The organism is Halopseudomonas phragmitis (assembly GCF_002056295.1).
Classification (GTDB): Bacteria; Pseudomonadota; Gammaproteobacteria; order Pseudomonadales; family Pseudomonadaceae; genus Halopseudomonas; species Halopseudomonas phragmitis.
Genome location: NZ_CP020100.1, coordinates 1,507,069 through 1,966,490 on the forward strand (window position 1 = coordinate 1,507,069; position 459,422 = coordinate 1,966,490).

The 459,422-nt window shown below is 60.6% G+C and carries 404 protein-coding genes, 5 tRNA genes, 2 other RNA genes, 3 pseudogenes and 3 riboswitches (2 of these 417 only partly in view); of the genes and pseudogenes, 244 read left to right on the forward strand and 170 right to left on the reverse strand.

All coding sequences use genetic code 11. The features are described 5' to 3' along the window. Positions 1-457, reverse strand: the 5' portion of a protein-coding gene (locus BVH74_RS06925; RefSeq protein WP_080049353.1) for an LPS-assembly protein LptD. It extends 2,276 nt beyond the left edge of the window; the window shows 457 of its 2,733 coding nt (coding positions 1-457); it begins with the start codon at positions 455-457; its stop codon lies off the left edge, out of view. A 175-nt stretch (positions 458-632) separates the two neighbouring features. On the opposite strand from BVH74_RS06925, the gene BVH74_RS06930 reads away from it, so the two are divergent. From BVH74_RS06930 to BVH74_RS06940, 3 genes are read left to right on the forward strand one after another with little or no spacing between them, the layout of a single operon-like run. Continuing rightward, entirely contained in the window at positions 633-1,643 is a 1,011-nt protein-coding gene (locus BVH74_RS06930; protein ID WP_231705580.1) for an aminoglycoside phosphotransferase family protein, read from the forward strand. Beyond that, on the forward strand, positions 1,640-2,308 hold the full coding sequence (gene murU, locus BVH74_RS06935) for an N-acetylmuramate alpha-1-phosphate uridylyltransferase MurU (protein WP_080049355.1): 669 nt from the start codon (positions 1,640-1,642) through the stop codon (positions 2,306-2,308). Before BVH74_RS06930 ends, murU begins: the two co-directional genes overlap by 4 nt. Positions 2,309-2,310: 2 nt before the next feature. Beyond that, positions 2,311-3,090, forward strand: coding sequence for a DnaJ domain-containing protein (locus BVH74_RS06940; RefSeq protein ID WP_131038202.1), 780 nt, complete (start codon positions 2,311-2,313; stop codon positions 3,088-3,090). A 64-nt stretch (positions 3,091-3,154) separates the two neighbouring features. On the opposite strand, the gene BVH74_RS06945 is transcribed toward BVH74_RS06940, so the two are convergent. Beyond that, entirely contained in the window at positions 3,155-4,027 is an 873-nt protein-coding gene (locus BVH74_RS06945) for a DUF3530 family protein (protein WP_080049357.1), read from the reverse strand. Positions 4,028-4,119: 92 nt separating this feature from the next. Here BVH74_RS06945 and rpe point away from each other — a divergent pair, with 92 nt between their 5' ends. From rpe to BVH74_RS07005, 12 genes and pseudogenes are all read left to right on the forward strand, one after another. After that, positions 4,120-4,794: a ribulose-phosphate 3-epimerase gene (rpe, locus tag BVH74_RS06950; protein WP_080049358.1), complete on the forward strand. Its 675-nt coding sequence runs from the start codon at positions 4,120-4,122 to the stop codon at positions 4,792-4,794. 311 nt (positions 4,795-5,105) lie between these two features. Continuing rightward, positions 5,106-5,903 (forward strand): annotated as a pseudogene (locus BVH74_RS06955) (phosphoglycolate phosphatase). Between the two features lie 70 nt (positions 5,904-5,973). After that, a complete protein-coding gene (gene trpE / locus BVH74_RS06960; protein ID WP_080049360.1) occupies positions 5,974-7,455 on the forward strand; it encodes an anthranilate synthase component I in 1,482 nt (493 codons plus the stop codon). A gap of 10 nt (positions 7,456-7,465) precedes the next feature. Then, positions 7,466-8,059 (forward strand): aminodeoxychorismate/anthranilate synthase component II, encoded by a 594-nt coding sequence (locus tag BVH74_RS06965; RefSeq protein ID WP_080049361.1) that lies wholly within the window; start codon positions 7,466-7,468, stop codon positions 8,057-8,059. Then, the gene (trpD, locus tag BVH74_RS06970) at positions 8,059-9,108 is read left to right on the forward strand and encodes an anthranilate phosphoribosyltransferase (protein WP_080049362.1); all 1,050 of its coding nucleotides are present in this window, start codon (positions 8,059-8,061) and stop codon (positions 9,106-9,108) included. The genes BVH74_RS06965 and trpD overlap by 1 nt, the downstream gene beginning before the upstream one ends. Further along, positions 9,105-9,899, forward strand: coding sequence for an indole-3-glycerol phosphate synthase TrpC (trpC, locus tag BVH74_RS06975; protein ID WP_080049363.1), 795 nt, complete (start codon positions 9,105-9,107; stop codon positions 9,897-9,899). The genes trpD and trpC overlap by 4 nt, the downstream gene beginning before the upstream one ends. Positions 9,900-10,035: 136 nt before the next feature. Beyond that, positions 10,036-10,620 carry a cytochrome b gene (locus BVH74_RS06980; protein ID WP_080049364.1) on the forward strand — a complete coding sequence of 195 codons (585 nt, stop codon included), beginning with the start codon at positions 10,036-10,038 and terminating at the stop codon, positions 10,618-10,620. A 1-nt stretch (position 10,621) separates the two neighbouring features. Next, entirely contained in the window at positions 10,622-11,200 is a 579-nt protein-coding gene (locus BVH74_RS06985) for a YceI family protein (RefSeq protein ID WP_080049365.1), read from the forward strand. A gap of 187 nt (positions 11,201-11,387) precedes the next feature. Then, a complete protein-coding gene (locus BVH74_RS06990; RefSeq protein ID WP_080049366.1) occupies positions 11,388-12,323 on the forward strand; it encodes a siderophore ABC transporter substrate-binding protein in 936 nt (311 codons plus the stop codon). Between the two features lie 12 nt (positions 12,324-12,335). Further along, entirely contained in the window at positions 12,336-13,346 is a 1,011-nt protein-coding gene (locus BVH74_RS06995; protein ID WP_080049367.1) for an iron chelate uptake ABC transporter family permease subunit, read from the forward strand. Next, positions 13,337-14,296, forward strand: coding sequence for an iron chelate uptake ABC transporter family permease subunit (locus BVH74_RS07000; RefSeq protein ID WP_080049368.1), 960 nt, complete (start codon positions 13,337-13,339; stop codon positions 14,294-14,296). The genes BVH74_RS06995 and BVH74_RS07000 overlap by 10 nt, the downstream gene beginning before the upstream one ends. Further along, a complete protein-coding gene (locus tag BVH74_RS07005; RefSeq protein ID WP_080049369.1) occupies positions 14,293-15,051 on the forward strand; it encodes an iron ABC transporter ATP-binding protein in 759 nt (252 codons plus the stop codon). Before BVH74_RS07000 ends, BVH74_RS07005 begins: the two co-directional genes overlap by 4 nt. A gap of 64 nt (positions 15,052-15,115) precedes the next feature. Here BVH74_RS07005 and BVH74_RS07010 read toward each other — a convergent pair whose 3' ends face one another. Beyond that, the gene (locus tag BVH74_RS07010) at positions 15,116-16,021 is read right to left on the reverse strand and encodes a LysR family transcriptional regulator (RefSeq protein WP_080049370.1); all 906 of its coding nucleotides are present in this window, start codon (positions 16,019-16,021) and stop codon (positions 15,116-15,118) included. Between the two features lie 170 nt (positions 16,022-16,191). On the opposite strand from BVH74_RS07010, the gene BVH74_RS07015 reads away from it, so the two are divergent. After that, complete coding sequence (locus BVH74_RS07015; protein WP_080049371.1) at positions 16,192-17,373, forward strand: acyl-CoA dehydrogenase; 1,182 nt, start codon at positions 16,192-16,194, stop codon at positions 17,371-17,373. A 232-nt stretch (positions 17,374-17,605) separates the two neighbouring features. After that, positions 17,606-18,787, forward strand: a complete 1,182-nt coding sequence (locus BVH74_RS07020; RefSeq protein ID WP_080049372.1) for a CaiB/BaiF CoA transferase family protein — start codon at positions 17,606-17,608, stop codon at positions 18,785-18,787. A 99-nt stretch (positions 18,788-18,886) separates the two neighbouring features. Here the strand turns inward: BVH74_RS07020 and BVH74_RS07025 are convergent, their stop codons facing one another. Next, positions 18,887-19,678, reverse strand: a complete 792-nt coding sequence (locus BVH74_RS07025; protein ID WP_080049373.1) for a universal stress protein — start codon at positions 19,676-19,678, stop codon at positions 18,887-18,889. A gap of 132 nt (positions 19,679-19,810) precedes the next feature. Then, the gene (locus tag BVH74_RS07030; protein ID WP_080049374.1) at positions 19,811-20,587 is read right to left on the reverse strand and encodes an FCD domain-containing protein; all 777 of its coding nucleotides are present in this window, start codon (positions 20,585-20,587) and stop codon (positions 19,811-19,813) included. Positions 20,588-20,798: 211 nt separating this feature from the next. Here BVH74_RS07030 and BVH74_RS07035 point away from each other — a divergent pair, with 211 nt between their 5' ends. The 3 genes from BVH74_RS07035 (at position 20,799) to BVH74_RS07045 (ending at position 26,537) form a co-directional block, all read left to right on the forward strand. Continuing rightward, positions 20,799-22,493 (forward strand): L-lactate permease, encoded by a 1,695-nt coding sequence (locus tag BVH74_RS07035; RefSeq protein ID WP_080049375.1) that lies wholly within the window; start codon positions 20,799-20,801, stop codon positions 22,491-22,493. Positions 22,494-22,563: 70 nt separating this feature from the next. Beyond that, the gene (gene lldD / locus BVH74_RS07040; protein ID WP_080049376.1) at positions 22,564-23,709 is read left to right on the forward strand and encodes an FMN-dependent L-lactate dehydrogenase LldD; all 1,146 of its coding nucleotides are present in this window, start codon (positions 22,564-22,566) and stop codon (positions 23,707-23,709) included. A gap of 20 nt (positions 23,710-23,729) precedes the next feature. After that, a complete protein-coding gene (locus BVH74_RS07045; RefSeq protein WP_080049377.1) occupies positions 23,730-26,537 on the forward strand; it encodes an FAD-binding and (Fe-S)-binding domain-containing protein in 2,808 nt (935 codons plus the stop codon). A 15-nt stretch (positions 26,538-26,552) separates the two neighbouring features. On the opposite strand, the gene BVH74_RS07050 is transcribed toward BVH74_RS07045, so the two are convergent. From BVH74_RS07050 to BVH74_RS07065, 4 genes are read right to left on the reverse strand one after another with little or no spacing between them, the layout of a single operon-like run. Further along, entirely contained in the window at positions 26,553-27,212 is a 660-nt protein-coding gene (locus tag BVH74_RS07050; protein WP_080049378.1) for a lysophospholipid acyltransferase family protein, read from the reverse strand. Positions 27,213-27,222: 10 nt separating this feature from the next. Continuing rightward, the gene (locus BVH74_RS07055; protein WP_205890096.1) at positions 27,223-28,179 is read right to left on the reverse strand and encodes a phosphatidate cytidylyltransferase; all 957 of its coding nucleotides are present in this window, start codon (positions 28,177-28,179) and stop codon (positions 27,223-27,225) included. A gap of 3 nt (positions 28,180-28,182) precedes the next feature. Then, positions 28,183-28,839: a CDP-alcohol phosphatidyltransferase family protein gene (locus tag BVH74_RS07060; RefSeq protein WP_080049379.1), complete on the reverse strand. Its 657-nt coding sequence runs from the start codon at positions 28,837-28,839 to the stop codon at positions 28,183-28,185. Then, positions 28,832-29,251 (reverse strand): hypothetical protein, encoded by a 420-nt coding sequence (locus tag BVH74_RS07065; RefSeq protein ID WP_080049380.1) that lies wholly within the window; start codon positions 29,249-29,251, stop codon positions 28,832-28,834. The genes BVH74_RS07060 and BVH74_RS07065 overlap by 8 nt, the downstream gene beginning before the upstream one ends. A 238-nt stretch (positions 29,252-29,489) precedes the next feature. Here BVH74_RS07065 and BVH74_RS07070 point away from each other — a divergent pair, with 238 nt between their 5' ends. Both BVH74_RS07070 and BVH74_RS07075 read left to right on the forward strand, forming a co-directional pair. Then, a complete protein-coding gene (locus BVH74_RS07070) occupies positions 29,490-30,098 on the forward strand; it encodes a DUF3617 family protein (RefSeq protein ID WP_080049381.1) in 609 nt (202 codons plus the stop codon). A 96-nt stretch (positions 30,099-30,194) separates the two neighbouring features. Continuing rightward, positions 30,195-30,437 (forward strand): PA2433 domain-containing protein, encoded by a 243-nt coding sequence (locus BVH74_RS07075; protein WP_080049382.1) that lies wholly within the window; start codon positions 30,195-30,197, stop codon positions 30,435-30,437. A 238-nt stretch (positions 30,438-30,675) separates the two neighbouring features. Here BVH74_RS07075 and BVH74_RS07080 read toward each other — a convergent pair. From BVH74_RS07080 to ahcY, 3 genes and pseudogenes are all read right to left on the reverse strand, one after another. Further along, positions 30,676-31,879 (reverse strand): annotated as a pseudogene (locus BVH74_RS07080) (DEAD/DEAH box helicase); the annotation flags it as partial. A gap of 170 nt (positions 31,880-32,049) precedes the next feature. Further along, a complete protein-coding gene (metF, locus tag BVH74_RS07085) occupies positions 32,050-32,895 on the reverse strand; it encodes a methylenetetrahydrofolate reductase [NAD(P)H] (RefSeq protein ID WP_080049383.1) in 846 nt (281 codons plus the stop codon). 49 nt (positions 32,896-32,944) lie between these two features. Beyond that, positions 32,945-34,351: an adenosylhomocysteinase gene (gene ahcY, locus BVH74_RS07090; protein WP_080049384.1), complete on the reverse strand. Its 1,407-nt coding sequence runs from the start codon at positions 34,349-34,351 to the stop codon at positions 32,945-32,947. 20 nt (positions 34,352-34,371) lie between these two features. Continuing rightward, positions 34,372-34,449, reverse strand: a riboswitch (S-adenosyl-L-homocysteine riboswitch). 264 nt (positions 34,450-34,713) lie between these two features. Here ahcY and BVH74_RS07095 point away from each other — a divergent pair. Then, entirely contained in the window at positions 34,714-35,175 is a 462-nt protein-coding gene (locus BVH74_RS07095; RefSeq protein ID WP_177344518.1) for a c-type cytochrome, read from the forward strand. 131 nt (positions 35,176-35,306) lie between these two features. On the opposite strand, the gene metK is transcribed toward BVH74_RS07095, so the two are convergent. Then, entirely contained in the window at positions 35,307-36,491 is a 1,185-nt protein-coding gene (metK, locus tag BVH74_RS07100) for a methionine adenosyltransferase (protein ID WP_080049386.1), read from the reverse strand. Then, positions 36,488-37,504 (reverse strand): ArsR/SmtB family transcription factor, encoded by a 1,017-nt coding sequence (locus BVH74_RS07105; protein WP_080049387.1) that lies wholly within the window; start codon positions 37,502-37,504, stop codon positions 36,488-36,490. The genes metK and BVH74_RS07105 overlap by 4 nt, the downstream gene beginning before the upstream one ends. 220 nt (positions 37,505-37,724) lie before the next feature. On the opposite strand from BVH74_RS07105, the gene tkt reads away from it, so the two are divergent. The 7 genes from tkt to BVH74_RS07140 all read left to right on the forward strand — a co-directional run bounded on the left by tkt (position 37,725) and on the right by BVH74_RS07140 (position 45,405). Further along, positions 37,725-39,725, forward strand: coding sequence for a transketolase (tkt, locus tag BVH74_RS07110; RefSeq protein WP_080049388.1), 2,001 nt, complete (start codon positions 37,725-37,727; stop codon positions 39,723-39,725). A gap of 81 nt (positions 39,726-39,806) precedes the next feature. Further along, the gene (epd, locus tag BVH74_RS07115) at positions 39,807-40,856 is read left to right on the forward strand and encodes an erythrose-4-phosphate dehydrogenase (RefSeq protein ID WP_080049389.1); all 1,050 of its coding nucleotides are present in this window, start codon (positions 39,807-39,809) and stop codon (positions 40,854-40,856) included. A 243-nt stretch (positions 40,857-41,099) separates the two neighbouring features. Then, positions 41,100-42,260 carry a phosphoglycerate kinase gene (locus BVH74_RS07120; protein ID WP_080049390.1) on the forward strand — a complete coding sequence of 387 codons (1,161 nt, stop codon included), beginning with the start codon at positions 41,100-41,102 and terminating at the stop codon, positions 42,258-42,260. 34 nt (positions 42,261-42,294) lie between these two features. Then, positions 42,295-43,359, forward strand: coding sequence for a class II fructose-bisphosphate aldolase (gene fba / locus BVH74_RS07125; protein WP_080049391.1), 1,065 nt, complete (start codon positions 42,295-42,297; stop codon positions 43,357-43,359). 59 nt (positions 43,360-43,418) lie between these two features. Continuing rightward, positions 43,419-43,697 carry a hypothetical protein gene (locus BVH74_RS07130; protein WP_080049392.1) on the forward strand — a complete coding sequence of 93 codons (279 nt, stop codon included), beginning with the start codon at positions 43,419-43,421 and terminating at the stop codon, positions 43,695-43,697. Between the two features lie 79 nt (positions 43,698-43,776). After that, the gene (locus tag BVH74_RS07135; protein ID WP_080049393.1) at positions 43,777-44,250 is read left to right on the forward strand and encodes a hypothetical protein; all 474 of its coding nucleotides are present in this window, start codon (positions 43,777-43,779) and stop codon (positions 44,248-44,250) included. Positions 44,251-44,304: 54 nt separating this feature from the next. Next, on the forward strand, positions 44,305-45,405 hold the full coding sequence (locus BVH74_RS07140; protein ID WP_080049394.1) for a PQQ-dependent sugar dehydrogenase: 1,101 nt from the start codon (positions 44,305-44,307) through the stop codon (positions 45,403-45,405). On the opposite strand, the gene BVH74_RS07145 is transcribed toward BVH74_RS07140, so the two are convergent. From BVH74_RS07145 to BVH74_RS07165, 5 genes are all read right to left on the reverse strand, one after another. Beyond that, a complete protein-coding gene (locus tag BVH74_RS07145) occupies positions 45,392-47,332 on the reverse strand; it encodes a diguanylate cyclase (protein ID WP_080049395.1) in 1,941 nt (646 codons plus the stop codon). The two genes, BVH74_RS07140 and BVH74_RS07145, sit on opposite strands and share 14 nt — an antisense overlap. Before the next feature lie 200 nt (positions 47,333-47,532). Further along, complete coding sequence (locus BVH74_RS07150) at positions 47,533-49,386, reverse strand: SLC13 family permease (RefSeq protein WP_080049396.1); 1,854 nt, start codon at positions 49,384-49,386, stop codon at positions 47,533-47,535. A 44-nt stretch (positions 49,387-49,430) separates the two neighbouring features. Then, a complete protein-coding gene (dbpA, locus tag BVH74_RS07155) occupies positions 49,431-50,810 on the reverse strand; it encodes an ATP-dependent RNA helicase DbpA (protein ID WP_080049397.1) in 1,380 nt (459 codons plus the stop codon). 59 nt (positions 50,811-50,869) lie between these two features. Then, positions 50,870-51,835 (reverse strand): sensor domain-containing diguanylate cyclase, encoded by a 966-nt coding sequence (locus BVH74_RS07160; RefSeq protein WP_080049398.1) that lies wholly within the window; start codon positions 51,833-51,835, stop codon positions 50,870-50,872. Between the two features lie 19 nt (positions 51,836-51,854). Further along, entirely contained in the window at positions 51,855-52,859 is a 1,005-nt protein-coding gene (locus tag BVH74_RS07165; protein WP_080049399.1) for a response regulator, read from the reverse strand. A gap of 238 nt (positions 52,860-53,097) precedes the next feature. Between BVH74_RS07165 and BVH74_RS07170 the strand changes: the two genes are divergently transcribed. The 3 genes from BVH74_RS07170 to BVH74_RS07180 all read left to right on the forward strand — a co-directional run bounded on the left by BVH74_RS07170 (position 53,098) and on the right by BVH74_RS07180 (position 55,777). Continuing rightward, positions 53,098-54,147 (forward strand): GGDEF domain-containing protein, encoded by a 1,050-nt coding sequence (locus BVH74_RS07170; RefSeq protein WP_080049400.1) that lies wholly within the window; start codon positions 53,098-53,100, stop codon positions 54,145-54,147. 107 nt (positions 54,148-54,254) lie between these two features. After that, positions 54,255-55,373, forward strand: coding sequence for an alanine dehydrogenase (ald, locus tag BVH74_RS07175; RefSeq protein WP_080049401.1), 1,119 nt, complete (start codon positions 54,255-54,257; stop codon positions 55,371-55,373). A gap of 77 nt (positions 55,374-55,450) precedes the next feature. Then, complete coding sequence (locus BVH74_RS07180; RefSeq protein ID WP_080049402.1) at positions 55,451-55,777, forward strand: TraR/DksA family transcriptional regulator; 327 nt, start codon at positions 55,451-55,453, stop codon at positions 55,775-55,777. On the opposite strand, the gene yihG (BVH74_RS07185) is transcribed toward BVH74_RS07180, so the two are convergent. Next, the gene (gene yihG / locus BVH74_RS07185; RefSeq protein ID WP_080049403.1) at positions 55,771-56,661 is read right to left on the reverse strand and encodes a 1-acylglycerol-3-phosphate O-acyltransferase, YihG family; all 891 of its coding nucleotides are present in this window, start codon (positions 56,659-56,661) and stop codon (positions 55,771-55,773) included. The two genes, BVH74_RS07180 and yihG (BVH74_RS07185), sit on opposite strands and share 7 nt — an antisense overlap. Positions 56,662-56,811: 150 nt before the next feature. Between yihG (BVH74_RS07185) and lnt the strand changes: the two genes are divergently transcribed. Further along, the gene (gene lnt / locus BVH74_RS07190; protein ID WP_080049404.1) at positions 56,812-58,449 is read left to right on the forward strand and encodes an apolipoprotein N-acyltransferase; all 1,638 of its coding nucleotides are present in this window, start codon (positions 56,812-56,814) and stop codon (positions 58,447-58,449) included. Here lnt and BVH74_RS07195 read toward each other — a convergent pair. Further along, entirely contained in the window at positions 58,416-58,976 is a 561-nt protein-coding gene (locus BVH74_RS07195) for a tetratricopeptide repeat protein (protein ID WP_080049405.1), read from the reverse strand. The genes lnt and BVH74_RS07195 overlap by 34 nt on opposite strands. Positions 58,977-59,159: 183 nt before the next feature. Here BVH74_RS07195 and BVH74_RS07200 point away from each other — a divergent pair, with 183 nt between their 5' ends. Then, a complete protein-coding gene (locus tag BVH74_RS07200; protein WP_080049406.1) occupies positions 59,160-59,876 on the forward strand; it encodes a YebC/PmpR family DNA-binding transcriptional regulator in 717 nt (238 codons plus the stop codon). Between the two features lie 42 nt (positions 59,877-59,918). On the opposite strand, the gene BVH74_RS07205 is transcribed toward BVH74_RS07200, so the two are convergent. From BVH74_RS07205 to BVH74_RS07220, 4 genes are all read right to left on the reverse strand, one after another. Continuing rightward, the gene (locus BVH74_RS07205; RefSeq protein WP_080049407.1) at positions 59,919-60,290 is read right to left on the reverse strand and encodes a thiol-disulfide oxidoreductase DCC family protein; all 372 of its coding nucleotides are present in this window, start codon (positions 60,288-60,290) and stop codon (positions 59,919-59,921) included. A 58-nt stretch (positions 60,291-60,348) separates the two neighbouring features. After that, the gene (locus tag BVH74_RS07210; RefSeq protein ID WP_165443757.1) at positions 60,349-62,247 is read right to left on the reverse strand and encodes an alpha/beta fold hydrolase; all 1,899 of its coding nucleotides are present in this window, start codon (positions 62,245-62,247) and stop codon (positions 60,349-60,351) included. A gap of 173 nt (positions 62,248-62,420) precedes the next feature. Further along, on the reverse strand, positions 62,421-63,449 hold the full coding sequence (locus BVH74_RS07215; RefSeq protein WP_177344519.1) for a metal-dependent hydrolase: 1,029 nt from the start codon (positions 63,447-63,449) through the stop codon (positions 62,421-62,423). Then, positions 63,449-64,012 carry a TetR/AcrR family transcriptional regulator gene (locus BVH74_RS07220; protein WP_080049410.1) on the reverse strand — a complete coding sequence of 188 codons (564 nt, stop codon included), beginning with the start codon at positions 64,010-64,012 and terminating at the stop codon, positions 63,449-63,451. Before BVH74_RS07220 ends, BVH74_RS07215 begins: the two co-directional genes overlap by 1 nt. Before the next feature lie 132 nt (positions 64,013-64,144). Between BVH74_RS07220 and BVH74_RS07225 the strand changes: the two genes are divergently transcribed. Further along, entirely contained in the window at positions 64,145-64,675 is a 531-nt protein-coding gene (locus tag BVH74_RS07225; RefSeq protein ID WP_080049411.1) for a DUF3087 family protein, read from the forward strand. Here BVH74_RS07225 and BVH74_RS07230 read toward each other — a convergent pair. Beyond that, on the reverse strand, positions 64,665-65,297 hold the full coding sequence (locus tag BVH74_RS07230; protein WP_155121698.1) for a hypothetical protein: 633 nt from the start codon (positions 65,295-65,297) through the stop codon (positions 64,665-64,667). The two genes, BVH74_RS07225 and BVH74_RS07230, sit on opposite strands and share 11 nt — an antisense overlap. A gap of 366 nt (positions 65,298-65,663) precedes the next feature. Next, positions 65,664-65,981: an antibiotic biosynthesis monooxygenase family protein gene (locus tag BVH74_RS07235; RefSeq protein WP_080049413.1), complete on the reverse strand. Its 318-nt coding sequence runs from the start codon at positions 65,979-65,981 to the stop codon at positions 65,664-65,666. Positions 65,982-66,107: 126 nt separating this feature from the next. Between BVH74_RS07235 and BVH74_RS07240 the strand changes: the two genes are divergently transcribed. Beyond that, positions 66,108-67,607 (forward strand): AlkA N-terminal domain-containing protein, encoded by a 1,500-nt coding sequence (locus tag BVH74_RS07240; protein ID WP_080049414.1) that lies wholly within the window; start codon positions 66,108-66,110, stop codon positions 67,605-67,607. Then, the gene (ogt, locus tag BVH74_RS07245; protein WP_080049415.1) at positions 67,591-68,109 is read left to right on the forward strand and encodes a methylated-DNA--[protein]-cysteine S-methyltransferase; all 519 of its coding nucleotides are present in this window, start codon (positions 67,591-67,593) and stop codon (positions 68,107-68,109) included. The genes BVH74_RS07240 and ogt overlap by 17 nt, the downstream gene beginning before the upstream one ends. Before the next feature lie 49 nt (positions 68,110-68,158). Here the strand turns inward: ogt and BVH74_RS07250 are convergent, their stop codons facing one another. Continuing rightward, on the reverse strand, positions 68,159-70,336 hold the full coding sequence (locus BVH74_RS07250; RefSeq protein WP_080049416.1) for a malate synthase G: 2,178 nt from the start codon (positions 70,334-70,336) through the stop codon (positions 68,159-68,161). 181 nt (positions 70,337-70,517) lie between these two features. Here BVH74_RS07250 and bipL point away from each other — a divergent pair, with 181 nt between their 5' ends. Then, positions 70,518-71,456: a phospholipase BipL gene (bipL, locus tag BVH74_RS07255; protein ID WP_080049417.1), complete on the forward strand. Its 939-nt coding sequence runs from the start codon at positions 70,518-70,520 to the stop codon at positions 71,454-71,456. A gap of 30 nt (positions 71,457-71,486) precedes the next feature. Here the strand turns inward: bipL and BVH74_RS07260 are convergent, their stop codons facing one another. Continuing rightward, a complete protein-coding gene (locus tag BVH74_RS07260; RefSeq protein WP_080049418.1) occupies positions 71,487-72,236 on the reverse strand; it encodes a DUF2059 domain-containing protein in 750 nt (249 codons plus the stop codon). Between the two features lie 165 nt (positions 72,237-72,401). Between BVH74_RS07260 and BVH74_RS07265 the strand changes: the two genes are divergently transcribed. Then, a complete protein-coding gene (locus tag BVH74_RS07265; RefSeq protein WP_080049419.1) occupies positions 72,402-73,037 on the forward strand; it encodes a 2OG-Fe(II) oxygenase in 636 nt (211 codons plus the stop codon). Positions 73,038-73,088: 51 nt separating this feature from the next. After that, on the forward strand, positions 73,089-73,577 hold the full coding sequence (locus tag BVH74_RS07270; protein WP_080049420.1) for a 2-thiouracil desulfurase family protein: 489 nt from the start codon (positions 73,089-73,091) through the stop codon (positions 73,575-73,577). A 19-nt stretch (positions 73,578-73,596) separates the two neighbouring features. Here BVH74_RS07270 and BVH74_RS07275 read toward each other — a convergent pair whose 3' ends face one another. From BVH74_RS07275 to serA, 3 genes are all read right to left on the reverse strand, one after another. Next, positions 73,597-74,520, reverse strand: coding sequence for a response regulator (locus BVH74_RS07275; RefSeq protein ID WP_080049421.1), 924 nt, complete (start codon positions 74,518-74,520; stop codon positions 73,597-73,599). A 1-nt stretch (position 74,521) separates the two neighbouring features. Next, positions 74,522-75,826 (reverse strand): ATP-binding protein, encoded by a 1,305-nt coding sequence (locus tag BVH74_RS07280; protein WP_080049422.1) that lies wholly within the window; start codon positions 75,824-75,826, stop codon positions 74,522-74,524. A gap of 135 nt (positions 75,827-75,961) precedes the next feature. Continuing rightward, positions 75,962-77,191 carry a phosphoglycerate dehydrogenase gene (serA, locus tag BVH74_RS07285; RefSeq protein ID WP_080049423.1) on the reverse strand — a complete coding sequence of 410 codons (1,230 nt, stop codon included), beginning with the start codon at positions 77,189-77,191 and terminating at the stop codon, positions 75,962-75,964. Positions 77,192-77,365: 174 nt separating this feature from the next. Here serA and BVH74_RS07290 point away from each other — a divergent pair, with 174 nt between their 5' ends. The 3 genes from BVH74_RS07290 (at position 77,366) to BVH74_RS07300 (ending at position 80,613) form a co-directional block, all read left to right on the forward strand. After that, on the forward strand, positions 77,366-78,757 hold the full coding sequence (locus BVH74_RS07290) for a D-2-hydroxyglutarate dehydrogenase (RefSeq protein ID WP_080049424.1): 1,392 nt from the start codon (positions 77,366-77,368) through the stop codon (positions 78,755-78,757). Positions 78,758-78,980: 223 nt separating this feature from the next. Then, entirely contained in the window at positions 78,981-79,649 is a 669-nt protein-coding gene (locus tag BVH74_RS07295) for a fumarylacetoacetate hydrolase family protein (RefSeq protein WP_080049425.1), read from the forward strand. Positions 79,650-79,722: 73 nt separating this feature from the next. Then, entirely contained in the window at positions 79,723-80,613 is an 891-nt protein-coding gene (locus BVH74_RS07300; RefSeq protein WP_080049426.1) for an SdiA-regulated domain-containing protein, read from the forward strand. 20 nt (positions 80,614-80,633) lie between these two features. Here BVH74_RS07300 and rpiA read toward each other — a convergent pair whose 3' ends face one another. Next, the gene (rpiA, locus tag BVH74_RS07305; RefSeq protein ID WP_080049427.1) at positions 80,634-81,311 is read right to left on the reverse strand and encodes a ribose-5-phosphate isomerase RpiA; all 678 of its coding nucleotides are present in this window, start codon (positions 81,309-81,311) and stop codon (positions 80,634-80,636) included. A 58-nt stretch (positions 81,312-81,369) separates the two neighbouring features. On the opposite strand from rpiA, the gene ilvA reads away from it, so the two are divergent. Then, on the forward strand, positions 81,370-82,944 hold the full coding sequence (gene ilvA / locus BVH74_RS07310) for a threonine ammonia-lyase, biosynthetic (protein WP_269434104.1): 1,575 nt from the start codon (positions 81,370-81,372) through the stop codon (positions 82,942-82,944). 5 nt (positions 82,945-82,949) lie between these two features. Here ilvA and BVH74_RS07315 read toward each other — a convergent pair whose 3' ends face one another. Next, entirely contained in the window at positions 82,950-84,809 is a 1,860-nt protein-coding gene (locus BVH74_RS07315; protein ID WP_177344520.1) for a diguanylate cyclase, read from the reverse strand. A 57-nt stretch (positions 84,810-84,866) separates the two neighbouring features. Beyond that, positions 84,867-85,325, reverse strand: a complete 459-nt coding sequence (locus tag BVH74_RS07320) for an EVE domain-containing protein (protein WP_080049429.1) — start codon at positions 85,323-85,325, stop codon at positions 84,867-84,869. A gap of 175 nt (positions 85,326-85,500) precedes the next feature. On the opposite strand from BVH74_RS07320, the gene BVH74_RS19045 reads away from it, so the two are divergent. Further along, entirely contained in the window at positions 85,501-85,629 is a 129-nt protein-coding gene (locus BVH74_RS19045; protein WP_269434105.1) for a hypothetical protein, read from the forward strand. Here the strand turns inward: BVH74_RS19045 and BVH74_RS07325 are convergent. The 4 genes from BVH74_RS07325 to BVH74_RS07340 form a co-directional block, all read right to left on the reverse strand. Further along, a complete protein-coding gene (locus tag BVH74_RS07325) occupies positions 85,616-86,218 on the reverse strand; it encodes a 5-formyltetrahydrofolate cyclo-ligase (RefSeq protein ID WP_080049430.1) in 603 nt (200 codons plus the stop codon). The genes BVH74_RS19045 and BVH74_RS07325 overlap by 14 nt on opposite strands. A 9-nt stretch (positions 86,219-86,227) precedes the next feature. Further along, positions 86,228-86,407, reverse strand: a non-coding RNA gene (gene ssrS, locus BVH74_RS07330) — 6S RNA. Positions 86,408-86,437: 30 nt separating this feature from the next. Then, the gene (locus tag BVH74_RS07335) at positions 86,438-86,752 is read right to left on the reverse strand and encodes a cell division protein ZapA (RefSeq protein ID WP_080049431.1); all 315 of its coding nucleotides are present in this window, start codon (positions 86,750-86,752) and stop codon (positions 86,438-86,440) included. After that, positions 86,749-86,967 (reverse strand): TIGR02449 family protein, encoded by a 219-nt coding sequence (locus BVH74_RS07340; RefSeq protein WP_373279483.1) that lies wholly within the window; start codon positions 86,965-86,967, stop codon positions 86,749-86,751. The genes BVH74_RS07335 and BVH74_RS07340 overlap by 4 nt, the downstream gene beginning before the upstream one ends. A gap of 113 nt (positions 86,968-87,080) precedes the next feature. On the opposite strand from BVH74_RS07340, the gene BVH74_RS07345 reads away from it, so the two are divergent. From BVH74_RS07345 to gcvP, 9 genes are all read left to right on the forward strand, one after another. After that, a complete protein-coding gene (locus BVH74_RS07345; protein ID WP_080051654.1) occupies positions 87,081-87,644 on the forward strand; it encodes a UPF0149 family protein in 564 nt (187 codons plus the stop codon). 10 nt (positions 87,645-87,654) lie between these two features. Further along, positions 87,655-88,995, forward strand: coding sequence for a Xaa-Pro aminopeptidase (gene pepP, locus BVH74_RS07350; protein ID WP_080049432.1), 1,341 nt, complete (start codon positions 87,655-87,657; stop codon positions 88,993-88,995). Beyond that, positions 88,992-90,179 carry a 2-octaprenyl-6-methoxyphenyl hydroxylase gene (ubiH, locus tag BVH74_RS07355; protein ID WP_269434106.1) on the forward strand — a complete coding sequence of 396 codons (1,188 nt, stop codon included), beginning with the start codon at positions 88,992-88,994 and terminating at the stop codon, positions 90,177-90,179. Before pepP ends, ubiH begins: the two co-directional genes overlap by 4 nt. Before the next feature lie 22 nt (positions 90,180-90,201). Beyond that, positions 90,202-91,455, forward strand: coding sequence for an FAD-dependent monooxygenase (locus tag BVH74_RS07360; RefSeq protein WP_080049433.1), 1,254 nt, complete (start codon positions 90,202-90,204; stop codon positions 91,453-91,455). Between the two features lie 67 nt (positions 91,456-91,522). Then, the gene (locus tag BVH74_RS07365; RefSeq protein ID WP_080049434.1) at positions 91,523-92,530 is read left to right on the forward strand and encodes an extracellular solute-binding protein; all 1,008 of its coding nucleotides are present in this window, start codon (positions 91,523-91,525) and stop codon (positions 92,528-92,530) included. A 109-nt stretch (positions 92,531-92,639) separates the two neighbouring features. After that, complete coding sequence (locus tag BVH74_RS07370; protein WP_080051656.1) at positions 92,640-94,250, forward strand: ABC transporter permease; 1,611 nt, start codon at positions 92,640-92,642, stop codon at positions 94,248-94,250. Between the two features lie 91 nt (positions 94,251-94,341). Beyond that, positions 94,342-95,427, forward strand: a complete 1,086-nt coding sequence (gene gcvT, locus BVH74_RS07375; RefSeq protein WP_080049435.1) for a glycine cleavage system aminomethyltransferase GcvT — start codon at positions 94,342-94,344, stop codon at positions 95,425-95,427. A 35-nt stretch (positions 95,428-95,462) separates the two neighbouring features. After that, complete coding sequence (gene gcvH / locus BVH74_RS07380; protein WP_080049436.1) at positions 95,463-95,843, forward strand: glycine cleavage system protein GcvH; 381 nt, start codon at positions 95,463-95,465, stop codon at positions 95,841-95,843. 77 nt (positions 95,844-95,920) lie between these two features. Further along, positions 95,921-98,803, forward strand: coding sequence for an aminomethyl-transferring glycine dehydrogenase (gcvP, locus tag BVH74_RS07385; protein WP_080049437.1), 2,883 nt, complete (start codon positions 95,921-95,923; stop codon positions 98,801-98,803). Here the strand turns inward: gcvP and creC are convergent. Genes creC through BVH74_RS07405 form a run of 4 tightly spaced genes read right to left on the reverse strand, consistent with a single transcriptional unit; the run spans position 98,800 to position 103,571 of the window. Then, entirely contained in the window at positions 98,800-100,260 is a 1,461-nt protein-coding gene (gene creC, locus BVH74_RS07390; protein ID WP_080049438.1) for a two-component system sensor histidine kinase CreC, read from the reverse strand. The genes gcvP and creC overlap by 4 nt on opposite strands. Then, complete coding sequence (gene creB / locus BVH74_RS07395; RefSeq protein ID WP_080049439.1) at positions 100,257-100,958, reverse strand: two-component system response regulator CreB; 702 nt, start codon at positions 100,956-100,958, stop codon at positions 100,257-100,259. Before creB ends, creC begins: the two co-directional genes overlap by 4 nt. 59 nt (positions 100,959-101,017) lie before the next feature. Then, a complete protein-coding gene (locus BVH74_RS07400; protein ID WP_080049440.1) occupies positions 101,018-101,578 on the reverse strand; it encodes a class GN sortase in 561 nt (186 codons plus the stop codon). Continuing rightward, complete coding sequence (locus tag BVH74_RS07405) at positions 101,571-103,571, reverse strand: marine proteobacterial sortase target protein (protein WP_165443754.1); 2,001 nt, start codon at positions 103,569-103,571, stop codon at positions 101,571-101,573. Before BVH74_RS07405 ends, BVH74_RS07400 begins: the two co-directional genes overlap by 8 nt. 146 nt (positions 103,572-103,717) lie before the next feature. Here BVH74_RS07405 and BVH74_RS07410 point away from each other — a divergent pair, with 146 nt between their 5' ends. After that, entirely contained in the window at positions 103,718-105,286 is a 1,569-nt protein-coding gene (locus tag BVH74_RS07410; protein WP_080049442.1) for a thymidine phosphorylase family protein, read from the forward strand. Next, positions 105,286-106,197 (forward strand): ribose-phosphate diphosphokinase, encoded by a 912-nt coding sequence (locus tag BVH74_RS07415; RefSeq protein WP_080049443.1) that lies wholly within the window; start codon positions 105,286-105,288, stop codon positions 106,195-106,197. Before BVH74_RS07410 ends, BVH74_RS07415 begins: the two co-directional genes overlap by 1 nt. Here BVH74_RS07415 and BVH74_RS07420 read toward each other — a convergent pair. The 3 genes from BVH74_RS07420 to BVH74_RS07430 form a co-directional block, all read right to left on the reverse strand. After that, positions 106,194-107,375: an MFS transporter gene (locus BVH74_RS07420; protein ID WP_080049444.1), complete on the reverse strand. Its 1,182-nt coding sequence runs from the start codon at positions 107,373-107,375 to the stop codon at positions 106,194-106,196. The genes BVH74_RS07415 and BVH74_RS07420 overlap by 4 nt on opposite strands. 5 nt (positions 107,376-107,380) lie before the next feature. Continuing rightward, on the reverse strand, positions 107,381-108,325 hold the full coding sequence (locus BVH74_RS07425) for an alpha/beta hydrolase (protein ID WP_080049445.1): 945 nt from the start codon (positions 108,323-108,325) through the stop codon (positions 107,381-107,383). A gap of 82 nt (positions 108,326-108,407) precedes the next feature. Next, on the reverse strand, positions 108,408-108,956 hold the full coding sequence (locus BVH74_RS07430; RefSeq protein ID WP_177344521.1) for a TetR/AcrR family transcriptional regulator: 549 nt from the start codon (positions 108,954-108,956) through the stop codon (positions 108,408-108,410). Between the two features lie 28 nt (positions 108,957-108,984). Here BVH74_RS07430 and BVH74_RS19050 point away from each other — a divergent pair, with 28 nt between their 5' ends. Both BVH74_RS19050 and BVH74_RS07435 read left to right on the forward strand, forming a co-directional pair. Continuing rightward, positions 108,985-109,113 carry a hypothetical protein gene (locus BVH74_RS19050; protein WP_269434107.1) on the forward strand — a complete coding sequence of 43 codons (129 nt, stop codon included), beginning with the start codon at positions 108,985-108,987 and terminating at the stop codon, positions 109,111-109,113. Between the two features lie 15 nt (positions 109,114-109,128). Continuing rightward, on the forward strand, positions 109,129-109,371 hold the full coding sequence (locus BVH74_RS07435) for a CBS domain-containing protein (protein WP_080049447.1): 243 nt from the start codon (positions 109,129-109,131) through the stop codon (positions 109,369-109,371). An 8-nt stretch (positions 109,372-109,379) separates the two neighbouring features. On the opposite strand, the gene BVH74_RS07440 is transcribed toward BVH74_RS07435, so the two are convergent. Continuing rightward, entirely contained in the window at positions 109,380-110,201 is an 822-nt protein-coding gene (locus tag BVH74_RS07440) for an SDR family NAD(P)-dependent oxidoreductase (RefSeq protein WP_218189170.1), read from the reverse strand. 236 nt (positions 110,202-110,437) lie between these two features. Here BVH74_RS07440 and BVH74_RS07445 point away from each other — a divergent pair, with 236 nt between their 5' ends. The 4 genes from BVH74_RS07445 to trkA all read left to right on the forward strand — a co-directional run bounded on the left by BVH74_RS07445 (position 110,438) and on the right by trkA (position 115,490). Further along, positions 110,438-111,886 carry a TrkH family potassium uptake protein gene (locus tag BVH74_RS07445; RefSeq protein ID WP_080049449.1) on the forward strand — a complete coding sequence of 483 codons (1,449 nt, stop codon included), beginning with the start codon at positions 110,438-110,440 and terminating at the stop codon, positions 111,884-111,886. Between the two features lie 9 nt (positions 111,887-111,895). After that, positions 111,896-113,323, forward strand: a complete 1,428-nt coding sequence (locus tag BVH74_RS07450; RefSeq protein ID WP_080049450.1) for a sensor histidine kinase — start codon at positions 111,896-111,898, stop codon at positions 113,321-113,323. After that, positions 113,319-114,002: a response regulator gene (locus BVH74_RS07455; RefSeq protein WP_080051657.1), complete on the forward strand. Its 684-nt coding sequence runs from the start codon at positions 113,319-113,321 to the stop codon at positions 114,000-114,002. Before BVH74_RS07450 ends, BVH74_RS07455 begins: the two co-directional genes overlap by 5 nt. A gap of 111 nt (positions 114,003-114,113) precedes the next feature. Beyond that, positions 114,114-115,490 carry a Trk system potassium transporter TrkA gene (trkA, locus tag BVH74_RS07460; RefSeq protein WP_080049451.1) on the forward strand — a complete coding sequence of 459 codons (1,377 nt, stop codon included), beginning with the start codon at positions 114,114-114,116 and terminating at the stop codon, positions 115,488-115,490. A 6-nt stretch (positions 115,491-115,496) separates the two neighbouring features. Here the strand turns inward: trkA and BVH74_RS07465 are convergent, their stop codons facing one another. Genes BVH74_RS07465 through BVH74_RS07475 form a run of 3 tightly spaced genes read right to left on the reverse strand, consistent with a single transcriptional unit; the run spans position 115,497 to position 117,769 of the window. Continuing rightward, positions 115,497-115,892 carry a CBS domain-containing protein gene (locus BVH74_RS07465; protein WP_080049452.1) on the reverse strand — a complete coding sequence of 132 codons (396 nt, stop codon included), beginning with the start codon at positions 115,890-115,892 and terminating at the stop codon, positions 115,497-115,499. Positions 115,893-115,907: 15 nt separating this feature from the next. Continuing rightward, positions 115,908-116,255, reverse strand: a complete 348-nt coding sequence (locus BVH74_RS07470; protein WP_080049453.1) for a transcriptional regulator — start codon at positions 116,253-116,255, stop codon at positions 115,908-115,910. Next, positions 116,252-117,769: a DUF1538 domain-containing protein gene (locus BVH74_RS07475; RefSeq protein WP_080049454.1), complete on the reverse strand. Its 1,518-nt coding sequence runs from the start codon at positions 117,767-117,769 to the stop codon at positions 116,252-116,254. Before BVH74_RS07475 ends, BVH74_RS07470 begins: the two co-directional genes overlap by 4 nt. 101 nt (positions 117,770-117,870) lie before the next feature. On the opposite strand from BVH74_RS07475, the gene BVH74_RS07480 reads away from it, so the two are divergent. Together BVH74_RS07480 and rarD are read left to right on the forward strand one after the other, a co-directional pair. Then, positions 117,871-120,762, forward strand: coding sequence for a hybrid sensor histidine kinase/response regulator (locus BVH74_RS07480; protein WP_080049455.1), 2,892 nt, complete (start codon positions 117,871-117,873; stop codon positions 120,760-120,762). A gap of 58 nt (positions 120,763-120,820) precedes the next feature. Next, a complete protein-coding gene (rarD, locus tag BVH74_RS07485; protein ID WP_080049456.1) occupies positions 120,821-121,720 on the forward strand; it encodes an EamA family transporter RarD in 900 nt (299 codons plus the stop codon). Between the two features lie 113 nt (positions 121,721-121,833). Here the strand turns inward: rarD and BVH74_RS07490 are convergent, their stop codons facing one another. Next, complete coding sequence (locus BVH74_RS07490; protein ID WP_080049457.1) at positions 121,834-122,352, reverse strand: glycine cleavage system transcriptional repressor; 519 nt, start codon at positions 122,350-122,352, stop codon at positions 121,834-121,836. A gap of 50 nt (positions 122,353-122,402) precedes the next feature. Next, the gene (locus tag BVH74_RS07495; protein ID WP_080049458.1) at positions 122,403-123,287 is read right to left on the reverse strand and encodes an HDOD domain-containing protein; all 885 of its coding nucleotides are present in this window, start codon (positions 123,285-123,287) and stop codon (positions 122,403-122,405) included. Positions 123,288-123,395: 108 nt separating this feature from the next. On the opposite strand from BVH74_RS07495, the gene BVH74_RS07500 reads away from it, so the two are divergent. From BVH74_RS07500 to ptsP, 3 genes are all read left to right on the forward strand, one after another. Then, positions 123,396-124,589, forward strand: a complete 1,194-nt coding sequence (locus BVH74_RS07500) for a class I SAM-dependent rRNA methyltransferase (protein ID WP_080049459.1) — start codon at positions 123,396-123,398, stop codon at positions 124,587-124,589. 103 nt (positions 124,590-124,692) lie between these two features. Further along, positions 124,693-125,184, forward strand: a complete 492-nt coding sequence (locus tag BVH74_RS07505; protein ID WP_080049460.1) for an RNA pyrophosphohydrolase — start codon at positions 124,693-124,695, stop codon at positions 125,182-125,184. A gap of 2 nt (positions 125,185-125,186) precedes the next feature. Further along, entirely contained in the window at positions 125,187-127,451 is a 2,265-nt protein-coding gene (gene ptsP, locus BVH74_RS07510) for a phosphoenolpyruvate--protein phosphotransferase (protein ID WP_080049461.1), read from the forward strand. A gap of 66 nt (positions 127,452-127,517) precedes the next feature. Here the strand turns inward: ptsP and BVH74_RS07515 are convergent, their stop codons facing one another. Then, the gene (locus BVH74_RS07515) at positions 127,518-128,279 is read right to left on the reverse strand and encodes an NRDE family protein (RefSeq protein ID WP_080049462.1); all 762 of its coding nucleotides are present in this window, start codon (positions 128,277-128,279) and stop codon (positions 127,518-127,520) included. A gap of 107 nt (positions 128,280-128,386) precedes the next feature. Here BVH74_RS07515 and BVH74_RS07520 point away from each other — a divergent pair, with 107 nt between their 5' ends. The 4 genes from BVH74_RS07520 to BVH74_RS07535 are packed head-to-tail and all read left to right on the forward strand — an operon-like array spanning position 128,387 to position 131,276. Continuing rightward, the gene (locus BVH74_RS07520) at positions 128,387-129,169 is read left to right on the forward strand and encodes a sulfite exporter TauE/SafE family protein (RefSeq protein ID WP_080049463.1); all 783 of its coding nucleotides are present in this window, start codon (positions 128,387-128,389) and stop codon (positions 129,167-129,169) included. Positions 129,170-129,178: 9 nt separating this feature from the next. Further along, a complete protein-coding gene (gene lgt, locus BVH74_RS07525) occupies positions 129,179-129,973 on the forward strand; it encodes a prolipoprotein diacylglyceryl transferase (protein WP_080049464.1) in 795 nt (264 codons plus the stop codon). Beyond that, positions 129,970-130,764 carry a thymidylate synthase gene (locus BVH74_RS07530; protein WP_080049465.1) on the forward strand — a complete coding sequence of 265 codons (795 nt, stop codon included), beginning with the start codon at positions 129,970-129,972 and terminating at the stop codon, positions 130,762-130,764. The genes lgt and BVH74_RS07530 overlap by 4 nt, the downstream gene beginning before the upstream one ends. Beyond that, positions 130,761-131,276, forward strand: a complete 516-nt coding sequence (locus BVH74_RS07535) for a dihydrofolate reductase (protein ID WP_080049466.1) — start codon at positions 130,761-130,763, stop codon at positions 131,274-131,276. Before BVH74_RS07530 ends, BVH74_RS07535 begins: the two co-directional genes overlap by 4 nt. Here BVH74_RS07535 and BVH74_RS07540 read toward each other — a convergent pair. Both BVH74_RS07540 and ilvD read right to left on the reverse strand, forming a co-directional pair. Then, positions 131,249-132,931, reverse strand: a complete 1,683-nt coding sequence (locus BVH74_RS07540; RefSeq protein ID WP_080049467.1) for a putative bifunctional diguanylate cyclase/phosphodiesterase — start codon at positions 132,929-132,931, stop codon at positions 131,249-131,251. The genes BVH74_RS07535 and BVH74_RS07540 overlap by 28 nt on opposite strands. 372 nt (positions 132,932-133,303) lie before the next feature. Further along, positions 133,304-135,142, reverse strand: a complete 1,839-nt coding sequence (ilvD, locus tag BVH74_RS07545) for a dihydroxy-acid dehydratase (RefSeq protein WP_080049468.1) — start codon at positions 135,140-135,142, stop codon at positions 133,304-133,306. A 216-nt stretch (positions 135,143-135,358) separates the two neighbouring features. On the opposite strand from ilvD, the gene BVH74_RS07550 reads away from it, so the two are divergent. From BVH74_RS07550 to BVH74_RS07580, 7 genes are all read left to right on the forward strand, one after another. Continuing rightward, a complete protein-coding gene (locus BVH74_RS07550; protein ID WP_080049469.1) occupies positions 135,359-135,541 on the forward strand; it encodes a DUF2292 domain-containing protein in 183 nt (60 codons plus the stop codon). Between the two features lie 242 nt (positions 135,542-135,783). Continuing rightward, positions 135,784-136,803, forward strand: a complete 1,020-nt coding sequence (locus BVH74_RS07555; protein WP_080051658.1) for a sulfate ABC transporter substrate-binding protein — start codon at positions 135,784-135,786, stop codon at positions 136,801-136,803. A 62-nt stretch (positions 136,804-136,865) separates the two neighbouring features. Beyond that, complete coding sequence (cysT, locus tag BVH74_RS07560) at positions 136,866-137,690, forward strand: sulfate ABC transporter permease subunit CysT (RefSeq protein WP_373279488.1); 825 nt, start codon at positions 136,866-136,868, stop codon at positions 137,688-137,690. A 49-nt stretch (positions 137,691-137,739) separates the two neighbouring features. Continuing rightward, complete coding sequence (cysW, locus tag BVH74_RS07565) at positions 137,740-138,579, forward strand: sulfate ABC transporter permease subunit CysW (RefSeq protein ID WP_373279489.1); 840 nt, start codon at positions 137,740-137,742, stop codon at positions 138,577-138,579. Between the two features lie 259 nt (positions 138,580-138,838). Continuing rightward, positions 138,839-139,918 carry a sulfate/molybdate ABC transporter ATP-binding protein gene (locus BVH74_RS07570; protein ID WP_080049472.1) on the forward strand — a complete coding sequence of 360 codons (1,080 nt, stop codon included), beginning with the start codon at positions 138,839-138,841 and terminating at the stop codon, positions 139,916-139,918. A gap of 88 nt (positions 139,919-140,006) precedes the next feature. Next, the gene (gene yghU, locus BVH74_RS07575; RefSeq protein WP_080049473.1) at positions 140,007-140,867 is read left to right on the forward strand and encodes a glutathione-dependent disulfide-bond oxidoreductase; all 861 of its coding nucleotides are present in this window, start codon (positions 140,007-140,009) and stop codon (positions 140,865-140,867) included. Positions 140,868-140,872: 5 nt separating this feature from the next. After that, positions 140,873-141,655, forward strand: a complete 783-nt coding sequence (locus BVH74_RS07580) for a class II glutamine amidotransferase (protein WP_080049474.1) — start codon at positions 140,873-140,875, stop codon at positions 141,653-141,655. 64 nt (positions 141,656-141,719) lie between these two features. On the opposite strand, the gene BVH74_RS07585 is transcribed toward BVH74_RS07580, so the two are convergent. From BVH74_RS07585 to argA, 4 genes are all read right to left on the reverse strand, one after another. Further along, positions 141,720-142,544: a sigma 54-interacting transcriptional regulator gene (locus BVH74_RS07585; protein ID WP_080049475.1), complete on the reverse strand. Its 825-nt coding sequence runs from the start codon at positions 142,542-142,544 to the stop codon at positions 141,720-141,722. Between the two features lie 14 nt (positions 142,545-142,558). Continuing rightward, entirely contained in the window at positions 142,559-143,140 is a 582-nt protein-coding gene (locus tag BVH74_RS07590; protein ID WP_080051659.1) for an RBBP9/YdeN family alpha/beta hydrolase, read from the reverse strand. Between the two features lie 141 nt (positions 143,141-143,281). Then, a complete protein-coding gene (locus BVH74_RS07595; protein ID WP_080049476.1) occupies positions 143,282-144,589 on the reverse strand; it encodes an OprD family porin in 1,308 nt (435 codons plus the stop codon). Positions 144,590-144,741: 152 nt separating this feature from the next. Continuing rightward, on the reverse strand, positions 144,742-146,034 hold the full coding sequence (gene argA, locus BVH74_RS07600; protein ID WP_080049477.1) for an amino-acid N-acetyltransferase: 1,293 nt from the start codon (positions 146,032-146,034) through the stop codon (positions 144,742-144,744). A gap of 97 nt (positions 146,035-146,131) precedes the next feature. Between argA and amn the strand changes: the two genes are divergently transcribed. Then, on the forward strand, positions 146,132-147,601 hold the full coding sequence (amn, locus tag BVH74_RS07605) for an AMP nucleosidase (protein ID WP_080049478.1): 1,470 nt from the start codon (positions 146,132-146,134) through the stop codon (positions 147,599-147,601). 7 nt (positions 147,602-147,608) lie between these two features. Here amn and argE read toward each other — a convergent pair whose 3' ends face one another. The 3 genes from argE to BVH74_RS07620 are packed head-to-tail and all read right to left on the reverse strand — an operon-like array spanning position 147,609 to position 150,788. Then, entirely contained in the window at positions 147,609-148,769 is a 1,161-nt protein-coding gene (gene argE / locus BVH74_RS07610; RefSeq protein ID WP_080049479.1) for an acetylornithine deacetylase, read from the reverse strand. 56 nt (positions 148,770-148,825) lie between these two features. Further along, positions 148,826-150,082 carry an inorganic phosphate transporter gene (locus tag BVH74_RS07615; RefSeq protein ID WP_080049480.1) on the reverse strand — a complete coding sequence of 419 codons (1,257 nt, stop codon included), beginning with the start codon at positions 150,080-150,082 and terminating at the stop codon, positions 148,826-148,828. Positions 150,083-150,110: 28 nt separating this feature from the next. Continuing rightward, entirely contained in the window at positions 150,111-150,788 is a 678-nt protein-coding gene (locus tag BVH74_RS07620) for a TIGR00153 family protein (RefSeq protein ID WP_080049481.1), read from the reverse strand. Positions 150,789-150,925: 137 nt separating this feature from the next. Here BVH74_RS07620 and BVH74_RS07625 point away from each other — a divergent pair, with 137 nt between their 5' ends. From BVH74_RS07625 to BVH74_RS07635, 3 genes are all read left to right on the forward strand, one after another. Further along, on the forward strand, positions 150,926-152,329 hold the full coding sequence (locus BVH74_RS07625; protein ID WP_080049482.1) for a CYTH domain-containing protein: 1,404 nt from the start codon (positions 150,926-150,928) through the stop codon (positions 152,327-152,329). Between the two features lie 64 nt (positions 152,330-152,393). Further along, positions 152,394-154,193 (forward strand): type IV pilus assembly ATPase TfpB, encoded by a 1,800-nt coding sequence (gene tfpB / locus BVH74_RS07630; RefSeq protein ID WP_080049483.1) that lies wholly within the window; start codon positions 152,394-152,396, stop codon positions 154,191-154,193. Positions 154,194-154,234: 41 nt separating this feature from the next. Then, positions 154,235-155,077: a 23S rRNA (adenine(2030)-N(6))-methyltransferase RlmJ gene (locus BVH74_RS07635; RefSeq protein WP_080049484.1), complete on the forward strand. Its 843-nt coding sequence runs from the start codon at positions 154,235-154,237 to the stop codon at positions 155,075-155,077. A gap of 42 nt (positions 155,078-155,119) precedes the next feature. On the opposite strand, the gene BVH74_RS07640 is transcribed toward BVH74_RS07635, so the two are convergent. Continuing rightward, on the reverse strand, positions 155,120-156,298 hold the full coding sequence (locus BVH74_RS07640) for a saccharopine dehydrogenase family protein (RefSeq protein ID WP_080049485.1): 1,179 nt from the start codon (positions 156,296-156,298) through the stop codon (positions 155,120-155,122). Between the two features lie 252 nt (positions 156,299-156,550). Here BVH74_RS07640 and BVH74_RS07645 point away from each other — a divergent pair, with 252 nt between their 5' ends. The 3 genes from BVH74_RS07645 to BVH74_RS07655 are packed head-to-tail and all read left to right on the forward strand — an operon-like array spanning position 156,551 to position 157,534. Continuing rightward, positions 156,551-156,847: a DUF883 C-terminal domain-containing protein gene (locus tag BVH74_RS07645; protein ID WP_080049486.1), complete on the forward strand. Its 297-nt coding sequence runs from the start codon at positions 156,551-156,553 to the stop codon at positions 156,845-156,847. Next, complete coding sequence (locus BVH74_RS07650) at positions 156,844-157,281, forward strand: hypothetical protein (protein WP_080049487.1); 438 nt, start codon at positions 156,844-156,846, stop codon at positions 157,279-157,281. The genes BVH74_RS07645 and BVH74_RS07650 overlap by 4 nt, the downstream gene beginning before the upstream one ends. After that, complete coding sequence (locus BVH74_RS07655; protein ID WP_119700721.1) at positions 157,256-157,534, forward strand: hypothetical protein; 279 nt, start codon at positions 157,256-157,258, stop codon at positions 157,532-157,534. The genes BVH74_RS07650 and BVH74_RS07655 overlap by 26 nt, the downstream gene beginning before the upstream one ends. An 18-nt stretch (positions 157,535-157,552) precedes the next feature. On the opposite strand, the gene BVH74_RS07660 is transcribed toward BVH74_RS07655, so the two are convergent. Further along, on the reverse strand, positions 157,553-158,413 hold the full coding sequence (locus BVH74_RS07660) for a DMT family transporter (RefSeq protein WP_080051660.1): 861 nt from the start codon (positions 158,411-158,413) through the stop codon (positions 157,553-157,555). A gap of 285 nt (positions 158,414-158,698) precedes the next feature. Between BVH74_RS07660 and BVH74_RS07665 the strand changes: the two genes are divergently transcribed. Next, positions 158,699-160,144, forward strand: a complete 1,446-nt coding sequence (locus tag BVH74_RS07665) for an HDOD domain-containing protein (RefSeq protein ID WP_080051661.1) — start codon at positions 158,699-158,701, stop codon at positions 160,142-160,144. Here the strand turns inward: BVH74_RS07665 and msrA are convergent, their stop codons facing one another. Next, positions 160,145-160,795: a peptide-methionine (S)-S-oxide reductase MsrA gene (gene msrA / locus BVH74_RS07670; protein WP_177344566.1), complete on the reverse strand. Its 651-nt coding sequence runs from the start codon at positions 160,793-160,795 to the stop codon at positions 160,145-160,147. A 133-nt stretch (positions 160,796-160,928) separates the two neighbouring features. On the opposite strand from msrA, the gene BVH74_RS07675 reads away from it, so the two are divergent. Then, positions 160,929-161,378 (forward strand): thioesterase domain-containing protein, encoded by a 450-nt coding sequence (locus BVH74_RS07675; RefSeq protein ID WP_080049490.1) that lies wholly within the window; start codon positions 160,929-160,931, stop codon positions 161,376-161,378. Positions 161,379-161,382: 4 nt separating this feature from the next. Here BVH74_RS07675 and nudE read toward each other — a convergent pair whose 3' ends face one another. After that, complete coding sequence (nudE, locus tag BVH74_RS07680) at positions 161,383-161,949, reverse strand: ADP compounds hydrolase NudE (protein ID WP_080049491.1); 567 nt, start codon at positions 161,947-161,949, stop codon at positions 161,383-161,385. A 70-nt stretch (positions 161,950-162,019) separates the two neighbouring features. Between nudE and yrfG the strand changes: the two genes are divergently transcribed. After that, on the forward strand, positions 162,020-162,694 hold the full coding sequence (yrfG, locus tag BVH74_RS07685) for a GMP/IMP nucleotidase (protein WP_080049492.1): 675 nt from the start codon (positions 162,020-162,022) through the stop codon (positions 162,692-162,694). Position 162,695: 1 nt separating this feature from the next. Here yrfG and rimK read toward each other — a convergent pair whose 3' ends face one another. Beyond that, positions 162,696-163,601: a 30S ribosomal protein S6--L-glutamate ligase gene (gene rimK, locus BVH74_RS07690; RefSeq protein ID WP_080049493.1), complete on the reverse strand. Its 906-nt coding sequence runs from the start codon at positions 163,599-163,601 to the stop codon at positions 162,696-162,698. A gap of 11 nt (positions 163,602-163,612) precedes the next feature. Further along, positions 163,613-164,080 (reverse strand): retropepsin-like aspartic endopeptidase RimB, encoded by a 468-nt coding sequence (gene rimB, locus BVH74_RS07695; protein ID WP_080049494.1) that lies wholly within the window; start codon positions 164,078-164,080, stop codon positions 163,613-163,615. A gap of 183 nt (positions 164,081-164,263) precedes the next feature. Here rimB and BVH74_RS07700 point away from each other — a divergent pair, with 183 nt between their 5' ends. The 6 genes from BVH74_RS07700 (at position 164,264) to BVH74_RS07725 (ending at position 167,775) form a co-directional block, all read left to right on the forward strand. Further along, on the forward strand, positions 164,264-164,680 hold the full coding sequence (locus BVH74_RS07700) for an RNA-binding S4 domain-containing protein (protein WP_080049495.1): 417 nt from the start codon (positions 164,264-164,266) through the stop codon (positions 164,678-164,680). Between the two features lie 31 nt (positions 164,681-164,711). Further along, the gene (hslO, locus tag BVH74_RS07705) at positions 164,712-165,593 is read left to right on the forward strand and encodes an Hsp33 family molecular chaperone HslO (protein WP_080049496.1); all 882 of its coding nucleotides are present in this window, start codon (positions 164,712-164,714) and stop codon (positions 165,591-165,593) included. 202 nt (positions 165,594-165,795) lie between these two features. Next, a complete protein-coding gene (locus BVH74_RS07710; RefSeq protein ID WP_080049497.1) occupies positions 165,796-167,340 on the forward strand; it encodes a phosphoenolpyruvate carboxykinase in 1,545 nt (514 codons plus the stop codon). Between the two features lie 180 nt (positions 167,341-167,520). Further along, a tRNA-Asn gene (locus tag BVH74_RS07715) sits at positions 167,521-167,596 on the forward strand. Positions 167,597-167,609: 13 nt separating this feature from the next. Continuing rightward, positions 167,610-167,686 (forward strand) — tRNA-Pro (locus BVH74_RS07720). A gap of 13 nt (positions 167,687-167,699) precedes the next feature. Continuing rightward, positions 167,700-167,775, forward strand: a tRNA-Lys gene (locus BVH74_RS07725). A gap of 121 nt (positions 167,776-167,896) precedes the next feature. Here the strand turns inward: BVH74_RS07725 and BVH74_RS07730 are convergent. The 3 genes from BVH74_RS07730 to BVH74_RS07740 all read right to left on the reverse strand — a co-directional run bounded on the left by BVH74_RS07730 (position 167,897) and on the right by BVH74_RS07740 (position 170,794). Continuing rightward, on the reverse strand, positions 167,897-169,120 hold the full coding sequence (locus BVH74_RS07730; RefSeq protein WP_080049498.1) for an MFS transporter: 1,224 nt from the start codon (positions 169,118-169,120) through the stop codon (positions 167,897-167,899). A gap of 107 nt (positions 169,121-169,227) precedes the next feature. Beyond that, positions 169,228-170,553: an NAD(P)/FAD-dependent oxidoreductase gene (locus BVH74_RS07735; RefSeq protein WP_269434108.1), complete on the reverse strand. Its 1,326-nt coding sequence runs from the start codon at positions 170,551-170,553 to the stop codon at positions 169,228-169,230. Between the two features lie 64 nt (positions 170,554-170,617). After that, the gene (locus BVH74_RS07740) at positions 170,618-170,794 is read right to left on the reverse strand and encodes a DUF3094 family protein (RefSeq protein ID WP_080049499.1); all 177 of its coding nucleotides are present in this window, start codon (positions 170,792-170,794) and stop codon (positions 170,618-170,620) included. Between the two features lie 198 nt (positions 170,795-170,992). Between BVH74_RS07740 and BVH74_RS07745 the strand changes: the two genes are divergently transcribed. Both BVH74_RS07745 and BVH74_RS07750 read left to right on the forward strand, forming a co-directional pair. Further along, entirely contained in the window at positions 170,993-171,676 is a 684-nt protein-coding gene (locus BVH74_RS07745; protein ID WP_080049500.1) for an energy-coupling factor ABC transporter permease, read from the forward strand. A gap of 91 nt (positions 171,677-171,767) precedes the next feature. Further along, on the forward strand, positions 171,768-171,983 hold the full coding sequence (locus BVH74_RS07750) for a hypothetical protein (protein ID WP_080049501.1): 216 nt from the start codon (positions 171,768-171,770) through the stop codon (positions 171,981-171,983). Positions 171,984-172,123: 140 nt separating this feature from the next. Here the strand turns inward: BVH74_RS07750 and BVH74_RS07755 are convergent, their stop codons facing one another. Continuing rightward, positions 172,124-172,825, reverse strand: a complete 702-nt coding sequence (locus BVH74_RS07755) for an SIMPL domain-containing protein (protein ID WP_080049502.1) — start codon at positions 172,823-172,825, stop codon at positions 172,124-172,126. Positions 172,826-173,004: 179 nt separating this feature from the next. Here BVH74_RS07755 and BVH74_RS07760 point away from each other — a divergent pair, with 179 nt between their 5' ends. Continuing rightward, on the forward strand, positions 173,005-174,276 hold the full coding sequence (locus BVH74_RS07760) for an ATP-binding protein (RefSeq protein ID WP_080049503.1): 1,272 nt from the start codon (positions 173,005-173,007) through the stop codon (positions 174,274-174,276). Continuing rightward, positions 174,273-174,827, forward strand: coding sequence for a response regulator transcription factor (locus BVH74_RS07765; RefSeq protein ID WP_080049504.1), 555 nt, complete (start codon positions 174,273-174,275; stop codon positions 174,825-174,827). The genes BVH74_RS07760 and BVH74_RS07765 overlap by 4 nt, the downstream gene beginning before the upstream one ends. Positions 174,828-174,872: 45 nt before the next feature. Here BVH74_RS07765 and BVH74_RS07770 read toward each other — a convergent pair whose 3' ends face one another. Beyond that, positions 174,873-175,721, reverse strand: a complete 849-nt coding sequence (locus BVH74_RS07770; RefSeq protein WP_080049505.1) for a hypothetical protein — start codon at positions 175,719-175,721, stop codon at positions 174,873-174,875. Between the two features lie 112 nt (positions 175,722-175,833). Between BVH74_RS07770 and BVH74_RS07775 the strand changes: the two genes are divergently transcribed. Continuing rightward, positions 175,834-176,853, forward strand: coding sequence for a Leu/Phe/Val dehydrogenase (locus BVH74_RS07775; RefSeq protein ID WP_080049506.1), 1,020 nt, complete (start codon positions 175,834-175,836; stop codon positions 176,851-176,853). A 20-nt stretch (positions 176,854-176,873) separates the two neighbouring features. Here the strand turns inward: BVH74_RS07775 and BVH74_RS07780 are convergent, their stop codons facing one another. From BVH74_RS07780 to BVH74_RS07790, 3 genes are read right to left on the reverse strand one after another with little or no spacing between them, the layout of a single operon-like run. Then, the gene (locus tag BVH74_RS07780) at positions 176,874-177,704 is read right to left on the reverse strand and encodes an SDR family oxidoreductase (protein ID WP_080049507.1); all 831 of its coding nucleotides are present in this window, start codon (positions 177,702-177,704) and stop codon (positions 176,874-176,876) included. A gap of 36 nt (positions 177,705-177,740) precedes the next feature. Further along, the gene (locus tag BVH74_RS07785; protein ID WP_080049508.1) at positions 177,741-178,205 is read right to left on the reverse strand and encodes a hypothetical protein; all 465 of its coding nucleotides are present in this window, start codon (positions 178,203-178,205) and stop codon (positions 177,741-177,743) included. A gap of 49 nt (positions 178,206-178,254) precedes the next feature. Continuing rightward, positions 178,255-179,055, reverse strand: a complete 801-nt coding sequence (locus BVH74_RS07790; RefSeq protein ID WP_080051663.1) for a TatD family hydrolase — start codon at positions 179,053-179,055, stop codon at positions 178,255-178,257. Positions 179,056-179,415: 360 nt separating this feature from the next. Here BVH74_RS07790 and BVH74_RS07795 point away from each other — a divergent pair, with 360 nt between their 5' ends. Further along, positions 179,416-180,636: an alginate export family protein gene (locus BVH74_RS07795; protein ID WP_080049509.1), complete on the forward strand. Its 1,221-nt coding sequence runs from the start codon at positions 179,416-179,418 to the stop codon at positions 180,634-180,636. Positions 180,637-180,818: 182 nt separating this feature from the next. On the opposite strand, the gene BVH74_RS07800 is transcribed toward BVH74_RS07795, so the two are convergent. Both BVH74_RS07800 and BVH74_RS07805 read right to left on the reverse strand, forming a co-directional pair. Beyond that, complete coding sequence (locus BVH74_RS07800) at positions 180,819-182,405, reverse strand: peptide chain release factor 3 (protein WP_080049510.1); 1,587 nt, start codon at positions 182,403-182,405, stop codon at positions 180,819-180,821. A gap of 135 nt (positions 182,406-182,540) precedes the next feature. Beyond that, positions 182,541-183,563 carry an adenosine deaminase gene (locus BVH74_RS07805; RefSeq protein WP_080049511.1) on the reverse strand — a complete coding sequence of 341 codons (1,023 nt, stop codon included), beginning with the start codon at positions 183,561-183,563 and terminating at the stop codon, positions 182,541-182,543. 386 nt (positions 183,564-183,949) lie between these two features. Between BVH74_RS07805 and BVH74_RS07810 the strand changes: the two genes are divergently transcribed. The 3 genes from BVH74_RS07810 (at position 183,950) to BVH74_RS07820 (ending at position 187,305) form a co-directional block, all read left to right on the forward strand. Continuing rightward, positions 183,950-185,344, forward strand: a complete 1,395-nt coding sequence (locus BVH74_RS07810; protein WP_080049512.1) for a CmpA/NrtA family ABC transporter substrate-binding protein — start codon at positions 183,950-183,952, stop codon at positions 185,342-185,344. Between the two features lie 46 nt (positions 185,345-185,390). Continuing rightward, entirely contained in the window at positions 185,391-186,410 is a 1,020-nt protein-coding gene (locus tag BVH74_RS07815; protein ID WP_080049513.1) for an ABC transporter permease, read from the forward strand. Positions 186,411-186,510: 100 nt separating this feature from the next. After that, positions 186,511-187,305 carry an ABC transporter ATP-binding protein gene (locus BVH74_RS07820; protein ID WP_231705600.1) on the forward strand — a complete coding sequence of 265 codons (795 nt, stop codon included), beginning with the start codon at positions 186,511-186,513 and terminating at the stop codon, positions 187,303-187,305. Between the two features lie 53 nt (positions 187,306-187,358). Here the strand turns inward: BVH74_RS07820 and BVH74_RS07825 are convergent, their stop codons facing one another. The 12 genes from BVH74_RS07825 to BVH74_RS07885 form a co-directional block, all read right to left on the reverse strand. After that, positions 187,359-188,711 carry a sigma-54-dependent transcriptional regulator gene (locus BVH74_RS07825; protein ID WP_080049515.1) on the reverse strand — a complete coding sequence of 451 codons (1,353 nt, stop codon included), beginning with the start codon at positions 188,709-188,711 and terminating at the stop codon, positions 187,359-187,361. After that, positions 188,708-190,528, reverse strand: a complete 1,821-nt coding sequence (locus BVH74_RS07830) for a sensor histidine kinase (protein ID WP_080049516.1) — start codon at positions 190,526-190,528, stop codon at positions 188,708-188,710. Before BVH74_RS07830 ends, BVH74_RS07825 begins: the two co-directional genes overlap by 4 nt. A 90-nt stretch (positions 190,529-190,618) precedes the next feature. Further along, positions 190,619-192,805 (reverse strand): TRAP transporter permease, encoded by a 2,187-nt coding sequence (locus tag BVH74_RS07835; RefSeq protein ID WP_080049517.1) that lies wholly within the window; start codon positions 192,803-192,805, stop codon positions 190,619-190,621. Between the two features lie 67 nt (positions 192,806-192,872). Continuing rightward, entirely contained in the window at positions 192,873-193,856 is a 984-nt protein-coding gene (locus BVH74_RS07840) for a TAXI family TRAP transporter solute-binding subunit (protein WP_080049518.1), read from the reverse strand. A gap of 218 nt (positions 193,857-194,074) precedes the next feature. Next, a complete protein-coding gene (gene urtE / locus BVH74_RS07845; RefSeq protein WP_080049519.1) occupies positions 194,075-194,770 on the reverse strand; it encodes an urea ABC transporter ATP-binding subunit UrtE in 696 nt (231 codons plus the stop codon). A 2-nt stretch (positions 194,771-194,772) separates the two neighbouring features. Then, positions 194,773-195,552, reverse strand: coding sequence for an urea ABC transporter ATP-binding protein UrtD (gene urtD / locus BVH74_RS07850; RefSeq protein ID WP_095625037.1), 780 nt, complete (start codon positions 195,550-195,552; stop codon positions 194,773-194,775). Between the two features lie 53 nt (positions 195,553-195,605). Continuing rightward, positions 195,606-196,706 (reverse strand): urea ABC transporter permease subunit UrtC, encoded by a 1,101-nt coding sequence (gene urtC / locus BVH74_RS07855; RefSeq protein WP_080049521.1) that lies wholly within the window; start codon positions 196,704-196,706, stop codon positions 195,606-195,608. 28 nt (positions 196,707-196,734) lie between these two features. Then, positions 196,735-198,375, reverse strand: coding sequence for an urea ABC transporter permease subunit UrtB (gene urtB / locus BVH74_RS07860; protein ID WP_080049522.1), 1,641 nt, complete (start codon positions 198,373-198,375; stop codon positions 196,735-196,737). 116 nt (positions 198,376-198,491) lie between these two features. Beyond that, positions 198,492-199,787, reverse strand: coding sequence for an urea ABC transporter substrate-binding protein (urtA, locus tag BVH74_RS07865; RefSeq protein WP_080049523.1), 1,296 nt, complete (start codon positions 199,785-199,787; stop codon positions 198,492-198,494). A 103-nt stretch (positions 199,788-199,890) separates the two neighbouring features. Further along, the gene (locus BVH74_RS07870) at positions 199,891-200,628 is read right to left on the reverse strand and encodes a GntR family transcriptional regulator (protein ID WP_080051664.1); all 738 of its coding nucleotides are present in this window, start codon (positions 200,626-200,628) and stop codon (positions 199,891-199,893) included. 23 nt (positions 200,629-200,651) lie between these two features. Then, the gene (uca, locus tag BVH74_RS07875) at positions 200,652-204,272 is read right to left on the reverse strand and encodes an urea carboxylase (protein ID WP_080049524.1); all 3,621 of its coding nucleotides are present in this window, start codon (positions 204,270-204,272) and stop codon (positions 200,652-200,654) included. Positions 204,273-204,822: 550 nt separating this feature from the next. Continuing rightward, on the reverse strand, positions 204,823-206,952 hold the full coding sequence (locus BVH74_RS07885) for a TonB-dependent receptor family protein (protein WP_080049526.1): 2,130 nt from the start codon (positions 206,950-206,952) through the stop codon (positions 204,823-204,825). 528 nt (positions 206,953-207,480) lie between these two features. Here BVH74_RS07885 and BVH74_RS07890 point away from each other — a divergent pair. Then, the gene (locus BVH74_RS07890) at positions 207,481-208,644 is read left to right on the forward strand and encodes a type III PLP-dependent enzyme (protein WP_080049527.1); all 1,164 of its coding nucleotides are present in this window, start codon (positions 207,481-207,483) and stop codon (positions 208,642-208,644) included. Positions 208,645-208,816: 172 nt separating this feature from the next. Here the strand turns inward: BVH74_RS07890 and BVH74_RS07895 are convergent, their stop codons facing one another. Beyond that, the gene (locus tag BVH74_RS07895; protein WP_080049528.1) at positions 208,817-209,722 is read right to left on the reverse strand and encodes an SDR family oxidoreductase; all 906 of its coding nucleotides are present in this window, start codon (positions 209,720-209,722) and stop codon (positions 208,817-208,819) included. Positions 209,723-209,950: 228 nt separating this feature from the next. Between BVH74_RS07895 and BVH74_RS07900 the strand changes: the two genes are divergently transcribed. From BVH74_RS07900 to BVH74_RS07910, 3 genes are read left to right on the forward strand one after another with little or no spacing between them, the layout of a single operon-like run. After that, positions 209,951-210,373: a hypothetical protein gene (locus BVH74_RS07900; RefSeq protein ID WP_080049529.1), complete on the forward strand. Its 423-nt coding sequence runs from the start codon at positions 209,951-209,953 to the stop codon at positions 210,371-210,373. A 22-nt stretch (positions 210,374-210,395) separates the two neighbouring features. Beyond that, positions 210,396-210,977 (forward strand): DJ-1/PfpI family protein, encoded by a 582-nt coding sequence (locus BVH74_RS07905; RefSeq protein WP_080049530.1) that lies wholly within the window; start codon positions 210,396-210,398, stop codon positions 210,975-210,977. Positions 210,978-211,017: 40 nt separating this feature from the next. Next, entirely contained in the window at positions 211,018-211,242 is a 225-nt protein-coding gene (locus BVH74_RS07910; RefSeq protein ID WP_080049531.1) for a cysteine-rich CWC family protein, read from the forward strand. Between the two features lie 91 nt (positions 211,243-211,333). Here the strand turns inward: BVH74_RS07910 and BVH74_RS07915 are convergent, their stop codons facing one another. Next, the gene (locus BVH74_RS07915) at positions 211,334-212,515 is read right to left on the reverse strand and encodes an acetyl-CoA C-acyltransferase (protein WP_080049532.1); all 1,182 of its coding nucleotides are present in this window, start codon (positions 212,513-212,515) and stop codon (positions 211,334-211,336) included. A gap of 229 nt (positions 212,516-212,744) precedes the next feature. Between BVH74_RS07915 and BVH74_RS07920 the strand changes: the two genes are divergently transcribed. The 4 genes from BVH74_RS07920 to BVH74_RS07935 all read left to right on the forward strand — a co-directional run bounded on the left by BVH74_RS07920 (position 212,745) and on the right by BVH74_RS07935 (position 220,632). Then, a complete protein-coding gene (locus BVH74_RS07920) occupies positions 212,745-214,427 on the forward strand; it encodes a fatty acid--CoA ligase (RefSeq protein ID WP_080049533.1) in 1,683 nt (560 codons plus the stop codon). Between the two features lie 338 nt (positions 214,428-214,765). Further along, the gene (locus tag BVH74_RS07925; protein ID WP_080049534.1) at positions 214,766-216,118 is read left to right on the forward strand and encodes a DUF1329 domain-containing protein; all 1,353 of its coding nucleotides are present in this window, start codon (positions 214,766-214,768) and stop codon (positions 216,116-216,118) included. Between the two features lie 98 nt (positions 216,119-216,216). Further along, positions 216,217-218,922 (forward strand): winged helix-turn-helix domain-containing protein, encoded by a 2,706-nt coding sequence (locus BVH74_RS07930; protein ID WP_080049535.1) that lies wholly within the window; start codon positions 216,217-216,219, stop codon positions 218,920-218,922. A gap of 162 nt (positions 218,923-219,084) precedes the next feature. Beyond that, a complete protein-coding gene (locus BVH74_RS07935; protein WP_080049536.1) occupies positions 219,085-220,632 on the forward strand; it encodes an MFS transporter in 1,548 nt (515 codons plus the stop codon). Positions 220,633-220,670: 38 nt separating this feature from the next. Here BVH74_RS07935 and sugE read toward each other — a convergent pair whose 3' ends face one another. After that, a complete protein-coding gene (gene sugE, locus BVH74_RS07940; RefSeq protein WP_080049537.1) occupies positions 220,671-220,991 on the reverse strand; it encodes a quaternary ammonium compound efflux SMR transporter SugE in 321 nt (106 codons plus the stop codon). 183 nt (positions 220,992-221,174) lie between these two features. On the opposite strand from sugE, the gene BVH74_RS07945 reads away from it, so the two are divergent. Then, complete coding sequence (locus tag BVH74_RS07945) at positions 221,175-221,819, forward strand: MBL fold metallo-hydrolase (RefSeq protein ID WP_080049538.1); 645 nt, start codon at positions 221,175-221,177, stop codon at positions 221,817-221,819. A gap of 105 nt (positions 221,820-221,924) precedes the next feature. Continuing rightward, on the forward strand, positions 221,925-222,581 hold the full coding sequence (locus BVH74_RS07950) for a YiaD family glycine zipper/OmpA-like lipoprotein (RefSeq protein WP_080049539.1): 657 nt from the start codon (positions 221,925-221,927) through the stop codon (positions 222,579-222,581). 62 nt (positions 222,582-222,643) lie between these two features. Here the strand turns inward: BVH74_RS07950 and yihG (BVH74_RS07955) are convergent, their stop codons facing one another. From yihG (BVH74_RS07955) to BVH74_RS07965, 3 genes are read right to left on the reverse strand one after another with little or no spacing between them, the layout of a single operon-like run. Further along, the gene (yihG, locus tag BVH74_RS07955) at positions 222,644-223,558 is read right to left on the reverse strand and encodes a 1-acylglycerol-3-phosphate O-acyltransferase, YihG family (RefSeq protein WP_080049540.1); all 915 of its coding nucleotides are present in this window, start codon (positions 223,556-223,558) and stop codon (positions 222,644-222,646) included. Between the two features lie 38 nt (positions 223,559-223,596). Continuing rightward, positions 223,597-225,729, reverse strand: coding sequence for a phosphate acetyltransferase (pta, locus tag BVH74_RS07960; protein WP_080049541.1), 2,133 nt, complete (start codon positions 225,727-225,729; stop codon positions 223,597-223,599). 3 nt (positions 225,730-225,732) lie between these two features. Then, the gene (locus tag BVH74_RS07965) at positions 225,733-226,935 is read right to left on the reverse strand and encodes an acetate kinase (protein WP_080049542.1); all 1,203 of its coding nucleotides are present in this window, start codon (positions 226,933-226,935) and stop codon (positions 225,733-225,735) included. A gap of 123 nt (positions 226,936-227,058) precedes the next feature. On the opposite strand from BVH74_RS07965, the gene BVH74_RS07970 reads away from it, so the two are divergent. The 3 genes from BVH74_RS07970 (at position 227,059) to BVH74_RS07980 (ending at position 229,513) form a co-directional block, all read left to right on the forward strand. Next, positions 227,059-227,544 (forward strand): FKBP-type peptidyl-prolyl cis-trans isomerase, encoded by a 486-nt coding sequence (locus BVH74_RS07970; protein ID WP_080049543.1) that lies wholly within the window; start codon positions 227,059-227,061, stop codon positions 227,542-227,544. Positions 227,545-227,698: 154 nt separating this feature from the next. Beyond that, positions 227,699-228,286 (forward strand): TetR/AcrR family transcriptional regulator, encoded by a 588-nt coding sequence (locus BVH74_RS07975; RefSeq protein ID WP_080049544.1) that lies wholly within the window; start codon positions 227,699-227,701, stop codon positions 228,284-228,286. Between the two features lie 117 nt (positions 228,287-228,403). Then, entirely contained in the window at positions 228,404-229,513 is a 1,110-nt protein-coding gene (locus tag BVH74_RS07980) for an NADH:flavin oxidoreductase (RefSeq protein WP_080049545.1), read from the forward strand. 33 nt (positions 229,514-229,546) lie between these two features. Here BVH74_RS07980 and BVH74_RS07985 read toward each other — a convergent pair whose 3' ends face one another. Both BVH74_RS07985 and cysZ read right to left on the reverse strand, forming a co-directional pair. Further along, positions 229,547-230,746: a glycosyltransferase family 4 protein gene (locus tag BVH74_RS07985; protein ID WP_155121700.1), complete on the reverse strand. Its 1,200-nt coding sequence runs from the start codon at positions 230,744-230,746 to the stop codon at positions 229,547-229,549. Between the two features lie 88 nt (positions 230,747-230,834). Continuing rightward, a complete protein-coding gene (gene cysZ / locus BVH74_RS07990) occupies positions 230,835-231,575 on the reverse strand; it encodes a sulfate transporter CysZ (protein WP_080049547.1) in 741 nt (246 codons plus the stop codon). Between the two features lie 281 nt (positions 231,576-231,856). On the opposite strand from cysZ, the gene trxB reads away from it, so the two are divergent. Beyond that, positions 231,857-232,804 (forward strand): thioredoxin-disulfide reductase, encoded by a 948-nt coding sequence (trxB, locus tag BVH74_RS07995; protein ID WP_080049548.1) that lies wholly within the window; start codon positions 231,857-231,859, stop codon positions 232,802-232,804. Positions 232,805-232,965: 161 nt separating this feature from the next. Here trxB and BVH74_RS08000 read toward each other — a convergent pair. Beyond that, positions 232,966-233,052: transfer RNA gene (locus BVH74_RS08000), tRNA-Leu, on the reverse strand. Positions 233,053-233,182: 130 nt separating this feature from the next. Here BVH74_RS08000 and queA point away from each other — a divergent pair. The 6 genes from queA (at position 233,183) to BVH74_RS08030 (ending at position 240,400) form a co-directional block, all read left to right on the forward strand. Continuing rightward, a complete protein-coding gene (queA, locus tag BVH74_RS08005; protein ID WP_080049549.1) occupies positions 233,183-234,232 on the forward strand; it encodes a tRNA preQ1(34) S-adenosylmethionine ribosyltransferase-isomerase QueA in 1,050 nt (349 codons plus the stop codon). A 5-nt stretch (positions 234,233-234,237) separates the two neighbouring features. After that, positions 234,238-235,356 carry a tRNA guanosine(34) transglycosylase Tgt gene (gene tgt / locus BVH74_RS08010; RefSeq protein WP_080051665.1) on the forward strand — a complete coding sequence of 373 codons (1,119 nt, stop codon included), beginning with the start codon at positions 234,238-234,240 and terminating at the stop codon, positions 235,354-235,356. A gap of 59 nt (positions 235,357-235,415) precedes the next feature. Then, positions 235,416-235,745, forward strand: a complete 330-nt coding sequence (yajC, locus tag BVH74_RS08015; protein WP_080049550.1) for a preprotein translocase subunit YajC — start codon at positions 235,416-235,418, stop codon at positions 235,743-235,745. A gap of 60 nt (positions 235,746-235,805) precedes the next feature. Then, positions 235,806-237,674, forward strand: coding sequence for a protein translocase subunit SecD (secD, locus tag BVH74_RS08020; protein WP_080049551.1), 1,869 nt, complete (start codon positions 235,806-235,808; stop codon positions 237,672-237,674). 10 nt (positions 237,675-237,684) lie between these two features. Beyond that, positions 237,685-238,596 (forward strand): protein translocase subunit SecF, encoded by a 912-nt coding sequence (secF, locus tag BVH74_RS08025; protein ID WP_080049552.1) that lies wholly within the window; start codon positions 237,685-237,687, stop codon positions 238,594-238,596. Between the two features lie 181 nt (positions 238,597-238,777). Continuing rightward, positions 238,778-240,400 (forward strand): methyl-accepting chemotaxis protein, encoded by a 1,623-nt coding sequence (locus BVH74_RS08030; protein ID WP_080049553.1) that lies wholly within the window; start codon positions 238,778-238,780, stop codon positions 240,398-240,400. Positions 240,401-240,447: 47 nt separating this feature from the next. Here the strand turns inward: BVH74_RS08030 and suhB are convergent, their stop codons facing one another. Beyond that, on the reverse strand, positions 240,448-241,263 hold the full coding sequence (suhB, locus tag BVH74_RS08035; RefSeq protein WP_080049554.1) for an inositol-1-monophosphatase: 816 nt from the start codon (positions 241,261-241,263) through the stop codon (positions 240,448-240,450). Between the two features lie 125 nt (positions 241,264-241,388). On the opposite strand from suhB, the gene trmJ reads away from it, so the two are divergent. The 12 genes from trmJ to der all read left to right on the forward strand — a co-directional run bounded on the left by trmJ (position 241,389) and on the right by der (position 253,431). Further along, positions 241,389-242,171 (forward strand): tRNA (cytosine(32)/uridine(32)-2'-O)-methyltransferase TrmJ, encoded by a 783-nt coding sequence (trmJ, locus tag BVH74_RS08040; protein ID WP_080049555.1) that lies wholly within the window; start codon positions 241,389-241,391, stop codon positions 242,169-242,171. Between the two features lie 2 nt (positions 242,172-242,173). Continuing rightward, positions 242,174-243,001, forward strand: a complete 828-nt coding sequence (gene cysE / locus BVH74_RS08045; RefSeq protein WP_080049556.1) for a serine O-acetyltransferase — start codon at positions 242,174-242,176, stop codon at positions 242,999-243,001. 3 nt (positions 243,002-243,004) lie between these two features. Next, the gene (locus tag BVH74_RS08050) at positions 243,005-244,159 is read left to right on the forward strand and encodes an IscS subfamily cysteine desulfurase (RefSeq protein WP_080049557.1); all 1,155 of its coding nucleotides are present in this window, start codon (positions 243,005-243,007) and stop codon (positions 244,157-244,159) included. A 181-nt stretch (positions 244,160-244,340) separates the two neighbouring features. Beyond that, a complete protein-coding gene (gene ndk, locus BVH74_RS08055) occupies positions 244,341-244,772 on the forward strand; it encodes a nucleoside-diphosphate kinase (protein ID WP_080049558.1) in 432 nt (143 codons plus the stop codon). A 37-nt stretch (positions 244,773-244,809) separates the two neighbouring features. Further along, positions 244,810-245,961 carry a dual-specificity RNA methyltransferase RlmN gene (rlmN, locus tag BVH74_RS08060; RefSeq protein WP_080049559.1) on the forward strand — a complete coding sequence of 384 codons (1,152 nt, stop codon included), beginning with the start codon at positions 244,810-244,812 and terminating at the stop codon, positions 245,959-245,961. Between the two features lie 23 nt (positions 245,962-245,984). Beyond that, on the forward strand, positions 245,985-246,743 hold the full coding sequence (gene pilW, locus BVH74_RS08065; protein ID WP_231705581.1) for a type IV pilus biogenesis/stability protein PilW: 759 nt from the start codon (positions 245,985-245,987) through the stop codon (positions 246,741-246,743). After that, positions 246,740-247,651: a RodZ domain-containing protein gene (locus BVH74_RS08070; RefSeq protein ID WP_080049561.1), complete on the forward strand. Its 912-nt coding sequence runs from the start codon at positions 246,740-246,742 to the stop codon at positions 247,649-247,651. The genes pilW and BVH74_RS08070 overlap by 4 nt, the downstream gene beginning before the upstream one ends. A 10-nt stretch (positions 247,652-247,661) precedes the next feature. Further along, positions 247,662-248,774: a flavodoxin-dependent (E)-4-hydroxy-3-methylbut-2-enyl-diphosphate synthase gene (ispG, locus tag BVH74_RS08075; protein WP_080049562.1), complete on the forward strand. Its 1,113-nt coding sequence runs from the start codon at positions 247,662-247,664 to the stop codon at positions 248,772-248,774. 16 nt (positions 248,775-248,790) lie between these two features. Continuing rightward, on the forward strand, positions 248,791-250,068 hold the full coding sequence (gene hisS / locus BVH74_RS08080; protein WP_269434109.1) for a histidine--tRNA ligase: 1,278 nt from the start codon (positions 248,791-248,793) through the stop codon (positions 250,066-250,068). A 38-nt stretch (positions 250,069-250,106) separates the two neighbouring features. Continuing rightward, positions 250,107-250,748, forward strand: a complete 642-nt coding sequence (locus BVH74_RS08085) for a YfgM family protein (protein ID WP_080049563.1) — start codon at positions 250,107-250,109, stop codon at positions 250,746-250,748. 8 nt (positions 250,749-250,756) lie between these two features. Then, positions 250,757-251,893, forward strand: coding sequence for an outer membrane protein assembly factor BamB (gene bamB, locus BVH74_RS08090; protein WP_080051667.1), 1,137 nt, complete (start codon positions 250,757-250,759; stop codon positions 251,891-251,893). Positions 251,894-251,979: 86 nt separating this feature from the next. Beyond that, positions 251,980-253,431, forward strand: a complete 1,452-nt coding sequence (der, locus tag BVH74_RS08095) for a ribosome biogenesis GTPase Der (protein ID WP_080049564.1) — start codon at positions 251,980-251,982, stop codon at positions 253,429-253,431. Between the two features lie 49 nt (positions 253,432-253,480). Here der and leuA read toward each other — a convergent pair whose 3' ends face one another. The 3 genes from leuA to xseA all read right to left on the reverse strand — a co-directional run bounded on the left by leuA (position 253,481) and on the right by xseA (position 257,599). Further along, entirely contained in the window at positions 253,481-255,151 is a 1,671-nt protein-coding gene (gene leuA, locus BVH74_RS08100; protein WP_080049565.1) for a 2-isopropylmalate synthase, read from the reverse strand. A gap of 235 nt (positions 255,152-255,386) precedes the next feature. Then, positions 255,387-256,217, reverse strand: a complete 831-nt coding sequence (locus BVH74_RS08105; protein ID WP_080049566.1) for a peptidoglycan DD-metalloendopeptidase family protein — start codon at positions 256,215-256,217, stop codon at positions 255,387-255,389. Between the two features lie 5 nt (positions 256,218-256,222). Beyond that, entirely contained in the window at positions 256,223-257,599 is a 1,377-nt protein-coding gene (xseA, locus tag BVH74_RS08110; protein WP_080049567.1) for an exodeoxyribonuclease VII large subunit, read from the reverse strand. 149 nt (positions 257,600-257,748) lie between these two features. Here xseA and guaB point away from each other — a divergent pair, with 149 nt between their 5' ends. Beyond that, entirely contained in the window at positions 257,749-259,221 is a 1,473-nt protein-coding gene (gene guaB, locus BVH74_RS08115) for an IMP dehydrogenase (RefSeq protein ID WP_080049568.1), read from the forward strand. A 120-nt stretch (positions 259,222-259,341) separates the two neighbouring features. Then, positions 259,342-260,922 carry a glutamine-hydrolyzing GMP synthase gene (gene guaA, locus BVH74_RS08120; protein WP_080049569.1) on the forward strand — a complete coding sequence of 527 codons (1,581 nt, stop codon included), beginning with the start codon at positions 259,342-259,344 and terminating at the stop codon, positions 260,920-260,922. A gap of 55 nt (positions 260,923-260,977) precedes the next feature. Here guaA and BVH74_RS08125 read toward each other — a convergent pair whose 3' ends face one another. The 5 genes from BVH74_RS08125 to BVH74_RS08145 are packed head-to-tail and all read right to left on the reverse strand — an operon-like array spanning position 260,978 to position 264,988. Further along, entirely contained in the window at positions 260,978-261,610 is a 633-nt protein-coding gene (locus tag BVH74_RS08125; RefSeq protein ID WP_080049570.1) for an ABC-type transport auxiliary lipoprotein family protein, read from the reverse strand. After that, the gene (locus BVH74_RS08130) at positions 261,607-262,545 is read right to left on the reverse strand and encodes an MlaD family protein (RefSeq protein ID WP_080049571.1); all 939 of its coding nucleotides are present in this window, start codon (positions 262,543-262,545) and stop codon (positions 261,607-261,609) included. Before BVH74_RS08130 ends, BVH74_RS08125 begins: the two co-directional genes overlap by 4 nt. After that, positions 262,545-263,351, reverse strand: a complete 807-nt coding sequence (locus tag BVH74_RS08135; protein ID WP_080049572.1) for an ABC transporter ATP-binding protein — start codon at positions 263,349-263,351, stop codon at positions 262,545-262,547. Before BVH74_RS08135 ends, BVH74_RS08130 begins: the two co-directional genes overlap by 1 nt. A 2-nt stretch (positions 263,352-263,353) precedes the next feature. Next, positions 263,354-264,490 (reverse strand): MlaE family ABC transporter permease, encoded by a 1,137-nt coding sequence (locus tag BVH74_RS08140; protein ID WP_080049573.1) that lies wholly within the window; start codon positions 264,488-264,490, stop codon positions 263,354-263,356. 45 nt (positions 264,491-264,535) lie between these two features. Then, the gene (locus BVH74_RS08145; protein WP_080049574.1) at positions 264,536-264,988 is read right to left on the reverse strand and encodes a Z-ring associated ZapG family protein; all 453 of its coding nucleotides are present in this window, start codon (positions 264,986-264,988) and stop codon (positions 264,536-264,538) included. A 167-nt stretch (positions 264,989-265,155) separates the two neighbouring features. Here BVH74_RS08145 and BVH74_RS08150 point away from each other — a divergent pair, with 167 nt between their 5' ends. Next, the gene (locus tag BVH74_RS08150) at positions 265,156-265,782 is read left to right on the forward strand and encodes an alpha/beta hydrolase (protein ID WP_080049575.1); all 627 of its coding nucleotides are present in this window, start codon (positions 265,156-265,158) and stop codon (positions 265,780-265,782) included. Between the two features lie 210 nt (positions 265,783-265,992). Further along, positions 265,993-267,093, forward strand: a complete 1,101-nt coding sequence (gene zapE, locus BVH74_RS08160; protein ID WP_080049577.1) for a cell division protein ZapE — start codon at positions 265,993-265,995, stop codon at positions 267,091-267,093. A gap of 73 nt (positions 267,094-267,166) precedes the next feature. Here zapE and BVH74_RS08165 read toward each other — a convergent pair whose 3' ends face one another. Together BVH74_RS08165 and BVH74_RS08170 are read right to left on the reverse strand one after the other, a co-directional pair. Further along, positions 267,167-268,171, reverse strand: a complete 1,005-nt coding sequence (locus BVH74_RS08165) for a GlxA family transcriptional regulator (protein ID WP_080049578.1) — start codon at positions 268,169-268,171, stop codon at positions 267,167-267,169. Positions 268,172-268,306: 135 nt separating this feature from the next. Beyond that, a complete protein-coding gene (locus BVH74_RS08170) occupies positions 268,307-269,347 on the reverse strand; it encodes an NADP(H)-dependent aldo-keto reductase (protein WP_080049579.1) in 1,041 nt (346 codons plus the stop codon). 283 nt (positions 269,348-269,630) lie between these two features. On the opposite strand from BVH74_RS08170, the gene rplM reads away from it, so the two are divergent. From rplM to BVH74_RS08205, 7 genes are all read left to right on the forward strand, one after another. Next, complete coding sequence (rplM, locus tag BVH74_RS08175) at positions 269,631-270,059, forward strand: 50S ribosomal protein L13 (RefSeq protein WP_080049580.1); 429 nt, start codon at positions 269,631-269,633, stop codon at positions 270,057-270,059. A gap of 12 nt (positions 270,060-270,071) precedes the next feature. Further along, positions 270,072-270,464 (forward strand): 30S ribosomal protein S9, encoded by a 393-nt coding sequence (gene rpsI / locus BVH74_RS08180; protein ID WP_080049581.1) that lies wholly within the window; start codon positions 270,072-270,074, stop codon positions 270,462-270,464. 261 nt (positions 270,465-270,725) lie between these two features. Continuing rightward, positions 270,726-271,319, forward strand: coding sequence for a ubiquinol-cytochrome c reductase iron-sulfur subunit (gene petA, locus BVH74_RS08185; protein WP_080049582.1), 594 nt, complete (start codon positions 270,726-270,728; stop codon positions 271,317-271,319). Next, positions 271,319-272,542, forward strand: a complete 1,224-nt coding sequence (locus BVH74_RS08190; RefSeq protein WP_080049583.1) for a cytochrome b — start codon at positions 271,319-271,321, stop codon at positions 272,540-272,542. The genes petA and BVH74_RS08190 overlap by 1 nt, the downstream gene beginning before the upstream one ends. Further along, a complete protein-coding gene (locus BVH74_RS08195; protein WP_080049584.1) occupies positions 272,542-273,324 on the forward strand; it encodes a cytochrome c1 in 783 nt (260 codons plus the stop codon). Before BVH74_RS08190 ends, BVH74_RS08195 begins: the two co-directional genes overlap by 1 nt. Before the next feature lie 163 nt (positions 273,325-273,487). Then, positions 273,488-274,120: a glutathione S-transferase N-terminal domain-containing protein gene (locus BVH74_RS08200; protein WP_080049585.1), complete on the forward strand. Its 633-nt coding sequence runs from the start codon at positions 273,488-273,490 to the stop codon at positions 274,118-274,120. Between the two features lie 34 nt (positions 274,121-274,154). Then, a complete protein-coding gene (locus BVH74_RS08205; RefSeq protein ID WP_080051668.1) occupies positions 274,155-274,547 on the forward strand; it encodes a ClpXP protease specificity-enhancing factor in 393 nt (130 codons plus the stop codon). 56 nt (positions 274,548-274,603) lie between these two features. Here the strand turns inward: BVH74_RS08205 and BVH74_RS08210 are convergent, their stop codons facing one another. From BVH74_RS08210 to BVH74_RS08225, 4 genes are read right to left on the reverse strand one after another with little or no spacing between them, the layout of a single operon-like run. Continuing rightward, positions 274,604-275,173 carry a BON domain-containing protein gene (locus tag BVH74_RS08210; RefSeq protein WP_080049586.1) on the reverse strand — a complete coding sequence of 190 codons (570 nt, stop codon included), beginning with the start codon at positions 275,171-275,173 and terminating at the stop codon, positions 274,604-274,606. Next, positions 275,170-275,763, reverse strand: coding sequence for a phosphoheptose isomerase (locus BVH74_RS08215; protein ID WP_080049587.1), 594 nt, complete (start codon positions 275,761-275,763; stop codon positions 275,170-275,172). Before BVH74_RS08215 ends, BVH74_RS08210 begins: the two co-directional genes overlap by 4 nt. 12 nt (positions 275,764-275,775) lie before the next feature. After that, entirely contained in the window at positions 275,776-276,150 is a 375-nt protein-coding gene (locus BVH74_RS08220; RefSeq protein ID WP_080049588.1) for a YraN family protein, read from the reverse strand. Further along, a complete protein-coding gene (locus tag BVH74_RS08225; protein WP_231705582.1) occupies positions 276,147-277,970 on the reverse strand; it encodes a penicillin-binding protein activator in 1,824 nt (607 codons plus the stop codon). The genes BVH74_RS08220 and BVH74_RS08225 overlap by 4 nt, the downstream gene beginning before the upstream one ends. Before the next feature lie 155 nt (positions 277,971-278,125). Between BVH74_RS08225 and rsmI the strand changes: the two genes are divergently transcribed. Beyond that, positions 278,126-278,977, forward strand: a complete 852-nt coding sequence (gene rsmI, locus BVH74_RS08230) for a 16S rRNA (cytidine(1402)-2'-O)-methyltransferase (protein WP_080049589.1) — start codon at positions 278,126-278,128, stop codon at positions 278,975-278,977. Positions 278,978-279,016: 39 nt separating this feature from the next. Here the strand turns inward: rsmI and atzF are convergent, their stop codons facing one another. From atzF to BVH74_RS08260, 6 genes are all read right to left on the reverse strand, one after another. Continuing rightward, positions 279,017-280,819 (reverse strand): allophanate hydrolase, encoded by a 1,803-nt coding sequence (gene atzF / locus BVH74_RS08235; RefSeq protein WP_080049590.1) that lies wholly within the window; start codon positions 280,817-280,819, stop codon positions 279,017-279,019. Beyond that, the gene (gene uca / locus BVH74_RS08240) at positions 280,816-284,421 is read right to left on the reverse strand and encodes an urea carboxylase (protein WP_080049591.1); all 3,606 of its coding nucleotides are present in this window, start codon (positions 284,419-284,421) and stop codon (positions 280,816-280,818) included. The genes atzF and uca (BVH74_RS08240) overlap by 4 nt, the downstream gene beginning before the upstream one ends. Before the next feature lie 166 nt (positions 284,422-284,587). Beyond that, entirely contained in the window at positions 284,588-285,223 is a 636-nt protein-coding gene (locus tag BVH74_RS08245; RefSeq protein ID WP_080049592.1) for an urea amidolyase associated protein UAAP2, read from the reverse strand. A gap of 12 nt (positions 285,224-285,235) precedes the next feature. After that, positions 285,236-285,964 carry an urea amidolyase associated protein UAAP1 gene (locus BVH74_RS08250; RefSeq protein WP_080049593.1) on the reverse strand — a complete coding sequence of 243 codons (729 nt, stop codon included), beginning with the start codon at positions 285,962-285,964 and terminating at the stop codon, positions 285,236-285,238. Positions 285,965-285,966: 2 nt separating this feature from the next. Beyond that, positions 285,967-286,770 (reverse strand): ABC transporter ATP-binding protein, encoded by an 804-nt coding sequence (locus tag BVH74_RS08255; protein ID WP_080049594.1) that lies wholly within the window; start codon positions 286,768-286,770, stop codon positions 285,967-285,969. Between the two features lies 1 nt (position 286,771). Then, positions 286,772-287,590 (reverse strand): ABC transporter permease, encoded by an 819-nt coding sequence (locus BVH74_RS08260; protein WP_080049595.1) that lies wholly within the window; start codon positions 287,588-287,590, stop codon positions 286,772-286,774. Between the two features lie 47 nt (positions 287,591-287,637). Then, positions 287,638-287,737: riboswitch (guanidine-I (ykkC/yxkD leader) on the reverse strand. 288 nt (positions 287,738-288,025) lie between these two features. Between BVH74_RS08260 and rnpB the strand changes: the two genes are divergently transcribed. The 17 genes from rnpB to lpxC all read left to right on the forward strand — a co-directional run bounded on the left by rnpB (position 288,026) and on the right by lpxC (position 306,377). Then, positions 288,026-288,377, forward strand: an RNA gene (gene rnpB, locus BVH74_RS08265) — RNase P RNA component class A. A gap of 299 nt (positions 288,378-288,676) precedes the next feature. Then, positions 288,677-289,132: a division/cell wall cluster transcriptional repressor MraZ gene (gene mraZ, locus BVH74_RS08270; RefSeq protein ID WP_080049596.1), complete on the forward strand. Its 456-nt coding sequence runs from the start codon at positions 288,677-288,679 to the stop codon at positions 289,130-289,132. Beyond that, a complete protein-coding gene (gene rsmH / locus BVH74_RS08275) occupies positions 289,129-290,067 on the forward strand; it encodes a 16S rRNA (cytosine(1402)-N(4))-methyltransferase RsmH (RefSeq protein WP_080049597.1) in 939 nt (312 codons plus the stop codon). The genes mraZ and rsmH overlap by 4 nt, the downstream gene beginning before the upstream one ends. Positions 290,068-290,084: 17 nt before the next feature. After that, positions 290,085-290,378: a cell division protein FtsL gene (ftsL, locus tag BVH74_RS08280; protein WP_080049598.1), complete on the forward strand. Its 294-nt coding sequence runs from the start codon at positions 290,085-290,087 to the stop codon at positions 290,376-290,378. Continuing rightward, positions 290,375-292,105, forward strand: a complete 1,731-nt coding sequence (locus BVH74_RS08285; RefSeq protein WP_373279485.1) for a peptidoglycan D,D-transpeptidase FtsI family protein — start codon at positions 290,375-290,377, stop codon at positions 292,103-292,105. The genes ftsL and BVH74_RS08285 overlap by 4 nt, the downstream gene beginning before the upstream one ends. After that, complete coding sequence (locus BVH74_RS08290; RefSeq protein ID WP_080049599.1) at positions 292,102-293,556, forward strand: UDP-N-acetylmuramoyl-L-alanyl-D-glutamate--2,6-diaminopimelate ligase; 1,455 nt, start codon at positions 292,102-292,104, stop codon at positions 293,554-293,556. The genes BVH74_RS08285 and BVH74_RS08290 overlap by 4 nt, the downstream gene beginning before the upstream one ends. Beyond that, on the forward strand, positions 293,549-294,925 hold the full coding sequence (locus BVH74_RS08295) for a UDP-N-acetylmuramoyl-tripeptide--D-alanyl-D-alanine ligase (protein WP_080049600.1): 1,377 nt from the start codon (positions 293,549-293,551) through the stop codon (positions 294,923-294,925). Before BVH74_RS08290 ends, BVH74_RS08295 begins: the two co-directional genes overlap by 8 nt. 2 nt (positions 294,926-294,927) lie before the next feature. Then, positions 294,928-296,010: a phospho-N-acetylmuramoyl-pentapeptide-transferase gene (mraY, locus tag BVH74_RS08300; protein WP_080049601.1), complete on the forward strand. Its 1,083-nt coding sequence runs from the start codon at positions 294,928-294,930 to the stop codon at positions 296,008-296,010. A 10-nt stretch (positions 296,011-296,020) separates the two neighbouring features. Next, on the forward strand, positions 296,021-297,385 hold the full coding sequence (murD, locus tag BVH74_RS08305; protein WP_080049602.1) for a UDP-N-acetylmuramoyl-L-alanine--D-glutamate ligase: 1,365 nt from the start codon (positions 296,021-296,023) through the stop codon (positions 297,383-297,385). Then, positions 297,382-298,569 carry a putative lipid II flippase FtsW gene (gene ftsW / locus BVH74_RS08310; RefSeq protein WP_080049603.1) on the forward strand — a complete coding sequence of 396 codons (1,188 nt, stop codon included), beginning with the start codon at positions 297,382-297,384 and terminating at the stop codon, positions 298,567-298,569. Before murD ends, ftsW begins: the two co-directional genes overlap by 4 nt. Further along, the gene (gene murG, locus BVH74_RS08315; protein ID WP_080049604.1) at positions 298,559-299,632 is read left to right on the forward strand and encodes an undecaprenyldiphospho-muramoylpentapeptide beta-N-acetylglucosaminyltransferase; all 1,074 of its coding nucleotides are present in this window, start codon (positions 298,559-298,561) and stop codon (positions 299,630-299,632) included. Before ftsW ends, murG begins: the two co-directional genes overlap by 11 nt. 22 nt (positions 299,633-299,654) lie before the next feature. Further along, the gene (murC, locus tag BVH74_RS08320) at positions 299,655-301,070 is read left to right on the forward strand and encodes a UDP-N-acetylmuramate--L-alanine ligase (protein ID WP_218189178.1); all 1,416 of its coding nucleotides are present in this window, start codon (positions 299,655-299,657) and stop codon (positions 301,068-301,070) included. After that, positions 301,070-301,987 carry a D-alanine--D-alanine ligase gene (locus tag BVH74_RS08325; RefSeq protein WP_080049606.1) on the forward strand — a complete coding sequence of 306 codons (918 nt, stop codon included), beginning with the start codon at positions 301,070-301,072 and terminating at the stop codon, positions 301,985-301,987. Before murC ends, BVH74_RS08325 begins: the two co-directional genes overlap by 1 nt. A gap of 12 nt (positions 301,988-301,999) precedes the next feature. Continuing rightward, the gene (locus BVH74_RS08330) at positions 302,000-302,854 is read left to right on the forward strand and encodes a cell division protein FtsQ/DivIB (protein WP_231705583.1); all 855 of its coding nucleotides are present in this window, start codon (positions 302,000-302,002) and stop codon (positions 302,852-302,854) included. A 20-nt stretch (positions 302,855-302,874) separates the two neighbouring features. Further along, positions 302,875-304,104: a cell division protein FtsA gene (gene ftsA, locus BVH74_RS08335; protein ID WP_080049607.1), complete on the forward strand. Its 1,230-nt coding sequence runs from the start codon at positions 302,875-302,877 to the stop codon at positions 304,102-304,104. Positions 304,105-304,178: 74 nt separating this feature from the next. Then, positions 304,179-305,354: a cell division protein FtsZ gene (gene ftsZ / locus BVH74_RS08340; protein ID WP_080049608.1), complete on the forward strand. Its 1,176-nt coding sequence runs from the start codon at positions 304,179-304,181 to the stop codon at positions 305,352-305,354. A 111-nt stretch (positions 305,355-305,465) separates the two neighbouring features. Beyond that, positions 305,466-306,377: a UDP-3-O-acyl-N-acetylglucosamine deacetylase gene (gene lpxC, locus BVH74_RS08345; RefSeq protein ID WP_080049609.1), complete on the forward strand. Its 912-nt coding sequence runs from the start codon at positions 305,466-305,468 to the stop codon at positions 306,375-306,377. A gap of 94 nt (positions 306,378-306,471) precedes the next feature. Here lpxC and BVH74_RS08350 read toward each other — a convergent pair whose 3' ends face one another. Beyond that, the gene (locus BVH74_RS08350) at positions 306,472-306,924 is read right to left on the reverse strand and encodes a DUF721 domain-containing protein (protein ID WP_080049610.1); all 453 of its coding nucleotides are present in this window, start codon (positions 306,922-306,924) and stop codon (positions 306,472-306,474) included. Between the two features lie 73 nt (positions 306,925-306,997). Here BVH74_RS08350 and BVH74_RS08355 point away from each other — a divergent pair, with 73 nt between their 5' ends. The 3 genes from BVH74_RS08355 to argJ all read left to right on the forward strand — a co-directional run bounded on the left by BVH74_RS08355 (position 306,998) and on the right by argJ (position 312,200). Then, on the forward strand, positions 306,998-307,918 hold the full coding sequence (locus BVH74_RS08355; RefSeq protein WP_080049611.1) for a M23 family metallopeptidase: 921 nt from the start codon (positions 306,998-307,000) through the stop codon (positions 307,916-307,918). Between the two features lie 149 nt (positions 307,919-308,067). Further along, positions 308,068-310,806, forward strand: a complete 2,739-nt coding sequence (secA, locus tag BVH74_RS08360) for a preprotein translocase subunit SecA (RefSeq protein WP_080049612.1) — start codon at positions 308,068-308,070, stop codon at positions 310,804-310,806. A gap of 176 nt (positions 310,807-310,982) precedes the next feature. Further along, positions 310,983-312,200: a bifunctional glutamate N-acetyltransferase/amino-acid acetyltransferase ArgJ gene (gene argJ / locus BVH74_RS08365; protein WP_080049613.1), complete on the forward strand. Its 1,218-nt coding sequence runs from the start codon at positions 310,983-310,985 to the stop codon at positions 312,198-312,200. A 205-nt stretch (positions 312,201-312,405) separates the two neighbouring features. Here the strand turns inward: argJ and BVH74_RS08370 are convergent, their stop codons facing one another. The 12 genes from BVH74_RS08370 to BVH74_RS08425 all read right to left on the reverse strand — a co-directional run bounded on the left by BVH74_RS08370 (position 312,406) and on the right by BVH74_RS08425 (position 328,847). Further along, positions 312,406-312,921 carry a GspH/FimT family protein gene (locus BVH74_RS08370; RefSeq protein WP_080049614.1) on the reverse strand — a complete coding sequence of 172 codons (516 nt, stop codon included), beginning with the start codon at positions 312,919-312,921 and terminating at the stop codon, positions 312,406-312,408. A gap of 86 nt (positions 312,922-313,007) precedes the next feature. Continuing rightward, the gene (locus tag BVH74_RS08375) at positions 313,008-313,430 is read right to left on the reverse strand and encodes a type IV pilin protein (RefSeq protein ID WP_080049615.1); all 423 of its coding nucleotides are present in this window, start codon (positions 313,428-313,430) and stop codon (positions 313,008-313,010) included. Further along, entirely contained in the window at positions 313,430-317,278 is a 3,849-nt protein-coding gene (locus tag BVH74_RS08380) for a pilus assembly protein (RefSeq protein WP_155121701.1), read from the reverse strand. The genes BVH74_RS08375 and BVH74_RS08380 overlap by 1 nt, the downstream gene beginning before the upstream one ends. Before the next feature lie 18 nt (positions 317,279-317,296). Continuing rightward, complete coding sequence (locus tag BVH74_RS08385) at positions 317,297-317,872, reverse strand: pilus assembly PilX family protein (protein ID WP_080049616.1); 576 nt, start codon at positions 317,870-317,872, stop codon at positions 317,297-317,299. Continuing rightward, the gene (locus BVH74_RS08390) at positions 317,869-318,630 is read right to left on the reverse strand and encodes a PilW family protein (RefSeq protein WP_080049617.1); all 762 of its coding nucleotides are present in this window, start codon (positions 318,628-318,630) and stop codon (positions 317,869-317,871) included. Before BVH74_RS08390 ends, BVH74_RS08385 begins: the two co-directional genes overlap by 4 nt. Beyond that, positions 318,627-319,145, reverse strand: coding sequence for a type IV pilus modification protein PilV (gene pilV / locus BVH74_RS08395; protein WP_080049618.1), 519 nt, complete (start codon positions 319,143-319,145; stop codon positions 318,627-318,629). The genes BVH74_RS08390 and pilV overlap by 4 nt, the downstream gene beginning before the upstream one ends. Next, positions 319,142-319,627, reverse strand: a complete 486-nt coding sequence (locus tag BVH74_RS08400) for a GspH/FimT family pseudopilin (RefSeq protein ID WP_177344522.1) — start codon at positions 319,625-319,627, stop codon at positions 319,142-319,144. The genes pilV and BVH74_RS08400 overlap by 4 nt, the downstream gene beginning before the upstream one ends. Before the next feature lie 154 nt (positions 319,628-319,781). Further along, positions 319,782-322,169 carry a DUF6351 family protein gene (locus BVH74_RS08405; protein ID WP_080049620.1) on the reverse strand — a complete coding sequence of 796 codons (2,388 nt, stop codon included), beginning with the start codon at positions 322,167-322,169 and terminating at the stop codon, positions 319,782-319,784. A 116-nt stretch (positions 322,170-322,285) separates the two neighbouring features. Continuing rightward, positions 322,286-323,704: an aminotransferase-like domain-containing protein gene (locus BVH74_RS08410; RefSeq protein ID WP_080049621.1), complete on the reverse strand. Its 1,419-nt coding sequence runs from the start codon at positions 323,702-323,704 to the stop codon at positions 322,286-322,288. A 110-nt stretch (positions 323,705-323,814) separates the two neighbouring features. Beyond that, positions 323,815-326,184 (reverse strand): DUF6351 family protein, encoded by a 2,370-nt coding sequence (locus BVH74_RS08415; protein ID WP_080049622.1) that lies wholly within the window; start codon positions 326,182-326,184, stop codon positions 323,815-323,817. A 285-nt stretch (positions 326,185-326,469) separates the two neighbouring features. Continuing rightward, on the reverse strand, positions 326,470-327,555 hold the full coding sequence (gene trmA / locus BVH74_RS08420; RefSeq protein ID WP_080049623.1) for a tRNA (uridine(54)-C5)-methyltransferase TrmA: 1,086 nt from the start codon (positions 327,553-327,555) through the stop codon (positions 326,470-326,472). Next, complete coding sequence (locus tag BVH74_RS08425; protein WP_080049624.1) at positions 327,555-328,847, reverse strand: NCS2 family permease; 1,293 nt, start codon at positions 328,845-328,847, stop codon at positions 327,555-327,557. Before BVH74_RS08425 ends, trmA begins: the two co-directional genes overlap by 1 nt. Positions 328,848-328,969: 122 nt before the next feature. Here BVH74_RS08425 and bamJ point away from each other — a divergent pair, with 122 nt between their 5' ends. Further along, the gene (bamJ, locus tag BVH74_RS08430) at positions 328,970-329,584 is read left to right on the forward strand and encodes a BamJ family beta-barrel-assembly machinery protein (RefSeq protein ID WP_080049625.1); all 615 of its coding nucleotides are present in this window, start codon (positions 328,970-328,972) and stop codon (positions 329,582-329,584) included. A 167-nt stretch (positions 329,585-329,751) separates the two neighbouring features. Here the strand turns inward: bamJ and BVH74_RS08435 are convergent, their stop codons facing one another. After that, complete coding sequence (locus BVH74_RS08435) at positions 329,752-330,720, reverse strand: polyprenyl synthetase family protein (RefSeq protein ID WP_080049626.1); 969 nt, start codon at positions 330,718-330,720, stop codon at positions 329,752-329,754. A 285-nt stretch (positions 330,721-331,005) separates the two neighbouring features. On the opposite strand from BVH74_RS08435, the gene rplU reads away from it, so the two are divergent. The 11 genes from rplU (at position 331,006) to ispH (ending at position 342,280) form a co-directional block, all read left to right on the forward strand. Next, positions 331,006-331,317, forward strand: a complete 312-nt coding sequence (gene rplU, locus BVH74_RS08440) for a 50S ribosomal protein L21 (RefSeq protein WP_080049627.1) — start codon at positions 331,006-331,008, stop codon at positions 331,315-331,317. Between the two features lie 21 nt (positions 331,318-331,338). Next, on the forward strand, positions 331,339-331,596 hold the full coding sequence (rpmA, locus tag BVH74_RS08445; protein WP_080049628.1) for a 50S ribosomal protein L27: 258 nt from the start codon (positions 331,339-331,341) through the stop codon (positions 331,594-331,596). Between the two features lie 122 nt (positions 331,597-331,718). Then, the gene (gene cgtA, locus BVH74_RS08450) at positions 331,719-332,927 is read left to right on the forward strand and encodes an Obg family GTPase CgtA (protein WP_080049629.1); all 1,209 of its coding nucleotides are present in this window, start codon (positions 331,719-331,721) and stop codon (positions 332,925-332,927) included. A gap of 84 nt (positions 332,928-333,011) precedes the next feature. Then, the gene (gene proB / locus BVH74_RS08455) at positions 333,012-334,130 is read left to right on the forward strand and encodes a glutamate 5-kinase (protein ID WP_080049630.1); all 1,119 of its coding nucleotides are present in this window, start codon (positions 333,012-333,014) and stop codon (positions 334,128-334,130) included. 94 nt (positions 334,131-334,224) lie between these two features. Beyond that, positions 334,225-334,497, forward strand: coding sequence for a 30S ribosomal protein S20 (gene rpsT, locus BVH74_RS08460; protein ID WP_080049631.1), 273 nt, complete (start codon positions 334,225-334,227; stop codon positions 334,495-334,497). Positions 334,498-334,599: 102 nt separating this feature from the next. Then, positions 334,600-336,168, forward strand: coding sequence for a murein biosynthesis integral membrane protein MurJ (gene murJ, locus BVH74_RS08465; protein WP_080049632.1), 1,569 nt, complete (start codon positions 334,600-334,602; stop codon positions 336,166-336,168). A gap of 284 nt (positions 336,169-336,452) precedes the next feature. Next, positions 336,453-337,379, forward strand: a complete 927-nt coding sequence (ribF, locus tag BVH74_RS08470) for a bifunctional riboflavin kinase/FAD synthetase (protein ID WP_080049633.1) — start codon at positions 336,453-336,455, stop codon at positions 337,377-337,379. A 22-nt stretch (positions 337,380-337,401) separates the two neighbouring features. Continuing rightward, positions 337,402-340,227 carry an isoleucine--tRNA ligase gene (ileS, locus tag BVH74_RS08475; protein WP_080049634.1) on the forward strand — a complete coding sequence of 942 codons (2,826 nt, stop codon included), beginning with the start codon at positions 337,402-337,404 and terminating at the stop codon, positions 340,225-340,227. Further along, entirely contained in the window at positions 340,220-340,714 is a 495-nt protein-coding gene (gene lspA, locus BVH74_RS08480; RefSeq protein ID WP_080049635.1) for a signal peptidase II, read from the forward strand. Before ileS ends, lspA begins: the two co-directional genes overlap by 8 nt. Positions 340,715-340,739: 25 nt before the next feature. Continuing rightward, positions 340,740-341,171 carry an FKBP-type peptidyl-prolyl cis-trans isomerase gene (fkpB, locus tag BVH74_RS08485; protein ID WP_080049636.1) on the forward strand — a complete coding sequence of 144 codons (432 nt, stop codon included), beginning with the start codon at positions 340,740-340,742 and terminating at the stop codon, positions 341,169-341,171. Positions 341,172-341,332: 161 nt separating this feature from the next. Continuing rightward, positions 341,333-342,280: a 4-hydroxy-3-methylbut-2-enyl diphosphate reductase gene (gene ispH, locus BVH74_RS08490; RefSeq protein ID WP_080049637.1), complete on the forward strand. Its 948-nt coding sequence runs from the start codon at positions 341,333-341,335 to the stop codon at positions 342,278-342,280. Between the two features lie 107 nt (positions 342,281-342,387). On the opposite strand, the gene BVH74_RS08495 is transcribed toward ispH, so the two are convergent. From BVH74_RS08495 to pilB, 6 genes are all read right to left on the reverse strand, one after another. Next, positions 342,388-343,320 carry a Nudix family hydrolase gene (locus BVH74_RS08495; protein WP_080049638.1) on the reverse strand — a complete coding sequence of 311 codons (933 nt, stop codon included), beginning with the start codon at positions 343,318-343,320 and terminating at the stop codon, positions 342,388-342,390. 141 nt (positions 343,321-343,461) lie between these two features. After that, positions 343,462-343,653 (reverse strand): DNA gyrase inhibitor YacG, encoded by a 192-nt coding sequence (yacG, locus tag BVH74_RS08500; protein WP_080049639.1) that lies wholly within the window; start codon positions 343,651-343,653, stop codon positions 343,462-343,464. Further along, positions 343,650-344,255, reverse strand: coding sequence for a dephospho-CoA kinase (gene coaE, locus BVH74_RS08505; protein WP_080049640.1), 606 nt, complete (start codon positions 344,253-344,255; stop codon positions 343,650-343,652). The genes yacG and coaE overlap by 4 nt, the downstream gene beginning before the upstream one ends. 4 nt (positions 344,256-344,259) lie before the next feature. Continuing rightward, a complete protein-coding gene (locus tag BVH74_RS08510) occupies positions 344,260-345,132 on the reverse strand; it encodes a prepilin peptidase (protein ID WP_080049641.1) in 873 nt (290 codons plus the stop codon). A 1-nt stretch (position 345,133) separates the two neighbouring features. Beyond that, positions 345,134-346,390, reverse strand: coding sequence for a type II secretion system F family protein (locus BVH74_RS08515; RefSeq protein ID WP_080049642.1), 1,257 nt, complete (start codon positions 346,388-346,390; stop codon positions 345,134-345,136). A gap of 3 nt (positions 346,391-346,393) precedes the next feature. Beyond that, entirely contained in the window at positions 346,394-348,097 is a 1,704-nt protein-coding gene (pilB, locus tag BVH74_RS08520) for a type IV-A pilus assembly ATPase PilB (RefSeq protein ID WP_080049643.1), read from the reverse strand. Positions 348,098-348,571: 474 nt separating this feature from the next. On the opposite strand from pilB, the gene BVH74_RS08525 reads away from it, so the two are divergent. Next, positions 348,572-349,003 carry a pilin gene (locus BVH74_RS08525; protein ID WP_080049644.1) on the forward strand — a complete coding sequence of 144 codons (432 nt, stop codon included), beginning with the start codon at positions 348,572-348,574 and terminating at the stop codon, positions 349,001-349,003. 148 nt (positions 349,004-349,151) lie between these two features. Continuing rightward, positions 349,152-349,406 carry a hypothetical protein gene (locus BVH74_RS18770; RefSeq protein ID WP_155121702.1) on the forward strand — a complete coding sequence of 85 codons (255 nt, stop codon included), beginning with the start codon at positions 349,152-349,154 and terminating at the stop codon, positions 349,404-349,406. Between the two features lie 152 nt (positions 349,407-349,558). Here BVH74_RS18770 and BVH74_RS08530 read toward each other — a convergent pair whose 3' ends face one another. Genes BVH74_RS08530 through BVH74_RS08555 form a run of 6 tightly spaced genes read right to left on the reverse strand, consistent with a single transcriptional unit; the run spans position 349,559 to position 355,752 of the window. After that, positions 349,559-350,086 (reverse strand): GspH/FimT family pseudopilin, encoded by a 528-nt coding sequence (locus BVH74_RS08530; protein WP_080049645.1) that lies wholly within the window; start codon positions 350,084-350,086, stop codon positions 349,559-349,561. Beyond that, positions 350,083-353,145 carry a pilus assembly protein gene (locus BVH74_RS08535; protein WP_080049646.1) on the reverse strand — a complete coding sequence of 1,021 codons (3,063 nt, stop codon included), beginning with the start codon at positions 353,143-353,145 and terminating at the stop codon, positions 350,083-350,085. The genes BVH74_RS08530 and BVH74_RS08535 overlap by 4 nt, the downstream gene beginning before the upstream one ends. Positions 353,146-353,168: 23 nt before the next feature. Beyond that, positions 353,169-353,654 (reverse strand): PilX N-terminal domain-containing pilus assembly protein, encoded by a 486-nt coding sequence (locus BVH74_RS08540; protein WP_080049647.1) that lies wholly within the window; start codon positions 353,652-353,654, stop codon positions 353,169-353,171. A 15-nt stretch (positions 353,655-353,669) separates the two neighbouring features. Then, a complete protein-coding gene (locus BVH74_RS08545) occupies positions 353,670-354,809 on the reverse strand; it encodes a PilW family protein (protein ID WP_155121703.1) in 1,140 nt (379 codons plus the stop codon). Continuing rightward, complete coding sequence (locus BVH74_RS08550) at positions 354,806-355,360, reverse strand: prepilin-type N-terminal cleavage/methylation domain-containing protein (protein ID WP_080049648.1); 555 nt, start codon at positions 355,358-355,360, stop codon at positions 354,806-354,808. Before BVH74_RS08550 ends, BVH74_RS08545 begins: the two co-directional genes overlap by 4 nt. A 5-nt stretch (positions 355,361-355,365) precedes the next feature. Beyond that, positions 355,366-355,752, reverse strand: coding sequence for a type IV pilin protein (locus tag BVH74_RS08555; protein WP_080049649.1), 387 nt, complete (start codon positions 355,750-355,752; stop codon positions 355,366-355,368). Positions 355,753-356,152: 400 nt separating this feature from the next. On the opposite strand from BVH74_RS08555, the gene BVH74_RS08560 reads away from it, so the two are divergent. Both BVH74_RS08560 and BVH74_RS08565 read left to right on the forward strand, forming a co-directional pair. Further along, a complete protein-coding gene (locus BVH74_RS08560) occupies positions 356,153-356,791 on the forward strand; it encodes a PIN domain-containing protein (protein ID WP_205890060.1) in 639 nt (212 codons plus the stop codon). Positions 356,792-356,848: 57 nt separating this feature from the next. After that, the gene (locus tag BVH74_RS08565; RefSeq protein WP_080049650.1) at positions 356,849-359,839 is read left to right on the forward strand and encodes a transglycosylase domain-containing protein; all 2,991 of its coding nucleotides are present in this window, start codon (positions 356,849-356,851) and stop codon (positions 359,837-359,839) included. On the opposite strand, the gene BVH74_RS08570 is transcribed toward BVH74_RS08565, so the two are convergent. Next, a complete protein-coding gene (locus BVH74_RS08570; RefSeq protein WP_080049651.1) occupies positions 359,818-360,720 on the reverse strand; it encodes a DMT family transporter in 903 nt (300 codons plus the stop codon). The two genes, BVH74_RS08565 and BVH74_RS08570, sit on opposite strands and share 22 nt — an antisense overlap. 221 nt (positions 360,721-360,941) lie before the next feature. Between BVH74_RS08570 and BVH74_RS08575 the strand changes: the two genes are divergently transcribed. The 8 genes from BVH74_RS08575 to BVH74_RS08610 all read left to right on the forward strand — a co-directional run bounded on the left by BVH74_RS08575 (position 360,942) and on the right by BVH74_RS08610 (position 370,715). Further along, a complete protein-coding gene (locus BVH74_RS08575; RefSeq protein WP_080049652.1) occupies positions 360,942-361,886 on the forward strand; it encodes a LysR family transcriptional regulator in 945 nt (314 codons plus the stop codon). Positions 361,887-362,211: 325 nt separating this feature from the next. After that, positions 362,212-363,672 carry an NAD-dependent succinate-semialdehyde dehydrogenase gene (locus BVH74_RS08580; RefSeq protein WP_080049653.1) on the forward strand — a complete coding sequence of 487 codons (1,461 nt, stop codon included), beginning with the start codon at positions 362,212-362,214 and terminating at the stop codon, positions 363,670-363,672. Further along, positions 363,672-364,802, forward strand: a complete 1,131-nt coding sequence (locus BVH74_RS08585; RefSeq protein ID WP_080051675.1) for an isocitrate/isopropylmalate dehydrogenase family protein — start codon at positions 363,672-363,674, stop codon at positions 364,800-364,802. Before BVH74_RS08580 ends, BVH74_RS08585 begins: the two co-directional genes overlap by 1 nt. Positions 364,803-364,882: 80 nt before the next feature. After that, a complete protein-coding gene (locus BVH74_RS08590) occupies positions 364,883-366,136 on the forward strand; it encodes an aspartate aminotransferase family protein (protein WP_080049654.1) in 1,254 nt (417 codons plus the stop codon). Then, positions 366,133-367,077 (forward strand): D-2-hydroxyacid dehydrogenase, encoded by a 945-nt coding sequence (locus BVH74_RS08595; protein ID WP_080049655.1) that lies wholly within the window; start codon positions 366,133-366,135, stop codon positions 367,075-367,077. Before BVH74_RS08590 ends, BVH74_RS08595 begins: the two co-directional genes overlap by 4 nt. A gap of 150 nt (positions 367,078-367,227) precedes the next feature. Continuing rightward, positions 367,228-368,637 (forward strand): amidase, encoded by a 1,410-nt coding sequence (locus BVH74_RS08600; protein ID WP_080049656.1) that lies wholly within the window; start codon positions 367,228-367,230, stop codon positions 368,635-368,637. A gap of 13 nt (positions 368,638-368,650) precedes the next feature. Further along, entirely contained in the window at positions 368,651-369,856 is a 1,206-nt protein-coding gene (locus tag BVH74_RS08605) for a pyridoxal phosphate-dependent aminotransferase (protein WP_080049657.1), read from the forward strand. A 262-nt stretch (positions 369,857-370,118) separates the two neighbouring features. Beyond that, positions 370,119-370,715: an REP-associated tyrosine transposase gene (locus BVH74_RS08610; protein ID WP_080049658.1), complete on the forward strand. Its 597-nt coding sequence runs from the start codon at positions 370,119-370,121 to the stop codon at positions 370,713-370,715. A 223-nt stretch (positions 370,716-370,938) separates the two neighbouring features. Here the strand turns inward: BVH74_RS08610 and aceF are convergent, their stop codons facing one another. Both aceF and aceE read right to left on the reverse strand, forming a co-directional pair. After that, the gene (aceF, locus tag BVH74_RS08615; RefSeq protein ID WP_080049659.1) at positions 370,939-372,567 is read right to left on the reverse strand and encodes a dihydrolipoyllysine-residue acetyltransferase; all 1,629 of its coding nucleotides are present in this window, start codon (positions 372,565-372,567) and stop codon (positions 370,939-370,941) included. A gap of 11 nt (positions 372,568-372,578) precedes the next feature. Beyond that, positions 372,579-375,236, reverse strand: coding sequence for a pyruvate dehydrogenase (acetyl-transferring), homodimeric type (gene aceE, locus BVH74_RS08620; RefSeq protein WP_080049660.1), 2,658 nt, complete (start codon positions 375,234-375,236; stop codon positions 372,579-372,581). A 231-nt stretch (positions 375,237-375,467) separates the two neighbouring features. On the opposite strand from aceE, the gene glnE reads away from it, so the two are divergent. The 15 genes from glnE to BVH74_RS08695 all read left to right on the forward strand — a co-directional run bounded on the left by glnE (position 375,468) and on the right by BVH74_RS08695 (position 393,606). Beyond that, positions 375,468-378,422, forward strand: coding sequence for a bifunctional [glutamate--ammonia ligase]-adenylyl-L-tyrosine phosphorylase/[glutamate--ammonia-ligase] adenylyltransferase (gene glnE, locus BVH74_RS08625; protein WP_080049661.1), 2,955 nt, complete (start codon positions 375,468-375,470; stop codon positions 378,420-378,422). 68 nt (positions 378,423-378,490) lie between these two features. Further along, entirely contained in the window at positions 378,491-379,414 is a 924-nt protein-coding gene (locus BVH74_RS08630) for a branched-chain amino acid transaminase (RefSeq protein WP_080051676.1), read from the forward strand. A gap of 76 nt (positions 379,415-379,490) precedes the next feature. Continuing rightward, positions 379,491-380,537, forward strand: a complete 1,047-nt coding sequence (gene waaF, locus BVH74_RS08635; protein ID WP_080049662.1) for a lipopolysaccharide heptosyltransferase II — start codon at positions 379,491-379,493, stop codon at positions 380,535-380,537. A 3-nt stretch (positions 380,538-380,540) separates the two neighbouring features. Next, positions 380,541-381,602 carry a lipopolysaccharide heptosyltransferase I gene (gene waaC / locus BVH74_RS08640; RefSeq protein WP_080049663.1) on the forward strand — a complete coding sequence of 354 codons (1,062 nt, stop codon included), beginning with the start codon at positions 380,541-380,543 and terminating at the stop codon, positions 381,600-381,602. Further along, positions 381,602-382,735 carry a glycosyltransferase family 4 protein gene (locus BVH74_RS08645; protein WP_080049664.1) on the forward strand — a complete coding sequence of 378 codons (1,134 nt, stop codon included), beginning with the start codon at positions 381,602-381,604 and terminating at the stop codon, positions 382,733-382,735. Before waaC ends, BVH74_RS08645 begins: the two co-directional genes overlap by 1 nt. Then, positions 382,735-383,571 (forward strand): lipopolysaccharide core heptose(I) kinase RfaP, encoded by an 837-nt coding sequence (rfaP, locus tag BVH74_RS08650; RefSeq protein ID WP_080049665.1) that lies wholly within the window; start codon positions 382,735-382,737, stop codon positions 383,569-383,571. Before BVH74_RS08645 ends, rfaP begins: the two co-directional genes overlap by 1 nt. Continuing rightward, positions 383,568-384,308 carry a lipopolysaccharide kinase InaA family protein gene (locus BVH74_RS08655; RefSeq protein ID WP_080049666.1) on the forward strand — a complete coding sequence of 247 codons (741 nt, stop codon included), beginning with the start codon at positions 383,568-383,570 and terminating at the stop codon, positions 384,306-384,308. Before rfaP ends, BVH74_RS08655 begins: the two co-directional genes overlap by 4 nt. Further along, positions 384,305-385,081, forward strand: coding sequence for a lipopolysaccharide kinase InaA family protein (locus tag BVH74_RS08660; protein WP_080049667.1), 777 nt, complete (start codon positions 384,305-384,307; stop codon positions 385,079-385,081). The genes BVH74_RS08655 and BVH74_RS08660 overlap by 4 nt, the downstream gene beginning before the upstream one ends. Next, on the forward strand, positions 385,078-386,502 hold the full coding sequence (locus tag BVH74_RS08665; RefSeq protein WP_080049668.1) for a lipopolysaccharide kinase InaA family protein: 1,425 nt from the start codon (positions 385,078-385,080) through the stop codon (positions 386,500-386,502). Before BVH74_RS08660 ends, BVH74_RS08665 begins: the two co-directional genes overlap by 4 nt. Before the next feature lie 71 nt (positions 386,503-386,573). Next, positions 386,574-388,307: a carbamoyltransferase family protein gene (locus tag BVH74_RS08670; RefSeq protein ID WP_080049669.1), complete on the forward strand. Its 1,734-nt coding sequence runs from the start codon at positions 386,574-386,576 to the stop codon at positions 388,305-388,307. A 10-nt stretch (positions 388,308-388,317) separates the two neighbouring features. Further along, entirely contained in the window at positions 388,318-389,463 is a 1,146-nt protein-coding gene (locus BVH74_RS08675) for a glycosyltransferase (RefSeq protein ID WP_080049670.1), read from the forward strand. After that, positions 389,430-390,311 carry a DUF6625 family protein gene (locus BVH74_RS08680; protein ID WP_080049671.1) on the forward strand — a complete coding sequence of 294 codons (882 nt, stop codon included), beginning with the start codon at positions 389,430-389,432 and terminating at the stop codon, positions 390,309-390,311. Before BVH74_RS08675 ends, BVH74_RS08680 begins: the two co-directional genes overlap by 34 nt. 30 nt (positions 390,312-390,341) lie before the next feature. After that, on the forward strand, positions 390,342-391,304 hold the full coding sequence (locus BVH74_RS08685; RefSeq protein ID WP_080049672.1) for a glycosyltransferase family protein: 963 nt from the start codon (positions 390,342-390,344) through the stop codon (positions 391,302-391,304). A 15-nt stretch (positions 391,305-391,319) separates the two neighbouring features. Next, entirely contained in the window at positions 391,320-392,414 is a 1,095-nt protein-coding gene (locus tag BVH74_RS08690) for a glycosyltransferase (RefSeq protein WP_080049673.1), read from the forward strand. Between the two features lie 22 nt (positions 392,415-392,436). Further along, positions 392,437-393,606 (forward strand): O-antigen ligase family protein, encoded by a 1,170-nt coding sequence (locus BVH74_RS08695; RefSeq protein ID WP_080049674.1) that lies wholly within the window; start codon positions 392,437-392,439, stop codon positions 393,604-393,606. A 40-nt stretch (positions 393,607-393,646) separates the two neighbouring features. Here BVH74_RS08695 and BVH74_RS08700 read toward each other — a convergent pair whose 3' ends face one another. Genes BVH74_RS08700 through cysQ form a run of 3 tightly spaced genes read right to left on the reverse strand, consistent with a single transcriptional unit; the run spans position 393,647 to position 395,830 of the window. Beyond that, entirely contained in the window at positions 393,647-394,348 is a 702-nt protein-coding gene (locus BVH74_RS08700; protein ID WP_080049675.1) for a CatB-related O-acetyltransferase, read from the reverse strand. Then, on the reverse strand, positions 394,345-394,989 hold the full coding sequence (locus tag BVH74_RS08705; protein WP_177344493.1) for a lipopolysaccharide kinase InaA family protein: 645 nt from the start codon (positions 394,987-394,989) through the stop codon (positions 394,345-394,347). Before BVH74_RS08705 ends, BVH74_RS08700 begins: the two co-directional genes overlap by 4 nt. A gap of 28 nt (positions 394,990-395,017) precedes the next feature. Continuing rightward, on the reverse strand, positions 395,018-395,830 hold the full coding sequence (gene cysQ / locus BVH74_RS08710; RefSeq protein ID WP_080049676.1) for a 3'(2'),5'-bisphosphate nucleotidase CysQ: 813 nt from the start codon (positions 395,828-395,830) through the stop codon (positions 395,018-395,020). An 80-nt stretch (positions 395,831-395,910) separates the two neighbouring features. On the opposite strand from cysQ, the gene msbA reads away from it, so the two are divergent. Together msbA and hldE are read left to right on the forward strand one after the other, a co-directional pair. Then, entirely contained in the window at positions 395,911-397,695 is a 1,785-nt protein-coding gene (msbA, locus tag BVH74_RS08715) for a lipid A export permease/ATP-binding protein MsbA (RefSeq protein ID WP_080049677.1), read from the forward strand. Between the two features lie 47 nt (positions 397,696-397,742). Continuing rightward, complete coding sequence (gene hldE, locus BVH74_RS08720) at positions 397,743-399,173, forward strand: bifunctional D-glycero-beta-D-manno-heptose-7-phosphate kinase/D-glycero-beta-D-manno-heptose 1-phosphate adenylyltransferase HldE (protein ID WP_080049678.1); 1,431 nt, start codon at positions 397,743-397,745, stop codon at positions 399,171-399,173. Between the two features lie 16 nt (positions 399,174-399,189). Here the strand turns inward: hldE and BVH74_RS08725 are convergent, their stop codons facing one another. The 6 genes from BVH74_RS08725 to BVH74_RS08750 all read right to left on the reverse strand — a co-directional run bounded on the left by BVH74_RS08725 (position 399,190) and on the right by BVH74_RS08750 (position 404,985). After that, positions 399,190-400,614, reverse strand: coding sequence for an ATP-binding protein (locus BVH74_RS08725; RefSeq protein WP_080049679.1), 1,425 nt, complete (start codon positions 400,612-400,614; stop codon positions 399,190-399,192). Continuing rightward, a complete protein-coding gene (locus BVH74_RS08730) occupies positions 400,611-401,288 on the reverse strand; it encodes a response regulator (RefSeq protein ID WP_080049680.1) in 678 nt (225 codons plus the stop codon). The genes BVH74_RS08725 and BVH74_RS08730 overlap by 4 nt, the downstream gene beginning before the upstream one ends. An 88-nt stretch (positions 401,289-401,376) precedes the next feature. Further along, complete coding sequence (locus BVH74_RS08735; protein ID WP_080049681.1) at positions 401,377-401,982, reverse strand: outer membrane beta-barrel protein; 606 nt, start codon at positions 401,980-401,982, stop codon at positions 401,377-401,379. Between the two features lie 125 nt (positions 401,983-402,107). Continuing rightward, positions 402,108-402,980: a metal ABC transporter ATPase gene (locus BVH74_RS08740; RefSeq protein WP_080049682.1), complete on the reverse strand. Its 873-nt coding sequence runs from the start codon at positions 402,978-402,980 to the stop codon at positions 402,108-402,110. A gap of 35 nt (positions 402,981-403,015) precedes the next feature. Further along, positions 403,016-403,813: an aldo/keto reductase gene (locus tag BVH74_RS08745; RefSeq protein ID WP_080049683.1), complete on the reverse strand. Its 798-nt coding sequence runs from the start codon at positions 403,811-403,813 to the stop codon at positions 403,016-403,018. Continuing rightward, a complete protein-coding gene (locus BVH74_RS08750; RefSeq protein WP_080049684.1) occupies positions 403,810-404,985 on the reverse strand; it encodes an FAD-dependent oxidoreductase in 1,176 nt (391 codons plus the stop codon). Before BVH74_RS08750 ends, BVH74_RS08745 begins: the two co-directional genes overlap by 4 nt. 104 nt (positions 404,986-405,089) lie before the next feature. Between BVH74_RS08750 and waaA the strand changes: the two genes are divergently transcribed. Continuing rightward, positions 405,090-406,364 (forward strand): lipid IV(A) 3-deoxy-D-manno-octulosonic acid transferase, encoded by a 1,275-nt coding sequence (gene waaA, locus BVH74_RS08755; protein WP_080049685.1) that lies wholly within the window; start codon positions 405,090-405,092, stop codon positions 406,362-406,364. Between the two features lie 48 nt (positions 406,365-406,412). Here the strand turns inward: waaA and BVH74_RS08760 are convergent, their stop codons facing one another. After that, the gene (locus BVH74_RS08760) at positions 406,413-407,837 is read right to left on the reverse strand and encodes a TolC family outer membrane protein (RefSeq protein WP_080049686.1); all 1,425 of its coding nucleotides are present in this window, start codon (positions 407,835-407,837) and stop codon (positions 406,413-406,415) included. Positions 407,838-408,028: 191 nt separating this feature from the next. Continuing rightward, positions 408,029-408,123: riboswitch (TPP riboswitch) on the forward strand. 72 nt (positions 408,124-408,195) lie between these two features. On the opposite strand from BVH74_RS08760, the gene thiC reads away from it, so the two are divergent. The 8 genes from thiC (at position 408,196) to parC (ending at position 418,033) form a co-directional block, all read left to right on the forward strand. Further along, the gene (gene thiC / locus BVH74_RS08765; protein WP_080049687.1) at positions 408,196-410,079 is read left to right on the forward strand and encodes a phosphomethylpyrimidine synthase ThiC; all 1,884 of its coding nucleotides are present in this window, start codon (positions 408,196-408,198) and stop codon (positions 410,077-410,079) included. A gap of 106 nt (positions 410,080-410,185) precedes the next feature. Beyond that, complete coding sequence (locus tag BVH74_RS08770; protein ID WP_080049688.1) at positions 410,186-410,800, forward strand: NUDIX domain-containing protein; 615 nt, start codon at positions 410,186-410,188, stop codon at positions 410,798-410,800. After that, positions 410,797-411,249, forward strand: coding sequence for a DUF1249 domain-containing protein (locus BVH74_RS08775; protein ID WP_080049689.1), 453 nt, complete (start codon positions 410,797-410,799; stop codon positions 411,247-411,249). The genes BVH74_RS08770 and BVH74_RS08775 overlap by 4 nt, the downstream gene beginning before the upstream one ends. 104 nt (positions 411,250-411,353) lie before the next feature. Continuing rightward, on the forward strand, positions 411,354-412,163 hold the full coding sequence (gene cpdA, locus BVH74_RS08780) for a 3',5'-cyclic-AMP phosphodiesterase (protein ID WP_080049690.1): 810 nt from the start codon (positions 411,354-411,356) through the stop codon (positions 412,161-412,163). A gap of 155 nt (positions 412,164-412,318) precedes the next feature. Beyond that, entirely contained in the window at positions 412,319-414,214 is a 1,896-nt protein-coding gene (parE, locus tag BVH74_RS08785) for a DNA topoisomerase IV subunit B (RefSeq protein WP_080049691.1), read from the forward strand. Next, positions 414,211-415,242, forward strand: coding sequence for an esterase-like activity of phytase family protein (locus tag BVH74_RS08790; protein WP_155121705.1), 1,032 nt, complete (start codon positions 414,211-414,213; stop codon positions 415,240-415,242). The genes parE and BVH74_RS08790 overlap by 4 nt, the downstream gene beginning before the upstream one ends. Further along, on the forward strand, positions 415,239-415,757 hold the full coding sequence (locus BVH74_RS08795) for a retropepsin-like aspartic protease family protein (RefSeq protein ID WP_080049692.1): 519 nt from the start codon (positions 415,239-415,241) through the stop codon (positions 415,755-415,757). The genes BVH74_RS08790 and BVH74_RS08795 overlap by 4 nt, the downstream gene beginning before the upstream one ends. A gap of 14 nt (positions 415,758-415,771) precedes the next feature. Continuing rightward, the gene (gene parC / locus BVH74_RS08800) at positions 415,772-418,033 is read left to right on the forward strand and encodes a DNA topoisomerase IV subunit A (RefSeq protein ID WP_080049693.1); all 2,262 of its coding nucleotides are present in this window, start codon (positions 415,772-415,774) and stop codon (positions 418,031-418,033) included. Positions 418,034-418,078: 45 nt separating this feature from the next. Here parC and BVH74_RS08805 read toward each other — a convergent pair whose 3' ends face one another. Next, on the reverse strand, positions 418,079-419,611 hold the full coding sequence (locus tag BVH74_RS08805) for a hypothetical protein (protein WP_080049694.1): 1,533 nt from the start codon (positions 419,609-419,611) through the stop codon (positions 418,079-418,081). A 181-nt stretch (positions 419,612-419,792) separates the two neighbouring features. Here BVH74_RS08805 and serB point away from each other — a divergent pair, with 181 nt between their 5' ends. After that, positions 419,793-421,004 (forward strand): phosphoserine phosphatase SerB, encoded by a 1,212-nt coding sequence (gene serB, locus BVH74_RS08810; protein WP_080049695.1) that lies wholly within the window; start codon positions 419,793-419,795, stop codon positions 421,002-421,004. Between the two features lie 12 nt (positions 421,005-421,016). Here serB and BVH74_RS08815 read toward each other — a convergent pair whose 3' ends face one another. The 3 genes from BVH74_RS08815 to epmB form a co-directional block, all read right to left on the reverse strand. Then, positions 421,017-423,083 (reverse strand): EAL domain-containing response regulator, encoded by a 2,067-nt coding sequence (locus BVH74_RS08815; RefSeq protein WP_080049696.1) that lies wholly within the window; start codon positions 423,081-423,083, stop codon positions 421,017-421,019. 57 nt (positions 423,084-423,140) lie between these two features. Next, positions 423,141-424,943, reverse strand: coding sequence for a cyclic-di-GMP receptor FimW-related protein (locus BVH74_RS08820; protein ID WP_080051678.1), 1,803 nt, complete (start codon positions 424,941-424,943; stop codon positions 423,141-423,143). 173 nt (positions 424,944-425,116) lie between these two features. Then, a complete protein-coding gene (epmB, locus tag BVH74_RS08825) occupies positions 425,117-426,142 on the reverse strand; it encodes an EF-P beta-lysylation protein EpmB (protein WP_080049697.1) in 1,026 nt (341 codons plus the stop codon). A gap of 78 nt (positions 426,143-426,220) precedes the next feature. On the opposite strand from epmB, the gene efp reads away from it, so the two are divergent. After that, entirely contained in the window at positions 426,221-426,787 is a 567-nt protein-coding gene (gene efp / locus BVH74_RS08830) for an elongation factor P (RefSeq protein WP_080049698.1), read from the forward strand. 78 nt (positions 426,788-426,865) lie between these two features. Continuing rightward, positions 426,866-427,825 carry an EF-P lysine aminoacylase EpmA gene (gene epmA, locus BVH74_RS08835; protein ID WP_080049699.1) on the forward strand — a complete coding sequence of 320 codons (960 nt, stop codon included), beginning with the start codon at positions 426,866-426,868 and terminating at the stop codon, positions 427,823-427,825. A gap of 145 nt (positions 427,826-427,970) precedes the next feature. On the opposite strand, the gene asd is transcribed toward epmA, so the two are convergent. The 3 genes from asd to BVH74_RS08850 are packed head-to-tail and all read right to left on the reverse strand — an operon-like array spanning position 427,971 to position 431,205. Next, the gene (gene asd / locus BVH74_RS18920; protein ID WP_080049700.1) at positions 427,971-428,816 is read right to left on the reverse strand and encodes an archaetidylserine decarboxylase; all 846 of its coding nucleotides are present in this window, start codon (positions 428,814-428,816) and stop codon (positions 427,971-427,973) included. Between the two features lie 9 nt (positions 428,817-428,825). Further along, positions 428,826-429,629: a rhodanese-like domain-containing protein gene (locus BVH74_RS18925; RefSeq protein WP_080049701.1), complete on the reverse strand. Its 804-nt coding sequence runs from the start codon at positions 429,627-429,629 to the stop codon at positions 428,826-428,828. A 37-nt stretch (positions 429,630-429,666) separates the two neighbouring features. Further along, the gene (locus tag BVH74_RS08850) at positions 429,667-431,205 is read right to left on the reverse strand and encodes a hypothetical protein (protein ID WP_080049702.1); all 1,539 of its coding nucleotides are present in this window, start codon (positions 431,203-431,205) and stop codon (positions 429,667-429,669) included. Between the two features lie 116 nt (positions 431,206-431,321). Here BVH74_RS08850 and motA point away from each other — a divergent pair, with 116 nt between their 5' ends. Then, positions 431,322-432,176: a flagellar motor stator protein MotA gene (gene motA / locus BVH74_RS08855; RefSeq protein ID WP_080049703.1), complete on the forward strand. Its 855-nt coding sequence runs from the start codon at positions 431,322-431,324 to the stop codon at positions 432,174-432,176. Positions 432,177-432,180: 4 nt separating this feature from the next. After that, complete coding sequence (motB, locus tag BVH74_RS08860; protein ID WP_080049704.1) at positions 432,181-433,149, forward strand: flagellar motor protein MotB; 969 nt, start codon at positions 432,181-432,183, stop codon at positions 433,147-433,149. Here the strand turns inward: motB and rsgA are convergent, their stop codons facing one another. Then, positions 433,150-434,160 carry a small ribosomal subunit biogenesis GTPase RsgA gene (rsgA, locus tag BVH74_RS08865; RefSeq protein WP_080049705.1) on the reverse strand — a complete coding sequence of 337 codons (1,011 nt, stop codon included), beginning with the start codon at positions 434,158-434,160 and terminating at the stop codon, positions 433,150-433,152. Between the two features lie 56 nt (positions 434,161-434,216). On the opposite strand from rsgA, the gene orn reads away from it, so the two are divergent. Then, positions 434,217-434,759, forward strand: coding sequence for an oligoribonuclease (gene orn, locus BVH74_RS08870; RefSeq protein ID WP_080049706.1), 543 nt, complete (start codon positions 434,217-434,219; stop codon positions 434,757-434,759). A gap of 41 nt (positions 434,760-434,800) precedes the next feature. Here the strand turns inward: orn and queG are convergent, their stop codons facing one another. Beyond that, positions 434,801-435,868, reverse strand: a complete 1,068-nt coding sequence (queG, locus tag BVH74_RS08875) for a tRNA epoxyqueuosine(34) reductase QueG (RefSeq protein WP_080049707.1) — start codon at positions 435,866-435,868, stop codon at positions 434,801-434,803. A 65-nt stretch (positions 435,869-435,933) separates the two neighbouring features. On the opposite strand from queG, the gene BVH74_RS08880 reads away from it, so the two are divergent. The 12 genes from BVH74_RS08880 (at position 435,934) to BVH74_RS08935 (ending at position 449,223) form a co-directional block, all read left to right on the forward strand. Further along, positions 435,934-437,421 (forward strand): NAD(P)H-hydrate dehydratase, encoded by a 1,488-nt coding sequence (locus BVH74_RS08880; protein ID WP_080049708.1) that lies wholly within the window; start codon positions 435,934-435,936, stop codon positions 437,419-437,421. 270 nt (positions 437,422-437,691) lie between these two features. After that, positions 437,692-438,171 (forward strand): tRNA (adenosine(37)-N6)-threonylcarbamoyltransferase complex ATPase subunit type 1 TsaE, encoded by a 480-nt coding sequence (gene tsaE / locus BVH74_RS08885; protein ID WP_080049709.1) that lies wholly within the window; start codon positions 437,692-437,694, stop codon positions 438,169-438,171. Positions 438,172-438,191: 20 nt separating this feature from the next. Then, the gene (locus BVH74_RS08890; RefSeq protein ID WP_080051679.1) at positions 438,192-439,583 is read left to right on the forward strand and encodes an N-acetylmuramoyl-L-alanine amidase; all 1,392 of its coding nucleotides are present in this window, start codon (positions 438,192-438,194) and stop codon (positions 439,581-439,583) included. 2 nt (positions 439,584-439,585) lie between these two features. Then, positions 439,586-441,442 carry a DNA mismatch repair endonuclease MutL gene (gene mutL / locus BVH74_RS08895; RefSeq protein WP_080049710.1) on the forward strand — a complete coding sequence of 619 codons (1,857 nt, stop codon included), beginning with the start codon at positions 439,586-439,588 and terminating at the stop codon, positions 441,440-441,442. Positions 441,443-441,468: 26 nt separating this feature from the next. Next, entirely contained in the window at positions 441,469-442,440 is a 972-nt protein-coding gene (gene miaA / locus BVH74_RS08900) for a tRNA (adenosine(37)-N6)-dimethylallyltransferase MiaA (protein ID WP_080049711.1), read from the forward strand. 128 nt (positions 442,441-442,568) lie between these two features. Continuing rightward, positions 442,569-442,823, forward strand: coding sequence for an RNA chaperone Hfq (gene hfq / locus BVH74_RS08905; RefSeq protein ID WP_080049712.1), 255 nt, complete (start codon positions 442,569-442,571; stop codon positions 442,821-442,823). A 20-nt stretch (positions 442,824-442,843) separates the two neighbouring features. Then, positions 442,844-444,145 (forward strand): ribosome rescue GTPase HflX, encoded by a 1,302-nt coding sequence (hflX, locus tag BVH74_RS08910; protein WP_080049713.1) that lies wholly within the window; start codon positions 442,844-442,846, stop codon positions 444,143-444,145. Between the two features lie 115 nt (positions 444,146-444,260). Further along, entirely contained in the window at positions 444,261-445,463 is a 1,203-nt protein-coding gene (gene hflK, locus BVH74_RS08915) for an FtsH protease activity modulator HflK (RefSeq protein WP_080049714.1), read from the forward strand. Next, positions 445,463-446,335, forward strand: a complete 873-nt coding sequence (hflC, locus tag BVH74_RS08920; RefSeq protein WP_080049715.1) for a protease modulator HflC — start codon at positions 445,463-445,465, stop codon at positions 446,333-446,335. Before hflK ends, hflC begins: the two co-directional genes overlap by 1 nt. A gap of 139 nt (positions 446,336-446,474) precedes the next feature. Continuing rightward, on the forward strand, positions 446,475-446,660 hold the full coding sequence (locus BVH74_RS08925; protein ID WP_080049716.1) for a DUF2065 domain-containing protein: 186 nt from the start codon (positions 446,475-446,477) through the stop codon (positions 446,658-446,660). A 35-nt stretch (positions 446,661-446,695) separates the two neighbouring features. Continuing rightward, the gene (locus BVH74_RS08930; protein ID WP_080049717.1) at positions 446,696-447,886 is read left to right on the forward strand and encodes an ATP phosphoribosyltransferase regulatory subunit; all 1,191 of its coding nucleotides are present in this window, start codon (positions 446,696-446,698) and stop codon (positions 447,884-447,886) included. Positions 447,887-447,933: 47 nt separating this feature from the next. Next, positions 447,934-449,223 carry an adenylosuccinate synthase gene (locus BVH74_RS08935; RefSeq protein ID WP_080049718.1) on the forward strand — a complete coding sequence of 430 codons (1,290 nt, stop codon included), beginning with the start codon at positions 447,934-447,936 and terminating at the stop codon, positions 449,221-449,223. A 137-nt stretch (positions 449,224-449,360) separates the two neighbouring features. Here the strand turns inward: BVH74_RS08935 and BVH74_RS08940 are convergent. Further along, a tRNA-Leu gene (locus BVH74_RS08940) sits at positions 449,361-449,447 on the reverse strand. Between the two features lie 183 nt (positions 449,448-449,630). On the opposite strand from BVH74_RS08940, the gene rnr reads away from it, so the two are divergent. From rnr to BVH74_RS08980, 8 genes and pseudogenes are all read left to right on the forward strand, one after another. Continuing rightward, on the forward strand, positions 449,631-452,210 hold the full coding sequence (gene rnr / locus BVH74_RS08945) for a ribonuclease R (protein ID WP_080049719.1): 2,580 nt from the start codon (positions 449,631-449,633) through the stop codon (positions 452,208-452,210). A gap of 7 nt (positions 452,211-452,217) precedes the next feature. Further along, positions 452,218-452,961: a 23S rRNA (guanosine(2251)-2'-O)-methyltransferase RlmB gene (gene rlmB / locus BVH74_RS08950; protein WP_080049720.1), complete on the forward strand. Its 744-nt coding sequence runs from the start codon at positions 452,218-452,220 to the stop codon at positions 452,959-452,961. Positions 452,962-453,086: 125 nt separating this feature from the next. Further along, positions 453,087-453,512: a 30S ribosomal protein S6 gene (gene rpsF / locus BVH74_RS08955; protein WP_080049721.1), complete on the forward strand. Its 426-nt coding sequence runs from the start codon at positions 453,087-453,089 to the stop codon at positions 453,510-453,512. A gap of 41 nt (positions 453,513-453,553) precedes the next feature. Beyond that, complete coding sequence (gene rpsR / locus BVH74_RS08960) at positions 453,554-453,784, forward strand: 30S ribosomal protein S18 (protein ID WP_080049722.1); 231 nt, start codon at positions 453,554-453,556, stop codon at positions 453,782-453,784. A gap of 38 nt (positions 453,785-453,822) precedes the next feature. After that, a complete protein-coding gene (locus tag BVH74_RS08965) occupies positions 453,823-454,710 on the forward strand; it encodes a hypothetical protein (RefSeq protein WP_080049723.1) in 888 nt (295 codons plus the stop codon). Between the two features lie 19 nt (positions 454,711-454,729). Beyond that, complete coding sequence (gene rplI, locus BVH74_RS08970; protein ID WP_080049724.1) at positions 454,730-455,176, forward strand: 50S ribosomal protein L9; 447 nt, start codon at positions 454,730-454,732, stop codon at positions 455,174-455,176. Positions 455,177-455,341: 165 nt separating this feature from the next. Then, positions 455,342-456,733, forward strand: coding sequence for a replicative DNA helicase (gene dnaB / locus BVH74_RS08975; RefSeq protein ID WP_373279486.1), 1,392 nt, complete (start codon positions 455,342-455,344; stop codon positions 456,731-456,733). Between the two features lie 17 nt (positions 456,734-456,750). Further along, positions 456,751-458,916: pseudogene (locus tag BVH74_RS08980) on the forward strand (YgiQ family radical SAM protein); the annotation flags it as partial. A 255-nt stretch (positions 458,917-459,171) separates the two neighbouring features. Here the strand turns inward: BVH74_RS08980 and BVH74_RS08985 are convergent. Continuing rightward, positions 459,172-459,422, reverse strand: the end of a protein-coding gene (locus BVH74_RS08985) for a hybrid sensor histidine kinase/response regulator family protein (RefSeq protein WP_131038195.1). 2,434 nt of this gene lie beyond the right edge of the window; 251 of the gene's 2,685 nt are visible here — the last part of the coding sequence; its start codon lies off the right edge, out of view — the gene reads right to left on this strand; it ends in the stop codon at positions 459,172-459,174.

The following is a 459,422-nucleotide window of genomic DNA, read 5'->3' on the forward strand; positions in this document are numbered from 1 at the left end:
CGACCTGACTGTCCTGCTCGAAGCGGCTGGCATCGGCAGTGGCATAGACCGGCAACTGATCGAATGGGGTGCCGTCATCGCGGCCCTCACGCTCCGGTTCGACATAGGTGCCGCCGCAATAAGGTGCGATGGCGGCCTGTTGTTCGGCGCTGAGCTGGCTGCGCGGAACCCAGTCCAGCTCGGTGTAAGCCGTTTGCTGAGGCTGGGCCGACGGCGCGGCACTGCGCGTCGGGCCGGGTTGCTCGGTGCTCACGGTACGCTCGACCGGTTCTGCCCGGGTCGGGCGCGGAGGCATCGGCGAGGTTGCTTCCAACGGACTGCAGACCCAGCCTCCATCACTGCCGGCACGACATTGGACCTGGCTGTTGGCCAGGCTGGTCATGGGTTGGGCCAGCAGCAGGCCGCTGACCAGCAGTAGGGGGAAGGTGGGATGAAACGGAGGTATACGCTCAGCCATTGTTGTGGTATCCGGGCTTCCTGTTCGGTGCGGGACTCGCGGTGCTTGTGCGAGCTCGGCGCAACATGCATGCTGCGTCAAATCGTCGGGATCATGGATAATAAAGCATTGTGCGGCGCCAGAGCCAGCGTCGCTCCGGATTGGGATGGACATGATGGATGCAAGACTAGAATTGATGAAAGCCTGGTTGCCCAAGGCGCTGGCCAGCGCCGGGACTCAGGTGAGCTGGACAGAGCCGCCGCAAGGGACTCTGGCACCCGCCAGCACTGACGCCAGTTTTCGCCGCTATTTTCGTTTGCAGAGCGATGATCGCTGCCTGATCATCATGGATGCACCACCGCCGCAGGAGGATGTGCGCCCCTTCATGCGCATTGCCTCGCTGCTGGCTGACGCGGGTGTGCGGGTGCCGAGAATTCTGGCAGCCGACCCCGAGCGTGGTTTTTTGCTGCTCGAAGATATGGGCCGCGACACCTATCTGCAAAGCATCCAGGCCGGCCTGCCCGCCGTCGAGATTGAGCGCCTGTTCGGTGCTGCGATCGAAGCGCTGCTGGCCTGGCAGCAGGCCAGCCGGCCCGGCGTGCTGCCGGACTACGCCGATGAACTGCTGCTGAGCGAACTCAATCTGTTCCCGGACTGGTTCGTCGAGCGGCATCTGGATCGGGTCCTGAGTCCGGAACAAATTGCCGACTGGGAGCAACTATGCCAATTGTTGCTCGACAGCATTGGCGCTGAGGCCCGGGTATTCGTACACCGTGACTTCATGCCGCGCAATCTGATGACCAGTGCAGGCCAGCCCGGTGTGCTGGATTTTCAGGATGCGCTGTACGGGCCGGTCAGTTATGACGCCACCTCGCTGTTCGCTGATGCCTTCTTCAGCTTTTCACCCGCCGAGCGCCAGCAATGGTTGCACCGCTACTGGCAGCGTGCGCGTGAGGTCGGTGTGCCGGTTCCCGAGCGGGTTGAAGCCTTCCTTGATCAATCACGGCTGATGGGGGTTCAGCGCCACCTCAAGGTGCTGGGGATCTTCGCACGCATTCGCTATCGCGATGGCAAGCCGCACTACCTGGAAGATGCGCCGCGCTTCATTCGCTATCTGCGTGAAGCCTGCGCCCAGGATCAACGGCTGGCCCCCTTGCAGCGCCTGCTCGACAGTCTGGGCCTGCCGCGTCTGGAGGCACTGGGGTGAAAGCCATGATCCTCGCCGCCGGCAAGGGCGAGCGGATGCGACCGCTGACCCTGCATACGCCCAAGCCTCTGCTGGAGGTTGGCGGCAAACCCTTGATCCAGTGGCATATTGAAGCGCTGGCCCAGGCCGGTATCCGTGATTTGGTGATCAACCATGCCTGGCTGGGCGAGCAACTGGAAACCTATTTCGGCAATGGCGCTGCCTGGGGCGTACGCATCCAGTGGTCGGCCGAGGGCGAGCCGCTGGAAACCGGTGGCGGTATTCACCGGGCTCTGCCGCTACTCGGGGCCGAGCCCTTCCTGCTGGTCAATGGTGACATCTGGACTGGTATCGACTTTGCCCGGCTGCAACTGGCCGAGGGCTGTCTAGCGCATCTGGTACTGGTCGATAATCCCGAACACAAGGCGCAGGGCGACTTTGTCCTGCATGAGGGGCGGGTACTCAATCCGCAGGCAGGCGATACTGGCCTGACCTACAGCGGCGTTGCGCTGCTGGCTCCTGAGCTGCTGGTGTCTGAACCGGGCGACTCGTTCCCGTTGGCACCACTGCTGCGCCGGGCCGCTGCAGCCGGGCAGGTCAGTGGCGAGCATTATCCGGGGCTGTGGATTGATGTCGGTACCCCGGAGCGGCTGGCGCTTGCCGACCGTCTCGCCTGGGAGGGTTGAACGTGCTGTGGCCGGTGACCGTGCTTGGCGGTGTGCTCGGTGGTCTGGCTGGCGGCTTGCCGGGCGGCATCTTTGGGGCCGTGCTGGGGCATGCGCTGGATCGTTACTGGGGCCTGAAGCGCTGGGCCGATGTACCAGCCCGGCTGCGTCGGCTGGTGACCTTCGAGCAGGTGCTGTTTCTGTGCCTGGGGCGTTTGGCCAAGGCCAGTGGACGGGTGCGTCAGGAGCATTTGCAACTGGCCCGGGATCTGATGCAGCAATACCGGTTGGACGAGAGCCAGCGGCTGCAGGCCATGCAGTGGTTCAATCAGGGCAAGGCGCCGGATGTGCGGATCAGGCCGCTGGTCAAACTGCTCGGGCGTGATGACCCCGCGCGAGCGGTGGAGCTGATCGACAGTTGCTGGCGCATGGCGCTGGCAACCGGGGCGCTAAGCAGTGAGCAACAGCAACACCTCAACGACTGGGCAGCACTGGCCGGACTAGGCAAGGGTGAGCAGCAGCGCATGCATCAGCGTCATCAGCGTCGCAGTAGCGGGTCGGGGCAGCAGGCACCGATGGCCAACCGCGACCGGCTGAGCGAGGCGGCCGAGTTGCTGGGCGTGGCGCTGGATGCCGAGGTGGCGCAGATCAAGCAGGCTTATCGCCGCCAGCTCAGCCTTCATCATCCGGACAAACTGATGGCGCGCGGTGCCTCAACCCAAGAGCAGGCAGGCGCTGGCGAGCGCATCCGGGCCATTCAGGAGGCCTATGAGCGGATCAAGCGTTATCGCGGTTTTCGCTAGGGGAACACTGATTAAATCAGTTTCGGTGCTGGCCCAATTGTCGCTGACCTGTGCTTGCGTGTAATTAATCAGTGTTTCCCTCGGGCAGGCTGCGCTGCAACCATCCATCAATCCGTTTGATCAGCATGGTCTGGCCTTGGGGCATGCTTGCCGGGTCGGCCGGGCGTAATTGCTGGTAGTGCTCATATCCCAGGCGTTGGGCAGTCAGGCGGCGTTCGCGGGCGGAGCGGTCATCGCCAGCCCGACTGCTGGGCACGATATCCAGTAGCGGTTTGTCCCAGCCTTCTATTAAGGTGCTTGCTGTGGGGCCGGTTTCCGGGCTGCGCAGGCGGTACAACACCAGGGCATCGAAGGCGTCCGCTTGCTCGGTGCCGACTTGTAAGGCCAGCCAGGCCGCTTCGCCGCGACCCAGCAGGATCACCTGCTCTGCACCCTGTTCACGCAGGTGGCTGGCGCTGTGCTGCAACCGTTCACGGGCCAGCAGCCGCCAGGCTTGCTGGCGTTCAAGCCGCTGCTCCTGGGGCAGGCCGAAGTCTTCGGCTGGTTGATCAGGCAGGGCGATGGCCAGCGTCTGCCAGCCGGCTTCACTCAATTGACGCCGGGCCGGGCCGATCAGTTGCGGCCAATCGGCATGCTCGGCACGGTCGGCCACCAGGACGATCGCACCATGCGCCTCGGGCCGGGCGGCAGGCAGCCAGAGGCCCAGCCAGTGCTGTTCGGTAGTGTTCAGGTTGAGCTGCTGCTCGCCGGGCAACTGACGCATCAGGTCCTGCTCGTGTTGCAGGCCGCGTGTGGTTGATGGCAGTTGCTGAATGGCCGGTGGGGCTGCGGCCGGATGCAGCTCGTCGGCGTCCAGCTCCTCGTCGGGAATGCCAGCCTGCGCCATATTGCTTAGCGCCAGCAGAATCAGCAGTGACCAGCGATACAAAGGTGCCATGAATCAGGGTTCCGTTGCGTGTACAATCGGCACATTACTGCATGGGGTCACTGAAACTCCACTGTCCTGTCCGCCTGATGCCGAGAAAACCGATGCTCGATTACGCGATTGCCCCGTCCATTCTGTCTGCCGACTTCGCCCGCCTGGGTCAGGATGTCGACAAGGTACTGGCCGCTGGTGCCGATATCGTCCACTTCGATGTAATGGACAACCACTATGTGCCCAACCTGACCATTGGCCCGATGGTTTGCAGTGCGCTGCGCAAGTACGGCATTACGGCGCCGATCGACGTGCATCTGATGGTCAAGCCGGTGGATCGGATCATCGGCGACTTCCTTGAGGCCGGTGCCAGCTACATTACCTTTCACCCCGAGGCCAGCGAGCACATCGACCGTTCGCTGCAACTGATCAAGGATGGCGGTGCCAAAGCCGGTCTGGTATTCAACCCGGCGACCCCGCTGGACAGCCTCAAGTACGTGATGGACAAGATCGACATGATTCTGTTGATGAGCGTTAACCCGGGCTTTGGTGGCCAGAAGTTCATTCCCGGTACACTCGACAAACTGCGTGAGGCGCGGGCGCTGATCGACGCCAGCGGTCGTGAGATTCGCCTGGAAATCGACGGTGGAGTCAACGAACAGAACATCCGCGCCATCGCCGAAGCCGGCGCAGACACCTTCGTGGCCGGCTCGGCAATCTTCAACAAGCCGGACTACAAGGCCGTGATCGACAGCATGCGGGCGGAACTGGCACTGGCCCGGGGCTGATCCCTAGTGGATTGCCGCGCTGCGCTCGCAATGACGGCTGGGGTTAGGTCTCGGGTTGCCGCGGCCAAGACGTCGGCGGGTGCAGTTGGGCCACGGGTTGCCGCCGCCAAAACGTCGGCGGGGGGAGTTAGGTCCCGAGCTGCGGCTCCTGAAGCGTTAGCGGGTGAGGTTGGTCCCCGGGTTGCCCTCCCTTAGAAGATCGACGGGTGGTGGCGCCTGCGTCGTCCGCGCTTAACCGTCATCGCGAAGGCCGCAGGCCTGTGGCGATCCACAGGCTGAGCACGGCACACCGTTCATCGATAGGAACAGGCATGAGTTTCTGGCAGCAACGCTTCAATGGCCAACTCCCCGAGCTGGTAATGTTCGACCTGGACGGCACTCTGATCGATTCGGTGCCTGATCTGGCCGCCGCAGTTGATGTCATGCTGACCGGGCTTGGCCGGGCTCCGGCCGGAATCGACAAGGTCCGGCACTGGGTGGGTAATGGCGCCCGGGTGCTGGTACGCCGGGCTCTTGCCGATGCCATCGAGCATGACGCGGTCGACGAGGCGCAGGCACAAGAGGCGCTGTCGCTGTTCCTGACGGCTTATGCTGGCGATCATTCGCGCAGCCAGCTCTACCCCGGGGCACGTCGCTTCCTCGATCACCTGGCCGCTGCGGGTGTGCCACTGGCGCTGATCACCAACAAACCGAGCCGCTTCCTGCCTGAGTTGCTGGCTGATAAAGGCCTTGGTGGCTATTTCCGTTGGCAGATTGGCGGTGACAGCCTGCCGGTCCAGAAGCCTGATCCGGCCGCCTTGCAGAAGGTCATGGCCGAGGCCGGGGTTGAGCCCGGGCGGGCCTTGTTCGTCGGTGATTCGCGCAGTGACATTCTGGCCGCCCGTGCGGCTGGGGTAGCGGTGGTGGCGGTCAGTTATGGCTACAATCACGGTCGCCCGGTGGCCGAGGAAAACCCTGATCTGCTGGTTGATTCACTCGACACCCTCATATAGTCTTGCCTGGTATCTGAAATATTGCCCGCAGAGATTGATGGATCAGCCGTGTTTGTCAGCAACCGCAAACTGATGAGAGTAATCAAGGCGCTCGCCCGTTGGCGCTGGCGTATCTGATTGTTTTGCCCGCGTAGAGCGCGGGCCCAGTGTTTGCGTGTGACAAAAAACTTGCCCCATGAGGCTGATCATGACCCTAGACGAATTCCTACGCCTGGCCGCCCAGGACTACAATCGCATCCCGCTGGTGCGTGAAGTTCTCGCCGACCTCGATACCCCGCTGTCCACCTACCTGAAACTGGCTGACGCCCCCAACTCCTACCTGCTCGAATCGGTGCAGGGCGGTGAGAAATGGGGGCGCTACTCGATCATCGGCCTGCCGGCCCGTACTGTGTTGCGTGTCCATGGCCACACCGCCTGCATACTGGTCGATGGTGTTGAGACCGAGCGCCATGAATGTGCTGATCCGCTGGCCTTTGTCGAGACCTTCAAGGCCCGTTACCGGGTTTCCGACATCCCCGGGCTGCCGCGCTTTAATGGCGGTCTGGTCGGCTACTTCGGTTACGACAGCGTGCGCTATGTCGAGCAGCGCCTGGCTCATTGTCCGCATCCGGACCCACTGGGCACCCCGGACATTCTGCTGATGGTTTCCGATGAGGTTGTGGTGTTCGACAACCTGGCCGGCAAGCTGCACGCCATCGTGCTGGCCGACCCGGTCCAGGCCGACGCCTTCGCCGTGGCCAACGCCCGGCTGGATGAACTGCTGGCGCAGTTGCGGCAACCGCTGGCCCAGCGTCAGGCTCTGCGCCTGGACAACCCCCCAGACCGGGATGATCTGGACTATCGCGCCAGCTTCACCCGTGAAGATTTCGAGCGCGCGGTCGACAGCGTCAAGGAGTACATCCTCGCCGGCGACTGCATGCAGGTGGTGCTGTCGCAGCGCATGAGCATCGACTTCAAGGCCGCGCCGATCGATCTGTACCGCGCCCTGCGCAGCCAGAATCCGACCCCTTACATGTACTTCTTCAACTTTGGTGACTTCCACGTGGTTGGCAGCTCGCCGGAAGTGCTGGTGCGGGTCGAGGACGGCGAAGTGACCGTGCGCCCGATTGCCGGCACCCGCCCGCGCGGCGCCACACCCGAGGCCGACCTGGCGCTGGAGCAGGATCTGCTGGCCGATGCCAAGGAAATTGCCGAACACCTGATGCTGATCGACCTGGGCCGCAATGACGTGGGCCGGGTAGCCAAGGTCGGCCAGGTGTGGGTCACCGAACAGATGGTGATCGAGCGCTATTCCAACGTCATGCACATCGTTTCCAACGTCAAGGGCCAGTTGCTTGACGAGCTCAACGCCATGGATGCGCTGCGTGCCATTCTGCCGGCCGGCACTCTGTCCGGCGCGCCGAAGATCCGCGCGATGGAAATCATCGACGAGCTGGAGCCGGTCAAGCGTGGTGTCTACGGCGGCGCGGTGGGCTACTGGGCCTGGAACGGCAATATGGACACCGCCATTGCCATCCGCACCGCGGTGATCAAGGACGCAGAGCTTCACGTTCAGGCCGGGGCCGGCATCGTTGCCGACTCGGTGCCCGAGCGCGAGTGGGAGGAAACCATAAACAAGCGCCGGGCCATGTTCCGCGCCGTGGCGCTGGCCGAACAGTCGGCCGAGTGAGGGAATAACCATGCTACTGATGATCGATAACTACGATTCCTTCACCTACAACGTGGTGCAGTATCTCGGCGAGCTGGGTGCCGAGGTCAAGGTGGTGCGTAATGACGAACTCACGGTCGAGCAGATCGAGGCCCTGCAGCCCGAGCGTATTGTGATTTCCCCCGGCCCCTGTACGCCGACTGAGGCCGGCGTATCGGTGCCGGTGTTGCAGCATTTCGCCGGCCAGTTGCCGATTCTCGGCATCTGTCTGGGCCACCAGAGTATCGGCCAGGCCTTCGGTGGTGAAGTGGTACGTGCCCGCGAGGTTATGCACGGCAAGACCAGTCCGGTCTATCATGAACATCTCGGGGTGTTCGAGGGCTTGGCCAATCCGCTCACTGTGACCCGCTACCACTCGCTGGTAGTGCGCCGCGAGAGCTTGCCGGCGTGCCTGGAAGTCACCGCCTGGACCCAGCATGCCGACGGTTCGGTGGATGAAATCATGGGCCTGCGCCATCGTCAGTACATGATCGAGGGCGTGCAGTTTCACCCCGAATCGATTCTGACCGAACAGGGCCACGAACTGCTGGCCAACTTCCTCAAGCAACAGGGTGGAGTACGCTGATGGATATCAAGGAGGCGCTCAACCGGGTCGTCAGCAATCTGGATCTGACGACCGAAGAGATGCAGGCGGTGATGCGCGAGATCATGACCGGCCAATGCACGGATGCGCAGATCGGCGCATTCCTGATGGGCATGCGGATGAAGAGCGAGACCATCGACGAGATCGTCGGTGCGGTGTCGGTGATGCGTGAACTGGCGCGCCGGGTCGAGTTGTCGAGCCTGGACCATGTGGTCGATGTGGTCGGCACCGGTGGCGATGGCGCCAACATTTTCAACGTGTCTTCGGCATCGGTGTTCGTGGTGGCCGCAGCCGGTGGCAAGGTCGCCAAGCACGGCAATCGCGCGGTGTCCGGCAAGAGCGGCAGTGCTGATTTGCTGGAGGCGGCTGGCATCTATCTGGAGCTGAGCCCCGAACAGGTCGCCCGCTGCATTGAAAGTGTCGGCGTCGGTTTCATGTTCGCCCAGGTTCACCACAGCGCCATGCGCCATGCCGCCGGCCCGCGCCGTGAGTTGGGCCTGCGGACCCTGTTCAACATGCTCGGGCCGCTGACCAATCCAGCCGGTGTCCGGCATCAGGTGGTCGGGGTGTTCAGCCAGGCACTATGCCGACCGCTGGCCGAAGTGCTCAAGCGCCTGGGCAGCGAGCATGTTCTGGTGGTGCATTCCAAGGATGGGCTCGATGAGTTCAGCCTGGCGGCCCCCAGCTATGTCGCCGAGCTGAAAAATGGCGAGATCAGCGAATACTGGGTGCAGCCCGAGGATGTCGGCCTGCGTAGCCAGAGCCTGATCGGCTTGACCGTCGATTCACCGCAGGCTTCGCTGGCGCTGGTGCGCGATGCGCTGGGCAAACGCGCGACCGAAGCTGGCGAAAAAGCTGCCGATATGATCATTCTCAATGCCGGTGCAGCGCTGTACGCCGCCGACCTGGCCGGCACCCTGAGCGACGGCGTGAAGCTGGCCTCGGATGCATTGTACTCGGGCCTGGCCCGTGAGAAGCTCAATGAGCTGGTGGCCTTTACCGAGGTATTCCGCGAGGAGTCTGAACAATGAGCGTGCCGACCATCCTGCAGAAAATTGTCGAGCGCAAGTACGAGGAAGTGGCCGAGCGGCGAGCTCAGACTTCGCTGGCTGAACTGGAAAAGCTGGCCGCCAGTGCCGATGCCCCGCGCGGATTTGCCAAGGCCCTGATGCGCAAGGCTGAAGCGCGTGAGCCGGCAGTGATCGCCGAGGTCAAGAAGGCTTCGCCGAGCAAGGGCGTGCTGCGTGAAAACTTCAATCCGGCCGAAATTGCCGTGAGTTACGAGAAGGGCGGGGCGACCTGCCTGTCGGTGCTCACCGATATCGACTTTTTCCAGGGCCACGATGACTATCTGCGTCAGGCCCGGGCGGCCTGCAGCCTGCCGGTGATCCGCAAGGACTTTCTGGTCGATCCCTATCAGGTGGTCGAGGCGCGCGCCATGGGGGCTGACTGCGTCCTGCTGATTGCCGCCGTGCTGGAAGATGCGCAGATGGCCGAGCTGGCCCATGTGGCCCATACCCACGGCCTGGATGTGCTGGTTGAGGTGCATGACGGCATTGAGCTGGACCGGGCGTTGCACCTGGATACTCCGCTGATCGGCATCAACAACCGCAATCTGCACACCTTCGAAGTCAGCCTCGATACCACTCTGGAACTGTTGCCGAAGATCCCACCCGAGCGCCTGCTGGTGACCGAAAGCGGTATTCTCAACCGTGCCGATGTCGAGCTGATGCTGGCCCATGACATCTATAGCTTCCTGGTTGGCGAAGCCTTTATGCGTGCCGAGGATCCAGGGGCGGAGCTGAAGCGGCTGTTTTTCTGATTCCTGCCGATGTGCGCACGCCCCAGCGGCGGGCGCGCAACCTATCTAGAAAATAGATAGCAGTCAGCAGATTTTTCCGCTTTTTACCCGCTACTCTCGATGTGAGAATGCTTTGCATCACATTGGAGTGGCAGTCATGGCTTTCAGGAATACTCATACTCGTTACGGGCTGGTCACCGTGCTGTTGCACTGGGGCGTGGCTGTAACCGTCATTGGTCTGGCCATCCTCGGCCTGTGGATGACCGACCTCAGCTACTACAGCCCCTACTATCGCAGTGCCCCATTCTGGCACAAGAGCATCGGGATCGCCCTGGCTGCGGTGCTGGTGTTGCGTCTGCTGTGGCGCTGGATCAACCCCAAACCGGCCCATCTGCCCAACCATGCGCGCTGGGAGGTGCGTCTGGCGTCGGCAGTGCATGGTCTGCTGTATCTGCTGCTGTTCATGATTGTCATCAGCGGCTATCTGATTTCCACCGCGCGCGGGCAGGGTATCAGTGTGTTCGGCTGGTTCGAGTTGCCGGCGCTGGTCAGCGGTCTGCCGCGCCAGGAGGATCGGGCCGGTGATCTACACTTCTGGTCTGCCATGCTGTTGCTGGGGTTGGTGGCGCTGCATGCGCTGGGCGCTCTGAAACACCATTTTATCGACCGTGATGACACCTTGCGACGCATGCTGGGCCTGCGCCCTCGGGCTTCACTTGAAAATTCAACCAAGGAGAAATGATATGAAAAAGACCTTCGCTGCCTTGATGCTGGGTTCTGCCATGGGCCTGGCCGGCATGAGCGCCCAGGCTGCTGATTACGTGATCGACAAGGAAGGCCAGCACGCCTTCATCAACTTCAAGATCAGTCATCTGGGTATGAGCTGGCTGTATGGCCGGTTCAACGACTTCGAAGGGACGTTCAGCTGGGATGCCGAGCAGCCGGCTGAAAGCCAGGTGCAGGTCACCATCAATACCGCCAGCGTCGATTCCAACCATGCCGAGCGTGACCGCCACCTGCGCAGTGCCGACTTCCTCAACGTCAGCCGGCATCCGCAGGCGACCTTCAAGTCTACGGGCGTGGAAATGACTGGCGACGACAGCGCCAAGGTCAATGGTGAGCTGACCCTCAACGGGGTGACTCGACCGGTTGTACTGGACGCCCGTTTCATGGGCGAGGGTGAAGATCCGTGGGGTGGTTACCGGGCCGGCTTTGAGGCTTACACCACGCTGAAGCTGAAGGACTTTGATATCGCCATGGACCTGGGGCCGACCTCGCAGGAAGTTGAGCTGCTGCTGACTATCGAGGGGATTCGTCAGTAACTGCTAAGCGGCGCAGGCAGTATGCCCGAAAGGCGTGCTGCCTGCGTCGTTGAGTTTTTCGCAACGGTTTGTCCCGAGCGCTCTCGCTGCTTGGGCAAAGCGGTTTCTGGTAGCATTGCAAACAATAATTATTCGCAAGAATGTTGTCGTATGCGAATCGTCTGCAATACGCTGCCAAGGAACTCCGATGCTCCCCCATGCTCTTCGTCGTGGCCTGTCTGTGACTGGCCTGTTGCTGGCCACCAGCTTTTCAGCCGCCGCTCTGGCCAATGAAACCGTCACCATCCAGCACAGCAGTGGCGAGACTGAAGTCCCGGTCAACCCGCAAAAAGCCGTGGTCATCGACTGGTCGACCCTGGATACCCTGCAGCAACTGGGCGTAACCGTGCAGGGCACGCCAAGCAACACTGCCCCCGAACTGCTTAAGCAATACCGTGACGGTGATTTCATCCGTGCCGGCAGTCTGTTCGAGCCGGATCTGGAAGTGCTGCAGAGCACTCAGCCGGATCTGATTATTACCGGACGTCGGGCACAGGGGCAGTATGCCGAAGTGGCCAAGTTCGGTCCGACCATCGATGTGACTCCCGATCCCAAGGACCTGCTTGGCAGCCTGGAGCGCAACACCCGACTGCTGGGCCAGATCTATGCCAGGGAAGCTGAAGCCGAGGCGCTGATTTCCAAGCTTGAGGCGTCGGTCCAGGAGCTGCGCAAACTGACCGCTGAGCAGGGTAATGGCCTGCTGGTACTGACCACCGGCGGGCGCATGGCAGCCTTCGGCAGTGGCACCCGCTTCGGCATGATCCACGATGTGTTCGGTTTGCCGCAGGCGGTCGATAATCTGCAGGTTGGTCGTCATGGGCACTCGGTATCGTTTGAGTTTCTGCTCGAAGCCAATCCGGACTGGTTGTTCGTCATGGACCGTGATGCCGCCATCGGTCGTGAGGGTGTCGCCGCGGCCCAGTTGATGGACAACGAGTTGGTCAAGGCCACCACTGCCGGGCAGAAAGGCCAGATCGTCTATCTGGATCCGGTCAGCTGGTACTTGCTCGACAACAGTGGTATCGGCGTCATGCAGACCAGTGTCGAAACCCTGATCGAAGCCTTTTCTGCCGCCAATCGTTAAGACCCTGCCTTGATGCCCGGTTCAGAACTAACCCCACGCGGAGCCTCGGCTCCGCGCGTTACTGTGTGGCTGATCATCCTGCTGGCGCTGGTGGTTGGGCTGGCCTTATGGAGCCTGAACGTCGGTGCCAGCCGCATGAGCCTGCTCAATGTGCTGACCGGCGATCCGGATGATCGGCTGTCGAAAATCCTCTTCGCCAGCCGCCTGCCGCGTACCCTGGCCTTGCTGCTGGCCGGTTCGGCACTAGCGGTAGCCGGGCTGATTCTGCAGATGATGGCGCGCAACCGCCTGGTTGAGCCATCCACCGTCGGCACCATGGAAGCGGCCGCGCTGGGCCTGCTGGTACTGGCCTGGCTGGCACCGGGGGCTCCACTGCCACTGCGCTTTGCGCTGGTCAGTGTGTTTGCGCTGGGCGGCACGCTGATCTTTCTGGCCGTACTGCGGCGCATTGCCCTGCGCTCGGCGCTGATCGTACCGCTGGTGGGGCTGGTACTGGCCGGGGTGATTGCCGCCGCCGGGGCGCTGCTGGCTCAACAACTGGATCTGAGCCAGTCACTCCGGGCCTGGAACAGTGGCGATTTTTCCGCCGTGCTGCGCGGTCGTTATGAGCTGTTGTGGCTGGCTGCCGGTCTGACCGTGGTCGCTATGCTGGCCGCTGATCGCTTTACCGTGATCGGCTTAGGCAAGGACTTTGCCACTAACGTCGGGGTCAACTATGGCCGGCTGATGCTGCTTGGCTTGCTGCTGGTGGCGATGATTTCCGCCAGCGTGGTGGTCGTGGTCGGTGCCATTCCCTTTATCGGTCTGGTGGCCCCCAATCTGGTGCGCTGGCTCTGTGGTGATCAGTTGCGCCGTAGCATCCCGCTGGTGGCTTTGCTCGGCGCGGCCTTGATGCTGGCAGCTGATCTGGCCGGAAGGCTGATCATTCATCCGTTCGAGGTCCCGTCGTCCGGCTTGCTGGCCGTGACCGGCTGCCTGGTGTTCTTGGTGATTCTGATTCGGGGGCGCAAGCAATGGGCCTGACCTTGAATCCCGTCTGGCGGCTGAGTCTGCTGGCACTGCTGGCGGCGTTCTGCGCTGTGGGCTTTATGACCCTGCGGGTGCAGACCGACTGGGGCTTTATCCTCGAATACCGTGGCCCGCGCCTGCTGGCCATGTTGCTGGTGGCCTGGGCCATTGGCCTGTCGACCGTGCTGTTCCAAAGCATTACCCAGAACCGCGTGCTGACCCCGGCATTGCTCGGCTTCGACGTGCTGTTCCTGTTGGTGCAGGTAGTGGTACTGCTGATCTGGGGCGCGGCCCAGTGGCAGGGGCTGGCCTTGCCGCTGCGTTTTGGCCTGGAAGTGCTGGCCGTGGTGCTGCTGGCGCTGCTGATTTTCCGTCTGCTGTTCAGCGGCGCGGTACGCAGCCTGCATCTGCTGATCCTGATCGGCATTCTTGCCGGCATCCTGTTCCGCGAGCTGACCGACCTGCTGCTGCGCATCCTCGACCCCGGTGTGCTGGCGATTGATCGCGGCCGCAGCGCTGCCAGTTTCAACCGCATCAACGTCAGTTTGCTAGGGGTGTCGACCGCCTTCGTCGGCGCGGCCAGCCTCTATGTGCTGTGGATATGGCGCAAGCTCGATGTACTGGCGCTGGGGCGGGATATTGCGGTCAATCTGGGGCTGGATTATCAGCGTCTGGTATTGCGTCTGCTGGTGGTAATTGCCGTGCTGGTGGCTGCTGCCACCGCACTTGTCGGTCCCACCCTGTTCTTCGGTCTGCTGGTCGCCAACCTTGCTTATGTGCTGATGGGCACCCAACAGCACCGCTGGACCCTGCCGGCCAGCGTCTGTGTCGGGGTGATCTGTCTGGTCGGCGGTCAGTTGCTGCTGGAGCATGTGCTGGCCTCCAGCGTGCCGCTGTCGCGGGTTATCGAGTTGGTGGGTGGCCTGTTGTTTATCGCCCTGTTACTGCGCGGAGTACGCCAATGATTGAAACCCACGAACTCAGCAAGCGCTATGGCGATCAACTGGTGGTCGACAACGTCAGCCTGCAGATTCCCAAGGGCGGTTTTACCGCCATCATCGGTCCCAACGGTGCTGGCAAGTCGACCTTGCTGTCGATGATCAGCCGATTGTTGCCGATGTCCGCCGGGCGGGTACTGATCGACCAGTTGGATGTGGTGCGCACCCCCGGTGCTGAGCTGGCGCGCAAGCTGTCGATCCTGCGCCAGCACAACCAGACCACCATGCGCCTGAGTGTGCGCGACCTGGTCGCCTTCGGCCGCTTCCCGCATTCCGGCGGACGGTTGAGCGCCAGCGACCAGCAGCAGATCGACGAAGCCATCGACTACCTGCGCCTGACCCAGTTACAGCACCAGGCCATCGACGAGCTGTCCGGCGGCCAGCGTCAGCGCGCCTACGTCGCCATGGTCATGTGTCAGGACACCGACTATGTGTTGCTGGATGAACCCTTGAACAACATCGACATGCGCCACGCTGTGGACATGATGCAACTGCTACGCAGCGCCGCCGATGACAAGGGCAAAACCGTGGTGGTGGTGCTGCACGACATCAACTTCGCCTCCTGCTACGCCGATCACATCATTGCTATGCAAGCCGGCAAACTCGCCTGCCAGGGCCGCCCGGATGAGCTGATTCAGGATGCCGTGCTGCGCGACCTGTACCAGATGGATATTCGGGTGCACGAGATCGAGGGGCGCAGGATTTGTACTTATTATCGGTGACGGGGGATAAGGGGCGCGGTTGAGTGGTCGGCTTATGGCCCGGCGTGACCGGGTGGCTGGGCTGTCAGCCGGTGCTTTCAGTTCGATAGGCCTGCGCCTCCAGCAATAACCAATCCCTGAACGCTTGTAGCGTGGCGGACTCGGCCTTGCGTTCGGGGATGGTCAGGTAATAGGCATTGTCGCTGTCGAAGCTGTGGGCGCAGGGGTTGATCAGTGTGCCGCTGGCCAGCTCGTCCTGGATCAGGAATGGTGGGATCAGGGCAACGCCCATGCCATGCATGGCGGCCTGGGCCAGCATGGAGAACAGTTCCAGGCGGGTGCCGTTGAGGTCGTGCTCAACGCGCATGCCGAGCGAGGCGAACCATTGGCGCCAGGCGTAGGGGCGGGTGGTTTGTTGCAGCAGGGGTAGCTGGGCAATTTGTTCGGGTGTCAATGCGGTTGCAGGTGCGATCAATGCCGGACTGCACACCGGCACCGGCGATTCGTGCATGAGAAAGTGCACCTCGGTACCCGACCAGTCGCCGTCGCCAAAGTAGATGGCGGCGTCGAATTCGGTGTCGGCGAACAGAAAGGGCCGGGTGCGGTTGGTCAGGTTGACCGTGACGTGCGGATGTTGCACAAGAAAACCGTTCAGTCGCGGCAGCAGCCATTGCGTGGCGAAGGTCGGTACTGTGGCCAGTTCCAGGGTCGCGGTGCCCTGGTTGCCCATCACCGACAGGGTGTCGCGCTCGACTGCATCGAGCCGGTTGGCGATGCGCCGACTGTAGGTCTGGCCAGTTTCGGTCAGCTTCACTCCGCGCCGTGTGCGGCGGAACAATTGCACGTCGAGAAACTCCTCCAGATTAGCGATTTGCCGGCATACCGCGCTTTGAGTCAGTGACAGTTCCTCGGCGGCCTTGGTGAAGCTTTCATGGCGGGCGGCGGATTCGAAACAGATCAGGGCCTGGGTCGGGGGGATCTTGCGGCGCATGGGGTATCCTTCGGCTTTCTGTCGGCGGCTAACGGCTGTCGGAGTTCCAATCTAGCACAGGTGTCTGCAAAAAACGCGTTTGCCTGCCGGTGCGCATGGGTCTAGGCTTAATCCACTTAAACAGCGCCCGTTGTGGGTGCGTGATTGCCTAACCGATTTACGGAGTTCCCATGGCCGCTAAAGCACAATTCAACTGGATCGACCCGCTGCTGCTGGATCAGCAACTGACCGAAGAAGAGCGCATGGTGCGTGATTCCGCTGCGCAGTACTGCCAGGACAAGCTGATGCCGCGGGTGCTCAACTCGTTCCGCAATGAAGAGACCGATGTGGCGATCTTCCGCGAAATGGGTGAGCTGGGCCTGCTGGGTGCGACCATTCCCACCGAGTACGGCGGCAGCGGTCTGAACTATGTGTGCTACGGCCTGATCGCCCGTGAAGTGGAGCGGGTCGATTCCGGTTACCGTTCGATGATGAGCGTGCAGTCGTCACTGGTGATGGTGCCGATCAACGAGTTCGGCAGCGAGGAGCAGAAGCGCAAGTACCTGCCCAAGCTGGCCAGCGGTGAGTGGATCGGCTGCTTCGGTTTGACCGAGCCTAACCATGGTTCCGATCCGGGGTCGATGGTCACCCGTGCGCGCAAGGTCGAGGGTGGCTATCGCCTCAAGGGTGCCAAGATGTGGATTACCAACAGTCCGATTGCCGATGTGTTCGTGGTCTGGGCCAAGACCGAAGACGACGTGATTCGCGGCTTCATTCTGGAAAAGGGCTGGGAAGGTCTGAGTGCGCCGGCGATCAAGGGCAAGGTTGGTCTGCGTACCTCGATCACCGGTGAAATCGTGATGGACGATGTGTTCGTCCCGGAAGAAAACCTGCTGCCGCATGTCACCGGTTTGAAAGGGCCCTTCACCTGTCTGAACTCGGCGCGTTACGGTATTTCCTGGGGCGCGCTGGGCGCGGCTGAATTCTGCTGGCACACCGCCCGTCAGTACACTCTGGACCGCACCCAGTTCGGTCGGCCGCTGGCGCAAACCCAGTTGATCCAGAAGAAACTGGCCGACATGCAGACCGAAATCACTTTGGCACTGCAGGGCTGCCTGCGTTTGGGCCGGATGAAGGATGAAGGTACGGCAGCGGTGGAAATCACCTCGATCATGAAGCGCAACTCCTGCGGCAAGTCGCTGGATATCGCCCGTGTAGCTCGCGATATGCTCGGTGGTAACGGCATTTCCGATGAGTACGGGGTGATCCGCCACGTGGTCAACCTGGAAGTGGTCAACACCTACGAAGGGACTCATGACGTCCATGCGCTGATTCTGGGCCGGGCGCAGACGGGCCTTCAGGCGTTTTTCTGAAGTAACCCAGGCTGGCTGTCATTGCGAGGGCCTTTGGCCCGTGGCAATCCATGGGTTTCGGTCGCGGTGCTTGTGCGATGCCCCGCCGTCATTGCGAAGGCCAAAGGCCTGTGGCAATCCATGGGTTGCTTGATACTGAATGGATTGCCGCGTCGGCGGATGGCCGCCCCCTGCTCCTCGCAATGACGTTTACAGGATACGTCCAGCCGGCCGATCCGCCTTGGAGGCAAATATGCCTGGTGCTCTGTCTGGTTTGAAAGTGCTTGATCTGTCCCGTGTGCTGGCCGGCCCCTGGGCCGGGCAGATGCTGGCGGATCTGGGTGCCGATGTGGTCAAGGTCGAACGTCCTGGTTCGGGTGATGATACCCGTGCCTGGGGGCCACCCTATCTCAAGGATGCCGACGGGCGCGATACCTCTGAAGCGGCCTACTTCCTCTGTGCCAACCGCAACAAACGCTCGATCGCCATCGACTTCACCCAGCCCGAAGGCCAGCAGCAGGTGCGTGAACTGGCGGCCCGGGCCGATGTGCTGATCGAGAACTTCAAGGTCGGGGGGCTGGCGGCCTATGGGCTGGACCATGTCAGTCTGCAGGCGCTCAATCCGCGGCTGATCTATTGCTCGGTGACTGGCTTCGGTCAGGATGGGCCTTACTCAAGGCGTGCCGGCTACGACTTCATGATTCAGGGCCTGGGTGGGCTGATGAGCGTGACCGGGCGGGCTGACGGTGAGCAGGGCGCTGGCCCGGTCAAGGTCGGGGTGGCGCTGACCGATGTGTTGACCGGTCTGTATGCCAGCAATGCGATCCTCGCCGCGTTGGCCGAGCGTGAGCGCAGTGGCCTGGGCCAGCATATCGATCTGGCGCTGCTGGATGTGCAGGTTGCCTGCCTGGCCAATCAGGCGCTGAACTATCTGACCACCGGTCAGCCGCCTAGGCGCCTGGGCAATGCGCATCCCAATATCGTGCCATATCAGGATTTTCCTACCGCCGATGGCGATTTTATTCTCACCGTGGGCAACGACGGTCAGTTCCGCAAGTTCTGCGAAGTGGCCGGGCACCCGGAGTGGGCCGATGATCCGCGGTTCGCCAGCAATGCTGCGCGAGTCGCGCACCGGGCCGAACTGATTCCGTTGATTCGGCAGGTTACGGTGTTCCGTACCACTGCCGAGTGGGTGGCGTTGTTGGAGCAGGCCGGGGTGCCCTGTGGGCCGATCAACGATCTGGCGGCGGTGTTTGCCGATCCGCAGGTGCAGGCCCGGCAGTTGAAGGTCACGCTGGAACACCCGTTGGCCGGGCAGGTCGATCTGGTGGCCAATCCGATTCGGCTGTCGCGTACTCCGGCTGAGTACCGGGCCGCTCCGCCGTTGCTGGGGCAGCATACGCGTGAGGTGCTGGCTGACTGGCTGGGAGCGTAGGGTGTCCGGGGCTTGATTGTCTTGCTCAAGGCTTGCAGCGGGAGCAGGTGCTCCCGCTTCCCAGGAGGGGGCTGATCCAGCCTCCTCGTGCAGCCAGCCTTAGGCAGAGGGTACCAGCAGTACCGGTTGGCGGCAGGCGCGGGCGATGTTTTCGGCGGTGCTGCCGAGCATCAGTTCGGCAATTGGCGTACTGCCGCGTTTGCCGACGATCACCAGTGCTGCTCGTTCATCCTGAGACAGGTCTGCAATCTCACGGCTGGCGGTACCTTTCAGGCGCCGCGCGGCAACATGCGGGTAGCGCCCGGTCAGGTCGTTGAGCACATGCTGCGCGGCTTCGGCGTCGTCATGCTCATCCGAGTCAACCCACACCGCCAGGCCGTGCCCGCCTTGTTTCATGAAGGCTTCAAAGCAGTTCTGAGCGTTGTGGTTGGCTGTGGAGCCGTCGGTGGCGAACAGAATGGGAGCGTCGGGTTCGACCACGGCGCCGTCACTCGAGAGCATCAATAGCGGCAGGCGGGTCATGCGTGCCAGGTTCATGGCGATATTGCCGAGAAAGAACTCGCGGCCACTGGAATGGCTCTTGTTCAGGGTGATGATGCCATTGGCCTTGAGCTTGCGCGCAGCTTCCAGTACTTCCGAGGCGGCAAAGCCACGCCGCACTTCATAGTCGACGCCGATGCCCAGATCCTTGCTCAACTGGGCAGACAGGGCCTTGAGTCGCGACTCGGCCGAGGCGCCGCTGTCTTCGATATGCGGGCGCTTGTGAGTTTCGACCACGTAGACCAGGGTCAGTCGTTCCAACCCCAGCAGCGGCTTGATGGCCGGCAGGTGATCTAGCGTTTTGTTCCAGTCTGCGGAGTAATCCACGCTGAGGATGCAGTGTGCAAGCATTGCCGTTCTCCTTGTACTGATTGTATTGGGCCTGCCAGCCAGTGTTGCAGTCTGGCCTGGGGCTGCCCATGACCTGGGTCAAACGTCGGGACGGTTGGTCGTTGTAATCAGTTTAGACAACGCTGTGGGTTGTCAGCCTTTCAATGGCTTTTCCCGGCGCTGGGCTCTGGCCCGGCGCTGCTGCTCTTCGCGGCGCTCAGCCAGTACGGTCTGCACGTAACCGATGTGCCGGCTGGCACAGGCGCGTGCGTCGTCCGCACGCCGTTCGATGATTGCCTCGAACAGTTCCTGATGCTGCTGCATCAGCATTTGCCGGGTTTCCGGGCGCAGTTCGTACATGCCGCCAATATTGGTCACCACATTGCGCTTGAGCAGGTCGAACAGGCCGCGAATGGTGTGCAGCAAGATCATGTTGTGGCTGGCTTCGGCAATTGCCAGATGAAAGCGCGCATCGGCGGCGCCTTCCTCGGCGCGGCTGGCCTTGCTGGCAGGGGCGTAACAGCTTTGCAGAGTTTCATAGGCACTGCGCAAATGCTGCTGGTCTACTTCGGTGGCGCGCAGGGCGGCGTAGTAGGCGCAGTCCGCTTCCAGGGTATGACGAAACTCCAGCAGGTCGCGCTGGGCTTCCGGGCGGCCTTCCAGCAGTGCCAGCAAAGGATCGCTGAAGCTGGAGCCGAGCGAGTCGCTGACATAGTTGCCGCCGCCCTGGCGGCTAATCAGCAGACCCTTGGCAACCAGTTTTTGAATGGCTTCACGCAGCGAAGGGCGTGACACGCCGAACTGCTCGGCCAGTACCCGCTCGGCCGGTAGTCGCTGTCCCGGCGTCAGTGCGCCTTCCAGAATCATGGCTTCCAGTTGTTCGACGATGGTGTCTGCCAGACGCCGCTGGCGAATCTGTCCAATTTCCATGTTTTAGCTCGATAATTTATTGGTCATACCAATTTTGGAATTATGCCTTGGCGCGCTTCAAGGATAAAGCTGCTGATTACAATGGTTATACCAAAGTCTAAGAGCCGGTAATTGACTGTGGGCCGGTTGCTGCCATACCCTGAACAGCGTTTATTGTAAATTGGTATTACCAATTGGGCAAATCCATTCACAACAATCACTGGAGCCCCCTATGTCATCTGGATTACTTGCCTTGCTGGCCTTCACCCCAATACTGGTGGCCGGTATTCTGCTGATCGGCCTGCGCTGGCCGGCACGTCGTGCCATGCCACTGGTGTATCTGTTGACTGCTGCCATTGGTCTGTTCGCCTGGGACATGAGTCTCAACCGGATTCTGGCTTCCACCCTGCAAGGACTGATCATTACCCTGGGGCTGCTGTGGATCATCTTCGGCGCCATCTTGCTGCTCAATACGCTCAAGCATTCGGGCGGGATCACGGCGATCCGTGCCGGCTTCACTACTATCAGCCCTGACCGGCGGATTCAGGCGATCATTATCGCCTGGCTGTTCGGCTGTTTCATTGAAGGTGCCTCGGGCTTCGGGACACCAGCCGCCATTGCCGCACCGCTGCTGGTGGCCGTCGGCTTCCCGGCGATGGCGGCGGTGCTGATGGGGATGCTGGTGCAGAGCACGCCGGTGTCCTTTGGCGCGGTCGGTACTCCGATTCTGGTTGGCGTAACCACCGGCCTGGACAGCGCTACCATCGGCGCCGAGCTACTGGCTCAGGGCTCAAGCTGGGACGCCTATCTGATGCTGGTGAGCGCCAAAGTGGCGATCATTCATGCGCTGGTCGGTAGCGTAATGCCGGTGATCATGGCGTTGATGCTGACCCGCTTCTTCGGCAAGGAGAAGAGCTGGCGCGCCGGACTTGAGGTGGTGCCTTTCGCCCTGTTCGCCGGTATAGCCTTCACCATTCCCTACATGCTCACCGGGGTGTTTCTCGGGCCGGAATTCCCCTCGCTGCTGGGTGGTCTGGTTGGTCTGGGTATTGTGACCACGGCGGCCCGTTTCGGCTTTCTGGTGCCGAAAACTGTGTGGGATTTCGCCCCGCGTGAAAGCTGGCCGAGTGAGTGGCTGGGCAGTATTGAGATGAAGCTGGAGGAGCTGACCGCCAAGCCGATGAGCAGCTGGCGCGCCTGGTTGCCGTATCTGCTGGTCGGTCTGATCCTGGTGATCAGCCGAGTGTTCCCTGAGGCGACGGCGCTGTTCCGCTCGGTGTCTTTCAGTGCCAGCAACTTGCTGGGTGAGAGCGGCCTCAACGCAGGCATTGAGCCGTTCTACCTGCCCGGCGGTATTCTGGTGCTGGTGGTGTTGGCGACCTTTTTCATCCACCGCATGCGGGTGCGGGAATTGACCGCCGCAGTCAGGGAGTCCAGCGGGGTGTTGCTCAGTGCCGGTTTCGTGTTGCTGTTCACCGTGCCGATGGTGCGTATCCTGATCAACTCCGGGGTCAACGCCGCCGATCTGCCGAGCATGCCGATTGCCATGGCCCGGTTCATGGCCGACAGCGTAGGCGGCATCTATCCGCTGGTGGCGCCGACCATTGGTGCGCTGGGTGCGTTCCTGGCCGGCTCCAACACGGTCTCGAACATGATGTTCAGCCAGTTCCAGTTTGGAGTGGCCACCAACCTGGGGCTGTCCACGGCCCTGATTGTTGCGGTACAGGCCATTGGCGCCGCCGCCGGCAATATGGTGGCAATCCATAATGTCGTGGCGGCCTCGGCCACGGTCGGGCTGCTTGGGCGCGAAGGCCAGACGCTGCGCAAGACCGTCTGGCCAACCTTGTACTATGTGCTGATGACTGGCCTGATTGCGCTGTTCGCCGCCTATGTACTGGGCGTCAGCGACCCGTTGCTGGGCGGTTGATACCCGGCCTGACGACGCCCCGGGGCTGACCGGGGCGCTGTGCGTTTGAAGACACCATGGGAAACCTTCGATGATCATTTCTGCCTCCACCGATTACCGAGCCGCCGCCCAGCGCCGGCTGCCGCCGTTCCTGTTTCATTACATCGACGGTGGTGCCTATGCCGAACACACGCTGGGACGCAATGTTGCCGATCTGGCCGATATCGCCCTGCGTCAGCGGGTGCTCAAGAACATGTCGCAGCTGAGCCTGGAAACCCGGCTGTTCGATGAAACCCTGGCCATGCCAGTGGCGCTGGCACCGGTCGGGCTGACCGGCATGTATGCCCGCCGGGGCGAGGTGCAGGCGGCGCGGGCGGCAGCGGCCAAGGGCATTCCCTTTACCCTGTCGACGGTGTCGGTGTGCCCGATTGAGGAAGTGGTGCCGGCCATCGATCGGCCGCTGTGGTTCCAGCTCTATGTGCTCAAGGATCGCGGGTTCATGAAAAACGCCCTGGAGCGGGCCAAGGCCGCTGGGGTGACGACCCTGGTATTTACCGTCGACATGCCGGTGCCGGGCGCCCGTTACCGCGATGCGCATTCCGGCATGAGCGGCCCTAACGCGCCGCTGCGGCGCATGTTGCAGGCGGTGACCCATCCGCGCTGGGCTTGGGATGTTGGCCTGCTGGGCAGGCCGCACGATCTGGGCAACATTTCCGCCTACCGCGGCAACCCGACCGGGCTGGCCGACTATATCGGCTGGCTGGGGGCCAATTTCGATCCGTCAATCAGTTGGAAGGATCTGGAGTGGATTCGCGAATTCTGGGATGGGCCGATGGTGATCAAGGGCATTCTCGATCCTGAGGATGCCCGTGATGCGGTCAGCTTCGGCGCCGACGGTATCGTCGTGTCCAACCACGGCGGCCGTCAGCTCGACGGTGTCTTGTCCAGCGCCCGGGCGCTGCCGGCGATTGCCGATGCGGTCAAGGGCGAGCTGAAAATCCTGGTCGATTCGGGCATTCGTACTGGCCTGGATGTGGTGCGCATGCTGGCGCTGGGCGCCGACTGCGCGATGCTCGGGCGCGCCTTCATTTATGCGCTGGCCGCCGATGGCGAGGCCGGGGTGGCCAATCTGCTGGATCTGATAGAGAAGGAAATGCGCGTGGCCATGGTGCTGACCGGGGCCAAGTCGGTCAGCGAGATCAATGCTGATCTGCTGGTGCGTGAACTGGCCCAGTAACCTTGTCACCCGGAGAACCCATGAGCCTGCCCGCCGACTTTCTCGCTGCTACCCGGCATCTGATCCCCGCCGAGCGGCTGTTCGACGATCCGCTCTCGACCCTGGCGTTCGGTACCGACGCCAGCTTTTACCGGCTGATTCCTCAACTGGTAGTGCGGGTCGAGTCCGAAACTGAGGTGATCGCGTTACTACGTCTGGCGAACAGTCACCAGGTGCCGGTGACCTTCCGCGCCGCAGGCACCAGCCTGTCCGGGCAGGCGATCAGCGATTCAGTACTGATCGTGCTGGGCGATCACTGGAACGGCCGCGAAATCCGTCATGGCGGTGCGCAGATCCGTCTGCAGCCGGGTGTGATCGGTGCGGCGGCGAACGCCGTGCTGGCGCCGCTGGGACGCAAGATCGGTCCGGACCCAGCCTCGATCAACGCAGCCAAGATTGGCGGTATCGTCGCCAACAATTCCAGCGGCATGTGTTGCGGTACCGCACAGAACAGCTACCACACCCTGGCCGGGCTGCGCCTGGTGCTGGCTGATGGTAGCTTGCTGGACACCGAAGACCCGGCCAGTGTTGCTGCCTTTCGGCGCAGTCATGCGCCGCTGCTGGCGCAACTGGACGAGCTGGCGCGCCAGACCCGGGCCAACAGCGAGTTGGCCAGCCGCATTCGCCACAAGTACCGGCTGAAGAACACCACCGGGCTGTCGCTCAATGCGCTGGTCGATTTCACCGACCCATTGGATATTCTCAGCCACCTGATGGTCGGCTCCGAAGGCACTCTGGGGTTTATCAGTGCAGTGACCTACGACACCGTACCCGAGCACCCGCACAAGGCCAGTGCGCTGCTGGTGTTTCCCGATGTCGAGAGCTGCTGCCGGGCGGTGCCGCTGCTCAAACAGCAGCCGGTATCAGCAGTGGAGTTGCTTGATCGCCGCAGTCTGCGCTCGGTCGAGAGCATGCCGGGCATGCCTGAGTGGGTCGGCACGCTATCCGCCGGCGCCTGCGCGCTGCTGATCGAGACCCGGGCCTCGGGCGCTGAGCTGCTGAGCGAGCAGATCGAGCGGATCATGGCCTCGGTGGCGCAGTTCCCGCGTGAAAAACAGGTGGATTTCAGTACCGACCCCAAGGTCTACAACCAGTTGTGGAAAATCCGCAAGGACACCTTCCCGGCCGTGGGGGCGGTGCGCGCTACCGGCACCACGGTGATCATCGAGGACGTGACCTTTCCGGTCGAGGTTCTGGCTGAGGGCGTCAACCGCCTGCTGGCGCTGTTCGACAAGCATGGTTACGCCGAGGCGATCATCTTCGGCCATGCGCTGGAGGGCAACCTGCACTTTGTCTTCACCCAGGGCTTCGATAGCGAGACGGAAAAAGGCCGCTACGAGGCCTTCATGCAGGATGTGGCGCAACTGGTGGCGGTCGAGTTTGCCGGCGCGCTGAAAGCCGAGCACGGCACGGGGCGCAACATGGCGCCGTTTGTCGAACTGGAGTGGGGCCGCGAGGCCTATCAGCTGATGTGGGCGATCAAGCGTCTGCTCGACCCGCAGGGCATTCTCAATCCTGATGTGGTGCTGTCTGACGATCCGCAGATTCACCTGAAAAACCTCAAGTCTTTGCCGGCGGCCAATGCCATCGTCGACAAGTGTATCGAGTGCGGCTTCTGCGAGCCGGTGTGCCCGAGCAACGGCCTGACTCTGACGCCGCGTCAGCGCATTGTCATCTGGCGTGACATTCAGGCGCGTAAGTGTGCCGGCATCGATACCCGCGAGCTGGAAGCGGCGTTTCAGCATCAGGGCATCGACAGTTGCGCGGCTACCGGTCTGTGCGCCCAGCGCTGCCCGGTGGGGATCAATACCGGTGACCTGGTGCGTGAACTGCGCGCCGGGCAGGCCCGGCATCCGGGCCGCGCCGACTGGTTAGCCGGACATTTCGCTACAACGCTTAAGGGCGCGCGTCTGAGCCTGATGCTGGCTGGTATGGCGCAGCGGTTGTTGGGAGCGCCGCGGTTACTCAAGCTCAGCCGTAGTGCGCGACGCTGGTCTGGGGAGCGACTGCCACAGTGGACCCCGGCCATGCCGCAGGCGCTGCGCTGGGTCGAGCCGCCGCCGGTTCGGGCGACGGACAAACCCAAGGTGGTCTATCTGCCGGCCTGCATCTCGCGGGTCATGGGGCCGGCGGCGGGCAGTGACGAGCCTGTGTCGCTGTTCGACAAGACCTGTGCATTACTGGAGAAGGCGGGCTTTGAGGTGATTTTCCCGGCTGGGCTGGATGAGTTGTGCTGCGGTCAGCCGTTCGCCTCCAAGGGGTATCTCGAGCAGGGCGAGCGCAAGCGCGAAGAATTGCTGGCAGCGTTGCTGGCGGCCAGCGAACAGGGTCGTTATCCGATCTATTGCGATACCAGTCCCTGTACCCTGCGGTTGGTGCAGGGCATGCCGGATGCGCGGCTCAACCTGTACGATCCGGTGCGCTTTATTCGCGAGCACCTGCTTGAGCGGCTGGCGTTTGAGCCAATCGACACCCCGGTGGCGGTGCATGTGACCTGCAGCACCCAACACCTGGGCGAGGCCGAGGCGCTGCTGGCAGTTGCCCGGCGCTGCAGCACCCAGGTAGTAGTGCCGGAAGGGATTCATTGCTGCGGCTTTGCCGGCGATAAAGGCTTCAGCCTGCCGGCACTCAACGACCACGCCCTGCGCAGTCTCAAGTCGGCGGTGCAGCACTGCGAGCTGGGGGTGTCGACCAGCCGTACCTGCGAGATCGGGCTGAGCAGCCACAGCGGTATCGATTATCGCGGGCTGGTATATCTGGTTGACCGGGTGACGCGGCCCATTGCCTGAGCCGCGTTGGCGCCGCTATTCTTCCAGCGCCTCGCGGCGGGTAATGCACTGGGCCAGCAGGGCTTCCAGGGCGGTTTGCAACTCGCCCATGAAGGCTTCGCAATCCTCGCCGGTTTCCAGCGCCTCGCCGACCACGGCATCGCAGTTGAACGGGACGATCATCGACCCGCCCTTGGGCAGGGCCTTGCCCAGTCCGTGCAGGGCAATTGGCGTGACCCGGGTGCCGGGATAGCTGCGTGCCAGGTGGTAGATGCCCTTGCGCAGCGGCTGCAACTGCTCCGGGTCGCCGCGGCTACCCTCGGGGAACAGCAGCAGGATCTGGCCGTCGGCCAAGGCCTGCTGGCACTGTTCGAACACCTTGTCCTTGTCGACCTGACCCTGACGATCCAGCGGGATGATGCCGATCAGGTTGAGTGACAGCCAGGTGGTGAAGCGGTTGCGCAGAAAATAGTCGGCGGCCGCCACCGGGCGCAGGCGTGCCAGGGCTGACAGCGGGTACAGCGACATCAGCACCAGGGTGTCCAGGTGGCTGTTGTGGTTGGCGGCCAGGATCGCCGGCCCCTGGGTAGGCAGTTTCTCGCGCTGCATCACGTTGAGGCCGAGCATCAGGTAGACCACCGGGCGCACGATCAGCAGGAAGAACAGGATCTTCGGCAGACGTTGCAGAAAAGGCATGTCGGACTCCTCAGTACGCCGTGTAACGCAGGAAGTGGAAGAACAGCGGCGCGGTATACATCAGGCTGTCGATACGATCGAGAATACCGCCGTGGCCGGGAATCAGACGGCCGGTGTCCTTGATCCGCAGGTCGCGTTTGACCGCCGAGACGGTCAGGTCACCAACGAAACCGGCGACCCCGATCAGCAAGCCGGCGAACAGGCCTTGCCACCACAGCAGCGGGGTGAGCCACGGGGCCAGTAGAGCGCCGAGCAAAGTGGTGGTGGCGATGCCGCCAAGAAAACCTTCCCAGGTCTTGTTCGGGCTGATGCCAGGGACGATCTTGCGGTTGCCGAAGGTCTTGCCCCAGATGTACTGGGCGACATCATTGAACTGGGTCAGGAACACCAGATACAGCACCAGGCCGACACCGCCGCCAGCCGGGTTGTTCTCCGCCGGCAGCATCAGCAGGTAGGCTACGTGACTGATGGCGAACACTGTGGTCATCACCGCCCACTGATACGAGGCCACCGCGCGGATGAAGCCTTTGGTCTCACCCAGCAGCAGCAAGCCGAAGGGGATCATCAGGAACAGGTAGACCGGAATGAAGATGGTGAACATGCCGTACCAGTCGGTGGCGATCCAGTAGTAGTGCACCGGGATCATCAGGTACAGCGCCAGAATCAGCCGACGATCGGTCAGCCGTACCGGCAGGATCGAGAAGAACTCACGCAGGGCGATGAAGCTGAGGATGGTGAAGAAGATCAGCGAGGCGGTGCGGCCAATCATCAGAGCGGTAAACACCACCAGCACCATGATCCACCAGGAGTTGATGCGCTGGCGCAATTCCTGGTGCGCGTCGGCGCTCAGGCGGCTGCTCAGCAGCCACTGGCTGAGTGAGGCGATCACCAGCATGGCCAGCACCAGTAGCATGGCGGTGAGGGTGTTGGGTGTCAGTTCGAGCATGAACGGCAAGCCGATATCCATGGCTCAGGCTCCCTGGTTCAGTTGTTGATAGGCGCTCAGCAGCCGGCGCACACAGGTCAGGGCGCTGCCGGCGACCAGCACGATCAGCGCGACCCAGAGGATCTGGCCATTGCCGTCCCAGAGAAACTCCAGCGCCGAGGCCAGGCAGGCCAGGGTCAGCAGGGCCATGCGCTGTTGCTTGGCCATCGGCCCGCGAAAATCAGCCGGCAGGCCCAGCGATACGCCGAGTACCCGGATGTAGGCTGTCATCACCGCCAGCAGTGCGCCAAGCCAGGCCAGCCACATGGCCGAGGGATATTCCGGCAGGGCGAAGCCGCAGGCGACGATTAGCAGTGGATCGGCGATGCGATCAGGCACGTCGTTGAACAGCTCGCCAGCCGGGGTTTGCTTGCCGCCTTCCATTGCCACCATGCCGTCGAACAGGTTACACAGCAGCCGGCACTGGATCATCAACGCCGCCAGCACCAGCCACAGGGACCACAGGCCGCCGCTGCTGTATCCGGCGGCGATCAGCGCGGCGCCACCAGCAGCGGCGAACAGCACGCTGAGCACGGAAATCTGGTTCGGGGTCACCTGGCGTTGGCTGAGCCAGGCGGCGATACGGTTCATGATCCGCTGGTCGCGAATCTTCAGCGGACGGCGATTGGACGCTTCACTCATGGTTGGGCTCGCTGTGGGCGACAGAGTCGCGGGTTTGTTTGGCCAGACGCAGGGTCAGGTACAGGCAGAAGGCCAGGGCCAGACTGCTGGGTGGAATGATGGTGAGCCATAGGTTGGGCGTTTGCCCCAGGCTGTGAATCAGATACAGCAGGCTGCTGCTGACGCTGACAATCAGGCAGGGCGGTGCCAGCACCTTGATCAAGGGATGGTGAAATCGGTGGTAAAGGCGAGTGGCCAGGGCCGCCATGATCAAAGTGATCACCGCGCTGGCAGTGCCCTGCAGGGCGCCGGCCAGAACCGCCTGGGCAATGCCGACGCTCTGGTTGGCTAGCACTGCCCAGCCGCCCCAGAGCACGAACGCCAATGCGGCGGCGGGCAGGCGCTGGTCAGCGCTGGCATCCTTGCTGGGCATAAATCGTCATCCTTTGACTGCGGTGGGTTTTCAGAACTCGGGAGTATATAGCCTGTGCTCTCGGCTGTGCACTGCCTTGATCGGCTCGGGGTGTGATCGACTGCCCGATCCCGTTCATGGCTTTTGCTGGGGCGGTCGCGGAGGGCTATAGTCACAACTCCATAACCTTCTTCTCAAAACGCCGCGGCTCCTGGGCTTGTTGGCTTGAGAGTGCTGACCTGATTACAGGAGGTAATCCGTGCGTGTACTGATCCTTGCAACCTCGCTGCTGACGCTGAGTCTTGTCCAGGCCCATGCCCAGACCTTGTCGCCTTTGCCGGAACCCGGTCTGTGGCGCAGTGAGGCTACTACCCTGGTCAATGGCCAGGATGTTATCGCGGCCATGCGCGAGGCCCAGAAGCAAATGCTTAGCAGCCTGCCGGAAGAGTATCGGCTGGCGATGGAAGAAATGATGGGCGGTACCGACGATCTGGCGGTGGAGATGCAATGCATCACCGCTGAGGATGCCTCCAGCCTGATCGATCCGGCCTCGCTGATGGCGGAGATGCGCGAGGAAATGCCCAACTGCAATATGCAGATCAGTCAGGATGGGGCTTCCCGGTTGCGCTTTACCGGGCACTGCGAGCCGGGTGCCGATGATGGTTTTGTGGGCGACGTCCAAGGTGAACTGTTGATGGTCAGCAACCGGGAGATGCGTTCCAGTTTCACCGGCAAGGGGCGGCTCAATATCGACACTGATGATATTCCGCCAGGCATGGAAGGGCTGGAGAGCGGCCCGCTGGATATCCGTCAGACCGAGGTATCGGTATGGGTTGGCAGTGACTGCGGCGAGTTGGCGGAGATGTGAGTGCCAGCGATGGACGGTCCTGACCTTGGCGGGGGCGCAACTATACTGATCAAGAACCGGCACCCATAGCTCGTTAGGCCGGTAGGAGGTGAGTCAATGCGTTCTTTGCTTGTGGTAATGGCGCTGCTGTTCAGTGGCGCTGTGCTGGCCATGCATTGTCCGGCAGACATGGCCAGAATCGATAGCATTTTGCAGAGCAGCCCGCCCAGCGATCCGGTGGTGCTGGAGCAGGTCAAGGCGTTGCGCGAAGAAGGTGAAGCCTTGCACAACGCCGGCCGTCATAGCGAGTCGGTCAAGGTGCTGGGCAAGGCTTTGCAGATGCTGGAAGCCAGTCAGTAGCGGCTTTAGCCGCCAAACAGTGCCGGCTTCTCCCGCTCGCGGCGAGGGCCGCCAGCCGGCCGTGGCGCGCCGTCCTGGCGCTGCGGCTTGGCTGCCCGATTGCCGTTGACCTCGGTTCTGCGCGGTTTGTCCTGTGCCTGCTCATCGCGGCGGGGCGGTCGCTGACCGTTGCTTTGCCCTTGGCGCTTTTCATGCCGCGGCTTGTCATTGCGACCCTGACCGCGGGCCTGACCCTGTGGGCGCTGCCCACGTGGCTGACGCTCGGGGCGGTCGCTGTTGAGTTCGGCCTGGGCCGGCGGCTGGAAGTTCTGGTCGTCACCCTCTTCGATACGCTGACGGGTCATGCGCTCAATGGCCTTGAGCAGCTTTTCCTCATCCGGGCTGACCAGGGAAATCGCTTCACCGCTGCGCCCGGCCCGGCCGGTACGGCCGATGCGGTGCACATAGTCTTCAGCCACGTTGGGCAGTTCGAAATTGACCACATGCGGCAACTGGTCGATGTCCAGACCGCGGGCGGCGATGTCGGTGGCGACCAGCAGACGAATTTTGTTGGCCTTGAAATCGGCCAGGGCTTTGGTACGGGCGTTCTGGCTCTTGTTGCCATGGATCGCGGCGGCCGGCAGGCCGTTCTTTTCCAGGTACTCGGCCAAGCGGTTGGCGCCGTGCTTGGTGCGAGTGAACACCAGTACCTGCTCCCAGGCGCCCAAGGTTACCAGGTGCGCCAGCAGCGCACGCTTGTGACCGGAGGCGATGCGGAACACTTTCTGTTCGATGCGCTCGACCGTGGTATTCGGCGGGGTGACTTCGATGCGCGCCGGGTTGTGCAGCAGGCGGTTGGCCAGTTCGGTGATTTCCTTCGAAAAGGTCGCCGAGAACAGCAGGTTCTGGCGTTTGGCCGGCAGCTTGGCAATCACCTTTTTCACGTCGTGGATGAAACCCATGTCGAGCATACGGTCGGCTTCGTCGAGTACCAGAATTTCCACCTTGGACAGGTCGACCATTTTCTGGTTGGTCAAATCCAGCAGGCGGCCGGGGCAGGCGACCAGTACGTCGAGGCCGGGGGCGATGGCCTTGACCTGGGGGCTGGCGCCGACGCCGCCGAAAATGCAGGCGCTTTTCAGTGGCAGATCACGGGCATAGGTGAGGATGCTGTCATGCACCTGGGCTGCCAGTTCGCGGGTCGGAGTCAGAACCAGAGCGCGAACCTGACGCGGCGCGCGTTTGTGGTTGGCGTCCGGGTGGCCGCCAGGGAACAGCAGCTCCAGCAGCGGCAAGGAGAAACCGGCGGTCTTGCCGGTGCCAGTCTGGGCGGCAACCATCAGGTCGCGGCCTTCCAGTACGGCAGGGATCGCCTGCGCCTGGACGGGGGTCGGAGTGGAATAGCCGGTGGCGGCGACAGCGCTAACCAGCGCGTCGGACAGACCGAGAGAAGCAAAGGACATTCAGATAACCCTGTGATGGCCGATGCGAACGGGTTGTTCGTGCGGCCGGTGATGAAGGTCGCGGAGTTTAACAGATAACATGGACAAAGTGGCTGTCCGGTGATCGGTGGCCAGGGAGTCGCTGATTCAATCGAGCCTGGGCAGAGCTCGATTGAATCAGAGGTTCTGGCTTACTTGTTCAGGTTGCGCCACACCGCCAGACTCGGTTCGGCCTGATTGAGGGTGTAAAAGTGCAGGCCCGGTGCGCCGCCGTCGAGCAGGCGTTGGCACATGTCGCTGATTACGTCGGTGCCGAAGGCGACGATGCTGTCGCTGTCATCGCCGTAGGCTTCCAGTTGCTTGCGGATCCAGCGCGGAATCTCGGCGCCGCAGGCATCGGAGAAGCGCGCCAGCTTGCTGTAGTTGGTAATCGGCATGATGCCGGGCACGATCGGGATATCCACGCCGGCCTGGCGGACCCGGTCGACGAAGTGGAAGTAGCAGTCGGCGTTGAAGAAGTACTGGGTGATCGCGCTGTCGGCGCCGGCCTTGGCCTTGCGCACGAAGTTGGCCAGGTCATCCTCGAAGTTGCGGGCCTGGGGATGGGCTTCCGGGTAGGCGGCGACTTCAATAGTGAAGTGATCACCGGTCTCGGTGCGGATGAATTCGACCAGTTCGTTGGCGTAGCGCAGCTCGCCGGAGGCCTGACCCATGCCTGAGGGCAGGTCGCCACGCAGGGCGACAATACGCTTGATGCCGGCATCGCGGTACTGGTTGAGCAGGCTGCGCAGGTCGTCCTTGCTGTCGCCGACGCAGGACAGGTGCGGTGCGGTCGGCACTTTTACGTCGCCGTCCAGTTGCAGCACGGTGTTCAGCGTGCGGTCGCGGGTTGAGCCGCCGGCACCGTAGGTTACCGAGAAGAACTCGGGGTTGTGTGCCGCCAGCACATGGGCGGTGGCAATCAGTTTTTCATGTCCGGCGTCAGTCTTGGTCGGGAAAAACTCGAAGCTGACGGGCGCTTTGTTATGTGTGCTCATGCTCTGTCTCTATCGGGGCAGGGGCCTGGCGCACCAGGCCCGCTGCGGGTCAGTAGCGGTAATCGTCGGCCTTGAACGGCCCTTCGACGGTTACGCCGATGTAGTCGGCCTGGGTCTGGGTCAGGCGGGTGACGACGCCACCAAAGCCTTTGACCATTTCCAGCGCGACTTCTTCGTCGAGTTTCTTCGGCAACACTTCAACCCGCAGCTTGCTGGCCTTATCGGCAGCCGGCAGGTCGGCGAACTTCTCGCCATACAAGTGGATCTGGGCCAGTACCTGGTTGGCGAACGAGCCATCCATGATCCGGCTCGGGTGGCCGGTGGCGTTGCCGAGGTTCACCAGGCGGCCTTCGGCGAGCAGGATCAGGTAGTCGTCGTTGCTCGGGTCGAAGTTGTCCTTGCCGGTGCGGTGCAGCTTGTGTACCTGCGGCTTGACCTCTTCCCAGTGCCAGTTGGCGCGGGTGTAGGCAGTGTCGATTTCGTTGTCGAAGTGGCCGATGTTGCACACCACGGCGCGCTTTTTCAGCGCCTTGAGCATGTTGGCGTCACAGACGTTGACGTTGCCGGTGGTGGTGACGATCAGGTCGATCTTGCCCAGCAGTTCCTTGTTGATGCTGGCTTCGGTGCCGTCGTTGAGGCCGTTGTTGTAGGGCGAGACGACTTCATAGCCGTCCATGCAGGCTTGCATGGCGCAGATCGGGTCGACTTCGCTGACCTTGACGATCATGCCTTCCTGGCGCAGCGAGGCGGCCGAGCCCTTGCCCACGTCGCCATAGCCGATGACCAGGGCCTGCTTGCCGGACAGCAGGTGGTCGGTGGCGCGCTTGATGGCGTCGTTGAGGCTGTGGCGGCAGCCGTACTTGTTGTCGTTCTTGCTCTTGGTCACCGAGTCGTTGACGTTGATCGCCGGGACTTTGAGGGTGCCTTTTTTCAGCATGTCGAGCAGGCGGTGGACACCGGTGGTGGTTTCTTCGGTGATGCCGTGAATGCGCTCGAGCATTTGCGGGTATTTGTTGTGGAGGATTTCGGTCAGGTCGCCGCCATCATCCAGAACCATGTTGGCGTCCCAGGGCTGGCCGTCCTTGAGGATGGTCTGCTCGATACACCATTCGTACTCTTCTTCGGTTTCACCTTTCCAGGCGAATACCGGGATGCCGGCAGCAGCGATGGCGGCGGCGGCCTGGTCCTGGGTGGAGAAGATGTTGCATGATGACCAGCGCACTTCGGCACCCAGGGCGGTGAGGGTTTCGATCAGTACCGCAGTCTGGATGGTCATGTGGATACAGCCAAGGATTTTGGCGCCCTTGAGCGGCTGTTCGCCGGCGTATTTGCGGCGCAGGCCCATCAGTGCCGGCATTTCCGATTCGGCGATGATGATTTCCCGGCGACCCCAGGCGGCCAGGCTGATGTCGGCGACTTTGTAGTCGGTAAAGTTTTCGTTCATAACTGCACTCATGCGGTTTCTCCATTCGTTTGTGCGAATGGGCGCGGTTGTTTCTCATCTGCCCCGGACCGAGCCTGACGACCAATGTCGCTGCAGCGCCCCTCGGTTGGGGTGTATTGCAAACTGTGTGCGGTGGCTGTTGTACGGATTGCTTGTCGTTACAATTCCACCGTTTGCGTAGCACTGATTGAATCAATAAGCGTGCCTGCGGCATTGCCAGTCACCTGTTCCGGACATGCTACAAGCACATCCCTGTGCGCTCGGCGATGCCCATCCCTGGGCATCGACGGTCCAGAACAGGTGACTGGCAACACCGCCTGCAGTCCTGTGCAGTCAATCAGTGCTCCACCTTCTTCTTTGTGTCGGATGAAACCATGCCCCCAGCTTCACCCTTCAAACTTCTGTCTCTCTGCATTCTGGGTCTGACCCTGAGTGCCTGTAGCAATCAGGTCGACCCCAACTCGCCGGAAGGCCAGCGTCAGGCGGCCTTCAAGCAGATTCTCGGTCACAGCGAGCCGCTGGGCGGCATGCTGCTGGGGCGCGTTGCCTTCGACGGCGAGGCCTTTGCCGCGCATGCCGAAGGGTTGGTCGAGCTGATCGACGCACCCTGGGCGCATTTCCCCGAACCGGGCGAGTCAAACCAGCGCAACGCCTCGCGTCCAGAGATCTGGTCCGACCCCGAAGGCTTTGCCGCTGCCATCGACGCCTACAAGTCAGCGGTCAATGAGCTGGCTGCTGTTACCCGTGAGGGTGTCGACAGCCTTGACCAGGTGCGCCAGCCGCTGACCGCCGTACAGCAGGCCTGCAAGGCCTGTCACGACGACTACCGCCGTTAAACCATGCGTGGAAGTGCCTACCCGGCCTCGTTGCTTCAGCAGCCCGTCATTGCGAAGGCCGCCAGGCCTGTGGCAATCCAGACCAGGGTGCGGTTTACGCTGTGGTCTGGATTGCCAATGGCGAGGGGCGCTTACAGTTCAGCGCGAAGCGCTTCGGCCTTGTCGGTCTTTTCCCACGGGAAGGCGGTGAAGGTGTCGCCGTTCACGCTCATCTCGTAGGGGTTGCGGCCGAAGTGGCCGTAGGCGGCGGTGGCCTTGTACATCGGGTGCAGCAGGTCGAGCATGCGGGTAATTGCGTAGGGCCGCAGGTCGAAGTGCTGGCGTACCAGTTGGATGATCTTGTCGTCGCTGATCTTGCCGGTGCCGAAGGTGTTGATCGATACCGAGGTCGGCTGGGCGACGCCGATGGCGTAGGACACCTGGATTTCGCACTTGTCGGCCAGACCGGCGGCGACGATGTTCTTGGCTACGTAGCGGCCGGCATAGGCGGCGCTGCGGTCAACCTTGGACGGGTCCTTGCCGGAGAAGGCGCCGCCACCGTGGCGGGCCATGCCGCCGTAGGTGTCGACGATGATCTTGCGTCCGGTCAGGCCACAGTCACCGACCGGTCCGCCGATCACGAATTTGCCGGTCGGGTTGATGTGGAACTGGGTGTCGGCGTGCAGCAGTTCAGCTGGGATCACGTGCTTGACGATCAGCTCCATTACCGCTTCGCGCAAGTCGCTCTGGCTGACGTCCGGGTTGTGCTGGGTCGACAGGACGATGGCGTCGATGCCAACCACCTTGCCGGCGTCGTAGCGGCAGGTGACCTGTGACTTGGCGTCTGGGCGCAGCCACGGCAGCAGGCCGCTCTTGCGGGCTTCGGCCTGGCGCTCGACCAGGCGGTGGGCGAAGGTAATCGGAGCTGGCATCAGCACGTCGGTTTCGTTGCTGGCATAGCCGAACATCAGGCCCTGATCGCCCGCGCCCTGGTCTTCGGGCTTCTGCCGGTCGACGCCCTGGGCGATGTCCGGTGACTGTTTGCCGATGATGTTGATCACGCCGCAGGTGGCGCCGTCATAGCCGACATCGGAGGAGGTGTAGCCGATATCCATGATGACGTTGCGCACCAAGTCTTCCAGATCGATCCAGGCGCTGGTGGTGATTTCACCGCCGACGATGGCTACGCCGGTTTTGACCATGGTTTCGCAGGCTACCCGGGCGAATTTGTCTTCGGCCAGGATGGCGTCGAGCACCGCGTCGGAAATCTGGTCAGCGAGCTTGTCCGGATGTCCTTCGGAAACGGATTCGGAAGTGAAAATCGAGTAATCGCTCATAGCAATATCCTTTCCTCTGCGGGCGGATGGTTGGCAAATTGTTGGATCTGGATCTGGAAACCGTTGCGCAGCCCCAGGTACAGGCTGGCCCCGGCGCTGAGTCCGGCGTCTTGCGCCCAATGGCTGAGGTCGTCCTGGTCGAAGCCCAGCCACAGGTCGCCGCAACTGTCGCGTACCCAGCTCTGGTCGTGGCTGCACAGTTCGGTCAGGATCAGGCTGCCACCGGGTTTGATCAGGCTGGCAAAGCGTTTGAGCGCTTCGGCCGGGGCCGGCATGTGGTGCAGCACCATGTTGCAGACCAGGCAGTCGGCCAGGGGCAGGTTCTGGGGCGTCAGGGCGTCGGCGAGCAGGCAGTCGACGTTGGCAAGCCCGGCTTCGCGGCAGTGCTGGCTGGCCCGTTCAAGCATTGACGGGGCGTTGTCCAGGGCGATCACCCGTTCGAAACGGGCGGCCAGGTCGGGCAGAAAGCCGCCCTCGCCGGGGCCGACTTCAATCGCCAGGGTGCGGGCGTCGGCCGCGAGGCTGTCGAGCAGGCCCAGCAGCGGCTCCCGGTAGAGGCCGAAATGGGCAATCAGGTCCTGTTGGGCTGGGGTGCCATCGTTGAAGCGGCTGAAGAACTGGCGTGACAGTTCGGCGCGTTGGGCGTGCACGGTGTCGATGGCGGCTTGCAGTCCCGGGTCCAGCGTCACAGCGTCGAGCCCGGCCAGCAGTTGTTCGTGCAGGGCGCGCCAGTGGTTGTCACCCTGCGGCAGGCTGCGACGATAAAAGATCGAGTTGCCTTCCCGGCGGGTGCTGACCAGTCCGGCGTTGGCCAGAATCTTGAGGTGGTGACTCATGCCGGACTGGCGCACGGCGAAGATCTGCGCCAGTTCCAGTACCCCGAAAGAGTCGTTGCGCAGGGCGCGCAGGATGTCCAGGCGCAGGCTGTCGCTGGCTGCCTTGCAGAAGTTGGCCAGGAGGTCGACGGGCGAGGTGTGGCCCGGGTGGGCGACAAGTTGCGCATGTTGAGTCATGGCGGGCAGTGTAGAGGGCTGCGCTGACGCTCGCAAGACCTATATCAAAAAACTTTGATATAGGTCGATAAGTGGTCTCCATTCGTCTGCCGGGTGGCAGGTGGTTGCCGGGTCGGCGGGGTTTTCGTTGCCCAGCAACGTCATTTGCGCGAAAATGCTCGGCTTTGCAGGCCGGCTCACTCGGCCCTTGATCTTGCTCAGTCAACCACAGGAGTTGCCCATGTCCAGCCGTCGTGACCGCGCCAATGCCATTCGTGCCCTCAGCATGGATGCCGTGCAGAAAGCCAAGAGCGGCCACCCGGGAGCGCCCATGGGCATGGCGGATATCGCCGAGGTGCTGTGGCGTGATTATATGAAACACAATCCGGTCAACCCGCAGTGGGCTGACCGTGACCGCTTCGTGCTGTCCAACGGGCATGGCTCGATGCTGATCTATTCGCTGTTGCACCTGACTGGCTATGACCTGTCGGTCGATGATTTGAAAAACTTCCGCCAGTTGCACAGCAAGACCCCGGGTCACCCCGAATACGGTTACACCCCGGGTGTGGAAACTACCACCGGTCCGCTGGGTCAGGGCGTTGCCAATGCCGTGGGTTTTGCCATTGCCGAGAAGGTGCTGGCAGCGCAGTTCAACCGTGACGGCCATGACATTGTTGATCACTTCACCTATGTGTTCCTCGGCGATGGCTGCATGATGGAAGGCATTTCCCATGAGGTCTGCTCGCTGGCCGGCACCTTGGGTCTGGGTAAGCTGTTGGCTTTCTATGACGACAACGGCATCTCCATCGATGGGGAGGTCGAGGGCTGGTTCACCGACGATACGCCCAAGCGTTTCGAGGCTTACGGTTGGCAGGTGATTCGCAATGTTGACGGTCATGATGCCGACGAGATCAAGACCGCCATCGAGACTGCGCGCAAGAATACCCAGCAGCCGACGCTGATCTGCTGCAAGACCGTGATCGGCTTCGGTTCGCCGAACAAGCAGGGCAAGGAAGAATGCCACGGTGCGCCGCTGGGCGATGATGAGATCGCCGCGACCCGTGAAGCGCTGAACTGGCCGCATGCGCCGTTCGAGATTCCCGAGAGCATTCGGGCTGAGTGGGATGCCCGCGCAGCTGGCGCCGAGCGTGAAGCCGAGTGGAATAGCCGTTTTGCTGCCTATCAGCAGGCTTACCCGGAGCTGGCAGCCGAGTTCAAGCGCCGCCTGGCCGGTGAGCTGCCGGCTGATTTTGCCGACAAGGCCGCAGCTTATGTTGCCGAGGTGGCTGCCAAGGGCGAGACCATCGCCAGCCGCAAGGCCAGTCAGAACAGCCTCAATGCCTATGGCCCGCTGCTGCCGGAATTGCTCGGCGGTTCGGCTGATCTGGCCGGTTCCAACCTGACCCTGTGGAAGGGCTGCAAGGGGGTCGAGGCCGGTGATGCCGACGGTAACTACCTGTTCTACGGTGTGCGCGAGTTCGGTATGAGCGCGATCATGAACGGTATCGCCCTGCACGGCGGGTTCATCCCCTATGGTGCGACCTTCCTGATCTTCATGGAATACGCGCGCAACGCGGTACGCATGTCGGCACTGATGAAACAGCGGGTGCTTTATGTGTTCACCCATGACTCCATCGGTCTGGGCGAAGACGGCCCGACCCACCAGCCGATCGAGCAACTGGCCAGCCTGCGCGGCACCCCGAACCTGGATACCTGGCGCCCGGCCGATGCGGTCGAGTCGGCAGTAGCCTGGAAGTACGCGATCGAGCGTGCCGACGGCCCCAGTGCGCTGGTGTTCTCACGCCAGAACCTGCCGCACCAGAGCCGCAGTGCCCAGCAACTGGCGGATATCGCTCGCGGTGGTTACATCCTCAAGGACTGCGCCGGTGAGCCGGAACTGATCCTGATCGCCACTGGCTCGGAAGTCGGGCTGGCGGTGGACGCGTTCGATAAGCTGAGCGCCGCTGGCCGTCAGGTCCGTGTGGTGTCGATGCCCTCGACCAGCGTGTTCGATCAGCAGGACGCCGCATACAAGCAACAGGTGCTGCCGCTGGAAGTCGGCGCGCGCATCGCTATCGAAGCCGCGCATACCGACTTCTGGTACAAGTACGTCGGCCTCGACGGCCGCATCATCGGCATGCAGAGCTTCGGTGAGTCTGCGCCGGCGCCGGCGCTGTTCGAGGAGTTCGGTTTTACCCTCGACAATGTTCTGGCCGCAGCCGAAGAGCTGCTGGAAGACTGACAAGCCGTTTGCGGCGAAGGCTGAAGGCCTCGTTTGCTGACGGGGCTTTCAGCGTTCAGCCTGCAGCCACGAGTGCAGCGAATGATACCCACTGATCACCAGCCTTTTCGCATTGCCCTCAACGGCTACGGCCGGATTGGCCGCTGCGTGCTGCGTGCGTTGCATGAGCGCGGCGGTGACGGCCTGCAGATCGTGGCGCTGAATGATCTGGCCGATCAGGCCAGCATCGAATACCTGACCCGTTTCGATTCGACCCATGGGCGCTTTCCTGGTGAGGTAAGCGTGGATGGCGATTGCCTGCATATCAATGGCGATTGCGTGAAGGTGTTGCGTGAGCAGCATCCGGAAGGGGTCGACTGGGCGGCTCTGGGGGTGGATCTGCTGCTGGAGTGTTCGGGCCAGTACACCACCCGCGAGGAGGCCCTGCGTTTTGCCCATGCCGGGGTGCCGCGTGTACTGTTTTCACAGCCGATGGCCAATGAGCAGGCGGTCGATGCGACGGTGGTCTATGGGGTCAATCATCAGCAATTGGATGCTTCGCAGCGGCTGGTGTCGAATGCTTCATGTACGACCAATTGCGGGGTGCCGCTGCTCAAGCTGCTGAATGAGCGTGTGGGGCTGGAGTATGTGTCGATCACGACCATCCATTCGGCGATGAACGATCAGCCGGTGATCGATGCCTACCATCATGATGATCTGCGTCGTACCCGCTCGGCGTTTCAGTCGGTGATTCCGGTGTCGACCGGCTTGGCGCGGGGGATTGAGCGGTTGTTGCCGGAGCTGGCCGGGCGGATTCAGGCCAAGGCGATCCGGGTGCCGACGGTGAATGTGTCGGCGTTGGACATCACCTTGCAAACTGCTCGTGATACCACCGCTGAGGAGATCAATGAGTTGCTCAGGGCGGCGGCAGGCGCTGAGTTTGTCGGGTTGCTGGACTATACCGAGCTGCCGCATGCCAGTTGCGATTTCAACCATGATCCGCATTCGGCGATTGTCGATGGCAGTCAGACCCGGGTGTCGGGGCCGCGGATGGTGAATCTGCTGGTGTGGTTCGATAACGAGTGGGGTTTTGCCAACCGGATGCTGGATGTGGCGGGATATTGGTTGCGGCGCTGCGGGCCAGAAGGCTGAGCCTGCTTGGGCCAAGAGTTTTGTTGCTGTCAGGTTCGTGCATGGTGCCATTGCCGTTAGCCGGTCATGGACACGCTGCAAGTACGTCCCTGTAAGCTCGGCGATAGCCATCCCTGGCTATCGACGGTCCATGACCGGCTAACGGCAACGGCCCTTTCAGGGCTGCATTGTTGCTTCAGGTTTGTGGTCCAGTGAAGACTTTGTAGCTGACTAGTTTGAAATTTTTGATTCAAGGAGCCAGAAATGAGCGTATTGACCATGCAGGAGCTGGATCTCAAAGGCCAGCGGGTGCTGATTCGTGAAGATCTGAACGTGCCGGTCAAGAACGGCAAGGTGGCCAGTGATGCGCGTATCGTCGCGTCCTTGCCGACCATCAAGCTGGCGCTGGAGAAGGGCGCGGCAGTGATGGTCTGTTCGCACCTGGGGCGGCCGGAAGAAGGCGTGTTCAGTGAGGAGAACAGCCTGGCACCGGTAGCGGCCTACCTGAGCGAGGCGTTGGGTCGTGAGGTGCCGCTGGTTCGCGATTATCTGGATGGCGTTGCAGTGCAGCCCGGTGAGCTGGTGCTGCTGGAGAACGTACGCTTCAACAGCGGTGAGAAGAAGAATACCGATGAGCTGGCGCAGAAATATGCGGCGCTTTGTGATGTGTTTGTGATGGATGCCTTTGGTACTGCGCACCGGGCTCAGGGTTCGACCCATGGGGCGGCGAAGTTTGCCAAAGTGGCCTGTGCCGGCCCGCTGCTGGCGGCTGAGCTGGAGGCGCTGGCCAAGGCACTGGACAAGCCGGCGCGGCCGATGCTGGCGATTGTCGCAGGCTCCAAGGTGTCGACCAAGCTGGATGTGCTCAATGCTCTGGCTGAGAAGTGCGATCAGTTGATTGTTGGCGGTGGTATCGCCAATACCTTCCTTGCGGCTGCTGGCTACAAGGTTGGCAAGTCGCTGTATGAGGCTGATCTGGTGGATACCGCCAAGGCCATCGCGGCCAAGGTCAGCGTGCCGCTGCCGACTGATGTGGTGGTGGCCAAGGAGTTTGCCGAAAGCGCTGAGGCGACAGTCAAAGCGATTGCCGATGTAGCCGATGACGACATGATTCTGGATATCGGGCCGCAAACCGCCAAGATCTTTGGCGAGATGCTCAAGGCTTCCGGTACCATTTTGTGGAATGGCCCGGTTGGCGTGTTCGAGTTCGACCAGTTTGGCAACGGTACCAAGGTGCTGGCCGAGGCGATTGCCCAAAGCCCGGCGTTTTCGATTGCCGGTGGTGGCGATACCCTGGCAGCAATTGACAAGTATGGCGTAGCTGAGCGGATTTCCTATATTTCTACTGGTGGCGGTGCGTTCCTCGAGTTTGTCGAGGGCAAGGTGTTGCCGGCGGTCGAGATTCTGCAGCAGCGCGCACGATAAACCGAGTTCCGACATTTAAACGGAGAGACAACCCATGGCTCTGATCAGTCTGCGCCAAATGCTGGACCACGCTGCCGAGTTCGGCTACGGCGTCCCGGCGTTCAACGTCAATAACCTGGAGCAGGTCCGCGCCATCATGGAAGCGGCCTCTAATACCGACTCACCAGTTATCCTGCAGGCTTCGGCCGGTGCGCGCAAATATGCCGGTGCGCCGTTCCTGCGCCACATGATTCTCGCGGCGATTGAAGAGTTTCCGCATATTCCGGTGTGTATGCACCAGGATCACGGTACTAGCCCGGCAGTATGCCAGCGTTCGATTCAATTGGGCTTTTCCTCGGTGATGATGGATGGTTCGCTGGGAGAGGACGGCAAGACCCCGACCGATTACGAATACAATGTTCGGGTAACCCGTCAGGCGGTCGAGATGGCTCATGCCTGTGGCGTTTCGGTCGAAGGTGAACTGGGCTGTCTGGGTAGCCTGGAAACCGGCATGGCCGGTGAAGAAGATGGCATCGGTGCTGAGGGCGTGCTGGATCACAGTCAGATGCTGACTGATCCGGAAGAGGCGGCTGATTTCGTCAAGCAGACCCATGTCGATGCGCTGGCGATTGCCATTGGAACCAGCCACGGGGCTTACAAGTTCACCCGGCCACCGACTGGCGACATCCTGGCAATCGACCGGATCAAGGCGATCCATGCGCGGATCCCCAATACTCACCTGGTTATGCACGGCTCCAGCTCGGTACCTCAGGAGTGGCTGGCGGTGATCAACGAGTTCGGTGGTGAGATTCCTGAAACCTATGGGGTGCCGGTCGAGGAAATCGTTGAGGGTATCAAGCACGGTGTGCGCAAGGTCAATATTGATACTGACCTGCGCCTGGCTTCTACCGGTGCGGTGCGTCGTTTCCTGGCCGAGAATCCTAGCGAGTTCGATCCGCGCAAGTTCCTGAGCAAGACCGTCGATGCTATGCGCGACATCTGTATGGCGCGTTATGAAGCCTTTGGCTGTGCTGGCCAGGCCTCGAAGATCCGCCCGGTTTCGCTGGAAAAGATGTTCGAGCGTTATGCGGCCGGTGAGCTGGAGCCCAAGGTCAACTGAACCCTGGTGGGGCGCCGTTCGGCGCCCCGTTCTTATCCCCCCTATTCAGGTTTTGTCCGATGCATCCCAGCGATGATGACGCCGATGAGGCGTTCACCCACGACAAACTGCTCGAAGCTATCGAAAACCAGTTGGCGGCCAATCAGCCCCCGGCTACTCAGGCAACCCTGAACAAGCTGACATTGGTGGGCTACAGCCGCGAAGACGCGCTCGATCTGATGGTCCAGGTACTGGCCCACAGCATCGGGCTGATGCTCGAGACTGACCAGCCATTCGATCTGGCTGCTTACGAGCAGGCGCTGCGCAATCTGCCGGAGCTGCCCGAGGCGCAGGACTGAGTCTTACATATCGCGTTACAGCGCATGGCGTGCATGGCATCGCCGAGCTTGGCAGACTGCTTTTTTCGGGAATAACAACATGACCTTGTTATCAATTCTGCGTGTAATTTTGTTTTATTTGCTGGCGGTTGTTGTGGCCAGCGTGCTCGGGACCCTGGTCCAGACGCAATTCAATCTGGCGGCGCTGCGCCTGATCGGGACCGATATCCCGGTGGGGTTGTGGTTGTCGACCACGCTGGCTGATTTGCGTGGGTTCACCCCCATTTTTGCCATGATGGTCGCCGTCACCCTGCTGCTGGCCTTGCCGGTGGCGGCCGGGCTGGGGCGGATCTTCAAGCCCTGGCGCGGGGTGTTGTTCTTCCTGGCGGGCGCGGTGGGCATCAAGGTGGCGTTTGATATCGCCGACTACCTGTTGCCGATGCCGACCTTTATCGCCGCGACCCGTGGTTTAGCTGGGTTGCTGGCGATGATGGTGGCAGTCGGAATTGGCAGCGCGTTGTTCGGCCGGCTGACCCGACCCACGAATAAGCGTGGCCTGCGGGTACTAGGTTAATAGCAGGCTCCAGGGGCTACCCAGAATTCCCTGACTACACAATGGAGAGTAGCGATGAAACGCCGTACACAGATGACGTTGATCAGTCTTGGGATGAGCGCTGCATTGGCTGTTCAGGCGGCCGACTACCGGATCGAGACCGTCGCTCAAGGGCTGAACCACCCTTGGTCGCTGGCGTTTCTGCCGGATGGGCGGATGCTGGTGACCGAACGCACCGGGCAACTGCGTCTGATCGATGCCCAGGGCAATCTGCAGGCCGAACCGCTGAGCGGTGTGCCGGAGGTCTATGTCGAGCGCCAGGCCGGGCTGTTCGAGGTGGCGCTTGACCCCGAGTTCGCCGAAAACCAGCGGCTGTTTCTCAGCTATGCCTGCGGCACTGAAAGCGCCAACAATACCTGTTTGGCCAGTGCGCGGCTGACCGACACCGGATTGGAGCAGGTCAATGAGCTCTTTCGTGCCGAATTCGCCAAGCGCGGTGGTGCCCATTATGGTGGGCGGATCGCTTTCCTGCCTGACCACACCCTGATCCTGACCTTGGGTGATGCCTTTATCCACCGCGAAGAAGCGCAGAATCCGGCCAATCATCTGGGAGCCATTGTGCGTCTGCACCGCGACGGCTCAGTGCCTGAGGATAACCCCTTCGTTGGCCAGGAGGGTGCCCGCCCGGAGCTTTACAGCATTGGCCATCGCAATGTTCAGGGGCTGGTCTGGGATGCAGAGCAGCAGCGCTTGCTGGCCCATGAGCATGGTCCGCGCGGTGGTGATGAGCTGAACCTGATTGAGCCGGGGCTCAACTATGGCTGGCCAAAGATCACCTATGGTGTGGATTACAGTGGTGCGGTAATCAGCCCCTATACCGAGATGGATGGCATGCAGCAGCCACTGGTGCAGTGGACGCCATCAATCGCCCCCTCCGGGATGACACTGTATCGCGGCGAGCAATTTCCTGCCTGGGAGGGAAATCTGCTGATTGGCGCCCTGGCCGGGCAGCATGTGCGTCGGGTGGTACTGGAAGGTAATCAGGTGACTGAGCAGGAGTCGCTGTTCGGTGAGCTGGGTGTGCGTATTCGTGATGTACGTACCGCTGCTGATGGTTCGCTGTATCTGCTGACCGACAGCCCGCAAGGGCAGGTGCTGCGGGTCAGCGCGCCTTAACGTCGGCTTTTTCAGCGGCGCTCTGGTTGCTCAATGTGGCATCGGCGTAGAGCTGGATGCCGCTGCGGCCACTGCGCTTGCGTTGGTACATGGCCTGATCGGCATAGCGCATCAGTGTTTCGGCGTCTGGCCAGTGGCCGTCGCTAAGGCTGATGCCTATGCTGGCTCCAACATTGATCTGGCCATGCTCGATATCGATCGGCAGGCTCAATGCTTCCTCCAGGCGCTCTCCCAGTCTCAGGGCGTCTTCCTGATCCTGAATACCTTCACTGACCAGAATGAATTCGTCGCCACCGAGCCGGGCGATCAGGTCAGCTTCGCGCGCGCAATCCTTGAGCCGTTGGGCCACCTGGCACAAGACCTGATCACCACTTTCGTGCCCGAGCTGATCGTTGATGGCTTTGAAGTCATTCAAATCGATCAGCACCAGCGCCAGTAGTTCCTTGTGGCGCTGGGTTCGCTGCAGCGCCTGGTGCAGATGATTTGCCAGGGCCGAGCGGTTGGCCAGCCTGGTCAGGGGATCTTGCATGGCCAGTTCGGCCAGACGAGCGTTGGCTGCCTCCAGCGCCTGGGTGCGCTCGGCAACGCGCTGCTCCAGTACCCGCTCCTGTTGTTGCAGGGCCTTGACTACCTGCTTCTGGGCGGCCAGCGCCGAGCTTTGGGCCAGTTCCTTCTGCCGCTTGAGCTCATTGAAGCGTGCTGCCAGCCCCAGTGACAACAACAGCATTTCCAGCGCCGAGCCGACCTGCATGGCATAGACGGTGACGAAGTTGGAGGGGATCAGGCCGAAATTGCGCAGGGCCAACATGCTGGCGCCGATCAACAGCATCAGCCAGGCCAGGACGAAGATGCCGGCACCGGGAACCCTTTGCAGCATGCAACTCAGGCCGCAGGCGAACAACAGGGCGGAAACTAACAGACCTGCCATCGACATCAGTTGCAGCGCGGTCTGGACCGGAACCACCAGATTGAGCAGGGTGATACTGGCGGCCAGGGTGGCGGCAATGGTTAGTACCTGGTGCCAGCGCGGTGCCCATCGGGCGGTATTGAGAAAAGCCTGGGCAAACAGCAAGGCGATGGTCGACGCGAACGTCAGGCTGACCGGCAACACCCGGTTTCCGGGTTCGCCGCTGTTGGGCCACAGATAATGCGGGCCAAGACCGTTGATGGCCATGGCGCCTGCAGCGAAGCTGAAAACAAACAGCACGTAGAGCAGGAAAGAACGCTCGCGCAAAACCATGAACAGCAACAGGTTGTAACCGCCCAGAGCCAGCAGCATGCCAAAGTAGATGGCCAGAATCACATAGCTGGTGTTGCTTTGAAGGCGGAAGGCTTCGGCTTGCCACAGCGAGCCATCCAGGGTCATGCTGCCTTCGGAGCGGACCCGCAATAGCACCAGGCGCTGCTCGCCGGGTTCCAGGCGCAGCTTGAAGATCGGGGTGCGGTGCGGAAAGTCGCGCTCGGCGTAACGGGGCACATCGCCGGCGAGCTGTGTTTCCAGGCCGCTTGGACCATGGCTGTAGAAGTGGATCTGGTCGAGTGACGGATAGTTCAGCTCAAGCACCCAGTCGGTGCCGTACAGCGCTTCGGAGCTTAGGCTCAGGGCCAGCCATACTGTGTCGCGGGTATAGCCGAAATTAATGTCGCGGCGTTCGGTGATGCTGTGGAAGTGTTCGAGCTGGGCCAGCGCCTGGTCATGGTCCAGGTTCTCGCTGTCGCGCAGGTAGCGGATATGCGCTTTGAGGTTGATGCGGCTTTCGCTGCCATCGACCACCAGCGGTGCTGGCTCCATTGTCCGGGCTTGCAGGCCCAGGGCAGGCAGTGCAAATAGCACAAACAGCCATAGCAGGCTTGTGGTGATGCGCCAGGCTTCCTGCGGCGCTTGCAAAACACGGGGCCACTCAGCGTGGCTGTCGATTGAACTCATATGGCCTGTGCAGCTTGCATCCCTGGAAACTACTGCCACTACCCGCCAAGCGCGAGCTCAACCGAGCTCCCGGTCAGGTGAGTGTTGGGTGATTGGCAGACTGATGGCTTGACTATAGGTGGCACAATGGCTGCTCGTCAAACCACTTGGTGGGCATCCGCTGTGGAGCCGACCAAAGGCAAGCGCCGGCCCTAGGGCCTTTACAGCGGCCAGATCCACAGCAACATGGGGATGCTGACCAGCACCACGATGATCTCCATTGGCAGCCCCAGGCGCCAGTAGTCGCTGAAGCGAAATCCCCCCGGCCCGAGGATCAGGGTGTTGTTCTGATGGCCGATAGGGGTCAGAAATGCGCAGGAGGCACCGATGGCCACTGCCATCAGGAAGCTGTCCGGGTTGACCCCCAGCTGACTGGCCACGCTCAAGGCGATCGGGCACATGACGGCCGCCGTGGCGGCGTTGTTCATGAAGTCGGACAGGGTCATGGTGACTATCAGTACCAGGGCCAGGGCGATGACCGGGCTACCCTGAGCCAGGTGTTCGAGCAGAGTCTTGGCCAGCAGGTCGGCTGCGCCGGTGTGAGCCATGGCCGCGGCCAGCGGTAGCAGGGCGCCGAGCAGCACGATGATTGGCCAGTCGATGGCGTCATACACGCGGCGCAGCGGCAACACGCCGGTGAGCATGTAGCCGAGCACTCCGGCGGTGAAGGCCAAGGCGGCCGGGAGCAGGCCGAAGGCGGCCAGGGCGATGGCGCCGAGCATGATGCCAATCGCGGTCAGGGCTTTGCGCCGGTTGGGAATCAGTATGCTGCGCTGGGCCAGCGGAATGCAGCCGTATTCACTGGCGAAGCCGCTGATGGCGTCGGTTGGGCCCTGCATCAACAGCACATCGCCGGCGGCCAGTTCGGTCCAGCGCAGCCGCCGAATCGAGCGATGACCTTGGCGCGAGATGGCCAGTAGGTTGATGCCGAAGCGGGTGCGGATCTGTACGTCGCTGGCGCTGCGCCCGAGCAACAGCGAACTGGGCTGGACCACCAGTTCCTGCAAGGCGATTTCTTCATGGCGTTTGGGCTTGCCCGATTCGGGCGCCGAGTCGTCGGCGGACTCGGGTTCAGGGTTGGGGCGGGCTTGAGCATCGTTGTTGTCCGGGTCTTCGGCCTCCGGCGGTACAGCTTCTTCGAGCTTGAGGCCGAGCCGGGTTAGAACCGTGCCGAGCCCTTCGGGGTCGGCCTCGATAACCAGAATGTCATCGACCCGCAGAGTCCGGCTGGAGTAGGGCGCGGTGACCCGGAAGTCGTTGCGTACCATGCCGACGATCTGGGCGTCGACTTCGTCCAGCCATTGCTCGACTTCACCGAGGGTCTTGCCGACCGCCTTGCTGTCGGCGCTGATGTGCACTTCAGTCAGGTAGGTGCCGGTGTCAAAGCTGGCTGCATCGCTTTGCGGGCGGTGGGGGACCAGCCAGCGGGCACCAATCACCGCGAACAGGACGCCGACCAAGGCTACCGCCACCCCGACCGGGGAAAAGTCGAACATGGCGAAGCCGGTGCCGGTCTGTTCGGCCCTGAACCCGGCGACAATCAAATTGGGTGGGGTGCCGATCAGGGTGGTCATGCCACCAAGGATGGTGCCGAAGGCCAGGGGCATCAGCACCTTGCCAGGCGGGATGCCCTGACGCTGGGCCAGTTGCATGGCGATCGGCATCAGCAAGGCCATGGCGCCGACATTGTTCATAAAGGCCGAGAGCAGCGCGCCGAGCAGGGTCAGGGCAGCGCAGCCGAGCAGCACGCCGCCATTCTTGGGCAATACCCGCTGGGCCATGGCCTCGACGGCGCCGGTGGTCTGCAGGCCCTGACTGAGGATCAGGACTGCCGCGACCGTGATCACGGCCGGGTGAGCAAAGCCGTTGAATGCCTGTTCGCTGGGAGTCAGGCCGCTCAGTACACAGGCCAGCAACGCCGCCAGCGCCACTACATCATGTCGCAACCGGCCTGAGAGAAACAGGGCAACAGTGATGCCGAGAATGGCAAATACCAATAGCTGATCCAGGTTCATCCTTGCTCCTTGTCTGGCCTTGGCAGGCTATCGCTGATAGGGCCTCAGAGCAGTCTTACCTTGAAGCGACGGCCTTTGATCTTGCCGGCTTCCAGGCTTTGTAACGCAGTTTTGGCCAAATCCCAGCGGATTGCCACCAGAGCCTGGAAGTCGCTGATGCTGATCTTGCCGATGGCGTCGGCCGGCAGGCCGGCCTCGCCGGTCAGCGCACCCAACAGGTCACCGGGGCGGACCTTGTCCTTGCGTCCGCCGGCAATCGCCAGGGTCCGCATGGGCGCGAGCAGGGGGCTATCGAGGTAATCCGGCAGGCGTTCCAGTGGTTGCCAGTCCAGCGGTGCGCCAAGCTGTTCTTCTATCGCCCGGGCCCGGCCGAGTTCGCGCGCGGCCACCAGGCTCAGGGCCAGCCCCGGTTGGCCAGCCCGGCCGCTACGACCAATACGGTGGGTATGCACGGCCGGGTCGGGTGACAGCTCGACATTGATCACTGCCGCTACGCCTTCGACGTCGATCCCTCGGGCGGCCACATCGGTGGCTACCAGTACGCTGCAGCTTTGATTGGCGAACAGAGCCAGAACCTGATCGCGTTCGCGTTGTTCGAGATCGCCATGCAGTGCCAGGGCGCTGACCCGGTTGGCGTTCAGCAGACTTTCCAGTTCCTGGCACTGCTGGCGGGTTTGGCAAAAGGCGATACAGGGTTGCGGGCGCTCGGCGGCCAGCAGCCGCAGTACCGCCGGCAAACGCTGCTCGGCTGTCACTTCATAGAACCGCTGGGTGATGGAAGGAGAGCTGGTTTCGGAGGCGACTTCCACCCGCTTGGGGGCGCGTAGAAAACGGGCGGTCAGGCTATCGATTCCGGCTGGGTAGGTGGCCGAGAACAGCAGGGTCTGACGTCTGGGCGAGGCATAGCCGATGATGCTGGCGATGCTGTCGTAAAAGCCCATGTCGAGCATCCGGTCGGCCTCGTCCAGCACCAGGCAGTTCAGACCGGACAGTGAGAGCGTTCCACGTTGCAAGTGGTCGAGTACCCGGCCAGGCGTGCCTACAACAATGTGAGCGCCCTGCTCCAGTGAAGCGACTTGCGGGCCGAACGGGGTACCGCCGCAGAGGCTGATGATCTTGATGTTGGGCAGCCCACGGGCCAGGGTCCGCAGACTGCTGGCGACCTGACCGGCGAGCTCACGGGTGGGGGCCAGTACCAGTGCCTGGCAGCCGAAAAACGCCGGATTGATTGGGGCCAGTAAACCAATACCGAATGCGGCGGTCTTGCCGCTGCCGGTGCGCGACTGTGCGATCAGATCGTGACCGGCGAGAATCTCCGGCAGTGCTGCCGCCTGAATCGGCGTCATGCTCTGATAACCCAGTTGTTCCAGAGTCTCGAGCAGGGCGGCTGGGAGGTTTAGGCTGGCAAAAGTGGTGGCGGTCACGGCAGTGCTCGGTCTGGATGCGGGCGTCCAGTGTAGCAGATGCCATGCGCTGGGACGGCTCAGGTGTCGTCGGAGGTGTGCAGGGTGGTCCGATTGCGGCCTGCTTGCTTGGATTGGTAGAGGGCGCTATCGGCGGCCGCCACCAGGTCGAAGGCTGAGCTCATCTCTTCACTGAACTGGGCTACACCCAGGCTTATTGTGAAGCTCACTCGTTGCTCGAGGTGCTCCACGATCAAGCGCTCCATGGCCTGGCGCAGGCGCTCGGCGAGTTGGGCGGCGCCTTGCAGCGAAGTGTCTGGCAGTAGCAGCACGAACTCCTCGCCACCGTAGCGTCCGGCATAATCGGTTTCACGGGCATGCTCGCGGATCACCCGCGCGGCTTCACGGATGACCTCGTCACCAGTCTGGTGGCCGTGGTTATCGTTGATTGGCTTGAAGTTGTCGATATCGAACATCACCAGGCTGGCGGGTGTCTCGTAACGCTGATAGCGGGCGAATTCACGCTCCAGACTCTGTTCCCAGTAGCGTCGGTTGAGCAGGCCAGTCATGCCGTCACGGTGGGCTTGCTCACGCAACTGCAGGTTGGCTGCTTCGAGTTGGCGTTTGTTGAGGGCGATGCCGGTGACATCGTAGATGATCAGGCAGACATGGTCGGCTTCGCCGCGCGGGTTGCGCAGCGGCATGATGGTGACATTCTGGTACATTGCATCGGCCAGCCCGGTGATGGGTTGATAGCTGTTGAAACGTATCAGATACGGTCGTTGCTCCCAGATGGTGAAAGCGCGGGTGCCAAGCAAAACAGCTGTTTCCAGCTTGCGAGAGAACCAGTCTTGATCTATCTCGGGGAACAGCTCGAATAGCGAGCGCTGTGCGGCCTCGGCAGAGCTCAGTCCAGAGTGATTTTCCATGAAACTGTTCCAGACCTCGATCCGGTAATCCCGGTCGAGCACGACAACACCTACATCGATGCTCTGGACGATATCCAGCAGCCAGTGGAGTTCGTTGATGTCAAACTGCGCGGCCATGGCAGGGGTCCCGTTGAGCTCAGTTGATCATGAAGTCGAGCTGTTCGCGCAGACGCGGTACCGAATCTTCGGTGAACAGCAGCAGCAGGTCGAAGTGGATATCGAGATCTTCCAGTCCATAGCTGATTTCCACTGCCAGGGTGCGCTTCCAGCGGCGCTGGTTGATACGGATCAGTTCTTCAACTGGGCAATGCTGGCCTAACACCATCGGATGTCCCTGGGACAGGCTGATGTTGAGCTGCTCGGACAGTCCGTTGAGGCAGGCGCCAACAATGATAGTGGCAAGATCCAGTAGCATTTCCAGGTGAGCGGTCTCGTCATTGGCAGTATTGAGCAGGCGGGCGACATCCTCGATTTGCGCATCGTGAAAGATCAGCAGGGCCTCGCCTGCTACGCCGCCGCCAATATAGCCCTGGCAGATGGCCGATAACTGCTCTCCACGCTGGGCGTCAGCCAGAGCCATATGCAGTTCACCAACTTCGAGGATGTTGACGTTGGGAATCGGCAGTTTGATGAAAACACCGAGTACCCGGCCCAGCAGTTCGGCGGCACGACCCATGGCGATGTTGGCGATTTCCCGGAAGGCATCACGGAACGACACGCTGGGCAGCTCAGGCAGCGGCTCGTTGCTGGCCGCGGGCACTTCGGCCAACGCGACATTGACCCCAAGGTTGTTCAGCGCATCGGCCAGGTGCTGGGGGTCGGCCGGTTTCTTGATAAAGGCCCGGGCGCCTAGGGCCTTGGCCCGGCGTATCGCCTCCTCCTGAATGTCACCGGATACGACAATGACTTCGGCATGCAGGCCTTCCTGGCGCAGCTGGCTGAGTACTCCGAAGCCGTCGAGTTCGGGCATGGTCAGGTCGAGCAGGACGATCTGGCCTGAACCTTCGCGGATGGCCTTGAGTCCTTCGAGGCCGTTGGCCGCCTGGGTGATCCGGAACGGCCAGTTGGCCGGCAGAGCACGAATGAGCTGCTTACGAGCCATATTTGAGTCATCACATACCAGCAGAGGAATGGCGCTCACTTCAGGTGTCCTTGTTCCCGGGCCTAAGGGTGGCAAAAAAATGGCGGCAGAATTACGGCAAATGGCCATTAGTCCTGGCGGCTGCAAGCATGACAATATATTGACCTGTTGAGAAGGGATTCGCGCGTATTGCCGGACACTTTTCGACTGATGGCAGGACATTCCGGTTTTTGCTGATACGCTTGAGGTCAGGGACTCATTCAGTGCCAGCCAGACTGGTTACAAGGAGTGCTTGACGATGGAACACACTGAGACCGGTCAGCAGCACTTTCGATCTGTCCGCAGAGCGTTGCTGGTATTGATTTTTTTCTGCGGGTTGTATTTCGGGCTGTCCAATACCGCGCATGGCGCACGCTTGCTGGGCGCACTGGAGCTGTTCTACGCTGGCTTCGCTTTGTTAATGCTCTGGATTGCTGAACGTACCCGTTACTTGAGGGCCTGGTTGCTGGCCTTCCTGATTCCTTTTTTCATGATCATGATCCTGGCCATGACGCTACCCAGCTCGTCGCGGACGATCTTTGCCTGGATTCAGGCGGTGCCGATCATCAGCTACATGTTGCTCGGGCTCAAGGCTGGTTTTTGGATGACGCTGGGTTTTGTGCCGCTGGGTGTGCTGGCGTTCAAGTACCGACTGCTGATGGAGGGCGAGCCGAGGGTGTTCATTGCACTGACCAATCTGGCCGTGAGCAGTCTGGCGATTGCAATACTGGCACATGTCTACGAACGCAGCCGGACCGAAAATGAAAAGCGCCTTTCAGAGCAGGCCAGGACGGATCCGCTGACCGGCTTGGCCAATCGGTTCAAATTGCGCGAGGTGTTCGAGCGTGAGACTGCCCATGCCATGCGCAACGGTAGCCCCTTGTCACTGATCATGCTGGATATCGACCACTTCAAGCGTATCAACGATACCTTTGGTCACGATATCGGTGATCAGGCCTTGTGCCATTTGGCGGCATTGCTGGCTGAACCCCGTCGCGAGGTCGATCTGCCTTGCCGACTTGGCGGTGAAGAGTTCGCCATTTTGCTGCCGGGGGCTAGTCTGGTAGCGGCGACTGAGCTGGCCGACAAGTTGCGTGAGCAATTGCAGGATCGGCCTCTGCCACTGGCGGACCAGGATCTGGGATTTAGCTTCAGTGCCGGGGTCGCGACTCTGGGGGATGACGGCGACGATCTGGATGCGCTGTTGCAAAGTGCCGATTGGCGGATGTACCAGGCCAAACACCAAGGCCGCAATCAGGTGGTTGCCTCTGGCCGGCAGGCGCCGGAGATGGAGTCCATGGATGGCTGATACTGAATGTTCTGAATATAAAACATTGTGTAAATTTAATTGAATCCTTAGGGCTGGCTTCTACACTGGTGAGTAAGAATGTGTGGCGCTGTTGAGGAGTGAACATCATGCATGTTGGTGTGCCCAAGGAAATCAAGAACCATGAGTACCGGGTCGGCCTGACGCCCCAGGCAGTAATGGAGCTGGTACGCCATGGTCATCAGGTCAGTGTCGAGCGTGATGCCGGCCAGGCCATCGGTTTTGACAATGCGGCCTATCAGGCCGCGGGGGCGAAGCTGGTGAGTGCTGAACAGGTCTTTGCCGAAGCCGATCTGATCGTCAAGGTCAAGGAGCCTCAGGCCGAAGAGCGGGCCCGGTTGCGCCCTGGCCAGGTATTATTCACTTACCTGCATCTGGCGCCAGACCGGGCCCAGACCGAAGATCTGCTGGCCAGCGGGGCAACCTGCATCGCCTATGAAACCGTGACCGATGCTCAGGGGCGTCTGCCATTGCTGGCACCAATGTCTGAGGTAGCAGGGCGCATGGCGATTCAGGCCGGGGCCAGTTGCCTGGAAAAGGCCCGAGGTGGACGGGGCGTCTTACTGGGTGGAGTGCCCGGGGTGCCGCGTGGCAAGGTCGTAATTTTGGGCGGTGGTGTGGTGGGCGCCAATGCCCTGGCCATGGCGGTCGGTATTGGAGCCGATGTCAGCGTGCTGGACAAGAACCCCGATGTGCTGCGGCGGCTTGATGCTCAGTATGGCAACCGCATTACCACCTTGTACTCCACCGCATCAGTCGTTGAAGAACAGCTGTGCGGCGCTGACCTGGTGGTGGGGGCGGTGCTGATCCCGGGGGCAGCGGCGCCCAAGCTGATCAGTGCTGAACTGGTGCGGCGAATGCAGCCGGGTGCGGTGCTGGTGGATGTTGCCATTGACCAGGGTGGCTGCGCCGAAACCTCACGTCCGACCACGCATGCCGATCCGACTTATGTGGTTGATGAAGTGGTGCACTACTGTGTGGCCAATATGCCTGGGGCTGTGGCACGGACCTCGACCCAAGCACTCAACAATGCCACCTTGCCGTTTGTTCTGGCCTTGGCCAATAAGGGGGCCAGGCAGGCCCTTGGCGATGATCCGCACCTGCTCAACGGTCTCAATGTCTGCGCCGGGCAGCTGACCAACGCCAGCGTGGCTGAGGCGCTGGGGTTGCCGGTGCAAGCCCTTGAGCAGGCCCTGGCCGGGCTTTGATCTGCATCAGTATGGTGCGGTCGACCGTTGGCTAAACTGAGTCCGGTTAGCCGCATCATCAGGTTGGGAGTCATGCCATGTCCGATACCACCTTGAGCCGTTTGCAACGGCTGCACGATGACTATGCCGCGCGTAGCAGTGCGCTGCGCAGGGACTTGGCTGCGCGCTACTCCAGCGATACGGCCGAACAGGCTCAGGAGCGTGAGAATGACGAGGTCATGGAAGCCTTGCTGGCCGAGTCCAGTGAACTTCAGCGCCGAGTGGCGCTAGCGATCGAGCGCTATAAGCAGGGCGAATATGGTATCTGCCAGCGTTGCGGTGAAGCCATAGCTCCGGCCCGGTTGGAAGCCTTGCCTGCGGCCGAATACTGCATCGGTTGTGCCGATCTGGCCGAGCGTCAGTGACGCTCGGCACGTAATTGTTCAAGGCGCCGATCCTTGTCCTGCCATAGTTGGTTGACCCAGTCCTGGAACTGCTGGCGAAACTGCGGATCGTTTGCATAGTCGCCCTTGAACAGCTCTGTGGGTACATCCAGGCCGCGAATATCCACCACCACCCGTTCAACCCGGCCGCTAACCAAAGCCCAGAAGCCCGGCGGCTTGCCTTCGGGATAGAGGATGGTGACATCCAGCAGTGACTTCATCTGTTCGCCCAGTGCGGCCATGACGAAGGCAATTCCACCAGACTTGGGTTTGAGCAGGTGCTGGTAGGGCGATTGCTGGGCAGCATGTTTGGCTGGAGTAAAACGGGTCCCTTCCAAGTAGTTGACCACGGTCACCGGGATCGAATGAAACTTTTCGCAGGCGCGCTTGGTGATTTCCAGATCCTTGCCGGCATCTTCCGGGTGTTTGGCCAGATGCGCCTTGCTGTAACGCTTCATGAACGGGTAATCAAGCGCCCAGAAAGCCAGTCCCAGAAAGGGCACCCAGATCAGTTCTTTTTTGAGGAAGAACTTGAAGTACGGCGTCTTGCGATTGAAAGCTTGAACCAGAGCCGGGATGTCGACCCAGGACTGGTGGTTGCTGATCACCAGATAGGAGTGGTTGCTTTCCAGCGGCGTGTCACAGCGGATATCCCAGTGGGTTGGGGTCATGAGGGCAAAGATCAGTTTGTTGAGTTCGGCCCAGGTTTCGGCGATCCACATGATCCAGCGCGAGCAGAAGCGGCGGCTGGCAGGGTGAGGCACGAGAGCCTTGATGATTCCAAGTATCAGCATTGGGCCAATGCCGATCAGGGTATTGAGCAGGATCAGCAGGCAGGTGAGTACGCCGGTCAACCAATGGGGCATGTAAAACAGTTCCTTTCTTGCGGCCGAGCTTGCAAGCATAATGATTTTTCGCCTGGGTGACAGTTGAAATGCAAGTGCATTCACCCGAACAGGGGATTGCGGCAGGTGGCGGTCACTTCTAGCCTGACATGCCGCCAACAGGAGCTGTACATGTCTTCTCTTGAGCCGACACCTGGCCCCGTGTTCGAGCTTTCCAGGCCCGTCCTGAGGCGGCGGGGCGTTGTTTGGCGCTTTCTGCTGTCCGGGCTGAGTGCCGTACTGCTGTTTCTTCCCTGGTTGTATCCGCAACTGTTCTGGTTGGCCTGGCTGGGCTGGATCCCGCTGCTGTGGGCGCTGGACGACAGCCGACCGGGGCTGGCGCTGTTGCTGGGCTGGTTCGCCGGCACGCTGTATTTCGCCGGGACCTGCTACTGGATGATCGATTTCGCCATCAATCTCAAGGGCTTGAGCTGGTTGTCCAGCATGGGGCTGGCGATGTTGTTCTGGCTGTATTCCGGGCTGCTACTGGGGTTGGCCGGCCTCTTGTATCGCTACCTGTCGCAGCAACTGCCAGCCTGGGATGTGTTGAACTTTCCGTTGGCTTTCGTGAGCCTTACGGTACTTTACCCAGCCCTGTTCGAAACCAACTTCGCGGAAACCCAGACCGAGTTTTTGCTGGGCCTGCAAGGTGTTGCAGTGTTCGGGGCCAAGGGCATGGATCTGGCCATGCTGTTGTTTGCCGTGCTGGTTTATCGATTGTGGCGGCCGCTACCACAGTATGCCCGCCTGGCAACCCGGCTGCAGATCGGTGGCTGGAGTTTGCTGGCGGCCTGGATGCTGTACGGCGTACTGAGCCTCGACCTTTGGGATCAGCGGGTGGAAGGGTGGGAGACTCGGCGCATTGGCCTGGTGCAACCCAATGACCCGCCCAGCATCGAGATTCCACCGCCGGCACCAGGCTTTAGCCGCGAATTTCCTGAAGAAATGGCCGCCACGGCGCGCTTGCAGCAGGCCGGTGCCGAGTGGGTGGTGTGGCCGGAGGCGCGCTACAAGGGTTGGTTCGAACTGTACAGCGTCAGAGAGGCCTGGGCCCGGCAGTTGTCCGAGTGGCAGTTGCCGCTGATTTTTCATGATGTGGAACGGCGTTGGGTCAACAGTCGGCAGGTCAGTTTCAACAGCATGGTGCTGCTGGGGGCGGACGGTGAGCAGCAGGGCTTTTACCGCAAGATGCTGCGTATGCCCTTTGGCGAGTATCTGCCGGAGTTTTTTCAGTTGCCTGGCCTGCGCCATCTTTCCGAGTTTTTTCTGGGTGAGTTTCTGCGGCCGTTGCGAGCCGGGCAGAGTCACTCTGTGTTTGAGCTGGACGGCATGCGCATAGTGCCGAAGATTTGCTATGAGGCGGCCTTCCCGCGTTTTAATGCCCAGGCGGTGGGGGCCGATAGCGCCGGCAAACTACTGTTGTTCGTCTCACAGGACAACTGGTTTGGCGAAACTAATCAACCTTTCCAGCACCGCGCCATGTCGATCGTGCGGGCGGTGGAAAACCGTGTGCCTATGGTGCACCTGATCAATAACGGCCCTTCGGTCGCGGCATCGCCACAGGGGCGGGTAGTGGCCGGCACCGAAGCATTCACCCGGGCGGAGTTGTTGGTCGATCTGCCGTTTTCACCCGTCAGTGGCGGGAGCCTGTTCAGCCGTTATCCTTGGCTGACGGAGAGTTTTTTGCTGGCGGGGCTGGCCTTGTTGCTGCTGGCTGCCGGCCTACGCCGCTATCGTTACGGTCCGTGTGAGGCCTCTGCTTCCAACTGATGCAGAAACAACCGGGCGGTCGGCTGGCCAGCCTCGGCGGCCCGGCGAATCAGCGCCAGCCCGGTTTCCAGTCGCTCGTGGTCATAGTCACGCTTGCCCAGCTCCCACAAGGCATCTGGGTTGTTGCCTTCGGCGGCCCGTTCATACCAGTGTTGAGCCAAGCTCAGGTCTTCTTCGACACCCTGACCCAGGTCATAGGCTTTACCCACCTCATACTGAGCGATTGGGTCACCAGCTTCGGCAGCGCGCAGATACCACTGGAAGGCCAGAGCATGATCCATGGGCACGCCCTGGCCCAGCGCGTGCATGTTGGCGACATTGAGCATGCCCTGCCGGTTGCCGGCTTCGGCCAGCGCCAGGTAGCGGCTGTAGGCCAGTTCGTAGTCGCCCATTTTATAGACGGCGTAGGCTTCGAGCGCCTGAATCATTTCACGCCCAACCCGCGCCTGATCATCTTCGGCGATTACGGGTGACGGGCCCATAAGGGCACCGCAGAGAACCAGCAGTAAATACAGGCGACGCGACATAGTGGGCTCCCGCGAGCAAGGGCAGAGTGGAGTCAGCCTAGCAGGGGCAGGCAGGTGGGTCGCTAGCACCAAGGTGGGGATCGTTCGGCACTTTGGTCCTGTCAGGTTGATAAAAACATCAACATTTTCTGACTCAGGGCGTAAAATCGACGCTTTGCCGAACGACCATACGGAAGAGCACCCATGGGCCGCGCCTATCAGAACCGCAAAGAATCCATGGCCAAAACGGCCGACATGAAAACCAAGCTTTACAGCAAATACGCTCGCGAGATCTATGTCAGCGCCAAGTCTGGCGGCATCGACCCGGCGGGCAACCTGACCCTGCGAGGCCTGATCGAGCGGGCCAAGAAGGATCAGGTGCCAGCGCATGTGATCGACAAGGCCATCGACAAGGCCAAGGGCTCCGGCGGCGAGGACTTCGCACTGGCTCGTTATGAAGGGTTTGGACCGGGCAACTGCATGGTCATCGTCGACTGCCTGACCGACAACCCCAACCGAACCATTGCCGATGTACGTCACTGCTTTACCAAGACCAAGTGCAAACTGGGTACTTCGGGCAGTGTCAGCCACATGTTCGATCATTGCGCGATCTTCGCCTTCAAGGCTGATGATGAAGAGGCGGTACTGGAAGCGCTGATGATGGCGGATGTCGATGTGACCGATATCGAGAATGAAGGCGGGCAGATTACCGTCTTTACTCCCAATACCGAGTATGCCAAGGCCAAGCAGGCATTGACCGAGGCCTTGGGCGATATCGATTTCATTGTTGATGAAATTCAGTTCCTGCCGCAGACCAGCACCAAAATTGAAGGTGATGATCTGGCAATGTTCGACAAGTTCCTCGATATGCTCAACGACCTGGACGACGTGCAGAACGTTTACCACAACGCTGAGTTTTGAGGTCGGTAGCGGCCGGCCCATGAGCCTTGGGTAAAAGGTTTCTCAGAGCCGGCCGCTCCGCTCCAACCGCCGCGCTACCCAGCGCCGATAGGCCCATGACAGCAGTGGCCGCAGTCCCGGCAGGGCGATCAGCCAGGCCAGTGGTCGCAGCGTGCGTACTCGTGACATCAGCACGATATAGGCATCCAGTTCCCGGTGTATGTGGCCACAGCCATCGCGCACATGCAGCTCCAACAAGGCCCGGCGTGGGTCGATGCCGAGGCTGCGCAACTCTTCATCCCGGCCAGTGATATCCAGCCAGAGCACGTCCTTGCCGGTTTTGCCGGCCAGCCATTCATAGCGTCGGCGGTCGCCCACGCAGCGCGGGCAGGCACCGTCGTAGAACACGGTCAAGGGGCCTGGGGTGGATAGCATGTGGTACCTCCCGACTCCGGCCATGTCTGAAGTATAGGCCGGGTCGGGAGGGGGGGGCTCAGTCGTGGTAGTCGCGGAAGTGCACCGACACCGAGCGCACCTGGCTGGAAGGCCAGTTAGGTACGTTGATCTGCTGTTGACTGCCGGTACCCCGGCGTGAGATCAACTCAATGGCGATTACATCATCCGGCTCGGCCGCCGCCGGCAGGAACAGGTCCAGACCAGACATGAACGGAATGGCGTGGAAGACCGGGTCGGCAAAACCCAGGTTGCTTACGCCATCGCTGTTGCGGTCATGCAGGAAGATGTTACTCAGGCGCTGGAGCAGCGGTCCGGTCTGGGCAGTGATCACGTTGGTGCCATTGACTCGCAGCACATCGTTGCGCTCACCCTGATCCCCCCAGAGTTCCATGTCACGACTGATGCTCAGGTTGGTGTGGTTCGGGCTGCGGTGCAGCAGAGCGCCGACTCCGGTTCCTGGCGCTGAGGTGTTCAGCCGAATCTGGTGGTTATCCTGCAGGTAAGGCTCGCGGTAGAAGTAGTGGTCAGCATTGGCGACTCCGGGGCGACGCAGTACGAATTCATAGCTGCCACCCTTGTTGATTCGCATAGGGCCCCAGTGACCATCCTCGCTGATCGGCTGGCTGTGATCAGGCTGACTGCCCAGGGGGCGTCCGGTGGCGGGGTCGACCTCGCTGATTTCCAGCACGGTACCTACTGCTCCGACATTGGCCGGGAAGATGTTGGCCCGTCCGGAAATCCATACATGATCACCGTCAGCTTCGGGAATCCGGGTTGTCGCTGGGGCGTTGTCAGCATTGAAGAACCGATACATCCGGGCGAAGGAGTCGGCTGCTGTGGCCACCTCGATATGACCGACCGGGTCCTCCACACTGGGGTAGACGTTTTCGGCACCGACCACTTCACGATCGACATACTGTCCCCAGAGTACCAGGGTCGGAACACCTCCGGGCGGGCTGTCGCCTTCACGACCATCCAGGTTGACATAGCGGTGCACCTTGGCGGCGCGCTCCGGATCGCTGAGGTAGATACGGCTGACTTCGGTACCCATTGAATGGCCCATCAGGTTGACCTGATCGGCACCGGTGCTGAGCAGCAGGGCATCAATGGCGGCGTCGAGCTGAACCGTGGTCTGGACGAAGTCCGGCGGGCTGGTGTTGTACTCGTAGGTTGCCAGATAGCTGCGTGGATAGCCGTTGGCGATGAAGCGTTGTGCCTGTGATTCGAACTGCGAGGCAGAGCCAGCGCCACCATGGACGAACAGGATCGGGCGTTTGTCCAGAGTCAGATCACCGTTCTGCACAGCCAGCGAGTCCTGGAGGTGTTGCCAGGCCTGATTTGCCGAGCGCAGTCCCCGGTTTTTACCTTGTGCGTTCTCGGCGAAAACGGCGGCATCGTTGAGTTGGGCCAGCAGCCCGTCGTTGGCGCTCATCAGCGTTTCGAAGGCGGCGGTGTCGGCGAAGTCCAGGTGAAAGCCGGGAGTGCTTTCTGCGTAAGCCTCGATGACCTCAATCAGTGCTGTGCTGAGCTGGATACCGTTGCTGAGGTTGCCATCGGCATCCAGGCTCTGCAGGAATCGGGACAGGTTGAGTACCGCAGGATCAGAGCTGTCCGCAGCATCTTCGACCAGCTCCAGCGGTGTCAGAACCGCCTGACCCGGAGCGGTGCCCAGGTCGATTCCGCCAATGCTGAAACGAACGGTTTCCCCGCTCTGATAGCGGAAGTTGCCCTGCTCGTCGGTTGTTCCGTTCTGAGTAGCGGTTTCATAGCTCAGACCGGTTACCGGACTGTCGATGAATACGCCCTGATGGACGGTGGCGCTGCGGTTGCTGGAACCCGAGCTGGAAAGGCAGCCGCTACCGATGACGGCCGTCAGACCCAGCAGGGGGAAAGCCCAGTAACGTCGAATGACGGCGGGCTGGGGGAACGTTTTCATGCATGACCTCATTGTTTTTAGAGTTTGTGCTGATCGAACGGCCATGAGCCGCCTGAATCATATGGCATGAGTGTATTGCTGTGAGGCAATTTTTCTATATAGCCCAAATAGGTTATCCGCGGCGGGGTTTTCACGTCAATAAAAAACGAATGTTCATTCAATATTAAGGCGGGCTATTCTGCGCTGGTGGCAGTAACTGGTTGGCGGGACAACTGCCAGAAGCTTGATGGGGAGCGGCAGGCGCCATAGATGAACGGCGGACGCTGGGTGGGTAGGCTATAGATCAGGTCGGTGAACCACAGGCAATGGTTTGCACTGCTGTCGGGCTGGTGGTAGCGAGCTGGCGCGCTGAAGAACTGCCGAACATCCTGCAGCATCTCGCTGTGCCAGAGCTGAAGGGCAGTTTCGCCATCCCCTTGCGGGCTGTCAAAGCGCGGGTGGAATTGCCAGATCAGGGCAGAGTGAGGCTGGTAGGCCTGGGCTGTGGAGCGCAGCCAGGGGTGGGGCCAGTAGTCGGCCAGGCGCGACCTGCTGTCACCGAGTCTGAGATGCGCCTGCCAGTGGCCGTGTGTACCGCTGACCAGCAGTTTCCAGTTGCGTGGCGAGAATGGCTGAGGCCAGACGCTGACTTGAGCGGCCTCTGCCTGCTGCTGAGCGAATGCCTGGGCCAGCTCCAGCGCCTGCTGCTTGTACTGTATGCTCCAGATAAGCCACAGCACCAACGGGGCGGCGCCCAGCCAGCCGGCATGTGGCCAGCGCCAGCACAGTAGCAGTGCGGTCAGGGCCAGGGCGGAAAACCAGGGATCGATAACAAAGATCCAGGCCAGCGAGGTGCGCCAATCGCTCAATGGCCAGAAGAGTTGCAGATCCCAGGCGGTGATCAGGTCGGCAGCGATATGCAGCCCCAGTCCCAGAGCGCAACCCAGATACAGCAGCCATCCATTCTGCTTGCGGCCTCCCAGCAGATACAGTGTCACGCTGAGCAGCAAGGCCCAGAGCGGCAGCATGAGTAGCGAGTGGGTAAAGCTGCGGTGCCAATAGGCGTGAAACTGTAGCGGATCAAGCAAAAACCATAAGTAATCGATGTCCGGGAACAACCCACCCAGGGCGCCTGCGGCCAGGCTCCAGCGTCGTGGCAGGCGCTGTGCGATGAGCGTGCGTGCGCCCAGTGCTCCGATCACCGCATGGGTCAGGGTATCCACTACAGCCAGAGCCCAAAGCCGCTCCCGGCGAGCAGTTTGCGATGCAGAAAATCGCGGGTGTCCTGCTGATCGCAGGAGTCGTCGCGTAGCCAGTGAATGAAAGTAGCAATGAACAGCGTACTCAAGGCAATTTCCTGGCCAATGCGGTGTGCATGACTTGCCTCCAGCGCCGCCGCTTCACGGAACCATTGCACAGTCCGGCTGATTCTCAGCACGCCCGCTGCCTGCAAATGAATGTGCCCGGGTTCTAGCTTGTACAGCAGCATCTGACCAGTCAGTTCCCGGTAGCCAGCCATCGCATCCAGCCAACAGAGTATTACCTGCTCGATCCGCTCCATGGCCGGCAGTGCCGCCCATTCCGGATTGGGCACCTTGGCCAGCAGCGTCTGGTCGGCACGGTCGAACCAGGCTTCAACCAGATCGTCCTTTTGCGGGAAATGCCGATAGATCTCGGCCAGGGGGATAGTCAGGGCCTGGGCAATGTCGTTTAGCGTCAGTTTTTCCCAGCCGCACTGGTTGGCCAGCGTCAGTGCCTGGTCGAGAATCTGCTGCTTGGAAACCATGGCGAGCACCTCGGGACGGTCTATCCCAACAGTATAGGCGGCTGGCTGTTGGCCGCAGATGAGGATGGCAGCGGGTGCATGTCGCAGGGTGTCGGGCCATAATGGCCGCCGAGCTTTTGGGGAGTTGTCAGTATGTTTGAGATTCAGCGGTTAGATCCGGAAAACTACCGTCAGCAGACGCGGCGCAGCAGCCTGATTCTGATTGTGATATTTGCCACGCTGGCGATGCTGCTGGCCAGCCTGTCGGTTCAGTTGTTCGGCGAGCCGGGTGGCAACAATTTTCGCTGGAACCTGGCCGGCATCCTGGCCGGGCTGGCACTGACCGTCTTACTGGTGCGTGGCTACCTGTACCGGCAACCCTGGATGGCGGCCGCTTTATATGGCTGGCGCCTCAAGCGCAACCTGATGCGTATTACCAACGTTATGCATCTGCTCAAGGCTGGCGTGGAACGGGACAATCCGCAGGCTATGAAGCTGTTGCGCTTCTACCATCTGGGGCTGGAGGAAATGCACCGTCTGGAAGGCAACGCCGAAGGCCTGAGCCAGATGGTGCGGGAAATGGATCAGCACCGGGAGCGGATGGAGAAGCAGGGGCTGGAGGTTGATTTGTGTCGGCTGGACGAAGCCTGGATGGACGCGGTGAAAAACGATGTTAGGGAATGACTGGGTGAGCTCGTTCGGGCGCCAGCAGCACAATGGCGCGACGCTCGCCTAGGTTGACCGGCGGCTCGAAGACCTCGGCATAATGCTCGCGGGCCAGGCGTCGGATGAGTCCGCTTCTGGCAGCTTCGCTCAAGGCTGTAAGTAGTAGTTGGTGCAGCTCGGGCTCTGCGGGCGAGACGTAGAGAATATGGTCCTGTTCATACACCAGGACCAGATGCTGTTCAACGGCCAGGTCCGGGTGGGTTGGCCATTCAGCGGCGATTTCGTAGGCGGCACGGGGAAGATAGTCGATGCCCCGCGCCTGCGAGGCCACCATGCGGTACAGGCGGCGCCAGTCGCCGTCCAAGGGCTGCACGGCCAGGCCGTTGGCTTCCCAGATCAGACGATCAGCCCAGGCTTGGCCCATCCCGGCTACCTTGTTCAGTCGAACGAAGTCTTCCAGGCTGTGAACGTTGTCGTAAGCAGCCTGGGTGCCCTGCGGAATAAACAGGATGCGCTGATTGACCAGGTTGTCGGTCATGCCTATGGCGATGGGCAGCAAGCGCCGATCACGTTCTTCAGTACGACCCAGAATGGCGGCGCTCAAGGTGCCGTTTTCCAGCATGTATTCCAGGCGGGTCATCGGCAGATTGCCGGCTGCCCTGTGGACGTCAGTAGCAACCCCTTGGGCCCGCAATGCGTGGGAAAGTACGGCCGCGGTGTAGCCGAACGACTCAGGTGTGCCGGCCAGGCGCAGGGTGAGAGAATGCTCGTGGTCTGAAATAGCCGGTCCGGAAAAACTCAGGAGCGCCGTCAGGCAGCAAAAGTGCAGCCATCTATATAGTGATGATGCATGCCAGCTGGTCATGGTGCTAACCAGCCTTGATGTTGGACTGCTGTTCGGGTGGGCTGAACATTCCCCAGCGATACAAGCACTCGACGGCGGTCTGAATGTTCGTCATTGCGTCCTTTCGATCCCTGAACTTTGTTTCGCGAGCAAGAGTATCAGTTATGGCGGCGGTTGGGGATGGACCACCCATTCGGGTTCCTCGAACTCGCCAATCAGGCGAATTTCACAGAATCTGGCTGCTTCACGAATGATTGCCGCGACCTGGGGATTGTGCTGTGACTCCATGGCATCACGGCTGGCTTTGCTGTCCCAGTGGGCGATGGCGATTAGTGTGCCGGGGTCGCCTAGCTTGCGGTGCAATTCTGTCCCCAGGGCACCGGGTGCCTGCTGAATCAATTCGCTGGCGCGCACCCAGGCCTGGGCGTAGTCCTCGGCGCGGCAGCCTGGTTTGATGTGTACTTCGAAGATGTATTTCATTGCAGGCTCCTGACGCGGCTTTTTGCGTTAGCCTAGACCAAAGGCCGCAGGTACGACTGATCCGGATTCCAAGCTGCAGGTCCGAAAACCGCTAGCAGGGGGCGTCGGGCTGGCTAGAATGGGGGCATGAAACTCTCTCCAGCGACCTGTTATCAGGCGGTTCAGGCCCGGGATGTCCGTTATGACGGGCGCTTCTTCACCTGTGTGAAAAGTACCGGGGTGTACTGCCGACCGATTTGCCCGGCCCGCACGCCGCGGCTGGAAAATTGCCTGTTCGTCACCAGTGCGGCGGCGGCGCAGGAGGCGGGGTTTCGCCCCTGTCTGCGTTGCCGCCCGGAAAGCTCGCCGTCATCGGCGGCCTGGGCCGGTACCTCGGCGGTAGTATCCCGAGCGCTTGCCCTGATCGAAGCAGGAGCCTTGGATGAAGCCAGCGTTGAGGCATTGGCTGAGCGGCTGGGGTTGGGCAGTCGACATCTGCGCCGGCTGTTCATGCGTCATCTGGGCGCATCTCCGGTCGCCGTGGCACAGACCCGGCGGGTGTTGCTGGCCAAGCAACTGATCCACCAAACCCGTCTGCCGATGACGTCGGTGGCCATGGCCAGTGGTTTTGGCAGCGTGCGGCGTTTCAATGAGACCTTCCAGCGCTTGTATATGCGCCCACCCGGGAGCTTGCGGCAACAGGTCGAGGAGTTCGGGCAGTGGTCCGAGTTGTCGCTGTTGCTGGCTTACCGTCCCCCCTATGATTGGGAGGCCATGCTGGCTTTTTTGCGTCAGCGGGCGTTGCTAGGGGTTGAGCTGGTGGATGCGGACAGCTATCAGCGCAGCATCAGGGTTGGCCGCGAATATGGCTGGGTCCGGGTCAGGCAGGAGCCTGGGGCTCACGCCTTGCGGGCACATATCTGTGTGTCTGGGCTGCAGGTGCTGCCGCAGGTGATTGACCGTCTGCGCTGTTTGTTTGACCTCAAGGCCGATCCGCAGGTGATTCGTCAGACCCTGGCGGCTGATCCGGGCTTGGCAGGGCTGCTCGACAAGCGTCCGGGATTGCGTTTGCCTGGCGGTTGGGAGCCTTTCGAGGTCGCGGTGCGTGCAGTGCTGGGCCAACAGGTTACGGTTGGGGCTGGCGTCAGGCTCGCCCAGAATCTGGTCGAAAGGTTGGCCGAGCCGGTGCCGGAGGCTTTGCGTCGGCCCGGGATAACGCGGTTTTTTCCTGAGCCGGCGGCTTTCGTAGCGCCGGCACTGAACGGCTTGGGCATGCCCGGCGCACGACTGGCGACATTGCTGCATTTGGCTGAGGCTTTTGTCCGCGAGCCCGAATGGTTTGCCCGTCAGGCGGATTTGGAGAGCACCCTTGAGCGCTGGAGGGCGATACCGGGAATTGGCGACTGGACTGCCCAGTATATTGCTATACGGGCCCTGCAGGAGACCGATGCCATTCCGGCCTCTGATGTCGCTTTGCAGCGGGCGCTTGGTCAGTCCGGGAAACGTCCCGGGGTGCGTCAGGTGTTGGCCCGGGCTGAGGCCTGGCGCCCGTGGCGGGCCTACGCATTGATGCATTTGTGGCAGGCTGACGCCGAAGGCAACGCACTGCCCCTAACCGAGGATGATCGACATGCAACTGTGGCTTGAGCGTTTTGACTCCGCGCTGGGTGAGCTGCAACTGGTCTGCGATGACCAGGGACAACTGCGGGCGCTGGATTTTGAAGACTACCGTGAGCGGATGGAGCGTCTGTTGCGTCTGCACTACCGGGTTTACCGGCTTGACCCGGGACCTGCGCCAGACCACGTGAAGCAGGCCTTGCGCGCCTATTTTGCCGGCGAGTTGGAGGCGCTCGATGACATTGTGGTGGCCACCGGCGGCACGCCTTTTCAGCAACGGGTGTGGCAGGCGCTGCGTACCATTGCGCCTGGGCGTACGTGTAGCTACGCCGATTTGGCGCGGCTGATTGGCCAGCCTGGCGCCAGCCGGGCGGTCGGCATGGCCAATGGCGCCAATCCGGTTGCACTGGTTGTGCCCTGTCATCGTGTCATCGGGGCCAACGGGGCGTTGACCGGATACGGTGGTGGGTTGTGGCGCAAGCACTGGCTGCTTGAGCATGAGAGTGAGCAGCAGCGGCTGATGGGAAGTTAGCGGGCAAAAAGAACCCCCGCCAGGGCGGGGGTTCGGGGTCACTCAGCGGTTACAGACCGAACTTGGCCTTGAACTCACGGCGACGGCGATGCAGGACCGGCTCGGTGTAGCCGTTGGGCTGCTTGCAGCCCTCGAGGCACAGCTCGATGGCTGCCTGGAAGGCGACGCTGTCGTCGAAGTTCGGCGCCATTGGCTTGTAGGCCGGATCGCTGGCATTCTGGCGGTCCACCACCGAGGCCATGCGCTTCATGGTTTCCATCACCTGTTCTTCGCTGCAAATACCGTGACGCAGCCAGTTGGCGATGTGCTGGCTGGAGATGCGCAGGGTGGCGCGGTCTTCCATCAGGCCCACATCGTTGATGTCCGGCACTTTGGAGCAGCCAACGCCCTGATCGATCCAGCGCACCACGTAGCCGAGGATGCCCTGGGCGTTGTTGTCCAGCTCCTGCTGGATTTCCTCAGCTGACCAGTTGGTGTTCTCGGCCAGCGGGATGCTCAGGATATCGTCAACCGAGGCCGGGGCGCGCTTGGCCAGCTCGGCCTGGCGCTCGGCGACATTGACCTTGTGGTAGTGCAGGGCGTGCAGGGTGGCGGCAGTCGGGGACGGAACCCAGGCAGTGTTGGCGCCAGCCAGCGGGTGACCGATCTTCTGCTCAAGCATGGCGGCCATCAGATCCGGCATGGCCCACATGCCCTTGCCGATCTGGGCGCGGCCCTTGAGTCCGGTGGCCAGACCGATGTCGACGTTGTTGTTCTCGTAGGCACCGATCCACTTGGCGCCCTTGATATCGCCCTTGCGAATGAAGGCGCCGGCTTCCATCGAGGTGTGGATTTCGTCACCGGTACGGTCAAGGAAACCGGTGTTGATGAACACTACGCGCTCGCTGGCGGCCTTGATACAGGCCTTCAGGTTGACGGTAGTGCGACGCTCCTCATCCATGATGCCGACCTTGAGGGTGTTGCGGGCCATGCCCAGCATGTCCTCGACGCGGCCGAACAGTTCGTTGGTGAAGGCGACTTCTTCCGGACCGTGCATCTTCGGCTTGACGATGTACACCGAGCCGCAGCGGGTGTTGCGGCGGCTGGTGTTGCCATTGAGGTTGTGCAGGGCGATCAGGCTGGTCACCGCGCCGTCCATGATGCCTTCGGGCACTTCGTTGCCGTCCTTATCGAGGATCGCTTCGTTGGTCATCAGATGGCCGACGTTACGTACAAACAGCATGGAGCGACCGTGCAGGGTCAGGGTCGAACCGTCGATCGCGGTGTATTCGCGATCCGGGTTCATGGTCCGGGTAAAGGTGCTGCCACCCTTGCTGACGCTTTCCGCCAGATCACCCTTCATCAGGCCCAGCCAGTTGCTGTAGACCACGGTCTTGTCGTCGGCATCGACCGCGGCAACTGAATCTTCACAGTCCATGATGGTGGTCAGCGCCGATTCCATCAGGACGTCTTTGACACCGGCAGCATCGGTCTGGCCGATCGGGCTGCTCGGGTCGATCTGGATTTCGAAGTGCAGGCCGTTGTTCTTCAGCAGCACGCCCTGCGGCTGGGCCGGGTTGCCGACGTAGCCGACCAGCTTGCCGGGTTCCTGCAGGCCGGTCTGGCTGCCATCCTTGAGGCTGATCAGCAGTTTGGCATCCTGAATCACGTAGGCAGTAGCATCAACATGGGAACCTTTTGCCAGCGGCGCTGCCTCATCGAGGAAGGCGCGGGCGAAGGCAATGACTTTGGCGCCGCGAATTTCGTTGTAACCCGGACCTTTGGTGGCGCCGCCGTCTTCGGAAATGGCGTCGGTACCGTACAGTGCATCGTACAGCGAGCCCCAGCGGGCATTGGCAGCGTTCAGGGCGAAGCGCGCGTTCATAACCGGTACTACTAACTGCGGGCCGGCCAGAGTGGCGATTTCTTCGTCGACATTCTGGGTAGTGGCCTGGAAGTCGGCCGGTTCCGGCAGCAGGTAACCGATTTCCTGCAGGAATGCCTTGTATTCGGCGTGGTTGTGCGCCTGACCGGCGCGGGCCTGATGCCAGGCGTCGATCTGGGCTTGCAGTTCGTCACGCTTGGCCAGCAGGGCCTTGTTCTTCGGTGCCAGGTCGTTGATCAGCGCTTCGAAACCAGTCCAGAAGGTCTGAGCGTCTACACCGCTGCCAGGAATGGCTCGCTCGTTGATGAAGTCGTGAAGCACCTTGGCAACCTGCAAGCTGCCGACTTGGACGCGTTGAGTCATGGAAAACCCTCACTGTGAAGACAAGTCCCGGAGGCTACTGCAACCGGACGTAGTTTTTAGAGACGCAGCATGTTACACGATGATTGGTTGCAAATCATGCGTGAAGCGTGGAATTCTGTGCCTGCATGGCTCAATCCTGCGGTTTTCGCGGTGACAGCCAAGGCGCCCAGTTTGGAGATGCATGAATAACGAATTCATTGACCGCCTGGTCACCCAGTTACCGGACTTCGAACCGGCCCGTCCGCTTGACGAGACGGCGCTGCGCTATGCCGGTTACTACGGCATTGATTTCACTCCGGTGGCCAGTCAGCACCTGGGGCTGGTACGGATCGATGGCTTCGATCTGGCCATGCAGGTCTGGAAGCCGAGCAAGCCACGCGGCAGCCTGTTGATCCTGCATGGTTATTATGACCACATGGGGTTGTACAAGCACCTGATCCGTTGGGCCCTGCGACATGACCTGGCGGTGCTGGCGCTGGATCTGCCCGGCCACGGGCTGTCCAGTGGCGAGCGGGCCAGTATCGACTGCTTCCTAAGCTACCAGCGGGCCCTGGATGCTCTGCTGGAACAGGCGGCGCTGTGGCAGTTGCCGGCGCCCTGGCACTTGCTTGGGCAGAGTACCGGTGGGGCGATCCTGATTGATCGGTTGTTGCATGGCCCTTTACCGGAACAATTGGGGCAGTCGGTGCTTATGGCGCCGCTAGTACGCCCGCGTCAGTGGGTGGTGTCGCAGATGGGGTTGCGGCTGTTTGGCGGCTTTGTGCAGCGTCTTGGGCGCAAATTCACCGAAAACTCCAACGATCAGGACTTTCTTACCTTCATTCGCGAGAACGATCCGCTGCAGCCGCTGGTGCTGCCGGTGGCCTGGGTGCAGGCGCTGGAGAAGTGGATCCCGCGTATCGAGACTGCGCTGCCGACCGAGCATTCGCCGTTGATCGTTCAGGGTCAGGCTGATGGCACGGTCGACTGGCAACACAATATTCGGGTCCTGGAGAGTAAGTTCCGTACCCCGGAGCTGTTCTATCTGCCCAAGGCGCGTCATCATCTCGCCAATGAGCGTGAATCCTATCGCAAGCAGTACCTGGGCTGGCTGGAACAGAGGTTAGGGCTGACGCCCTGACAAGCTGCCCAGCCAGTTGGGCAGGGGCGCTCAGGGGTTCAGTGCATCACGTACAGCTGCTTCTACGGCCCGATAGAACTGACGGCCGGCGTTCGATTCGCTCCAGCTGGCGTATTGCCCCAGTTCGGCATCACTCAGATCACGGTAGACATAGGCCAGGGTTTCGCCGAGATTGGGTTGCATCTGGCTGCGCAGATTCTCGCGGCGACTGTTGACCAGCCCGTCGGGGATCTGCATCAGGCCGCCGAGAAAGTCATTGGCGCTCTGGGTCGCCAGGTTTGCCAGTGCCATTGATACTTCCACTCCCAGGTCCAGTGCTGGCAGGCTGTTACCCAGCCGGCCAAGCAGCGCCTGGCGCTCGGGGCTCAGAGTTTGCGGTGGCAGGCCGGCTTGCATCGCTGCGACATTGGTTGGTGCTGTAGCGCTGGTTTCCAGTTGTACAACCTTGCGTCCCAGGGTGCTCTGGTAGAAGCCCAGGGCCTGCTGGTGGGTATTGGGGTCCAGGCTGACCGCTAGGCGACCTTGGGCGCGATCATGCATGGCGTTCGGTTCGAAACGCTGATTGCTTTGCCGGACCAGGGTCTGGTAGACGTTGGCAGGCAACTGGTTGGCATAGCGCTGCTGAGCCTTTTGCAGGGCCTGTTGAAAGTGCTCCTGATGCTGGTGCATGCCGGAGACCTGATACAGTTCGGCAGTGTTGGCCTGCAGGTTCAGGCTGACCAGCAGCAGGGCGCTGCTCAGGAGTGGGGCGCAAAAACGGTGGAACAGGCGCGAGTGCATGATAATGGGTAGTCTCCGGTCGTTGGTCGGGCGGCGAGTGTCAGGGGTGACGGGCCTTTTGTCGAGTGTGGGCAAGCGAGTACAATGCTTTCGGCCCGTTCTGGGTCGTACCGCAGACCTGCCCCCCTGGTCTGTACCGCAGGTTCCTGTTTGAGTGTATGGATCATGTCCGAGTTCCCCGCCGTTCTGACTGACGGTTTTACTGCTGTGGCTGAAGACCTGGCCGTGCGCGGCTGGTCGGTGCAGGAGCAACTGTTGCCGGTGGAACTGACCGCCAGCCTGGAGCAATTGTGCCGCCAGCTATGGCGCAGCGATGATCTCAGTCCCGCCGCCATCGGGCGTGGTGCCGAGGGGCAGGTGGTGCCGGAAATTCGTGGCGACTACACGCGCTGGCTTGACGATTGTCCGCCGCATCCGGCCAGTGAGGACTTTCTCGGGTTGATGGACAGCCTGCGTGCAGTACTCAACCGCAGTCTGTTTCTTGGTCTGGATACCTTCGAAACCCACTTCGCGCTATACCCGCCGGGCGCCGGCTACCGCAAGCATCTGGACCGGTTTCAGGACAGTCCGCTGCGCAGTGTCTCGGTAGTGACCTACCTGAATCGTAACTGGCAGCCGGGCGACGGCGGCGAGCTGCGCCTGCATCTGGATGAAGGTGCGCGGGACGTGGCGCCGCGTGCCGGCACTGTCGTGGTGTTTCTCAGTGATCGTATTCTGCACGAGGTCTTGCCGGCCAAGCGTGAGCGGGCCAGCCTGACCGGCTGGTTCCGCCGCCGGCCGGATAATCCGCTGTTACGCTAGAAAGCTGTTTGGCATAGGCTGTCAGGCAGGGAGTATTGCACTGGGGTAAGCATGGAAAAGATTCTGGTCAGTCGTTGCCTGCTGGGTCATCCAGTGCGCTATGACGGTGGGGCCCATGGCCCATTTGGCTGGTTGCAGCGCTGGCAGGCCGAAGGGCGGGTAGTGGCCTTGTGTCCGGAAGTGGCAGGCGGTTTGCCGACGCCGCGGCCAGCGGCGGAGATTCCCGGCGGCCAGGGCGCTGAGGTTCTGGCCGGAAGGGTCCCGGTGCGCACCATCGATGGCAGCGATGTTACCGCGGCATTCGTGCGCGGTGCCGGGCTTGCGCTGCAACTGGTCGCGGCCGAGGGTATCCGCTATGCGGTGCTCAAGGCCCGCAGCCCATCCTGCGGCAATCATGAAAACTATGACGGCAGCTTTTCCGGACGCAAGGTCAAGGGCGAAGGGGTAACCGCCGCAGCTCTGCGCCAGGCCGGGGTTCGGGTATTCAACGAAGATCAGCTCGAGGCTCTGGCGGCGCTGCTGCAGCAAGCCGACGATTGAGGTGCAGGCGCTCAGGCGCTCAGGCGCTCAGGCGCTGGCGCAGTTTGCTCAGACGGCTCAGCAGGCTGCCTACTCGACTTTGTTCCTCAGCCAGCTTGGGCGTTTCCGCAGCCCGGTCCAGCGCCCGTAGCGGCTGTCGTTGCCAGCTTCTGGCCTGATCCGCTGCCGTGCGGATGGCGCGCTCGAACATCCCGCGCCGCAGTGGCTTGGGCAGATAACGGAAGATCTGCGCCTGATTTATCAGCTTGAGCAGTACCTGGGTGTCCTGGAATGGCGTGACGATGATGCTCAATAGCCGGGGATGAGCCTGGGCCAGACTCATCAGCAGCGGCCGCAGGTCTTCGCCGTCAAGCTGAATGTCACTGACCAGAATGTCCAGCGGCTGGTCATTGAGTGTTTGCAGTGCCTCGCTCAGGCTGTGGGCCTGATGCAACTGGATACCACAGGCCTGGCACAGTTCGACGGTCTGGCTCTGAGTCTGGGGGTCGGTATCAAGCAGCAACAGGGCTGGTTGGCGAGTGTTCGGCACATTGCTGCGTTGTTCATCCAGAAAGGCGCTGGCGCGGCGTTCATGGATCAGTTGTGCGGCTTGTTGCAGGGTTTCAGCCATACCCTGTGGATCCCAGGGTTTGGTCAGGTAGCGAAAGATGCCGCCGCTGTTGAGCGCTTCGACTGCCGCTTGCAGATCCGAATAGCCGGTCAGCAGGATGCGTAGGGTCTGGGGATGGCGTTCCTGCACTTGAGCCAGCAGTTGGCTGCCGCTCATTTGCGGCATGCGCTGGTCGCTGACGATGATGTCCACCGGCTCATGCTGCAGTCGTTGCAGGACCCGCACCGGGTTGGATTCGGTGATCACCTCGAACTGGCGGCGAAATTGCAGGGCCAGGCTGCGCAGGATGCGTTCCTCATCGTCGACGAACAGGATCCGGATCGGTTCGGTCATCTCAGGCACTCCGTTGCAGGACCTGTGGCTGGGTCAGGGGTAGGCTGATGACGAACCGGGTGCCACGCCCCGGCTCGGACACAAAGCGGATCTGGCCGGCATGGTCACGAATGATCTGATAGCTGATCGACAGCCCCAGACCGGTACCTTGGCCAACACTCTTGGTGGTGAAGAATGGGTCGAAAATGCGGTTTTGCAGCTCTTTGGGGATGCCCTTGCCGTTGTCCTGAATTGACAGGTAGACCCGGTCGTGTTCGGTCCAGCTGCGAATCAGGATCTGTCCAGGGTGGTCCATGGCCTGTGCTGCATTGGTGAGCAGGTTTAGCAAGACCTGGTTGATCTGCGAGGGAGTGCAGGTGATCGGGGGCAGTTCGCCGAGCCGGGTGATGACCTCAGCCTTGTCCTTGATTGCATTGCGAGCAATCAGCAGGGCGCTGCGTACGCAGTCGTTGATATCGACGGCTTCACTCATGGCCCGGTCCAGGCGAGCGAAGTCCTTGAGGCTGACCGCCAGCTCGGCGATCTGAGCAAGTCCGAAAAGGGTGTCTTCCAACAGAGGGTTCAGATCGTCGGCCAATTGTTCGGGGGCGGCCAGTTCGGCGGCCTGGCGGGTCTGCTCGAACAGTTGCGCCAGTTCCGCCTCGTTACGCTGAGGGGCATCCAGAGCCTGCATCAGTTGGGCCTGGGCCTGGGCCAGCTCCAGAACCGGCTGTACCAGGCTGGCGAGCAGCTGCACATTGTTTTTGACGTAGCCTAGCGGGGTGTTCAGTTCGTGGGCGACCCCGGCGACCATCTGCCCCAGCGAAGCCATCTTTTCTGACTGCACCAGATGACTTTGGGACTCCTTGAGCTGCTTCAGTGCCCGGCGCAGTGCCTGGTTGCGCTGGCCGATACGGACCTCCATGGCGCGTAGCAGGTCCATTACCGTGCCAAGGCCGGCATAGCGCCCGTGCGCGTCGGTCAGGATGAAGTCTTCCGTGATCGGATATTGCAATTGGCCGGTAATAATCCGTGCCGCCTGGTCCAGCGGCGTATCCAGGTCCACGATCAGTGACTGCCGATTGGTCGCCTCAAGGATTGAATGCCGGCCCCAAAGGTCACGGCCAAAGCGTTGCATGAAAATGTCCTGCAGCCGGTAGCGACTGACAAGGCCCAGCGGTCGATTGCGCTCATCGACCACCGGTAGCGATAGAAAGCCCTTGTAGCCGGATTCGAGCAGGCGATCGGCGACATCATTGATAGTCAGGCTGGCGCTGAGCGGTTCGACCGCCTTGCGCAGGCCGGCAAGGGTGGTTTGGCTGGGCATGGTTGACGCTTGGCAATGATCAGTGCAGTCATTTAATCAGCGCCAGGTTTCCAATAGATGACAGCAAAACGCCGCCAGACCCCCGAAGGTGTGGCGGCGTTGCTCAAGGCCGGTGCGCGCTGGCGCGCGGCGGGATCAGAACAGGACGCGGCAGCGGATGGTGCCTTTGACGTGCTGCAGCTTCTCCTGGGCCAGATCGGAGTATTCGGCGTCGACGTCGATCACAACGTAGCCGACCTTCTCGTTGGTCTGCAGGAACTGACCACAGATGTTGATGCCGTTTTCGGCGAACACCTGGTTGATCTCGCTCATCACGCCCGGCACGTTCTGGTGAATGTGCAGCAGGCGGTGTTTGCCCGGGTGCGACGGCAGCGCGACTTCAGGGAAGTTGACCGAAGTGATCGAGGTGCCGTTGTCGCTATAGCGCACCAGCTTTTCCGCCACTTCCAGGCCGATGTTGGCCTGGGCCTCCATGGTCGAGCCACCAATGTGCGGGGTCAGAATGCAGTTGTCGAACTCACGCAGCGGGCTGATGAACTCGTCATCGTTGGAGCGCGGCTCGACTGGGAATACATCGATCGCCGCGCCAGCCAGGTGCTTGTCCTTCAGGGCGCCAGCCAGAGCGTCGATATCGACCACGGTGCCGCGGGCAGCGTTGATCAGAATGCCGCCCTTTTTCATAGCGCGGATTTCCTTTTCGCCGATCATCCACTTGGTGGCGGCGGTTTCCGGCACGTGCAGCGAGACGATGTCGGCCTGGTTCAGCAGCTCGGTCAGCGAGCCAACCTGACTGGCGTTACCCAGCGGCAGCTTGGTCACTACGTCATAGAACAGCACCTGCATGCCCAGGCCTTCGGCCAGTACTGACAGCTGGGTGCCGATCGAGCCGTAACCGATAATGCCAAGCTTCTTGCCACGGATCTCGAACGAGCCGTTGGCGCTCTTGATCCAGCCGCCACGGTGGCAGGAGGCGTTTTTCTCGGGAATGCCGCGCAGCAGCAGAATGGCTTCGGCCAGCACCAGTTCGGCCACCGAGCGGGTGTTGGAGTAGGGCGCATTGAACACTGCAATACCGCGTACCATGGCTGCAGTCAGGTCAACCTGGTTGGTACCGATGCAGAAACAGCCAACGGCCACCAGCTTGTGGGCGTGGGCGAAGATATCTTCAGTTAGTTGGGTGCGCGAACGGATGCCGATGAAATGGGCGTCGGCAATGGCTTCCTTGAGTTGCTCGTCCGGCAGCGAACTGGTGTGGTACTCGATATTGGTGTAACCGGCTGCCTTCAGAGTATCGACGGCAGTCTGGTGTACGCCCTCGAGGAGCAGAAACTTGATTTTGCTTTTGTCCAGCGAGGTTTTGGCCATGGTCTCAGTTACCCGCGATGCTGATTAGTGAAGCCGAGAGAACAATCGCGGCATTTCGCCGACAGAAGTGTCCTGTTTCGGAAGCCGCGTATGCTAGCATAATCTCCCTTTTTTGATGCCTGTCTGCGCATGAATTGTGTTCAGACGCTGCATGAATTCCGTTTGAGGCCGCCGATGACCCCGCAAGCCATTATCGACACCCTGAAGACCCTGGTGGAACCGGACAAGGTACGTACCGACGCCGAGTCGCTTGACGCCTGGGGCAAGGACTGGACCAAACACTTCGAGCCAGCGCCGCTGGCCATCGTGTTCCCCAAGACCATCGAGCAGGTTCAGTCCGTTGTGCGTTTTGCCAATGAGCACAAGCTGGCGCTGGTCCCTTCAGGCGGTCGGACCGGGCTGTCGGCGGCGGCGGTGGCGGCCAATGGCGAGATCGTGGTGTCGTTCGATTACATGAACAAGATCATTGGGTTCAACGAGTTCGACCGTACCGTGGTCTGTCAGCCAGGCGTAGTCACTGCCCAGTTGCAGCAGTTCGCCGAGGAACAGGGGTTGTACTATCCGGTCGATTTCGCCTCGGCCGGCTCCAGTAATATTGGTGGCAACATCGGCACCAATGCCGGCGGGATCAAGGTCATTCGCTATGGCATGACCCGCAACTGGGTAGCCGGGCTGAAAGTGGTGACCGGTACCGGCGAGTTGCTAGAGCTGAACAAGGATCTGATCAAGAACGCCACCGGCTATGACCTGCGCCAGTTGTTCATCGGCGCTGAAGGCACGCTGGGGTTTGTGGTCGAGGCGACCATGCGTCTGGAGCGGGCGCCGAAGAACCTTACCGCGATGGTGCTGGGTACCCCGGATTTCGATTCGATCATGCCGGTGTTGCATGCCTTCCAGGGCAAGCTGGATCTGACCGCCTTCGAGTTTTTCTCCGACAAGGCGATGGCCAAGATCATGGGCCGTGGTGATGTGCCGGCGCCGTTCGAGACCGACTGCCCGTTCTATGCGCTGCTGGAGTTCGAGGCGCTGAACGAGGATATCGCCAATCAGGCGCTGGAGATCTTCGAGCATTGTGTCGAGCAGGGCTGGGTGCTGGACGGGGTCATGAGCCAGAGCGAGCAACAGTTGCAGAACCTATGGAAACTGCGTGAGTTCATCTCCGAGACGATCTCGCACTGGACTCCGTACAAGAACGATATTTCGGTCACCGTCGGCAAAGTGCCGGCGTTCCTGCACGATATCGACGCCATCGTCGGCGAGCATTACCCGGACTTCGAGATTGTCTGGTTCGGCCATATCGGTGATGGCAACCTGCACCTGAACATTCTCAAGCCGGAGTCAATGAGCAAGGATGAGTTCTTCGCCAAGTGCGCGACGGTGAATAAGTGGGTGTTTGAGATCGTGCAGAAGTACAACGGCTCGATTTCCGCCGAGCACGGCGTCGGCATGACCAAGCGCGACTACCTGCACTATAGTCGCAGCCCGGCCGAGATCGCGCTGATGAAGTCGATCAAGGCAGTATTCGACCCCAACGGTATTATGAATCCGGGCAAGATTTTTGCCTGATTGGTGAACTTCCTCGGCATGTCCGAGGCTGTCATGCCGATGGCTGTACGAAGCTAGCAGCGGTGTTGCCAGTCACCGGTTCCGGACCGTCGATACCCAGGGATGGGTATCGCCGAGCGTACAGGGACGTATTCACAGCGTGTCCGGAACCGGTGGCTGGTAATGCCGCCTACTCGGACATTGGGCAATCAGTGTTTCCACGAACCTCTGCTGTGGAGTCTTCATGTCTTACCAACACAGTTTTTCCGACGCCAGTCTCGCCAACCTGCCTATGGGCAAGGTGGTCTGTGTCGGGCGCAACTACGCCGAACATGCCCGCGAGCTGAACAACCCGGTGCCGAGCGAGCCGCTGCTGTTTCTCAAGCCGGCGACTGCGGTGGTCGGCCTGGATCAGCCATTGCGCTTGCCGCAGGGCCTTGGTGCGGTGCACTACGAAACCGAAATCGCCTTGCTGATCGGCCAGACCCTGAGTGGCGAGGTCAGCGAGCAGCAGGCGCTTGCGGCGATTGCCGGCATCGGACTGGCACTGGATCTGACCCTGCGTGAGCTGCAGGACCAGCTCAAGGCCAAGGCTCACCCCTGGGAGCGGGCCAAGGCTTTCGACGGCGCCTGCCCGCTATCGCCATTCGTGCGCCCCGAACAGGTACCGGACCTCGGCAATATTGCCCTGCAGCTGCAGATCAACGGCCAGTTGCGCCAGCAGGGCAGCAGTGCCGAGATGATCACTCCGATCGTGGCCTTGCTTCGGCATATCGCTACAGTGTTCACCCTGCAGCCAGGCGATGTGGTGATCACCGGTACGCCAGCAGGGGTCGGCGTACTCAACCCCGGCGACCAGTTGCTACTGAGCATCCCCGGTGTGCTTGAGCAGCGCGCTGTCGTGGCAGTCTGAACCTGCAGCTGAACTTTTCCAGGGGGCTGCCATCCAACGGCCATCATTTGTTGGCCTGTTATGGAGTCGAGCCATGAAACCCTTTGCCATTATCCTTGCTCTGGTGCTGCTGATCGGCGGCATCAGTCTGCACGTCAGCGGACTGGGCGCCCTGCTGTGGTACTCGTGGAGTCTGAGTGGCAAGGCGTTGCCCGAGCAGGCGCTGAATCTGGCACGTTATCAGGTCGATATCGAGGCGCTGGAGGTGGCTGGTATCGACGATGATCTGTCGGCGCTGACCTACAACGCCGAGCGCAACACGCTATGGTCGGTGCTGAACGGCGAGCCGCTGATTGTCGAGTTGAGCCTGGAGGGTCAGCTGCTGCGCCAGGTTCGGGTCGAGGGTGTGAGCGATATGGAAGGTTTGACCCATGTCGGGGGCAACCGTTATGTGCTGGCCGAGGAGCGCTCCCAGCGGCTGCTGATCGTCGAGATTCCCGACGATGCCGAGCAGATCAGCGTTGAGCATGCCGGCAGCCTGTCCATCGGTCTGGATGGTGACGGCAACAAGGGCTTTGAAGGCTTGTCCTGGGATCATGTTGGACAGCGCTTGCTGGTAGTCAAGGAGCGCGATCCGTTGCGGGTACTGGCGGTGACCGGCTTTGTCGATTCGCCGCAAGGGGGCTCGATGGAGGTGCAGATCTCCGAGCTCAAGGCACCCAATTCGCCACGTTTGTTCATGACTGATCTGTCTTCGGTGAGTCTGCACGAGCCCAGTGGTCACCTGCTGCTGCTCAGTGATGAGTCGCGGGTGCTGGTTGAATACGATGTGGAGGGTGAGCCGCTGAGCCTGTTGCTGCTGCGCCGCGGTCGCCACGGGCTATCCTCGACCGTACCGCAGGCCGAAGGCGTGGCGATTGATACCGAGCGGCGCATCTATCTGGTCAGTGAGCCGAATCTGTTTTACCGCTTCGTGCCGCGCTAGGCGGCAACCCGAACCCCAGCTCAGGCCGGGGCTTTGAGGGTCTGTACGCCGTCTGCGGTGCCCAGCAGCAGGATGTCGGCCGGGCGGGCGGCGAACAGGCCATTGCAGACCACCCCGACAATCGCGTTGAGCTGCTCTTCCAGACCGCGCGGATCGGTGATCAGCAGATTGTGAACGTCAAGAATCACGTTGCCGTTGTCGGTCACGCAGCCTTCACGGTAGACCGGATCGCCGCCGAGTTTGACGATCTGGCGGGCAACGTGGCTGCGAGCCATTGGGATGACCTCGACCGGAAGCGGGAAGGCGCCCAGGGTGTCGACCAGTTTGCTCTGGTCGGCGATGCAAATGAAGGTCTTGGCCACTGCCGCGACGATTTTCTCGCGGGTCAGTGCAGCGCCGCCGCCCTTGATCAGTTCCAAGTGGCGGTTGGCTTCATCGGCGCCATCGACGTAGTAGTCCAGGCTATCAACGCTGTTCAGGTCATAGACGGGGATACCGTGAGCCTTGAGGCGCTGGGCGGTGGCCTCGGAGCTGGCGACGGCGCCGTCAAAGAAGCCCTTGTGCCTGGCCAGGGCGTCAATGAAGCAGTTGGCGGTGGAGCCGGTGCCGACGCCGATAACGCTCTTGTCCTGCAGGTTGGGGAGCAGAATATCCACGGCCGCCTGGCCTACCGCCTGCTTGAGTTCGTCCTGGGTCATCTCGGTTCACCTGTGCAAAGTCTTACGAGTTGCGGATTATAAGGCCGGCGCGGTTGCGATGAAACGGCAACAGACCCTAGACTGGGCGTTTTTGAACCCGGATCAAGCCGAACACGCCATGCTGGAAACCTACGTCAAGAAGATCCTCTGCTCCCGCGTCTATGATGTGGCGGTGGAAACGCCCATCCATCCCGCACCTTTTCTGTCTGAGCGGCTTGGCAATACGGTATTGCTTAAGCGTGAAGACTTGCAGCCGGTGTTTTCCTTCAAGATTCGCGGCGCCTACAACAAGCTGGCGCAACTGACCGATGAGCAGCGGGCCAAGGGTGTGGTCGCGGCATCGGCCGGTAACCATGCCCAGGGGCTGGCCTACGCCGCCCGGCACATGGGGGTGAAGGCGACCATCGTGATGCCGCGCACTACCCCGGAGATCAAGGTCAAGGCGGTGCGTGCCCGGGGTGCCAAGGTGGTACTGCATGGCGACGCCTTCGATGAGGCGCTGGCGCACTCGCAGAAGCTGGTCAAGGACAAGGGCTTTACCTATATCCATCCCTACGACGATCCGGACACCATTGCTGGCCAGGGCACCGTGGCCATGGAGATCCTGCGCCAGCATCAGGGGCGGCTGGATGCGATTTTCGTTCCGGTTGGCGGGGGCGGCCTTGTGGCCGGGATCGCCGCCTATGTCAAATACTTGCGCCCGGAGATCAAGGTGATTGGCGTCGAGCCGACCGAGGCGGCCTGTCTCAAGGCGGCGATGGATGCCGGTGAGCGGGTGGTGCTGAGCCAGGTTGGGCTGTTTGCTGACGGGGTGGCGGTGGCGCAGATTGGCGAGCACACCTTCGAGGTATGCCGCCACTATGTCGATGAGGTGATCACCGTTTCTACTGACGAGATGTGTGCGGCAATCAAGGACATCTACGACGATACCCGCTCGATCTGCGAGCCAGCCGGTTGTCTGGGCGTGGCCGGAATCAAGAAGTATGTCGAGCGTGAGGGCTGCGAAGGTCAGGTCTTTATTGCTATCGATTCTGGAGCCAATGTCAACTTCGACCGCCTGCGGCATGTCGCCGAGCGCGCCGAAATTGGTGAGAAGCGCGAGGCGCTGCTGGCGGTGACCATTCCCGAGCGGCCCGGCAGTTTCAAGGCATTTTGCCAAGCCATTGGCAAGCGCTCAATCACCGAGTTTAACTACCGTTACCACGACAACAGCGAGGCACATATCTTCGTTGGGGTGCAGACCCATCCGGAGTCAGACCCGCGCGATGCGCTGGTGGCTATGTTGTGTGAGCAGGGCTTCCCGGTCATGGATCTGACCGACAACGAATTGGCCAAACTGCATATTCGCCATATGGTCGGCGGCCATTCCGCCCATGTCACCGATGAGGTGGTGTTCCGTTTCGAGTTCCCGGAGCGTCCTGGTGCGCTGTTCAACTTCCTCAGCAAGCTGGGCGGGCGCTGGAATATTTCAATGTTCCATTACCGCAACCACGGTGCGGCCTATGGCCGGGTGGTTGCCGGTTTGCAGGTGCCTGAGGTCGAACGCCATCTGGTGCCTGAAGCCTTGCAAAGCATTGGTTATCAGTACTGGGATGAAACCGATAACCCGGCCTATAAACTCTATCTTGGTTGAGAGGCTCAGGAAATGTCGTGGTCGGCCAGTTGGGCCTGGCAGGTGCGATTACGGCCTTCGGCCTTGGCCTGATACAGCGCCTCGTCAGCCAGACTGATCAGTTCCTTGGGCTCCCAGCCTTCGGCGGGAATCAGGCTGGCGCTGCCGATGCTGATGGTCAGGTGCTGTTCCGGGCTATCCGGATGGGCAATCTCCAGGCGTTTGATCGCCTGATGCAAGTGTTCGGCTACGCGCAGGCACTGAGTCATGTCAGCCCCAGGCAGAATTACCGCGAACTCTTCGCCGCCGTATCGGCAGGCGCTGTCGCCCTCGCGCTGGAGGCTGTTGCGCAGGGCGTCGGCGACCTGTCGCAGTGCGTCATCGCCGGCCTGATGGCCGAGCTGGTCGTTGAAACGCTTGAAGTAATCGACATCCAGCATCAGTAGCCCCAGAGGCGTGTTCTCGCGCCTCAGGCGGCGCCACTCGCTGGCCAGCGTCTGGTCGAAATAACGCCGATTGTAGAGGCCGGTCAGGCCGTCCAGGTGCGACAGGCGCTTGAGCCGGGCCGCTATCTTCAATTGTTCTGTGTTGTTGCGGCCGACGCAGATCAGGTAGTCGCGGCCGTAGCGCGCCAGATGCCGGACGCTGATTTCCAGCGGCAACACGTGACCTTCGCGATGCCGGACCTGCTGCTGGAAAATGGCGCTGCCGCGGCGGGTGACCAGGCGTTGCAGATCGGTGGCCCACTGCTCGAAGTCAGGCATGATGTCTGCCGGGGCGATGGCCAGTACGGCGCGCAGCTGTTCCTCGGTATAACCCAGCGCATGCCAGCAGGTGCGGTTGAGGTAGACCAGTTCCTGGGGGTTGAGGCCGATGATGAACAGGGCGTCATGGCTGTGGTCGGTCATGTCCAGGATCAGCTTGAGGCGGGCCTGATTATGCTGCAGGCTCTCCTCGATACTCTGGCGCCGGACGATTTCGCTCTGCAGGGCCCGGTTGCTGCGGCTAAGCGCATCCCAGCGCTGGGTATTGATCAATGCCAGCCATAACGCATAGCACAGGCTCAGGCTCGCCAGCGTGCCGCTGATCAAGACCAGCAAGGGTAGCGAGGTGCGGGTACTCCGCAGCAATCGCTGTGAGGGGTAGGCGGTCAGACTGAAGCCGGTGTTGTCGCCCAGGCGCACTGAACTGTCGACGCTCCAGTCGGGAATTCGCTGGTCGCTGCCCTGATGGCTGAAAAGAACGCCCGAACCATCCTTGAAATCGACGCTCAGGTGGGTCTGCAGCAGGTCGCTGAGCAGGTCGCTGATCAGTACCTCGACGCGGAAAATACCCAGTAGAAAGCCATCGAAACTATGTGGTTGGTCTGCCTGGCGATACAGCGGAATGTAATAGGCCAGGCCTTTCCCGCCCTGCTGGAGGGTAAAGCTGCTGCTGAGTCGGGGCTGGCCGCTCAGGCGAGAGTCTTCGAGTAGCGGGTAGTTGGGATGTTCCGGGCTGTAGGCGAAGCCTACTACCTGCTCATTGCCGGTCAGCGGTTCGATCCAGCGCATCCGATAGTCGGCGTCCAGCCACTCAATGGCTTGAAAGTTTTCGAAATCACCCAGTAATAGCTCAACATCCTGGCGCCACAGGTCGCCTTGTCTATGATGCAGGGGCCAGCGGCTGGCCAGACGTTGCAGGCTGCTGGTCTGGTGGCTGAAGCGGGCCTCAATCTGACGAGCCAGGGCGTCGGTTTCCAGCTGCAGGCGCGCTACCGCCTGGATCTGTTCGGCGCGTAGTAGTGATACCCAGGCCCAGAGGTTGGCCCCCAGCAACGACAGCAGCAGCGCGGCGATCAGTGCTCGGGCGATAGCTGGATGTTGTGCGGCATGATGGGCAAGCATGGCGGCTCTCATGGTGGCTGCCTAACTGATAGCACATTGCCTTTCGCGACACCAGCGTCAGGCTTGGCGGGCGGCGCTCAGCATGATTTGCCACTGCTGCTCGGTAACCGGCATCACCGATAGGCGGCTGGCGCGTTTGAGCAGCGCCAGCTCTTCCAGGCCGGCCAGTTGGCGTAGTGATTGCGTATTTAGCAATGCTGGAAACTTTTCCTGAAATTCTACGTCAATTGCCAGCCAGGGCAGGCGCTCCTTGCTTGCCTTGGGGTCGAAGTAAGGACTTTGCGGGTCAAGCGCGCTGTGGTCGGGGTAGGGCGCGCTGACGATGGCGCCTATGCCGGCCAGTCCGGGGGGCTGGCAACTGGAGTGGTGGAACAGGAACAGGTCGCCGGGGCGCATTTGCTGGATGTAGTTGCGTGCCTGATAGTTGCGCACGCCATCCCAGGTCGCGCACCGCTGAGCTGCAAGGTGGTCGATGGAAAAGGTGTCGGGCTCGGATTTCATCAGCCAGTAAGACATGTTTCACCTTTTTAGGGTTTCTGATTTGACAGTATCGTATTGATGGTCTAAACCGACACACTTGATACGCGGACTGCATTTGTCTCGGTGCGCGACGAGGTCGAGTTGCGATCTGAGTCGCAGTCAGTTCATTAATGAAAACAAGATTGCCCGGCATTACATTAGGAGGCAACCCATGCGTCGCAAGCCGGATCTTATGTGGATCCTCGTTATTGTCTTCACTCTTGGTGTGGTAACCACCGGTTACACGCAGAGTTATTTTGAGCGTTCGACGCAGGTCGAGAGTACGCTCAACCAGCCTTGAACAGCAGGCACTCGGCATCGCTTACAATGCCGTCCAGCGGAATGTCCCAGCTTGCCGCAGGCAGTTGTGCAACTTTCTGGCAGCGATGAGCCAGGCCGAGCAGGCAGGGGCCGGGCCACTGCCGGCGACGCTGGCGGTAGGCTAGTGCACGATCATAGAAACCGCCGCCCATCCCCAGCCGATTGCCGTGCTGATCGAAGCCAACCAAGGGCATCAGTACCAGGTTGAGTCGCCAGACCGGCACCTGGCGGCTGCGCTGGGGGCGCGGCTCGCGGATGCCGAATCGATTGGTTTTCCAGCGCTGATCGGGATACAGGCGCTGGAAGCGCATAAAGCCATGCGGCCAGCCGTTGACCACCGGCAGGTAGCAATGCTTGCCCAGGCGCTGGGCATGGCGCAATAGCGAGGCAGGATCGATTTCGGCGTCGTTGGCCAGGTAGAACGCGATATGTCGGCTACGCCGAAATATGGGCTGCTGGGCGAGTTGGCGAAAAAGTTGCCGGCTGGCCAGTCGTTGCTCGCGTGGGCTCAAGGCTTTGCGCGCCTGGCGGAGCTGCTGGCGTAACTGGCTGCGGGTCGGGCTGATCATGCGGGAAGTGAAGTCCCCGGAGATGCCGCTGTCGGGTTAGCCCTTGAACCCGAAAGTTCAAGGTGGGGGACACGGCATCGCCTCAGGCTTTCCGTCTTGCGGACATGCACACTGGCAACAACGCGTGGCCTCCGTATACAGGAGTATCGGCTCAGGGACGTCTCCGACTGGCCAACATCCCAGGGACAGTTGTCACTATACAGAAGATTCACCGCAAGATCATGCCTGTGACTCGGTTTGTGGCTTGTTCAGCACCTGGTCCAGGCGCTCAACCAGATCGCGGATCTGGCGCTGGTGCTGATCCAGTTGGTCGCCTTGGCGACGATTGCCGGTCAGCATGTCGTGGCTGATATTCAAGGCGGCCATAACGGCAATACGCTCGACGCCGACCACTTTGCCGCTATTGCGGATGTCGCGCATGGTGCTGTCCAGGTGGCGGGCAGCCTGTTCCAGGTTGCTGCGTTCTTCCGGCGGGCAGCTGACCCGGTACTCTTTGTCGAGAATATGCAGGGTGACGGTCAGGGGTTGGCTCATGAGTCGTGCTCCAGGGCTTTGAGTCGCAGAATCATGGCTTCGACCTTCTGACGGGCCAAATCGTTCTTTTCAATTAGCTGCATTCGTTCTTCGCGCCAGGAGCGTTCCTGAGCGAGCAAGTGCTGATTCTGTTGCTGGAGCCGTTCGCACAGGTCGATCAAGCGACTCACTTTCTGTGCAAGCGTGTTGAAATCAGGTTCGTCCATTGGCGCCATTCTGTCATCCCGGTGTTGGCCAACTCTTGAGGCTCCCTTATAGAATACACTAGCTACTCATACAACTATTCATCTGACTCCGGCTTTTGTGAGGCCCCTCCGTTATGGCGATCATGCCAGCAGTATTCGAATTCGACCGCTATGCCCAGCTGTTCAGTGAGCTTGGTGCCAGTGGTCACCCCGCCGAGTTGCACGGCCATCTGGTCGGACGCCTGTCCGCTGGTGCCCGGCTTGACCACGCCACCTGGCTGAGTGTGGCTCAGGAACTGATCGATGGCCGCAATGCCCCGGGCGAGGCTGCCAAGGTCGCGCTGATTCAGCTCTATGATGCGACACTGTCGCAGTTGAGCGGCTCGGGTTTCGATGTCACTCTGTTGCTGCCGGATGACAGTGCCGCCATCGATCACCGGACCCAGACCCTTGGCCAGTGGTGTGAAGGGTTTCTCGGTGGCTTCGGCCTGGTCGAGCGCAAGATGGCCTTGAGCGAAGAGGCCGAAGGCGTGCTGCGTGATTTTGCCGCTATCGGCCAGGTTCAGACCGAGCTGGAGGAGTCCGAGGCCAACGAGGTCGATTACATGGAAATCATGGAGTACGTGCGGATGGCCACCTTGCTGGTGTTCAGCGAGTGCCAGGATAGCGCTACCGGCCAGGACCAGCCCCCCGCATCATTGCATTAACGAGGTCAGCATGCCGATCCCCAAGCAGGAATATGCCCGCCGGCGCAAGTCGCTGATGGCGCAGATGGAGCCCAACAGCATAGCCGTGCTGCCTGCAGCACCGGTGTATATTCGCAACCGCGATGCCGAGTATATCTATCGCCAGGACAGCGACTTCCAGTACCTGACCGGGTTCCCCGAGCCAGAAGCGGTGGCGGTGTTGATGCCGGGCCGTGAGCATGGCGAATATATTCTGTTCTGCCGCGAGAAGGACAAGGAGCGTGAGTTGTGGGATGGCTATCGGGCCGGCCAGGATGGTGCCGTGGTCGAGTATGGGGCTGACGATGCTTTCCCGATCAATGATATCGACGACATCCTGCCGGGGCTGATCGAAGGGCGTGAGCGGGTTTACTACGCCATGGGCGCCAACCAGGATTTTGACCGGCGCCTGACCAACTGGATCAATGTGATTCGCAGCAAGGCGCGTCAGGGAGCCCAACCGCCCAACGAGTTTGTCGCTCTCGATCATCTGCTGCATGACATGCGGTTGTACAAAAGCGCAGCCGAGCTCAAGGTTATGCAGGCGGCGGCGCAAATCTCTGCCCAGGCTCATATCCGGGCCATGCAGATCTGCCGGCCAGGACTCTATGAATACCAGCTTGAGGCAGAGTTACAGCACGAGTTCATGCGTAACGGCAGTCGGGCCCCGGCCTATGCCTCGATCGTCGCGGCCGGGCGCAATGCCTGCATCCTGCATTACACCGAAAACACCAGTCAGATCCGTGACGGTGACCTGATCCTGATCGACGCCGGTTGCGAGCTGGACTGCTATGCCAGCGACATTACCCGGACTTTCCCGGCCAGCGGCCGCTTCAGCCCGGAGCAGCGCGCCATTTATGACATCGTGCTGGAGGCCCAGGAAGCGGCCTTTGCTGCAATCGCTCCGGGACGCCACTGGAATGAAGCGCATGAGGCCACGGTGCAGGTCATTACTGCCGGTCTGGTGCGCCTGGGCCTGCTCAAGGGTGAGGTTGATGAGCTGATCGCCAGTGAGGCCTACCGGGCGTTCTATATGCACCGGGCCGGCCACTGGCTGGGCATGGATGTGCATGATGTTGGCGACTATCGGGTCGGCGGCGAATGGCGGGTGCTGGAGCCAGGCATGGTGATGACCGTCGAGCCGGGTATTTACGTGGCGCCGGACAATGAGGATGTGCCGCGCAAATGGCGCGGGATTGGCGTGCGGATTGAGGACGACGTGGTGGTTACGCGCAGTGGTTGCGAGATTCTGACCGGTGGCGTGCCCAAGCAGGCCGACGAGATCGAGGCGCTGATGGCCGCCGCTCGGTCGCGTGCCGAGGCGTTGGCGTGAGCATCAGCCTGAGTATTGTCGGTGGCGGCATGGTCGGTGCCAGCCTGGCCTTGGCCTTGCAGGAGTGTGCCCGGGCCCGGGGCTGGCGCTTGCGTCTGATCGAAGCCCAGCCGCCCCGCGCAGGAGGCTGGCAACCCAGCTACGATGCCCGTTCCACGGCCTTGTCACAGGGCAGTCGGCAGTTGTTTGAGCGGCTGGGGGTGTGGGCGCGACTGGCTGAGCGGGTCGAACCCATTCGGCAGATTCACGTCTCCGACCGCGGTCATCCTGGTGTGGCCCGGATCGATGCGGCCCGCGAAGGGGTGCCGGCGCTGGGCTATGTGGTCGAAAACGCCTGGCTGGGCGAGGTATTGCTCGGCGCTCTGGATACCGAGGTAGTGGAGTGGCTGGCGCCGGCCAGTGCCACGGCTGCCCGGGCGGTGCCGGGCGGTTACCAACTGGATCTGCAGACCGCCGATGGAGCACAGACCCTGGAGACCGAGTTGCTGGTGGTGGCCGATGGCGGGCGCTCTGGTCTGCTTGAAAGCCTGGGCATTCATCGTCAGGTCAGCGCTTACGGGCAAACCGCGATCATCGCCAATATTTCTACCAGCAAGGCTCACGCCGGGGTGGCCTTCGAGCGCTTTACCGACTCAGGACCGCTGGCCCTGCTGCCGCTCTCGGGGCAGCGCAGTGCCTTGGTCTGGACCCAGCCGAGAGACCAGGCCGATGAGGTCATGGGCTTGGTTGATGAGGACTTCCTGGCGCGGCTGCAAGACGCTTTCGGCTTTCGCCTGGGCGCGCTGACCCGGGTTGGCGAGCGTCATGCCTACCCGCTGAGCCTGAGCGAAGCTCAGGAACAGGTGCGCCCGCATCTGGTGGTGTTGGGCAATGCCGCGCACAGCCTGCACCCGATTGCCGGTCAGGGCTTCAACCTGTCGCTACGCGATACTCTGGCGCTGGCAGACTGCCTGAGCCGCGAGACTGAGCGTCAGCCAGGAGATCTGACGGTATTGCAGGGGTATCTGCAACGCCAGCAGCTTGATCAGCGTCTGACTGTGGCGTTCAGTGATCAACTGACCCGGTTGTTCAGCAATCGACAGCCGCTGTTGACTGCCGGACGCAATCTCGGGTTGCTCGGGCTCGATATCCTGCCTCCTGCCAAGCGTCTGTTAGCCCGCCAGGCGATGGGGTTGCATGGCTGACCTGCACTGTTCTGGAGACCCCATGAATCATTCGTTTGACCTTATCGTGGTCGGTGCCGGGATGGTTGGAGCGGCCGTGGCCCGGGCGCTGGCTGATACACCGCTGCGAATCGCGGTCCTGGATGCGCTACCACGTGAGGCGCTGGGGCGTGGGGGCGAGACCGGCTCGGGCTACGACCCCCGGGTCAGCGCTTTGAGCGCTGCCTCGCAACGGATTCTGAGCGCTTTGGGCGCCTGGCAACGGATCGCGCCGCAGCGACGCTGCGCCTATAGTGCCATGCGTGTGTGGGATGCCGAGGGCACCGGCGAAATCGGCTTTGACGCTGCCGCGCTGCATGAGACGCGACTCGGACACATCGTTGAGAACCATCTGGTGCAGCAGGCCTTGCTCGACAGCCTGGATGAAACCCGGGTAGAGCTGTTTTTCGGCCAGCGAGTGCAAGGGTTGGTCCGCGAAGAGTCCGGTTGGCGGCTGAATCTGGCGGACGGTCTGCGTCTGTCGGCGCCGCTGCTGATCGCTGCTGATGGGGCGCGCTCACAGATTCGCGAGCTGGCCGGGTTCGCCATGCGCGAGTGGGATTATCTGCACCATGCGCTGGTGACCACGGTACAGCTGGAGCAGCCGCATCAGGCGACGGCCTGGCAGCGTTTTCTGCCGACTGGACCGCTGGCGTTTCTGCCGCTGCCGGATGTCGATGGCCGACATTACTGCTCGATCGTCTGGTCGTTGCTGCCAGAGCAGGCCGAGCAGATGATGGCTTTGGATGAGCCGGCGTTTTGTGCGGCCTTGGGCCAGGCCATTGAAGGTCGCCTGGGCCGGGTGCTGAGTGCCGACCGCCGGCACTGTATCCCGCTGCGTCAGCGCCATGCGCGCCAGTATGCGATGCCCGGGCTGGTGCTGGTCGGCGATGCCGCGCACAGTATTCATCCGCTGGCGGGGCAGGGGGTCAATCTCGGGTTTCTCGACGCGGCCGAATTGGCCGAGGTCTTGCTCGCTGCCTTGCGGCGCGGCGAGTCGTTGGCCGGGCTGGCGGTGCTGCAGCGCTACGAGCGCCGTCGGATGGCCGACAACCTGGCGATGATGGCGGCGATGGAGGGCTTTGAACGGTTGTTCCATGCCGATGCGCCAACATTGCGCTGGGTGCGCAATGCCGGCATGCGCTGGCTGGACAATCAGCCGTTGCTCAAGTCAGGCTTGATTCGTCGGGCCATGGGTCTGAGCGGGGATCTTCCGGCCTTGGCCCGGGATCCGGAAATCGTTTCAACACAGGCATGACTCTGGTTGCTGAGCTAAAACTAAATCATTATCATCTGCCTCAAGCTTACCAACCAGAGGTGTTGTCATGTCTGTCACCCGTACCATCGCTGTCGTCAGCCTGGCCCTGACTGCGGTCACTGGCGTTGCCCAAGCGCAGGACAAGGAGCTGGTGGTGTACTCCTCCCGCCAGGAGCACCTGATCAAGCCGGTTTTCGAGTTCTATACCGCCAAGACCGGTACCAAGATCAACTACATCACCGATGGTGAAGCCCCGCTGATGGCAAGACTGCGGGCTGAAGGGGTCAACACCCCGGCCGATCTGTTTATCACCGTGGATGCCGGCAACCTCTGGCAGGCCGAGGAAATGGGCTTGCTGCGCCCGGTCAAGTCCGAGGTGATCAGTGCCAATATCCCCAGCCAGTACCGTTCCAGCAATGACCAGTGGACCGGTCTGTCGCTGCGTGCCCGAACCATCGTTTACTCCACCGAGCGGGTTGATCCGGCCACGCTGAGCACCTACGAAGCGCTGGCCGATGACAGCTGGAAAGGTCGTCTGTGCCTGCGGACTTCGAAGAAGGTCTACAATCAGTCATTGACCGCAACCATGCTCGAGACCTTGGGTCAGGAGCGGACTACCGAGGTCATCAGTGGCTGGGTTGCCAACCTGGAAGTGCCGGTATTTGCCAATGATACTGCCCTGATCGAAGCCATTGATGCCGGTCAATGTGATGTCGGCATCGTCAACACCTATTACTTCGGTCGCCTGGAACAGGACCGCCCGAATCTCAAGGCCAAGCTGTTCTGGCCCAATCAGGAAGATCGTGGCGTGCATGTAAACATTTCCGGTGCCGGGGTGACCAAGCACGCCAAGCATCCGGAAGCGGCGATTGCCTTCCTTGAGTGGCTGACCACTGAAGAAGCCCAGCGTATCTTCGCTGACGTCAACCAGGAGTTCCCGGCCAATGCGTCGCTGGCGCCGTCCGAAGAAGTTGCCGCCTGGGGTGAGTTCAAGGCCGATACCATCAACGTGGAAGTAGCCGGCCGCCGTCAGCCAGAAGCGATCATGCTGATGGATCGCCTGGGCTGGAACTGACTTCGGTCAGCCCAATACGGCTTTTTCCCGATATACTGCACGCCCGGCTCATGCCGGGCGTGTTGTTTTTGTCGCAGGAGTAAGCGTGCCGCAGCGTTCGATCACCCCCATGCCGCGTTGGCGTCTGGTGGCCTATCTGGCCGCGGCGCTGGTGTTGATGCCGTTGCTGGTGCTACTGCTCAGTTGGCAAAGTGTCGATACCATGATCTGGAGCCATCTGCTCCAGACTCAGTTGTTCACCCTGATTGGCAATACCCTAGTGCTGGTTGGTGGGGTAGGGGTTGGAGTGATTCTGCTTGGGGTCAGCCTGGCCTGGTTGACCAGTTTGTGCGAGTTTCCTGGGCGGCGACTGTTCGACTGGGCACTGATGCTGCCGTTTGCCATCCCGGCCTATGTGCTGGCCTTTGTGGTAATCGGCTTGCTGGATTTCGCCGGGCCGGTCCAGACACAACTGCGAGCCTGGCTGGGCAGCGACTTCCGCATGTTTCCGATCCGATCCACCGGCGGCGTGATTGCGGTGTTGATTCTGGTCTTCTACCCCTATGTTTACATGCTGGCCCGTGGCGCCTTCCTGGCCCAGGGGCGTGGGCTGATGGAAGCCTCCCGGATTCTCGGGCATAGCCCCTGGCAGGGATTCTGGCGGGTAGCCTTGCCGATGGCCCGGCCGGCGATCGGGGCTGGGGTGGCGCTGGCGATCATGGAAACCCTGGCCGACTTTGGTGCGGTCTCGGTTTTCAATTACGACACTTTCACGACCGCGATCTACAAGACCTGGCACGGCTTCTACAGTCTGCAAACCGCGACCCAGCTGGCCAGCCTGTTGTTGTTGTTCGTGTTTCTGGCGCTCTATGTCGAACGCAGGGCCCAAGGCAGCAAGCGTTTTCCTGGTAGTGACAAGCCGCGTCAGGGGCCGTTGTACCGGCTGCGTGGTCCGCTGGCCTGGCTGGCCTGTGGTTACTGTGCGCTGGTGTTGGCGGTGGCCTTTGTGATTCCGGTTATTCAACTGGTCTGGTGGGCGTTTGACAGTGGTGTGGCGGATTTCGACAGCCGCTATTGGCGGGTTATCCGCAACACTTTGCTGCTGGGTGGTATGGCGGCACTGATTACCGTTGGGGTGGCAACTCTGCTGGTACTGGCCCGGCGGCTACAGCCGATCCGGCGAGTGCGCAGTGCGGTTGCGGTGGCCAATCTGGGTTATGCCTTGCCGGGTTCGGTACTGGCGGTGGGGATCATGTTTGCCTTCAGCTTTCTCGATAACCAGTTACTGATCCCGCTGCGGCAGTGGCTGGGCAATCCCCAGGCAGGGCAACTCCTGATGGGCAGTCTGTTTGCGCTGTTGCTGGCCTATCTGATTCGCTTCATGGCGGTTGCCTATGGCCCGCTGGATACCTCGCTGGCGCGGATTCGCCCGTCCTTGCCCGAAGCTGCGCACAGTCTGGGGCAGTCGGGCTGGACGGTGTTTTGGCGGGTTTACCTGCCGTTACTGCTGCCCGGGGTGTTGAGCGCTGCACTGCTGGTTTTCGTCGATGTGCTCAAGGAAATGCCGGCCACCCTGCTGATGCGCCCGTTTGGCTGGGACACTCTGGCAGTGCGCATTCACGGCCTGACCGTCGAAGGTGAGTGGCAACGCGCCGCCTTGCCGGCCTTGACCCTGGTGCTGGTCGGGCTGTTGCCAGTGATTGTGCTGATTCGTCGTTCCGGGCGCGGCGTACGACACTGACCGGTCATCCCGAGCCGGTATGGCAGGCTGCACAGTTGGGTCGATTGCGGCTACAATTCACCTTTTATGCACCCGAATGAAGGAAGCCGCAATGGGTTCGCGTACCCCTCTTTATGATTGCCACCTGGCGGCCGGCGCCAAGATGGTCGACTTTGGCGGCTGGGACATGCCCCTGCACTATGGTTCGCAGCTTGAGGAGCATCATCAGGTGCGCCGCGATGTCGGCATGTTCGACGTGTCGCACATGACCGTGGTGGATGTCGAAGGTGCCGAGGCCAAGGCCTACCTGCAGCGCTTGCTGGCCAATGACGTGGCGCGTCTGACCACCATGGGCAAGGCACTGTATTCCGGCATGCTCAACGAGCAGGGCGGGGTGATCGACGATCTGATCGTCTACCTGACCGAGTTTGGTTACCGCGTGGTGGTCAATGCCGCTACCCGGGACAAGGACTTGGCCTGGATGAACCGTCAGGCCGAAGCTTTCGCGGTCACCCTGACCGAGCGTGACGATCTGGCCATGCTGGCGGTTCAGGGCCCGCGCGCGCTGGAAGTCGCCCAGGCAGTGGTCAATGACAGCCGCAAGGCGCTGATCAGTCTGCTGGCGGTGTTTCAGGGCCTGCCGGAAGGCGAGTGGTTCATTGCTCGGACCGGCTACACCGGTGAAGACGGTCTGGAAATCATGCTGCCGGCCGCTGAAGCCCCGGCGCTGTGGGATGCCTTGGTCGCTGCCGGCTGCAAACCCTGCGGACTGGGTGCGCGCGATACTCTGCGTCTGGAAGCTGGCATGAACCTGTATGGCTCCGATATGGATGAAGGCATCTCGCCGCTGGCAGCCAACATGGCCTGGACCATCGCCTGGGAGCCGGCCGAGCGCGATTTTATCGGTCGCCAGGTACTGGAGGCCCAGAAGGCCGCCGGTGACCAGCCGAAGCTGGTCGGCCTGGTGCTCAACGAGCGCGCCGTGCTGCGTGGTCACCAGAAGGTTATCGTCGACGGGTTTGGCGAGGGTGAGATCACCAGCGGCAGTTTCTCCCCGACCCTGGGCTGCTCCATCGCCCTGGCCCGGGTACCGCGCGCCACCGGCGAGCGGGCTCAGGTCGACATCCGTGGCAAGCTGCTTGAAGTGCGGGTGGTCAAACCCGGCTTCGTGCGCCACGGCAAGGCTGTATTCGAATAATTTCCCAACCTTTTCTCCGTACCGAGGATCAGTCCATGAGCAACATCCCCGCCGACCTGCGTTATGCCTCCAGCCACGAGTGGGCTCGTCAGGAAGCCGATGGCACCATCACCGTAGGTATCACCGACCATGCCCAGGATTTGCTGGGTGACGTGGTGTTTGTCGAACTGCCGGAAGTCGGCCGTCAGGTCAACGCCGGTGAAGAGTGCGCGGTGGTCGAGTCGGTCAAGGCCGCCTCTGACATCTACGCGCCGGTCAGCGGTGAAGTGGTCGCCGTCAATGAGGTTCTGGCTGATGCGCCGGAAACCGTCAACAGCGAGCCCTATGCCGGTGCCTGGTTCTTCAAGATCAAGCCCAGCGATGCCGCCGAACTGGACAAGCTGCTGGACGCCGAGGCCTACGGCGCTTCGATCTAAGATCGTCTGAGCAACCCATCTCAAAGCCCTGAGCTGTTTCAGGGCTTTTGCTTTTCTACCCTTCGCAGGTGAACCCCATGAGTCAAACCCGCCTCTCTGCCCTGGAACAGACCGATGCTTTCATCCGTCGCCATATCGGTCCGGATGCCGCCGAGCAGCGCGCCATGCTCGACACCCTGGGTGTCGAATCCCTGGATGCCCTGATCGCCCAGACCGTGCCGCAAAGCATTTTGCGTCAGGACCTGCTGGCGCTGGGCGCGCCGCGCAGTGAGGCCGAGGTATTGAGCTACCTCAAAGAGGTGGCGAGCAAGAACCAGATCTTCACCTCCTGCATCGGCATGGGCTATCACGGTACGCTGACCCCGACCGTGATTCTGCGCAATGTGCTGGAAAATCCGGGCTGGTACACCGCCTATACCCCGTATCAGCCGGAAATCGCCCAGGGTCGCCTGGAGGCGCTGCTTAATTTCCAGCAACTGTCGATCGACCTGACCGGCATGGAGCTGGCCAGCGCCTCGTTGCTGGATGAGGCGACTGCCGCTGCCGAGGCCATGGCCCTGGCCAAACGGGTAGCCAAGAGCAAGAGCAACCTGTTCTTCATCGATCAGGACTGTCACCCGCAGACCATTTCGGTGGTTCGCAACCGGGCCGAAGCCTTCGGTTTCGAGGTAGTGATCGATGTAGTGGGCAATCTCGACCAATACCAGGTTTTTGGCGCCCTGTTCCAGTATCCGACCACCTGGGGCGAGATCCGTGATCTCAAACCGCTGATCGATCAGGTGCATGCGCAGAACGCACTGGCCTGTGTGGCCGCCGATCTGCTCAGCCTGGTGCTGCTGACCCCACCGGGCGAGCTGGGGGCTGACGTGGTATTTGGTTCGGCTCAGCGCTTTGGCGTACCCATGGGCTATGGCGGACCGCACGCGGCCTTCTTCGCCACCCGTGATGCCTATAAGCGAGCCATGCCCGGGCGGATCATCGGGGTGTCGGTCGATACCCGTGGCAACCGTGCCCTGCGCATGGCGTTGCAGACCCGTGAACAGCACATCCGCCGCGAGAAAGCCAACTCCAACATCTGTACCGCCCAGGTGCTGTTGGCCAATATCGCCAGCTTCTATGCCGTCTACCATGGGCCGGAAGGGCTCAAGATCATCGCCCAGCGGGTTCAGCGCCTGACTGCCATCCTGGCCGCCGGGCTGGAAGCCTGTGGCATCCAGCGCAGCAATAGCCATTTCTTCGACACCCTGACGCTCAAGGTGCCCGGCCAGGCGGCGGCGATTGTTGCGCGCGCCCAGGCTGCCCGAGTCAACTTGCGCCTGATCGATGCCGACACCTTGGGTGTCAGCCTGGATGAGACCTCGACCCGGACAACCGTGCAAACTCTGCTGGCCTGCTTCGCTGGTGATCAGCACGGCCAGGATCTGGAGGCGCTGGATGCTCAGGTAGCAGCCGCCGGGCTCGGTATTCCGGCCGACCTGCAACGCCAGTCGGCGTTCCTGACCCACCCGGTGTTCAACAGCTATCACTCGGAAACCGAGATGCTGCGCTACATCAAGTCGCTGGAGAACAAGGACCTGGCGCTCAACCAGGCCATGATTCCGCTCGGCTCCTGCACCATGAAGCTCAACGCCACCACCGAGATGATTCCGATCACCTGGCCGGAGTTCGGTCAGTTGCACCCGTTCGTGCCGCGTGAGCAGGCCGAAGGCTACAAGCAGATGATCGACGAGTTGGAAGCCATGCTGCGTGAGATCACCGGTTTCGATGCCATCTGCATGCAGCCCAACTCCGGTGCCCAGGGTGAGTACGCCGGTCTGCTGGCCATCCGCAAGTACCATGAATCCCGCGATGAAGGCCATCGCAACGTCTGTCTGATTCCGACCTCGGCCCACGGCACCAACCCGGCCTCGGCGATGATGGCCAGCATGCGTGTGGTACTGGTGGCCTGCGATGAGCAGGGTAACGTCGATGTTGAAGATCTGCGCCAGAAGGCTGCTGATAACGCCGAGAATCTGTCCTGCCTGATGATCACCTACCCCTCGACTCACGGGGTATATGAGGAAGGCATTCGCGAAATCTGTGACATCATCCACCAGCATGGCGGCCAGGTGTACATGGACGGGGCCAACCTCAATGCCCAAGTGGCGCTGAGCCGGCCGGCCGATATCGGTGCTGACGTGTCGCACATGAACCTGCACAAGACCTTCTGTATCCCCCACGGTGGTGGTGGCCCGGGCATGGGGCCGATTGGTGTCAAGGCGCATCTGGCGCCGTTCGTTGCCAACCACCCGGTGGTGCCGCTGGAAGGCCCCAATGCCGAGAACGACGCGGTCAGCGCCGCACCCTGGGGCAGCGCCAGCATTCTGCCGATCAGTTGGACCTACATCGCACTGATGGGGGCTCAGGGGCTGCGTCAGGCTACCGAAGTGGCGATCCTCAATGCCAACTACCTGGCCAAGCAATTGGGCGAGGCCTACCCGGTGCTGTACAGCGGGCGCAACGGTCGGGTGGCGCATGAGTGCATCATCGACATCCGTCCGCTCAAGGCTGCATCGGGCATCAGCGAGGAGGATGTCGCCAAGCGACTGATGGACTTCGGCTTCCACGCTCCGACCATGTCATTCCCGGTGGCCGGAACTCTGATGATTGAGCCGACCGAGAGCGAATCCAAGGCCGAGCTGGATCGCTTCATTGATGCCATGCTGACCATTCGCGCCGAGATCAGCCGGGTCGAGAAGGGTGACTGGAGTGCCGAGGACAACCCGCTGCACAACGCCCCGCATACCCTGGCCGATATCACCGGTGACTGGCAGCGCGGTTACTCGCGTCAGGAAGCGGTCTTCCCGCAGCCTTGGGTAGCGGCCAACAAGTTCTGGCCGTCGGTCAACCGGATCGACAACGTCTACGGCGACCGTAACCTGTTCTGTGCCTGTCCGCCGATTGAGGCCTACGAAGGCTAAGCCTGTGCACGCCGCCCGCCGACTGGCGGGTGGCGTGGCAGCTCCAGCTCCACCTCAACCCCGCCTGTTGGCCGGTTGCGCAGGCTGATTTTGCCCTGATGCAGTTGCGCCACTTCCCTGACAAAGCTCAGACCCAGTCCGGTACTCTTGCGCTGCCCGTCCGGACGCGGCAGTGAATAGAAGCGTTCAAAAACCCGCTCCAGGGCATAGTCAGGCACTGGCGGACCGTCGTTGCTTACTGTCAGCCGAACCTGCTGCTCATTCGCGCTCAACTGCAACAGGATCAGACCGCCCGGCAGGCTGAACTCGATGGCATTGTCGAGCAGGTTGCTGATGGTCTGTTCGAGCAGGAAGGCTTCGCCCTCGAGTTGGCAATCCCCGGTTTGCTGCTGGTGCAGGGTGAGCTGCTTGCGTTCGATCTGCGGGCGCTTGGACTCCAGTTCGCGTTCGGCAAGTGCTGCCAGATCCAGGCGTTCGGGGTGCTCCAGATGCTGGCGTTTCTCCACACTGGCCAGCGACAGCAGCCGGTCCACCAGTCGTTGCAGACGTTGTGATTCGCTGTCGATGTTGCTCAGAAAGCGCTGCCGGGCCTGCTCAGGTACATTGGTTTCCTGCAGCAGTTCGGCTGCGCCGCGGATCGCCGAGAGCGGTGATTTCATCTCGTGGGTCAGGGTATGCACGTACTGCTCGACATAGGCCTTGCCGTCGATTTCCGCGCGCATCGCCTCGGTAGCCCGAGCCAGGCGGTCGAGTTCGCGCTCGCCAAGCCGCGGCGCGCTGATGCGCTCACCGTGGCGCACCCGTTCGACATACTCGACCAGACGGCGGATTGAGCGGGTAATCCAGATCGACAGAGCCGCCCCCAGCAGCAGCGCACCGAGCAGGATCAGACCGCCGCGCTTCCAGAAGTAGCCGTGCGCCAGGGTGATGAAGGGCTGCAGGCTGGCGGTCGGCTGGGCCAGGGTCAGTACCCCGACCAGCTCGCCGGCATTGAACACCGGGGCTGCGACATGCATGAAGGTGGTTGCTTCGTCCTCGGGGTCGGCCCGGCTGGTGCGTGCGCCGTATTCACCGCGCAGGGTCAGGGCGACGTCACGCCAGCTAGAGAAATCCTCGCCGACCAGAGCCGGGTCACTGTGCAGCAGTACCCGGCCCTGGCTGTCGGTCAGGTAAACGATCAGTTCGGTGCGGGTCTTTTGCCGCGACCAGATGTGCGCATCCAGCGGGCGCTGCTGGTAGCGCTGCAAGGCCTCAGCGAACGGTGTGCCCTGGGCAAAGCCCTGCTCCCAGTGCAGGCCAGCGGCTTCGGCCAGCAGGTTGGCGCTGTCGACCAGGACTTCTTCACTGGCCTGGCGCACCGACGAGGGCAACTGGTTTAGGATGCTGTTGAGAAACAGCAGCGTGGCCAGCCCGGCGAGCACGAACCAGGCGACCAGAATGCGAATACTCAGGCTCATGCGCGGCGCTGCCGGGCCTGCGGATCAAGGCTGTAGCCCAGGCCGCGATGGGTGGTGATCGGGTCGATATCGGGCAGGACCTGTTTCAGTTTGACCCTGATGCCCTTGATGTGAGTGTCGATCACCCGATCGAGGCTGGCGCCGGGGTCATCCCAGGCAGCGTCCATCAACTGCTCGCGACTGAGTACGTGTTCGGGGTGACGCAGCAGGGCGGCGAGAATCAGATATTCGTAACGGGTCAGTTCCAGCCACTGCTGGTGGTAGCGAATGCGCCGGCGAGCGGGGTCATGTTCGAACAGGCTGCTCTCGGTGCTGGGTTCGGGCTCGGGCTGCACCCGGGTGCGGCGCAGGATGGCGCGTACCCGGGCGGAAATCTCGCGCGGGCTGAACGGCTTGACCACGTAATCGTCGGCACCGATTTCCAGTCCAACGATGCGGTCGACTTCCTCCTTGCGAGCAGTCAGGAACATCACCGGTACATTGGAGAAACGCCGAATCCGGCGGCACAACTCGAAACCGCTTTCATCCGGCAGGCCAACATCCAGTACCACCAGGTCCACCGGCTGCTGTTGCAGCCAGGCCATGCCGTCACTGGCCAGCGCACACCAGTGCGGCTCGAAACCTTCGGTGCCGAGGGCATAAAGCAGGGCATCGGCAATGGCCGGCTCGTCCTCGATGATCAAAATCCTGTCGCCCATGGGCTGCTCTTCCTGAACTGCGGGCCCTGATTGTGGCGTCAATGCTGGGCTGGACGCAATCATTCGTGCTCCAGCCAGGCACTGACCACATAGCGCAACGGGCCGCCGCTGGTCAGGGCAGAAAATGGGTAACAGGTGACCAGGCGCAGCTCGGCCTGGTCATGTTGTAGCTCAATCTGCTGGTGGCGGCTGTCGACTACGTCGCTTTGGCCGACGCGGTAGCGGTAGCGGCGGCCATCGGTGGCTTCGATCTGCACTATCTCTCCGGGCTTGAGCTGCTGCAAAAAGGCGAAGTGACTATCCTGATGCCCGGCCAGCAGTAGGGTGCCCAGTTGGCCGGGGGTCACGCCGTTGTCGAGTTGGCCGGGGCCGAAGGCCAGGGCCTGGCCGCTGACGCCAGCGAGTACATAGTGATCCTGACCCTGGGGTGTGATCAGCCGTGCAACCGGCCAGGTATCAGCCCAGGACCAGGGTTTGACGGCCACCCCCTCGGCCAGTTGTTGTTGCCAGGCCCGTGCGATCAGCCACTGCGCCAGCTCGGCCTTGGCCTGCAGCCACAGCGCCTGGCCGCTCAGCGCCAGGGCACCGAGCAGCAGGCTGGCGATCAGCAGCTTACGCATGGGCGGGCCTGCGACGGATCAGCAGAGCCAGAGCAGCAGCGAACAGCAGCAGGGCCAGTGACCACAGGCGCAGCAAACCCAGCGAGGTTTGCGGGTACAGGTGATGATCGGCCGGGTTCAGATTGGGGATCTGCTGGCTCAGCAACTCCTCATCAGGGCTGCGCACCGGAGTTTCTTCGATAGCGATGAAGCTTGTGTAACGACTCATCAACTGGTGCTGCAGGGCAACCTCAAGCACCGCTTCACGTACCTCGGCCTCGGCCGCACCCTGAACCAGCCGGTCCATCAGCGATTCGATTTTGCTGCGGGCCCAGAGCTTGGCCGTGCCCGGACTCTGCTGTGCTTCTGGCAGCCACAGTTGTTGCTGCCAGGGTTCTGGCTGGTGACCGTGCAGGGTGATGGACTCGGGCAGACGGTTGAGTTTCAGCGCTACCACCAGCGGTTGGCCGGCGTACAGGTCAGGCAGCCGCTCGGGCCAGATTTGCGCCTGAATGCCGTCTTCCAGTTCGAGGCGCAGATCAGTCAGTACGGGGGATTCGAGTTTTTCGAACAGCCGGTTGATCGAACTGGCCACGCCGTCGCGGTCATTGACCGGAGTGAATTGGCCGCGGCCGATCTCGGCGGCCTTGCGCAGCAGGTAGCTGTTGGGGGCGGCACCAATACCGACGGTGAACAACCGGGCATTGTGCAGTCGCCGCTGGATCATGGTCAGTACTTCCTGTTCATTGCTGACAGAGCCGTCGGTTATGAAGATCAGTTGGCGCAGGTAGCCCGGCTCGCTGGGTTGGCTCAGGGCATCGCGCAGGACCGGCAGCATCTCGGTGCCGCCCGAAGCGTACAGGGCGTTGACCCAGTCGCGGGCCATGGCCAGGTGTGTGGCATCTGCGGGCACCGGCTGGCGGAACAGCTGGCTGTGCTGGTGGTTGAATTCGAACAGATTGAAGCGGTCTTCCGGTTGCAGCCGGTCCAGGGCATGCAGCAGGCTCTGACGGGCCTGGCGCATCCGCTCACCCTGCATCGAGCCGGAGGTGTCGACGATCAGCAACACTTCACGAGGCTGGCGTACGTGACTGACCGGGCGCTCGGCTGGCGACAGCATCAGCAGGGCGTAGTGGCCGTCGTCCAGGGTTTCGCTGAATACCGCGGCCTGGTTGCCAATATCGGCCGGCAGGGCCCATTCGAGGATGAAGTCGCTGTCCATGATCACTGGATTGTGGGCCAGTTGAATCCGGTAGCCACGGCCATCATAGTCATGGTCGAGCTGGTGGCTGGGGCTGTGGATGCTGTCCAGCGGCATGCCGGCGTCCAGATAGATATCCAGGCGCGCCTGGTGCGATGGCCCGTCACGCCACAGGCCTTCAACGATCGGGCCTTCCACGGCGGTGTACGGGTGTACGACGGGCACGGGGTTGTCGCTCGGTTGCGGGGCGGGGGTGTAGCGTGGGGTCATGGTCAGCGGCAGGCGCAGATTGAAGCGCCCGGCATCGGGAACCAGCAGCTCGGTGTATTCCAACGTCACGGCAATGCTCTGGCCGGCCTCGATATTGGCTACCGAAGTGCTGAACAGGTTGGGCCGACGCTGTTCGACCAGACCAGCGCGCTGGCCACTGGCCCGGGCCTGTTCATAGGCCTGCCGCGCCTGCTGTTTTTCCCTGATCTGACCGATGATCCGGCGCTCGCCGATTTCCAGTTGCATGCCGTGCACTGCGGCATTCTCGGACGTGGGCAGTACATACAGGCCTTCGGCAAAGGCCAGCCCGGGATTGCTGAAGCGTTGGCGAATTCTTACCCGGGCCAACGGGCCGCTGATGGTGACTTCCATTTCGGTATTAAGCAGCAGCGCTGGTTCCCAGGCCGACTGGTTGTCGTTGCGCAGTAGAAATACCCCGGTCCCGGCCTGATCAAGCAACGCTGTGCGCGACTCCTGAGCCTGAGCCGGGGGCAGGGTAAATAGCAGGCTGATAATGAATAACCATCCGAATCTGGATTGCATGGCGCACCTCCCTGAGTGATTGACCGCTGCAGTGTCGCCGGGCTGTTTGTGACGATGATGTGGTTTATGTGTGGATGGACTGATCGAGGTCATTGGCGTGGTTTGAGGGTGGCGGTTACAGTTCAAACACAGACACAGGAGTTGCCATGACTCAGGTTTCCAATAGCAGTGACAGCCCGCAACCGTTGCGCTTGCGTCGTGTCGGGATCGACACTTACCGCGAGAACGTTGCCTACCTGCACCGTGAGTGCGAGTTGTATCGTGCCGAGGGTTTTCAGGCCCTGGCCAAGGTTGAGGTCCGCGGCAATGGCCGGCGGATTCTCGCCAGCCTCAATGTGGTGGATGACGACAATATCGTTGACTGTGGCCAACTGGGTCTGTCGGAGGATGCCTTCGCCCAGTTGGGCTTGGCTGAAGGCTATGCGGTCAGCGTTTCGCAGGCCGAACCGGCCCGTTCGATTCCGGCCCTGCACCGCAAGATCGCGGGTGAGCGTCTGAGTCGCAAGGACTTTGGCGCCATTGTCGAGGACATCGCCGCCCATCGTTACTCGAAGATTGAATTGACCGCCTTTGTGGTGGCCTGCAACCAGGGCGAACTGGACCGTGAGGAAGTGTTCTACCTCAGCGATGCCATGAGCCGGGTTGGTCGTCGTCTGGACTGGCATGAGCACCCGGTGGTCGACAAGCACTGCATTGGCGGTATACCCGGCAATCGCACTTCGATGCTGGTGGTGCCGATCGTTGCAGCACACGGCATGCTGTGCCCCAAGACCTCGTCACGGGCGATTACCTCGCCGGCCGGCACCGCCGACACCATGGAAGTGCTGGCCAATGTCGAGTTGCCGTTCGATGACCTGCGTGATCTGGTGCATACCCATCGCGGCTGTCTGGCCTGGGGTGGTACCAGCGATCTGTCGCCGGCCGACGATGTGCTGATTGCGGTCGAGCGCCCGCTGTCGATCGACTCGCCCGGGCAGATGGTGGCGTCTATCCTGTCGAAGAAGGTGTCGGCCGGCTCGACCCATCTGCTGCTGGATATCCCGGTCGGGCCGACTGCCAAGGTGCGCTCGATGCCGGAAGCGCGCCGCCTGCGCAAGCTGTTCGAGTTCGTTGCCGGACGTATGGGGCTGCATCTGGAGGTGGTGATTACCGATGGCCGGCAGCCGATTGGTCGAGGCATTGGTCCGGTGCTGGAGGCGCGGGATGTGATGCAGGTGCTGCTCAATCACCCGCAGGCACCAGATGATTTGCGGCTGAAGTCCTTGCGTCTGGCCGGACGGATGCTCGAGTTCGACCCCGATGTGCGAGGCGGCGAGGGCTTTGCCATTGCCCGCGACATTCTCGGCTCCAGCCGGGCGTTGGAGAAAATGCAGGCGATTATCGCGGCTCAGGGGGCGAAGCTGTTCGATCCTGAACAGCCGCCTCTGGCGCCACTGGGCTTTGAGGTCACGGCGGCGACCGATGGTGTGGTGATCGCGATCGACAACCTGCAACTGGCGCGCATCGCCCGGCTGGCCGGGGCCCCCGGGGCCCAGGGGGCCGGAGTCGATATGCTGGTGCGGCTGGGTGACAGCGTTGCGCGTGACCAGCCACTGTACCGGGTATACGCGGCCTATCCGACCGAACTGCAATTCGCCCGCCAGGCCAGCGAACGCTTTACTGGCTTCATGATTGGTCGGGCCGAGGAACTGGTGGATCTGAATGTGGAGTTCTGATGGATACCTTGCTGTTATTTTTTGCCGATGAGCAGGCGCCCGCCCGGCGCCTGGCTGAAGCCGCCGGGCTGGCCTGTGCCGAGGTCATCAGCCACCGCTTCCCTGACCAGGAACTACGGCTTACCCTGCCGTTTTCCCAAGGCCAGGAGCTGCCTGGTACTCTGGTGCTTTATCGCAGCCTGGATCGACCTAATGACAAATTGGTCGAGCTGCTGCTGATCGCCCGGCATGCCCGTCAGCTCGGGATTGCCCGGCTGGTGCTGGTGGCACCCTATCTGGCCTATATGCGCCAGGACATCGCTTTCAATCCCGGTGAAATCGTCAGCCAGACCATTGTTGGCGGCTTTCTCGGTGAGTTGTTCGATGCTGTGATTACGGTCGACCCACACCTGCACCGGATCAGTCATTTACAGCAGGCTATCCCCCGTGAGCAGGCCATTGCCCTGTCGGGCGCACCGCGACTGGCTGAGCTGATTGCCGGGCGGCGTGACAACCCGCTGCTGGTTGGCCCCGATGCCGAGTCGGCCCAGTGGGTCGAAAGCGCAGCTCGGCGCCAGGGCTTTGACTATGGCGTCTGCCTGAAGGTCCGCCACGGTGATCGGCAGGTTGAAATTCAGCTACCGGATATCCCGCTGCAGGGGCGGGCGGTGGTGCTGATGGATGATGTGGCCAGTTCCGGGCATACCCTGGCCCGGGCCGCAGAGCAGTTATTGGCTGCGGGTGCGGTGTCGGTGGACGTGGCGGTTACCCACGCGCTGTTTGCCGAGGATGCCCTGGACGTGATCCGGGCTGCTGGGATTGGCGAGGTCTGGAGTACTGACTGCATCGCCCACCCGAGCAATGCCATCACCATGGCGCCCGTGCTGGCGGCCAGTCTCAAGCAGGTGCTGGCTGTTGGCGGAAAGCCTTAGCTTTTTTCCATAACCGGTTCGGCATTCGGTGTCTGCCACTGCCAGGCACAGAGCGCCCCGAGCAGCGCCACCAGCATGCCGGTCAGGCCGAGTAGCTGCAGACTGAGCAACTGGCTGACCCAGGCGCCCAGTGCTGCCCCCAAACCCTGGCCGAGAAACATCACCGAGCCATTCAACGCGACCGTGACCTGACGCGCCCCCGGTGCGGCCTCGAGCAGCTGGGCCTGGACCAGTGGTGTCAAGGCGAACAGTGCGGCTGCGCCGAACAACACAGCGGCCCCCAGGCTCAGCCAACTGACCAGCCCCTGCTCGGGGAACACCAGCATGGCAACTGAGTACAACACCTGGGTCATGGCGATGATCATGAAAATCCGCACCAGCACCCGGTTCGGGCTGGAAGTGTTGCCAAGCCGGGCGGCAATGGTGATGCCGATCAGGGCACCGACGCCAACCAGCATTTGCGAGAGTGCCACCTGCTCGGTGCTGCCGACTATGTTCTGCATGACCGGGGCGATATAGGGAATTACGCAGAACGTGGCGCTGAACGCTGCCAGGCTCATCAGCAGCAGGCGGCGGATATCGGGTTGCCAGCCATGGGCCAGCAGATGCCAGCCGGCACCATCCTCGCTTTGCACTACCGGCAAGCTCAAGCGGTTGATCAGTGCAGCGGCCAGACACAGCACTGCGGCCAGCAGAAACGTCGCGCGCCAGTCGAACCATTGGCCGATCAGGCTGCCCAGCGGCATGCCGAGCAGGAAGGCCAGGACCATGCCACCGGTCACCATGGCCAGAGCCTGGCCGCGTTTTTCCACCGGCAGCAGCGCAGCGATAATCGGTGGCACCACTGGCATTACCAGGGTGGCCGCCAGCCCGGCCAGAATTCGCAGGCCGATCAGTTCGCTAAAACTGCCGGCCAGCGCTGCCAGAAGATTGATCAGGCTCAGCCCGAGCAGCGCCAGCCAGAGCATCCGCCGCCGCTCCAGACGTCCGGTCTTAAGGGCAATCAGCGGTGCGGTCAGGGCATAGGTGATGGCATAGGCCACGGCCAGATAACCGGCTGTGGCCACGTTGATGTCGAGGTCGGCGGCCAGTTCGATCAGCAGGCCGGCAAACACGAAAGTTTGTGTGCCGACTGCGCAGGTGGCCAGCGCCAAAGCCGGGATGGGGTTGCCGCGCATAATGATTATCCTTGTTCTGACAGGCGGGTCAGGGACTCCTGACGTTCATGCAACTGTCCGGCATGGTAACGCAATCCGGCCGGATAGCGGTTGCGGCGCTGGCTGGTCTTGAGAAAGCTCATCACTGCCCTGATCACCACCTGATCGCCCAACGGGCGGTTGTGGCCGCCGTTTTCCAGCCACAGGGTCTTGGGAGAGCAACTGGCGGCATTGGCTTGCGCCGCGCTGATCGGTACTACCGGGTCGTCTTTGGCATGCACCAGCATCACCGCGGTTTGCTCCAGGCCGGCCAGGGCCCTTGGTACTTCAAACTGGTCGAGGGGAGCGCCCAGTACCTGCTGCATATGCTGCTCCATGCGGTTGATCGCCCGCTGTGACAGGCCCTGCATCCGGGCCAGGGCCTGGGCCTGATAACGCACGGCATGCGGTGCGCCGATCAATACCAGCCGGCGGGATTCCAGACCATAGGCCTGCATGGCCAGAGCGCTGCTGGCGCCGCCGATCGAGTGGGCAATCACCGCATGCAGCGGGCCCAGGCGCTGGCCGATACGGCTGATTGCCTGAGCCAACAAAGGTAGTGGCCCCTCGCGACCGCTGGCCAGCCCGTGGGCCGGCAGATCCAGGGCTGCAACCTGGTAACCGGCGTCCAGTAATGGTTGAACGAAACCGCCCATGGCGTAGTGATCCGCTTCCCAGCCATGGACCAGCAGGACCACCGGCCCCTGGCCTCGGGTCCAGAGCGGTATCTGCTGCTCGCCAAGGGACTCGGTCAATCGCTCGAAGCCGTCGAAAGCCTGATGCCAGTGGCGTGGTTGCGGGCGCTGACGCGGGCGCTGACGCGGGCGTACGAACTGGCGGGCACCAAGGGCGCCAAAATAGCCCGGAAACACGGCCGAAAGAGTTTTGACCATGCCCAGACGGGCGTTACGACTGAGGCGAATACTGTTCATGGTTTTTGCTCCTAACTACCTACCAGTTGGTAGTTTTGCGGTGGTTAAAAAAGCCCCAAGGGGCTTCGGATCAACTCATGGATCAACGTTTGAGTTCGCGGCGTACTTCGCTGATGGCCTGCTCAATCGGCAGGGGGCTGCCCTTGACCCGCGACAGAAACAACCCGCCCTGGACCAGCATCAGCACCCGCTCAGCCCAACGCCCGGCCTGTTCGCTGTTTTCAGCGCACTGACCGCTCAGGGCAATCCCGGTCAGCCAGTCATGCTGCAAGTCCAGCAGGCGCTGGGCGCGCTGACGCAGTTGCTGATCCAGGTGGTCCCAGTCGCCCAGTACTCCACCTACCGGGCACAGGCGCCGGCCCGGGCCGATGCTGTTGAGGTAGATGGCGAAAAACGCCTCCAACTGCCGGGCTGCCGGTTGCCCTTGCTGGGCATCAATGTGGCGGCGCAGGGCCTGAATACTGGTGTCGATTACATCGGCCACCAGGGCATCCTTGTTCCGGTAGTGGTGGAACAGGCTGGCCTTGCGAATGCCTACACGGTCGGCGATGTCCTGCAGGCTGAAGCCGTTGAGCGACTGGCGCTGAAGCAGGTCGGCGGCGGTGCTGAGAATTTGGGTTTTGGTATCCATGAGCCTACCGTATGGTAGGTTTTGCTGATTGTCAACGACTATTGAGAAGAGCTGGCTACCGCTCGTCGTGGTGTTTACCCTACCGATCGAGCACATCGCCGGCATCGCCTACCAGCAGATCGAAGCGTTCGAACAATTGATCAAGAATGAAATCTGACCCGGAGCCCGGCCCATGCTAGTCAAGGACATCATGAAGTCCAACGCCGTCACCATCTCCTTGCTCAACGTTTACGACATCTGCGCCAAGCCGGCACTGATTGTCTCACGCGAACTGGACGTGAAGTACGTGGCAAAGCTCATGGTCAACATGAGCCTGCCACGGATTCTGGTCAGCAGCGCCAACGAACTGGTCGGGATCATCACCATGAACGACATTGTCGGGGCGATTCTGGAGATGGCCGACGGGGAGGCCTGACCCTCGCGTTACTGCCGGCCAATATAGCCAGGATTGAACACCACCTGCTCGCCCTGGATCATGTCGAAGATATCGCGGGCTGCAATTGCCGGGTCTTCCCAGTCGGCAGCCCGATCCACTTCGGGATTGGCCTGCGGGCCAGTGGAGTGCCGGCTGATATGGGTGCGCATGCCGGCCGGAGCGGCAATGAAAATCTTGATATTGTCAGCCTGCAATTCTTGCGCGGCACTCTGGAACAAGCCATGCAGTGCGTGCTTGGTCGCGGCGTAATGCCCCAGATTGGCTGGTGCCGGGCGCATGCCCAGAATCGATGACACGTTCAGGATAGTACCGCCGTCCTGCTCACGCATGACCGCGATCGCCTGCTGAGCCAGATCGGCATAGGCCCAGAAATTGACTTCCATCTGGTGCCGGGCCTTGTCCATATCCATTTCATCCAGCCGCGCCAGATAGGAATAGCCAGCATTGTTGAACAGGAAGTCGACCTGGCCATACTCGACCCGCGCCCGCTCGATCAACCCGGCACGCTGTTCCGGGTCTGCCAAGTCCACTTCCAGTACCAGCGCCTGCCCACCCTGACTACGAATCTGCTCGGCCAGCTGCTGCGAAGGCTCGGGGCGGACATCGACCAGAACCAGCTTCATGCCCTCGCTGGCACCCAGTAGCGCCAACTCTCGGCCCAAGCCATAGCTGCTGCCGGTCACCACTGCCACCTTGTCCTTGAACGCTGGACTATCGGCCTGTGCTGGCGCTACCAGCCACAGCATCAGCCAAACCAGCAGCACGCCCGGCAGCGGCAATTGCAGCATTTTTCTATGGTAAGTCGTCATACCCCGCACTCCCTGAGTTATTGGCAACCGCTACACCTTAATGGGATTGCCCCACCAACAGTAGCAACAGAAACATTTCGAATCAGTGCCCGGCATGCGACCAACGGTCGACAGCGCATTGTTAACTTCTGGTGCTGATCGATAATTTACGCAACATTTACAGCCGCTTGCAGTTTTGGACATCTCTTGTTTATGCGGTTTGGCTTTAGGCTTTCGGACAGCATAGGAGGCTGTCGATGTTTGCTTTCTTTCGCCCGGTACTGCTGGTAGTGGGCATCCTAACTCTGATCATGACCGGGCTAATGTCCTGTGTGGCGTTGTTCGCCTTTTGGCGCGGCGACCCGGAGCTGTCAGTGTTCCTGATTTCAGCGGCGATTGCTGGTGGTGCTGGACTGACCTTGGTGTTGCTGGGGCGTCAGGCACGCTTCCATCTGGTAGCCCGTCAGTTGTATCTGTTGACCAGTCTGAGTTGGCTTGGCATGTCGCTGGTGGGCGCCTTGCCGTTGTTCTTCAGCCATTTCCAACTGAGTTTTGTCGATGCCGTTTTCGAAGCGGTATCGGGGATCACTACCACTGGGTCGACAGTGCTGTCCGGGCTGGAGCAGTTGCCGCCGAGCTTGCTGCTGTGGCGCTCTATGCTGCAATGGCTGGGCGGGTTGGGTGTGATCGGTATGGCCGTGTCGATTCTGCCGTTTTTGCGGGTCGGCGGGATGCGTCTGTTTCATACTGAGTCGTCGGACTGGTCGGATAAGTCGATCCCTCGCATTCAGACGCTGGCCAGGCTGCTGGTGGCGATCTATCTGTGCATCAGCCTGGCCTGCATGCTGGCCTATTGGCTGGCGGGTATGAACCTGTTTGATGCGATCAATCATGCCATGACTACAGTGTCGACCGGTGGTTACGCCACCGATGACCGCTCCATGGGACGTTTCGACGAACGGGTGTTGTGGGTCGCCATTGTGTTCATGCTACTTGGTGCTTTGCCGTTTACCCTGATCATCGCTTTTGTCCAGCGCCCACGGTTAGCGCTGTTGAGCAATAGTCAGGTAATGGCTCTGCTGTCTGTTGTCGCAGTGGTTTCGTTGCTGCTGAGCGCTTTTCTGGTATGGAATGGTGAGCTGCCATTGTTCAGCGCCTTGACCCAGGCCACTTTCAATCTGGTTTCCGTGATCACCACTACGGGCTATGCCTCTGCCGATTATACCCAGTGGGGTGCCTTCAGCGTGGCGCTGTTCTTTGTGGTGATGTTCATTGGTGGCTGTTCAGGGTCAACCAGTGGCGGCATGAAGGTTTTCCGTTTTCAACTTAGCTACCTGTTCCTGCGCAGTCAGATCCGCAAACTGGTTCACCCCAGTGGCGTATTCGTAACTCGTTATAACGGCAAAACGGTGCAGGACGATATCATTCTGTCGGCAGTCGCCTTTTCCTTTCTGTTTTTTCTCACGCTGGCGGTACTGACGCTGCTATTGGCGTTGCTCGGGCTGGATCTGGTGACCAGCCTGAGTGCCGCTGCTACGGCGTTGACCAATGTCGGTCCGGGACTTGGCGATATCGTTGGTCCTGCGGGCAACTTCCAGCCCCTGCCGTCAACCGCCAAATGGCTGTTATGCTTCGGTATGTTGTTAGGCCGACTAGAGCTGTTGACGATGATGGTGCTATTCACTCCGATGTTCTGGCGCGGCTGAGGCAGGGGTATGCCGACACCCACGCACCCACGCTGGCCGGCACTGGTTCTGCCCTGGCTGGTGCCTCTGTTGGCCAGCCTGTTGGCGTGGCCACTGGCAGACTGGCTGCCCAGCGCCAATCTGGCCCTGATCTATTTAGCCGGCGTGTTGCTGACGGCGATCTATACCCGGGTTCGGCCGGCCCTGGCCTGTGCACTGTTGAGCTTTTTGGCGTACAACTTCTGGCACACCGAGCCGCGTTTCTCGCTGCAGATGTTCCATCGTGAAGATATCCTGACCGCCGGGTTACTGGTCATGGTGGCGCTGGTTTGCGGCCAACTGGCAGCTAGGCTCAATGAACAGCTTAGTGCCTTGCGTGATAGTCAGAGCTGGAGCAATCGGCAGATGGATTGTGCACGGGCACTGTCATCCTGTGTGGCTGCCGACGAGGTAGTCAACCGATTTATGGAGCAGGTTCAGGCCTGTCTGGGTTGGACCTGCCGACTGCAGGACGATGCGACCCGGTTACCAGATGGGGACGGGGGGATCGGCTGGTGCCAGCATGAACAGGGTATTCTGATCGGCTTTCAGGATGGTCAGGGCAATGCCCTTGCGGTCAGTCTGGCTGCTCAGTCGGCTCTGAAGGCGCGTGATCGCGAGCGGCTGGAAGCCTTGCTGGATCTGACCCGCCTGGCCTGGGGGCGGGTACGGCTGGCCGAGCGTTTGCGTCAGGAAACTCTGGTCAAGGAGCGCGAACAGTTGCGCTCGGCACTGTTGTCGTCGATATCCCATGACCTGCGCACCCCACTGGCAACCATGATTGGTTCGGTCTCGAGTCTGATCGATCTGCATGCGGCCCTGAGTCCGGAGCAACGCGCCGAGCTGTTGGCTAATACCCTGAGCGAGGCCCAGAGGCTGGATCGCTATATCCAGAAGCTGCTGGACATGACTCGTCTGGGGCATGGTGAACTGACCCTCGACCGTGACTGGGTCGGGGTCGATGATATTGTCAGCGTGGTGATCAAGCGCAGCCGGGCTCTGCTGGGAGACAGGCACTTGGAGCTGAGCCTGGCAGCGGAACTACCGTTGCTGCATGTGCATCCCGCCCTGATTGAGCAGGCATTGTTCAATGTGTTGGAAAATGCCATTCGGTTCTCGCCATCAGGAGCGGTCATTCGTCTACAGGCGAGCAGTGAGCCTGGATGGTTGCATATCGATGTTAGCGATGCTGGCCCCGGAATCGATGCCGCCGATCATGAGCGGGTATTCGACATGTTCCATACCTTCAGCTATGGCGACCAGTACGCGGCGGGAACCGGGCTGGGGTTGGCAATCTGTCGCAGCATTCTGGCTGCACACGGAGGGTCTGCCCAGGTGCTGAGTAGTGCGCCGGGGCAGGGCACTACCATGCGTTTGAGTGTGCCGCTCTCGGGTGTGCCGGCTAGCGTGGAGGATTGAGGTGACACGTGTTTTGGTGATTGACGACGAGCCGCAGATTCGCCGCTTTCTGAATATTTGTCTGGGCTCCCAGGGCTATCAGGTACTTGAAGCTGAGGACGGCCGGCGTGGCTTGGAGCAGGCCGCGCTGCATCAGCCCGATGTGCTGATCATGGACCTGGGTTTGCCGGACATGGACGGACAGCAGTTGTTGAAAACTCTCAGGGAGTTTTATCTGGGGCCGTTGATCGTACTGTCGGTACGCAACGGTGAGCGTGACAAGGTTCAGGCGTTGGACAATGGCGCCAATGATTATGTTGAAAAGCCTTTCGGTGCCAATGAGCTGTTGGCCAGAATCCGTTCAGTACTGCGAACTTTCGCCAGTATCGAGGTGCCCCCAAGCGGGTTTGACGACGGCTACCTGAAGGTTGACCTGCAAGCTCGCCGGGTTCGTCTGGGAGATGAGGATGTGCACTTGTCGCGCAAGGAATTCGAACTTCTGCGCTGTCTTATCAGTCATCCCGGACGCATCATCACCCAGCAGCAGTTGCTCAAGGACATCTGGGGACCGCATCACAGTCACGATACCCACTACCTGAGGATTTTCATTGGCCGGCTGCGCAGCAAGCTGGATGATGATCCCACCGCACCACGTTACATTGAAACCGAGGCCGGAGTCGGCTATCGGTTTATCGGCTGAGAACGCGTTTGGCAGCGTATACGGTTTTTTTACTATCACCCGGCAAAGCGGGCATGGTTTTTTTACGCGCAGCATCAAGACAATGAGGCATGCCTTTCGACGGAGAGTCGCATGCGAATCATCATTCTTGGCGCTGGTCAGGTCGGCGCCACACTGGCCGAACACCTGGCTGGTGAAGCGAACGATATCACAGTGGTTGATACTGATATTCAGCGTCTGCGGATGCTGCAGGATCGTCTTGATCTGCGCACCTTGTGTGGCCCGGCCTCTCATCCGGTAACCCTGGCCCAGGCCGGTGGTGAAGATGCCGATATGCTGGTGGCGGTAACCAGCAGAGATGAAATCAACATGATTGCCTGTCAGGTGGCGCACAGCCTGTTTAACATCCCCACAAAAATTGCCCGCGTGCGCGAGCACGATTACCTGGTTCATGAGCAGGCGCTGTTTGCCAAGGCCGCCGTGCCGGTGGATGTGCTGATCAGTCCAGAAGAGTTGGTTACCCGCCATCTCAAACGCTTGATCCAGTACCCGGGGGCCTTGCAAGTGCTGGACTTTGCTGACGGCAGAGCCCAGATGATGGCGGTCAGAGCAGAGCCGGGCGGTGCGCTGGTTGGTCAGCGAATCGCCTCATTGCGCGAACATATGCCCAATATCGATAGCCGGGTGGCGGCCATTTTTCGCCGCGAACGATCGCTGGTGCCCACCGGCGGTACGCAGATCGAAGCTGGCGACGAGGTGTTCTTTATTGCTGCCCGGGAGGACATGCGTCAGGTCATGAGTGAGTGGCGGCGGCTGGATAAACCCTACAAGCGCATTCTGATCGCCGGTGGCGGCAACATTGGTGCGCGTCTGGCGGCAAGCCTGGAATCCAGTTACCGGGTCAAAGTGATTGAGCACAATGGCAATCGTTGTCAGTGGTTGTCCGAGCACCTGGATCGCAGTGTGGTACTGCATGGCAATGCCTCAGACCGCGAGTTGCTGATAGAAGAAGGGATCGAATCGGTCGATGTGTTTCTGGCCCTGACCAATGACGATGAGGCCAATGTCATGGCCTCGATGCTGGCCAAGCGACTGGGCGCGCGCACCGTAATCACCCTGATCAACAACCCCGCCTACGTCGACCTGGTTCAAGGGGGGCTGATCGATATCGCTATCTCACCCCAGCAATCGACCATCGGCGCGCTGCTGACTCATGTGCGACGTGGCGATGTCGTTGCTGTGCACTCACTACGCCGCGGTGCAGCCGAAGCACTGGAGGCGGTTGCGCATGGTGATAGGGGCAGCTCGCAAGTAGTGGGGCGACGTATCGATGAACTGGAGCTGCCTGCCAGTGCCACGGTGGGCGCACTGGTACGAGGTGAGCAGGTACTGATTGCCCATGACAGCACCCAGGTCGAGTCTGGTGATCATGTGATCATCTTCGTCGCCGACAAACGTGACGTACTCCGGGTTGAACGTTTGTTCCAGGTGGGCCTGGCCTTCCTCTGAGTGTTTTCAGCAATCCCCGTCGGCCATCTCCAGAATTGCCCCGACAATGTCGTTCATGGTGATGATCCCGACCAGTTCGTTGGCGCTGGTGACCAGAATCCGTGGCAGGCTCATGTTGACCATGAGCTTTGCCACGTACTTCACGTCCAGTTCGCGTGAGACGATCAGTGCCGGCTTGGCGCAGATGTCGTAAACGTTGAGCAGGTCGATGTCACCCTCTTCGGCGACAATGGTCTTGAGGATATCGGTGTAGGTAATCAGTCCATAGGCGTCGTGCTCATTGCCTTTTTCCACCACCAGCGACTTGATGCCGTGCTGGCGCATCTTCTGCATGGCCTCGCGCACAGTGGCCAGGGCGGAGATGGTGACGACGTTGGACTTCATGATGTCCTTGACTAGCATGGGCCGGGCTCCGGGTCAGATTTCGTTTTTGATCAGTTGTTCGAAGTGTTCGATCTGCTGGTGGGCGATGCCGGCGATATGCTCGATCGGCAAGGTGAACACTACCCCACGGGTATGGTTTTTCAGATCAAGGTCCTTGACCAGTTGCTTCATCACTCGTAGTGAAAGCTTCTTCTCCAGCACGAAGATCATTACCGACTGGCTGCCTTCATAGGTCAGGCCGAAGAACGATTTTTTCTGCTCGGCACCCAAACCGCGACCGTTGAGCAGGGTGACGCCGCCGGCGCCGGCGGCTTTGGCCGAGGCGATGGCCTGTTCTTCCAGGTCCTCGGCGAGCATGGCGACCAGTACCGAGAATTTCATGCGGTTGCTCCTCTAAAGCGGCTGAGCTGTTCCATGGCAATGGCGTACAGCATCACCGTAACTATAGGAAAGATCGAGGCGAAGGCGATCAGCCCGAAGCCATCGATGAGGACGCTGCGGCCCTCGATTTGTGAAGCCAGGCCGATGCCCAGCGCGGTAACCAGCGGCACTGTGACCTCCGAAGTGGTCACGCCGCCCAGATCGAAAGCCAGTGGCACGATGAACTTGGGCGCCAGAGCTGTCAGTATGATGACCAGCGCATAACCGCCCATGATGTAATAGTGGATCGAATCACCAGTGATGATCCGGTGAACCCCAAGCGTGATCCCGATGGCCACGCCAAGCGCCACCAGAATGCGGATGTGATTACCCTTGAGCCGGCCATGGGCCGCTTCCTCGGCCTGCTCGCCGATGGCAATCAGGGCCGGTTCGGCCATGGTGGTGGCGAAGCCGATGCAGAAGGCGAACAAATAGATATAGCCCAGAGTATCCAGCGCCATCAGTTGCTCGGCCATGCTCTGGCCGACCGGGAACAACCCCAGCTTGAGGCCGACCACAAAGGCGTACAGGCCGATAATCACCATAGCGAAACCGATGCTCACCCGGCGCAGGTAGGGGATCGGCTTGCGAATCACTGCGTACTGGAAGAACAGGATCACGGCGATGATCGGCAGCACGTCGCGGAGCATGTGCAGCAGATCACCGAGCATGCCCAGGAGGTAGCTGGCGATACTCGGCGCGAGCACATTTTCTGCCTCGCTGGCCAGCCCGTTCAGGCTATCCAGTGCAGCGTTCGGGTCGGCCGGCCACAGGGTGAATACGGCGATACCATATAGCTGGACCACGATCATCGGCACCATCACCGCCAGTGCGACCAGGCCAAAACCGTGTACCAGCGGGTTGCGGCCCTTGATCGAGGAGGCCAGGCCGATACCCAGTGCAGCGATCAGTGGCACGGTGACAATGTTGGTAGTGACTCCACCGGAGTCATAGGCCAGCCCAACGATTTCCTCCGGGGCGAAGAAGGTCACCGCCACCACCAGCAGGTAGCCGCAGATCATGTACCAGTGCAGTGAGTGGCCGAGCAGAGTACGCAACACCCCCAGCGCGACCACAGCCCCGACCGAGGTGGCGACCAGGGCGCGCAGAACAAGGGCATTGATGCGACCTTCGCTGATCAGCTCGGCTTGACTGGCAACCGCGATCAGCGCCGGCTCGGCAATCACGGCGGCAAAGCCCAGGGAAAAGCCGAAAATCATCAGCAGCGGCAGCGAGCCTTTGCGAGCGAAGGCATTGGACAGGTTCTTGCCGACTGGGAAAATGCCCAGTTCCAGGCCCTGAAGAAAAATCGCCACACCGAACACCACGATCAGCAGACCGACCAGCATGCCGATCAGACCATCGGGTACCTGACCGATAACCAGGCTCTGGAACAACCCAACCACCAGCACAATAGGCAGCAGATTGCGGAAAGAGTGTTTGAGAGTATCCCAGAATACCTTCAGATCATTCACAATAGGCGCGGTCCCGGCGTTGATTACTGGACCATACTAGCAGAGGCCGGTGGCATCATACTGACACCCGTCAAGGTACTTGATAAAAAAGTGGACATGGAATGACTAAAGCGACCAGCTTGCGCAAGTGGATGTGGCGGGCCTTTGTACAAAGCGCCCTGATCCCTCTAATTCTTGTCGAGACGGTGCTGGTAGCGGCCTACCTGTTGACCAACGCAGCGATTCGCGATGCCCAGATCGAGCATTTGCGCCAGGCCGCGCTCAGTGACCTGCAAACTTCGGCTGGCCAGGAGGCCGAATTGGTCAGCCAGCGCCTGCAGCACATCAGCGACCTGACTGCCCTGTTCGGCGGCCAGGTGGAGGACGTCCTGACTCGTCCTGACGTGTTTGATGATGCCCAGGAGCGGGCACGCTGGGAGCGCGATGCCAACAATGTTCTCTACAGCCGCAGCGATGATGGTCGGGCGGCAGTGTTCTACTCGGCGGTGACCCCGCCTGAGCGCCAGGACCTGGACAAGGTCATGCGGGTGGCCCAGCTCGACCGGCTGATGAAAGATACTGAGGAGCGCAACAGCCTGGTGGCGGCGGTCTATTTCAACACGCATGACAGCTACAACCGGATCTGGCCCTGGTTCTACACTCCGGACCAGTATCCCTACGACATGGATATTCCGCGCTACAACTTCTATTACCTGGCCGATGCCGAGCACAATCCTGAGCGGCGGGTGGTCTGGACCGACATTTATGTTGATCCGGCCGGGCAGGGCTGGATGATGTCGGCGCTGGCGCCGGTCTATCGTGGCGACTTCCTTGAGGGTGTCGCCGGACTGGACATCACCGTTGGCAACGTCCTTCAGGAAATTTCCAGCCTGCGGGTGCCCTGGGGCGGTTATGCCATGTTGGTCAGCGACGAGTTGAACATCATGGCACTGCCAGCCTCCGGCGAGGCTGATCTGGGCCTGACCGAGTTGACCGACTTCAGTTACGACGAAGCGATTCGCCAGGAAATCTTCAAGCCGTCTGACTTCAATCTGAGCAAGCGCGGCGACACTCGTGATCTGGCCGCTCTGGTAGCCAGTCAGGGTGAAGGGGTTGAGCCTGTGCGGTTGGGTGGGCGCAGTCAGCTGGCGGCCTGGGCAACCATTCCCGAGACCGGCTGGAAACTGATTACCGTAGTCGATGAGGCCGAGGTATTTCGCCAGACCAATGATCTGGCCAGTCATTTTCAGCGGATCGGCTATCTGCTGATCGCCGGGCTGGTGCTGTTCTATCTGCTGTTCTTTGCCGGCATGTGGATTCGTTCGCGCCAGCTCAGCCATCAGTTGGAGCAACCGATTGCCGGCGTTGGGCGGATGATGAGCGAGATTGGCGAGGGCAACTGGTTCCCTGAGCGTCAGGCCTCACCGATCAGTGAGCTGGATCAGATGGCCTCCACCACTGTGGCCATGGGCCGACAACTGGCCGACAGCGAACAGCAGCGTCAGCAGGCCAGTGACCAGTTGGAGCGAGTTTTGGAGTCGACTACTGAAAGTCTTTGGGAGGTCGATCTGGACCAGCGCGAGGTTCAAATCCAGGGGCGCTTGCCCGAACGTCTGGGGTTGGAGGCTACCCGCTTGCCGCTGGAGCGGTTCTTCCAGCGGATTCACCCCGATGACCTGATGGCCGCGCGCGACAGCCTGGCGCCCAGCCGGCTCAACCAGCGGCTGGAAGCCGAGTATCGGCTGCGTGACAGTGCCGGGCAGTATCACTGGGTGCTGGGTCGGGGCCGAGTGGTCGGTACCAGCGACAGTGGCCAGCGGCCGCTGCGGGTGGCCGGAACCCATGTCGATATCGATGCGATCAAGGCGACTCAGGAGGCCTTGCGTTCTGCCAGCAAGCAGGCGCAAACCGCCAATATCGCCAAGAGCCGCTTTCTCTCGAGCATGAGTCATGAACTGCGCACCCCGCTCAACGTGATCCAGGGCTTTGCCCAGTTGCTGGAGCTGGATCTGGAGAAACGCGGCGATGATGCCAAGTTGCGTCGCCAGGTCGAGCAGATCCTGCATGCCAGCCAGCATCTTGGTTCGCTGATCGACGACGTGCTGGACCTGGCCCGGATCGAGGCTGAGCGGCCACAGGTTCATCTGGAAACTGTCGATGCCCGGCAGTTAGTACTCGAATGTGTGGAACAGGTGCGTCCCGAGCTGGAAGCCGCCAGCCTGAGCCTGGATAATTTGTTGCCCGAGCAGCCGGTGCTGGTAGTGGCCGATGTCAGGCGCCTGCGCCAGGTACTGCTCAATCTGCTCAGCAACGCCATCAAGTACAACCGCCCGCAGGGTAGCGTCAGCGTCAGTTGCGAACCCGTTGGAGACCTCTGGCAGGTACGGGTCAACGACAGTGGCCGGGGCATCAGCCTGACCAATCAGACCATGCTGTTCAAACCGTTCCAGCGTCTGGGGCATGAGAACAGCACTATCAAGGGCACCGGTATTGGTCTGGCGCTGTGCAACGAACTGGCCGGACTGATGGGCGGACGCATGGGCTGCAGCAGCCAGGAAGGGATTGGCAGCAGCTTCTGGATAGAACTGCCGGCGGCCCCCGCTCCCGGCAGCCGAACCAGTGATGATCAAGCGACGCAGAGTGGTCTGCTGAATGTGGTCTACGTTGAGGATGATCGTTCCAGTCAGATCCTGGTTGAACATGCGCTGAGCGGACTGGCGCGGGTCACCCTGATCGAGAATGGCCTTGAGGCCCTGCATCTGATTACCGAGCGCCCACCCGAGGTGTTGCTGCTGGATATTGACCTGCCAGACATGCAGGGCGATCGTTTGCTGCGTTCATTGCGCAGCAGCGCCAGAACCCGGGATATTCCGGTGATCGTGATCAGTGCCGGCGCTCTGCCGGAAGACCGCGAGCGGGTCAACGATCTGGATGTGTTGCGCTACCTGACCAAGCCGCTGCAGATCCATGATCTGCGTGAAGCGTTGCAGCAGGTGCAGCGCCAGTTGGCCTGAGTATCGTTACCTGAGATCAGTTCGTGCGCGCTGAAGGGCACGGGATTCTGGAGTCTGCATGAGTGCAACCACGGCTCGCCATGGCGTCATCCTGGCGCTGCTGGCCTATGCCCTGTGGGGCGTCACGCCGCTGTACTTCAAGCTGTTGGCCAGTTTGCCGGCCAGCGAAATCATGGGCCAGCGGGTGCTCTGGTCCTGCGTGTTCGCCTCGCTGCTGATCGTTCTGCTACGCCGTGGCGCCGCCCTGAGCGAATTGCTGCGCCAACCTAGGCGACTGCTGATGCTGACCGCCAGCGGCCTGCTGATCGGCTTCAACTGGTTGGTATTCATCTGGGCGGTGAACAATGACCAGATGCTCGACGCCAGTCTGGGCTACTACATCAATCCGCTGGTTAACGTATTGTTGGGGCTGCTGTTTCTCGGTGAAAGACTGCGTCGCCTGCAATGGCTGGCGGTTTTGCTGGCCAGTGCCGGGGTGGTGCTGGAGCTACTGAAGCTTGGTCGCATGCCTTGGGTTGCCATGGCGCTGGCGTTGAGCTTTGGCTTTTACGGACTGTTGCGCAAGAAGGTGGCGCTGGATGCCCTGAGCGGCATGTGGGTCGAAACCGCGCTGCTGGTGCCGCTGGTGCTGATCTATCTGTTTTTCTTTATCGATGCCCAAACCCTGAGTCCGGCGCTGTACAGCGGCCCGCTCGGTTGGTGGCTGGTGGCCGCCGGGCCGGTGACGATGATACCGCTGATGTGCTTCGCCGCTGCGGCTACCCGGATTCCGCTGTCGATGCTGGGGTTCTTCCAGTACATCGCCCCCAGCATGGTGTTTATTCAGGCGGTATGGCTGTTCGGCGAGGCCTTGACCTTTGAGCGGGTGCTGACCTTTATCTGCATCTGGACCGGACTTTTGATCTACAGCCTGGATGTGTGGCGGGCCCATCGTCAGAGCCGATTACTGCAAAGCTGAGGCGCCCCAAGGCTTAACACCAGACCAACCCTTGGCAAGGTGACTTCTTCAGCGCGTCGAGGCGGGTGGCTAATGTGCCGCAATGGAGCACATTCGAATGTTGATCCTTCAGATCACTGCGCATCCAGATGAATTTCCACCATCAGGTCGTCGGCCAGGCTTTCCAGGTCGCGGCGCAGGGCGGCCAGGTCGGTTTGCGGGTAAACGCCCAGATGGGCTTCGGCCTTGAACAGCAGGTCGGCGCTCATCGGGGCCGGGGTGCATTCGGTTTCCAGGCTTTCGACATTGACGCCGTGGCGGGCCAGTATCTGGGATACTTCGTGGACGATGCCGGGGCGGTCATTGCCCAGCAGGTTGAGCCGCAGGCTGGACTGTGCCGGGCTTTCGGCCTGGCCGCTGACGGCGACCTGAATATTGATACCCTGGTGCGACAGCGCTTCCAGATCGATGCGCAGGGCTTCCACCTTGTCGCTGGCGATATCCACCCGCAGGATCCCGGCGAACTGGCCGGCCATGCGGGCCATGCGGCTTTCCAGCCAGTTGCCGCCATGGCGGTTGATAGTCTGGGCGAGGCTTTCCACCAGGCCGGGTTTGTCGGCACAGATCACGGTCAGTACGAGTGGAGTAGTCATGGAGTTGCTCCTGTCTTGGTGGTGGGCGGCTGCTGAATCAGGTCAGCCACTCAGTCATGGTAGTAGCGGCCATCGCCACTGGCGATCATGTCTCGGCACACCGCTTCCAGATGTTCAAAGTCGTATTCGGACAGGCCGACGTATTCGAGGATAGGTTCGGCCACGGCGTTCCACTCATGGTCGACGCTCTGGTTACCCAGCACCCGATAGGCCTGGCAGATGTGTTCAGCCATTTTCAGAATCGCCAACAGGTTTTTCAGCTGGGCGTCATTGCTGCCCTGTTCCTGAAATGTCTGCCGGGCGTTGTGATGGCTGGCGATCGCCTCACACAGGTGACGCGGCAGGCGCCAGGACTTGGCGGTGAAGTAGCCGACTACGGCGTGGTTGGTGTTGAGTCGGTGGTTTTCGACATCGACGATACGTTGGCCACTTTCGGCGTAGGACTCTTCCATTACCTCAATGTAGTAGGGGAAGCGGCTGAGCATCAGCGGGATGCCACAGTTGTGGAACAACCCCAAGGCATAGGCCTCGTCCGGTTCGACGCAGCCGATCTTCTTGGCCAGGGTCATGCAGGTCATGGCGACATCCTGGGCGCTGTCCCAGAACCGGTTGAGGTTGATGATGTTTTCATCGGTCAGCTCGCCGCGGATCGACTGGGCGTTGACGATGTTGATCACCCGTTTGACCCCGAGCAGGTTGACTGCCTGCTGGATCGAGGTAATCCGGTTGGCCAGCCCGAAGAACGGCGAGTTGACGATCTTCAGCAGGCTACCGGCCAGTCCCGGGTCCTGGCTGATCAGCCGGGCAATGACCTTGAGGTCAGGATCGGGCATGACCTGCTCCATCTGCAGATCGACCATGATCTGCGGCTGTGGCGGCACGCTGATGCCCTGCAAGGCGTGGCGGATCTGGTCCTCAGTGAGTTCCTGGGTCATCGTCGTCTACTTCGTGGCTAACGGATAGGATAGAAACTCCGAGTTTAGCCGGAGACTGGCCCGCTTGGCACCCTGTATAATGGCCGATTGTTTCTTGAGGAGAGCCCCATGAGCTTGCCCAGTCTGCGCCTGAAATCCAATAGCGACCGCCGGATCAAGGCCGGCCACCTCTGGGTGTTCAGCAATGAGGTGGATACTGCCCAAACCCCGTTGACCCTGTTCGAGCCGGGCCAGGAAGTCAGCCTGGAAACCGCCTCCGGCAAATCTCTGGGGCTGGCCTGTGTAAGCCCCAACAATCTGATCTGTGCCCGCCTGCACAGTCGTGACAGCAAGCATCGGCTGGACAAGTCGTTGCTGGTGCACCGGATCAAGGTGGCCCTGAGTCTGCGCGAGAGGCTCTTCGATCAGCCGTTCTACCGGCTGGTCTATGGTGACTCGGATCTGCTGCCCGGGCTGGTAGTCGACCGGTTTGGTGATTATCTGGTGGTGCAGATTGGTACGCCGGGCATGGAGCGGGTGCGTGAGGCGATTGTCGAGGCGCTGGTTCAGGTGCTCAAGCCGGCCGGTATCCTGTTCAAGAACGACAGCGGTGCGCGGGCCCAGGAAGATTTGCCGTCCTACGTCGAGGCGGCTCACGGCGAGGTGCCCGAGCGAGTGGCGCTGATCGAGAACGGCGTGCGCTTCGAAGCCCCGGTCTGGACTGGGCAGAAAACCGGCTGGTTCTACGATCACCGCATGAACCGGGCGCGCCTTGCTCCTTACGTCAAGGGCAAACGGGTACTGGATCTGTTCAGTTATATCGGCGGTTGGGGGGTGCAGGCGGCGGCGTTTGGCGCCAGCGAAGTGATGTGTGTGGATATTTCCGCGCCGGCGCTGGATCAGGTCGAGCACAATGCCGAACTCAACGGCGTGGCGGAAAAGATGGCGGTGGTCGAGGGCAATGTGCTTGATGCCCTGCGCGAACTCAAGGCCGCCGACGAGCGTTTCGATGTGGTGATTGCCGATCCGCCGGCATTCATCAAGAAGCGCAAGGATATCCGCAATGGCGAACAAGCCTATCGGCGTCTGAATGAGCAGGCCATGCGTATGCTCAACAAGGACGGCATTCTGGTGTCGGCGTCTTGCTCAATGCATCTGGCCGAAGACAACCTGCGTGACATCCTCAATGCGTCGGCCCGGCATCTGGACCGGCATCTGGTGATCACCGAGCGAGGCTTCCAGGGTCCGGATCATCCGTTACATCCGGCGATCCCGGAAACCGGTTACATCAAGTCATTGTTTTGCCGGGTATTACCGGTCTGATCCAGGCTGAAAACTTGGGTCCTCGGGACGGTTCTATCAGCAATTGCTGTGCCGTGTTGCTTTGTGGAACAATGCATGAGTTATAAACGCAAGGGTAGCGGCTGTGATCGATCCTGATGGTTTTCGTCCCAATGTAGGCATCATCCTGACCAATGGGTTGGGGCAGGTGCTTTGGGCCAGGCGGATCGGCCAGGATGCCTGGCAGTTCCCGCAGGGCGGAATCCAACGCCATGAATCCCCCGAACAGGCCCTGTATCGGGAGTTGCATGAAGAGGTAGGGCTGCTGCCCGAGGATGTCGAAATCCTCGGTTGCACCCGTGGCTGGTTGCGTTACCGGCTACCGCAACGCTTGATTCGCAATCACTCCCAGCCGGTCTGTGTGGGTCAGAAGCAAAAGTGGTTCCTGCTGCGTCTGACCGCCAACGAAGAACAGGTGTGCATGACCAAGACCGCCAAGCCCGAGTTCGACGGCTGGCGCTGGGTCAGTTATTGGTATCCGCTCGGCCAGGTGGTGGCGTTCAAGCGTGATGTCTACCGTCGGGCCATGAAAGAACTGGCGCCCCGGCTACAGATCAGCGGCTTGCCGGGGTGCTGAGCATGCTCAACACGCTGCGCCGGATTGTTCAGGAGGTCAACGCTGCCAGGGATCTGCCAGCGGCACTGGACATCATCGTGCAGCGTGTCAGAGAGGCCATGGGCACTGAAGTGTGCTCGGTCTACCTGCTTGATCCTGATACCTCCCGTTACGTATTGATGGCCACCGAGGGCCTGAACAAGAGTGCCGTCGGGCTGGTGACGCTGGCCAGCAACGAAGGTCTGATCGGTTACGTCGGCACCCGCGAAGAACCGGTCAACCTGGAAGATGCGGCGGTCCACCCGAAATTCCGTTATTTTGCCGAAACCGGTGAGGAACGCTTCGCCTCGTTTCTCGGGGTGCCGATCATTCACCACCGCCGGGTGATGGGTGTACTGGTTGTGCAGCAGAAGGCTCGCCGCCAGTTCGATGAAGGTGAAGAATCTTTCCTGGTCACCATGAGTGCCCAGTTGGCCGGGGTTATCGCCCATGCCGAGGCCACCGGCGCGATCCGTGGCCTGGGTTGGGGCGGCGAGGTGGTTCAGGACACCCGCTTTGACGGTGTACCCGGCGCCCCGGGCGTTGCCATTGGTCAGGCGGTGGTCATTCTGCCCCCGGCCGACCTGAATGCCGTGCCGGACAAACCAGCTGTCGATATTGATGCCGAACTGGCGCTGTTTCGCACTGCGCTGGAGTCGGTGCGCCGCGACATGCAGACGTTGTCGAGCAAGCTGGCCAGCCAGTTGCGCCCCGAGGAGCTGGCGCTGTTCGATGTGTACCTGATGATGCTGGACGACGCCGCGCTAGGTAATGAGGTGGTGGCGATCATTCGCACCGGTCAGTGGGCCCAGGGCGCGCTGCGTGAAGTGATCAGCGATCATGTCGGCCGCTTCGAATTGATGGATGACCCCTACCTGCGCGAACGCGCAACCGACGTCAAGGATCTGGGGCGGCGGATTCTTGCCTACCTGCAAGAAGCCGGGCGCCAGGATCGGGTCTACCCCGAGCAGACCATTCTGGTCAGTGAAGAGATTACCCCGGTCATGCTGGGCGAGGTGCCCAAGGAAAAACTGGTGGGCCTGGTTTCGGTACTGGGATCAGGCAGTTCGCACGTTGCCATTCTGGCCCGGGCGATGGGGGTTCCCACGGTTATGGGGGCGGTCGATCTGCCCTATACCAGGGTTGATGGTCTGGAACTGATCGTCGACGGCAACCACGGTGAGGTCTATTCCAACCCCTCGCAGGAGTTGCGCAGGCACTATCTGGAACTGGTGCGCGAAGAGCGCGAACTGGTGCAGGGCCTGGAGAAGCTGCGTGAGGTGCCGTGCATTACCACTGACGGCCATCGCATGCCGTTGTGGGTAAACACCGGCCTGCTGGCCGATGTCGCCCGCTCGCTGGATCGCGGTGCCGAAGGGGTAGGGCTGTACCGCACCGAAGTACCGTTCATGATTCAGGACCGCTTCCCCAGCGAAAAAGAGCAGCAGGCGACCTATCGTGAGCAGTTGGAAGCCTTCCATCCGCTGCCGGTGACCATGCGTTCTCTGGATATTGGTGGTGACAAGGCGTTGACCTATTTTCCGATCAAGGAAGACAACCCCTTCCTTGGCTGGCGGGGGATCCGGGTTACCCTGGATCACCCGGAAATTTTTCTGGTTCAGACCCGGGCCATGCTCAAGGCCAGTCATGGGCTGAACAATCTGCGAATCATGCTGCCGATGATCAGCAGTATCTTCGAAGTCGAGGATGCACTGCATCTGATCCACCGGGCCTACAGCGAAGTGCTGGATGAGGGCGTGGATGTGCCCATGCCACCGGTCGGGGTGATGATCGAAGTGCCAGCAGCGGTCTACCAGGCCCGTGAATTGGTGCAGATGGTCGATTTTCTCTCGGTTGGCACCAATGACCTGACCCAATATCTGCTGGCGGTTGACCGCAACAACCCGCGCGTTGCCGATCTTTATCACTCCCTGCATCCTGCGGTGCTGCAGGCGCTGGTTAAGGTGGCTCATGCCTGCCGCGATGCCGGCAAGCCGATGAGCGTCTGCGGTGAGATGGCCGGTGACCCGGCTGCGGCAGTGCTGCTGATGGCGATGGGTTGTGATGTGCTGTCGATGAATGCCACCAACCTGCCCAAGGTGAAGTGGCTGCTACGGCAAATCAGCCTGGAAGACGCCAAGGCGCTGCTGGATGAAGTGCTGCTGCTGGACAACCCGCATCTGGTGCAAAGTACCCTGCATCTGGCGCTCAAGAACATGGGGCTGGGCAAGGTGCTCAGTCAGCGCTGATGCTGTCTTGGTAGGAGCGGCCCGCGGCCGCGATAGCTCAATCCTGTTCGCACATGCGAGGCGCTCCTACTGGTCTTTGCAGGCAAAACACCAACGCTGCTCGCCCAGCGCAACCCCCTCGGGGCCAAAGCGCTGCTCGATAAACACTACTTCACCATTGGCTTTAAGGCGCAGCAGACTGCTGGCCCGGGTGCCGTACTCGGCGCTGACGATGAATGCGGCGGACAGCAGCCGCTCCCACTCCAGGCTGATACCGGTGTCCGGCAGTTGTTCATCGGGGTAGGTGCGTGGGTCGGCAAGCAGTTGCAGCAGTTGCCGGTCATCGGCATGCAGGCGGGCTTCCAGGCCCTGGCGCAAGGCGACCAGTTTTGGCCAGGGGCTGTTCAGCCCGGCATTGGACAGCGCGTAGATGCCCGGACTTAATGATTCGGCCTGACCGCTGCGGCTATTCAGATGCCAGAGCTGCTGGCGGTCGCCCACCAGCAGGTTGAAGCCGGCATATTGTTCGGCATTCATGGCGACCTGTTGCAGATACTCGGCCGGTGATTGCTGGCCGGTCAGGTAGTCCAGCACCAGTGCGCCGCGTGACAACGGCCCTTTGCGCGCCCCCGGCGCCCGGATGTTGGTCAGGCTGGCGAAACGTCCCTGGCGGGTAATGCCCAGCCAGGTACCACCGGCCTCCAGGTCCTTGCCGGCCAGTAGCTCAGGGTGACCCTCCGGCTCCCAGAACTGCGCATTCCGGGTTGGGCGGGCATGAAATTCGTCGCGGTTGCCGAGCAGCAATAGCGGCTGGTCGGCGACTTGCCAGGCAAAGGCGATCAGGCACATGGGCACCTCCTTGAGCTAGTCAGTCTACGTTTAGTGGGACGATTCGGCTACACTAGGCGGCCGGTTGACTGCGGCCGGGATGAACGAACGGACTGCCTGGGGGCGTTGTGGAGTTTCTGATTTATCTGGTGCTGGGCGCCTGTGCCGGAGTGCTGGCCGGCCTGTTCGGCGTGGGCGGCGGGATAATCATTGTGCCGGTGCTGGTGTACAGCTTTACTCTTCAGGGCTTTGCGCCTGAAGTCATGACCCACATGGCCGTGGGGACCTCGCTGGCGACCATTGCCTTCACCTCGCTCAACGCCATTCGTACCCATCATCGCAAGGGTGCTGTGCTGTGGCCGGTGTTCGTCTGGATGACGTTTGGAATTTTGCTGGGTACCGTGCTGGGTGCGCTGACCGCTGCGCTGATCAGTGGCCCGGCATTGCAGAAGATCATTGGCGTATTCGCCATCGTCATGGCCATCCAGATGGGCTTTGAACTCAAGCCCAAGGCCAGTCAGGCCGTGCCGGGGCGGGCTGGACTGACCGGCGTGGGCGGGGTCATCGGCTGGGCCTCGGCGATTTTCGGGATTGGCGGTGGCTCGCTGACCGTGCCTTTCCTGGTCTGGCGCAGCGTGCCGATGCAGCAGGCGGTGGCGACCTCTTCGGCCTGCGGTCTGCCAATCGCCGTTGCAGGTTCGCTGAGCTTCATCTGGACAGGCTGGGCCAAGGCCGGCTTGCCGGATTGGAGTCTGGGCTTCGTGTATCTGCCGGCGCTGGTCGGGATCGCCGCCACCAGCATGTTGTTCGCTGGTTACGGAGCTTTGTTGGCACACAAGTTGTCACAACGTTTGCTCAAGCGTCTGTTTGCCCTTCTGCTATTTTGCGTGGGCATCAACTTTCTCATGTAGGGAGCATTCATGCTGGCTTACCCGCAAATCGACCCGGTGGCTTTGGCTATTGGTCCGTTGCAGATTCACTGGTACGGTTTGATGTACCTGATCGGTATTGGTGGCGCCTGGTGGCTGGCATCGCGCCGCTGGGCCGATTTTGCCCCGACCTGGAGTCGGGAAAAGCTCTCCGATCTGGTGTTCTGGGTCGCGCTCGGGGTGATTGCCGGTGGGCGTTTGGGCTATGTGCTGTTCTACGATCTGGCGGCCTATATCAATGACCCGACGCTGATCCTGCAAATCTGGAAAGGCGGTATGTCGTTCCATGGTGGATTGATCGGGGTGTTGCTGGCGGTGGCCTGGTTTGCCCGGCGCAACGGCAAGCGCTTCTTTGAGGTAATGGACTTTGTTGCTCCGTTGGTGCCGATTGGCCTGGGCGCCGGGCGCATTGGCAACTTCATCAACGCCGAGCTGTGGGGCAAGGCCTCCGACGTGCCCTGGGCCATGGTGTTCCCGACCGACCCGCTGCAACTGGCGCGGCATCCCTCGCAGCTGTATCAGTTTGCCCTGGAAGGTGTGGCGCTGTTCGCCATTCTCTGGATCTACTCGCGCAAACCACGCCCGACCATGGCTGTCAGTGGGCTGTTTGGGGTGTGTTACGGGGTGTTCCGTTTTATCGTTGAATTTGTCCGAGAGCCGGACGCGCATATCGGCTACCTGGCCTTCGACTGGTTCACCATGGGTCAGTTGCTGTGCATTCCGATGGTCGTCATTGGTGCCGGGATGATCTGGTTCGCCTATCGCCGGGAGGCAAAAATCGCATGAAACAGTATCTGGATCTGATGCGCCGGGTGCGTGAAACCGGCACCTTCAAGAGTGACCGCACCGGCACTGGCACCTACAGTGTGTTCGGCCATCAGATGCGTTTTGATCTCAGTGAAGGCTTTCCGCTGGTCACCACCAAGAAGTGCCACCTCAAATCGATCATTCATGAGCTGTTGTGGTTTCTCAAGGGCGACACCAACATCGCCTACTTGAAACAGCACGGGGTATCGATCTGGGATGAGTGGGCCGACGACGACGGCAATCTCGGGCCGGTCTATGGCTACCAGTGGCGTAGCTGGCCGGCGCCCAACGGCGAGGCTATCGACCAGATCAGCAAGCTGTTGCAGATGATCCGCAGCAATCCGGATTCACGTCGACTAATCGTCTCGGCCTGGAACCCGGCGCTGGTGGACGACATGGCGCTGCCGCCCTGTCATGCACTGTTCCAGTTCTATGTTGCCGACGGCAAGCTCAGCTGCCAGTTGTACCAGCGCTCAGCCGATATCTTCCTCGGTGTGCCGTTCAATATCGCCAGCTATGCGTTGCTGACGCTGATGATTGCTCAGGTCTGCGACCTGCAGCCGGGCGAGTTCATCTGGACCGGCGGTGACTGCCATCTGTACGCCAATCACCTGGAGCAGACCGATCTGCAGTTAAGTCGCGAGCCGCTGCCGCTGCCGACCATGCGCCTGAATCCCGGGGTGCGCGACCTGTTTACCTTCACCTTCGAGGACTTCACTCTGGAGAACTACCAGTGCCATCCGCATATCAAGGCGCCGGTGGCGGTATGAGTAGTCCACGCATCGCACTGATTGCCGCACTGGCGAGCAACCGGGTGATCGGTATCGACAACCAGTTGCCCTGGCATCTGCCGGAGGATCTGAAATACTTTCGGGCGCAGACCTGGGGCAAGCCGATCATCATGGGGCGCAAAACCTTTGACTCGCTGGGGCGGCCCTTGCCGGGACGCACCAACATCGTTGTCAGTCACCAGTCGGCTTTGCAGTTGCCCGGCGCTGTGGTGGTTACCAGCCCGCAGCAGGCGCTTGAGGTGGCGCGGCGACAGGCCGAGCTGGATGCGGTCGACGAGGTTATGGTGATTGGCGGTGAGATGCTGTATCGCGAGATGCTCGATCTGGCCGACCGGCTGTATCTGACCCGGGTCGAGCTGAGTCCGCAGGGCGATGCCTGGTTTCCACAGATCCCTGAGGGGGATTGGTCACTGGTTGAGCAGCGGGATGTACCGGCCGGCCCGGACTATCCCGCTCACAGCTATCAGGTGCTGGACAGGATCAGCGGCTGAGACTGGTCCAGCACTTCCTCCAGCGGGCGCGGCTTGCCGATCCAGTAACCTTGCAGATAGTGCCCGCCCCAGTGTGATAGCTGGTTGGCACACTGGGCGTTTTCCACGAAGTTGGCGGTCACCTGTTTACCCATTCCGCGTGACAAGTTGATGAGATTGCGCAGATAGTTGGCGTACTCGCTGTCATTACCGTCCTGCATACTCCGGGTATCCAGCTTGATGCCCTTGATCGGCAGGCGGGCCAGATAGCCGAGTGCTCCGTATTCCTCACCAAAGTGATCAAGCCAGATATCGACTCCCAGCTCACTGAGTCCCTTGCACAGCTTGCTGGCCTGGCTGGCGTGCTTGAGCAGGGCCTCTTCGCGTAATTCGAGCTGAACCATTCGCGGGTCGACTTTGCTTTTGGTCAGTAGCTGGCGCAGTTGGTCGGCAAAGCGCGGCTGCTTGAGTTCGCGGTCGCTCAGGTTGATCGACAGTCGGCAATTGATGCCTGCGTTCTGCCACTGCTGGACAGCCTCCAGCGCCTGGGCGATTACCCAGTGGCCCATCGGCAGAATCAGGCCACTGTGTTCGGCCAGCTTAAGGAAGGCGTCCGGCGTCAACAGTCCCAGTTGCGGATGCTGCCAGCGCAGCAGAGCTTCCCAGGCCACGGTGTCGCCCTGCTGGGTATCGACGATAGGCTGGTAGTGCAGACGGAACTGACCTTCCAGCAGGCCGTGACGCAGCCCCTGCTCGATATCCAGATTGGTCCGGGTATGGGCTTCTTCGCTTGGGCAATAGAAGCTGTAGCCGTTGCGGCCATTGGCCTTGGCCCGATACAGCGCCTGGTCGGCATGCTGCAGCAGTTCAGCGGCGGACTGGCCGTGTTCGGGATAGGTGGCGATGCCGACGCTGGCGGAAATCAGCAGATGATGGCCGCTCAGGGTGATGGGCTCGCTCAGGGTGTGAATGATCTTGCTGGCAATCAGCGCTGCGTCGTTGGGGTCATGCAGGTCATGCAGCAACGCGACGAATTCATCACCGCCGATCCGGGCGATCAGGTCATCCTGGCGCATGCTGCGGCGCAGCCGGTTGGCGATCACCGCCAGCAGCAGGTCACCCAGGCCATGGCCGAAGCTGTCGTTGATCTGTTTGAAGTAATCCAGGTCAATGTACAGCAGGGCAAAGCCTTCCTGGCTGCGCTTGCTGCGCAGCAACAGACGATCCAGTTCTTCTTCCAGCAGGGCTCGGTTGCCCAGCCCGGTCAGGGGGTCCTGCTTGGCCTGTTGGGCCAGACGCAGGCCACTGCTGCGGCGTGACTGGGCATGGATCAGGGCGCGCTGCAGAAGTTCGGCGTCCAGACGGGTGCGCTGCAAGATATCGTCGGCGCCATCTTCCAGCGCGCTGCTATCACTGTGCGCTGAGCCGCCGTCGCTGATCAGCAGGTACAGGGTGCCCGTGGCCACGCGTCGGGCATCGCGCAACAGGCCGAGATCATTGGGTAACAGACAGGCATGAAAGGCACCGCTGGCAAGGCGGTTGATGGCTTCTTTCGGGCGTGTACAGACCTCGACATCGAACGTCGTGTCGGGCAAATCCCGGCACAAGCTGAGCAGGTGCTCACGCTTGTCCTGATTCGTTTCAACCAGCAACAGCTTGCGGGCAGCGGTTTCCATTGGCTTCCATTTATGGAATTAAAGTGAAGCGTCCATGTAGGCGAGATGACATCATTATGTTAACGCCATCACAACTTGCATTCAGCACAAGCATGACATAACTGGCAAGTTTGTCCGACAAATGGTAGGGGAATTTGGGGCGGTTGACGGGGTTTTGACTGCTTTTGGCGAATTTCAGTATCTTGCTGGAAATATGACGCGGGCGAGGGCTCGCCCGCGTCATCGCTGGGGTAAGGGATCCCTGAAAACGTAGCCGAGGCAGGCAAGACAAGACAAAAACAGCCGAAAAAGCGCAGTTTACGTGTTGTAAATGAGCATTTTGAGGCTGTTTTTAACGCAGTATTGCCAACGCAGGTAGTTTTCCGGGGTTCCTTAATCTTCGAGCATGGCCTTATTGCGCACCGCACCCTTGTCGGCACTGGTGGCCAGCAGGGCGTAGGCCTTGAGCGCAGTAGTCACCTTGCGCGGACGTTGTTCAGCCGGTTTCCAGCCCTTGGCGTCCTGTTCGGCACGGCGTACGGCCAGTTCCTCATCGCTGACCAGCAGGTTGATGCTGCGCTTCGGGATGTCGATCAGGATTTTGTCGCCGTCACGCACCAGGCCGATGGCGCCGCCCGCAGCCGCTTCCGGCGAGGCATGACCGATCGACAGGCCCGAGGTGCCGCCCGAGAAGCGCCCATCGGTCAGCAGGGCGCAGTCCTTGCCCAGGCCTTTGGATTTCAGGTAGCTGGTTGGGTAGAGCATTTCCTGCATGCCCGGGCCGCCCTTGGGGCCTTCGTAGCGGATAATGACAATATCGCCCGCTTTGACCTCGTCGGCCAGAATACCTTTGACCGCGCTGTCCTGACTTTCATAGATCTTGGCCCGGCCTTCGAATACATGGATGGATTCATCCACGCCGGCAGTTTTCACTACGCAGCCATCTTCGGCGATGTTGCCGTAGAGTACCGCCAGGCCACCTTCCTGCGAGTAGGCATGGGCAACACTGCGGATGCAGCCGTTTTCACGGTCATCGTCCAGACTGTCCCAGCGAGTGCTCTGGCTGAACGCTACCTGGGTCGGGATACCGGCCGGACCGGCCTTGAAGAAGGTGTGTACGGTCTCGTCGTCGGTCTGGGTGATATCCCACTGGGCGATAGCTTCCTCCATGCTCGGGCTATGCACGGTCGGTACATCGGTGTGTAGCAGCCCGCCGCGGGCCAGCTCACCGAGGATCGAGAAGATCCCGCCGGCGCGGTGCACGTCTTCCATGTGGTACTTCTGAATGTTCGGCGCCACCTTGCACAGTTGCGGCACCTTGCGCGACAGCCGGTCGATATCACGCAGGTCAAAGGCCAGTTCGGCCTCCTGGGCGGCGGCCAGCAGGTGCAGGATGGTGTTGGTCGAGCCACCCATGGCGATATCCAGGGTCATGGCGTTCTCGAAAGCCCTGAAGCTGGCGATATTGCGCGGCAAGACGTTCTCGTTGCCTTCGGCATAGTACTGACGGCACAGGTCGACGATCAGTCGGCCAGCGCGCAGGAACAGTTGCTCGCGATCGCTATGGGTGGCCAGGGTCGAGCCGTTACCCGGCAGTGACAGGCCCAAAGCCTCGGTCAGGCAATTCATTGAGTTGGCGGTGAACATGCCCGAGCAACTGCCGCAGGTCGGGCAGGCGCTGCGCTCGTACTCGGCGACGGTTTCGTCTGAGCAACTGTCGTCGGCGGCGGCGACCATGGCATCGACCAGATCCAGGCCGTGGTTGGCCAGTTTGGTTTTGCCGGCTTCCATCGGTCCGCCGGAGACGAACACCACCGGAATGTTCAGGCGCAGCGCGGCCATCAGCATGCCGGGGGTGATCTTGTCGCAGTTGCTGATGCAGACGATGGCGTCGGCGCAGTGAGCGTTGACCATGTACTCGACCGAGTCGGCGATGATCTCGCGCGAGGGCAGCGAATAGAGCATGCCGTCGTGACCCATGGCGATGCCGTCATCTACCGCGATGGTGTTGAATTCCTTGGCCACGCCGCCGGCTTTTTCGATTTCCCGCGCGACCAGTTGACCCAGATCCTTCAGGTGCACGTGGCCGGGCACGAACTGGGTAAAGGAGTTGGCGATGGCGATGATCGGCTTCTTGAAGTCCTCGTCCTTCATCCCGGTGGCACGCCACAGCGCGCGGGCGCCGGCCATGTTGCGGCCGAAGGTGGAGGTTTTCGAGCGGTAATCAGGCATGACGGTGATCTCGTTGTGTTCCGTAATCTGTCAAGCATACCAATTCGGCGAGTGGCTTGCAGTAGCGGGGAGACGGTGCTATTAGGTCTGGCTCTTTTTATTTCTATAAAGAATATAAAAATTCCAAAATAGTATTTATGGTTATAATTGGGCTGATCTAGTATCTGCTCGTCGACACCCGCGTGGTGTTGTCCATAACGAACTTCGGAGCCAGCCATGACCGCTACCAACACTGTTAATGCGGCGGCGGATGACCAGCGGGTGATAGCGGCGATTGCCGAGGCGTTGAAGAACATTCAGTTCGGCGCCGTGGAAATCACCCTGCATAACGGTCAGGTGGTACAGATTGAACGCAAGGAAAAGTTTCGCTTTCAATCGCCGCCGACCAGGACGTCCTGAAGCACCCGACCACGGGATATTGTCGCCAGACCCCTAAACAACCCCGCCGACTGGAACACCAGAGGCGTGTGAAGCCAACACGTAACTACTATTGGAGCTTCCCATGACCTCGCTCGCTTATGCCGGTCAACGCTGTCGACCCTGTAGCCGCGCTTCTCACCGAATGTGATCGCTGAGCGTTCACACCGTACCCCAGCGCCATCTTGGCGCTACGAGAAATGTATCTGCAGAGTGCACACACCATGAAAAAGTTTTTCCGCAAGACCCTGATTGCTGGCGGCCTGGCCGCTCTGGTATCCGCTTCGGCCCTTGCCCAGACGGTCAACCTACTCAATGTGTCCTATGACCCTACCCGTGAGTTCTACCGCGAGTACAACACTGCGTTCAGCCAGTACTGGCAAGAGTCCAAGGGGCAGCGTGTCAACGTGCGTCAGTCGCATGGTGGCTCCGGCTCGCAGGCGCGCTCGGTGATCGACGGGCTGGATGCCGATGTGGTGACCCTGGCGCTGGCCTATGACGTGGATGCGCTGCGCCAGAACGGTGAGCTGATTCCCGATGGCTGGCAGGATCGGCTGGAACGCAACAGCTCGCCCTATACCTCGACCATCGTGCTACTGGTGCGCAAGGGCAACCCGAAGAACATCAAGGACTGGGACGACCTGGTGCGCGATGACGTGCAGGTAATTACTCCCAACCCGAAAACCTCCGGTGGGGCCCGCTGGAACTACCTGGCGGCCTGGGGCTATGCGCTGAAACAGAACGGCGGTGACCAACAGAAGGCCTACGACTTTGTTCGTCAGATCTATGCCAACGTCCCGGTGCTGGATCCGGCGGCCCGCGGCGCGACCAACACCTTTGTCCAGCGCGGAATTGGTGATGCCTTTATTGCCTGGGAAAACGAGGCTTTCCTTGCGGTAGAGCAGCTGGGTCAGGGCCAGTTCGAGATCGTGGTGCCCTCGGTAAGCATTCTGGCCGAGCCGCCGGTCACCGTGGTGGACAAGAATGTTGATCGCAAGGGCACCCGCGAGGTCGCCGAAGGCTATCTGCAGTACCTGTACAGCGATGAAGCCCAGCGTTTGGCCGGCAAGCATTATTACCGTCCAAGTGATCCGAAAATCGCTGCCGAGTTCGCCGATCGCTTCCCTAGCGTCGAGTTCTTTACTGTCGATGAGGTGTTTGGTGGCTGGCAGAACGCGCAGGACACTCACTTCAACGATGGTGGCCAGTTCGACAGCATCCTGGAATCGATTTCCCGGCGCTGACAACGGCTGAAACCAACCCGGGCGCCATACGCCCGGGCTTTTGTCTGAGGTGATCTATGTCCCTGGCTGCAAAGAAGCGCCGCGTCATACCCGGTTTCGGGCTGACCATGGGCTTTACCCTGTTGTACCTGAGCTTCATCTTTCTCATTCCAGTGGGTGGCCTGCTGCTCTACACCTCGCTGATGAGCTGGGATGACTTCTGGCGCGCTGTCAGCCATCCGCAGGTGGTGGCTTCCTACAAGCTGTCGTTTGGCGCCTCGTTGATCGGCGCCACCATCAATCTGGTGTTTGGCGCGCTGGTGGCCTGGGTGCTGGTGCGTTACAGCTTCCCCGGCAAGAAAATCGTTGATGCGCTGGTAGACCTGCCGTTTGCCCTGCCAACCGCAGTGGCCGGGATTGCGCTGGTGACCCTGTATGCCTCCAGCGGCTGGGTCGGCCAGTACCTGCAGGTGGCCGGGATCAAGGTGGCCTACACCCAGCTTGGTGTGGTGGTGGCGCTCACCTATATCGGCCTGCCCTTTGTGGTGCGCACCGTGCAACCGGTGCTGGAAGACCTGGAGGCTGAACGCGAAGAGGCCTCGGCCAGTCTGGGCGCCAGCCGCTTTACCACCATCCGCCGGGTGATTCTGCCGGCACTGTTGCCGGCGCTGCTGACCGGTTATGCCCTGGCTTTTGCCCGCGCGGTGGGTGAGTACGGCTCGGTGGTGTTCATTTCCGGCAACATGCCCTACCGCACCGAGATCACACCGCTGCTGATCGTCGCCAAGGCCGAACAGTACGACTACAACGGCGCCGCTGCGATCGGTACGGTGATGTTGCTGGCGGCCTTTGCCCTGCTACTTCTGATCAATGGTCTGCAATGGTGGACCCAGCGTCGCGGCCTGTGAGGACTCTCCTGTGACAACACAAACCTCTACTTATGTAGCCAATCCTGAACTGGCCGCACGCTGGCGCCGCGCCACGGAAGAACCGCTGTGGGTGCGCTGGACCCTGATCGGTATAGCCCTGACCTTTCTCGCGCTGTTTTTGGTACTGCCGCTGGCGGTAGCGCTGTATGGCGCCTTTGAACAGGGGCTGCAGGTCTGGTGGGCAGCGATCAACGAGCCGGATGCGCTAGCCGCCATCCGGCTGTCGTTGCTGGTGGTATTGATCGTCGTGCCGATCAACATGGTGTTTGGCGTGGCGGCGGCCTGGGCGATTGCCAAGTTCGAGTTCCGTGGCAAGCCGATTCTGATATCACTGATCGATATGCCCTTTGCCATCTCGCCGGTGGTGGTCGGGCTGATCTTCGTCATCCTGTTCGGCTCCCAGGGCTGGCTTGGTCCTTGGCTGGCGGCCCATGACCTGCGGATCATTTTTGCCGTCCCCGGCATCATCATCGTGATCGCCTTCGGCACCTTGCCGTTCATTGCCCGCGAACTGATCCCGCTGATGCAGCAGCAGGGCAAGGAAGAGGAGGAAGCCTCGCTGACCCTCGGGGCCAGCGGCTGGAAAACTTTCTGGTACGTAACCCTGCCGAATATCAAGTGGGGCCTGATCTACGGGGTGATCCTGTGTAACGCCCGGGCGCTGGGTGAGTTCGGTGCAGTAGCCGTGGTTTCCGGGCGGATTCGCGGTGAAACCAACACCATGCCGCTGCACATTGAGGTGCTTTACAACGAGTACATGTTCACCGCCGCCTTTGCCGTGTCGTCACTGCTGACCGGGCTGGCGCTGGTGACCATTGCAATCAAGAGTTTTGTCGAGTGGCTGGATGAGCGTCATGCGCAGGCTTGAGTCGTACCACCAGCATGTCGTCATTGCGAGGAGGCGTTTTATGCCGACGCGGCAACCCATGTCTGGCAGCAATGCGGTGCCTATGGATTGCCACGCCTCTACGAGGCTCGCAATGACGCCCCCTACACACGTCATTGCGAGGAGGCGTTTTTTGCCGACGCGGCAATCCATGCCTGGCAGCAATGCGGTGCCTAGGATTGCCACGCCTCTACGAGGCTCGCAATGACGATGTCTATTTATTCCCGGGACGAAAATCCAAATGAGCATTGAAATCGATCAGGTCAATAAACGCTTCGGCGACTTCGTCGCCGTCGACAACGTCAGCCTCACTCTCAATGACGGCGAGCTGACCGCATTGCTCGGGCCGTCGGGCTCCGGCAAGACCACCCTGTTGCGGATCATCGCCGGGCTCGAACAGCCAGACAGCGGTCGGATCCGTTTCCACGGTGAAGACACCACCGACCTGCACGTCAGTGACCGCGGGGTGGGTTTCGTGTTCCAGCACTATGCGCTGTTCAAGCACATGAGCGTGTTTGAGAACGTGGCCTACGGGCTGACCGTCAAACCGCGCCGCCAGCGCCCGAGCAAGGAAGAGATTCGCAAGAAGGTCATGCACCTGCTGGAAATGGTGCAACTGGACTGGACCGCCGATCGCCTGCCATCGCAACTGTCCGGCGGCCAGCGCCAGCGGATTGCCCTGGCCCGCGCCTTGGCGGTCGAGCCAAAGGTTCTGCTGCTGGACGAACCCTTTGGCGCACTGGACGCCAAGGTGCGCGCCGAGCTGCGCCGCTGGTTGCGTCGGCTGCATGACGAGATTCACGTCACCAGCGTGTTTGTCACCCACGATCAGGAAGAGGCGCTGGAAGTGTCTGACCGGGTGGTGGTGATGAACAAGGGCAAGGTCGAACAGGACGGTAGCCCGGAGAATGTCTATGACAACCCGGCCAACCCGTTCGTTTACCAGTTCCTCGGCAACGTCAATCTGTTCCATGCCCGGGTGCATGACGGTATTGCCCGTATCGGTGATGTGCATCTGGACGCACCCGAATATGCCGGCCAGCGTGAGAGCCAGGCGCTGGCCTATGTGCGCCCGCACGATATCGAAGTGCTGGATGGTCGCAGCGAGGGCGCGCTGCATGCCGAGATTGAGCTGGTTTCGGTAGTCGGGCCGACCGTGCGTCTGGAACTGCGCACCGACAACAGCGAGCGCGTCGTACACGCCGAACTACCCAAACATCGGTTTCGTGAGCTGGGGTTGGTACAAGGGGGCGACGCCTGGATCAGGCCGGTGAATACCCGGGTGTTTCTTGAGGATGGTGAACTGAACTCATCTGGCTGAAGAGCAGTAAAAGAGTGGGGCAGGGCTGGATCAGGGGTGGGGAACCGGCTAGGGTTGTGCTTCTACAGCGATCCACTGTGAGGAAGTCATGAGCAACGGCGTTTACACCCCACCCCGGGTCTGGACCTGGGACAAGGCCAACGGTGGCCAGTTTGCCAATATCAACCGGCCGGTGGCCGGGCCGACCCACGAGCGCGAGCTGCCGCGTGGCAAGCACCCGTTGCAGTTGTATTCGCTGGCCACGCCCAACGGGGTCAAGGTTACTATCCTGCTCGAAGAGCTGCTTGAGCTTGGCATCCAGGCGGCGGAATACGATGCCTGGCTGATCCGCATCAACGAGGGCGACCAGTTCGGCTCGGGTTTTGTCGAGATCAACCCGAACTCGAAGATTCCGGCACTGCTCGACCAGAGCATGGACCCGCCGCTGCGGGTGTTCGAGTCCGGCTCAATCCTGCTGTATCTGGCCGACAAGTTCGGTGCTTTTATTCCCCAGGATCTGGCCGGGCGCACCGAGTGCCTGAACTGGCTGTTCTGGCAGATGGGCAGCGCGCCGTTTCTTGGCGGTGGCTTTGGCCACTTTTACGCCTATGCCCCGGAGAAGTTCGAATACCCGATCAATCGCTACACCATGGAGGTCAAGCGCCAACTGGACGTACTCGACCGGCAACTGGCCGAGCAGCGCTATGTCGCCGGTGACCAGTACAGCATTGCCGATATGGCGATCTGGCCCTGGTATGGCGGGGTGGTGACCAATCAGGTGTATGGCGCCGCCGAGTTCCTCGACGCGCAGGGTTACAGCCATGTGCTGCGTTGGGTCGAGGAGGTTGGCCAGCGACCGGCGGTGCAGCGAGGGCGGATGGTCAATCGGACCTGGGGCGATGCAGACCAGCAGTTGCCGGAACGCCATGCCGCCAGCGACTTTGCCGGTTTGCGTGGGCAGCAGGGCTAACGGCCATGTGCGAGCTGCTGGGCATGAGCGCCAATGTTCCCACCGATATCTGCTTCAGCTTTTCCGGGCTGATGCAGCGCGGTGGGCGCACCGGGCCGCATTGCGATGGCTGGGGTGTGGCGTTTTATGAGGGCCGTGGTGTTCGCTGTTTTCATGACCCGGCGCCATGCCACAGCTCGGGGATTGCCAGGCTGATCGAAAGCTATCCGATCAAGTCCGAGAATGTCATCTGCCATATTCGTCAGGCCAATGTCGGGCGAGTCAGTCTGGCCAATACCCATCCATTTACCCGCGAGCTGTGGGGGCAGTACTGGAGCTTTGCCCACAATGGCCAGCTCGAGGGTTTCGTTGCCCAGCCCGGCCCGTTCCAGGCCGTTGGCGACACCGACAGCGAAGCCCTGTTCTGTGATCTGCTCAACCGCCTGCGCAGCCAGTTCAGTCAGTTGCCCGAACAGGCGGCACTGATGCAGGCCATCACCCGCGCCTGTACCGACTATGCCAGCCAGGGTGTCTGCAACCTGCTGCTGAGCAATGGCGACTGGCTGTTCACCCTGTGTACCAGCAAGCTGGCCTGGATTACCCGGCGGGCGCCTTTTGGTGCCGCGCAACTGAGTGATCTGGAGCTGGTGGTCGATTTTGGCGAGCACACCACGCCCAACGATGTCGTCACGGTGATTGCCACCGAGCCATTGACCAGCAACGAGCAGTGGACGTTGTACCAGCAAGGTGAGTGGCGGCTTTGGCACGGCGGAGAAACGCTGGCGTCGGGGCAGCTTGAGCTGGTTTGATTCCGGTATTGCTCATGCGCGAGAACTTAGCCTTGAACTTGTTTGGGGCAATTATGCCGGCGACCTATTGGTCGTCGGGCAGGTTGAGATCACCAGCCCGGATCAGGCCGTCGCGGCTGACCAGCAAGGCGAAATGCACGACGTTCTCCAGCTCCCGAGTGTTGCCAGGCCAGGTATGCGCCTGCAGGCGTTTAGCTGCGTGGTCATCGAACAAAGGGACAGGCAGTTCCAGACGCTGGGCATACATGGCGAGAAAGTATTCGGCCAGCGGAAGAATGTCGGCAACCCGCTGGCGTAGTGGCGGCAGCGCCAGGAAGCCTTCGTTCAGATATTCGTACAGATGCGCGTTGAATGTTCCGGCTTCAACGGCTCGCTCCAGATCAATGCTGGTGGCCACAACCAAGCGGACATCCACGGGGGTTGCGTTGCTGGCGCCTACCCGCAGAATTTCACGTGTTTGCAGGGCGGTCAGTAGCTTGCGCTGCAGGTGTTTGGGCAGATCGCCAATCTCATCCAGATACAGGGTGCCGCCGTTGGCAGACCCGTACCAACCGGTACGGCCGGCCTGACTGCGGACAGGGTGGCTGGGAACATAACCGAACAGTTCAGCTTCAGCCTGGTTGCCGATCAGGGCGCCGCAATTCACCGCCACAAATAGGCCTTGGCGCGCACTGGAGCGATGGATCTGGCGGGCCAGCAGTTCCTTGCCGGAGCCGGTTTCGCCCTGGATCAGAATAGGCAGCCCGGAAGGAGACAATCGTTCAAGTTCGCGGTGCAACTGCTGCGAGCGCGGGTCGACGAAGACCAGGGCCTTGGCGCGGATGCTCAGCGGGCTTCGGTCAGCGTCGGTAAAGGTCAGCAGGGCGCCTTCAGGGCCGGGAGATGGCATGGTGAGTCACTCCGTCAGGCCCGTTGCCGGGCCTGCTGTTCAATAAAATGCTGTAGTTGGTACAAATACCGGAAGCCGCCACTCCAGTGGGTAAAGCCGGCGCTGACATTGATATGGCCGGCCTGCTCGAGAATCACGCTGTGGCTGGCCCAGGACTGACTCAGTTCAATGGCGCGTTGCGGGCTGGCTGCCGGGTCATTGCTGGAGCCAACCAGCAGGCTAGGGAACGGCAACGGCTGCTGCGGAATCGGAGCGAAACCCTGAAGGGCTGGCGGGCAGTTCTCGCGCTCGACATCGGCCGGGGCAACCAGCAGGGCACCGCGAACCTGGGCCAAGGAACGGGCTTTGCTGCGACTGGCCCAGTGTGCGACGGTAATGCAGCCCAGGCTATGAGCAATCAGGATCACCGGTGTTGGTTCGGCCGTGATGGCGTGCTCCAGCCGGTCAATCCAGGCGTGAGGGTCGGGGTGTTGCCAGTCCGCTTGTTCCACGCGAGTAGTGTTGGGTAGTACCTGTTGCCAGTGGGTCTGCCAATGCTCGGGGCCGGAGCCCTGCCAGCCAGGCAGGATCAGATAGCGGGTAAGGGAGCTGGTCATGGTCATAACCTTTGCTATTTCAGAATGGCTCCAGTGTACGGTTTTTGGGGTCTAACAATAAGGAATATAAAATTATTTGCTTATTCTCATTTTGGAATAAAAAAGGCTCCAATAACGGAGCCTTTTTCGTTGCCAGGGAAGTTACAGCAATACGATGTTGTAGCTGATGATGGCCCTGACTTCGTCGATATCACGTTGCCCGGTGACATTGCTGCGCAGGCTGGCATGACGCAGCGACAGGCCAACATTCTTGAACAGGCCATCCTGGATGGTGTAGTCCAGGCGCAGGTCGCGCTCCCACTCGTTGTTGGCCCCGGAGACGTTGCTCTTGACGTTGCTGCCGCGCAGGTAGGTGGCGTTGGCGCGCAGGCCAGGTATGCCGGCCTGGGCGAAGTCGTAGCCATACCGGCCCAGCCAGGTGCGCTCGCCGGCACGCTGGAACTTGCCGATTTGCGAGTCGGTGATCAGGTAGGCAGTGGCGCCGTCGCCGTTGTTGATGAACGGGAAGTCGCTGTTGCCGCTCAGGTGCTGGTAGCCCAGCCCCAGGCTGTGGCCGCTCAGGCTGTAGGTGAACAGCGCGCTGGCGGCGCGGTTGTCGACCTTGCCGTTGTTGTTGACACCGCGTGCAGCGTAGCCCGCTTCCTGGCGCTTGTTGGCGCCATGGGCGTTGCTGTCGAAGTAGCGCAGATCGGTGCTGAGCTTGCCGGCACCGAGCCCTGTGTTGTGGACTGCACCGAGGTAATGCTGGCGGTAGTAGTCCTGCAGCTCTGCAAAGAAGTAGCTGGTGGTCAGGTTGCTGGTCAGCCTGTAGTCGCCACCGGCATAGCGGAACTGGTTGACCCGCTGGCTGCCGCCGGCAATGGTCAGGTTCTCATAGTCGCTGGAGGCCCGACCGCTGGCGCGCTCGATCTGACCCAGGTGCAGGGTCAGGTTGTCGATGTCGTTGGAGGTCAACTGGCCGCCGCGAAAGGTTTGCGGCAGCAGGCGGCCGTCATTCAGGCTCAGAACCGGCAGGCGTGGCAGCAGGGCGCCAATCTTCAGCTCGGTTTCGGCGACCTTAAGCTTGCCGGTCAGGTCCAGGCGGCTGAAGTTGCTGACCGCGCTGTTATCGCTTTTGAGCGGGAATACCGTACCGGGGTTGCGGCTGCGCCCGGCTTTGTCGGTGCGCCCGCCAGAGTCCAGGCGCAGACCCAGTTGCCCCAGTGCGTCGAGCCCGAGGCCGATGGTGCCCAGGGTATAGCCGGACTGGAAGTTGAGCAAAAAGCCTTGTCCCCACTCTTCGGCTTTGGAGGGCGCAGCGCTGCCGCTGCGGTTGTCCTGGTTGATGTAGAAATTGCGCAGGCCAAGGCTGGCCTTGCTGTCTTCGATGAAACCGCCCTCGGCCAGGGCGCTGGACGTAATGGTCAACAGGCCAGCGGCCACGGCGCTGGCGATCAGAGTTCTTTTCATGGTGTGCTCCAGACAAACGAAATTGGCAGAATGGCGCGGCAGTGAGGTTCGTGGTCGAGTGCGTGACTGGCCGGCATCAACACAGGTTGATGCCGGTAACATAAATGAAATGCTAAAAAGCCAAAAAGAATAAAAAGTAATTTGCTTATTCTTTATGAGATCGACTTTTCAAACACTTTGGAATTGCGCTGGTAGTTGTACAGCGAGGCACGCTTGGCTGGCAGGCGCTCCACTGAACTGGGGACGAAGCCGCGCTCGCGGAACCAGTGCGCGGTGCGGGTGGTGAGCACGAACAGGGTATCCAGGCCGAGCTTGCGGGCCTGAGCCTCAACGCTGGCCAGCAACTGGTCGCCGCGCCCACCGTGGCGGTAATCCGGATCGATGGCGACGCAGGCCAGTTCGCCGCTGCGCGAATCATCCAGCGGGTAGAGGGCTGCGCAGCCGATGATCATGCTGTCGCGCTCGATCAGGGTGAACTGGCCGATCTCGGTTTCCAGCACTTCGCGCGAGCGGCGCACCAGAATCCCGGCCTCTTCGAGCGGGCGCAGCAGTTCGAGCAGACCGGCCACATCGTCGATGGTGGCCGGACGGATCTGCTCGAAGGCTTCCTGGCTGACCATGGTGCCGCCGCCATCGCGGGTAAACAGCTCGGTCAGTACCGCGCCGTCCTCGGCGAAGCTGACGATATGACTGCGCCGCACTCCGCCGTCGCAGGCTTTGCAGGCAGCCTTGAGCAGACTGCCGGGCAAGCTGTTGCCCAGCGCCTTGAGCAGCGCTGTGGCCCGCGTTGGCTTGAGTTCGCGCAGCAATTGGCCGTCGGCATCGAAAATCCCGGTATCGGGGCCGAGCAGAATCAGTTTGTCGGCGTTCAGCGCGGCGGCGGCGCTGGTGGCGACATCTTCGCAGGCCAGGTTGAAAACCTCTCCGGTCGGCGAGTAACCGATGGACGACAGCAACACGATCGACTGTTCATCCAGGTGCTGACTGATCGCCTTGCGGTCGATCCGGCGTACTTCACCGGTATGGTGGAAGTCGACCCCGTCGACCACGCCAATCGGCTTGGCGGTGACGAAGTTGCCACTGACTACCCGTAGCCGCGAGCGCTGGCCCGAAGGCGCGGTGCACAGCCGCGCCTCGATGGCGATGCGCAGACTGCCGACCGCATCCATCACGCAGGCCAGGGTATCCAGATCGGTGATGCGCAGGTCATTGTGATAACGCGAATCCAGGCCGCGGGCCTTGAGCCGCTCCTCGATTTGCGGGCGCGAGCCATGCACCAGCACCAGACGCACGCCGAGACTGTTGAGCAGCATTACATCGTGGATGATATTGATGAAGTTCGGATGCGCCATGGCCTCACCCGGCAGCAGCACGACGAAGGTGCAGTCCCTGTGGGTGTTGATGTAAGGCGTCGAGTGGCGGAACCAGTTGACGTAGTCGTGCATGCGTGGTGTTCCGGGCAAAACGCCAGTGTAGGGAGTTTGGCTGCTTGCCATCAAGTGTATCATTGGCTCCATGGCCCTTCGAACAGGAGCGTTCAACATGCCGCAATCGACCCCGGACTATGTCGTTGTCAACACCGCTTCAGCTGCGGTAGACCGCCTGGCTGCACTTTACCGACAGGCAACCAAGGCTTTGGGCCAGGCCTTGCATATGTATCTGCATGAACGGCGGCAGCCGAGTGCCGAGCAATTACGCCAGTTCTGCTACCCGGCGCTGCGTCTGACCTATGCCGCACACAGCGACCCCCCGGCCACAGTACGGGCCTTTGCCCGAGTACAGATTCCCGGGACCTATGCGGTGACCGTTACCCATCCAGAGGCCTTTCGCAGTTACCTGCTGGAGCAGTTGGAACCGCTGCTGAAGGACTTCGAGGTACGTCTGGAGGTTGGGCTCAGTGATCAGCCGATTCCTTACCCCTATGTGCTGGCCTATGACGAACTGTCGCGCTCCGGGGTTGCCGCAGGCGAGCTGGCGCGGGTGTTTCCCGGAACCGATCTGTCGGCGATCAGCGACAATGCCGCCGACGGGCTGGATGACTGGACCCAGATGGACCCCTTGCCGCTGGCGCTGTTCGATGGGGCGCGGGTGGATTTTTCATTGCGCCGGCTGGTGCACTACACCGGCAGCGACTGGCAGCACGTGCAGCCCTGGATCCTGTTGACCAACTATCATCGCTACGTCGACCAGTTCATCCGTTACGGAATGGACATGCTGCTCAGCGAGTCGCGCTTCACCACGCTGGTACTGCCGGGCAACGTGCTGATCGAGCGCGGCATGGCCGAGGATGACATGCAGGCTGTGGTCGACAGCGTGGCCTGGCACCGCTTTCAGATGCCGGCCTACCACCTGCTGGCCAGCGATGGCGATGGCATCACTCTGGTCAATATCGGCGTCGGGCCGTCCAATGCCAAGAACATCACCGACCACCTGGCGGTGCTGCGTCCGCATTGCTGGCTGATGATCGGCCACTGTGGCGGGTTGCGCCAATCCCAGGCGATTGGCGACTACGTGCTGGCCCATGCCTATATGCGTCGTGACGGCATCCTCGATCGGCTATTGCCGCCACATATTCCGTTGCCGGCCCTGGCCGAAGTGCAGCAGGCCCTGCAGGCGGCAGCGGCACTGGTCACCGGTGATCAGGGCGACGCCCTCAAGCGCAGGCTACGTACCGGCACGGTACTGACCTACGATGATCGCAACTGGGAACTGCGCTGGGCTCAGGAGCGATCGCTGATCAATCAGGCCCGGGCCGTGGCGGTGGATATGGAAAGCGGCACCATCGCCGCCCAGGGCTATCGCCTGCGGGTGCCCTACGGCACCTTGCTGTGCGTGTCCGACAAGCCGCTGCACAGCGAGATCAAGTTGCCGGGCGCGGCTGGGGCCTTCTATCAACGGGCGGTCAGCCAGCACCTGCATATCGGCATCGCGGCACTGGATCTGCTGCGCAGCCAGGTCAACTCACTGCATTCGCGCAAGCTGCGTAGCTTTGATGAACCGCCGTTCCGCTGAGGGCGGTTCAGGGGCGGGTGGGTTGCAAACAGAACTGCTCGATCAGCCCGCGCAGAATTCGCACCGTCGGTTCGATCCGATCCAGGGCCAGAAACTCGTCCGGCTGGTGGGCCTGGTCGATGTCGCCGGGGCCGAGAATCAGGGTCTGCATGCCGAGCTGATTGAGGTAGGGGCCTTCGGTGGCGAAGGCCACGCTGCCGGCGCTGTGTCCGGTCAGTCGCTCGCAGGCCGCAACGATCGGTGCATCGGCGGCGGTTTCAAAGGCCGGGACGCCCGGGAACAGTGGCTGATAGTCGATCTGGACCTGGCGTTCGGCGGCAATCGGTGCGAGCCGGGCGTGGATCGCTGCGCGCAGCTCGTCGCCGTCCATGCCCGGTAGTGGACGGATATCGAACTCCAGCGCGCACTTGGCACAGATCCGGTTGGGGTTGTCACCGCCGTGGATGCAGCCCAGGTTCATGGTCGGGGTCGGTACGCTGAACAGTGGGTTGTTCCAGCGTTTCTGCCAGGCGCTGCGCAGCTCCAGCAGATCACTGATCACCACATGCATGGCTTCAATGGCATTGCGCCCGAGGCTGGGGTCGGAGGAGTGGCCGGCCTGGCCGATAATGTCGATCCGCTCCATCATGATGCCCTTGTGCACGCGGATTGGCCTGAGCCCGGTGGGCTCGCCGATCACCGCATGCCGGGCCTTGGGCTGGCCGCTGGCAGCCAGTGCCCGGGCACCGCTCATGGAGCTTTCCTCATCGGCGGTGGCGAGTACGATCAACGGCTGCTGAAAGGGTTGGTCGGCATAATCCTTGACTGCTTCGATGATCAGCGGGAAAAAGCCTTTCATGTCACAACTGCCCAGGCCATACCAGCGATTGTCGGCCTCGGTCAGAGCGAATGGCTCGTAGCTCCAGCGCTCGGGGTTGCACGGTACGGTATCGGTATGGCCGGCCAGTACCAGTCCGCCGGGGCCGGAGCCCAGGGTGGCGATCAGATTGGCCTTGCCAGGTTGGCCGGCGATTGGCTGGATATCACAGGCAAAGCCCAGTTGGCCGAGCCAGTCGGCGAGCAGATGAATGACGCCCAGATTGGACTGATCAAGGTCGGCCTGGGTACAACTGATCGAGGGGGCGGCGAGCAAAGCAGCGAATTGCTGCTTGAGGCTGGGCAATGACATGGTGGATCCCTGACGGCGTAAGCTGGCTTTCAGCTTACGCCGTCAGGGCCTCAGCGTCAGCCGAAAATCCCGCTGAGGACGAAGAAGTACAGAATCGACAGACCAGCACCAGCCGGCAGGGTGATGACCCAGGAACTGAAGATGGTGCCGACCACCCGCAGGTTCAGTGCAGCGATGCCGCGCGCCATACCAACACCCAGAACCGCACCGACCAGCGTGTGGGTGGTGGAGATCGGCAGCCCCAGGCCCGAGGCGCCAACCACGGTGGTGGCGGTGGCCAGTTCGGCGGCAAAACCGCGGCTCGGGGTCAGTTCGGTGATGTGGCGGCCGATGGTGGCGATTACGCGATAGCCATAGGTAGCCAGACCGACCACGATACCGGCGGCGCCGAGCAGCAGCACCCAGCCGGGCACCAGAGAACGGGCCGCGATTTCACCAGTCTGCAGAACGCCGACAATGGCAGCCAGCGGACCAACGGCGTTGGCCACGTCGTTGGAGCCGTGGGCGAAGGCCATGGCACAGGCGGTGAAGATCATCAGTACCGCAAAGACCTTTTCCACGCTGGCGAAATGGAAGTCCTTGTCGGCCTCCGGGTCGGCCTTGATCCGGGTCAGCAGAGCCACGCCCAGTGCGGTGATCAGCAGCCCGACCAGTACCGCCAGACCAAAGCTCTGCCAGTTGTTCAGGTCCAGACCCACATGCTTGAGGCCTTTGGTCACGGTCATCAGGGTGACGATGAAGCCGACGGCGAACATGTAGTAGGGCACGTAGCGCTTGGCGTTACGGAACGGCTCCTCGGTATCGAGGATCAGCTTGTGCACGCTCATGAAGATCAGGAAGGCGACCACCCCGGACAGGGTTGGCGAAATCACCCAGCTGGCAACAATCGGTACCACGCCGGACCAGTTGACCGCTTCCATGGAGACGCCAACGGCGCCGAAGCCGATGACCGCGCCAACAATGGAGTGGGTGGTGGAGACCGGCCAGCCCTTGATCGAGGCGATCAGCAGCCAGGTGCCGGCTGCCAGCAACGCCGCCAGCATGCCGAAGATCATCTGCTCCGGGCTGATCATGCTGGAATCGAGAATGCCGCTACGAATGGTTTGGGTAACCGAGCCGCCGGCCAGGTAGGCGCCGAGGAACTCGAAGACCATGGCGATGATGATCGCCTGCTTGATGGTCAATGCCCGGGAGCCGACCGAGGTGCCCATGGCATTGGCGACGTCGTTTGCGCCTACCCCCCAGGCCATGAAGAAACCGAAGAGGCAGGCCAGGATGAGCAGGGTAGTGCCGTATTCTGCGATAAGAGTCATAGTGAAAATCTCTGCGCGGTAGCGGGACTCAGCGAGCCATTAGCAGTTCCAGGCGGTTACCGACGCGCTCGGCGCGGTCGGCGACATCACCGATCCATTCGATGATCTGATAGAGGAACATCACATCGACGGGAGGCATGTCTTTTTCCAGTTTGAACAGCTCGGCGCGCAGTTTGACCTGCATACGGTCGGTGTCGCGCTCGATGTCTTCGAGCTCGATAACCAGTTTTTCCACCAGAGTGACTTCACGGCCGGCAAAGCCGGTTTCCAGCAGCTCGTCCAGCTCGTTCATGGCCTTGAGCGCTTGGGCTGCGGCATCGACTGAACGTTGAACGAAGACCAGAAAGGCTGGTTGCAGAGTGGCCGGGATAGTCATGTTGCGGCCCAGCATCAGGCCGGCGATATCCTTGGCGCGGTTGGCCACTTTGTCCTGTACACTGAGCAGCTCCAGCAGGTCCGAGCGCGGCACTGGCAGGAACAGGCTTTTGGGCAGATGAATCCGCACATCCTTTTTCAGTTTGTCGGCTTCGTGTTCCAGTTGCACGATCCTTTGCTGAACCTGTTCAGCCGCTTGCCAGTCGTCGGCAAATACCGCTTCGATGAAGGGCACGAGCTGCGCGGCGCATTCATGAGCCTTGGCAATATGCTGCTGCATCGGACCGATCGGTGAGCGACCGAACAGTTTGATGAAAGGATTGTTGGGCATGGCGCCTCCTGGGTTAGTGAGGCGCAAAATTATAGGTGCTGAGACCGCCAACGTCATCAAAATGCCGTGGATTGGTCATTTCTATGTCATTTTTTGCCGCGCTAACCGATGAGTGGCAAGGCTTTTTAGAGAGTCACATGGTTAAAGAAACCGAAATCAAGCTGCGCGTCAGCCGGCAAACTCTGGACGCCCTGCGCGAGCATCCGCTGCTCAATGCCCGGCGTCAGGGCGACTGGCAGACCAGTACCCTGTACAACCAGTATTACGACAGTGCCGAGCGGGCCCTGTCCACGGCTCGGGTTGCCCTGCGCCTGCGGCGTGATGGCGAGCAGTTCATCCAGACCCTGAAAAGCCGTGGCCAGAGTGTTGCTGGCTTGTCCGAGCGCAATGAATGGGACTGGTACCTGAGTCAGCCGGCGCTGGATCTGAACCTGCTGGATGACCAGTGCTGGCCCCAGGCATTGGCCGAGCTGGACAAGACGCAACTGCAGCCGGTGTTCACCACTGATTTTCAGCGGACCCGGGCAATGCTGTGCTGGGAACGGGACGGCGAATCGGTTGAGGTCGAGGCCGCGCTGGATCTGGGCAAGGTTCTGGCCGGTGAGCGTGAGGAGCCGATCTGCGAGCTGGAGCTGGAAATTCGCCAGGGCCCAGCCGAGGCCTTGCTGGAACTGGCCGAGGCGCTGGCTGCCGACCTGCCGCTGATGCCTTGTGATATCAGCAAGGCCGAGCGTGGCTACCGGCTGTTCGACCCAGCCAGTTACGAGCTGCGTCCGGCGTCGCCGGACTGGCAGTCAACCACAGCAGTGGATGAGGTGATCCATAATGGCGGCTGGCAGTTGTTGGGCCAGACCCAACGCCTGGCCGAACAGTATCGGCATACCCGGCAGTGGAAGCTGTTTCGTGAACTGAGCCAGCAACTGGCCGAGCTGCGAGCCTATTTCGGCGTGTTTGACCTGGGCATGCCACGCTCGGCGGCGGCGCCCTTTATCGCGCCCCTGGATGCGCTGTTGCAGCGTTTCCGACCGCTGGTGCTGGCCGGTTGGGCCGATGATCAGGACGGTCAGGCCGCCCGTGATGCGGCGCCAGAGGTGTTCGATCAGGCCATCGCCGAGCCGGCTTGGGGCCAGTTGTTCATTGGCCTGGCGTTGTGGTTGCAGCGGCGCCAATGGTGCCAGGGCCGACCGCCACGCGGTGACAAGGTCGGCCAACTGGAACTGGCGCGCTGGCTGCTGGCAGCCTGTGCCAAGGAAATTCAGGAACTGCGGGTGCCGCATGCCAATGACCCTGATGGCATGGCCAGCGAGTGGGTGGACCAGTTGCCTCGGCTCGGGCGTCTGCACTTTTTGCTGGTCAACTTCCGCCGATGGCTGGAGGTGCCCGAGGCCGACCGGCTGTACGGTGAACTCAACAAACTGCAGGCGCTGCTTGAGCAGTACCCGCTGGTTGAGGCCGAACAGCACCCGGCGCTGCTCGCCGCCTTGCGCAAACAGGGCCAGCGTGTACGCCGGCTGGATGCCTGGCGCGAACTGAATAATTAAGACTCTGGCGGTTAGCCGATCGCAAGCCGGCAATTGATCTGGAACATAAGGATAAGGGGTGTGCATGAACAGTCTGGCTGACCTGTACCTGCCTGGCCAGGAGCGGCCACTGGATCTGGCCGATATCCTCAAATTGCTGGTGGCCCAGGGCCGGCTGGATCTTGAAAGTGCCGAGCAGCTCAGCGCGCTGCGCCGCTCGGCCACCGGCGATACTGCCAAACTGCATCCGCTGGAGTTCATTGCCAGCCAGAATCCGGCTGATCTGGCTCGGCCGGATCGGACGCTGGATCTGGAAACCCTGAGCCGCTGGCTGGCCGAGGAAGCCGGCCAGCCGTTCTATCGGATCGACCCGCTGAAAATCAACGTCGCGGCTATCACCCCGCTGATGTCCTTCGCCTTTGCCCAGCGGCACAAGATTCTGGCTGTCGAGGTCAACGAACGCGAAGTCACCATCGCCAGCGCCCAGCCGTTTGTCACCAGTTGGGAGCCGAACCTGCACCATGTGCTCAAGCGCGAGATTCGCCGTGTGGTGGCCAGCCCAGCGGATATCCAGCGCTATTCGGTCGAATTCTACCGGCTGGCGCGCTCGGTTAGCGGTGCCAATGCCAGCGATCAAAAGCTCAGCGCGGTCGGCAACTTCGAGCAGCTTTTGAACCTGGGCAGCATGAGCCAGGAACCGGACGCCAACGACGCTCACGTAGTAAATATTGTTGACTGGCTGTTTCAGTACGCCTTCGAGCAGCGTGCCAGCGATATCCACATCGAGCCGCGGCGCGATACCGGTAGCGTCCGGCTGCGCATCGACGGGGTATTGCACACGGTCTATCAGTTCCCGTTGCAGGTCGCGGTGGCGGTGGTCAGCCGGCTGAAAACCCTGGGCCGGATGAATGTGGCCGAGAAGCGCAAGCCGCAGGATGGTCGGGTCAAGACCAAGTCGCCCCAGGGCAACGAGATCGAACTGCGCTTGTCGACCCTGCCGACCGCCTTCGGCGAGAAGATGGTGATGCGGATCTTCGACCCCGATGTACTGCTGCGCAGCTTCGATCAGCTTGGCTTCTCGGCGGAAGATCAGCGCCGCTGGCAGGGCATGGTGACCCAGCCCAACGGTATTGTGCTGGTCACCGGTCCGACCGGGTCGGGCAAGACCACCACCCTGTATACCACGCTCAAGCAACTGGCGACCCCTGAGGTCAACGTCTGCACCATCGAAGATCCGATCGAGATGGTTGAGGACAGTTTCAACCAGATGCAGGTCCAGCACAATATCGAGCTGACCTTCGCCAGCGGGGTCCGGGCCCTGATGCGGCAGGATCCGGACATCATCATGATCGGCGAGATCCGCGATCTGGAAACCGCCGAGATGGCGATTCAGGCGGCGCTGACCGGTCATCTGGTGCTGTCGACCCTGCATACCAACGATGCGCCCAGCGCGATCAGTCGACTGATCGAGCTGGGGGTGCCAGCCTACCTGTTGCGCGCCACTATCCTCGGGGTCATGGCCCAGCGCCTGGTGCGCACCCTGTGCCCGCATTGCAAGGCTCCGACCGAGGTCGACGCCGATGCCTGGAGTGAGCTGACCAAGCCCTGGAATGCACCATTGCCAAGCCAGGCACACAAGCCGGTAGGTTGTCCGCAATGCCGGGAAACCGGCTACCGCGGGCGCGCCGGGGTGTACGAGCTGATGCCGCTGAGTGATGGCCTGCGGGCGCTGATCCAGACCGACACCGATCTTAGTGCGCTGCGTCGTCAGTCCTACAAGGAAGGGATGCACAGCCTGCGCTTGTCCGGTGCGCAGAAGGTTGCCGCCGGGTTGACCACCATTGAGGAGGTGTTACGGGTGACGCCGACCAGCCAGCAACGTTAGAGGGGTTCGGGTAGAATGGCGCCGATCAACCGGAGCCTGCCATGAACTACCGTCACAGCTATCACGCCGGCAACCATGCCGATGTCCTCAAGCACGCCATCCTGCTGCGCATGCTGCAACTGTTGCAGCGCAAGGAGGCGCCACTGTGTTATCTGGACAGCCATGCTGGCACCGCGCTGTATGACCTGAGCGGCGAGCAGGCCGGTAAGACCGGCGAGTATCGGGACGGGATTGGCCGGTTGTGGTCGCGTGAAGACTTGCCGGCCCTGCTGGCCGGCTACCGCGAGGCAGTGGCTCGACATAACCCCGATGGTCAACTGCGCCTGTATCCGGGCTCACCGCAACTGCTGGCCGATCATCTGCGCGAGCAGGATCGGATGATCCTCAGTGAACTGCATCCCGAAGATGCCGCGACCCTGAAACAGCATTTTGCCGCTCAAGCGCACATCGCCGTGCATCAGCGCGACGGCTATGAACTGCCCAAGGCTTTCCTGCCGGTGGCGGAAAAGCGGGCGCTGTGGCTGCTCGACCCGCCCTTCGAGAAAGGTGATGACCTGCAGCGCTGCGTTCAGGCTATTCAGACCGGTATCCAGCGCATGCGTCAGACCGTGGTCGCCTTGTGGTATCCGATCAAGGATGAACGTCAGCTCAAGGCGTTCTACCAGCATATGGCCGAGGCTGGTTTGCCCAAGGTGTTGCGGGTGGAACTGAGTGTGCGGCCGACCGACACCAGTCTGGGGCTCAATGGTTCGGGGCTGATGCTGGTCAACCCGCCCTGGCCGCTGTGGGAAGAACTGGAGCAGGTGTTGCCGTGGCTGAGCGAGACACTGGCGCAGTCCGGTCCCGGTAGTTGGCGGATGGACTGGCTGGCCGGCGAACCCTGACGGTTCACCGTACCAGCCCGCGCCGGCGTTTTCAGGGGTCCTTCAGCTCTCCAACTGGAACTTCAGCCCGGCATGTTCCTGCAGACGCTTGATCAATTTGTCGCCCAACGCCGGGGCGGTGGTCCAGATCCCGCCGGGCGTGTCTAGGGCATCGCGCACCAGGCACAACGCGCTTTCGGCAATCATCCGTGAGGTTGAACCATAGCCTGGGTCACGCTGGCCGCTGACGCTGGCCTTGAGCGTGCGCCCGTCGGCGCTTTCGCCGATGAACAGTACATCGTAGAAGCCATTTTCCCGCTCTTCCTTGCTCGGCCCTTCGCCGGGCTTGGGAGCCTTGTCGCTGGCCAGCGAGCGGTCGCCAGCAACAGCCTCGGCAATTTTCTGTCCCTGCTCGCCTGGGCCAGTGAGGATCATTTCGTCGTAGACGAAGTCCTGGCCGTAGGCATGCTTGAGCAGAAAGTTGGAGCGGTGCACATTGCGAGTATTGATCGCCGCCATGACAAAGGGCGCAGCCCAACTGCCCAGCGTTTCATCATATTCCGGCTGGCTTGCTGGTGGCTGGGCCGGGCCACTGAAGCCGGGAGCCAGGGCGAAGGGGTTGGTCAGCAGGGCGCGGACCTCGGGGTTTTCCTTGGCGGCAACCAGGGTTGCCTTGAGGCTGGCGGCGGTGCCGCCGGAAAAGGTGCCTTTCATCTTGCGTACCCGGCCCTTGATCCGCGGCAGCGGTGCGCCGAGCTGCTGGCGCGCATGCTGCTGCAGGAACCAGACCCCCAGGTCGAAGGGAATTGAGTCGAAACCGCAGGAAAAAACGATGCGTGCCCCGGATTGCCGGGCGGTGGCTTCATGGGCGTCGATCATCTGGCGCATCCAGGCCGGCTCGCCGCACAGGTCGACGTAGTCAGTACCCTGGGCGGCGCAGGCGGCGACCAGCTCCGAGCCGTAGAGCTGATAGGGGCCAACCGTGGTCAGCACTACCCGGGTACGGCTGACCATGGCTTTGAGGCTGGCCGGGTCGCTGGTGTCGGCCTGGATCAGAGGGATGTCTGCGGGTGCGGCGATTTCGTCACGCACGGCGGCGAGCTTGTCCAGGTTGCGTCCGGCCATGGCCCAGCGTAGCTGGCTGTCGCCGGCATATTCCTGACTCAGGTATTCGGCTACCAGACGGCCGGTATAACCGCTGGCGCCATAGACGATGACATCGAATTCACGAGTGCTTTGCATCTGGGAGATCCTCGACGAATGGAGCAGTTGTCACAGTCTGGCACAGTCGGGCCAACCGTGTATGAATACCCAAGAGTGGATGATTTGGGCGTGGCAGAGAAGTATCTGGTGCGGGTTTCGCCACGGCGAATGCGCTGGCATAACCGGCTTGCATACCGGCAGTCGGCGCTAGGGAACTGATGTGGAATGGCGACAGTCCAGAGTCTGTATTAGTCTGAAACAGACACGGACAGCCCCGCAAAGGAGGACCCCATGGCTGATGCAAAGAAAGAAGCGAACGGCAAGGAGCAGGAACTGGAGGCCAGCAAGGAGGCTTTGATGGCGGCCTATCGGGATTTGATGGAAGCCAAGGAGCATTTTACCCGCGCTGCCGAAGCAGCCGGACTGGACCTGAAGCATGAAGCCACCGAGCAATTGCTCAAGGGCAAGCACAAAGCTGAAGAGCTTGGCCAGGAAGCCAGTCGTTATTTGCAGGAAAAACCCCTGGCGAGTGTGGGTATCGCCTTTATTGCCGGGTTTATCTTTTCCCAGCTGTTTTCCCGTCGATGAGTGCTCAAGACCCGGTACAGGAGCCGGCCGGCAATGCTGCCGGCCCGGCTGATGCGAACGAGCTGCAGGCCTGGCTCGACTGGGCACGGCAGGCATTGGCAGCCGGTGACACTCTGGGAAGGTTGTTTCAGGCCGAACTGCGGCTGGCGCTGGCCGATGCCCGCCGGCTGTTGCTGATTGCCCTGGCGCTGCTGCCGCTGCTGCTGATGAGTTGGCTGGGGCTGTCGGTATTGTTCGGCTGGCTGGTTTACCACTACAGCGCTTCGATGCCCTGGGCCATTACCGGTTTTATTGCTCTGCAGTTGCTGTGCATCCTGGCTTTGCTGGGGGTGGCGCAGAGCTATCGGCGGCATTTGCGCCTGCCGGCTACCCGTCGCCATGTGCAGGCCTTTCTGGAGGGTGCCCGGCATGTCCCGCAAGCAACTGACCATTGAGCTGCAAGGCCTTGAACAGGAACTGGCGCAATGCCGTGGCCGGCTGTTGCTGGCATCACGCCAGCGCCTGGCGGCGCTGGAGCGGGTGCCTGTGCCAGTTCGTCTGGGCGCCGCGGTGCTGACGGGCTGGCTGGTCGGGCGCCTGGCCCAGGCCAGTCAGGTTGGTGTCTATCGAGCCTATCTCGGCGGCCGGCGGCTTTGGCGCCTGGGCGGGCTACTGGTGCCGGTACTGGGCTTGCGACTGCGCGAGTGAAGCGCTCGGCAGTCTGGTTCAGGCTGGCTGTTCGGGTGCCCGACGCCCCAGGATCAGGGCGCTGATGATCAGCACGCCACCCAGCAACATGCGCAGGGTTGGCTGTTCGGCGAACAGCATCCAGGCGAACAGAATGCCGTAGACCGGCTCCAGCGCAAAGAACAGTGAGGCGACGCGGGCCTTGAGGACACTGAGGCTGGCGACGAACAGGCCGTGTGCCAGGCCGGTGCACAGCAGCCCCAGCAGCGCGACCCACAACCAGTCCAGCGCCGGCATGCTGATCAGTTCGACACTGGCCAGCGGAAGCAGACACAGCAGAATGACCAGATTTTGCCAGCCCGCGACCTGCACGGCATGCAGCTTGCCGGCGGTCAGTCGGTTACCGACCGACACGGCGGCGAAGCAGAACCCCGACAGCACGGCCCAGAGCAGCCCGGTGGTGGCCTGATCACCAAGGGTGAAGCTGGGCGTGACCAGAATCAGGCCGCAGCACACCAGTGCCACCTTGAATAGCTCCAGGCGGCTGGGGTGTTCACGCCAGAATATTGCCTCAAGGATCACCACAAAGGCCGGGAAGCTGGCAAAGCCCAGGGTGGCGATGCCGACGCCAGCGATCTTGACCGCATGAAAAAAGGTTAGCCAGTGAATCCCGAGCAATACCCCGCACAGCGCCAGTTGCAGAAAACGTCGGGGATTGATGCCGCGCACGATCGGCAACCGTAGCAGCCGGGCAAACAGCAGCAGGGCCAGCACTGCGAACAGGGCGCGGCCAAGCACGATGGCCTGCGGTCCGGCCTGGGTCAGTTTGCCGAAAATCCCGGTCAGGCCGAACATCAGGGCTGCAACGTGCATGCTGAGCAGCGCACGGCCGTGGGTCATCTGGGGCATGGTTACATCCTTGCTGCGGGTGATCAGACGGCGAGTGTCGCGTGTGGGCGGTAGGCGAGCGATGGTGTACGGTGGTCGTCTGCCAGGCCGGCGGCTGCCAATCAAACGCCGAGCCGGCAAGTCTAGCGGCTCTGCAGGTCCATGGCTATGTTCGGGAGTTGCTGACTGGCTCTCAGTGCCAGCTAGTTTCTGATGTTATATTGATTTCAGACAATAAGCGTATGGGCATCCAGAGGTGGTCGATTGACTGACGAAATCAAGGGCCTGCACCAGTGGATGGAGCGTTTTAGTGAGGCGGAACTGCCAGCCATGGCAGTGGTGGTACATGATCTGCTGCGGGTTTCCCAGCAGGAAAACGCATCGGTCAAACAGTTGGCGGATATCCTGTTGCGTGATGCAGCATTGACCTCCAAGGTCCTGCGGGTCAGCAACAGTGTGTACTGTAATCCGGGACGCGAAGTTGTACGGACCATTTCCCGGGCGGTGGTGGTGCTCGGGTTCGAGCAGGTGCGGATGATCGGCTTGTCGATCAGCTTGCTCGACACCTTGGGCAAGGGGGCTGCCAGTCAGCAACTTCAGAGCCTGCTGGCGCGCTCCTTCCATGGCGCGGTGCAGGCCCGCAATCTGGCCCAGTACGTAGCGCTGGCGCACAAGGAGGAAGTCTTCATCGCCGGCTTGTTGCAGCATCTGGGTGAGTTGGCGTTCTGGAGCCTGGCTGGCGAATCGGCTGAGCAGTTGGCCGAAGCTCTGGCCGTGCCGGATATTGATCGCGACAAGGCGGTGCGCCGGGTATTGGGCTTCAGCTTTGAGCAGTTGACCCAGGGTCTGCTGCGCAGCTGGAATCTGGGTGATATTGGTCATCTGATCCAGTCCGGCCGTGACGCCCGAACTCCAGCGGCGCGGGCCCTGGCCATGGGTAGTCGGGTGGCCGAGCAAGCGCAGGGCGGCTGGCACTCGGAAGGTTTTCAGGCATTGATCAAGCCATTGGCCGGACTGATTGGCAGCAGTCCGGACGAAGCTCTGCAGCAGGTGCTGGCCAGTGCCCACGAAGCGGCGGACATCGCCGCCGGTTGCGGAGCCCATGAACTGCAGGCCTTGATTCCCAGTACCGAGGGTGTGCCGCTGGATCTGGCCGGCTTGCTTGAGCAGGAGGCGGTGGGCGTGGCCGCCAGGGCGACCATCAGCGAGCCGCTGCTACAGGGCAATGTCGATCTGCTCAAACTGTCGATGCAAAACATGGCGCTGATGGTCAAAAGCCCGATCAATGTCGAAGCTATTTTGTCGACGCTGATGAACGGGCTGCATCTGGGTGCCGGGCTGGAACGGGTGATGCTGGCGGTGTTGGCTGACAACCAGAGTCGGTTCAAGGCCAAACGGGTGGTCGGCAAGGGAACTCAAGCCTGGTTGAGCGGCTTTGATCTGTCGTGCAGTCGAGCGCATGAGCATATTTTTGGCTATGCCCTGCGTCAGCGTGAAGTGCTGTGGATGGGTACTCCTGCCACCTGCAGCCTTGAGGATCTGAGTGACCAGCGGATCCGCGAATATTTTGGCGACGGCATGTTCTTTATCGCCCCTATCCTGGCCGGTAACCGTGAGATCGGGGTGCTGTATGCCGATATGCGGGTATCTGGCCGCGAGCCCAGTGAAGCCCAGTTCGCAGCGTTCAAGCGCTTTACCGAGCTGACCGGGCACTGTCTTCAGGCCCTGGGGCGGCGCGGCTGATCAGCCCGGCGGCAGGCAGACCCCGGTGCCACCCAGGCCACAGTAGCCGCCGGGGTTCTTGTCCAGGTACTGCTGATGGTAGTCCTCGGCATAATAAAAAGTAGTGGCTGGCAGTATCTCGGTGGTGACCGGGCCTTTGCCAGCCTGGCCCAGTGCATCAGCAAAGCGGGCCTTGCTGGCCTCGGCTACAGCACGTTGATAGGGGTTGAAGACGTAAATGCCGGAGCGGTACTGGGTGCCGATATCGTTGCCCTGGCGCATGCCTTGGGTCGGGTCGTGGGATTCCCAGAACACCTTCAGCAGCTCATCCAGACTCAACTGCTCCGGGTCGAACACCACCAAAACCACTTCATTGTGTCCGGTCAGACCCGAGCAGACTTCCTCGTAGGTTGGGTTGGGCGTCAGTCCAGCGCAATAGCCAACGGCGGTGGTGTAAACCCCGTGTAATTGCCAGAAGCGACGTTCGGCGCCCCAGAAGCAACCCATGCCGACAATGATCTGCTGTAACCCTTCGGGAAACGGCGGCTTGAGCTGTGTGCCGAGAACCGTATGGGTGTCACTGGTCGGGATTGGCTGATTGCGTCCCGGCAATGCCTCCTCTTCACTGGGCATGCGCAGTTTGTGTTCCGGTATTTGCCGGTGAAACATGATGCTGATCCCCTGTAGTCAATGTTCCGGAGTCATGATGCGCCTGGGGTATTGGGCTGTCCAGCCTGGGACCCGACGTGACCGTTGCAAGGTATGATGACGTCAGAGCCTTGTCTCGCTGTGAGGAGGTTGTCTTATGTCTGATACTGTTCATCCGCTGCAGCCGTTGTTGCATGACGAAATCCCTCTGACCCGTGCCCTGGGGCTCGAAGTGGTGAGCTATCAGGCCGGCACGTTGACGCTCAAGGCGCCGCTGGCGCCCAATGCCAATCACAAGGGTACGGCGTTTGGCGGCAGCTTGTACTGCATGGCGCTGGTCGCGGGCTGGGGCTGGTTGCATCTGGCCCTGCGCGAAGCCGGTATTGATGACGGCCATGTGGTGATCCATGAGGCCCAGGTCAAATACCAGGCGCCGGTTGAAGGTGAGTTGGTGGCGGTTTGTGCGCCACCGCCAGTCGAAGCCTGGGAGCGCTTCGTGGCAATGTATCAGCGCCGGGGCCGGGCCCGCATCAGTCTGGATGCCCGAGTGCTGGGGGAGGGTGGAGATGCGCTGCGTTTCAGTGGCCAGTTCGTATTGCAGCGCTAGAACCTCAACGACTCAGTTCGCCACGTTGCTCCAGCAAGTCGCGGACCAAGTAGAGAGCGGCCAGGGCGCGGCCCTCGCTGAAGGTGTCGCGCTCGGTCAATTCCGCCAGAGCGTATAGATCGACGCTGTCGACCCGAATCGGCTCGGGCTCATCGCCGGGCAGGCGCTTTTCGTACAGGTCACGGGCCAGCACCACGGCAATTCGCTGACTCATATAGCCGGGTGAGAGTGACAGGTGGGTGAGGTATTCCAGGCGCTCGGCGCCGTATCCAGCTTCTTCCATCAGTTCCCGGTTGGCCGCATCCAGTACGTCCTCACCGGGCTCGACCAGTCCTTTGGGTAGCGACAGTTGGTAGTCATCGGTGCCGCCGCAATACTCTTCGATCAACAACGCAGTACGCGGATCCTTGAGTGCCACTACCATCACCGCACCATAGCCCTGACCTTTGTTCACCAGCCGCTCATAAGTGCGTTCGACGCCATTGCTGAAGCGCAACTGGACCTGCTCCACGGTGAACAGGCGGCTTTTGGCGACGATCTTGGCTTCCAGTGTTTCGGGCTTCTGCGGCATAAGGGCTCCGTGGTGGTCGGCGGCAGGCTCACGTATCATAGCCGCTCATTCACGGCAAACCCAACCGCTCATGCTTAATTGGAACACCATTGACACCGTATTGCTGGATATGGACGGTACCCTGCTCGATCTGCACTTCGACAACCACTTCTGGCTCGAGTACCTGCCGCAGCGTTACGCCGACCATCATGGTCAGTCGTTGGCCTGGGCCAAGGCCGAGATCTATCCCCTGATGCAGGCCAAGCAGGGGCAACTGGACTGGTACTGTCTGGATTTCTGGAGTCGTGAACTGAGCTTGCCAATCACCGCGCTCAAGCGTGAAGTGGCGCACCTGATCAGTTTGCGTCCGGATGCCGATCTGTTTTTGCAGGCCCTGCAGCGAGCCGGCAAGCAGGTGATCCTGATTACCAATGCGCACCGCGAATCGTTGTCACTGAAAATGGAACGGGTCGAACTGATGACCTATTTCCAGCGTCTGATCAGCTCCCACGACTTCGGCTTTCCCAAAGAGGCCCAGGCCTTCTGGCAGGCGTTGCAACATGAAGTCCCATTCGATCCCGAGCGCACCCTGTTTATCGATGACAGCCTGCCGATCCTGCGTGCGGCGCGTGAGTACGGCATCGCGCAGCTGCTGGCGGTGCGCCAGCCGGACAGCCGGGGCGCACTACGTGATACCGAGGAGTTTGATGCGGTAGAGGAGTATGCCCAGTTGGCGGGGCCGCTGTTGAGCACACCCGCCGCCTGAGTTAGCCCTTGCCCCGGGTGCGGGTCTGATTCGGCCGGGCGTTCTTTTCGATGTACTGGATGATCAGTCCGGCGATATCCTTGCCGGTGGTGGTTTCGATGCCTTCCAGGCCGGGTGAAGAGTTGACCTCCATGACCACCGGGCCATGGTTGGAACGCAGAATGTCGACCCCGGCCACACTCAGACCCATGACCTTGGCCGCACGCACGGCGGTCATGCGTTCTTCCGGGGTGATCTTGATCAGGCTGGCACTGCCGCCGCGGTGCAGGTTGGAGCGGAATTCGCCGGCCTTGGCCTGACGTTTCATCGCCGCGATCACCTTGTCGCCGACCACGAAACAGCGGATGTCGGCGCCGCCGGCTTCCTTGATGTATTCCTGGACCATGATGTTGGCCTTCAGGCCCATGAAGGCCTCAAGCACCGACTCGGCCGCCTGCTCGGTCTCGCACAGCACCACGCCAATCCCCTGGGTACCTTCGAGCAGCTTGATCACCAGGGGTGCGCCGCCGACCATGCTGATCAGGTCGGGGATGTCATCGGGTGAGTGGGCGAAGCCGGTAACTGGCAGACCAACGCCCTTGCGGGCCAGCAGTTGCAGCGAGCGCAATTTGTCGCGTGAGCGGCTGATCGCCACCGATTCGTTGAGCGGGAACACCCCCATCATCTCGAACTGACGCAGTACCGCGGCGCCGTAGAAGGTAATAGAGGCACCAATGCGCGGAATCACCGCGTCGAACCCGGTCAGCTCCTGCCCCTTGTAGTGGATCGAGGGCTTGTGACTGGTGATGTTCATGTAGGCCCGCAAGGTGTCGATCACCTGCATTTCATGGCCGCGCGCCAGCCCGGCTTCGACCAGCCGCCGGGTGGAGTAGAGATTACGGTTGCGCGACAGCACCGCGATTTTCATGGAAATGTCCTTCAGCCTTCAATAAACAATGAGGTTTGCGGCTTATCCTGGACAAAGCGTAGTCCGGGATTGATCACCAGTTGGCCATCGAGCATGGCGGTACAGCCGAGCAGAACCCGGTAACGCATGGCTTTGCGGCAGGTCAGGGTGAAGTCGACCCACCAGCAGCGATCACCCAGTACCAGTGGCGTGCGGATCACATGGCGCTCCTGAAGCTGACCGTTGGAGCTTTTGACCCGCTTGAAATCCACCAGTTGCGCCTCACAATACTGTTTGCGCTGCTTATTGCGGCTGCCGATGTGGGCGTTGAAGCGCACCCAGGGCTGACCATCGCGCTCGAACGTCACGATGTCGCTGGCGTGCAGAGCCGAGGTTTTGGCTCCGCTGTCGACCTTGGCCATGACCTGGTCGATCCCCAGCCCCGGCAGCCCGATCCATTCACGCAGGCCTATCACATTCAGATGGTCGAAGGTTTTCATCGGCTGTCTCCCTGTGCCGAAACAGCCTGGGTGGCAGCCGGCAATACCGCCTGTCGGCGGCTGGGTGCGGGTACCCCGCTCCAATGGCGCGCATCATGGGCCAAGACGCAGCGTTCGACAAGTCTGCCGGCGGCCCTGTTACACTCGTGTGAAGCCTGTTAGCGAGATAGCAGCGAGACAACTATGGCAGAGGATGACAAGGTTCGCCTGGACAAGTGGCTCTGGGCGGCGCGTTTTTTCAAGACCCGGGCGCTGGCCAAGGCCGCGATTGAGGGTGGCAAGGTGCAGTGTGGGGGTGAGCGCTGCAAGCCTTCCAGAGAGCCACGGGTAGGCGACCAGCTACAGATTCGCCAGGGGTTCGACAACCGAACGGTGATTGTCCGGGCGCTCAGCGTTCAGCGTCGGGGGGCTCCCGAAGCCCAGTTGCTGTACGAGGAAACCGCCGACAGTATTCGCCTGCGCGAGGCGGCGGCTGCTCAGCGCAAGGCCATGGGCGCCGGGCTGATGATCAGCGAGCAGCGTCCGAGCAAGAAACAGCGGCGGCAGATTCACCGTTTTCGCGACGAGCGCAATGCCGACAACGGCGATGGCTTGATATAATCGCTTCTTTTTCGCAATGAGCTGATTCTTGATGCAGTCCCTGGATACCACCCAACGCTTTCTCTTCGAACATGCCGATGTGCGCGGCGAGATGACCGCGCTTGATCAAAGCTATCGGGAGATTCTGGCCAAGCACGATTACCCTGAGCCGGTGCGAGCGCTGCTGGGCGAGATGCTGGCTGCTGCCGTATTACTGTCGACCACCATCAAGTTCGATGGCCTGCTGGTGTTGCAAGCACGCTCCAATGGCCCGCTGTCGACTCTGATGGTCGAATGTTCGAGCAGTCAGCAGGTGCGCGGCATTGCGCGTTACGCCGATGATCTGGAAGGTGACTGCCTGGCTGAACTGATGCCTGACGGTGTACTGGCGATTACCATCGACCCCGAACAGGGCCAGCGCTATCAGGGGATCGTGTCTCTGGAAGGCGGCTCGCTGGCTGAGGCGCTGAACAGCTATTTCGAGAACTCCGAGCAGTTGCCGACCCGTTTCCGGTTGCTGGCTGATGGGCGTCTGGCACGCGGCTTCCTGCTTCAGGCCCTGCCGGCTGACCGGCAGAAGGACCCCGAGCAACGGGCGCTGACCTGGGAGCACCTCAATGTTCTGGCCGATACCCTGACCCCGGAAGAGTTGCTGGCGTTGGACAATGCCGTATTACTGCACCGGCTGTTCCACGAAGAGGATCTGCGGCTGTTCGATACCCGCCCGGTGAGTTTCCACTGCAGTTGCTCAAGCGAGCGCTCGGGGCAGGCACTGGTCAGTCTGGGCCGCCACGACGCCTTTCAATTGCTTGAGGAGCAGGGCGGTAGTGTTGAGGTGGACTGCCAGTTCTGTAACAACCGCTATCGGTTCGGGTCTGCTGAGCTGGAGGCGCTGTTCAGCGATAGCGAAGAACACGCCCGGAGCCTGAACTAGAGCGATAGCGAACCTCTATTGGACCGATTGATGTCGGTCTGGAGCTGGGCTTAGCGCACTTGACTTTTTTTTGGCATAATGGCGCGCCTGCGCGCTGACCCAGCGCTGATTTGTGAGCTGTATAAACCTTTGATCTCCCGTGCTGAGGCCGTCTACCGGTCTTGAAGTAGAGTTCGGTCAAAGCCGAAGAGGATGATGTTTGATGACGCAAGCTACCAACACCGTTTATACCGATCTGAGCATCGCTCACCTGGTCGAGTTGGCGATCCAGCGCAATGAGGGTCAGTTGGCCGATACCGGCGCCCTGGTGGTAAAGACCGGTGCCCGCACCGGCCGCTCGCCGATGGATCGGTTCATTGTCGAAGAGCCGAGCACCCAGAACGCCATCGCCTGGGGACCGATCAACCGCCCGTTCCCGGCCGACAAGTTCGACGCACTGTGGGCTCGCGTGGCGCAGTACCTGTCGAGCAGCGAAAGCTTCGTATCGCATGTGCATGTTGGTGCCGACCCGGAGCACTACCTGCCGGTAGTGATGACCACCGAGACCGCCTGGCACAACCTGTTCGGCCGTACTCTGTTCATCAATCCGGCCCAGTTCAACCCGGCCGGCAAGGACAACTGGCAAATTCTCAACGCCCCGCATTTCGTTTGCGAGCCCGAGCGTGACGGTACCAACAGCGATGGCTGCGTGATCATCAACTTCGCCCAGCGCAAGGTGCTGCTGGCTGGCATGCAGTACGCCGGGGAAATGAAGAAGGCGATGTTCTCGGTACAGAACTTCCTGTTGCCGGCCAAGGATGTATTGCCGATGCACTGTGCCGCCAACGTTGGTGACGACGGTGATACCACCCTGTTCTTCGGTCTGTCCGGTACCGGCAAGACCACCCTGTCGGCCGACCCGGCGCGTAACCTGATTGGCGATGACGAACACGGCTGGGCCGAAGGCAGTGTGTTCAACATCGAAGGCGGCTGCTACGCCAAGTGTATCGATCTGTCGGAAAAGAACGAGCCGGTGATCTGGAAAGCGATCAAGTTTGGTTCGATCATCGAGAACGTGATCATCAACCCGGAAACCCGTATTGCCGATTATGCCGACGTCAGCCTGACCCAGAATACCCGCGTTGCCTATCCGCTGGAGCATGTCGAGAAGCGAGTGATCGCCAACCGTGCTGGTGAGCCGAATGCGATCATTTTCCTGACCTGCGACCTGACCGGGGTGCTGCCGCCGGTGTCGATCCTCAACAACGAGCAGGCTGCCTATCACTTCCTGTCCGGTTACACCGCACTGGTCGGCTCTACCGAAATGGGTTCTGGCGGCGGCATCAAGTCGACCTTCTCTACCTGCTTCGGCGCACCGTTCTTCCCGCGTCCTGCCGGCGAGTACGCCGAGCTGCTGATCAAGCGGATCAACGCCTTCGGCAGCAAGGTCTATCTGGTCAACACTGGCTGGACTGGCGGCCCCTACGGCACTGGCCAACGCTTCAGCATTCCGACTACCCGGGCGATCATCGCTGCGGTGCAGTCGGGTGCGCTGATCGGCACCGAGACCGAGCACCTGCCGCTGATCAACCTGGATGTGCCCAAGGCGGTCCCGGGTGTCGACACCCAACTGCTGAATCCGCGCAATACCTGGTCCGATCCAGCGGCCTATGACGCTGCCGCCCGTGAGCTGGCCGCCAAGTTCATCGAAAACTTCAAGAAGTTCGAGGTGTCCGAGGCCATCGTTCAGGCTGGTCCGCAGCTGTAATCAGCCGCTTCGGCTGGAAAGAAAAACCCGCCTTTGTGCGGGTTTTTCGTTTTTGCCAAGTCATTGTGCCGGATCGGAAATTTTGGGGTTGACAGGCGCTCTCTGGACGGTAAAATGGCGCGCCTCAGCAGGGGGAATGTGACACCAACCGCAGTCTCCTCTGAGGGTTCTCAAGGTAATTCCGCGATAGCTCAGTCGGTAGAGCAAATGACTGTTAATCATTGGGTCCCTGGTTCGAGTCCAGGTCGCGGAGCCAACTTGCTGAATATCGGGGTATAGCGCAGCCTGGTAGCGCGCCTGCTTTGGGAGCAGGATGTCGGGAGTTCGAATCCCCCTACCCCGACCATTTTTCAGAATATGGGTCGTTAGCTCAGTTGGTAGAGCAGTTGGCTTTTAACCAATTGGTCGTAGGTTCGAATCCTACACGACCCACCATTTTCTCCCCCTGTTTTCTCTTTCTCTTCATTTCTCTGTTTGCCTTACTTGAAAGCATCGCCCACTCGGGCCGGCGAATCCATGGGCGTTGATCAAACAGGTCGATCTTGGTTGTAGCCGCTCAAGCTGTCTGAATACTGTCCTCGCTGTCGGCTCCGCTAGATAAATGCTGCACTCGCCTGGCCCACAGAAACAGTCCCAGTCCGGCCAGAGCGGTCAGCGCACCGATATAACCGGTCACAGTCCAACCCATGCCAGCACTGATCGCCAGCCCGCCGAGCCAGGGACCCAGGGCGTTGGCGATGTTGAACGCGGCATGGTTGGAGGCGGCGGCCAGAGTCTGGGCGCCCTCGGCAATATCCATCAGGTGTGTTTGCAGCGCCGGCCCCAGGGCGATCATGGTGCCGACTGCAAAGATCGCCAGCAGGGCGCTCCAGGGCTGCTGTGCGGCCAGCGGAAAAACCAGCAGTACCAGCGCGCTCCAGATCAGGATCCAGGCCACCGCGCGAAAGCGCAGGCGGTCGAACAGCCGGCCGCCGAGGTTGTTGCCGACGATGCAGCCGGCACCGAATACGGCCATGGCCAGCGGAATCCAGCCCTTGCTGAGGCCTGTCACCTCCAGCAGGGTCGGAGCAACATAGCTGAATACGCAGAACATGCCGGCGAAACCGATGGCGCCAATTGCCAGTGCCAGCCAGATCGGAGCCCGGTTGAAGGCCCGTAGCTCCTCGCTGGGGTGGTTGCGTGGCTCGTTGCGGTCCAGTGGCAGAAACAGCGCCACCATCAGCACCGTGATCAGGGCAATCAGGCCGACCAGCACGAAAGCCAGGCGCCAGCTCAGGGTTTGCCCCAGCCAGGTGGCCAGAGGGTTGCCAATCAGAATGGCTACAGTCAGGCCAGCCAGTACCCGGCTGACCGCCTTGGCTCGCTGGCTGGGCGGCGCCAGCGATGCGGCCACCAGCATGGCGATACCGAAGTAGGCCCCGTGCGGCAATCCGGCCAGAAAGCGGAACAGCAGCAGACTGGGGTAGTCCGCCGCCAATGCGCTGGCAAAGTTGCCCAGCGCAAAGCAGCCCATCAACAGCAGCAACAGATGGCGGCGAAACAGCCTGGCCCCGAGCAGGGCCAGAGCAGGAGCGCCGATCACCACGCCCAGAGCGTAGGCGCTGATGACATGGCCGACCTGAGGTTCGCTGATGCCCAGATCCTCGGCAATGGTGGGCATCAGGCCCATGATGGTGAATTCGCCAGTACCAATGGCGAAGCCGCCCAGCGCCAGGGCGAGCTGAATCAGAATAACGGTACCGCGCGCAAGAGCGAGCGGTGTTTGGGCATGACTGGGCATGACTCAACCTTGTGAGTGAGTGGATCAAGCGGGTGCTGAGTTGTTATTGGCGTGGACCGCCGCTGCGCTGAGCGGCGGTTGGCGGCGGCCCGGTCGGGCCTCCAGGTTCAGTGCAGTTTGAGGCGTGGTTCGGTACTGCGCCCGATCCGGTCGCTGAGCATCAGCAGCAGGGTGCGGGCAACGCCGTACAACGCCATCTGGTGCAGGCGGTAGAGCGAAATGTAGAACATTCGCGCCAGCTTGCCTTCGAGCATCACGCTGCCGGTAAGGTTCCCCATCAGGTTGCCTACCGCGCTGAAACTCGACAGTGAGATCAGTGAGCCGTAGTCGCGATAGCTATATTGCTGCAGGGGCTTGCCGTCCAGCAGTCGGCGCAGGTTGGCAGCCAGCAGGCTGGCCTGCTGGTGAGCGGCCTGAGCCCGCGGCGGCACCAGTTTGCCGTCCTCGTCGGTGGGGCAGGCGGCGCAGTCACCAAAGGCGAAAATGCGCTCATCCAGGGTGGTCTGCAGGGTGCGCTGCACCAGCAACTGATTGATCCGGTTGGTTTCCAGTCCGAGTCCGGCGAGAAACTGCGGGGCGCGAATGCCGGCGGCCCAGACCTTGAGCGAGGCCGGCACCTGTTCGCCGTTGGCCAGCAGCAGATGGTCGGCGGCCACTTCCTTGACCGGAGAGCCGGTCAGCAGCTTGACTCCCAGGTCGCCTAGGACTTTGGTTACCGGGCCACTGATGCGTTCCGGCAGGGCCGGCAGCACCCGCTGGCTGGCCTCGATCAGGGTGATGTTGAGGTCTTCCGGGCGAATCCGGTCCAGGCCGTAGGCGCGCAGCAGCCGAGCTGCATGGTGCAGTTCGGCGGCCAGCTCGACGCCAGTGGCTCCGGCGCCGATGATCGCCAGATTGATCGGCTCGTTGGTGGTGCTCAGTCCTTCATTAGCCTGGGCTTTCATGTACTGGTTGAGCAGTAGGCGGTGGAAGCGCTCGGCCTGGTCTCGGGTATCGAGGAACAGGCAGTGCTCGGCCGCACCGGGGGTATTGAAGTCGTTAGTGGTACTGCCGACGGCGATCACCAGATAGTCGTAACCCAGCGTGCGTTGAGCGATCAGCTCGTCACCTTTGTCGTCGGCAATAGCCGCCAGGGTGATTTCCCGGCGTTCGCGGTCCAGCCCGCACATACGCCCGAGCTGAAAATGGAAGTGGTTCCATTTGGCCTGGGCGACATAATTGAGTTCGTCTTCGGTGGAGTTCAGCGAGCCGGCGGCGACTTCATGCAGCAGCGGCTTCCAGATGTGGGTCATGTTGGCGTCGACCAGGGTGATCCTGGCGCGCTTTTTCTTCCCCAGTTTGCGTCCCAGCCGGGTGGCCAGTTCAAGACCACCGGCGCCGCCACCGACCACCAATATACGCGGTAGGGCTTGATCCATTTGTGCGTTCGACATGTGCAAGACTCTTGAAATGAGTGAATCTGGCGTCAGTCGAAGCGAGCAGACTCGGGCTCGGGGGTCACCCCAGAACCAGAGTGGACAGGTAACGCGCGAGCAGGCCCATGGCGACTACCGCACCGAGAATGACGGCCAGCAGCAGCCAGACATTGAACGGCTTGCGTTCAACCTGGTGATGCGGGGCGCTCAGGTATTCATCGACCCGTTTTTGATCTTCGGGATACAGACGGCTGGGCATGGCATAACCTTTTTGTTCTTGGCGCAGTTGGGGGCCGCGCGGACAGGCTTGGACTGACTATGCCGGCAGTGTAGCCCCTTGTGACAAAGATTTCATCCGCCAAAAGTACTCACTTGGGAGCGGGTCCTTGGTCGGCTGTGGCTGATTGGCCGGGTTTGGACTGTTATCATCAGGCTCTGACCACCACCGGGACTCGTCATGCTCGCTGCCCACCTGCTCAGCACCAGTCAGATCGTCATCACTCTGTTGCTCTATGGTCTTGCCCTGTTGTGGGCGCTGGCGCGGGTGTCCTGGGTTGAGCTGCTGGCCGATAGTCGGCGTCAGCATCTGTTCTACGGTAGCGTGTTTGTGCTGGCCGTGCTGTGGCTGGTACGCCGTGAGTTCGATAGTGGGCTGACCTTTCATTTCATCGGCCTGACCGCCGTCACCTTGCTGCTCGACTGGCAACTGGCAATTCTGGCCGGTGCGCTGGCGCAGCTGGCGCTGATCGCTCTGGGCGTGGATGACGCGGCGGCGATGGGCGCCAATGGACTGCTGCGAATCCTGTTGCCAGTGCTGGTCACGGTATTGATCCTGCGTGGCCTGGAGCGCTTTCGGCCGACCAATTTGTTCCTGTATATCTTCATCAGCGGCTTTTTCGCCGCAGCACTGTCGGCCGCGGCGGTGGTGCTGGTTGGCATGGGGTTGTTGAGCTGGGGCGGCCAGCTCAGCGTGCCGGATACGGCGCTGGAGTTTTTCGGCTATCTGTTGCTGGTGATGTTTCCCGAAGCCTTTATCAACGGCACGGCAGTCACTGGGCTGGTGGTGTTCTACCCGCAATGGGTGGAAACCTTTGACAGTGATCGTTATTTGCAAGAGCCGTATGATTCAGGTGATCAATAGTGATCTGTATCAATGTTAATGTTTTTATGATTGTGCTGAAATGACGGTGTGTCTGGTAACAGTCTGAAATCCAGCAGTGGAGGTAGTCAGCATGTCAGTATATGCATTGGCCAAGACGGTAGTAGAGCAGGGTGTCGAACAGGCCCGGGAAGCCGGCTACGGTGAGCAGGATCTGGCCCGGGCGTTGATGAACGAGGTGATCGCCATCTACAAACGCGAACGCAGTCTGGCGGATATCGCCCATGAACTGCAGTTCCTCGCCGAGAATCTCGACGAGGATCAGGATTATGCCTTTATGCGTCCCTAAGGAACCCCTGAAAAACTACCTGCGTTGGCAATACTGCGTTAAAAACAGCCTCAAAATGCTCATTTACACCACGTAAACTGCGCTTTTTCGGCTGTTTTTTCCTTGTCTTGCCTGCCTCGCCTACGCTTTTCAGGGGTTCCTTAAGGCAGGTTGACCTCAATCACCCCATCGGCACTGACGGTAACATCGGCCTGGCCGCCTTCCACGCTTGGCGAGGCCATTTCCGCGTCGGCCATCATGGCCATCTTCGGGGCGCTGCGCAGTAGAATCGGCGGCATGAACTGGGTGTTCAGGTTCAGGTTGACGATCTTGTAACCGTTACCGCCCAGGCTCTGGCTGGCAATCTCGGCCCGGGCCTTGAACGCCTCGATGGCTTCACGAATCAGCTCATCCTCGGTAGCCCGGCGGCTGGAGGGCGACAGGCTGAACTGCATGTCGCCCAGGCTCAGGTCGCTGAGCAGCCGGCCAGTCAGGCTGGACAGAGCGGTGAAGTCGCTGCCTTCCAGAATGATCTCGCCGCGCTCGCGCCAAGCTACGATACGTGAGCGTTTTTCGTCGTAGACAGGTTGGCTACGGCGGTTGCCGCTACTGACCCTGATGCCTTCTACCTGACGCGCGTTGTCCAGACCCTGATTCAGCTTCTGGGTGATGCGGTTGGCCAGGCGGGCTGGGTCGCTGTCCTGGTCTTCGGCGAACAGAGTGACCCGCAAGGTGTCATGATTGACCGACTGCTGAACCTCGGCCCGTAGCGCGACCTGGTTATAGCGAGGGCTGTCGGCCAGCGCATGAGTGCCGGCCAGAGTCAGGGTTAATAGCAGGGGTAGGGCAATAAGCTGACGCATGGGAACTCCTTGTTCAGTGGTCATGGCTCAGACTGATGCGCAGGCCTCAGGTTCCGTGACCGCCCGTTTTTGACGACTTTGCAGGTACGCTGTGGGCTTGCTTTATGCGACTCTGTGTCGCACAAGTCTGCATTGGATCAACTCTATACTGGAGTCCTTCTGTGTCACAGCGGTTTCTCATGAGTCCCAACGCCCTGGCGCTTTCACCTTCCCGGCAGAATCTCTGGCGGTTGATCCTGATTCGTCTGCTGGTGCTGTTGGCGCAAAGCCTGTCGGTGGCCGGCGCCTATGTCAGCGGCTGGTTTCCGCTGCCCTGGACGGCGCTGCTGGTAACTCTGGGAGTGTCCAGTCTGGTCAGCATCCTGACCTTGTTGCGGCTGTCACAGCGCTGGCCTGTGACCGACTTCGAATACAGCCTGCAACTGCTGTTCGACATGATGATTCATAGCATTCTGCTGTACTACTCGGGTGGGCCGACTAACCCCTTCGTCTCCTACTATCTGGTGCCGCTGACCATCGCTGCGGCCACCTTGCCCTGGTTCTATACCGGATTTCTGGCCTGTGTGGCGGTGACCGCCTACAGCGTACTGCTGGTCTGGTACAAGCCGCTGGAAGCCTTCGAGCTGCCGGTCATGGCTGGGGTGGTCAACCTGCATGTGATCGGCATGTGGCTCAACTTTGCCATGAGCGCAGGGCTGATCAGTTTGTTCGTGGTACGCATGGCCGACGCTCTGCGCCAGCATGCCGAGCGCCTGGCCGAGCGCCGCGAACAGAGCATGCGCGATGCCCAGCTACTGGGGATCGCCAGCGTTGCCGCCGGAGCTGCGCATGAGCTGTCGACGCCGCTGTCGACCATGAGCGTTCTGCTTAAGGACATGCACAGTGATTGCCGCGATCCGCAGACCCGGGAAGACCTGGCCCTGCTTCAGGAGCAGGTGAAACTGTGCAAGGACAGCCTGCAACATATGGTCCGCAGTGCTGAAGACAATCGCCGCCAGCCGCAACGTCTGGAGCCGGTCGACCAGTGGTTGCGCAATCTGCTGACGCGCTGGCAGTTGATGCGCCCGGAAGCCTCTTGGCAATGGCTGCCGGTGCCGACCAGCTCGGCGCCGCAGGTGCAGGCCAGCCCGGAGCTGGGCCAGGCAGTGCTCAACCTGCTCAATAACGCTGCTGATGCCTGCGCCGAAGGAATTGAAATCACCTTGGACTGGGACCCGCAGCGGGTATGTTTGCACATCCGTGACCACGGCCCTGGAGTACCGCTGGATATTGCCGAACAGTTGGGAACCGCGTTTCTCACTACCAAGGGCAAGAAAGGATTTGGTCTGGGACTGTTTCTCAGCCTGGCCGCCGTGGAGCGAATTGGTGGCAGCGTACGGCTGTTCAATCAGGAAGGCGGTGGTACCCTGACCGAAGTGCTGCTGCCGATAGCAACCGAGGTGAAATCATGAGCGAAACGCTTGAGTTGGACGAACAGCCGTTGCTGTTACTGGTCGATGATGACCCGACCTTTACCCGGGTCATGGCACGGGCCCTGATCCGGCGTGGGTTGCGGGTCGAGACAGCGGCCAATGCCGAAGAGGCGATGCAGCTGGCTCAGGCCAACCGGCCTGACTATGCCGTGCTTGACCTTAAGATGGAAGGCGATTCGGGGCTGGTTTTGCTGCCCCGGCTGCTGGATCTTTATCCGGAATTGAAAGTGGTGATCCTAACCGGCTATTCCAGCATCGCCACTGCTGTCGAGGCGATCAAGCGCGGGGCGACCCACTATCTGTGCAAACCGGCCGATGCCGATGATGTGCTGACTGCGCTGCTGTCCGAACAGGCTGACCCGGAAACTCTGGTGCCTGAGCATCCGATGTCGGTGGATAGGTTGCAATGGGAACACATTCAGCGGGTTTTGGCCGAGCACGAAGGCAATATTTCCGCCACCGCCCGGGCCTTGGGCATGCACCGGCGGACGTTGCAGCGTAAGTTGCAGAAGCGTCCGGTAAGACGTTAAGCGCCTATTGGAGGCTGGAGCATAACCCCAGCCTCCGGCTCGGTATCAGCGGTTCTGACGAATCCCGACAATGATCCACGGCTGGCCGTCGCCGTCGATCCGCTCCAGTCCCCAGCTTTCATCAAACCACTGGCCGCTGTCTTCCACGCTGTCGCGATCCAGACCGTTGAAGCTCACGGTCACCAGGGTCCGACCATCCCGCTGTTCAACGCCGTCCAGGCGTACGCTGAGCTGCTCGACGAAGCCATTGGCGGTCGGTGGCTGTTCGGCCCGGGCCTGGATCAGCGCTTGCAGCAGTTCCGGGCTCATGTACTCGGCCATCCCGGCTACTTCATTGTCGCGCCAGTGCCGCTGCAGAGTGTAGAAGTGCTCTTCGGCGCCTTGCAAAAAACTCTGGGCATCGAACCAGGCCGGTGCGGCATGCAGTGTGCCAGGAGCAACGGTATCCGAACCGGTCGCCGGTTCAAAGGCGTTTGCTGGTTGGCGAAACATCGCGCCAGGGCCGGCTCCGGCGGCCTGTGGCTGCAACGCCGGCTGAGCGCGGCGGCTGAACAGTTTGAACAGCATGAAGGCGATCAGGCCGAGAATCAGAATGTCGAACAGCTGAATGCCGTTGAAGCCGTCACCAAACAGCATGGCGGCCAGCAAACCACCAGCGGCGATGCCGGCCAGTGGGCCGAGCCAGCGGCTGGCACCGCTGGCGGCGGGTGCGCCGGACTGCTGCCGGGGCGCGGCCTGTTGCTCGCGCGGCGCCTGTTGGCGCTGGGCCGGCTGGCTTTGATGGGCCGGCGCATTGCCGAAGCTCTTGCCGCCTCCCAGGCGACGGGCTTCGGCATCGGGAATGCTGACGCCAACCATCAGCAGTACGGTGAAAAAGGGCAGTAACCAGCGCATGTCATTATTCTCCAGAGTCAGGCGCGGCAAGTTTGCCAAACCGAAGTGGGCAATGACCAGAATTAGTGTGTATGGTTATTTCAGGCATCTCGTAAAAGCAGGAGAGCACCTCATGTTTGCAGCCATGCGATCGGAACGAATGGAAGCCCTGCACTTCTTCACCGATGCAGCGACTGGCCTGGAGGCCATCATTGCGATTCACAATACCCGCCTTGGCCCGGCGCTGGGGGGCTGTCGCTACCAGCCCTATGCCAGCCTGGACGAGGCCGTGGCTGACGCCATGCGGCTGGCTCGGGGTATGAGTTACAAGGCCGCACTGGCGGGGCTGGAGCAAGGTGGTGGCAAGTCGGTGATCATCCGCCCGCCGCATGTCGAGGATCGCGCCGCACTGTTCGAGGCCTTCGGTCGTTGCATCGAGTCCTTGCGCGGGGGCTATATCACCGCCGTCGACAGTGGTACCAGTCCGGCCGACATGGACTGCATCGCTCAGCAAACCCAGCATGTCACCAGCACCACCAGGGCCGGCGATCCTTCGCCGCAGACTGCGCTCGGGGTGTTGGCTGGCATTCGTGCCGCAGCCCGGGCCCGGCTTGGCCAGGATGACCTCAATGGTGTGCGGATTATGCTTCAGGGGCTGGGTAATGTCGGCCATGCGCTGGCTGAGCTACTGGTTGCCGAAGGGGTGGAGTTGCTGGTCGCCGATCTGGATGCTGGCAAGGTTCGCCTGGTGGTGGACGAACTGGGCGCCCAGCCGGTGGCGCTGGATGCAGTTTTTGAAGCCCCTTGCGATATTTTTACTCCCTGTGGCCTGGGCGGGGTGCTCAATACCATGAGTATCGGCCAGTTGCGCTGTGCCGCTGTGGCCGGCGCTGCCAACAATCAGCTCGCCGATGCCGATGCCGCTGATCTACTGGATGCCCGGGGTATCCTGTATACCCCGGATTATGTGATCAACGCCGGTGGACTGCTGTATGTGGCGCTCACCCACAAAGGCATGAGCAAGGGGGAAATCGCGCTGCGCATCCGCCAGATTGGCGATAGGCTCGACAGTATCTTTGCCCAGAGCCAGGCCGAGGGCCGCTCGCCGGCTGAGATTGCTGACCGGCAGGCGGAGGGAATTCTCTACGGTTGAGGGTCTGAACGCCTCACGGCTCAGCTGGCGCTGTTGTCCAGGCCGAAGCGCTTGCGCAACTGTTTGTCGAGAATCGAGGTTGGTAGCCAGCGCTTCATCCGGACCATGCTGCGGCTGCTGGTGCCGATCAGCGCGACTTCCGGGCGCAGCGGATTCTTGATATAGCTCATCAGTTCTCGGGAGAAATCCAGCGCCGAGGTCGAGGTTGACTTCTGCGAAGCCTTGGCCCGTGCCTGCACGGCCTTCTCCCAGGGTTTGAACCAGGAGCTTTCGTCCATGGTGATGGCGGCTGTGGCGTTATTGCCGAAGTCCGAGGCGATTGCCCCTGGCTGCACGGTCAACACCTTGATACCGAACGGGTGCAGTTCCAGGCGCAGGGCGTCAGACAGCGCATGCAGCGCGGCCTTGGACGCACAGTAGACCCCAGAGAACGGGGTGGTGGTTACCCCTGAGACGCTGCCGATGTTGACGATCAGGCCCTTGGCCTCGCGCAGTAGGTCAGCAGTGGCCCGTACCAACTGGATCGGGGCGAAGACATTGGTATCGAACTGCTTGAGCAAGGTGTCGCGGTCGGCATCCAGAACCGGCCCCATGGCACCATAACCGGCATTGTTGATCAGCAGGTCCAGACGTCCGGCCTGCTGGCGCAGGCGTTCGGCGCAGGCGTTAATCTGGCTGGCGTCATTGACATCAAGTTCGACGACAATCGCGCCGCGCTCGACCAGTGGCGCCAGAGTTTCCGGGCGGCGAGCGGTGGCCCAGACCTGATAGCCTTCATCGAGGCAGACATTGGCCAGGGCCTGGCCAATGCCGGTGGAGCAGCCGGTGATCAATGCAACGGGTTGGCTCATACGGTTTTCCTTATTGTTCTTGGTGTAATTTGTAGATTAACGTCGGAATTCGGCGCGGACCCGGTCAGCGCGGTACTCCAGATCGGGTGCGCGATAGCCGCTGCGCAGCCGCGGGACCGCATAGCAGCGCTGCCAGCTTTCCCCGGAGGCCAGCGGCTGGTCGATCTGGTAACTAGTCGCGGTCACTGCAACATCCAGCAGGTTGCTGCTGTAGCCCGGCTGAGTTGCCAGCAGTTGCCAACTGATTCTGCTGGCGGTGCGCTCGCCCCGGTTTTCGATGTGCACCTGTAGCGGACGGCCAAAATCGCAGGCCTCGGGCAGGTACTCAATGCGAATCTCCAGTTGCGCTGCGCTACGACCGTCGAACCACTGCTTGAGTCCGACTCCAGCCGCCAGCAGCAGAGCCAGGGCCACCAGTACGCCGCTGGCCGGGACCATGACACGGGGAAAACGGATCAGCAAAATCAGCCAGATCAGTAACAGGGCAATCCCCAGGATCATAGGTGTCCTCCCAACTCAGTTTTCCTCATCTCCAGACTCTACCAGAGCTTTAGCCTGAGGGCATTGGCGTGGCCGGCCAGCCGAATAATTCACAACTGTTATGCAGGCAGGCGTTGGCGAACTCTTCTGCTGATTCGCCGCGCAGTTCGGCCAACTGTCGGGCGATTTCGGGCAGCCACTGCGGGCTGTTGCGTTGATGGGCCTGAAAGCTGGGAGCCATGTCCGGGGCATCGGTCTCCAGTACCAGCGCCTCGCGCGGTAATTCGGTAACGACCCGGCGCAGCCGCTGGGCCTGGGGCCAGGTAGCGGCGCCGCCCAGGCCGAGCTTGAAGCCAAGCTTGATATATTCACGCGCTTCCTCGCGGCTGCCGGCAAAGGCGTGGATGATGCCAGCACGCTTGAGTCGCCAGCGCTTGAGAGTAGCGATGGTCGCGGCATGGGCCCGGCGCACATGCAGCAGTACCGGTAACTCGAACTCGGCGGCCAGTTGCAGTTGGGCTTCGAACAGCTCTTGCTGGCGCTCGCGGTCCAGCTCGCTGATGAAGTAGTCGAGCCCGATTTCACCGACGGCGCAACACTTGGGGTGCCCGCTCAGGCGCTCCAGCCAGGTACGCAGCTCCTTCAGATGCTCGGGGCGGTGCTGCTCCAGATAGATCGGATGCAGGCCGAAGGCGGCATATAGCTGCGGGTGCGCTTGCACCAGCGTCCACAAGCGCTCCCAGTTGTCGCGATAGACCCCCATCACCAGCAAGCGCCGCACCCCCAGGCGCCGGCTATCGGCCAGCACCTGCTCGCGATCCGGATCGAAGTCGGGGAAGTCCAGATGAGTGTGAGTGTCGATGTAGTTCATGGGGGTAGCTTCGCGCCTGTGGGTGGTGACTGCAAGATTTTGATGCCCATCAAGGTGAAGCTCATCAGGCTTGTTGATCATCGCAGTGCACCAGAACGGGTGCCGGACTGCCCGCACTGCGCGCTGGCGGAGCGCTCCGGCCCTTGAGTTCGATTAAGCCAGGAAGACTTCGGCTTGAAAAACATGACGTTATTGTTACTGGCACGGGCTTTGCTGCGGCAGCAGCGGCCAGCGGCGATGCTTCTGGCCAAACCAATATTTCTGGGCAAAGGCGTCCACACAACTGCTCCTTCGGGAAGCAATTGGGTGGACGCTTTTTTTTGTGCGCGTTTTTTGCCATCACCTGGGGGAGAAACCACGATGAGCATCTATTTTCAAACACCACGCAAAACCCTCTTGAGCCTGGCCGTGCTGCTGGCCGGTGCCAGTTCGGCAGCTCACGCTGACAGTCCGTCGCTGTGGGAGGCGCTGACCGAGGGCAAGGCCGGGCTGGATCTGCGCTATCGCTATGAGCGGGTCGATCAGGACAATTTTGATCGTAACGCCCATGCCTCGACTTTGCGTACCCGGCTCAACTACGCCACCGGCACCTGGCAGGGGCTGGGAGCCTTTGTCGAGTTCGATAATGTCAGTGTGCTGGGTGAGCAGCGCTACAACGATGCGAGCCTGCGTCCGAGCGCCAAGACCCAGTACCCGGTGGTTGCTGACCCCAAGGGCACCGAGGTTAATCAGGCCTTTCTCAGCTATGCCGGGCTGAGCGATACGCTGTTCAAGTACGGTCGCCAGCGGATTATCTATGACAATGCCCGGTTCATTGGCAACGTTGGCTGGCGCCAGAACGAGCAGACCTTCGACGCCTTTACCGTGGTCAACCGTTCGCTGTCCGACACCACGCTGTCCTACGCCTATCTCGACAAGGTGCACCGGATCTTCGGCAAGGACTCGCCGCGTGGTGAGATCGACATGAAGTCCCACCTGCTCAATGCTTCCTACAGCGGGTTTGGGCTGGGCACCCTGACCGCCTACGGTTACTTCCTGGAAGATCAGGATACGCCAGCCAGTTCCAGCGCTACCAAGGGCCTGCGTTTCACCGGTGGCTACCAGCTCGCCGAGAGCAGCAAGCTGCTCTATACCCTGGAGTGGGCGCGTCAGGACGACTATCAGGACAGTCAGGATATCAATGCCCGCTACAAGTTTGCCGAGCTGGGGTTGCAGTATGCCGGGGTCACTGGACGGGCCGGTTATGAGGTCCTGGGCGTCAAGGACAGTGCCTTCAGCACCCCGCTGGCCACTGCCCACGCCTTCAATGGCTGGGCGGACGTGTTCCTGGTCACACCGGCCAACGGCCTGCGCGACCGCCATGTGAAACTGGCCGGTTCAGTCTACGGCGTGGGGCTGATGGCGGCCTATCATGACTTCAAGTCCGATCGCGGCAGCATCGACTACGGCAGCGAGGTCAACCTGCAGGCGAGCAAGGCCATCGGCAAGGTCAATCTGACCGCCAAGTATGCGCGCTATTCGGCGGATGACTTCTTTGTCGATACCGAGAAGTTCTGGTTGATGGGGCAGGTGGCGTTCTAGTGTAAACGCTGATCAAATGGGATCAGCGTAGGCTCAGTTGACGCTCCCCCTGTTTTGGACACGCCGTGAACCCGTCCTTGGGGGCTCGTAGATGCCATCCCTGGCATCTAACGGTCCAAAACAGGGGGAGCGTCAATTGAGCCACCAGACTTTGGCGTGGTTGCTCAGCGTTTTCTGATGCCTCAGTGATGCTCGCGAGTAGCGCGGAAGCGGATGTCCGGCCAGCGTTCTTCGGTCAGGCTCAGGTTGACCCGGGTCGGGGCCAGGTAGGTCAGGTGACCGCCGCCATCCACTGCCAGGTTCTCAACCGCCTTGTTGCGAAACTCCTCAAGTTTCTTCTTGTCGTCCGACTCGATCCAGCGTGCTGACCAGACGTTGATCGGCTCGTACAGACACTCGACCTTGTACTCTTCCTTCAGCCGGCTGGCGACCACATCGAACTGCAGAACCCCGACCGCGCCGAGAATGATGTCGTTGTTGCGCTCGGGGAAGAACACCTGGGTCGCACCTTCCTCGGCCAGTTCCTGCAGCCCCTGACGCAACTGCTTGGATTTCAGCGGGTCTTTCAGCCGTACCCGGCGGAACAGCTCCGGGGCGAAGTGCGGGATGCCGGTGAAACCGAGCTTTTCACCCTCGGTGAAGGTGTCGCCGATCTGGATGGTGCCGTGGTTGTGCAGGCCGATGATATCGCCGGCCCAGGCCTCTTCAAGATGCTCGCGCTCGGCCGCGAAGAAGGTCAGGGCGTCGGCAATCCGGACATCCTTACCGGTGCGTACCTGGTGCAGCTTCATGCCCTTTTCGTAGTGGCCGGAACAGATGCGCATGAAGGCAATCCGGTCGCGGTGCTTGGGATCCATGTTGGCCTGGATCTTGAAGATAAAGCCGGTGAATGGGGCCTCGGTGGCTTCCACCTGGCGCTCGTTGGCCGGCCGCGGCAGCGGCGCCGGCGCCCAGTCGACAACCGCGTCCAGCACCTGATCGACACCGAAGTTGCCCAGTGCGGTACCGAAGAATACCGGGGTCATCTCGCCCTTGAGAAAGGCCTCGGGCTCGAAACTGTGGCAGGCGCCCTGCACCAGCTCCAGTTCTTCAACGAAGTTGTCGTAGTCATCGCCCAGATAGTCGCGAGCCTCGGCCGAGTCCAACCCCTGAATCCGCTGCTGCTCGGTACGCTCATGGCCGTGGCCAGGCTGGTAGACGATGATGTAGTCGCCCTGCAGGTGATAGACACCCTTGAAATCCCTGTAGCAGCCGATTGGCCAGGTGATCGGTGCGGCCTTGATGTTGAGTACCGCCTCGATCTCGTCGAGCAGTTCGATAGGGTCGCGGATATCGCGGTCGAGCTTGTTGACGAAGCTGACGATCGGGGTGTCGCGCAGTCGGCAGACTTCCATCAGGGCGATGGTCCGTGGCTCGACCCCTTTACCGCCGTCGAGCACCATCAACGCCGAGTCGACCGCAGTCAGGGTACGGTAGGTGTCTTCCGAAAAGTCCTCGTGACCGGGGGTGTCGAGCAGGTTGATCATGCACTCGCGGTAGGGGAACTGCATCACCGAGGTGCTGACCGAGATACCGCGCTGCTTCTCCATCGCCATCCAGTCGGAAGTGGCATGGCGGTCGGATTTGCGCGCCTTGACCGTACCGGCGACGTTGATCGCCTGGCCCATCAGCAGCAGCCGTTCGGTGATGGTGGTTTTACCCGCATCCGGGTGCGAGATGATGGCGAAGGTACGGCGCTTGGCGACTTCTTTGGCGATGGCGTTGGACATGTGCTGTTCGGTTCGTGCTGAGGCAGGGAGCCACGGCACATCAGCGCCAGCCGGCTCCAGGCGGAGGTAAAGGACAATCGGCGCGTATTGTGGCCGATTGTCGTGGTCAAGACAAAGGGTATCGCTGCCCGCCGGTCAATTGCTCGTCTCAGCGAACACTTGCTCCAGGCGTTGCAGGTGGCGCTGTTTGCTTGGCTCATCGAGCCAGGCGCCCTCGAAGGCGTTGCGCCCAAGCTGGTACAGTTGCTCGCGGGTTAGCGGCAGGTGCTCGATCAGAGCCCGGTAGTTGTCGCCGATATAACCGCCGAAGTAGGCCGGGTCGTCGGAGTTGACCGTGGCCTTCAGGCCCAGATCGAGCATGCGCAGGATCGGGTGCTGGCGCAGGTCGTCGACTACACACAGCTTGAGATTGGAGAGCGGGCAGACGGTCAGGGTCAGGCCATCGGCGGCCAGCCGGCGTACCAGTGCGTCATCTTCCAGTGCCCGGTTGCCGTGGTCGATGCGGTCAACCTTGAGCAGGTCCAGGGCCTCCCAGACATACTCGGGCGGGCCTTCCTCACCGGCGTGCACGGTGATCTTGTAACCCAGTTGCTGGCAGCGGGCGAACACCCGGGCGAATTTGCTCGGCGGATGCCCGCGTTCGGAGGAGTCGAGGCCAAAGCCGTCGATCTGCTCAGCGAACGGCTGGGCCAGTTCCAGAGTTTCGAGGGCGCTGTCTTCGCTCAGATGACGCAGGAACGACAGGATCAACCGGAAGCTGATGCCCAGTTCGCGCTTGCCCTGTTCCAGGGCCCGACGGATGCCACCAATCTGCACGTCCAGACCGACGCCACGCTCCAGGTGCGCCTGCGGGTCGAAGAAAATCTCCACGTGCACCACGTTGTCTTGTTGCACGCGGGTCAAATAGGCCCAGGTCAGGTCGAAGAAATCCTGCTCGGTCAGCAGTACCGACATGCCAGCGTAATAGACATCGAGAAAGTCCTGCAGATTGCTGAACGCATAGGCTGCACGCAGGCTGTCGATATCGGCATAGGCCAGTTTGACCTGGTTGCGCTCGGCCAGTTGGAACACCAGTTCAGGCTCCAGACTGCCCTCGATATGCAGGTGCAGTTCGGCCTTGGGCATGCGTTCGGCCAGTGACAGGAGAGAGTGGGGCATGGGTATTCCTTGGACTGCGCGGTTGATCAGGCGATCCATGATACCACCTTGGCCGGCCTGATCAGGCCTTGCACAAGCACAGTGCGTCAGAACGTTGATGCGCACCGCCAGCAGGCATGGGTGCCCTTGGCGCCGGTTCCAAAGACTGTTTTTATCTATGAATTTCAGTGAGTTGATAAAAGTTGGTACAGCCATTGCTTTATTCGGGACAGGGGCAAGGCATGCAGATGAGGCGGCCGGCCTGACAATTTGATCTCAGGGCAAAGGCGTCCACCGACACGACCGTGAACAGGGTTGTGAACGTGGACGCCTTTTTTTGTGCCTGCATCGAGGGGTCCGGCCTGCGTCCTGATCGGCGAACCAACACTTTATCGAGGAGCTATTCCATGTCACATGCAGGTAATCGGGCACACCCGGGGTTGGCGACCATTGGTCGGCGACTGGCGACGGCGTTGCTGGGGGTCGGACTGTTGAGCAGCGCACTGGCCCAGGCTGCCGGGCCGCTGGAGAAAGAAGATCTGAAGTTCGGCTTTATCAAGCTGACCGATATGGCGCCGCTGGCGATTGCCTACGAGCGCGGATATTTCGAGGATGAAGGGCTGTTCGTAACCCTCGAGGCTCAGGCCAACTGGAAGGTGTTGCTCGACCGAGTGATCGATGGCGAACTGGACGGTGCGCACATGTTGGCCGGCCAGCCGATTGGCGCAACCATTGGCTTTGGTACCGAGGCCCATGTGGTTACCGCCTTTTCCATGGATCTCAACGGTAATGCGATCACTGTTTCCAACGAAGTCTGGGAGGCGATGAAACCGCATATTCCGCACGAGAACGGCAAGCCGGTACATCCGATCAAGGCTGACTACCTCAAGCCGGTAGTCGAGGGTTTCCGCGATCGCGGGCAGCGCTTCCAGATGGGCATGGTGTTCCCGGTCTCGACCCACAACTACGAGCTGCGTTATTGGCTGGCTGCTGGCGGTATTCATCCCGGCTATTACGCCCCGCACAAAGGTGATACTTCCGGCCAGCTGGATGCCGAGGTGCTGCTCTCGGTTACCCCGCCGCCGCAGATGCCGGCCACGCTTCAGGCCGGCACTATTCATGGCTACTGCGTTGGTGAGCCGTGGAACCAGCAAGCGGTGTTCATGGGCATCGGGGTGCCGGTGATCACCAACTACGAGATCTGGCGCAACAACCCGGAGAAGGTGTTCGGGGTCAGCAACAGCTGGGCCGAACAGCATCCCAACACCCACATTGCCGTGGTCAAGGCGCTGATCCGGGCCGCCCACTGGTTGGATGCCGACAATAACGCCAACCGCGCCGAGGCGGTGAAGATCCTGGCCCAGCCGCACTATGTCGGCGCGGACGAGGCGGTAATCGCCAACTCGATGACCGGCACCTTCGAATACGAGAAGGGTGATAAGCGCGAGGTGCCGGACTTCAACGTGTTCTTCCGTCACCACGCGACCTATCCCTATTACTCCGATGCCATCTGGTTCCTGACCCAGATGCGCCGTTGGGGCCAGATCCCCGAGCACAAGCCTGACAGCTGGTATCTGGACATGGCCAAGAAAGTCTATCGCCCGGAAGTCTACCGCCAGGCCGCCGAGGCGTTGATCGCCGAAGGCAAGCTGCCGGCCTCGGTGTTCCCTGACTTCGCCACGGAAGACGGCATGCGGGCGCCGCAGAGCGAGTTTATCGACGGTGTGGTGTTCGATGGCCGAACCCCCAACGACTACCTCAACAGCCTGACGATCGGACTCAAGGGCGAGCAGAAACTCTGAAACGCCTTGGCCCCGCGGCTGCGGGGCCGGGCTGAGGTGCATGAACATGACCAATCGACTGATTCACTACCTTGAAATGACCGGCTTCACCTGGATGGTGCCGGTGGTGCGCCTGGTGCGCGGCGAGAACCTGCGCGAACAGCTCGGTGAGCTGTTCAACCGGGTCGGTCTGCCGCTGCTGGCGATCGCAATCTTCCTGCTGCTGTGGTCGGCGCTGGCGGCCCAGGTGAAGACCAGCCTGGGCGACTTGCCTGGCCCCGTTCAGGTCTGGGAGCAGGCCGGCAACCTGTATGCCGAGCATCAGGCCGAGCGCGGGCGTGAGCGGGCCTTTCTCGAGCGTCAGGTCGAACGCAACGCCCGGCTACTGGAAGCCGACCCCAACGCTGAAGTGCGCTGGCGCAGCTACACCGGCAAGCCGACCTTTGTCGATCAGATTTTCACCAGTCTGAAGACCGTCTTCGCCGGTTTCGTCCTGGCCAGCCTGATAGCAATCCCGATTGGCGTAGCCTGTGGCCTGAGTCCGCGTCTATATGGGGCGATCAGCCCGCTGGTGCAGGTGCTTAAACCAGTGTCGCCACTGGCCTGGCTGCCGATTGTGACCATGGTGGTCAGCGCCGTGTACGTCTCCGACGACCCCTGGTTCCAACGCTCGTTCGTCACCTCGGCGATCACCGTGATGCTCTGCTCACTATGGCCGACGCTGATTAACACGGCAGTGGCGGTGGCTTCGATCGATCGCGACTGGATCAATGTCGGTCGGGTGATCCGCCTGCCGCTGGCCACCCGGATTTTCAAGATCGCCATTCCCGCGGCTCTGCCGATGATGTTCACCGGTCTGCGGATCTCGCTGGGGATCGGCTGGATGGTCCTGATCGCCGCCGAAATGCTGGCGCAGAACCCGGGCCTGGGCAAGTTCATCTGGGACGAGTTCCAGAACGGCAGCTCCAACTCGCTGGGACGGATCATGGTGGCGGTGCTGGCGATCGGCATCATCGGCTTTCTGCTCGACTGGCTGATGGTCACTCTGCAGAAATGCCTGTCCCACGACAAAACCGCGGCCCAATGAGTAGCGAATAAGTACAGGAGAGCACAACATGTCAGTCCTTCACGCTATCAAGGATCTTGTCAGCGAGCCGCAGCAGGCGGCCCAGACCGAGCCAGCGACAATCCGCTCCTTCCTTGACCTGAGCGGAGTATCCATCGACTTCCCGGTACGCGGCGGCAGCTTCCGCGCGCTGGACCGGGTCAACCTGAAAATCGCCAAGGGCGAGTACGTATCGATCATCGGCCACTCCGGCTGCGGCAAATCGACCGTACTGAACATCGTCGCCGGCCTGCTGCAGGCTACCGAGGGTGGCGCCATTCTGGAAGGGCGGGAAGTGACCCAGCCGGGGCCGGACCGGGCGGTGGTGTTCCAGAACCACGCTTTGTTGCCCTGGCTGACCTGCTACCAGAATGTCGAGCTGGCGGTGAAGGCGATCTTCAAGGGACGCAAGAGCCGCAAGGAAATGCGCGAATGGATCGAGCACAACCTTAAGCTGGTGCACATGGACCATGCGATGCACAAATACCCGGCGGAAATCTCCGGGGGCATGAAGCAGCGGGTCGGGATTGCCCGGGCGTTGGCGATGGAGCCTACAGTGCTGCTGATGGATGAGCCGTTCGGCGCGCTCGACGCGCTGACCCGCGCCCACCTGCAGGACTCGGTGATGGCGATCCAGGCCGAGCTGAACAACACCGTGCTGATGGTGACCCACGATGTCGACGAGGCCGTGCTGTTGTCGGACAAGATCGTGATGATGACCAATGGCCCGGCGGCCAAGGTCGGTGAGGTCTTGAGTATCGACCTGGAGCGCCCGCGTGATCGTCTGGCGCTGGCCAGCGATGCCCGCTACAACCAGTACCGCTCCGAAGTGCTGCGCTTTCTCTACGAGCGTCAGCGCCGGCCAGATGAACATTGAGGGTAACAGGTCGAGTGCCCGTGCCCTGCTGCGGCCGGGCTGGGCCTTCGGTCTTAGTCGCGGAACTGGGCCTTGTCCAGACCGTGGCGCTTCATCTTCTCGTACAGGGTCTTGCGGGCGATACCCAGGCGCAGCATGGTGGCCTTGAGGCTGCCCTGGCAGGCCTGCAGGGTGGTGATCAGCAGTGAGCGCTCGTAGCCGTCCATCAGCTCGGCCAGACTCTGGCCGGCCGGCAGTTCATCGCTGAAGCTGGCGTCGCCCGGCTCCAGCGCCAGTGGTCCCATCAGTACGTAGCGCTCGGCCAGATTGCGCAGCTCGCGGACGTTGCCGGGCCAGTCGTGCTGCATCAGCCGGGCAGCCTGGGCCGTATCCAGTGGCACGCTGTCGCGGTCGTAGCGGGCAGCGGCGATCAGGGCGAAGTGGTGAAACAGCAGTGGGATATCTTCCTTGCGTGCGCGCAGCGGCGGAATGTCGATTTGTACCACGTTGAGCCGGTAGTAAAGGTCGGCCCGAAATTCGCCGGCATCACTGAGTTGCTTGAGATCGCTCTTGGTGGCGGCGATTACCCGCACATCGACCGTTTGCAACTGGTTGCTGCCCAGGCGTTCGACCTTGCGTTCCTCCAACACCCGCAACAGCTTGACCTGCAACGCCAGCGGCATGCTTTCCAGCTCGTCGAGAAACAGGGTGCCCTGGTGGGCGTGTTCGAACTTGCCGATGCGTTTGCCTTCGGCGCCGGTAAAGGCGCCAGCCTCATGGCCGAACAGTTCGCTCTCGATCAGGTTCTCCGGAATTGCACCGCAGTTGATGGCGACGAAGTTGTGTTCGCGACGTGGACTGTTCTCGTGGATATAGCGAGCCAGGGCATCCTTGCCGGAGCCGGTTTCGCCGCGCAGGAGAATGTCGGCGTTGGTATCGAGCAGCGGATCGATCATTGCCAGCACCCGGCGCATGGCGGGTGAGTCGCCGCGCAGGCGCGGGCCAGGCATTGCCAGGCTGCGCAGTTGCTGCTTGAGCTGGCGGTTCTCAAGCGCCAGTTGGCGCTTTTCCAGTGCGCGCTTGAGGATTTCCAGCAGGCCGTCCTGGTGGAACGGCTTCTCGATAAAGTCGTAAGCGCCTTCACGCATGGCCGCCACCGCTGTGCTGATGTCGCCCTGGCCGGTGAGGATGATCAGCGGAATGCTGTCGTCGATCCGCTTCAGCGCCTGCAGCACTGCCAGACCATCCATGCCGGGCATGTGGTAGTCACACAGCACTACACCGGGAAAGTTGGCATCCAGGCGCGTCAGCGCCGCAGCGCCGTCGGCAAAGCACTCGACCGGCAGTTCCTCCAGGGCCAGGGTTTGGGCCATGACCTGGCGAATGGCGGCATCGTCGTCGATGAAAATGACCCGGGTTTCATTCATGCTGGGTTCTCGTTGGCCTGGCGTCGGCGCAGGGTCATGATGAATTCGGCACCACCTTCGGCGCGGTTCTGGCCGACCAGACTACCACCGAGCGCCTCGGAGATCTGCCGCGAGATTGACAGTCCCAACCCCAGCCCCTGTTTCAGCGGCTTGGTGGTGAAGAACGGCTCGAACACCTGCTCGCTATTGGCCGGCAGGCCCGGGCCGTTGTCGCGTACCCGGCATTCGACCTGGTCATCATACAGGTGCAGATCGATGTCGATGCGTGGTTGGGCACTGCCATCCACTGCCTGCACGGCGTTGCTCAGCAGATTGACCATGACCTGTTCGATGCGGATCAGGTCACCGTGTACCATCACCGGTTGTTCTGGGCGCTGCCAGTGAATCTCGGGCGTCGCACCGTCATTGCGGCTGAACAGCAACTTCAGTGCAGCGTCGATTGGTAGGCGCAGGTCGACCTGACTCGGCAGCCCTTCTGACTTGCGGGCGAACACCTTGAACTGGCGAATCAGCTCGGCCATTTTCTCGCACAGGGCAAGGATTTCGCCCAGGTTGGCTTCGACCATCGCCGTATCGCCACGTTGCAGGAACCGCCGGCTGTTGCTGGCGTAGCCTTGCAGGGCGGTCAGCGGCTGATTGAGTTCGTGATTGAGGCCCGCCGACATCTGCCCCAATACCGCCAGCTTGGCGGCCTGGATCAGCTCCTGCTGGGTGGCCTTGAGCTCGTGTTCAGCACGCTGGCGTTCGGCAATTTCAGCGCGCAACTGCTGGTTGCTGGTCTTGAGATCAGCGGTTCGCTCGGCAACCCGTTGCTCCAGCTGCACGCCACGTTCGGCCAGTTCGGCTTCACGCCGGTAGCGCTCGCGCAGGTACAGGCCGATGCTCAGCACGCCGGTCAGCAGCACCAGCGCACCTAGCACAAAGCGCAGCCGCACCCAGCGTACCGGTGTTGTCTCAACCAGTACATTCAGGCTCCAGCCCTGCTCGGCCACCTCATGACGTACCCGCAGATACTCGCGCCAGCTGCCGTTTTCGTCGATTTGCAGTCGCTCACTCAGCGCTGTGCTGCCCAGCGGCTGACCAAGCCGGCGCAGTGGCAGCACTGGCAGTGGTTGGTCAGCGTAACGGCGCTCACTGGCCAGTCGCTCGCGTTGGGCCTTGGTCAGTGGCTCGAAGGCCTGATACAGCCATTCGGGGCGGCTGGCCAGAAAGCTGATGCCGTAGTTGTCGAGTACCAGCATCTCTGTGGCCGGGCTGGCCGAAGGGCGGCGCCACTGGGCTTCCAGTTCATCGACCTGGACTTTCATGGCGATCACCCCGATCGCCTGCTGGTCCGCCAGGATCGGATAGGCGAAATACAACCCGCGCACGGCCGAGGTGGTGCCCAAGGCAAAATAGAACTGGCCCTGGTGCTGGGCCAGGGCGTCGATGAAATAGGGCCGGTAACTGAGATCCTGGGCAATGAAACTGTCTTGCTGCTGGTAATTGCTGGCGGCGATCACCAGACCTTGCGGGTCGAGCAGATACACATCGGAACTGGCGACGATGGTCGCCATCAGTTGCATGATCAGGTTGGCCTCGAGGATCAGCGGCGCATCGTCTGGACGACGCAGGGTTTCAGCCAGCAGTGGATGCTGAGCCGCCAGAGCGACGATCGGTTCATAGCGTTTGATCTCGTTGCCGAGCAACTGACCGTAGCGGAAGGCATCCTCGCGGCTTTCCCGTTCCAGTTGCCGGTAGCCGAACAGCCCGCCGAGCTGCCAGGCCAGCAGGCTGCTTAGCAGGATGCTCAGGGGTAGCCAGATGCGGTAGTTCATGGTTGTGTTGCCAAAGGGGTATGGACCTCAGAGTAGCGGTCCGGGAGGGTGGGAACAACCCGCCGACGCAGGGCCGGCGGGTGCTCGGGTTCAGGCCTGAGGCAATGGTGCCGGGCGGCTGAACTGACGCTGCAGCACAAAGGCAGCAATGGCGGTGCCTATTCCCAGCAGATCGGTGACCAGTCCGCCGGCGATCATCAGGAAGGCGGCGCCGATCAGCAGCGCGCGCACCGGCCAGTTGGCCGCCTGACGCAGGAACCAGGCCTGGACGCCGGCCGACAGCAGGTAGACACCGATGCTGGCGGTGACCAGCGCCTGGGCAATCGCCAGATAGCTGGCGTTCATCAGCAGGGCGCCGTTGTAGAAGAACATGAACGGTACGATGAAGGCCGCCAGGCCAATCTTGAACGAAGCCATCGAAGTCTGCATCGGATTGGCTCCGGAAATCCCGGCGGCGGCGAACGATGCCAGAGCCACCGGCGGGGTAATGGCCGAGACCACCGCGAAGTAGAACACGAAGAAGTGCGCGGTCAGCGGGTCGATACCGAGCTGGATCAGCCCCGGCGCCACCACCGATGCAGCTACCGCATAGGCGGCAGTGGTTGGCATGCCCATGCCGAGAATGATTGAGATCAGCATGGCGAACACCAGCGCCAGCAACTGGCTGGCATCGGCCAGGCCCAGCAGCAGCGAGGAGAACCGCGCACCGACCCCGGTCAGGGCGATGACGCCGACGATCACCCCGGCACAGGCGCAGACCACGATGATCTGGATCGACATGATGCCGGCCAGCTCCAATGCTCGCAGAATGCCGCGCAGCCCCATCTTGTTCGGTGACAGCCAACTGACGACCGCCGCCGCGACCGTGGCCAGGGTACCGGCGCGGATCACCGAGTAGCCGAGAAACAGCGCCACGATCAGAATCAGGATCGGCACGAACAGATACACCTGGCGCAGCAGTTTGGACAGCACTGGCAACTCGTCCTTGCGCATGCCGCGCATGCCGGTCTTGGCTGCCTCCAGATCAACCATGAAGTACACCGAGGCGAAATACAGGATCGCCGGAATCACCGCCGCAATGGCGATCTCGGTATAGGGAATACCGGTGATCTCGGCCATGATGAAGGCCCCGGCACCCATGATCGGCGGCATGATCTGCCCCCCGGTGGAAGCTGCCGCTTCGACCGCGCCAGCGGTCTTTTTGTTGTAGCCAACCTTCTTCATCAGCGGGATGGTCAGCGAGCCGGTGGACACCACATTGCCGGCGCTGGTGCCGTTGATCATGCCCATCAGACCGGAGGCGAAGATCGAGACCTTGGCCGGCCCGCCGCGCGAACGTCCGGCGACCGCGAAGGCGAAGTTGACGAAGTAATCACCGACCTTGGAGGCCTGCAGGAAGGCGGCGAAGATGATGAACAGGATGATGTAGGTCGAGGAGACCGCTGTGGTCGGGCCAAGCACGCCGATGTCGGTATAGACCTGGCTGAAGAAGCGCTGCAGGCTCAGGCCCGGATAGCCAAGAAAGCTCGGCAGGTGTGGGCCGGCAAACACATAGCCAACGAACAGCAGGGCAATGATCACCAGAGCCAGGCCGGCGACCCGGCGGGTCAGTTCCATGATCAGCGCGGTGCCGGCCACGGCGGCGAAGGTCATGCCAACCGGAGCAAATGGCGTGCCGGTACTCATACGCATCGGCGAGTTGAACACCACCAGAAAATAGCCGGCGCTGGCCAGCGCGCAGACGATCAACACCAGATCCGGCAGGCTGAAGCGGCTGCGGCGCTGGCATTGCAGCCAGCCGAGCACGATGCCCACGGCGCTGGCGGCCAGCAGCGGCCAACCGTAATGCCAGACCTCGATCTCGACCGGCACCCGCATGGCGCCGTCCTGCAGCAGCAGGTACATGGCGAAACTTTGCCACAACGCGTACAGCGCCGGCAGCAGGGCCAGCAGTGCGGCGGCGTCCAGCCAGCGCTGGCGCCGCGCTGGGCTGTCACTGAAGCGGCTGCCGGAGAACAGCAGAAAGCCGAGGATCAGGGCGCCGGCCACGTGGATGATACGGAAACTCCAGGTTTCCATCGGCGCGATATTCAGGACATAGAGATGGAACGCCGAATAGGCGATAGCCAGCAGCGCAACCGCGCGCAGCAGCCAGCCGTGAAACATCCGGCGATTGCCTTCGACCGGCTCGTCGTCGACGCCTTCAACCAGCACCGGGGCTGGCGGCCGTTCGCTCAGGCGTGGATCTTCAGGGGTATGGGCAGTGGACTGGGTCATGGGACACCTGCAAGGGCTCGATCCACCCCGCGTTGGGCGGGGTGGCAGTGGGCAAGGAATGGGTCGCTTACTTGATCAGGGCCGGGTCGATGCTGTGGCCGTTCTCGGCGAACCAGCGCGCCGCACCTGGGTGCCAGGGCAGCACGCTGTTCTTGTCCAGGTTCTCAGGAATGCTGGTCATCGCGGCCTGATGGATCGAGACCATGCGGGCGTTGTTTTCCATGGTCAGACGGGTGACTTCATAGACGAAGCTTTCCGGCAGATCACAGTTGGCAACCGCGAAGTTCCACATGGCCACGGCGCGGGCATCTTGCTTGAGGGTGTTGTAGGTACCGGCCGGAATGATGAACTCGGAGACCGGGAAGTTGGCGGTCAGTTGTGCCACTTCCTCTTCGCTGAAGGAGATCACGTTGACTGAGGTCTGCACTTCCAGTTGGCTGATGGTCGGAATCGGCACCCCGGCGGCGAAGCCGACCATGCCCAGCAGGCCATCCTGCATCTGCCCACCCAGGTCGGCCCAGCTGCCGTTGCGCCGGCTGAAGTTAGCGCCCAGGGTTTCCAGCATGCGCGGGAAGTAGCTGTCGGCGGTCGAGCCGGCCGGGCCGAAGCCGATCCGGGTACCGCGCGGAATGTCACTGACACTGTTGATCCCGGAGTTGCCCAGCGCCGCCAGCGAGAACGGGGTTTCGAACATCGGGAAGATCGCACAGGCATTGTCCAGCGGCATGCCTGGAGCCAGCGGGCTCTTGCCCTCCAGCGCATCCTGGGCCGGACCCATGGTGGTGAAGCCGAAGGCCAGATCGCCGGTATGCACCAGCGCCATGTTCTGTACCGGACCACCGGTAACCTCGGCACCGGCCGATACTCCAAGTTGTTCGGCGATGAAATTGGCCCAGCCCGAGCCATAGGCGAAATAGGTACCGCCCTGGCTGGCGGTGCCGACCGTAAAGTTGGACGGCCAGCCGCTGCGATCCTGGGCCTGGGTGAGGGTGGTGGTAAGCAGGGCAGTGACAGACAGACTGGCCAACGCCAGGGTGCGCAGTGTTTTCATGCTGGACTCCAGTTTTTGTGCTTGTTGTATCCGCGGGTCGGGTGTTGACTGCGGAGCTATCACAGGCACTGGAGCAAGGGCTGTGCCACAAGGCTGAAAGTGCTGATGCAGAGAGGTTGGTGGATTTTAGGCGGTTTTTTTCGGGTGGAATCATGCCACTGCTGGAAAGGCTGATGGGTGGAAATCCACCCATCAGGTGTCAGGCTCTGGTCGCGTCATTACACGGTCAGATACTGCTGGATCAGGCTGTCGTCAAGATCGGTCATCGGCCCGTTGGCGACCACCCGGCCACGCTCCATGATGAAGAAATCATCGGCGGCGCGGCGAGCGAACGGCAGTTTCTGTTCCACCAGCAGCACGGTCAGCCCCAGTTCGCTGTTGAGTTTGCGGATCACGTCGCTGATGTCGCGCACGATGTTGGGCTGGATGCCCTCGGTTGGCTCGTCGAGGATCAGCAGCTTGGGGTCGAGCACCAGCGCCCGGCCGATGGCCAGTTGCTGCTGCTGGCCGCCGGACAGGTCGCCGCCGCGCCGGTGTTTCATTTCCTTGAGTACCGGAAACAGCTCATAGATCTGCGCAGGGATCTGCCGGGCACGGTCCTTGCGCGCGCCGAGCGAAATCTTCAGGTTTTCTTCCACCGTCAGCAGCGGAAATATCTCGCGGCCCTGGGGGACGTAACCGATCCCTGCCCGGGCGCGGTTTTCCGTGCTCAGGCGGGTGATGTCCTGACCGTCGAGCAGGATCTGGCCATCGCGGATCGGCAGCAGCCCGGTCACGCACTTGAGCAGGGTCGTCTTGCCCACCCCGTTGCGTCCGAGCAGGCAGCCGCAGGTGCCTTCCTTGAGCTCAAGGTCGAGATCCCAGAGGATGTGGCTCTGGTTGTAGTACTGGTTGATACCCTGGATGCTCAGCACGCTTATTCCCCCAGATAGACTTCGATTACGCGCGGGTCATTCTGCACCTGATCCATGGTTCCTTCGGCCAGCACGCTGCCCTGGTGCAGCACCGTGACCTTGCGCGCGATCGAGCGGACGAAGGCCATGTCATGCTCGACCACGATCACCGAGTGCTTGCCGGCCAGTGAGGTCAGCAGGTTGGCGGTGTGCTCGACTTCTTCGCCGGTCATCCCCGCCACCGGCTCATCGACCAGCAGCACCCGGGGGTTCTGCATCAGCAGCATGCCGATCTCCAGCCACTGCTTCTGGCCGTGGGACAGCTCGCCGGCGTTGCTGTGGCGCTTGTCGACCAGACCGATCTGGATCAGGACCTCATTGATCCGGTCGCGCTGCTCACCGTTCAACTGGCGGGTCAGGGTGTACCACACACGCTTGTCAGCGGCGGTGGCCAGCTCCAGGTTTTCGTAGACGCTGAGCGCCTCGAAAATGGTCGGTTTCTGGAACTTGCGGCCGATTCCGCCACGGGCGATCTGGTGCTCTGACAGCTTGAGCAGATCAATGCGCTGGCCAAAATAGACGCTGCCGGTATCGGGCCGGGTCTTGCCGGTGATCACGTCCATCATGGTGGTCTTGCCGGCGCCGTTGGGACCGATGATGCAGCGCAGTTCGCCGTCGTCGATATACAGGTTGAGGTTGTTCAGCGCCTTGAAGCCGTCGAAGCTGACGCTGACGTCCTCGACGTAGAGAATCGGGCCGTGCCTGGTATCCACCGGCCGCTCGAACTCCGGGGTTGGTAGCATGAAATCGAACACCCGGTCGCGGCGCCAGGTTTCACGGAATTGCGCCAGTGTGGTCATGCCTTGTCTCCCTTGCGGCGTACCAGTTTGTCCAGCAGCCCGACGATGCCCTTGGGCAGCAACAGGGTGACCAGCACGAACAGCGCGCCCAGAATGAACAGCCAGGTTTCCGGCGAGAAGGTGGTAAAGAAGGTTTTGGCGTAGTTGACCGAGAAGGCGCCGACAATCGCGCCGAACAGGGTGCCACGCCCACCGGTGGCGACCCAGACCACCATTTCGATCGAGTTCAGCGGCGAGAACTCGCCGGGGTTGATGATGCCGACCTGGGGCACGTAGAGCGCACCGGCCACCGCCGCCAGCGTGGCCGAAAACACGAACAGCCAGAGCTTGTAGGACTCGACCTGATAGCCGCTGAAGCGGGTCCGGCTTTCGGCATCGCGGATCGCGATCAGCACCCGGCCCATGCGTGAGGTGACGATGTAACGGCAAGCCAGGTAGCCGAGAATCAGGGCAATGGCCGAGGCGACGAACAGCCCGGCCCGGGTGGTCTTGGCGGTGATGTCGAAGCCGAGGATTTCCTTGAAATCGTTCAGCCCGTTGTTGCCGCCAAAGCCCATTTCGTTGCGGAAGAAGGCCAGCATCAGGGCGAAGGTCAGGGCCTGGGTGATGATCGCAAAATACACCCCGGTGACCCGCGAGCGAAACGCCAGCCAGCCGAACACCAGGGCCAGCAGCCCGGGCACCAGCAGGATCATCAGTGCGGCGAACCAGAACATCTCGAAGCCCTGCCAGTACCAGGGCAGGGTTTCCCAGTTGAGGATCACCATGAAGTCCATCAGCTCCGGGTGACCGTAGACGCCACGGTCACCGATCTGGCGCATCAGGTACATGCCCATGCCGTAGCCACCGAGGCTGAAGAAGGCGCCATGGCCGAGCGAGAGAATGCCGGCATAACCCCAGATCAGGTCGACCGACAGCGCCAGCAGGGCAAAGCACAGAAACTTGCCGAGCAGGGCCACGGTGAAGTTGGAGATGTAGAACGGCGAGTTGGTGGGCAGCGCCAGGTTGCAGATCGGCACGATAATCGCCATCAGCAGCACCAGGCCCAGCACCAGCATGCCGCCGCGATCACTGAGTAACAAACGTTGAGTCAGCATAAGTGTCTCTCGTAATGGGGCGTGCGGCTCAGTCGGCCGCCGCCCGGCCCTTCTGCGGGAACAGGCCCTTGGGTTTCTTCTGGATGAATAGGATCAGCATCACCAGTACCAGCACCTTGGCCAGCATGGCCCCGGCATAGGGTTCGAGGAAGTTGTTGATCAGCCCCAGGCTCATGGCGCTGACCAGGGTGCCCCAGAGATTGCCGACCCCGCCGAATACCACCACCATGAACGAGTCGATGATGTAGGCCTGTCCGAGGTTGGGGCCGACGTTGGTGATCTGCGACAGCGCCACCCCGGCGATACCGGCGATACCTGAACCCAGGCCAAAGGTCAGGGCATCGACCCAGCTGGAGCGGACCCCGACTGCCCGGGCCATGGCCCGGTTCTGCGATACCGCGCGCACCTTGAGGCCGAGGCTGGTGCGCTTCATCACCAGCAGCAGGGCGAAGAACACCATCAGCCCGAACAGCAGGATGTACAGCCGGGTATAGGTGATCGACAGCACCGGGTTTAGGGTCAGGGTGCCGCTGATCCATTCCGGTGAGGTGACCGGGCGGTTGAGCGGGCTGAACAGGCTGCGTACCGCCTGTTGCAGGATCAGGCTGATACCGAAGGTGGCCAGCAGGGTTTCCAGCGGCCGGCCGTAGAGAAACCGGATTACCCCGCGCTCGATGGCGATGCCGACCAGCCCGGCGATGATGAAGGCGGCCGGGATGGCGATCAGCAGGCTCCATTCGATCAGCCCGGGGAACAGGACCTGCACGCCCCAGGTGGTATAGGCACCGATCATGATCAACTCGCCATGGGCCATGTTGATCACGCCCATGACGCCGAAGGTAATGGCCAGGCCGATGGCGGCCAGCAGCAGGATCGAGCCCAGGCTGAGGCCAAAGAACAGGTTTTCGACGAAGCGATAGAACTGGATCTTGGTCTGGATCGAATCCAGTGCCGACCGGGCGGCGGCGCGCAGCTGCGGATCGGCATCCTGCTCGGCGATCCGGCTCAGAGCGTTGCGTGCCTCGCGTTCCAGCGAGCCGCTGAGGGTGTCGATCGCCTGCAGACGCAGGGTCTGATCGACGCCTTGCAGTTGGTACAGCGCCAAGGCGGTGTCGATGGCATCGCTGACCCGGCCACTGTCTTCGATCTGCTGGCGCTCCAGCAGCAGGGCGATGGCGTCGCTGTCGATGCCGTCGCGGATAAACCGGCGTACCGCGTTGTAGCGGACCTCGGCACTGTCATGGCTCAGGTTGAGCTGGGCCAGCAGGCTGCGCAACTGGCTGCGCAGGCTGTTGTTGATCGGGATGCGGCGCAGGCCACTGAGGTCGTCCAGCAGCTCGCCACTGAGGGCATCGAATGTCCGGTTGCCGTCACGGATGACGACCAGCGGCGGGGTATCGCGGTTGGCCTGCAGATTGCCGTCCTGCAAGGCGGTCAGCACATCGATCAGTCGGTCGTGGTCAAGGCTGGCCATTTGCGTCACGGTAGCGGCGCGCTGCTGCAGGCTGCCCTGCGGGAGTTGCTGGACCAGGCTGGCAAAGTCCGGGTCGGCGGGCACGTGCTCGGCTAGCGGGTCGGCCTGTGCGGTCCAGCCCAGGCCCAGACCGGCCAGCAGGATCAGCCATAGTCCGGCAGCGCGCAGCCGTCGCCAGAATGAGTGTAAGGTCATAACCGCAGTCCTGAATCAGGTGCCCGGCAAGTGCCGGGCAGGGTGTCGTGGTTCTGTCTGTCAATGTGGGGCTTAAGCTCCACAAGGCGCCCCGGCAGGCCCGGGGCGCTCACCGGTCACTGGGTGCTGGTGCCCAGGCAGGTATTGGTTTTGGTGTTGTAGTTGCCGCAGTTGATCGGCGCAGTCCAGTCGGCGATCAGGTCCTTGCTGCCTTCCAGATACTTGGACCAGGCATCGCCTGGAACCAGATCGTCGGTACGCGAGACAGTCAGGAACTGGCCGTCGTCCTGGATTTCGCCAATCAGTACCGGCTTGGTGATGTGGTGGTTGGCCAGCATAGTGCTGACGCCGCCGGTCAGGTTCGGCACCTGCACGCCGATCATGGCGTCGATGACCGCGTCGGTATCGGTGGTGCCGGCTTTCTCGACCGCTTTGACCCACATGTTGAAGCCGATGTAGTGGGCTTCCATCGGGTCATTGGTGACGCGTTCGGTGTTGCCGATGAACTCGTGCCAGGTCTTGATGAAGGCCTCGTTCTCCGGGGTCTCTTCGCTCATGAAGTAGTTCCAGGCGGCCATGTGGCCGACCAGCGGCGCGGTGTCGATCCCCGACAGCTCTTCTTCGCCGACCGAGAAGGCCACGACCGGAATGTCTTCGGCCGATACGCCCTGGTTGCCCAGCTCACGGTAGAACGGCACGTTGGCGTCACCGTTGATGGTCGAGACTACCGCGGTCTTCTTGCCGGCGCTGCCGAAGCGCTTGATGTCGGCGACGATGTTCTGCCAGTCGGAGTGGCCGAACGGGGTGTAGTTGATCATGATGTCCGACTCGGCCACGCCGTTGGCCTTGAGGTAGGCCTCGAGGATACGGTTGGTGGTGCGCGGGTAGACGTAGTCGGTACCGGCCAGTACCCAGCGTTCGATGCCCAGTTCATCCTTCAGATAATCCACTGCCGGAATCGCCTGCTGGTTCGGCGCCGCCCCGGTGTAGAAGATGTTGCGCGAGGATTCTTCACCTTCGTACTGCACCGGGTAGAACAGGATGCCGTTGAGCTCTTCGACCACCGGCAGTACCGATTTGCGCGAGACCGAGGTCCAGCAGCCGAAGATCGCATCGACCTTGTGCTGCTCCAGCAGTTCGCGGGTACGCTCGGCGAACAGCGGCCAATTCGAGGCCGGGTCGACCACTACCGGTTCCAGTTGCTTGCCGAGCAGGCCGCCTTTCTTGTTCTGCTCCTCGATCAGCATCAGCATGGTGTCTTTCAGGGTGGTTTCGGAAATCGCCATGGTGCCGGACAGCGAATGCAGAACTCCGACCTTGATGGTTTCCGCCTGCACCGCCAGGGCGGTCAGGGCCATGCTGCAGGCTACGCCCAGGGCGCCTGCCTGTTTCACCAGTTTCTTCAATGTCATTGTCGTTCTCCAGATGTGTGCGCGTGTTCAAATCAGGTTTATTGCTGGAACATCGGGTGTGTCTGGCAATGGACCTCCTTGTCGTCGTTGGGCCTGTTCTGCCTCAGGCCTTCTGTTGTTCGCCAGTGGCTTCGGGCCGCTGGCTGGTATTCAGTTTGTTCTGGTGCTGGCGGGCCTCGAAGATCATGTGCAGGGTGATCTTGCGGACCTCGGCCTTGCTTTCCTCGATATGACTTTTAAGCAGCAACTGGGCTTCGTCGGCCCGGCGTTCGAGTACGGTGCGCAGGATCTTGCCGTGCTCGATGTAGGTCGCCTCGATCCGTGGCCGCTGGGTGAAGTCGATCCGGCGGACGATGCGCAGGCGCTCGGTCAGGTCGTGGTGAATCCGGGCCATTTCGGCGTTGCCGGTGGCCTCCACCAGCTTCTGATGAAAGCGCTCGTCAAGCGCGCAGACCCGCGGGCCGTCGTCCAGCCGTTCAGCGGGGGCCACCAGCCAGACCTGTTTGAGTTCTTCCAGGTCTGGCCCCGGCTGCATTTCGCACAGGCGCTTGACCGCCGCCATCTCCAGCACGATGCGTACGTCGTAGAGCTGTTCGTACTGCTCGAAGTCGAACGGTCGAACCTGCCAGCCGCTACGGAACGAGACCGCGACAAAGCCCTCACGCTGCAAGCGGGTCAGGGCTTCGCGCACCGGGGTGCGGCTGGCCTGCATCTGCTCGGCGATTTCGTTCTCGCTGAAGCGGTCGCCCGGCAACAGTTCGAAGTCGAAGATGCTCTGCTTGAGCTGTTGGTAGATCCGCTCGGTCAGGTTCTGCCGGCGTTCGCCGGTGGCTCTTTCCAGTTTCAGCACGCTAATCGTCCGCCTCAGTCTTCAAGAACCAGCAACAGGTCGCCGGCGTTGACCGGCCGTCCCGGTTCACAGTGAATGGCCAGCACCTTGGCGCTGCGGTCGGCGTAGACCGAGAATTCCATCTTCATCGCCTCGACGATCAGCAGCGGCTGATCCGGTTCGACCTGCTGGCCAGGCTCGACCAGCAGTTTCCAGATGTTGCCGCTGATGTCGGCGGTGACGGCGTGGCCGTCGACCTCGATCGGGCCGTCCTGAGTGCGGACCTGCAGGGCCGCGTCAACCTGGGCCTGCTCATCGGCTTGCCACAAGGCCACCTCTTCGCTGAAGGCGGCCTGCTGACGCTGCTTGAAAGCGGTGATGCTGGCGGCGTTGGCAGCAATAAACTGCTCGTGTTCGGCCAGATCGAAATAGCTGTCTTCGATGTGGAGGTTCAGCCGGCCTTCACGGAATGCCTCGCGCTGCTCGGTCAGTTCATCTTCGCTGACCGGGTAGTAGCGCACCTGGTCGAAGAACTTCAGCAACCAGGGCTCGCCGTTGACAAACACCGGGCTCTTGAGGAACTTGTTCCAGATCGGCAGGGTGCGGCCGACCAACTGGTAACCACCGGGTGAGTCCATGCCGTAGATACACATGTACACGCCACCGATGCCGACGGTGCCTTCGGCGGTGTAGGTCCGCGCCGGGTTGTACTTGGAGGTCAGCAGGCGATGGCGCGGATCGACCGGCACCGCGCAGGGCGCACCCAGATACACGTCACCGAGGCCGAGCACCATGTAACTGGCGCTGAACAGGATGTCGCGGACCTGCTCGGCGCTGTCCAGCCCGTTGATCCGGCGCATGAACTCGGTGTTGCTCGGCAGCCAGGGCGCGGTGTCGCGCACCGACTGGCGATAGCGCGCCACGGCATCGAGGGTCGCCGAGTCCTCGTAGGCCATCGGCAGGTGAATGATCCGGCTCGGCACCCGCATGGCGCTGGCGTCCGGCAGCTGGGTTTCCAGCACCAGCAGGCGGTCGACCAGGTCGTGCTGGTGAATCAGCCGGCTGTCGTAATTGATCTGCAACGAGCGCACCCCAGGCGACAGCTCGATGATGCCTTCGATCGGCTGGGCCTTGAGCGCCTCCATCAGCGCATGAACACGCAGGCGCAGGCGCAGGTCGAGTACGTTGGGGCCGTATTCGAGCAGGATGTACTTGTCGCCGGCCTGACGGTAGGCGACTTCCGGGCGGCTGCCCTGCTCGGGCAGCGCGGCGAGGATGCAGGCCGAGAGATTGTGTTCGGGGCGAACCTCGGGCAGCGGCGTTACCGCAGGCTGTTCGGCCAGCTCCTCGATGGCCCGGTCCTGGGCCAGTTCCAGGGCCAGGGCGGTATCGAAGCTCAGGCGCTTGAAACGGATACGGTCACCCGGTTTGACCTGGCCGACTTTCCACAGCTCGGCCTTGACGATGGTCGCCGGGCAAACAAAGCCGCCGAGGCTGGGGCCGTCCTTGGTCAGGATCACCGGCATGTCGCCGGTGAAGTTGATCGAGCCGACCGCATATTCAGTGTCGTGAATGTTCGAGGGGTGCAGCCCGGCTTCGCCGCCGTCGCTGCGGGTCCAGGTCGGCTTGGGGCCGTTCAGGCGGATGCCCAGGCGGTTGGAGTTGTAGTGCACTTCCCAGGCGGTGGAGAAGAACATCTCGATGGCTTCATCGGTGAAGAAGTCCGGCGCGCCATGTGGGCCGTACAGTACACCGATTTCCCATTCCTGCGGATACTCGGGGATCAGCCCGGCCGGGGCCGGTGCCGGCTCGAACAGCGGTGCCGGGGTGGTGCAGGCGGCCAGTGCCGGATTGCTGATCGGCAGCATGTCGGCGGCACGCAGAGTGCGTCCGGCATGGCCGCCGAACTGGCCGAGGGCGAAGGTCGAGCGGCTGCCCAGATAAACCGGTACATCAATGCCGTTGCGCACGGCCAGATAGCTGCGGCAGCCGGTTTCGGCCTTGCCCATGTCCAGCACCTGCCCGGCCTTGACCGTGATCGGGGTCCAGAACGGCAGCGGCTGGCCGTCCAGATGGGCGGCCGAGGCGGCGCCGGTCAGAGCGATTACGGTATCGACATGAAAGCGCAGCTTAGGCCCGATCAGGGTGAACTCCAGACCGGCAGCACTGTCGTGATTGCCGACGATGCGGTTGCCCAGGCGGAAGGCATAGTCATCCATCGGCCCGGAGGGCGGTACGCCAACGCTCCAGTAGCCGGCCCGGCCCGGATAATCCTGCACGCTGCTGTAGGTGCCCGGTTGCAGTACTTCGATCACCGGTGGCTGGTAGGCGAAGCTGGCCAGACGGTTGGTTGCCACCTCGCCTGCGGCGAAGAACTCGGCATCGATGATCTGGCGCAGATAGTCGAGGTTGCTGGCGATACCGGCGATGCGGGTGGCATTCAGCGCTTCGCGCATTTTGCCGATGGCATCGGCCCGGTCATGGCCGTGGACGATCAGCTTGGCGATCATCGGGTCGTAATAGGGCGAGACCTCGGTGCCGGTGGCGACCCAGGTGTCGATCCGGGCGTGCTCGGGGAACTGCACCTCGGTCAGTACACCGGGCGAGGGCTGGAAGTCGCGCACCGGGTCTTCGGCGTACAGGCGCACTTCGATAGCGGCCCCCTTGGGCTCGATCACCAGCTCATTGAGCGCCGGCGGCTGACCCGCCGCCGTCAGAGTCATCCACTCGACCAGATCGACGCCGGTGCAGGCTTCGGTGATCGGGTGTTCGACCTGCAGACGGGTGTTCACTTCGAGAAAATAGAAGGCGTCGCGGGCGGCGTCATAGATGTATTCGACGGTACCGGCGCTGCGGTAGTTGACGGCCTTGCCCAGACTGACCGAGGCCTCCAGCAGTCTTTCGCGGGTGGCGGCGGGCAGGTGCGGGGCCGGGGTTTCCTCGACCACCTTCTGGTTGCGCCGCTGCAGTGAGCAGTCGCGCTCGCCCAGAGCAATCACGTTGCCCAGGCCATCACCGAAGATCTGGACTTCGACGTGGCGGGCGTTGTCGACAAAGCGCTCAAGAAACACACCGCTGTCGCTGAAAAAGTTCTGGCCCAGGCGCTTGACGCTCTCGAAGGCATCAATCAGAGCGGCTTCATCATCACAGCGGGTCAGGCCAATGCCACCACCGCCAGCGGTGCTTTTGAGCATGACCGGATAACCCAGTTCGCTGGCAGCGCTGCAGGCCTGTTCAACCGAGTCGAGCAGACCGGTACCCGGCGTCAGCGGCACACCGGCCTGTTCGGCGATTTCACGTGAGGTGTGCTTGAGGCCGAACTGGCGGATCTGCTCGGCAGTCGGACCGCAGAAGGCGATGCCGGCTGCTTCGCATTGTTCGGAAAAGCCGGCGTTCTCGGACAGAAAACCATAACCGGGGATGATCGCCTGGGCACCACACTCAAGGGCCGCAGCGAGAATGCGTTCGGCTTGCAAATAGCTGTCGGCAGCGCTGTGGCCACCCAGGGCGATGGCTTCGTCGCAGGCGCTGACGTGGGCGCTATTGCGGTCGGCCTCGGAGTAAATGGCAACTGAGGTGATGCCCATGGCTTTGAGAGTGCGGGCGATGCGGACGGCAATCTCCCCACGGTTGGCGATCAATACTTTGCTGAGCATGGCGTGATCCATCAGGCGGCTATTGGCTGGAGGAAAAGGTCGGGCAGGCCGCATGGAGGGCGAACGCCGGTATGGGGTGTCGCGCCGTCCCTGGGATCGGGGGCAAACTCCTGGTGGTCGATCGAGTCATGCCGTTGTCCTGCTGTTGTGGAATACCGACTTGTATGCAAGCTGGTATTCAGCAGGGAGCGTGCCAGTTTTCGATAAATGGTCAGGAAATACGCTTGCGCCCTTTGGAATCAGGGGGTTGGCTTTTGTTAGTGGGAGATTTCAGGACTGCGCTGAGGGGTGTTATGCACATGGATGTGCACCGTGCGGGGGCGTTGGGGCTCAATGTGGTGCACTGGTATGTGCCCTTGGTCGGGCTTCTCCTGGATTGCTTCAGACCTTTGGTCTTCGCAATGACGTATCGGCGTTGACTCGGTACAAGGTGTTCCAACCGCAGGTCATCGCGAGGGCCAACGGCCCGTGGCGATCCAGATCTGGCAAGGAAAAAAAAGCCGACCGCAAAGCCCGGTCGGCACAAACGCCAGGTTGGCGCAAGGAGCACTCAGAAGCGGAAGGTCACCCCGCCGACCACGGTGCGCGGGGCGCCGGGGCGGATGCCTTCCTGAATGTCGGCGATATACAGCTTGTCGCTCAGGTTGCGGCCTTGCAGCCACAGGGTGGTGTCCAGCCTGGTCGGCAGCTGGTAGCTGGCCCTGGCCGACCACAGAGTTCGGCCTGGGACCCGACCGGCGTCGTCCTCGCTGCCGGTTACATCCAGCGCCCGGGTATTCTCGATGTCGGTGTAGAAGGCACCGAAGTGGCTGGTGGTGACACTCAGCTGCCAGCCGGCAGCATGCTCGACCCCCAGGGTCAGGCTGCCGACCCGGGTCGGTACTTCCGGTACCTGGTTGCCCTTGAGCGGCCCGTTGCTGAAGCGCGCCTTGGTGAAGTTCAGAGCCAGCTCGGCGAACAGGTTGTAAGGTGAGTTGTAGAAGGCATCGGAGTCGATCCGCGCGCCCAGATCCAGACCATGGACATGCGAGTTGGCGGCGTTGATGAACAGCGCATCACCGAAGCTGTCGACGCTGTCACGGATCAGAGTGTCCTTGATCCGGTTATAGAAGAAGGCTGCGTCCAGGCTAACCCCGCGCAGGGCGTGGCTGCGTACACCGATCTGGCTATTGATGCCGGTTTCCGGCGTCAGTGGGAAGTCATCGGTCCGGGCTGAGGCCGGGGCGTAGCCACGATGGATGCCGGCGTAGATCTCGGTGGCGTTAAAGCCACTGTACAGCAGGCTGATGCCCGGCAGCCAAAGACTGTTGCTGTCCTTGTCACGACTGCCTTCGTCTGAGCTGCCGGGGCGGAAGTTGGTCTTCTTGTACTGGTTGTAGGTCTCGTAGCGCAGGCCTGGGGTAATGGCCCAGTCACCCCAGCTCAGGGTGTTCTGGATAAAACCGGATACCGCCTCGGCATCGTAGCTAACCAGCCGGCCATCGCGGGTGTAACCATCCACGCCGGCACGGGCATAGACATTGCCGCGGTTGCTTTCCTTTAGATATTCACCGGGGCGGCCGACTGGGCGGCGGTCGGCGAAGCGGTGCTTCTCATAGCGCAGCCCGGCCTGCAGCCGATGCTCCAGGCCCAGGGCATGGAGATTGCCGATATCGATGCGGCTGTCGGCACCGAGCGTGTGGTAACGGCGGTCACGGCCTTCCATGACGCCACCCTCACGCGGCGACGTGCCACGAGTCTGGAACCGGGGACGATCCAGCTCAGTGGCGAACACCTTGCTCGACAGCCGCACGTCATTGCTGAGCTGGAAGTTGTGGGTCAGATCCAGTTTGTAGTAGTCCACCGAGATGTTGTTGAACTCTCTGGCTTCATCAAGCTGGCGCTTGCTGCGCGGCTTGTTGCGGTACTCGGCCAGAGACAGATTGCTCTCGTCATAGCCCTGGCTGCGTTCACGGAAGTAGGTGGCCGAGGTCGCCAGTTGGTGGCGTTCGTTGATCTGCCATTGCAACGCAGCGTAGAAATCGTCGAATTCGTGCTCCTCGACATCAAAGGTGCCGTCAGCCTCTTGGCTGGTGTAGGCGAAGACCATGCCTACCGGACCTTCGGTGCGCCGATGCATGAGGTGAACCTGACGGGTGTCCTGGTTGCCAGCGCCCAGTTCGACCTTGGTCTGCGGGGTAGCCGTTGGTTTGAGATTGCGGAAGTTGATGATGCCATGGTTGTTCAGCGGCCCATGGACAATCTGGCCGGCCCCCTTGAGGACCTCAATCTGCTCCAGGCGCTGCATCGGCGGGGTGTAATGGGCGCCAGAGTCCAGATAGGCGCTGTTGTTGATTGGCGTACCGTCTTCAAGCAACAGCACCTTACGCGAACGCCGCGGTGGCGCGCCGCGGATGCCGATACCCGAGCGCAGTCCGAGCACATCATCGTCAATGGTCCTTACCCCAGGCACGAAGTCGAAGGCGTCATGCAGGCTGTAGGGCTTGTAGATATCCAGAGTTTCACGGCTTAGCAGATTGGCAGCCCCGGGCATGCCCTGGATCTCGCTGGGAACCAGGCTGCGCACGTCCATCGACGGCAGTTGCAGGGGCTGTTCGCTGGTCTGTGCCAGGGCCAGGCCGGGCAAACAGAGCAGGGCGGTGAGCTTTACCGCCCGAGCGATCGGAGTCAGAGCAGGCATCGTGTGTTCCTTATTATGGATGTCAGATTAGTCACGTCTGCATGCTGACATCCCGGCTGGCCAGGGAATATTGCCCGGGTGTTGGGCTGGCGGGCTGCTTTGGTCGCTCTACCTGTGGCGATTGGACTGGGAAAATTTCCCGCTGGCCAGTCAGTGCGATACCCGTCTGCGCAGCTATTTGACCGGCAGCTCTTGACCCCGTGGTCACTTGGTTTTATGGTTCGCCCCGAACGTTGAGGCTGGCACGATCCATACGGCTCAAGTACTGACGACGAGACAGCAAGACCGGGGTTTTCCGGACTTATTGCTTTCGGCGCACGCCTTGGGAAGTAGGCGAACCAAAGTGGGGATACTGATCAGACGTTCGCACCCCCGGGTTGTGTGTTGGCTTATGCGTTCAGAGCGCTTCCGTCGGAGAGCGTCTCCTTTCTGGTTCGTCCGGAGGGAGTGCGCTTGTCTGCCCTGCATCTGATCAGTTCATGTCCTCACGCGGCCCGATCCGAACTTTGCAACTTTGGAGCCGACGCCATGTCCATCAAGCTGGAAGACTATTTCGACCGCGACACTTTTGGTCGCATCAAGGCCTGTGCTGATCAGCACGAAACCCCGTTCCTGGTGGTTGACCTCAAGACCATCGACCGCGCTTACGACGAACTGGTCGATGGGTTTCCATTCGCCAAGGTTTACTATGCGGTCAAGGCCAATCCGGCCAATGAAGTGCTGAGCCTGCTGAAAAGCAAAGGTTCGAACTTCGACATCGCCTCTATTTATGAATTGGAGAAGGTCCTGGCTCTGGGCGTCAAGCCCGAGCAGATCAGCTTCGGCAACACCATCAAGAAGTCCAAGCACATCCGCGCCTTCTATGAGAAAGGTGTGCGCCTGTTCGCCACCGACTCGGAAGCCGACCTGCGCAACATCGCCAAGGCCGCTCCGGGCTCCAAGGTTTATGTACGCATTCTGACCGAAGGCTCGACCACTGCCGACTGGCCGCTGTCGCGCAAGTTCGGTTGCCAGACCGACATGGCCATGGATCTGCTGGTGCTGGCCAAGGAACTGGGCCTGGACCCCTACGGCATCTCCTTCCACGTCGGCTCTCAGCAGCGCGATATCGGTGCCTGGGACGCGGCGATTGCCAAGGTCAAGGTGATCTTCGAGCGCCTGAAAGAGGAAGACGGCATCACCCTGAAGATGATCAACATGGGTGGTGGCTTCCCGGCCAACTACATCACCAAGACCAACACTCTGCAGACCTACGCTGAGGAAATCACCCGCTTCCTGCACGAGGACTTTGGTGACGAGCTGCCGGAAATCATCCTCGAACCGGGCCGCTCGCTGATCGCCAACGCCGGCATCCTGGTCAGCGAGGTGGTGCTGGTCTCGCGCAAGTCGCACACCGCGCTGGAGCGTTGGGTGTACACCGACGTGGGCAAGTTCAGCGGCCTGATCGAAACCATGGACGAGTCGATCAAGTTCCCGATCTGGACCGACAAGAAGGGCGAGCTGGAAGAGGCGGTGATCGCCGGTCCGACCTGCGACAGCGCCGACATCATGTACGAGCACTACAAGTACGGTCTGCCGCTGAACCTGGCGATCGGCGACCGCCTGTACTGGCTGTCTACCGGCGCCTACACCACCAGCTACAGTGCGATCGAATTCAACGGTTTCCCGCCGTTGGAGGCTTTCTATATCTAACGCGTTCGGCGCTGCGCTGTAGTACAAAAAGCCCGCTCCTGTTGCACAAGGAGCGGGCTTTCATCTATTGGCAGTCAGCGTTTGATGCCGCAGGTGGCGGGAAGCGCTGGCTTAGCTCGTACATGGATGGCCACGTCGCTACGCTTCTCGCCATGACGCCAGGTAAGACGGGTCAGGCGAACTTCTGAATATTCGCCATCAGCTCACGCAGCGCTTCGATATTGTCCTTCGGATGCACCGCGCCTTCGAAGCTGCACAGCTGTTCGAAGTTGGCGGCGACGTCTTCCGGGCTGAAGCCTTCGTCGGGGTTGAAGCCGATGCCCAGTGAGCGCTCCCAGCGTACTTTACCCATCCAGCCACCGCCGACTTCGAACAGGCTGCCGGTTTCCTGGCATTGCTCGGAGCACAGGTAGGCGACCAGCGGGCTGACCAGTTCGGGCTTGAGCTTGTCGAAAGCACCGGGCGGGAACAGGCCTTCGGTCATGCGGGTGCCGCCAGTGGGGGCGATCGCGTTGACGAAGATGTTGTTCTTGCGGCCTTCGATGGCCAGGGTCCGGGTGAAGCCGTACAGGCCCAGCTTGGCCATGCCGTAGTTGGCCTGGCCGAAGTTGCCGTAGATGCCTGAGGTGGAGGAGGTGAAGATCACACGGCCGAAGTTGTTATTCTTCATGTGCTCCCAGGCGGCTTTAGTCGTCTTGTAGGCACCTTCGACGTGAACCTTGTAGACCAGATCCCAGTCGGCGTCGGTCATCTTGGCGAAGCTCTTGTCGCGCAGGATACCGGCGTTGTTGACCACTACATCGACGCGGCCGAAGTTATCCATGGCGCACTGCACGATTTTGTCGCCGTCTACTACGCTGTCGGGGTTGGCGATGGCGGTGCCGCCGGCGGCCTTGATTTCTTCTACGACTTTCAGTGCGGCTTCGCTGTTGGCGCCTTCGCCGGTGGCGCTGCCACCCAGGTCGTTGACGATGACCTTGGCACCGTGCTTGGCGAACAGCAGGGCGTGGGCACGGCCGATGCCGCCGCCGGCGCCGGTAACGATGACGACCTTGTCGTCAAAACGGATATCGCTCATGGAAACTCTCCTTAGACCGGGCAGAGTGAAAGTGAAAAAAGACGTCCAGTGTCGAACAGGTGTTTGAATATGGCAAGGGTAAGGGTCGTGGTGAATGGTGCAGCATAAGTCAGCAGCGGGCCGCTACGGGTAGGCACAGGATTGGAGAGTGCCGTGCCAGGGCTTTCACGGGTAGGCAAAAGCGGTAATACTCGCTGCGTTTGAACCTTATGCTGACAGGATACCCCTATGCCCGGGAAGGCTTTGCTTGTACTGCTGACGTTGACTGCCGCCGCGCTTGGCGGCTGTACGCCACGCTTGGTGACTGTTCACGATGGCCTTGAGGCGATTTTTGTTGATGCACAGTCGCAGACGCCGATCGCTGGTGTACAGGTTTATGCTTTGATGCCCGGCAAGCCTGGGCCGCAGGTGCTGGGGCGCAGTAATGAGTCTGGTCAGGTCAGCATCAGACCCCGGCGGCGGTTGGAGGTGGTCGTGCCGCTTGGCGAGCGCATGACGATGTTGTCGCTATGGGCCTGCAAGTCGGGTCATGAGCGGCTTGAAGTTGCCGGCCGGATGGGCTGGAATGCCGATTATCGGGCTGTCACGCATCGACCGGATGCGCCGATACCTCTGGCATCGATTGAACAGGGTGAGCAGGGCTGCCCATAGATGTGTATAGGAGTACGCAGCAGTGAACGTTGGAATCTATATCTATGACCACGCCGAGGTGCTGGATTTTTCTGGCCCGTTCGAGGTGTTCTCAACCGCCAGCCGGTTGTCTGAGCCCAAGGGTTTGTTCAAGGTGTTTTTGCTGGCCGAAACGCTGCAGCCGGTCAATGCTCGCGGCGGTTTCAGCGTCAATCCGCAGTATGCGCTGAGTGATCACCCTGCGCTGGATGTGCTGATCGTGGCGGGGGGCGTTCATAGCGCTGAACTGCACAAGCCGGGGGTGATTGCCTGGGTTGCCGAGCAGGCCAGGTCGGTGCCGCTGGTGGCCTCGGTGTGTACCGGTGCCTTTATTCTGGCTCAGGCCGGAGTGCTGGACGGGCTGGAGGTCACGACGCACTGGGAAGACATTGCTGATCTTAGGCATGACTATCCGGCATTGACGGTGTGTGAGGGGCGGCGCTGGGTCGATACCGGCAAGCTGGTGACGTCGGGCGGCATTTCTGCCGGCATCGATATGAGCCTGCATCTGGTTTCCAGGTTGGGTGGCATGGCTCTGGCCCAGATGACCGCGCGGCAGATGGAATTCGATTGGTCCAACGGCTGATAATCAGCGCAATCAAAGCACGTAGCGGGAGTTTCACGTCATGCAGCCATTTGCGCGTCATACCTGCCCGCTGTGCGGCCAGCCCAACGGCTGCGCTCCGGCTGCGGCAGGCAGTTTTGAGGTGGATTGCTGGTGTCGGCAGGTGAGTGTAAGCCCGCAGGCGCTGGCCCAGGTGCCGGAGGCGCTCAAGGGCAAGGCGTGCTTGTGCCGGGCTTGTGCTGTTGCCGATGTATCGGCGGAGCAGGGCAGTGAGCCTGCTGAATGAGTTTGAGAGCGGGCCTGCGAGCCGCTCCTACCGGGGTAGCACATAGAGTTTGGTAGGAGCGGCTCGCAGCCGCGAAACGACCAACCGGTGATTACACCAACTCGATCGCCACGGCAGTAGCTTCACCACCACCGATGCACAGCGAGGCGATGCCACGCTTGCCGCCGGTTTTCTGCAGGGCGTTGATCAAGGTGACAATGATCCGCGAGCCGGTGGAGCCGACCGGGTGACCCTGGGCGCAGGCACCACCGTAGATGTTGACCTTGCTGTGATCCAGGCCGTGTTCACGCATGGCCAGCATGGTGACCATGGCAAAGGCTTCGTTGATTTCGAACAGGTCAACGTCGTCCTTGCTCCAGCCGGTCTTGTTGAACAGGTTGGTCATGGCGCCGACCGGGGCCAGGGTGAACTCGCTCGGGTCCTGGCTCTGGGTGGCGTGGCCAACGATCCGGGCCAGTGGCTTGAGGCCACGACGCTGAGCTTCGGCGGCGGTCATCAGGACCAGGGCGCTGGCGCCATCGGAAATCGAACTGGCGTTGGCGGCGGTGATGGTGCCGTCCTTCTTAAAGGCCGGGCGCAGACCGGGGATCTTGTCGATGTTGGCGTTGTGCGGCTGCTCATCGTCCTTGACCACAACCTCACCCTTGCGGGTGGTAACGGTGACCGGAACGATTTCGCTGGCCAGGCTGCCGTTGTCGATTGCAGCTTGGGCGCGCTTGAGTGATTCGATGGCGTAGGCGTCCATCTCTTCACGGCTGATGCCATACTTGTCGGCAGTATCCTGGGCGAAGGAACCCATCAGGCGACCGGTGCGGGCATCTTCCAAACCGTCGAAGAACATGTGGTCCTTGATTTCGCCGTGACCCATGCGCAGGCCGGTGCGGGCCTTTTCCATGATGTAGGGGGCGTTGGTCATGCTCTCCATGCCACCGGCGACCATGACCTGGTTGCTGCCGGCCTTGAGTGCGTCGTGGGCCTGCATTACCGCTTTCATGCCGGAGCCACACAGTTTGTTGATGGTGGTGCAGCCAGTGGCGGCGGGCAGCCCGGCGTTGAGGCTGGCCTGGCGGGCCGGACCCTGTTTGAGACCAGCGGGCAGTACGCAGCCCATGATTACTTCCTGCACATCGGCAGCGTCAATGCCGGCGCGGGCTACGGCTTCGCGAATGGCGATGGCGCCCAGGTCCACGGCGCTGAGGCTCGACAGGCTACCCTGAAAGCCGCCCATCGGGGTGCGGGCGCCGCTGACGATGACGATATCGGTGTCTGACATGTTGTGTTCCTACCTATATGACTGGTTACTTATTTTTGGTCATCAATCGACTTGATGCGGTCATTATACGCTCAAACCGGTTCGTGATACCCGTTATGATCCGGTTCATACTTTGGAGTGATAGGTGGCGCTCAACGGGACTGTCTATAGTGCCCCCATCGGCCAAAGTTGCCGAGCCAAGATTCAAAACTAAGACCCCACAAGCCCAATAACAGGAAGGTCACACCACATGCTCAAGACCCGTGTCATCCCGCCGACCGAAGGCGCTCATTCTACCCCGTTGCTGATCAAGAACCTGCTGCTGTCCGGCCGCCGTTATGAGCGTAGCCAGGAAATCATCTACCGTGATATCAGCCGCTACGATTATGCCACCTTCAATGAGCGTATCTGCCGTCTGGCCAATGTTCTGACTGCTGCCGGCGTCAAGCCGGGCGATACCGTTGCGGTGATGGATTGGGACAGCCATCGCTATCTGGAATGCATGTTTGCCGTGCCGATGATTGGCGCGGTGCTGCACACCATCAATATCCGCCTGTCGCCGGAACAGATCCTCTACACCATGAACCATGCCGATGACATCTTCGTGCTGGTCAATGCCGAGTTCGTGCCGCTGTACAAGGCGGTCGAGGATCACCTGACCACGGTCGAGAAAACTATTTTGCTGACCGATGGCGACGAGAAAACCGCCGATCTGCCAAATCTGGTTGGTGAGTATGAAACGCTGCTGGCCGCCGCCGCGCCGACCTACGACTTCCCTGACTTCGACGAGAATTCGGTCGCCACGACCTTCTACACCACCGGTACCACCGGCAACCCCAAGGGCGTGTATTTCACTCATCGGCAACTGGTACTGCACACCCTGACCCAGGCCGGCATGATGGGCGGTCTGGACAGCATGCGCCTGTTCGGCAACCGCGACGTCTACATGCCGATCACGCCGATGTTTCACGTGCATGCCTGGGGTATTCCCTACACCGCGACCTTGCTGGGGGTCAAACAGGTGTATCCGGGTCGTTATGAGCCGGAAATGCTGTGCAAGCTGATCAAGCAGGAAAAGGTGACCTTCTCCCACTGCGTGCCAACTATCCTTGGCATGCTGCTCAATGCTGACGGCGCCAAGGATTACGATTTTGGCGGAATGAAAGTGATCATCGGCGGCAGTGCGCTGAACCGCGGTCTGTATGAGGCGGCCAAGGCTCGAGGCATGAAATTGTCCGCCGCCTACGGCATGTCCGAGACCTGTCCGCTGATTTCCAGTGGTTACATCAACCTGGAACTGGAAGCCGGCAGTGAAGACGAGCGCGCGGCCTACAAGATCAAGGCAGGTGTGCCGGTGCCGTTAGTCGAGGCGCGGATCATGGACAGTGACGGCAACTTCCTGCCCAGTGACGGCAAGTCGCAGGGTGAACTGGTGTTGCGTGCGCCCTGGCTGACTCAGGGTTACTACCGCGAGCCGGAGAAGAGTGCTGAGCTGTGGGCCCACGGCTGGATGCATACCGGTGACGTGGCGACCATCGATGAGATGGGCTTCATTGAAATTCGCGACCGCATTAAGGATGTGATCAAGACCGGCGGCGAGTGGATTTCCTCGCTTGAGCTGGAAGACCTGATCAGCCTCAGTCCGGCGGTCAAGGAAGTGGCAGTAGTCGGGGTACCTGATCCGCAGTGGGACGAGCGTCCGTTTGCGCTGATCGTGCCGCGTGAAGGGCAGGCGATGGATGCCAAGGTTCTGCGCGACCATCTCAAGCCATTCGTGGATGAGGGGCGGATCAACAAGTGGGCGATCCCGACGCAGATCGCAACTGTTACCGAAATACCCAAAACCAGCGTCGGCAAGCTCGACAAGAAGCGCATTCGCGTCGAGATCGCTGAGTGGCAAGAGGCTGGAGCCCCGTTCCTGTCTACCTTGTAAGCTTTTTATCGTGGTAACGTGCGGGGGTAACACTCTGTGCCCTCGCACGTTTTTAGCAACTCTGAAATTGATCTTCGGGGCTGTCAAAGTAGTGGCGGTCATGCCGCTTCACCCGATGGTCAGGCTCTCTTGCCGGTTCCCTGATTATCCTGCAAATCATACTTTGGGTGGATCACCCGACCAAAGTGCTTGGCTATAGTGCACCGCAGCGTTGTATAGCTGTTTTCAGCGATACAGCCTCATTTATCAATCCACCCAGGCACGCTATGACGCGCCCCCGAGCCCTGAGCTCTGGATGGTTACTCCATGCCGCGGCATAGCAAGCAAGGCAGAATCATATGAAGCAAAGCACCCTGATCTTTTCCTCCATCCTGGCCTCGGCCCTGGCTATCCAGGCCGCGCACGCTCGGGATGTTTCTGCATTGGGCAGTACCCTGACCCCGGTTGGCGCCGAGATGGCCGGTAATGCTGCGGGCACTATTCCTGCCTGGACTGGTGGTTTGCCGGTCGATGCCGGCTCAGTTGACAGCAAGGGTTTTCTTTCAGACCCCTTTGCCGATGACAAGCCGCTGTTTGTGATTACTGCGCAGAACTATGAGCAGTACCAGGACAATCTGGCTCCTGGCCAGATCGCCATGTTCAAGCGTTACCCCGATACCTATCGCATGCCGGTTTACCCGACCCGCCGTAGCGCGGCCATGCCCGAAGCTATCTATGAGGCCACTCGTCGCAATGCTGCCAATACTCAGCTGGTGCAGGGTGGCAACGGCCTGGCCAACTTCGAGAAGGCCAACCCGTTCCCGATGCCGCAAAGTGGTGTGGAAGTGGCGTGGAACCACATTACCCGTTACCGTGGTGGCACCGTGCGCCGGGTGGTCGGCCAGGTAACTCCGCAGACCAACGGTTCCTTCACGCTGGTTCGTTTCAATGAAGAGTTCGTGTTCCCCTATGGATTGCCTGACTATGATCCGGCCAGTCAGGGCAACATCCTGTTCTACTTCAAGCAGCAGGTAACCGAGCCGGCGCGTCTGGCCGGGAACGTACTGCTGGTGCATGAGACCATTGATCAGGTCAAAGAACCGCGCATGGCCTGGGTTTACAATGCTGGTCAGCGCCGGGTGCGGCGCGCGCCGCAGGTCTCCTATGACGGTCCAGGTACCGCCTCTGACGGTCTGCGTACCTCCGACAATCTGGATATGTACAACGGCGCACCTGACCGTTACAACTGGGAGCTGGTCGGCAAGAAAGAGCTGTATATCGCCTACAACAGCTATGGTCTGAACTCTACCGACCTGCGTTACAGCGACATCATTCAGCCGGGCCATATCAATCAGGACCTGACACGTTATGAGCTGCACCGGGTTTGGGAAGTAGTCGCCACGGTCAAGGACGGCGAGCGTCATATCTACGCCAAGCGCCACTTCTTTGTCGATGAGGATAGCTGGCAGGCTGCGCATATTGACCATTACGACGCGCGTGGCTCGCTGTGGCGTGTAGCTGAGGCGCATGCGCTGCAGTACTACAACAATCAGGTGCCGTGGTATGCCATGGAAACCCTGTATGACCTGGTTGCCGGTCGTTACCTGGTGATGGGTATGAATAATGAAGAGCGCACCGACTATGAGTTCAACTACGGTGCCAATCCCAGTGACTTCACTCCGGCGGCACTGCGTCAATCTGGCGTACGTTAGTTTGAACAACTGAGTCACCCTGAGCAGGCGGCCCCCGGGCCGCCTGTTTTGTTACAAATCGACAAGACGCTTTGCCCGCCAATCGATAAACTTGGCGCATGACTCTGTCGATCCCCCTCAACCCCGGCAAGATCTTCCGCCCGCCGCTGCCGGTGGATCATTTGCCGCGCCCTGAGTTGATCGGTCTGTTGAACAAGGCCCGCCAGCGCCGGCTGATTCTGGTCTGTGCACCGGCAGGGTTTGGCAAAAGCACCCTGGCGATCGAATACTGCCAACAGTTGGACGCGCCCTGGCGTTCTGCCTGGGTTTCACTGGATGGTCGTGACGGTCAGCCAGCGCAGTTCCTGCGGACCCTGGTCGATGCCCTGGCTACCCTTTATCCGGGGCTGGGCGAGGCCGAGCTGGCGTTGTTGCAGCAACACCACAGTCAGCAGCCGTTGGACGTTGAGCAGCGGGCGGTGTCGATCCTCTCCGAGTTGCGCGCCCGGCATGCCGAAGACCAGCCCCTGGTGCTGGTGCTGGACGACTACCATCTGGTCCAGAGTCCGCCCTGTGATCGTTTGTGCGCACTGTTGCTGGAACACCTGCCGGGCAATATTCAACTGTTCATCACCAGCCGCCAGAAGCCTGACTGGCACCTGGCCCGGCTGCGCCTGAGTCATCAGTTACTGGAACTGGGCGAAGAGCATTTGCGCCTGAGCAACGACGAAGCTCGGCTGTTTCTCGAGCAGGCTGGGCTGGACCTGGCCGACCCCGAGTGGACGCGCCAGGCGTTGCAGCGCAACGAAGGCTGGATCGCCGGTCTGCGGTTGCTCAGTGTTGCGGCCGAACAACAGTCCAGGCCGCTGGCCTTGCCGTTGTCCGGGCCGTTGGTGGACGAGTACCTGCTTGAAGAGGTGATTCTGCGCCAGCCCGAACCGGTGCGGGTATTTCTGCACGAAATTGCCTGGCTCGACCGTTTCTGTGTCGAGCTCTGCGACAGCGTGCGCGATGCCTCCGACAGCCTGGACATCATTACCCACCTGTTGCGGCACCATGTGTTTCTGGTACCGCTGGACAATGACGGCACCTGGTACCGCTTTCACCATCTGTTTTCCGACGTGCTGCGTGAGCGGGTTGCCCGTGACGATCCGCGCCTGCGTCTGCGCACTCATCTGCGAGCCTGCCACTGGTTTGGTCATCAGGGTCGGATCAGTGATGCGGTCGAGCATGCGCTGGCAGCCGAGCGACCGGAAGAGGCAGCCAGCCTGGTCCAGAACCTGTCGCTTGACCAATTGCTGGCCGAGCAGCATGTCGGCACCCTGTTGCGCTGGAAGGCTGAGTTGCCCAGCGTATTGCAGGGCAGCAGCGCGCGGCTGGTGCTGGTGCATGGCTGGACGCTGGCGCTGGCCTGTCAGCTTGAAGATGCCGAGGCCATGCTGGCCAGGCTCAGCCGCTTCCTGCCGCAGGCCAATGCCGACAGGCAGCGCCGGGTGCTGGGTCAGGCTCTGGTGCTCAAGGGGTTTCTGGCCCGGGCGGCGGGTCGTCTGGATGAGGCCGACCATCTCAGCCATCAGGCCCTGGCTTGTCTGGATGAGCGTGACCCCGGGAGCCGATTGATGGCGATGCTGACTCTGGCTGATGTCGAGCTGTGCCGTGGCCACCATGAGGCTGCCCGACACTGGGCTCGCAGCGCTCTGGAACTGGCGCAACGTGCCGGCAACCCGCTGCTTGAGGCTCAGGTGGTGTTCATGCGCGCCCGTTTGTTGCAGGCCCGAGGGCAGGTTGGCCGGGCCCTGCAACTGCTGGAGCGGCATAGCCAGGAACTGGAGCGGATGGATTATCCCGAGGGGTTGGCAGTCCGGGCTCGCCTGCGGCTTTACCGTGGTTATCTGCTGGGGCAGCAGGGCGACATGGGCATGGCCCTGCGCCTGCTCGATAGCGGCATTGAAGAGGGACGCCGCTGCCGGGATGTCTATGTGCTGATGGGCTACTGCGTGATGGGCAGTTTGTTGACCCAGCAACGTGAGGTGGCCCGTGCCTTCGATGTGCTGACCGAGGCCGAACGGCTCATGCATCTGTGGGACGTTCCGCCAATCTACTATCTGGGCTGGATCACGGCGATCAAGAGCGAGCTGTGGATGCACTCCGAGCGGCTTGATCTGGCTGCGCACTGGCTACCGCGTCTGCGTCAGACCTATTGTCTGGAGTCGCCAGCCGCGCCACCGCCATTCTTCCATGCGCTGGCTTCGCTGATTGAGCAGATTCATGCCGGACTGCTCTGGTATCGGGGCGAACAGGTCGCGGCCGAAAGCCTGATGCGCCGGCTGCTTTCGCAGCTCCAGCACAATGGGGAAAAGCTGCGGGCCTTGTCGGTTCAGTTGCATCTGCTGCGCATGCTGTTTCGTACCCAGCGCCAGGCTGAGGCTGAGCAGTTGCTGTTCAGTGCGCTGGTGCAGGCTGCCGATGATCATCTGGCCGGCCCGTTCATGCGTCTGGTCGATCAGGCACCAGCCGGGCTGGCCGAGGCTCTGCGCCGTGCACCGGCTTCAGCCTTGCGTGACCAGTTGCTGGAGCGTTTGCCTGGGGTCAGCGGCCCGGATGGTCGACGTATCAATGCGGCCCTGCGCGAACCGCTCAGCAGCCGTGAGCTGGATGTGCTGCGCTGCATCGCTCAGGGCTATTCAAACCAGCAGATCAGCGAAGCACTGTTCATCTCTTTGCACACGGTCAAGAGCCACGCCCGGCGGATCAACCACAAGCTGGGTGTCTCGCGGCGGACCCAGGCGGTGGCTCAGGCCAAGGTGCTAGGGCTGTTGGGGTGATCGGCATTGCACTTTGCCGCTCTTGCGCTTGAGAGCGCGGCGGCGTATAAGGAGGCGCTCATTATCTTGAACACGCTGTCTGCCTCAGCGTAGGCGCCGCAGTCCTGCGGCGCATGGATGCCCGTTTTTGCGCCTAGCTGGCGCGCCCACAGGATGAGCCCTATGAGTGTTACCCCGACAATCGACGCAACCACCTGGAAACGCGCGGGCAAGCGCGAGTGGTGGGGGTTGGCGGTCCTGGTATTGCCGACCCTGCTGCTGGCGCTGGACATGACTGTCCTGCATCTGGCTGCGCCGCACCTGAGCGCCGATCTCAAGCCGACCAGTTCGCAACTGTTGTGGATTCTCGACATCTACGGCTTCATGATCGCCGGTTTCCTGATCACCATGGGGACCCTGGGGGATCGTATCGGTCGGCGACGGTTGCTGCTGGTCGGCGCCTTTGCCTTTGGCGTTGCCTCGGTAATGGCGGCGTTCGCCAACTCGGCCAATATGCTGATTCTGACCCGCGCGCTACTCGGCATCGCCGGTGCGACCCTGATGCCTTCGACCCTGTCGCTGATCCGCAACATGTTCCAGGTCGATAGCCAGCGCACCCTGGCTATCACCATCTGGATGACCGGCTTCATCGTTGGCAGCGCCATTGGGCCGCTGGTAGGTGGGCTGATGCTGGAGTTCTTCTGGTGGGGGGCAGTGTTCCTGCTTGGTGTGCCTGTCATGCTTCTCCTTCTTATTGCTGGGCCATTGCTGTTGCCTGAGTTTCGCGATGAGCAGGCCGGGCGGCTGGATCTGGTCAGTGCGCTGTTGTGCGTGGCGACGTTTCTGCTGGTGATCTATGGCATCAAGAGCAGCGCTCGCGACGGCCTGAGTCTGCTGGCACTGCTGGTCAGCCTGAGCGGGCTTGCTGTGGGCTGGCTGTTCGTCCGGCGCCAGCGCCTGATTGCCCAGCCGATGTTCGATCTGGGGCTGTTTGCCAACCGGGCCTTCAGTGTCTCGGTGGTGGCCATGTTGCTGACCATTCTGGCGCTGTCTGGTGCCTGGCTGCTGATTTTCCAGTATTTGCAGGGTGTGGTTGGTCTGACGCCGCTGCAGGCCGGGCTGGTGATGTTGCCCTCGGCGCTGGTTCAAACCGCAGCCTCATTGCTGGTGCCGCGTATGGCGCGTTGGCTTAAACCTTCGGTACTGGTCAGTTGTGGGCTGCTGCTGGCGGTCATGGGGTTCGTCGCCCTGATGCTGGTCAGCGGGCGCGCAACGGTCGGCTTGCTGGTGCTGGGGACGGTCATCATGGGCGCCGGGGTAATGCCGATGATGATTCTTGGGACCGATCTGGTGATCAGTTCGGCACCGCCGGAGAAGGCCGGTACGGCCGCCGCTACCTCGGAAACTGCCGCCGAACTGGGTATGGCTCTGGGCATTGCGGTGATCGGCACAGTGGGTGCCAGCGTATACCGCCGGCAAATGACCGACAGCCTGCCAGCCGGGTTGAGCTCTGAGCAGTATGAGGTGGCCGTCGATACGTTGGGCGGTGCGCTGGGTGTGATCGAACAGTTGGCTCCGGAGGCCGCCAGTCAGGTTCTACTCAGTGTGCAGATGGCCTTTAGCGAAGCGCTGCACGTCAATGCGTTTATCGGTGCGCTGATCATGGCCACCACGGCTGTGCTGACTGCCGTGTGCCTGCGTCAGGTGCGGCTGGGAGCTAGCAGTCACTGAATAAAACCGGGCGCCCTGGGCGCCCGGTTGCTGCGGGTTCAACCTGCAAACTTGAGCCCCACCAGGCCGGCCAGGACCAGCAGCAAGCTGGCCAGGCGCAGCGGGTTGGCGCTATCGCCATAGATCAGAATCCCCAGCACAACGGTGCCGACGGCACCGATGCCGACCCAGATGGCATAGGCGGTACCGACCGGCAACACCTTCATGGCCTGAGCCAGTAGATAGAAGCTGGCGGCCATGGCAAGCAGGGTCAGAATACTGGGGAGCGGGCGGGTGAAACCGGCAGAGGCCTTGAGTCCAAGAGCCCAGCCGACTTCCAGCAGGCCGGCGGTGACGAGAAAGATCCAAGCCATGTTCATGAGCAAAGTCCATGTCAGGCAGGGTCGTCCCTGAAAAGCGGAATACACACCGGGTCGTCCCGGCGGTATTGTGGTGCGAGGCTGTAGCTTAGCAACCCCTCCCGGGGTGTCAAATCCGCTGCCGACTCCTCCCGGTAAGCACACTGTGCCAAAATGTTCTCTGTACTATCGACAAGGACTCCCATGGACGCCACACATACCACGCTAATCCGCGAAACTTTCCCGGTCGGCCCGTTGCAGTGCAACTGCACGATCATTGGCGATCCGCTGACCAAAAAAGCCATCGTGGTCGATCCCGGCGGGGATCATCAGTTCATTCTCAAGCGTCTGGATGAGCTGGGCCTGAAAGTGGTCAGCATCATTCATACCCATGCTCATCTGGACCACTTTCTGGCCTCCGGGGAAATGAAGAAAGCTACCGGCGCCACACTGCATCTGCATGAGGGGGACAAGTTTCTCTGGGATAACCTGGAAATGCAGTGTCGGATGTTCGGGGTGCCTTATACGCCGGTGCCGGCGCCTGACCAGTGGTTGCGTGATGACGAGGAACTGGCCTGTGGTTGCGGGGTGGCGATGCATACTCCGGGGCATACCCCCGGCTCGATGAGCTTCTGGTTCCCCCAGGCCAAGCTGCTGATTGCCGGCGACACCCTGTTTCGTCGTGGGATCGGTCGCACCGATCTGTGGGGTGGCGACTATGGGCAGATCGAAAAATCGATTCGCCAGCGTCTGTATACACTGGACGAAGAGGCCGTGGTGGTGACTGGTCATGGGCCAGATACCCGAATAGGTGACGAGATTCGCGAAAACCCCTTCATACAAGGGTGAGGCGGGAAATTTTTTCCTATTCTGTGGTCTCAGCCTCTGACCCGCTCGCCCTGGAATGCTAACCTGTGGCTCGGATATGAACGACCCTATGCAAGGAAACCAAAAATGAAAACTCAAGCTTTGTTTGCTGTTGGCCTGAGTGCCGTGCTGCTGACCGGCTGCGCTACCCAGGATGCCTACACTGGCGAACAGAAGACCAGCCGTTCTGCACTGTATGGTCTGGGCGGTGCCGCTGCCGGAGCGGTTGTCGGTGCTGCTACTTCAAGTCGCAGTGACCGGACCAAGGGCGCGCTGATCGGCGCAACCGTTGGCGGCGCAGCGGGTGCCGGTTACGGTTATTACGTTGATCAGCAGGAAGCTCGTCTGCGTCAGGAACTGACTGGCACCGGGGTGCAGGTGATCCGTAATGGCGACAACCTGCAACTGATCATGCCTGGCAACATCACCTTTGCCAGCAACAGCTCGGACATCTCCAGCAGCTTCTATCCAACCCTGAACTCGCTGGTCAAGGTGTTCAAGGAGTTCGACAAGAACGGTGTCGCTATCGTCGGTCACACCGACAGCACCGGTTCCATGGAGCTGAACATGCGTCTGTCGCAGGACCGTGCCAACAGCGTGGCTTCCTATCTGACTGGCCAGGGTGTGCCGGGCAGCCGGATCAGTAGCCGTGGCGTTGGTCCGACTCAGCCGATCGCCAGCAACGACACTACTGCCGGACGTGCTCAGAACCGTCGGGTGGAGATCAATCTGTTCCCGCTGTGATTTGATGTCGGGCGGCGGGAGCATCAGCTCCCGCCGCCTGCTAACGTGTAATTTCTACCGCTTTATCCGCGCCCTGCCAGCGGCGGATACTCACTATGCAACTGCGCCAGCAGTGCATCCTTTTCTTCCCACAGACCGTTGACCCACTGCTGGAAACGCTCGCGAAATGCCGCGTCGTTCTGGTAGTCCTGGCCGAGGAATTCGCCAGGAATCGGGCGGATCTGGCAGCGCATCACCACCTGGCGGATACGTCCGCAGAGCAGATCCCAGAAGCTGGGGCTGCCGTCTGGATAGTGGATGGTGATATCGACCAGTGAGCGCAACTTGTCGCCCATGGCGTCGAGCACGAACGCCACGCCGCCGGACTTGGGCTTGAGCAGGTGCCGGTAGGGCGATTGCTGCTCGGCATGCTTGGCCGGGGTCAGGCGGGTGCCCTCCAGGAAGTTGAAAACCGCCACTGGGGTGTTTTTGAATTTGGCGCAGGCCTTGCGGGTGGTCTCCAGGTCTTGGCCGGCCTTTTCCGGGTGTTTGGCCAGATAAGCCTTGGAATAGCGTTTCATGAACGGGAAATCCAGGGCCCACCAGCACAGACCAATGATTGGCACCCAGATCAGTTCCTGTTTGAGGAAGAACTTGAGCATTGGCATACGCCGATTGAGGGTGTGTTGCAGGGCCAGAATGTCGACCCAGCTCCGGTGGTTGCTAGTGACCAGATACCAGCCTTCGTACTTGAGTTGTTCGTGCCCCTGGATGTCCCACTGGGTCTGACCGCTCAGGCGCATCCAGGCGCTATTGCAGCATATCCAGGACTCGGCGATGCGAATCATGACCCGGGTGCACAGCACCTGCAGGGACTTGATGGGCAGCAGTTTGAGCAGGGCGCAGGGTAGCAGCAGGGAGAAGTGAATCAGGGTGTTGAGCACCAGCAGCAGGGCGGCCAGCACCCCGCGTACCGGTGCAGGTAAAAAACTCAGCATCGATGACGATCCATAGGGGTGGCCGTGAGGCCACCGTTTCAGTTGTTTTTGTCGGCCTGGATTGCCGTCAGGGCAATGGTATAGACGATATCGTCCACCAGTGCCCCACGCGACAGGTCGTTGACCGGTTTGCGCAGGCCCTGCAGCATCGGGCCGACGCTGACCACGTTGGCGCTGCGTTGCACCGCCTTGTAGGTGGTGTTGCCAGTGTTCAGGTCCGGGAACACGAATACAGTGGCCTGACCGGCCACCGGGCTGTCCGGAGCCTTTTGCCGACCGACACTGGCAATGGCGGCGGCATCATACTGGAGTGGGCCATCGATCAAAAGTCCCGGTTCGCGCTCACGGGCCAGGCGGGTGGCCTCACGAACTTTCTCCACATCGACCCCGGTACCGGAGCTGCCGGTCGAGTAGCTGATCATCGCCACCCGTGCGGGAATGCCGAAGGATTCGGCCGAACGGGCGCTCTGGATGGCGATCTCGGCCAGTTCCTCGGCATTAGGGTCGGGGTTGACCGCACAGTCACCATAGACCAGCACCTGTTCGGGCAGCAGCATGAAGAAGATCGACGACACCAGGTTATAGCCGGGCGCGGTCTTGATCAGTTGGAAGGCCGGGCGGATGGTGTTGGCGGTGGTATGGATGGCGCCGGAAACCAGGCCATCGACTTCGTCCAGAGCCAGCATCATGGTGCCCAGTACCACATTGTCTTCCAGTTGCTGCAGGGCCATGGGTGCGTTCAGGCCGCGCCCTTTGCGTAACTCGACCATGGGCTCGACGTAGCGTTCGCGCACGCTGTCCGGATCAATGATTTGCAGGCCTTCGGGCAGGGTGATGTGCTGGGCCTTGGCCACCGCTTCGACCGATTCGGGTTTGGCCAGCAGAATGCACTGGGCGATGCCGCGGCGCTGACAGATAGCCGCAGCCTGGACCGTGCGTGGCTCGTCGCCTTCGGGTAGCACGATACGCTTGGCCGCCTGCTGCGCCCGGCGCACCAGTTCATAACGGAACGCAGGAGGTGACAGGCGCAGTTCCCGCGGGCTGCCACAGCGGCGTTGCAGCCAGGCCTGGTCAATGTGCGAAGCCACGTAGTCGGTGACTTTCCCGGCCCGTTCCTGATCGTCGATCGGTATTTCCCGGTTCATCCGGTCCAGCTGGGTGGCGGTATCGAAACTGTTGCTGGCCACGCTCAGCACCGGCAGGCCGCTGCCCAGCGCTGGGCGGCAGAATTCGATCACGCCCTGATCCGGAATGATGCCGCCCGTCAGCAGCAGGCCGGCCAGCGGGGTGCCGGCCAATGAGGCCAGGCCGCTGGCAATGATGATGTCATCGCGGTCGCCGGGGGTGACGATCAGCGTGCCGGGTTTGAGCCGGTTGAGGATGTTGGGGACGGTGCGGGCACACAAGGCGATTTCCATGACCCGGCGACTATCTATGTCACCCTCATGCAGCACTCGGGCGCCGAGCAGTTCGGCAATATCCGAGGTGCGGGGTGCGTTCAGTTCGTCCTGCCAGGGAATGCAGCCGATCAGCCGGAAGTCATCGGTGTCCAGAACCTTGGACTCCTGCTTCAGGGCCAGAGCGAACTCCTTGAGAGTGCGCTTGAGTTCGCCCCGGTCGGCAGGTTCAGTGTCGCCGGGTGCCAGGTCGCGGACCTTGTTGACGATCACTCCAAGCACCTTGGGGTTACGCGGGCCGCCAAAGGTCTGGGCGTGGATCTCGATGCGGTCGGCCAGGCTGGCCATATCATCGCCGTCCGGAGCGCTGACCAGAATGATTTCAGCGTCCAGGCTGCGTGCCAGGTGGACGTTGATCCGTGCGGCATAGCTGGCCTGCCGGGTCGGCACCATGCCTTCGATCACCACCACGTCGGCGCCCTCGGCGGCCTGTCTGTAACGGCTGACGATGTCTTCCAGCACTTCGTCGAGTTCGCCGTTGGCCAGCCGGTGCTCGACTTCAGGCAGCGGTAGCGGGGTTGGTGGTTGCAGGCCCAGAGTGCGGCTGATCAGTTCGCTCGAGCGCTCGGGCCCTGCGTCACCGGGATGGGGTTGGGCAATCGGCTTGAGAAAGTGAACCTTGAGGCCGGTGCGCTCCAGCGCCCGGATCAGGCCCAGGCTGATGGAAGTAAGGCCTACGCCGAAGCCGGTCGGGGCAATGAAAAAGGTATGCATGTGTCAGTCCTTGGCATGCGAGTGATCGAGCAGCACCAGGCTTTCTTCGGCAATCTGGCGTTCTTCGTCGGTAGGGATCACCAGGATCTGTGGCGACCCCGGTGCGTGAATCTTGCCAGCCAGGCCGCGGGGCAGGCTGCTGTTGGCATCCGGGTCCAGGCTCAGGCCGAGAATGCCCAGATGATTGAGAGTCAGGGCGCGGATCAGGGGCGAGTTTTCGCCGATGCCGCCGGTAAAGACCAGCCCGTCAAGATGTGGCAGAGCCACGGCCAGGCCAGCCAGCGAGCGGGCCAAGCGGTAACAGAACACCTCGATGGCCAGTTTCGCGCCGCTGTGGCCGTTGGCTCGGGCCTGCTCCAGTTGGCGCATATCGTTGGACAGACCTGAGAGCCCCAATAGTCCGCTTTCGCGGTTGAGCAGCCGCTCGATCCGTGGCAGATCCCAGCCCAGGGTGCGAGCCAGGTGCGCATGCAGATTGGGGTCGACATCACCGCTGCGGGTGCCCATTACCAGGCCTTCCAGCGGGGTCAGCCCCATGCTGGTATCCAGGCTCTTGCCGTTGAATACCGCACAACTTGAGCAGCCGTTGCCCAGGTGGGCGCTGAGCCAGGCGCCCTGGCCCGGACGCTGGCCCGTCAGGCGGCTGGCCTGATTGGTGACGTACTGGTGGCTGGTGCCATGGAAGCCGTAGCGACGAACCCCATGCACGGCATACAGATCATCCGGCAGCGCGTAGCGGTAGGCGTGTGGCGGCATGCTCTGGTGAAAGGCAGTGTCGAAAATGGCTACCTGAGGTATGTCCTGAAACACCTTGCGGGCGGCGCGGATACCGATCAGGTTGGCCGGGTTGTGCAGAGGCGCCAGCGGGGCATTGGCTTCGATAGCAGCCATGACTTGCTCATCGATCAGGCTGGCGCCGGTGAAGTGCTCGCCGCCATGTACCACCCGATGACCTACTGCGCTGATCGGTTGCCCGGCAAACCGGCCGATCACCGGCAACAGGCTGGCCAGAGCGCTTTGGTGATCCTGGCCGCTGAGGGCTTCGGTATGCTTTTCATTGCCGGCCTGCCAGCTCAGGTTGGCGCCGGGAGTGTCCAGTTGTTCGGCCAGGCCGCTCAGCAGCGGTTGGCTGTCGCCTTCCTTGCGCAGGGCGAATTTGATCGAGGAACTGCCACAGTTGATGACCAGTACCAAACGTGTCGTCATGCTGATTCCATTGTCGTTGACCGTGCGGGCTATCTTCCGGCGCGGTCATGTATCGGTCAACCCGTGCGTTCTGCAGATAATACGCGTACACTGAGGTTTTTTGACGCAGCATAGGACAATATTATGCAGATTGCCGCCAACAAGGCCGTATCGATTGACTACACCCTGACCAACGATGCTGGCGAAGTTCTGGATTCTTCCGCAGGCGGTGCTCCGCTAGTTTACCTGCACGGCGCAGGCAACATCATTCCGGGCCTGGAAAAGGCGCTGGACGGCAAGCAAGCCGGTGATGAACTGAAGGTGTCGGTCGAGCCGGAAGAAGCCTATGGCGAGTTCAGCGCTGAGCTGGTAGCGGTCCTGGGCCGCCACATGTTCGAAGGCGTTGATGAGCTGGAAGTCGGCATGCAGTTCCATGCCTCCGGCCCGGACGGCAGCATGCAGATCGTTACCATCACTGCGCTGGAAGGCGACGAAGTCACCGTTGATGGCAACCATCCGCTGGCTGGCCAGCGTCTGACCTTCGAAGTCAAGGTTGTCAGCGTGCGTGATGCCAGTGACGATGAGATTGCTCATGGTCATATTCATGGTGAAGGTGGTGTTCACCACTGATAGTCACGCGCTGTAAAAAACGGCTCCCCTTGCCCTTGGGCAACGGGAGCCGTTTTGTTTTCTCCCTTCCTGTTGTTAATTCCATTTTATCACCAAAATCAATAATCATGGTTGTCGCTATAAAGTTGAGATGACCGGTCGTATAGTGCCTGGCATGAACGCTATCCAAGACAAACGCGCCAGGATTCTTGCCGCCGGCACTGAAGTAATGTTGCGCAAGGGCTACAACGGTACCGGGGTGCAGGAAATCACTCAGGGGGCCGGGGTGCCCAAGGGCTCTTTCTATCATTACTTCGAGAGCAAGGAAGATTTCGCTATCCAGGCCTTGCACTATTACTACACCCCCCGCCTGGAGCGTTTTGCCAGCGCCTTGCAGAGTGAGGATGCCTCGCCGCGCGAGCGGGTTCTGCGCTTTTACCGTGACCTGGTGGGCTATTTCGCCAACCAGGAGCAGCCAACCCACCAGTGTTTCATCGGCAGCCTGTGTCACGAAAAGGCCGATGAAAGTCAGCCGATTGGTTATGCCGCCAGTGCCATTCTCAAGCGCTCGGGTGAACTGCTGGCCGAGTGTCTGGAGCAGGCCCGTCAGTGCGGTGAGCTGAACCCGGAGCAGGATTGCGTGGCCCTGGCCAGCTTTATTGGTGCAGCCTGGGAGGGCGCGCTGCTGCGGATGAAGATCGATCGTCAAATTGCCCCGCTGCGGGTTTTCATTGCCCAACTGGAACGCCTGCTGCAACCCTGATCGTCCTGCGGGAGCTGTCGGGGTGCCATGGATGGTGCTTGATCAAATCAAATAGACGACCGGTCAACTGACACGGTCGCGTACTACCCAGCCCAATAACCTTCCAGGAGACACTTTATGTCCGCTGATGTCCGTCCCTTGTTTGAACCCATTACCCTAGGGCCCTTAAGCCTCGGCAACCGCATTGTCATGGCGCCGATGACCCGCAATTTCTCCCCTGACGGTGTTCCGACCGAGGACGTGGTGCGTTACTACCAGCGTCGCGCCGAGTCAGGCGTTGGTCTGATCATTACTGAAGGCACCACGATTGGTCACAAGGCCGCCAACGGTTACCCGCATGTCCCGGCCATTCATGGTGAAGCGGCCCTGGCTGGCTGGAAGAAGGTGGTCGATGCAGTGCATGCGGTCGGCGGCAAGATCGCTCCGCAGCTGTGGCATGTTGGCAATGTTCGGCGCCTGGGCACCGAGCCGGATGGCGATGTGCCCGGCTACGGCCCGATGGAAAAGCGCAAGGATGGCAAGCTGATCGTCCATGGCATGACTCAGCAGGATATCGATGAGGTGGTCCAGGCTTTCGCCCAGGCCGCGCGTGATGCCAAGGCCATCGGTTTCGATGCGGTGGAAATCCATGGTGCGCACGGTTACCTGGTCGACCAGTTCTTCTGGGAAGGCTGCAACCAGCGTGATGACGCCTATGGCGGCAGCCTGGAGAAGCGCGGTCGTTTCGCTGTAGAGGTGATTCGTGCGGTGCGTGAGGCGGTTGGGCCGGACTTCCCGGTGATTTTCCGGTTCTCGCAGTGGAAGCAGCAGGACTACACCGCGCGTCTGGCTCCGACTCCGGAGCTGCTGGAGCAGTTCCTCAAGCCGTTGAGTGAGGCCGGCGTGGATATTTTCCACTGCTCACAGCGACGTTTCTGGGAGCCGGAGTTCGAGGGCTCGAACCTGAATCTGGCAGGCTGGACCCGCAAGATCACCGGCAAACCCTGTATCACTGTTGGCAGTGTTGGCCTGGACAGCGAGTTCCTGGAATACATGGTCAAGACCGACAAGGTGGCTCAGACCGCCAATATCGATGATCTGCTGGTTCGCCTGGCGGCTGACGAGTTTGATCTGGTGGCGGTTGGCCGGGCCCTGATTGTCGATCCGGCCTGGGCTGACAAGGTCCGTGAAGGGCGTTTCGCCGATATCCTGCCGTTCAGTCGCGACGCGCTGAAAACCCTCGCCTGAGGGCTAGGCCCGCCTGATGCAGGGCGGGCCTATCTATTTGCCAACCGCCGCCGTTTGATCGGCGGCCGGTTGTGCCGCCTGCAGCAAATACCCCTCGAACCGTTCGACGATGGCCGACCAATCCAACTGGCAGGCCCGGTGGCGCGCGTGCAGGCGCACGCTGCGCCGGCCTTCGCTATCACGGATCAGCCAGCGCAGGTTGTCGATAAATACCTGCTCATGGGCGATTGGCGCCAGACAACCGCTGTAACGGTCGCGGATGTGTTGATGGGCGGCGGCGGTGTCGAAGGCGTTGACTGCCAGGCCTGAGGCCATGGCTTCGGTGACCACGTTGCCAAAGGTTTCGGTCAGACTGGGAAACACGAACAGATCAGCGCTGGCATAGGCCGCGGCCAGCGGCTGGCCTGTCAGCGCGCCCATGAAGACTGCGCCGGGCAACTGCTGGCGCAGTTCCGGGGCTTGCGGCCCATCGCCGACCACCACCAGGTGCAGGCTCTGATGGCGTTGCTCGGCCTCGCGCCGCAGGGTGTTCCAGCTATTGATCAGCAAGCCCAGGTTCTTCTCTGCCGCCAGTCGGCCGACGTGCAGCAGTACCAGGTCGCCGGGCTCAGCGCCCCATTGGTGGCGCAGGGCCGGGTCGCGGTGGGCCGGGTGGAACAGTTCACAGTCGACACCTCGCCCGAGCAGGGCCAGGTTGTGCAGGCCCAGGCGCAACAGCTCGCGTTGCTGGGTCGAGCTGGCGGTCAGGGTCAGTCGGGTCTGGTTATGGAACCAGCGCAGGTAGCGCATCATCGGTTCGCGCATCAGGCCCAGACCGTAATGGTCGCTGTACTGCTGGAAGTTGGTGTGAAAGCCGCTGATTACCGGAATTCTGAGGCGCCGGGCGGTGCGTAGCGCGGACCAGCCCAACGGCCCCTCGGTGGCCAGGTATACGGCTTCGGGGCGCTGTTCCTGCCACAGCCTGGATAGGTAGCGATTGGCGGGCAGGCCCCATTGCAGTTCCGGATAGCCAGGAATCGGCAGCCCCGAGACCAGGTGTTGATGGAGTGCGCCGTCGTCGATCAGGCCGGGCTTTTCCCCGGCCTGGGCCGGACGTATCAACTGCACCGCATGATGGCGATGTAACAGGCCCCGGCACAGGCGGCCAAGGGTGTTGGCAACACCATTGATCTGTGGGGCATAGGTTTCGGTGACCAGCGCGAAGCAGTGGTCGGGGGTGTGGGTCGGTCTCATGCTCGGAGTATGGCTGCGGGTCATGATCGGCGTGTGAAGATTGAATGACCGAATGGTGACGCCGAATGTGACTGCGCAGCTAGGTTACCTAAGGCCTGGTGTTTCGTTCACGGACCCAGAGCAGGGTGGAGCCGGCCACGGCCGCCGGCATTACCAGCAGATTGACCAGCGGAATCAGCATGCCGATGTAGACTGGCAGGCCGAAGCCCAGCGACAGCAGGCGCTGGCCGCGCATCCAGCGCAGCATGTCGATGAAGCTGACCTGATCATTGTCGGCCTGGTAGTCGATATATTGCACGGCCATCATCCAGATTCCGAAGGCCAGCAATAGCGGGGAGGCGATCAGATTGATCACCGGGATCAGGGTCAGCAGCAACAGGGCGATCAGGCGTGGCAGATAGTAGGCGATCTTGCGCAGCTCCCGGCCCAGGCTGCGGGGCACTACCAGGGCGATGTCGCGGTAGCTGGTGGGGGGGCTGACCAGTCCGCGTTCCTGTTCGGCAACCTTTTCCGCCAGAAAGCCATAGAACGGTGAGGCGATCAGGTTGGCGATCATGCTGAAGCTGAAAAACAGCACCAGCAGAACTACCAGGGCGAACAGCGGCCATAGCAGCCACTCGACGAAACTCAGCCAGTCAGGCAGTTGCGGCATCAGCCGGGTCATCCACAGATTGAACTGGCGGATGCCAAAGCCGATCAGGGCGATGAACAGGGCCAGGTTGAGCAGCAGCGGGATGATAAAAAAGCGCCGCAGACCAGGTTGCAGAATAGTGCGCCAGCCTTCCTTGAGGTAGTCCGGGCCACGCAGGAAGGGAAGGGATTCGGCCATCGGGGCGGTTCCTTGATCAAATGCAGGTTCGATGATCGTCACTATAGGGGTAAACTATCCGCCCGATACAGTGATTGAAATACCCAATCAACCCTTCGCTGCATTAATATGCGGGCTATCAAGATTCTGGAGAGTGTGTGGACATGCCGGTCAACTGTCAGACCCGCGATTTCACTGCTCCTGTGATTCCGTTTTGTGAGCGGTCATTTACGGGTTTCCCCTTGACCCGGCCGCTCCGTTTTATTTCAACACACCGTTGAACCGGTGCTTTGGAGGCTGCAATGTCCGATGTTCGTTATTCCCGGCTGATCATTCTGGGGTCAGGCCCTGCCGGTTACAGTGCTGCGGTCTATGCTGCCCGCGCCAACCTCAAGCCAGTGCTGATCACCGGCATGCAGATGGGCGGTCAGCTCACCACCACCACCGAGGTGGATAACTGGCCGGGTGACGTCGAAGGTCTGCAGGGACCGGATCTGATGGAGCGTATGCGCCAGCACGCCGAGCGTTTCGAGACTGAGATCCTCTTTGACCACATCAACAAGGTTGATCTGACCAAGCGGCCGTTCAGTCTCTGGGGTGACAGTGGTGAATACCAGTGCGACGCGCTGATCATTGCCACCGGCGCCTCGGCGCGCTACCTGGGTTTGCCCTCGGAAGAAGCGTTCATGGGCAAGGGGGTTTCAGCCTGCGCCACCTGTGACGGGTTCTTCTACCGCAATCAGGAAGTGGCTGTGGTCGGGGGTGGCAACACCGCGGTGGAAGAGGCGCTGTATCTGGCCAATATTGCCAAGAAGGTCACCCTGGTGCATCGCCGTGACAGCTTCCGGGCTGAGAAAATTCTGGTCGACAAGCTGATGGCGCGGGTCGCTGAGGGCAAGATTGAGCTCAAGCTCAATGCCACGCTGGATGAAGTGCTGGGTGATGATATGGGCGTGACCGGTATGCGCATCGCTCATAATGCCGGCGGCACCGAGGATATCGCCCTGGCAGGGGTGTTCATTGCCATTGGCCACACGCCGAACACCAGTCTGTTCGAAGGTCAGCTGGAGATGAATGACGGCTACCTGAAGATCAAGAGCGGCACCGAGGGCAACGCCACCGCGACCAATATCCCTGGGGTGTTTGCTGCCGGTGACGTGGCCGATCACGTGTACCGTCAGGCGATCACTTCGGCCGGTGCCGGTTGCATGGCGGCGCTGGATGCCGAGCGGTTCCTCGACGAGCAGTAAGGCTATCTTGCGCCAGTTGCGACAACCCCGCTGTGGCGGGGTTGTCGCGTTATGGCAGGCAGGAAAAATCGGCCACGGCGCGGCTAGGCTGTGGATCTGCTAAGAATTATGTATGGGTTGTGAAGAACTTTCAGGAAGGCCATCCGAACAGGCTGTTCAGATGGTGCCTCGGGGGAGAATCGAACTCCCACTCTGTCACCAGAAACGGATTTTGAATCCGCCGCGTCTACCAATTCCGCCACCGAGGCATGCGTCTAGCGCAAGCTGGCGCGGAGTATACGTAGCTGGCGGCGGGTAGGTCAATCCTGTTCGTGGCTGCATGCGTGCTTTTCCGCTACCATATGCCACCCTTTGCAACCGCCCGGATCTATCGCCTGCATGCGTGTCAGTGACTTTCATTTCGATTTGCCCGATCAACTGATCGCCCGGCACCCGCTGCCCGAGCGGCGGGCCAGCCGTTTGCTGTGTCTGGACGGCCCCAGTGGGGAGTTGGCGCATCGCCGGTTTGTCGATCTGCTGGATCTGCTGCAACCAGGTGATCTGCTGGTGTTCAATAACACTCGAGTGATTCCGGCGCGGCTGTTCGGCCACAAGGAGACCGGCGGTCAGTTGGAGATTCTGGTTGAGCGGCTGCTCGACAGCCGTCGGGTGCTGGCCCATGTGCGCTCAAGCAAATCGCCCAAGCCGGGCAGTCGCATTTTGATCGAGGGTGGGGCCCAGGCCTTGATGCAGGCGCGCCATGAAGCGCTGTTCGAGCTGGCGTTCGATGAGGACGTGTTGCCATTGCTGGAGCGGGTCGGGCACATGCCGTTGCCGCCCTATATCGACCGCCCGGATGAAACGGCTGACCGTGAGCGCTACCAGACCGTCTATGCCGAGAAGGCCGGTGCGGTGGCGGCGCCAACTGCCGGGCTGCATTTTGATCGCGAGCTGCTGGCGGCGATTGCAGCCAAAGGGGTGGAAAGTGCTCAGGTGACCCTGCACGTGGGTGCCGGGACTTTCCAGCCGGTAAGGGTCGAGCGCATTGAAGATCACCATATGCACAGCGAGTGGCTGGAGGTATCCGACGCGGTGGTTGCCGCAGTCGAGGCCTGCAAGGCTCGTGGTGGCAGGGTGGTTGCGGTAGGCACCACCAGCGTGCGTTCACTGGAAACCGCCGCGCAGAGTGGGCAGCTCAAGCCGTTCAGTGGTGACACCGACATTTTCCTATACCCCGGCAAGCCGTTCCATGTGGTTGATGCCTTGGTGACCAACTTCCACCTGCCGGAATCGACCCTGCTGATGCTGGTGTCAGCCTTTGCCGGTTATCCGCAGACCATGGCGGCCTATCAGGCGGCCGTGGCGCAGGAGTACCGTTTCTTCAGTTACGGGGATGCGATGTTCATTACCCGCAATCCGGCGCCGCTTGGCCCCGAGGATGTTTCATGAGTCACATGCAATTTGAACTGTTGGCGACCGACGGCAGGGCCCGGCGCGGACGCCTGACTTTTCCCCGTGGAGTGGTCGAGACTCCGGCGTTCATGCCAGTCGGCACCTATGGCACGGTCAAGGGCATGTTGCCCCGGGACATCGAGGCGATCGGTGCCCAGATCATTTTGGGCAATACCTTTCACCTGTGGCTGCGCCCGGGCACTGAGGTCATTCGCAAGCATGGTGATCTGCATGACTTCATGCAGTGGCAGGGCCCGATCCTGACCGATTCTGGCGGCTTTCAGGTGTTCAGCCTGGGAGCCATGCGCAAGATCAAGGAGGAGGGGGTGTACTTTTCCTCGCCGGTCAATGGTGCCAAAGTGTTCATGGGCCCGGAAGAGTCGATGCAGGTTCAGCGCGAGCTGGGGTCGGACATCGTGATGATCTTTGACGAGTGCACACCCTATCCGGCTGATCACGACACCGCCCGTCGCTCGATGGAACTGTCGCTGCGCTGGGCCCAGCGCTCGAAAAATGCCCATGAAGGTAATCCCTCGGCGCTGTTCGGTATCGTTCAGGGCGGGATGCACGAAGATTTGCGGCTGCGTTCGCTGGAGGGGCTGGAGCAGATTGGCTTCGACGGCCTGGCCATTGGCGGTCTGTCGGTCGGCGAGCCCAAGGAAGAGATGATCAAGGTGCTGGATTTTCTGCCGCCGCAACTGCCGGCCGACAAACCGCGCTACCTGATGGGCGTGGGCAAGCCGGAGGATCTGGTTGAAGGTGTGCGCCGCGGGGTAGACATGTTCGACTGCGTGATGCCGACTCGTAATGCGCGCAACGGCCACTTGTTCACCGATACCGGCGTGATCAAGATTCGCAATGCCGTGCACCGTCATGACGACTCGCCGCTGGATCCGGGCTGTGATTGCTATACCTGTCAGCATTTTTCCCGGGCTTATCTGCATCATCTGGACAAGTGTGGCGAGATGCTCGGCAGCATGCTCAACACCATTCACAATTTGCGACATTATCAACGGCTTATGGCCGGTTTGCGCAGTGCCATCCAACAGGGTACATTGAGCGACTTTGTGGATGACTTCTACGCTCGACTCGGCCTGCCGGTACCTCCCCTGGAGGCTTGAATAGTGCCCAGGAAGCCCCATTAACCCTTGCTTGCCGTTTTATATAACAGGAGTATCACATGAGCTTTTTCATCCCCAATGCCATGGCCCAGTCCGCAGGCGGTGCGCCGGCCGGTGGTGGTTTCGAGTGGATTTTTCTGATTGGTTTTCTGGTCATCTTTTATCTGATGATCTGGCGTCCGCAGGCCAAACGGGCCAAGGAACACAAGAACCTGATCGGCAGCCTGAACGTCGGTGATGAAGTAGTTACCGGTGGCGGCATCCTCGGCAAGGTCAAGAAAGTGACCGACGAGTTCGTAGTGCTGGAAGTAGGTGATGGCCAGGAGCTCAAATTCCAGAAAGGCGCTGTGGTTGCCGCGCTGCCCAAGGGCACTCTGAAAGCCATCTGATCTTCTCTGACTCCCAATCCGGGCGCCGCATGGCGCCCTGATCGTTATCAGGCCCCTGATATGCTCAATCGTTACCCGCTGTGGAAATACCTGTTAATCGTGGCCGTGCTGGCGCTCGGCCTGGTTTACGCCACACCCAATCTGTACCCGGATGATCCGGCGATCCAGATCTCCGGCGCCAGCTCCACCCAGACCATCGAACAGCGTGATCTGAATCGTATAGATCAGGCTTTGCGTGATGCCGGTATTGAAACCAAGGGTACCGAGTTAGGGCAGCAGAGCCGCTCCGGCCTGGTCCGCTTGGTCAATCGTGGCGATCAGCTGCCGGCCCAGGATGTGGTGCGCCGTGCTCTGGGAGATCAGTTCGTGGTGGCCCAGAACCTGGCACCCACTACGCCTGACTGGTTGATGAATATCGGGGCCGGGCCGATGAAGCTGGGTCTGGACCTGTCCGGTGGGGTGCACTTCCTGTTGGAAGTGGATATGGACAAAGCGGTCGAGAATCGGGTCAATGTCTACGAAAGCGAGCTGCGCAGCCTGCTGCGTAATGAGCGCATTCGCTACCGCAGCCTGCCGAATCAGGGCAATACCCTGCAGTTCGGTTTTACCGAAGCCGACCAGCTTAGCGCTGCCCAGCGCCTGATCAATCGTCAGTACAGCCAATTCCAGCTCTCCACCGGTACCCGTGAAGATCTTCAGGTATTGCGTCTGACCCTGACTGACGCCGAGATGACCGAGATTCGTGAGTATTCGGTGCGTCAGAACCTGACCACCGTGCGTAACCGGGTTAATGAGCTGGGCGTGGCCGAGCCGCTGGTGCAGCGTCAGGGTGCCAACCGCATCGTGGTTGAGCTGCCTGGGGTGCAAGATACTGCCGAGGCCAAGCGGATTCTCGGCAAGACCGCCAACCTCGAGTTCCGCCTGGCCGCCGAACCGGATGCTGCCCGGGCGACCATCGAAACCTTCGAATTCCGCGACGGCAGCCGCCCGCCGGCAGACGTTGAGCGCAGCATTATCCTGACCGGTGATCAGGTAACTGACGCCCAGTCCAATTTCGATGAGAATGGCCGCCCGCAGGTCAATATCCGTCTTGATGGGCACGGCGGGGAGCTGATGACCCGCGCCACCCGGACCAATGTCGGTCGTGGCATGGCGGTGCTGTTCATCGAGCAGCGCCAGATTACCCGAACCGTACAGCAGGAAGTTGACGGGGTGATGCAGACCGTTGAAGTCCCGGCGTTCGTCGAGGACAAGAGCATCATCAGTCTGGCCACCATTCAGAGCACGCTGGGCAACCAGTTCCGGATCACCGGCTTGAACTCGCCGGCCGAAGCCTCGGAACTGGCGTTGCTGCTGCGCGCTGGTGGCCTGGCGGCACCGATGTACTTTGTCGAAGAGCGGACCATTGGTCCGAGCCTGGGGGCCGAGAACATTGCCAAGGGGGTAACTGCTACCCAGGTCGGCTTTGCGCTGGTGCTGATCTTCATGATCGTCGTCTACCGTGCCTTTGGCGTCTTTGCCAGCATCGCTCTGAGTTTCAACCTGGTGCTGCTGCTGGCACTGATGTCGGTGCTGGGCGCCACGCTGACTCTGCCCGGTATCGCCGGTATCGTCTTGACCCTGGGGATGGCGGTCGACGCCAACGTGCTGATCTTCTCGCGTATCCGTGAGGAAATTCGCGCCGGCAACAGCATTCAGCGGGCTGTGCACGAAGGCTATGACAAGGCCTTCTCGGCGATCGTCGACGGTAACCTGACCACCCTGCTGGTGGGGGTGATCCTGTTCGCCATGGGCTCGGGGCCGGTCAAGGGTTTTGCCGTAACGCTGTCGTTGGGCATTCTGACTTCGATGTTCAGTGCCATTCTGGTTACCCGGGCCATGGTCAATCTCAGCGTCGGCGGTCGCGACGTGAAGAAGCTGTGGCTGTGAGGAGCGCATCATGAATATCAAAACCATCAATTTCATGGCGCTGCGCAAGTTCTTCTTCGTAGTCGCTGCCGTACTCATGCTGGTTTCGATCGGCAGCCTGGTGGTGAAGAACCTCAATCTGGGGTTGGACTTCACTGGTGGTGCGCTGATCGAGCTGAACTATGACGAGCCGGCGGACCTTGAGTCTATCCGCCAGACTCTGCGCGCAGCAGGCTGGGAAGATGCGGTAGTACAGAACTTCGGCGCCAGTACCGATGTGATCATACGTCTGGCCAGTGAGGATCCGAATCTGGGTAGTGAGATCGCCCGGATGATCCAGCGCGAAGACGCTGGCGAGGTCACTGTCAAACGGGTCGAGTTCATCGGGCCGCAGGTGGGTGAGGAACTGCGCGATCAGGGTGGTCTGGGGATGTTGTTGGCCATGGGCGGGATTCTGCTCTACGTGTCGCTGCGCTTCCAGATGAAGTTCGCAGTAGGGGCGATTGCCGCGCTGTTCCATGATGTGATCTTCACCCTGGGCTTTTTCGCCTTGTTCGGCCTGTCGTTTGACCTGACCGTGCTGGCGGCATTGCTGGCGGTGATTGGTTACTCGCTGAACGACACCATCGTGGTATTTGACCGGGTACGGGAAAACCTGCGGGTAATGCGCAAGGCCGATCTGATCGAGGTGATCAACGTCTCCACTACTCAGACCCTGGCCCGGACTCTGGCGACCTCGTTCTCGACCATTCTGGTGCTGCTGGCGCTGTTCTTCTTCGGTGGCGAGAACATCCATGGCTTCGCTACGGCGCTGTTGATCGGTGTGTGTGTCGGTACCTACTCATCGATCTTCGTTGCCAACGGCCTGTTGGTAACGATGAAGCTGACTCGCGAGGATCTGATTCCTCCACAGGTCGAGGAAGCGGTGGACGACCGGCCCTGAACAGGCCTTGGGTAAAAGCAAAAAAGCAGCCGAGAGGCTGCTTTTTTGCTTTGGGCGTCTGATATGAACGCCTAAGTATCTAAATTGATGGTTATTCAGATAAGCGGTTCAAGCTGGGAGGGTGCTGGCCGATAGGGCTAGAACATAGTGTACGAATCACCTTTGATAAGTGAGGTAGGCCATGTTCAGAAATTACTCCATTGCGTTGCGACTGGGAGGCAGTTTTGTGCTGATGGGGCTTATTGTGCTGGGGCTTGGGTTTTTGGCCTTTAAAAGTTTGTCTGAGCTGCGCCGAGATGCAGAGATTCTGGAGGCTGACCTCTTGCCGGGTACCCAGTTGATTGGGCAAATGAATCATAGCTTCATGCAGGTACGGTATTTTACATTGCGCAGTATTCTGGCTGAGACTGATCAACAAATAAGAGATTATGCGCGCCGGATCCAGCAGGCACGAGATGACGTGCAGCATGCCGGGCGAAATTTTGCTGCCTTGCCGGCAGGTGCTGAGGAGCGTCAGTTGTTTGAAAGCTTTCAGGCTGAACTCAATCGTTACATGCAGGCGCAGCAAGGTTTGATCGATATGCTTCTGGCTGATCGTCGTCCTGCTGCGTTGGTCGAGCTGGATAATGTTCTTGATCCGCTTGCACACAGGGTGTCACAAATATTACTGGACATTGTTGTGTTGAATTCTCAAGTGGCCGATGAGGCGGCAGTTCATGCGGATCAGGTTTACAGTCGCGCTCGGAATGTGATCATTGCTGCGGTGTTATTGGCAGCGTTTTTCACGGCTTTCCTGGCATGGGTGCTATCACAGGGAATTCTGAGGCCAATACGCTACGCGGTGTCTGCCAGTGAGGTAATTGCGCAAGGTGATCTTACCCGGCGCATTGAGTTCATTGGGAAGGATGAGGCTGCTCAGTTGCTGCGTTCAATTGCGTCCATGCAGCACCAGTTGCGCGAGACCATTGCGGGCATCGCTAACTCTTCCACTCAACTGGCTTCGGCAGCAGAGGAATTGAATGCGGTTACCGAGGATGCAACCCGTGGCTTGCAGCGACAGAATGACGAGGTGCAGCAGGCGGCGACGGCCGTAAATGAAATGACCGTTGCAGTGGAAGAGGTGGCTAGCAATGCGAACTCGACTTCGGATGAGTCGAAAAAAGCCACCCAAATCACAGAGCAAGGGCGCCAGCAAGTCAGCCAAACGCTGCAAGGCATTGATCAGTTGAGCAGTAATATCAATAGCTCGGCAGAAGAAGTTCAGGTCCTGGCCGACCGGGTACAGGACATCATCAAGGTGCTGGATGTAATTGGCGCCATCGCGGAACAGACCAATCTGCTAGCGCTGAATGCGGCTATCGAAGCTGCGAGGGCTGGCGAGGCTGGCCGCGGTTTTGCTGTGGTGGCCGATGAGGTGCGTGCCTTGGCGCACCGCACTCAGGCATCAACCAGCGAAATCGAAAACATGATTAGTCAAATCCAGCAGGTTACTGAGCGAGCGGTAGAAGCGATGCGGATCAGTCGGACCATGTCGGGCAAGACCCAAGAAATGGCAGGTGCTGCCGGTGAGGCTCTGCAGCACATTAGCGAAGCGATTGTGCAAATCAATGAGCGTAATCTGGTGATTGCCAGTGCGGCGGAAGAGCAGGCGCAGGTAGCTCGAGAGGTTGACCGGAACCTGGTTAATATTCGTGATCTTTCAACGCAATCTGCTGCCGGTGCTGAGCAGACCAGCAGTTCGAGCCGTGAGCTTTCCCGGCTAGCTGTGGAACTGAATGATCTGATTGGCCGTTTCCGGCTCTGAAGTGTAAAAATCCCCCCGCAACTGATTGGTTGTGGGGGGAGGAGGGTTCAGCGCTTCATCGCCGGGGTCAGGTGCGGCTGGATGGCTGTCAGGACGGCCTTGAAGCACTTGGGGTTGCCGGCGACGACATTGCCCTTGTCCAGGTAATGATGACCGCCGGTGAAGTCGCTGACCAGTCCGCCAGCTTCCTGGATCAGCAGGCTGCCGGCGGCCATGTCCCATTCGGCCAGGCCGAATTCCCAGAATGCGTCATAGCGACCGGCGGCGACGTAGGCCAGATCCAGGCTGGCGGCGCCACAGCGGCGCAGGCCGGCGGTCTGGCCAACCAGGCTGCGGAACATGCCCAGGTAGTTGTCCAGTGCATCAATTTGGTTGTCGCGGAATGGGAAGCCTGTGCCGAGCAGGGCGCCGTCCAGAGTCTTGCGGCTGCTCACGCGCAGACGCTTGCCGTTGAGTGCTGCGCCACGGCCGCGGCTGGCAGTAAACTCTTCCTGGCGAACCGGGTCGAGAACCACTGCATGTTCGATACGGCCCTTGATGCGACAGGCAATGCTGACGGCGAAATGCGGTACGCCGCGCAGGAAGTTGGTGGTGCCGTCGAGCGGATCGATGATCCAGACAATGTCGGCACCGTCGCCGCGGCCCGGCTGAAAGCCGGACTCTTCGGCGTGGATGCCGTGATCGGGATAGGCCTTGCGCAGATGTTGAATGATGGTTTGTTCGGCGGAACGGTCGACTTCCGACACGTAGTCGCGAGCATCCTTTTCGCTAACGGTGAGAACGTCCAGGCGATCCATGGAGCGGTAAATCAGTTCTCCCGCGCTGCGCGCGGCGCGCAGAGCGATATTCAGCATCGGCTGCATAGGGCTATCTCGAAATGTAAAGGAACGGGGAAAGCCGGTAAGTGTAGCAGAAAGCTCTGCGTACATGAATGGTCATCTGCCGCGTGCTTTTGTAAGATGCAGAGTTCCTTCCCTGCCTGGAGATCATCGTGCTCGACAACGTCCGCATTGTGCTGGTCAATACTAGTCACCCCGGCAACATTGGCGGCGCCGCCCGGGCCATGAAAAACATGGGCTTGAGTCAACTGGTGTTGGTTGATCCGGTGCGTTTTCCCGATCCGGAGGCACGGGCCAGGGCCTCGGGCGCCGATGACGTGCTTGAGCAGGCGCGCGTGGTGGCGACGCTGGAGGAGGCCATTGCCGATTGCGTTTTGGTGCTTGGCACCAGTGCCAGGGACAGGCGGATTCCGTGGCCGGTGCTGGATCCGCGCGAGTCAGCGGGCAGAGTGCTTGAGCAGTTGGGCGAGACGCCGGAGGCACCGGTGGCTCTGGTGTTCGGGCGCGAGGACTCGGGCCTGACCAGTGAAGAGTTGCAGCGCTGTCAGTATCATGTCCATATCCCTTCGGACCCGGCTTTCAGTTCGCTGAATCTGGCTGCCGCAGTTCAGGTGCTCAGCTATGAGCTGCGTATGCTGTGGCTGAGTGAGCAGGGGCAGCCGACCAAGATGCACAAGATCGAGACCACGGCGATCCATAACGAAATTCCGGCCACCGCAGAAGAGTTGGAAAAATTCTATGCTCATCTGGAGCAAGTGCTGGTTGAAATTGGCTTCCTCGACCCTCAGAAACCCAGGCAGTTGATGCCGCGTTTGCGTCGCTTGTATGGACGGGTGCAACTCAACCGGATGGAAATGAACATCCTGCGCGGTATCCTGACCGAAACCCAGAAAGCCATCGGCGCGCCTGCGGCCGGTGAGCGGAGACGTTGAACATGTTCAAGCGCATGAAGGAAGACATCGCTGGTGTATTTGACCGCGACCCGGCAGCACGCAACACCTTTGAGGTGCTGACCTGCTATCCCGGGCTGCATGCGGTCTGGCTGCACCGGATTGCGCATGCCTTGTGGACCCGTAATGCCCGGTTGTTGGCTCGCATGGTGTCGCATTTCGCCCGCTGGCTGACCGGCGTCGAGATTCATCCGGGCGCCCGGCTCGGGCGGCGTTTTTTCATCGACCACGGCATGGGCGTAGTGATTGGCGAAACGGCCGAGATCGGTGATGACGTCACCCTGTACCAGGGCGTAACCCTGGGCGGAACCAGTTGGAACAAGGGTAAGCGTCATCCGACGCTGGAAGATGGTGTGGTGGTGGGTGCCGGGGCCAAGGTGCTGGGGCCTTTTACCGTGGGAAAAGGCGCCAAGATTGGCTCCAATGCGGTGGTGACCAAGGCTGTGCCGGCTGGTGCCACAGCAGTGGGGATTCCTGGGCGGATCATTCTCAAGGAGCCGGACGAGCCGGTTGATGAACAAAGCGCCCGGCGCCAGGCCATGGCCGAGAAAATCGGTTTCGATGCCTATGGAGTCAGTCGCGACATGCCCGACCCGGTGGCCAAGGCAATTGGTCAACTGCTCGATCATCTGCATGCAGTCGATGGCCGGCTGGAGGGGATGTGCAAGGCGCTCAGCGACTTGGGTAGCGATTATTGTGGCAAGGATCTGCCGACCCTGGATGACCATGACTTTGAGCCGCTCAAGGACGATCAACCCGAGACTGTGCCGCCGTTGGCCGAGGATGCTGCGTCGTCCGAACGGCAGGGGTGAGTCATGATGATGCCGATTTATCTGGATTATGCTGCGACTACCCCGGTAGATCCGAGGGTGGCCGAGAAAATGCTGGCCTGCCTGACTCTGGATGGCAACTTCGCCAATCCGGCCTCACGCTCGCATATCTATGGCTGGAGAGCCGAGGAAGCTGTCGAGTTGGCCCGTCGACAGGTCGCCGATCTGGTCGGTGCTGATCCGCGCGAAATCGTCTGGACTTCTGGCGCTACCGAGTCGGACAACCTGGCGATCAAGGGCGTGGCCCATGCGCTAGTCGAGCGCGGTCGGCATATCGTGACCTCGGCAATCGAGCACAAGGCGGTGCTCGACAGTTGTCGTCAGCTTGAGCGCGAAGGCTTCGAGGTGAGCTATCTGAGCCCCGGTAGCGAGGGCGTCATCGAGCCGCAGCAATTGGCGGCGGCGCTGCGTGATGACACCATTCTGGTTTCGCTGATGCACGTCAACAACGAGATCGGCACCATCAACGACATTGCAGCGTTGGGGGCGGTGGCCCATGAGCGAGGGGTGCTGTTCCATGTCGATGCAGCGCAGTCCACCGGCAAGCTGCCGATCGATCTCAAGCGCCTGCCGGTTGACCTGATGTCGTTCAGTGCCCACAAAACTTATGGTCCCAAGGGCGTTGGTGCCTTGTTTGTCCGCCGTGGCTTGCCGCTGCGGCTGGAAGCACAAATTCATGGTGGCGGTCATGAGCGGGGGATGCGCTCGGGCACTTTGCCAACCCATCAGTTGGTCGGCATGGGTGAGGCTTTTGCCCTGGCTGGCCAGTTGATGGACGAAGAGTGTACGCGTATCAGTACCTTGCATGACCGGCTGCTGGCGGGGCTGGCCGGACTGGAGGGTGTCAGCCTCAACGGCAGTGCTGAGCGCCGGGTGCCGCACAATCTAAACCTGGGTTTTGCTGGCGTGGATGGCGAATTGCTGCTGTTGGCGCTCAAGGATCTGGCTCTGTCGACTGGCTCGGCCTGTACCTCGGCTTCGGTTGAGCCGTCCTACGTGCTGCGTGGTATCGGGGTTTCGGACCAGTTGGCGCACAGCTCGCTACGCCTGTCACTGGGGCGCTTTACCAGCGAGCAGGAGGTTGATCGCGCAGCAGAGATGCTGTGTGAGGTGGTCACGCGTTTGCGTGCCGGCAGTTGAGGTCGTCACGCTAGCCGGCAGCCCTGTTGTTGTGTGCTGCTGGCGGTGGAAATACCTGTATGCAAATCGCTTCGAGGCTCCGCTCGACGGCGGTTACGCTTTTGTAGTCAACCTGCGTATAATCCGCAGGTTAACAAGTTTACTTAACCCCCTTTGATCAAAAATCTGTCTGGAGTTTCCCATGGCTGTTGAACGCACCCTGTCCATTATCAAGCCCGATGCCGTTGCCAAGAACGTGATCGGTCAGATCGTCAGCCGCTTCGAGCAGGCCGGTCTGCGTGTCGTGGCTGCCAAGATGGTGCAGCTGTCCCAGTCCGACGCTGAAGGCTTCTACGCCGAGCATAAAGAGCGTCCGTTCTTCAAGGATCTGGTTGGCTTCATGACTTCCGGTCCGGTTGTTGTGCAGGTGCTGGAAGGCGAAGGTGCTGTACTGAAGAACCGCGAGCTGATGGGTGCCACCAACCCGAAAGAAGCCGCCGCCGGTACCATTCGTGCCGACTTCGCCGAGTCGATCGACGCCAACGCCGTACACGGCTCGGACTCGACCACTTCGGCTGCCCGTGAAGTGGCGTACTTCTTCGCCGAAACCGAGCTGTGCCCGCGTACTCGCTGAGCATCGCCCTCGACACTGATCAAGTGATGTGACCGCCATGACCGATGCAACCGGCAAAATTAATCTGCTGGGCCTGACCCAGCCGAAACTGGAGGCCTTCTTCGAGGAACTCGGAGAGAAACGCTTTCGCGCCGGCCAGGTGATGAAGTGGATCCATCACTTCGGTGTTGATGATTTCGACGAGATGACCAATCTCGGCAAGGCCTTGCGTGAAAAGCTCAAGGCCCGCGCCGAGATACGCGGCCCGGAAGTGGTCAGCGAGGACATCTCCAAGGATGGCACGCGCAAGTGGGTTGTGCGCGTGGCCTCCGGTAGCTGCGTGGAGACCGTGTATATCCCGCAGAACGGCCGTGGCACCCTGTGTGTGTCGTCGCAGGCTGGCTGCGCCCTGGATTGCAGCTTCTGCTCCACTGGCAAGCAAGGATTCAATAGCGATCTGACCGTGGCCGAGATCATTGGCCAGGTATGGATCGCCAACAAGTCGTTCGGTACCGTACCGGCCAAGATTGATCGGGCCATCACCAATGTGGTGATGATGGGCATGGGCGAGCCGCTGCTCAACTACGATAACGTCGTCGATGCCATGCGCATGATGATGGATGACCTGGGCTATGGCATTTCCAAGCGCAAGGTCACGCTGTCGACCTCCGGTGTTGTGCCGATGATCAACAAGCTGGCCGAAGACATTGATGTCTCTCTGGCGCTGTCACTGCATGCACCGAACAATGCGCTGCGTGACAAGCTGGTGCCGCTGAACAAGAAATATCCACTGGAAGTGCTGTTGCCTGCCTGCCAGAGCTATATCTCGCGGCTGGGCGAGAAGCGGGTGCTGACCATCGAGTACACCCTGCTCAAGGATGTCAACGATCAGCCTGAGCATGCCGAGCAGGTGATCGCCTTGCTGCGCGACATCCCCTGCAAGGTCAACCTGATCCCGTTCAACCCCTTTCCGTATTCGGGTTATGAACGGCCGAGCAACAATGCCATCCGGCGCTTCCAGGACATGCTTCACAAGGCTGGTTTCAACGTGACTGTGCGGACCACCCGTGGTGACGATATCGATGCCGCCTGTGGGCAACTGGTTGGCCAGGTGATGGACCGGACCCGACGTAGCGAGCGCTACATCGCGGTGCGACAGCTGGCTTCGGATGCCAGTGCTGAGCCTGGGCCAGTCAATCCCAGCCGTTAATCGACCAACGAGGAAGGATGTTGATGAAGACGTTGAAGATCGCAGGAGCCGTCATGCTGTTGGCGCTGGGTGGCTGTATGACCACCATGGACCAGCCACGCCGTGCTGTGGACTCCGAGGCCGCCCTTGACGCCTACATTCAGCTTGGCTTGGGTTATCTGCAGGAAGGCGAGACCGAGCGGGCCAAGGCTCCACTCAGTGAGGCTCTGAAGATCGATCCGCGTTCATCCTCGGCCAATATCGCTCTGGCGCTGGTGTTCCAGCAGGAAGGCGAGTACGACAGCGCAGAAAAGCATTTCCGTGCAGCGCTGGCCAGTGAGCCGGACAATCCCCGAGTGTTGAACAATTTCGGGGCTTTTTTGCTTGAGCGTGAGCGCTATGACGAGTCGCTGCAGTATCTGCAGCGGGCTGCCGAGAACCGTCTGTACGGTGAGCGTTCGCGAGTATTCGAAAACCTCGGGCTGGCCTACCTGCGTAAGGGTAACCGCGAGGCTGCCAAACAACACTTCGAGCGTTCGCTGCGCCTCAACAGCCGTCAGCCGATGGCGTTGCTGGAATTGTCACGGCTGGAGTTCGAAGACCAAAATTATGTGCCCGCCTGGGATCACTACCGTCGCTTCGTTCAGTTGTCCGGTCAGGATGCTTCGAGCCTGTGGCTCGGTATTCAACTGGCGCGTCGGTTCGAGGATCACAGCCGGGCCGCCAGCTATGCCCTGCAATTACGTCGCTTCTATCCGGCCAGTCCGGAGGCACAGGCGTTGCAGGCTTCGGAGACGCGATGAGCGTAGAGCACCTCCCTGATGAAGAGCCCCAGGCACCTGCCATTACGGTCAACCCGGGTGAGATTTTGCGTGCCGAGCGTGAAGCTCAGAACCTGAGCATTGCCCAGGTGGCTGAGGGGCTGCGGCTGTCCCGACGCATGGTTGAACACCTCGAAGCAGGTGAGTTCGATCGACTACCAGGTGACACCTTCTCTCGTGGTTATGTGCGGGCCTATGCCCGTTTGTTGTTGCTGGATCCAGCCCGCCTGGTACAGGAGTTTGATCGTTTCCGTGGAATCAAGACGCGCGAGCGTCAGGTCAGCGGCATCGGTCGGGTTCAGCATCCGCCCAGAGCGACGCGGCAGTTGATGCGCTGGAGCAGTATCGTGATTGTGCTGGTCCTATTGGTGTTGGCATTGCTGTGGTGGCAGGAGAAACGCAATCTGGCGCCACCGGCACCGGTCAGCGAATTGCCAGAGCGTTTGATTGAAGAGGTCCAGGTCGATGCCATGACTCTGCCGGAAGCTGTTAGCCCGGTACGTAGTCCGGCCATTGAACTGCTCGAGCGGGATGCGGCTGGGCAAGCTGCATCCAATAGTGCTGATGCAGAGGTTTTGGCAACTGAGCCTGCCTCTGATGCGGAGCCTGCGATCAATGCTCCCGCAGAGGTTGAACCCGTGGCCGCTGCGAATGGATTGCGGATGCGTTTTCGCGATAGTTGCTGGTTGCAGGTCAGCGCCCCCGGCGGTCAAGTACTGCACAGTGCACTGATGCAGGCCGGGCAGTCATTGGAACTGGCCCACAGCGGGCCGTTGGATCTGGTGATCGGCGCGGTCAATGCAGTCGAGTCGATCGAATTTCAGGGCCAGCCGGTCGATTTGTCGGCCACCAGTCAGTCGGGCGTGGCTCGCCTGCGGCTGGGCCAGTAAGAGGTTTCTTATGCACCACGAATCCCCCATCAAGCGCCGGGTGTCCCGGCAGATTCGCGTCGGTTCGGTGCTGGTCGGTGGTGATGCGCCAATTTCGGTGCAGAGCATGACCAATACCGAAACCTGCGATGTGGCGGCAACGGTCGACCAGATCCAGCGCCTGGAAGCTGTGGGAGCTGATATTGTGCGGGTCTCGGTGCCGAGCATGGAAGCCGCCGAAGCGTTCGGCCGCATTCGTCAGCAGGTCAATGTACCTCTGGTGGCCGATATCCATTTCGATTACAAAATCGCCCTCAAGGTGGCAGAGCTGGGTGTTGACTGCCTACGCATCAACCCCGGCAATATCGGTCGTGAGGACCGGGTGCGGGCGGTGGTCGATGCTGCGCGTCACCATGGTATTCCGATTCGCATTGGGGTCAACGCCGGTTCGCTGGAAAAGGATCTGCAGAAAAAATACGGTGAGCCGACGCCAGAGGCTTTGGTTGAGTCGGCGCTGCGGCATGTCGACCATCTCGACAAGCTGGATTTTCAGGACTTCAAGGTCAGCGTCAAGGCTTCAGACGTGTTCATGGCGGTTGGCGCCTACCGGCTGTTGGCCAGACAGATTGAACAGCCCCTGCACTTGGGGATCACTGAAGCCGGTGGTTTGCGCAGTGGTACAGTGAAATCATCGGTTGGGCTTGGCATGCTGTTGGCTGAGGGTATTGGTGACACCATTCGCATTTCCCTGGCCGCTGATCCGGTCGAGGAGATCCGTGTCGGCTTCGATATTCTCAAGTCGTTGCGGCTGCGCTCGCGTGGGATCAACTTCATTGCCTGCCCGAGTTGTTCGCGGCAGAACTTCGATGTGGTCAAGACCATGAATGAGCTGGAGTCGCGCCTGGAAGATGTGCTGGTGCCGCTCGATGTGGCGGTGATCGGCTGCGTGGTCAACGGTCCGGGCGAAGCCAAGGAGGTCGATATCGGCCTGACCGGCGGCAGCCCGAACAACCTGATTTATCGCGATGGCAGTCCCGATGGCAAGGTCGACAACGCCAATCTGGTCGATACCCTGGAAAAGATGATCCGCGACAAGGTCGCAGAAAAGCAGGCGCTGGACGCCAATACCATCGCCCGTGGCTGAGTGAAGGAAACAAGCATTGAAAACCCTGCAAGCCGTGCGCGGCATGAACGACATCCTGCCGGCCGACAGCGCCTTGTGGCAGTATCTGGAATCTTCTGTGGCCAAGCTGCTGGGCGGCTACGGCTACCAGCAGATTCGCCTGCCGATCGTCGAGTCGACCGAGTTGTTCAAGCGCTCGATTGGTGAAGTAACCGATATCGTTGAGAAGGAGATGTACACCTTTGCTGATCGCAATGGTGACTCCCTGACGCTGCGCCCCGAAGGGACTGCAGGCTGTGTGCGGGCCATGCTCGAGCACGGCCTGCTCGGCGGTGGGCTCAGCCACAAGGTCTGGTACACAGGGCCGATGTTTCGCCATGAGCGCCCGCAGAAAGGCCGTTACCGCCAATTCCACCAGATAGGGGTGGAAACTTTCAACCTTACCGGTCCGGATGTTGATGCCGAGCTGATCATTCTGTGCTGGCGGTTGTGGCAGCAACTGGGGCTGCGCGAGGCGGTAACCCTGGAGCTGAACAGTCTGGGCTCCAGCGAAGACCGAGCGCGCTACCGGGCCGATCTGGTGACCTATCTGCGCGAGCGCTTCGATCAGCTTGATGAAGACAGCCAGCGCCGCCTGGACAGCAATCCGCTGCGGATTCTCGACAGCAAGGTGGCTGCGACCCAGGCTCTGCTGGCCGATGCGCCAAAACTGGCCGACTACCTCAACGAGCAGGCTCGTGAACACTTTGCCGGGCTCAAGGCTCTGCTGGATGCGGCTGGTGTCCCCTACGTGGTCAACCCGAGGTTGGTGCGCGGGCTGGATTACTACGGTCTGACCGTGTTCGAATGGACCACCGACCGGCTGGGTGCCCAGGGTACGGTCTGTGCCGGTGGCCGTTACGACGGGCTGGTCGAGCAGCTCGGCGGCAAACCGGCTCCGGCGGTAGGCTTTGCCATGGGGGTTGAGCGGCTGCTGCTGTTGATCGAAACCCTTGGTAAGGTGCCGGCTGAACTGGCTCGTCAGGTCGATGTCTATCTGGTCACTTTGGGTGATCAGGCGGTACAGGCCGGTTTTGGCCTGGCTGAACAGTTGCGCGATGCCTTGCCTGATTTACGTCTGGTGGTGCATTGTGGCGGCGGCAGTTTTAAGAGTCAGTTCAAAAAAGCCGACAAGTCCGGTGCGCTCTATGCGCTGATTCTGGGGGAGAATGAAGCGGCTAGCCAGCAGGTCGGGCTTAAACCGCTGCGTAGCGACGCCGAGCAGGAGTTGCTGGACTGGCAGGCACTGCCGGCACGGCTGGATGAATTACTGTAAACGGGCCAACGGTCGATTGACCCGCGAAGGAGTGAAGCGTGACCTATCAAACAGAAGAAGAACAGGTAGAAAAGCTCAAGGAGTTGTGGAACAGGCACGGCATGCCTCTGTTGACCGGGGTAGTGCTGGCTCTGGCCGGGGTGTTCGGCTGGAATGGCTGGAACAACTACCAGTCAGCCCAGTCGGCCAATGCCTCGGCGCTTTATCAGTCCATGCTCGAAGCCGTGCTGGGTGATGAGTCGGTGCAGGCCCGGACCCGGGCGGCGGAGTTGGCCGAGCAACTGCGAAGCGACTACCCGAAAACCCGTTATGCCCAGTTCGCCGCGCTGATGCAAGCGCGCCTGGCGGTAGAGGCTGACGATTTTGCCGGGGCCGAAGCCTTGCTGCGCGAAGTGGTCGAGCGGCGTGGCGACGACACTCTGCAGGAAATTGCCCGCCAGCGCCTGGCTCGAGTTCTGGCTCAGCAGGAGCGGGCTGAGGAAGGCTTGGCGTTGTTTAATGGCACGGTCAGCGGCGAGCTGCTGGCAGGGCGTGAAGAGGTCCGTGGTGATCTGCTGCTGACCCTGGGGCGTCAAGCCGAGGCGCGCAGTGCCTACCAGGCCGCGCTTGAAGCGCTGGAAGATCCGCGCGCGCGTCCGCAACTGCAACTCAAGCTCGATGATCTGGCGGAGGAAGCCTAGTGAAACTGATGTCCCGGTATCTGGCAGTTGGTCTGTCGGCTCTGGTTCTGGCCGGGTGCGGTAGCTCCAGCAAGAAGGAATTGCCGCCTGCGCCGCTGGAAAAATTTACCGCCGAGGTCAGCCTGGAGCGTAGCTGGAAACGCAACATCGGTGTTGGCCAGGGCAAGCTGTACAACACCCTGACTCCCGCGTTGGATGGTCTGGCTTTGTATGCCGCCGATGCTCGTGGCCGGGTCGTTGCCATGGATCGTGATACCGGGTCGGTAAGCTGGCAGGTACGGCTCAAGGAACCACTGTCCGGGGCTGTTGGGGCCGGCGGTGGCCGGGTCATGGTCGGGACACTGGATGGTCAGGTGATCACCCTGGACGAAAACGACGGCAGCGAGTTGTGGCGCGCCCAGGTTTCCAGTGAAGTGCTGGCTCCGCCGCAAACCAACGGCGACGTGGTGGTGGTCCAGACCCAAGATGACAAACTGGTCGCGCTGGATATTTCCAGTGGTGATCAGCGCTGGATCTACGAAGCCAGTCTGCCGGTGTTGACCGTGCGCGGCACCAGTACTCCGGTCGTTAGCCTGCGCCAGGTCTACGCTGGACTGGCCAGTGGCCGGGTAGTATCTCTGGCAGCCGACAGCGGCATCCCGCTGTGGGAAGAGCGCATTGCTCAGCCCCAGGGCCGCTCGGAATTGGAGCGGATGGTCGATATCGATGGAGATCTGCTGCTGTCTGGTCAGAACCTTTACGTGGCCAGCTTTCAGGGCAACCTGGCGGCGCTGGATGCCGAGTCCGGTAATATGCGCTGGCAGCGTCCGGTGTCCAGCTATGTTGGCCCGGCGGCCGGGTTTGGCAGCGTTTATGTGAGTCACGCCAATGGCGTGGTTGAGGCGGTTGACCAGAATCGTGGCAACTCGCTCTGGCGCAATGAGAGCCTGATACGTCGTCAACTGACCGCACCGGTAGCGTTCAGTAGCTATGTTGCCGTGGCTGACTTCGAAGGCTACGTGCACTTGCTGGCCCAGACCGACGGCCGTTTGGTCGGTCGCATCCGGGTTGATCGCAAGGGCGTGCGGGTAGCGCCGATTGCTCTGGGCGACACCCTGTACGTCTTCGGTAACAGTGGCGATCTGGCTGCGCTGAAACTGAAATAGCCGAAAAGCGGTTATACTTCTCCGGCCGCTGCGTTTGTGCGCAGCGGCCGTTTTATTTGTTAGCGCCCACTGCGCACGGAGTAAACATGGTTCCTGTCATTGCCCTGGTCGGGCGTCCGAATGTCGGTAAATCGACCCTGTTCAATCGCCTGACCAAGAGTCGCGATGCCCTGGTGGCGGACTTCGCCGGGCTGACCCGTGACCGCAAGTACGGCGAGGCCAGTTGGCAGGGCAAGTCCTATATCGTGGTCGATACCGGTGGTATCAGTGGCGACGAGCAGGGCATTGATCAGGTCATGGCCGGTCAATCGCTGCAGGCCATCGAGGAAGCCGACGCGGTGCTGTTCATGGTCGATGCCCGGGCCGGGCGTACCGCCGCCGACGAGATGATCGCCGAGCACCTGCGCAAGCGTGACAAGCATACCTTCCTGATCGCCAACAAAATTGACGGTGCCGATCAGGATGCGATCCTCGGTGAGTTCGCCGCTCTTGGTCTGGGTCAGCCGATCCCGATTGCCGCAGCCCATGGGCGCAATATCAACCCGATGCTTGAAGCGGTGCTGGCTGATGGCGCGGCAGACGAGGAGCTGGAACTGGATGCCGATGGTCAGCCACTGCCGCGTGAGCGCAAGGTGGTCGAGCCGATCGGGACCAAGATCGCGGTGATTGGCCGGCCCAATGTCGGCAAGTCAACCCTGGTCAATCGCATGCTCGGTGAGGATCGGGTGGTGGTGTTCGATCAGGCCGGAACCACCCGCGACAGCATTTATATCCCCTATCACCGCCACGACAAGCCCTACACCCTGATCGATACCGCAGGGGTGCGCAAGCGTGGCAAGATTTTCGAGGCGATCGAGAAGTTCTCGGTGGTCAAGACACTGCAGGCGATTCAGGACGCCAACGTGGTGATCTTCGTGGTCGATGCCCGTGAAGGGATCGTCGAGCATGACCTCAATCTGCTGGGCTTTGTGCTGGATGCCGGGCGGGCGCTGGTGATTGCGGTCAACAAGTGGGACGGCTTGGCCGAGGAGCAGAAGGATTACGTCAAGACTGAGCTGCAGCGGCGGCTGATCTTCGCCCAGTTTGCCGACATTCACTTCATTTCCGCCCTGCACGGCAGTGGTGTGGGGCTGCTCTACAAATCGGTCGACCAGGCCTTTGCCAGTGCCATGACCAAGGTTCCGACCCGGCGCATGACCGAGATTCTCGAAGATGCCGTCACCGAGCACCAGCCGCCGATGGTCAACGGGCGGCGGATCAAGCTGCGTTACGCTCACCTGGGCGGTTCCAACCCGCCGATTATCGTAATCCACGGTAACCAGGTAGACAGCGTGCCGCGCTCCTATACCCGTTATCTGGAGAACACCTACCGCAAGGTGTTGAAGATGGTCGGCACGCCGCTACGGGTCGAGTACAAGAGCAGCGACAACCCCTACGCCGAGCGCAAGAACACCCTGACCGAGCGTCAGGTCAACAAGAAGCGCCGGTTGATGAGTCACCACAAGAAGGCCAAGAAAAAGAGCAAGGACAAGCGCTGACCGAACGCAGGCCGCACCTGGCTTATCAGCCGGAGCGGCCTATTGGTTTCTAGGCCGCCTGTTCATCGGCGCTGCGCAGGGCCCGATTGAGGGCGCTGAGCAGGGCGCGGAAGCTGGCCGTGGTCAGATTCTCGTCGATACCGATCCCGTGCAGCGGACGCTGACCGTCCAGACGCAACTCGATATAAGCCGCCGCCTTGGCGTTGGTACCCGAGCCAATCGCGTGCTCATGATAGTCCATCACCTCAACCTGGACCGGCAGGGCGGCCACCAGCGCCTCCAGCGGACCCTTGCCGATGCCGCGCCAATGCAGGGTTTCACCATGACTGAGTACTTCGATATCTACCGCCGAAGTGCCGTTCTCTTCCTGCAGACGGTGACGAATCAGTGCATAGGGCGTGGTCGCCTGCAGATATTCACGGTCGAGCAGTTCATGAATCTGTAAGGCGGTCATCTCCAGGCCCAGACGGTCGGTCTCACCCTGGACCACTTGGCTGAATTCGATCTGCAGACGACGTGGCAGACTGATCCCGTATTCCTGCTCAAGCAGGTAAGTAATGCCGCCCTTGCCGGACTGGCTGTTGACCCGGATCACCGCCTCGTAGCTGCGGCCAATATCGGCCGGATCGATAGGCAGGTAGGGGACTTCCCAGATGCCGTTCGGATCCTGCTGGACGAAACCCTTGCGGATCGCATCCTGGTGCGACCCGGAAAAGGCAGTGTGAACCAGATCGCCGACATAGGGATGACGTGGGTGCACTGGCAACTGGTTGCACTCTTCAACCACCTTGCGCACCGCGTCGATGTCGGAGAAGTCCAACCCCGGGTGCAGGCCCTGGGTGTACATGTTCAGCGCCAGGGTTACCAGGTCGACATTACCGGTGCGCTCGCCATTGCCGAACAGGCAGCCTTCGACCCGGTCGGCACCGGCCAGCAGGCCCAGTTCGGTGGCGGCTACACCGGTGCCACGGTCGTTGTGGGTGTGCAGGCTGATCAACACGCTGTCGCGGCGGCTGATATGGCGGCAGAACCACTCGATCTGGTCGGCGTAGATGTTCGGGGTGGCAACTTCCACGGTGGCCGGCAGGTTGAGGATCACCTTGTGCTCAGGCGTCGGTTGCCAGACACCCAGCACGGCGTCACAGACTTCAACGGCAAACTCCAGTTCGGTGGAGGTAAAAATCTCCGGCGAGTACTGGAAGATCCACTCGGTCTCGGGCTGCTGCGCCGCCAACTCGCGGATGCGCTTGGCAGCATTTACCGCAATGGCGACCACGCCAGCCTTGTCCTGATTGAAGACGATGCGCCGGAAGCTCGGTGCGGTGGCGTTGTAGACATGCACAATTGCCCGTTTGGCACCGCGCAGTGACTCAAAGGTACGGGTAATCAGGTCGTCGCGGGCCTGGGTCAGAACCTGGATGGTTACATCGTCAGGAATATGACCATCTTCAATCAGGGTGCGGACGAAGTCGAAGTCGGTTTGAGAGGCTGACGGAAAGGCCACTTCGATCTGCTTGACTCCAACCTTGACCAACGTCTGAAAGAACCGCAGTTTCTTGGCCGGGTCCATCGGTTCGATCAGCGACTGGTTACCGTCGCGCAGATCCGAACTGCACCAGACAGGCACTTCGGTGATGGTCTTCGACGGCCAGGTACGGTCGGGGATGTCGACCGGCTGGAACGCACGGTATTTGCTGGACGGGTCTGTGAGCATGGTCATGGCCGGGCTTCCTGAAAAAAATAGAAACCTCGTTTTTCAGAGGTTCCATAGCGCCTTGTGGGCGTGACTGAAACGGGTGTATTTGAGGTTTTGTTGCAGTAGAAGGTAATTCTGCTGAAGTTTGATTTCAATAGTGTTTTAAAAAATGGTGATTTGTAGCGCTGTTATGGCTGTTGGTGGATTTTATTGCTTTTGAGGCCGGGTTTGCGCATCAGGCTTGCGCGGCCCGGCAGGCTCAAGGCATGAAGGCGCCAATGAAAATCGCCGGATCGACCCGGGCGTTGTTCAGGCTTACATTCCAGTGCAGGTGTGGTCCAGTGGCGCGCCCGGTGGCGCCAACCTTGCCGATATGCCCGCCACGGGGCAGTTCGTCACCGACCTTGACGTCGATCGCCGACAGGTGACAGAACATGCTGATCAGCCCCTGGCCGTGATCGACGAACACCGTCTTGCCATTGAAAAAGTAATCGCCGACCAGAATGACCGTGCCCGCTGCCGGGGCCTTGATCGGGGTGCCGGCCGGGACCGCAAAATCAAGCCCGGAATGCGGGTTGCGCTCCTCGCCATTGAAGAATCGGCGCACGCCGAACGGGCTCGACAGACGCCCGTCTACCGGCCGATCGAACAGCAGGTTGCTGGGTTGGCGCGGGCTGAAGCTCTGGTAACCCTGAATTTGCTCGTCGAGTTCGCGCTGAATGCGCCGTTGGTGGGCCGGGTCAGGAGTAACGTGCTGCTGATTGCGCAGGGTGATGTGTTGGGCCGGGTAATGACGATCATTGACCTGGAAGTTCAGATGCTGGCCGTCGCCCAGTTCAATCTGTTGCTGACCAGGTTGCACCGACAGCGGGATGCCGACGATGGCGATCCAGCGCTTGCCGTCCTCGCGAATCACCAGTACCGGGTGGTCCTGATAGCGCACGCGCGGCGCCTGGGGTTGTTCTGGCAGGGCTATTACCGCCACGCCGCCGGGAACCGGCTTGTTCAGCAGGCGGGTAATAAATCCGCCTTCGGCCAGGGCCGGCAGGCTCAGGGAGCACAGCAGAATCAGGGCAAACAGGTGGCGCATGGGCATCAATCCAGCAGAGATAAGGTGTGCGGGGTGGGGGCTTCGACTCTGAGATCGAGCTGGCCATCGTGCAGGCGGGCTTTCAGGTGCTGGCCAGCCCGGGTCTGTGCGGCGCTGCGAATGGCTTGGCCCTGATCGTCGAGCAAAATGCTGTAGCCACGCCCCAAGGTTGCCAGCGGGCTGACCAGATGCAGGGTCTGGGCCAGGCTGCTGAAGCGTTGGCGGCGCTGTTGCAGACTCTGCTGCATGGCACGTGGCAGGCGTTGGCGCAGGTGTTCCAACTGCTGGCTCAGCAGCCCCAGCTGGCGGCCGGGGTGTTGCAACTGCAAGCGCGCGCCCAAGCGTTCCAGGCGCTGCTGCTGGTGGGCCAGAAATTGCTTGTGGGCGCGCCGCAGGCGCAGTTCCAGGTCATCCAGGCGCTGGGCCTGTTGTGCCAGACGCTCGCCGGGGTGGCGCAGGCGCCGGCGCAGGCTATCAAGTCGCAAGTGGTCGCGGGCCAGACGTTCGTGCAGGCGCTGCTGCAACTGGCGTTGATACAGCTGAAACTGGCGCAACATGGCCTGACCGTCGGGGCTCAGCAATTCGGCGGCGGCTGATGGGGTAGGCGCGCGCGCATCGGCGACAAAATCGCTGATGGAAAAATCGGTCTCGTGACCGACGGCGCTGACCGTTGGCGTCTGGCAGGCGGCCAGTGCCCGGGCGACGATTTCCTCATTGAACGGCCACAGGTCTTCCAGCGAGCCGCCGCCGCGGGCCACGATCAACGCATCGAAGCCGGCACGCTCGGCACGCTCGATGGCGCGGACGATCTGCGGCGCGGCTTCACGGCCCTGAACGGCGGTGGGAACGATCACCAACTCGATATAGGGTGCCCGACGGCCGAATACGCTGATGATGTCGCGAATCGCCGCGCCGCTGGGGGAGGTGATCACTCCGATCCGACGCGGGTGGCTGGGGAGCGGGCGCTTGCGTTCCGCGGCGAATAACCCCTCAGCCTGAAGCTGGGCCTTGAGCGCCTCGAAGGCCTGGCGCAGGGCGCCGTCGCCGGCTGGTTCCAGGCTATCGAGAATCAACTGATAGTCACCGCGGCCCTCATACAGGCTCACCCGGCCGCGGGCACGGACCTGCAGACCGTCGCGCAGATCCATGCGTACGCGCTGGGCATGCTGGCGGAACAGTGCGCAGCGGACCTGGGCCTTGGCATCCTTGAGGGTGAAATACAGGTGACCCGACGACGGGCGGGCCAGATTCGACAGCTCGCCCTCAACCCAGATCTGCGGGAATACCTCTTCCAGCAGGCTGCGGGCCCTGGCGTTGAGTTGGCTGATGGTAAGTACTTCGCGCTCGCGACTGAGGCGCTGAAAAAGCTGGTCATCATTCATGCCGCTATCTTAGGGGTTGTTGCCCTGCGCTCACAACCGCCGCAAGGGGGCAAAAATCTCTGTGATCATGACTGACGAATGCGATTGAGTGGTGGCGCTGCGATAGGTATAATGGCGCGCTTCCATTTTTCCCGCTCGGGAGCCCTGCTATGCTGCGTATTAGCCAAGAAGCCCTTACCTTCGATGATGTTCTGTTGGTGCCCGGATATTCCGAAGTACTGCCCAAGGATGTCAGTCTCAAGACCCGGCTCACCCGGCAGATCGATCTGAATATCCCGCTGTTGTCCGCTGCCATGGACACCGTGACTGAAGCGCGTCTGGCCATTGCCATGGCCCAGGAAGGCGGCATGGGGATCATTCACAAGAACATGACCATCGAGCAGCAGGCGGCCGAAGTGCGCAAGGTCAAACGCTACGAGTCCGGCGTGGTTCGTGACCCGATCACCATCGATGCCGATGCCAGCGTTGGTCAACTGTTCGATCTGACCCGTCAGAACAACATTTCCGGTGTGCCGGTCATGTACAACGACAATCTGGTCGGCATCGTCACCTCGCGCGACGTGCGCTTTGAAACCAACATGGATGCCCGGGTACGCGACATCATGACTCCCAAGGAGCGCCTGGTGACGGTCAAGGAAGGTGCCGAACTGCAGGAAGTGCGCAAGCTGCTGCACAAGCACCGGATTGAGCGGGTCCTGATTGTCGATGACAACTTCCGCCTGCGCGGCATGATGACCGTCAATGACATTGAAAAAGCTCGTGCCTATCCGCTGGCCAGCAAGGACGACCAGGGTCGTCTGCGCGTAGGTGCGGCGGTCGGTACCGGTGCAGATACCCCGGAACGTGTCACCGCGTTGGCGGCTGCCGGCGTCGACGTGATCATCGTCGATACCGCCCACGGCCATTCCCGGGGTGTGATCGACCGGGTGCGCTGGGTTAAAGACAACTTCCCCCAGATTCAGGTGATCGGCGGCAACATTGCCACCGGCGCTGCTGCCCGCGCGCTGGCCGAGGCCGGGGCTGACGCGGTCAAGGTGGGCATTGGCCCAGGTTCGATCTGTACCACCCGCATCGTTGCTGGTGTCGGTGTGCCGCAGATTTCAGCCATCGCCGATGTTGCCGCAGCACTCAAGGATACTGACGTACCACTGATTGCCGATGGCGGTATCCGTTTCTCTGGTGACCTGTCCAAGGCCATTGCTGCTGGTGCTTCGGCGGTGATGATGGGCTCTATGTTCGCCGGCACCGAAGAGGCGCCGGGCGAGGTCGAGCTGTTCCAGGGCCGTTCCTACAAGGCCTACCGTGGCATGGGGTCTCTGGGGGCGATGGCCAACGCCGGTGGCGGTTCGGCAGATCGTTATTTCCAGGACTCCAGCGCGGGTGCCGAAAAACTGGTGCCTGAGGGCATCGAAGGCCGGGTACCCTACAAGGGGCCGCTGGCGGCGATCATCCATCAGTTGATGGGTGGCCTGCGCGCGTCGATGGGCTATACCGGCTGTGCCACCGTTGAAGAAATGCGTACCAAGCCGGAGTTTGTGCGTATTACCGGCGCCGGCATGAGTGAGTCGCACGTGCATGACGTGCAGATCACCAAGGAAGCACCGAATTATCGGGTTGGTTGAGGTTCTTTTGCTGAAAGCTTGAGGCTGAAGGCTGGAAGACAAGCTCCTGCGTGCACGGAGACGGGTCTTCCAGCCTTCAGCTTTCAGCGCAGCCATATGTCATTTTCCAGAGGAAAGCTCATGTCTCAGCACGACATCCACGCCCACCGTATCCTGATTCTGGACTTCGGTTCGCAGTACACCCAACTGATTGCCCGCCGGGTGCGGGAAATCGGCGTCTATTGCGAAATCCATCCCTGGGACATGGACGCAGCGGCGATTCGTGAGTTCGCCCCGCGTGGCATCATTCTCGCTGGTGGCCCCGAGTCGGTGACCCTGGACGACACCCCGCGTGCGCCGCAGGTAGTATTCGAGCTGGGTCTGCCGGTGCTGGGCATCTGCTACGGCATGCAGACCATGGCCGAGCAGTTGGGTGGCAAGGTTGAGGGCTCCGAGGAGCGCGAGTTCGGCTATGCGCGGGTCGATATTGTCGGCAAGAGCCCGTTCCTGTCGGGTATCGAAGATCATATCGATGATGATGGCGTACTGTCGCTGGACGTGTGGATGAGCCACGGCGACAAGGTGGCCAACCTGCCCGAAGGCTTCCACATCCTGGCCAGTACTCCGAGCTGCCCGATTGCCGCGATGGGCGACGAAAGCCGGAACTTCTACGGCGTGCAGTTCCACCCCGAGGTGACCCACACCAAGCAGGGGCTGCGGATTCTGTCGCGTTTCATCCTTGACCTGTGTGGCTGTGAAGCGCTGTGGACACCGTCGAATATCGTTGAGGATGCCATCGCCCAGGTGCGTGCCCAGGTTGGCGACGCCAAGGTGCTGCTTGGCCTGTCCGGTGGAGTCGACTCCTCTGTGGTGGCGGCCCTGCTGCACCGGGCCATAGGCGATCAACTGACCTGCGTATTCGTTGACAACGGTCTTCTGCGTCTGCATGAAGGCGAACAGGTCATGGCCATGTTTGCCGAGAACATGGGCGTCAAGGTGATCCGCGCCAACGCTGAAGACAAGTTCTTGTCACGCCTGCTCGGAGTCACCGACCCGGAAGACAAACGCAAGATCATTGGCCGCACTTTCATCGAGGTGTTCGATGAGGAAGCCACCAAGCTGCAGGGCATCAAGTATCTGGCTCAAGGCACTATCTACCCCGACGTCATCGAATCGGCCGGGGCCAAGACCGGCAAGGCCCATGTGATCAAGTCGCACCACAATGTCGGCGGCCTGCCCGAAGATATGCAGTTCGAACTGGTCGAGCCGCTGCGTGAACTGTTCAAGGACGAAGTGCGCAAGATCGGCCTGGAACTGGGTCTGCCCTACGATATGGTCTATCGCCACCCGTTCCCGGGCCCGGGCCTGGGCGTGCGGATCCTGGCCGAAGTGCGCAAGGAATACGCCGATATTCTGCGCCGCGCCGACTATATCTTCATCGAAGAGCTGCGCAAGGCCGATCTGTACCACAAGACCAGCCAGGCCTTCGCCGTGTTCCTGCCGGTCAAATCGGTTGGTGTGGTCGGTGACGGCCGCCGCTACGAATGGGTCATCGCCCTGCGCGCGGTGGAGACCATCGACTTCATGACCGCCCGCTGGGCGCACCTGCCCTACGAGTTTCTGGAAACCGTATCGAACCGGATCATCAATGAAATTGCCGGGGTCTCGCGGGTAACCTACGACATCTCCAGCAAGCCGCCGGCAACGATTGAGTGGGAATGATCCTGCTGCTGGTTTGACAAGGCCCGCCAATTGGCGGGCCTTGTCGTTTGGTGGTTCAGGGCCGGTGCTGTTGGTAGTCCTGCAGTTGCGGTAGAGCCCAGTCGAGCAGTTGGCTGGAGAGCTGGTCCAGGGCCAGGCCATAGGCCTTGACCGCGCCGGCTGGTTGGTGGTCATCAAGGGGCTGTTCGACCAGGAAGGTGCGGCTGGCGATGACGTGGCGGTTGCCGGGTTCGATCAGGCGGGCTACCAGTTCGACCGTGGCTTGTGGGCCTTGCTCGCCGTAAATGACTTGGAAGCGCTGCAGATCACTACCCAAGTGAAGGTCGGCGTGCAGGCCGTGCTCGTCACTGGTGACACTTTCCAGGCCGCTGCGCAGGCTGAAGCTGCGGACCAGGTGTTCGCGCACCAGTGCTGGCGCCGGGTCGCTCCAGCGTGCTCCCTTGTAGGTGCTGAGTTGGTCGCCCTGGGGGTTGACCAGCATCCTTGGGCCGCTTTGTGCAAAGCCGGCCTGTGGAGTGTTGATCCGCAACGACAGGCTCAGTGGCTGAACCTGGGGATTGCTGCCCAATGTCGAGGCGGGCAACTGATAGACCCGTACTGGCTCGCTTTCCGGAATCAGGGTGCAGGCGCTGAGCCAGAGCAGGCCGCTGGCTGCCAGTAGAGGGCGCAGAGTGGTTGCACGGATCACGGTTCAAACTCCTCCATGGTGTCGCGGCCCAGCAGGAAGCGGGTTGGGTTGTCTTCCAGACGGCGGCTGATGTTGCGTAGTGAATTCAGGCTGCTGCGCAGTTCATTCACGGCCGGCTCCAGCTGCCCAAGTCCTTGCATGCCGGAGGCGAAGGCCTCGCTGTTGTTGCTCAGTAGCTCTTCCAGCAGACCACTGGTGCGGGCGATTGAGGCCAGTGCCTGTTCGGCGTTGTCGAGTGTGCGGGTGCCCTGCTCGTTGAGCAGGGTATCGGCGTCACGCATCAGGTTGCTAGTGTAGTTCAGAGTTTCGCTGGCCTGGCGGCTGATCTTGGTCAGTTCGCTGACCAGTATCTGCAGGTTGTCGCCCTGACCGGCAATGGCCTGGGTGGCCTGATCGATTGAAGACAGGGTGCGGCTGATGCTGGCAGCGTTTTCTTCGGACAGAATGGTACGGGCGTTGGCGACCAACTGGTTGATGTTGGTCACCAGATCTTCTCCGTTGGCCAACAGCGTGGAAATCGGCGAGGGGGTGGCGATAATCACCGGGTCCTGACCGTTCTTGCCGCGCAGCAGTGGGCTTTCGGGATTGCCATGGCTGAGTTCTATGACCGAGGTGCCGGTGATGCCGGTAAATGACAGCCGGGCGCGAGTGTCTTCCTTGATAGGGACTTCGCTACCAACTCTAATCCGTGCCAGAACCCTGCGGGGGTCGTTGGGGTCGAGGCTCAATTCACTGATGTCACCGATTCGGATGCCACTGTATTGCACCGAGCTGCCACGCGACAGGCCGGTCACCGCTTCGTTGAAGACGACCAGATAGTAGTTGTACTCCCGGCTGGTGCTGGAGTGGCTAAGCCAGATGGCGAAGAAGATCCCGGCCGCGCCGGCCAGCAGAGTGAACAAACCGATCAGAACGTGATGGGCACGGGTTTCCATTAGCTTTGCAACTCCCCAGGGGCGCTGGAATGGGCACTGAATGCGGCAGCTCGACCGCGCGGGCCATGAAAGTAATCCTGAATCCAGGCGTTGTCGGTGGCGGCGACTCGCTCCAGAGTGTCGGCGACCAGCACCTTGCGGTTGGACAGGACGGCAATTCGGTCGCAAATGGCGTACAGGGTGTCGAGGTCATGGGTGACCAGAAACACGCTCAGCCCCAAGGCATCGCGCAGGGTCTTGATCAACTGGTCGAAGGCGGCGGCGCCGATCGGGTCGAGTCCGGCGGTCGGCTCGTCCAGAAACAGGATGTCCGGGTCCAGCGCCAGGGCTCGCGCCAGGGCGGCGCGTTTGACCATGCCGCCGGACAGCTCGGACGGATACTTGTCACCGGCACCGGGCGGGAGTCCGGCCAGTGCCAGTTTGATCGAGGCCAGGTGCTCGGCATCATCGCGGCTGAGGCCGGCATGTTCGATCAGTGGTAGGGCGACATTTTCGGTTACGGTCAGTGAAGAAAACAGTGCGCCTTGCTGAAACAGCACGCCAAAGCGTCGTTCATATTGCGAGCGCTGGGTTTCGGGCAGCGTTTGCAGGTCCTGACCGAATACTTTGACGCTGCCGGCGTTGGGCCGGCGCAGGCCGACGATGGAGCGCAGCAGTACCGACTTGCCGGTGCCTGAGCCGCCGACCACGCCGAGAATTTCCCCCGCCTTGATATCCAGGTCGAGGTTCTCGTGAATGGTTTGGGTGCCGAAACGGTTGACCAGGCCGCGGACTTCGACCAGAGGAGTCGCCTTGGTGGTATCCATGCTCACCAGCCCATCTCCATGTAGAACAGTGCTGCCAGGGCGTCGATCAGGATCACGACGAAGATCGACTGTACCACGCTGGAGGTGGTGTGCTCACCGACCGATTCCGCACTGCCACTAACCTTGAAGCCTTCCAGACAGCCGATGATGGCAATCAGGAAAGCAAACAGCGGCGCCTTGGCCATACCCAGCAGGAAGTGGCGGACCTCGACATTGTTCTGCAGGATGCTGAGAAACATGGTCGGTGAAATGTCCAGGGACAGCGCGCAAACCATGGCTCCGCCAAACAGACCGGAGATCATGGCCACGAAGGTCAGCAGCGGCAGGGCGACCAGCATGGCCAGCACCCGGGGTAGCACCAAAATGTCCAGCGGGTTGAGACCCAGGGCCCGGATCGCGTCGATTTCCTCGTTGGCTTTCATTGAGCCGATCTGGGCGGTAAAGGCGCTGGCGGTGCGGCCGGCCATCAGGATGGCAGTCAGCAGCACAGCGAATTCGCGCAGGAACGAAAAAGCGATCAAGTCGACGGTATAGATGCTGGCGCCAAACTCTGACAGCACGGTGGCGCCGAGAAAGGCGATTACAGCACCGACCATGAAGGTCAGCAAGGCCACGATCGGTACCGCATTCAAGGCGGTTTGTTCGATCTGGGCGACTACGGCGGTTACCCGCCAGTTGCCTGGGCGCAGCAGGTTGCGGGCAAACCCGGCCAAGGTCAGGCCGATGAAGCCGAGCAAGTCGGTGGTGTGTTGCCAAAATACGGCCATGGCTTTGCCGACCCGCTCCAGCAGCTCAAGTAGCGTGGCGCGTGGAGGCAGATGTTCTGGGGCAGTTTCCTGCTGGCTGTCGACAATCCGCTTGAGCAGGGCGCGGCGTTCCCGGGGCAATTCGCTGGAGTCACTCAGGCGCAGAAGAAGGTCATGGCCGAGCAGTTCGGCCAGCAATTGTCCGCCAGCGGTGTCGAGCTTGCCGAGTTGGCTGAGATCAGCGTCGCTCCAGGCCGATTTGCCGCTGCGGGCCTTGAGTATCAGGCGTCGCAGTTCGGCGTAATGGGGAAGAGTCCAGTCACCCTGGATAATCAGTTGCTCGGGATTGCCTGGTGCGTCTCGGACGAAGTCGTTAGCAGGTAAGGCCGGCATGCTGGTCGGTTCCGGGTGGGGCTGCCGGTAGCCGGCAGCCAGGGCTCAGGACTTGCGCTTGAGACCGAACTCTTCGGACAGGGTGCCCGGGCTGTCTTCGGTCTTGGGCGCATAGTCGCGCGGAGGCTCAAGGGTATCGAAGACCGCGTTGGCACGCTCGCTTTCAACCGGTGCGGCTTCCTGTTCAAGGGCAGCCAGCAGGCGTTGACGAGTCATGTCGTCAGGGGCCAGTTCCATGGCGCCGTGGGTCAGATGTTCCTGAATCTCCTGATAGTTGCGGTTGAGCCGGGCGACCAGAGTTGCGGTGGTCTTGAAATGGCTGGAAACTTCTTGTTGATATTCTTCGAAACGCAGTTGCAGGCTTTCCAGTTGAGCCTGGGTGTTGGTCGACTGGCCGCCGCTCACACGCCGCGCTACCTGGGTCAGAACAATACCCAGGACAATGCCGATGGCCAGTGCGATGATGACCGCAATCCACAGATTTTCGCTTGATTCCACCTTCGGCTCCCTTCTTGATTCGATTGTAGGACAGTGCAACAGCACGTCCCTGACAGCTATGTCTTAACGGTAGCGACATTTCATGTACAAGGCTAGTACCCTTAGCCTTATCGCTAATACAGCCATGCGACGTCAGTCCGAAAGTTACAGTCACGGAGAAAATGCAAATGAGTCAAAGCCGTCCCGAGGAGCAGTCGTTGATCGAGGGGCCGGCGGGTCCGCTGGAGGTAGTGTTGACCCGGGCCGAGCAGCCTACTGCGCTGGCGGTGATCTGCCATCCGCATCCGCTGCATGGCGGCACCCTGCACAACAAGGTAGTGCATACCCTGATGCGGGCCGCGCGCGATCAGGGTGCCAGCACCGTACGGTTCAATTTTCGCGGAGTTGGCAAAAGTATTGGCGAACATGACGATGGGCGTGGCGAAACCGCTGACTGTCTGGCCGTGATCGATTGGGCGCGGCGCGAGTTGGGTGATTTGCCGCTGTGGGTGATGGGCTTTTCGTTCGGCGGTTATGTTGCGGCCGCAGCGGCCAGCCAGTTGCAGCAGTGGCCGCAGCGCTTGGTGTTGGTGGCTCCCTCGGTTGAGCGTATGCCCTTCGCCGACCTGATGCCGCTGGCTGGCCCGGCAACGGTGCTGATGGGCGAGGCCGACGAGGTCGTGGCCTCCGAGGCGGTGTTCGACATGTTGGAAGGGCAGCCAGGAGTCGATATGCAGCGCTTTGCGGCTACCGGGCACTTCTTTCACGGCAAACTGGTGGAGCTTAAGGCAGTGGCCGAGCGTTCGCTGGCCTAGGGAACTTCTGAAAAACTACCTGCGTTGGCAATACTGCGTTAAAAACAGCCTCCAAATGCTCATTTACACCGCGTAAACTGCGCTTTGTCGGCTGTTTTTGCCTTGTCTTGCCGGCCTCGCCTACGTTTTTCAGAGGTTCCCTTCTGATTGCCAAGGGCTACTGCCGGCGGGTACAGTATCGCCCCCGTCGATATCCCTTGGTACACCAGCATGACGCCCCTTGAACGCTATCAGGCGGACCTCAAGCGTCCGGACTTTTTCCATGACCCGGCTCAGGAGCAGGCGGTCCGGCATTTGCAGCGCCTGTATGATGATCTGGTTGCCGGTGAGCTGAACCAGCGAACCGGTAGTGGGTTGTTCGGCAAGCTGCGCAAGCGCCGTCCCGAACTGATCAAGGGCCTGTATTTCTGGGGCGGAGTGGGCCGGGGCAAGACCTATCTGGTTGATACTTTCTTCGATGCGCTGCCGTTCGAGCGCAAGATGCGTACTCACTTCCATCGCTTCATGCAACGCGTGCATCAGGAGTTGAAGACGCTCAAAGGCGAGAAGAACCCGCTGACGGTCATTGCCAAGCGTTTCGCCAACGAGGCTCGGGTTATCTGCTTCGACGAGTTCTTCGTTTCCGATATCACTGACGCCATGATTCTTGCCACTTTGCTTGAAGAGTTGTTCAAGAACGGCGTGAGCCTGGTGGCGACCTCGAATATTGTCCCGGATGGTCTGTACAAGGATGGTTTGCAGCGCGCCCGCTTTTTGCCGGCGATTGCGCTGCTCAATCAGCACACCGACGTTGTGAATGTCGATAACGGGGTCGACTATCGCCTGCGCGCCCTGGAGCAGGCTGAGTTGTACCACTGGCCGCTGGACGCCGAGGCCGAGGTGAGCCTGCGTCGCAGCTTCGAAAGCCTGGTGCCGGATATCGTTGAGGTGGTCGAGGCCGAGGTGCTGACTATCGAGAATCGGCCAATTCGCTCGGTTCGGGTTTGTGAAGACGTAGCCTGGTTCGAGTTTCGCGAGCTTTGCGACGGGCCGCGCAGCCAGAACGACTACATCGAGCTGGCCAAGGAATTTCACGCCGTGCTGCTGGCCAATGTCGAGCAGATGGGCGTCAGCAAGGATGACATGGCTCGACGCTTCATCAATCTGGTCGATGAGTTCTACGATCGCAGCGTCAAGCTGATCATTTCCGCCGAGGTTGATCTCAAGGATCTCTACAGCGGTGGCCGGCTGGAGTTTGAATTTCAACGGACCCTGAGCCGGTTACTGGAAATGCAGTCGCACGAGTTCCTGGCGCGACCGCACCGCCCCTAGGGAAGCACGGATTCAATCAGTTCGGTGTTGGCCCAGTTGGCGCTGAGCTTGTGTGCTGCCATAGACGCCAGGTTCAGCCAGTGTTCTGCTGGAACTGGCGGCGGAACTGGTTGGGTGACAGGCCGGTGTGTTGACGGAACAGTCGGGCAAAGAAGCTGGCGTCATCGTAGCCGATGTCATAACTGATGGTCTTGATGCTGCGCCGGGTAGTACTGAGCAGGTTCTTCGCGGTTTCTATGCGTAGCCGCTGCAGGTAGTGCAGCGGTTTATCGCCGGTGGCACTCTGGAAGCGGCGCATGAAGTTGCGAATGCTCATGCCGTGCTGACTGGCCACATCTTCAAAGCGAAACTTCTCCGAAAAATGTTCTTCCAGCCAATGCTGGATCTGCAGGATGGCGACGTCCTGGTGCAGCTTCTGGCCGCCAAAACCGATCATCCCCGGAGTGTAGCTGCGCTGGACCTCGTACAGGGTGTCGCGGGCTACCGCCTGGGCGACCTGGCTGCCGCAGAAGTGCTCAATCAGGTGGATATGCAGGTCGCAGGCCGAAGTCACGCCAGCGGCGCAGAAAATCCGGTCGGCGTCGGTGATGTGCTTGTCGCGGTTGAGCAGCACCTGAGGGAAGCGTCGGCTGAACTCGTCAAACAAGCGCCAGTAGGTGGTGGCTTCGCGATCATCCAGCAAGCCGGCGGCGGCAATCCAGAACACTCCACTGGCCTCGGCGCTGATCAGGGCGCCACGGGCGTGTTCACGCCGCAGCCAGGCCGGTACCCCGGGATAGCGTTCAAGCAACTGATCGAAGTCGCCCCAGAAGGCCGGTAGCACGATCAATTGTGGATGCAGGGCATCGATGGTTGCTTCGATCGCGAGTCGGTCCTGGCTGAAGCTGGTGACAGGCTGGTCGTCAGCGGCGACGATTGAGGTGCGAAATCCGGGGGTCAGCCCCAGGCCACGTTGACGACCGTCACGCAGGCTGGCCATGTGAAAGAAATCCTTGGCCTGCATCAGGGTTGAGGCAATAACCCCATCGGTGGCGAGAATGGCAACCTGGCGAAGGGGTGTGGGTGAGGTTGTGAGCATGGCTGAGCCTGTTATTGTCGGTCTGTTCGGCCATGTTATGACTAAAGCATCTTGTTCGGTGGCGCAAGTGTCCTGTTTGGCGGATAAGTCATGCGAATGTCGCTACCCGGCCGGCAGGGCCGGCCGGGTAGATAGTCAGGGTGCGGGGTTGGGCTGGTTGCGGTGGATGGCGGCGATGCTTTCCAGCACCTTGTCGGTCAGCCCCATGTTGATGCTGGTCAGGTTGCGGTTGAGTTGATCCATGTTGGTGGCGCCGATGATGTTGCTGGTCACGAACGGCTGGCGAGTGACGAAGGCCAAAGCCATCTGGGCCGGGTCCATGCCATGTTCGCGGGCCAGTTGTACGTAGCGGGCACAGGCTTTCTGGGCTTCGGGGTTGGTATAGCGGGCGAAGCGCTCAAACAACGTCAGGCGGGCTTTTTCCGGGCGCAGGCCGTTTAGGTACTTGCCGGTCAGGGTGCCGAACGCCAGCGGCGAGTAGGCTAGCAGGCCGACTTTCTCGCGGATCGAGATTTCTGCCAGACCGACTTCATAGCTGCGGTTGAGCAGGTTGTAGGGGTTCTGCACCGACACGATGCGCGGCCAGCCACGACTTTCGGCCAGTTGCAGGAAGCGACTGACGCCCCAGGGTGTTTCGTTGGACAGGCCGATGTGGCGAATTTTGCCTGCCTTGATCTGTTCGTCGAGCACTTCCAGGGTGTCTTCGATCGGAGTGAACTGCTCGTCCGCGCTGTGTTCGTAGCCGAGCTTGCCGAAAAAGTTGGTGTTGCGGTCCGGCCAGTGCAGTTGATACAGATCGATATAGTCGGTTTGCAGGCGGCGCAGGCTGGCGTCCAGAGCGCTGGTGATGTGTTCGCGGGTAAAGCGGGTGAGGCCGTCGCGGATGTGTGGGAGCCAGTCGCCGGGACCTGCCACCTTGCTGGCAATTACCCATTTGTCACGTTGACCGTGCTGCTTGAAGTAGTTGCCGATGATGGTTTCAGTGGCGCCATAGGTTTCGCCGCGCGGCGGGACCGGGTACATCTCGGCGGTATCGATGAAGTTGACCCCGGCATCGCGGGCCCGATCGATCTGGGCAAAGGCCTCCTTCTCGGTATTCTGTTCGCCCCAGGTCATGGTGCCCAGACAGAGGGCGCTGACCTTGAGCGGGCTACGGCCCAGCGGGCGGTATTGCATGGTGATCTCCTTGGGTTGTGATGCGGCACCTCATTATTGACCACGCGCGGGGCCAATGTTCAATGGCTGCTTAAATAAAGGTTGTAATTTTTTTCGCCATTGGCATAATGCCGGTCCACTTTCGACAGGATGCCTAGCCTGTCGTTGTTGTTACAGCACAGATGCCACCCAGACCCACAGAGCCCCCACCTGAGTGTCTGTCTAGGCTTTGTTGGCTTGTAAAAACACATTTCATTCTGTAAGATTCGCCCTCTTATTTAGTGGGCCTCTGAGGCTAGGATTAATGAAAACCTTCAGCGCCAAACCGGAAACCGTAAAACGCGATTGGTATGTCGTAGATGCCGCGGGTCTGACCCTGGGTCGTCTGGCTACCGAAGTTGCTTCCCGTCTGCGTGGCAAGCACAAGCCCGAATACACCCCGCATGTCGATACCGGTGATTACATCGTTATCGTCAATGCCGAGAAAATTCAGGTAACCGGTGCCAAGGCACAAGACAAGATCTACTACAGCCACTCCGGTTTTCCGGGCGGCATCAAGTCGATCAACTTCGAAAAGCTGATCCAGCGCGCTCCTGAGCGCGTGATCGAGACCGCCGTCAAGGGCATGCTGCCGAAGAACCCTCTGGGTCGTGCCATGTACCGCAAGCTGAAAGTGTATGCCGGTGCTGCTCACCCGCATGCTGCCCAGCAACCCCAAGAACTGAAGATCTAACAGGAGCTCACTATGTCGGCGACTCAAAACTACGGTACTGGCCGTCGTAAAACCGCCACCGCTCGCGTGTTCCTGCGTCCGGGTACTGGCAACATCTCTATCAACAATCGTTCGCTGGAGAATTTCTTCGGTCGCGAAACCGCCCGCATGGTGGTTCGTCAGCCGCTTGAGCTGACCCAGAGCACCGAGAAGTTCGATGTCTACGTTACCGTCAAGGGCGGTGGTATCTCCGGTCAGGCCGGTGCCATCCGTCACGGCATCACTCGTGCCCTGATGGAATACGACGAGACTCTGCGTGGCGAACTGCGCAAGGCTGGTTACGTAACTCGCGATGCTCGTGAAGTTGAGCGTAAGAAAGTCGGTCTGCGCAAGGCGCGTAAGCGTCCGCAGTACTCCAAGCGTTAAGTCGAAAGGCGAATCGCTCAGCGCCCGGTTTCCGTATGGACTCCGGGCGTTTTTGTATCTGCGACAACCTGTCGCGCTCCTTCCTTTGGGCTGAAAGTCGCGTCGGGCGTGGCTTGCGCCTTTCCTTGAAACCTCTCGCGGGATGACTATCGCCTTGTCAAAAAAGGGGTTTTTCATTACCATCTGATTCATTTTGTGCAAGCTGTTTAATACTTGAAAAGGCCTTGGAAAAGGCCTGTTTAGCTGATGGGAGACGACTGGATGAGTAATGACGGCGTGAATAATGGCCGGCGTCGCTTCCTGGTAGCAGCCACGAGTGTCGTGGGTGCTGCCGGAGCCGTAGGGGCTGCAGTGCCCTTCGTGGGATCTTGGTTCCCAAGCGCCAGAGCCAAGGCAGCAGGGGCGCCGGTACGGGTGAATATCAGCAAGCTGGAGGCCGGGCAGCAACTTGTTGCCGAGTGGCGCGGTCAGCCGGTATTCGTATCCCGCCGTACCGAAGAGGCCCTGCGTCTGCTTGAGGAGATGGATAGCGTGGTCGCCGACCCGGATTCCAAGTCATCTGATCAGCCGGATTACGTGGATCCACGTACTCGGGCGATCAAGCCGGAAGTTCTGGTGGTGATCGGTATCTGTACTCACTTGGGTTGCTCGCCGCTGTTCCGTCCGGAAGTAGCTTCTGCCGATATGGGCGCAGACTGGAAGGGTGGTTACTTCTGCCCGTGTCACGGTTCCCACTACGATATGTCGGGTCGAGTCTGGCGTGCCCAGCCGGCGCCGCTGAACCTGCCGGTGCCCCCGCATCACTACGAAACTGATGATGTCATCGTCATTGGTCTGGATCCGGAGACTGCCTGATGAGCAAACTGATGAACTGGGTCAATGAGCGCATGGCCGTCACCAAGGTGATGGAAGACCATCTGACCAAATACTATGCGCCCAAGAACTTCAACTTCTTCTACTTTTTCGGCTCTCTGGCCATGCTGGTGCTGGTCAATCAGATTGTTACCGGTATCTGGCTGACCATGAGCTACGAGCCTTCTGCTGAAGGCGCTTTCGCTTCGATCGAATACATCATGCGTGATGTCGAGTACGGCTGGCTGCTGCGCTATCTGCACTCCACCGGCGCCTCGATGTTCTTTGTCGTGGTTTACCTGCACATGCTGCGTGGCCTGATGTACGGCTCCTACCAGAAGCCGCGCGAGCTGGTCTGGCTGTTCGGTATGCTGATCTATCTGATCCTGATGGCCGAGGCTTTCATGGGCTACCTGCTGCCCTGGGGTCAGATGTCCTACTGGGGTGCTCAGGTAATTATCTCGCTGTTCGGTGCCATTCCGTTCATTGGTCCGGATCTGGCCCAGTGGGTGCGTGGTGACTACCTGATCTCCGGGATTACCCTGAACCGCTTCTTCGCCCTGCATGTGATTGCGCTGCCGATCGTACTGCTGGGTCTGGTGGTGCTGCATATCATCGCGCTGCACGAAGTGGGTTCCAACAACCCGGATGGTATCGACATCAAGAAGCTGAAGGACGAGAACGGCAAGCCGCTGGACGGCATCGCCTTCCACCCGTACTACACCGTCAAGGATATTGTCGGCGTGGTGGTGTTCCTGTTCGTGTTCTGCACCATCGTGTTCTTCTTCCCGGAAATGGGTGGTTTCTTCCTCGAGCATCCGAACTTTGAAGTGGCCAACCCGCTGAAGACGCCTGACCATATCGCCCCGGTCTGGTACTTCACACCGTTCTACGCGATTCTGCGTGCGGTTCCGGCCATCGCTGGCTCGGCCTTCCCGGGTGTGCTGGCGATGGGTGCTGCGATTGCCGTGCTGTTCGTATTGCCCTGGCTGGACCGTAGTCCGGTGCGCTCGATCCGCTACAAAGGCTGGATGAGCAAGCTGTGGCTGGTGATCTTCTGCGTCTGCTTCGTGATCCTTGGCGTGCTGGGTGCCATCCCGGCGACTCCAGGTCGTACGCTGCTGTCGCAGGTCTGCACCGTTCTGTATTTCGCCTTCTTCATCCTGATGCCGTTCTACACCCGGATGGAGAAGACCAAACCGGTTCCGGAGAGGGTTACTGGCTAATGAAAAAGCAACTGATTGCTCTGTGTTTTGCGCTGTTGCCCTGCGTGGTTCTGGCGGCGCCCAGCAACTACCCGCTGGAAAAGGCTAATATCGATCTGCGTGACAAGGCTGCTCTGCAGGATGGTGCGCGCACTTTCGTCAACTACTGCATGGGCTGCCACTCCGCTCAGTTCCAGCGTTATGAGCGCGTAGCCAACGATCTGGGGATTCCGGATGAGCTGATGCTGGAGAACCTGGTGTTCACCGAGGGCACGCTTATCGGTGACCACATGAAGATCGGCATGCGTCCTCAGGACTCCAAGGTTTGGTTTGGTGGTGCGCCGCCGGATCTGACCATGGTTGCCCGGGTGCGTGGCAACGACTGGCTGTATACCTACCTGAAGACCTTCTACGAGGATCCTTCGCGTCCGTTCGGTGCCAACAACATGCTGTTCCCGAACGTGGGTATGCCCAATGTGCTGATGGAGCTGCAAGGTCGTCAGGTGATTGGCTGCAAGGCCATGCCGGTGATGGATGGCAATACCCCCAAGCGTGATCCGCTGACCGGTGAAACCATCAAGGACGAGCAGTGTGATGTGCTGACTGTGCTGCCGGACACTGGCACCCAGACCGAGGCCGAGTTCGATACCACTGTGCGTAACCTGGTTGCGTTCCTGGCTTATTCGGCTGACCCGATCAAGCTGGAGCGTCACCGCATCGGTGTGTACGTGCTGCTGTATCTGGCCTTCCTGTTCGTCTTTGCCTTCCTGCTCAAGCGCGAGTACTGGAAAGACGTTCACTGATCCTAGTTCTGCGGATCAAAACAGCGCGCCCTTTGGGGCGCGTTGTTGTTTCTGGGGTATACTACGCACTTTGTTCTCAGGCAGTTGTCGGTTGTGGCTGATGCCAGTCATTCGACCGTGCAACCTGTGTTACCGCAATCCGCGAGAGGATGAGGGTTGATTTATGGGCGTTACCACCGCCAGCAAGCGTTCCTCCATGGCTTTCTTTTCTGACCCCCGTGACCATTACTGTCATCGTGTGCGCATCGTCCTGGCTGAAAAGGGCGTGACAGTCGATGTGGTCAATGTCGAGCCAGGCAATCCGCCGCAGGAACTGGTGGAAACCAACCCCTACAGCAGCGTGCCGACCCTGCTTGATCGTGATCTGGTGCTCTATGAGCCGAATATCATGATGGAGTACCTGGATGAGCGCTTCCCGCATCCGCCGCTGCTGCCGGTCTATCCGGTGGCCCGGGCCAATAGCCGTTTGCTGATGTACCGGGTGCAGCGCGACTGGTGCTCGCTGGTTGATGTGATCGGCAACCCGAAAAGTTCCGAGGCCGCCGTTACCAAGGCGCGCAAGGAGCTGCGTGAGAGTCTGATCGGTGTGGCGCCGGTATTCGCTGAGATGCCGTTCTTCATGAGTGATGAGTTCAGTCTGGTCGACTGCTGTATTGCTCCCATCCTCTGGCGCTTGCCGCTATTCGGGATTGAGCTGCCCAAGCAGGCCAAGCCGCTGCTCGACTATATGGATCGTATCTTTGCCCGTGAAGGCTTTATCGCCAGCCTGTCAGCGGCGGAAAAGGATATGCAGTAAACGCTTTAACCGTTCGGAGTACCGCATGGCCGTAATGAGTCCAAGCCGCCCTTATCTGATCCGTGCGTTGTACGAGTGGATTTTGGATAACAACTGCACGCCGTACCTGCTGGTCAATGCCGGATTTCCCGGGACCCGGGTGCCGGAGGGCTTTGTCGAGGATGACCAGATCGTCCTGAATCTGTCCCCCAGTGCTATCCGTCAGCTCGAAATGGATAATGACGCGATCAGCTTTGATGGGCGTTTTGGTGGCGTGGCGCAGCAGGTCTGGATTCCTGCCCTGGCGGTGATGGCTATCTATGCCCGGGAGAATGGTCAGGGGATGGTGTTCGAGATCGATCCGGTCAGCCCGCCGCCAGCCGATGACCCGGCCCCGGACGGCGACAACAAGCCGAGTGGTCGGCCATCGTTGAAGGTGGTCAAGTAAAACTAAGGGAAGTGTGGTGGCTGGACCTGATCATCCAGCCACCAGTTTCAGGTCATTCAGTCGATATATTCGAACAACTTAACAATCCTCTGCACGCCGCCCACCTGCTGTACTGTCTGCACGGCCAGATCGGCTTCGCTGCGACGCAGCAATCCCTGCAGATAAACCACGCCAGCTTCCGTCGTAACCTTGATTCGGCGTCCGGGGATGCTGCTGTCGGCCAGCAGTCGGGTTTTGGCATTGGTGGTGATCACGGTGTCGTGATTGCGCGCCAGCAGCGGCAGGTTCTCACCCACGGTCAGCTCGTTATGCACCACCTTGACGCGTTGAACTTCACGCGCGGCGTTTTCTGCCAGCGTCTTTAGCTCGGCGCGCGGTACCTGGCCGGCCAGCAGGACTACGCCGTTGTAACTGGAGACGATGATGCGGGCTTCACGCTCGATATCGATGTGCGCTTTGGCGACATTGACTCTGGCCTTGGTTTCGATCAGTTGGTCATCGATCCGGCTACCGAAGGTGCGTGTACCGTAGTTGTCTTCGATCGGGGCATCGCGGGTTGCGGTCAGTACCGAACTGCAGCCGGCGCTGAGCAGCGCCGCCAATACGAGACTGGTAAGTCTGATCATTCCTCACTCCCGAACAATTGCCGATCAATCAGGTCGCACAGGCAGTGGATGGCCAGCAGGTGAACTTCCTGGATACGTGCGGTAGAGCGAGCCGGTACCCGGATTTCGACATCCTCGGGGAGCAGCAGGGGAGCCATGGCGCCGCCGTCTCGGCCGGTCAGGGCGACCACCAGCATGTCGCGGTCGTGGGCTGCCTGAATAGCCTGAATCACGTTGCCGGAGTTGCCGCTGGTGGAGATCGCCAGCAGTACATCGCCCGGTTGACCGAGTGCGCGGATCTGCTTGGAAAAGATCTCGTCGTAGCTGTAGTCGTTGGCGATAGAAGTGATGGTCGAGCTGTCGGTAGTCAGGGCGATAGCCGGCAGGCTGGGGCGTTCGCGCTCGAAGCGATTGAGCAGCTCGGACGAGAAGTGCTGAGCGTCACCGGCTGAGCCGCCGTTGCCGCAGGTCAGTATCTTGCCTTCGCTGAGCAGGCTGTTGACCATCACCTGGCTGGCCTGTTCGATACTGGGCCCGAGCACTTCCATGGCGCGGGTCTTGGTTTCAATGCTGTCGGTAAAAAGCTGCCTGATACGGTGTTGCATATCCATGGATAGGACTCGCTAGCAAGTGAATGCTTCTCGGATCCAGCGATAAGCGTCTGGGTCCTCAGGGTTGCCATCAGCGGCAACGACATCGAAGCGACAGGGATGGTTTGCCAGGTGCGGGTGGGTCAGGAGGTAGTGCTGGGCGGCTATCTGGACACGTTTCTGTTTGCGCCAGTCCACCGTTTCCGCTGCGCTTCCCCACTGGCTCTTTCGCCGGTAACGCACTTCGACAAATACTACTGTATCCCTGTCACGCATGACCAGATCGAGTTCGCCTTGCTTGCAGCGGTAATTGCGTGCCAGCAGGCGCAATCCGGCCTTGAGCAGCAGGCGTTCGGCCTGGCGTTCAGCCAGATTGCCGAGCAACTGCTTGCTGGTCAATTGACTCATGGGGCGGGAATAAGTTCGGGAGCCGGTTGCAGTTGGCCATTGCTGATCAGGCCCCAGTGCAGCTCACGTTGAATCCGGCCGTTGTCCCCCAGGCTCAGGGTACCGGTTGCGCCCTCGATACGGGTGCCCGGGAACTGCTGCAGTTGCCGCAGCCGGCTGAAAATGCGCTGGGCGTCGATCCCCATGGCGTACAGCCGACCCATGGCACCGCCGGCTTGCGGCCAGCTTTGACTGACGGCCTGGTACAGGCTGTCCGAGCGCTCCAGCAGCCAGGGGATTTCGGCTATGTACAGGCCGTCCAGGTCGGCATTTTGCAGGTTGTCGCCAACCTGATAGGCATGAGAAGTGGCGTATACCGGCAAATCGCCGGCGTACTGGAAGGCCAGAGTCGGCTTGATTTGTCGGGCCTGTAATGGGTTAGCCGCCAGGAACAGCGCATCGATATCCTGGCGTGGGGTCGGCTGAACCACAATGCCTTGGCCAAGCAACTGCTGAATGCGGTTGCCGCGTTGCTCGCTCTGGCGAATCTGCAACAAGTCGCCAATCTGCTGAGCCATGCTGGCGGGTTGGTCAATCACTTCCCTGCCAACCAGGACCCCACCGAGGCTTTCCCAGGTTTCGCGGAAGGCCTGAAAGGCGCGCTGTCCCCAGTCGGTCTGGGCGGTCAGGGCAGCCATGCTGCGATGGCCGTCGGCCCAGGCCCGGTGAGCAGCGGAGCGGGCTTCATCCTCGGGGGCCAGGCCGAACTGGTACAGCGGCTGTTCCGAGACTCGCCGCTGCTCGCTGTAGTTCAAGGCCAGGGTCGGCAGGGGCAGTTCGCCGAGGTTGGCCAGACGGCCGACCTGATCGCGCTCTAGTGGGCCGATGACCCACTGCACACCATCCTGTTGGGCCTGAGCATAGAACTGCTGGAGGTTGCTGTAGGCAGTACTGTCGTACAGGCTGACCTGAGGCTGCTCAAGTCCCTGGCTGTGAGCCTGATACTGAGCGGCTAGAAAGCCATCACGCAGGGCCTGTGCGGCACTGGCCAGAGGTCCCTGGAAGGGCAGCAGCAGGGCGATGTGCTGTGGGCGGCTGGCGTGCAGCTGGAATAGCTGCATCAGCGAGTCGGGCAGCGGGTTGGCTGCCGGGTGATCGGCATTGGCTTCCTGCCACTGGCGCAAGGCGCGTACCTGCAGATCGAGGTTGCCGTGCTGGCGTTCGATCAGAGCCAGACTCAGCCAGCCCTCCAGGCCGCCGGCGCTCTGGTCACGGGCCTGCTGGAGTTGCGGTGTGGACAACTGGCCAAGACTGTCCCAGATCGCCAGCCGGTTACTGGTCTGACGTTCACTGGGCAGCAGCCCGTCGATGAAAATCCGTTCCTTGGCGGCGTCCAGGTGCTGACCGGCAGCATCGAATATATCTGCCCGCAACTGCTGAATGTCCAGTTGATCTTCGACCGGCAGAATGTCGAGTTGGCCGATCGAGGGGTGGCGTATTGCTCGCAGAGCCTGCGGCACCTGATCCAGAGCCAGAGCGCTTTGGGCTTGTAGTTGACTGAAGACGATCTGTTGGTCGGTTGGCAGGTCGCTCTGTGGAATGTCGCGCAGAATGCTTTGGACCCGCTCGGGCTGACCGCCGATCCAGGCGGCCCGGGCCGCGTGCAGGCGCAGCAGGTTGGCTTCAGCGCCGGAACGGCGGTTGGCATCCTGCAGAATCTGGTCGACACTGGCCTGCGGGGTACGTGGCAGGTCGGATAGCTCGCGCGGGGCTGTCGAGCAGCCGCTGATCAGCGCAGCGAGGGTCAAGGCAACGAACGGCAGGCGAAGCATGCGGGGCATCGGACAGTATCCTTACGCGATGGGCGCCCACGTGGCACCCTGGGGCGGACTCATCCGGCATTGTAACCAAGGGGGTAGGCAATCTCCACAGCGTCGGCGGAATAGGATCACGTCCTGTACAATATCGGGCAACTACGCTTGCAACAGGATTTGTCATGTCCAGCCCGGTCGGTACCCTTTATGTCGTTGCCACGCCGATAGGCAATTTGCAGGATCTGACGCCGCGGGCGCTTGATGTCCTGCGTTCGGTCAGTCTGATCGCCGCCGAAGACACCCGTCACAGTGCCCGGCTATTGCAGCATTTTGGCATCAACACCCCGACCACTGCCTGTCACGATCACAACGAGCGTGACAAGAGTGTGCGGCTGGTTGAGCGGTTGCTGGCCGGTGATGACCTGGCCCTGATTTCCGATGCCGGTACTCCGCTGATTTCCGATCCGGGTTTCCATCTGGTGCGCCAGGCCCGCGAGGCCGGGGTACGGGTCTGCCCAGTGCCAGGCGCCTGTGCGCTGATTGCGGCACTGAGTGCGGCAGGATTGCCATCCGACCGTTTTGCCTTCGAGGGCTTTTTGCCGGCCAAGACCCAGGGCCGGCGTCAGCGCTTGCAGGCGCTGGCCGGTGAGTCGCGGACCTGGATGGTCTACGAGGCCCCGCACCGCCTGCTTGAGTGTCTGCAGGACATGCTTGAGGTGCTGGGCGGCGAGCGTCAGGTGGTTCTGGCCCGGGAGTTGACCAAAACCTTCGAGACCATCAAAGGTGCGCCTCTTGCTGAACTGGTCGATTGGGTGGCTGGTGATAGCGATCAGCAGCGCGGCGAGTGCGTGCTGGTAGTGGAGGGTGCGCCGGTGCGTGATGATGCCGAAGCGCTCGACCCGGCGGTGGAGCGCACTCTGGAGGTTCTGCTGGAAGAATTGCCTGTCAAACAGGCCGCCGCCCTGGCGGCCAAGCTGACTGGAGTGAAGAAGAACCGTTTGTATCAACTGGCGCTGAGCAAGAGCGGGAACTAAACATGCAGGCTCTCAGGTCCTTGCTGGTGGTCCGGCTGCTTAGCGGCTCGCCAGCCAGGCTTTCCAGCCACCAAACTCGGTAATGTCGGTGGCGCCTTCCAGGCCGTAGGGGTCGCAGATAAAGCCGGTTTCCCAGCGCCCATCAGCCAATTGCACTTTGCCCAGCCCCAGCGGCGCCGGAATACCGGTAAGGAAAGAGCCCAGTTCGCGGCTCGGCAATTCCCAGACTTCGACCTGAATCGCCTGACCTCCTTCGGCCACCCGCAGCATGCCCGGGCGCATCGGTGGGCCGCCGGCCAGGGCATAGAGCTTGTAATCGGCAGAGCTTGCAGTAGCCTCCAGCAACCGGCCGCCGCGTTGACGCAATTGCCAGTTCAGCGGCAGGCCATCCAGGTGCGCGCCGCAGACTACTACCCGGGCCATGTCGTTGCGGGCTGGTGTGGCCGGCAGGCTGCTGCTCAGCGGTTGCTCGCCGACCAGCGGCAATCCGCTGTGTTGCTGTAGCGCGGCGCCCAGGCTGAGCAGGTACTGATCGGTGAAGGCGCGACCGAACAGGGTGACGCCCCACGGCAGGCCGTTGGCCATGAAGCCGCTCGGCACGGCAACGGCAGCGTAATCGAGCAGGTTCATGAAGTTGGTGTAATAGCCCAGGTCGCTGTTGCGCGCGACCGGCTCGGCCTCCAGTTCGGCCAGGGTCACCGGGCGTGGGATGGTCGGGGTCAGGACACAATCCATATCAGCCAGCAACTGATCGCAGAGGGTCTTGTAGCCCTGCAGCCGGTACTGGTATTCGAAGGCATCCTGGGCGCTGAACTGTGGCGCCTTGTCCAGCACCGCACGAATCACTGGCAGTACCGCTTCGGGATCGCGCTCGATCAGCTCGCCGGCGACGCTGTAGCGTTCGGCGACCCAGGGCCCCTCGTAAAGTAGTTTGGCGGCCTGCATAAAGGGATCAAGATCGATTTCCACCGGCGTACCGCCGATGGCCTTGAGCTGCTCGATAGCGGCAGCGAATAACCCGGGGCTTTCCGGGCACCCAAGAAATTCAGGTGTTTTTGGTACCCCGAAGCGGAATGGGCGTGGGCTGCCGAAGGCGTCAGCGGCATTCCACAGCGGGTTGGCCCGGCTGTAATCGTCGCTGGGGTCGCGCTTGGCGGTCAGGGCCAGCAGTTTCGAGCACTCGGCTGCACTGGCGGCGAAATAGGTGATGCAGTCCAGCGTTCGACAGGCCGGTACCAGACCGCTGGCCGACAACAGGCCCCGGGTTTGCTTGAGTCCGACCAGATTGTTCAGCGCCGCCGGCACCCGGCCGGAACCGGCGGTATCGGTGCCCAGGGCAAAACTGCACAGACCCAGGGCCACGCTCAGGGCTGAACCTGAACTAGAACCACCCGATGGGTATTGCGGATGGGTGGCATTGTGGCAGGCGCCGTAGGGCGAGCGAGTGCCGTTCAACCCGGTAGCGAACTGGTCGAGATTGGTCTTGCCCAACGGCACGGCACCCAGCTCGATCAGTTGCTGTACCAGGGTTGCCGAGCAATTCGGAGTATAGGAAAAAGCCGGACAGGCAGCAGTGGTTGGAATGCCGGCCAGGTCAATGTTGTCCTTTATGGCGAACGGCACGCCGAACAGCGGCAATTGCTCCGGGCTCTTGCCATCCAGCGCAGCCAGATAGGGCTCCAGTTCGGTCTCGCTGAGCAGGTGGATGAACAGCGGATTATCGCTGTTGAGCGTGGCGGCGCGTTGGCGCAGTTCAACAAGCAGTTGGCGAGGGGTGAATGCGCCTTCCTTGTAGGCGGCCTGCAGTGCGTCGAGACGCAGATCGTGGTCAAAGCGTGTCATGCGGCGTGTTCCTCCAGAACGATCACCCGCTGTCCGGCACGTACCGGAGAGCCTGGTTGGACATGGACTGATGCGACCACCCCGGCACAGGGGGCGGTCAGGGGGATTTCCATTTTCATGGATTCGAGTACCACCAGCACGTCGCCGGCCTGGACTTGGGCACCTGGGGTGACCTGAACCTGCCAGAGATTGCCGGCGATGTGACTGTCGATGCTGTACTGACCGGCTTCGAGCGGCTGCTCCTCAGTGGGTTCACCTGCGAGTTCTTCGCTCTGATAGTCGGCCTGGCCGTTGGTGATCCAGCGCTGGCGCTCGGCATCGAAGGCGGCCTGCTGGCGACTGCGAGCGGCAGCGATACTGTCGGCCTCGGTCGCGAGAAACTGCTGGTAGTCGGCCAGTGCCAGCTCGCTGTGTTCGATATGCAGCGGATAGCGCCCGAGTGGAAAGTCGCGGCGAATCTGTTGCAGTTCGTCAGCCGATACCGGATAGAAGCGGATCTGATCAAAGAACCGCAGCAGCCAGGGCTTGCCATCGTAGGCGGCAACCTCGCGGTAGCGGTTCCACATCTGCAGGGTACGCCCGACGAACTGGTAGCCACCGGGGCCTTCCATGCCGTAGATGCACATGTAGGCGCCACCGATACCCACCGAGTTTTCCGCCGTCCAGGTGCGTGCCGGGTTGTACTTGGTGGTCACCAGGCGGTGGCGGGGGTCGAGTGGGGTGGCCACCGGGGCGCCGAGATAAACGTCGCCCAGACCCATGACCAGGTAGCTGGCGTCAAACACGGTGCGCTGAACGGCCGTCAGATCCGGCAGATCGTTGATCCGGCGGATGAACTCCAGGTTGCTCGGGCACCAGGGGGCATCCTTGCGCACGGTGGTCATGTACTTTTCGATCGCCAACTGGCAGGCCGGGTCATCCCAGGACAGGGGCAGGTGCACTACCCGTGAAGGAACGCGCAGGTCTTCGGCACTGCAGACGGCTTGCCAGAGACGCTCGACGGTGGCGAGCAAGTGATCAAGGGCGAGGGTTTCCGGCTGGTAGTGTACTTGCAGAGAACGGATACCCGGGGTCAGATCGATCACACCGGCCAGTTGCTCGGCCTCCATCGCCTGCATCAAGGCATGGCCGCGGAAGCGCAGTACCAGATCCAGTTCCGGCGGGCCGATCTCCAGCAACAGATGGGTATCGCCGGACAGCCGTGCGACCAGCCGGGTATCGGCTTTGCCCATGTCCAGTATGATCGGTGATGCCAGCGCAACGCCTTCGCTTTGGCTCGGGCAGCAGGGCTGTAGGGTGTTGATTTCGTCCTGCTGTAAGCGGGCCAGTTCCCGTGCGGTAGCGAGGTTGACCGGGGTGAAGCGGATCTTGTCGCCGGCCTTGAGCTGGCCGAGTTGCCACAGGTCCGCCTCGATAATGGTTACCGGGCACACAAAGCCACCCAGACTGGGACCGTCCGGGCCAAGAATCACCGGCATGTCGCCGGTAAAGTCAACGGCGCCGACGGCGTAGGGGTTGTCATGGATGTTTGATGGATGCAGGCCCGCCTCGCCGCCATCCTCGCGCGCCCATTCCGGTTTTGGCCCGATCAGGCGCACCCCGGTGCGGCTGGAGTTGAAATGCACCTCCCACTCGGTGGTAAAGAAGCGTTCGATGTAATCGGCGGTGAAATACTCGGGTGCGCCATGCGGACCATAGATCACTCGCAGTTCGCGGACCTCGGCCAGCGACGTGTGTAGGGCGGCTGGCAGGCTGGCTGGTGTGGCTGGTGCCAGCGGCAGCAGCCGCAGCACATCGCCTGCGCGCAGCGCCCGGCCGGCATGACCACCAAACTGACCGAGGGTGAAGGTGCTCTTGCTGCCGAGGTAATCCGGTACCTGAAGCCCTCCCTGAACCGCCAGATAGCTGCGCGCACCGGCACCTTCGATGGTTCCCAGGCTGAGGGTGCTGCCAGCGGGTATATCGAGCACCTGATTCATGGGTTGGGTCGCCCCGTCCAGCTTCACCGGCAGGCTGGCGCCACTGACGACCACCTGGGTGGCGCTGTTGAAGCTCAGGGTCGGGCCGCTCATGGTGATTTCCAGGCCGGCGGCGTCGGTGGCGTTGCCCAACAGGCGGTTGGCCAGCGCCAGCGCCCGACTGTCCATGGGCCCGGAGGGCGGTACGCCGACTGCCCAGTAGCCGAGTCGGCCGGGCAAGTCCTGTACGGTGGTTTGGGTGCCAGGAATCAGCACTTCACAGGTTGTGGCCTGATAGGTCAGGTTTTCCAGGCAGCGGGTCCAGGGCTCTCCACTGGCAAAGGGGGCGTCATTGAGAATCTGGCGCAAATAGCCCAAGTTGGTTTCCACCCCGTAGAGCCGGGTCTCGGCCAGCAGTTGATCCAGAGCGGCACTGGCCGTTGCACGGTCGGGCTGCCAGCAGATCAGTTTGGCGATCATCGGATCGAAGTAGGGGGCAATTTCACAGCCGGCTTCCACCCAGGTATCGATGCGCACCGCTTGCCCGTCAGCCGGCGGAAACTCGACCTGGGTCAGCAGACCCGGGCTGGGTTGGAAGTCGCGCCCCGGGTCTTCAGCATACAGCCGCGCCTGGATGGCATGGCCACGTGGTTGCAGGGTCTTGCCCAGCTCGGCCAGCGGCGGCAGATCGCCTGCTGCCAGGCGGACCATCCATTCAACGATATCGACCCCCCAGACCTGCTCGGTGACGCCGTGCTCGACCTGCAGGCGGGTATTGACTTCAAGGAAGTAGAACTGCTCGGCGGCGCTGTCATAGACAAACTCGACGGTGCCGGCACTGCGGTATTTGATCGCACTGGCCAGCTGGATCGCGGCCTGACAGAGTGCATCGGCCATGCCGGCGGGCAGGTTGGGTGCCGGGGTTTCCTCGAGTACCTTCTGGTTGCGCCGCTGCACCGAGCAATCGCGCACGCCCAGCGCCAGGACCTCGCCCTGGCCATCGCCAAACACCTGGACTTCCAGGTGTCGTGCGCGCTGGATGTACTTCTCGATAAACACCCCGGCATCACTGAAGTTGTTCTGTCCGAGGCGTTTCACCGCATCGAAGGCGTCGCCCAGTTCGGCGGCATTGTGACAGACGCGCATGCCGATGCCGCCACCGCCGGCGGTACTTTTCAGCATCACCGGGTAACCCACCTGATCGGCCGCGCACAAGGCATCGGCCAGGCTGTCCAGCAGCTCGGTGCCCTCAAGCATGGGCACGCCATGGGCCTTGGCCAGGGCGCGGGCGGTGTGCTTGAGGCCAAACACTCGCAGTTGTTCCGGCGTTGGCCCGACAAAGGCTATGCCGGCGGCTTCACAGGCTTCGGCAAAGGCGGCGTTTTCCGACAAAAAGCCGTAGCCCGGATGGATCGCCTGGGCACCGCTGGCACGGGCGGCGGCGAGGATCTTGTCGACATCCAGGTAGGTGGCACTGGCCGCGCCCTCACCTAGGGCAATAGCCTGATCGGCCTGTTGTACATGCAGGCTGCCGGCATCGGCCTCGGCATACACGGCGACACCCTGCACCTCGAGGGTTCTCAAGGTACGCAGGATGCGGCAGGCAATGGCGCCACGGTTGGCAATCAGCAGGGTGTTGAACATGGTCTTTCCTCGATCGGGTCGTCCCGGAAAGCACGTCTGGTCCAGACGGGTCGTCCCGGCTGGGTGATCTTGTCATGGGCTATGGTTTGCCTGACCGTGTCATTGCGAGGAGCGCAGCGACGTGGCAATCCATGCAGGTTGGGGAAGTCGCTAGGCATAAGCCAGTTCAATCCCATACCAGGTACTGCGCCGGGGTTGGGTTGTAGCCGTTGCACGGGTTGTTCAGCTGCGGGCAGTTGGAGATCAGAACGATGATGTCCATGTGGGCGACCAGTTCGACATACTTGCCGGCGGCTGAGATGCCGTCTTCAAAGGTCAGGCCGCCCTCCGGGGTGACCGGAACGTTCATGAAGAAGTTGATGTTGTGGCTGATGTCAGCCTTGCGCAGCCGACCATCATGCAGCGCGGCGCGCAGGAAATTGTCGCGGCAGCTGTGCATGTAGCGAGTGCTCAGGGCATAGCGCACGGTATTGCTTTCCTGCGCGCAGGCGCCGCCCAGGGTGTCATGCCGGCCGCAGGTGTCGGCGGTGATGGTCAGCATGGGGTGGCCCAGGTTGCTGTACAGCACACTGCCGGTGGTCAGGTAAACGCTGTTCTGCTTGCGCAGGGTGCGTTGCACGTCGTAACGCTCACGCGGGTTGCGGGCGCTGAAAAACAGCGTGTCCACCGCCTGATTGCCTTCCAGGTCCAGCAGGCGCAGGGTCTGGCCGGCCTTGAGGTCATGCAGGAAGGGTTCACCTGCGCCGATGGTAGCGCGGTACACGGCCTGTTCGGGCTGCTTGTCACTGTGGGTCAATGGCATGTTCGGCCCTCCTTACAGAAAGATGCGGTCGGTGTTGTGCAGTCCGCGCACGTTTTCTTCGCGGGTGCGGCGACACAGCACGGTGACGCCGTCATCGGCCGCCTGGTGCCAGCTCAACTGCACGGGTTTCGGAGCGTATACGGGGTTCGGGTCCATGGGGTGCTGCAGGGCGGTGAGCACCACCAGGGTATCCATCGGCGCATACAGTTCGATGTAATCGCCGCTCTGGCTGTTGCCGGCTTCAAAGGCAAAACGGCCTTCGGTATCCACGCTGACCTTGCTGAACAGGTTGAGGGTCATCAGCAGGTCCTGCAGTTGCATATCCCACTTGCCCAGTTCCACCAGCAGGTTGTCGAAGCCGTTGCGGAAAAAGCTGTTGCGCAGCTGTTGGTAGCTGCCGGCACCGTACTTTTCTGTGACTTCCTCGGCATTCAGCACGCCACCAAAGCTGTCGTGCCAGCCGCAGGTATCGCTGACGATGGCCGCCAGTACCTTGCCCATGTCCGAATACAGGCAGTGGCCAGCGGTAAGTTTGGCGGTGTGCTGGCATTTCAGGCTGTCCGGCAGGTTGAGGCGTTCGCTTTTCTCCTGGGCGTTGAACAGCAACAGACTGACATTGGCGTCGCCCTCAAGGTCGGTGATACGCAGCAGCTGGCCACGCTTGAGTACGAATGAGGTATGGCCGCCGCCGGGGACGGTTTCCTGGTACAGGGTTGGGCGAAGGGGGGCAGGCAGAGTCATGCTCAGGCTCCTTGCAATTGTGGGGCAGTAAGGTCGCGGGTCAGGCGTTCGGGCAGTGCCGCGACGGCGGCCCGGGCCACCTTGCGGTCGGTGTTGAGCGGAATGTCGTAGGTGATCCGGGCGCCGTAGGCACCGGGCGCCTGTGGATCGATCCGGGTCTTGTCGAACACCAGCAGGCGGGTGCCAAGACTGAAGCCCTCGGCCAGATCGTGGGTGACCATGAATACGGTCAGCCCGGTCTGCTGCCAGAGTTCCAGCAGCAGCGCGTGCATGTCCTTGCGGATGCCTGGGTCGAGGGCGCCGAACGGCTCATCCAGCAGCAGGATGCGCGGCGCCTTGACCAGTGCCTGGGCAATCGCCAGACGCTGTTGCATGCCACCGGACAGGGCGTGCGGGTATTTGTTCAGTGCCTGGCCCAGACCAACTTTTTCCAGCATGGCCATCGCCTGCTCGCGGGCTTCGCGGCGGGCTTGGCCGAACAGCCGGCCGAGCAGTCGTGAGCCTTGCAGCTCGAGCCCGAGCATGACGTTGCCGAGTACCGTCAGGTGCGGAAATACCGAATAGCGCTGGAATACCACACCGCGCTCTGGCCCTGGCTCGCTGGCCAGGGGTTGGCCGTCGATCAGCAACTGGCCGCGGCTCGGTGTCTCCTGCCCCAGCAATAGGCGCAAGAAGGTCGATTTGCCGCAACCGGAGGCGCCGACCATGGTGATGAATTCGCCGTTGGCCACCTCCATGTTGAGGTTCTCCAGGACCACCTGGTCAGCGTACTGCTGCCAGACGCCCTTGATCGAAATGGCGCTCATATCAGTGGCCTCCTTTGGGTTCGAACCAGGGGAACAGCAGGCGGCAGGCACCTTTGAGCAGGCGGTCCATGCAGAAAGCCAGTAGGGTTATCCAGGCTACGTAGGGCAGGATCACGTCCATCGCCAGGTAGCGGCGGACCAGGAATATGCGGTATCCCAGGCCCTCGGTCGAAGCGATCGCCTCGGCGGCGATCAGAAACAGCCAGGCTGGGCCCAGTGCCAGACACAGGCCCTGCAGCAAACGCGGCAGCAGTTGCGGCAAAACTACCCGGATCAGCACCTGCCAGCTGTTGGCGCCCAGGGTTTGGGCCTTGATCAGCAGTTCGGCAGGAATCTCCGCGACTCGCTGCTGCAGATCGCGAATCAATACCGGGGTAATACCGATGACGATCAGCATTACCTTCGATAGCTCACCCAGGCCCATGACAATGAACAGGATCGGCAGTATCGCCAGCGGTGGGATCATCGATATCACCGTAACCAGTGGTGACAGCGGCGTGCGTAGCAGCGGAATCAGCATCGCCAGGCCCAGCACCAGGCTGATCGCTGCGCTGATGGCAAGGCCGCTACCCAGGCGTTTGAGGCTGGCGGCGCTGTCGTCCCACCACAGGTAGGCGCCACTGCGCCGGTCTTCCGTGAAGGCCATGCGTTCGACCGCCTCGCTCATCTGGCTGAAACTGGGCAGTAGCTTGTCATTTGGGTTTTCGGCCAGACGTGCCTGTGAGCTGAACAGGTACAGCAACAACAGGATGGCAAACGGGAGCAGGATCAGCCCAAGGCGCAGGGGGCGACCGGGGTGCCGGTTCATCAAGCGGGGCATGGCAAGTCTCCATTGGTTACACGGGCCGAGATCTCAGCAGTCTGAGCGTCTCCCGGGCTTTTATCCCGCCGTGTAACCTCCGGAGGAGGTCGACAACTCTCGGACCAGTCACCTTCTGCGAAGGTCGGAACCCTAGTCGTCCATTTGCGTTGAGTTGTAGTAGGTCATGATGCGACCGGCAACACGCAAGGGGTCAGTCAGACCCGGATCTCGGATGCTGCTGAGGCTAATGCAGGGGGCGTGCCAGAATGGGTCGACCAGCTTGTATACAAGATGTGCGCTGCGGTTGATGAGGCGATTGCGGGTTTGTGCGGGGTAATATGTGCTCGTTTATGGTGCGCGCCGTGTGCCGGCTGGCGTATTTTGGGGCGGCTGGCGCTTGAATATCACGTCAAGCTTGCCGCTATGGGGCAAACAAGGCTAACCTTGCAGCCAAGAGTTGGCCGGACAGTCGCTGTGCCGCAAGGCATGGAGGAAAGTCCGGGCTCCATAGGGCAGAGTGCCAGGTAACGCCTGGGAGGCGCGAGCCTACGGAAAGTGCAGCAGAGAGCAGACCGCCGATGGCCCTGCAAGGGGATCAGGTAAGGGTGAAAGGGTGCGGTAAGAGCGCACCGCACGACTGGTAACAGTTCGTGGCACGGTAAACCCCACTCGGAGCAAGACCAAATAGGAACCCGATGGTGTGGCCCGCACTGGGTTCGGGTAGGTTGCTACAGGCAGTCAGTGATGGCTGTCGCAGAGGAATGGCTGTCCTCGACAGAACCCGGCTTATAGGCCAACTCTTTATTTTCTTCCTTTTGTCGGAATCCCAATTTTCAGAGCAAAAAAATATAACTCCTCATACTTTACTTTAAGTTGTGAGGAGAACGCTTTGTTGTGTTTGTTATTTGTAATTTGCTTTTCAGCTGATTTCTGGAAAAACACCCCTCTTTTTGCGCTAACTCCCCGTCCTGCAAGGCTTTTTTCGTGAGTTACTCACTTGACGCTGTGTGCGTGGCATTTCTATAGTGTGCCAAAGTGGTATGAAGTGGGTAAAAGTGGGAAATATTGGCACGGACAGCCACCTAATCAGGGGAAGCCAGCAGCGTGTTTCGAGGAGCGAATGCCATCAATCTGGACGCCAAGGGGCGGCTTGCGATGCCGGCGCGTTATCGCGACCGTCTCGTGGAGCTGTGCGCCGGCCAGTTGGTGGCAACCATTGCGCTGGAAGAACGCTGCCTGTGGATCTATCCGTTGCCGGAGTGGGAAGCAGTTGAAATGCAACTGAAGAAAGCTCCGAATCTCAACCCTGCGGTCAAGCGGCTCAATCGTCTGCTGATCGGTAATGCCAATGAAATCGAGCTCGACAGCAATGGCCGCTTCGTTGTGCCGCCGTTGCTGCGTGATCACGCCGGCCTGGACAAGAAAGTCATGCTGGTCGGCCAATTGAATAAATTCGAGCTCTGGAGTGAAGAGGCCTGGGAGGCCACCACCAGCGCCTATCTGGAAGAAGTGCAGGAAGTTGGCGAGCTGCCGGCTGAACTGCACTCCTTGAGTCTATGACCCGGCAAACCGATTACTCACACATCAGCGTATTGCTTGATGAAGCGCTTGAGGGCCTGGCGGTGCGTCCCGACGGACTCTATGTGGATGGCACCTTTGGGCGCGGGGGGCACAGCCGGGCGATTCTGGCCCGACTCTCACGAGAGGGCAGGCTGATCGGCTTTGACAAGGACCCGGAGGCGATCCGGGCCGGAACAGAGCTGGCGGCCGAAGACGGCCGCTTTGTCGTTGTAAAAAGGTCATTTGCCGAGCTGGCCGAAGAGCTGCGCGCGCGCTCTCTGGATGGCCAGGTTAACGGTATTCTGCTGGATCTGGGGGTGTCCTCGCCGCAACTGGACGACCCCGCCCGTGGCTTCAGTTTTCTCAATGATGGCCCGCTGGACATGCGTATGGACCCGGATAGTGGCCAAAGCGCAGCCGACTGGGTCAATAGCGCCAGCGAATCCGACATTGCCACCGTGCTCAAGGAATACGGTGAAGAACGCTTCTCCCGGCGCATGGCTCGCGCGATTGTTGAGCGTCGGGCCCAGACCCCGTTCACCCGCACGGCTGATCTGGCCGAGGTGATCAAGCAGGCCAATCCAGCCTGGGAAAAGCACAAGCATCCGGCCACTCGGGCTTTCCAGGGTATTCGCATCTTCATCAACCGTGAGCTGGCCGATCTTGAGCAGGGCCTCAAGGCTGCGGTCGAGATGCTTGCGCCTGGTGGTCGGCTGGCGGTGATCAGCTTCCACTCGCTGGAAGATCGGCTGGTCAAACAGTTCATGCGCCGCGAGGCCAAGGGTGAGCCGTTGCCGCGTGATCTGCCGGTGCGCGATGTCGATATTCCCACCCGGTTGAAACTGCAAGGCAAAGCTATTAAGCCCAGTGCCGCTGAAGTAGCCGCCAATCCCCGTGCGCGCAGTGCGGTACTGCGTATTGCGGAGCGGCGTTGATGGACGCTAAAGCGACTATGGGCAAATTGCCAGGCAGCGGTCTGCCGCGTACCAGTGGCGGTTTGCTACTGTGCTGGGCGCTGGTGCTGGCCAGTGCTCTGGCGGTGGCCTACAGCACGCATTGGAGTAGGGTGCTGCTCAATGAACTGGCCGGTGAAATGGCTGGCCGGGAAAAAGCCCAGGCCGAATGGGGGCGCCTGCTGCTGGAGCAGAGCACCTGGACTGCGCATGGCCGGGTGGAAACCCTGGCGACCCGACAACTGGGCATGCGCGTACCTGAACCTGGCGAAGTGATTCTGGTGAAACCATGATGCACATTCAGCCCAATGGCAGTCGCTACCCCTGGCGCTTCAGACTGGTGATCGGTCTGCTGGGCCTGTGCTGCGCGGCCATTGTCTGGCAGATCGTGCATTTGCATGTGCTTGATGATGGTTTTCTGCGTAATCAGGGCGACAAGCGCAGCGTGCGTCATACCGTTATTCCTGCTCACCGCGGGATGATTACCGATCGGCATGGCGAACCGCTGGCGGTCAGTACCCCGGTGCTGACCCTGTGGGCCAACCCCCGCCAACTGGTCGGTCATGAAGCTCGCTGGCCAGAGCTGGCCAAGGCACTGGGCACCGATGCCAAGACCTTCGCTGAGCGCTTGCGGGCCAACGCTGAGCGCGAGTTCATCTATTTGCGGCGGCACATGACCCCGGAGGATGGTGAAGCTGTGCTGGCGCTCAAGGTGCCGGGTGTTTACAGCACCGAAGAGTACCGGCGCTTTTATCCGGCTGGTGATGTGGCGGCACATATTCTTGGCTTCACCAATGTTGATGACATTGGTCAGGAGGGGCTGGAGCTGTCCTACAACGACTGGCTGCAGGGCGTGCCGGGTCGGCGTCAGGTGTTGCAGGATCGACGTGGGCGGCTGATCAAGGATGTCCAGGTTGTGCGCAACGCGCGCCCGGGCAACGACCTGAAACTGTCGATTGATCTGCGGCTGCAATATATTGCTCACCGGGAGCTGCGCGAGGCGCTCAACCAGTTCAATGCCAAAGCCGGCTCGGTAGTGCTGATTGACGTGCGCACCGGGGAAATTCTGGCGATGGTCAATCAGCCTAGCTACAACCCCAACAACCGCAGCAACTTGCGCCCGGAAATGATGCGCAACCGGGCGTTGATCGATGTGTTCGAACCAGGTTCGCCGATCAAGAGTTTTACCGTTGCCGCTGGTCTAATGTCGGGTAACTACCAACCCAATACAGTGATGGACACCCGGCCGGGCACCATGCGGGTGGCCACCATGACGGTGCGTGATGTGCGCAACTACGGTGTGCTGGACCTGACTGGCGTGATGATGAAATCGAGCAATATCGGGGTGGTCAAGATTGCCCTGGATATTGGCGCCGAACCTATTTACGAACTGCTTCAACAACTGGGGCTGGGTGAGTCGACCGGACTTGGTTTTCCGGGTGAAAGCGTCGGTCGGATGCCCAGTCATCGACGCTGGCCGCAGGTGGAGACCGCCACCCTGTCTTACGGCTACGGGCTGGCGGTGACTGCGACCCAATTGGCTCAGACCTATGCAGTGCTGGGTAACCACGGACGCAAGGTGCCGCTATCGCTGCTCAAGGTCGACCAGCCACCGCAGGGCGAACAGGTGATTCCGCAGGCAGTCAGTGACCAGGTGCTGGTGATGTTGCGCGCAGCAGTTGATGGCGATGGCGGTACTGGTTCCCGGGCCCGGGTGCCTGGTTATCAGGTGGGTGGCAAGACCGGTACCGTACACAAGACATTGCCTGGTGGTGGCTACGCCCGTGACCGTTATCGCTCGGTGTTTGCCGGTGTGGCGCCGATCAGCAATCCGCGTTATGCCGCTGTGGTAGTGATCGATGAGCCGGGCAGTGGGCAGTATTACGGTGGTTTGGTCGCCGCTCCAGTATTTGGTCAGGTCATGGCGGACGCTCTGCGTCTGACCAATGTGCCGCCGGACGATCTGCCGGCGCTGCAACAGGTTGAACTGCCCCCGATTGACGGAGGCTCACGCGGATGAAAACACTGCGCCAACTGCTGCCGAACTGGAACGGAGCCGATGCCGAGATTCACAGCCTGACACTGGACAGCCGGGCAGTTGTGCCCGGCTGCCTGTTCCTGGCCGTGCCTGGGCAGCGCCATGATGGCCGCGACTACATCGCTCGGGCGCTCGAAGCTGGTGCAGCCGCCATCGTTTACGAGGCACAGGGGGCTCAGGTGTCAAGCGCTGCGGTACCGCTGGTGCCGGTCGAAGGCCTGGTGGCTCAACTGTCGGCGATTGCCGGACGTTTCTACGATCAACCGTCAGCGCAGCTGGGGGTGATCGGTGTGACCGGAACCAATGGCAAGACCAGCGTCAGCCAGATGCTGGCTCAGGTTTTGACCAGTCTGGGGCAGCCTTGCGGGATTATCGGTACCCTGGGCAGTGGCATGCCGGGTGAGTTGAACGATCACGGGATGACCACTCCGGATGCGCTGCGAGTGCAGCAGCAATTGGCGGGCTTGCGTGATCAGGGCGCCCGTTGGGTCAGTATGGAAGTGTCATCCCATGCCCTGGATCAGGGCCGGGTAGCGGCGCTGGACTTCGATGTGGCGGTGTTCACCAATCTTAGCCGTGATCACCTGGACTACCACGGCGATATGGATAGCTATGGCGCGGCCAAGGCCCGCTTGTTCCAGCGTCCGTTGGGCCATGCGGTGATCAATCTGGATGATCCGTTCGGACGCCAGTTGCTACCGCTGTGCAGTTGCCCGGTCATCACTTACAGCCTGCACGATCCGGTAGCCAGTCTGTACTGCACCGATATTCGTTATAACAGTCAGGGTATCCAGGCCTGTTTGCACGCAGAGGGTCAACGCTTGAGCCTGACCAGCCCGCTGCTGGGGGATTTCAACCTGAGCAATTTGCTCGCTGTCATCGCAGCGTTGATGGCCGCTGGTATCGAACTGCCCCAGGCCCTGACTGCGGTTGCCGCAGTGCAGGCTCCGGCCGGGAGGATGCAGCGTCTGGGGGGCGAGGCGTTGCCGCTGGTGGTGATCGATTATGCGCATACACCCGACGCACTGGAAAAGGCTCTGGCGGCCCTGCGCGCGCATACCCGCGGGCGGCTGACCTGTGTGTTTGGCTGCGGTGGTGATCGCGACAATGGCAAACGCCCGCTGATGGCACGGGCTGCTGAATTGGGCGCCGATGCGCTGGTGATCACCGACGATAATCCTCGCACTGAGCCCTCGGCGGTGATCATCGAGCAGATCCTGAGCGGGATTGAACATACCGGTAACGTGGCAGTCATAGCCAACCGGGCTGAGGCGATCAGCCAAACCATTCAACAGGCCCGGGCTGGTGATGTGATTTTGCTGGCTGGTAAAGGCCATGAAACTTATCAGGAGATTGACGGCGTGCGTCATCCTTTCAGTGATATCGAACAGGCCGAAGCCGCCTTGCAGGCATGGGAGGCGCGTCATGCTTGAAGCGCTGCGTTTGTCGGAACTGGTCAAACCGCTGGCGGCCAGCCTCAAGGGCGAGGATGTCAGCTTTGACAGCGTCAGCATTGACTCGCGCCAGGTTCAGGCTGGCGGCCTGTTTGTCGCATTACCCGGCAGCCGGGTAGATGGCCACGACTTCATCGCTCAGGCCCGTCTGCACGGTGCCGTAGCGGCGCTGGTCGAGCATCTGGTTGATGACCCGTTGCCGCAACTGCTGGTGCATGACTGCCAACTGGCCTTGGGGCAGCTGGCTGCCCTGTCGCGCCAGGCGTTTAAGGGGCGGATGGTGGCGATCACCGGCTCCAGTGGCAAGACCACGGTCAAGGAAATGCTGGCCTCGATTCTGCGCGAGCAGGGTAGTGTTCTGGCCACTCAGGGCAATCTCAACAACGAGCTCGGCGTGCCGCTGACCCTGTTGGCGTTGCAGCCGGAACACCAGTTTGCGGTGATCGAGATGGGAGCCGCCAAGGTTGGTGACATCGCCTACAGCATGGGGATCGCCAAACCCGATATCAGCATCCTGACCAATGCCGGCATGGCTCACGTCGGGCGTTTTGGCAGTCCGGAAAACATCGCCAAGGCCAAGGGCGAGATCATCACCGCGCTCAAGAGTGATGGCCATGTGGTGCTGAATCTGGACAGCCCCTGGTTTGAGCAGTGGTACCAAAGCCTTGGCAAGCGCAAGTCGCATGCATTCAGCCTGGAAAATCCGACTGCTGAGTTGCGTGGCGAGTCGGTCGAGATCGATGAGCGTGGTTGCCCGGGCTTCCTGCTGGTGACCCCCAAGGGCTCGATCACCGTGCAGCTCAACCTGCTGGGCCGGCACAACATCGCCAACGCCCTGGCCGCGACCGGTGCAGCGCTGGCGCTGGGCCTTGAGCTGGAACAGATTCGCCGTGGCCTGGCCCGGCTGCAACCTGTGGCCGGGCGGGCCCAGGGTAAGCCCGGCCATGCCGGTGCGCTGGTCATTGACGACAGCTATAACGCCAACCCGAGTTCGGTCAAGGCCGCCATCGACCTGCTGGCCGGGTTCGACGGTCAGCGCATTCTGGTGTTGGGTGATATGGGTGAGCTGGGTGACTGGGAGGCTGCCGGTCACCGTGAGGTGGGTGAGCATGCCCGCCAGCAGGGGCTGGATGCCCTGTACGCCGTTGGCCGCCTGTCGGCCCTGGCGGTTGAGGCCTTTGGCGAGGGCGGACGACTGTTCGCCAGCAAGACCGAGTTGATCAATGCACTGCGCCCGCAATTGCAGGCGCAGACCCGGGTATTGGTCAAGGGATCGCGTAGTGCCGGCATGGAAGAGGTGGTTGCCGGTCTGGTGGACACAACTAATAACGAAAACAAGGCCCACTGACAATGTTGCTGCTACTGGCTCAATACCTCCAACAGTTCCACACCGGCTTCGGTGTATTCCAGTACCTGACCCTGCGCGGGATTCTCGGGGTACTGACGGCGCTGGCCATTGCACTGTTCCTCGGGCCCTGGATGATCCGTACCCTGCAGGTGCGGCAGATCGGTCAGGCGGTACGCAATGACGGCCCGCAGTCGCATCTGTCCAAGAAAGGCACTCCGACCATGGGTGGGGCGCTGATCCTGGTGGCGATCGCCATCAGCACACTGCTCTGGGCCGACCTGTCCAATCTGTATGTCTGGGTCGTACTCGGGGTGACAATCAGTTTCGGGGCGATTGGCTGGGTCGATGACTACCGCAAGGTGATCGAGAAGAACTCGCGTGGTTTGCCGTCGCGCTGGAAGTACTTCTGGCAGTCGGTGTTCGGTTTGATTGCGGCGATTGTCCTTTACGTATCGGCCAAGACCCCGGTCGAAACCACCCTGATCGTGCCGTTCTTCAAGCAACTGGAATTCCAGCTCGGCATCCTGTTCGTGGTGCTGACCTATTTCGTCATCGTCGGCTCCAGCAATGCAGTGAACCTGACCGACGGCCTTGATGGTCTGGCGATCATGCCGACCGTGATGGTCGGGGCGGCACTGGGCATTTTCGCCTACCTGTCGGGCAACATCCGCTTTGCCGAATACCTGTTGATCCCCTATGTGCCGGGTTCGGGGGAACTGATCATCTTCTGTGGCGCGCTGATCGGTGCCGGCCTGGGCTTTCTCTGGTTCAACACTTACCCGGCCCAAGTGTTCATGGGGGATGTCGGTGCCCTGTCGCTGGGCGCGGCACTGGGGGTGATTGCGGTAATCGTTCGCCAGGAAATCGTGCTGTTCATCATGGGCGGGATTTTCGTGGTTGAGACCCTGTCGGTGATCATTCAGGTCGCGTCCTTCAAGTTGACCGGCCGGCGAGTGTTCCGTATGGCGCCGATTCATCACCATTTCGAATTGAAAGGCTGGCCCGAGCCTCGGGTCATTGTGCGCTTCTGGATCATCACCGTGGTACTGGTGCTGATCGGACTGGCAACCCTGAAACTGCGTTGAGGATGGCAAGGTGGCACTGATTACCACGGACAAGCAGCGGATCATCGTCGGGCTCGGTAGCACCGGGCTGTCGGTTGCCCGTTATCTGGTCGGCCGTGGTCTGCCCTTTGCCGTGTGCGATACCCGCAGCAACCCGCCGGGTCTTGATCAGCTCAAGCGTTTTGCACCGATGGCCGATGTCTATCTGGGTGAACTGGACGAGCAACTGCTGTGCGCTGCCGGTGAGTTGGTGGTCAGTCCTGGTATCGCCATCGCCACGCCGGCGATTGCTGCTGCCAAGGCTGCCGGGGTCTCGGTGGTAGGGGATATCGAGCTGTTTGCCCGCGAGCTGATTGCGCGTGAGGCCAGGCCGCAACTGGTGGCCATCACCGGTTCCAACGCCAAGAGCACGGTGACCACCCTGGTGGCCGAGATGGCAGCCGACGCTGGCCGGCAGGTGGCGGTGGGTGGCAATCTGGGCACCCCGGCACTGGATCTGCTCGACCAGCAGGCCGAACTGTACGTACTGGAGTTGTCCAGCTTCCAACTGGAAACCACCGAGCGGCTGAATGCCGAAGTCGCTACCGTACTCAACATCAGTGAAGACCACATGGACCGCTATAGCGGTTTGGCAGCCTATCATCTGGCCAAGCACCGGATTTTCCGCGGTGCTCGTCAGGTGGTGTTCAACCGGGACGACGCGCTGTCGCGGCCGCTGGTGGCCGACCAGTTGCCGTGCCTGAGTTTTGGCCTGTCGCGCCCGGATTTCAAGGGTTTTGGCCTGACCGAGAAGGACGGTGAGGCCTGGCTGGCCTTCGAGTTTGCGGCGCTAATGCCGGTGCGCGAACTGAAAATCCGTGGCGCCCATAACCAGGCCAATGCTCTGGCGGCTTTGGCGCTGGGGCATGCGGTGGGCTTGCCGCTCGACAGCATGCTGACCACTCTGCGCCGGTTTGCCGGTCTGCCGCATCGTTGCCAATGGGTAGGCCAGCATCAGGGCGTGGATTACTACGACGACTCCAAGGCCACCAATGTTGGTGCCGCGCTGGCCGCGATTGAAGGCTTTGCTGCCGATCTGGCTGGCAAGCAGGTGCTGATTGCCGGCGGCGATGGTAAGGGCGCGGATTTTGCGCCGCTGCGCCAGCCAGTGGCGCGCCACTGCCGGGCAGTGGTGTTGCTGGGCCGCGATGCAGCGTTGCTGGAGCAGACGCTGGCGGGTAGTGTGCCACTGCTGCGCGTCGACACGCTGGAGCAGGCAGTGAACTGTGCGGCCGCCCAGGCCCAGCCCGGCGATGTGGTGCTGCTGTCGCCGGCCTGCGCCAGTCTCGACATGTTCCGCAATTTTGAAGAGCGCGGTCGACTGTTTGCCGAAGCGGTTGCGAGGCTGCCGGCATGAACGCGCTGAACCGGATTCCGACCCTGACCCAGTTCGTTGAGCCGCTCGCCGGTGCACGCCGCTTCGACCTGGATCTGCCGCTGCTGGCGGCGGCGTTGGCGCTGCTCGGGCTGGGTCTGGTGATGGTCAGCTCGGCGTCCATGGAAGTGGCGGCCGGGCAATTAGGCAATCCCTTCTATTACATGGTCCGCCAACTGATCTATCTGGGGATCGGCCTGGGGGCGATGGCCACCGCACTGTCGATTCCGCTGAAACTCTGGGAGCAGTTCCGCTTTCCGCTGCTGTTTCTGGGGATTGCTCTGCTGATCGCGGTACTGATTCCGGGGATTGGGCGTGAGGTCAATGGTAGCTGGCGCTGGATCGCGGTCGGGCCGATCAATATTCAGCCCTCGGAGCTGGCCAAGCTGTTTGCCGTGGTGTTTCTGGCTGGTTATCTGGTGCATCGCCAGGATGAAGTCAAGGAGCGCTGGTTTGGCTTTATCAAACCGTTCATGGTGCTGTTCCCGATGGCCTGGCTGCTGATCATTGAGCCTGACTTTGGCGCCACCGTGGTGTTGATGGGCGCGGCGGTGGGCATGCTGTTCCTCGGTGGGGTGGGGCTGTTCCGCTTCATCCTGCTGTTCGGCTCGTTGGCTGGGGCCGCCGGCCTGCTGATTTTGTTCGAGCCCTATCGCCTGCAGCGTCTGACCGGTTTTCTCAACCCCTGGGATGACCCGTTCGGCAGTGGTTATCAGTTGACTCAGGCCCTGATCGCCTTTGGCCGTGGTGAGTGGCTGGGCGTCGGGCTGGGTAACAGCATCCAGAAGCAGTTCTATCTGCCCGAGGCGCATACCGACTTCGTGTTCGCTGTACTGGCCGAGGAGATGGGGCTGATCGGTGCGCTGGCAGCCTTTGCCCTGTTGATCTTCGTTGCCGTACGCAGCCTGTACCTGGGGCTGTGGGCCGAGCGCGACGGGCAGTTGTTTTCAGCCTATCTGGCCTATGGGATTGCGTTGATGTGGTGTGGTCAGATCCTGATCAACGTCGGTGTGAATGTTGGCCTGCTGCCGACCAAAGGTTTGACCCTGCCATTCCTCAGTTATGGCGGTAGTTCGTTGGTAGTGTGCTGCATCAGTCTGGGCATCCTGTTGCGCATTGATTGGGAGCGTCGACAAGCGCTACGGGAGGTAAGCAATGAGCAATAAGGTATTGGTGATGGCAGGCGGCACCGGCGGTCATGTGTTCCCGGCGCTGGCTTGCGCGCGAATGCTGCGCGATCAGGGCTTCGAAGTGCACTGGTTGGGTACCCGGCGGGGCATCGAGGCTGAGCTGGTGCCCGATGCCGGGTTCCCGATCCACTATATCGACATTCAGGGTGTGCGCGGCAAGGGTAAGCTGGATCTGCTCAAGGCACCGGTGCGGATTCTGCGTGCGTTGCTGCAGTCGCTGAAGCTACTGGACCGGCTCAAGCCGATCTGCGTGCTTGGTGCCGGTGGCTATGTCACCGGTCCTGGTGGATTGGCTGCCCGGATCAAGCGGATTCCGCTGGTTATCCATGAGCAAAATGCAGTGGTCGGCACCGCCAACCGGTTGCTGGCGCGCTGGGCTGATCGCTGCTGTGAGGGTTTCCCGGGCAGCTTCGTTAATCCGGCCAAACGCCTGAGTACTGGCAACCCTGTGCGTGAAGATATTTTCCAGACCCCGGAACTGAGCTGGGACGGCAGCCGCCGGCCACGCCTGTTGATTCTGGGTGGCAGTCTGGGCGCTGCGCCGCTGAACCGTCTGCTGCCGCTGGGGCTGGCGCTGGTCGATCATGACAAGCGCCCGGAAATCGTTCATCAGTGCGGCAAACAGCATGTCGAGGATACCCGCGAGGCTTATCAGATGGCCGGTGTGGCGGCGATTGTGGAGCCGTTCATTGCTGATATGGCTGGCGCCTATGAGTGGGCCGATCTGGTGGTGTGCCGGGCCGGCGCGCTGACTGTCTGCGAACTGGCGGCCGCTGGCCGGCCGTCGCTGCTGGTGCCACTGCCGCATGCCATTGATGACCATCAGAGCGCCAATGCCCGGTTCCTGGCTGATCGCGGAGCCGCAGAACTGCTGCCGCAAGCCAGTCTGACCCCGGAGCTACTGGCGCAGCGGCTGAATTTTCTTTTCTCGCAACCGGAGAAACTGCAACAGATGGCAGAACTTGCTCGTAAACAGGCGACCCCGAACGCTACGGCGGATGTGGTGCGCGCCTGCCTGGAGGTGGCCCGTGAGTCCTAAGGCGACCTTCACCCTGCCGGAAATGCGCCGTATTCGCCGGATTCACTTCGTCGGTATCGGCGGGGTTGGCATGTGCGGTATTGCCGAGGTGTTGCTGAACCTGGGCTATCAGGTGTCCGGTTCCGACCTCAAGCGTTCGACCGTGACCCAGCGCCTGGAGAGTTTCGGTGCCCGGATCGATATTGGCCACCGCGCCGAAAATCTGGCCAACGCCGATGTACTGGTGGTGTCCAGCGCGATCAATCCGAGCAACCCGGAAGTGGCCGCGGCGATTGAAAAGCGCATTCCGGTAGTGCCGCGCGCAGAGATGCTGGCTGAGCTGATGCGTTATCGCCACGGTATCGCAGTTGCCGGAACTCATGGCAAGACCACCACCACCAGCCTTATCGCGTCGGTACTGGCGGCTGAAGGCTTGAGCCCGACATTCGTAATCGGTGGTCGTCTGACCAGCGCCGGGACCAACGCGCAACTGGGTGAGAGCCGTTATCTGGTGGCCGAGGCCGATGAAAGCGATGCCTCGTTCCTGCATTTGCAGCCGATGGTGGCGATCGTGACCAACATCGATGCCGACCACATGGCTACCTACGAAGGTGACTTCAGCAAGCTCAAGCGGACCTTTGTGGAGTTTCTGCACAACCTGCCGTTCTACGGCCTGGCGGTACTGTGTGTGGATGACCCGGTCGTGCGCGAGATTCTGCCGCAGGTTAACCGCCAGGTCATTACCTATGGTCTGAGCGAGGATGCCGATGTCCGCGCTGTGGATATCGAGCAAAAGGGCATGCAGACCCATTTCACTGTCTTGCGTGAAGGACATGAGCCGCTGCGGGTGTGCGTCAACATGCCGGGCGTGCACAACGTGCTGAATGCGCTGGCGACCATTGCTGTGGCCACCGACGAGGGCATCAGCGATGCCGCGATCGTCAAGGGCTTGACCGGTTTTGAGGGCGTTGGCCGGCGTTTCCAGGTCTATGGCAATTATCCGCTGTCTGACGGCGAGGTGATGTTGGTCGACGATTACGGCCATCACCCGCGCGAAGTTCAGGCGGTGATCAAGGCTGTGCGCGCCGGCTGGCCGGAACGGCGGCTGGTGATGATCTATCAGCCGCACCGCTTTACCCGGACCCGCGACCTGTATGAAGACTTCGTTCAGGTTCTGGCCGAAACCAATGCGCTGCTCCTGATGGAGGTCTACCCGGCTGGCGAGGAGCCGATTCCGGGCGCCGACAGCAAGCATCTGTGCCGCAGCATCCGTCAGCGAGGCCAGGTGGACCCGATTTATGTTGATCGTGACGCCGACGTGATGCCACTGCTGGAAGCGGTGCTGCAGCCTGGCGACATTCTGTTGACCCAGGGTGCCGGGGATATCGGTGGCCTGGCGCCGCAACTGGCCGAAGCCTTGAGCCGGCTGGGGCAAACCGTTACGGAGGGTAAGGCCTGATGGTTGACGTAAAAGCTTTGGGCCGTGTCGCAGTACTTTATGGCGGTCATTCGGCCGAACGGGAAGTGTCGCTCAAGTCCGGCAAGGCGGTACTCGAGTCGCTCAAAGGTGCCGGGGTAGACGCCTATGGTATCGATGCCGGAGACGATCTGGCGCAGCGCCTGATTGCCGAGCGCCCGGACCGGGTGTTCATTGCCCTGCATGGTCGTGGCGGCGAGGACGGTAGCCTGCAGGGGCTGCTGGAAAGCCTGAAGCTGCCTTATACCGGCAGTGGCGTGATGGCTTCTGCGCTGGGCATGGACAAGCTGCGGACCAAGCTGGTGTGGCAAAGCCTGGGACTGCCGACGCCGCCCTACGCCGTGCTGGCCGATGAGGCCGAGTGCGCGGCGATTGTCGAGCGCCTGGGTGCACCGCTGATCATCAAACCGATCCATGAAGGCTCGAGCATCGGCATGGCCAAGGTCGACAGCGAGGCCGCGCTGCGTAGCGCCTGGCAGTCGGCGCGTCAGTACGACGATGTAGCACTGGTCGAACAGTGGATCACCGGCGCCGAGTTCACCGTAGCGATTCTAGATGGGCAGGCGCTGCCGGCAATTCGGTTGCAGACCCCGCACACCTTTTACGACTACGACGCCAAGTACCTGGCCAATGACACCCAGTACATCTGCCCCTGTGGCCTGCCGGCGGACAAGGAAGCGGAACTGGCCGAATTGTGCCTGAAGGCTTTCAACGCCGTGGGTTGCCATGGTTGGGGGCGGGTCGATGTGATGCAGGACCAGACCGGACAGTTCTATCTGCTTGAAGTCAACACGGTGCCGGGCATGACCGATCACAGCCTGGTGCCGATGGCTGCTAAGGCTGCGGGCAAGAGTTTTACCGATCTGGTGCTGGCGATCCTCGCCAGCGCCCGGTACTGAGGAGTCTGTTAGATGTTGGGGCTGATGATCAGGGATCCGCGAGCAGGCAAGCCTGCGACTCGACGCCAGGCGTCGGGTCGTGGCGCCGTGCGCGTGACCCCGCCAGCCCCGCGCAGCCGGCCGCGGCTGAGCTTCAGCCTGCCTGCCATGAACGGTCTGGGGATGCGTCTGCAGCAGGTACTTTGGCCGTTGTTGCTGGTGGCCCTGGGCATGGGGCTGTACGAGTTGGGCAGTCGGCTGTGGCCGCTGGCCGACCGGCCGATTGCGCTGATCAGCGTACAGGGCGAGTTGCAGTACATCGACCACGACGCGGTGCAGGGAGTGATCCAGCCTTATCTGCAGGACAGCTTCCTGAGCATCAACCTGCGGGGCCTGCAAAGCGATCTGGCGGCCATGCCCTGGGTCGCCAAAGCGTCGGTACAGCGGGTCTGGCCGGATCAGCTGGTGATTCATCTGGACGAACAGCTGCCGGTTGCCCGCTGGGGTAGCAATGCGCTGCTCAATAACGAAGGGCGGGCCTTTGAGCCGGATGAGATCGCGAGATTTGCCGATCTGCCCCAGTTGAACGGGCCGCAGCGAGCCAAACAGCGGGTGATGCAGCAGTACCAGCAGTTCAATCGACTGCTGAGGCCCTATGGCCACGGTGTGGCGCAGTTGGAGCTGCGTGATCGCGGGAGCTGGTTTCTGACCACCCAGGACGGGATTCAGATTCTGCTCGGACGCGACAACGTAGTGGAGAAGATGCAGCGGTTTCTGACCATCGATCAACTGGTGTTGTCCGAGCGTCGGGAACAAATAGCGCGGGTCGATCTGCGCTACAGCAACAGCATGGCGGTGGCCTGGCGCACGCCGGCCAACGTGGATTAATCGGGGAGTGACACAGGCTTATGGCAAGCAAGCAGGGTAGCAGGATGATCGTCGGGCTGGATATCGGCACCTCCAAGGTGGTGGCGCTGGTCGGCGAGATCGGAGCGAACGGCGAACTGGAAATCGTCGGTATCGGCTCGCATCCCTCGCGTGGCCTGAAAAAAGGCGTGGTGGTCAATATCGAATCCACCGTGCAGTCGATCCAGCGCGCGATCGAAGAAGCCGAACTGATGGCTGGCTGCCAGATTCACTCGGTCTTTGCCGGCATTGCCGGTAACCACATTCGCAGCCTGAACTCGCATGGCATCGTCGCCATCCGAGATCGCGAAGTGGTGCCGGCCGATATTGATCGGGTACTGGATGCCGGCCAGGCGGTGGCGATTCCCGCTGACCAGAAGGTGCTGCACATTCTGCCGCAGGAGTATGTGATCGATAACCAGGAAGGCGTACGTGAGCCTTTGGGCATGTCCGGGGTACGCCTGGAGGCCAAGGTGCATCTGGTGACCTGTGCGTTGAACGCGGTACAGAACATCGAGAAGTGCATTCGCCGCTGCGGCCTGGAAGTTGAGGACGTGATCCTCGAACAGTTGGCCTCCAGTTATGCCGTGCTGACCGAGGATGAAAAGGAACTGGGCGTCTGCCTGGTGGACATCGGTGGCGGTACCACCGACATCGCCATTTTCACCGAAGGCGCGATCCGCCACACCTCGGTGATTCCGATTGCTGGCGATCAGGTGACCAACGATATCGCCATGGCGCTACGGACTCCAACCCAGTACGCCGAAGAGATCAAGATTCGCTATGCCTGTGCGCTGGCCAAGCTGGCTGGCCCGGAAGAAACCATCAAGGTGCCCAGTGTTGGTGAGCGCCCGCCGCGTGACCTGTCACGCCAGGCTCTGGCTGAAGTGGTTGAGCCGCGCTACGACGAGCTGTTCACCCTGATCCAGGCCGAGCTGCGCCGTTCCGGTTACGAGGACATGATCCCGGCCGGAATAGTCCTGACCGGCGGCACCTCGAAAATGGAAGGAGCTGTCGAGCTTGCCGAGGAGATCTTCCATATGCCGGTACGCCTGGGCGTGCCGCAGGAATTCAAGGGGCTGACCGATGTGGTGCGTAACCCGATCTACGCCACCAGCGTAGGTCTTCTGCACTACGGCATCAAACATCAGGGCGAGTCCAGTCCGGGCTCGGAGTCGAACCGCGAATCGACCCTTGAACGGGTCAAGCGCTGGTTCAAGGGCAATTTTTAAAGAAGCCCGCCTCAAGCGGGTCGTAGCAACGAAACGAAGCAATACAACGAGTACAAACTCAAGGAGATGGGACCATGTTCGAATTGATCGATAACGTACCGCAAAATGCAGTTATCAAGGTTGTTGGCGTCGGCGGCGGTGGCGGTAATGCGCTGCAGCACATGGTGGTGAACAACGTTGAAGGCGTCGATTTCATCTGCGCCAATACCGATGCTCAGGCACTGAAGAACGTCAGTGCGCGTACCGTGTTGCAGCTCGGCTCGGCAGTGACCAAGGGCCTGGGTGCCGGGGCTAACCCGTTGATCGGCCGGGAAGCGGCGATCGAAGATCGCGAGCGCATTGCTGAAGTACTGCAAGGCTCCGACATGGTGTTCATCACCGCCGGCATGGGTGGTGGTACCGGTACCGGTGCCGCGCCGATCGTTGCCGAAGTGGCGCGTGAACTGGGCATCCTGACTGTGGCCGTGGTAACCAAGCCGTTCCCGTTCGAAGGCCGCAAGCGCATGCAGGTCGCTGATGAAGGTATCCGCGAACTGAGCCAGCATGTCGACTCGCTGATCACCATTCCCAACGAAAAACTGTTGACCGTACTGGGTAAGGACGCCAGCTTGCTGGCTGCCTTCAGCAAGGCCAATGATGTACTGCTCGGTGCTGTACAGGGCATCGCCGACCTGATCATGCGTCCGGGTATGATCAACGTTGACTTTGCTGACGTTAAAACCGTCATGAGCGAAATGGGCATGGCCATGATGGGAACCGGTCACGCCAGCGGCCCGAACCGCGCCCGTGAGGCGGCTGAAGCGGCGATCCGCAGCCCGCTGCTGGAAGATGTCAACCTGATGGGCGCACGCGGCATCCTGGTTAACATCACCGCTGGTCCGGATCTGTCACTGGGTGAGTTCTCCGAAGTCGGTAGCACCGTCGAGGAGTTTGCCTCCGAGTCAGCCACTGTGGTGGTTGGTACTGTGATTGATCCTGAGCTGCGTGATGAACTGCGCGTGACCGTCGTAGCTACCGGACTGGGCAGTCGCGCCGACAAGCCGGTCAAGGTGGTCGACAATACCGCGGCTCCAGCTGCCACTCGCCAGGTGGAGAACAGCAGTGCGCCGAACTACCGGGATCTGGATCGTCCGACCGTCATGCGCAATCAGGCTCCGGCCGGCAATGCTGCTGCCGCACGCCTGAGCCAGCCGGCTGAAGATCTGGATTATCTGGATATCCCGGCGTTCCTGCGGCGTCAGGCTGATTGATTGGATCAATCGACGGCATAGGGCTGATTGGTATTCAACGGAGGCATGCTTTGCTATCATGCACGCCAATTGTTGAAAATTATTCGCAACTAAGCGGAAGCCAGGTCACACATGATCAGACAGCGCACACTGAAGAACGTAATCCGGGCCACCGGTGTGGGCCTACATTCGGGTGAGAAGGTTTATCTCACCCTGAAACCGGCTCCTGTGGACACCGGGATTGTGTTCTGCCGGACCGATCTCGACCCTATGGTCGAGATCCCGGCGCGTGCCGAGTTTGTGGGTGAAACCACCATGTCCACCACCCTGGTAAAGGATGGTGCCAAGGTGGATACCGTCGAGCACCTGTTGTCGGCCATGGCCGGCCTGGGCATCGACAACGCCTATGTTGAACTGAGTGCTCCGGAAGTGCCGATCATGGATGGCAGTGCCGGTCCGTTCGTGTTCCTGATCCAGTCCGCTGGTATTGAGGAGCAGGACGCGCCCAAGCAGTTCATTCGGATCAAGCGCGAAATCAGCGTGGAAGAGCCGGGCAAGCGTGCCACCTTCGTACCTTTCGAGGGCTTCAAGGTGTCCTTTGCCATTGATTTCGATCACCCGGTATTTCGTGGCCGCAGCCAGTTTGCCAGCGTCGATTTTTCCAGTACCTCGTTCGTCAAGGAAGTCAGCCGGGCCCGGACCTTTGGGTTCATGCGCGATATCGAATACCTGCGCTCGCAGAATCTGGCGCTGGGCGGCAGTGTCGATAACGCCATCGTGGTTGACGAGTACCGGGTTCTGAACGAAGACGGCCTGCGTTACGAAGACGAATTCGTTCGGCACAAGATCCTTGATGCCATCGGTGATCTCTATCTGCTGGGCAAGAGCCTGGTTGGCGAGTTCCGTGGCGAGAAATCGGGTCACGCTCTGAACAACAAGCTTCTGCGTACGCTACTGGCGAACAAGGATGCTTGGGAAATTGTCACCTTTGAAGACGCCGGCACCGCACCCATCTCCTTTATGCGTCCTGCCGCTGCTGTCTGATAGAACACTCGTTTCGTTGTTTTGGACGGCTGCCTCGGCAGCCGTTTTTTTATTTATCAAAACCCTGTAATCGCAGTGGCCTAGGATCGGCTTGCTAGGACTCGCGATGGTGCCGCGCCAGACGCTCAAGCGCAGCTTTTAGTGCTGGGTCGCTTACCACTTCGGCGGTCTCTTCCAAGCTTTGAGCCGCCACGATCGAATGCTTCATTTTGTGAAGTGGTGGTGATTTTTTGACCAACGGCGGTTGTACCTTGCAGTAGATTTTAGTTAAGGTTGCGAATTCCGTGTAGACCTGCAATTGGCGGATCAGGCGTTTTTGTTGGTAACGCAGGCGTGTGGCCCAGTGGCTGTCGCTGACCACCAGACGCAAGACTCCGTCGCGCAGCGAGGCTACCCGGCAATGTTCGCGCGCCGCCGGCTCCAGTTGGGTTTCCACCAGGGCCTGGAGGCGCTTGACGGTACTGGCTCCGGCAAACAACCCCTTGAGGGTGGTATGGGTGCGAAGTAGATCGCCTGGACGGCGAGCATCCAGCGGAGTAAACGACATGACAGTGCCTGTGGAGTGATACACAGCGGTCATCCTAGCAGAACCGCGTATTTAGGTGTTTGGGGATTATTCTGTGAATATCATTATCTTGACCGGCCGCCACGGAGCGGCCCGGGCGTTGACCTTGAGTCCGCCCTGGGTGATTGGGACGGTACTGACCGTGCTGGCCCTGCCGATCATCGCCGCGCTATTGACCTGGAAAGTCATGGCGCCGACCACTGAAGTGGTAGTCAGTGCCCAGGACTATGACAGGGTCTGGCAGCGTACTCTGGACGAAATGGCCAGCCATTCGGCCAGTGATGAATCCCAGTCCCAGCTCGAGCGGATGACTCAGCAGCTGGCCCGGTTGCAAACCCGGCTGACCCGGCTTGATGCCCTGGGTGAGCGGTTGACCGAAATGGCCGAGCTGTCGGATGGCGAATTCGACTTCAACAGCGACCCTGGCATGGGTGGACCGGAGCTTCGCAAGGAATCGCTGCGCTACGAAACACCGGATGTCCAGACCGTGATCGACCAACTGGCTGAGCGGATCGACAATCGCACCCAGCAGCTCAAGCTGCTTGAAGAGCTGATGCTAAACCGCCAGACCGATGCCAATGCCCTGTTGGACTTCAAACCAGTGCAGGTAGGTCACATTTCCTCCGGCTTTGGCCGTCGGGTCGATCCGATTACCGGGCGCATGGCCCTGCACACCGGGCTGGACTTTGCCGCTCCGCGTGGCACCCCGATCTATGCGGTGGGTGCCGGGGTGGTGACCTTCTCCGGGCGCAATGGCGCCTACGGCAATATGGTCGAAATCACCCATGGTGGTGGTTACAAGACTCGCTACGCCCATGCTCATACGCTGGGTGTGAAGAAAGGTGATCTGGTTCAGAAGGGCCAGCAGATCGCCACAGTGGGCTCCACTGGCCGCTCCACAGGGCCGCATCTGCATCTGGAAATCTACCGCAACGGCATGGCGGTTAATCCGGCTCGCTATATTGCCCTGAAGTGATTCGGGGCCCCGCCTTCCCATATCGCGTCGATACCTGTCCGGCGGTTTATTGTGGCGCGATATTCAGAGTAGAATGACCCCTTTTATGTCGTCATGGCCGGATAATCTCAGCCGGCCCTGGCCTCCATCAAACGGAAATCAGGTCGACTATGTTTGCGCCTTTATTGAAGAAACTGTTTGGAAGCAAAAACGAGCGTGAGTTGAAGCGCATGGGCAAGATGGTCGCATCGGTCAATGCCCTCGAAGAAAAACTGAACGCCCTGAGCGATGAACAGTTGAAGGCCCAGACCCAGGTGCTCAAGGACCGGCTGGCCAAAGGCGAAACTCTTGACGATATCCTCCCTGATGCGTTTGCCGTAGTGCGTGAGGCGAGCAAGCGGGTACTGGGCATGCGCCATTTCGACGTCCAGTTGATCGGTGGTCTGGTGCTGCATGAAGGCAAGATCGCCGAGATGAAGACCGGTGAGGGCAAGACTCTGGTGGCGACCTTGCCATCCTACCTGAATGCACTGTCCGGCAAGGGCGTGCATGTGGTCACAGTCAATGATTATCTGGCGCGCCGTGATGCCAATAACGTCCGTCCGCTGCATGAGTTCCTGGGGCTGAGCGTAGGCGTGGTGGTGCCGTTCCAGGACCCCGAGGAAAAGCGCAAGGCCTACCAGTGCGATATCACCTACGGGACCAACAACGAGTTCGGCTTCGACTATCTGCGCGACAACATGGCGTTCCGGCTCGAAGACAAGTTCCAGCGCGGCCAGAACTTCGCCATCGTCGACGAAGTCGACTCGATTCTGATCGACGAGGCACGCACGCCGCTGATCATCTCCGGGCCGGCTGAAGACAGTTCGCAGATGTACATGACCATCAACAAGCTGATTCCCAGCCTCAAGCGGGCGATCCCGGCTGAAGAGGCCGAAGCTGAAGTTGAGGGTCATTACGTTATCGATGAGAAGACCCGTCAGGTCGAACTCAACGAAGAAGGTTTCCAGTACGTCGAGGATCTGCTGGTCCAGCAGGGTCTGCTACCTGAGGGTGACAGCCTGTACGCGGCTCAAAACCTCGGTCTGTTGCATCATGTGAATTCGGCGTTGCGGGCGCATACCCTGTTCCACCGTAATGTCGAGTACATCGTCCAGAACAACCAGGTCATTCTGGTGGATGAGCATACTGGGCGGACCATGCCGGGCCGTCGTCTGTCCGAGGGCCTGCATCAGGCCATCGAGGCTAAGGAAGGGTTACAGATTCAGGCCGAAAGCCAGACGCTGGCTTCGACCACCTTCCAGAACTACTTCCGTCTGTATGACAAGCTGTCCGGCATGACTGGTACTGCTGATACCGAGGCCTTCGAGTTTCGCCAGATCTATGGCCTTGACGTGGTGGTTATTCCTACCAACAAGCCGATGATCCGCAAGGACTATAACGACTTGGTCTATCTGACCATCGAGGAAAAGTTTGCAGCAATCGCTGCCGACATCAAGGACTGCATGGAAAAGCAGCGCCCGGTACTGGTAGGTACGGCTTCGATCGAGTCTTCTGAGGTGGTTTCGCAACTGCTGCAGCAGAAGGGTGTTCCGCATCAGGTACTGAATGCCAAGTACCACGAGAAAGAAGCGGAAATCGTTGCCCAGGCTGGTCGCCCTGGGGCCGTGACCATCGCCACCAACATGGCTGGTCGTGGTACCGATATTATTCTTGGCGGTAGCTGGGAAGCCGAGGTTGCCAGCCTGGAAAACCCGACTGAAGATCAGATTGCGCAGATCAAGGATGAGTGGCAGCAGCGCCACCAGCAGGTACTGAATGCCGGTGGTCTGCATATCATCGCCTGCGAGCGGCACGAATCGCGTCGTATCGACAACCAGTTGCGTGGTCGCGCCGGTCGTCAGGGTGATCCGGGTTCCAGCCGTTTCTACCTTTCGCTGGAAGATAATCTGATGCGGATCTTCGCCTCCGACCGGGTGAAGAATTTCATGAAGGCCCTGGGTATGGAGAAGGGCGAGGCAATTGAGCACCGCATGGTGACCAACGCCATCGAGAAGGCCCAGCGCAAGGTTGAAGGGCGCAACTTCGACATCCGTAAGCAGTTGTTGGAATACGACGACGTCGCCAACGAACAGCGCAAGGTGGTGTACCGCCAGCGCAATGACATTTTGGCCGCCGACTCGGTTGAAGAAACCATCAAGGCCATCCGTGCAGATGTGGTGGCTGACGCAATCAGCCAGTTCATTCCGCCCCAGAGCCTGCCTGAGCAGTGGGACATCCCTGGGCTTGAGCAGCATCTGGCCAGCGAGCTGGCGCTCAAACTGCCGATCCAGCAATGGCTCGACGAGGACGATCATCTGCACGAGGAAGGGCTGCGCCAGCGCATCCTCGATGAACTGGTTAAGGCCTACGCCGAGAAAGAAGAGATGGCCGGCGCCGAGGCACTGCGCACCTTCGAGAAACAGATGTTGCTGCGGGTATTGGATGATCGCTGGAAGGAGCATCTGGCGACCATGGATCATCTGCGTCAGGGTATCCACTTGCGCGGTTATGCCCAGAAGAACCCCAAGCAGGAATACAAGCGCGAGGCGTTCAACCTGTTCGAGCAACTGCTGGACTCGCTCAAGCATGACACCATTCGCATTCTCAGCCATGTTCAGGTTCGCCGTGAAGACCCGGCCGAAGAGGAGGCGCGGATGCGTCGTCAGGCTGAGGAAATGGCCCGGCGCATGCAGTTCAAGCATGACCAGAGCAGCGCGTTGGATGCCGCCCCTGAGGCCGAAGGCGGTGCAGCACAACCCGCCAGCGCGGCACCGATAACCCGTGACGGCCCGAAAGTAGGACGCAATGATCCTTGCCCCTGTGGTTCGGGCAAGAAGTACAAGCACTGTCACGGTCAGATCGGCTAAGGAACCACTGAAAAACTACCTGCGTTGGCAATACTGCGTTTTTCAGAGGTTTTAATCGGTAGGAGCGGCCTGTGGCCGCGAATGGGCTTTGCAGCCAGCGCCAGCAGTCGTTCACGTCTGCAGGACGCTCCTACCAGCTAGAATCAGTTGTTATTCATTCCTTTGGAGTCCTTCCCATGCCTGTTGGTCTCGGTCCTTTGCCTGTGTTGCATCCTGTTCCCGGTTTTCGTCTGGGTATTGCGTCGGCCGGAATCAAGCGGGCAGGGCGCAAGGATGTGGTGGTCATGGAAGCGGCTCCGGGCTCGGTGATTGCCGGGGTATTCACCACCAACGCCTTCTGCGCGGCACCGGTTACCCTGTGCAAGCAGCATCTGGCCCATCACCCACGCTATCTGCTGGTCAATACCGGCAATGCCAATGCCGGAACCGGCAAGCCGGGCATGCAGGCAGCGGTGCGAACCTGTGAAGCGTTGGCCGAGCTGGTCCAAGTTGGTCCAGAGCAGGTGTTGCCGTTCAGTACCGGTGTAATTGGTGAGCTGCTGCCGGCCGACAAAATCATCGCGGTATTGCCGCAGGCCTTGGCAAACCTGGCTGAAGGCAACTGGGTCGAGGCCGCCGAGGGCATCATGACCACCGACACCCTGCCCAAGGGCTGTAGCCGGCAGATCAGCCTTGGTGGGCAGACCGTGACCATTACCGGTATCTCCAAGGGGGCCGGCATGATTCGTCCGAACATGGCGACCATGCTCGGTTATATTGCCACCGACGCCAAGATTGCTCCGCCGTTGCTGCAGCGTCTGGTCAAGGAGGCGGCCGACCTGTCCTTCAACCGCATCACCATCGACGGTGACACCAGCACCAACGATTCCTGCATGCTGATTGCCACCGGTCAGGCCGATATGGTCGAGATCATCGACTACGCCAGTGCCGATTACCGGGCTCTGAGTGATGCGGTCAAGGGCGTGATGCTGGAGCTGGCCCAGGCGATCGTGCGTGATGGCGAGGGGGCGACCAAGTTCGTCACCATTCAGGTCAATGGCGGTGGCAATCAGGACGAGTGTCTTGATGTGGCCTACGCGGTGGCCCATTCACCACTGATCAAGACGGCACTGTTCGCCTCTGATCCGAACTGGGGACGCATTCTTGCTGCGGTCGGCTATGCCGGTGTGCCGGAATTGAATGTCGAAAAGATCGATGTCTATCTGGATGAAGTCTGCATTACCCGTCAGGGTGGCCGGGCGGCGGACTATACCGAGGAGCAGGGTGCCCGGGTGATGGCCCAGGAGGAAATCACCATCCGCATCGAACTTGGGCGCGGCCAACACAGTGAAACGCTGTGGACTACCGATCTGTCCCATGAGTATGTGCGGATCAATGCTGAGTACCGTACCTGATCTGCGTTCGTCATCGTATCGCTTAATGGATTGCCGCGGGCCTTCGGCCCTCGCAATGACAAGACATGATGCGGATACCCGGTGCCTGTAACCCGGCTCTCCTTTCCGTCATCGCGAGGCGCGCAGCGTCGTGGCGATCCATGCTGAGTCCGGCTGGAACAGTTGTGTAGTTCATACCCCAGCAGTAGCGACCGCAGGCCTGCTCCTACGGGCAATACTGCGCCTCGATCTGGCCGCGTTCCACCCGATGGCGGCCAACCCGGTTGAGAATTACACGCCGGCCCTCCAGCTCGCTACGGGCTGGGCAGAGGCGGAATGTTCCAGCCAGAAAACCACCGTTCAGCATTTCTGTCTCGCCCAGCGCGTTGAACCGCACATACTGGGCCAGTACCCCATTGGCGTGTATGCCTCTGACTCGGCTGGGTTTCAGCTCTCTGAGGAGCTGTTCGCCCGAATCGTAGCGGCCATTATTGTTGCTATCGAGAAACATCTGCCAACCCTGGCTCCAGTCGCCATCGATCGGGGCCAGAGTAACCGGGCGGTTGCGTAGAATCGCTTCCTGACGAGCAGCATTCAGACTGCCGGTCAGGTAACTGATGCTGCTGTCGAGCCGCTGGCGATCAATCGCTGCGCCAACGCCGGGAATGGCGATGGCCAGCAGTATGGCGGTCAGGGCAATGGCAGCCAACAGCTCAAGCAAGGTGAAACCTTGGGTGGGCATGGCATCTTCTTCCGTGAAATGAATACTGAAAATAAAAAAGCCGGGCTACGATCCTGTGCCCGGCTTGATGATAGATCAGTGATGGATCAGCGCCAGCATTCTTCCTGGGTTTTGCCCGAACCTGTGCGCCCCTTCTCACCTCTGGCGTTCAGGGTCAGGTTGCCACAGGCGCTGTCACCGAACTGCTGGGTGGCGGTCAGCGTATAGCCTCCGTCATTGGCAGCCTGGCCGACGCTGAGGGTGTAGTACTTGGCGTACTTGCTTTCACCCACGTTCAGTTGGCTGCGGTTGGTATCGCTGGTGACGTAGCTGTTGTTCTGGGCATAAAAGCGTTCCTGCCGTGCCGCAGCCTCCATCAGCAGCGCCTGGCCTTCAACCCGGTTGCCGCGCAGTACATGCTCGCGGTAGGACGGGTAGGCGATACTGGCCAGAATTCCGACGATGACCACTACGATCATGACCTCCAGCAAGCTGAAACCACGGTTGGATTTGATAGCGACCAAAGACATCAATTGTCCTCCAGGGGGATGACCTGCCAGCTCTGGCGGCCTTCAAGTTCGGGAGAGGGGCTGAAGCCAACCGGCGTCGGGTCGGCGCCAAAGATGGAACCATCACCCGAGAGCGCAATGCCGCCAGGGGAGTTCTGCTTGTAACCCGAGGCGACCAGGCCATCAATGGTATCGTTGGCATCAAAGCGGCCATCGGCATTGAAGTCCAGTGCCGGGTGGAAAGTGCGTGCTCCGGTTTGGGCGTTGAGCGCATAGATCCAACCGGAGGTGCCGTCGGCACAGGGGTCCTCGTTGGGAATCAGTGAGCTGAACAGCACGGTGTCACCACGTACCTCCATGCGGTTGACCATCATCTCGCCTTCCAGGGCCTGGCCCTGTACTCGCAGGTCGATAAACCAGCCCCAGTCCTGCACCCGGTTGTCATACTCTTCCTGGGCCGGAGTGGTGTTGTCCTGGTACCACTGTGGTGGGGTCTGGCTGACCACCCGCACACTATGTGTTGTGCCGTCGAAGCCATGCACCTGCTCGGCACTGATGCTTTGCTCATGCAGATTGCTACGGCTGATGCTGGGCCGGTCCGAGGTGCTGGTGGACTGTGCACGGGTCTTGCGATCCCAGATGCCGTATACGGTCATCGCTCTGCTGGTGTCAGGGGCTGCATCCTGGGTCTCGAAGTACTTGCCGGTGCCAAAGATCACGATGTAGCCCCGACGGGTTGGGTGGCGCACCAGTGACGGAATGGCGGTAATTGGCTGGATCTGGTTGCCGGCGTCATCCGATACCGCGCGAGCGGTATACAGCGGCTGGCCACCATAGGATATGGCAAAACTGGATGCCTGAACGTTACCCTGGACTGAACGGGCAAAGGGATCGGGAACCTCCTGATTGGTCGTAGTGGTGTTGATCAGGTCGAAGCGCCAGAGGTTGCCCCGCAGGTCGCCGGCATAGGCGTAGTCCACCACACCGTCGCCGTTATTGTCGGCACCGCGTACGCTGGAAAGGCCATTGGCACCACTGCTGCCGTCATCGACGACCAACTCTTTGAGCAGATTACCGTTCTGAATATCAATGACGAACAGCGAGGCCGCATCATTCTCGCTGTCATAGCCGTTGCCCAGCAGAATCCCCCATTGACCACTGTGCAAGCGGACGATCTCAGGCTCGGCAAAGGTATAACCCAGATTTCCGTAGCCTTGGGTCTGATTGCTGATCTCCCAGAGGAGCTGGACGTTACCCGGATCGGTAATATCCAGGGCGAACAGGCCCTTGCCGCCAGCGCGCAGGGTGCCGACCAGCACGGTACGCCACTGACTGTTGATGTACACATCGCGAACTACCGGAGTGCCATCGACAAAATAGCGGTGGGCACCGCCCTGGTAGCTTTGAGCCGTCAATCTTGGCAGGTTGGGCAGCACTGCACTGGGGATAAAGGCGAACTCCTCAGCCCCGGTCTTGGCGTTAAAGGCATGAAGCATGCCGTCGTTGGCGCCGACATAGACCAGCTCCTTGCGCCCACCGGTGCTTTCCTCAGCGTCTTCCGATGGAGCCCGGTTAGCTTGCTGGAAAGTCAGGTAATCACCTGGGCGGCCATCAATTCTGTCAGCCAGGTAAGGCAGGTAACTCGGGGTACCGACCACCACTGGACTGGAGTTGATGATATCGCCCAGGGGGCTGGAGCGGCGGCGGAAACTGCCATCGGAATCACCTTCCTTACTGCGGTCGCCGCGGATATAACTGGCTCGCTCGCCACCGCGATCATCGAGGGCGCCGCTCAGGCTGTCAGGGTTAGTGTTGAAGATAGTCCTCAAGTCACTGCTAAGGTTGTTGTAACTGAATGCTTGAAGGCCGCTGGCGCCACCGCCGCCAGCCATCATGATCGTGCGGCTGCCAGCCGCCGGTAGTTGCTCGCGGGCTGACCATGCCTGTTCCTGGGTGACTGCTCCGTTGGAGAAGCGCTTGCTGTTGTAACGCACCAGATCGCCACTCCAGTCGGCACTGTCATAAGATGAGTAGAACAGCCGGTTGGTTACGGTGAAGCTGTCGATATCCTGATCGCCAATAGAAGTGGAGACCCCGGGTTTGGCGGCTGTGGCGGTGCGCTCGGCGATACGGTTGAGAACACTTTCGAAGGCCTTGACCAGATCCTCGGGGCTATCGGCGCTGAAAAACTCGCCGCGCGAGTTGATTGCCGCATGCCATAGGTCATATACGTTGTTGCTGTTGTCGGAAGAAGCCGCAGGCCAGTTGACCGTGCCGCCAGCCAAGGCTTGATAACCAGCACCCTTAAAAGTGTCGCCGGTCCAGGGAATATTGGCGTTATTTAGAGCGCTACTCAGGCCAAGACCAACCATGAAGTTGCTCATATGCTGCCAGGTTGCCGGATTATTGCGAGGGTCCCAGTATTGGGTGCTGGCGTTGGCATTACTGTGGCGGATGTAGGGTTTGAGCTCATTATCCAGATTAGGGTTCAGGTCGGTAGCCCAATAATGCATGGCAACGTCGGCCAGCGTACTTTCGGTGCTGTCAGCAAAAGGTGCCAAGCTGCCGGAATATTCAGTTCCATCAGGCAGGGTAAAACTGTTGTCATCGGCTCTGTTTGGATGAGTAAAGCCGCTGTCCTGGTTCCACATGCCGTCGGTCATCAGAATATGAAAGCTGGGGCGGCAGGTGTAGCGCGGTTCGACCTGAGTCGATCCGGTAATGGGGTTGGGATTGTAAGCCCAGGCGTCGGAGTCGGTACGCAGAAACTCTCCGGCCCGAGTCAGTGAACCGCGTAGAGGCGTCCCGCCAACAAACTGGAAGCCGCGTAGCCAGCTGTAAAAATTGCCCTTGTGCTGATTGCCGAACGCCCGGAAACGGTTGTCCTGGCATTTGGCCGTGTTGTTGTTCGAGTTCAGGGTGGTGCAGTCAGTCAGGCCCTGCCAGGTGATGCGCACGGCGGCCGACATATCGTAGAAAGCCTGGTGGCTGGCTGAAATGGTGGCCAATCCGCGATCCCGATAGAAAGAGTACCAGATGGCAAAGTTCTGGCGTTCGTCTGTGCCATTCGGGCCAGAGGTATCACTGACCTGAACGATACGGTAGCAATCATCGTTGGCAATCGAGGTTGCACTGCATCCGGGCAGCGTTGAATCGAAAAGGTAATAATAGGCTTGTACTGGTTGGCGTGTCAGGTTGGCCCTTGCGGTGCGAGCACCGGAGCCACTGGTTTGCGTGCAGCGTTGAGAGCTACTTGTGTAGCCCGCACCAGTGACCTCACAACTGCCGCTTGCGGTTCGTCTTATAGTGTACCGCGCACCGCCTGGGGTGGTTATCGTAGTACTGGAGCCGTTTGTGAGTGAGACCGATATGTCATAGTCATTACTCGGGTTTTCCGCCAGCATATTACCAATGGTGGTCCCCGTGTAACTGGTGCAGCCAGACATGTTGTTATGGTTGCAGTACCAATCGACCCGGTAGTCTTTGCTCAGGTCTACCGAGCCTTTGCTGGTATCGAAGCCGTTGTGGTAAGCACTGGTGAAGCTGGTGCTGTAGGTGACCGGGGTGCCCGAGCTATTGACCCCACGCGGAATTTCATAGGTGACGTTGGGGTTGTAGTACAGCGGGTTAAAGGCTGATGATTTTGCTCTGACAGTATTGCGTGGACCGTTGTCGTCAGGCACCGATGCCCGCCACATACTGCGTGAATCATCCAGGGTAAAAATCAGGTTCGGTGCAACCGAGTCCACCAACATCAGTGGCTGCTGGCTGACATCCAGTGCGGCGGCATAGCTTGAAGCAGCATGCAGGTACAAGGAAAAGGCCAGAGTGCTGAGAGCCGTTTTGCGTGCGGCGCCAAGAGTTTTCATGGGTCGATCAGCCTTTTGTCAGTTGTATACGCGGGCGGTGGTTGAGCGCATGTGAAGCTCGCTGTTGTCGCTGGCGGCCCGGCTGTTGATTTCATAGCGGAACAGGCCAATGCCCATCAGCATGTTGCCGTATTCGGGGTTCTCGTTTTCCCCGGTGTCGGCTCCGCCAGGGGCGGGAATGGCATACCAGTTGATTGTTTCTGCGAAGCTGGTTACGTCGTCCGGCGAATAAACCTGGGTTTTGATGGAGTCAAAGAACTGTTGGTAGTCTGGGGCTCTGTTGATCAGACAGGGAGCTTCGGGCTGCAGGTTGTTTGGGCACTGATTCACGGCATTGAGCGGTCGCAGTGCGGTAGCCAGATCATAGGAGCCAGGGATTTGCCGGCGGGTGCCGATGGTCCGGTACTCGCCGTCGCGCAGACCGGCCTCGGCAGCATTGAACAGTTGTTTCTGATCAACCAGGTTGCCAGTGATCCGCGCTTCAAGGGTGACTTCGCGCATATTGGTGATAGCCAGGGTCGTAAGGATCAGCAGAAAGACCAGGGCGATGACCAGGGCAGCGCCGCGCTGCTGGTAATGGTGTGGTGTTTTCATCGTGTCAGATTCCTGAGGTTGACCGTACTTTCTGCGATCAGATAAAGCGCCCGATCCGGGGCGGTGGCCCGGCCGTTGTCGTACCAGGTGGCTTGCCAGCGCTGGTAGGCCGGGCTGGCGTTGCTATCGGCCAGGTTCTGCGCACGGCTTTTCAGCAGGGCGGAGTAGCGCACCGAACGAATGGTTTCACCGGCGGCAGGCGCCAGGGTGTACCTGGCGGCCTCACGGCTTTCTCCGCCACTGACACCAAACTCGAGCTTGAAGTCGACCAGGTTGTCGACAATGGCCACGCCGTTGCAGAGCAGGGCGCCATCAACCACCTGCAGACGCACAATGGCCGGCTCTGCCGGGTTGGTGTAGGGCTCATCGGCGGCATCCAGCTCTGTTCCGTCACAGGAGGCGACGCCTGGCACGTTGGGTTGATAGCGAATGCACAGGCGTTGGCTGGCGGCATGGAAATTGATCACCTCCCCGGCTGCGAATGTGCAGGTTCCGGCAGTAGCGGCCCGGAAGGTATTTTCGAAGGAGTCGTCGGGCCGGTTGCGATAGCCGACCCGCTGCAGTTCTTCCTCCAGAATCAACAGGGTGTAGCGGGCATTCTCGACATTGTCGGATTGACCCTGCTGGAACAGGTAGTTGCCCTTGTTGTCGACGTAGATCTGGGTGATACCCAGAATCAGCAGGCTGCTGATGGCAAGGGCGATCAGCAGTTCGATCATCGACAGTCCGCGTTCAGCGTGGTTGAAGTAGTTGTTCATATCTGGGTCCGGAAGCGATAAGTGCAGAACTCGGGGGTCGAGTCACCGGCTTGCGGGCACTCGTTGCCTACCGCCCGCCAGGCCAGTTGAATCTCAATGGCCGCTGCATTGTCATTGCAGGTGCCGGGGGCCGAAGACAGGCAGCTATAGATCTGATTGCCGAACTCGTCGGCCCCTGGTAACAGCAGGCGTACCTTGCGGGCCCAGCAGGCCAGTTGGTCGCCAACCAGAGTGGTAGGGTTGCCCGCTTCCAGGCAGTCGCCATTGGCGCTGGTTGGCAAGCTGGCGAACAGTGGGGAATCATCACTGTCAGCTTCCAGAGAGCCTGGGTTGGTGCGCACGATTTCCAGCAGCTCACTGGCCAGAATGACGGCCTGGGTGCGTTGAACTGAGTCCTGGGTGTACTGAATGGCCCGCCCCTGCATCGCTACCATGCCGAGGATACCGATGGCGGTCAGCAGTATGGTGATCAGAACTTCCAGCAGACTGAAGCCCCGCATATCTCTATGGTTCATGGTGTGCAACTCCCCAGGCTACCGCCTGTGGCATTCTGGCCTTTGTGGTGAAGGGTGGTGGAGCCACTGCCAGAGACGGTCAGTAGCAGCCCTGTACCGGCGTCATCATCGCGGCAGAAGGTCGAGCGAAAATCGGGGACGGTGGCGGTGCCGTTGGGGCGATAGCCCAGTTGGCTGGCGCTGGCGCGGAAGTCGACACCGCCCAGGGTCAGGGTGGTGGTGCGAAGCGGCTCTCCGCGCGCGCTGACCTCGATGCTGCCGGCGGCAGCATCGATGGCGACCTGTACGGGAACCTTGCGGATGACTGCCTCGCTGCGGGCGTATTGCAGCAGTGCGTTGAACTCTTCCGCCTGGGACTGAATGCGATTATCGCGAACCAGCGTGTTGAAGCCGGGAACGGCTATCACTGACAGAATGACGAGTAGTGCAATCACTATCATCAGCTCTACCAGTGTAAATCCCTTCGAACTTCCAGGTGTCATGATCAGCTCCATAGACCTTTTCAGCGGCAAAGGTACAGAGTTGATTAGCCAGGAGCACGGGTTGGGTGATGGGTGGTTGAAGAGAAGGGATAAGTGGTTTTGAATACGGCAACAGGCTTGGTAAGAGCGGCCGAAGGCCGCTCTTACCCTGGGGTTACGGGTTGGGTCGCCCCTGGTCGGGCTGGCTGTAATCGCATACCCCGTCAGGGAAGATTTCGTTTAGTCGTGCGACTTGGCCGGCATCTGGGGCCCAGCTCCCGTAGGTTCCATCGGTTATGGCCGTGGCGACCGGTTTGAGGCTGCATTTGAAGACGCTGCCTTCGATTGGTCCGCCAGCGACCATTCGCGAAGTGGTGTAGGTCGGGAAGGCCTGGGTACAGGTGCCGGCGCTCTGAGTGTCGAGAATGCCGTTCCATACATCATCGCCTGCGGCCATCAGTTCGCCGTCGCTGTCGAAGCAGCTATCCACCGCCTGAGCCGGACGGTTTTCACCAATGCTCTGATCCGGGTTGGCGCGGATGTTCATCAGCCAGTCATGCAGCACCTCCAGAGCCATCCATGTCTGGTCGAACTCCTGGCCTGGGCGCGGACGGTTCGGATCGCTGGTATTAGTGGGACGGGTATCGGTAAACCAGATCACCTGGTTGTCGGCATGCCCCATCCGGTTGATGATTCGCTGCCGGGCCGAGAACGACTGATGGCTGTTGTGCATGTCCAGTACTTCTTCCAGGTAGTTGCGCCAGTCGATCACTGGAATATCCAGCTGTCCGTCGAACACCATCCCTGAGCTATAGGCCGCCTGGATAGCCTGCAGGTCACCGGCAGTCCGGGGCGCGGGCGCTATGCCGTCCGGGCTCAGGTTCATATTGCGCATGCTCCAGGGGTCGAAGAGGCTGGGGTCTGCCATTACGTCATTGATGCTGCCGAGGAACGGAAATCCCTCCTGGACCATTTCATTTGGCTGTTTCCAGCCGCCGACAAAGGCATTCAGGTGCAGGAACTCTGCCGGGGTGATGGCGCCGTCGACCAGGGCCTGAAGGCCGTATTGAACTCCGACGTTGTCGTACAGCGTGCGCGGCTCGCCCTGATCATCGACACCGTAGATGTTGCGCAAGTCGTCGTAGTGGGTCCACTTGACGCTGTTCATGATGCCGGCGGGTTCCATCAATTGCTGATTGGTGACCTGACCGAACAGCGGGTTCATGACCAGCGGAGTCAGGCCACGCCAGGCCGGGATGCACTCGGTCATGCCGGGAGCGGTGGCATAGCCCAGCATGGTCTTGGCGCCAGCCAGCGGATCGGGGTAGTCATCGGTCGAGTTGAGGCCGACCAGCAGACTGCGGTTGGCGGTGGTCTGCCATAGCGGGTTGGTCCGGTCGGTGGCGTCCATATAATGCTCAAGCAGTTCGCAGTCACCGATATGAATGGTCTGGGTCACCATGTCCGGGTAGGCGTACTGGGGCACACCGGCGTCAATCAGGCCGGGATGATTCTGGGCGTAGACATATTGCTGAATGCCGCCGCCGGAACCGCCAATGGCGACGGTATAGTCTGGCATGCCGAAGCGCTTGACGAAGTGCTCCTTGGTCATCAGCGCTGCTTCACCGCCGACCTGCAGATTGTAGTGAGTATTGGTGCGGGTGCCGGTGGAATAGATCACCGCATAACCCTGGCCTAGCGCCTGGGGAGACAGCGCGCGACCGCTCAGGCGGCCCTGGGTGTGGCCAATGGCGACCCCGCCTTCGAAGTGAAACAGCAACCGGTCGTTCCACAGTTCTGTAGAGGCGCTGTCGGCGTTGTCGCCGAGACTGGCCAGGGTCGCGAAGCTGTAGATGAAGCGGTTGAGCGTGCCGACCTCGCGGCGCACTACAAAGTCCACTTCGCGGCCATCGGTCAGTGTGGTGGTTGCCATATCGGCCGGGCGGCTGCCGTCACCGGGCAGTGGTTTGTAGCTATTGTCGGTCGCCCGATAGAGAAACTCGACATAGGGTTCGATCATGCAGTCCTTGCTGTAGCCGATCAGCGTACCGCCCTCAAACACCGGGAAGCCGGCATTGTCGTCGGTATCGACCAGTGGCTGACGGCCCAGTTCAGTGGTGACGGTACAGACAAAGGGGTATTGCTGCGGGCCGGAGAAAATCGGGCCGCTGAGCGAGTGGCTGGTCAGGCTCAGGCTGTCCAGTGGGCCGTGCTGGGTATGGTGCAATTCAAGCCGGTTGTCGCCCGGCTCCAGCCCTTCGATCAGAACCTCCATGCGCCCAAGGCGGCTGATGGTCCGGCTAGGCTCGATCTGCTGGTCGTTGAGCCAGAACTCCAGTCGCTCCAGTTCCTGCTCAATCAGATCCGGATCGCCGAGAATGCTTACCAGCACATCCTGGCCGCTGACCTGATCGGCTGCGCTGGACAGGGTTTCCAGGTTGAAGTCGGGAATGGCTGGTTGCTGACGATTTGAGCTGGAACTGGAGCTGTTCAGGCAGCCACTCAGTGCCAGCGTCAGCAGGCTGATAGTGCCGGGTAAAAGATAGCGTCTAGTCAGTGACATGGGTGCGTCCCTCGTGTGGCCTGTATCTTGTTGTGGTTATGGCCTGACCCATGCTAGGGGGCGATGTGCCGACAAAACAGGTACAGATTCGGCGATTTGACTGGAACAGATGGGATTTAGAGCCGGCTGGCCAGTTTGCCGAGTGTAGCGATGGCCTGGCGGATGGCTGGCGTAACCGGGTGCCCAGCGTTGATACGCAGATAGTTGTAATGCCGTGCGCCGGCGGAAAACACATTGCCGGGGAAGATATGAATGCCGGCGGCCAGCGCCTGATCGAACAGCTGTCTGGAGTCTGACTGGCCCGGCAGCTTTACCCATAACACGCAGCCGCCGGCGGGCTCTTCTACCCGTGTACCAGCAGGAAAGGTGGCCCGTATCAAGGCTGCGGTATCACGGCTTTGCTGCTGCAGCTGTCGACGCAAGCGTTGCAGGTGCTGGGCATAGAAGCCGCTTTCCATCAGGCGCCCGAGCAGCAACTGTGGGGCCGAGGCGGTGGTAATGCTGCTGATCTGTTTGAGTTCGCGCAGCCGGTGGTGAAAGCGCCCAGGAGCAACCCAGCCGAGCCGCAGCCCGGGCATCAAGGTTTTGGAGAAGGAGTTGCAGTAGATCACCATCCCGTGCTCGTCATAGGCCTTGGCCGGCAGTGCCTTGTCAGCGTAAACGGTGTCGCCCCAGATATCGTTCTCGATCAGCGGAATCTGATAACGGTTGGCCAGGGCTACCAGTTTGCGCTTGCGCTCGGCCGGCATGCTGAAACCCAGCGGATTCTGGGCATTGGGCGAAACCAGACAGGCGCTGACCTGGCCGCGCTTGAAGGCCTGCTCCAGAGAGTACAGACAGATGCCGTCGCGGTAATGGGTGGGGATTTCCACCACCCGCCGTTGCAGTACATCCAGGGCCACCAGCGTGCCGTAGTAGGTTGGGGTTTCCACGGCCACGCTATCGCCGCGTCGGGTGACCGCGCGCAAAGCCAGCTCAATGGCTTCCATGCAACCATTGGTGACGATCAGGTCCTGTTCGGTGATGGGGACGTCGTACTTCAGACTGCGCCTAGCCAGTTGATGGGTAAACCGCGGATGGCCGTGTGGATGCATATAGTCCCAGGCCTCCAGCGGATGAGTCCGGGTGACCTCGCGCAGGGTCCGCAGTACCCTTTCAACAGGCATGCTGCTCGGGCTGGGTAGTGCGATACCCAGGCGGATCAGGTCCTGTTCGGCGTGGGGTTCCATGTAGTGAAGGATGTCCTCACTGAGCGAAACCTCTACCGGCAGCAAGGGGAAGTGTGCGGGGTGCTCGTTGTCCGGTTGGCGCGGCGGATCCTGGCTGACATAGACCCCGGAACGCGGACGCACTTCAATGAAGCCATCCAGCTCAAGCTGACGAAAGCACTGCATGATGGTGTTGATACTGACGCCGAACAGCTGGCTCAGATGGCGTATCGAGGGCAAGCGCTCGCCAGCGCGATAGCTGCCGCCGAGGATATGTTTGCGCAAGCGTTGACTGATGCTCTCGTACAGAAAGAGTTCGTGGGCCATGGGTGTATCGTCTCGGCTTCCTGCGGACGTGGGCCAGATTGTTGTTAGTGGCCTCAGACCCAAGAGTATAGGTGGGGTGAGTGCTGTGCGCCAAAATTGTGCGCTTTGGGTTAGTCGTGCGGCCTTCCCTGGTCTGGCTGGGTGTAATCACATACCCCGTCAGGGAAGATTTCCTTGAGTCTGGCGGCCTGGTAGGCGTCCGGTCGCCAGTGACCATAGGTACCATCGTTCAAGGCGGTGTCCACCGATTTCAGTGCGCATTTGAAAATCCCACCTTCAATCGGCCCGCCAGCAACCATGCGTGAGGTGGTGTAGGTCGGGAATATCTGGCTGCAGGCTCCGGGAGGCTGGTCGTCGAGCTTGCCGGCCCAGACGTCGTCGCCGGCGGCGATCAGAGCGCCGTCGGCGTCAAAGCAGCTGTCGAGCGCATTGGCCGGGCGGTTCTCGGCGATACTCAGGTGCGGGTTGGCGCGGATGTTCATCAGCCACTCATGCAGCACTTCCAGGGCCAGCCAGGTGTGATTGGCTTCCTTGTTGGCGCGCGGTCGCAGTGGATTGCTGATGTCGGTGGGCCGGGTATCGGTGAACCAGATCAACTGGTGATCGGCGTGCCCCATTCGGTTGATGATCCGTTGCCGGGCAGAGAACGATTGATGGCTGTTGTGCATGTCCAGCACATCTTCAAGGTAATGCCGCCAGTCGATCAGCGGGATATCCAGCTGGCCTTCGAATACCAGGCCGGATCGGTAAGCTGCTCGAATGGCTTCGGGATCGCCCACAGTGCGGGGCGCCGGGGTGATGTGGTCCGGGCTCAGGGTCATATTGCGCCGGCTCCAGGCATCGAAGCGGCGGCTGGGGGATGCCAGTACATGGGGTAGTGAGCCGATAAACGGGTAACCCTCCTGAACCATATCCGCTGGCCGCTTCCAGCCGCCGACCAAAGCGTTGAGACGGAGAAACTCTTCCGGTGTGATCTTGCCGTCGGTCAGGGCGCGCAGGCCGTATTGCACACCAACATTGTCATACAGGGTACGGGGTTCGCCTTGTTCATCCACGCCGTAGATGTTGCGCAGGTCCTGATAGTGGGTCCAGCGTACCGTTGACATCAGTTTTTCTGGCTGCATCAGCTCCTGATTGCGGGCCCGCCCATAGTGTGGGTTAAGGACCAGAGGGGTGAGGCCGCGCCAGCCGGGGACGCATTCGCTCATGCCGGGTGCACTGGAGTAGCCCAGCAATAGCTTGCCGAGAGCGAAAGGATCGAGGAAGTGCGCAACGGCATTGAGCCCGACCAGCAGGCTGCGGTTGGTGGTGGTGCGCCAGCGCCGATTGTTCTTGTCGGTTACGTCCATGAAGTGTTCCAGCAATTCACAATCCAGGCCGTGAATCATCTGGGTGACCATGTCCGGGTAGGCGTACTGTGGTACGCCGGCATCGATCAGGCCGGGATGGTTCTGAGCGTAGATGTATTGCTGGATGCCGCCACCGGAGCCGCCAATGGCTACGGTGTAGTCAGGAACCCCAAAGCGCTTGATAAAGTGCTCCTTGGTCATTAGCGCGGTTTCGCCGCCCAGTTGCAGGTTGTAGTGTGTGCTGGTACGGGTGCCGCTGGAGTAAATCACCGCATAACCCAGGCCCAGCGCCTCCGGCTCGAGCGAGCGGCGGGTTACCCGTCCCTGGCTATGGCCGACCCCCACGCCACCTTCGAAGTGAAACAGCAGACGGCCGTTCCATAGATCGGTTGAAAGCCCGGATGGCGCATCCTCGAAGTGCGCCAGAGTGGCAAAACTGTAGATGAAACGGTTGATGGTGCCGATCTCCCGGCGCACGATGAAGTCCACTTCGCGGCCATCGGTCAGAACCGTGGTGGCAACATCCTCTGGGTAGCTGCCATCCTCTGGCAGGGGTTGATAGCGGCCTTCGGTAGTGCGATAGAGCCAGTCGACATAGGCCTCAATCATGCAATCGTTGCTATAGCCGACTAGTGCCCCGGTGTCGTCGTGCACAGGAAAACCCGGCGGCTGGTCGCTATCGACCAGAGGCTGGCGCTCCAGCTCGCTGGTTACGGTGCAGACGAAAGGAAACTGCTGGGGGCCGGAGAAAATAGGGCCGCTCAACGGATAGCTGGTCAAGGTCAGTTCATGCAGTTGTCCCAGCCGCTGATGGTGCAGCTCCAGTTGATTGCGACCGATGTTCAGGCCGTCGATCAGCACTTCCAGTCGGCCATCGCGTTGGGTCAGGCGCAGAGGCTGGACAGGGTGCTGGTTGACGCGAAACTCAAGGTTTCCAAGGGCTCGCTGTAACAGTTCGGGGTCGCCCTCCAGACCCAGCAGAACATCGCTGCCGCTGATCTGATCGGGGGCGCTGGACAGGACGCTCAGGCTGATCTGGCTGGCGTTCGTGGGAGTGTCGGCCCATGACTGGGATACCAGGCTCAATCCCAGGATGCCGAGTGCTACAGCAAACCCGTGGCGTGACATCATCGAACGCCCTCCCTTTCCTGGCCCTATAACGACTATAGGCAAGGCGCCATACTGATGCCATATTCGGCGTCATTGCGAGTAGCAGGGGGCGGCCAGCCGCCGACGTGGCAATCCAGAGGTTTTGGCGTAGCCCCCTGGGTTGCCACGGGCCTATGGCCCTCGCAATGACGGGTTGGGGGGAGTGGCGGAGTGGGGTATTGCTGCGGGCCTTCGGCCCTCGCAAATGACGGATTGGGGTGGAATGAGGCTGGTCTGGCCAGCCTCATGGCATGGTTAACCAGCCGGTCAGCGCCGTTCCAGCAATACCCCGGCTTCCATGTGATGGGTATAGGGGAACTGGTCGAACAGGGCGCAGCGGGTGATCTGGTGCGTGCTGTTCAACTGCGTCAGGTTGGCGGCCAGGGTTTCCGGGTTGCAGGAGATGTAGAGGATGCGTGGATAGCCACGGACCAGCTCCAAGGTCGCAGGGTCCAGGCCGGCGCGTGGCGGGTCGACGAATATGGTGTCGAACTCGAAACCGGCCAGATCAATACCCTGCAGCCTGCGGAATTCGCGTACGCCGGTCAGAGCCTGGGTGACTTCCTCGCTGGCCAGACGCACCAGGGTGACATTCTCGACTCCGTTCATGCGCAGATTTTCCTGAGCGGCATGCACTGAGCGCTTGGCCAGTTCTGTGGCCAGTACCCGGCGGAAGCGGGTCGACAGCGGCAGGGTGAAATTGCCGTTGCCGCAATACAGTTCCAACAGGTCGCGCTCGCTGTGTCCGGCCGCACTCAGCGCCCAGCTCAGCATCTTCTGGTTAACCTCGCCATTGGGCTGGGTGAAACCGCCTTCGACCTGCTGGTAATGCCAGGAGCGCTCGTCGACTGTCAGGGTTTCGGTGATGTAGTCCTGGGCCAGGACCCGCTTGCGGCCTCGGCTGCGGCCGATCAACTGAATGTCGAGTGCCTCGGCCAGTCCTCGGGCCGCCTGATCCCAGCTCTCGTCGATCGGCCGGTGGTAGCACAGGGTGACCAGTGCCTGGCCTGATAGCGTAGTGAGAAACTCGACCTGGAACAGCTTGCGGCCCAACTCTGGATTGGCCTTGCAGGCATCCAGCAAGGGACCCATCAGCGCATTGATGCGTCGGCTGGCAATCGGCAACTGTTCCAGCAGAACCGGCGCGCGCTTGTCGCCCTGCTCGAACATCGCATAGTGCGGCACGCCCTGCTCATACCACAGACGGAACTCGGCGCGCAGGCGGAAGTGTTCGGGCGGTGAGGCGAACAGCTCCGGTTCCGGGGCGCCGAAGGGGGCGAGCAAGTCGACCAGCCGCTGGCGCTTGTCCGCCAGTTGCTGGTCGTAGTTGTGCGGATTGAATTCCAGACCCATCAGTGGAAGATCGCCAGTTTGATGATGAACAGTCCGGCCAGAATATACAGGCTGGGGTTGAGGTCACGCCAGCGCCCGGCCAGCAGCTTGATTACCGTCCAACTGATGAAACCCAGGGCGATGCCATGCGCGATCGAGAAGGTCAGTGGCATGGAGATGGCGGTAATCACGACCGGCGCGGCGACGGTCAGATCTTCCCAGTCGATCTGGACCAGGCCACCGGTCATCAGTACTGCAACGAACAGCAGGGCCGGCGCAGTTGCGTAGTCAGGCACAGTGCCGGCCAGCGGCGAAAAGAACAGGCACAGCAGAAACAGCAGGGCAACCACGCAGGCAGTCAGGCCGGTACGGCCACCGGCGCTGGTGCCGGCCGCTGATTCAACATAGCTGGTGGTGGTCGAAGTACCCAGGGCGGCACCGGCCATAGTTGCGGTACTGTCGGCCATCAGGGCACGGCCCAGACGCGGCAGCTTGCCGTCCTTGTCAACCAGATTGGCCCGTTGCGCGACCCCGATCAGGGTGCCGGAAGTGTCGAACAGGTCAACGAACAGGAAGGCGAAGATCACGCTGATCATCCCGACTTCCAGCGCGCCAAGGATATCCAGCTCCATGAAGGTCGGTTTCAGGCTCGGCGGTGCCGAGACCACGCCAGTGAACGAGGTCAGGCCAGCCAGCAAGCTGATGCCGGTCACCACCAGAATGCCGATCATGACCGCACCAGTAACCTTGCGATAGGCCAGGGCGACGATCAGGGCAAAACCCAGTGCGGCCAGAACCGGTGCTGGTTGGCGCATATCGCCCAAGGTTACCAGTGTAACCGGGTGATCGACCACCAGTCCGGCGTTCTTCAGGGCGATCAGCGCTAGGAACAGTCCGATCCCGGCGGCAATCGCCGAGCGCAGCGCCAGCGGAATGCTGTTGATGATCCACTCACGGACCTTGAAGATGCTCAGCAGGAAAAACAGAAAACCGGAAATGAAGACCGCCCCCAGGGCAACTTCCCAGCTATAGCCCATCGAGCCGACCACGGTATAGCTGAACATCGCGTTCAGCCCCATGCCGGGGGCGAGGGCAATCGGGTAGTTGGCCCACAGGCCCATGATCAATGTGCCAATAGCGGCTGCCAGACAGGTGGCGACAAAGGCCGCTCCAGGATCGATACCAGCGTCGCTCATCATCGTCGGATTGACGAAGATGATGTAGGCCATGGTCAGGAAGGTGGTCAGGCCGGCAATGACTTCGGTGCGAACGGTCGTGCCGTGGGCTTTAAGTTGGAAGAGCTTTTCCAGCATGGAGGTATCCCAAGGTGTAAGGGCTGAAAAAGCGCCCGATTCTACCTTAATCAAGACACTTTTAGTGAATTTCTCCTGTCGTTGTGTCAGGCTTTACGGCCATTTTCTTGCGGAGAACCGCCATGACCCTGAGTTTTGACAACGACGCCCAGCGCGTCAGCTATGGTATCGGTCGCCAGATGGGCGATCAGCTGGCTGGCAGCAATATCCCTGATCTGAGCATTGATGCTGTGGTTGCCGGTCTGCGCGATGCCTTTGCTGGTCAGCCGAGCCAAGTTGAGGAAGCTGCGCTGCAGGCTGCCTTCCAGGCATTGCAGGAAAAGATGCAGGCAGTAGCCGAGCAGGCCGCTCAGGCTGCGCGTCAGGCGGGCGTGGACTATCTGGCGGACAACGCCAAGCGTGAAGGTGTCGTAACCCTGCCGTCAGGTCTGCAGTATGAGGTTGTCAGCGAAGGTACTGGCGCCACCCCAACTGCCAGCTCGACTGTGCAGACTCACTACGAAGGCACTCTGATCAGCGGCGAGGTGTTCGATAGCTCCTACAAGCGCGGCCAGCCCGCCGAATTCCCGGTTGGTGGCGTAATTGCCGGCTGGACCGAGGCGCTGCAACTGATGAAGGAAGGCGCCAAGTGGCGGCTGTATATTCCTTCGGAGCTGGCCTACGGCGCCCGCGCCGCCGGCAGCATCCCGCCGCACAGCACCCTGGTGTTTGATATTGAGCTGTTGAAAGTACTCTAAGCTGAGGCTGGAGCGACCCATGCGCTTTCCCCGGGTTTCCTGGGAGCCTGGAGCATCTGCTCCAGGATGGGGATGCAGCGGGCTTGCGCTGCGGGAGCGGATGCTCCCGCCTCCCAGGGGGGGGTATTGGGAGTTGAGGTCCAGGAGGCTATCTGCCCTCTGAGCTATTAGAAGCTGCGATCAATCGAGAAGCGCGCCAGTTGTTCCAGTGAATCGCGGTAGGTTGAAGCCGGTAGTGTCTGCAGCAATTCAACCGCCTCATCAACCTGGCTGCGCGCCAGATTCAGAGTGTAGTCCAGCGCTCCGCAATCCCTGACCGCCTGCTGGATCGGCGTGATGTCTTCCAGGCCGCCTTTCTGGATGGCCTGGCGCACCAGTTGAGCCTGCTCGGCAGTGCCTTCGCGCATGGTGTAGATCAAAGGCAGTGTTGGCTTGCCTTCGGCCAGATCGTCTCCGACATTCTTGCCCATGGACTCGGCGTCGCCGGTATAGTCGAGCACGTCATCGACCAGCTGGAAAGCAATCCCCAGAGCATTGCCGTACTGGCGCAAGGCTTCGGTCTGCGTCTGGCTGGCACCGGCCAGCAATCCGGCACAATGGGTCGAGGCCTCGAACAGCATGGCGGTCTTGCTGCGGATCACTTCCATATAGGTCGCTTCGTCAGTACTGGCGTCGCGGACCTTGGACAGTTGCAGCACTTCGCCCTCGGCGATCACGTTGGTGGCATTGGCCAAAGTACGCATGATGGCCATGTCGCCCAGTTCGACCATCATTTCGAAGGCGCGGGAATAAAGGAAGTCGCCTACCAGTACACTCGGCGCGTTGCCCCAAAGGGCGTTGGCGGTCGAGCGACCGCGGCGCAGATCCGACGTGTCGACCACGTCGTCATGTAACAGAGTGGCGGTATGCAGGAACTCGATAATCGCCGCCAGGCTGTGTTGGCGCGAGTCGCTAAGGCCGCAAGCCCGAGCACCGAGCAGGACTACCAGTGGGCGCAGTCGCTTGCCGCCGGCACCGATAATGTAGTGACCAATTTTTTCGACCAGCGGAACCCGGGAGTGGAGCTGGCGCATGATGAGCTGGTTTACCGCCTCGAAGTCATCCTTCACGGCAGAATAAAAAGGCAGGGTAGTCATTGACCGTACACTTTCCTGAAGATTGGCGGCATGCTAGGTGGCGGGGCTGTTGGTGTCAAGGAAACCCACCACCGCTGCGGGATGCGGCCTGACGGGCTGGGTGCTGTTTGGGCTTGCGCAGGCGTTGCTCTTTGCGTAGAATCCACGCCCTCGAAAACCCGATTCACAGCATCCCTGTTTTGACAATGGCAAGCTCGGGCCCGATAGGCGGGTTCACTTGCAGCCATGCCGGCCACTAACCATTATTCCCAAGCGCCGGGTGAGCAGGATTACGGAGAAAGCAACATGTACGCAGTGATTGTTACCGGTGGCAAGCAGTACAAAGTCGCCGAAGGCGAATACCTGAAGGTCGAGAAGCTGGAAGCCGAAACCGGCGCCAGCATCGAGTTCGACCGCGTTCTGCTGGTTGGCAATGGTGACGACGTCAAGATCGGTGCCCCGGTTGTCGAAGGCGCCAAAGTGACTGCCGAAGTGACCGAGCATGGTCGTGGCGACAAAGTGCGGATCATCAAGTTCCGTCGTCGTAAGCACCACATGAAGCGTCAGGGCCACCGTCAGTGGTACACCGAGATCAAGATTACTGGCATCTCTGCCTAAGCGATTGAGGAGTTAATACTCATGGCACACAAAAAAGCAGGCGGTTCCACGCGTAACGGCCGCGATTCAGAATCCAAACGACTTGGCGTCAAGCTGTACGGCGGCCAGGCTGCTACTGCCGGCAACATCATCGTTCGTCAGCGTGGCACTGAGTTCCACCCCGGCAAGAACGTTGGCATGGGCAAGGATCACACTCTGTTCGCCAAGGCTGACGGCGTGATCAAGTTCGAAGTGAAGGGCAAGTTCGGTCGTCGTTACGTTAATGTCGTAACCGCCTGATCGGCTCTGAACTGAAAAAGCCCTGTCGTAAGACGGGGCTTTTTTGTTTGTTTTGTTCGTGTTGTTTGTGGCTTATTCTTTCCATGTGTTTATAAACCCATCCCGCTCGGGAGGGGAGAGCGATGAAATTTGTCGATGAGGTATCCATCACGGTCAAGGCTGGTGATGGCGGCAACGGATGCATGAGCTTCCGTCGCGAAAAATTCATTCCCAAGGGTGGTCCGGATGGGGGTGATGGCGGTGATGGTGGCTCCATCTACCTGGTGGCCGACCCCAATCTGAACACGTTGGTTGATTACCGTTATACCCGCCGCTTCAACGCGCAGCGTGGTGAGAACGGTCGCGGCAAGGACTGCACCGGCGCCAAGGGCGAAGATATGGAGCTGCCGGTGCCGGTTGGGACTACGGTCATTGATGCGGGTACCCAGGAGATCATTGGTGACCTGACCGAAGCCGGTCAGCGCCTGCTGGTGGCTCAGGGTGGCTGGCATGGGCTGGGCAACACCCGCTTCAAATCGAGTGTCAACCGTGCCCCGCGTCAGACTACTCAGGGTAGTCTGGGGGAGTTGCGTGACCTTAAGCTGGAGCTGAAAGTGCTGGCTGATGTTGGGCTGCTGGGTTTGCCCAATGCGGGCAAGAGCACGCTGATTCGGGCGGTGTCTGCCGCCAAGCCGAAAGTCGCCGACTACCCGTTCACCACTATGGTGCCGAATCTGGGTGTAGTAGATGTTGGGCGGCTGCGCAGCTTTGTGATTGCCGATATTCCCGGGGTGATCGAGGGCGCGGCTGAGGGTGCGGGGCTGGGAACGCGGTTCCTCAAGCATCTGTCACGTACCCGGTTGTTGTTGCATCTGGTCGATATGGCGCCCCTGGATCAAAGCGACCCGGTTGAGGCAGTAGAGACCATTGTGCATGAGTTGGGCAAGTTCAGTCCGTCGTTGCTGTTGCGTGAGCGCTGGTTGGTGCTGAACAAGTGCGACCAGTTGCTGGAAGATGAGCAGCAGGCGATTCTCGATGATGTGGTCGAGCGTCTGGAGTGGGAAGCCCCGGTGTTCGTGATCTCGGCGGCTGATCGTCAGGGTACCGATGAGTTGGCGCAGGCGGCGATGAACTGGCTGGAAGAGCGTGAGCGTCTGATGGCCGAGGATGAGGAGTACGCCGCTGCCATGGCTGATCTGGATCAGGCCATTGAAGATGAGGCGCGTGCCCATATCCAGGCTCTGGATGATCGTCGTGCCCTGCGCAAGCAAGGGCTGCTCAAGGATGAAGATGACGACGACTTTGATGACGACGATGGCGAGGATGGTCCGGAAATCATCTACGTGCGTTGAGAGGGGGAGGCGATAGCCTCCCTCTTGCGTCATGCAATACAATGAGCGCCGGTTTTCCCATTGTCCTCGGTTGATGGAATCAGCATGCGTGAAAAGGTAACCAACGCCCGGCGTTGGGTGGTCAAGATCGGTAGTGCCTTGCTGACCAGTGATGGTCGTGGGCTGGATCGTGCGGCCATGGCGGTATGGGTTGAGCAGTTGGTGGCACTGCGTAAGGCGGGTGCTGAACTGGTGCTGGTGTCATCGGGCGCCGTGGCCGCAGGCATGAGTCGTCTGGGCTGGAGCGAAAGACCCAAAACCATTCATGAAATGCAGGCCGCCGCCGCGATTGGTCAGATGGGATTGGTCCAGGCCTGGGAGTCCAGCTTCCAGGCACACGGTCTGTCGACCGCGCAGGTATTGCTGACCCACGATGATTTGTCGGACCGCAAGCGTTATCTGAATGCGCGCAGCACCTTGCGGGCGTTGCTGGATCTCGGGGTTATCCCGGTGATCAATGAGAACGATACCGTGGTGACCGATGAAATCCGCTTCGGTGACAACGATACCCTGGGAGCGCTGGTCACCAATCTGGTCGAAGGTGATCTGTTGGTGATTCTGACCGACCGGGACGGGTTGTTTACTGCCGACCCGCGCAATAACCCGGATGCCGAACTGGTTACCCAGGCCATGGCCGATGATTCCAAGCTTGACGCCATGGCTGGTGGCAGTGCCGGGGCGTTGGGGCGTGGCGGCATGCTGACCAAGCTGCGTGCAGCGCGACTGGCGGCACGTTCCGGGGCTGGCACGGTGATTGTTGGTGGCAGGATCGAGCGGGTGATTGAGCGGCTGCAGGCCGGGGAGGTGCTGGGCACCCTGCTGCTGCCGGAGAAGGGTATGCTGGCTGCGCGCAAGCAGTGGCTGGCCGGGCACCTGCAGACCCGTGGCCGGTTGCTGATTGATGAAGGTGCGGTCAAGGCATTGACTGCCGGGCGTAGAAGTTTGCTGCCGGTTGGCGTCAAGGCCGTAGAGGGTAATTTCCGCCGCGGCGAAATGGTTGTCTGTGTTGGTCCGGACGGGCGCGAGGTGGCACGCGGGCTGGTCAACTACAGTGCCCAGGATGCCGCCAGAATCATCGGCCAGCCGACCGAGGCGATCTCCCGGATTCTGGGTTATCTGGATGAGCCGGAATTGGTGCACCGGGATAACCTGGTGTTGGTTTAAGGCTGTGTTTCGGGCTTGACATTAGCTAACCCTGACGGCATAGTACGCGACCTTATTTGTACCTAATTCATCTGTTTTTCTGAGGAGCACGACGGTGGCCAACTCACCTCAAGCCAAGAAACGCGCCAAGCAGGCCGAGAAGCGCCGCAGCCACAATGCCAGCCTGCGCTCCATGGTCCGCACCTATATCAAGAACGTGGTCAAGGCCATCGACGCCAAAGATCTCGACAAAGCCAAGGCAGCCTACACCGCTGCTGTGCCGGTCATCGACCGTATGGCTGATAAGGGCATCATCAACAAGAACAAGGCCGCTCGCCACAAGAGCCGCCTGAACGCTCACATCAAGGCCATGGCTGAAGCCGCCTGATCGTGTTCGCTTGTTGTAGAAAAAGCCGGCCTTGAGCCGGCTTTTTTGTGCGTTCTACCCTCTACACAGGCTATCATCGCGGTTTTGCCGGATGAGTCTTCCATGACCGATACCACACCCAATCCCGCTCCCGACGCCAAAGCTCCCGGCTTGCTGCGCTCAGGGTTGGTGGTCAGCTTCATGACCATGTTGTCGCGGGTGCTGGGACTGGTCCGTGATGTGGTGGTGGCCAACTATTTCGGCTCCAAGTCCGAAGCCGACGCCTTCTTCATTGCTTTCAAAATCCCCAACTTCTTGCGGCGGCTGTTCGCTGAGGGCGCTTTTGCCCAGGCGTTTGTGCCGGTGCTGTCGGAGTACCGCACCAAACGCAGCCTGGCTGAGGTCAAGCTGCTGGTCGATAAGGTCGCCGGCACCCTGGGGCTGACGCTGGTGGGGATTACCGCGCTGGGGGTGGCCGGGGCGCCAGTGCTGATCACCCTGTTTGCTCCAGGGTTTCATGGCGACAGCGAAAAACTCGGGCTGGCGACCGATATGCTGCGGATTACCTTCCCCTATCTGCTGCTGATCTCGCTGACCGCGCTGTGCGGCTCTATTCTCAACAGCTACAACCGTTTCGCGGTGCCGGCATTCACCCCGGTGCTGCTGAACCTCAGCATGATTGGCGCCACGCTGTGCCTGACGCCGTACTTCGATCAGCCGATCATGGCGTTGGCCTGGGGTGTGTTCATCGCCGGGGTGCTGCAGTTGCTGTTCCAGTTGCCATTTCTGGCGCAGATCAGGCTGCTGCCGGTGCCGCGTCCGGACCGCAAGCATGAAGGCGTCAAACGGATCATGACGTTGATGATTCCGGCGTTGTTCGGGGTCTCGGTCAGCCAGATCAACCTGATGCTGGATACCGTGCTGGCGTCCTTTCTGCAGACCGGCAGCATTTCCTGGCTGTACTACGCCGACCGGCTGTCCGAGCTGCCGCTGGGGGCCTTCGGCATTGCCGTGGGCACGGTGATTCTGCCGGCGCTGTCGCGTCAGCATGCCGGTGATGACCCCAAGGCCTTTGCCGCAACCCTGGACTGGGCGGTGCGCATGGTGCTGCTGGTCGGGGTGCCGGCGGCACTGGCGCTGCTGCTGTTGGCTGAGCCGTTGATTGCCACGCTGTTCCATTATGGCGCCATGACCGAGCGTGACGTGCTGCAGTCGGCGGCGGCGCTGCGCGCCTATGCGGTGGGGGTGATGACCTTTATGCTGATCAAGGTGTTGGCGCCGGGCTACTTTGCCCGTCAGGACACCAAGACCCCGGTCAAGATCGCGATCATCTGCATGGTTGCCAACATGGTGCTGAACCTGATCCTGATCTGGCCGCTCAAGCACGTCGGCCTGGCGTTGGCCACTTCGTTGTCGGCGCTGCTCAATGCCGGCTTGCTGTGGTGGGGGCTGCGCAAGATTGGGGTATTCCAGGCCCAGCCGGGCTGGCCGGTGTTCGCTGTGCGCCTGTTGTTGGCCTGTTTCGCCATGGGGGCGCTAGTGTTGTGGCTGACTCCGGCGGTTGAGCAATGGCTGGCCTGGGGCTGGCGGCAGAAAGTCTGGCACATGAGCGTGCTGGTTTGCGCCGGAGGCGGGGTCTATATTGCCGCGCTGTTGGCGGCTGGGTTGCGGCTGCGGCATATTCGCCGCTAGGCTCTGTACGAAAAGTGCCTGCGCTCGGTGATGCTGCGTTAAAAACAGCCTCAGAATGCTCATTTACAACACGTAAACTGCGCTTCTTCGGCTGTTTTTGCCTTGCCTGACCTTCGCTCGGCGACTTTTCGTACAGAGCCTAATACCCTCCGCATTTCTGCGCCCCGTTATCGCGTGGGCCACAGGCTCGTGGCGATCCGGGTGTGCCTACGGCGTCGGTAGCGGTTGGAACCCGTAAACCTGTATACTCCCGGGTTTCATTCATCTTCCACGCAACGAGTATTATGGAACTGGTCCGCGGCCTACATAACCTGCGGCCCCGGCATCGGGGCTGTGTGGCAACCATCGGCAATTTCGACGGTGTACATGCCGGGCATCAGACTATTCTCGAGCGCTTGCGCGCGCATTCCCAGCGTCTGGGGCTGCCGGGCTGTGTAGTGATCTTCGAGCCGCAACCACGCGAATTCTTTGCTCCCAAGGCGGCACCGGCACGTATCAGCCGGCTGCGCGACAAACTGGAGCTGCTCGAAGCTCAGGGTGTTGATCGGGTTTTGTGTCTGGCGTTCAACCGGCGGCTGCGTGAGCTCAGTGCCGAGCAGTTCGTTCAGCAGGTGCTGGTCGACGGGCTTGGGGTCCGGCACCTGGAGGTTGGTGACGACTTCCGTTTTGGCTGTGATCGCACTGGCGATTTCGCCTATCTGGAGCAAAGCGGCCAGCGCCACGGTTTTAGCGTGGAAGCGGCCAATACCATTATCGAGGGCGGCGAGCGGATCAGCAGTACCCGTATCCGCGAAGTGCTCGACAGCGGCGACTTTTCCCAGGCCGAGCGTCTGCTGGGTCGTCCATTCAGCATCACTGGCCGTGTTCTGCATGGTCAAAAGCTTGGCCGCCAGCTTGGCGCGCCGACCGCCAACATTCAGCTCAAGCGTCTGCGTGCGCCTCTCAACGGGGTGTACCGGGTCAGCACCGTGCTGGATGGGGTGTTGCTCAAAGGGGTGGCCAATATTGGCACCCGCCCTACGGTCGAGGGTGATGGCCGCCCGCACCTGGAAGTCCATCTGTTCGACTTCTCCGGCGACCTGTACGGTCGCACCCTGACCGTGATGTTTCATGAAAAACTGCGCGACGAACAACGGTTTGACTCGTTGGACGCATTGCAGGCGGCGATCAAGGCTGATTTTGCCGCAGCCAGGGCCCGATGGGGCTTGTAACCGATAAAGAGCCTGGACCGAGATGACCGACTACAAAGCGACACTGAATCTGCCCGCCACGGATTTTCCGATGAAGGCCGGCCTGCCGACCCGCGAGCCGGAAGCCCTCAAGCGTCTCGATGGCCTGTACCAGCGCATTCGCGAGGTTAGCCAGGGCCGCCCGCAGTTCATCCTGCATGATGGCCCGCCCTACGCCAACGGCAGTATTCATATCGGTCATGCGGTCAACAAGATCCTCAAGGACATGATTGTCCGCTCCAAGACCCTGTCCGGGTTTGATGCCCCCTACGTGCCAGGCTGGGACTGTCACGGTCTGCCGATCGAACACAAGATCGAAACCCTGCATGGCAAACATCTGGAGCCCGGCAAGACCCGTGAGCTGAGCCGCGCCTATGCCGCCGAGCAGGTCGAGGGTCAGAAAGCCGATTTCATTCGCCTGGGTGTGCTGGGCGACTGGGATAATCCCTATCTGACCATGAATTACGCCAACGAAGCCGGCGAGATCCGCGCACTGGGCAAGATGGTTGAGCAGGGCTTTGTGTTCAAGGGGCTGAAGCCGGTTAACTGGTGCTTTGACTGTGGCTCGGCGCTGGCCGAGGCCGAGGTCGAATACCAGGACAAAAAGTCCGACGCTATCGACGTGGCCTTCGCCATCGAAGATACCGACAAGCTGGCTGCGGCCTTTGGTCTGGATGCCCTGCCCAAGCCAGCGGCGATCGTGATCTGGACTACCACACCCTGGACCATTCCGGCCAACCAGGCGCTGAACGTGCATCCTGAATTCAACTATGCGCTGGTCGATACCGGTGAGCGCTTGCTGGTACTGGCTGAGGAACTGGTCGAGGCCTGTCTGGAGCGCTACGGCCTGCAAGGTCAGGTGCTTGGTACCTGCGCCGGTGCGGCGCTGGACCTGATCCGCTTCCGTCACCCGCTCTACGAACGTCTGTCACCGGTCTATCTGGCCGACTATGTCGAACTGGGCGCCGGTACTGGCGTGGTGCACTCGGCCCCGGCCTACGGTGAAGACGACTTCCGTACCTGCAAGCAGCACGGCATGAGCAATGACGACATTCTCACGCCGGTGCAGAGCAACGGCGTCTACGCCAGTGACCTGCCGTTCTTTGGTGGCCAGTTCATCTGGAAGGCCAACCCCAGCATCGTTGCCAAGCTGGAAGAACTCGGTGCGTTGCTCAAGCACGAGACTATCACCCACAGCTACATGCACTGCTGGCGGCATAAAACTCCGCTGATCTACCGGGCCACTGCCCAGTGGTTTGTCGGCATGGATGTCGAGGTCGGCAATGGTGAAACCCTGCGCCAGCGCGCGCTCAAGGCCATTGAGCAAACCAAGTTCGTGCCCGAATGGGGCAAGCAGCGCCTGCACAATATGATTGCCGGGCGCCCTGACTGGTGTATCTCGCGTCAGCGCAACTGGGGCGTACCGATCCCGTTCTTCCTGCATAAGGAAACCGGTGAGCTGCACCCGCGCACTGTCGAGCTGATCGAGCAGGTGGCGCAGCGGGTCGAGCAGGGCGGTATCGATGCCTGGTTCAACCTGGATGCAGCCGAGCTGCTGGGTGACGAAGCGGCCCAGTACGACAAGATCAGCGACACCCTGGATGTCTGGTTCGACTCCGGCACCACCCACTGGCACGTGATGCGTGGCTCGCACCCGATGGGGCATGAGCAGGGCCCGCGCGCTGACCTGTATCTGGAAGGCTCGGACCAGCATCGCGGCTGGTTCCATTCCTCCTTGCTGACCGGCTGTGCGATTGACGGCAACGCACCCTATCGCGGACTGCTGACCCACGGTTTCACTGTCGATGAAAACGGCCGCAAGATGTCCAAGTCGCTGGGCAACACCATTGCCCCGCAGAAGGTCAACGATACCCTGGGCGCCGATATTCTGCGGCTATGGGTTTCATCCACCGACTATTCGGCTGAAATGGCGGTGTCCGAGCAGATTCTCCAACGCAGCGCCGACGCCTATCGGCGGATCCGCAATACCGCGCGATTCCTGCTGTCGAACCTCAATGGCTTCGATCCGGCCCGCGACCTGCTGGCTCCCGAGCAGATGCTCGATCTGGATCGCTGGGCAGTCGATTACAGCCTGCGCCTGCAGCAGGAGATCGTTGAAGCTTACGACAGCTACAAGTTCTGGAACGTCTATCAGAAAGTGCACAACTTCTGCGTGCAGGAGCTGGGTGGTTTCTACCTAGACATCATCAAGGATCGTCAGTACACCACCCAGACTGACAGCGTAGCGCGCCGCTCCTGCCAGAGCGCCATGTACCACATCGCCGAAGCCCTGGTGCGCTGGATTGCCCCGATTCTGGCGTTCACGGCCGAAGAAATCTGGCAATACCTGCCGGGCGAGCGCAATGAGTCAGTGATGCTCAACACCTGGTATCAAGGGCTGACTGCCTTGCCGGCTGATGCCGAACTGGGTCGGACGTTTTGGGACCAAGTGATCGAAGTCAAGGCGGCGGTCAACAAAGAGCTGGAAAATCAGCGCAACGCCAAGGTTATCGGCGGTAACCTGCAGGCCGAAGTGACGCTGTACGCCGAGCCCGCACTGGCCGCGACCCTGGCCAAGCTGGGCGATGAGCTGCGGTTTGTGCTGATCACCTCCTACGCCAGCGTGGCTGATCTGGCCGAGGCCGGTAGCGATGCGGTAGAGACCGAGCTGGCCGGACTCAAGCTCAAGGTGGTCAAGAGCGGGCACGGCAAGTGTGTGCGCTGCTGGCACTTCCGCGAAGATGTCGGCCAGCATGCCGGTCATGAGGAAATCTGTGGCCGCTGTGTCGAGAATATCGACGGCGCTGGCGAGGTGCGTCAGCATGCCTGATACCCGGCGTGGCAGCTTGCTGTGGCTGTGGTTGTCGGCTCTGGTGATCGTCCTCGACCTGTCGACCAAATGGCTGGCTGACAGCACGCTGCAGATGTACCAGCAGGTGCCGGTGATTCCGGGGTTGTTCAGTTTTACTCTGGCCTACAACCCGGGCGCCGCGTTCAGCTTCCTGGCTGACTCCGGTGGTTGGCAGCGCTGGTTCTTCATCGCCGTGGCGGTGGGGGTCAGCGTGCTGTTGGTGATCTGGCTGGCCCGGCTGGCCCGGGAAAAATGGCTGGAGGCCATGGCGCTGGCGTTGATCCTGGGCGGCGCACTGGGCAACCTGTATGACCGCGTAGTGCATGGGCATGTGGTGGACTTTATCCTGGTGCACTGGCAGCAGAGCTGGTTCTTCCCGGCCTTCAACATTGCCGACAGCGCGATTACCGTTGGCGCGGTGCTGTTGATCGCCGACATGTTCTGGCCACGCAAGAAAACCGCCTAAACGCATACATTTTTGAGTTTCGTACATGACCGACATCCGCATCACTCACGACAGCCAGGTTACTCTGCATTTCACCCTGAAACTGCCCGGCGGAGAGGTGGTTGACACTACCGTTGGCAAGAAACCCGCAACCTTCAAGGTCGGTGACGGCAGCCTGCTGCCGGGCTTCGAGCAGAGCCTGTTCGGACTCAAGGCCGGCGATCAGCGCAGCTTCGAGATCGAGCCCGAGCGCGGCTTTGGTCAGGGTAACCCGCAGAATGTGCAGAGCATGCCGCGGGATGGTTTCAAGGACATGGAGCCTGAGCCGGGCCTGATGATCATCTTCCAGGACGCCGCCGGCGGTGAAATGCCCGGAGTGGTCAAGAGCGTCAGCGACACCGTGGTTGAAATCGACTTCAATCACCCGCTGGCCGGCAAGGTAGTAACCTTCGAAGTAGAGATTCTCGACGTCGCTTGAGGGCGTAAGCTGCTGACTGATGCTGGAACTGTCAGATAGCACGGCGGGGCAGGATGGCTCTGTGTCGCGTTGGCACGCAACACCTTCAGGCGCTAGAAAACCCACGCCCCAACCCTGATATAATCCCCAGACCCTTCACCCGTTTCAGCCCTGAGGCCCCCATGCAGATCAAACTGGCCAATCCCCGTGGTTTTTGTGCCGGTGTCGACCGCGCCATCGAGATCGTCAACCGCGCTCTGGAAGTCTTCGGCCCACCGATCTATGTGCGCCATGAAGTGGTGCACAACAAATTCGTGGTTGAGGATCTGCGCAGCCGTGGTGCGGTATTCGTCGAGGAAGTGGATCAGGTGCCGGATGATGTGATCGTCATCTTCAGCGCCCACGGCGTGTCCCAGGCTGTGCGTAAGCAGGCGGCTGAGCGCGGCCTCAAGGTGTTTGATGCCACCTGCCCGCTGGTGACCAAGGTGCATATGGAGGTTGCCCGCTACAGCCGCGATGGTCGTGAGTGCATTCTCATCGGCCATGCCGGGCATCCTGAAGTCGAGGGCACCATGGGTCAGTACGACGCCAGCAACGGCGGCGCGATCTATCTGGTCGAGGATGAAGAAGATGTTGCCAACCTGCAGGTGCGTGACCCGCAGCGTTTGGCCTTTGTGACCCAGACCACCCTGTCGATGGATGATACCGCCCGGGTGATCGATGCCCTGCGCGCACGCTTCCCGGCCATTGATGGGCCGCGCAAAGACGATATTTGCTACGCCACCCAGAATCGTCAGGATGCGGTCAAGCAACTGGCGGCGGAATGCGAGCTGGTTCTGGTGGTTGGCAGCCCCAATAGCTCCAACTCCAACCGCCTGCGCGAACTGTCCGAGCGTATGGGCACGCCGGCCTATCTGATCGATGGTGCCGATGAAATTCAGCGTGACTGGCTTGAGGGCGTCAACAACGTTGGTGTCACTGCCGGGGCTTCCGCGCCTGATGTGCTGGTGCGTGAAGTCATCGCCCGTTTGCATGAGTGGGGAGCCCGCGGTGCCGAAGAGCTGGCCGGGCAGGAAGAAAACATCGTATTCAGCATGCCCAAGGAATTGCGGGTAGTGCAGGTGGGGTGATGCGGATGCTGGTTTCCTGGGGGGATTTCCTGGGAGCCTGGAGCATCTGCTCCAGGCAGGTGTTGCAGAGTGGTCCGCTGCGGGAGCGGATGCTCCCGCCTCCCGGGTTAAAACAACCCCCGAATCCCGGCGATCCCCTGTGCGCCGGCATCAAAGGCCTCCGATAGCCGCTCTGGGCTCATCCCGCCCAACAGATAGACGGGCTTGTTGATACTACCAATCAGCGCCTGAGCAGCCTCCCAGCCCAGTCCAGCAGCGTCAGGATGGCTGGGTGTTGGCAGTACCGGCGACAGCGTGACAAAGTCCACGCCCAACTGCTGCGCCAGGCTTAATTCCTCGGCATTGTGGCAGGACGCCGCCAGCCAGCCTGTGCTGCTGCGCGGCGGCAGCCCGTGACTACCTAACTCATGCAACTGCCTGGCTGTCAGATGCCAGCCAACGCCGGGATACTCTGGGGGCTCGTTCCCCTTTAACAGCCAGTCGAACCGCTCCCCAAACCGGGCCAGCACCCGCTCGGTTAGGGCACGATACTCTCGCTCAGCAAGCTGGGTCTGGCGCAGCTGCACCAGCCTGATCCCGTTTTCAAGAGTCTGCTCCAACCCGGCGAACAGCGCGCCTTCGTCAGCCATGTCAGGGGTAATCAGATAACGTTCGGGCAGCTGGGCAGCCTGCACGATAGGAGCATTGGCGGCTGGAAAGCTGTAGTTGCCCAGCTCTGAAGGCGCAACCCAGCACACCGGCTGACCCTCGGCGCCATGGGCTTCACCGTTGAACCCGGTCACCAGCCACACATCCAGTCGTACCGACTTGTCAGGGTAGTCGTGACGAATATCGATCAGCGGGCGGGCCTGAGTCACGCTGATACCAAGCTCTTCCAGCAGCTCCCGGCGCAACCCGGTAGCGCGATCTTCGTCGGTCTCCAGCTTGCCGCCAGGAAACTCCCATAAACCACCCTGATGAGCATCGTCCGGGCGTTTGGCGATAAGGATCTGCCCCGCCGCATTACGGATTACGGCAGCCATGACATGTATGCGTTTCACTGAGGGAGCCTCTGAAGAATAACAACACTGTCATTGCGAGGGCCGCAGGCCCGTGGCAGTCCAGGGATGGTGGATTGCCACGGTGCTTCGCACCTCGCAATGACGTGGAATAAGAGCTGTGATGTACTGCCAGGAAGCTCGCTAGCGCTCCGGCAAGTCTTCGGAGAACACATCATGCTCATCGTCGTCCTTGCCGGGGATGACATGTTCTTCCGCTGCCCAGGCGCCGAGATCGATCAGGCGGCAGCGAGCAGAGCAGAAGGGTCGGTCAGGGAAGTTGTCGTCCCAGGCAACGGGCGCCTTGCAGGTTGGACACTCGACGGTCAGGGTCATGCATGGGCTCCTTGGGTCAGTGCCAGATAGCGCTGGTGCAGGGCATCGACCTGAGCATGCAGCGCCGCCAGATCGCGGTCGTTGCTGATCACATCGTGGGCGTGACGCAGGCGTTCCTCACGCTGCGCCTGAGCCTGCATGATGGCGCGAACCTGAGTCTCAGGCACCTGATCACGCTGGGCAGTCCGGGCGATTTGCAGAGCCTCCGGCACATCGACGACCAGAATGCGCTGAGTCATCTGGTGCTGGCCAGACTCCACCAGCAAAGGGGAAACCAGTAGAGCGTAGGGTGATTCTGCCCGGCTAAGATCAGAGGTGATCTCTTCGCGGATCAGCGGGTGCAGCAAAGCCTCCAGCCAGCGCCGCTCGGCCGGTTCGGCAAACACCTTCTCCCGCAGCGCCGCGCGATCCAGCTCGCCGCTATCGAGCAGAATCGCGTCGCCAAAGCGGTCGACAATCTGCCCCAGCGCCGGCCGCCCGGGCTCGACCACTACGCGGGATTTGAGATCGGCATCCACCACATGGATGCCGTGAGCTTGGGCAAAGCGATCGGCGGCGGCACTCTTGCCGCTGCCAATGCCGCCGGTCAGGCCAATAATCATGCAATTAAAATCCAGCGAACTTGAGATATCCACTGGTTATTGTGTCACCCCAGATCAACGCAATCCAGCCGGCAATGGCCAGGTAGGGGCCGAAGGGGAGGGGGGTGGTGTTGGATTGGCCGCGGGTCTTGAGGATGATGATGCCGAGAATGGCGCCCACCAGTGAAGACAACAGAATGGTCAGGGGCAGCACTTGCCAGCCGCCCCAGGCGCCGAGCATGGCCAGCAGCTTGAAGTCGCCATAACCCATGCCTTCCTTGCCGGTCACCAACTTGAACAGCCAGTACACCGACCACAGGCTCAGGTAGCCAAGTACCGCACCCCACAGGGCAGTGCCCAGATCGGTGAACAGGCCAAAGCTGTTGACGATCAGGCCCAGCCACAGCATTGGCAGCACTATTACATCGGGCAGCAACTGGGTGTCGGCATCGATAAGGCTGAGGCTGATCAGTGCCCAGGTCAGCAGCAGCATGGCGGCGGCGGCCCAGCCGAAGCCGAGCTGCCAGGCTATCAGCATTGATAATCCACCGGTCAGCAGCTCCACCAGCGGGTAGCGTGGGCTGATGCGCTCCTTACAGTGGCCACAGCGGCCGCGCAGAATCAGGTAGCTGATTACCGGCAGGTTCTGCCAGGGTTTGATTTCGCTCTGGCAGTGCGGGCAGTGTGAATGCGGCAGAATCAGGTTGTAGGTTGGCAGCGGTGGCTGTTCAACCTCGGGTTCGAGCATTTCCTGGCATTGCCGACGCCAATCGCGCTCAAGCATGATGGGCAGGCGATGAATCACCACGTTGAGGAAGCTGCCAACAATCAGCCCGAGTAATCCGCAAAGCAAAACAAAGGCCAGCACATGGCTGGCCAGATAATCGAGAAGCGGCATATTAGACGACGGCGCCCAACTGGAAGATCGGCAGGTACATGGCGATGATCAGGCCGCCCACCAGAATACCCAGAACAGACATGATCAGCGGTTCGAGCAGAGTGGTGAGGTTATCGACCTTGTTGTCTACCTCGGCCTCGTAGTAGTCGGCGACCTTTTCCAGCATTTCATCCAGCGAGCCGGACTCTTCACCAATGCCGGCCATCTGTACTGCCAATGAGGGGAATACATTGGTGGTTCGCATGGCGAAGTTGAGCTGGGTGCCGGCGGATACGTCGTCCTTGATCTTCATTACGGCGTTATAGAACACCACGTTGCCCGCCGCACCGGCGACCGAGTCCAGCGCATCGACCAGCGGTACACCAGCGGCGAAGGTGGTCGACAGGGTGCGAGCGTAACGTGCTACTGCTGCCTGGTAGATGATCTCACCAACTACGGGCGCCTTGAGCAGGGCCCGATCCTGGCCGTCACGGAACGGCTTAGAGCGGAGGTGGATCTGCTTATAGGCAAAGCCAAGAGCGATGAAGCCAATCAAAATGATGAACCACCAGGATTGCAGCCATTCCGATAGGCCGATGACAAATAGAGTAAAGGCTGGCAATTCGGCGCCAAAGTTGGAGAATACCTCCTTGAACTGTGGCACCACCTTGAGCAGCAGAATGGCGGTAACGATAACCGCCACGACGATAACTGCAATCGGGTAGGTCATGGCCTTCTTGATCTTGGCCTTGAGCGCTTCGGTCTTTTCCTTGTAGGTGGCGATGCGGTCAAGCAGCGACTCCAGTCGGCCTGACTGTTCGCCAGACTGCACCAGGTTGCAAAACAGGTCGTCGAAATACTTGGGGTGCTTGCGTAGCGAGTCGGCCAGGGTGTTACCGGCGGCTACATCAACCTTAATATCGTTGACCAGCTTGGCCAGATTGGGGTTTTCCGCGCCCTCGGCAATAATCTCGAAGGACTGGATAATTGGCACCCCGGCCTCCATCATGGTGGCCAACTGACGGGTAAAGAAGGCGATATCCAGTGGCTTGATCGGCTTGGCGCGTTTGCCGAACAGGGTCGACTTCTTGTTCACCTTGGTGACCAGTACTCCCTGCTTGCGCAGTTGCGCCTTGATCAGCGCGGCGTTGGCGCCCTGCATCTCGCCGGTCACCTTGGTGCCCTTGCGGTCCTTGCCTTCCCACTTGTAGGCGTAGACCTTTTCTTCTTTGGCCTTTTTGGCTGTGACAGGCTTTTTGACTGCTGCTTGTTGCGCCATGACTTAGTCCTTGGTCACTCGGTTGACTTCCGCCAGGCTGGTCACACCCTGCTGTACTTTCAGCAGGGCTGACTGGCGCAGGTCGCGGAAGCCTTCGCTTTGGGCGACATCCGAAATCTGAATGGAATTACCTTCTTCCATGATAATACGTTGCATGGCCTGCGTTATTTTAACTACTTCATAAATCCCGACACGGCCCTTGTATCCGTCCTTGCAATTTTCACAACCCACCGGTCCATAAATGGTCAGCCCGGCATCTATCTGTTGTTCAGTAAAGCCTTCGGCCAGCAATGTGTCACGTGGCACCTCCATCGGCTGCTTGCAACTTTTGCACAGCCGCCGCGCCAGACGCTGGGCGATGATCAGATTGACAGAGGTAGCAATGTTGAATGAGGGCACACCCATGTTGCGCAAACGGGTCAGGGTTTCTGCCGCACTGTTGGTGTGCAGGGTAGACATTACCATGTGCCCGGTCTGGGCTGCCTTGATGGCGATTTCCGCCGTTTCCAGGTCGCGGATCTCACCAACCATGATGATATCCGGGTCCTGACGCAAAAAGGCGCGCAGGGCCTGGGCAAAGTCCAGGCCCTGCTTGGGATTGACGTTGACCTGGTTGATACCTTCAAGGTTGATTTCCACCGGATCTTCGGCAGTGGAGATATTCCGTTCCATGGTATTGAGAATATTCAGGCCGGTATAAAGGGAGACGGTCTTGCCCGAGCCGGTTGGGCCGGTAACCAGGATCATGCCCTGTGGTTTGGCCAGGGCGTCCAGGTACATCTGTTTCTGGTCTTCCTCATAGCCCAGCGAGTCGATACCCATCTTGGCGCTGTCCGAGTCGAGAATACGCAGCACCACCTTCTCGCCCCACAGCGTGGGCAGGGTATTGACCCGGAAATCGATGGCCTTGGTCTTGGAAATCTTCATCTTGATCCGGCCATCCTGGGGTTTGCGCCGTTCGGCCATGTCCATGGCTGACATGACCTTCAGGCGGGCAGCAATACGCACCCCCAGCTGTACCGGTGGCTTGGCCATCTCGTGCAGTACGCCATCGGTACGAAAGCGCACCCGGTAGAGCTTTTCATAGGGCTCAAAGTGCAAATCCGATGAGCCCATGCGAATGGCATCCAGCAGCATCTTGTTGACGAAGCGCACGATCGGCGCATCGTCAGCACCATCTGTTGCTTCACCCTTGTCTTCATCCTTACCGGCCTGTACGTCCAGATTGTCCAGATCGGCATCGGACATGTCGCCGAGCCCACCGGTTGGGCTGTCCAGATATTTGTCGATGGCGCTGTGCAGCTTGTCGTCTTCAACAATGACGGCATCGGTCATCAGCCCGGTATGAAACTGGATGTCGCTCAGCGCCTGCTGATTGGTTGGGTCGCTCAGCGCCAGGTAAAGTCTTGAGCCGCGTTTGAACAGCGGCAGTACATTGTGCTGGCGCACCAGCTTTTCGCTGACCAGATCCTGGGGTGGCTGGCTTTCCTTGTCCAGCGAGACAAGGTCGAAATAGGGGTAGCCGAATTCCTCGGCGCAGACCATAGCCAGGTCACGGGGGTTGGCCAGCTTGTTCTGCACCAGATAGGTGATCAGCGGGATCTTGTCCTGGTGGGCCTGTTTACTGGCTTTGCTGGCGACCTGGGGGTCAAGCAGCTCGACTTGAACAATACGCCGGGCCAGCCCGGAGAGCACAGGGGTTTCCATAAGGTACGACGTGTCTCGGTACAGTTTGTAGGGTTATGTGCGGACTATAGTACAGTGCAAGGGCGCTGCACACCGCAATAGGGCAAAAAAGCGAACCAGTACGGCTTGCCAGCCTATTGGGGCTTGTTCTTAATCCACGCCGAGTTATCAGCACTCAACGCTTTCCTGGGAGCTTGGAGCATCTGCTCCAGGACGCGGATGCAGCGAGTTTGCTGCGGGAGCAGATGCCCCGCCTCCCAGATGAGTGTTACGTCACTAGCTGACAAAATTTGTCACTTTTTGGCGTTGCGCGCCCGGTTATTGGTGATGGCAGTGCGATATATAAGGCGGGATAAAGCCTGGAACCTTGATGTAAGTCACAAAATACCGGCTAACAACAGCAGGTTGCGAGTGGAATAATGCGCCTGGCACGGACTGTGCTTTTTATTCGTGTAGCCAACAGGCTGTTCTTATAACGTTAAGGAGTTGATGATAATGAAGGCTCAAAAAGGCTTTACTTTGATCGAACTGATGATCGTTGTTGCGATCATCGGTATTCTGGCTGCCATCGCGCTGCCGGCTTATCAGGACTACACTGGCCGTGCTCAGGCTTCTGAGGCTTTGAGCGCTACTGCTGGTCTTCGTGCTGATATTGCAGTTTATTTGTCAGAGGAAGGTGCTCTCCCTGGGCCCGGTGACTCCACCACTTTGGATGATGCTATTGCTGACTTGGAAGGTAAATACTTCAATGCTGGTAGCGTGAGTCTTCTGGCTGACGGCGTCTTGCAGGTCGATTTTGATTCGGGCGTGCACTCTGGAAATAACATGACTCTTACTCCCATCGAAAGTGGCGCAGGTAATCAAATTGCACGTTGGGAGTGTGACGATCTGGATCCGAAGTTCCTGCCCTCGGCTTGCCGCCCCTAATGCTATGGGTTGGGCGGCTTTTGTTGCTAGTTTGACCTAATAGTAGTACTAAACCAAACCCCGGTTCGCCGGGGTTTGGTGTTTATAAGTCTCTATCTGCTGCTTATTTGTCGCAGTTTATAACTGTAGAACTACAAGGCAGTCCTCCATGAATAAACCACTTAATGTATTTAACCGCTACCCGGATCAGTCTCGTTCGCGTAAGGGATATGCGTTAATTGGTACTATTTTCCTGGTTTTTGGTATTGGCATGGTGCTAATAGGTTCAGTAGCAGGCGCTTTGATTGGCTTTTGTCTGGGCTCTGGTCTGCTCTTGCCTAGCGTGCTGCTGGGGTATGCCCGATTTGAGAAGTACGAAAAGATCCTGGGGCGTATTTCCGGATTCGGCAGCTTTTCTTCTTAAGGTTTAGATCGTTCACACGCTCTGCGTGGGAACGCCCCGCCGAAGTGCTCTGCGTATCTGCTCGGGGTTGGCGTTGTAGGGTAATTGGCGCGGGAGCCGACCGCGGCCCGGTCCGAACGCGCCCCGGGATTTTCCCGCCTCCCAAGGGGGGGTTAGCCGCAGGCCCCGTTAGTCGTTTTCTCTACGCTCGGCCGTCCGGTTGCGCTGATATTCACGGCCCGTTCCTGACTGCCAACGCTGGGGCTTTCCCGGCAGACGGTGAAGTCTGCGGTGGTGGCGCCTACGCCGCTGGGCTGAAAGCTCAGGGTGGTGACGGCGCCGATTACTCTGAAGCCGTTGGGCACTTTACCCTGTTGGTGAATGATGGTGCCGTCGGCCAGGGTTACGATCCAGCCCTGATCCCAGCTTCCGGTGCAACTGGTGCCATTGCTTGAGGCGCACAGCGTGGCGGGAGTGTTGCGCTTGATCGCTTCGGAGCGGGCCAGGAAGGCGCTGGAAGCCAGGTTGTTGGCGGTGGCGCGTAGTTTGCTGCTGAGTGTGGCTTCAAGAAACGAGGGCACGGCAATGGTCAGCAGGATGGCCGCCACGGCGATGGTGATCATCAGCTCGATCAGGGTGAAGCCTGAGCGCTTGTTGGCGCTCAGGCGTTTGCCGGTGGTTGTCGGATGCTGACTGTTCATTCTTCCAGATTCCAGTAAACACGGCCTTTGGGCGCTCCAGCCAGTTCGGGAGCTTCCGGTTGGCGGCCAGCCAGCGGTGAGGACGGGTCGGAGCCGATGATGAAGGGTACGGTGGTGCCGTCATCAAGCTGGACCATACCGGCGACCGGTGAGGGCGGCAGGCCGCCACCGGGGATCATTTCGCTGCGCTGGTTGGAGCCGTTGGCCGGGGCAGCATTAAGGTAGTTGATATTGTAGACCCTGGCGATGCCGAGGTTGTTGCTGCACTGGCCGGCTTGTGGAGGAGTAGGCTCGTGGGTGCTGAAGGTGACGGTGCCAAAGACGGTAATGGCGGAGGTGACGACCTGTTCCTTGGGGTTCAGCTCCAGATACCAGCCTTTTTTGGTGCTAAGGTCGCTGTCACTGGGTGTGGCATCGGTATCGATCTCCAGCAGTGAGTTGAGGCATATCATGTTGACGCCACAGGTTGCCGACTCGGCGCTCAGCCAGGTATCGACTTCGGGGCGGTCCTTGAGCATGAAGAAGTGATTCTGCACGTCGCCAGACTGGCCCAGGGGTTTTTCCCGGTCGCCTGAGCCGAGCAGCAGGAAGTAGGTGTTGCCCTCAAAGACTACGTCCGGTGCATAGAGGAACTTGCGATTGTTGCAGCTTGCCTGTGCGGTGTCGCAGCCCAGTGAGGCGATGCGAGTCAGGGCCCAGTCGGCCGGGGCGTAGCTGGCGATGGGGGAGCCGTTGGGGCCAGACAGACGATAGACGTTGCCGCCCATGTCGGCGGTATAACCGTACATCAGTCGACCCATTTCGTCTTTGACCGGGGTGACATCCGCGACGATACCGCGCTCGGTAACGAACTGGCGTACCACGGTGCCAAGCTCGCCGTCGATGACATACAGCCGGTTACCCTTGGAGCTGCTGGTGCAGGTATTGGGGTGGGTGTCTTCGCAAGTATCGTAACCACCACCCATGAGCAGCAGCGGTTTGCCGCCTGACTGGTAACCAGCGGCCTTGACGATGGCAGGAGCAGCCCAGGTTTGCCCCAGCGCTTCAAAGCCGGTGGTGCAACTGCCGCCGAAACAGCCCTGGCGCCACATCAGGCTGGGGCTTGCCGGGTTGGATACGTCGAGGGCATAGAGGGCTTGGCCGCCACGACGCATGGTTGCATACAGCCAGGCAGTGCTGATGCTCGGGTCGGTACTGTTGGTTTTGGCCTGGTAGGCGACGATGGGGCCGTCAAAGCCGTAGTCCTTACGGGTGGCGCCATCCAGATCCAGGCCGGGGAAGAACACAGGCGGGTCATTGTCGCGCAGGCGCTTGATCTTGCTGTAGAACTCTCTGGGCAGGAATGACCAGAGTTCATTGCCGCCGTTACGGTTGCCATTAATGGCGCGCAGCATGCCGTCGTTGGCGCCGTAGAACACCCGTACATCCGGCGAGCTGTCGGTGCCGAAGTTGATGGCGACTGGGCGAGAGTGCACTACGTCGCCATGTACGGACGGGCGCATGGCGGTGCTGGCGATAAAGTTGTCCTGGGCGTCAGTGGTTCTGTTGTTGTGGCCGCGTATCCAGTTAAGCAGCAGGCCACGTTCGGTATCGTTCGCTGCTCCGACTAGCTGGTTGTTCAGCGAGCTGGAAGTCAGAGAACTCAATTGACCGCCGTTATCAAAGTACACGGTGCGGCTGGCTGGCGTAGTGCCGCGCAGTACAAAGCCTTGGCCGCCCTTTTCGACCATGTTGCCGTCCGGACTGTTGGATGAGCCGGGGGCGTTGGTGGCCAGGCACTGCTGTTCATCAATGTTGGCCCAGTAGCTGTCGGCTCCAGCAGGAGTCCAGAAACTGCGGGCACATTCGGCGATAAACCCGGTGGCGCTGTTGATTGCGGGCTGGTCCGTGGCGTCAAGGGTCTGCAGGTTGGTAGTGCCTGACGGATAGAACCCCAGTTTGTATTGCTTCAGGTTGCCGTCCCAGCGCGGCAGTGCGCTCTGGGCCGGGCGGAACATGCCGACGAATACCTGATTGAGGTAGGTTCCCTGGGTATTGACGCTGACCGGTAGGCTGACAGACGCATATACGCTGTTGACTGCCTGGATTTCCGACAGGGCGGTATTGATAGCGTCAGCGATATCCTGGGCTGCTGGGTTGTTGCCACTGCTGGAGCTGACCGGGAAGTATTTGCCGCCACTGATATTGGCCATGCTCTGCAATACCGCGGTCCAGTTCGGGCCCTGGCCTGTGGTGCCGGGATTGATTTCAATGGTGTAAGTGGTGATACCCAGGTCACTTTGCTTCATGAAGCGTGACCATTCATCGATCGGGTTGTCCTGCAGGCCGCTTGGCGACAGCGGGATGGTAGTAGTGTTGCCGCCTTCGGCTGCCAACCGGTTGCGCGATTCGGTACGCACCGAGTTGTTGTCGGTCGACGGGCCGTTGCTCAGGTAGATGATGAAGTTTCTGGCGCAGGACTCATCCATTACCGGGCTGTTGTAGGTGGTGCCGGTGAAGCTGTTCAGGGCATTGCCAGACAAGGCCCAGACGGCGTTATTGGAGGCTGGACCACTGGTATTGCCACTGTAGTCAGTTTTGACCTTGTTGGTGCCGGCATAGGCATTCTTGCCTTTGTAGTAATACCAGGCTTCAGCCATGACCAGGCTGCCGATTGCCCCATTGCCTCGATCATTAATAGGGTGCAGGTCGTTGATCAGGTTGGTGTACAGCGGCTTGGTCGTGCTGTTCATGGCGCGGATCGCAGCCCGAACATAACCGCCGGTTACGTTGTTGTTGGGGTTGCCAGTCTCGTTATAGAACATGATGCCCACGCGGAAACGGTTCTCCGGCAGTCCGGCAAAGGTGCTGGCAAGGGCGGCTTTAAGATTGGTGAATGGCTGAGGGTTGTTGCCGCTGCCCCAGTTGGCAGTGTTGTCTACCACGAACAGCACGTTGGGCAGGTCACCATCGGCCGCAGGCGGCACGCCAACAAACAGGTCAATATCCTCGGCCTGAATGGGCAAGGTCAGACTCAGGAGCGCGGCGGCGATCAGGGCTTTGAAAGTGCGAAGGTTCATGGTGTTCTCCTGAATCGCCTTGGTTAGGAGCAGAGATTGGTTTTCTGGGCGTTGCCCAGGCGCACACGGATGCCCTGGCGAACGGTGGCGCTGGCTCCGCTGCTCACGTCATTGACCGTAGCTGTTATTTCCCAGAGTGTGTCCCAGGTGCTGTCTGACATGGTGCCGAGGGTCACGCTGCTGGCAGCCGCTGCAGCGGCGAGGGTAAAACCGACGCACTGAGGCTGGGCGACTTCAACTGTGTAATCGGTCGTGCCGTTATTGTTGATGTCGATCAGAATCTGCTGAGCTACCGGATTGGTGGCAAAGGCACCACTGATGATTTGCTCAATCGCTGCGTTGGCCGCGGCAATCGCTTCTTCGCGTACTTGCATATTGCCAACCGCTTTGAGGTTGGTGGTGCTCAGGGTAAAGGCGCTGCCGACCATCAGGGTCAGCAACAGCAACATGATAAGTCCGACTACTAGGGTGGCGCCGCGCTGCTTGGCTGGCATGGAACCTGTGTTCATTGTTCGGCTCCCTTTTTAAGGAGTGTCATCGTCGTCATCCCCGTCGTCATCGTCGCTGGGCGGTGTGCCCGGAGGCATGCCGGCAGGTACTTCGCGGCGTCCCGATACGTTGTTGAAGCGGACGTTGGTGCTGAAGACGTGACGCTTGAAGTTGTCGTTGAAAGGGCCGAGCGTCTGGCCCCCGAGCTGATAGGTTTTTGCGTCGCTATAGCCGGGGGTAGGGCGGGTACTGCGCACTAATACGTAGATCTGGGCGCTGACGGCGTTGACCAGATCGTCGGCTGCACAGCCTGCACCGCAATGGATGTAGGTATTAGGAGCGCCATCGCCGCGGATGCCGGCTGCGTAATCCACCGCCGCGCCTTCGGTGGCGTTGAAGTTGTCGATACCCAGTTCGATACGCAAGGCTTCCACGCCTTCGATCAGTGCTTGCGGGGCGTTGAACTGTACGGTGCTGCTGTTTAGATCAAGACTGGAGCGGACCAGGGTGGGAATGTCGCCATCCTGGACGTAGTAGATATGCGAAATGAATTTGCGCTTGTTGGCAATCGGGTTGGCTGCGCAGTCACGTTGGCGCAGGTTGAAGCTGGCAGTGCCGGTCTGGCCAACAACGTAGCGGGTCAGGTCGTCAATGCAGCGTGAAACCTGCACATACAGCGCGTTGGTGACATCGGCGCTACAGCCAGGGGTGCCGGCGACGCAGGTTTCGGCATGGCGGGTAACCAGTACATCGGTATTGGCGCGTTTGCTGGTGACCACGCTGGCGCAACCGGCTGGAACCCCGGAATAAACCTGGGCTGGTATGCCGATCAGGCTGTCGCGGTAGGCCTGATCCCAGGTGCTGAAGGCCTGGCAGGGGTCAGGGACGGTATCTGGCGGTGGTGCAGATGAGCTGCTGATCGGGTCGTCGAATGGATGGATATAGCCATCCCAGAAGCCGGCGTGCATCAGGTCGCGTTGCAGCAACTGAATGGCAAAGCGGCCATTTTCGATCTGGGCATTGGTTTTGGCCAGTTCATCGTTGGTGCGGCTGATGTCGAGAAACAGGCGTAGTACTGCGGCCAGAATCAGCAGACTGATGGTGATGGCGACCATCAGTTCGATCAGGCTGAAACCCCGTTGCCGGTTGCCGGGCGTCATGATTGGGCTGCTCATAGTTCGGCGATCCGGACGATGGTGGTGACGGCGCGTCGGCAACGATCCTGGGCACAGGAGCCGGCGTCGTTGAAGGCGTTGATGCCGCAGGACACGCTGGCTGGCGGTGGCTCAAGCGGGATCAGGCCCTGCCAGGCGACAGTGACCATATAGGTGTTGGCGCCCAAATCTTCCACGCAGCCGCGGCCGCCGATCAAGGTGCCGACCGAACTGCCGCCGATGGTTTCTGCGGCACCTTGCAGTGCCAGACACCATTCGTTGTAGTCGACGCTCTGGCGCGTGCTGCCGGCGGCTGGGCAATTGCCGCCGCTGCCCAGCGGGCTGGTGGTTGGGTAGTCGCCGGCATTGAGGCGGTTGGCCATGATCCGACTGGCCATGTCATTGAGCAGGATCAGCGCCTGGGCGCGTTGATAGGACTCCATCTCAGATTGCTGCAGACGTGATTGCAACCCCGCCAGCCCCATCAGGCCGACCAGCAGAATAACTACGGTGACCATCAGTTCGATCATGGTCAGGCCCCGTTGCTTGCCAGGTAATGCATGTCTTGGCATGGGCGTCACCATTTGTCCGCAGGCGTTTTGACGCCCTGATGGTTGAGGCTCAGTGTTACGTCGCTGCTCTGGGGGCCGGTGGGACTGAAGGTGACTGTGAAGCTGGGTACGGCGTCGGTGCCGACGGTAACGTCCCAGGTATAGCGGCCAGTTAGTTCGCTGGGCAGACTAAAACCGCTGTTTTCCAATTGGGTTTTGCTGGCATAGGCACGATTGGCCATCAGGAACTGCTGCTGACGATTGGCCAGGTCCATCATCACCGCCTGGGCGGCAGCGCGGTTGGAGCGGATGACGTATTGCTGGTAGCTGGGATAGGCGATAGTCGCCAGGATGGCAACAATGACCACCACGATCATCACTTCAATCAGGGTGAAGCCCTTGGTACTACGCATGGGGCGGATACTCCTCGGATGCCGTACCCAGTATAAACAGAGCTCAAGACGCTGCTGTGCGAACCGGTGTTTTTTTCTGCTGTTATTTCACGAGTGGTAGCACTTGGCCGATAAATGGCGGCCAAGATCCAGAGTTTATGCTGCCTTTTGCTTGCTGGCAAAGTGCAATGTTAGCCGAGTGCTGCTTTGGTTGTGAGGTGTAAAATGTGATTTTGGTCACAAACTGGGGTTGTGTTCGTGTTTGTGCGGATTACTGGTACAGGTATGGATAGTGCCTCGTTTTGATTCTGTTCGGCTAGTTAAATGTGGTTCTCCGGGAAGCATAACTCGATGGTTTTCAGCGACTTCGGTCAGCCCTCCTTGAGCTATGCTCAAGGAAACGGGATCGGGATGGCTTGTCATGATGCAAGAGCCGGATAATCCGGCAGTACCCAGTGTGCTGTTGCTGGACCTGGAGAACTGCCCGCACCACCTCAATCATTTGCCGCAAAACCTGGAACAGTTTGACCGGGTGATCATTTGCTATGCCCAACGCGGGCCCAAGGTGCCGCTGGATTGGCTGATGCCGCTGGCCAAGGCGATCCAGCATGAACGCCTGACCATTCACAAAATGGAGCAGACAGGCAAGAACGCTGCAGATTTCGGCATTTGCTTCTTCGCCGGGCTTTTGCTGCATGAGTTGCCGGACAATACCCACTTCGTGATTGTCTCCAATGATACTGATCTGGATCACACGGTCAGTCTGCTGCGTAGCCATGGCCGTTCGGCCGAGCGAGTGGGGTCGCAGAAGATCGAGAACGGCCTTAACGGTGACGATGACGAGGCCATTCAGTTGTACTGCAACCACCTGCTGACCTACAGCAAGAATCGTCCTGCGCGTGAGGACACATTGCGCAACAGTATTCACAACAAGTTCAAAAGTGACCCTTTGCTGGTAGGGCGGGTGTATGAGGCCTTGCAGCGCGAGGGGGCGGTCAGTGTCGATCAGGGTAAGGTGGACTATAACGACGGCGTGATCAGGCGTCTGGCCCTGGCCTGAGCAGGCCTTTATCTGGACCCTTGTCTACACTGAGGCTGTAGCGGTTAAGGGGGACATATGCGGCTGAGACTGTGGATTCTTTTGACTGTAGCAGTGCTGGCATTGGGGTGGTTGATCAGGGATGAAATGCGCAGTTCCTTTTATCAGTCGCAGTGGTTTAGCCGTCATGCTTCGACCCTGACCTACAACCTGGAAGAGGGTGTCAGCGAGCGCCTGCGTTACCCCGAGTTTGGCCCGTTCAATCAGCGTCTGGGGTACAGCCTGTTGCCGGACTTTATCGGGCGGTTGCAGGATCAGGGCTTTGCCGTGACCCATCAGGTGCGCTTCAGTGATGAGCTGTTGGCGTATGCTGACAAGGGTTTGTACCCCCCTTATCGTGAGAAAACCCGTTCCGGCCTGCAAGTGCGCGACTGCAAGGCTGACTCGATCTATCAGTTCCGCTATCCGCTGCGCCAGTATGCCTCCTTCGATCATATTCCGCCGCTTTTGGTCAGCAGTTTGCTGTTTATCGAAAACCGCCATTTGCTTAACCCTGACGCGCCGTTGGCCAACCCGGCGGTGGACTGGCCGCGCTTTCTAAAGGCATCACTATCACTGGTCAGCAACCGCTGGGATGAGAACGGTGGTTCATCCCCTGGGGCCAGCACCTTGGCAACGCAAATTGAAAAGTACCGACACTCGCCTGAGGGGCGGACTCATGGTCCGAAGGACAAGCTGTTGCAAATGGGTTCGGCCAGTTTTCGGGCCTATCTGGATGGGCCTAATACCGAGGCGGCGCGTCAGCGCCTGGTGCTGGATTACCTCAATACCGTGCCGCTGGCAGCCGCGCCGGGGCATGGCGAGGTGATTGGTCTGGGCGATGCTCTGTGGGTCTGGTATGTCGAGGATTTTCATCGTTTTAACCAGAACCTGCGCGGTGATCATGGCTTGCAGGCCCAGGCGCTGGCCCTGCGTCAGGCTCTGTCCATGTTGATAGCCCAGCGGCGACCGTCTTACTACCTGTTGCAGGGCCGCGAAGATATGCATGAACTGGTAGACAGTCATATTCGCCTGCTCGCCCGGGAAGGGATTGTAGATCCGCAGTTGCGTCAGGCGGCGCTGGAGACGCATGTGCGCTTTCGTGACTGGAGCCGGCAACCGGTACGTCCGCGGGTTGCCGCCGACAAGGCCGTGACCGTGACCCGCAGCCGAATCGCTGGGTTGCTTGGCCAGACTCTGTACGGCATCGATCGTATGGATTTACAGGTCGACAGCAGCCTGCATCTGGAGCTGCAACGGGCTGCCAGCGAGTATCTGGAAAGCCTGGCAGATCCCGAGGTGGCCGGGCGCATCGGCCTGTTTGGTGAGCGTCTGCTGTCGCCGGAGAAGGTTGGCGAGGTGCGTTACAGCTTTACCCTGATGCAGCGCACGCCTGAAGGCAATCAGGTCCGGGTGCAGACCGACAATACCGGCCTGCCCTTTGATCTGAACGAAGGCAGCAAGCTGGAGCTGGGGTCTACTGCCAAGCTGCGGGTGCTGGTCACTTATCTGGAAATCATTGCCGAGCTGTACGACCAGTTGTCCGAGGGGGCAACCGAGGCTATTCAGGAAGCGCTCTCCGAGCCGGATGACCGTATCAGTGTCTGGGCTGCGACCTGGTTGCGGGCCAACCCTGAGGCGACCCTGGAACAGATGCTCGAAGCCGCGCTGGAGCGGCGCTATTCGGCCAGTCCGCATGAGCAGTTCTTTACCGGGGGCGGGGTGCAGCGTTTCAGCAACTTCCGCAATGAAGACAATGGTCGCAATCCGACCGTGCGTGAGGCTATCCGCGAGTCGATCAACCTGCCGTTCGTTCGCTTGCTGCGCGATATTGTGCGTTACACCATTCACCAGACCCCGGGTAGCAGTATTCAGTTGTTGCGTGATGATCGCGACCCGCGTCGGGCTCAGTATCTGGAGCAGTTTGCTGACCGGGAGGGGCGTACTTTCCTGTTACGTTTCTGGCGCAAGTACAGCGGTAAAAACGAGGCCGAGCGCATGGAAACCTTCCTTGATGGCTTGCGCCCGACCGTCACCCGTCTGGCTGCGGTGTACCGATACCTGTATCCCGAGTCCACACCAGAGGAACTGGCGGAGTTTCTGGCGCGGCGTACGGGCGAACAACTGAGCGAGTCACGGATCAACACCTTGCACCGCGATTACGGCCCGGGCCGCTACAACCTGCCGGATCAGGGCTACATTGCCCGGGTCCACCCGCTGGAGTTGTGGCTGCTGGGGTATTTGCGCGAGAACCCTGAGGCCCAGTTCCTTGATGCGGTTGAGGCTAGCCGCGCCGAGCGCCAGGAGGTGTATGGCTGGCTGTTTCGCACCCGGCACCGGGGCGCCCGGGATGTGCGGATCAGAACTATGCTTGAAGTCGAGGCGTTTCTGGATATTCATCGGCGCTGGCAGCGTTTGGGTTATCCGTTCGAGCACATGGTGCCGTCGCTGGGCAGTGCGCTGGGCAGCGCCGGTGACCGCCCGGCAGCTCTGGCCGAGCTGATGGGGATCATCAATAACGAAGGGTTGCGCTACCGGACCTGGCGGATCAATACCCTGCACTTTGCTGGCGACACGCCCTATGAAACCCGTTTTGAACGGGTGGTCGAGCCCGGTCAGCAGGTCATACCTCGCACAGTGGCGAGGGTATTGCGCAATGTACTGGCCGATGTGGTTGAAGGTGGTACGGCGCGGCGCCTGCAGGGAGCTTTTGTACAGGAAGGGCAGGTGGTGCTGACTGGTGGCAAGACCGGCACCGGAGACAACCGGATTCACAGCATGGCTGCTGATGGTCGCTCAATCGGCAGTCAGGTAATGAACCGCACTGCCACTTTCGTGTTTTTCCTGGGGGATGAGCATTTCGGCACGCTGACTGCCTTTGTGCCGGGTCAGGCTGCCGAGGGTTTTCGCTTTACCTCGGCCTTGCCGGTTCAGGTGTTGCGGGGCATGGCGCCGTTTCTGATGCCGTATCTTACCGGCGCTGAGGTGCAGTGCCTGCCGCGTGCGGACTACTCTGCCTTGGCGCCGTGATAGTAGGTGTCGGCAACCTCGTGACTGCTGGTTTTGGGCTGGCGGCGTTGCTGCCAGCCGATTAGCAACAGTGGTACGACGATCATCAGACTGCCGGTGAAGAACCACAGATCCGGCACTTCGGCAAACCACCACCAGCCGATCAGCACCGCCCAGATCAGTCCGGTGTATTCGGCGCTGGTGATCTGGTTGGCATCCACCTGCCGATAGGCCAGCAGTACGCAGACGTTGTAGCCGAGGATGAACACCGATGAGCCTACTGCGCTGAGCAGCACAGCGTTGCTCCAGGGCGCGCCTTCCCAGAGCATCAGCAGCAGACACACTGGGGTGATCATCAGGTAGTTGAGAAACAGCTTGTGTACGGTGGACTGCCGGGCTGGCAGCTTGCGTACCAATACTGCATTGATCGCCAGAGCGGCGGCTGAGCCCAGCGCCGCCAGTGCCGCCCAACTGATGTCGACCGGGCGCAGGATTACCAGAATGCCGGCAAACCCGCCGAACACCGCCAGCAGACTCCAGCGGGTCAGGCGCTCGCCAAAAAATACCGCCGAGAGAATCATCACCAGAATCGGTGCGACGTAGAACACCGCGTTGGCCGTGGCCAGCGGCAGGCTGACTAGCGCCACTACCATGCAAACAATGCCGACCAGATGCACATGGCCGCGAATGGCGTGCAAGACTCCGCCCTCGAAGAAGTGCCCGGTATCGATCTGACGCCAGAACGGCAGCAACAGGGCCAGGGTGATCAAGCAGCGCATGAACGCGTACTGAAACACCGCCGAATCACCTTCAAGCAGCTTGATGAATACATCCGAAATCAACGCCAGGGCATTGCCGATGACCAGCAATAAGATGGCGCTGTTGACGGTCTTGCCGGACATGGGAGCTCCTGGGTTTGGGGTTTGGGGTTTGGGGTTTGGGGTTTTCCTGGGAGCCTGGAGCATCTGCTCCAGGTAGGTGCTGCATGGTAGTTCGCTGCGGGAGCGGATGCTCCCGCCTCCCAGGCAGGGGTCGCAGGCTAGCTATTTATCGCCGCCAGTGTAGCGATCCGCATTTATCCGATAAAATGATCTTTGTTGCGCATCTATTAGAAAATTGGATAATGAAGCTTCCACCCCTAAAAGCTCTGCCGGTCTTCGAGGCTGTTGCCCGGCTCAACAGTTTTTCCCAGGCTGCCGAGGAACTGGCGGTCAGTCAGAGTGCGGTCAGCCACCAGATCAAGCAGCTCGAGCACTACCTCGGCGAGCAGTTGTTTCTGCGCACCGGGCGCTACCTCAGTCTGACCGAGGAGGGGCGCCAGTACTATGAGGCGGTCAGCGGTGCCTTGCGGCAGATCGAGCAGGCCAGCGAACAGTTGCTGGGGCAGGAGACCATGGCGTTGCGGCTGTCGGTGTTCAGTTCCTTCGCCGTGCGCTGGCTGGTGCCGCGCTTGCCGGCTCTGCACCGGGAGTTGCCACAATTGGAATTGGCGCTGGACATGAGCGGCGGGCATCCGCGCCTGTCTGACCGGGTAGCTGACTGCTTCATCACTGTGCGTACCGATGTGCCGGCCTACAGTTACGAGTTGATCTACACCGAACAACTGTTCCCGGTCTGTAGCCAGCAATATTGGCAGACGCTGTGCCGCGAGCTGGGACTGGACCCGGCGCTGGGTGTGCACCAGCCGGAGCTGGCGCCGCAGCGCCTGGCGGCCTATCCGCTGTTGTCGACCCACAGCATCTACAACCGTGCCGGTGGTGACTGGATCCACTGGTACGCCGTTGCCGGCCAGAGCTTGCCATCTGGCGCAAGGCTGCAGCATTTCAGCCATATGCTGCTGGCGTTGGAGGCGGCGCGCTTTCACCAGGGCATTGCCTTGACCAATGACTACATGCTCAGCAACCGGGCCGATTCGGCCGATTTTGTGCGTTTGCCCTGCCATGCCCTGACTACCGGCGACCAGTTTTATTTCGCCTGGAAAACCAGCCGCCGCAATGAGCCGGGGTTGCGTCTGCTGCGTGGTTGGCTGGTGGAGCAGGCCATTGAGTCGGGATTGTTGGGACGGTAGAGGTGGGTTGGGTGATTCCCGGGAGGCGGGAGCATCCGCTCCCGCGGCGAACTGTCGTGCAGCACCTACCTGGAGCAGATGCTCCAGGCTCCCGGGAAAACCCAAAGCCCAGGAAACTCTCGGGCAGCAAATTATTACCCCATATGTCCATCGTCTCGTTGCGCCCAAACCCTCGTGCTCTGCCTTTTTCAGCACTCATGGCCCTGGGCCACAGCACTATTGTGCCGGTACCACGAAAGCCGACCGCGGTTTGCGTACCGCGCCCCTGGGTCCTACCCTGACCCTGTCAGCTTGATCGACAACGGGCAAACACACGAGGAGGCTTATGTCACTCTCCCGGTTGAGTTCGCTACGTTTGTTTCGCCAGCAGTGCCATGTCGGCGGTACTTGGGTAGACGCAGAAGACGGCAGCACCATCGAGGTCGATAATCCCGCCAGCGGCGAGGTGTTCGGTCGCATTCCTTCCCTCACGGCGGCGCAGGTCGAGGCCGCGATCGATACCGCGCAATCCGCTTTCATCGACTGGCGTGCGCGTACCGCGCAGCAGCGTGCCGATATGTTGCTGCGCTGGCACGATCTGGTGCTGGCAAACCGTGAGGACATCGCCATTCTGATGACCCTGGAGCAGGGCAAGCCATTGGCCGAGGCGCAGGGCGAGGTGGATTATGCCGCGTCTTTCCTGCGCTGGTTTGCCGAGGAAGCGCGGCGGGTCTATGGCGAGACCATTCCCGGCGCCAAGCCGGGCCAGCAGATCGTCGTGCTGCGCCAGCCGGTCGGGGTCACATCGGCCATTACGCCGTGGAATTTCCCGGCTGCGATGATTACCCGCAAGGCCGGCGCTGCCCTGGCGGCGGGTTGCAGCATGATCGTCAAGCCGGCCGAGGCTACCCCCTATACGGCGCTGGCGCTGGCTGTACTGGCCGAGGAGGCCGGGTTGCCGCCTGGGGTGTTCAATGTCATCACTGGCGAGGCCAAACTGATTGGCCAGGTACTGACCGCCAGTCCGGTGGTGCGCAAGCTCAGTTTTACTGGCTCGACAGCGGTTGGCCGGCAGTTGATGGCGCAATGTGCCGAGCATATCCAGAAGGTCTCGCTGGAGCTGGGTGGCAATGCGCCGTTCATTGTGTTCGAAGATGCCGACCTGGACCGTGCCGTTGAAGGCGCCATGGCCAGCAAGTTCCGCAATACCGGCCAGACCTGCGTCTGCGCCAACCGTTTCCTGGTGCAGCGCAGCGTGCACGAGGCGTTTGTCGACAAGCTGGCGGCGGCCATGGCCAAGCTGCGGCTGGGTAACGGCTTTGAGCCGGGTGTAACCCAGGCGCCGCTGATCAACCAGGCGGCGGTGCGCAAGGTGCAGCAGCATTACCGTGATGCGCTGGACAAGGGCGCACGGCACGTCAGTGGTGCAGTACCGGATGGCGGGCAGGGCAACTTCGTCGAGCCGGTGCTGATCACCGAGGTGAACCCGAGCATGCAGCTGTGTCACGAAGAAACCTTTGGCCCGCTGGCGGCAGTGATGCCGTTCGACACCGAGCAGCAGGCCATCGAATTGGCCAATGCCACGCCCTACGGGTTGGCGGCCTATTTCTATAGCCGTGACGTTCACCGCTGCTGGCGCGTTGCCGAGGCGCTTGAGGCCGGCATTGTTGGCGTCAATGAAGGCGCGATCTCCAATCCGGCGGCGCCCTTTGGCGGCGTCAAGGCTTCGGGCCTGGGGCGTGAGGGTTCGCGTCACGGGCTGGAGGAATACACCGAACTCAAGTACCTGTGCATGGGGGCGGGCTGATGGCCGAGCTGCCGCGCAAGCGTATTGCTCTGATGCCGGGGGATGGCATCGGGGTCGAGGTCATGCAGGCCACCGAGCAGGTGCTCACTGTTCTGCGCGAACGCGAGGCTCTGGCGCTCGACTGGCAACGCCTGGACTGGCCAAGTACCGCCTGGCACCAAATGCACGGACGCATGATGCCGGACGATGCGCTGGATCAGGTACGCGCCTTCGATGTGCTGCTGCTCGGCGCGCTGGGTGACCCCGGTCCGCTCAGTGACGCAGGACGTTACCGGCTGCCGGACGGGGTATCACTGGAGCCGCTGCTGCGTTTTCGCAAGGGTCTGGATCTGTGGGCCTGCGAGCGCCCGGCCCGGCTGCTGCCCGGGGCGCCACGTTACCTGGCCGATCCGCGTGCGGCCGAAGTCGATATGCTGGTGATCCGTGAAAACAGCGAAGGTGAGTATGTCGGTCAGGGTGGGAGACTGCATCCGGGCACGCCGCATGAGGTGGCCACGCAGCTTGAGGTCTTTACCCGCGCCGCGACCGAACGGCTGATCCGGCATGCCTTCTCACGCGCCCGTCAGCGTCTGGCCCAGCGCGGGGAGAGCCGGCGTTTCCAGTGTGCCGACAAGGGCGAGGCTCACGCGCAGGTTTGCCTGATCACCAAGCGTAATGCTCAGCCGGCCTGGGGTGAGCTGTATAGCGAAGTGTTCGCCGAGGTGGCGTTGGAGTTTCCCGAGATTGGTATCCATCACGAACTGGTCGATGCCGCCTGTATGAAATTCGTGCAATGCCCGTGGCAGTTTGATGTGGTGGTCGCCAGCAACCTGCATGGCGACATTCTCACCGATCTGGCGGCGGTGCTGTCTGGCGGTCTGGGGTTGGCGCCCTCGTGCAATATCAATCCGGCCCGCCGCGATACCCCGGCTTTGTTTGAACCGACCCACGGCAGCGCTCCGGACATTGCCGGTCAGGGTCTGGCTAATCCGGCGGCGATGCTGTTGACCACGGCGATGCTGCTCGAGTGGTTGGGTTTTGTGGCCGCTGCCGAGCGCCTGCGCGTGGCCGTTGCGCGTGACCTGCTCAGTGCGTCAGGGCAGTCACGCAGCTGCGCGGCTGTTACCGCTGGGGTGATCGCCCAACTTTAGGAGCGCTCTGCGAGCGCGAACAGCAGTACTGCAAATTGAATACGCGGCCGCAGGCCGCCACACTGCAACAGGAGTCAGTCATGAGTCATCTGTCGCCGCTGCTGAAACAAGCCACCCAGGTCTGCGCCGAACGCGGTCAGGGGAGCTGGCTGTATGACGTCAACGGCAAGGCCTATCTGGATTTTACCTCGGGCATTGGTGTGACCTCGACCGGCCATTGTCATCCGACCGTGGTTGAGGCCGCCCGCGCCCAGGTCGGCAAGGTCATTCATGCTCAGTACACCACGGTAACTCACCCGCCGATGCTTGAGCTGACCGACCGCCTGGTGGAGAAAATGCCCGCTGAGATTGACGCGGTGGCGTTCAGCAATTCCGGCTCTGAGGCGGTGGAAATGGCCCTGCGTCTGGCGCGTCAGGCCACTGGCCGAGCCAACGTGATTGTTTTCAACGGCGGCTTTCATGGTCGCACCATGGCTGCTGCCTCGCTAACCACTTCGGGCACCAAGGTGCGCAGCGGCTTTCACCCAATGATGGCTGGGGTGGTGGTGGCGCCGTTTCCGCATGCCTGGCGCTATGGCTGGAGCGAGCAGGAAGCCACCGAGTTCTGCCTGCGCGAGCTGGATCATATCTTCAAGACCCAGTCGGCGCCTGATGACACCGCGGCCATGCTGATCGAGCCGGTACAGGGCGAGTACGGCTACTACCCGGCCAACACGGCCTTCATGCAGGGGCTTGCTGAGCGCTGCCGTCAGCACGGCATCTTGCTGATCTGCGATGAAATTCAGGCTGGCTATGGGCGCACCGGCAAATTCTGGAGCCACCAGCACTTCGCCGTGCAGCCGGATATCGTGATTACCGCCAAGGGGCTGGCCAGCGGGTTTCCGCTGTCGGCCATCGCTGCGTCCGAAGCGCTGATGCGCCGTGGCGCACCCGGCTCGCAGGGCGGCACTTACGGCGCTAATGCGGTGGCCTGCGCGGCGGCCCTGGCAACGCTGGAGGTGATCGAACACGAGCAGTTGGTCGATAACGCCGCTCAGCGCGGGCAGCAGTTGCTGGAACAATTGCAGGCGCTACAGCGCCAGCATCCGCTGATCGCCACCATCCGTGGCAAGGGCCTGATGCTGGGGATGGAGATAGCTGAAAGCCGCCTCCAGCCGCGTGCCGATATCGCCGCCCGGCTCACCGCCGCCTGCGAGCAGCAGGGGCTGTTGCTGCTGCGCTGTGGCATCGACGGCCAGATTGTGCGCTGGTTGCCGCCGCTGGTGGTCAGCGAGGCCGACATCAATGAGGGTGTGGCGCGCTTTGAACGCGCCTTGCAGGAGATCGCGGCATGACCGATGTACTGCTGTTAATGGCCCCTGAAGACACCGAGTTGCCTGGTCTGGATGGTTTGCCGGCAAGCGTGCGGCTGCGCTGCGTGCAGGATGAGGACGCCTTGCGCCAGGCCTTGCCCGAGGCGGAGGTGCTGGTAGTGACGGACTTTCGTTCTGGCCTGCTTGAGCGCTGCTGGCCAGCCCAAAATCGCCTGCGCTGGGTGCATGCCACCAGTGCCGGGGTCGATGCACTGATGTTCCCGGCGCTTTGGGATAGTCCTGTCACCATCACCAATGCGCGCGGGCTGTTTGATCGGGGCATTGCCGAGTATGTACTCGGCGCGGTGCTGATGTTCGCCAAGGACACTCTCGGCAATCTGCGGTTGCAGCGGCATCGTCAGTGGCAACACCGCGATACCGAATTGATCGAGCAGCGCCGGGTGCTGGTGGTCGGCGCCGGTTCGATTGGTGGTGAGGTGGCCACGCTGCTGCGCGCCGTGGGCATGCAGGTGGTCGGCCTGGCGCGCACGGCGCGCGCCGATGCGCGCTTTGATGCGGTGCATGCCAGTGCGGCGTTGCCTGAGCAGTTGGCGCTGGCCGATTTCGTGGTCATCACCGCGCCGCTGACCGACGACACCCGCGGCCTGTTCAACGACCAGGCGTTTGCCGCGATGAAGCCCGGCGCGCGGCTGATCAATGTTGGCCGTGGGTCGATTGTCGATACCGCCGCGCTGTTGCGTGCGCTGGAGCGGGGGCAGCTAAGCGGCGCCGCGCTGGATGTCTTCGAGCAGGAACCGTTGCCCGAGGATCACCCGCTGTGGCAGCAACCCAACGTGATGATCTCTGCCCATATGGCCGGTGACTTTCTCGGCTGGCGCCGGGCGTTGGGCGAGCAGTTCGTTACCAACTTCCTGCGCTGGCAGGCCGGGGAGGCACTGCATAACCGGGTGGAGCGGGGGTAAACCTTGGGGTGTTCCTGGGTGCCTCGAGCATTTGCTCGAGCTAGGTGGTGCACGGAGGTTCGCTGCGGGAGCAGATGCTCCCGCCCCCCGGGAGCGTTGCCTGGCGTTTGTTTGTCGTTATGACCTCTTGAACCAACACAGGAGAAGCCCATGTCCCACGAGATTCTCGCCCTGACCGCCGTCGAGTTGTTGCAGCACTATCGTGACAAACGCCTGTCGCCGGTTGAGGTGGCGACGGCCATGCTCGATCAGATCGAGCGCGTGGACGATCATACCAACGGCTTCTGTCTGGTCGATCGTGACACCAGCCTTGGGTTGGCGCGCGAGGCCGAGCAGCGTTACCTGCACGGTGAGGCACAGGGGCTGCTCGACGGCGTGCCGGTGGCGGTAAAGGATGTGTTTCTCACTCCCATGTGGCCGACGCTGCGAGGCTCGCGCACGGTTGATCCGGCCACGACGCTGAACAAGTCGGCACCCACCACGGCCGCGCTGGCGCGCCATGGCTATGTACCGATCGGCAAGACCACCACGCCGGAGCTGGGCTGGAAAGGGGTAACCGACAACCCCATCGACGGTGTCACCAACAACCCCTGGAACCCGGAGCGCACCGCTGGTGGTTCCAGTGGTGGCAGTGCGGTGGCGGTGGCGCTGGGGATGGCGCCGCTGGCGCTGGGTACCGATGCCGGTGGGTCGATCCGCATTCCGGCTGCGTTTTGCGGAATTGTCGGGCTCAAGCCGTCGTTCGGTGAAGTGCCGCACTGGCCGGCCAGCCCCTTTGGCACGCTGGCGCATGCCGGGCCGATGACCTGGACGGTCGAGGACTGCGCGCTGATGATGAATGTGCTGACCGAGGCCGATCATCGTGATACCCACGCCATTCCCCGGCGTGGCATCGATTATCTGGCGGAACTCAAGGGCGGGGTGCGCGGGCTGAAAATTGCCTACAGCCCGAACCTTGGTTATGTCGATGTCGATCCCGAGGTGGAGGCTGCTGTGGCTGAGGCGGTTAAGGTGTTCGAGCAACTGGGTGCCGAGGTGGTGCGCGTCGATCCCGGTTTCAGTGATCCGTTGGCCGCTTTCGGGCATCTGTTCTATGGCGGCGCGGCCAATGCCATGCGTGATCTGGGGCCGAAGAAGCGTGAGCTGATGGACCCGGCGTTGGTCAGCGTGGCCGAGCGCGCCGCCAAGCTCAGCATGCTTGACTACATGGGGGCGGTGAACGAGTCGATGGCGCTGCGCGAACGCATGGCCAACTTCCATCAGAAGTACGATCTGCTGCTGACACCGACGCTGCCGATCACCGCCTTCAAGACCGGGCGGGAAGTACCCGAGGACTGGCCGCACACCCGCTGGCCGACCTGGACCCCGTTTACTTACCCATTCAACATGACCGGCCAGCCGGGCCTGTCGGTGCCCTGCGGGTTCGACAACCAGGGTTTGCCGATTGGCCTGCAACTGGTCGGCGCACGCTTCAATGATGCCCTGGTGCTGCGCGCCGGGCATGCCTACCAGCAGGCCGCGCCGCTGACCGCGCGACGACCGCCGCTATTTCACTCCTGATCCGGAGGTGCCCATGCCGCTGAGCAACATGGATATCGAGATGTACGAATCCGAGGATCCGATCTGGAATCCGGCGCTGCGCACTATGCCGATTCCCGGGATCCGCAAGATGGTCAATCTGGCTGCCAGCCTGCCGGATGTGATTCACCTGTCGATCGGTCAGCCGGATTTGCCGGCGCCGGATACGGTGATTAATGCCGCCGTCGAGGCGTTCCAGGCCGGGCAGACCGGCTATACCATGGATGCCGGCCTGCCGGAGCTGCTCGAATCACTGGCGCTGTACTACGGTGAGCGCTACCAGCGGCCGCTGACGGCGGACAATATCCTGGTCACCACCGGCGCCACAGAAGCGGTGTACCTGGCGTTGACTTCGGTGTCTGCGCCGGGGCGGCACTTCATTGTGCCGGACCCGGCATTTATGCTCTATGCACCGTTGATCCGCATGAACGGTGGCGAGGTGACCGAAGTCCCGACCCGCGCCGAGCACAACCACCAGCTCGATCCGCAGGAAGTGCTCGATGCCATCCAGCCCAACACCTATGCGATCGTGCTCAACTCACCAAGCAACCCGACCGGCACCCTGTACCCGAAGGAAACTCTGGAGGCGATCCTGCAGGAGGCGGCCTACCGCGATATCCATGTGATCAGCGACGAGGTTTACGATCACCTGATCTACGACGGCAAGACCTATCCTTCGGTCTTGGCCAGTTGCAGCGACCTGGACAACGTCATGGTCATCAGCAGTTTTTCCAAGACCTACAGCATGGCTGGGTTGCGTATTGGCTGGCTGATCGCCAGCCAGGCGGCTATCAAGAAGTTGCGGCGCTACCATATGTTCACTACTACCGTGGCCAATACTCCGTGCCAGTGGGCCGGAGTGGCGGCGTTGCATCACGGTCGGGAGTTTATCGACGGCATGCTGGCCGAGTACACCCGCCGGCGTGACCGTATTGTCGAGCTGGTTGAGCAGACGCCATGGCTGACCGGCTACAAGCCTGAAGGTGCTTTTTACCTGTTCCCCTCGTTGCCAGATGGAGTCAACGGCACCAACGTGGCGCTGCGACTGCTTAAGGAAACTGGCGTGTGCACCATCCCCGGCGAAACCTTTGGCAATCACTGCAGCAACGCCCTGCGTCTCAGCTACTCGACCTCGCTGGACAAGATCGAACAGGCCTTTGAGCGGATTATTCCGTGGATGGAGAAGCAGGATTTTGGTTGAGGGGTGATGGAACTCTGGGCTTCCCCGGGGTTTTGGGTTTTCCTGGGAGCCTTGAGCATCTGCTCAAGGTAAGCATTGCACGATAGTCCGCTGCGGGAGCGGATGCTCCCGCCTCCCAGGAAGGGCCGCAGAGTGGTTCGCGGGCGGTCCGAGGTGCACCCGCCTACCAGGAATCCAAGTGTAGCTTTGTGCGTTTTCGCACATCATTCCATCGGATAGCCTGCTACATTTCGCGCTCAACGACATAACAAGGACGTATGTCATGGTACTTACCCCGGATCACAAGGGCTGGTATCTCGTTGGGCGCTTGCCCCATTGCGATAATCCCGCTGTAGCCCAGTTCATCACCTTCCGTCTGGCGGATGCTTTGCCTGTCAAAACACAGCGCAGTCTGGAGCAGGAACTCAGGCTCTTGCCTGAAAATACGCGGGAACAGAAACGCCGACAGCGCATTGAGTTCTGGCTGGATCAGGGCTTGGGCTGTTGTGCTCTGCAACACGCACAGGTGGCCCAGGTTATGGCGGATGGGTTGATGCGTTGGCAGAACAGCCGCTACAGGTTGCTAGCCTGGTGCATCATGCCCAATCACGTTCATGTACTGATCGAGCCGCATTACTCCCTGTCGCGGATCGTTCAGAGCTGGAAAGGCTTTACCGGTCGCTGGGTCATGTTGAACAGCAAAACGCTGGGGTTGAGGTTGCCCTTGGGCAGGTTGTGGATGCCCGGGTACTGGGATCGTTTCATTCGTGATGAGCGGCATCATCTTGCTGTGGTGGATTACATTCACAGCAACCCGGCCAAAGCCGGGTTATGTGCAGCGCCTGAGCATTGGCCGTGGTCTAGTGCCAGTAGGAGGTAAGCCCGGGAGGCGGGAGTATCTGCTGCCGTAGCGGACTATCGTGCAATGCTTACCTTGAGCAGATGCTCAAGGTTCCCAGGAGAAGCCCCTGGGAGGCGGGAGCATCTGCTCCCGCGGCGGGCTGCCGTGCAACGCTTACCTCGAGCAGATGCTCGAGGCTCCCAGGAACGCCTACCTTGAGCAGATGCTCAAGGCTCCCAGGAGAACCCCGGGAAGCGTGCAACTACAACAACATCGACCGGATATCCGCCAGCAGTTCGCCGAGGCGTTTGGTGAACTGGGCGGCGGCGGCGCCGTTGATGGCCCGGTGGTCGTAGGACAGCGACAGCGGCAGCATCAGCCGAGGCTGGAAGGCTTTGCCGTCCCAGACCGGTTGCATGGTGGCCTTGGATACGCCAAGGATGGCCACCTCCGGGCTGTTGACGATCGGCGTGAAGTAGGTGCCGCCGATGTGGCCCAGGCTGGAGATGGTGAAGCAGGCGCCTTGCATGGCGTCGGCACCGAGCTTCTTGTTGCGCGCCTTGTCGGCCAGTTCAGCTGCCTCGGCAGCCAGTTGCAACAGGCTCTTTTGGTCGACGTCACGAATCACCGGCACCAGCAGGCCATCCGGGGTGTCGACGGCAAAGCCGATATGCACGTACTGCTTGTGTACCAGTTGCTTGCCATTGCCGGCCAGCGAGACGTTGAAGTTCGGCTGTTCGCGTAGCAGATGGGCACAGGCCTTGAGTAGGAACGGCAGGACCGTGAGCTTGACGCCGGCTTTCTCGGCGACGGTTTTTTGCGCCTTGCGGAAGTCTTCCAGTTCGCTGATGTCGGCCTGATCGAACTGGGTCACGTGCGGTACGTTGAGCCAACTGCGGTGCAAGTTCATGGCGCCGACTTGTTGCAGACGGGTCATGTCTTTGATCTCGACCTCGCCAAACCGGCTGAAATCAACTTCCGGTACCGGCGGGATACCCATGCCGCCAGCGGCACCGGCCGGTGCGGCTTTGCGCTGTTGCATGACCTGTTTGACGAAGGCGTCGACATCTTCCTTGAGGATGCGCTCGCGCGGGCCGCTGGGCTTGACCTCAGTCAGCTCAACGCCGAGTTCGCGGGCCAGCTTGCGTACTGCCGGGCCGGCATGGACTTTCTGGCCGTCGCGGCTGGGGCCGCCAACCGGTGGCGGGCTCTGTGGCTCGCTGGGTGTGCTGGCCTTGGGCTGTGCGGCAGCTTCAGTTTCAACCGTGGCTGCGGGGCTGGCGGACTCGGCAGCCGGTGCCGGGCTGCCGGCCGCGCCTTCGGTCTTGATATGCATGATCAGGTCGCCGGTTTTGACGTCCTGCTCGAGCTTTGCCTCGATTGATTCGATTACCCCGGCCACGGGCGAGGGGATCTCCATGCTGGCCTTGTCCGACTCCAGTACCAGCAGCGACTGGTCGACTTCGACGCTGTCGCCGCTGCTGACCAGAATCTCGATGATCTTGGCTTCGGTGCTGCCGATATCCGGAATCCGGATTGCCTCGATGCTGCTGGCGGCAGGTTGTGCCTGCTTTGGCTGCTCGGCTGCAGGTTGGGCTTTCGGCGCTTCGGCGGCTGGTTTTTGCTCTTGCTTGGCGGGTGCCGCTGCCTGGTCGGTAGCGCCTTCCACTTCCAGCTCCAGCAGAGCGTCACCTTCCTTCAGGGTGTCGCCCAGTTTGAACTTGAGACTCTTGATGACTCCGGCCTTGGGACTGGGGACTTCCATGCTGGCCTTGTCGGACTCCAGTACCAGCAGAGACTGTTCCGCCTCAACCCGGTCGCCTTCCTTGACCAGAATTTCAATGACTTCGCCTTCGCCGCCGATATCGGGCAACTTGATTACTTCACTCATAATGTCGCTCCTCAGCAATCCAGCGGGTTGGTCTTGTCAGGGTCGATACCGAATGCCTTGAGGGCATCGGTCAGTACCTTGGGTTTGATCGCACCGGACTCGGCCAGGGCGCTGAGAGCGGTATAGGCCACCCAATAGCGGTCCACTTCGAAGAAGTGACGCAGTTTGCGGCGGGTGTCGCTGCGGCCGAAGCCGTCAGTCCCCAGAACCTTGTAGGTTCCCGGCACCCATTGGCGAATCTGTTCAGCGTACAGCTTCATGTAGTCGGTGGCGGCGATTACCGGGCCGTTGCGCCCAGCCAGGTTCTGCTCGACGTAACTGGCCTGGGCTTTCTTGCCCGGGTGCAGACGGTTTTGGCGCTCAACCGCCAGGCCGTCGCGACGCAGTTCGTTGAAGCTGGTGACGCTCCAGATGTCACTGGTTACGCCAAAGTCGTCGGCCAGAATCTTGGCGGCTTCACGTACTTCGCGCAGGATTGTGCCGCTGCCCATCAATTGCACGTGCAGCTTGGCGGGCTTGCTGGCTTCTTCGAGCAGGTACATGCCGCGGATGATGCCGTCTTCCACGCCTTTGGTGGTCGGCATTGGCGGCTGCTGGTAAGCCTCATTCATCACGGTCAGGTAATAGAAGACGTTTTCCTGCTCTTCCATCATGCGCCGTGCGCCTTCGCGAATGATCACTGCCAGTTCGTAGGCGTAGGTCGGGTCATAGCTGCGGCAGTTGGGGATGGTGGCGGCGAGGATGTGGCTGTGGCCGTCCTCGTGCTGCAAACCTTCGCCGTTGAGGGTGGTGCGTCCGGCGGTGCCGCCGAGCAAAAAGCCCTTGGCGCGGCTGTCGCCGGCGGCCCAGGCCAAGTCGCCTATGCGCTGGAAGCCGAACATCGAATAGAAGATGTAGAACGGCAGCATCGGCTGGTTGTGTGTGCTGTAGGCGGTGCCGGCAGCGATCCAGCTGGACATGGCGCCGGCTTCGTTGATGCCTTCTTCGAGGATCTGGCCTTTCTTGTCCTCGCGGTAAAACATCACCTGGTCCTTGTCGACCGGTTCGTACAGCTGGCCGACCGAGGAGTAGATGCCGAGCTGACGGAACATGCCTTCCATACCAAAGGTGCGGGCTTCGTCGGGGACGATGGGTACGATGCGCGGGCCGAGTTCCTTGTCCTTGACCAGTTGCGAGAGAATCCGCACGAAGGCCATAGTGGTGGAAATTTCCCGTTCGCCGGTGCCGTCGAGAATGCTCTTGAGGGTATCGAGCGGCGGTACCGGCACCTTGAAGCTTTCCGCACGGCGCTGCGGCATATAGCCACCCAGTGCCTGACGGCGTTCGTGCAGGTACTTGTATTCGGCGCTGCCTTCTTCCGGGCGGTAGAACGGCAGTTTTTCCAGTTGGTCGTCATTGACCGGGATGTCGAAGCGATCGCGGAATTTTTTCAGGCTCTCGATATCGACTTTCTTGGTGTTGTGCGCGGTGTTCTGGCCCTGGCCGGCGCCGGTGCCGTACCCCTTGATGGTTTTGGCCAGGATGACACTGGGCTGACCTTCATGGTTGACCGCGTTGTGGTAGGCGGCATAGACCTTGTAGGGGTCATGGCCACCGCGGTTGAGCTTCCAGATTTCCTCGTCGGACAGGTCTTTGACCATCTCCTGCAGCTCGGGGCGGGTGCCGAAGAAGTGCTCGCGCACGAAGGCTCCGTCCTTGGCCTTGTAGTTCTGGTAGTCGCCGTCCACGGCTTCTTCCATACGCTGTTGCAGCAGACCATCATGGTCCTTGGCAAGCAGCGGGTCCCAGAAGCGTCCCCAGATGACCTTGATCACGTTCCAGTCAGCGCCGCGGAATACGCCTTCGAGTTCCTGGATGATCTTGCCGTTGCCGCGCACTGGGCCGTCCAGGCGCTGCAGGTTGCAGTTGATGACGAAGATCAGGTTGTCGAGCTTCTCGCGACCAGCCAGCGAGATGGCGCCGAGGGTTTCCGGCTCGTCGGTTTCACCGTCGCCGACGAAACACCAGACCTTCTGCTTGCCCGGCTCGATGAAGCCACGGTGCTCGAGGTATTTCATGAACCGAGCCTGATAGATCGCCTGGATCGGACCCAGGCCCATGGACACGGTAGGGAATTGCCAGAAATCGGGCATCAGCCAGGGGTGTGGGTAGGACGACAGGCCCTGGCCATCTACCTCCTGGCGGAAGTTGTTGAGCTGATCTTCAGTGATCCGGCCTTCGAGGAATGCGCGGGCATAGATGCCGGGCGATGCGTGGCCCTGGAAGAACACCAGGTCGCCACCGTGTTCGTCGGTCGGGGCCTTGAAGAAGTAGTTGAAGCCGATGTCGTACAGCGTGGCGCTGGAGGCGAAGGTGGAGATATGACCGCCCAGGTCGGGGTCCTGCTGGTTGGTACGCATCACCATGGCCAGGGCATTCCAGCGCACCATGGAGCGAATCCGCCGCTCCATGAACAGGTCGCCGGGCATGCGCGCCTCGTGGGTGACCGGAATGGTGTTGCGGTACGGGGTGGTGATAGCGTAGGGCAACTGGGTGCCGCTACGGCTGGCCAGTTCACCCATGCGGGTCAGCAGGTAGTGGGCGCGGTCTTCGCCTTCTTTGGCGAGAACCGACTCCAGGGAATCGAGCCATTCCTGGGTTTCGAGCGGATCGATATCGTTGTGCTTCATTGTGTTCTCCAGACCTTGTGGGCCTCACCGGCGGTCGTTACGTGATCGTGCGGCCGTCGGCATGGGTATATGCGGTGAATGTAGTTTTACTACAAAAATGGGCCGCATTCCAGTGTATTGGTAATGTTTTTGTAGTAAAGCTACATTGTGACCGATCAGTTCTGTGTCTTCGGGCTTTTCCGAACGCCGTGCCCGTGGCAAGCTGAGTTAAGAGCACAATAAGGATAGACCATGGCGTTTTCTTCTCCTCTGCCGGTACCTGCGACATTGCAGGCGTTGACTGAACATCATCTGGATCAGTGGCGCAGCGCCCTGCAGTTGAACGAGCTGGAGTCCAGCCTGCCGGAACTGGATGATGAGTTCATGAATGCGCTGGTGCAGGTGCTGGCCGTGAGCGACTTTGTGGCCGAGCAATTGCGCCGTGATCCCGCCATGGCCTGGCGGCTGCAAGAGGAGCGGCTGTTGTGGCGCAGTCTGCGCTCAGGTGAGATGGCCGAGCTGTTGGCTGTAGCGCTGGCCGGAGTCGAGTCTGAGGAGGAGCTGCTGAAAGCCTTGAGGCGCTTTCGTCAGACTCAGCAAGTGCGAATCATCTGGCGTGACCTGACCCGTCAGGCCAGTACCCAGGAAACTTGCCGCGATCTGTCGGATATGGCCGATGCCTGTATCGATCAGGCCTACCGTTGGTGCTATCAACAGGCTTGCAGCAGTTTCGGGACGCCGCTCGGGTACAGTGGCGAGCCCCAGCATATGGTGATTCTGGGCATGGGCAAGCTGGGCGCTCAGGAACTCAACCTGTCTTCCGATATCGACCTGATCTTTGCCTATCCCGAGGCCGGGGAAACCCAGGGCGGGCGTCGCAGCCTGTCCAATCAGGAATTTTTCATCCGGGTCGGGCAGCGGCTGATCAAGGCTCTGGATGCGCCGACTGTGGATGGTTTCGTGTTCCGGGTCGACATGCGTCTGCGCCCCTATGGTGACAGTGGTGCACTGGTATTCAGCTTCGATGCGCTGGAGCAGTATTACCAGAGCCAGGGGCGTGACTGGGAGCGCTACGCGATGATCAAGGCGCGGGTGGTCGGCGGTGATCAGGTGGCCGGGGCGGAGCTCCTGGCCATGCTCAAGCCGTTTGTCTATCGCCGCTATCTGGACTTCACCGCAATCGAAGCGCTGCGCAGCCTCAAGCAGATGATTCAACGTGAAGTGCAGCGCAAGGGCATGCAGGACAACGTCAAGCTGGGCAGCGGGGGGATTCGCGAGATCGAGTTCATCGGCCAGGCGTTCCAGTTGATCCATGGCGGTCGCGATCGGGCCTTGCAGCAGCGGCCGATCCTGCCGGTGCTGGACATGCTGGCAACCAACAGCTACCTACCTGATAGCGCGGTGGATGAGCTCAAGGGGGCCTATCTGTTTCTGCGCGATACCGAACATGTGCTGCAAGCTATAGATGATCGTCAGACCCAGATGCTGCCGACCGATCCGCAAGGGCAGGAGCGGGTGGCCTGGGCCATGGGCTATGAGGGCTGGGGCGAGTTTCGCCAGGCCCTGGAAAGCCAGCGCGAGCGGGTGGCCCGGCATTTTGCCAATGTGATCGCCGACCCGGATGAGGATGAAGAGGATAGCTGCCCGTCCTGTGACAATCTGGCGCCGCTTTGGGAGGGACTGCTGGAGTCGGAGCAGGCTCATGAGTTGTTGGCGGGAGCAGGCTTTAAACAGCCGGAATCAGCCTGGCAACGGTTGCAGGGCTTGTTGCAGTCGGGGCGGGTGCGGGCTATGCAGAAGCTTGGGCGCGACCGGCTGGATGTATTCATGCCGCGGCTGCTGGCCATGGCCAGTGAGCAGGATGATCCCGATCTGGCACTGGAGCGGGTGCTGCCCTTGGTTGAGGCGGTGGCCCGGCGCTCAGCCTATTTGTTGCTGCTGACCGAGAACCCTGGAGCATTGCGTGAGTTGCTGGTGCTGTGCAGCGCCAGTCCGTGGGTCGCTGAGCAGATTACCCGCTATCCGGTGGTGCTCGATGAATTGCTCAATGCCGGGCGGCTGTATCGGCCGCCAGAGCCGGATGAGTTGGTCGATGAGCTGCGCCAGCAACTGCTGCGCATTCCCGAGGATGACCTTGAACAGCAGATGGAAACCCTGCGCTATTTCAAACGGGCCCATGTGTTGCGGGTGGCGGCGTCGGAAATCGCCGGTAGTCTGCCGCTGATGAAGGTCAGTGATTACCTGACCTGGATTGCCGAGGCGATTTTGCAGCAGGTGCTGCAACTGGCCTGGCGCGAAATGAGTCTGCGCCATGGGGTGCCGCGGCGCACCGATGGCTCGCCGTGCGAGCTGGATTTCATCATTGTTGGCTATGGCAAGGTTGGGGGGATCGAGCTGGGGCATGGTTCCGACCTGGATCTGGTGTTCATCCATGACGGTGATCCACAGTCGGAGACCAATGGCGAGCGGCCAATCGATGGCAGCAAGTTCTACACCCGGCTGGGCCAGCGCATCATTCATATCCTGACCGCGCAAACCACTTCTGGAGCATTGTATGAGGTCGATATGCGCCTGCGCCCATCGGGCAACTCCGGTTTGCTGGTGACTTCGCTTGCGGCCTTTGCCCGTTACCAGCGCGAGGAGGCCTGGACCTGGGAGCATCAGGCGCTGGTCCGGGCCCGGGTGCTGACCGGTTGCAAGCGTCTGGGCCATCGGTTTGACGAGTTGCGGGCCGAAGTACTGGGACGCCAGCGTGATGAACCTGGCCTGCGGGCCGAAGTCGGGCAGATGCGCCAGAAAATGCGGGATAACCTGGCAACCGCCGCTACTCGGGGCGGCTTTGATGTGTCGGCGTTCACGGCGGATGCGACCTTTAGTCTCAAGCATGATGCCGGAGGTATCGTCGATATCGAATTTATGGTGCAATATGCGGTTCTAGCCTGGTCGTGCCGGTACCCCGAGTTACTGCGCTATACCGATAACATCAGGATTCTCGATGGGTTGCGTGACGCCGGATTGATCCCCGGTGAGGACGTTCAGCGACTGCAGGAGGCTTACAAGGCCTACCGCGCGGCAGCCCATCGCCTGGCTTTGCAAAACCAGCCAGGCACAGTCAGCGGCGACCAGTTTCATGATTTCCGGCATGGAGTCATCAAGCTCTGGCAGCAACTGCTGCCCGACCAGCAGGCGGATAACCACTCTGCCTGAACTGGCGCGCTCAGGCAGACAACTGAAATTTGAACGCACGTAAAGATTAGTGAATGGAGCTGGCTGCTATGTCGATGGCCGATCGTGATGGTGTTATCTGGTTTGATGGTGAAATGGTGCCGTGGCGCGAGGCCAACGTGCATGTACTGACCCACTCGCTGCACTACGGCATGGGCGTGTTTGAAGGTGTACGCGCCTACAGCACTCCGGATGGCACAGCGATCTTCCGCTTGCAGGCTCATACTGACCGGCTGTTCGACTCGGCCCACATCATGGGCATGAAGATTCCGTTCACCAAGGAACAGCTCAACGAAGCCCAGCGTGCCGTGGTGCGCGAGAACAAGCTGGAAACCGCCTACATCCGCCCGCTGGTATTCTACGGATCGGAAGGCATGGGTATTCGCGCTGACAACCTCAAGGTGCATGTGGCTATCGCGGCCTGGCACTGGGGCGCCTACATGGGTGAGGAGGCGCTGGAGACTGGCATCAAGATCCGCACCAGCTCCTTCACCCGCCACCACGTCAACATCACCATGACCCGGGCCAAGGCCAGCGGTGCCTACATGAACTCGATGCTGGCGTTGCAGGAAGCGGTTTCCGCCGGAGCCGACGAAGCGCTGCTGCTGGATCCGGAAGGCTATGTGGCCGAGGGCTCGGGTGAGAACGTGTTCATCGTCAAAGGTGGCGTGATCTATACCCCGGAAGTGACTGCCTGCCTGAATGGCATCACTCGTGGCACCGTACTGAGCCTGGCCAACGAGTTCGGCATTCCGGTCGTCGAGAAGCGCATCACCCGTGATGAAGTGTATATCGCTGATGAAGCCTTCTTCACTGGCACCGCTGCCGAAGTCACGCCGATTCGCGAGCTGGATGGCCGCCAGATTGGTGCCGGCCGCCGTGGCCCGGTAACCGAGAAACTGCAGAAAGCCTACTTCGATCTGGTCACCGGCAAAAGCGGAGCCCACGCCGAGTGGCGCACACTGGTCGGCTGAAACTAGCTGAAGGTCACAAGCTGAACGCTGGGGGCTGTGCTTCCAGCTTCAGCTTCCAGCCTCTAAGCGGCTTTATATGAAGATCCTGATTATTGGTCCCAGTTGGGTAGGCGACATGGTGATGGCGCAGACGCTGTTTGTCTGCCTCAAGCAGCGCCATGGCGAGCAGTGCCTGATCGATGTACTGGCGCCAGAGTGGAGCCGGCCGATTCTCGAGCGGATGCCCGAGGTCAACCAGGCGCTGAGCTTTCCGCTCGGCCACGGGGTACTGGAGCTGGCGACCCGCAAGAAGATCGGCAAGTCCCTTGCTGGTCAATATGATCAGGCGATTCTGCTACCCAACTCGCTGAAGTCGGCCCTGGTGCCGTATTTCGCCAACATTCCCAAGCGTACCGGCTGGCGCGGCGAGATGCGTTACCGGTTGCTCAACGATATCCGCAAGCTCGACAAGCAGCAGTACCCGCTGATGATCGAGCGCTTCATGGCGCTGGCCTTTGAGCCAGGTGCAGCTCTGCCCAAACCTTACCCACGCCCGCAACTGCGGATTGAGCCAGCCAGTCGCGCGGCGGCATTGGTCCGGTTCGGCCTGGAGCTGGATCGCCCGGTGCTGGCGCTGTGCCCAGGCGCCGAGTTTGGTGAGGCCAAACGCTGGCCGAGCGAACACTATGCCGAGGTCGCGGACGCCAAGGTCCGCATGGGCTGGCAGGTTTGGCTGTTCGGTTCAAAGAACGATCATGCTGTGGCCGAGGATATTCGCAGCCGGCTGATTCCCGGGCTGCGTGAGGAGTCGGTCAACCTCTGTGGTGAAACTAGTCTGGCCGAAGCTATTGATCTGCTGTCCTGCGCGACTGCTGTGGTCAGTAACGATTCCGGGCTGATGCATGTTGCCGCCGCGTTGGACCGACCATTGGTGTCGGTTTACGGCTCGACTTCGCCACAATTCACCCCGCCGCTGGCTGAACAAGTGGAAATCGTGCGCCTGGGGCTGGAATGCAGCCCCTGCTTTGACCGGACCTGCCGCTACGGTCATTACAACTGTCTGCGTGAACTGCCGCCGCAACAGGTTATAGACGCGCTGGATCGTCTGGTAGGTGATCCGCTGGCCGATCCGCTGGATGCCTGATTGATGCGTGTGCTACTGATTAAGACCTCCTCCATGGGGGATGTCATCCATACTCTGCCGGCACTGACCGACGCCCAGCGGGCGATTCCCGGTATTGCCTTTGACTGGGTGGTTGAGGAAGGCTTTGCCGAAATCCCCGCCTGGCACCCGGCGGTGGCCGAGGTCATACCGGTCGCGATTCGCCGCTGGCGCAAGAGCCCGCTGAAAACCTGGCGCAGTGGCGAGTGGGCACGCTTTAAACAGCGTCTGGCCGGCCAGCGCTATGATCTGGTGATCGATGCCCAGGGTCTGCTGAAAAGCGCCTGGCTGACCCGCTACGCCCAAGCCCCGGTGGTGGGGCTGGATCGCCAGTCGGCGCGTGAACCATGGGCCAGCCGGTTTTATCAGGAAAAAAAATCAGTAGCCTGGGGGCAGCATGCGGTCGAGCGAGTGCGCCAACTGTTTGCCCTGGCGCTGGGCTATCCGTTGCCGGACGGCGTTGGTGATTACGGCCTGAACCGGGCCCGATTGGCTGGTGAGCCGCAGGGTGAGCCTTATCTGTTGTTCCTGCACGGCACGACCTGGGTTACCAAACATTGGCCTGAGCTGTATTGGCGGCAGTTGGCCGAGCAGGCCGTCGCGGCCGGCTGGCAGATACGCCTGCCGTGGGGCAATGACCAGGAAAATGCTCGGGCCGAACGCATCGCCGCCGGTTTGCCAGGCGTGTTGGTACTGCCGCGACTGAACCTTGCGGGGGTTGCCCGGGTACTGGCTGGCGCCAGTGCCTGTGTGGCCGTGGATACTGGACTGGGGCACCTGGCCGCCGCGCTTGATGTGCCGACCCTGTCCTTGTTCGGTCCGACCAATCCGGGCTTTACCGGTGCTTACGGTGCCAGCCAGCAACACCTGGCCAGCGATTTTGCCTGTGCGCCCTGCTTGAAGAAAACCTGCAGCTACCAGCCAACCACCGACGACAAGACCCGGTTCGACCTGACGCGGGAACAGCCGCTATGCTTTACCCGGCTCGCGCCGGAAACCGTTATGCGCCGTCTGCTCGAACTGTTGGCGAACAAGGAATCTCTCTGATGCAACTGGCTTTTCTGCTGTACAAGTACTTTCCCTTTGGCGGTTTGCAGCGTGACTTTGTCCGGATCGCCCAGGAATGCCAGCAGCGTGGGCACAGTATTCGTGTCTATACCCTGAGCTGGGAAGGTGAGGTGCCCGAAGGCTTTGAGCTGGTCAAGGTGCCGGTCCGGTCGCTGCTCAATCATCGCCGTTATGCCAAGTTTACCCGTTGGGTCCAGGCGGATATGCGCCGACGGCCGGTAGATCGGGTGGTTGGTTTCAACAAGATGCCGGGACTGGATGTGTATTACGCGGCCGACCCTTGCTATGAGGACAAGTCGCGCCATCTGCGTAAAGCGATGTATCGCTACAGTCCGCGTTACCGGCATTTCTCTGCCTACGAACGGGCGGTATTCGATCCGCAGGGCAAGACCGAGCTCTTGATGATCTCGGCCACTCAGCAGGAGTTGTTCAAGCACTACTATGCAACCCCCGCTCAGCGTTTTCATTTACTGCCTCCGGGGATCTCGCCCGATCGCCGCGCGCCTGCCAATGCGGAACACTTGCGCCGACTGGCGCGTGAGCGCCTGGGACAGGAGTTCGACCTGCCGGCCGATGGCCTGTTGCTGGTACAAATCGGTTCGGATTTTTATCGCAAGGGTCTGGATCGCAGTATCCAGGCCTTGGCGGCCTTGCCTGAAGCGCTGCGGGTGCGTACTCGCCTGGTGGCGCTGGGGGCCGATAATCCAGCCAGAATGCAGGCGCTGGCCGACCAGCATGGCGTTGGCAAACAGGTATTCATGCCCGGTGGTCGTAAAGATGTGCCGGACTTTCTGCTGGCATCCGATCTGCTGCTGCATCCGGCTCGTCATGAGAATACCGGTACCGTGCTGCTGGAAGCGCTGGTTGCCGGATTACCGCTGCTGGTGACCGAAGTCTGTGGCTATGCCCATCATGTTCTGGATGCCGACTGTGGCCTGGTGGCGCCTGAGCCCTTCGATCAGGCCGGCTTCAATCGCCAGTTGGCGATGATGCTGGGCGATGATGCTGCCCGGGCCCGCTGGCAGGCCAATGCACTGCGCTATGCCGGGGAACAGGATCTTTACAGCATGCCGCAGAAGGCGGCTGACGTCATCGTTGGGGCTGCCGTCTGATGCCCAGGCCGCTGAAGCCCGGTACGCTGGTTCTGCACGAACCGTTCGCGCGGCTTTGGGTCGACAAGGACCCCTTTGCCGAAGTCGAAGCACTGGATGGCGAGATTTTTCGTGCCCTGGAAGGCCGGCGTACCTTGTGTACCCGGGTGGAAGGTGACGACTATTTCGTCAAGATTCATCGCGGCATTGGCTGGGCCGAAATCGCCAAAAACCTGTTTCTACTGAAAAAACCGGTGCTAGGCGCGGCCCAGGAATGGCGGGCGATTGAGGCGCTGACCCGGGCCGGGGTCGCCACCATGACCGCAGTGGCCTTTGGCGAACGCGGCGCCAACCCGGCGCGCCAGCACTCGTTCATCATTACTCAGGCCCTGGCCCCTACCGTCAGCCTGGAGGATTTCTGTCGGGACTGGCCGACCAATCCGCCGTCGCCAGCGCTCAAGCGCGCGCTGATCGCCCGGGTGGCGGATATGGTGGGGCGCATGCACAGGGCCGGAATCAACCATAGAGATTGTTATCTGGTGCATTTTCTTTTGCATACCGAGCCGGCGCCGACGCCGGACTGCCTGCGGGTTTCGCTGATCGACCTGCACCGTGCGCAAATTCGCGATCGGGTGCCCGAGCGCTGGCGCAACAAGGATCTGGCAGCGCTGTATTTCTCCGCTCTGCAAATTGGTCTGACCCGGCGCGACAAGCTGCGCTTTCTGCGCTTGTACTTTCAACGCCCCTTGCGTGAGATTCTGAACTCCGAGGCTGTGCTGTTGCGCTGGCTGGAAAAGCGTGCCGACAAGCTGCTGGATCGCTGGTACCGACGTTTTGCTCCAGGTGCCGGGCAATGATCAAGTGGACGCTCAACCCGGAATACGCAACCGGGCACAGTGGTCTGGCGTTTGCCGATCTGGATAGCGTGTTTGCGCTGGAAGGCGAGTTCATTACCCGCGACCCGTTGAGCACGGTACACCGGGTATGGATTGGAGATCGGCATTACTACCTCAAGCGTTATCATGCCGCAGGCAAGCATCTGCGCCGTTACCTGGGCCGGCCACGCGTGGTTGCCGAGTGGGAGAACCTGCTCAGCTTCAAGGCCTGGGGGATTCCGGCGGCGACTGTCGTGGGCTTTGGCATGGAGCGGCGAGCGGGGCTGTTCGTGCGTGGCGCCATGATTACCGAGGCGCTGGACAATACCACGGACCTGGCTCGACTGGCCGAACAGCAGGCCGACTGTTTCAAGGACCCGGTATGGGTGCGCAGCGTCTGTCATCAGGTTGCCCATGCTGCGCGGATGATGCATGACCAGCGCTTTGTGCATAACGACTTCAAGTGGCGCAATATTCTGGTCGACGCCAAGGCGCGGGTATACCTGATCGATTGCCCTGCCGGTGCTTTCTGGTGGGGCCCGATGCTGCGTTACCGAATCATCAAGGACCTGGCTTGCCTGGACAAGCTGGGCAAGCTGCATTTCACGCGCAGCCAGCGTTTGCGCTTTTATCGTGATTACAGTGGCAAACAACGGCTGGACGCCGCCGACAAGCATTTTATTCGTCGGGTGCTGAAATTCTTTGAGGGACGCGAATGAGCGCTTTGCCTTTTATTGCGGTAAATGCCCGGGATATTTTGGCCCGTCATGGTCTGGATACGTTTCAGGCGCTGTGGGAGCTGAAGCTGGATGCGATCGATGAGCCCAATGTCAATCGAGGTGGCTGGAGCAGTGTTTACCGTCTGGAGCTGGAGGGCGCTGATGGCCAGCTGCAGAGCTTTTATCTCAAGCGTCAGGATAATCATCTGACCCGTAGCCTCCAGGCCCCATGGGGTGAGCCTACCTTCGCCCGTGAGTTTCGTTACATTCAGGCCTACGCCCGGCATGGTGTGCCGGCGCTCGAAGCAGCGTTTTATGCCGAGCGACGTGAGCCGGGACATCGCCAGGCCATTCTGCTGACCCGGGCGCTGGATGATTATCAGGATGCCGACGACTGGTATCAGCGCTGGCCAACCTTAGGCTGGGCGGCCAGGCACGATCTGGTGGTGGCGACCGGTGCTTTGGTGCGGGCGCTGCATAATGCCGGAATGGTGCACAACTGCTTGTATTTCAAGCATATTTTCCTGAAGGTTGATGGCGACGGCGCTGGTGCGCGGTTGATTGATCTGGAAAAGACCCGCCGGGCCTGGCGTGGTCAGCGAGACTTCGTTGCCGATCTGGAAACCCTGTTGCGGCGCAGTGCGCCACTGCCGCGGACTCAACGGTTGCGTTTCATGCTGGCCTATACCGGCAAGACTAGGGTCGATGCCGAGGTTCGTCAGTTGATCGCTGACATCGCACGCAAGCATCAGCGCAAGGAGCGGCGGCGGTGATTGATACCCGGCAGCTCAGAGCTTATGGGCGTCGTCCGCCGCAACCTCTGAGCCTGACCCTGGATGATGGGCGCTCACTGCAGATTTTGCAGTGGCTGCGGATTTTGCCCGGCAAGCGGCTGGTAGGCCAAGCGCTGTTGGACGGCGAGCTGGTGCTTGCCAAACTGTTCATTGCCCATGGCGCTGAGCGTCACTGGTCACGCGAGAAACAGGGCGTTGAGGCCTTGCAGCTCAAGGCAATACCAACCCCGGGGCTGGTTGCCAGTGGGCGGATTCCGGGCGGCGGTCATTACTTGCTGACCCGCTTTCTATCCGGTGCTCAAACCCAGCAACAACGCTGGGAGGCACTGAGTTCCACCGAGCCAGCCAGTGCCGAAGCACAGGGTCTGGTTGCCGAGGTGGTAGCCATGTTGGCGCGCATGCATGCGCAGGGACTGACCCAAAGTGATCTGCACATGGGCAACTTTCTCTGGCATCAGGGGCAGTTGTATGTGATCGATGGCGATGCTGTCAGCGTACAGTCGTCCAGCGAGGCGCTGAACGCCCGAGATGCGGCGGATAACCTAGGGGCCTTTTTCGCCCAACTGCCGGTGGCCTGGGAAGAGCAACTGGAACTGCTGCTGGTCGGCTATCTTGGGGTGAACAGCGCGCGTGCGATAGATCCTCAGCGCGTGCTTCAGGCGCTTGAGCGCGGGCGCCAATGGCGTTTACAAGACTATCTCGGCAAGGCCTTGCGTGATTGCAGCCTGTTCAGCGTCCGACGCAACTGGTGGCGATTTCTCTCGATCAAGCGTAGCGAAAGTGCCGAGCTGCTGCCGGTTATGAATGAGCCTGATAGTTTGTTTGACAGTGAGCCGCTGCTCAAGGATGGGGGTAGCAGTACCGTGACCCGTTTTACGCGGGGCGAGCGGACGCTGGTGGTCAAGCGCTACAACATCAAAAGCCTGGGGCACTGGTTGCGGCGCTTCTGGCGGCCGAGCCGGGCCTGGCATTCCTGGTTGGCTGCCCACCGCTTGCAATTTCTCGACATCGCTACGCCAGCGCCGCTTGCCATGTGTGAGAGTCGCTTTGGTCCACTGCGTCGGCGCGCCTGGTTGGTGACTGAGTTCTGTCCCGGGCAGGACTTGCTAAGCCTGTTCGATCCAACGGGGCAAGAATTGCCTGCACCAGAGCAGTGCCAGGCGTTGCTCAAAGTCTTTTCCGAACTGGCCCGCCAGCGTATCAGTCACGGCGACTGCAAGGCCACCAATCTGCTGTGGCACCAGGGCCGGGTCTGGCTGATCGATTTGGATGCCATGCAGGCCCACTCCAGCGAAGCCGCTTGGCGGCGGGCCTGGGCCGAGGATCGGGCCCGGTTGATTCGCAACTGGCCTGCGGGCAGTCCGCTGGGGCTCTGGCTGGATGAACAGTTGCCGCGCTGAATGCGGCACGCCTCGGCATATCCGTGTAAAATCCGCTTTTTACTGACAGTTCGCACTGAAGAGGGACTCCTGTGGCACTGACCATCCTCGGACTTTCCGGCGCTTTGAGCCATGACCCGTCCGCCGCACTGTATATCGACGGTAAACTGATCGCGGCAGTGGAGGAAGAGCGTTTCGTACGAGACAAGCATGCGAAGAATCGCATGCCCTACGAATCGGCGAAGTTCTGTCTGGAGCAGGCGGGTATCAAGCCTGAAGACGTGGATATCGTCACCATTCCCTTTGCCCCGATCAGTATTTTTGGCCCGGCTCGCTGGAAATACGCCAAGCGATACTGGTACGCCCCGGATCGTGCGCTGGATGCCATCTTGATGGGCAATCGGCGCTTCAAGCGTTACAAGAAGCGCATCGAGTGGTGTCTGCAGCAACTTGGTTTTGACCTGAAGAAGGTCAAGCTCGAGCCGGTTGAGCATCACCTGGCGCATGCCTCCAGTGCCTATCACTGCTCGGGATTCCAGGAAAAGACCGCAATTCTCGGTATTGACGGCAAGGGTGAGTACGCCACCACGTTCTTTGGTTATGGCGAAAACGGCAAGATCCACAAGATCAAGGAGTTCTTTGATCCGGATTCGCTGGGCGGTCTGTATGGCGCGCTGACCGAGTACCTGGGCTTTGAGATGCTTGATGGCGAGTTCAAGGTCATGGGCATGGCACCCTATGGCGATGCCGCCAAATACGACTTCTCACGGCTGGCCAAGTTCGAGAATGGCGAGCTGATCATCAATACCGATTACGCCAACGTGATTGGCTTCCGCCGTTACAAGGAAAAGGGCAAGGGCTATTACTTTTCGCCCAAGCTGATCGAATGGCTTGGGCCCAAGCGCGAAGGCGACATCGCCGACGATCCCTACATCCATTACGCCGCCAGCATGCAGGCCCTGTTCGAGAAGCTGGCGCTGGAGATGATGGAGTACTATCTGGGCGACATTCTGCGTGAAACCGGTCGTATTGCCTTTGCTGGTGGCTGTGCGCTGAACGTCAAGCTCAACCAGCGCATCATCGCGCGCCCCGAGGTCAAGGAGCTGTTCGTTCAGCCAGCGGCTGGGGATGCCGGTACTGCCGTAGGCGCCGCAGCCTATGTCTCGGTCAAAAATGGTGTGCCGGTCGAGAAGATGGAGCACGTCTATCTCGGCCCCAGTTACAGCAATGAAGATGTCATTGCCGCCTGCGCCCGTCATCCGAACAAGCCCGAATGGAAAAAGCTCGACAACGTACCTGAGTACATTGCCGAAGTGCTGGCCGAGGGTAATCCGGTGGCCTGGTTCCAGGGTCGCATGGAGTTTGGTCCGCGCGCCCTGGGTGGTCGCTCGATCATCGGTTGCCCGAGTTTCAAGGGTGTGGCCGACCGTATCAATGAGCAGATCAAGTTCCGCGAGCGCTGGCGCCCATTCTGCCCGTCGATGATCGACACGGTAGCGCCGCAGATGCTCAGCGTGGATCATCCGTCGCCGTTCATGACCTTTACCTTCGAGGTCAACGAGGAGTGGAAAACCCGTGTGCCGGAAGTAGTGCACGAGGACGGCACCGCCCGTGCTCAGGTGCTTAAGCGTGAATACAATCCGCGTTACTACGATCTGATGAAGGAACTGGAGCGCCTGACCGGCAACGGGGTAGTGCTCAATACTTCGCTGAACCGCCGTGGCGAGCCGATGGTCTGCTCGCCGACTGACGCGTTGAACATGTTCTACGGCTCGGATCTGCAGTATCTGATCATGGAAGACATCCTGGTCTGCAAGGTAGCCTGAGGAGATCCGCTTGAGTAATCGGGAACAGTGGGTACTGCAGTTCTGCCACTCTTATTACGGCCCTTTTACCGACTGCGCCCGCCAATATGCCGTGCTGTTCAAAAACAGCGGATATAAGGTCGCGACCGTGTATCTGTCTGGACAGCCGAATGCCGAGGTTGAGCAGGGCTCGGCCTCGGACGAGGTGATCTTCCTTGGTTATGAGCCAAAGGACATCAAGGGCCTGAAGCTGCGAGCGATGCGAGATCTGCGCCGTCTGACCCGTCAGCGCGAATATGCCTTCTGCATTGCCCATCGCTTCAAGCCGATCTACATCGCTTTGCTGGCTACTCGTTTACCAGTGGTGGGCATCCATCACTCCTTTGGCGTTTACAATCGCTGGAACCGACGCTTTGTCGTCAACCGTTTCCGCAAGCGCCTGCTGTTGCTGGGAGTGTCCGACGCGATTCGGGACGAGGTTCGCACCGATCTGCGTAACTGGCCGGAGCAGCGGGTGCAGCGCCTGTATAACCGCATCGATCTGGCTGCCGTGCAAGGCGATCAGGTCGAGCGGGAGCAGGCCCGGGAACACTTGGGGCTGCCGCAGGATGCCTGGGTGGTAGGCAATGTTGGCCGCCTGCATCCAGACAAGGATCAAGATACCCTGATTCGCGGTTTTGCCGCGGCCCTGCCGACCCTGCCGGCCAATAGCCTGCTGGCGATCATGGGCAGTGGTCGGCTTGAAAGCCGGCTCAAGGCGTTGGTGAGTGAGCTGGGGCTTGAGGACAAGGTGCTGTTTCTCGGTCAGGTTAAGCACGGCCGACGCTACTTCAAGGCTTTCGATGTATTTGCCTTGAGCTCCGATCACGAGCCATTCGGTATGGTACTGCTGGAAGCCATGGCTGCTGGAGTGCCGTTGATCAGTAGCGACTGCGGCGGTGCCCGTGAAATTGTTGCCGGCCTGGGGCCGCTGTTCCCGCTGGGCGATGTCCAGGCGTTGGCAGGGTGTCTTCAAGCGGTAGCAGGTCTGTCACCCCAGGATCTGGAAAGCAAGCGCCAGGCGATGCTGACAAGCCTCAATACCCACTACACCGACGACGCGGTTCGTCCGCTGTTTTTTGATCTGTTGCAGGAGAGTGGGCTATGCAAGCTACCGCACCAAGTATCCTGCTCCTGATTCCCTATTTTGGTCAGTGGCCGTTCTGGATGCCGCTGTTTCTGAAAAGCTGCGAGCACAATCCGGATATCAACTGGTTGTTGATAGGGGATTGTGGCGAACCTGAGGGGCTGCCGGCTAATGTCCGCTACCGCTACTCGTCCTTTGCCGATTATTGTGATTTGGTGTCTGAACGGCTTGGGCTGAACTTCCACCCGACTAATCCCTATAAGCTTTGTGATCTCAAGCCGGCCTATGGCTTTATCCATCAAGACGATACCCAAGGGTATGATTTCTGGGGATTTGGGGATCTGGATCTGATTTACGGCGATTTGAGAGCCTATTTCACGGCGGAGAAACTGAAGCGATACGACTTCTTTTCGACCCATGAGCGGCGAGTCTCAGGGCATTTGTGTGTGATGCGCAATAACGAGCATTTCAGAACCTTGTTCTGGCGCATTTCTGATTTCCGCAAGCGGATTGAGGATCATCAGCATCATGCTCTGGATGAAGGTGGTTTCACCCGGCTGTTCCTGTGGCGCAAAAACTTCCCTAAGCCTTTGTTCAAATTTGTTGGTCTGTTCAACCCTCTGCGGCGAGTTGCGGAGTTTCGTGAGGCGTTCAGTACTCCATACGCAAAAGTGGCATGGATTGATGGCGGGTATGATTTTCCGCAGAGGTGGTATTGGAGTGCAGGGCATCTGACCAATGACACGAGTCAGACAAGGGAATTTCCTTATTTCCACTTTGTTGTCTGGAAGAGTCTCTGGAAACATGGCAAGACTGGAGACGCTGCGCACATTACTCGTTTGGCTAGTGATGAGTGTTGGAGTGTCGATAGCGAAGGCTTTCACTCGCGTGATGTTTAAGATGCGTTGCACGCAACGCGGAGCTTGCCAATGAAAATTCTATGGCTGATCCAGAGTTATGAGGTCCATGCGTTCGAGGTGCTGGCTGATGCGCTGGCGCATTACGCAGAGGTCGAGCTGGTTCGTTTGACTGCTGAGGACCAGGATCGTCTTGGTGTGACGCTCAAGCGCTTTGACTTTTCCGCTTATGATCGAGTGATGACTATTCTGCGGACGAAAAAGGAAATGCGTCAGTGGCGTGCTTTTCGGGCCATCCCCAACCTTGTCATCTTTGAATACGATTCCTGTCAGAACTACATGCCTGGCGGCAAGTATGAAGGGAAATTTTCTCGTCATTACCGTCGCCTGGGTGGACCCCGTTTGATCGTCTCTGGGGCGCAAGTGGCAGACCGGCTTAAGAGCGAAGGGTTTGAAGCCCACTTTATGCCCAAGGGCTATGATCCTCGTGTCATTCAAAATAGTTGCGGAGTCAGGGATATTCCGCTGGCATTTGTTGGTCGATTAAAAGCCAATATGTACAAGTCGCGTAAAGACTTTATTGAGGAACAGGCTAAGCGGCATGGTCTGCAGGTTCTGCAAACTGCGCCTGGCCAGGCTTATGCGCAAATGTTGTCCCGGATACAGATTTTTGTTTCTGCTGACATTGGTCTGGGTGAATACATGGCAAAAAACTTCGAGGCCATGGCGGCAGGATGCCTGTTGCTAACCTACAGCCAGGGAGAGGTAGAAAATCGCGCTGTCGGTTTTGAAGACATGAAGAATGTAGTGCTATTCAGGAACCAACAGGAGTTTGATGAGCGCCTTCAGTTGCTGCGTGATGAGCCTGGCTTGCTGAAGAAGATTGCTGAAGCAGGAGCAATCCATGCCCGGGAGGTTTTTGCTTATGACCGTATGGGCCAGAGGCTGTTTGGGCTTTTGGAAAAACCATTGACTCCCAGAGCCCAAGTGCGAGGCTGGCGTAGCTATCTGCCGAGTTTCCTGGGCGGGTACTGAGGCCAGCTTATTTATATGCGTGTGATCAATATCATGTGGTCGTTTGGCTCTGCCTATGCCTCCGTGCATAAAGTGCATACTCAAATTCTGGAATTGTTACCGCCTGGCTCGTTGATAGAAAACTGGGTGCTTCAGGGTGAGGCAGATAAGGATCTTGAGATCCCGACATATCAATGGAAGTGGTCGAAACGTAGGTTAAAGCCAAAGAGATTAGGACTGCTGGTTCAATTTTTCACAAGAAGAGATTTATCTAAACGTCTTAATGCGTCAGAGGCTCAACTGCTTCTGATTGACGGACTGGGTACTGCCAGGCTGATACTTCCGCTATTGAGATCTCGGCCAGAGCTACAGGCATGCGTGCTTTTTCATGGCAAGACTCGAATTCGTGCTGGGGACAGGCGCTTATTCCACCGGTGTGCAGGGCAGGTAAAAGTCGTAGCAGTGTCGCAGGACTTGGCTGATGAATTGGAGCGTGATCTGGGGGTGCCTGTCATCACAGTTGTTTCAGCGTTTGATCCCGTCAAAAGCAGTGAGCAGCTGTTGAACCGTTATGAAGCACGTCTCAGGCTTGGGATTGAGGCAGAAAATGTGCCTGTGCTCGGGGCGGTTGGGCGGCTTGTCGAGAGCAAGGGCTTTGATACCGTCGTACGAGCACTTAGCTTGATAAAGAAGCGTGGTGAAAAATTTAAATTGCTGATATTAGGTGATGGTGAGAGACGAGGTGATCTGGAGGGGCTTATCAGCGATTTGGGGCTTGCTGATGATATTTTGCTACCCGGACATATATCGAATGCTGCTCACCTGTATCGAGCTTTTGACATGGTATTGATCCCGTCACACAAAGAAGGACTGGGTTTGGTGTTACAAGAAGCAGTGATTGCTGGTGTTCCTGTTTTAGCCAGTGATTTACCTGTTTTCAGAGAGCAGTTAGGTAAGGTTGGTCCATATCTTCCTGTGGACGATGCTCAGGCATGGGCGGATCGTATAGAGATGCTGATTAGCAATGGGGAATATGGAGAGTTAGCGGCGGAGCAGCGCTCACACCTAGTACTGGATAATGCATGGCATGAATTCTGCAGTGAGTGGAATAAGTTGTTGGGTGTCGAATGATTGATCTGGTTGTAACTCCATAATGGATTTTTCTGCTCAAAAACAGGTGCTTCCGCGCTGGCTTGCGATGTGGTTGCTGGTTGGGGTGCTGTGGTTCCTGGCGGCGATTGCCTGGATGCCGACTAACAAGCTGTATCAACAGGGCTTGGTCGCTTTTCTGTGGCTACCAGCACTGTTAACGCTTTTCATTAGGCCGGCACATTGTTGGGTACTGGTACGCTCTAATCTCCCTTTATTCTTGGCTTTTACGGGATTGTTCATCTGGTCTGCTGCAGGCTTGCTGCAGAATGAACCTGACTTGTTCGCCAGAGAGTTGAAACGACAGCTTTACGTTGGGCTTTTTCTTCTAGGTGTTGGGATGTTGGTCACCTATGATCGACAACTCGCGTACCGTGTATTTATTGTGGCAGCTTTGTTGATGGCTATAGCTGCGCTGGTGTCTATGGTGGACTTTTATGGTCTTCAAGGGCATCCGTTACGTAGACGCTTGCAAGGTATTGGTCAGCTTTTTCACCCGATTCTGGGGGGCTATGTCATTGGTTTGATGGCGGCATGGCTGCTGTGTAGTTCAGTTAACCGTTGGCTCAAGTTGGTATCAGTGATATTGCTGTTGGTCTTTATGCTATTGACTCAGAGTCGCGGCGTTTGGCTTGCCTTCTTAGCGGTATGTGTGCTTATGCCAGTTTGGCGGTCTTCCCGGCGAGGATGGGTACCGCTTCTGTTACTAATGCTTATTTTTGCCCCGTTGGCATTCGTATTTATAGATGTGATTCTGCTGCGTGGATTTTCTTATCGACCAGAAATCTGGCTGAAAAGTCTGGAGCTGATTGGCCTTTCCCCTGTTTGGGGTGTTGGCTTTGCTGGTGACTATCACATAGTTGGTGAAAGTGGGAAGGTTTTCCCGCATGCGCATAATCTGCTGCTGGATGTTGCAGTAACCTCAGGCGTGCCGGCAGCCTTGTTGTGGATGGTGATCTGGGGGCTAGTAGCGTGGAAAGCCTGGCAGCACCACAAGACCCCTTTGGGTAGCCTTTTGTGTGCTTCTGTAGTGTTCTCTACCATGGCCTGTCTGTTTGACGCATCCAGCCTGTGGGGAACACCCAGGCCTGAATGGTTTCTGACATGGTTATCTTTGGGGATTGCGTTGGGTTTGGGGCGTACATCTGTACCAGCCGCGGTCAGCCAGACCTGATGTGTAGCTAGCTTTTATTGTGAATATTGAGGATCGGCCTTTACTTTAGCTCGTGGCAGTGAGTTCGTCTCACCTGTATAAGTGGGTATCGGGCCTTGGGGAGTGTCTTTGTCTCTAGAGCTTTAAGGAATGCGGTAGGGTCATCCATTGGCAGCTCTCTTAATGACAGCGGTTCGATATTCCACCACTCGGAAGCAAGTAAGCGCTCTATCAGTTCGGGACTAAATCGTTTTTTTATCTCTCTGGCGGGATTGCCTCCGACAATGGTGTATGGAGGAACATCTTTGGTCACTACTGAGTTGGCGGCAATGATGGCGCCTGTGTAAATTTTGACTCCGGACATGATGACGGCATTTCTGCCTACCCAGACATCGTGCTCGATTGTCGCAGGCTCCGGGGTTGGCTGATATTTTAGGTTGGTTTCTGTGTACGCGAACGGGTGGGTTGTTACCCAATGAAGTGGGTGAGCATTTCGCTGTAATCCGATGAGAGCATTGTTACCTATGGAGCAGTAACGTCCAATGCTTTCGACCTCCTGAAGCAGGCTGCCGCTTCTGATGTAGGTGCGGTAGCCTATTTTCAGCAGTGCTGTATCGAGTTCTACGTTGCCAAGGGATACTTCAGGCTCCAATATGATGGTGGCTTTTTGGGCAATTGAGTTGATCCCTCTGGAAATCTTGACTCCTCTGTGACGAAGCCAGCGTTTCCAGTAGTAGTCCTTGAGTTTTTTCAGTGCTTTCATGCTGTCGGTTTTTTTTGTTCTTGAATGGCTGCTGAGTTATTTTTTCCTGATTGGCCTTTAAGTAAGCTTACGATTTGTTCCCTGCTTTGCTGGTCCCACTCTTTTGTATATCTGAATAGGTGCTCCATGTTTCGGCGTCGTAAGCGTGCAGACAGGGTCTTTCCAGTGCACTGCATGTCGGAAATATCTATCAGTCCTAGCCTGCCTTGAGGCGTCAGTACAATGTTGCCTAGGTGCAGCGAGCGAAAATAAACGCCGTGGTCATGTAGCTCCCGGATAAAGTCGGCTAGTCTTTTTATTAAGCTGGTAGCTAAGGATCCCCGGTTAGACTCGGCCATTTTGCGGAGAGTTTCACCTTCCAATGGCAGATAGTGCACCACTGAGCGGTAGGGCTTTTTCAGTTTGTAAAGCTGTATCACCTTAGGGCAGGGTATTCCCAGTTTTTCCAGTTTGACAGCATTAGCAGCAAAGCGCTTGGCTGGCGGGAAAAGTACAGTCTTAGAAAACCAGCTTTTGCGCCGAAACAGCTTCAAAAAGGTGCCGTCTGCCAAACGCAGGACTTTCACTCCGTGGCCGTCTTGTTCGAGGACTTCTGCGGTCTTGAGCCAGGTTTCGTACTGTTCGCGGCTAAGCGGTTTCATCATTGTGGCCGTTGGCAAAAGGCCTAGTCTAACGCAAAACGTGGGTCTGGTCCGCGTTCAGCCAATCCGGATGCAATCCAGCGCACACGATGAAATAGGGATTGAGCAGCGTGTCATGGCGCTGGTTGTAGCGCAGCGGCTGCAGTTCGGGCCAGCTCAGTACCTGACCTCCGGCTGCTTCAACCACGGCCTGGGCGGCGGCGGTATCCCATTCGCTGGTTGGCCCCAGGCGCGGATACAGATCGGCCTGGCCTTCGGCTATCAGGCACAGTTTCAGGGAGCTGCCCATGCTTACCAATTCGGCATTTGGCAGTCTTTGCAGAAACTTGTGAACCGCTTCGCTCGCGTGTGAGCGGCTGCCTACTACTCGCCACATGGCGCCGGCGCTTGGTGTCGTGGCGACCCGAATTGCTACCTGGTTGCCATCGGCCAGGAGTTTATAAGCCCCGGCCCCTGATTGGCCGGCATAGGTTACCCCCAGCGCCGGCGCATGGACCACTCCAGCTACCGGGATGCCGTGTTCAATCAGGGCGATGTTGACGGTGAACTCACCGTTACGCTTGATGAATTCCTTGGTGCCATCCAATGGGTCGACCAGCCACAGTTTCGGCCAGCTGTGGCGTTGAGCTATTTCCTCGGCTGTCGATTCTTCTGAGAGTACCGGAGTGTCGGGGGTTAGTTGGTTCAGGCAGGCAAGGATGTGCTGGTGCGCCGCCAGGTCCGCCTCGGTCACCGGACTGCTGTCGTCCTTGTGAGCAACATCGAAGCTGCGTTGATAGACCTGCATGATCTGTTCGCCCGCTTCCTGGGCGATGCGCACTATGGATTCAAGCTCGAACATCCCGACCGTTTCCTGTAAAAAGCATGGAATCTACATGGCCTATGATAAACTCTCAAACCTTCTCGTAACGTGATGTGCTCATGTCTGAACAGCAGCCCGAAAGCTTTATCCGCTCCAGTGCACGCATTTATCTACGCCTGCTGGGTTATGTGAAAACCTATTGGGTGGCGTTCGCCATCAGTATCCTGGGCTTTACTATTTTCGCTTCGAGCCAGCCAGCCATGGCCTGGATGCTCAAGTATTTTGTCGATGGTCTGACCGAGGGTGATAGTGCTCAGTTCCTTGGTGTCCCCCTTCTGTGGGGTTTCCCCCTGTTCATTATCGCGGTGGCGTTCTACCAAGGGGTTGGCTCCTACCTGGGTAATTACTTCCTGGCCAAGGTATCTCTGAGCGTAGTCCATGATTTGCGCACTAATCTGTTCAACAACCTGCTGACGCTACCCAACCGCTATCTGGACAATCACAACTCGGGCCATCTGGTCTCGCGGATTACCTTCAACACCACCATGGTCACTGGCGCTGCTACCGATGCGATCAAGGTGGTGTTCCGTGAAGGCATGACGGTTATTTTCCTGTTCGGTTATCTGTTGTGGATGAACTGGAAGCTGACACTGGTGCTGATGGCGATCCTGCCGGTGATCGGTCTGATGGTGACCAGTGCCAGCAAGAAATTTCGCAAGCAGAGTAAGAAGATCCAGACAGCAATGGGCGATGTCACCCATGTATCTTCGGAAACCATCACCGGGTATCGGGTGGTGCGCAGTTTTGGTGGTGAGGAGTATGAGCGCGAGCGTTTCAATACCGCGAGCGAAGCGAACCGTGACCGTGGCCTGAAAATGACCCGTACCGGTGCGGTATTTACCCCGAGTCTGCAACTGGTGACCTACAGTGCCATGGCCGTGGTGATGTTTCTGGTGCTGTTCCTGCGCGGGGATGCGACCGCAGGTGATCTGGTGTCCTACATCACTGCTGCGGGGTTGTTACCCAAGCCGATTCGTCAGTTGTCTGAGGTCAGCGCCAATATCCAAAAGGGGATTGCTGCGGCGGAGAACATTTTTGAGCAGCTTGATGAAGAGCCGGAAGTCGATCACGGTACGGTGGAGCGTGAGCGGGTTGAAGGGCGGGTCGAAGTCCGTAACCTGAGCTTCAGTTATCCGGGAACCGACAAGCAGGTACTGGAAGATATCAATTTCACCGTCGAGCCCGGTCAGATGGTTGCGCTGGTGGGCCGCTCAGGCAGCGGCAAGTCGACTCTGGCCAGTCTGATTCCGCGTTTTTACCATCATGCCGCCGGGAAGATTCTGATCGATGGGGTGGATGTCGAGGATTACCGGCTGCGTAACTTGCGTAAACATATTGCCCTGGTAACCCAGCATGTGACCCTGTTCAATGACAGCATTGCCCGAAATATTGCCTACGGTGATCTGGCCGATGCGCCGCGTGAAGCCATTGAGGCTGCAGCCGAGGCCGCTTATGCCAGTGAGTTCATTGCCAAACTGCCCAAGGGGCTGGATACCCTGGTAGGCGAAAATGGCGTGTTGTTGTCCGGTGGTCAGCGTCAGCGCCTGGCAATTGCCCGGGCGCTGCTCAAAGATGCCCCTATTCTGATTCTGGATGAGGCGACCTCGGCGCTGGATACCGAGTCTGAGCGGCATATTCAGGCAGCGCTGGATCGGGTGATGCAGGGGCGCACTACGCTGGTAATTGCGCACAGGCTGTCGACCATTGAGAAGGCCGATGTGATCATGGTGATGGATCAGGGCCGGATTGTTGAGCAGGGTAGCCATGCTGAACTGCTGGCGCGCAATGGTTACTATGCCCGCCTGCACAGTATGCAGTTTCAGGATGAGACTACGTCTGCCTGAGCCTGTCCGATGTTTGATAGACCAAGAGCAAGCAAGAGAGAATGCCGATGAAAGTATCCATGCCCCGTTTTGACTCGGCCCCGGTTCTGGTGGTGGGGGATGTCATGCTGGACCGTTACTGGCACGGGCCGACTCGGCGGATTTCTCCGGAGGCTCCGGTACCGGTGGTCAAGGTTGATCAGATCGAGGATCGCCCTGGTGGCGCTGGTAACGTGGCGCTGAATATTGCAGCCCTGGGTGCGCCAGCCTGGTTGGTTGGCGTGACCGGGGACGATGAGGCGGCTGCCAAACTGAGTCAGCGTTTGGAGGCCGCCGGTGTCTATTGCGCGTTTCAGAAGCATCCTGAGCAGCCGACCATCACCAAGTTGCGGGTCATGAGCCGGCATCAGCAATTGATCCGGGTGGACTTTGAGGAAGGCTTCAATACCGATGCTCCGGCGCTGCTGGCGGAGGTGAGTCGGTTGCTGGACGGGGTCAAGGTGATGATCCTGTCTGACTACGGCAAAGGGGCGCTGGTCAATCATCAGGCGTTGATTGCTGTTGCTCGTGAGCGCGGTATACCGGTGCTGGCTGACCCCAAGGGCCAGGATTTCTCCATCTACCGCGGAGCCAGTCTGATTACGCCCAACCTGTCCGAGTTCGAGGCGGTGGTTGGGCATTGCAACAGTGAGCAGCAACTGGTCGAGAAGGGACTGGCGCTGATCGATGAACTAAAGCTTGAGGCCTTGCTGGTGACTCGCAGTGAGCAGGGCATGACCTTGTTGCGCAAAGGTGAGGCGCCGCTGCATTTGCCTGCCCGGGCGCGCGAGGTATTCGACGTTACCGGTGCCGGCGATACCGTGATCTCGACCCTGGCAACAGCGCTGGCGGCGGGTGAGGATTATCCCCAAGCGGTAGCTTTGGCCAACCTTGCGGCGGGTATTGTGGTTGGCAAGTTGGGAACGGCAACCGTCAGTGCTCCGGAACTGCGCCGCGCTGTGCAGCGTGAGCAGGGCAGCGAACGCGGTGTGCTGAGTGTCGAGCAACTGCTGGTAGCGATTGAAGACGCTCGTGCCCATGGCGAGCGGATTGTCTTCACCAACGGCTGTTTCGACATTATCCACGCTGGCCATGTCGGTTATCTGGAGGAAGCCCGCAGTCAGGGTGACCGGCTGGTCGTAGCGATCAATGACGATGCTTCGGTAACCCGGCTCAAGGGGCCTGGGCGGCCGATCAATAGTGTGGATCGGCGCATGACCGTATTGGCCGGTCTGGGGGCGGTGGACTGGGTGGTAAGCTTTGCCGAAGACACGCCCGAGCAGTTGCTTGAGCAGGTACGCCCGGATGTACTGGTCAAGGGCGGTGATTACAGCGTCGACCAGGTTGTGGGGGCGCCGATCGTCAAAGCCTACGGCGGCGAGGTCAAGGTGCTTAATTTCGTCGAAAGTTGTTCCACCACGGCGATTGTCGAGCAGATCCGCAAGACCGAGAAAAGCTGAGCATATCTCTACTGATCTACCTGGGGCGTGTCTGGCGTCGGCTGGGGCGCCCCAGTTGGTACCAGGGTGCGCCGCTGAACTCGGCAAACAGCGCACCTTCGATCGGCAGCCGAATCAGGAACGCGGCACCACCCAGTTCGGAGTCGCCCAGGCTCAGTTCGCCGTCATAGCTTTCAATGATGTCCTTGACCACTGACAGACCTATCCCCTGGCCAGGATGTTGGGTGTCCAGGCGCTCACCCCGGCGCAGAATGCGTTCACGCTGATGTTCGGGTACGCCCGGACCATCATCTTCAATACGCAGCTCGCAGGCGGTGTCGGTATAGCGGGCGCTGACCCGGATCTGATGCAGGCAGAGTCGGTAACTGTTTTCCAGCAGATTGCCCAGCAGCTCCATCAAGGCACCTTTTTCCATCGGCACCCAGAAGCGTTCACTGAATTGCTGATGCAGCACAACTCGTTTGCCGTGATAGACCTTGTTCAGGGTTCCACTCAGTAGCTCAAGCAGGGGGGCGAGCATGACCCGGTGTTGTATCAGGCCGCTTTTGCGCAGGCTTGCGCGTTGTAGTTGGTAACCGATCTGTTGGCTCATACGCTCAATCTGGCCGTTCAGAACCTTGGCCTGTTCGCGCTGCTGCGGCTGGTTGCTCAGGGTTTCGGAAACGCCCTGCAATACTGCCAGAGGGGTCTTTAGGCTGTGGGCCAGGTCACCAAGTGTGTCGCGATAGCGCTCACGCTGACGGCGTTCGCTGTCGAGTAGGCGGTTGAGTGAACGGGTCAGGCGCAGTACTTCATGTGGGTGTCTGTCACTGAGCCGCTCTCGGCCACCGCTCTCGATCTGGTCCAGCTCCGCGCGCAGGTTCTTCAGTGAGCGCAGTGCCCAGGTCAGACCCAGCCATAACAACAGCAGTAGTACCAGCAGGCTGGCGCTGAGCCAGCGGTAGAGCTGTTTCTGGAAATCGCGAAACAGCGAGCGAAACTCGCTGGTTGGCAACATGGTGATGAAACTGAACGGCAACTCATGGTTGTCGTTGAGGTGCAGTTCGACGTCGTAGACGTAATATTCCCGGCCATCTCGATTGCTGATGCGCAGAAAGTCGGTGACTCCGCCATCGTAACGCGGGATGTAGTCGATCTGCTGACCGGTGGCCGAACGTGATTGCCAGATGAGGTTGCCGTCTATATCGAAAATGAAGCCGAGCAGTTTGGCTTCGGGCAGGTTGAATTCCTCATCAGGCAGCTTGTCGGGCATACGCAATTGCCCGTCTTCAAGCTGGGCGGCACTGATCAGGCTGTTGGCGTCGGCGGCCAGGCGCTGGACTATGACCTGCTCCAGAGTCTGATTGAAGGCACTTTGCAGTACCGGGAACAGAGTCAGCATGAACAGTACAGCTAGCAGGGCGGCGCCCGCCATCAGCCGGGAGCGCAGGGAGCGAATCATCGGCAGCGCTCGGTAAACAGGTAGCCCTGACCGCGGATGGTCTCAATAGGTTTGAGCGAGCAGGCGGCTTCCAGCTTGCGACGCAAGCGTCCGACCAGGACTTCGATGACATTGGGGTCGCGTTCCTCGTCATCGCTGTAGAGCTGCTCCATCAGCCGCTCCTTGGCCACCACCTGCTGATGATGACGCATCAGGTATTCAAGAATCCGGTACTCATAGGCGGTCAGGGCCAGTGGCTCCTGGTCGACGCTGGCCTGTTTGCGGTTCAGGTCCAGGGTTAGCGGGCCGGCCTGGATGCTGGCCTGGACGAAGCCAGCCGAGCGGCGCAGCAGCGCGTGCAAGCGGGCTTCCAGCTCTTCGAACTGGAAAGGTTTGACCACGTAGTCGTCAGCGCCGGCGGACAGCCCTTCGACTTTGTCTTGCCAGTTGCCGCGAGCGGTCAGAATCAGGATCGGCAGGGTCTTGCCCAGGCTGCGCAGTTGGCGTATCAGGTCCAGGCCGCTCATGCCCGGCAGGCCGAGGTCGACGATGGCCAGGTCGTGATTGAATTCACTGGCCTGGTAGAGAGCTTCTTCAGCATTGGCCACGGCATCGACGACGTGGCTGGTTTCGGTAAAACGGGTGGATAGGTGGTGGCGCAGCAGGGCTTCATCTTCCACCAGCAGCAGTTTCATGTTGCCTCCCGTTTCAGCCTTTGTTTCAAACGGCAAGGCCTGCCCGTGGGATCGGGCAGGCCTGCTGACTTGCTTGGGTACCGGGGGGTTAGAACTGGTAGTTCACACCCAGGTAAGCCAGTTCACTGCTGTGCAGCTTGGCCGAGCCCTGTTTGCCTGCAGTCCGGGAGCTCAGTTCGGTGCTGGCGTTGCTGCGCAGGTAGCGGTAGCCGCCCTCCAGCGATACGTTAGGGGTCAACTGCTGGAGGATGCCGGCCTGCAGACCTGCAGCATAGCCGATATCGCTATCACGCTTGAAGCCTTTGGACTCCTGTTCGAGTTTTACCGCACCCAGCGTGGCGCCACCGAACAGACGGGTGCTGTCGGTAATCGGCAGGAACAGGTCGTAGCTACCGAGCAGGTTCTGCTGACGCAGCTTGTACTGGCTGGCGTAGCTGTCGGACAGGTTTTCGTAGGTGGCGTAGAAACGGCCGCGCTCATTGATCTGGCCGGCGCGCAGGCCCCAGGTCCCGGTGTTATCGATAACCTTGTCCAGGTTGGTATTGCCCAGGTTCTGCTTGAGACTGTCGGAACGCTGGATGTTGTTGCTGGTTTCGCCCCAGGTCAGGCCGACGAAGGTGTCATTGGCATGGGCGGCAACGCTGGCGAAGGCCAGGGTGGTACCTACAGCAAGGGTCTTCAGGGTTGTTTTCATGATTGCCTCTCCGTTGGGGTCATATGCTTGCTACGGGAGACATCTTGCCCAAGTCTTGCTGAACCGGGCCTGAACTCTTCCTGAACCTCGGCTGAACAGCACTCAGTAATACCGCCAGGAAGTGATTACAGGCGTTCAAGGCCGTCAGGCCAGGGGCTGCGTGGTTGGTCGATGATCCAGCCCCGCTGCGGCGCCAGTGCTTCGCTGAGCCACAGGTGCTTGGGGCGGCGGTTGACCAGTTCACCCTGCTCCAGGCTGAATAACTGGCCATTTGGCCGGCCATTTTCGATTTCGACCAGGAACAGTTCCGGGCGTCGGTAGTCGATGCTGGCGATCAGCTGGCCATGGTTGTCGAGGTACTCGTCGGCATGCAGGGCCGTCAGTTTGCGGCAGCGATCGGGCAGATCGATACGCATCTGATAGACCAGTTGCAGTGAATTGGTTGGCAGGTGGACATAGGCTCGTGGACGCTCGATCAGATGCAGTTCGCGGCACAGCACCGGGCGGGTTGCACCACTGTGCGGAGTCAGTTCGAAGTTGAGCTTTTCATACAGTGGCAGAGTCTCGGCATAGGGGGTGGGTAACCAGGTGCCCTGATAGCAGCCCTGCAACCATCCGCGCTCGGTTTCCAGCAGTAGTTCCTCGGCGATCTCAGTCATCACCGTGAGCATCGGGATGCGCAACTCGTGGGCCGGCACGTACCCGGAAATCAGCTTGAGTACGTTGTCGCCATGATCCGGGCGCTCCTGACGGACCAGTACATGAAAGCTGCGGCCTTGCCAGTGCAAAGTCAGATCGACCGAAACGCCGAGGTTAGCCACGGTCAGCTCAAAGTTATCGGGATCATCAATCTGGATGGGCTGACGCAAGGCCTGCATTTCGGAAAAGCTCAGGGGGTTGCCGACTGGGGTATAGCACAGCACTTCGGGTGTGGCCTTGACGTGGATGGCCTGGGTTTTGAAAACCACCGGATTCTTGCGTGCAATGATGCGCGACATCAGCATCCCCCTTTGTTGTTTGTATTGTTGCGGTTTTAGCGCCCAAGCACCTCAATAGCCGTGGCCACGTTCTGTTCTAGATGGTGCGGATTGATGGTGCCGATGATGGCGCTACCGACTGCCGGGTGGGCGAACACCAGTTCCAGGCCCTTGGCGACCGGGTCTTCACCGTGCAGGCAAAGATGACCGCTGGCCAAAGCTTTCTTGATCAGGATGCCCTTGTTGTGTGACAGGGCGAAGTCGAGTACCGGACGCTCGGCCTGTTCGTTGAGGTTGTAGGTGACCATGGCGCAGTCGCCTTGTTCCAAGGCGCGGATGCCACCCTCAACGGTTTTTCCAGAGAAGCCATAGGCGCGGATCAAACCCTCGCGCTTGAGCTGGGCCAACGTCGGATAGACCTGATCATCCAGCACAGTCTGATCATCTCCATTGGAATGCACCAGTACCAGGTCCAGGTAATCGGTTTCAAGTCGTTGCAGCGAGCGCTCGACTGAGAAACGGGTGTGCCGGGCGGAAAAGTCGAAGGCCGAGTGGCCGTTCTCGAATTCTTCGCCAACCTTGGTGCAGATCACCCAGTGTTGGCGCTGGCCACGCAAGAGAGGCCCCAGACGCTGCTCGCTGATGCCGTAGGCCGGGGCGGTATCGAGCAGATTGATACCCAGATCGCGAGCCAGATCCAGCAGGGCGCTGGCTTGCCGGTCATCTGGCAGCTCAAAGCCGTTGGGATACTTGACTCCCTGGTTGCGGCCCAGCTTGACGGTGCCGAGCCCAAGCGGGGAGACCTGCAGCCCGGTGCTGCCCAACGGTCTGTGGAATGCACTCAGGCTGTTCATCGAAAGCAACTCTCCCAGGCAGGTGCGGCGACGCTGGGGGGCGTCAATTCATGTTGGCTGACGCTGGCCTGCGGGGTAATTGCCTGGCGCGCCAACTGTTCTATAACCAGATCGCTGAGGTTGGGCGCCAGAGCCAGCTTGGTTGGCCAGCCGATCAGCGCGTTGCCGATGGCTTGCACGTAGGCGCTGTCCGGGCGCACCAAGCCGCTCTGGGCGGGCTCGGCGCGATTGACCTCCAGGGTGGCCCATTGGCAGGCACTGAGATCGACCCAGGGTAGCAGCTCCGTGAGCTCGTTTCGGGCCTTGGTGATCAGGTTATCGGCACTCTGACCAACCCCTTGTTCGGCTAGTTCACCGCCCAGATACCAGCACCATTGTCCGTCGCTACAGGGGTGGGTTGTGATGGTCAGGCGTGGTTTTGGGCTGTTGCCCAGGCAGTGGGCATAGAGCGCCGGCAGGGCCGGGCCCTTGACCAGTACCATCTGCAGGGGGCGGCGTTGCATGCGCGGTTCTGATACACCCCAGTCGCTCAGCAGCGCCTCATTGCCCTCGCCAGCAGTCAATACATAACGCTGGGCCCGGATTTTGCCACCTTGCACCTGCACGCTACTGATTTCGCCGTTGGCGCCGCGCTCGATCTGCGCGTGGCTGTCGGCGATCAGGCTGCCGGCACCCAGTTCGGCCAGTTGCTGGAGGACGCTGGGCACATCCAGCACCAGTTCATCCAGGCGGTAGACCTTGCCCTTGAACGCCCGGTTGGCGAATGCCGCAGGGAGCTGCTCACCTTTGACAGCTTCGACCCGGCCACGCAGGGCCTTGCTGGCGAAAAATCCGGCCAGATTGCTGATCAGGCTGCCCGGTGACCACAGGTAGTGATGCTGCGACAGCAGGCGGGCACCACGCAGATCCAGTTCGCCCTGCCCCTGCAGACAGGCACGCCAGCGCGCGGGCATGCCGGAAATGGCTTCGGCTGCGGTGGTCAGGCTACCGTGCAGGGCATATTTGGTGCCGCCATGGATGATGCCTTGGGACTTGACGCTTTGGCCACCACCTAGTGCGCCGTGTTCGATCAGCAGGGTCTGAAAGCCCTGCTGGCGCAGGCGAGCGTTCAGCCAGAGGCCGGCGATGCCACCGCCGAGGATGCAGATGTCGGTTTCCAGCGTGGTGCTCATGGGCTCCAGGTTCTTTAACAGCAAAAGAGGGAGCCTAGTATAGACAGGGACAGCTGCCGAGGTCACATCTGCTACTCTATGCCGCAGTTTTCAGGAGTTCATCCATGCCGCGTTTGCTCTATAGCCTGATTTTTACTCTATGCCTGCCCCTGGTTGTGTTGCGCCTGTTGTATCGTGCCTGGCGGGCGCCGGCCTATGCCCGGCGTTGGTCGGAGCGTTTTGCCCTAGGGGGTGATGTGCGTTCGGGTGGTATCTGGGTGCATGCGGTTTCGGTGGGTGAGTCGATCGCCGCTGCGCCCATGGTCCGTGCACTGCTGGAACGCTATCCGCAGTTACCGGTCACCGTGACCTGCATGACGCCGACCGGCTCGGAGCAGATTCGCAAGCTGTTCGGTGGCCGGGTCGGTCATGCCTACCTGCCCTACGATTTGCCCTGGCTGCAGCGCCGGTTGATCCGCCGCTTGCAGCCACAGGTGGCGATCATCATGGAGACCGAGTTGTGGCCCAATCTGGTGGCTGAGTGCAAGCGTGCCAGGGTGCCGGTGGTGCTGGCCAATGCGCGCTTGTCTGAACGCTCGGCCCGTGGCTATGCCCGGGTGAGTGCCTTGGTACAGCCGATGTTTGCAGCGTTGGACTGGGTTGCCGTGCAAACGCATGCCGAGGCAGCGCGTTTTCGTGAGCTGGGGGTGCCGGAGGCTGCCATGACGGTGACCGGCAGTATCAAGTTCGACCTGGAGCCGACACCCGAAACGCTGGCCCAGGCAGCCGAGTTGCGGGGGCAATGGGGCTTGCGCCCGGTCTGGATAGCCGCCAGTACCCATGCCGGGGAAGACGAGCAGGTGCTGGTCGCTCATCGTCAAGTGCTGGTGGCTCAGCCTGATGCCTTGCTGGTGCTGGTGCCCAGGCATCCCGAACGCTTCGACAATGTCGCCAGGCTGGCTCAGGACGCAGGTTTCAGTGTGGTACGGCGCAGTGAACAACGCGTGCCTGCGGCCACCGATCAGGTGTTTCTCGGTGACAGTATGGGCGAGCTGATGATGTTCTACGGTTGTGCCGATATCGCTTTTGTAGGTGGGTCGTTGGTCGCTACCGGCGGGCACAATTATCTGGAGCCCGCGGCTCTGGGGCTGCCAATTCTGTCTGGACCGCATCGGTTCAACTTCACCGAAATCAGCGAGCTGCTCGAAGGTGCTGGTGCGCTGGTTGAGATCGATGGGGCCGATGCCCTGGCTGGGCAGGTGGTGCTGTGGCTTGAGCAGCCGGATCGGGCTCGCAGCGCGGGTGCTGCCGGTCAGGCTGTGGTGCAGGCCAATCAGGGGGCGCTGCAACGTTTGCTCGAAGGGGTGGGGAGGTTTGTTGCCGGAGCGCCGAAGGACTGAGGGCGCTTGAGCCTGTTGCGCGGCCCGCGGCCGCGCAACAGGCCCTGGTCAGAACGAAGTACGCATCCGCCGTTCTTCTTCGCTGGCCGGTGGCTGGCGGCCGATCGACATGCGCTGGGCTTCCTCTTCGGTGAACGGAGGAATGAAGTCGCGATCCGGGTCGTAATCCGGGTTCAGCCACTGCGACAGATCCTGCAGATCCTGCGGGCTCAGAGTGCCAGCCGCCTGCTTGAGGCTCAGGTTGTCGATGATGTAGCCGTAACGCACGGTGTTGTAATCGCGGACCGCGCGGTACAGGTTGCGTTGGGCTTCCAGTACATCAACCACGTTGCGGGTGCCGACTTCGTAACCGGTCTGGGTTGCGTCCAGGGCGGCTTGGGCGGAGATGATGGCCTGACGCCGAGCATCGACTTCCTCGACGCTCGAGGTAACGGTGCGGTACAGGTTACGGGTACTTTCCACCACGCGGCGCAGCTGGGCTTCGCTGAGCTGCTCGGCCTGGGTCAGGCGGTAGGTCGACTCGCGTACCCGGGAGCTGGTGCCGCCGCCAGTGTACAGTGGCAGGGTCAGCTCAACGCCGAAGGTAGTCAGTTCGGTGTCGCGGCTGCCGGTGCCCAAATTGGTGCCGCCATGGGTGTTGTTGTAGCGTACAAAGGCGTCCACGGATGGGGCGTGACCGGCCTTGCTGCTGCGCAGTGATTCCGATGCCGTATCGACCGACAGGCGCACGGCCTGCAGCCCCAGGTTCTGTTGCGCGGCGGTATCGACCCACTGTTGCAGATTGTCTGGCGTTGGCGGCAGGACCGGCAAGTCGTGGCTGATGCCATACAGTTTCTCATAGTCCCGGTTGGTCAGTCGGGTCAGTGCCTGATAGCTTACATCCAGGTTGGTCTGTGCGGTCAGCCGGGCGGCGCGAGCGCTGTCATAGCCAGCTTGGGCCTCAAGTACATCGGTACGGGCCGAGAGGCCGACTTCAAAACGTTCGCGAGCCTGCTCCATTTGCCGTTCGAAGGCCTGTTCCTCGGCGCGGGCAGTGGCCAGGTTGTCGCTGGCCTGCAGAACGCTGAAGTAGGCCTGCGCCACTTCCAGAATCAGAGCCTGCTGCGTTGCGGAAAACTCGACCTCGGCCTGTTGGCTGAGGAACTTGGCGGCCTGATAGTCGAACCAGCGGTCAGCACGGAACAGCGGCTGGGTCAGGCTGGCCTGATAGTAATGAGTGGAGTAACTGTCGGTTCCCATGCCATCGATATCAACCCGTTCACGGGCGGCGCCACCACCCAGGCCAATGCTGGGCAATAGCAATGAGCGTGCCTGGGGCAGGGCTTCCTGGCGGGCCAGGGCGTCTGCCTGAGCGGCAGCCAGATCGGCACTGTTTTCCAGTGCTTCCTGATAAACGGTCAGCAGGTTGGTGTTGGCCAGTGCAGCGGAGGACAGGCCGGCAAGCATCAATGCCAGAGAGATCGGTCGCAACATGCAGAATTCCTTCGCATGGATGGATAATCCGTCAAGGCTAAAGAGCTGGCACTTGGCGGTCAAGCAGCATAGGGGGCGGGCAGGGAACAAAGTGTTGCCAAGAAGCCCTAAAAGCTGTTTTCCCCTGAGCTTCATAAGCTTCAATGACCGGCGGCGGTGGCGTGCTGCACCGGATTAGGCTAGGCTTTGCACTCATCTTGACGGGGTGCCGTGAAAGCCGGCTGAGATCACACCCGTTGAACCTGAACCGGTTAGTACCGGCGTAGGAATCGAGATGCGTGTCCACTGCATGGCTGTTGCGCGCAGGACACTCGCCTTTTCGGTTCCCTGCGTTCAATACATGCAGTGGAGCACAATAATGAACAGCAAGTTGCCTGATACCGCCATCGCCACTTCGGGGGCCGACAGCGCCGCGACCCAACCCTTTCCCAATTCGCGCAAGATCTACGTGACAGGTTCGCGCCCGGACATTCGCGTACCGATGCGCGAAATCAGTCTGGCCGATACTCCGACCGACTTTGGTGGCGAAAAGAATTCCCCGGTACTGGTGTATGACACCTCCGGCCCCTACACCGACCCGACTGTGCAGATCGATCTGCGCGCGGGTCTGGCCGATGTGCGCAGTGTCTGGATCGACGAGCGCGGCGACACCGAGATTCTGCCGGGTTTGACCTCGGAATTCGGTAGTGCTCGTCTGTCCGATCCATCATTGGATCCATTGCGTTTTGCCCATGTACGCACCCCGCGCCGGGCCAAGGCCGGGTGCAACGTCACCCAGATGCACTATGCGCGCCAGGGCATCATCACCCCGGAAATGGAATACGTCGCCATCCGCGAGAACATGAAGCTGCAGGAGGCCCGCGAGGCCGGTCTGCTGGCCGAGCAGCATGCCGGCCACAGCTTCGGGGCCAGCATCCCCAAAGAGATCACCGCCGAGTTCGTCCGTGAGGAAATCGCCCGTGGTCGCGCGATCATCCCGGCCAACATCAACCACACCGAGCTGGAACCAATGATCATCGGCCGTAACTTCCTGGTGAAGATCAACGGCAATATCGGCAACTCGGCGCTGGGTTCCTCTATCGAGGAAGAGGTCGAGAAGATGACCTGGGGCATACGCTGGGGCTCTGACACCATCATGGACCTGTCCACCGGCAAGAACATCCATGAAACCCGCGAGTGGATCATCCGCAACTCGCCGGTGCCGATCGGCACCGTACCTATCTATCAGGCGCTGGAAAAGGTCGACGGCATTGCCGAAAACCTGACCTGGGAGATCTTCCGCGACACCCTGATCGAGCAGGCCGAGCAGGGCGTGGACTACTTCACTATCCACGCCGGCGTGCTGCTGCGCTATGTGCCGATGACCGCCAAGCGAGTGACCGGCATCGTTTCGCGCGGCGGCTCGATCATGGCCAAGTGGTGTCTGGCGCACCATAAGGAGAATTTCCTCTACACCCACTTCGAGGAAATCTGCGAAATCATGAAGGCCTACGACGTGTCCTTCTCCCTTGGCGACGGTCTGCGCCCCGGCTCGATTGCCGATGCCAACGATGAGGCCCAGTTCGGTGAGCTGGAAACCCTTGGCGAGCTGACCAAGATCGCCTGGAAACACGACGTGCAGGTGATGATCGAAGGCCCCGGCCATGTGCCGATGCAGTTGATCAAGGAAAATATGGATAAGCAGCTCGAATGCTGCGACGAGGCGCCGTTCTATACCCTCGGCCCACTGACCACCGACATCGCGCCGGGCTATGACCACATCACCAGCGGCATTGGCGCGGCGATGATCGGCTGGTTTGGTTGCGCTATGCTCTGCTACGTCACGCCCAAGGAGCACCTGGGGCTGCCGAATCGTGATGATGTGAAGACCGGCATCATCACCTACAAGATCGCTGCCCACGCGGCGGATCTGGCCAAGGGGCATCCGGGTGCGCAGATCCGCGACAATGCGCTATCCAAGGCACGCTTCGAGTTCCGCTGGGAAGACCAGTTCAACCTGGGGCTGGACCCGGACACCGCCCGCGCTTTCCACGACGAGACCCTGCCCAAAGAGTCGGCCAAGGTCGCGCACTTCTGCTCCATGTGCGGGCCCAAGTTCTGCTCCATGAAGATCACCCAGGAGGTCCGTGAGTACGCTGCCGAGCAGCGTATCGAGGCGGTCGATCTGGCGGTCGAAGAGGGCATGAAGGCCAAGTCTGCCGAATTCCGACAAACGGGGTCGCAGTTGTATCAGAAGGTCTAGGGTCGGTTGCGGTTTCATCACAACCGCCCCTAGGGCTTGCGGTAGCCCCCCTGGGTGTGCGAGCTTTGAGTCAAAGCATTTAGCTTGATCCTTGGGGGTTACAACTTTGTCATTTACGCGCGCCGACGTAGACATCATCCGCCGTGAGCCCGGTTTCAGTGGCTTTTACCGGCTGGATATCCTCACCCTGCGCCACCGGCTGTTTGCCGGCGGCTGGGGGCCGGAGCTGCGTCGCGAACTCTTTGTGCGGCCGGATGCAGTCTGTGTTCTGCCCTATGACCCCTGGCAGGACACGGTAGTACTGCAGGAGCAGATGCGCGTGGGAGCCGTCGACAAGAGCAACAACCCCTGGATGATCGAGGTGGTAGCCGGCCTGATCGAGCCGGGCGAGTCACCCGAGCAGGTGGCTCACCGCGAGGCTGATGAGGAAGCCGGGCTGACTCTGCTTGAGCTGATTCCCATTACCCGCTATTTCCCTTCGCCTGGTGGCAGTGATGAACGTGTGCACCTGTACTGCGCGCTGGTCGACAGTCGGGGGGCTGGCGGCCTCCATGGTCTGGAACACGAAGGTGAGGATATTCGTGTCAGCGTCTGGCCTCGGGAGCAGGCGCTACTGGCGGTTGAGCAGGGCCGTATCGACAACGCTGCCAGCATCATCGCCCTGCAATGGTTGGGTCTGCATGGCGAGCGCCTGCGCGCTGGCGCGGGAGCGCAGCCATGAGCTTCTTCAAATCCCGATATCGGGTCGATCTGAGTGATCTGCAGGCCGTGTGTGAGGCCAACTACTGGCGCTTGCTGCGGCTGATGCCTGCCATGGCAGATCAGGATGAGCGTCGCATCGCGGTGGATACCGGCGATGGTCAGTCCCAGGCGCTGGTTATGCGGGTACTGGAGCGTTGCCGCTACACCTCGACGCTGCAGTTGTTGCACGAGCGGGTGCACGAGTGGCTGGTACCACCCAGTATGGAAGTACGGCTTTACCACGACGCTGGTATGGCCGAAGTGGTTGCGGCCTACAATCGTCGGCGTTTCCGCGGGGTTTATCCCTATCCCAACGAGCAAATGCTGCAGCCGGATGAAAAGTATCAGCTCAATCTGTTTCTGGGCGAGTGGCTTGGGCATTGCCAGCGTCATGGCCAAAGTGCCGTGCCAGTGGAATTGAGCCGATAAACTGAGCTGTGGTTTTTCAGCGGCTCCCTGTGAACCAATCGCTGGATTAGTCCGCTGGCTCTTGCCATCATAATGGCTACACAAGGATAAGGAACAGGCCTGCGATGTCGACTGCGGTAACCGATACCGACCCTATCTGCTTGGTTCAGCTTACGGACAGCCACCTCTATGCCGGAGCGGATCAGGCATTGTTGGGCATGGATACCTACGCCAGCCTGCAGGCGGTCATCGATCAGGTATTGGTCGAGCAACCCAGAATCGATCATGTACTGGCGACCGGGGATATTACCCAGGATGGTTCACTGGGCGCATACGAACGTTTCATCGAGGCATCCAGTCGTCTGCCGGTGCCGTGCAGTTGGATTGCCGGCAATCACGACGACGCCGAACTGATGGCGGAGCTGGGGCAGGCCCATGGGCTCAATCAGACCTGTCTGGATCTCGGCAATTGGCGTATCGTGATGCTGGACTCGAGTATTCCTGGCGCCGTGCCGGGACATCTGGCCGATACCCAGCTTGCCCTGCTCGAGCAGGCCCTGAGCGAGGCTGGTGAGCGCCATGTCATGGTCTGTCTACATCATCACCCGGTGTCGATCGGGTGTGAATGGATGGAGTCCATCGGCCTGCTCAATCCCGAGCCTTTTTGGCAGCGACTGGATGCCTGTGCGCAGGTGCGAGCGGTGCTTTGGGGGCACGTGCACCAGTCTTTTGACCAGCAACGTGGAGCCGTGCGGTTGTTGGCTACGCCCTCGACCTGCGTGCAGTTCGCCGTCGCCAGCCAGGATTTTGCCACTGATACCCTGGCGCCTGGCTATCGCTGGTTGCGCCTGTACCCCGATGGGCGAATCGAAACCGCTGTAGAGCGGCTCGCGCCAGGGCGTTTCCTGCCTGATCCGGGTGCGACCGGGTATTAGATGGAATGCTGAAAACAGGGGGGCGACGGGTGCTCGTCGCTTACTCACCTGTAAACACCCTCTGAGGCTTCAAGCGGAGCTCTTCAAGCGGTAAGCTGCTTGCCAGTCAGAGTCACGCTGCTTGCCAGTAAGAATCAAGGATAACCAGACAAGTTATGTCTCAATCGACCTACAATGCCGATGCCCTGGAAGTGCTCAGCGGCCTGGACCCGGTGCGTCGGCGCCCGGGTATGTATACCGACACCACCCGACCCAACCATTTGGCCCAGGAAGTTATCGATAACAGTGTCGACGAAGCGCTGGCCGGGCATGCCCGTAGCATCAGCGTGGTCCTGCATGAGGACAACGCCCTGGAAGTAAGCGATGACGGGCGCGGCATGCCAGTTGATATCCACCCTGAGGAAGGGGTTTCCGGGGTCGAGCTGATTCTGACCCGACTGCATGCCGGCGGCAAGTTCTCGAACAAGAACTACCAGTTCTCCGGTGGTCTGCACGGGGTAGGGATTTCGGTGGTCAATGCCCTGTCGCTGCGGGTCGAGGTCCGTGTGCGGCGTGATAGCAGTGAATACGCCATGAGTTTCGAACATGGCGAAAAGGTAAGCGAGTTGCAGGTGGTGGGCAGTGTCGGTAAGCGCAATACCGGTACCACCGTCAAATTCTGGCCAGATGCCCGATATTTCGATTCGGCCAAGTTCAGCATCAGCCGGCTCAAGCACCTGCTCAAGGCCAAGGCAGTGTTGTGTCCGGGTCTGAAAGTCGATTTCCATGATCGCCAGAACGGCGAACAGGTCAGTTGGTATTACGAGGATGGGCTGCGCGACTACCTGGTGGATGCCTGCAGTGAGTGGCCTAAGCTGCCAGAAGAGCCTTTCACCGGCGTTTTTGCTGCCCGTCAGGAGGCGGTCGACTGGGCGGTGCTGTGGCTGCCCGAGGGCGGCGAGCTGATTCAGGAAAGTTACGTCAACCTGATTCCCACAGCTCAGGGTGGCACCCATGTCAACGGCTTACGGGCCGGTTTGCTGGAGGCCATCCGTGAATTCTGCGAGTTTCGCAATCTATTGCCACGTGGGGTCAAGCTTGCTCCTGAGGATGTCTGGGAGCGGGTCAGCTATGTGCTGTCGCTGAAAATGGCCGAGGCCCAGTTCTCCGGCCAGACCAAGGAGCGGCTGTCGTCGCGTGAGTCGGCGGCGTTCGTCTCCGGGGTGGTCAAGGACGCTTTCAGCCTGTGGCTCAATCAGCACGCCGACATCGGTCAGCAACTGGCGGAAATGGCCATCAGTCATGCCAGCCGCCGGCTCAAGGCCGGCAAGAAGATTGAGCGCAAACGGATCACCCAGGGCCCGGCCCTGCCGGGCAAACTGGCCGACTGCGTGGGACAGGACAGCCGCCGCTCCGAACTGTTTCTGGTTGAAGGCGACTCGGCCGGTGGCAGCGCCAAGCAGGCGCGCGATAAGGAATTCCAGGCGGTGATGCCGCTGCGCGGCAAGATCCTCAACACCTGGGAAGTGGATTCCGGGCAGGTACTGGGCTCCCAGGAAGTACACGACATTGCCGTGGCGATTGGCGTTGACCCCGGCTCCAGCAATCTTGAGCAACTGCGCTACGGCAAGATTTGCATTCTGGCTGACGCCGACTCTGATGGCCTGCATATCGCCACCTTGCTGTGTGCGCTGTTCGTGCGTCACTTCCAGGCATTGGTCGAGGCCGGACATGTGTTTGTCGCCATGCCGCCGCTGTACCGTATCGACATCGGCAAGGATGTTTACTATGCCCTGGACGATGCTGAAAAGCAGGGCGTGCTTGATCGCATCGAAGCCGAAGGCAAGCGTGGCAAGATCCAGGTCACCCGTTTCAAGGGGCTGGGCGAGATGAACCCCATGCAACTGCGGGAAACCACCATGGCTCCGGATACCCGGCGACTGGTGCAACTGACCGTCGAGGATATGGCTGGAACCGAGGCGTTGATGGACATGCTGCTGGCCAAGAAACGCTCTGGTGACCGTAAGATCTGGCTTGAGCAGAAGGGCAACCTGGCCGAGGCCTTGCTGTGACCGGCAGGCCTTTGCTGGCTTTGTTGGCGGCGTCCGCAGTTCTCTATACCGGTGGGCTTGGAGCCTTTGAGCGTGCTCCTGAGCTGACTCTGGAGCACGCGCTGGCAGTGGATGGCATTGCTCGGGGCAATCTGTCCGGGCTGGCCCGTTGCGGGGATCGGTTGCTGGCAGTATCGGATCGTGAAGACAGCCGGTTGTATCAACTGGAGCCCGGTGATCGGGTCTGGCAGGCTGAGCCTGAGAACTTTACCCGGCCCGAGCAGAACCCCTCGATGTTGCCCGTGCCGTTGTTGGCAGGTGCCTGGCTGCGTGGTTTGCGCGGGCAGGCGCTGGATTTCGAGGGCATCAGTTGCGATGCCGAAGGCAATCGTTATCTGCTCAGCGAAAGTCTGTTGGGGATACTCAAGCTGCCGCCACCAGGCGAGGACGGACCGGTTGCCGGGGTCTGGCTGGAACTGGCCGAAGAGCTCTACAGCGAAGGTGAAAGTCGTGGCCTATGGCAGCAAATCAATGCCCTGGCCGAAGGCATAGCGGTGGCCGGAGATGGCAAGACCCTGTGGCTCGCAGCCGAGCGGCAGTCGCGTGGACTGGTCAGGCTGGAGTTGCAGGATGGCCGCTGGCAATGCCCGCTGGCTGGTTGTGTGCTACTGGCCGAGCGTCGTTATCTGCCGCCGGAACCTTTCGGTCCAGGTGTACTTAATCGCGAAGTCATGGCATTGGACTTTGCCGGGTTGAGTCTTTGGCAGGGGCGCTTGTGGACTCTGGAGCGCAATGAGCATCAGGTCTGCCGACGCCACCCACTATCTGGCCAACGAGAGCGTTGCTGGTCCTTTGCCGCAACCCTGCTGAGCGTCCCTTATGTGTATCCGAAAGCATCCTTTGGTCTGGCCGAAGCCATTCATGTCGACGAGCAGGGCATTCTGATCGGTCTGGACAACAATGCGCTGGCGCGGGCTGATGGGGATACCCGGCCCTGGCTGTTCCATTTCAGTTTGCCGGATGACTGGCAGCAAGGGTATGGCCGGTGAGTCAGCCGCCATCAAGCCGGCGTATCGGCACCGTTATGCTGGTACTGGCCTGGTTGGCCGGCATGGCCCTGGCGGTGCAGTGGTTCTCCGGGGTTGAGGAGCGTCGTCGCAACCCCAACACCCAGCCCGTCTCGCTGGCCGTTGATGGCTATATTGAAGTGCGCCTGGAGCGCAACGCCCAGGGCCATTACATGGCCTCGGGGCGGATTAACGAACAACGCGTAACCTTCCTGCTCGACACCGGGGCGACCTTTGTTGCTGTCCCCGCCGGTCTTGCCGGGGAGTTGGGGTTACAACGCGGACGGCCATTCATGGTCAATACCGCCAACGGGATGACAGAAAGTTACAGTACCCGCATCGACAGCCTGCGCCTGGGCGACATTCTGCTTCGGGATGTTAGTGCCGGGATCGTGCCCGGTATGGGTGGCGATGAGGTGTTGTTGGGGATGAGTGCCCTGAAACAGCTGGAGTTTGCCCAGCAGGGTCGAGAATTGATATTGCGCCAACCGCGCTGAACGAGAGGACACGCATGAGTGACAGCCTGGATTTGAGTATGGACGGCATCGAGCGCCGTTCACTGGCTTCCTTTACCGAGGAGGCCTATCTCAATTACTCGATGTACGTGATCATGGACCGGGCCTTGCCGCACATCGGCGATGGCCTCAAGCCGGTACAGCGACGCATCATTTACGCCATGAGCGAGCTGGGTTTGAGTGCCAGTTCCAAGCACAAGAAATCGGCGCGTACCGTTGGTGACGTGCTGGGTAAATATCACCCGCACGGTGACTCGGCCTGTTACGAGGCCATGGTGCTGATGGCCCAGCCGTTCTCCTATCGCTATCCGTTGGTTGACGGGCAGGGTAACTGGGGGGCACCGGACGATCCGAAATCCTTTGCCGCCATGCGCTACACCGAAGCGCGACTGGCTCGTTACAGTGAAGTGCTGCTCAGCGAGCTGGGGCAGGGAACGGTCGACTGGCAGCCGAATTTTGACGGCACCATGGACGAGCCAAAGGTAATGCCGGCGCGCCTGCCGAACCTGCTGCTCAATGGTACTACGGGCATTGCCGTGGGTATGGCGACCGATATTCCGCCGCACAACCTGCGGGAGGTGGCAGCCGCCTGCGTGCGCTTGCTGGATGACCCAGGTGCCGGGCTGGATGAGTTGTGCGAGCATGTTCAGGGGCCGGATTTCCCCACCGAAGCCGAGATCATCACCCCGCGCCATGAATTGCTGAAGATCTATGCCAGCGGCCGTGGTTCGATTCGCTGCCGGGCGGTCTGGAGCAAGGAGGACGGTGAAATCGTTATTACTGCCTTGCCGCATCAGGTCTCCGGGGCCAAGGTGCTGGAGCAGATCGCGGCTCAGATGCAGGCCAAAAAGCTGCCGCTGGTGGCCGATCTGCGTGACGAGTCCGATCATGAGAACCCCACCCGCATCGTGATCGTACCGCGCTCCAATCGGGTCGATCTGGATGAGCTGATGCAGCATCTGTTTGCCACCACCGATCTGGAGAACAGCTACCGGGTCAACATGAACGTGATCGGCACCGACGGCAAACCGGCGGTCAAGGACCTCTACGGCCTGCTGTGCGAGTGGCTGGGCTTCCGTATCGCCACCGTGCGCCGCCGTCTGCAGTTCCGGCTGGACAAGGTGCTGGCCCGCCTGCACCTGTTGGAAGGCTTGATGATCGCCTTCCTCAACCTCGACGAGGTGATCCATATCATCCGTACCGAGGAGCATCCCAAGGCTGAGTTGATGGCTCGCTTTGGGCTGACCGAGGTGCAGGCCGACTACATTCTCGACACCCGCCTGCGGCAACTGGCGCGTCTGGAAGAGATGAAGATTCGTGGTGAGCAGGATGCCCTGGCTGAAGAGCGTGACCAGTTGCAACGGATCCTGGGCGATGAGCGCTTGCTGCGTAGCAAGGTGCGCGACGAGTTGCTGGCTGACGCCGAAACCTACGGTGATGAGCGTCGTTCACCGTTGGTCGAGCGGGCTGAAGCCAAAGCGCTGTCGGAAACCGATCTGGTGCCAACCGAGCCGGTTACCGTGGTGCTGTCGGAAAAAGGTTGGGTGCGTTGTGCCAAGGGCAATGACGTCGATGGGCTGGGGTTGTCATACAAGGCCGGTGATCGCTTTCAGGCTCAGGCCAGCGGGCGCTCCAACCAGCAGGCGGTGTTCCTGGACTCGACCGGGCGCAGTTATTCGCTGGCGGCACATACCCTGCCTTCGGCCAGGGGGCAAGGCGAACCGCTGACCGGCCGTTTGAGTCCGCCTTCGGGGGCTAGCTTCGAGCATGTACTGATGCCCGAAGAGACGAAACTCTATCTGCTGGCTTCCGATGCTGGCTATGGCTTCATTGCCCAGGGCGGCGATCTGCTGGCCAAGAACAAGAACGGCAAGGCGCTTTTGTCGCTACCTGATGGTAGCCGGGTAATGCCACCCCAGGCTGTGACCAATGCCAAGGGCGAACTGCTGGCGGCGCTGTCCAACGAAGGGCGGTTGCTGGTGTTCCCGGTGGCAGATCTGCCGCAGTTGGCCAAGGGCAAAGGCAACAAGATCCTGTCGGTACCGTCGGCTCGGGTCAAGGCGCGGGAAGAGTTCGTCTCGGCACTGACGGTTGTACCGGAAGGTGCCAGTCTGATATTGACTGCCGGCAAGCGCACGCTGACGCTCAAGCCAGCGGATCTGGAACATTATCGGGGTGAGCGTGGCCGACGTGGCAACAAGCTGCCACGCGGATTCCAGAAAGTCGATCTGATGCAGGTGGAGACGCCCGCGCTATGATGGCGGGTTTGCGGCTACGCGCACTTGGGGCGCGTAGCCGGTAACTCAGTGCCGCTGGCTGTAGAGTTGGTTCAGTTGCTGCTCAAGCAGGGACTGATAGGGCTCTTGCAGACGCTCGACACAATACAGACCCTGCTGGCTGGCCAGGCGCCGGATTACTGCACGGCTGCGCACCAGCGAGCCAGAGGCCAGTTCGGCATCCAGCAGCAGCAGGTTGCGGCTGTACTGAACCTGTTCCAGGCTCTGTTGGCAATGCGCATTACTGGCCAACTCTTCGAGGCTGAAATCCTTCAGGCAGGGACTGTGGCTCAGGCCTAGCTGCAGTTGCAGGGCGATGCCGGTATCGGCAATTTCGATCTGCAGGTCATGGCCAAGAATCCGTAGCAACTCGCCGCAGCATAGCGCATGGGTCAGTTCATCCTGGTTGCAGTCAGCCGCGTGGAACAGCAGCAGTGAGGTGCCGTCGAGCAGAGTGTGCTGGCGCCCGGCGTACAGTTGGCAGGCTTGCTGGACGTGGGTGCGGTAGCGTTCGAGCAGAGCCAGCAGGCGCTCCCGGGGCAGCTTGCTCAGAGCCTCCTGGTTGCCTAGGCGGATGGCAACCAGAGCGGTACTGGGCTGTGCCGCTACAATGGGGTCGCTGGCTTCGATTGTTTCGCTATAGTCCTGCTGCGGTATCGAAGCGCTAGCCATATCGTCGGCTTGCGGGGATTCTTGCGGCTCAGTTGGCTCATAGTCACCGTCGGGGATTCCGGCAGTCAGATCGATCACCTTGTGCGACGATTCGGATTCTGGCAGCTCGGTTGGGTTGTCCGTCGACACCGGCTGCTGCTTGGTGTCGTCAACCAGTTCAGGTTCAGATTCGGGTTCAGGCTCAGGTTCAGGCGGCAGATCGGTAATCCGGCGTGCCGCCAGCCGGCGGGCCAGATCGCCAATTTCATCACTGCGCTGTTGTCCAGGTGCCGGTTGGCCGCTCTCGGCGTACCAGTTACCCAGTTCAGATAATGTGCGTCGCATGATGCTGACCTGGCGCCAGGTCAGCAGGGCGAAGCCCAGCATCAGGACCAACAACGTCCAGATCAGGTGCTTGACCAGAGCCTGGTGAGCGCTGGTGAATGGCTCACGGGCCAGGCTCAGTTGCAGTTGGCCGGACAGGATATCCTGGAAATGTACCGCAGCTACGAACCGTCCCTGACCCGGGGCCAGGGCCTCACGTCCCAGTCGTTGCCCGGCTTCGGCGATAATGCGATTGTCCACGCTGTACAGGCTGGTATGGGCAATCAGTGGGTTCTGATTCCATTGAGCCAGGAGGATGTTGAGGCTGAGTTGATCGTTGGCGGCCAGTGGGTCGGCTACTGAGGCTGCGATCTGACGGGCCAGTTCGCTACCTACGGCATCGGCCTGACGCGCAGTATCGCGTTGCCACTGCAGTTGGCCGAACCAGAGGGTGGCCAGCAAGCTTAACAGCAACGGCAGCAGCACCAGAATCTGCAGTCGGGTCGCCAGGGTCAGGCGTTGGTTGCGAAGCGCTGCATACCAGCGCAGGAACAGATTGTCGGTCGGAGACGATGAACGATTCAAAGTGAAACTCGATTCGATAGCTAAGGGCGGACCCAGGACGGCCGGAAGATGCTCATTATCCGTGCGTTAAAGGCGTTTCGAGTATAGCCATTCAACTGCAACGGCAAAAGGGCGCATCTGTAAGACGCAGGGTAAATGCAGGTAGAATAACGGCTTTGCCGCTGCGACTGGAGAAACCCCGTTGAAGGAAATCGTCCTGATCAACATCACCGGCCCTGATCGTCCCGGGCTGACCGCCGCCATTACCGGTGTGCTGGCCCGCGCCGATGTGAATATCCTCGATATCGGTCAGGCCGTTATCCATGACACGCTGTCTTTCGGCATTCTGGTCGAAATGAGCGGTGTGGAAGGAAAATCCGATGTGTTCAAGGATATCCTGTTTCGCGGCTACGAGCTGGATCAGCAGGTGCGCTTCACTCCGGTCAGTGCTGATGAATATGCGCGCTGGGTTACCGGGCAGGGCAAGCCTCGGCATATCGTGACGCTGCTGGCGCGACGGGTGACTGCCGAGCATATTGCGAGGGTGAGTGAAATCACTGCTCGCTACGGGCTCAACATCGACCATATCGATCGACTCTCCGGACGCATTCCCGAAGGTTTGCCAGCCGATCAGGGTAAAGGCTGTATCGAGTTTTCCGTACGCGGCGAACCAGCCGACCCGGCGGCGCTGCGCGCCGAGTTTCTAGCCATTGCCCAGGAACTGAATGTCGATATCGCCTTCCAGCAGGACAGTATTTTCCGTCGCAACCGGCGTCTTGTGGTGTTCGACATGGACTCGACCCTGATCGATGCTGAAGTGATCGATGAACTGGCCAAAGCGGCCGGAGTTGGTGATCAGGTGGCGGAAATCACCGAGCGGGCGATGCGCGGCGAGCTGGACTTCAAGGCCAGCTTCCGTGAACGCATGGCGCTGCTCAAGGGATTGCCAGAGTCGGTGTTGGAGGGGATTGCAGAGTCTTTGCGTCTGACTGAAGGTGCGGAAACGCTGATCAGTCAATTGCGCCGGCTGGGCTATAAAACCGCGATTCTGTCGGGTGGCTTCAATTATTTTGCTGAGCGCCTGCAGCAGCGCTTGGGAATAGATTACGTCTATGCCAACGCCTTGCCGGTCAAGGATGGCAAGGTCACGGGTGAGGCGCTGGAGCCGATTGTCGATGGCCAGCGCAAGGCTGATCTGTTGCGGGAGCTGGCCCAGCGCGAAGGGATTAGTCTGGAGCAGACCATTGCGGTGGGTGATGGCGCCAATGACCTGCCCATGTTGTCGATCGCCGGGCTGGGGGTTGCTTTCCGGGCCAAGCCTCTGGTCAAGCAATCAGCCAAGCAGGCTATCTCTACCCTGGGGCTGGATGGCATTTTGTACTTGCTGGGGTTCCGGGATCGCGAAGGGGGCTGAAAGCCCCCAGTTTCACTCGGCTGAGAAGTCGTAATTCATGCTGTCGCTTGGGGCCTGCAGGTAGTGCCCCTGGATGTAGTTGGCACCGGCCTGCCAGAGGGTCGGAATCATGGCGGCGCTGTCGACGAACGGCACTATGGTCAGTTTTCCCTGACTGTGCAGCGCACTGATCATGTCTTTCAGGGTTTCCACCGCCTCGGGGCTGGACAGGTCGCGGCTGAAGGAGCCGTCAATCTTGACGGCATCCACATGCAGGTGTTTCAAGGCTGCATAGGGGTTCAGGGCACAACCGAAGTGCCGGAGCGAGATCTTGCAGTGCAGAGCGGCCATGGCCTCGGTGAGGATCTTGGCCTGCTTCATATAGGTGTTGGCGTCGGCGTCATTGAATTGGAAGCCGATGGCATCAGCGGGTAGTCGGGCGGCCTTGAGCAGTCCGGAGATCCATGGGACCAATTCCGGATCCTGCAGGCTGGCACCTGTCAGATTGAGCAGCAGATGGGTGTCGGCGCCTTTGTTACGATGGTTGGCCAGCAGCTTGATGGCGCGTTCAATCATCCAGCGGTCGATGGTTCCGGCCAGCCCAGCTTCCTGGGCGGCAGGGAGGAAATCACCGGCTGGAACCTCTTCGCCCTCACGGTTGAGCAGGCGCAAGAACACTTCATACTGCTCGGCATTATCCCCGCGCAGACTAATTATGGGCTGAAACAGCAGGCGGAAGGCGTTGGTTTCCAGGGTGTGCTGGATCAGGGCGATCAGATCTCCGCGGTTGGCCTGGTGTGCCAGTTCATCCAGCGGGTTGAACAACTTGATGGCGTTACCGCCAGCCTGGCTGAGCTGGTCGGCCAGGCGATGGGCACGGTCAATCGCTTCGGCTGGCTTGGGGCTGGTTTCGCTGATGGCAGCTACCCCCACGCTGACCGTGATTTGGACCGTGCGACCGTTGGCCTCGAATAGATTGGACTCTATCCGTTGGCGCAGTTGTTCAAGCTGTTCCGCCTGACTTTCAGGCTCCTGGCCTTCAATAAGAATGCTGCAGGCGTCGTCGCCAAAGCGGGCCATCAGGGTTTCGGCCGGGAAGCTTTCCTTGAGGATCTGGGCCAGATCGGTCAGGACCAGATCGGCTCCGCCAATACCAATGTCGGCTTGCAGGCTGTTGAAGCCATCTATGCTCAGATAGGCCAGAGTGCTCGGGCGGCCCAGGCGTACTGCGTGCTCGCTGATGCTTTCCAGCTGTTCCTGAAAGTAGTTGCGGTTGTATAAGCCGGTGACCAGATCCTGGCTGGTCATGACCTTGAGCTTCTCTTCAAACTCGGCGCTGGCGGTTTCAACCCGGATCACCACCTGGGTGCAGGGTTCGCCGTCGTAGGTCGCAGGAGAAAAGGTCAGCAACAGCGGCAGCTCGCGGCCTTCGATGTCCACTCCGCTGCAGCGCATCTCGTTGCACTCGCCTCGGTCTATATAGTGGCGCAGGAAGTCCTTGAAAGCCGATTGATCCTTGGCGGCAATCAAGCCAACCATAGGCTCGGCAGCGAGATCGTCCGGGTCATCGTAGCCGAACAGCTGAAGATAGGCCTGGTTGGCATAGATGTGCATGCCATCATGGACATAGGCGATGGCATCGACCGAACTATCGAGCAGCAACTGACAGCGTTTTTCGGCTTCACGCAGGGCCTGTTCTGCGATGCGCTGTTGCCGTCTGGCAGTAAGATTGGTCAGTTCGCGTTTTACCACCAGAGTCAGCAGAGACTCGGCACTGACCGGAACGGCATCCTGCATGCCTTGGTTCAAGGCTTCGCGGCGAGCTTCGGTAGATTCCTCTTCCAGTAGCAGAATAAACGGCAGATCTCGAGCCTGGCCGATCAGGGTACAGGCCTGAGTAGCGCTCATGAAGCTGGTTTCGGGAATCGCCAGACAAAGGTCCCAGGTTTGTTGCAGTGACTCCTGCAAATCCTCCAGGGAACTGATGCGGTGGGCGCGGGTGGCATGGCCGGCATTGCGCAGGATGCTTACCAGATGCTCGGCGTTGTTTTGCGAGTCTTCGAGAATCAGTAGCCTGATGGCGTTGGTGTCGGTACCCATGGTCGTCCGCGTCGGAGCAGGCAGAACCTGCTCTTTTGGTCATATAGGCTTTTGAATTTACAAGGACTTCCAGAGTGAGTCAAAGTCATCCTCGTTGCCGGTCCCCAAAGATGTGCTGTGAGTCTCGGAATGGGCTTTTCCACTCTCGGGCTGCTCAAGAATACGGTATTCAAACTGGTTGAAGCTGCCAGTGGCGGCTATCCGGTCGGTCAGGTGGCCACGTAGCTCGTGACTGCCCAGGTGAATGATCACCTTGCTGTTGACCTGGAAAGGCAGGCGTGGGGTGATCAAGGTTGCCGGGCGGTCGATGGCGCTGACTGCCGGAAGCATCAGGGCGCGCAGAAAATGACTTGGCTCACCGGTCTTGCGTACCAGCTTAACCGCGCACGGGGTGCAATGGGGGGCGATCAGTTCGACGCCCATTTGTGTACCGCCTCCGCGGACCTGGCGAATCCAGCGAACCACCGCCAGGCTCCAGTCCTGCTCGCGAGCTTCCTGGACACTCAGAAGTTCACCGGCCTGTAGTTGCTTTGGCACTTCCTTGGGCCAGGTCAGGCAAAATCCCCCCGGACTGTGATTGACGATCGGCAGCTCGTGGATCGGATAGCTTGCTTCGTTCTCTTCGGTTTCGCTGTTCTCGCGTTGGAGTACGCTGGCGCCTGGAGTGTAGTCAATGGCCTGGTAGTCAGAGCTCACCCACTCCACTGACCGGTCGCCATCGAAAGCCGAGCCCCAGCCAGCACCATGTCGGGCGCGTTGCGCCATATCGGAAAACGGGTTGAGTTGTTGCTCGTCGATATTGATGAAATTGGCAAAGGCGCGCTTGGCAATCCGGAAGTGGGTGGCACTCATGCCGATACTGACCTTTAACGTGCCGCGTCCAGGTACTCGGTTGAAGGTACGTTCGGCCAGATCGCCCCAGCTTTGACTAAGGTGCTGCAGTAATTCCACGCCTAGTGACTCGGGCACAATCAGGCTTGCCTCGGCGTCATTTAGCATATATCGCTTGATGCCTTCGACTAGGCGGTGAGTGTCGAGTCCGAAACTGCGGCTCAGGTCTTCGTTCTGCAGTAGTGAGCGATAGCGCGGAGCGCTGTCTACTGTCGGATTTACAATCAGCAGCGAGGAACTCTCGTTGGCCGGAACCAGGCTCGCCAACTGGCACCAGGCTTCCAGTGTGCTGAAGAGGCGGGCCATGGCGCTTTGGCGCATCTGGTTAGGCTGCGCTGCGCCCATCAGCAGGGCGCTCAGATAGCAATGTTCAATACTCAGCGGCGCCTGGTTGCGGCTGAGTGGGTCTGCTACCGGGAGGTTATGGATCTTGCGATGGCGGGCAAGTTGGTACAGCTGGTGCAGCTCCAGCCAGATGCCTTCGGCGACCGGGCAATAGAGCTGATAGGCCCGCAGCAATGGACCGCACAGTGAACGCATGGCGCGCTGGATCGCCAGGGTAAACAACTCACCATGTTCCCGGGCTTTGAGAGTGCGTTCCTGGGCCACCACGATCTTGTAGCCATTGGCTAGGTGGTTCTGCAGTGATTGCGATAGGTTGGCAACCTTGCGTGGCCGCTCTTCAAGAACGATGGCCTGGCCCAGGTAATACTTGGACAGGGAAGTGCAGACGTAGTTAACCTCGGGGCGAATCCGTTCGAGTATCGCCAGCCTGAGTTCGGCAGGCATATCGTACTGGTTGATTTCGATCAAACCTTGGTACAACTGCCTGGCAGTCTCACCGATATTGGCCTTGGGCAGATTGGCGATCCAGCGGGCAATGCCTTTCTCACTGGGCTCGGCGAAACTCAGGTTGTCACGGGTCTGCTTGGGAATGCGCAGCAGCAGTTTGTGTGGTGTGCTGTCCATGGTGGTCATTATCCAGTACTGGAGGTTCCGGCTCCAACCTGACGGACTACAAAACCGAGCTCCGGGTATAATGGAGTAACTGCTCACACTGTAGCAGTTATGCCCTGGCGATGCTAAACCAACTGCTGGCCGGTCGAGTTCAGCGGACGGCTGTGACGCTTTCGAGTCCCGGCTCAGTCTTCCAGCAGTTCGATAGGCAGAGGTACCTTGCTTGCCCGGCCGGCCACCTCACGTACCAGCTTGGGCACCAGAAAGCCCGGCAGGCGAGTCAGCATCCGGCCTACCAGCTCTTTGGCCTGTTGGTCATCGATGTGGAAATGCCCGGCACCACGCACATGATCCAGAACATGGAGATAATAGGGCAAAATGCCATTATCGCCTAGGCGTTCGCTGAGGGCGATCTGGTCTTCCAGTCGGTCATTCACACCCTTGAGCAGCACTGCCTGATTGAGCAGCAGCATGCCGGCGCCTCGCAGCTGGGATGCGGCGCCGGCCAGAGCCTGATCCAGTTCATTGGCATGGTTGCAGTGCAGCACCATGGTTACTGGCAGTCGAGTGTCACACAGTGCTTCGAGCAGGCTATCGGTGACCCGTTGGGGAATGACCACCGGCAGTCGGGTATGGACCCGCAGGCGGCGAACATGCGGGATCTCGGCAATACGCCGGGTCAACCAGTGCAGGCGTTTGTCATTGGCCGCCAGGGGGTCGCCACCGCTATATATTACTTCGCTGATGGAGCTGTCGGCCCGGATGTAGTCCAGCGCCTGCTCCCATTCCTGGCTGCTCAGGTTGTTGTCGGCATAGGGGAAATGCCGGCGGAAGCAGTAACGACAGTTGATCGCACAGCCGCCACTGACAATCAGCAGCAGCCGGCCGTGATACTTGTGAATGATCCCCGGACGGGCATTGCTGTGCTGCTCGCCCAGTGGGTCGAGGATAAAGCCGGGCTGCTCCTGCAGTTCCTCTCCGACTGGTAAAACCTGGCGCAAAAGCGGGTCGTTGAGCTCGCCGGGTTGCATTCTTGCCAGGTAGGGTTCAGGCACTCGCAACGGAAATTCGGCGCAAGCCGCCAGCCCCGGTTCGAGCAGAGTGGTATCGAGTTCGAGCCTCTCCAGCAGAGTCCGTACATCGGTAATGCTGGTGGCCAGCAGCGTTTGCCAGTCGACAGACTCAACAGGCGCCGAAGTTCCATGTATCATTGGCGTTTTTCCGCGCAAGGGTGGCAGAGCATCCGGGCGCGATTCCGGATCTACCGTTCAAACTGAAGTGGGAAAGTTATGGCCAGTTATTCTACCAACGAATTCAAGCCGGGTCTCAAAGTGATGCTCGACGGTGACCCCTGCTCGATCCTCGAGAACGAGTACGTCAAGCCGGGCAAGGGCCAGGCTTTCAACCGGGTCAAGGTGCGTAACCTGAAGACCGGTCGGGTCAACGAGCGCACCTTCAAGTCCGGCGACAGCCTGGAAGGCGCCGACGTAATGGACCGCGAGATGGAGTTCCTTTACGCCGATGGTGAGTTCTGGCACTTCATGGCCACCGACGGTTCCTTCGAACAAGTAGGTGCTGACGAGAAAGCTGTGGGCGATTGCATCAACTGGATCAAGGAGCAGGTGATCTACACTGTGACCCTGTTCAATGGTTCGCCGATTGCCGTAACTCCGCCGAACTTTGTCGAGCTGGAAGTGGTCGAGACCGACCCGGGCGTGCGCGGTGATACCTCCGGCGGCGGCAACAAGCCGGCCAAGCTGGTGACTGGCGCGGTGGTCAAGGTGCCGTTGTTCATCAACGTTGGCGATGTACTCAAGGTCGACACTCGCACCAGCGATTACGTTGGTCGTGCCTGATTAGCGTCATTGGCGTTCGTCATCAACCGGGGCCAAGGCCCCGGTTTTGCGTTGTAAGGCTCAAATGTGGAGTGCCCAATGAGTAACTGGCAGCCCAGCGCTACGCTGGATGCACTGCGCCGGCGCGCGGCGATCATTGACCAGATTCGTACGTTCTTTCGCCAGCGCGAGGTGCTGGAGGTGGAAACACCGAGCCTGTCTGCAGCGGCAGTCAGTGATCCGCACCTGTTTCCATTTGTCTGCGACTACGTGCCCGAAGGCGGCGGGTCGGCGCAGCCGCTGTACCTGCATACCTCGCCGGAATATCCGATGAAGCGCCTGCTGGCTGCCGGAAGTGGACCGATCTGGCAGCTGGCCAAGGTTTTTCGCAATGGCGAAAGTGGCCGGCGGCACAATCCCGAGTTCAGCATGCTCGAATGGTATCGACCGGACTTTGATCATCACCAGCTGATGGATGAAGTCGATGAACTGGTCAGGCAAATCCTCGGCTCGGCGCCGGCCCGGCGCGTGACCTATGCGGCGCTGTTCGCCCAGCAACTGGGCGTCGATATCCATACCTGTCAACAGGAGGAACTGGCTGCGCTTGGTCGCTCCCACTGTAGCTTCGACGGGCAACTGGACCGCGATGGCTGGCTCAATTTACTGTTTTCCCACTGCATTGAGCCGACCCTGATCGAGCCGACCCTGGTCTACGCCTTTCCGGTGTCCCAAGCGGCGCTGGCCCGGGTGGTCGATGGTGATGATCAGGCGCCCAGTGCCGCGCGTTTCGAATTGTTTATCGACGGCATGGAGTTGGCCAACGGTTATTATGAACTCAGTGACGCCGACGAGCAGTTGCGGCGTTTTGAGGCTGATCAGTTGCAGCGCCAGTCGCTTGGGCGGCCGGTGCTGCCGATTGACCTGCATCTGGTCGACGCGCTGCGTTCGGGACTGCCGGACTGCGCCGGTGTGGCCTTGGGCGTGGACCGCCTGGTGATGCTGGCACTGGGCGCCAGCCGGATCGATCAGGTGGTGGCTTTTACCCTGGAGCGTGCTTGACCCTCGTCTGGCAGGGGGGTAGCTGCTCTCTAGTCAATTCACCGCAGCTCCAGCCTGGAGCGGATGCTCCAGGCTCCCAGGAAAAGCAGCTGCTTGCGGTAACAGACCCTGGGCCGGCACCGAAACAGATTTAATCAGTGTTTCCCTAGCGCACGGTGCCCATCGCCTGACCCATACGCACAGCACTGCCGGCGGCCAGTTCTTTGACCCACTCTACCTTGTCCGGACCGAACAGGACGATGGCAGTCGAGCCCAGCTTGAAGCGGCCCATTTCCGCCCCGCGTGCCAGCTCTGGTGCTGCCTGGCCGTAGCGCTGACTGTTCAGTTGCCGACTGGGTGGAGCGACCAGGCCGGCCCAGACGGTTTCCACCGAGGCGACGATCATGGCACCGACCAGCACCACGGCCATTGGTCCGGCCGGGGTATCGAACAGACAGACTACCCGTTCGTTGCGGGCAAACAGCTCGGGTACGTTTTCCGCCGTGGTCTGATTGACCGAGAACAGCTTGCCGGGCACGTAGATCATGTCAGTCAGGGTGCCACCCAGCGGCATGTGTACCCGGTGATAGTCGCGTGGTGACAGATATACAGTGGCAAACTCGCCGCCCTGGAACAGTGCGGCGTGTTCCGGGTTGCCGCCGAGCAGTTCCAGCACGCTGAAGCTCTGGCCTTTGGCCTGGAAGATGCGGCCGTGTTCAATACGGCCCAATTGGCTGATGGCGCCATCGGCTGGGCACAGTACTCCATCGCCGTCGGCCAATGGCCTGACGCCATCTTTAAGTGCGCGGGTAAAGAAGTCATTGAAACAGGCGTAGGCGGTCGGATTTTCTTCGGCCGCCTCGCTCATGTCGACCTGATAGCGCTTCACAAACCAGGTGATGAAAGGGTTCTTGACCCAGCTCCAGGTGCAGTTGGCTAGGCCGCCGGCCAGGCGTGACAGCAGATGCTGGGGCAGTAGGTATTGGGAAATGATGAACAGGCGCTCGCGCATGCGGGGTCCTCAGGTTTCAACAGGGGTGTCGGGGTGGTTGCCCCACTCGGACCAGGAGCCGGCATAGGCTCTGACCCGGGGGTAACCGAGAATTTTCGCGGCCAGATAGGTAAACCCGGAGCGGTGATGGGTCTGGCAGTGGGTGACGATTTCCTTGTCTGGAGTGATGCCCAGGGCCTGCAACTGCTCGGCCAGGTCGCTACGCAGGCGCAGGCCGCGTTCTGGGTCCATGCCAGCAGTCCACTCTAAATTGATCGCGCCGGGAATGTGTCCGCCCTTGGCCGCCAGTACCTTGTCGCCACGGTACTCTGCTGGTGAGCGGGCATCCCAGATTACCCGCTGCGGGTTGTCCAGGTCGGCCAGCAGTTGCTCCAAGTGGATGGTCGGGGCGTCATTCAACTGCAGTTGTGGCTGTGTCGGGGGGGCTTGGTTTGCGTGCTGCTCCAGCGCCAGACCAGCTAGCTGCCAGGCCTTGAGGCCGCCGTTGAGATAGCTGTAGTGCGTGTGACCGATGCAGTCGAGCAGCCAGATAAAGCGCCCGGCCCAGCCGCCGCCCTCATCATCGTAAACAATGTAGTGCAGCCGCTCGTGATGACCCAGCTCGCCCAGCAGTGCGCTCAGGCTGATCAGGTCCGGCAGATAGCCAGGGGTGGGCGCCGGATGCACGATCCGGCTCGGGGCAAGGTGCACGGCGCCGGGGATATGGCCGCTCAGGTATTGCTCGGTCTTGCTCAAATCAACCAGGCGCAGGTCCGGGTTGGTACCGATATCAGGCAAATCGGTGGGCTCGAGCAATAGTGCTAGCTCGTTCATCGGTTGTGCTCCTGTTGTATGGGTCAGGCGAGCCGGTTCAGTTCGGCTGCTTGAAGGTTATCAGGGCCTGGTAAAGACTTTGCGCGGTCTTGATCAGAGCGGCCCTGCGGCGTTGGTCGAGCTGGCCGTTGGCTGGCGCAACATGGATCAGGCCTATTACCCGCTCTCGATGGAGCAGGGGCAACAGGTGTCCATGTTCAGCCAGTAGCGTTTTGCAACTGGCTGGCATCAACTGGGCGAGCTGACGCAGGCGCTCCGGGCTCAGGTCATGACAGTCACTGCTGCTCAGCCAGCGTCCCCACAGGCCTTCGCGGCAAGAGCCCAGCGTAGCGCCGGCCAAACTGGCAGCGTCAAAGCCGCGGTTGGCACTGATCATCAGTTGATCTTTGCGGCCATTATACAGGGCAATCCAGCTTCGTCTGATATCCAGTCCCTGTTCCAGCGCATCCAGCGCGCAGTCGAGGGCGCTCAGCAGGTTGGCAAACGGGCTGGGGTGCTGGCGCAGGGTCAGGCAGCGTTGACGCCAGAGTTCGGGGTTGCCGCGAGCGGCAAGGGTTTTGGGAGGTGCAGTGCGGGGCTGGCGACGGGTGCCTTGGGGCCAGAGCAGTGCCTCGGCGGGGTGCCACAGTCCGGTACTGCGTAGTTCGGGGTTGTGCTGGGCGTGACTGACCGCGTTGCGGTGGCTGGCGCTTTGCATCTCGTCCAGAGCACAGCCAAGGTAGAGTGCCGTGAGTTGCTGCCAGCGCCGGGTGTGACGGGCATCCCAGTCATGGTGTGCACCCAGAGCCAGACCGTTGGCCATCAACAGGCTATTGGCCGGCTGGGTCAGCCAGCGCAGCAGCGGGCGGTCATCGTCCAGAGCCGCCTGCTGGGCGCGCGGATGTTCACTGTTGCGGGCGATATGCAGAGCCTTGACCATGGTGCGGCGACCGCTAAGGGCGCGGTAGCCCTGAATGATCCAGGGTGGTAACCACCAGCGTTGGGCCAATTGAATGGCCAGCTCCAGCAGTTCGGCGTTACTAGGGACAGGGGCTGTATTGGGAGCTGCCGCCAGCCCGAGATGGCGTCGGTCCCAGCCGTCGAACAACTCGGGGCGTTGGTAAACTATCACCCAAAAGGGCGCCAAGAACAGCAGGCTTGCCAGTGACAGCTCATGCCAGAGTCTGGCCATGCGCTGGGCGAACAGTCCCTGGGCCTGTGCCAGGGCATGCTCGCTAAGACTAAGCAGTTGCCGGTATTGTTGCGGTGCTTGCTCACGGTCGATGACCGGCAGTTCACGCAACAGGCTGCGCAGGCGTTCCACGCCAAGCAGGCCGCAGGCCTGCTCCAGGGTCATTATGTCGATATCGCGCTGACGCGCGGCCAGCCCGGCCTGGCGACAGACATGCAAAGTTGCGACTGGCGAGCGCAGAATCGCCTGGCTCAGATCGCTCAGACTCAGCAATTCATTGTTCAGATGCCGCAGCAGCAGATCGCGCTGCTGGCGTTCAATGGGTAACACTATTGCACTCAGGCTTTCGCTCAGGCTGCCGATAGCGTCTTGTGGATCGATCTTGCCGTGCTGGTCTAGGCTCATGGCTAGGGCGACTTTACACTCCAGGTTTTGTCGCAGACTATAGCGCGGGAGTTTTACCTCCGTCACGGAGGATTGCAGGTCGGTGGCCTGAAGGATTATGAGGAAATGACGGGTTTATGCTGAAAATTGCCGGTTTCATTGTCGTGTTCATCTGTGTGCTCGGCGGCTTCATGCTGTCGGGCGGCCACCTGGCGGCGCTCTGGCATCCCTTCGAGATTCTTATTATCGGCGGGGCGGCGCTGGGGGCATTTCTGGTGGCCAACAACTTTGCCACGGTGAAAAAGGTGTTTGGCAAGGTACCGGCCATCCTGTTCGGCCACAAGTTCAGTAAGCCGTTTTACCTTGATGTGCTGGGCGTGCTCTACGAGGTGCTCAACAAGAGCCGGCGCGAGGGCATGATGTCAATCGAGGCGGATATCGAAGAACCGGAGCAGAGCCCGATTTTCAGCAAGTACCCGGCGATTCTCAAAGACAAACACATGACGGCCTTCATCTGCGATTACCTGCGGATCATGTCAACGGGCAACATGGCGCCGCATGAACTTGAGGCGTTGTTCGATGTTGAAATTTCCAGCCTTACCGAAGAGTTGCACGGTCCCGCGCATGCAGTGACCCGCGTGGCCGACGCGCTGCCGGGGTTCGGGATTGTCGCCGCGGTGCTGGGGATCGTGATTACCATGGGTATTCTGGGTGATGCAGACAACACCCAGATCGGTGAAAAGGTGGCCACCGCTCTGGTGGGAACCTTCCTGGGGATCTGGGCGGCCTATGGCTTTGTTGGCCCGTTTGCCGCTGCCATGGGGCATGAGGCCCATGAAGAGGCCAATGTCTACGAGGCGATCAAGATGTGTCTGGTAGCCAGTGCCCAGGGCTTGCCGCCGGCTCTGGCGGTGGAGTTTGGGCGCAAGGCGCTGCTGCCGGAACACCGTCCCAGCTTTACTGAACTCGAGTCGTCGGTGAAGGGCCGCTGAGCGGATGGATAACAATCAGCCAATCATCGTCAAGCGTGTCAGCCGCAAGGCGGACGGGCATCACGGCGGTTCCTGGAAGATCGCCTTCGCCGATTTCGCCGTCGCCATGATGGCATTCTTCCTGGTCATGTGGCTGCTGGCCACAGCGACCCCGGAACAGTTGAAAATGGTTTCAGGGTATTTCCAGGACCCCATCGGTTTTTCCGAGGGTGGCAGCCCTTACGTTATTGATCTGGGGGGGGCGCCGGAGCTGGCACCACAGCGCACACTGCAGGAAAGTGCAGTCACTGATCCAGTGCCGCTGGACCCCGAGTCGATTCAGGAGCTGGCAGATGAGCTGGAACAGCAACAGCTTGATCTGTTGCTGCAGGAGTTGCAAAACCAGATTGATATCGATCCGGTGCTACAACGGTTCAAGGATCAGATTTTGCTGGAAATCACTCAGGACGGCTTGCGTATCCAGATCGTCGACGCAGAGAACCGGCCGATGTTCGCCAGCGGCAGCGCCCGGTTGCAACCCTATTTCGAGGAAATCCTGCTTGCCCTGAGCGATACCATAGCCCGGGTGCCTAAGAAGATCAGTATCAGCGGGCATACCGATGCTCAGCCATTTGTCGCCCGGCGCGATTACGGAAACTGGGAGCTCTCGGCGGATCGGGCCAATGCCGCGCGGCGAACCCTGCTGGCTGCCGGCTACCCTGAACAGCAGTTGGCCCGAGTGGTGGGGTTTGCCGATTCGGCCCTGTTTGACCGTAGCAATCCGCTCAATCCAGTCAATCGGCGCATTGATATCGTAGTGTTGAACAAGCGGGCCGAAGAACAGATGCTTGATGGTGTCAGCGAGTCTGCTTATCAGGAACAGGACGCTCAGGTGCCGTTGGATGTGCCGGTCAGCGGTGAGCGGATTCCTGGTGGACGCTCACTCAATCTGTTCGAGGAAGGTGGCTCGCTGGAGCAGTTGCGCGGTCAGTAATCAACTGCTCAGGCTGGACAGAATATGGCGATAGCTGTCCATCCGGGTGGTCGATATCTTGCCTTCGTCCAGCGCTTGCAGCAGGGCGCAGCCCGGCTCGTGCAGGTGCTGGCAGTCACGGAAACGGCACAGCCCAAGGAAAGGACGAAACTCGATAAAGCCTTCGAGCAGGTCGTCATGACTGATATGGGTCAGGCCGAACTCACGGATACCGGGCGAGTCGATCAGTTCGCCGCCAGCCGGAAAGTGAAATAGCCGGGCGGTAGTGGTAGTGTGCGTGCCTTTGCCGGTCGCTTCGGACAGCTCACCAACCCTTAGGTCGACACCGGGCAGCAGGGTGTTGATCAGAGACGACTTGCCTACCCCCGACTGACCAACAAATACGCTGATGCGATCCTGCAGGGCGGTGCGCAGTTGTTCCAGGCCTTCACCGGAACCGGCCGACAGGTGCATCACCCGATACCCGAGCTTGGCGTAGTCGGCCAGCCAGTCGCGCAACTCCGGGTACTCACCTTGCTGCATCAAATCGGCCTTGTTGAGTACCAGCAGCGGCGTCAGACCGGCCTGTTCGGCTGCTACCAGATAGCGGTCGATCAGGTTGCTGTAAGGGGTGGGCAGCGGGGCAAAGACGATTACCAGTTGATCGACATTGGCGGCGACCGGTTTCAACTGGCCACGCTGATCCGGACGGCACAGCTCGGAGCTGCGTGGCAACTGGGCGACGATCACGCCACCCTGCTGGTTGTCTGCGCGCCAAATGACCTGATCGCCGGTCACCAGTGCCGGCAGGTTGGCACGCATGTGGCAACGGCGGATCAGTCCGTCGTCGCCCTCCACATCGACCTGTACACCAAAGTGGGCAATGACCCGGCCCTGCTGCTCTGGCCCCAGGTCGCCGCCCATAAGGGTTTCTTCCGCACGCTCGGCACGGCGGCGGGCTCGCTCAGTCCGCTCTTCCTGGATTTTCTGGATGCGCCAGCTCTGGCGTCGGGTAAGGTTTCGTTTGGCCATGGGTTCAGGTCGGTTAAGATGGCGGCAGTGTAGCCTAAACCTTGCCTGGAGTCCTTATGCAAAACCCCGACAACCTGATCTGGATCGACCTGGAAATGACCGGCCTGGATCCGGACAAGGACGTGATCATTGAAATTGCCACCGTGGTGACTGATCCTCAGCTTAATGTGCTGGCCGAGGGGCCGGTGTTTGCTGTGCATCAGCCGGATGCACTGCTTGACGGCATGGATGAGTGGAATACTCGCCAGCACGGCCAGTCCGGCCTGACCCAGCGGGTCAAGGACAGTCGCATTGATGCGGCCGAGGCCGAACGGCAGACTCTGGTGTTTCTCCAACAGTGGGTGCCGGCGGGTCGTTCACCGATGTGTGGCAACAGCATCTGTCAGGACCGACGCTTTCTCTATCGTGGCATGCCAGCGCTGGAGAAATATTTCCATTACCGCAATCTTGATGTTTCAACGCTAAAAGAGCTGGCCGCGCGCTGGGCTCCAGAGGTCAAGGACGGGTTCAAGAAACAGAGCAGTCACCTGGCGCTCGACGATATCCGCGACTCGATTGCCGAGCTGCGCCATTATCGTGAGCATTTCATCAAGGTCTGAAGAAATGTTCAGCCGTAAGATCGGAGCTTTCGGTTTGTTCTCTAAGCGGGCAGTTCCCCATGCCGCGCCAGGGCCCAGCGCACATGCTCGCGTACCAACTCCGAAGGGTGGTCGGCGCGGCTCTTGAGGGCTTCAATCACCGGGATGCTGCTGGTGGCATTGCCCAGACCGACCGCCAGGTTGCGTAGCCAGCGTTCGTGGCCGATCCGGCGAATTGGCGAGCCCTCAGTGTTGCGCAGAAAGGTTTCTTCATCCCAACGAAACAGACTGACCAGCTCGGCCTGGTCAAGTTGGTGGCGGGGTTTGAAGTCGTCTTCAGCGCTGGGTTTGGCGAAGCGGTTCCAGGGGCAGACCAGTTGGCAATCATCGCAGCCGAACACCCGGTTGCCCATCATCGGCCGTAGTTCCAGTGGAATACTGCCCTTGAGTTCGATGGTCAGGTAGGAAATGCAGCGCCGCGCATCCAGTACATGGGGGCCGACGAAGGCCTGGGTCGGGCACTTGTCTAGGCAGGCCTGGCAGCGGCCACAGTGCTCCTGTTCGTAGCTGGAGTCCAGCGGCAGCGGCAGATCGGTATAGAGTTCACCCAGAAAGAAGTAGCTGCCGGCCTGGCGATTGATCAGCATAGTGTTCTTGCCGATCCAGCCGAGCCCGGCGCGGGTGGCCAGGGCCCGCTCCATGACGGGCGCGCTGTCGACGAAGGCGCGATAGCCGAACGGCCCGACCAGGGCCTGGATGCGTTCGGCCAGATGTTGCAGCCGGCGGCGCATCAGCTTGTGATAATCACGACCCAGGGCGTAACGGGAAATGTAGGCACGCTCGGGCTGGCCCAGGCGTTTGGCCATGGCCGGTTCGGCCGGCAGGTAATCCATGCGTACCGAGATGACCCGCTGGGTGCCCGGCACCAGCTCGGCCGGGCGGGTACGCTTGCTACCGTGGCTGGCCATCCACTCCATATCACCATGGTAGCCGGCTGCCAGCCAGGCTTGCAGCCAGCGTTCGTGCTGGCCGATGTCTGGCTGGCTGATGCCAAGTTGCTGAAAGCCGAGTTCTGTGGCCAGGCTGCGAATCTGGCTGACCAGTTGCTCGGGAGTGGGAATGTCGGACATGCTGGCTCGGTGGGCTGATGCGCTAGGAACTCATATAATTGTACGAAGGAATCTCACAAATTGGCATGCCTATGTCCTCTCGTCTTCCTGCGGTTTTTTATTCTGCGGCGCAAACCCGTGAACTGGATGCCCGGCTGATTGCCGGCGGCATACCCGGGTTCGAGCTTATGCAGCGGGCCGCAACAGCAGTGTGGGAGGCTGTGTTACAGCGCTGGCCGGGGGCTGCTCGGCTGACGGTGCTGTGTGGTACAGGCAATAATGCGGGTGACGGTTATCTGGTTGGTGTGCTGGCGCAGCGGGCAGGTTGGCAGGTGACTGTTTACTGGTTGGGCGCACCAGAGCAGTTGCGTGGTGATGCTACTCTGGCCTGGCAGGCGGCTCGGAATGAGGGGCTGGTAATCAAGCCTTGGTGTGCTGAGGCCGAGCTGGCAGGCGTTGTGGTCGACGCCTTGCTTGGTACCGGGCTCAGTGGGCCTGTCAGGCCACAGTATGCTGAACTGATCGAGCAGCTGAACCGCAGTGCGCTGCCTGTCGTAGCAGTAGATCTTCCCAGTGGGCTGGATGCTGATACCGGGGTGCCGCAGGGTGTGGCGGTGCGTGCCGAGTTGACGGTTACCTTTATTGCCCTCAAGCCTGGTTTGCTGACTGCCCAGGGGCCAGACCATGTGGGGCGCCTGGTATTTGCCACGTTGGCGCGGCTGCCTGAGGACGTACCGCCGGCATTAGGCGTGCGCCTGCGCCTTGGCGACTGGAGGGATTGTCTGCCAGCCCGGCCGCGGGCGGCGCACAAAGGGCTGTTTGGTCATGTGTTGCTGGTCGGCGGTGAGCGGGGCATGGGCGGAGCCATTATTCTGGCTGCTCAGACCGCATTGCGCAGTGGTGCGGGCCGGGTCAGCGTGGTGACCAGGCCCGAGCATGTAGCGGCGCTGCTCAGTCGTTGCCCGGAGGTGATGGTGCATGGACTGGATGATCCGGCGGCTATGGCTCCACTGCTGGAGCAGGCTAGCTGCCTGGTGATAGGCCCGGGGTTAGGGCGCAGTGACTGGGCGCGCTCACTCTGGCGTCAGATACTGGCCAGTGAACTGCCCAAAGTGCTCGATGCCGATGCCTTGAACCTGTTGGCCGAGGCGGAGGTTCCGGGGCTAATCGGCCCCTGCCTGCTGACACCGCATCCGGCAGAAGCCGCCCGCTTATTGGGGCTGGACACTGCTGCAGTCCAGGCTGACCGACTGGTGGCGGTGCAGCGTTTGGCTGAACGTTACGCCAGCGCAGTGGTACTAAAAGGGGTAGGCAGTCTGATAGCCGGGCCGCCGGGTGGCGAGCGACCATTGGCGCTATGCTCCGACGGCAACCCGGGCATGGCTGTCGCTGGAATGGGGGACGTGCTTTCGGGATTGGCCGGAGCTCTGTTGGCTCAGGGCCTGGATGTTGGCGATGCCGGCCGTTATGCGGTGCTGGTGCATGCCCTGGCCGGCGATCAGGCGGCCCAGGCTGGCCAGCGTGGTGTGCTGGCCAGTGATTTGATTGAGCCTATTAGGCAGTTACTCAACTAAGGAAGCACTGATTAATTGCACTCAAGCCCAGCAGCCCAGTTGGCGCTGACCTGTTTTGGACTGTCGATGCCCTGGACGGGCATCGTCAAGCCCCCAGGGGTGAGGCAAGCGTTTACGAAGCATGCTTCGTGCGCCGCCGAACGGCGACCGATCTGTGATCGGTTGGCCGGACCCGGAGGGGGTTCACGGCGTGTCCAGAACAGGTCAGCGACAATTGGGCCAACACTGGACTTATTTAATCAGTGTTTTCCTGATTTTTTGGGGTCGAGCATGAAGTATCGTGTGGAACTGCTGGGTGAGCAGGTGATGGAGGCGTTTGGGGCTGAGTTGGGTCGGGCCCTTGAGGGGCGTGGGGTAGTGTATCTGCACGGCGACCTGGGCGCGGGCAAGACCACCCTCAGTCGAGGCCTGATTCGCGGCCTGGGGCATGTTGGGGCGGTAAAAAGTCCGACCTTCACGCTGGTTGAACCCTATGAACTGAACGGCTTGAATATCTACCATTTTGACCTGTACCGGCTGGTCGATCCGGAAGAGCTGGAGTTTCTTGGGATTCGCGACTATTTTCGCGATGACAGCCTGTGTCTGGTTGAGTGGCCAGAAAAAGGCACAGGTGTTTTGCCAAGTCCAGACCTGACGATTACCATAGGCGCAGAGGGTGGCGGACGCCTCCTGACGCTTGAGCATCACAGCGCCCAGGGAGTGATGGCATGCCAGCGGCTGCGTGACATAAGGGGTGAAGCACAATCGTGACAAAGGCAATCGGGGGAATGTTGAAATTGGCGTCGCTCTGCTTGGGGGCAGGGTTGGTCAGCGCCTTCAGCGGGCTAGTGCAAGCCGCTGAAATCAACAATGTGCGCCTCTGGCGCGCTCCGGACAACACTCGCCTGGTTTTTGACCTGTCGGGCCCAGCCGACCACACTCTGTTCACCCTGTCGAGTCCCGAACGTATCGTGATCGATATCAACGGTGCCCGGCTGTCGGCCAATACCGCCAATTTGCCGCTGGAAGGTACTCCGCTTACCGGAATGCGTTCGGCGCCACGCAATGACAGCGACCTGCGGGTGGTGCTGGATCTATCGCGTCAGGTTAACCCGAAAAGCTTTAGTTTGCCGCCGAATCAACAGTACGGTCATCGTCTGGTGATTGACCTGTTTGATCAGGAACCGCCACGCAGTGATCTGCCCGCTCCGACCCAGCCCAGCGCCTCACCACTGCCGCAACAGCCGGCGCGTACTGCCGAGTCGGGCAATCGCGACGTCATTGTTGCGCTGGATGCCGGCCATGGTGGCGAAGATCCGGGCGCTGTTGGCTATCGCGGTGCCCGTGAGAAGGACGTGGTGCTGGCGATTTCCCGTGACCTGAAAGCGATGCTCGACGCCGAGCCAGGGTTCAAGGCGGTACTGGTGCGGACCGGGGACTATTTCATTCCGCTGCGTCGGCGTACCGAGATCGCCCGTCAGCACAATGCTGACCTGTTCGTTTCGATTCATGCCGACGCCTTTACCCGTGCCAGCGCCTTTGGTGCCTCGGTTTTCGCGCTGTCTGATCGCGGTGCCACCTCCGAGACCGCGCGGCTGCTGGCTGACCGGGAGAACCGTTCGGACCTTATCGGTGGGGTCGGTGGCGTGACCCTGGACGACAAGGACAAGGTGCTGGCCAGCGTGCTTCTGGACCTGTCCATGACAGCCACCCTGTCGGCCAGCCTGGATGTGGGGCAATTGGTACTCAACTCGATTGGCCGGGTTACGCCGCTGCACAAGCGGCGGGTCGAGCAGGCGGGTTTTATGGTGCTCAAGTCGCCGGATATCCCATCGATTCTGGTCGAGACCGGGTTTATCTCCAATCCGGGCGAGGCGCAGAAACTGGTAACCCGCAGCCACCAGCAGACCCTGGCCAGAGCCATGCATAATGGGATTCGCGACTATTTTCACCGTAACCCGCCGCCCGGTACCCGGCTGGCAGCACTGCGTGCCGAAGGCAGGCTGCAGGCCCAGGGGCCGCGCGAGCATACCGTGGTGCGCGGTGATACCCTGTCTATGATTGCTACCCGCTACAGTGTCTCCCTGGCCAGTTTGCGCCAGGCCAACAATCTGACCAACGACCAGATTCGTGTCGGCCAGGTACTCAAGGTGCCGGCCGGTAGTATGCTGGTTCAGAACTGATTATGTCCCGTATTCATCTGCTTAGTCCGCGACTGGCCAACCAGATCGCGGCAGGGGAGGTCGTTGAACGGCCCGCCTCTGTTATCAAGGAGTTGCTGGAAAATAGCCTGGACGCCGGCGCCACACGTATCGATATCGATGTTGAGCAGGGCGGGGTCAAGCTCCTCAGGGTGCGTGATGATGGTGGCGGGATTGTCGAAGACGATCTGCCCTTGGCGCTGTCGCGGCATGCCACCAGCAAAATTCGTGATCTTGACGATCTGGAGCGGGTTGCCACGCTGGGCTTTCGTGGTGAGGCACTGGCTTCGGTCAGCTCGGTTTCGCGTCTGACCCTGACCTCACGGGCCGCCAGCGCCGATCAGGCCTGGCAGGTCGAGACCGAGGGGCGCGACATGGCTCCGCGAGTACAGCCGGCGGCCCATCCTCAGGGTACGACGGTTGAGGTACGCGATCTGTTTTTCAATACCCCGGCCCGGCGCAAGTTCCTACGTACCGAGAAAACCGAGTTCGCGCACCTTGAAGAGGTGGTCAAGCGCCTGGCGTTGTCGCGTTTCGATGTGGCTTTCAGTCTGCGTCACAATGGCAAGACCATTTTCTCATTGCGTCCAGCCAATACCGAGCAAGAGGCCCGGCGGCGGGTGGCCACGGTCTGTGGTCCGGCCTTTGTCGAGCAATCGTTGCAGGTTGATTCCGAGCGCTCCGGGCTGCGCCTGTGGGGTTGGGTCGGATTGCCAACCTTTTCGCGCAGCCAGGCCGATTTGCAGTACTTCTTCGTCAATGGCCGGATGATCAAGGACAAGCTTGTCGCCCATGCGGTACGCCAGGCCTATCGGGATGTGCTGTTCAATGGACGGCATCCGACGTTCGTGTTGTTCATGGAGCTGGATCCGGCGGTGGTGGATGTCAATGTGCACCCGACCAAACATGAGGTGCGGTTCCGTGATGGGCGGATGGTGCATGATTTTCTGTTCAGCACTCTGTACCGGGCGCTGGCCGATCAGCGTCCCGGTGATGCTGGGGCGGCTAGTGACGAGCCAGGACTGCAGCCAGCTGTCGCTCAGCCGGTCGTCAGTGGCCTGGCGGCTGGGGTCTTTTCCGGCCAGGAGCGCATGCCGCTGAATGAGCCTGCGGCGGCCTGGAATCCAGCGCCCAAGGTGCCGGAGCGACCATCCAGCGAGGCGGTAGCGGGTGTCCTTAAGGGGTATGCTGAGCTGTATGCCGGAGCTGGCGAAGTGCTGCAGCGCCCCGAGCTGCCAGCCGCTGAAGCCGGAGAAGCGCCGCCGCTCGGCTATGCCCTGGCGCAGTTGCAAGGTATCTATATTCTCGCTGAGAACGCCCAGGGGCTGGTGGTGGTGGATATGCACGCGGCCCACGAGCGGATCACCTATGAGCGCTTGAAGCAGGCCATGGACAGTGAGGGGCTGCGCAGTCAGCCGTTGCTGGTGCCGGAATCGATTGCGGTCAGTCAGCGCGAGGCCGATTGCGCTGAGGAACATGCCGCCTGGTTTGCCCAGTTGGGTTTCGGTCTGCAGCGCATGGGCCCTGAAACCCTGGCGATTCGCGAGATTCCGGCGCTGCTGCGGCAGGCCGATGCGGCGCAACTGGTACGTGATGTGCTGGCCGACCTGCTGGAGTATGGCAGCAGTGATCGGATTCAGGCGCACCGTAATGAACTGCTGGCGACCATGGCTTGCCATGGCGCGATTCGGGCCAATCGGCGCCTGACGTTGGCGGAAATGAATGCGCTGTTGCGTGATATGGAGCAGACCGAGCGCAGTGGTCAGTGCAATCATGGGCGCCCGACCTGGACCCAGATGAGCCTGGCAGAGCTGGACAAGCTGTTCCTGCGTGGGCGTTGAGATATGAGTCTGTGTCGGAGTGTTGCATGAGTGCGCCGGCTCTTCCGGTCATCTGCCTGATGGGGCCGACTGCAGCAGGCAAGACCGATCTGGCGCTGTATCTGGCCGATCATTTGCCTTGTGAGCTGGTCAGTGTCGATTCGGCACTGGTCTATCGGGGTATGGATATCGGTACGGCCAAGCCTGATGCAGCCACCTTGGCGGCCTACCCGCATCACTTGGTGGATATCCTTGATCCGGCCGAGGCCTACTCGGCCGCTCGCTTCGCCGAGGATGCCCGGGCGCTGATCCATGACATTCATGGTCGTGGGCGTTTGCCGCTGCTGGTTGGTGGCACCATGCTCTACTACAAGGCGTTGGCCGAAGGGCTGGCGCCAATGCCGGCTGCCGATCCGGCGGTGCGTCAACGGATTGAGGCGCAGGCCGCCGAGATTGGCTGGCCAGGGGTGCATGCCGAGCTTGCCAAGGTCGATCCGGTGTCGGCGGCACGGATTCATCCCAACGATCCGCAGCGAATTCAGCGGGCCTATGAGGTCTTTTTGCTCAGTGGTGTGCCCTTGAGTGGCTGGCACGCCCGCCAGTCGGCGGAAAAAGCCCGTTCAGAGCCGCCCGTTGGGCAAAATATGCCTTATACTATGCATTATCTGGCTGTTGCTCCAACGGAGCGGCATATCCTGCATGAGCGTATCGCTCAGCGATTCTCTCTGATGTTGCAGCAAGGCTTTATTGCCGAGGTGCAGTCCTTGTATGCCCGCGGTGATCTGGACAGCTCGATGCCGTCAGTGCGCGCGGTTGGCTATCGTCAGGCCTGGGATTATCTGGAGGGGAAACTCTCCTATGATGGCATGGTCGAACGGGGGGTTATCGCCACGCGTCAATTGGCGAAGCGGCAGTTCACCTGGCTGCGGGGCTGGTCCGATCCTATCGACTGGCTTGATAGCCTGGATCCGAAAAGATTCGAGCAGGCCTTGAAAGCCTTGCAAACTATCGCCATATAGGATCGGCGTGTTCTGCTAATCTTGTTTTTGCAGTCATTTAATCAGACCAACCCGTCTTAAGGATAATGGACAGGTTGGATAAAACGCATTTTTAATGCTCAAAAAACGGTTTCCATAAGGAGTGAGCGATGTCAAAAGGGCATTCTCTACAAGACCCTTACCTGAACGTTCTGCGCAAGGAACGTGTTCCGGTATCCATTTACCTGGTCAACGGCATCAAGCTGCAGGGCCAGATCGAGTCTTTCGACCAGTTTGTCATTCTGCTGAAGAACACTGTCAGCCAGATGGTCTATAAGCACGCTATTTCTACCGTCGTACCTGGCCGTCCCGTACGTCTGCCGGCTCAGGGCGGTGTTGATGAAGCCGAGGGCGGTAACGCCTGATGGTAGTTCAGGAGGCCTGATTGTTTTTTGAGCGCCATGAAGGAGGTGAACGTGCGGTACTCGTTCACCTCGAAGGCCTGGATGACCTGACCCGCGAAGATCCCCAGGAATTTCTCGAACTCGCCCGCTCTGCGGGTGCCGACATCGCTGCCTTTCTGACGATCAACCGACAGCAGCCCAGCCCGCGCTTCCTGATTGGCAGCGGCAAGGTTGAGGAGCTGCGTGCCCTGGTCAAGGGGCATGAGGCTGATCTGGTTATTTTTAACCACACCCTGACTCCCAGCCAGGAGCGCAATCTGGAGCGTGAGCTGGAGTGTCGGGTGATTGATCGTACCGGTCTGATTCTCGATATTTTCGCCCAGAGAGCCCGTACCCATGAGGGTAAGCTGCAGGTCGAGCTGGCTCAGCTCGAGCATCTGAGCACTCGTTTGGTCAGAGGCTGGACCCACCTTGAGCGGCAGAAGGGTGGGATTGGTTTGCGTGGGCCAGGTGAAACCCAGCTGGAAACTGACCGGCGTTTGTTGCGCGGGCGTATCAAGCAGATCCTCAAACGGCTGGAAAAAGTGCGCAGCCAGCGCGAGCAGGCCAGGCGCGGGCGCCGCCGTGCGGAAATTCCGGTAGTGTCGCTGGTAGGTTATACCAACGCCGGAAAATCGACCCTGTTCAATACCGTGACCGCTTCGGCGGTGTACGCTGCTGACCAGTTGTTCGCGACACTGGACCCGACCCTGCGACGCATCGAACTCAGCGAGATTGGTCCGGTGGTCATGGCTGACACCGTAGGTTTTATCCGTCATTTGCCGCACAAGCTGGTTGAGGCTTTCCGCGCTACGCTGGAAGAATCGAGCCAGGCCGACTTGCTGTTGCATGTGATTGATGCTGCGGATGCCGAGCGGCAGTCGAATATCGAACAGGTTCATCTGGTGCTGGATGAGATTGGTGCTGCCGAGCTGCCGGTGCTGGAGGTCTACAACAAGATCGACCTGCTGGACGAATTCGAGCCACGAATTCAACGTGACGAGCAGGGGGTGGCCATTCGGGTTTGGCTGTCTGCGCGTGATGGTCTGGGGCTTGATCTGCTGGCTCAGGCAATGGCTGAGCGTCTGGGCGAAGATGTTCTGCAGCAGCGTATTGTGCTGGAGCATGCCGAGGCGCGCTTGCGCGCCCAGTTCTATGCGCTCGGTGCAGTTGTGCATGAGTCGATCGCTGATGATGGTCGCCAGCAACTTGATCTGCGTTTGCCGCGCAGCGACTTCAATAGATTGCTCAAGCGCGAGGGTTGGCAGCCCGAGGCCTTCCTGACTCAACATACTTTGCAATAATGGACGGCGCTGCGGTTCGCGCAGCGTCGAGCATTTGCGGTACGATTGGCGAAACGGCCGCGGGAGCTTTTCGGCAACCTGTGGCGCGATGGTGGTTTGGACAACGGAGAACGCTATGGCCTGGAATGAGCCTGGTGGTGGTAACAATTCGAATAACCAGGATCCCTGGGGAAGCGGCGGTAACCGCGGTGGCAACCGTGGTGGCAAACAAGGTCCGCCGGATCTCGATGAAGCACTGCGCAAGCTGCAGGACAGCCTGAACAATCTGTTCGGCAGCAACAAGCGCGGTGATGACAACAAGGGCGGTGGTCGCGGCGCAGGCGGCGGTCAGGGGATTCCCAAGGGGCTGTGGGCCATTGCCGGCCTGATTCTGTTTGTTTTCTGGCTGTTCAATGCGGTCTACATGGTTGACGAGCAGGAGCAGGCAGTGATTCTGCGCTTCGGTGAATACAATCGTACCGTCGAGTCGGGTCTGCACCTGTACTTCCCGCCGGTTGAGCGCAAGTTTCAACGCAACGTGACCCAGGTACGTTCTTATCGGCAAGCCGGTCAAATGCTGACCGAAGATGAAAACATCGTTGAGGTGCCACTGGCGGTTCAGTATCGGATCTCCAATCTGGAGAACTTTGTACTCAAGGTCGAAGATCCTGAGACCAGTCTGCGTCATGCTACCGAGAGTGCCCTGCGTCATGTGGTCGGTTCGACCTCTATGCACCAGGTGTTGACCGAAGGTCGTGAGCAGATGGGGGTTGAAGTGACCGAGCGTCTGCAGCGCTACCTGGATCTGTACAACACCGGCATTACCGTAGTGCAGGTCAACATCGAAAGCGCCCAGGCACCGGCCGAGGTTCAGGATGCGTTCGATGACGTGATCCGGGCCCGTGAGGACGAGGTGCGTGAGCGCAATCAGGCCGAGGCTTACGCCAATAGCGTGATTCCTGAAGCGCGTGGTCGGGCCCAGCGTCTGCTGGAAGAGGCCAACGGTTATCGTGATGAAGTCGTGGCACGCGCCGATGGTGAAGCCCAGCGCTTCAATCTGTTGGTCGAGCAGTATCGTCTGGCGCCTGGTGTCATGCGTGAGCGCATGTACCTGGAAACGGTGCAGGATGTGATGCAGAACACCAGCAAGGTTCTGGTTTCCAGTGGCGATGGCAACAACAACTTGCTCTATCTGCCGCTTGACCGGCTGATTCAGCAGGGAGCTGGTGCTTCCGCCAGTCCAAGTGGTTCAGCTTCGGCAAGTGGCGCTGACACCGGCACCGCTCGCCTGCCCATTCAATTGCAGCAGCGTGATCTGCGTTCCAGGGAGACCCGCTGATGAGTAACAAGTCGATGTTTGGGCTGATTGCCGCTCTGGTTCTGGTGGTGGTTGGCTGGCAAAGTTTCTTCGTGGTTAGCCAGATCGAGCGGGGCATTGTCCTGCAGTTTGGTAAGGTTGTGCGCGACGATCTGAGTCCGGGTCTGCACTTCAAATTGCCGTTCGTTCAAGAGGCACATTTGTTTGACGGCCGCTTGCTGACCCTGGATACCGCGACCCAGCGTTATCTGACTCTGGAAAAGAAAGCGCTGATGGTCGATTCCTACGCCAAGTGGCGGATCGCCAATGTGCAGCGCTTCTATACCGCGACCTCGGGTCTGCGTTCGATTGCCGAAGAGCGGTTGTCGCGCCAGTTGGAGTCAGGGCTGCGCAACGAAGTGGCACGTCGGACCTTGCATGAGGTGGTATCAGGTGAGCGCGATCAGTTGATGGCCGATATCACTGCTACGCTCAATACCAGCGCCCAGCGTGAGCTGGGGATCGAAGTGCTGGACGTGCGGGTCAAGGCTATCGATCTTCCGCGCGAGGTCAACCGCAGCGTATTTGAGCGGATGAGCACCGAGCGTGAGCGCGAAGCGCGTGAGCACCGTGCCAAGGGTCGAGAACTGGGTGAGGGTATTCGTGCTGATGCCGACCGTCAGCAGCGGGTCATCCTGGCTGAGGCCTTCCGTGAAGCCGAGCAGATTCGTGGTGATGGTGATGCGCAGGCAGCGGCTATCTATGCCGAGGCCTACCAGAAAGATCCCGAGTTCTACTCGTTCTACCGCAGTTTGCAGGCCTACCGTGAGAGCTTTGCCAGCAAGTCGGATATCCTGATTTTGGATCCGGATAGCGAGTTCTTTAAGTATTTGCAGGGTGCACAGCGACGCTGAGTCTGTTGAGCAACCACACCCGTCGCTTCGGCGGGTGTGGTTGGAAAAAAACGTGTTACAATCGCGCAGCCGGGAAATCCCGGCTTTTTTGTGACCGGCGTGCTCTTTCCGGGTGCCCGGCAAATCGAAGGGTGGGGCAATGTGGCAGAGTCTGGCGACAGCATTGTGCCTGGTGCTGGTGATCGAGGGGTTGATGCCGTTTCTGGCACCGGCTCGCTGGAAGCGTATGCTGATCACGGTAAGTCAGGTCAGTGATCGCCAGTTGCGAGTGATCGGGTTGGCCAGCATGCTGACCGGCACCGCCTTGCTGTATCTGATACGCTGACCATCGCCCGCCATCGCGAATGAAAGGTTGTGAAAATGCCGATTGTTGATCGCTGGCTGTTGCCCGATGGCATCGAGGAAGTGCTGCCCGAAGAGGCCGCCCGTATCGAAGCCGCACGTCGCCAACTGCTGGACCTGTTCGCCTGTTGGGGCTATGACCTGGTCATCACCCCTCATATCGAGTATCTGGAGTCCCTGCTGACCGGCGCCGGGCATGATCTGGAGCTGCAAACCTTCAAGATGATCGATCAGCTTTCCGGGCGCATGCTCGGTCTGCGCGCCGACATCACTCCGCAGGTTGCCCGGATTGATGCTCACACCCTGGGTGCCGAAGGCCCTAGCCGCCTGTGCTACTGCGGTAGCGTGCTGCATACCCTGCCAAGACCGCTGTCTACTGCCCGGAGTCTGATTCAACTGGGTGCCGAGCTGTATGGCGACGCCTCCAGTGCCAGTGACATCGAGGTCATGTCGTTGATGCTGGAAACCCTGACCGCCTGTCAGGTTGAGGGCGTGCATCTGGATATCGGCCATGTTGGCATCTATCGTGGTTTGGTTCAGGCCGCCAGTCTCGATGAAGTGGCTGAGCGCGCGCTGTTCGATGCGTTGCAGCGCAAAGCTGTCGATGAGGTCAAGGTGCTAACCGCCCAGATCGGCCAGGCTTCATTGGCGGCCATGCTCTGCAGCCTGGTCGAGCTGTCTGGTGGGACTGAGGTGCTGGAACGGGCTCATGCCCTGCTCGATGGTGCGCCGGAATCGGTGATGGCTGCGCTGGATGACCTCAGTGAGATTGCTCAGACGCTGTCCAGGCGTTATCCGGATGTACCGTTGTACTTCGATCTGGGTGAGCTGCGTGGCTATCATTACCACACGGGCGTCGTGTTTGCGGCGTTTGTGCCAGGGGTGGGTCAGAGTGTTGCGCAGGGCGGTCGCTATGATGATATCGGTCGCGACTTCGGTCGTGCCCGTCCGGCAACGGGCTTTTCCACCGATTTGCGGTTCCTGGTCGAGCGGGGGCAGGTGGCTCGGGGTCGACGCTCGGCGGGTATTTGGGCGCCCTATGCCGAGGAACCTGGACTACAGGCTGAGGTGGCCGCTTTGCGGGCGGCGGGCGAACGGGTAATTGTCGCGCTGCCGGGGCAGCTCGATGGCGCTGCCCGTGAGCATGGGTGTGATCGAATTCTGCGTTTCAGTCACGACCGCTGGCAGGTCGTGGCGCTGGTTAACTGATTCAATGGCCGTGGGCCAGTCCATTACGAACGAGGCAATAGCTGAACATGGGTAAGAATGTTGTCATTCTGGGCACTCAGTGGGGCGATGAGGGTAAGGGCAAGATCGTTGATCTGCTGACCGATCAGGTGTCTGCCGTGGTGCGTTATCAGGGCGGACACAATGCCGGTCACACCTTGGTGATTGATGGCCAGAAGACCGTGCTGCATCTGATTCCATCGGGCATCCTGCGTGACAACGTCATGTGCCTGATTGGTAATGGCGTGGTGCTGTCGCCTGAGGCGTTGCTCAAGGAGTTGACCCAGCTTGAAGAGCGCGGCGTGCCGGTGCGTGAGCGCCTGCGTATCAGCCCGGCCTGTCCGCTGATTCTGCCCTATCACGTGGCGTTGGATCAGGCTCGGGAAAAGGCTCGCGGTGAGGCCAAGATCGGCACTACCGGGCGCGGTATTGGTCCGGCCTATGAAGACAAGGTCTCGCGTCGCGGTCTGCGAGTGGCTGATCTGTTTCATCGTGAGCGCTTTGCTGCCAAGTTGGGTGAGGTTCTGGATTACCACAACTTCGCGCTGCAGCATTACTACAAGGTCGATCCGATCGACTTCCAGAAGACTCTGGATGAGGCCATGGGCTATGCCGAGTGGCTGGCACCGCTGATGACCGATGTGACTGCGCATCTGCATGAGTTGCGTCGCAAGGGCGCCAATATCATGTTCGAGGGTGCGCAGGGCTCCTTGCTGGATATCGACCACGGCACCTATCCGTTTGTGACCAGCTCCAACACCACGGCTGGTGGTACCGCTACTGGTTCGGGTTTTGGTCCGTTGTATCTGGATTATGTGCTGGGCATTACCAAAGCCTACACTACGCGGGTTGGTTCTGGTCCGTTTCCGACCGAGTTGTTCGATGATGTCGGTGCACGCCTGGCCGAGCGTGGTCATGAGTTTGGTTCGACCACCGGGCGTGCGCGTCGCTGCGGCTGGTTCGATGCAGTGATTCTGCGTCGGGCAATCGAGATCAATAGTATCAGCGGCTTGTGTCTGACCAAGCTGGACGTACTCGATGGTCTGGACGTGATTCGCATCTGTGTGGGTTATCGCAATGCCGAGGGTGCTGTGATCGAAGCGCCGACCGATGCTGACAGCTATATCGGCCTGGAGCCGGTGTACGAGGATGTGCCTGGCTGGCACGAATCGACTGTCGGGGCCAAGACCATGGAGCAGTTGCCGGCCAATGCCCGGGCTTATATCGAGCGGATCGAGCAGTTGGTTGGTGCGCCGATCGATATTATCTCGACCGGTCCGGATCGGAACGAGACCATTATTCTGCGCCAGGTTTTCTGAGCGCAGAGTAAAAAGCCAAAGGCGCCTGCGGGCGCCTTTTTGCTGTTTACGGCACGAAGGGAGCAAGTGTGTTCTGCTAAGAAGGGTTGTGGAGCAGAAACGAAAAAACCGAGTCACAAGGACTCGGTTTCTTGAATTGGTGCCCAGGAGAAGACTCGAACTTCCACGGCCGTAAGGCCACTAGCACCTGAAGCTAGCGTGTCTACCAATTTCACCACCTGGGCGTGCCGTTTGGGTTGTTTGAACTAAGCTTAACCAGTCTTGGTTAGCTGTGTTCAACTGTTTCCCTGTCGACGGCGCGCATAATACGAAGCTGCGAAGGGCTTGTAAACCCCTGTTTGCAAAAAAAATTCACGGCTATTGATAAAAGGTGCATGAAACGTCGTTTCGCGGTTCAATAGGTGTCTATGACGAAGAAAAGCAAATCCAAAGCCTCGGACTCCGTGCCGAGCAACGCTGGTTTCCCCGACTCCGCCGGGGTACTCGACTGGACTCAATTCGATCCGGCCGCCCAGCGTGAAGCGGAGAAATACGACAACCCCATTCCCAGTCGCGAACTGATTCTGCGGCTGCTGGCCGAGCGCGGTGCGCCGGCGACCCGGGCTCAACTACAGGCCGAGTTTGGTTTGCACGATGACGAGGCGATCGAAGCCTTGCGTCGTCGCCTGCGAGCCATGGAGCGTGACGGCCAGCTCATCTATACCCGGCGCGGGGCTTATGCTCCCGTTGACAAACTCGACCTGATCAAGGGGCGGGTGGTTGGTCATCGTGACGGGTTCGGTTTTCTGGTGCCTGATGAAGGCGGGGAAGATCTGTTCCTCGGTCCGACCCAGATGCGCTTCGTATTCGATGGTGATCGAGTGCTGGGTCGGGTCACCGGAGTTGATCGCCGCGGACGCAGCGAAGGTGCGATCGTCGAGGTACTGGAGCGGGCCCACGAATACCTGGTTGGGCGCTTCTATGAGGAAAACGGCATTGCCTTCGTGGTGGCTGATAACGCCAAGATCAATCATGAAGTGCTGATTCCGCCGGGCTGTGCCGGCCAAGCCGTGCATGGTCAGTACGTGGAAGTGCGGATCACCCAGTGGCCGACTCTGCACCGGCCGGCGCAGGGTGAAGTCTTTGAGGTAGTGGGCGATTACATGGCGCCCGGGGTTGAGATTGAAGTGGCTCTGCGTAGCTACGATATCCCCAGCGTCTGGCCGCAGGCGGTGCTGGATGAAGCTGCCCGGCTCAAGGATTATGTCGAGGAAAAAGACAAGCTCAAACGGGTCGACTTGCGTCACCTGCCGCTGGTCACCATCGACGGTGAGGACGCTCGCGACTTCGATGACGCAGTGTACTGCGAGCCGCACAAGGCCAGCGGCTGGAAGTTGTTTTCCGGCGGCTGGAAGCTGTATGTGGCGATTGCCGATGTGTCTCACTATGTGACTATTGGTTCGGCGCTGGATGCCGAAGCCGAGCTGCGTGGTACTTCGGTGTATTTCCCCAGCGAAGTGATCCCGATGTTGCCTGAGGCCTTGTCCAACGGTCTGTGCTCGCTCAATCCGCATGTTGATCGGTTGGCGATGGTCTGCGAAATGACTATTTCCAAGCACGGCGAGCTGACTGATTTCCAGTTCTACGAAGCGGTGATTCACTCTCACGCCCGGCTGACCTATAACCAGGTCTCGGCCATGCTTGAGCACCCGCGTAGCAAGGAAGGCAAGCTGTTCAGTCAGGAGTTCGCTACGGTACTGCCGCACCTCAAGGATCTCTACGAACTCTACAAAGCGCTGTTCAAGGCTCGTCAGGGGCGTGGCGCGATTGATTTTGAAACTACAGAAACGCGGATTTTGTTTGGCGAGAATCGCAAGATCGCCGAGATTCTGCCGACCACGCGCAATGACGCGCACAAGATTATCGAGGAGTGCATGCTGGCGGCCAACGTTGCCACCGCGCGCTTCATGCAGGAGCTGGAAATTCCGGCGCTGTACCGTGTGCACGATGCTCCTCAGGCGGAAAAGCTCGAGCGCCTGCGTCAGTTCTTGTCGGCGCTGGGTCTGAGTCTGACGCGCAAGAAGGGCGATCCCACACCCGAGGATTACAGTGCGGTATTGCAGAAAATCCAGAGCCGGCCTGATGCCCAGTTGATCCAGACGGTGATGCTGCGCTCGCTGAGTCAGGCGGTATATAGCCCGCACAATGCTGGGCACTTCGGCCTTAATTACGAGGCTTATACCCATTTCACCTCGCCGATCCGGCGCTATCCGGACTTGCTGACTCACCGCGCCATTCGTAGTGTGATCCGCTCGCGGCGCAAGACCGACCGGGTGCAACGCGCTGGTGGTGGGGTGATTCCCAAGGCGCGGATATACCCCTATGAATTGCCGCAACTCGATCAGTTGGGGGTTCAGTGTTCGCAGAACGAGCGGCGTGCCGATGAGGCTTCCCGTGATGTGGTCAATTGGCTCAAGTGTGAGTTCATGCAGGATCGGGTCGGCGAGGACTTCGACGGTCTGGTGACTGCGGTGACCAACTTTGGTCTGTTCGTTGAGTTGCGTGACATCTATGTCGAAGGGTTGGTGCACATCACCGCCTTGCCGGCCGACTATTACCACTTCGATCAGATTCACCATCGCCTGACCGGCGAGCGCGCCGGGCGCAGCTTCCGTTTGGGCGATCTGGTGCGGGTGAAGGTGGCTCGGGTTGATCTGGATGATCGCAAGATTGATTTCGAGTTGGTGGTCGATGCCGGATCGCTCAAGCCCGACCCGAATGCCAGTCGTGCAGTGCGCGAACGGTTGATGGCCGAAGTGCGTCAGGCCGAAGGCAAAGGCAGGTCGGAGCGTAAGGGCTCGGGCAAGTCAGGCGCAAAGGTCGCAGGCAAAAAAGCCAAGACCGGCAAGTCGGCGACAGCCAGGGCTCCGGCGCCGGGCAAGGGCAAGCCGACTGCCGACAAGGGGGTTCCGGGTGGGCGGGCACCGCGTAAACGCAAGGCCAGGTAGATAGTAAATGAGTGACAAGGAATATGTATTCGGCCTGCATGCGGTGCAGGCCTTGTTGCAGCGCAATCCCAAGCGGGTCAAGCGTCTGCTGTTGCAGCGTGGTCGCCTGGATGGGCGGGTGCAGGCTGTGGTGGATCTGGCCGAGTCGCAGGGGCTGAAGCTTGAGCGGGTGGGGGCTGACGAGTTGGAGCAGTTGGCCGATGGTGTACATCAGGGCGTGGTAGCCGAGGTTGCACCGAGCCAGCTCTGGTCTGAGGAAATGCTCGGACACCTGCTCGACAAGCTGGATACACCGGCACTGCTGCTGGTGCTCGACGGCGTCACCGATCCGCATAATCTGGGAGCCTGTCTGCGCAGCGCCGATGCCGCCGGGGCGCAGGCGGTGATTATTCCCAAGGATCGTTCCGCCGGGTTGACGCCGGTGGTGCGCAAGGTGGCCTGTGGTGCGGCGGAAACCGTGCCTCTGGTCGCCGTGACCAATCTGGCCCGCACCCTTAAGCAGTTGCAGCAGCGTGGACTGTGGGTGGTCGGCGCTGCCGGCGAGGCCGAACAGTTGATCTATCAGGTCGATATGAGTGTGCCTACGGTGATCGTCATGGGCGCTGAAGGCAGCGGCTTGCGCCGTTTGACCCGTGAGCACTGTGATTTTCTCGCCAAGCTGCCGATGGCTGGCAGTGTCAGTAGCCTCAATGTCTCGGTTGCCACCGGTATCTGTCTGTTCGAGGCGGTTCGCCAGCGTTCGCAGCCTTGATCGGTTGCGCCAGCGTTTTCCCTTGCCAGTAACCCGGTCGTTCTCTAGAATGGCCGGCCCAATCCTATGTTCCACTCCTTGCCAGACCGTATTGGGCGGCTGGCTATAACCCGTAAGGAGCACCTATGCGTCATTACGAAATCGTATTCCTGGTTCATCCGGACCAGAGTGAGCAGGTTAACGGCATGGTTGAGCGTTACACCAAGCTCATCGAGGAAGATGGTGGCAAGATCCATCGCCTGGAAGACTGGGGCCGTCGCCAGCTGGCTTACCCGATCGACAAGATCCACAAAGCTCACTACATCATGCTGAATGTAGAGTGCAGCGCCAATGCCCTGGAAGAACTGACCGAGAACTTCCGTTACAACGATGCGGTTATTCGTAACCTGGTCATCCGTCGTGACGAAGCCATCACCGAACAGTCTGACATGCTCAAGCCCGAAGATGGTGGTCGTGGTGAGCGTCGTGAGCGTCGTGAGCGCGCTGATAGCGATAACGACAGCGATAACGATGCTGACAGCAACGACGCCGAAGACGGCGACGACGAGTAAGTTTTCCGGTTCATTTTTTCCAATTTTAAGGAGACGCTGCCATGGCACGTTTTTTCCGTCGCAGAAAGTTCTGCCGTTTCACCGCTGAAGGCGTAAAAGAGATCGATTACAAGGATCTCAACACCCTGAAGGCCTACATCACCGAAACCGGCAAGATCGTACCCAGCCGTATCACCGGTACCAAGGCCAAGTATCAGCGTCAGCTGGCTGCTGCTATCAAGCGCGCCCGCTACCTGGCTCTGCTGCCTTACACCGATAGCCACGGCCGTTGATCGTTAACGGTCACAGGTAATCAGGGGTTTTAACCGGTATGCGCGCGTTAGCGGAATACATCATGCGTGGTCGCAAACAGGCCACCCTGGCGGTGGCTGTTTCGACTGCCGTTCCGTTGCTGTTCTGGCTGGGCGCTGCTGCGCTGGCACTGATCGTGCTGCGCCGGGGGCTGGCTGATGCCATGCCGGTCATGGTCTGGGGCGCGCTGCCAGCGCTGGCCTGGGCTTTTGTAGGCGATCTGACGCCGCTGCTGGTGCTTGCTGGTAGTGTGGGCCTGGCTGTGTTGCTGCGTCAGCGCAGTGACTGGGTGCCGGTAGTGTTGGCGGCAGTACCGCTGGGGCTGGTATACGCCCTGGTGCTGATGCTGTTTCTGGCTGAGCCGCTGCAGGCCCTGGCCGGGCAGATTCAGCAGTTGTTGCCGCAGATGCTGGGCGAACTCGATAGTGCGGTACTGGCGCGCCTGGAGCGCTTGCTGGTACCGCTGCTGGCTGGCCTGATGGGCGCAGTACACGCCATGATGGCGCTGGTAGCCTTGATGATTGGTCGTTCCTGGCAGGCCGGGTTGTATAACCCTGGTGGTTTCCGTCAGGAGTTCCATCGTCTACGCCTGCCGAGCGTGGCGGCTATTGTTCTGCTGGCACTGACCGTGTTCGGTCCGCAGTTCGGTCAGTTGGCCCTGCTGTCGCCAGTGGCCAGCGTACCGCTGGTATTGGCCGGTCTGGCTCTGGTGCATGGCGTGGTCGGTCTGAAGGGACTGGGCAGCGCCTGGCTGGTAGTGACCTATGTGCTGCTGCTGGTCTTTGCCCAGTTTGCTTTCCCCCTGATTATGTTGTTGGCGTTTGTTGATAGTCTGTTCGATTTTCGTTCCCGCATGGCGCCGGCACAAGGGCCGCGCAACGGTGACGACTCGAACGGCCGAGATTGAATTTCAAGAGGTCATCGCAATGGAAGTTATCCTGCTCGAAAAGATCGCGAATCTGGGTAACCTGGGCGACAAGGTCGCTGTTAAAGCTGGTTACGCACGCAATTTCCTGCTGCCGTTCGGCAAGGCCACTCAGGCAACTGCCGATAACATCGCTGCTTTCGAAGCTCGCCGCGCCGAGCTGGAGAAGGCTGCTGCCGAGAAGAAAGCTGCTGCCGAAGCTCGTGCTGCCAAGCTGGAAGGCCTGGTTGTCACTATCGCCGCCAATGCCGGTGAAGAAGGCAAGCTGTTTGGCTCGATCGGTACTCGTGACATCGCTGACGCAGTTACCGCTGCCGGTGTTGAAATCGAGAAGAGCGAAGTTCGTCTGCCCGAAGGTGCTCTGCGCGCCATTGGTGAGTTCGAAATCGCTCTGCAGCTGCACACCGATGTGGACGCCACTGTCAAGCTGGTCGTCATCGCCGGCTAAGCAGTGCTCTGGAGGCGGGCCTGGGGCAATTGTCGCCAACGTTGAGGCGTTGCGGATGATTTGCCTGGACTTTGCCGCTAGACTGGACACGGCGCTTGTCGCAGACAGGCGCCGTGTTGCTTTTTCTGATGTCGCTGTTTTGAGTCTGTCCCGATGAATGATTCGATGGTTGCTAGCACCGCGGAACTGGACTTACAGACCAGTGCGCTAAAGATTCCCCCGCACTCGATTGAAGCCGAGCAGGCTGTGCTGGGTGGGGTGATGCTGGAAAACAGCGCCTGGGATCGGGTGGCCGAACAGGTCAGCGACAACGATTTCTACCGCCATGATCATCGGCTTATTTTCCGTGCACTGGTCAGTCTAGCTGCGCGCAACATGCCGTTTGATGTGGTGACCCTGGCCGAGGAGCTGGACCGTGAAGGCCTGATTGATCAGGTCGGAGGTCTGGCCTATCTGGGGCAGTTAGCCAAGAATACTCCTTCGGCCGCCAATATCGGCACCTATGCGCAGATCATTCGCGAGCGCGCCACTTTGCGCCAGTTGATCAGCATCAGTTCTGATATTGCCGACACAGCCTTCAATCCCAAGGGGATGCAGGCGACCGAGGTGCTCGATGAGGCCGAGCGCAAGATCTTTGCTATCGCCGAGAGCCGACCCAAGACCGGTGGTCCCGAGTCGGTCAATACCCTGTTGACCAAGGCCATTGATCGTATCGATACGCTGTTCAACAGCGAAGGCTCGATTACCGGCCTGTCGACCGGCTTCACCGATCTGGACAACATGACATCCGGGTTGCAGCCAGCGGATCTGGTGATTGTGGCCGGTCGTCCGTCGATGGGTAAGACCACTTTTTCCATGAACCTGGTCGAGAATGCGGTGCTGCGCAGCGACAAGGTCGTCCTTGTGTTCTCGCTGGAGATGCCGGGTGAGTCGTTGATCATGCGTATGCTATCGTCGCTGGGGCGGATTGATCAGACCAAGGTGCGCTCGGGTCGGCTTGACGATGATGACTGGCCGCGTCTGACCTCGGCGGTAAACCTGCTCAACGACCGCAAGCTGTTTATTGACGATACCGCTGGTCTGTCGCCGATGGAGATGCGAGCCCGGGCTCGACGGATTGTCCGTGAGCATGGCGACATTGCCCTGATCATGATCGACTACCTGCAGCTGATGCGCATCGGTGGTAGTGGTTCGGAGAACCGGACCAACGAAATTTCCGAAATCTCGCGCTCACTCAAGGCGTTGGCCAAGGAGTTCAATACTCCGGTGGTGGCCTTGTCGCAGCTCAACCGCTCGCTGGAGCAGCGCCCGAACAAGCGTCCGATCAACTCCGACTTGCGTGAATCCGGAGCGATCGAGCAGGACGCCGACGTGATCATGTTCGTCTACCGTGACGAGGTCTATCACCCGGACACCCAAGACAAGGGGATAGCCGAGATCATTATCGGTAAACAGCGTAACGGCCCGATCGGTACCTGCCGACTGGCCTTCCTGGGTAAGTACACCCGTTTCGAGAACCTTGCCCCCGGCGCCTACCAGGGCTACGGGGAGGAGTAATGATGTTGGCCCCCAGCATGCCGGCGGCACGACCGCTGTTCGATTATCCGAAATACTGGGCTGAATGCTTTGGTCCGGCACCCTTTCTGCCCATGTCGCAGGAAGAGATGGATCTGCTTGGCTGGGATAGCTGCGACATCATCATCGTCACCGGCGATGCCTATGTCGACCACCCATCGTTCGGCATGGCGGTGATTGGTCGGCTGCTTGAAGCTCAGGGCTTCCGGGTCGGGATCATCAGTCAGCCGGACTGGCACAGCAAGGCCGACTTTATGAAGCTGGGCAAGCCCAACCTGTTCTACGGGGTGGCCGCCGGCAATATGGATTCGATGATCAACCGCTATACCGCGGACCGCAAGATCCGTTCCGATGATGCCTATACCGCTGGTGGCAAGGGTGGCAGCCGGCCGGATCGGGCCAGCCTGGTCTATAGTCAGCGCTGCCGTGAAGCTTATAAGGATGTGCCTATCATCCTCGGTGGGATTGAGGCCTCGCTGCGCCGGATCGCCCACTACGATTATTGGCAGGACAAGGTGCGGCGCTCGATTCTTGTCGATGCCAGGGCCGACTTGCTGCTGTTCGGCAATGCCGAGCGGGCGGTGGTCGAAGTCGCCCAGCGGCTCAGCCGCGGCGAGGCAGTCGAACAGTTGACCGACATTCGTGGTACCGCTTTCATTCGCAGAGACAGCCCAGAGGGCTGGTTTGAGCTGGATTCGAGTCGGATCGATCGGCCGGGCAAGATCGACAAGATCATCAATCCCTATATCAATACTCAGGACACCAGCGCCTGTGCGGTCGAGCAGGCCAAAGGCCCTGAGCCGGAAGCCGATGACGGTGCGCAGGTGGTGCAGTTGCTGCCGCATCCACGTCTGGAGCGTGATCGCACGGTGATTCGCTTGCCGGCTTATGAAAAGGTCAAGAGCGACCCTGTACTGTATGCCCATGCCAATCGGGTGTTGCACCTGGAAACCAATCCTGGCAATGCCCGGGCGCTGGTACAGCGCCATGGTGATCAGGAGGTCTGGTTCAATCCGCCGCCGATTCCGCTGTCGACCGAGGAAATGGACTATGTGTTCGGGCTGCCCTATGCCCGGGTGCCACATCCGGCCTATGGTGGTGAGAAAATTCCGGCCTACGAGATGATCCGCTTCTCGGTCAACATCATGCGTGGCTGTTTCGGTGGTTGTACCTTCTGCTCGATCACCGAACACGAAGGACGGATCATCCAGAACCGTTCGCATGAGTCGATCATCCGTGAGATCGAAGAAATCCGCGACAAGGTGCCGGGTTTCACTGGGGTGATTTCCGATCTGGGGGGGCCAACCGCCAACATGTATCGGGTTGCCTGCAAGAGTCCGGAAATTGAGGCAGCCTGTCGTAAGCCCTCGTGCGTGTTCCCTGGCATCTGTGACAACCTCAATACCGACCACTCTTCACTGATCGGTCTGTACCGCAAGGCCCGTGAGTTGCCAGGGGTCAAGAAGATTCTGATCGCCTCGGGGCTGCGCTATGACCTGGCGGTGGAGTCGCCGGAGTACGTCAAGGAACTGGTCACTCATCATGTTGGTGGCTATCTGAAGATCGCCCCTGAGCATACCGAAGAGGGGCCGCTGAATCAGATGATGAAGCCGGGCATCGGTTCCTATGACCGCTTCAAGCAGATGTTCGAGAAGTACAGCAAGGAGGCGGGCAAGGAGCAATACCTGATCCCGTACTTCATTGCTGCGCATCCGGGCACCACCGATGAAGACATGATGAACCTGGCGCTGTGGCTCAAGCGCAATGGTTTCCGGGCCGATCAGGTGCAGGCCTTCTATCCTTCGCCGATGGCCACTGCCACCGCGATGTATCACAGTGGCAAGAACCCATTGCGCAAGGTGACCTACAAGAGTGATGGGGTGACCATCGTCAAGGGTGAGCGTCAGCGCCGGTTGCACAAAGCCTTCCTGCGTTATCACGATCCGAACAACTGGCCGCTGCTGCGCGAAGCGCTCAAGGCCATGGGCCGGACCGATCTGATCGGCAATGGCAAGCATCAGTTGATCCCGACTTTCCAGCCAGCGGTCGATGGCTACCAGAGTGCCCGACGCAAGAACTCGACACCGCTCGGCAGCAAGAAGGCCGGACGCATTCTGACCCAGCATACAGGCCTGCCGCCGCGCGAGACTGGCGCCGGTAAGCCGGCCAAGCGTAAGCCGGGACGTCAGCGTCCGGGGCGCTGACGCTTCTCTATGAGGGTCATACAGGCTTTCTAATGGCGTTGTCGACATGGGCCAACTAAGCTGATCAAACAGCTTCAGGAGGAATCTGTCATGTCGATTGTCAAACTGATGAGTAATGTCTTCGCCTGCTATGCCGCCGCCTCAAGTGGAGTGGCGACTGAGTCTGTCAGCGATTGTGAGCTGATGCCCAGGCTTTCAATGTGATGCCTGAGCCGCTCAGGCTTTCAGGCTCCTGCGCTCAATCCAGTAACTCATCTGTTCCTTGAGTTGCGACAGTTCGACCGGTTTGGCCATGTGGCCGTCCATTCCGGCCTTGCGTGCCCGTTCACGGTGTTCCGGCAAGATGTGTGCGGTCAGGGCAATGATCGGCAACGGCTGACGACCGTTGTGCTGCTCCCACTGACGAATGCGTTCGGCGGCGGTAAAACCGTCCATTTCGGGCATTTCGCAGTCCATTAGAATTAGAT

Coding starts and splice junctions, on each gene's coding strand:
- BVH74_RS06930 (WP_231705580.1), top strand. CDS start 633: ATGAAAGCCTGGTTGCCCAAGGCGCTGGCCAGCGCCGGGACTCAGGTG.
- BVH74_RS06945 (WP_080049357.1), bottom strand. CDS start 4,027: ATGGCACCTTTGTATCGCTGGTCACTGCTGATTCTGCTGGCGCTAAGC.
- rpe (WP_080049358.1), top strand. CDS start 4,120: ATGCTCGATTACGCGATTGCCCCGTCCATTCTGTCTGCCGACTTCGCC.
- trpE (WP_080049360.1), top strand. CDS start 5,974: ATGACCCTAGACGAATTCCTACGCCTGGCCGCCCAGGACTACAATCGC.
- BVH74_RS06965 (WP_080049361.1), top strand. CDS start 7,466: ATGCTACTGATGATCGATAACTACGATTCCTTCACCTACAACGTGGTG.
- trpD (WP_080049362.1), top strand. CDS start 8,059: ATGGATATCAAGGAGGCGCTCAACCGGGTCGTCAGCAATCTGGATCTG.
- trpC (WP_080049363.1), top strand. CDS start 9,105: ATGAGCGTGCCGACCATCCTGCAGAAAATTGTCGAGCGCAAGTACGAG.
- BVH74_RS06980 (WP_080049364.1), top strand. CDS start 10,036: ATGGCTTTCAGGAATACTCATACTCGTTACGGGCTGGTCACCGTGCTG.
- BVH74_RS06985 (WP_080049365.1), top strand. CDS start 10,622: ATGAAAAAGACCTTCGCTGCCTTGATGCTGGGTTCTGCCATGGGCCTG.
- BVH74_RS06990 (WP_080049366.1), top strand. CDS start 11,388: ATGCTCCCCCATGCTCTTCGTCGTGGCCTGTCTGTGACTGGCCTGTTG.
- BVH74_RS06995 (WP_080049367.1), top strand. CDS start 12,336: ATGCCCGGTTCAGAACTAACCCCACGCGGAGCCTCGGCTCCGCGCGTT.
- BVH74_RS07000 (WP_080049368.1), top strand. CDS start 13,337: ATGGGCCTGACCTTGAATCCCGTCTGGCGGCTGAGTCTGCTGGCACTG.
- BVH74_RS07005 (WP_080049369.1), top strand. CDS start 14,293: ATGATTGAAACCCACGAACTCAGCAAGCGCTATGGCGATCAACTGGTG.
- BVH74_RS07010 (WP_080049370.1), bottom strand. CDS start 16,021: ATGCGCCGCAAGATCCCCCCGACCCAGGCCCTGATCTGTTTCGAATCC.
- BVH74_RS07015 (WP_080049371.1), top strand. CDS start 16,192: ATGGCCGCTAAAGCACAATTCAACTGGATCGACCCGCTGCTGCTGGAT.
- BVH74_RS07020 (WP_080049372.1), top strand. CDS start 17,606: ATGCCTGGTGCTCTGTCTGGTTTGAAAGTGCTTGATCTGTCCCGTGTG.
- BVH74_RS07025 (WP_080049373.1), bottom strand. CDS start 19,678: ATGCTTGCACACTGCATCCTCAGCGTGGATTACTCCGCAGACTGGAAC.
- BVH74_RS07030 (WP_080049374.1), bottom strand. CDS start 20,587: ATGGAAATTGGACAGATTCGCCAGCGGCGTCTGGCAGACACCATCGTC.
- BVH74_RS07035 (WP_080049375.1), top strand. CDS start 20,799: ATGTCATCTGGATTACTTGCCTTGCTGGCCTTCACCCCAATACTGGTG.
- lldD (WP_080049376.1), top strand. CDS start 22,564: ATGATCATTTCTGCCTCCACCGATTACCGAGCCGCCGCCCAGCGCCGG.
- BVH74_RS07045 (WP_080049377.1), top strand. CDS start 23,730: ATGAGCCTGCCCGCCGACTTTCTCGCTGCTACCCGGCATCTGATCCCC.
- BVH74_RS07050 (WP_080049378.1), bottom strand. CDS start 27,212: ATGCCTTTTCTGCAACGTCTGCCGAAGATCCTGTTCTTCCTGCTGATC.
- BVH74_RS07055 (WP_205890096.1), bottom strand. CDS start 28,179: ATGGATATCGGCTTGCCGTTCATGCTCGAACTGACACCCAACACCCTC.
- BVH74_RS07060 (WP_080049379.1), bottom strand. CDS start 28,839: ATGAGTGAAGCGTCCAATCGCCGTCCGCTGAAGATTCGCGACCAGCGG.
- BVH74_RS07065 (WP_080049380.1), bottom strand. CDS start 29,251: ATGCCCAGCAAGGATGCCAGCGCTGACCAGCGCCTGCCCGCCGCCGCA.
- BVH74_RS07075 (WP_080049382.1), top strand. CDS start 30,195: ATGCGTTCTTTGCTTGTGGTAATGGCGCTGCTGTTCAGTGGCGCTGTG.
- metF (WP_080049383.1), bottom strand. CDS start 32,895: ATGAGCACACATAACAAAGCGCCCGTCAGCTTCGAGTTTTTCCCGACC.
- ahcY (WP_080049384.1), bottom strand. CDS start 34,351: ATGAGTGCAGTTATGAACGAAAACTTTACCGACTACAAAGTCGCCGAC.
- BVH74_RS07095 (WP_177344518.1), top strand. CDS start 34,714: ATGCCCCCAGCTTCACCCTTCAAACTTCTGTCTCTCTGCATTCTGGGT.
- metK (WP_080049386.1), bottom strand. CDS start 36,491: ATGAGCGATTACTCGATTTTCACTTCCGAATCCGTTTCCGAAGGACAT.
- BVH74_RS07105 (WP_080049387.1), bottom strand. CDS start 37,504: ATGACTCAACATGCGCAACTTGTCGCCCACCCGGGCCACACCTCGCCC.
- tkt (WP_080049388.1), top strand. CDS start 37,725: ATGTCCAGCCGTCGTGACCGCGCCAATGCCATTCGTGCCCTCAGCATG.
- epd (WP_080049389.1), top strand. CDS start 39,807: ATGATACCCACTGATCACCAGCCTTTTCGCATTGCCCTCAACGGCTAC.
- BVH74_RS07120 (WP_080049390.1), top strand. CDS start 41,100: ATGAGCGTATTGACCATGCAGGAGCTGGATCTCAAAGGCCAGCGGGTG.
- fba (WP_080049391.1), top strand. CDS start 42,295: ATGGCTCTGATCAGTCTGCGCCAAATGCTGGACCACGCTGCCGAGTTC.
- BVH74_RS07130 (WP_080049392.1), top strand. CDS start 43,419: ATGCATCCCAGCGATGATGACGCCGATGAGGCGTTCACCCACGACAAA.
- BVH74_RS07135 (WP_080049393.1), top strand. CDS start 43,777: ATGACCTTGTTATCAATTCTGCGTGTAATTTTGTTTTATTTGCTGGCG.
- BVH74_RS07140 (WP_080049394.1), top strand. CDS start 44,305: ATGAAACGCCGTACACAGATGACGTTGATCAGTCTTGGGATGAGCGCT.
- BVH74_RS07145 (WP_080049395.1), bottom strand. CDS start 47,332: ATGAGTTCAATCGACAGCCACGCTGAGTGGCCCCGTGTTTTGCAAGCG.
- BVH74_RS07150 (WP_080049396.1), bottom strand. CDS start 49,386: ATGAACCTGGATCAGCTATTGGTATTTGCCATTCTCGGCATCACTGTT.
- BVH74_RS07160 (WP_080049398.1), bottom strand. CDS start 51,835: ATGGCCGCGCAGTTTGACATCAACGAACTCCACTGGCTGCTGGATATC.
- BVH74_RS07170 (WP_080049400.1), top strand. CDS start 53,098: ATGGAACACACTGAGACCGGTCAGCAGCACTTTCGATCTGTCCGCAGA.
- ald (WP_080049401.1), top strand. CDS start 54,255: ATGCATGTTGGTGTGCCCAAGGAAATCAAGAACCATGAGTACCGGGTC.
- BVH74_RS07180 (WP_080049402.1), top strand. CDS start 55,451: ATGTCCGATACCACCTTGAGCCGTTTGCAACGGCTGCACGATGACTAT.
- yihG (WP_080049403.1), bottom strand. CDS start 56,661: ATGCCCCATTGGTTGACCGGCGTACTCACCTGCCTGCTGATCCTGCTC.
- lnt (WP_080049404.1), top strand. CDS start 56,812: ATGTCTTCTCTTGAGCCGACACCTGGCCCCGTGTTCGAGCTTTCCAGG.
- BVH74_RS07195 (WP_080049405.1), bottom strand. CDS start 58,976: ATGTCGCGTCGCCTGTATTTACTGCTGGTTCTCTGCGGTGCCCTTATG.
- BVH74_RS07200 (WP_080049406.1), top strand. CDS start 59,160: ATGGGCCGCGCCTATCAGAACCGCAAAGAATCCATGGCCAAAACGGCC.
- BVH74_RS07205 (WP_080049407.1), bottom strand. CDS start 60,290: ATGCTATCCACCCCAGGCCCCTTGACCGTGTTCTACGACGGTGCCTGC.
- BVH74_RS07210 (WP_165443757.1), bottom strand. CDS start 62,247: ATGAAAACGTTCCCCCAGCCCGCCGTCATTCGACGTTACTGGGCTTTC.
- BVH74_RS07220 (WP_080049410.1), bottom strand. CDS start 64,012: ATGGTTTCCAAGCAGCAGATTCTCGACCAGGCACTGACGCTGGCCAAC.
- BVH74_RS07225 (WP_080049411.1), top strand. CDS start 64,145: ATGTTTGAGATTCAGCGGTTAGATCCGGAAAACTACCGTCAGCAGACG.
- BVH74_RS07230 (WP_155121698.1), bottom strand. CDS start 65,297: ATGACCCGCCTGGAATACATGCTGGAAAACGGCACCTTGAGCGCCGCC.
- BVH74_RS07235 (WP_080049413.1), bottom strand. CDS start 65,981: ATGAAATACATCTTCGAAGTACACATCAAACCAGGCTGCCGCGCCGAG.
- BVH74_RS07240 (WP_080049414.1), top strand. CDS start 66,108: ATGAAACTCTCTCCAGCGACCTGTTATCAGGCGGTTCAGGCCCGGGAT.
- ogt (WP_080049415.1), top strand. CDS start 67,591: ATGCAACTGTGGCTTGAGCGTTTTGACTCCGCGCTGGGTGAGCTGCAA.
- BVH74_RS07250 (WP_080049416.1), bottom strand. CDS start 70,336: ATGACTCAACGCGTCCAAGTCGGCAGCTTGCAGGTTGCCAAGGTGCTT.
- bipL (WP_080049417.1), top strand. CDS start 70,518: ATGAATAACGAATTCATTGACCGCCTGGTCACCCAGTTACCGGACTTC.
- BVH74_RS07260 (WP_080049418.1), bottom strand. CDS start 72,236: ATGCACTCGCGCCTGTTCCACCGTTTTTGCGCCCCACTCCTGAGCAGC.
- BVH74_RS07265 (WP_080049419.1), top strand. CDS start 72,402: ATGTCCGAGTTCCCCGCCGTTCTGACTGACGGTTTTACTGCTGTGGCT.
- BVH74_RS07270 (WP_080049420.1), top strand. CDS start 73,089: ATGGAAAAGATTCTGGTCAGTCGTTGCCTGCTGGGTCATCCAGTGCGC.
- BVH74_RS07275 (WP_080049421.1), bottom strand. CDS start 74,520: ATGACCGAACCGATCCGGATCCTGTTCGTCGACGATGAGGAACGCATC.
- BVH74_RS07280 (WP_080049422.1), bottom strand. CDS start 75,826: ATGCCCAGCCAAACCACCCTTGCCGGCCTGCGCAAGGCGGTCGAACCG.
- serA (WP_080049423.1), bottom strand. CDS start 77,191: ATGGCCAAAACCTCGCTGGACAAAAGCAAAATCAAGTTTCTGCTCCTC.
- BVH74_RS07290 (WP_080049424.1), top strand. CDS start 77,366: ATGACCCCGCAAGCCATTATCGACACCCTGAAGACCCTGGTGGAACCG.
- BVH74_RS07295 (WP_080049425.1), top strand. CDS start 78,981: ATGTCTTACCAACACAGTTTTTCCGACGCCAGTCTCGCCAACCTGCCT.
- BVH74_RS07300 (WP_080049426.1), top strand. CDS start 79,723: ATGAAACCCTTTGCCATTATCCTTGCTCTGGTGCTGCTGATCGGCGGC.
- rpiA (WP_080049427.1), bottom strand. CDS start 81,311: ATGACCCAGGACGAACTCAAGCAGGCGGTAGGCCAGGCGGCCGTGGAT.
- ilvA (WP_269434104.1), top strand. CDS start 81,370: ATGAAACGGCAACAGACCCTAGACTGGGCGTTTTTGAACCCGGATCAA.
- BVH74_RS07315 (WP_177344520.1), bottom strand. CDS start 84,809: ATGCTTGCCCATCATGCCGCACAACATCCAGCTATCGCCCGAGCACTG.
- BVH74_RS07320 (WP_080049429.1), bottom strand. CDS start 85,325: ATGTCTTACTGGCTGATGAAATCCGAGCCCGACACCTTTTCCATCGAC.
- BVH74_RS19045 (WP_269434105.1), top strand. CDS start 85,501: ATGCGTCGCAAGCCGGATCTTATGTGGATCCTCGTTATTGTCTTCACT.
- BVH74_RS07325 (WP_080049430.1), bottom strand. CDS start 86,218: ATGATCAGCCCGACCCGCAGCCAGTTACGCCAGCAGCTCCGCCAGGCG.
- BVH74_RS07335 (WP_080049431.1), bottom strand. CDS start 86,752: ATGAGCCAACCCCTGACCGTCACCCTGCATATTCTCGACAAAGAGTAC.
- BVH74_RS07340 (WP_373279483.1), bottom strand. CDS start 86,967: ATGGCGCCAATGGACGAACCTGATTTCAACACGCTTGCACAGAAAGTG.
- BVH74_RS07345 (WP_080051654.1), top strand. CDS start 87,081: ATGCCAGCAGTATTCGAATTCGACCGCTATGCCCAGCTGTTCAGTGAG.
- pepP (WP_080049432.1), top strand. CDS start 87,655: ATGCCGATCCCCAAGCAGGAATATGCCCGCCGGCGCAAGTCGCTGATG.
- BVH74_RS07360 (WP_080049433.1), top strand. CDS start 90,202: ATGAATCATTCGTTTGACCTTATCGTGGTCGGTGCCGGGATGGTTGGA.
- BVH74_RS07365 (WP_080049434.1), top strand. CDS start 91,523: ATGTCTGTCACCCGTACCATCGCTGTCGTCAGCCTGGCCCTGACTGCG.
- BVH74_RS07370 (WP_080051656.1), top strand. CDS start 92,640: ATGCCGCGTTGGCGTCTGGTGGCCTATCTGGCCGCGGCGCTGGTGTTG.
- gcvT (WP_080049435.1), top strand. CDS start 94,342: ATGGGTTCGCGTACCCCTCTTTATGATTGCCACCTGGCGGCCGGCGCC.
- gcvH (WP_080049436.1), top strand. CDS start 95,463: ATGAGCAACATCCCCGCCGACCTGCGTTATGCCTCCAGCCACGAGTGG.
- gcvP (WP_080049437.1), top strand. CDS start 95,921: ATGAGTCAAACCCGCCTCTCTGCCCTGGAACAGACCGATGCTTTCATC.
- creC (WP_080049438.1), bottom strand. CDS start 100,260: ATGAGCCTGAGTATTCGCATTCTGGTCGCCTGGTTCGTGCTCGCCGGG.
- creB (WP_080049439.1), bottom strand. CDS start 100,958: ATGGGCGACAGGATTTTGATCATCGAGGACGAGCCGGCCATTGCCGAT.
- BVH74_RS07400 (WP_080049440.1), bottom strand. CDS start 101,578: ATGCGTAAGCTGCTGATCGCCAGCCTGCTGCTCGGTGCCCTGGCGCTG.
- BVH74_RS07405 (WP_165443754.1), bottom strand. CDS start 103,571: ATGCAATCCAGATTCGGATGGTTATTCATTATCAGCCTGCTATTTACC.
- BVH74_RS07410 (WP_080049442.1), top strand. CDS start 103,718: ATGACTCAGGTTTCCAATAGCAGTGACAGCCCGCAACCGTTGCGCTTG.
- BVH74_RS07415 (WP_080049443.1), top strand. CDS start 105,286: ATGGATACCTTGCTGTTATTTTTTGCCGATGAGCAGGCGCCCGCCCGG.
- BVH74_RS07420 (WP_080049444.1), bottom strand. CDS start 107,375: ATGCGCGGCAACCCCATCCCGGCTTTGGCGCTGGCCACCTGCGCAGTC.
- BVH74_RS07425 (WP_080049445.1), bottom strand. CDS start 108,325: ATGAACAGTATTCGCCTCAGTCGTAACGCCCGTCTGGGCATGGTCAAA.
- BVH74_RS07430 (WP_177344521.1), bottom strand. CDS start 108,956: ATGGATACCAAAACCCAAATTCTCAGCACCGCCGCCGACCTGCTTCAG.
- BVH74_RS07435 (WP_080049447.1), top strand. CDS start 109,129: ATGCTAGTCAAGGACATCATGAAGTCCAACGCCGTCACCATCTCCTTG.
- BVH74_RS07440 (WP_218189170.1), bottom strand. CDS start 110,201: ATGACGACTTACCATAGAAAAATGCTGCAATTGCCGCTGCCGGGCGTG.
- BVH74_RS07445 (WP_080049449.1), top strand. CDS start 110,438: ATGTTTGCTTTCTTTCGCCCGGTACTGCTGGTAGTGGGCATCCTAACT.
- BVH74_RS07450 (WP_080049450.1), top strand. CDS start 111,896: ATGCCGACACCCACGCACCCACGCTGGCCGGCACTGGTTCTGCCCTGG.
- trkA (WP_080049451.1), top strand. CDS start 114,114: ATGCGAATCATCATTCTTGGCGCTGGTCAGGTCGGCGCCACACTGGCC.
- BVH74_RS07465 (WP_080049452.1), bottom strand. CDS start 115,892: ATGCTAGTCAAGGACATCATGAAGTCCAACGTCGTCACCATCTCCGCC.
- BVH74_RS07470 (WP_080049453.1), bottom strand. CDS start 116,255: ATGAAATTCTCGGTACTGGTCGCCATGCTCGCCGAGGACCTGGAAGAA.
- BVH74_RS07480 (WP_080049455.1), top strand. CDS start 117,871: ATGACTAAAGCGACCAGCTTGCGCAAGTGGATGTGGCGGGCCTTTGTA.
- rarD (WP_080049456.1), top strand. CDS start 120,821: ATGAGTGCAACCACGGCTCGCCATGGCGTCATCCTGGCGCTGCTGGCC.
- BVH74_RS07490 (WP_080049457.1), bottom strand. CDS start 122,352: ATGACTACTCCACTCGTACTGACCGTGATCTGTGCCGACAAACCCGGC.
- BVH74_RS07495 (WP_080049458.1), bottom strand. CDS start 123,287: ATGACCCAGGAACTCACTGAGGACCAGATCCGCCACGCCTTGCAGGGC.
- BVH74_RS07500 (WP_080049459.1), top strand. CDS start 123,396: ATGAGCTTGCCCAGTCTGCGCCTGAAATCCAATAGCGACCGCCGGATC.
- ptsP (WP_080049461.1), top strand. CDS start 125,187: ATGCTCAACACGCTGCGCCGGATTGTTCAGGAGGTCAACGCTGCCAGG.
- BVH74_RS07515 (WP_080049462.1), bottom strand. CDS start 128,279: ATGTGCCTGATCGCCTTTGCCTGGCAAGTCGCCGACCAGCCGCTATTG.
- lgt (WP_080049464.1), top strand. CDS start 129,179: ATGCTGGCTTACCCGCAAATCGACCCGGTGGCTTTGGCTATTGGTCCG.
- BVH74_RS07530 (WP_080049465.1), top strand. CDS start 129,970: ATGAAACAGTATCTGGATCTGATGCGCCGGGTGCGTGAAACCGGCACC.
- BVH74_RS07535 (WP_080049466.1), top strand. CDS start 130,761: ATGAGTAGTCCACGCATCGCACTGATTGCCGCACTGGCGAGCAACCGG.
- BVH74_RS07540 (WP_080049467.1), bottom strand. CDS start 132,931: ATGGAAACCGCTGCCCGCAAGCTGTTGCTGGTTGAAACGAATCAGGAC.
- ilvD (WP_080049468.1), bottom strand. CDS start 135,142: ATGCCTGATTACCGCTCGAAAACCTCCACCTTCGGCCGCAACATGGCC.
- BVH74_RS07550 (WP_080049469.1), top strand. CDS start 135,359: ATGACCGCTACCAACACTGTTAATGCGGCGGCGGATGACCAGCGGGTG.
- BVH74_RS07555 (WP_080051658.1), top strand. CDS start 135,784: ATGAAAAAGTTTTTCCGCAAGACCCTGATTGCTGGCGGCCTGGCCGCT.
- BVH74_RS07570 (WP_080049472.1), top strand. CDS start 138,839: ATGAGCATTGAAATCGATCAGGTCAATAAACGCTTCGGCGACTTCGTC.
- yghU (WP_080049473.1), top strand. CDS start 140,007: ATGAGCAACGGCGTTTACACCCCACCCCGGGTCTGGACCTGGGACAAG.
- BVH74_RS07580 (WP_080049474.1), top strand. CDS start 140,873: ATGTGCGAGCTGCTGGGCATGAGCGCCAATGTTCCCACCGATATCTGC.
- BVH74_RS07585 (WP_080049475.1), bottom strand. CDS start 142,544: ATGCCATCTCCCGGCCCTGAAGGCGCCCTGCTGACCTTTACCGACGCT.
- BVH74_RS07590 (WP_080051659.1), bottom strand. CDS start 143,140: ATGACCAGCTCCCTTACCCGCTATCTGATCCTGCCTGGCTGGCAGGGC.
- BVH74_RS07595 (WP_080049476.1), bottom strand. CDS start 144,589: ATGAAAAGAACTCTGATCGCCAGCGCCGTGGCCGCTGGCCTGTTGACC.
- argA (WP_080049477.1), bottom strand. CDS start 146,034: ATGCACGACTACGTCAACTGGTTCCGCCACTCGACGCCTTACATCAAC.
- amn (WP_080049478.1), top strand. CDS start 146,132: ATGCCGCAATCGACCCCGGACTATGTCGTTGTCAACACCGCTTCAGCT.
- argE (WP_080049479.1), bottom strand. CDS start 148,769: ATGTCATTGCCCAGCCTCAAGCAGCAATTCGCTGCTTTGCTCGCCGCC.
- BVH74_RS07615 (WP_080049480.1), bottom strand. CDS start 150,082: ATGACTCTTATCGCAGAATACGGCACTACCCTGCTCATCCTGGCCTGC.
- BVH74_RS07620 (WP_080049481.1), bottom strand. CDS start 150,788: ATGCCCAACAATCCTTTCATCAAACTGTTCGGTCGCTCACCGATCGGT.
- BVH74_RS07625 (WP_080049482.1), top strand. CDS start 150,926: ATGGTTAAAGAAACCGAAATCAAGCTGCGCGTCAGCCGGCAAACTCTG.
- tfpB (WP_080049483.1), top strand. CDS start 152,394: ATGAACAGTCTGGCTGACCTGTACCTGCCTGGCCAGGAGCGGCCACTG.
- BVH74_RS07635 (WP_080049484.1), top strand. CDS start 154,235: ATGAACTACCGTCACAGCTATCACGCCGGCAACCATGCCGATGTCCTC.
- BVH74_RS07640 (WP_080049485.1), bottom strand. CDS start 156,298: ATGCAAAGCACTCGTGAATTCGATGTCATCGTCTATGGCGCCAGCGGT.
- BVH74_RS07645 (WP_080049486.1), top strand. CDS start 156,551: ATGGCTGATGCAAAGAAAGAAGCGAACGGCAAGGAGCAGGAACTGGAG.
- BVH74_RS07650 (WP_080049487.1), top strand. CDS start 156,844: ATGAGTGCTCAAGACCCGGTACAGGAGCCGGCCGGCAATGCTGCCGGC.
- BVH74_RS07655 (WP_119700721.1), top strand. CDS start 157,256: ATGTCCCGCAAGCAACTGACCATTGAGCTGCAAGGCCTTGAACAGGAA.
- BVH74_RS07660 (WP_080051660.1), bottom strand. CDS start 158,413: ATGACCCACGGCCGTGCGCTGCTCAGCATGCACGTTGCAGCCCTGATG.
- BVH74_RS07665 (WP_080051661.1), top strand. CDS start 158,699: ATGGAGCGTTTTAGTGAGGCGGAACTGCCAGCCATGGCAGTGGTGGTA.
- BVH74_RS07675 (WP_080049490.1), top strand. CDS start 160,929: ATGTCTGATACTGTTCATCCGCTGCAGCCGTTGTTGCATGACGAAATC.
- nudE (WP_080049491.1), bottom strand. CDS start 161,949: ATGCCGCAGAAGCCCGAAACACTGGAAGCCAAGATCGTCGCCAAAAGC.
- yrfG (WP_080049492.1), top strand. CDS start 162,020: ATGCTTAATTGGAACACCATTGACACCGTATTGCTGGATATGGACGGT.
- rimK (WP_080049493.1), bottom strand. CDS start 163,601: ATGAAAATCGCGGTGCTGTCGCGCAACCGTAATCTCTACTCCACCCGG.
- rimB (WP_080049494.1), bottom strand. CDS start 164,080: ATGAAAACCTTCGACCATCTGAATGTGATAGGCCTGCGTGAATGGATC.
- BVH74_RS07700 (WP_080049495.1), top strand. CDS start 164,264: ATGGCAGAGGATGACAAGGTTCGCCTGGACAAGTGGCTCTGGGCGGCG.
- hslO (WP_080049496.1), top strand. CDS start 164,712: ATGCAGTCCCTGGATACCACCCAACGCTTTCTCTTCGAACATGCCGAT.
- BVH74_RS07710 (WP_080049497.1), top strand. CDS start 165,796: ATGACGCAAGCTACCAACACCGTTTATACCGATCTGAGCATCGCTCAC.
- BVH74_RS07730 (WP_080049498.1), bottom strand. CDS start 169,120: ATGCCCAGTCATGCCCAAACACCGCTCGCTCTTGCGCGCGGTACCGTT.
- BVH74_RS07735 (WP_269434108.1), bottom strand. CDS start 170,553: ATGTCGAACGCACAAATGGATCAAGCCCTACCGCGTATATTGGTGGTC.
- BVH74_RS07740 (WP_080049499.1), bottom strand. CDS start 170,794: ATGCCCAGCCGTCTGTATCCCGAAGATCAAAAACGGGTCGATGAATAC.
- BVH74_RS07745 (WP_080049500.1), top strand. CDS start 170,993: ATGCTCGCTGCCCACCTGCTCAGCACCAGTCAGATCGTCATCACTCTG.
- BVH74_RS07750 (WP_080049501.1), top strand. CDS start 171,768: ATGTCAGTATATGCATTGGCCAAGACGGTAGTAGAGCAGGGTGTCGAA.
- BVH74_RS07755 (WP_080049502.1), bottom strand. CDS start 172,825: ATGCGTCAGCTTATTGCCCTACCCCTGCTATTAACCCTGACTCTGGCC.
- BVH74_RS07760 (WP_080049503.1), top strand. CDS start 173,005: ATGAGTCCCAACGCCCTGGCGCTTTCACCTTCCCGGCAGAATCTCTGG.
- BVH74_RS07765 (WP_080049504.1), top strand. CDS start 174,273: ATGAGCGAAACGCTTGAGTTGGACGAACAGCCGTTGCTGTTACTGGTC.
- BVH74_RS07770 (WP_080049505.1), bottom strand. CDS start 175,721: ATGCGCTGGTTACTGCCCTTTTTCACCGTACTGCTGATGGTTGGCGTC.
- BVH74_RS07775 (WP_080049506.1), top strand. CDS start 175,834: ATGTTTGCAGCCATGCGATCGGAACGAATGGAAGCCCTGCACTTCTTC.
- BVH74_RS07780 (WP_080049507.1), bottom strand. CDS start 177,704: ATGAGCCAACCCGTTGCATTGATCACCGGCTGCTCCACCGGCATTGGC.
- BVH74_RS07785 (WP_080049508.1), bottom strand. CDS start 178,205: ATGATCCTGGGGATTGCCCTGTTACTGATCTGGCTGATTTTGCTGATC.
- BVH74_RS07790 (WP_080051663.1), bottom strand. CDS start 179,055: ATGAACTACATCGACACTCACACTCATCTGGACTTCCCCGACTTCGAT.
- BVH74_RS07795 (WP_080049509.1), top strand. CDS start 179,416: ATGAGCATCTATTTTCAAACACCACGCAAAACCCTCTTGAGCCTGGCC.
- BVH74_RS07800 (WP_080049510.1), bottom strand. CDS start 182,405: ATGTCCAACGCCATCGCCAAAGAAGTCGCCAAGCGCCGTACCTTCGCC.
- BVH74_RS07805 (WP_080049511.1), bottom strand. CDS start 183,563: ATGCCCCACTCTCTCCTGTCACTGGCCGAACGCATGCCCAAGGCCGAA.
- BVH74_RS07810 (WP_080049512.1), top strand. CDS start 183,950: ATGTCACATGCAGGTAATCGGGCACACCCGGGGTTGGCGACCATTGGT.
- BVH74_RS07815 (WP_080049513.1), top strand. CDS start 185,391: ATGACCAATCGACTGATTCACTACCTTGAAATGACCGGCTTCACCTGG.
- BVH74_RS07825 (WP_080049515.1), bottom strand. CDS start 188,711: ATGAATGAAACCCGGGTCATTTTCATCGACGACGATGCCGCCATTCGC.
- BVH74_RS07830 (WP_080049516.1), bottom strand. CDS start 190,528: ATGAACTACCGCATCTGGCTACCCCTGAGCATCCTGCTAAGCAGCCTG.
- BVH74_RS07835 (WP_080049517.1), bottom strand. CDS start 192,805: ATGACCCAGTCCACTGCCCATACCCCTGAAGATCCACGCCTGAGCGAA.
- BVH74_RS07840 (WP_080049518.1), bottom strand. CDS start 193,856: ATGAAAACACTGCGCACCCTGGCGTTGGCCAGTCTGTCTGTCACTGCC.
- urtD (WP_095625037.1), bottom strand. CDS start 195,552: ATGCTACCAACCCCGGAGTTCGAGCGGCCGGTGGATACCAGGCACGGC.
- urtC (WP_080049521.1), bottom strand. CDS start 196,706: ATGCTGACTCAACGTTTGTTACTCAGTGATCGCGGCGGCATGCTGGTG.
- urtB (WP_080049522.1), bottom strand. CDS start 198,375: ATGACCTTACACTCATTCTGGCGACGGCTGCGCGCTGCCGGACTATGG.
- urtA (WP_080049523.1), bottom strand. CDS start 199,787: ATGACATTGAAGAAACTGGTGAAACAGGCAGGCGCCCTGGGCGTAGCC.
- uca (WP_080049524.1), bottom strand. CDS start 204,272: ATGCTCAGCAAAGTATTGATCGCCAACCGTGGGGAGATTGCCGTCCGC.
- BVH74_RS07885 (WP_080049526.1), bottom strand. CDS start 206,952: ATGCCTGCTCTGACTCCGATCGCTCGGGCGGTAAAGCTCACCGCCCTG.
- BVH74_RS07890 (WP_080049527.1), top strand. CDS start 207,481: ATGTCCATCAAGCTGGAAGACTATTTCGACCGCGACACTTTTGGTCGC.
- BVH74_RS07895 (WP_080049528.1), bottom strand. CDS start 209,722: ATGAGCGATATCCGTTTTGACGACAAGGTCGTCATCGTTACCGGCGCC.
- BVH74_RS07900 (WP_080049529.1), top strand. CDS start 209,951: ATGCCCGGGAAGGCTTTGCTTGTACTGCTGACGTTGACTGCCGCCGCG.
- BVH74_RS07910 (WP_080049531.1), top strand. CDS start 211,018: ATGCAGCCATTTGCGCGTCATACCTGCCCGCTGTGCGGCCAGCCCAAC.
- BVH74_RS07915 (WP_080049532.1), bottom strand. CDS start 212,515: ATGTCAGACACCGATATCGTCATCGTCAGCGGCGCCCGCACCCCGATG.
- BVH74_RS07920 (WP_080049533.1), top strand. CDS start 212,745: ATGCTCAAGACCCGTGTCATCCCGCCGACCGAAGGCGCTCATTCTACC.
- BVH74_RS07925 (WP_080049534.1), top strand. CDS start 214,766: ATGAAGCAAAGCACCCTGATCTTTTCCTCCATCCTGGCCTCGGCCCTG.
- BVH74_RS07930 (WP_080049535.1), top strand. CDS start 216,217: ATGACTCTGTCGATCCCCCTCAACCCCGGCAAGATCTTCCGCCCGCCG.
- BVH74_RS07935 (WP_080049536.1), top strand. CDS start 219,085: ATGAGTGTTACCCCGACAATCGACGCAACCACCTGGAAACGCGCGGGC.
- sugE (WP_080049537.1), bottom strand. CDS start 220,991: ATGAACATGGCTTGGATCTTTCTCGTCACCGCCGGCCTGCTGGAAGTC.
- BVH74_RS07945 (WP_080049538.1), top strand. CDS start 221,175: ATGGACGCCACACATACCACGCTAATCCGCGAAACTTTCCCGGTCGGC.
- BVH74_RS07950 (WP_080049539.1), top strand. CDS start 221,925: ATGAAAACTCAAGCTTTGTTTGCTGTTGGCCTGAGTGCCGTGCTGCTG.
- yihG (WP_080049540.1), bottom strand. CDS start 223,558: ATGCTGAGTTTTTTACCTGCACCGGTACGCGGGGTGCTGGCCGCCCTG.
- pta (WP_080049541.1), bottom strand. CDS start 225,729: ATGCATACCTTTTTCATTGCCCCGACCGGCTTCGGCGTAGGCCTTACT.
- BVH74_RS07965 (WP_080049542.1), bottom strand. CDS start 226,935: ATGACGACACGTTTGGTACTGGTCATCAACTGTGGCAGTTCCTCGATC.
- BVH74_RS07970 (WP_080049543.1), top strand. CDS start 227,059: ATGCAGATTGCCGCCAACAAGGCCGTATCGATTGACTACACCCTGACC.
- BVH74_RS07975 (WP_080049544.1), top strand. CDS start 227,699: ATGAACGCTATCCAAGACAAACGCGCCAGGATTCTTGCCGCCGGCACT.
- BVH74_RS07980 (WP_080049545.1), top strand. CDS start 228,404: ATGTCCGCTGATGTCCGTCCCTTGTTTGAACCCATTACCCTAGGGCCC.
- BVH74_RS07985 (WP_155121700.1), bottom strand. CDS start 230,746: ATGAGACCGACCCACACCCCCGACCACTGCTTCGCGCTGGTCACCGAA.
- cysZ (WP_080049547.1), bottom strand. CDS start 231,575: ATGGCCGAATCCCTTCCCTTCCTGCGTGGCCCGGACTACCTCAAGGAA.
- trxB (WP_080049548.1), top strand. CDS start 231,857: ATGTCCGATGTTCGTTATTCCCGGCTGATCATTCTGGGGTCAGGCCCT.
- queA (WP_080049549.1), top strand. CDS start 233,183: ATGCGTGTCAGTGACTTTCATTTCGATTTGCCCGATCAACTGATCGCC.
- tgt (WP_080051665.1), top strand. CDS start 234,238: ATGCAATTTGAACTGTTGGCGACCGACGGCAGGGCCCGGCGCGGACGC.
- yajC (WP_080049550.1), top strand. CDS start 235,416: ATGAGCTTTTTCATCCCCAATGCCATGGCCCAGTCCGCAGGCGGTGCG.
- secD (WP_080049551.1), top strand. CDS start 235,806: ATGCTCAATCGTTACCCGCTGTGGAAATACCTGTTAATCGTGGCCGTG.
- secF (WP_080049552.1), top strand. CDS start 237,685: ATGAATATCAAAACCATCAATTTCATGGCGCTGCGCAAGTTCTTCTTC.
- BVH74_RS08030 (WP_080049553.1), top strand. CDS start 238,778: ATGTTCAGAAATTACTCCATTGCGTTGCGACTGGGAGGCAGTTTTGTG.
- suhB (WP_080049554.1), bottom strand. CDS start 241,263: ATGCAGCCGATGCTGAATATCGCTCTGCGCGCCGCGCGCAGCGCGGGA.
- cysE (WP_080049556.1), top strand. CDS start 242,174: ATGTTCAAGCGCATGAAGGAAGACATCGCTGGTGTATTTGACCGCGAC.
- BVH74_RS08050 (WP_080049557.1), top strand. CDS start 243,005: ATGATGATGCCGATTTATCTGGATTATGCTGCGACTACCCCGGTAGAT.
- ndk (WP_080049558.1), top strand. CDS start 244,341: ATGGCTGTTGAACGCACCCTGTCCATTATCAAGCCCGATGCCGTTGCC.
- rlmN (WP_080049559.1), top strand. CDS start 244,810: ATGACCGATGCAACCGGCAAAATTAATCTGCTGGGCCTGACCCAGCCG.
- pilW (WP_231705581.1), top strand. CDS start 245,985: ATGAAGACGTTGAAGATCGCAGGAGCCGTCATGCTGTTGGCGCTGGGT.
- BVH74_RS08070 (WP_080049561.1), top strand. CDS start 246,740: ATGAGCGTAGAGCACCTCCCTGATGAAGAGCCCCAGGCACCTGCCATT.
- ispG (WP_080049562.1), top strand. CDS start 247,662: ATGCACCACGAATCCCCCATCAAGCGCCGGGTGTCCCGGCAGATTCGC.
- bamB (WP_080051667.1), top strand. CDS start 250,757: ATGTCCCGGTATCTGGCAGTTGGTCTGTCGGCTCTGGTTCTGGCCGGG.
- der (WP_080049564.1), top strand. CDS start 251,980: ATGGTTCCTGTCATTGCCCTGGTCGGGCGTCCGAATGTCGGTAAATCG.
- leuA (WP_080049565.1), bottom strand. CDS start 255,151: ATGACCATGCTCACAGACCCGTCCAGCAAATACCGTGCGTTCCAGCCG.
- BVH74_RS08105 (WP_080049566.1), bottom strand. CDS start 256,217: ATGCGCCACCTGTTTGCCCTGATTCTGCTGTGCTCCCTGAGCCTGCCG.
- xseA (WP_080049567.1), bottom strand. CDS start 257,599: ATGAATGATGACCAGCTTTTTCAGCGCCTCAGTCGCGAGCGCGAAGTA.
- guaB (WP_080049568.1), top strand. CDS start 257,749: ATGCTGCGTATTAGCCAAGAAGCCCTTACCTTCGATGATGTTCTGTTG.
- guaA (WP_080049569.1), top strand. CDS start 259,342: ATGTCTCAGCACGACATCCACGCCCACCGTATCCTGATTCTGGACTTC.
- BVH74_RS08130 (WP_080049571.1), bottom strand. CDS start 262,545: ATGGAAACCCGTGCCCATCACGTTCTGATCGGTTTGTTCACTCTGCTG.
- BVH74_RS08135 (WP_080049572.1), bottom strand. CDS start 263,351: ATGGATACCACCAAGGCGACTCCTCTGGTCGAAGTCCGCGGCCTGGTC.
- BVH74_RS08140 (WP_080049573.1), bottom strand. CDS start 264,490: ATGCCGGCCTTACCTGCTAACGACTTCGTCCGAGACGCACCAGGCAAT.
- BVH74_RS08150 (WP_080049575.1), top strand. CDS start 265,156: ATGAGTCAAAGCCGTCCCGAGGAGCAGTCGTTGATCGAGGGGCCGGCG.
- zapE (WP_080049577.1), top strand. CDS start 265,993: ATGACGCCCCTTGAACGCTATCAGGCGGACCTCAAGCGTCCGGACTTT.
- BVH74_RS08165 (WP_080049578.1), bottom strand. CDS start 268,171: ATGCTCACAACCTCACCCACACCCCTTCGCCAGGTTGCCATTCTCGCC.
- BVH74_RS08170 (WP_080049579.1), bottom strand. CDS start 269,347: ATGCAATACCGCCCGCTGGGCCGTAGCCCGCTCAAGGTCAGCGCCCTC.
- rplM (WP_080049580.1), top strand. CDS start 269,631: ATGAAAACCTTCAGCGCCAAACCGGAAACCGTAAAACGCGATTGGTAT.
- rpsI (WP_080049581.1), top strand. CDS start 270,072: ATGTCGGCGACTCAAAACTACGGTACTGGCCGTCGTAAAACCGCCACC.
- petA (WP_080049582.1), top strand. CDS start 270,726: ATGAGTAATGACGGCGTGAATAATGGCCGGCGTCGCTTCCTGGTAGCA.
- BVH74_RS08190 (WP_080049583.1), top strand. CDS start 271,319: ATGAGCAAACTGATGAACTGGGTCAATGAGCGCATGGCCGTCACCAAG.
- BVH74_RS08195 (WP_080049584.1), top strand. CDS start 272,542: ATGAAAAAGCAACTGATTGCTCTGTGTTTTGCGCTGTTGCCCTGCGTG.
- BVH74_RS08200 (WP_080049585.1), top strand. CDS start 273,488: ATGGGCGTTACCACCGCCAGCAAGCGTTCCTCCATGGCTTTCTTTTCT.
- BVH74_RS08205 (WP_080051668.1), top strand. CDS start 274,155: ATGAGTCCAAGCCGCCCTTATCTGATCCGTGCGTTGTACGAGTGGATT.
- BVH74_RS08210 (WP_080049586.1), bottom strand. CDS start 275,173: ATGATCAGACTTACCAGTCTCGTATTGGCGGCGCTGCTCAGCGCCGGC.
- BVH74_RS08215 (WP_080049587.1), bottom strand. CDS start 275,763: ATGGATATGCAACACCGTATCAGGCAGCTTTTTACCGACAGCATTGAA.
- BVH74_RS08220 (WP_080049588.1), bottom strand. CDS start 276,150: ATGAGTCAATTGACCAGCAAGCAGTTGCTCGGCAATCTGGCTGAACGC.
- BVH74_RS08225 (WP_231705582.1), bottom strand. CDS start 277,970: ATGCCCCGCATGCTTCGCCTGCCGTTCGTTGCCTTGACCCTCGCTGCG.
- rsmI (WP_080049589.1), top strand. CDS start 278,126: ATGTCCAGCCCGGTCGGTACCCTTTATGTCGTTGCCACGCCGATAGGC.
- atzF (WP_080049590.1), bottom strand. CDS start 280,819: ATGACACGCTTTGACCACGATCTGCGTCTCGACGCACTGCAGGCCGCC.
- uca (WP_080049591.1), bottom strand. CDS start 284,421: ATGTTCAACACCCTGCTGATTGCCAACCGTGGCGCCATTGCCTGCCGC.
- BVH74_RS08245 (WP_080049592.1), bottom strand. CDS start 285,223: ATGCCATTGACCCACAGTGACAAGCAGCCCGAACAGGCCGTGTACCGC.
- BVH74_RS08250 (WP_080049593.1), bottom strand. CDS start 285,964: ATGACTCTGCCTGCCCCCCTTCGCCCAACCCTGTACCAGGAAACCGTC.
- BVH74_RS08255 (WP_080049594.1), bottom strand. CDS start 286,770: ATGAGCGCCATTTCGATCAAGGGCGTCTGGCAGCAGTACGCTGACCAG.
- BVH74_RS08260 (WP_080049595.1), bottom strand. CDS start 287,590: ATGCCCCGCTTGATGAACCGGCACCCCGGTCGCCCCCTGCGCCTTGGG.
- rsmH (WP_080049597.1), top strand. CDS start 289,129: ATGACCCGGCAAACCGATTACTCACACATCAGCGTATTGCTTGATGAA.
- ftsL (WP_080049598.1), top strand. CDS start 290,085: ATGGGCAAATTGCCAGGCAGCGGTCTGCCGCGTACCAGTGGCGGTTTG.
- BVH74_RS08285 (WP_373279485.1), top strand. CDS start 290,375: ATGATGCACATTCAGCCCAATGGCAGTCGCTACCCCTGGCGCTTCAGA.
- BVH74_RS08290 (WP_080049599.1), top strand. CDS start 292,102: ATGAAAACACTGCGCCAACTGCTGCCGAACTGGAACGGAGCCGATGCC.
- BVH74_RS08295 (WP_080049600.1), top strand. CDS start 293,549: ATGCTTGAAGCGCTGCGTTTGTCGGAACTGGTCAAACCGCTGGCGGCC.
- mraY (WP_080049601.1), top strand. CDS start 294,928: ATGTTGCTGCTACTGGCTCAATACCTCCAACAGTTCCACACCGGCTTC.
- ftsW (WP_080049603.1), top strand. CDS start 297,382: ATGAACGCGCTGAACCGGATTCCGACCCTGACCCAGTTCGTTGAGCCG.
- murG (WP_080049604.1), top strand. CDS start 298,559: ATGAGCAATAAGGTATTGGTGATGGCAGGCGGCACCGGCGGTCATGTG.
- murC (WP_218189178.1), top strand. CDS start 299,655: ATGCGCCGTATTCGCCGGATTCACTTCGTCGGTATCGGCGGGGTTGGC.
- BVH74_RS08325 (WP_080049606.1), top strand. CDS start 301,070: ATGGTTGACGTAAAAGCTTTGGGCCGTGTCGCAGTACTTTATGGCGGT.
- BVH74_RS08330 (WP_231705583.1), top strand. CDS start 302,000: ATGTTGGGGCTGATGATCAGGGATCCGCGAGCAGGCAAGCCTGCGACT.
- ftsA (WP_080049607.1), top strand. CDS start 302,875: ATGGCAAGCAAGCAGGGTAGCAGGATGATCGTCGGGCTGGATATCGGC.
- ftsZ (WP_080049608.1), top strand. CDS start 304,179: ATGTTCGAATTGATCGATAACGTACCGCAAAATGCAGTTATCAAGGTT.
- lpxC (WP_080049609.1), top strand. CDS start 305,466: ATGATCAGACAGCGCACACTGAAGAACGTAATCCGGGCCACCGGTGTG.
- BVH74_RS08350 (WP_080049610.1), bottom strand. CDS start 306,924: ATGTCGTTTACTCCGCTGGATGCTCGCCGTCCAGGCGATCTACTTCGC.
- secA (WP_080049612.1), top strand. CDS start 308,068: ATGTTTGCGCCTTTATTGAAGAAACTGTTTGGAAGCAAAAACGAGCGT.
- argJ (WP_080049613.1), top strand. CDS start 310,983: ATGCCTGTTGGTCTCGGTCCTTTGCCTGTGTTGCATCCTGTTCCCGGT.
- BVH74_RS08370 (WP_080049614.1), bottom strand. CDS start 312,921: ATGCCCACCCAAGGTTTCACCTTGCTTGAGCTGTTGGCTGCCATTGCC.
- BVH74_RS08375 (WP_080049615.1), bottom strand. CDS start 313,430: ATGTCTTTGGTCGCTATCAAATCCAACCGTGGTTTCAGCTTGCTGGAG.
- BVH74_RS08380 (WP_155121701.1), bottom strand. CDS start 317,278: ATGAAAACTCTTGGCGCCGCACGCAAAACGGCTCTCAGCACTCTGGCC.
- BVH74_RS08385 (WP_080049616.1), bottom strand. CDS start 317,872: ATGAAAACACCACACCATTACCAGCAGCGCGGCGCTGCCCTGGTCATC.
- BVH74_RS08390 (WP_080049617.1), bottom strand. CDS start 318,630: ATGAACAACTACTTCAACCACGCTGAACGCGGACTGTCGATGATCGAA.
- pilV (WP_080049618.1), bottom strand. CDS start 319,145: ATGAACCATAGAGATATGCGGGGCTTCAGTCTGCTGGAAGTTCTGATC.
- BVH74_RS08400 (WP_177344522.1), bottom strand. CDS start 319,627: ATGACACCTGGAAGTTCGAAGGGATTTACACTGGTAGAGCTGATGATA.
- BVH74_RS08405 (WP_080049620.1), bottom strand. CDS start 322,169: ATGTCACTGACTAGACGCTATCTTTTACCCGGCACTATCAGCCTGCTG.
- BVH74_RS08410 (WP_080049621.1), bottom strand. CDS start 323,704: ATGGCCCACGAACTCTTTCTGTACGAGAGCATCAGTCAACGCTTGCGC.
- BVH74_RS08415 (WP_080049622.1), bottom strand. CDS start 326,184: ATGATGTCACGCCACGGGTTTGCTGTAGCACTCGGCATCCTGGGATTG.
- trmA (WP_080049623.1), bottom strand. CDS start 327,555: ATGGGTCTGGAATTCAATCCGCACAACTACGACCAGCAACTGGCGGAC.
- BVH74_RS08425 (WP_080049624.1), bottom strand. CDS start 328,847: ATGCTGGAAAAGCTCTTCCAACTTAAAGCCCACGGCACGACCGTTCGC.
- bamJ (WP_080049625.1), top strand. CDS start 328,970: ATGACCCTGAGTTTTGACAACGACGCCCAGCGCGTCAGCTATGGTATC.
- BVH74_RS08435 (WP_080049626.1), bottom strand. CDS start 330,720: ATGACTACCCTGCCTTTTTATTCTGCCGTGAAGGATGACTTCGAGGCG.
- rplU (WP_080049627.1), top strand. CDS start 331,006: ATGTACGCAGTGATTGTTACCGGTGGCAAGCAGTACAAAGTCGCCGAA.
- rpmA (WP_080049628.1), top strand. CDS start 331,339: ATGGCACACAAAAAAGCAGGCGGTTCCACGCGTAACGGCCGCGATTCA.
- cgtA (WP_080049629.1), top strand. CDS start 331,719: ATGAAATTTGTCGATGAGGTATCCATCACGGTCAAGGCTGGTGATGGC.
- proB (WP_080049630.1), top strand. CDS start 333,012: ATGCGTGAAAAGGTAACCAACGCCCGGCGTTGGGTGGTCAAGATCGGT.
- murJ (WP_080049632.1), top strand. CDS start 334,600: ATGACCGATACCACACCCAATCCCGCTCCCGACGCCAAAGCTCCCGGC.
- ribF (WP_080049633.1), top strand. CDS start 336,453: ATGGAACTGGTCCGCGGCCTACATAACCTGCGGCCCCGGCATCGGGGC.
- ileS (WP_080049634.1), top strand. CDS start 337,402: ATGACCGACTACAAAGCGACACTGAATCTGCCCGCCACGGATTTTCCG.
- lspA (WP_080049635.1), top strand. CDS start 340,220: ATGCCTGATACCCGGCGTGGCAGCTTGCTGTGGCTGTGGTTGTCGGCT.
- fkpB (WP_080049636.1), top strand. CDS start 340,740: ATGACCGACATCCGCATCACTCACGACAGCCAGGTTACTCTGCATTTC.
- ispH (WP_080049637.1), top strand. CDS start 341,333: ATGCAGATCAAACTGGCCAATCCCCGTGGTTTTTGTGCCGGTGTCGAC.
- yacG (WP_080049639.1), bottom strand. CDS start 343,653: ATGACCCTGACCGTCGAGTGTCCAACCTGCAAGGCGCCCGTTGCCTGG.
- coaE (WP_080049640.1), bottom strand. CDS start 344,255: ATGATTATTGGCCTGACCGGCGGCATTGGCAGCGGCAAGAGTGCCGCC.
- BVH74_RS08510 (WP_080049641.1), bottom strand. CDS start 345,132: ATGCCGCTTCTCGATTATCTGGCCAGCCATGTGCTGGCCTTTGTTTTG.
- BVH74_RS08515 (WP_080049642.1), bottom strand. CDS start 346,390: ATGGCGCAACAAGCAGCAGTCAAAAAGCCTGTCACAGCCAAAAAGGCC.
- pilB (WP_080049643.1), bottom strand. CDS start 348,097: ATGGAAACCCCTGTGCTCTCCGGGCTGGCCCGGCGTATTGTTCAAGTC.
- BVH74_RS08525 (WP_080049644.1), top strand. CDS start 348,572: ATGAAGGCTCAAAAAGGCTTTACTTTGATCGAACTGATGATCGTTGTT.
- BVH74_RS18770 (WP_155121702.1), top strand. CDS start 349,152: ATGAATAAACCACTTAATGTATTTAACCGCTACCCGGATCAGTCTCGT.
- BVH74_RS08530 (WP_080049645.1), bottom strand. CDS start 350,086: ATGAACAGTCAGCATCCGACAACCACCGGCAAACGCCTGAGCGCCAAC.
- BVH74_RS08535 (WP_080049646.1), bottom strand. CDS start 353,145: ATGAACCTTCGCACTTTCAAAGCCCTGATCGCCGCCGCGCTCCTGAGT.
- BVH74_RS08540 (WP_080049647.1), bottom strand. CDS start 353,654: ATGAACACAGGTTCCATGCCAGCCAAGCAGCGCGGCGCCACCCTAGTA.
- BVH74_RS08545 (WP_155121703.1), bottom strand. CDS start 354,809: ATGAGCAGCCCAATCATGACGCCCGGCAACCGGCAACGGGGTTTCAGC.
- BVH74_RS08550 (WP_080049648.1), bottom strand. CDS start 355,360: ATGCCAAGACATGCATTACCTGGCAAGCAACGGGGCCTGACCATGATC.
- BVH74_RS08555 (WP_080049649.1), bottom strand. CDS start 355,752: ATGCGTAGTACCAAGGGCTTCACCCTGATTGAAGTGATGATCGTGGTG.
- BVH74_RS08560 (WP_205890060.1), top strand. CDS start 356,153: ATGATGCAAGAGCCGGATAATCCGGCAGTACCCAGTGTGCTGTTGCTG.
- BVH74_RS08565 (WP_080049650.1), top strand. CDS start 356,849: ATGCGGCTGAGACTGTGGATTCTTTTGACTGTAGCAGTGCTGGCATTG.
- BVH74_RS08570 (WP_080049651.1), bottom strand. CDS start 360,720: ATGTCCGGCAAGACCGTCAACAGCGCCATCTTATTGCTGGTCATCGGC.
- BVH74_RS08575 (WP_080049652.1), top strand. CDS start 360,942: ATGAAGCTTCCACCCCTAAAAGCTCTGCCGGTCTTCGAGGCTGTTGCC.
- BVH74_RS08580 (WP_080049653.1), top strand. CDS start 362,212: ATGTCACTCTCCCGGTTGAGTTCGCTACGTTTGTTTCGCCAGCAGTGC.
- BVH74_RS08585 (WP_080051675.1), top strand. CDS start 363,672: ATGGCCGAGCTGCCGCGCAAGCGTATTGCTCTGATGCCGGGGGATGGC.
- BVH74_RS08590 (WP_080049654.1), top strand. CDS start 364,883: ATGAGTCATCTGTCGCCGCTGCTGAAACAAGCCACCCAGGTCTGCGCC.
- BVH74_RS08595 (WP_080049655.1), top strand. CDS start 366,133: ATGACCGATGTACTGCTGTTAATGGCCCCTGAAGACACCGAGTTGCCT.
- BVH74_RS08600 (WP_080049656.1), top strand. CDS start 367,228: ATGTCCCACGAGATTCTCGCCCTGACCGCCGTCGAGTTGTTGCAGCAC.
- BVH74_RS08605 (WP_080049657.1), top strand. CDS start 368,651: ATGCCGCTGAGCAACATGGATATCGAGATGTACGAATCCGAGGATCCG.
- BVH74_RS08610 (WP_080049658.1), top strand. CDS start 370,119: ATGGTACTTACCCCGGATCACAAGGGCTGGTATCTCGTTGGGCGCTTG.
- aceF (WP_080049659.1), bottom strand. CDS start 372,567: ATGAGTGAAGTAATCAAGTTGCCCGATATCGGCGGCGAAGGCGAAGTC.
- aceE (WP_080049660.1), bottom strand. CDS start 375,236: ATGAAGCACAACGATATCGATCCGCTCGAAACCCAGGAATGGCTCGAT.
- glnE (WP_080049661.1), top strand. CDS start 375,468: ATGGCGTTTTCTTCTCCTCTGCCGGTACCTGCGACATTGCAGGCGTTG.
- BVH74_RS08630 (WP_080051676.1), top strand. CDS start 378,491: ATGTCGATGGCCGATCGTGATGGTGTTATCTGGTTTGATGGTGAAATG.
- waaF (WP_080049662.1), top strand. CDS start 379,491: ATGAAGATCCTGATTATTGGTCCCAGTTGGGTAGGCGACATGGTGATG.
- waaC (WP_080049663.1), top strand. CDS start 380,541: ATGCGTGTGCTACTGATTAAGACCTCCTCCATGGGGGATGTCATCCAT.
- BVH74_RS08645 (WP_080049664.1), top strand. CDS start 381,602: ATGCAACTGGCTTTTCTGCTGTACAAGTACTTTCCCTTTGGCGGTTTG.
- rfaP (WP_080049665.1), top strand. CDS start 382,735: ATGCCCAGGCCGCTGAAGCCCGGTACGCTGGTTCTGCACGAACCGTTC.
- BVH74_RS08655 (WP_080049666.1), top strand. CDS start 383,568: ATGATCAAGTGGACGCTCAACCCGGAATACGCAACCGGGCACAGTGGT.
- BVH74_RS08660 (WP_080049667.1), top strand. CDS start 384,305: ATGAGCGCTTTGCCTTTTATTGCGGTAAATGCCCGGGATATTTTGGCC.
- BVH74_RS08680 (WP_080049671.1), top strand. CDS start 389,430: ATGCAAGCTACCGCACCAAGTATCCTGCTCCTGATTCCCTATTTTGGT.
- BVH74_RS08685 (WP_080049672.1), top strand. CDS start 390,342: ATGAAAATTCTATGGCTGATCCAGAGTTATGAGGTCCATGCGTTCGAG.
- BVH74_RS08690 (WP_080049673.1), top strand. CDS start 391,320: ATGCGTGTGATCAATATCATGTGGTCGTTTGGCTCTGCCTATGCCTCC.
- BVH74_RS08695 (WP_080049674.1), top strand. CDS start 392,437: ATGGATTTTTCTGCTCAAAAACAGGTGCTTCCGCGCTGGCTTGCGATG.
- BVH74_RS08700 (WP_080049675.1), bottom strand. CDS start 394,348: ATGAAAGCACTGAAAAAACTCAAGGACTACTACTGGAAACGCTGGCTT.
- BVH74_RS08705 (WP_177344493.1), bottom strand. CDS start 394,989: ATGAAACCGCTTAGCCGCGAACAGTACGAAACCTGGCTCAAGACCGCA.
- cysQ (WP_080049676.1), bottom strand. CDS start 395,830: ATGTTCGAGCTTGAATCCATAGTGCGCATCGCCCAGGAAGCGGGCGAA.
- msbA (WP_080049677.1), top strand. CDS start 395,911: ATGTCTGAACAGCAGCCCGAAAGCTTTATCCGCTCCAGTGCACGCATT.
- hldE (WP_080049678.1), top strand. CDS start 397,743: ATGAAAGTATCCATGCCCCGTTTTGACTCGGCCCCGGTTCTGGTGGTG.
- BVH74_RS08725 (WP_080049679.1), bottom strand. CDS start 400,614: ATGATTCGCTCCCTGCGCTCCCGGCTGATGGCGGGCGCCGCCCTGCTA.
- BVH74_RS08730 (WP_080049680.1), bottom strand. CDS start 401,288: ATGAAACTGCTGCTGGTGGAAGATGAAGCCCTGCTGCGCCACCACCTA.
- BVH74_RS08735 (WP_080049681.1), bottom strand. CDS start 401,982: ATGAAAACAACCCTGAAGACCCTTGCTGTAGGTACCACCCTGGCCTTC.
- BVH74_RS08740 (WP_080049682.1), bottom strand. CDS start 402,980: ATGTCGCGCATCATTGCACGCAAGAATCCGGTGGTTTTCAAAACCCAG.
- BVH74_RS08745 (WP_080049683.1), bottom strand. CDS start 403,813: ATGAACAGCCTGAGTGCATTCCACAGACCGTTGGGCAGCACCGGGCTG.
- BVH74_RS08750 (WP_080049684.1), bottom strand. CDS start 404,985: ATGAGCACCACGCTGGAAACCGACATCTGCATCCTCGGCGGTGGCATC.
- waaA (WP_080049685.1), top strand. CDS start 405,090: ATGCCGCGTTTGCTCTATAGCCTGATTTTTACTCTATGCCTGCCCCTG.
- BVH74_RS08760 (WP_080049686.1), bottom strand. CDS start 407,837: ATGTTGCGACCGATCTCTCTGGCATTGATGCTTGCCGGCCTGTCCTCC.
- thiC (WP_080049687.1), top strand. CDS start 408,196: ATGAACAGCAAGTTGCCTGATACCGCCATCGCCACTTCGGGGGCCGAC.
- BVH74_RS08775 (WP_080049689.1), top strand. CDS start 410,797: ATGAGCTTCTTCAAATCCCGATATCGGGTCGATCTGAGTGATCTGCAG.
- cpdA (WP_080049690.1), top strand. CDS start 411,354: ATGTCGACTGCGGTAACCGATACCGACCCTATCTGCTTGGTTCAGCTT.
- parE (WP_080049691.1), top strand. CDS start 412,319: ATGTCTCAATCGACCTACAATGCCGATGCCCTGGAAGTGCTCAGCGGC.
- parC (WP_080049693.1), top strand. CDS start 415,772: ATGAGTGACAGCCTGGATTTGAGTATGGACGGCATCGAGCGCCGTTCA.
- BVH74_RS08815 (WP_080049696.1), bottom strand. CDS start 423,083: ATGGGTACCGACACCAACGCCATCAGGCTACTGATTCTCGAAGACTCG.
- BVH74_RS08820 (WP_080051678.1), bottom strand. CDS start 424,943: ATGGACAGCACACCACACAAACTGCTGCTGCGCATTCCCAAGCAGACC.
- epmB (WP_080049697.1), bottom strand. CDS start 426,142: ATGATACATGGAACTTCGGCGCCTGTTGAGTCTGTCGACTGGCAAACG.
- efp (WP_080049698.1), top strand. CDS start 426,221: ATGGCCAGTTATTCTACCAACGAATTCAAGCCGGGTCTCAAAGTGATG.
- epmA (WP_080049699.1), top strand. CDS start 426,866: ATGAGTAACTGGCAGCCCAGCGCTACGCTGGATGCACTGCGCCGGCGC.
- asd (WP_080049700.1), bottom strand. CDS start 428,816: ATGCGCGAGCGCCTGTTCATCATTTCCCAATACCTACTGCCCCAGCAT.
- BVH74_RS18925 (WP_080049701.1), bottom strand. CDS start 429,629: ATGAACGAGCTAGCACTATTGCTCGAGCCCACCGATTTGCCTGATATC.
- BVH74_RS08850 (WP_080049702.1), bottom strand. CDS start 431,205: ATGAGCCTAGACCAGCACGGCAAGATCGATCCACAAGACGCTATCGGC.
- motA (WP_080049703.1), top strand. CDS start 431,322: ATGCTGAAAATTGCCGGTTTCATTGTCGTGTTCATCTGTGTGCTCGGC.
- motB (WP_080049704.1), top strand. CDS start 432,181: ATGGATAACAATCAGCCAATCATCGTCAAGCGTGTCAGCCGCAAGGCG.
- rsgA (WP_080049705.1), bottom strand. CDS start 434,160: ATGGCCAAACGAAACCTTACCCGACGCCAGAGCTGGCGCATCCAGAAA.
- orn (WP_080049706.1), top strand. CDS start 434,217: ATGCAAAACCCCGACAACCTGATCTGGATCGACCTGGAAATGACCGGC.
- queG (WP_080049707.1), bottom strand. CDS start 435,868: ATGTCCGACATTCCCACTCCCGAGCAACTGGTCAGCCAGATTCGCAGC.
- BVH74_RS08880 (WP_080049708.1), top strand. CDS start 435,934: ATGCCTATGTCCTCTCGTCTTCCTGCGGTTTTTTATTCTGCGGCGCAA.
- tsaE (WP_080049709.1), top strand. CDS start 437,692: ATGAAGTATCGTGTGGAACTGCTGGGTGAGCAGGTGATGGAGGCGTTT.
- mutL (WP_080049710.1), top strand. CDS start 439,586: ATGTCCCGTATTCATCTGCTTAGTCCGCGACTGGCCAACCAGATCGCG.
- miaA (WP_080049711.1), top strand. CDS start 441,469: ATGAGTGCGCCGGCTCTTCCGGTCATCTGCCTGATGGGGCCGACTGCA.
- hfq (WP_080049712.1), top strand. CDS start 442,569: ATGTCAAAAGGGCATTCTCTACAAGACCCTTACCTGAACGTTCTGCGC.
- hflK (WP_080049714.1), top strand. CDS start 444,261: ATGGCCTGGAATGAGCCTGGTGGTGGTAACAATTCGAATAACCAGGAT.
- hflC (WP_080049715.1), top strand. CDS start 445,463: ATGAGTAACAAGTCGATGTTTGGGCTGATTGCCGCTCTGGTTCTGGTG.
- BVH74_RS08925 (WP_080049716.1), top strand. CDS start 446,475: ATGTGGCAGAGTCTGGCGACAGCATTGTGCCTGGTGCTGGTGATCGAG.
- BVH74_RS08930 (WP_080049717.1), top strand. CDS start 446,696: ATGCCGATTGTTGATCGCTGGCTGTTGCCCGATGGCATCGAGGAAGTG.
- BVH74_RS08935 (WP_080049718.1), top strand. CDS start 447,934: ATGGGTAAGAATGTTGTCATTCTGGGCACTCAGTGGGGCGATGAGGGT.
- rnr (WP_080049719.1), top strand. CDS start 449,631: ATGACGAAGAAAAGCAAATCCAAAGCCTCGGACTCCGTGCCGAGCAAC.
- rlmB (WP_080049720.1), top strand. CDS start 452,218: ATGAGTGACAAGGAATATGTATTCGGCCTGCATGCGGTGCAGGCCTTG.
- rpsF (WP_080049721.1), top strand. CDS start 453,087: ATGCGTCATTACGAAATCGTATTCCTGGTTCATCCGGACCAGAGTGAG.
- rpsR (WP_080049722.1), top strand. CDS start 453,554: ATGGCACGTTTTTTCCGTCGCAGAAAGTTCTGCCGTTTCACCGCTGAA.
- BVH74_RS08965 (WP_080049723.1), top strand. CDS start 453,823: ATGCGCGCGTTAGCGGAATACATCATGCGTGGTCGCAAACAGGCCACC.
- rplI (WP_080049724.1), top strand. CDS start 454,730: ATGGAAGTTATCCTGCTCGAAAAGATCGCGAATCTGGGTAACCTGGGC.
- dnaB (WP_373279486.1), top strand. CDS start 455,342: ATGGTTGCTAGCACCGCGGAACTGGACTTACAGACCAGTGCGCTAAAG.